Source organism: Nocardioides albertanoniae, from assembly GCF_006716315.1.
In the GTDB taxonomy this organism is placed as follows: domain Bacteria; phylum Actinomycetota; class Actinomycetes; order Propionibacteriales; family Nocardioidaceae; genus Nocardioides; species Nocardioides albertanoniae.
Genome location: NZ_VFOV01000001.1, coordinates 3,954,486 through 4,411,259, shown reverse-complemented (window position 1 = coordinate 4,411,259; position 456,774 = coordinate 3,954,486). Strand labels below are relative to the sequence as shown.

The following is a 456,774-nucleotide window of genomic DNA, read 5'->3' as shown; positions in this document are numbered from 1 at the left end:
CTGACGTCTGCGCCGGGCACGTCGTGGGAACCGCTGCGCGCCCGGCGGAATTAAGCATTGTCGCCCGGGTGGCGCGGCGCCGTATCCTTGTTGGTATATGACGAACAACGCACACGACTTCTCACTCGCTGACGCGCTCGAGGCCACCGAGGACTGGGACGCGCTCGAGGCCGAGTCCGACGCCGACGGCTTCGAGTCCGGCTACGCGGACGAGGACCCCGAGGACGGCCTCGGGCTCCGCTTCGGCGATGAGGACGCCGGCCCGACGCTCGGCGCCATGGAGCTCGCCGAGCGGCACGCGCTCAAGCGCGTCGCCAGCCTGCGCACCGAGCTCGAAGACATCACCGAGGTCGAATACCGCCAGCTGCGGCTGGAGCGAGTCGTGCTCGTGGGCGTATGGGCCGGTGGCACCCAGGCCGACGCCGAGAACTCCCTGTCCGAGCTGGCGCTGCTCGCCGAGACGGCGGGCTCCGAGGTGCTGGAGGCGATCTACCAGCGTCGTCAGGCGCCCGACCCGGCGACGTACATCGGACGCGGCAAGGTCGAGGCGCTCAAGGAGATCGTGGCCGCGACCGGCGCCGACACGGTCATCGCCGACGGCGAGCTGGCCCCGAGCCAGCTGCGCAACCTGGAGGACCGCACCGGCGTCAAGGTCGTCGACCGCACCGCGCTGATCCTCGACATCTTCGCCCAGCACGCCAAGTCCCGCGAGGGCCAGGCGCAGGTGGAGCTCGCCCAGCTCAGCTACATGAAGCAGCGGCTGCGTGGTTGGGGTGGCAACCTGTCGCGTCAGGCCGGTGGCCGGGTCGCCGGTGGTGCCGGTATCGGTGGCCGTGGTCCTGGTGAGACCAAGATCGAGACCGACCGCCGCCGGATCAACACCAAGATCGCCAAGCTCAACCGTGAGCTGAAGGCGATGAAGGGCACCCGCGACACCAAGCGTGCTTCGCGGAAGAGCCACCAGATCCCAGCGGTCGCGATCGCCGGCTACACCAACGCCGGCAAGTCGTCGCTGCTCAACCGGCTCACCGGTGCCGGGGTGCTCGTCGAGGACGCCCTCTTCGCCACCCTCGACCCGACGACCCGCAAGACGACCACCGAGGACGGCCGGGTCTACACGATGTCCGACACCGTCGGCTTCGTACGCCACCTGCCCCACCAGCTCGTCGAGGCCTTCCGCTCGACGCTGGAGGAGGTCGCCGACGCCGACCTGGTCGTGCACGTCGTCGACGGTGCTCACCCCGACCCCGAGGGCCAGCTGGCCTCCGTGCGCGAGGTCTTCGCCGAGATCGGTGCCTCCGAGGTGCCCGAGCTGGTGGTGATCAACAAGGCCGACATCGCCGACCCGATGGTGATCGGCCGGCTGCTGCGCACCGAGCCGCACTCGGTGGCGGTCTCGGCCAAGACCGGCGAGGGCATCGACGAGGCCATCAAGGCCGTCGAGGCCGACCTGCCGCGGCCCGGCGTCGAGTTCTCCGCGCTGGTTCCCTACGAGCGCGGTGACCTGGTCAACCGGCTTCACCAGCACGGAGAGATCGACCACCTCGAGCACACCGCCGACGGCACCCTGCTCAAGGGACGCGCCAACGCCGACCTGGCCGGCGAGCTCGCGGCGTTCTCGGCCTGATCGTCAACCCCGTCTCAATCCGGCGTTTCGAGACCGGCGATAACGGGATCTTCCTTCACACTTGGCACGATTGCCCATGGGAGGAGGACGCATGAAGGCACCCGTACGTCGCATCGCGCGCGCCACGATCGTGAGCGCGCTGGCCGGTGCTGTGCTCGCGACCGTCCTCGCGGCCTGCTCCTCCGAGGACGTCGAGAGCCTGCCCGGTCAAGACGCGAGCAAGGGCGGCGTGGTGACCCAGGACATGTGCTCGAGGTTCGCCGCCGAGTCGGTCTCCCGCGCCGCGGTCGTCACCGGCGCCGGCGAGCAGGTCGTCGTGATCGGCGACTCGTGGGCCGCCGGCTACGGGCTCGACGACCCGGCGAAGTCGTGGCCCGCCTATCTCGACGGGCAGGTGCGGGTCTCGGGGTTCGCCGGCACCGGCTACGCCCGCTCCTCGATGGAGCGGTGCGGCCCGATCTCGTTCGGCGAGCGTGCCGCCGACGCCGTGCGGCAGGGCGCCGACCTGGTCGTGCTCGAAGGCGGCATCAACGATGCCCACCGGGAGCTGCCCGAGGCCGAGAAGGGCTTCCGGCAGACGCTCGACGCCTTGAAGGGCCACGACGTCGTCGTGCTCGGCGCCCCGAGCATCTCCACCCGTGCAGCGGCCATCAAGGTCGTCAACAAGATGCTGAAGCGGGTCTCGAAGGAGTACGGGGTGACCTACATCAACGTCTTCGACCTCAAGCTTCCCTACCAGGACGACCACACCCATCTCACCCCGGCGGGGCACGTGCAGTTCGGCCGGATCGTCGCCCAGCGGATCGCGGAGAGCCGGTCGGAGCCTGTCCCCGCCCACGGCTAAGGTTGCCCGGGTGACCGCAACCGACACCGCCTCCGAGACGCCCGTTCGAGAAGCATTGGCAGACGCGGTCGCGACCCTCGGCGGTTCGACCCGAGAGGGCCAGGTGCTGATGGCCGACGCGGTCGCCCAGGCCTTCGCCGACGAGGAGCATCTGCTGGTCGAGGCCGGCACCGGCACCGGCAAGTCGCTGGCCTATCTGGTGCCGTCGCTGCTCCACGACAACCGGGTGGTCGTCGCCACTGCCACGCTGGCGCTGCAGCACCAGCTCGTCGAGCGCGACCTGCCCCGGCTGGTCAAGGCGATCGGCACCCGGCCCGGCGTCGATGCCTCCTACGCCGTGCTCAAGGGTCGCTCCAACTACGCCTGCCTCCACCGGGTGCGCGAAGGCGCCCCCGATGACCAGGGCACCCTGGTCGACGTGCCGCTGGGCCCGATGGCCGAGAAGATGCTCGAGCTGCGCAGCTGGGCGGAGAAGGAGGCCGACAAGGGCGGCAACGGCGAGCGTGACTCCGCGCCGCGCCACACCGACCGCGAGTGGCGTCAGGTCTCCGTCAACCACCGCGACTGTCTCGGCGCCGCGAAGTGTCCCTTCGGTGAGGAGTGCTTCGCCGAGGTCGCCAAGGAGAAGGCCCAGAAGAGCCATCTGATCGTCACCAACCACTCGCTGCTCGCGATCGATGCGATCGAGGGGGTGCCGATGATCCCCGAGTACGACGCGGTGGTGATCGACGAGGCCCACGAGCTGGTCGCGCGGGTCACCCAGGCGGCGACCGACGAGCTGACCGCTGCCGAGGTCGAGCGGGCCGCTCGCCGGGCCCAGAAGCACATCGAGGGCTCGGAGGCCGACGACCTCGCCGACGCGTCCGACGCGCTGCGGGCGGCCGTCAACGAGACCAAGCCCGGTCGGATGATCACCCTGCCCGAGGTCGTCTCCGACGCGCTCGTGCTCGTGCGCGACGCCGCTCGGTCAGCGCTCTCGGCGTTGCCCAAGCCGAAGGACTCCGAGAGCGCCGACCCCGGCTTCCAGCAGGCCAAGGGTGGTCTGCAGGAGGTCTTCACCACCGCCGAGCGGATGGCTGCCGCCCTGGAGTCCGACGTGATCTGGCTCAACGAGGGCACCGACCGCATCCCGCCACGGCTCTGCGTCGCGCCGCTCCAGGTCTGGGCGCAGATGCGCGAGAAGCTGCTGCGGGAGAAGACCGTCGTCTTCGCCTCGGCGACCCTCAAGCTCGGTGGCGACTTCGGGGCCGTGGCCGGCTCGCTCGGGCTCAAGGCAGACGAGCGCACGACGCTGGGCGCCGATGCGCAGCGTACGGAGGATGTGCTGCCGTGGATCGGCCTCGACGTCGGCAGCCCGTTCGACTACGGCAAGCAGGGCATCCTCTACGTCGCCCGCCACCTGCCGCCTCCGGGCCGCGACGGCATGGGCGCCAAGACGCTCGACGAGATCGTCGACCTGGTCGACGCCGCCGACGGACGTACGCTCGGGCTGTTCTCGTCGCGACGGGCGGCCGAGGCGGCCGCCGAGGTGGTGCGGCAGAAGCTGCCGCACCTGACCACGCTGGCCCAGGGCGATGCGCAGCTGCCCGAGCTCGCCGCGCAGTTCGTCGCCGACCCGCACACGGTGCTCTTCGGCACGCTGTCGCTGTGGCAGGGGCTCGATGTGCCCGGTGACACCTGTCAGCTGGTGATCATCGACCGGATCCCGTTCCCACGGCCCGACGACCCGCTGATGTCCGCGCGGCAGCAGGCCGCCGACAAGGCCGGCGGCAACGGGTTCATGCAGGTGGCCGCCACTCACGCGGCGCTCCTGCTCGCGCAGGGCACCGGGCGGCTGATCCGCACGACCACCGACCGCGGCGTGGTGGCAGTGCTCGACGCCCGCCTCGCGACCGCTCGCTACGGTTCGTTCCTCAAGGCCAGCCTGCCGCCGATGTGGGCGACGACCGACCCCGGGCTGGTGCGGCAAGCCCTGAAGCGGCTCTCTGAGTCAGCTTCCAGCTGAGCCGAGTCGGCGCGTTCTGACCAAGAACGACGCCGAGTCGGCGCGTTATAACGCGCCGACTCGACGTTCGTGCAGCTGGTCCTTCGGGGTGATCAGCGGTAGGTCTTGGCCCACCAGCGGTGGGTGGCGCGGTCCGGCGAGGCGGTGCCGTGGCAGGTGAAGGCGGTGCCCTGGCCGCACTTGAAGTTGCTGCTCGCGTTGGCGAAGGTGACCTCGACCTTGCGGATCCGCTTGGACGAGAAGCTCTTGATCGTCTTGGTGGCGATGCCCTTGCGGTTGGGCTTGAGGTGGTAGACGCCGCGGGTGCCGTCGGTGCGGAAGACGCTGACCACGGCGGCGTTGGCGTTGGTGCGGGCCACGTCGACCTTCACCCGCAGCTTCCAGCCCTTGCCGACCTTCTTCGGCACGAGGCGCTGCGAGGCGTACGTCAGGTGCTTGAGGGTGAACTTGCCACCGACGGTCTGGCGCTTGGCGGGCAGCACCTTGCGGCCGTCGTGCACCGGCGGGTAGTAGGCGCGGCCTTCGCTGTAGGTCTTCGACGGGGCCAGGTTGGCGGCGGCGAAGCGGACGTACTCCCGCTTGAGGGTCGTGCCGCGCTCGGCGAGCGCCTGGCGGATCGCGGTGGTGGAGTAGGTCGAGGGGGTGCGGTTCCAGATCCCGAGGATCACAGCGGGCAGGTCGCCGCGCTTCTTCGTGAACTTCTCGGAGAGGTAGCGGAAGAAGATCCAGTTGCCGTAGATGCCGAGGTTGGAGGGGCTGGAGTTGTCCATCGGCTTGCGCTGGTCCTCGAGCTGCCCGTAGGCCAGGTATTGCCGGTTGTCGTTGATGCTGTCGTAGACCTCGTCCTCGGCCCAGGTGGCGGTCGACTCCATCATCCAGCGGTCCTCGCCGGCGTCGTAGGCGAACTGGACGGCGTGGAAGTACTCGTGGGCCGCCGTGACCCGGAGGTTCTCCGTGGGCGTGTTGGAGGAGCCGTACTCGCTGGCGGCGTAGTCGTTGTCGAGCACGCAGTAGGCCGTCGCGGCCTTCTGGGAGACCTTCGTCTCCGGGGCGCAGTAGCCGTAGTAGCCCTCGTCGTAGAGGTTCTGCAGGTAGATGTCGACCTTGCCCGGGGTGACGGCCTTGTCGGCGGCGGGCTTGCGATAGCCGGCCTTCACATAGAGCTTGTGCACCTTGGTGACCACGTCGCGCACCTGCTTGGCGTAGGCCACGGAGGCCTTGTCGCCGCCCTTGCCCGGCGTGTAGTGGACGCAGATGACGTCGCTGCAGGTCTGGGTCAACGCCTTGGGCCGGCGCAGCAGCTCGCGCGCGGCCGCCTTGCTCGAGCGGCCCAGGGAGTCCTTGGCGTTCCACAGGTCGGTGAGCGCGATCGTCGCGTCCGGCCGGCCGGAGACGTGGCGTCCGGGCACGACCTGGCGCGCACCGCGCACGCCCTGGCTGCGCTTGACCTTCTTGGCCGCGTCGAGGGCCTTGCGGGCGTCTTCCTCGGTCATCGGCTTCTCGGCGCTGGTGTCGCCGCCCGTCCTCACCGAGGTCGCTGCTGCGGCCGAGGTCGCGGCAGTGGCGGGCATGGTGGCGGCGAACATCGCCATCACCATGCCTGCGACCACGACGAAGGACAGTTGTTTGCGGTTGCTCCGGCGACCAAGGTTTCGCATCACGTACCAGACGTTCGGGGAAGGCAGACCTCGGCAGTCTAAGCGCACACGACGCGCCCACATCGGTGAAACGCCTACAGCCACGCCATACGGCGTCGGTTCGCGCCGTGGCCGGTCATGACAGCGGCTCTGTCACGCGATGGATGCGGTTGCTTCCGGTCGCCGTGGCGTACGACGTCGACCAGGTCGCCGTCGTGTTGGAGTCGCGGCGCTCGCCGATGGTCCACCAGTCCATCTGGGCCCGGTTGCGGGTCACGTCGAGGATCGAGAAGCCGTGGTCGTCGAAGTTGAGGTGGCGTACGTGGCGGTTGGCGGTCTTGATGATGTTCTCGACCGTCACGCTGACCGTGCGGCGCGGGGCCCCGAGCACGTCTTTGAGGTTGTTGGAGGTGACCGAGGTGGCGACGAACTCGACGCCGGCGGTCTTGCCGAGCGGATAGACGGCCGAGTCGTACGGCAGGTCGCACGCCCACGCGGAGTGGATGTCTCCGGTGACGAAGACGGTGTCGGTGACCGCGTTGTTGCGGATGTGCTCGAAGAGCTCGGTGCGGTCGGCGGTGTAGCCGTCCCACTGGTCGAGGTTGTAGGCGATGCCGTTGTCGGGCAGCAGGCCGGCGACGTCGTTGACCGGTGCGATCAGGCTCTTCGGCAGCGCGCCGAACGTGACCGGCGCGATCATCACCGGGTTGCCGACGATCTTCCACTGCGCGTCGGTGAGCAGGCCGTCCTTGAGCCAGGCCAGCTGCTCGTCGCCGGTGATGGTGCGGTCGGGGTCGTCGACCTTCGCGAGCTCGAGGCGGCTCGCCTGCTCGGAGCGGTAGGAGCGCAGGTCGAGCATGCTCAGCTCGAGCAGGGTGCCGAACCGCAGTCTCCGGTAGATGCGGTCGTGGAGGTGGTCGTCGGTCTCCACCGTCGCGCCCTCGTCATCGGGGCCGGTGTCGACGCGCAGCGGCATCCACTCGTCGTAGGCCTGGTTGGAGCTGGTCTTGCGGTCGATCCAGTCGAACTCGCCCGGCTCGTTGTTCTCCGCGCCCAGCATCCAGGCGTCGTTGGCCGACTCGTGGTCGTCCCAGGTGACGATCCAGGGCAGGCGGGCGTGCGCGTCGGAGAGGTCGACGTCGCGCTTGTACTGCGCGTGCCGGATCCGGTAGTCGGCCAGGGTGTGCATCTCGTGGGCCGGCTCGTGGGGGCGCACGTCGTCGTTGCCCATGCCGTAGCCGTACTCACCCGGGCCGTACTCGTAGAGGTAGTCGCCGAGGTGGATGATCGCGTGCAGGTCGTCGCGCTCGGCCAGGTGGCGGTAGGAGGCGAACCAGCCGGCCTGCAGGTTGGAGCAGGAGACCACCCCGAAACGTACGTTGTCGGGGGTGGCGTCGGCCGCCGGAGCGGTGCGGGTGCGGCCGACCCGGCTGGTCTGGCCGTTGTAGGTGAAGCGGTAGAAGTACCAGCTCTCGGGAGCCAGGCCGGTGACGTCGAGCTTCACGGTGTGGTCGCGGTCGGGGCCGGTCTGCTGCGAGCCCTTGCCGGTGATGCGCTTGAAGTCGGCCGTCGGCGAGATCTCCCAGCGCACCAGAACCTCCTCGCCCTTTCCCGACCCTGCGGTCGCGTCGGCGGTGGGCGTGACCCGGGTCCAGATGACCACGCGATCCGGGAGCGGGTCGCCGGAGGCGACACCGTGCTGGAAATGGTTGAGCGTCGCGCCGGCCGCCTCCGCCGGTGAGGGGAGCGTCATCGTCGCCGCGGCGGCGCCGGTGATGCCGGCCGCCAGGAGGGTGCGGCGATCGAGATGGTTCTGGGCTGGACGGTTCGTGGTCACGCTGTATGAAACGACGCAGCCGCCGGCCCTGTCATGGGCCGGCGGCTGGATTTCACGCAGTGTTCCCGGGTGGTTCCGGGTGGTTCTCGCAACGTTCGGATCAGAGGCTTCGCAGCACAGCGGTCACCTTGCCGAGGATCGTCGCGTGGGTGCCGTCGATGGGCTCGTACGCCGCGTTGTGCGGCAGCAGCCACACCTTGCCGTCCTTGCGCGAGAGCGTCTTGACGGTCGCCTCGCCGTCGATCAGCGCGGCCACGATCTCGCCGTTCTCCGCGGTCGGCTGCTGGCGCACGACCACGAAGTCGCCGTCGCAGATCGCGGCGTCGACCATCGAGTCACCGGAGACCGAGAGCAGGAAGAGCTCGCCGTTGCCGACCAGCTGCTTGGGCAGCGGGAAGACGTCTTCGACGCTCTGCTGGCTCGAGGTCTCCTCGGCCAGGATCGGGCCACCGGCCGCGATCCGGCCGACGAGCGGCACCATGGTCGCGTCGGGGGTGGGGTTGAGGTCGGCGCTGAGGTCGGCCTCGCCGGCATCGCTCTCGTCGCCGGACATCGCCTTGCGGTGGGCCATCACCTCGGGGAGGAAGACCTCGAGAGCGCGGGGACGCTTGGGGTCCTTCCGGATCAGACCACGCTGCTCGAGCGCACGGAGCTGGTGGGCGACGCTGCTGGTGCTGGTCAGCCCGACCGCGGCACCGATCTCGCGCATGCTCGGCGGGTAGCCGCGCTGCTCGATGCTGTCGCGCAGGTGAGCGAGGATGCGCTGCTGACGTGGCGTGAGCCCGGTCGCGTCCGGCGGCCCGTCGGGCAGCTCGCGGACGCGGCTCTTCTTCGAACCACCTGATCCGGTGCCTGTCTTCTGCGTGGTCATGTCAGCACATTAGTCGCATCAGCCCCACGAGTTCAAACATCTGTTCGATCTCGGGAGTGGCGGGTGGCGCGTTGGGAAATTCTTCGAACGCCTACTTGCTTTGTTCGAACACGTGATCTACCTTCGAACACATGCTCGATCGAACACGTGATCGAAACAGACTGATCTGGAGGCCGTGATGAGTGCAACCGTGTATGTGCTGCCCGTAGCCGAGGCGCCGCGCCCCGTGCGGGAAGTGCGTCGCTCGCAGGTGCGGCTCACCCGCCGCGGCCGGATCGTCGTGTTCGCCTTCGCGCTCGTCGTGCTCTTCTCGATCGCGCTCGTCGGCGCTCGGGTCGCGTTCGGGGCCGGCGGTGCCGAGTTTCCAGGCACCTCCTCCTCCGCTCACACGATGGTCGTCGGCGATGGCGACACGCTCTGGGACATCTCCTCGGAAGCGGTAGCCGGCACCGACGCCTCCATCCGGGAGATGGAGCAGACGATCAAGGAGCTCAACAGCCTCGAGTCCTCGATGCTGGTCACGGGGCAGACCCTGATCATCCCGACCGCCCGCTGAGGGCTCCTAGATGTCCGGCTGCCCCCTCACCCCCTGGCGGCCGGCTACCGGGGAAAGACGAGAGTGCCGCAGACGATGGGAAGCGTCTGCGGCACTCTCGCGGTTGTCTGTCGACGACTCGGCGTCTGTGTCAGTGTCGGGGGCGGTAGCTGCCGTCCGAGGTGGTGGGCGGCCACTGATGACTGCGCGAGGCGCGCCGCGGGGGCGGCCACTCGTCCTCCTGCGGCGCCGGCGACACCTGGGACTGTCGCTGGGTGGGCATCGCCTGCGTGGGGATGTCCGCCGCCGGCATCGTCGGGGGCATCGTCGGCCGCGGGCCGGTCTGGCCATAGCGGGCCGGGGCAGCCTGGTAGGCCCCGGACTGCTGGGTCGGATAGCTCCCTGTGCCGTAGCCCGGAGTGTCGTACCCCTGGGTGTCGTACCCCTGGGTCTCGTAGTCGTAGCTCTGGGGCTGTGGCGTCGATGCCGGGGTGGCCGGGTTGGAGTAGTAGGGCTGAGGGGGCGGCGGCTGATAGGTCGGACCGCCGTAGGCCGAGCGGTTGCCCGTGTCGCCGAACGACGAGCGGTTGCCCGTGTCGCCGAACGACGAGCGGTTGCCGGTGTCGCCGTAGGGCGACTGGCTCCCGGTGTCGTAGCCGTAGCTGTCGGCGTAGGGCGACTGGCTTCCGGTGTCGGTGCTGTGCCGGCCGTACGACCCGGTGTCCTCGTAGCCGTAGGAGCTGGTGCCGTAGTAGTCCTGGCTCGAGTAGTCCTGGCCCGGGTATTCCGGGTCCGGGTAGTCCTGCTCCTCGACGTAGGCGTTGGAGTGGCTGCCGGAGTATTCCTCGGCGGGTGGAGCGGTGGGGGAGCCGGTGAGTGCGCGCCAGGCCTTGCCGGCGAAGGTGAAGGTCAGGAAGAGGCAGGCGACCGCGGCGACCGCAGCGATGGCCAGCTTCGCCCAGGCGCCGGACTCGCCGCCGCGTGCGTCGGCCCCGAAACCGACGGCGACCCACACCAGGACACCCCAGATGATGAGGAATCCCAGCGTCGCGATCGCAGGCACGATGAATGGTGGCCGGGGTCCGTTACTGGGGCGCGTGCCTCTCCGCGGCCCGACGCGGTTTCCTCCGGAGATGTTTGTCACGGGGGACATTCTTACTCATCAAGGCCAGCCGGGGGCCGTTGAACCGGAATCTTTAAGTGTTTGATCGCCCGCCGCGCCGGGCTCTCGCGGCGTCTCCTCGGGGCGACACGCCGGGCTCACGGTGAATCGCGATCGGCGCTTGCATCGTCTTGGAGGCGGGCGTACGGTTACCACTACATCTAGTAGTTACACCGCTGTAGTTATCCACATATAGTTCACATGAACAGGTGGATGGTTCACAGCGGTGAGGGTGTTGTTCCACAAGGACTCACGCTCGTATCCACAGATTCCACAGGCATCGGCCGCATCTGGGTCGGGCTGGATCCACAGGCTCCGGGTCCACGTGCCTGGCCCAAAGACCGCGACTCAAGAAAGGGGCTCGACGTGCTCTGTCCGTTCTGCCGCAACAGCGACACCAAGGTGCTCGACTCCCGTGTCGCGGAAGACGGCGGCCAGATCCGGCGCCGTCGGGTCTGCCAGGGATGCGAGAAGCGGTTCACGACCGTCGAGCAGATGCAGCTGATGGTGACCAAGCGCTCCGGCGCCGCGGAGCCGTTCAGCCGCGACAAGTCGGTGCACGGCGTACGCAAGGCGTGCAAGGGTCGGCCGGTCACCGAGGATCAGCTCGCCTGCCTGGGCCAAGAGGTCGAGCAGACGCTGCGGAGCCAGGGTCTGGCCGAGGTGCCCAGCCACGAGGTGGGGCTGGCGATCCTCGCGCCGTTGCGCGAGCTCGACGAGGTGGCTTATCTGCGCTTCGCGAGCGTCTACCGGGCCTTCGGCTCGGCGGACGACTTCGAGCGGGAGATCCAGATGCTGCGTACCGAGCGTGAAGTCCAGGCCCACGAGGCGAAGCATCCGGTCGAGGTTCCGGTGGGCACCGACTAGATCCCACGGCCATCGCTTCGAGGTGGCTCACAGACCGGTCCGGGCGGGCCGTGGGGAAGCGACCCGTCCGGACCATCCAGCAAGGCAGTAACAACAGGAGACTCGACCATCAGCACCGACCAGCAGCACGGCACAACGATCGATGACCACAGGATCGACAACAGGGGGAACCACGAGATGACGGACACAGCAGCAGAGGCACAGGCACCAGCGAAGGCGGGCGCCCGGTTGAAGGTCGAGCGGATCTTCAGCACCGAGGGTGTGCACCCCTACGACGAGATCAACTGGGAGCGACGCGACGTCGTCCAGAAGAACTGGAAGACCGGCGAGACCGTCTTCGAGCAGACCGGGGTCGAGTTCCCCGACTTCTGGTCGCTCAACGCCTCGACGATCGTGACGACGAAGTACTTCCGCGGTGCGATGGGCTCCGAGAAGCGCGAGCAGAGCCTCAAGCAGCTGATCGACCGGGTCGTGAACACCTACGTCGCCTCCGGCAAGGAGAACGGATACTTCGTCAGTGACGACGACGCCGATCTCTTCGGTCGCGAGCTCACCTGGCTGCTCGTCAACCAGCACTTCGCCTTCAACTCGCCGGTCTGGTTCAACGTCGGCACCGAGTCCCCCCAGCAGGTCTCGGCCTGCTTCATCCTCTCGGTCGACGACTCGATGGACTCGATCCTGAACTGGTACAAGGAGGAGGGCCTGATCTTCAAGGGCGGCTCCGGTGCCGGTCTCAACCTCTCCCGCATCCGCTCCTCCAAGGAGCTGCTGAAGTCCTCCGGCGGCACCGCCTCCGGCCCTGTCTCCTTCATGCGTGGCGCCGACGCGTCCGCCGGCACCATCAAGTCCGGTGGCGCCACCCGTCGTGCCGCGAAGATGGTCGTGCTCGACGTCGACCACCCCGACATCGAGGAGTTCGTCGAGACCAAGGCGCGCGAGGAGGACAAGATCCGCGCGCTGCGCGACGCCGGCTTCGACATGGACCTGGGTGGCCGCGACAGCCACAGCGTCCAGTACCAGAACGCCAACAACTCCGTGCGCGTCTCCGACGAGTTCATGCGTGCCGTCGAGGAGGGCAAGAAGTTCGGCCTTCGCTCGCGCACCACCGGTGAGGTCATCGAAGAGGTCGACGCCCGCGAGCTCTTCAAGAAGATCTCGGTCGCCGCGTGGGAGTGTGCCGACCCGGGTCTGCAGTACGACGACACGATCAACGACTGGCACACCAACCCGGAGACGGGCCGCATCACCGGCTCCAACCCGTGCTCGGAGTACATGTCGCTCGACAACTCCTCCTGCAACCTGGCGTCGCTGAACCTGCTCAAGTTCCTCAAGGACGACGACACCTTCGACGCCGAGCGCTTCCAGCAGGCCTGCGAGGTCGTCTTCACTGCGATGGACATCTCCATCTGCTTCGCCGACTTCCCGACCGAGGCGATCGGCGAGACGACCCGCGACTACCGCCAGCTCGGCATCGGCTACGCCAACCTCGGCGCGCTGCTGATGGCGATGGGGCTCGGCTACGACTCCGAGGGTGGCCGCACCATGGCTGCCGCCATCACCTCGCTGATGACCGGCGCCGGCTACAAGCGCTCGGCCGAGCTGGCCGGAGTCGTCGGCCCGTACGCCGGGTTCGCCCGCAACGCCGAGGCGCACCAGCGGGTCATGCGCAAGCACCAGGCCGCCAACGACGCGGTGCGCTCGATCAACCCGGTCGACCGCAACATCATCGACGCCGCCACGAAGGTGTGGAACGACGTCGTCGAGATCGGCAAGGTCAACGGCTTCCGCAACGCGCAGGCCTCGCTGCTCGCGCCGACCGGCACCATCGGCTTCATGATGGACTGCGACACCACCGGCATCGAGCCCGACTTCTCGCTGGTCAAGTTCAAGAAGCTCGTCGGTGGCGGCTCGATGCAGATCGTCAACCAGGTGATCCCGCGGGCGTTGACCAAGATGGGCTACCAGCCCGAGCAGATCGAGGCGATCGTCGACTACATCGCCGAGAACGGTCACGTCATCGACGCCCCGGGTCTGCGCCAGGAGCACTACGAGGTCTTCGACACCGCGATGGGCAAGCGCGCGCTGCAGCCCATGGGTCACGTGCGGATGATGGCGGCGACCCAGCCGTTCCTCTCCGGTGCGATCTCCAAGACCGTCAACCTGCCCGAGTCGGCCACCGTCGAGGAGATCGAGCAGGTCTACCTCGAGTCGTGGAAGCTCGGCCTGAAGGCCACCGCGATCTACCGCGACAACTGCAAGGTCGGCCAGCCGCTGGCCGACGGCAAGTCGGACTCGGCCAAGAAGGACCAGGGTCTCTCCTCGGCCGAGGCGGCCGCGGCCGACGTCGAGCCCGAGGTGGTCGAGAAGATCATCGAGAAGATCGTCTACGCCCCGACCCGCAAGCGGCTGCCGAAGTCCCGCGTCTCGCGCACCACCTCCTTCACGGTCGGTGGCGCCGAGGGCTACATGACCTCCGGTGCGCACGCCGACGGCGAGCTCGGTGAGGTCTTCCTCAAGCTCGGCAAGCAGGGCTCGACCCTCGCCGGTGTCATGGACGCATTCTCGATAGCGGTCTCCGTCGGCCTTCAGTACGGCGTGCCCCTGGAGACCTACGTCTCCAAGTTCACCAACCTGAAGTTCGAGCCGGCCGGCCTGACCGACGACCCGGACGTACGCATGGCGCAGTCGCTCATGGACTACGTCTTCCGCCGGCTGGCGCTGGACTACATGTCCTTCGAGGACCGCTCCGCGCTCGGTATCTACTCGGCCGAGGAGCGTCAGCGCTACCTGGAGACCGGCTCCTACGAGCCGCTCGGCAACGGCTCCACCGCCGCCGAGCTCGTCGAGAAGAAGGCTCCGCAGCACAAGGCCGAGGCCAAGACCGAGACCGAGGTCGTCGACGCCGACATCAAGGAAGACGCTCCGGCCGAGGCGGCGACCACGGACGAGGCCCCCAAGGCCGCCGCCCAGACCACCGCCGAGCTGCTCGAGTCGATCAGCGGCATGGCCATCGACAGCCCGCTCTGCTTCACCTGCGGCACGAAGATGCGCCCCGCCGGCTCCTGCTACGTCTGCGAGGGCTGCGGCTCGACCTCCGGTTGCAGCTGAGTCCTGAGTGACTGAGTCCGGTCCCGCACCCGATGTTGGGTGCGGGACCGGACTGGTTTTCGGGGGAGGGGGTCGACGACCACGCCGTCCTGCAGTTCCAGCTCAGGAGAAGCCCAGGCCCGCCACGTTTCCAGGTGATGCGCGGCGGGCTCGGGATCGGCCACAGAGCTCACGTCGCGCACGATAGGCGCGACCACCGACAGTCAGCGCCCGAGGATGCGGGCGAGCCAGGTGCCGTTGGGGTCCTTGGGGTCGGCGGTGTGCCCGGAGCACCAGCGCCCGGAAGGCACCGAGGCCCTGACCCGGGAGACGTGGCGGCCGCAGCCGGTCCAGGTGGTCTTGCCGCACTTCTTGCAGCGTACGGAGCGACACATCGTTCAGGTCCTGTTCTGTAGGTCTGGTCGGTGCTCAGGCGGGAGGTTCGCCGGCGTCGAGGGCGTCGACGAACTCGCAGAAGGCGTCGAAGGCGCGTGCGCCGTGAACGGTGGCGGGGCCGCCGTGCATGAGGAAGGTGACACCGATGGCCTCGGCGGCCTCCTGGGGGCTGGCACCCGCTCGGGCGGCGGCCTGCCCGTGGGAGGCGATGCAGCCGTCGCAGCCCTCGACCACGCCGATCGCGAGTGCGATCAGCTCCTTGGTCTTACGGTCGAGCGCGCCGTCGGCGAAGGAGGCCCTGGAGAGCTCGCCCCAGCCTTTGTAGACCTCAGGGATGGCGCGGCGCAGCTCCCGATGGAGCGGCCCGAGCTCCCGCAGGACGCTCTTGCCGTGGGGAGATTCGATGTCGGTCGTGATGGTCATGACAGGTCCTTCCTGCGTTGGGAACATAACCCCCTGGGGGGTTACGATTTCGAAGGTAGCATAACCCCCTGGGGGGTTATAGAATCGACGAAGACAACACCTGAGGAGACCCATGACCAGCTTCACTCTGAGCGCCGTCGTCCCCGCGTCGTACGCGGAGACCTTGGTTCGCGTACGACAACTCCTCGGTGATGCCGGATTCGGTGTCCTCACCGAGATCGACCTGGCGGCCACCCTGCACGCCAAGCTCGGTGTCGACATTCCGCAGCAGGTGATCCTCGGGGCATGTATGCCGCAGCTCGCTCATCGTGCGCTCGAGGCAGATCCGCGGATCGCGACGATGCTGCCGTGCAACGTCGTGGTCGCCGCCGAGGGTAAGGGGACGCGGGTCGAGGCATTCGACCCGAACGCGATGATCTCGTTCAGCACGGACACCGTCGTCTCCGAGGTCGCGGCGGATGCACGGCAGCGTCTCACCGGCATGCTGGAAGCACTCACTGGAAAGAAGGACGACGATGCAGCTCGAGCCTGACGAGATCAAGGCCATCATCATCAGACTCAAGCGGGCCAACGGGCACCTCGCTTCGGTGATCCGGATGCTCGAGGAGGGTTCGGAGTGCGAGGACGCCCTCACCCAGCTCGCGGCGGTCAACAAGGCGGTCAGCAGGGGTGGGTACGCCCTGGTCGCCACCGGACTGGAGAAATGCCTTGCCGACGGTGGGCGCGACAGCGTGGACACCAAGAAGATGGAGAAGCTCTTCCTCGCGCTGGCGTGAGGCGGATGAGCCGGTTGCTGTCCACAGGGGCGGCTCAGGACGGGGTTGTCCACAGGCTCGCCAACGCGGGTGGCAGGACATCTGGATCAGGGGTCTGCTGGACCCATGCCGAAACGAGACAAGCACCAGACCCGACCTGTCCAGCACGCGAGGTTCCGCGATTCACGTAGGCGGACGTTCGCCGAGAAACTCGTCGACAGCCCTTACTGGCCGGCGATGTTCGCGGTGATCGACGCCGAGGCTCGTGGGGATGTGAAGGCGGCCCTGGAGATCATTCGTAGGACGGGAAACCAGCTCGACGGTGACCAGTTCTGGCATCCGCAGCGCATCGAGAGGTTGGAGCAGATGGAGCTCCTCGGCGCCTTGATGCCGCGATGGGCTCACTCACGATGGATCGTCTCGCAAGCGATCCAAGGGACCGATCCGCGCAACAAGTGGCGGATGGCGAAGGCGATCAAGGTCGCGATCGACGTGCGCGGCGGGCCCGACCCTGTCCGTGACCGGGAGGACGACCGGATCCAGATCATGGACCGCAACTGGGTCTATCGCCAGGCGTTCCTCTACGAGCTCGGTGGTCTCGAGGCCTTCCTGCGACACAACGCCGCGGGCGACCTGATCGCCGGTGCCGACCGGATCTGGGAGTGGACGCGCGCGCCGATGCGGGGCCTGCGGCTCCTGCGGCGTGAGTCGCGGCAGCTGGTCTGGGAAGATCCGGTGACCGGTGGGCAGGTGAACACGATCAACATCGGCTCCGCGGTGTTCGTCGATGACGGTGAGTGCGTGATCGGGAGGGTCGTGCCGATCGAGGGCGGCGCGATGTTCGAGACGGCGCCGCTGCGGGTTCCCGACGAGATTGCGTACGCCGTCGCCGATGAGCCGGATCGCTGGATCGACGCGCTCCGCGACATCAGCGAACGGCCAGGGGGCTCGGCGGAGCCCGACAAGATCTGGGTGACTCGAGGTCTTCGCGACTACGGATTGCTCACCGATATTCCGTACGCCCTGGTCACGCTGGCCATGGACGCCGGCCTGCACGCATTCCACCACCCCGACGACGGCGACCTCGACGAGCTGTTCACCCACCCCGACGACTACCCGGCCTGCCTGGCGGCATGGCTGGTGCAGTCCGGCACGATCAAGGCGCTCAGCGCAGGCATCCCGGCGGAAGGTCGCGCCGCCCTGGACTCATTCGTCGAGCTCGTGCCCGAGCCGGCCGCCGGGTTGATCCACGACCTGACAGACCACCGCTCTGCGGCGTGACGGTCATGGCGTGAGCCTGGTGCTACCAGCCGACCGTCGGCTACTTGTCCCGCTTGAGCCGGAGCGTCTCGAAGTCGGCGCCGAGGATGTGGAAGGCATCGACGAGGAGGCCGGCGATGAGCTCGGCCTCGGGTTGGGGCACGGTGCGCCAGTAGTGAGGGGCGGGCGGGGGAGGTGCGATGGGGTCGGAGTCGTCGGGGGCGAGCCAGCCGGCCTCGCGAAGCGCCTCGTGCTGCTCGACGGGCGCCTCCCAGATGCCCCCGATGTGCTGGGTGCCGGCGAACTCGGCGTAGAGCACCTCGTCGATGCAGAGCACCTGGCCCCACCGCGACGGAGCCGCCGGCTTGGACACCTTCGACCTGAGCTTGCCCAGGAGGCCTGTCGGTGACGGCGGGTCGGGTTCGGGCTCCCCGATGATCACGAACTCCTGCTGCCCGAGGTCAGCGAGCTCCGAGGCAATCCGTTCCAGCCACTGTGTCGCGTCCACACCTCCATCAAACCAGGGTGGGTGATAGGCCCGGCGGCGTACGGGCGGGGGAGTCGCATTGCTGCTCGTTCACGTTGAGGGGGTTGCCACGGGTTCCCTGCACTGGTTGCATCTGTGCGCCGCTTCCTACTGACGAGGGACCCCACATGAGACTCGGGAAACGCCTTACCCGCGGGCTTGCGCTCGCGTTTCCGCTGGCCGCGATCATCTCGGTCGTTCCGGCCGCCGCTTGGGCTGACCCGCCGGGCGCGTTGCCGGCGTCGGCCCCGGAGGGCGACCGCACCTGGCAGCCTGCGCTCGACTTCGACACCGACGGTTGCTACAGCACTCCGGCCATCGGCCCTGACGGCACGCTCAACGGGGGCCTCGGCATGGGCGGCGACGTGAACGGCCAGTGCCGCGATCTGTCCGACCTGCAGAACACCAACGTCTACTCCCGCTCGAAGTGCAACAGCGGTTGGTGTGCCTACCTCTACGGCTACTACTTCGAGAAGGATCAGGCCTCGCTGGGCCCCGGCTCGGCCGGCCACCGGCACGACTGGGAGCACATCATCGTGTGGGAGCAGGATGGTCACGCCAAGTTCGTCTCGGTCTCCCAGCACAGCGGCTATGAGATCAAGCCCGAGTCGGAGCTGCAGTTCGACGGCGGTACGCACCCGAAGGTGGTCTATCACAAGGATGGTGGCAGCACTCACTGCTTCCGCTTCGCCCAGGGCTCCGGCGGCGACGAGCCGCCGGAGAATCATGAGGGCACCTGGCAGGTCAAGGGCCTGGTCGGTTGGGACAACTATCCGGCCGACATCCGGGACACGCTCGCCGGAGCTGACTTCGGGTCCGCGACCTTCAAGCTCACCGACGGGCGCTTCGGTGACGCGCTGGCCGGCGGGAAGCCGTCCGAGGTCAGCCTCGACCCCTACGCCTGACCAGCGCGTCTGGTTCAGGCACGCTGGCCCCCGCTCAGCTAGCTGCTCTGGTCGAAGTTGAACAGTGCGATCGGGGCGGAGGTCGGCGCCTTCGAGCCGCCGTCGGGTTCGACGGTGATGCCGGCTGCGGTAGCGGCCGAGGCATCGCCTTCGAGCACGATCGTCTGGTCGCTGCGGTCCGGCATCAGACCGGCCGGGACCATGGCTTCGTCGACCTGGAGCCAGAGCTCGTAGACCTTGCCCTTGGGTGCGTCCGGCATGCCGGAGGTGATCAGCACCGCCTTGGCCTCCGACGAGGAGCGCACCAGCCGAGCACGTGCGCCTCCGGGCAGCTCGGCGGCGACGGTCGTCGCGTCGTCGGCATGCAGTATGCGGTCTGCTGTCGTCATCGTCTGGCTCGAGTCGTCCCGGGTCAGCTCGACGACGGCGACCGTGCCGGTCCCGGCGAGGGCGATCACTGCTGCCGCTGCGGCGACGAGTCGCCACCTCGGTCGGCGGCGGCCGGTCGCTGCGTACGTCTCAGGGGGCTCGGTCGTCTCGGTCGCGCCCTGCGCAGTGCCAGTCTCGGGCGGAAGGGGGCGGATCCCTTTGATCCCGGCGAGCAGGTTCTCCCGCATCGCGACCGGGGGAGCGGTGTCGGTCAGCCCGCCGAGGAGGGAGGCGCTGTCGCGAAGGCTGGCCACCTCGGCGCGGCAGTCGGCGCAGACGGCGAGGTGCCGCTCGAAGCGGGCGCGTTCGACGTCGTCGACGGCGTCCACGGCGTAGGCGCCGGAGAGGGCGTGAATATCGTGATCGGTCATTGGTTCACTCCCATCGCGTCGCGCAACCGGATCAGTCCGTCTCGGATTCGGGTCTTGGCCGTGCCGACAGGAAGCTCGAGCATGGCAGCGACCTCGGTGTGTGTATAGCCGCCGAAGTAGGCCAGCTGCAGCGCTTCGCGCTGCACCTCGGTCAGCGCTGCGAGTGCGGCGTGGACCCGGCGGGCCTCCATCGAGGCCTCTGCTGCTTCGGAGGTCGTGTCATGCGGTGTCGGCTGGGTGTTGCCGTGGTAGGTCGTGTCGTTGCGGCCGGCGGACTCCGCCGACCGGACCCGGTCGACGGCACGGCGATGAGCGAGGGTCAGCATCCATGAGATCGCGCTGCCCAGGCCCTCGTCGTAGCGGCTGGCTTGGCGCCACACCTGGAGGAAGGCCTCTTGGGTGACCTCCTCGGCCTGGGCCGGGTCTCGCACCACCCGCAGCACCAGCCCGTGCACGCGGGCAGAGGTGGCGTCGTAGAGCTCGGCGAACGCCGCCTCGTCACCTCGGGCGATGCGGCGCAGGAGCCCGGGCAGTCCGGGGGACCCGGTCCCCCCCGGCGACGAGTCGCCGGAGGGGACAGAGCTGAGAGGTCTCATGGGGTGATCCTCGCTGATGTCTTGACGGAGTTGCAGATCAGGGCATCAGAACGGTGTCGACAACGTAGACCGTGGCGTTCGCGGTCGGGATGTTGCCGCACAGGACCTTGGCGTTCTCCTTGCCGACGGTGAACTTCTCGTCGGAGCCCTTGACCTCGATCATGTCACCGGCCAGGGTCTTGTGCTCACCGGCGATCTCGTCGGGTCCGAGCTGGCCGGCGACCACGTGGTGGGTGAGCACCTTGGTCAGCATCTTCTTGTCGGCCATCACGGCGTTCAGGTCGGCCTTCGGGATCTTCTTGAAGGCGTCGTCGGTCGGGGCGAAGACGGTCAGCGCGTCCGCACCGTTGAGGGTGTCGACGAGCTTGGCCTCACCGACCGCCGAGACCAGCGTCTTGAGCAGCGGGTTGGCGCTCGCGGCGGAGGCGACCGGTGCGGTCGACATGCCGTTGAACGAACCGGCGCCGTCGGCGGGGATCAGCTTGCAGCCTTCGCCGAAGGTCTCTGCGCCGGCGTCGGTGGTCTCCTCGGAAGAGGACCCGGTGGACTCGGTGGACTCGGAGGTCTTGGAGCCGCTGTCGGATCCGGAGCCCGCCCCCGTGTCCTCAGAGCCGCAGGCCGCGAGGCCGACACCCAGCAGGAGCGCCATCGACGCGACTGCGCTGCCGGTGCGGGTGAACTTGTTGAGCTTCATGAGAGTGCCTTTCGAGGGATGTCTCTTCTTGCTGTCATGAGTGCTTCGGCACCGTGGGCCGATCGGATTTGGTCGATTTGTGATCGGTTCGTCATCGGTCTCGTCGTGAGGTCGGACGTCAGGCGACGGTGACGACGACTTCCTGGATGCCGCTGGAACCATCGGGGAACGGGGTGGCGCGGCTGGTGTCCTGGGCGGTCCCGTCGCGGTCGGTGACACGTACGGCCAGCTGATGGCTGCCGGGCTCGGCGTCCCACGGCAGATACCACTGGCGCCAGTAGTCGATGCCGGCGTCCGGACCGAGCTTCGCGGGCTGCCAGCGACCGCCGTCGATACGCACCTCGACCTTGGCGACGCCGGTCTGCTGGGCCCATGCCACGCCACCGATCACCGTGCGGCCGGGCTCGATGGTGCTCAACGGCCGCGGCGTGTCGATCCGGCTGGAGAGCTTGATCGGGGCGTCGATCGCCCAGTCGCGGTCGGTCCAGTAGGCGGTCGCCGCGTCGTACCTGGTCAGGGTCAGCTTGGTGACCCACTTGGTGGCACCGACATAGCCGTAGAGCCCGGGCACCACCAGTCGTGCCGGGAATCCGTGGGTGCGGGAGAGCACCTCGCCGTTCATGCCGAGGGCGAGCATCGCGTTGCGTCCGTCGAGGGCGGCCTCGAGCGGGGTGCTGATCGTGAAGCCTTCGACATCGGTCGAGAGGATCTGATCCGCCCGGCTGCCGACGCCGGCCTCGTCGAGGAGCTCCTTGAGAGGTACGCCGGTCCAGCGAGCAGCGCCGACGAGCTTGCCGCCGACCTCGTTGGAGACGCAGGTCAGGGTGATGTCGTGCTCGACGTTCTCGCGCTCGCGCAGGTCGTCGTAGCTGAAGGTGAGCTCCCGGTCGACGTCCCCGTCGATCTTCAGCTCCCAGCTGTTCTGGTCGACGATCGGGATGGCGAGCTTGGTGTCGACCCGGTAGAAGTCGCGGCTGCGGGTCTGGAACCGTGAGATTCCTGCGTACGTCTCCTCGAGCCCCTTCGCCAGCGCGGGCAACGGCTTGCGCACCCGGGGCAGCGAGATGTTGGCGAGCGCGGTGCGGCTACGCACGATCAGCTGTCCGCCGGCCGCTGCCGCGGCGGAGACCAGGGTGAGAGCCCCGAACCCGACCAGGACGCCGCGCCTCGACAGGCGGGCGTCCTCCCTCCTGTCGGGCCCGGGGCGGTCCGGGATGGTTTCGTCATCGATCGTTCGGTTCGGGATCGTTCCTACCGGAACGTTCTCTTTCGAGACCGGATGGTCCAGAACGGAACGAGCGCGCAGCGCGCGGGTGAGGAACACCAGCGTCGCGATCCCGAGCAGCAGCGCCACCGCGGTCGGCACGAGCTGTCCGATCTCGAAGGAGGGCTGGCGCACCACGGCGCCACCGGCGATCAGCACCAGCACCGCGATGAGCACGACGCCCAGCCCCAGCCGCCTTCTGGCCACGACGCCGATCACCGCAGCGAACGCGATCGTCGCCAGCAGCACGCTGCCGATCAGGATCGGCTTGTCAGCGTGGCCGAGCTCGCGCACCGCCCACTCCTTGACCGGAGTGGGCGTCGCGTCGATGACCGCGGTGCCGACCGCGAGCGCAGGAGAAGACGCGGGGGTCAGGAGAGCGGCGGTGAAGTGCGCCAGAGACATCCCGACCACTCCGGCGAGCACACCAGCGGTGGCATGGGCAAAGGTCCGGCGGTCCAGTCGCTTCATGGCGGGGATTCGCACCCGCGCCCGGATCGGATTTCAACGAATGGTCTGCGCGACCGGTTCAGTCGGAGTCGCGCATCTTGGCGAGCCTGGCCCGCAGACCGGCCTCCCGGTGCGCATTGGCGCGCAGGTCGGCATAGGTCTCGCCGTAGACCCAGAGCAGCGCGTCATCGAGCCGTCGCACCGCGCCCGGCGGATAGCGGTAGTCCATCCGCGCCATGAGCGTCTCCTCGTCGACCGAGCGCAGCGCCTCGCCGAGCTCTGCCAACGACGTGATGCCCAGCTCGAGGATGACGCCCGAGATCCACGCGTAGTGGTCGGTGCGCGACCAGCCGGCATCGGCGTACTGCCCGGCCAGGAACGCCGCGAGCTCACGGGGGCTGATCCGCGGGTCGTCGTCGACGGCCTCGGAGCTGGCGCGGGTCACGCTTCGCCGGAGCCGATCCCTGATCGTCGAGAACTCGCGGTCGGCGAGCTCGAGCAGACCGGCGGCGAGCGTGAAGCGACGGTCGAAGTCGGGAACGTGCTCGCTGGGGATGGTGCCCTTGTAGCGGATGTCGTGCTCGAACTCGGCCCACGCGTGCTGGAGCACGGTGCGGATCTGGATCTGCGCCTGGCGGCCCCGCAGCAGCCCGTACGCCGCCTGCCCCTCGCGCGCGGCGTCGAGACTGATCAGCAGGTGCCGGCTGGCGTACCCGAACCGTCCTTCGCTCGCGGTCTCCTGGCCCATGTCGCGGTCGTCGTGGACCACGACCTGGTCGTCGAAGAGCTCGGCAACGGCCTGGACGTCGCTGTGGACGTACGTGATCACCCGCAGCCCGATCTGGTCGGTGATCTCGTGGAGCGGGTCGGTGAAGACCGGGCGTCCGTCGACGGTGCGGGCGGCCTTGGCCGCGAACGACGCGACCGACTTCGCGCGAGAGGTCACGGTGAGGTAGTTGATGCCGGCCTCGTCGAGGATCGAGGTCACCAGCTGCACGTACTGATCGGCAGCTTCTTGCAGCGTCGGCTGCATCGCGGCGTACTTCCGGACTGCGGCCCCGGGGTCGTGGATCTTCGCCTCGGCTCGTCCGCGTGGTGTCGGGCGGAGGTCGTCGGGCAGCGTCGGCGTGACGATGTAGCCGGTGGCGAAGTCGCCGTAGGTCGTGGTCCGGTCGGGTGTGCGGGTGACGAACAGGCCGATGTAGGCGCACAGCACGGCGTCGACCTGATCCTCGACCGCGCGCAGCTCACTCTTGCGCAGCGCGCTCTCGGCGGCGGTCCGCAGCGCCAGCCAGGAAGGGTTGTTGTCGAGCTGCAGCGGCGGGTCGGCGCTCGCGAGACCTTCGAGCAGGCCGAGCAGCATGAGCAGCTCGGCGCGGAGCTGATCGACGTCGCGCCCCGACTTGTTCTTGTACTTCAGCGTGCGGCCCAGGTGGAAGAAGGCGATCGTCGCCGGGTGCGGATAGACCTCGATCGCCCGGCGCCGGCGACCTGACCGGGGGTTCATGTCGAGCCCGAGCCGCGCCGCGATCCGGGCGCCCCGAGGCTGCTCGCTGAACTCCGGACGACTGGTGTTGGCGGGGTGCGCGCCCGCGTCGAAACGGGCGAAGTCCTTGTTGAGCGCGGCCTCGGCCGGGCGGCTCCCGGTGGGGTTGGTGACGATCAGGGGAGCGTCGATCGCGACCAGGCAGTCGCCTGCGACGTACGGCTCCAGGGCGGTGACGATCTCGTCGTCGGTCTTCGCGGCCGAGACGTGGACGAGGCGGCCTTCCTCGTCCAGGACGGCCAGGCCGGTGGGCCTGCGCACGCCCCAGGCGAGGTCGACTCCGATGAAGTGCATGGGGCCAGACTGCCCGCCCGTGACCCGCCTGCCCAACCCCGGAGGTCGTCAGCGCGTCGCCTGCACGATCGTGATCGGTCCGAACCTGTGCTCCACGTGGTCGATCTCGCGGGCGTCGGCGAAGCCGGCGTCGGTCAGCAGCTTCACGATCGCGTTGTCACGGTTGCGCGCGGCGTACGCCTCTCGTCCGCGCTGGCGCCGACTGTGACCACGCCCGTGCCGGTGGCCGTCGTGCCCGTGGTGCCCGTCGTGCCCGTCGTGACCCGGCCCGTGGTCGGGGTCGCCGAAGTCGACGATGGTCACCCGCCCGCCGGGCCGGAGGATCCGGTACGCCTCCCGGCCGAAACCTTCGCGCCCCGCGTCGTCGACATGGTGCAGCGCGAGCGAGGAGACGACGTGGTCGACGCTGCCGTCCGCGGGGAGCAGGCGGTCGGCATACCCCTGCACCAGCGAGAGGCGTACGCCTCGCCGACGCGCCTTGCGCGCGGCCAACCGCAACCCGGCGGCATCGGGGTCGTGCCCGGTGACGACGGCGTCCGGGACGGCGCGGAGCACCGAGAAGGCGAGGTTGCCGGTGCCGCTGCCGACGTCGAGCACCGTCTGGCCCGAGGTGATGCCGGCGAGCTCGACGGTGCGTTCGTGGAGCGCGCCGACGCGGGCGTACCGCGTGAAGAGGTCGTAGAGGGGGAGCAGCCAGTTGCGGCCCATGGCGGGGAGGAAGTCGCGGCCCTGTTCGCCCTCGGCGCGGCCGTCGATGATCTGTATCGTGGTCATGGTTCTACGATGGGACATCTTGCGGATCACTGGTGGTAAGGAAGTTGGCAGCGATGGGACGTTCTTCGGATTCGGTCCAGGATCGCGTCCGTAGCGTGCGCACGGTGCGGGCCGACGGCACCCCGGTCTATCGCTGGGAGCAGCGTCCCGGTGTGCCCGCGGTCAGGGTCGTGCCGCTCGATCCCCGCTGCGACGACGACCACCGCCCGCCCGACATCGGGCATGCGCACGACTTCTGGGTGCTGGCCTACGTCGAGCGCGGCGGCGGTGCGGTCGATCTCGACGGCAGGCAGGTCGTGCTGCGCGACGGCGAGGTGCACGCCATCGCGCCCGGCGAGGTCGTGGCCGCCGACTCGCTCGCCGAGCTCACCCACGCCCGGGCCTGGTCGGTCGCGTTCACCCCCGACGCCATCCCGACCCTCGCCTCCATCTCCCCGCTCACCTGGTCCCACCACCCGTTGCTCGCCCTCTTCGCCGCCGACGGCCGCCGCGGCGTGGTGCCCGAGCCCGACCGTCCCCGCTGGCAGGCCTGGCTCACCGACCTCTCCGACGAGCTGCGCCATCCCGACCGCCTCGGCGCCCGCGACGCCATCACCGCAACCCTCACGCAGCTTCTGGTGGCGTCGGCGCGACTCGCCCCGTCCACCCCGATCGCCCCCGACCCGCTGGTCGGCCGCGTCTTCGACGAGATCGAGCGGACGTACGCCACCAAGGTCTCCGCCGGCGACCTCGCCCGCACGCTGGGCTACACGCCCGGCCACCTCACCACCGTCATCCGCCAACGCACGGGCCGCACGCTGCTCGACTGGCTCACCGAGCGCCGCCTCACCGAAGCCCGCCGCCTCCTGCGCGAGACCGACCTGCCGCTCTCGGTCATCTCCGTCCGCGCCGGCCTCAGCGACCCCGGCTATCTCGTACGCCGCTTCAAAGCTCGCTACGGCACCACGCCGGATCGGTGGCGGCGGGACGCGTGAGCCAGCGGTCGCTCGGCGGCCAGGACTCTCGAGGCGCTGTCCGTCGACCTGGGTCGTCGGGCCTCTCCATGTGCAGGGGCTACGACGAGCTCTACAGCTGGCTGCACCCGGTCAGCGATCACCCGGTCGCACGGACTATCCGTGCCGCCCGTCGCGGATCTCGCCCCGTGGATTCTGGCTAGGGTCGGGGCATGGCAGACATCGACCGGTTCAACGAAGAGGCAGCTTCGTGGGACGAGGATCAGACCAACGTCGAGCGGGCCCGGGTGGTGGCTGCGGCGATCCGCGACGTCGCACCTCTTCACGGCGACATGCATGCCCTCGAGATCGGTGGCGGCACGGGTCTGCTGGCTCGCGCTCTGGCCGATGACCTCGGCACGGTCGTCGTCACCGACGTCTCGCCGGGCATGGTCGAGGCGGCCGCGCGGGCGCTCGACGACCCGAGGTATGACGGGTGGGAGGCGAGGCTCTACGACATCGAGCACGACCCTCTGCCGGAGGACCGTTTCGACCTGGTGATGGCGCAGCTCGCGCTCCATCACATGGGCGACGTACCGGCTGTCGTGCGCCGCTGCGCCGAGCTGCTGCGTCCAGGAGGTTCGGTGGCGCTGGTCGACCTCGACCACGACCCCGAAGGTGCCTTTCATGCCGCCGTGCCCGACTTCCAGGGCCATCACGGCTTCCTCCGCGACGACGTACGAGGGTGGCTGGAGGCGGCCGGGTTCACCCATGTGACGGTGACCGGCGCCGGCGTCGAGACCAAGGAGGTCGAGTCGGTCGCCCGGGAGTTCCCGATGTTCCTCGCGTCCGGCCGCCTGCCCTGACCGCTCGCCGAGAACTCAGAAGTCGCGGGCGGTCTCGGACCCGGGGCCCCCGATGCGCTGGATGTGCACCCGCCTCGCCAGGCGGATCATCGGCCGGACCAGCAGCTCGACGCTGCCGATCAGGAACAGCCACGTCCCGGCGGTCGTCGTGGACTCGTGGAAGAACAGGACGCTGCCCACGATGAAGAACACCGCGATGGCGATGTCGTTGGTGATGCTGAGGAGCTCATAGCGCCGCCTCAGCACGATCTCCTCGTGGCCGATGTGTAGCCGGATGTCCTCACTCATCTGGCCACGGTAGCCGGGAGCTTTGGGCCGGTGATGGGCCGCTGGGCAGCAGGCGATGGGCGAAGTAGGCGTCGAGCATCGTGTTGACGCCAGGAGGTGTGAGATTGCAGAAGACGTCTTACGCGGCTCGCTTAGACGGACGCCTCATCGAGGCGCTCACTCAGCCATCCCGGGATGCTTTGGGAATCACGCGGAAAGTCGCGAACGTCGATGGCGTAGTTGAATGCGCGGACGGGCATGCTCCATCGAGGTTCGTCGTCATAGTTGAACGTCGTGCGAGCGTCGGCGTGGTCGTCGCCTAGGTCGGTGATGGTCCACTGGGCTGACATCCAGGTGCCGGCGCCAGGTACGTACATGACCTTGCGGAGTTCGCTGAGGAGGTCATCGACCGCGAAAGGGACGCCTTCGGACTCGTCGATGGTGCCGTCGGTGCGCTCTACGATGAGCTCGTGCTCGGAGAGCATAGAGAGGATGCGGCAGCTGAAGGTCAGCTTGCGCCATGGGCCGGTGACCTCGGTCGGGAGGAGCGCGGAGATCTCGCTGATCAGCACCGCCTGCCGGTTCATGTGTGGCGGATCTTGTCGAGGCCGTTGGCGGAGAAGGTCCGGAGCATGCCGTCGACGACGGCTTCGGCGTCCCAGGCATCCGGAGCTGTGAGGTAAGAGCCGCCCGCGACGAGGCGGGACTTGATGCCGCCCGTCGAAGTGTCGATCTGCCCGACGCTGTCCGCGATCCATGTTCGGTAGCCGACCGGGATGGACCAGCCGCCACGACTGGCCTTGATGAGGGTCTCTTCGTCCCGCGACGCGGCGACGAGTGGGGTCCACGACTCGATCACGGCGCGGATCACTGTTTCTGCTACCACTTCCGTGACGGTCCGCGGGATAGCCTCCTTGATCTCCACGGTCAGCGAGTTGCTCGGTGCGCGACGTCCGGACGTTGGTGCACCGGCGGTGAGTTGGACGCTGAAACGCAGTCGCTCGCCGGCCGCCGTGAGCATGAGGCTGTAGCCGCTCGCAGGCTCGGCGTCGCCGAGGTCGTCTCGGACAACCTCGCGGGCGACTAGCTCTACGCGACGCTCACGTTCGTCGGGCCACGGCTCGTTTCGGGTCGTCCGCCACTGGGTATGTTCGACCCAGGGAGCGTTAGCGGTGATGAGGCGCTGGACACGATCGGCGATGGTCGAGGGGTTCTCGTCCCGCGGCAACCAGGTCGCGTACAAGTAGGCGCCGTCTGCGCCCCAAAGAAGCGTTGGAGATTCGGGCGGCGTCGCGTCTCTGGAGGTGTAGATCACGGCTACTTCGCCTGACGACGCGCTTCGTCCAACCGCTCTCGCATCCACGCTGGGATGTTCTGTGGATCGCGCGGAAAGTCCTCGAGGTCGAGCCCGTACATGGCGGGGTTGAGCGGCTCTTGCCAGGAGGGTTCGTCGTCGTAGTTGAAGCTGGTGCGCCCAGACCAATCGCCGAGGTTGTTCTCGATCGTCCACTCCAGCGACAACCAGGTGCCGCCACCCGGCGTGTACATCACCTTCCGGAGTTCTTTGAGCAGTTTGGAGACACCCCGCGCGGCGAGGGCCGTCTCAGGTGCGCCGTTCGGACGATGAACGATGAGGTCCTGTTCTGCGTACATCGAAACTGCGCGCCGTCGGAGAACAACGGAAGTCCATTCGCCCTCGACTCGCTCCGGAATCATCGGGCCGATCTGAGACATGAGTTCTCCCTGGCGCTCCAGACCTGACCGTTCAGAGCCGGGGTGGTCTGACATTCTCGAACTCCTTCTCGTCTGCGACGCCGTCGATGCTGTACTCAACGGTGATCGTGGTTGGGACGGGCCCATCGTCGTCGTAATCAACGTACAGACTGAACGACACGTCGTGGCCCCGGTCGACGGCATCTCTGAGGTTCGACTCCAGTTTGTAGAAGTTGTTCGGGATGCTGCCGTACTCCGGTGAACCTGGCCGGTTGAGCTCCTGGAGCATCGCAACGATGTTGACGCGCTCGCGGCCACCGCCGGCGTAGTTGGCGATGAGGTGGCCTCCGTCGTAGCCGGGGCCACCTTTCTTTCCTACATCGGCTTGGATATGTCCAGAGCGTGGTGTGTCCCGCCGGACCATATGCGGGTCATGGGCCTCGATGGTCCGCGACCCCGTATCCGTGATGAACACATGTCGGTCGCTGACGGCATAGGTGACGTTCGGAGCCGGGGAGTTCAGATCTGGGTTGGGACGGGAGGCATCGCCGTACGCAGTCTCGGCGTAGAGAAGTCGCCCTTCTCCGTCGGTGTAGTAGGTTCCACGGCCCGGAACCTCATAGGCGGTGTTCGACTCCAGCGCGAAGTCATTGCCAGGGAACGACGTACGCGGCCCAAGCTTCGGTCCCGGGGCGCGCCGGCTGGTGCCTGGGCGCGGCCACCGCTCTTGTATAGGGCTGACCTTGGACACCGCTAGCTCAGCAGCCCCGCTTGACGACGTTGAGGCAGGCGCGGACGGCTGCATGGGGACGGGTGGGGAAGGTGGGGGCAAGAGAGCCGCCGGTCTGCCCTCAGCGGTGACAGCTTGGGGCGCCGCTTCGTTCTGGAGCCCCGGGGCCACAGGAGCTGAAGACGAGTTGGCCGTGGCAGATGCGTGCAACTCCGGATCGCGGTAGGGAACGACCGACCGACGCCACCCCGTCGCCATCCCCCACGCGAACCCAGCAGCACCCCAGATATGCCCGATCCCGTACGCCGCGGGGCGGGTGAAGCGCCAGGCGATGTAGGTGAGGACGGCGCAGATGGCGAGCTTGAGGGTGTAGTGGACCTGCGTGCTGGTCAGGATGGCGCTGAAGAAGCGGAGCAGGACCAGGGCGACGACGAAGTAGATCGGGCCCATGACCAGCGGGCCGATCACGCGGTGCAGCCAGCCGACGGCGAGGTCGCGGGTGCGGTCGAACATGAACAGGATCCCCGCGGCCGGCGCGAACGGCACGATGAGGCGGATGAGCACGAACGCGAGCAGGATCGCCAACCCCGCGATCAGCAGGTAACCGCAGGTCACGAACACTGCGATCAGGTTGACGAGGCCCGCGGTGGCGCGCTGGCCCCAGTGCTCGCCCTTGAAGTATTCGTAGGCGACCGAGTCTTCACGGTCGATCTGGCCGGCGATCGTCTTGAACGCGTCCTGCTTCTCCTCGACGATCGCCTTGCCCTCGCCTTCGGGGTCGGACCGGTAGGTCTCGTACTCGTCGAAGGTGAAGTGGGTGGCGCGGAACAGGTCGGGTCCGTGCTCGCGAGCTGTCTCCGAGTCGGCGTCGCCCAGGGCGCCGGTGAGCCAGGTGCGGTATTGCGTGGAGCGTACGAGCTCGTCCATCTGGCCGTCGATCGCAGCGACTGCCGGGTCCTCGCCGGGCGCCGGGTGGTCGTCGAACCCGGTCGCGATCAGGGTGACCACGTTGCGTACGCCGTCATCGACCAGGCGAACCGACTCGACGGGATAGGAGATCAGCAGGGTCGTCGTGAGCAGTACGACGCCCGCCCATGCGACGGCGGTCGCCGACCCGGCGACGTGCCCGGTGCGGGCACGCCAGATCGCGGTCGCGGCGACCAGGAGCACGGCGACGGTGATCCACGGGCGCCAGACACCGTCGGTGACCGCACGGGTCGCGTCGACGACGGGGTTGTCGAGGGCCTGGACCGGGGAGTCCGGGTCGACGACGGCGTTGAGCAGCGCGTGGGTCCAGTTCGGGAACGTGCCGGAGACCTGGAGCAGGATGTTTCCGATCGCCGTCCCCGCTCCGGCGACGAACTGGCCGGTGCATCCGTTGTCGTAGGTCCACAGCTGCGGGGTCGTGCCGTAGGTCGACTCCAGGCTCACGCCCTCGTCGTCGAACGGATCAGCATCCTTCGGACTCTCTTCGAGCTGCACGATCCACGACCCGGCGCCGTGCGGCGAGGCCGGGATCGGCGCATCGTCGTTATTGCACGCGAGATCCGCTGCGCCCGCCGGCGACCCGGCCACGATCGATCCGATGACGACGAAGGTCAGGCCGAGTAGCGCCACGAAAAGACGCGATCGTCCGCGCGGCCGGCGTATGCGCTGCGGTGCTCGACCGTCCACGCGCTGACCCCCGATGCTCCCGATGTCCCACAGCAGTCTCGCTCAGGGTTTCGGCGGTCGCCACCGCCTACCGAGCGGCGGCTATGCCGTTGTCGATGGAGCGAAGTAGTCGCCGAGCATCTCGGTGACCCATGCCGGCTGGTGAGTCTTCCCGCGCGTGCCGAACTCTGCGAACCAGGGCTTCACGTCGAGGATCGGAGTGCCGTCGACGGCGTCAAGGTCTTCGACGTGGAGGTCGAGGCCATCGACCTTGATGAGCTTGCAGCGGGAGATGCCGAGCCAGTTGCGGCGCCGCATGTTGCGGTGGCCGAGGTTGCCGACCTCGGGCCAGGCCGGGTTCTCGCGGGCGCGACGTAGGCCGAGGTTGAGGTCGGTCTGGTCGGTGAGGTGGAAGAAGAAGACGACCTCGAGGTGGGAGAACTCCTCCAGACCCTGGGTCGCCTCGAGCGGGAACAGGTCGGGGTCGAGGCGGATGATCGCCTGGGTGCCGCCCCAGTAGTCGTCAGTGGGCTCGGTCCGGCCGCCGACGACCTGGGCGATCGGGGTCATGGGGATGGGTTCCATGGATGCTCCTTGGCGCTGGGGTGGGATCAGGCTGTTGCGAGGTAGGCAGCGGCGCGCTGGTCGAGGTCTGCGAACTCGCTGGTCGCACGGACCGGCTGGAGAACCTGGCGCACGGTGGCTGCCATGTCGCGGACACGGCCGGACCGTACGCCGCTGGTTGCGTCCAGTGCGGTCGACCAGGTCGCTCCGGCACGGTCGAGGTGGCCCCGGGCGGCCTGGATCTCGCCGAGGTAACCGAGGGTCACCGCGTGGGTGCGGACGAACTCCTTGCCACGCAGCTCGACGCTCCGGGTCAAGGCGGCCTCGGCACCGTTGAGGTCGCCGCTGGCGTAGAGCGTGCGACCTGTCTCGTGTGCGAGGGACGCCTCGGAGAAGAAGAACACCCGGCTCGGCTCCTCATCGCCGCTGCTCGCGGCCGCCAGGTCGTTCTCCGCACGTAGAAGCGCTGCAGCGGAGGCGCCGCCCAGGCCCGCGGTGGCGAGTGCGCGAGCATGGACGACACCGATCAGCGCACGCTCACGCAGGCACGCTGTGCGGTATCGGTCGCCGTCCACGGATGCCTCCGCGAGCGCCAAGGCGTCATTGGGTTTCTCGAGCTCGATCGCCTGATGTGCGAGTGCTCGAAGTGCGTGGCCCGCGAGTGCCGGGTCGCCGGCCTCTTCGGCGAGCTTGACCGATGTGGTCAGCAGGCGACGCGCTTGGCCGTGGCGGGCGTCGTCGAAGGCCATCCACCCGGCGACGTAGGCGACCTCGGAGGCAGCGGCGAACATCGCCGCTCTGACCGACTCGTTCGGGAAGACGCCGGTGACCATGCGTTGCACATCGTTCAAGAGGTACGTCGTGACCTGAGCGAGCGCGCTCCCGCCGCCGAGCTTCTGGTCGGCCCGAGCGAACCCGCCCGCGGTGGAGTAGACCCGGGCGACATCGGTGGTGCCGTAGCGTCGTCCTGCCGTCGGCGGGGCGCCCCACGACACCACGGTTGCAGCGGCCGCGCCGAGTGCCTCACGTCGAGTCAGGTCCACGGCGCCATTGTCCCGGGCAGGCCGAGCAGCCGGAGCCGTTGGGGCCTGCAGCTGCCGAAGCAGATCCTGTTGAGCCAGTGGCAGGTGCTCGTGATCGACGTCGTCGAGAAGGTCGAGGACCGTGCAACCGTTCCCGAAGGCCCGAGCCAAACGCGCGAGGTCCTCCAGTGCGGGGCGAGAACCTCCGTGGGGCCAGTTCTCCCATCGCGAGAGTCGGGAGTCATCGATCGGGGCATCCGGGTTGACCGTCCGGTACTGCTGGACCGCCTTCCACTGCGTCCACCCGAGCGCTGCACGCCAGGCTCGCCGTGGGCGGTCTCCGAAGGCCTGTTGCATCTGCGCGGCGATCTGGGCCACCGAGCGATCCTCGGCGGCCAAGCGCATGCGCAGCTGCTCACGCGCCGCCCGCTCACTGCGTGCCACTTCGGATACCTCGCCCGATCGTCTTTTGCGGCCCTTGTCTGACGCGATCGTATCCGCGCTTTCGGCAGGCAGCCACCGATGCGTGATCGCGGCGCAGAAACTTGCATCCAGATACAAGATCTCGACTCCTCAGCACCCGAATCCGCAGGTCAAAGAGTGGTTAGCGCACTGTCTCGAAAGTTGCGATCCGGCAGGGGCGCCTGACTGCGGTGCTCCAGCACGCTGATCAGGTCAAAGCCGTGGCCACCACGCCACGCCGAAACGGAGATCGAGATGCCAGCAACCATGACCCGCACCGGCAGACCCGGAGTCCCAGGGCGTCCCCGTCACACCGGGCAGATCGCGACGGGATCGGCGCGTGAGGACATCCTCGACCACGCCGCCTGTCTGTTCACCAGCCGCGGCTACGCAGGCACCTCCACCCGAGACATCGCCGAGGCCGTCGGGATCCGGCAGTCCTCGCTCTACTACCACTTCGCAGACAAAGGCGAGATCCTCAGTGAACTGCTCGATCAGACGATCCGCCCAATGACCGACAAGGTCAAGGAGATCGAAGGTCTCGCAGCCGATCACGGCTGGGCGACCGTCCTGTACGTCCTCGTGCTCCTCGACGCCCACACCCTCGCCGTCGCGCCACACAACGCGGGCATGCTCCCCAGGCTCCCCGACGTGGCCAGGCAGCCATTGTTCGAGCGCTCCAAGGCCGTACGACGCGAACTCATCGACGCCTACGACCGCATCGCCTCACACCTGACTGACCACAAGCGCCACCATGACCTCCGCCTGGGGAACGTGCTGCTCCAGCTCGTCGAAGTCGTCGTCAGCATCCGCCGCACCGGCGACACGCTCACCGACACCAAACGCCACGCCATCGCAGCCTCCGCACTGCGCATCTGCGACGTACACGAAGATCAGATCTGGACCGTCGCCATTACCGCGGAGCGCTTGGTCGGCCAGTTCACCTAGTCTCCCGGCCAGGCCGCTCCGACGGTGGCGGTCAGGCCGGGCCAATCACCTTTCGCGCCGCAGGTCCGACACCACTGTCGGGCTTGACGACGAGCACAACAACATCGCCGGCCTCCGACATGTCAGGCGCGGCTGAAACGATTCAGAAATCTCCGTAGATCGCGGAGCGCGTCATGATCGACACCTGGGAGTCCTTCGGTGTAGCGAGTCGAGATGACCTTCGTGCTCGGTGTGATGCCCTGGAGGACCTCCGTTGCGGCTGCGCGGACCAAGTCAATTCGTTGGAATCGAGTCGTGAGGAAGCGGTCTGTGTGAATGAAGAAGTTCCAATCGACGGAGGTGACGTCACCCATGTACGCGAGATCCGGAGGAGGGAGCAGAGCCCAGGCCTCTTTCGCGACGTCCGCCATCGAAGAATGCACGTCTACATCGTGATACAGCAGCCACGACATTCCCTGAAGCGTGCGTTGGACGACTTGGCGCTCGAGGTCTGTGAGCTTGGCGATCTGGCTCGGAACCCAAACAAGGTTTGGCACGAAGGAATTGAGCAGTGGTCGACGGCTCGCCAGTGGGCCACCATCTGCGGTGACTCTCCAGACGTGCGCCGCGACGAACTCAGTTCCCATCCGGCGCCCGTTGAGGTGGGGTTGCGCAGGCGCGCGGATGTCTAGCGAACGGGGGAGCCCCTTGATCATCGAGTTGTCATCTCGCAGGTATCCCCGCGAATCAGGGCTCGACCACTCGTCGGGCTTGCCTCGTCCTCCGCGGGCCGACGTGTCCCGGACCACGAACGGGGCGAGGACCGGCAAGGTGGAGTACAGATTGACCGGAAACCAGATCGCAGTCGCTGCGATCAGGGAACGTGCAACGGCACCGAATCGACGGTCAGGATCGTTCGCGAACAGGTCGCGCAGGAACCGGTAGATGAGGTCATCGCCATGGATCACCTTATGGTTGGCCGCCACAACCCCACCTTTGCACGCCGACTCGCCTCGTGCCACGGACGTGCAGCAAGTATGTGGGTAGATAGAGAGCGTGCCCTGGCTAGGGTCTTGGAGGCGGAGGCCCGTGCCTGGTCCTATTCCGGAAAGCCGTGGGTTCCAATCGCGAAGGAAAGAACCATCGTTGCGGTCAATTGTGACGGTTGAGCACCGCGTCGATACGGTTGGCAGCACTGTCCGGCGACTCATGCTCCCAGATACGGATGACTGTCCAACCGATCTGACCCAGCAGTAGGTCGGTGTCCTCGTCACGGGCCTTGTTGGCTGCAAGCTTCGTCAGCCACCATTCGCTGTTGGACCGCGGTTTCGTCCCATGCTCCGGGCAGCCATGCCAGAAACAGCCGTCGACGAAAACTGCGAGGCGTGCCTTCGTAAAAGCGACATCGATTGTGCGGCGTCGTTGTCCAGGAATCGGGTATGTGACCCGGTAGCGCCGGCCGCGACGGTACAACTCGCGTCGTAGCGCAAGTTCGGCGTCCGTGTCACGCCGCTTCGCCTTGCTCATCCGACGCGACACAGAGGCCGATGATGACCCCGGATGCGCAGGGACGTGTTGGGCTTCAGGGTCGCGCGGTAAGGACGCCATCTGGTCCACGCCTAAATATTCAGGTGATCGGCCTCTTCGACCGATTTCCAGGCCGGGCTCGCGAGTATGCCATCCCACAGGAAGCCGAGACGCGGGTCGCTCGGTGGCTTACTTCTGAAGTAGTGGTTCATGAACTGCGTCAGGCCGTACGTCACCGCGCCCACGTGAACCGCATTGCCGAACTGCTTGTAGCACTCGGCCGGCTTCTGGCCGGCTTCCAGCATTGCCTTGTAGACGTTGTCGGGGAACCCCTGCAGTCGTCCAGCCTCGTATGGGGTGAGCCGACGGCGCTCTTCTCCGAGGATCGGGGTCTGGTTGATTGCCACCAGCGCTGGTGTGTAGTTCGCCTTCTTGATCCGAACCCCAGATGGTCGCAACTGGATGAGGCACTCATCGAGTGAGATGGCGTCGCCGGCCTGCCACTCAAGCTTTTTCCAGCTGTTGTGCGGCATGCCGAGGATTCGCTGCAGGACCCCAGAAGCGTTGATCTCCTCGGAATAGTCAGCCAGGAACCGCAATGACTTGTCGAGGAACTCGCGCTTCCAGGTGAGGTCGCGGCTGTCAGCGTCCGTGCGTTCTCGTGCCTCCCATGCTTCCTCGGCTGCGCGGAACCAGATCGGGAATCCCGGGAACGGCGCGGTGCCGGAGCCAGTCCGCAGGTGACGTCTCGCCACGACCTCATTGAGGAGAGACTCCCAGGCGACCCACCATTCGGACCCTTCGACCGAATGCTGCTCGCTGGCGCCGCGGAGATCGCGCAACTCACTGGCACGACCTAGGTCGGACAGGCTGGCGAGCCACCGATCGGTGATTGCGGCTGGCGCGTCGTCATCCAGGAGCGACTCGGTGATGCTCCACCCGGTCTTAGGGTTCCACGCCGGCGGATACTCGAAATTCCGGAACGGCGATCGTTCCGAGGTCAGTTCAGCACGGATGGCCAGGATGTAGACGCGATCACGGATCTGAGGCCCGCCACCCATCTCTGGTGGGATGCGGTGCGGCGAGATGATCGTCGGTTCGGGGCTGACGATGTAACCAAGACCTTCAAGCGCGGTGACGATGGTTGTGAAGGTGGTATGGCGGTGTCTTGCGCCAACCAGGTTTCGGACGTTCTCCAGGAAGACGATCTTTGGCTTTCGCTCCGCCACGATGCGAAGGATGTTGTAGAAGAGAGTGCCGCGGGTCTCGTCGAGGATCCCTCGCTGATGCCCTGACTTGCTGAAGGCTTGGCACGGGAAACCCGCGGCGAGGACATCGAAGTCCCGCGGAATCTTGTCCGCGATGGTGCTGGCGCCGTTCGCCGCCATGCGGGCGAGTTCGTCGATGGTGGTGAGGTCATCGATTGGCTCGACGTCCTCGTTGATGTCCTCGGTGAACGCGAACCCGTCGTGGTCATCGAGGTTCCACGCCTTCTGGTAGACCTTCGCGGCAGCCGGGTCTTTTTCGGCGGCGTAGACGCACTGGCCGCCGAACTTGCTGAGCGCGGCGTGGAACCCGCCGATCCCGGCGAACAGATCCACGAATGTAAACCTACCATCATACACCACGCTCATGGCTGGACCTTACCGCATGGTAGAGCTGGCGTTCGAACTCCGGTGACGAGGTGGCGCAGCGTGTCGTCTCGGGACGGACTTGGGGCCTGGCCTCGGATCACTGTATGTCTGCCTCCGGCGTGATGCCGATCAACGAGGAGGCAGTCTTGTTGAGACCGACTATCGGATTCAGGTCGCCAGAGACTTTCGCGGGCAACAACACCCGGAACTCGACCGACGCCAGATCCGTATGGGGCCGTTCGGCGATGTCTTCGGTTCGGATGACCTTGATGTTTCGGTCGGTCATGTCGTAACCACGCACGAACCGCAGTCTGAAAGGGCGATCGAAGGCGGGATTCTCCGCCATCGTGAGGTGGTCATAGCCGGAGTCGCCGCCACCGCCGTAGTCATGCACGTGGACCAGGAACTCAGCCAGCATCTGTTGAGAGGGATCTGCCCCCATGGCAGAGACGACTCGTTGGACGATGCGATTGACGAGATCTGGGAGCGCGTCGGCGCCGTCTGTCGCTTCCCCCAGCCATTCGATGCTGATGCTCACCAGGGTTAGGGCGCTCTCTGCCCCTTGGGGTTCGACCTGGTGAACACCCTGAGCGTGGTGGGAAGAGGCCGTCTTCGTGGTGGTCTTGACCTCGATGCCATGTGTCCCGAGCGTGAAGTCACGGGATGACCTTCCGAATCCGGCCCATGCGTTGAAGACGGCTTCGATGCCTGGGCCATCTTGCGTGGCAACAAGCATGGCTTCCATGAGGAGTAGCTCGCCGATCAGCCCGGTCAATGCCTGATCGCTGAGATGCAGTCGCATCAGAGCGAGGTCGATGACCGGCTCGGTGATGGCGAAGGATCGTTGGGCATCGTCCGTGACGCCGTTGCGGAGCAGTTCGGTGCAGATGAAGGCAGCAACCTGGTTGAAGTGGCCCGCCGCTGGAAGCACCAGTCTGCTTGCCTCGAACTCAGGACTGCCTCCAGACGTGCGATACCAAATCTGATGAGCGAGGTTCTCCCGCACTGACGGCAGCCGTGCCTCGATCTCGGGACCGGGGATGAACAGCTCGACTCGGTTGTTATAGGTCCGAGCGACCCCGAGCGCTTCAGCGCTGTCGACCCATTCGACAGAACGGTCGTCCGGCTGCGCAGGTGCTTGGATCTCGATGATGCGTGCTAGGAGGGACTCGTAGTCCGTCAACGTCGTCTCCGTTCCGACCTCAGAATCATGTGTTCAACAGTGCGGGTATCTGATCTGGGCCGCCTCGGGGGATCGCCAAGCCGACGGCGAGAGTCGGTCCAGCCGTCCCTTCGAGAACATGGAACAGGACCAAGCCATCCGATCCAGGAGGACGCCAACGGTCGGTATCGCCCACCGCCTTGTACGGCGGCGTCCGGCCACTGACGTGATAGTCGAACAGTTCGTCGCCAAGGTAGCCGCCTGGAGACGGCGATTCGTTCCTGCTGCCCCATGACCCTCTCATGAAGCGGTCATCATCGATCGAGCGATTCATGGGCCGGATGCTGAACGGCAGCTCCCCAAGCGGTCCAGTTGTCACGGGATGTGCCCCGCCGTAGCGGATGCCCACGTGGAAGCGTGGCTGGTGGGCATTCTTGACCTGCAGGTCGGCCATGCTCCAGAGGAGGTCTGGATCATCGGTCGCGACGAATCCGGGTGCCCTCCTGCTGAGCAGAGCTGACCACAGACGGAGGTAGGCGGCGATGCCGTATGGGCACGGAGCCAGTGGTGCGTCGTGTGCCGTCCCGTCTGGAGGCTTTGGTGCACGGTAGAGCGGCAACAGTGGGTCGGAGGAGTCGAACTCGAGGCTCGCCTGCAGCTTTTCCCAATGTTCGGCGGTCGCGTGGCTTCTGCCGGGTCGATATGTCTCGTACCTGAGGTCGTCTAGCAGGTCTGCCACTTGTTCTAGGTCGAACTGCTCGGCGAGAACGCGGCCACGCAGGCGGCCTTGGACGATCACATCGTCAGATGCCCCCTCGAAGGTCTTCGTGAGAAGTCCCAGGTTGGGGTCGTCAGTGCAGCCGTCGTTCGTGAGCGCGATCATGGGAAGCGGTCCTGGAGACAGGGGGACCTGGGAGAGTTTGGCGATCTTCCCGGTGGCAAGGAAGTCACGACCATGCAGAACCGTGGGTAGTGGTGCTCGGTCGCTGCTGGCATTGTTCATCGCTGCGATCACCATTCGTCGCATAGCTTCGTCAGTGCTGTGGTACTGGCGGAACAGTGACAGTTGCTCGCTAGGCAGGAACACCTTGCAGAGCTCTAGATCGCGGCCTCTGTAGCCGAACCAACGCTGCATCTGCATCTGTGTGTCCGCGAACGGGCTGTTTGAGCGGCGCAGGAACAGGGTGGTGGTGAGGCCCTCCAACGTCAGCCCCCGCGACATGACGTTGCCGGAGATGAAGATGGTGGCGAGGTCTCGAGGAGCTTGCCACGCACCTTCTGACTGGGTGGGGTCGAACTCAGGCCGATCGTCTGCCCGTTCGTCGCTGTTGATGATCGCGAGACGGACTGCGGGGATCACCTGCTCGATCAAGAGTTCTCGGACGGTGTCCCATGCCGGGACCTGCGGAGTCGCGACAAGGTCGAACTCGCTCTTGATGGCGCCTGCGGCCTCTGTGTAGGCCACGTGCCACTCCTGCCACTCGCTCTCGTTCTGCAGGACGTCTTCCCCAAGACTTGCAGGTAGGAAAGTGTCGTCCTCCTCGAGCATCTTGCGAGCCGTGGCCCCGTCGGTTGCTCCGGCCCAGGCGAGCAGGTCGGTCGCTGTCGCAAAGTGATCGCTGACCAGACCTGATGGGTGGATGAGCATCGTGTGCGGCCCGTGTACCGCGGCCCTTAAGTCATCAAGTGACTCGAAAGTTGCCGCGCGGGCGTCGAGGGTCCCGAGGCCTGCTGCTCGGGCATTGCGGATCGCGCCGGCGACCAGGTACGCGCGAACGGCGCTCCTCAAAGCCTCGTCTGGGTCGTCGGGCGTTGTGCGGCAAAGGTCGGCACTCTCGCCACGCTCGTAGAAGACGGCACCACCTGTGTAATACCGATGAAGGCCGCTCGGCTCCCTGAATGTGGTTTGGCGAGGGGAGATCTCGCCTTCGTCAAAAGGTGTGCGGAGGCAGGCGACGAAATGTCGCGGTGCCAACGGGTTGTGGTTCTCCTGCAAGAGATTCGCCTGCGGGGTGGCTGTGTAGGCGACATATGTTGCGTATAGGTGCTTGCTGGCAGTCTCAGACTCGGTGAGATGTTGCCAGATTCCGGCGATCGATCGCGGTGTCTGCTTCACCTGGCCCATGACGGGGTCGATCCCCTGCTCGGCAACAGCGTCCAGGATCGAGCCATCATCAGCCTCGTCGTCCAACACGACCAGGTGGAAGGGCTTGTCTCGTACTTCCAGGAGCGGAAAGAGGGTCTCGCGGAGCTGCCGGGAGACTGCCCGCAGGTGGTCTGGATGTTTCATCGCGAAGGCGACTATCGGGCGGTTGTTGTCTATGGCCCGCTCGACGTCTGAGGGTACGAGCGAATACAGATCGGACGGCGGCAGGCCCCCGCTGCTTGACAGCATGAACCCCGGATCGGGGAACAACAACCTGCGCTTCTTGAGCCGAAATGCTGACCCTTCGAAGTCAACCTGTCGAACAAATCGCTCGACGGTCTGGCGCCAAAGGGCCAGTCGTGTGCCCGCGAGAATCAGCACCATGTCGACGCCCGCGTCGAGTGCTTGGGCGGTCACGCCGAACATGGATGCAGTCTTTCCTGACTGGACAGCGCCGATCACAAGCCCCGCGCGCACACGACTGGTCGGCCACCCGGGCCCACCCGGTGCTCCCGCACCTAGCACGCCCTTATCAACTACATACCGGCAGTCCTTCTCGACCACCGACAGTGCTGTGTCGGTGACACCTGCGCGAAGTCTGGTGGTGTAGTTCTCCCACCAGCCGACGGGCATCGCGACCTCTGTTGGAGGCGGATTAGGGGAAACAACTTCTGGAGCCACGGCGACTAGGAGACCCGCCCAGCAGGCAATCCCTCAGCGAGCAGGAAGAGAGCACCGGCGCCAGATCCGCCGAATCGGCGCTCCAACTCCTTGTCGGCTGTTGCGGGGTCCACACCTAGGGCGGTCGCAACGTCTGTTGCCAGGCGCGCGATGTATTTCCACTGAGTGGCGGTCTGAGTTTTGCTAGGGCGCCACCAGTCGAGGCTGGCGCTCCTCTCTTCGAGGAACTCACCGGCGTCTTCGATATGGCTCTCCACCGCATCGCCATGAACGGCGACGGCGAGGGCGACGCCGACCACTGTGCCTACGAGCTGCAGATCCTGCCAGGCCTTCTTCTTGGGTGGTGTGCCTGGTTCCTGGCCGACTGGGAATGCCCCGTGCCATGCGAGTTCCCCAAGGTGGATGTCGACAGCCCGGGCCACGAGTCCGGTCACGTCCCGGATGGCGGATTCTCGCTGAAGGAGATCGCTCTTCGAGCGTTTGACTCGATCGAAGAGCGCGTTGATGTGCCCAGCAGTCGAGAGCATTCGGACCTTGCCGGAACTGTCCCTCGTATCAAAAGCGAGCAGCGCGATCATCCAGGACAGCAATTTCGTCCGACGGTATCGACTCGTGCCGATGCCGTACTTCTTCAGGTTCTCTCCCAGTCGATCGACCTCGCTCCGGATATCGCTTAGGAAAGGAGCGATCGTTGCGAACGGGTCCTTGTCGTCGGCGTCTCCAGCCGCTACGAGAATCCCACGGGTCAGACCGAGCTCGTGGTAGATCGCATTGCGGATCTCCTCCGCATTCAGGTGCTTGCCCTGTTTGTTGTACAGGCGGAACACATCATGGATCTGGCGCTGAGTCGCCTGCTGGTACTCGATGACCGGAATCTTGTACTCGACAGCGTCTTCGAATAGTTCGTCGACCCGGAGATCGCCGCCGGCGATCGGGATGACCGATTCGCGAATCTGTGTGTAGTACTTTCCCAAGAGGGGTTGGAGGTTCTCGGGAAGGCCGGTTGTGCTTACCGGAAGTTTGAATGGGAAATAGTAGTCACCCTCGCGGGTCACTGTCAGTTCCTCACCAAACCGGGCTTTCCACGTCTTGCGGAACTTTGGATAGTCCTCATGGAACAATTTGTCGAACTTGTCCTCTGGGAACTGCTCGTCGGCCTCTCGGACCTTGTCGAGAGCGACCGGGTGCTGTCCGATGAACCTCAAGATAGACGTCAAGCGCTGCTTGCCATCGACGACCTCGTGGGGCAACCCTGGAGTCTCCGGCTTGAGAAGGATCACCGAGGGAAGCGGAACGCCGCGGAGGATCGACTGGATGAGCAGTTGCCGGTCGGCTAGTGGCCACACATCCGAGCGCTGGTAGGACGGAGTCAGATTCAGTCCGCCCTTCTCTGCCTTCTTGCTGAACAAGTAGATGGGCCAGACGTTGGTGGTTGCGACCAGCGGCTCAGCCGTCTGCTGCTCGTCGAGCTCGTCTACCTCGTCCCAAGCTTCTCCCCATGCGCGCGACGGACCTGCGGTCTCGCCATCTGCGGCTTGGACTTCGGCGACGAACGCGTCTGCGTGCATCACGGCGTGTTCCGCACGGATCCGAAGATGATCGAGCGCTTCCAAAGTCAGCAGTCCTGCTGAGATCCCATCTGCGCCGACATCTAGTTCAGAGAGGAGCGAGTCCCAGAACGACTCGGGGCTCGTCATGACAAGCGGAGATCGGAAACGCAGCCAGCCTTGCAACGACGCGATGCGCATCATCCATACGTCCGACTGCAGGTCAACGGGCGGGTCTGCCTTAAACGGCTCCCAGTCCATCGGGACGTCAGGGGGTGCAACCTCGTGCTGAGACAGGTTTGCGAGCGACTCTGCGATCGCGACCTGGACCTCCTGGCGTGCTTCGTCCAGGTCGCTTTGCGTAGAATTGTCGCCGGTCAAGACTTCCGCACCTCCGTGGCTGTGTTCGTTGGGACTGCGTGCGCCGGGCACAGGAAAGAACCGTTCAGCGGCTTCAAGTATTCGGTTGAGGCCGGTCAATGTGATCGTGTTCCCGGCTGACCAACAGGCAGAGTCCCAGGTAAAGCCGAGCCTAGCTCCGAGAGCTTCGCCCAACTCGACCTTTGACAAGTTCGGAGCAAGGTCGAGGCCAAGACCGTCGGCAAGATTCGCCAGGGCAGCGCGCCGTTCCTTGCCTCCTGGGCCGAGCGTCTCGGGCGGTGCCCCGGTCACGCCGCTAATCCGGGTTACCGCCTCCAGCTTGTTGTGTGCTGGACGAAAGTCGGGGGGTGTCGTCACAGTTTCGATGCTAGTACGTACCGCCGACACGGTGCGTGGCTTCACCAAGGTTCCAAGAACGACGGATCCAACGGGCGGCAAGAGGTCCTCGACCCGGTCCGCATTCAACGATGGCATCGTTGTCCCCGACGAACTAGCGGTGCCGGCGGCGCGGATCGACCTTTACGGGAGTGCGTGGTCAGGGCAGCGAAGACGATGCCCTGACCAGCTGTCAGAAGTCGCAGGACTTCATCTCGACGCCGAGGTCGCCGCCGTCCTTGAACTCGCCGACCACGGTGACGTCCTGTCCCGGAGAGAGCTTGTCGAGGTACTTGTCGGCGACGCTCGAGCAGGTGATGCTGAGGAACTCGAAGTCCGCTCCGCCGTTGAACGACACGTCGTACTTCTCGTCGTTGAAGATCTGGGCGTCGATGGTCGTCACCACACCACCGGTGATCTTCAGGGTCTTGCCCTTGTACTTCTTGTCGGCGGTGAACTCGCTGTCCTGAAACTCCTTGACCAGGTCGGAGGCATCGACCACGGTCGGCTTGGCCTTGGCCTTGGGCTTCGGCTTGGAGGCCTTCTCCTCGTCCTTCGCCGGCGCTGCCGCTTCTTCGGCCTCGGTGCCGGCGCCTTGCGCGGCCGATTCGCCCGGGTCGGTCGCAGTGGAAGCGTCGTCCTCGTTGGGGATCAATGCTCCGACGATCACGAGGATGACGAAGAGTCCGGCGACGCCGGCGAGATAGGGCGCGCGGGACTTCGGGCCCTGGCGGTTGACGTGGCCCGACGCATCCATGGTCAAGGTCATGGTCTGACGGGCGCCCAGGATCCCGACGATGGCCCAGCCCCACAGCCAGACGCCGCAGGTGAGGAGCGAGATGATGCCGTGCATCACGTGGCGCACCTTGCCGCCCTTGGTGAGGACTGCGTTGTACGAGTCGCGGTTGGCCACGGTCCAGCCCTCGGCGGCGGCCTTGTGGATCTCCTGGTCAAGGGCCGTCACACCGGAGGCGGCCGGTGGGGGCGGGTACGAGTAGTTCATCTGTTGCTTTCTTTCTTCGTTCCTGTCTGTGCCGTTGGCAGACAGGGCTGGCCGACCGAGATGGTGCAGGGCAGGCGGCGGCGATCGCGGTCTGCCTGACCAGTCCGGGGCAGGTCGGAGACGTCGGGGAACCGAGGAGCAGATGCGGCCTTGGTGGCCGTCTCGGCGAGGTCTGGTGTGAGGTTCTCCCGGCGCGGTGTCAGCGGGTTACGGGTCTTCTCGTCAGGTACCCAATATTGGGGCCGGCGGTGACTCGACAGGCTCCGCTCATCTGACCCGAAGCAACCACCCTCGGCGAACAGAACACGGTTGGCGCTAGCTCTGGGGTGGCTTCCCGCTGCGCAGGACGATGATCCAGAAGGTGGAGACGATGACTACGCCGACGATGAACCCCACCATCGAGCCGACGAACCCGAACCGACCACCGAGGAGCGATGGTCCGAAGACCACGAGGGCGCTGAGGGCGATCAGCATGAGCGGGCCCCTGGGCCGGTCGGCGGCGTACCGGACGAAAGCACGCAGGTCGCGCTCGGGTCCCTTGGGCGGAGAAGGGATCGGCATGGAAAGCATGATCGCATGGTCGGCCGCGTAATTCGGGGTGTCGCACTCCATCAGCGATCTCCGGCCAACACCTTTTCGCGTTGGTGACATGACGCAGGTGTGACCGTCCGAACGGCTGACTGGCCTGGCCGGATGGGGCGAGAGTTTCACTCAGTGGCTCGAGTTCCCACGCCCCGACACCCGTGAGAAGGTGCTGGTGGCGGTGGAGGAGCTGGGGTTAGTACCTAACCTGAGTGCCCGGAGCCTCGGAACGGACGGACCGGCGTGATCGCGCTGGCGCTGCCGGATCTGGCGACGGCGTTCTCGGCGGGCGTGGGGCACTGAGCGGTGGAGGTGCGACGGTTCAGAGGTTTGACGTGCCCGGGCCGACGTCCGATTTTGTCGAGATGATCTGGTTTAGATCAGTGGTTTCTGGGTATGACGGTCCTTGAGCACCTGTTCTCGAACTGGAAGTAGACGATGGCACCGGACACGACAGTCAGCGAAGGGCTGATCCGATGAGTTCGCCGCAAGCAATCCCGTTCCGTGGCCGCGAGAAGTGGAGCGAGGTCGTGGGCAACCTCTTCCTCGCGACGCTCGGGGCACTGCTCGCCTGGGTTGCGTTCTCGCAAGTCCCTGCTGACGTCGTTCCGATACGCGTGGCCGCCTGGTTCACGGTGCTCGCTGTCGGCATCACGATCGCCTTGGGGCTCGCGCTGGTGGGGACGCGTCAGCTGCCGACGGTTGAGCCATGTGTTTACGACGGCAAGAACGGGGTCGAGGTTCACGCATGGCGCGGCGACTGGTGGCATGCAGTGGCGCTCGACCTGGGACTGGGCATCGGGGGTGTCGTGATCTGTGTGCTCGGATTCCGGGCGGGGAGCGACTGGGCGCTCGGCGCTGTGATCGTCGGAGCGATTGGCGCATGGTTCCTTGCTCGGGCCCTGCTCGCCATCGGGGGGAGGCGTCGCAACGAGGCCCTCGTGCTCCTGGACGACTACATCGTTCACAACACTCCGGCTGGTTGGGCCGGCTGCCCGCGGAGCGCCGTTCAGATTGTGCGCGGTCGAGGGAACGCGGTGGTCCTGATGCTGGAGTCACCAGCCGTGGTGACCGAATGCCCGGCCCCGTGGCGAGGGAGCCGGAGGATCGCCGCGGACTCGATGGTTGTCCGCTGCTCGATGATGGGACACACCGCGGAGGGTCTTGCAGACTGGCTTCAGCAGGAGCTTGGTTTGTCCGCCGCCGACATGACCCGCAAGCCCCGTCGCGAGCGCTGAGGCGGTCGTTGACATCAGTTTCTCTATCGGGAGGGTATGACCATGAATGACAGCGAGACCGCTGCAGAAGCTTCGGGGGCGCGGCGCGACTTTCCGCCGTTCGTCTACGTGCCGACGACGAGCGAGGACGACCCAGCGACACGCAGAGTCCTCATGCACACGGTGGAAGACGGGCGTACTGCTCTCTACACCTATTCGGCGATCGATCGACTTCATCGCTATTACCTACCGAAGTCCTCGTGGGTGGTCTGCGACGTGCCAGCGCTCCAGCGCGTGCACGACGAGACGCCGTACGACCTGTTGTTCCTCGACATCGACCCAGGTCTCAGCGACGACGAGGGCTCCGCATGAGTGTGGATGTCGAGCTGTCAGTGCTCAGCGATATCACCGTCGAGCTCGACGCGGGCGCCGAGGGGCTGGAGGGCTTGGCCGGTGGAGTGCCCAGCGGTATCGACGCCGGCCCGATGACCGCGGTGATCACCAGCATGTTGAGCCAGATCGTCGACAGCACGGGGAACGTGTCGACCGCTATGTCGGGTGCTGCCGACGCCGTCGGGGTGTGCCGTCGTTACTACCAGCGCGCCGACGCGGATGCTGAGGCGGGGCTCGACGACATCAAGAAGGCGATGGGCAAGTGAGCGTCGACACCGAGATCCAGGGCAAGCCCGCGCACGTCGAGAGCGCCGCGCAGTGGCTGAAGAACAAGCTGGCCGCCAAGCTCGACGACGCGGTGGACAAGCTGAACGACTCGCGTAAGGACGCAGACGGTTCGTGGCACGCCGACGCCGGAGACGAGTTCGTCGACCTGATGTCCAAGGCGCGCGACAAGACCGAGGACCTGCACAAGGCCGCCAAGGACATGGCTGGTGACCTCGAAGACTTCGCTGAGAAGCTGCGGCGGTGCCAGGACCAGATGGAGGACGTGCGGACGGAGGCACGGGCCGCGTCGCTCGTTGTGTCCGGATTTCTTGTCGAGGACCCAGGTCAGCCGCCCGTCCAGCCGCCGGGCACCTTCTCCGGGACACCGGAGCAGGTGGCGCAGTACGAGAAGGACGTGGCGGCGTACAACGCCCACATGGACAAGGTCATCGCCTACAGCGACGCGAAGGCTGAGGCTGCCCGCATCGACCGGCAGTACGCGACCGCCTGCGAGGCGCTGCAGCACAAGTATTCGCCCAACCAACATGCCGCGTGGATTCTCAACGTCACCGAGATTCTCGGCGATGCCGCAGCTGGTGCGATCGGCGTGAACGTCGCCATGAAGCAGTCGAAGCTTCACGCCCGGGCCCAATCGCTCGTCGACGAGACCAAGCAAGCCATCAGAGACCTTCAGGCGCACCCAGAGCGCTACATGAAGCGCAAGTGGCTCTTCTTCAAGACGCTCGATGAGACCAAGCTCAGAGCCGATCAACTCGTACTCGAGGGAAAGCTGAACCAAGCCGAGAAGCTTCTTGACGACGCCTCAAAACTCGATGGGGGGAAGATTCCGAAGGTCCTTGGGCGTGCCGGCAAGGTTCTCGGACCCCTCGGACTCGGGCTCGGCATATACAACGACTACCAAGAAGGTGAGACAGGTACGCAGATCGTTGTTTCGCAGGGAGCCTCAGCAGCGGTTGGAGTCGTGGCGGGCGCAGGGGCGAGCATCGCGGCCGGGGCCGCGACTGGGGCGCTGATCGGGTCGGTGGTCCCAGGTGCAGGAACGGCAGTCGGTGCTGTCATAGGCACGGCAGTCGGAGCTGGGGCCGCGATCTTCTCCGATGGTGCCATCGACTCCTTGTTCGAGAACGGGCCCGACGTGGGCAAAGCCTTGGACGAGGGCGGGAAGGCTCTCGGCGACACCGCTGACGCCATCGGGTCAGGAGTTTCCGGGGCAGTGAAGGCCGTGGGCGGGTGGTTCGATTGAGCACCTTTTCGGTTCCAGGACCGTTCGGCGCCACCCTGGCTGTCCTGTCAGGGCTGCTGTCACTCGGGATCGGCGTAGTGGTTCTACGGCTGTATCACGACGAGCCGTTCGCCATCGTCTGGTCGTCGCTCCCGGTCGTGCTCGGCGTGATCGTGTTGGTCTCGTGCTTCACTCTGCTCCTCATCAAGCGGCCGGCGGTTCCGCCACTCCCAGCCACGGACACGGTCGTCGACGACGAGCGTGCCCGGTTCCTTCCCCGTAGGGACCGTCGTGGCTTTGGCCTCAACCTCCTCGTGTTTCTGATCTTGGGCGGTTGGTTCCTGGTGATGGGTATCGTCGGAGCCATCGAGGAGAACTGGCTCTGGCCGGTGCTGGCGGCGTTCCCTGCGGCGTACTTTCTGGGGTTTCCCGCGCTCCGCGCGGTAGGTCTGTTCCGACCTGGTGGGGTGTGGCTGACGCCGACGCGAATCCTGAACGAGCAGTACGGGTTGCGCACGGAGATCGCGGTGGGGGATGTCGAGACGGCGTACTCGAGCCTCGACGAGGTGCGAGTCGTGCCGGTTGATCCGTCAGCGGTCGACCACAAGAGGCGGATACCGCGGTTGTGGTGTGCGCGCTTGGTTCCCGGGGAGATGCACATCCTCGATGGCATCGACGGAGGCATCGAGGGGTTGGCTGCCGAGATCCGGGAGCGTGCCGTGGCCATCAGTGAAGCCGAGCGGCCCAAGCGCCGGTGGTGGGGTCGGGGTTGATGGCGCGTGTCCTGTCGCGTTGGTGACATGACGCAGGTGTGACAGTCCGAACCGCTGACTGGCCTGGCCGAATGGGGCGAGAGTTTTCACCCAGGGGCTCGAATTCCCAGGCTGGAGGCGGCAGGACATGCGTTGGAGACTGATCGCAGGAATCACGGTGGTGGCGGTGGGGGCTGCCGCGACGACCGGTGCGGCGGCAGCGGAGGAGGGGGCGCGGGGATCGGCGTCGCAAGCGCAGACGCAGCGCTCGACGGCGGTGACGTTGCTGACCGGTGACACCGTACGTCTCACCACGATCGGCGGGCGTCGGTCGGTGACGTTCGAGCCGGCGAAGGGGCGTGAGGAGATCACGGTCCACCAGATGGAGATCGACGGGGAGCTGCACATGCTGCCGCTCGACGTGGTTCCGTACGTCGCCGATGATGCGATCGACCGCGAGCTGTTCAGCGTGGATGCCCTCATCGACCAGGGATACGACGACGCTGGTGTCGACGAGCTGCCGGTGATCGCGACCTATGCCGACGGGCCGAGTGCGCGGGGCGCCGCGAGTCTCGACGGGGCAGACCCGACCGAGCGGCTGGAGAGCATCGACGCCCAGGCGCTGAGCGTCGACAAGGCCGAGGCCGGGGCGTTCTGGACGTCGCTCACCGGAGGGTCCGGCGGCTCCGCGAGGTCGGCGGACGCCCCGGCGTTGCGCGGCGGGGTCGAGAAGCTGTGGCTCGACGGGAAGGTCGAGGCCGACCTCGACCGGAGCACCCGGCAGATCGGCGCTCCGACCGCATGGGAGGCCGGGATCGACGGCACCGGCGCCACCGTCGCCGTGCTCGACACCGGCGTCGACGCCGACCATCCCGACCTGGCCGGACGGGTCGTCGCCGAGGAGAACTTCTCGACCGAAGAGACAGCCCATGACGGGCATGGGCACGGCACGCACGTCGCGTCCACGGTCGCTGGCACGGGCGCGGCCTCCGACGGCTCGCGTTCCGGCGTCGCGCCGGGGGCCGACCTGATCTCCGGCAAGGTGCTCTCCGATGCCGGCACCGGCTACGACTCCGACATCATCGAGGCGATGGAGTGGGCAGCCGAGCGGGGTGCCGATGTCGTCAACATGAGCCTCGGTGGCGACCCGACCGATGGCACCGACCCGATGAGCCGGGCCGTCGACGAGCTCTCCGAGTCCGCCGACATGCTGTTCGTGATCTCGGCAGGCAACGAGGGGCCGGGTAGCTCGACCGTCGGATCCCCGGGCGCCGCCGACTCGGCGCTCACCGTCGGCGCGGTGGACCGCGACGACAGCCTCGCCGACTTCTCCAGCCGCGGCCCGCGGGTCGGCGACCTGGCCGTCAAGCCCGACATCACCGCACCCGGCGTCGGCATCGTCGCTGCCCGGGCGGCAGGAACCAGCCTCGGCGACCCGGTCGACGCCACCTACACCGCAGCCAGCGGCACCTCGATGGCGGCGCCGCACGTCGCCGGCGCCGCGGCTCTGCTGGCGTCGCAGCACCCCGACTGGTCGCGGGCGCAGCTCAAGGACGCGTTGATCAGCACCGCTGCCGCGCAGGACGGGCAGACGGCGTACGAGCAGGGCGGTGGTCGCGTCGACGTGGCCCGCGCGACCACGCAGGCGGTGAGCGGCACCGGGTCGGTCGACCTCGGCAGCCACGTCGACGGCGACGACGGCACCATCACGCGCGACGTCACCTGGACCAACACGGGGGAGAGCGACGTCGAGCTGTCGCTCGACCTGGAGCTCACCGACCAGAGCGGCGACGCCAGCGGGGACGCCGTCACGATCGGCGAGGATGGCGGAGCTGAGAGCGTGACGGTTCCGGCGGGGCGTACGGCCTCGGTGCCGGTCGTCGTCGACCTGGCCGCGCTGCCCACGGGCCAGCACACCGGGTGGCTGACCGCCACCGCCGGTGACGTCGTCGTGCACACCACGGTGGGTGTCGCGAAGGAGCCGCCGACCCACACGGTGACGATCGACAGCGTCTCGAGAGACGGAGAGGACACGTCTTCGTCACCCATCGTGCTGCTCGGCGAGGACTCGCGCTTCGACGTGCTCACCTTCGACAAGGCGGGGGAGACGCGCGAGATCGAGGTCGCCGAGGGGACGTACTTCCTGCACGCCATGATCAGCGCCGGCGAGGAGGCGAACGTCATCGTCGACCCCGAGCTGGAGGTCACCGACGACATGGATCTGGTCATCGACGCCCGGAAGGCCAACCGGATGCGGATCGAGACACCGCGGCCGGCCGAGCCTCGGGGCAACCTCGGTTTCATCACCCATCGCGAGGTGGCCGGACGCAGCCTGACGAACTCGACGATGAAGTTCGACAGTACGTCGCAGGTCTACGTCACGCCGACCGATCCGGTGCAGAAGGGTGACTTCGAGTTCTCCTCCCGGTGGCAGCTGTCGGCGCCGATGCTGCGGGCCGAGGAGCCCGGACGAGGTGGCCTCACTCTGTGGCCGCGCTATGAGCGCTACTCGCCGGAGGGGCGGCTGAGGGGCGCGCTGCCCGTCGTGGACGTCGGGCGAGGTGGGCCCGAGGACTACGCGGGGCGCGACGTGAGCGATCAGATCGTCGTCGTGCACCTGGCCCGGAAGGGAGGTCAGGCGGCGGTCGCTGCGGCCGCGGCCGAGGCCGGCGCGGCGATGGTGCTGATCGCCCCCGACGACGGCGTCTCGTGGTGGGTGAAGTTCACCGGGCGCGGCACCCGCCTGCCGCTGCCGATGGCGGTGCTCTCCCAGGAGGAGAAGAAGCAGGTCGCCGCGCGGTTGGCGCACGGCCCGCTGTCGCTGCGGATGGAGGGTGATCAGACGCCCGACTACCGCTACGACATCGTGCAGGTCTCGCCGCATCGGGTGCCGGAGCGCATCGTGCACCAGGTGTCGTCGAAGAACACGGCGACGATCACGGCGAGGTATCACGAGATGGGCGGCGGCGAGTGGTCCAAGGAGCAGCGGTTCGCCTGGCGGCCGTGGCAGAAGAGCACGATCGTCGAGGCGCAGCACGAGCTGCGTACGCCGCAGGCGCGGGTCGAGTATGTCTCGACCGGCGACACCGTGTGGCGCCAGCACGTGCTGCACTATCTCTCCTGGGACGAGATCAACCCGATCTCCGGCGGTGCGATCCACGAGCTGCGTACGTATCGGCCGGGGGAGAAGGTCGGCTACGACTGGTATGGCGGCGTGCAGCGGCCGGCGGTCACCACCGGCGGAGCGACCCGCACCGGAGACGAGCTGAGGATCGAGCTCGCCGAGTTCGTGCAGGGAGCCGGGGCGACGTACGCACGGGCCTCGGGCAGAGAGGCCACCGGTCGGGTGCTCGAGGACGGTGAGGTCATCGGCGAAGGCGGCGGCGTCTGGGGGACGTACGCCGCGAACCGAGCGAAGGCGACCTACCAGGTCGAGCTGAGCACTCGGCGCAGCACGGCCGACTGGACGCTCGGCACCGCCACGGACACGGTGTGGAGGTTCGGCTCGGAGCGTCCTGCCGCAGGGAAGGCGGCGCCGCTGCCGATGATGCGCGTCGACTACGACGTGCCGGTCGGGCTCGCGAACCAGGTGGTCTCACCGCGTGCCTTCCAGGACGTACGCTTCACCGTCGAGCATCCTGGCCTGGGCCGGCAGGCGCCCCGGGTCACGTCGCTGAAGGCATGGGCATCGTTCGACCAGGGGGCGACCTGGTCGCCGCTCGGGGTGGACCCTCACGGGAAGTCGTTCGACGCCCGGGTGCGGCCGCCGCGCGGAGCCGACGACGTGTCGTTGAAGGTGCGGGTGGGCGACAGCGGCGGCGGGACGATGACGCAGACGGTCGTGGGTGCCTACGGCCTCGGCTGAGGGTGTGGCTGGTCTTCTCGGTCGTGGTCCTGGTCGCTCAGCCAGCCGCGCCGGGAGACCTGCCAGGCGAACTGCATGCGGGTCTGCGCTCGGGTCAGCGCCATCAGATCGCTGACCCGGCGCTGGATCGTACGGCCGCTGACCTTGAGCCGACTGGCGATCGCCTTGTCGGAGACGCCGGCGACCAGCAAGGACAGCAGCTGTCTGTCGGCTGCCGAGATCGGTGAGGTGGGCGAGGTGACCTGCAACGTGGGGTCGGTCGAGGCGTCGCCGACCCGGAGCGGCGAGGCTGCCGCCCAGTAGCTCTCGAAGAGGGCGATGAGGGCGGTGAGCAGGTTGCTGTCGCGCACCAGGGCGGCTGTCGGCTCGGTGATGTCGTCGCGCACCGGCACGAGCGGGATCAGCGCGATCGTGCGGTCGGAGATCGCCATCCTGACCGGCAGCTGTGCGACGGCTCGCGCCTGCTCACCTGCCTGTACGCCTAGGACGAGGCTGTCGATCATGCCCGGTTCCTCCAGCAGCGCGTGCTCGTAGAGGACCTGGTAGCGGACACCGCGGGCGAGCATGTCGAACTCTTCGTCGTTGTCGCTCGACGGCATCGCGACATGCCCCGCCCGGCAGAACCAGAGCATCTCGGTGCGGGTCGAGAGCTGGATGTTGCGCAGCGCCTGGCGCAGGGCCGACTGGCCGGTCACCACCTCGACGAGCAGCTCGGCGTTGTGACGGCGGGCGTTGGAGCGGTGCTCCTCGGCGAGCTCCGAGATCGCCGAGCTCGCCGTGTTGACCGCTGCCTGGGTCTCCAGGAGCAGCGGGCCGAAGGCGACGTCGGGAGCTGTCGCGGTGTAGCGGGGCGGTGCGCCGTGGGTGGTGACCAGGCCGCGCTCGAGGAGGCGCTCGAGCGCGGCCTCGAGCGCTTCGGGGGAGGTCGCCGAGCGATGCATCAGGTCGGACAGGTGCTTCTGATCGGTGGCGCCGAGGGAGACCAGGAGGCGGTAGATGTGCTCTTCGTCCGGGCTCACCCCGGTGACTCCCAAGGTGGGGGTCGTTCCGGGCTCGGACGGACTGTTGAACTCGATCTCCGGCGAGGCTGACATCCTCCGCCTCCTCCTGCATGCTTCGGCTCTCGTCTGCACGCTAGTGCGATAGGCCAGGGGGTGTGGGGGAACGAGCAGAATGGCTCGGTGGTGGCCGGAGTCGGTGGTGGCCGGAGGCTGAGTCGGAGGCTGAGGAGGGATCAGGGTGGACAGCGTCGTCGAGCTGGCGGAGCGGGTGCGGCTGAGGGCTGAGGCCGGCGCGGCGGGTCGGTATGTGCTGGGGATCGTCGGGCCGCCGGGTGCGGGGAAGTCGACGCTGGCAGGGCGGCTGCGTGACGCGCTCGGCGTGGCCGGCCGGGCCGCGGTGGTAGCGCCGATGGACGGCTTCCACCTGAGCAACGCCGAGCTGGACGCGATGGGGGCGAGAGACCGCAAAGGAGAGCCGGACACGTTCGATGCCGAGGGGTATGTGGCCGCGCTGCGGCGAGTCCGGGAAGGGCATCGAGTCGCGTGGCCGACGTTCAGCCGGGTCACCGACGAACCGGTGCCTGGCGGGGTGCGGATCGGTGAGGAGTCGATCGTGATCACGGAGGGCAACTATCTGCTGCTGGACGAGGGGCCCTGGCGGGACGTACGCGGGTTGTTGGACGAGGCGTGGTTCGTCGACGTGCCCGACTCCGTCCTCGTGCCTCGGTTGCTGGAGCGGTTTCTCGTTGGCGGTAGGTCGCGGGAGGAGGCGGAGGCGAAGACCGCCGCGAGCGACCTGCACAACGCCGCGCTGATCCGGGCGACGCGGGACCGGGCGGACCTAGAGGTCGCGCTCGCTTGACCCGCTATCGGAGGCGCCTGGTGTAGCCCCGTCGTGGGGCGAACGAGTTTTCGTTCGCGAGGTTTTCGGTGAGCGAATTTTCATTCGCCGCGTTGTCGGCGAACGAACGTTCATGTGCCGGGTCACCGGTGGACGAACGTTCGCTCGCCGGGTGGGTGGTGAATGGACGTTCGTGTGCCGGGTCGTCGATGAACGAATTTTCGTTCGCCCGATCGCCAAGGAATGAACGTTCGTTCGCCCGGCCACCAGTGATTGAAATTCCGTTCGCGGGGTTGGCGACGTACGAACCGTTGTTCGCCCGGTCCTCGGTGAACGAATTTTCTTTCGCCTCGGCTGTGGCCAGCTCAGTCGGGAGTGTCTCCACGGGGCCCGATCTCACGGGGTCGGGCCTGGATCCAGCGCAGTCGACGAGGAAGGCCATCAGCTCGGTGGCGTCGTCGGTGGCGACGAGGGTGTCGACGGCATGGTCGAGCTCGAGGCCGCGGGCTGAGGGGATGACGATGGTGTCGAAGCCGTTGGACATCAGGATGCCGGTCATCATCAGCAGGGCGGTGCGCTTGTTTCCCGCGACGTAGAACCGGGTGCGGGCAGCGGAGCAGAAGTAGATCAGCGCCTGGAGCAGCGGGTCTCCGGTCTCGGCGAGGTGCTCCTGGAGGGTCGTGAAACGAGCTCGGAGCACGTCGCTGCGATCGCGCCGCAGCGCGCCCTCGCCGCGAAACCTCCCGGCCCCGGGCGCCTCATGGCGAGCAAGGATGCGGTTGAGCCGGTCGGACGTCGATTTGTCGACTCCGAAGGTGCCGTAGCCGACGAGGTCGCGCAGCGCGCCGTACGCATCACCGAGTGCCCGCACCTGCAGCTCCTCTTCGGTCAGATGTCCGCCGACCGTCACGCCGGCGAGGACGGAGCGGACCTCGGGGAGAGTGAAGCCGTTGCCCTCGAGCCGGGCAGCGTGCCAGACCAGCTCCGGCAGGTTCGCCCGGAATCGTCGCCAGGCGCTCTCGGTGTCGCCGGGCCGCAGGCGGGTCGTGTCGACCTCGGTCCACCACACGCCGGTGTCACGCATCTGCGCGTCGTGCGTCCGTGCCTCACGGTCCGCGACCGGACGATAGGCATCCTCCTCGGACGGCTTGCGGGCAGCGTACGTCTCGGGGTCGGGCGCCCAGCGGGGCCGCTTGGTCACCATGTGCGGATCTCCTCACGGGCACGATCCGCAGCGGCTCCGCCGACCGAGATGGCGTCGATGGCGATCTGGACCGGGGCCGCGTAGACGACACGGTCGCGCTCGAACGCTCCGAGGAAGAGATCGGCCTCGGCAGCGGCGACGACAACGGCGACACGATCTGCGGTAGCCGCCGGCCGGAGAGTCCCGCCGGCGAGGAGAGCTCCGACCGCGCTCGGGTCCTCGCACCACAAGACCGTGACCCGACCGACCGCCTCGTCGAAAGCCGGCAGGTCGAGGCCGGCGGCGCCGGAGAGCGCCCAGCGCTGACCTGAGGCGTCGCCGGCGGAGGCGAGCCGTCCGGCCGTCGCGTCCCCGCTCAGTCGGATGGCGCCCGGACGATGGAGCACGCCGGAGGCGCGTGCGGCCTCCTCGACGATCTGCAGCGGGTCGCCGTCGGCCCAGGCATCGAGCCGTCCCGCCCAGCTCTCCACCTCGGGCGCGACATCGCTCGGATACATGTCATCGAGCAGGGCTCGCGCCGCCGCCGCGGCCGCCGGATCTGCCAGCGGCGATGCGCTCATCGTGAGCCCGGCGCCGCACGCCGTGGTGATGTTCTCGAGCGTCGCGACCGACGGGCTGACCACCCCGTGCACGATCCGGTGCACCGTCGAGGCCGACACACCAGCCCGCGCCGCCACCTGGCGCGCGTTGAGCCCCGAGCGTTCGATGCAGTCGGCGACCAACCGACTGACCTGCTGTTCCATATATGCAACCCTAGAGAGTGCTGTTCCATATATGGAAATGCCGGGCCGCGTACGTCGTCTTCTAGGATCCACGCCATGAGTGAGCGCCAGCGAACGACGACGGAGACGGTCAGACCGATCACGCTGCTCGTCGAAGGGGAGTCCGACAAGGCTCTGGTGGAGGCGCTCGCGCCGCGTTACGGAGTGGACCTCGAAGATCTCGGCATCGAGGTCGTCTCGATGGGCGGCGCCGGCAACGCCGGGCGCTACATCCGCGAGACGACGGCGGCGGGGCACCGGGTCGGCGGCCTCTACGACGAGGCCGAGGAGCACTTCGTCACCAACGCGCTCGGCCGCCAGATCGGCGAGGACCTCTCCGGGCAGGGGTTCTTCGCCTGCCGACGCGACCTCGAGGACGAGATGATCCGGGCGATCGGGGCGGCGCGGATCGTCGAGATCCTCGAGTCCAACGGCGAGGGCGGCAAGTTCCGTACGCTGCAGAACCAGCCCGAGCACCGCGGCGAGGAGGTCGCCGACCAGCTGCATCGCTTCTTCGGCACCGCGTCGGGGCGCAAGATCCGCTACGGCACGATCCTCGGTGAGGCCGTCGAGCTCGAGCGCATCCCGGACCCGCTGGTCGGCCTGCTGACCTGGTGCTGGGGCTGAGCCGCCGAACCGTCGTCTAGGGCTCCACGTCGTCGTGAACGACGACGCGGGAGAGCTCGACGGTGCCGTCGGGGCACTTCCAGAAGTGCAGCCGCCGCGCACTGGGCGTGTGGATCTGCATGGAGACGCGGTAGCAGACCGCGCCGTCGGGGCGTGACTGCGGCGCGGCGTTGCCTCCCGACGACGTACGCAGCTGGTGGAGCTCACGGCCGGCCGCATGCTCGGCGAGCCCGGTGAGCACCTCCATGACGACGTCGGCGATCTTGTCGACGGCGATGCCCTCGAGCGCGTCGACGCTGTCGAGGAACCGCTCACCGATCGCGAAGTCGGGCAGCGGGCGGATGGCCTGCTCGCCGACCGGGATCCGTCGTGCCCAGGCGGCTTCGACGAGATGACGGAAGCCGCGCTCGCGGTCGGCGAAGACGGGCAGGGTGACCTCGGCCGGGGCGGTGCGCTGCTTGGCCCGGCGCAGCTGGGAACGCATCCGGGCCAGCTCGGCGTCGCGGGTCTCGACCTGCCGGGCCGCGCGGGCCAGATCCTTGGCGAACTGGACGCGTTCGTTGCGCAGCCCGGAGACCTGGTCACGCAGGTCGGCCAGCTCGGCCTCGAGATGCGCCTTCTCGGCCTTGATCGCGGTCACCTGCAGCGACATCGACTGCACCGCCGCCTTCTTCGCGGGAGCGGGCGATGCCGCAGCCGCCGGCTCCGGAGCCGGCGCGGGTGAGGCCACCGCCGTCGGCGGAATCGCCCGGACAGACCCACCCTTCCTGCGCGGCATCATCGCCGGGCTGGGAGCCGTCGGTCTCCGCGCGGGCGGCGGAGCCAGCTCGGCCGGAGCGACCGGCTCCGGAGCCTCCACAGGCTCCCCAGATCGCCCAGATTCCCCAGAGTCTCCAGTCTCACCATGCTCGACAGTCGGCGCCGGAGCATCTGGATCGAGCCACGGCGGCCCACCGACGTAGAGAGCGAGCGCCTCTCGCGCATGGTCGTGCTCGCCGACGCCGCGCAGCGAGAGCCGCCACCGCGGCCCCGCGGCCACGACACGGGCGAGCACGACCTCGCCGGGCGTGAGGAGGGCCCGAAGGTCGTCGTTGGGGTCATCGGTGACCTCCGATCGGAAGAGCTCGACGGTGACGTCGGGATGAAGGCGCAGGTCGGCGGAGCCGGCGAGCACGGAACGCACCTCGGCAGGGACCACATCGCCGGCGACGTACGCCTTCAGCGCGTCCTCCGCGGTGGGCCGCGTCTCGCGGATGTCGAGCCAGCGCGACTTCTTCTCGAGCACGCCGTCGACGAGCATGCCCGGTGTCAGCACGCGCTCGATCGCCACGCCCGCCTGCGCGAGCTGGGGCGGGATCGAGGCCATGTCGCCCGAGCCGAGATCGACCAGCGCCCGCTCGCTCATGATCGAGACGATCGTGCCGGAGCGGCGCTCGCGGGTGGCGGCGGTGCGGGCGCTGTCGAAGAGCCCGGCCGCAGCGGCCATGTCGAGCGCGTCGTCGACCAGCTGGGCGGTGAGCTTGCGGCCCTCCGCCTTGCTCCAGGCGAAGCGCAGCGGCGCCTGCTTCAGGTCGGTGTTCCACCCCAGGCCGATCGGGTAGACGCGCCCGGCGCCGCCGTAGACCTGCGTGCCGGGCGTCATCTTGTTGGAGAACGCCCAGGTGTGGCCGCCGGTGGTGACCAGGTAGAGGTCGGCCAGGTCGCCGATCTCGGCCGCGATCCTCGCCACGTCGGCATAGGGCTCGGCATGGCCGGACGCGACCGTCACCACCACCGTGGGCTTCGTGCGCCCCTCACCGTTGAGCAGGGCCGCCAGTGCTTCGGCCTCCGAGGTGTTCGTGACGCGCTTGATCGCAGACATACCCCTCCTTTCTCAAGAACTTACAGCGAACGGAAAGCGGACCTACGCCGACGACCTGGGCAGTGACGTCAGACTGAAGTCACGTCAATGTCGTAGTTCCGCCAGGTGGCAGCAGTAGGTCCGTGGTGGCGATATGACATCTCCGAGCCATTGCCTCCAGGGGTATCGGTGTGCCTGTGGTATATGGCCTCCCCGGAAGTGTCGGTGGGCCGGTGTACGATCGCGGCGCCTGCGAGAGCTACGTTCGAACCACCCGATTTCTCCCCTTATGCCTCATTCCTCCATGCCGGCCGTCGCCGAGATCCTGCGCCTGCGGGCTCCGTTGAGCCTGCCGGTCCTGCGCGCCGCGCTGAAGGGCAAGCGAGTACTGCTGACCGAGGACGAGCTGCTCTCGATCCTCGGCTCGGGCGGGTTCGTCGAGGGGCCTCCGGGGCAGTGGAGCCTGGCTCCTTCGGGGTCTGCGGCGCCGGCATCTCCTGTGTCCGCGGGGGCTGCGGGGGCTTCGGGGGCTGCGGTGCGGTTCAACCAGGCGAGCCTGGCGTCTCGTGCGGGAGTCGCGGGTGACGTACTCGTCAGGGTGCTGGAGTCCTTGGTGACCGACCACCCCGAGGTCAACTGGGGTGCCCTGCGCGACCGGCTCGAGTCCGGCGCCGACGTCGCGGTCTCCGACCGCACGCTTGGACTGCTGGAAGAGGGCGTACGCCGCTTCGAGGTCGCCCGCCTGCGCGTCGAGAAGCAGGAGGCCGAGGCGCGTGCCAAGGAGTCCGAGCGTCGCCGCGAGCTGCAGCAGATGGCCGAGAGCGAGGTCGCGATGCTGCGGGCCGAGCTCGACGACGAGCGCCGCCGGGCGCACGACGCGGCGATCGAACGCGACCGGCTGCGCCAGGAGGCCGAGAAGCTGGTCGCGCTCAAGGAGCAGGAGGCCACCGGATGGGTCGCCACCGCGGGCGGCGGCTGGATGCTCGACCTCGGGGCGCCGGAGACGTTCGGCGAGGAGAAGCTCCGCCAGGCGCTCGGCCAGCTCGAGTCGGCCCTGGTCGTGCTCAACGTGAACATCGGGGCAAGCGAGCTCGAGGCGGTCGTGGTGCACCCGGGCGGCGTCGCCGTCATCGAGCAGCACGACATCCCGTCGACCGCCGGCGTCGTCTCGGTGCCCGCCTCGGGCGACGCGTCGGTCGACGAGCGCCCCCTGGAGGTCGCCGACCCGCGCGGTGAGGTGCTCGCCGCCGTACGTCTCCTCCAGAAGACCGCGTCCCTCGACCTCGCCTATCTGCCCGTGCTCGCCTTCCAGGGCCCCGCCGACGCCGAAGGTGAGGACGTGCTCGTCTGTCTCACCGCCGAGGTCGACCTCGCCGTCGACGACATGCTCCACTCCCAGTCCGCCCGAGTCTCCGCCGACGACGCCCTCGCCCTCCTCGGCAAGCTCGGCGTCCCCGACCTCCCCCAACCTCCCACCGGCTTCTGACCCCTCGCCGAGAAGTCACTCCTGCAGGGTGAGAAGTCAGTCGTGCAGGTCGAGTGGGCATCGCGGTGCCCACTCGACCTGCAGAGGTGACGCTTCGACCTGCACGAGTGACCTCTCGACCCGGGAGGGGAGGGGAGTCAGAGAAGGCCGGCGGCGCGGGCGGGTTCGGTGTAGGCGGTGGCCAGGCTGGGCACGGTCTCGTGGGCGTTGAGGCCGGACGGGTTGGGCACGACCCAGAGCTCGGAGCCGGCGAGCGGCTCGCGTTGGAGACCCTGCTTGGCTTTCGGGCGGTTGAACGCAGCTCGGTACGCGGTGATGCCGGCGATCGCCACGACGGCCGGTTTCCTGTGCATGACCAGGGAGAACAGCTCGGCGCCGCCGTCCTTGAGCTCGGTCGAGGTGAGCTCGGAGGCCTTGGCGGTGGCGCGCCGGACGATGTTGGTGAAGCCGATCCCGTGCGAGCGGAAGTAGTCGCGGTCGGCGTCGGTCATCCCGGCGGCCGCGTCGACGGGGCGGCTGATGATGCCGGCCCGGTAGATGGCGGGGTAGAACCGGTTGCCCGGGTGCGCGAAGTGGGTCTGGGTCGCCGCGGTCCACAGGCCCGGGTTGATACCGACGAAGAGGAGCCGCAGGGGCTGGTCGTCGGGAGGGAGAAGGTCGGGCACCGAGACGCCGTAATAGGTCTGGAGCTCGGTCTGGGTGAAGCGGGCCACGGCCCGATCCTTCCATCTCCGCGGGTCCGAACTTCTGCGGGCCCGCCTGTCGGGGTGCAACGACCGGGTGCCGTGGGGAGTATGTGAACTATGCACCCCACGCGTCTTCTCCCACTCCCGATCGCCTTCGTCGCGGCGGCGCTCCTGGTCACGGCGTGCGGCACCTCCGATGAGGCGAGCGACGCCGGCCAGAGCGCATCACCGCATGCGTCGGCCTCGCCCACCCCGTCCGAGACCGCGCCTGAGCCCTCCGCGACGCCGCCGTCCTCGTCCGGCACCGCGAAGCCGAAACCCCAGCCGGAGCCGTCACGTCCTCCGGGCGCGCAGAAGTCGGTGCGTGGCCTGGTCTCCGCCGGAGGCGCGGCCAAGGGGCCGTTGGACAAGGCCGCGACCCCGCTCGCGGACGCTGCTGCGATCAAGAAGTACGCCGCGACCCTCGCCACCTCGCTCCGGGCCCCCTTCACCACCGAGGCGACACGGCTGCTCGAGCACGTCCCGGCCGGCGAGAGGCTCTATGCGCAGACGGTCTTCGACGGCTGCGAGTCTCCAGAGCCCGCGACCATCACCGCTCGCGGGTCGGGCAACGACGTGGTGCTCGACGTCCAGCAGCCGAAGGGCACCACGACCCAGTGCCTGGTCGCCGAGCGATCGGTCGCGTTGCTCAGTGTCGATCAGGGCGTCGGCTAACGTTCCCCGCGTGGCGGAGCCGTGGAACACCTTTGTCGAGGGAGACAACCTCGACGTACTCCAGGTCTTCGCAGCCGCCGAGCAGACGTTCGACCTGATCTATATCGACCCTCCCTACAACACCGGCAGCCTCTTCGCCTACCACGATGACCGGCGTGGGGACGACGGCCGGCGCGACGGTCGCCACGAGGCCTGGGTCGCGATGATGCGGCCGCGGTTGGAGGCGGCGCGGGCGGTCATGTCCGAGCGTGCGGCGATCTATGTCTCCATCGACGACAACGAGGCCGCCTACCTCAAGATCTTGATGGACGAGGTCTTCGGCGAGCGCAACCGGCTCGCGCAGATCGTGGTCAACCTCAACCCGAAGGGGCGCCAGCTCGGCAACGGCTTCGCGACGTCCCACGAGTACCTGCTCGTCTACGCCGCGGATGCGCGCACGTGCGCGCTCGAGTCGAGCATCCCCGAGGCCGTCAACGACCAGGACTTCCCGCTGGTCACCGACGACGGGCGCCACTACCGGCGACTGCCGCTGCGCAACACCAACAAGAAGTTCAACCCGGCGACCGCCAAGTCGCTGCACTTCCCGCTCTGGGGAGACCCGGAGACCGGCGAGGTACGCATCGAGCCCTTCGACCACGGGCAGGAGATCTGGCCGGTCTTCGGTGACGGTCGTCCGGCCGTCTGGCGGTGGAGCGCCCCGCTGATCGAGGCTCGTCCCGAGGATCTGATGTGCCGTCGCGTACGCGGCAAGCTGGGGGAGCGGGTCGACGTCTATCAGCGCGACTGGCTCTCCCGAGACGCATCGGGCGACGCTCGCCGCAAGAAGCTCACCACCATCTGGCTGACCGAGGAGATCGGCTCGACCGACTCTGCCGTCGCAGAGATGAAATCCCTGGTCGGGCCGCTGTTCGAGTCGCCGAAGCCGACCGGTCTCGTCCGGCGGATCCTGGCCACGATGCCGTCCGACGTGCGGGTGCTCGACTTCTTCGCCGGGTCCGGCACCACCGGCCACGCGGTCGCTCTGGCCAACGTGGAGGACGGCGGGCGGCGTACGTGCTGGTCGGTTCAGATCGCTGAGCCGACGCGGCCGGGGTCGAACGCGGCGAGGGCTGAGCTGGCCTACGTCTCCGACATCACCCGTGCGCGGCTGGCTGCGGTCGTCGCCGCTCACGGTAACGGCGACGCCGCCGAGCTCGCCGAGTGCGACCTGGGTGAACTTCTTGCAACATCTGGTAATCCTGTTACACGAGGCGTGTAAAACGCGGCAGGGTGTGGCCCGCCCGTACACACCTCTCACCTCGGGGAGACCCCCATGAAAATGCGTGGCCTGTTCATCCTTGCCTGCGGCGCACTCGTGCCGCTCACGATTCCGGCGGCAGCGCACGCCGAGTCCTACTCCCAGTCGCTCTCGACCGCCATCGGCGACCTCTCGGTGGCGGCCGAGGATCGCACGGGCTACGACCGCGACCTCTTCGAGCACTGGATCGACGCCGACGGCGACGGGTGCAACACCCGCAACGAGGTGCTCATCGAGGAGGCCGACGACGCCCCGACCGTCGGCTCCGGCTGCTCGCTGTCGGGCGGTCGTTGGTACTCCTACTACGACGGAGCCTCCTGGACCGCCACCGGCGACATCGACATCGACCACATGGTGCCGCTCGCCGAGGCGTGGGACTCCGGCGCCAAGTCGTGGTCGTCGACCGAGCGCCGCGACTACGCCAACGACCTCGGCTTCTACGGCTCCCTCGTCGGCGTCACCGACAACGTGAACCAGACGAAGTCCGACGCCGACCCGGCCGAGTGGATGCCCGATCGCGAGAAGTGCCGCTACCTCAAGGAGTACGTCTCGGTGAAGATCCGCTGGGGCCTCTCCGTCGACAACACCGAGAAGTCGGCCCTCACCGACCTCACCTCCACCAACGGCTGCGGCGACCAAGCCGTCTCGGTGACCCTCGCCCGCTGATCGTTTTTCTTCTCAGCCGAGAAGTCACTCCTGCAGGTCGAAGAGTCACCTCTGCAGGTCGAGAAGTCACTTGTGCAGGTCGAGTGGGCTGCACGATGCCCACTCGACCTGCGGGAGTGACTCTTCGACTGAGGGGTCGAGAAGTCACTCCTGCACGCCGAGACGGCAGTCAATGCCATCTCGACCTGCAGAAGTGACCTCTCGACCTGCAGGGGTGACCTTTCGGCCTGCGTACGAGACCTCTCGACCTGCAGGAGTGACGTCTCGACCTGCGAGGTTGACGTCTCGGCGCGAGTTTGGTCGATAGGATCGGGGCATGCGCATTCCTGCTCCGCGGCTGACACGCGAGCAGCTGGATTCCGACGTACGTCGTCGGTTGGCGCGGCTGAAGTCGAAGAGGTGGCATGTGCTGCAGGCCGCGTTGGCGGCGGGAGCGGCATGGTTCATCGCGGCGGGGCTGTTCGGTCACGTGCAACCGGTCTTCGCGCCGATCGCGGCGGTGGTGAGCCTGGGCACGTCCTACGGGCAACGGCTGCGGCGGGTGACCGAGGTGACCATCGGGGTGGCGCTCGGGGTCTTCCTCGGCGACATCGTCGTGCAGATCATCGGCGAGGGCGGCTGGCAGATGGTCCTGGTGGTGGCGGTGGCCATGTCGGTGGGCATCTTCATCTCCTCCGGGCAGGTCTTCCGCAACCAGGCGGCCGTGCAGTCGATCTTCGTGATGGGGCTGCTGCCGACGCCGGGCGCGGCGTTCACGCGCTGGACCGACGCACTGATCGGTGGCGCGGTCGCCCTGCTCGCCGCCTCGATCGTGCCTGCCGCACCACTGCGCCGCCCCGGCGAGCAGTCCGCCGTGGTCGCCCGCAAGATCGCCTCGCTGCTGCGCGCGGCCGGACAGGTGATGCTCGACGCCGACGCTGTCCACGGGCTCAAGGTGCTCGCCGACGCGCGCGCGACCGACCCGCTGATCCGCGAGCTCCAGGACGCCTCCAACGAGGGGATGTCGGTGCTCGCCATCTCCCCGTTCCGGTTCCGACATCGGCCCCACGTGCATCGCATGGCCGAGCTCGTCGAGCCGCTCGACCGCGCGCTTCGCAGCACCCGGGTGCTGGTCCGACAGGCGGCGGTCGCGGCCTACCGCGGCGACGTGGTGCCGGAGTCCTACTACCAGCTCGCCTTCGGCCTCGCCGATGCCGTCGACGTCGTCGAGACCGAGCTCGCCGACGGAGGCTCCTCGGACGGCCTGGCCGAGCAGGCACGGTCGGTGCTGTTGACGGTCGCCGAGCACACGGCCCGGGTGGAGCGTACGGACCTGCTCAACGCCGAGGTCATCCTCGTGCAGCTGCGCTCGATCATCGTCGACCTGCTCGGCGTCACCGGGATGGGCCAGTTCGAGGCCACCGACGCGCTGCCGCCGCTGCCGCGGTGAATGCTGAGCGACCCTAGAGCGACCCGCGCAGATCACGTACGACCGAGTCCACGACCGCGACGAGGTCGCCGCCGGTGGACGAGGCGATGGCGCGTTGTCGCTGGTAGGAGGCACCTTTGTCGATGATGTCGCGCACCCCGGCGAGCTCCTTCTCGCAGCCGAGCCGCGCGGCCACCGGCTCCAGGCGCAGCAGCAGGTCGGCCAGGTCGTCGGTGACCAGCCGCTCCTCGGAGGCGTCGTTGAGGATCACGATCGCGTCCAGGCCGTAGCGCGCGGCACGCCACTTGTTCTCCTGCACGTGCCAGGCCGGCATCGTGGCCACCGGCTCGCCGGCGGCGATCCGAGCGTCGAGGTCGACGCAGAGGCAGTGGGCCAGCGCGGCGATCGCGGCCAGCTCCTGGAGCGTCGAGACGCCGTCGCAGATCCGGTTCTCGATCGTGCCGATCTTGGGCGAGGGGCGGATGTCCCAGCGGATCTCGCTGATGTCGTCGATCACACCAGTGGTCGTCTGGTCGGAGACGTACGCCTCGAACTCCTCCCACGTCGTGAACTGGAACGGCAGCCCGGCGGTCGGCAGCTGCTGGAACATCAGCGCCCGGTTGGACGCATAGCCCGTGTCGAGCCCGGCCCAGATCGGCGAGGAGGCCGAGAGCGCCTGAAAGTGCGGGTAGTAGGTGAGCAGCCCGTTGAGCACCGGCAGGATGCGGTCGCGCTCGGGGAGGCCGACATGCACGTGCACGCCCCAGATCAGCATCTGCCGGCCCCACCACTGGGTGCGGTCGATGAGCTCGGCGTAGCGGTGTCCCGCGGTCAGCTCCTGGGTCGTCCAGGACGCGAACGGATGGGTGCCGGCGCCGAAGAGATCGACGCCGAGGTCGTCGCCTGCGGCAGCGACACCGGTGGTCGTCTCACGCACCTGGTCGATGGCCTCCTCCACCGTCTCGCACACCCCGGTCACCACCTCGACGGTGTTGCGAAGCAGCTCCCGATGGATCCGTTCGGGGTGCGGAACCCGTGCCTTCGCCCGCGCGAAGAGGTGGTCGGCGACGTTGACGAGATCACGTGTGCGTCGATCGACGAGCGCGAGCTCCCACTCGAGGCCGAGGGTCGGCCGAGGGGAGGGATGGAAGTCGATCCGCATAGGAGAAAGCGTTCCTTGGCCGGGCGTGTTTGTCGAGCATCGTGAATGCCTGTCGATGACCGACCTGATGGCATTCTTTGCCCGTGGATGCGCGTGAGGTGAACCTGACTCTCGATTTCTGCCTCCGCATCGGCGATCTCCTGATGTCGACCGGTGCCGGAGCCGCTGACGTGACCGCCACGATGCGGTCCCTCGCCCAGCATCTGGGCTTACGTGGTGCCGACATCGACGTCACCTACACCAGCCTGTCGATGACCTATCAGGCCGACCCGGAAGCGATCCCGGTCCACACCACCCGCCAGGTGAAGAACCGGACGACCGACTACGACCACCTGACCGCCGTCGACCACCTGGTGCGCAAGGTCGTCGCCGACGAGATCGACCTCCAGGGCGCCCGGATCGAGCTGGGCCGCATCATCTCCGGCGGCCACCGTCGCCCCCGGTGGGCGGTCACGCTCGGCATCGCGTTGATGGCGGGCACCATCACGATCTACCTCGGTGGTGACCTCCGTGTCGCCGTCCTCGCGTTCATCTCCGGCGGCTCGATCGACCAGCTGCAGCTGTTCATGTCGCGCCGCTGGGAGCTGCCGGCGTTCTACCTGCAGGTCGCCGGCGCCGGGGTGGCCACCCTGATCGCGGTCGTCGCCGCGATGCTGCCGTTGGACCTCGACGTCTCCAACTCGATCACCGCCAACATCACCGTGATGCTGGCAGGCATCGCGTTCATGGGTGCCCTTCAAGACGCCTTGACGGGGTTCCACGTCACTGCCAGCGCCCGGATCATGGAGGCGCTGGTCTCCACGGCCGGCATCATCGCCGGCGTCACCGGGGGTCTGGTGTTCGCGTCGGCCATCGGCGTACAGCTCGAGGCGTCGGTCTCGACCGGCGGCACCACGCTGCAGTCGATCACGGTCTCGGTCGTGGGCGGTGCGCTCGCCACGGCGGCCTTCGCCTACTCGGCCTACGCCCCCACCCGCACCCTGATCCCGGTCGCCATCATCGCCGGCATCGCGGTGGCCATCTCGGTGCTGGTGCCCGGCGACGTCGGCCGCACCTGGCGGGTCGCGGTGGCCTCGGTGTTCGTCGGTCTGGTGGCCTACGCGGTCGCCTCCCGGCTGAAGGTGCCGCCGCTGGTCATCGTGGTCTCCGGGGCGGTGCCCTTCCTGCCCGGCTACTCCATCTACCGCGGTCTCTCCATGCTCGCGCAGGAGACGCCATCGACCACCTCGGTCGGCCTGGTCGCGCTCTTCACGGCCGCATCGGTCTCGCTGGCCCTGGCCTCCGGCGTGATCCTGGGTGAATACATCGCCCAGCCGCTGCACCGGCAGGCCTGGCGCATCGAGACACGGCTCGCCGGTCCGCGACTGGTGGGTCCGTTGCGACGAGACGGCGGTTCGACCGGGGCATCGGGCAAGAGCACCCAGACCTAGCGGTGACCAACCGCCCGGTCATCGCCCGGGTCGGTGCAGGCTCAGTGCCTCGAACCAGCGCTCAGGGGTCGCGTCGTACGGTGCCTGGCCCTCCTTGACCGCGAGGTAGACGCGTTCGGCGGACTCCTCGGTCATCGAGATGATCTCCGGCGGGTACGAGTATTCGAGCTGGTGCTGCTCGAACTCGTCCTCGTCGTCGACGTAGACGGCGCCGTCGAACTTCTTGACCACGTCGAGGTCGAGGTCGATGCACGTGACGGTCGTGTCCTGCCACTGCGGCGGGGTGCACATGTCGACATATATCTGCGAGCTCACCCGGTCGTTGGGCCGGTTGAACGCGGGGAAGTGGGCGGCGTCGTGGTGGGGCACCAGAGTGACGGACTCCCAGTCGGCGACCCAACCGCGCCCGGGGCGGGCGAACTCGGTGCCGATCGGGTGGCCGAGCCACTCGCCGTGCTCGTCCTCGCCGAGGTAGAGGCCCGTGAAGGACCAATGAGGCCGGCCACCCCACTTCGTGAACTCGACACGAACAGGGTGACCGGCCTCGAAGCGCATGGCGCTCAGCCTAACGAGAAGGGCAGGATCAGCCGTTCTTCTTCGGTAGGACGTACTTCGCACCCATCGCGATGAGGTCCTGGTAACGCGAGCCGGTGAACTTGCCGAAGTTGTGGATCACGTGGGCGTCGAGGCCGACCAGCACCCGGGCCTGCTTGCGCTCGATGCCCTTGATGATGATCTCGGCGGCCCGCTCCGGCTCCATCTTGGCGAGCTTCTCGTCGAAGAACTTCGCGGTCGCGGCCTGGTCGTCCTTGGCCGAGACCCGGGCGCTGCGGGCGACCGCCGTCTTGATGCCGCCGGGGTGGACCGAGGTGATGCCGACCTTGTGGCCGTCGATCAGCATCTCCTCGCGCAGCGCCTCGGTGAAGCCGCGCACGGCGTACTTCGCGGCGTTGTAGAACGCCTGGTCGGGCATCGAGACGAGGCCGAACAGCGAGGAGATGTTGACGATGTGTGCGTCGCCCGACTCGATCAGGGCCGGGAGGAAGAGCTTCGTGCCGTGCACGACGCCCCACCAGTCGATGCCGATGATCCAGTCGATGTCCTTCCAGTCCAGGTCGTTGACGCGACCCGACAGCGCGACGCCGGCGTTGTTGATGACCACGTTGACCTGGCCGAAGTGGGCGATGACGTCGGAGGCGTACGTCGTGAAGGCCTCGCGGTCGGCCACGTCGAGCTTGTCCTGCTTGAGCTCGCGGGCCCCGGCCTGCTTGGCGAGGTCGACGGTCTCGGCCAGCCCGGTCTCGTCGACGTCGGAGAGGGCGAGGCGGGAGCCGCGGCCGGCGAAGTTGAGCGCGAGGGCGCGGCCGATGCCGGAGCCGGCTCCGGTGATCACGACCACCTTGTCGTCGAAGGACTTCATGCGGAAACACTCTCCTGGGTCTTGTCGGCCTGCTGGCCGTTGGCGGCGGTGACGACGTACTTGTCGACGTCGAACGTGCTGGTCAGGTGGCGGAACAGGAACGTGAAGCTCGGCCACAGCGTGGTGTTGCGGCCGTGCTCGTCGAGATACCACGACGCGCAGCCGCCCTGGGACCACACCGACGGCCCCATCTTGCGCTGCAGGTCGTCGTTCCACGCGGAGGTGGCGTCCTCGGTGGGTTCGACGGTGGCGTACGCGTTCGTACGCATCGTCCGGATCGCGTCGCGGATGTAGGCCACCTGGGACTCGATGATGAAGACCATCGAGGAGTGGCCCAGGCCGGTGTTGGGCCCGACCACGAAGAACAGGTTGGGGAACTCGGGGATCGTGGTGCCCTTGTAGGCGCTCATCCCGGTCTCGGCGAACCGCTCGCTCATCGTGCGGCCCTTGCTGCCGACGACGCTGTGGGCGATCGGCAGGTCGGTGGTGTAGAAGCCGGTGGCGACCACGAGCACGTCGATCTCGCGCTCGGTGCCGTCCTTGGCCACGATCGAGCTGCCGGTCACCTTGGCGATGCCGTCGGTGATCAGGTCGACGTTGTCGGCGTCGAGGGCGGGGTAGTAGCGGTTGGAGATCAGGATGCGCTTGCAGCCGATCTCGTAGTCGGGCGTCACCTTGCGGCGCAGCTCGGGGTCCTTGATCCCACGGCGGATGTTGAGCTTGGCCATCGCCTTGGCCGGAGCGGCGAGCTTCGGCTTCCATGCGAACGCGGGGACGTACGCCTCGCGGCCCCAGTAGATCGCGGTGCGGGCCAGCTTCTGGACGCCGGGGATGTGTCGGAAGGCGAGCTTCTCGGCCTTGGTGTAGCGGTGCTCGTTGCGCGGGATCACCCACGGCGCGGTGCGCTGGTAGACGTCGAGGTGGGCGACGCGCTCCTGCAGCTCCGGGACGATCTGGATCGAGCTCGCGCCGGTGCCGATCACCGCGACCCGCTTGCCGGTGAGGTCGGCGTCGTGGTTCCACTTCGCGGAGTGGAAGATCTCGCCCTGGAAGTCCTCGATGCCCTCGATCTCGGGCAGTCGCGGCTCGCTGAGGGCGCCGGGGCCGGCGATGACGGTGGTCGCCGCGTACGTCTTCTTCCCGGCCTTGCCCTCCGTCTCGACGAGCCAGCGCTGCTGGGTCTCGTCCCAGGTCGCGGAGGTCATCGCGGTGTCGAAGACGAAGCGGTCGAGGGTGCCGGAGCCTTCGGCGACACCTCTGATGTACGCCTCGATCTCCGGCTGGGGCGAGAAGCTCATCGACCAGTCGGGGTTGAGGGCGAAGGAGTAGCTGTAGAGCTGGCTGGGGACGTCGCAGGCAGCGCCGGGGTAGGTGTTGTCGCGCCAGGTGCCGCCGACGCCGGAGCCCTTCTCGATGACGACGAAGTCGCGCTCGCCGTCTTCCTCGAGCTTGATCGCCGCGCACAGGCCGCCGAAGCCGGCACCGACGATCAGGTGGTCGACATGGGTGTGGTCAGCAGTGGTCATACTTCGAGTATGGCTTGCCTATTGAACGAGTGTCAATAGAATGGATGGCATGAGCCAACGGACGAGACTCACGCCCGAGCAGCGCCGCGAGCAGCTGCTCGACCTCGGCGTACGCCTCTTCGCCACCCATTCGCTCGACGAGCTCTCGATCGACGTCGTGGCCCGCGAGGCCGGCATCTCGCGCGGGCTGCTCTATCACTACTTCGGCGACAAGGTCGCCTTCCGTGAAGCGGTCGTACGCCGCGCCGCGGCCGACCTTGTCGCCCAGACCGCGCCGCCGGCTACGGGGGATGCGGCCGAGCGCCTGCTGGCGTCGATGACCGCTTATGTGGACTTCGTCGACGCCAACTACGAGGGCTACGTCTCGATGGTCCGCGGCGCCGCGAGCGACCCGGTCCTGCGGAAGATCTACGACGAGGCGTTCGGTGCACTCGGGGGCCGGATCTTCGACGCGGGAGCCGACTTCGTCACCGACTCCCCGGCGGCGCGACTGCTCGTCCGAGGGTGGCAGGCGATGTCGGAGGAGCTCGTGCTGTCGTGGAAGACCGACCCCGCGGGGCTGTCTCGTGAGGAGCTGCTGAGCATCCTGGCGGGCTCTTTGCTGACGCTGCTGGAGATGCTCGAGCAGGGGTAACACGCTGTTCGTAGGACTATCCGGTCGTTCAGAACGACCGGATAGTCCGTGTAACAGCGTGTTACACCCCGCCGGAGGGGTCAGGCCGACACGGCGGCCTCGAGCTGGTCGAGAGCCCAGTGGAGGTCGTCCTCGTCGATGACCAGGGGCGGGGCGAGGCGGATGGTGGAGCCGTGGGTGTCCTTGGCGAGCACGCCGCGGGCGAGCAGGCGCTCGCAGATCTCGCGCCCGGTGCCGACAGCCGGGTCGATGTCGACGCCTGCCCACAGGCCGCGGGTGCGGAAGTCGACGATGCCGTTGCCGACCATCGCCTTCAGCCGGGCGTGCAGCACCTGGCCGAGCGCTTCGGCGCGGGCCTGGAACTCGCCGGTCTCGAGCAGGTCGATGACCGCGGTGCCGACGGCGCAGGCGAGCGGGTTGCCGCCGAAGGTCGAACCGTGCTGGCCAGGCCCGATCACGTCGAGCACGTCGCGGTCGGCGACGACCGCCGAGACCGGGACGATGCCGCCGCCGAGCGCCTTGCCGAGGATGTACATGTCCGGCTTCACGCCGGCGTGGTCGCAGGCGAAGGTGTAGCCGGTGCGGCCGAGGCCGGCCTGGATCTCGTCGGCGGCGAAGAGCACGTTCTCGCGGGTGCACAGCTCGCGCAGACCCGGCAGGAACTCGTCGCCGGGGATGACGACGCCGGACTCACCCTGGATGGGCTCGACCAGCACGGCCACCGTGTTGGGGGTGATGGCGGCCTCGATGGCGGCGAGGTCGGCGTACGGGACCATCACGAAGCCGGGGGCGAACGGGCCGAAGCCGTCGCGGGCGTCGGCGTCGTCGGAGAAGCCGACGACCGTGGTGGTGCGGCCGTGGAAGTTGCCGGCCATCACGATGATCTCGGCCTGCTCGGCGGGCACGCCCTTGACGTCGTAGCCCCACTTGCGGGCCACCTTGATCGCGGTCTCGACCGCCTCGGCGCCGGTGTTCATCGGCAGCACCATGTCCTTGCCGCACATCGCGGCCAGCCGCTCGGTGAACTCGGCGAACTGGTCGTGCACGAACGCGCGCGAGGTCAGGGTGACCTTGTCGAGCTGCTCACGGGCCGCGGCCAGCAGGCCGGGGTGGCCGTGGCCGAAGTTGAGCGCGCTGTATCCGGCCAGCATGTCGAGGCAACGGCGGCCGTCGACGTCGGTGACCCAGGCGCCCTCGGCGTGGGAGATCACGACCTCGAGGGGGTGGTAGTTGTGCGCGGAGTGCGCCTCGGCGGCCGCGAACGCGGTGGGGGTCAGGCTGGTCGCGGCGGTGTCCGGGGCTTCGTTCAGCAGGGTCATCGCACTCCTCCATCTCGTGGTGCTGGTTCGGGGTGGTGGATCAAGATCATCTGATTGTCAGACAATCATGCAAAGCGTACGCCGTGTTGGGCTGCCGACGCCACAGGTCGAGGACCATCGGTGCGGTCTCACGCCGTGATGTCTCTGTGATTTGTCTCTGTCGCGGGCGGACTCGTAACCTTGGGAAGTCGTGGCTCCTGCCGCGTCCTGCTGTGTACGACCCTGGGTGGTCGGCCACACGGTCAGGGGCGCAGATCCGGATGGTCACGGTGGCCTCATCAAGATGGTCCACCGTGGGGCAAGCCGGGCAGTGTTCGTCAGAGGCCACGAGAGCAACATCCCGCTGCATGCATCCGCTGGGCGGGCACAACGAACTACTAAGAAGGCACACGTGCGTACTTACGCTCCCAAGCCGGGCGACATCGAGCGCGCCTGGCTCGTGATCGACGCGACCGACGTCCGTCTCGGCCGCCTCGCGGTCCAGACCGCTGAGCTCCTCCGCGGCAAGCACAAGGCGATCTTCGCGCCCAACGCGGACACCGGCGACTTCGTCATCGTCATCAACGCCGAGAAGGTCTCCCTCTCCGGCAACAAGAAGACCACCAAGCTGGCCTACCGCCACTCCGGTTACCCGGGCGGTCTGACGGCCACCCCGATCGGTGAGATCCTCGAGAAGGACGCTCGCAAGGCGATCGAGACCGCGGTCTGGGGCATGCTGCCGAAGAACAAGCTCGGTCGGCAGATGCTCAAGAAGCTGAAGGTCTACTCCGGCCCTGAGCACCCGCACACCGCGCAGCAGGCCGTCCCGTTCGAGATCAAGCAGATCGCCCAGTGAGCCAGGACCAGAACATGACTGAGAACACCGCAGAGGTCGAAGAGACCTTCCAGACCGACGAGCAGGGCCTCGCCTACACCTCCGAGAGCGCCGCTTCCGCCGACACTCCCGAGCGCCCGGCGACCATCGCCCCGGCTGCCGCCACCGGCCGCCGCAAGGAGTCCGTCGCCCGCGTCCGGATCGTCCCGGGCACCGGCGAGTGGACCATCAACGGTCGCACGATCGAGGACTACTTCCCCAACAAGCTGCACCAGCAGATCGCGAACGAGCCGTTCGCCGCGCTGCAGCTCGAGGGCCGCTTCGACGTGATCGCCCGCATCGACGGCGGCGGCATCGCCGGCCAGGCCGGCGCGCTGCGTCTCGGCGTGGCCCGCTCGCTCAACGCCGTTGACGAGGAGTCCAACCGCCCGACCCTGAAGAAGGCCGGTCTGCTCACCCGCGACGCCCGCGTCGTCGAGCGTAAGAAGGCTGGTCTCAAGAAGGCCCGCAAGGCCTCGCAGTTCAGCAAGCGCTGATTGGCTGACAGAGCCTCTTATTGTGTTGGGGTGCCTCGCAACGAGGCACCCCAACCTCTTTTTCGGGCGGGGGCCGACGTACGAAAGAAGGTCACAGGGACGTGGCACGCCTTTTCGGCACTGACGGTGTTCGCGGTCTCGCGAACGGCGAGGTCCTCACCGCCTCGCTCGCCCAGAACCTGGCGGCATCTGCCGCACTGGTCCTGACAGAGGAGCTACGTGGCTCTGGCACCGGCCGCAAGCCGCTGGCCGTCGTCGGCAACGACTCCCGCATCTCGGGGCAGTTCCTGCAGGCCACGGTCGCTGGTGGCCTGGCCTCGGCCGGCTGCGACGTGATCGACGTCGGTGTGCTGCCGACCCCGGGCGTCGCCCACCTCACCGCGGCCCTCGGAGCCGACCTCGGCGTGGTCATCTCGGCCTCGCACAACCCGATGCCCGACAACGGCATCAAGTTCCTCCAGCGTGGGGGGCACAAGCTCGACGACGTGCTCGAGGACCGGATCGAGGCTCACCTCGAGGAGTCCTGGGACCGTCCGACAGGCGCGTCCGTCGGCCGCATCTCGGCCCATGAGAACCCCGTCGAGACGTACGCAGCCCACCTGATCTCCACGCTCGACCGGCAGCTCGACGGGCTGACCGTCGTGGTCGACTGCGCCAACGGTGCGGCCGCCGCCGCAGGCCCGCTGGCGCTGGAGCGGGCCGGGGCGAGAGTCATCGCGATCAACGACTCCAACGACGGCCTCTCGATCAACGACGGCGTCGGCTCGACCCACCCGGAGATGCTGCAGAAGGCCGTGCTCGAGCACGGCGCCGACGTCGGTTTCGCCTGGGACGGCGACGCCGACCGCTGCCTCGCCGTCGACGGCGACGGCAACCTGGTCGACGGTGACCAGCTCATCGCGATCCTCGCCCTCGGCCTCCACGACGCCGGCCGGCTCCCGTCCAAGACCGTGGTCGTCACCGTGATGAGCAACCTCGGCTTCGTCAAGGCGATGGCCGGCGCCGGCCTCGAGGTCAAGCAGACCGCCGTAGGCGACCGCTACGTGCTCGAGGAGATGCGCCGCGGCGGCTACGCCATCGGCGGCGAGCAGTCGGGCCACATCATCATGAGCGACCACGCCACCACCGGCGACGGCATCCTCACCGCCCTCCACGTCCTGCAGCGGATGACCCTCACCGGACGCACCCTGACCGACCTGGCCTCCGTCGTCACCCGGCTTCCGCAGGTGCTGCTCAACGTCAAGGGCGTCGACAAGACCCGCTGCAAGACCGACGACGGGCTCCTCGAGGCCGTCGCCGCTGAGGAGGCCGCTCTCGCCGGCTCCGGCCGCGTGCTGCTGCGCCCCTCCGGCACCGAGAACCTCGTACGCGTCATGGTCGAGGCCCCCACGCACGAAGGCGCCGAGGCCTGCGCCGAGCGGCTCGCCGACGTGGTCCGGGCGCGGCTCGCGCTCTGATCGTTCGTCACTCTGGCCCCATGAATACCCGTTCGACCGGGTATTCATGGACTTGACGGGCACTGAAACACCCTTCAAGTCCAGGGATACCCGGTCGACCGGGTATCCCTGGGACGCCCGCCCGACCTCAGATCTTCCGCAACCTCACATACCGCACCGAGTGGTCGCGGTCCTTGCGGAGCACGAGGGTGGCGCGGGAGCGGGTCGGGAGGACGTTCTCGCGGAGGTTGGGGCCGTTGATCTCGTTCCAGATCTCGGTGGCTCGGGTGATGGCCTCGTCGTGGCTCAGGGCCGCGTACTTCGTGAAGTAGGACGACGGGTCGCGGAAGGCCGTCTCGCGCAGGCGCAGGAAGCGGTCGACGTACCACTGCTTGATGTCTCGCGAGCCGGCGTCGACGTAGACGGAGAAGTCGAAGAAGTCGGAGAGGGCCAGCGAGATGGTGCCGTCGGCGCGCACCCGGGAGGGCTGGAGGACGTTGAGACCCTCCAGGATGACGATGTCGGGCTTCTTGACGACCACGCTCTGGTCGGTGACGTCGTAGGTCAGGTGGGAGTAGGTCGGGGCGTGCACCTCGTCCTCGCCGGACTTGAGGTCGACCAGGAAGCGGAGCAGCGCCTTGCGGTCGTAGGACTCCGGGAACCCTTTGCGGTCCATCAGCCCGCGTCGCTCGAGTTCGGCGTTGGGGTAGAGGAATCCGTCGGTGGTGACGAGCGCGACGTTGGGGTGCTCGGGCCAGTGGGCGAGCATCTGCTGGAGCACACGGGCGGTGGTCGACTTGCCGACGGCCACGGATCCGGCGACGCCGATGACGAAGGGCGTACGCGCGGGCATGGTCTTGCCGAGGAACAGCTCCTGCTGGTCGTGGAGCCTGTCGGAGGCGCTGACGTAGAGGCTGAGCAGCCTGCTCAGCGGCAGGTAGACCTCCTCGACCTCGTTGAGGTCGATCTGGTCGCCGAGGCCACGCAACGACTCGATCTCGGTCTCGGTCAGCGGGCTCTCGGTCTCCGTGGCGAGCTCCGCCCACGCGCTTCGATCGAGCTCGACGTAGGGCGAGGAGCCGCGGTCGTCGCCGTGTGGCCCGGGGTGTGACATGGCAACGATTGTTACGCACATCCACCGCCGCTTCCTGATGGGGCCCACGAGAGCCGTAGGATCAACCGCCATGTGCGGCATCGTTGGGTACGTAGGAGACCGGTCGGCGCAGGGCGTCGTGATCGATGGCCTGCGGCGGTTGGAATACCGCGGCTACGACTCGGCGGGGATCGCGCTGATCGCCGCCGACGGAGCCCTCGCCGTGGACAAGAAGGCCGGCAAGCTCGCCAACCTCGAGAAGGCGATCGCCGACTCCCCGCTGCCGGCCGCCACGACCGGCATCGGCCACACCCGCTGGGCGACCCACGGCGGTCCGACCGACGGCAACGCCCACCCGCACCTCGGCCGCACCGGGCGCGTCGCGGTCGTGCACAACGGGATCATCGAGAACTTCGCCGAGCTGCGCGCCTCCCTGGAGCAGGCCGGGCACGAGTTCGGGTCGCAGACCGACACCGAGGTCGCCGCCCACCTGCTCGAGCGCGAGGTCGCAGACGGAGCCGACCTGACCGTCGCGATGCAGCGCGTCTGCTCGCAGCTCGAGGGTGCGTTCACCTTCGTGGCCGTCGACGCGCACGACCCCGACCGGGTCGTCGCCGCTCGCCGCAACAGTCCGCTCGTGGTCGGTCTGGGCGAGGGCGAGTCGTTCCTCGGCTCCGACGTCGCCGCGTTCATCGAGCACACCCGCGAGGCGCTGGAGCTCGACCAGGACCAGGTCGTCACGATCACCCGCGCCGGTGCGAAGGTGAGCAACTTCGACGGGTCTGCCGCCGAGGGTCGCCCCTTCCACATCGACTGGGACCTCTCCGCCGCCGAGAAGGACGGTCACGACTGGTTCATGCGCAAGGAGATCCTCGAGCAGCCGCGTGCGGTCGCCGACTCTCTGCTGGGGCGGCGTACGCCTTCGGGGTCGTTGCACCTCGACGAGATGCGGCTCGACGACGACGAGCTGCGCGAGGTCACCAAGATCATCATCATCGCCGCGGGCACGTCGTTCTACGCCGGCATGGTCGCGAAGTACGCCATCGAGCACTGGTGCCGGATCTCGGTCGAGGTCGAGCTCGCCTCCGAGTTCCGCTACCGCGACCCGATCCTCGACAACTCCACGCTCGTGGTCGCGATCTCGCAGTCGGGCGAGACCGCCGACACGCTGCAGGCGATCCGGCACGCGCGCTCGCAGCGCTCCAAGGTGCTCGCGATCTGCAACACCAACGGCTCCACGATCCCGCGCGAGTCCGACGCGGTCATCTACACCCACGCCGGCCCGGAGATCGGGGTCGCCTCCACCAAGGGCTATCTCACCCAGCTGGTCGCCTGTTATCTCCTCGCGCTCTACCTCGCGCAGGTCAAGGGCACGATGTACGGCGACGAGGTCGACGGCGTGATGACCCAGCTCGAGGCGATGCCGGAGGCCGTGGCCCAGACCCTGGAGACGGCGCCGCAGGTCTACGAGCTGGCACGCGAGTACGCCGACCGCCGGGCGTTCCTGTTCCTCGGCCGCCACGCCGGCTACCCGGTGGCCCTGGAGGGCGCGCTCAAGCTCAAGGAGCTCGCCTACCTGCACGCCGAGGGATTCGCCGCCGGCGAGCTCAAGCACGGCCCGATCGCGCTGGTCGAGGAGGGCCTGCCGATCTGGTGCATCGTGCCCCCGCGCGGGCGCGACTTCCTCCACGACAAGATGCGCTCGGGGATCATGGAGGTGCGGGCGCGTGGCGCGCGCACCATCGCGCTGGTCGAGGAGGGCGACGACTCCGTCGACTCGGTCTCCGACTCGATCATCCGGCTGCCGCGGGTGCCGGTGCTGCTGCAGCCCCTCGTCGCCGTCGTGCCGCTGCAGCTCTTCGCGTGCCAGCTCGCCACCGAGCTCGGCCTCGACGTCGACCAGCCGCGCAACCTCGCGAAGTCGGTCACGGTCGAGTGACGGCGATGCGCTGATGGAGGTCCACTGATGGCTGTGCTCGGCGTCGGGATCGACGTCTGCGACATCGCGCGCTTCGAGGAGTCGCTGCAGCGTACGCCGCGACTGCGCGATCGCCTGTTCACGGCCGCCGAGGCGACCAGGCCGGTGGCCTCGCTGGCCGCCCGGTTCGCCGCGAAGGAAGCCCTCGCGAAGGCGTTCGGCGCGCCGCAGGGGATGGAGTGGCACGACGCCGAGGTGATCTCAGAAGCTTCCGGGCAGCCGCGCTTCGAGCTGCGCGGCACGGTGCTGGAGCAGGCCACGAAGCTCGGTGTCGCCACGGTCCACCTCTCGCTCTCCCACGATGCCGGGATCGCCTCGGCGATGGTCGTGCTGGAGGACTGACCTCGACTCGGCGGCCTCCCCATGCCAGCCGGCGTCTGCGCCACTGGCCGCCTCGCGCTGAGACCCGTTTCCCGCGATCTGACTGACCAGTCAGTCAGATCGCGGGAGACGGTCTTGCGTCAGGGCAGCCGTCGTGGCGCGTAGGGTGGGCTCATGCGGCGTGCGCACTCGGTCGAGCAGCTCAGAGCGGCGGAGAAGGCCTCGATGGCGAGCCTGCCGGAGGGCGCGTTGATGCAGCGCGCGGCGACTGGTCTGGCCTATGCAGTCATCGACCTCCTTCGGGAACGTCACGGCAGTGCCTATGGCCGCCGGATCGTCCTGCTCGTCGGGAGTGGCGACAACGGCGCAGACGCGTTGTACGCCGGCGCGGTGCTCGCCCGTCGTGGCGCGCAGGTCGAGGCGTGGTTGCTGTCGGACCGAGTGCATGCCGGTGGGCGGGCCGCGCTCACGGCGGCGGGAGGTCACTGTGTGGGTCAGGAATCGACGCCGGTCGAGCCGGACGAGCGCCGGCGAGCCCGTCTCGAGACCACCACGGTCGACGTCGTGATCGACGGGATCGTCGGGATCGGCGGCACACCCGGACTCAGGCCGGAGGCCGAGTCGGCCTTGGCCGCGCTCGCCGGGATCCCGGTGGTCTCCGTGGACACCCCGAGCGGAGTGGGCGTGGACACCGGGGAGATCGACGGCTCCCACGTGAGCGCCGACCTGACGGTCACCTTCGGCACCCACAAGCCGTGTCATCTGCTCGACCCGGCGGCCTCGGCCTGCGGGAAGGTGCGGCTGGTCGACATCGGCCTCGACCTGCCCACCCCTGCCATCGAGAGCCTCGAGGCTGCCGACGTGGCCGCCCTGGTGCCGCGACCGGCGCCCGACGGGCACAAGTACACCCGCGGAGTCGTCGGCCTCCGCGTCGGCAGCGCCACCTATCCCGGCGCCGCGCTGCTGGCCGTCTCCGGCGCCAACACCGGGCTGGCCGGGATGGTCCGCTACGTCGGCACCGCCGCCGAATGGGTCAAGCGACGCAACCCGGAGGTCGTCGGCGACGGCCAGGCGCAGGCCTGGGTGGTCGGCTCCGGCAGTGCCGACGGCGCCAACAGTGCGCTCGCGTTCGCGCGGGCCAGCGGCGTACCTCTGGTCATCGATGCCGACAGCCTCCGACCGCTGACCGGGCCCTTGGGCGTACCAGCCATCCTGACGCCGCACGCGGGCGAGCTGGCGGCGCTGATCGGGGAGGACCGCCGCGACATCGAGGCGCGGCCGCTGCACTACGCCAGGCTCGCGGCCAAGCGGTTCCAGGCGGTGGTGCTGCTCAAGGGGCGGCGCACCACGATCGCATCGCCGGATCCCGACACGCCCGTGCGGGTGAACACGACCGGCACCTCGTGGCTGGCGACCGCAGGGTCGGGCGATGTGCTGGGCGGGCTGATCGGGTCGCTGCTCGCCGCCGGGCTCGCCCCGATCGACGCCGCCTCGGCCGGTGCCTGGCTGCACGGCGCGGCGGCGAGCCTGGCCGCGAGCGGCGGCCTCGACACGCGCGAGCGCCGGGAGGGCCCGGTCACTGCCAGCGGTGTCGCCGCCGCGATCCCCGCGGTCATCCGATCGCTCCCCGCTGTCTCCCCCGTGCACCGCTGAGCACTGCCCAGCAACTACCCTGGACACCATGTCACCGAGCCGATCGCCTCGGACTCCGCTGCGGCGAGCCGAGATCGTCATCGACCTCGCTGCGATCCGGCACAACGTCAAGCGGCTGAGGGACCACCTACGTACGCCGATCATGACGGTCGTGAAGGCTGACGGCTACGGTCACGGCCTCGTCGAAGCCGGACGTGCCGCGCGCGAAGGCGGAGCCGACTGGCTCGGCGTCGCGTCGGCCGACGAGGCCCTGGCGCTGCGCGAGGCCGGGGATGTCGGCCGGTTGCTGGCGTGGCTGATCATGCCCAGCGAGCCGGTCGAGGACCTGGTCGCCGCCGACATCGACATCACCGCCTACACCGTCGCCGACCTGGTGAAGTTCGCCACCGCCGGTGACGAGCTGGGCATGACACCGCGGGTGCAGCTCAAGATCGACACCGGGCTCTCCCGGGGCGGCGCGGCTCTCGCGGACTGGTCGGCCCTGGTCGCGCGCGCCCGTTCGCTCGAGGCCGAGGGAGCCATCCGGGTCACCGGGATCTGGTCACACTTCAGCGCCAGCGAGAACCCCGCCGACCCGATCAGCGACCTTCAGGAGAAGGTTTTCGGCGACGCCGTCGCGATCGCCGAGGAAGCCGGCCTGAGGCCCGAGGTGCGTCACCTCGCCAACTCGGCCGGTGCGCTCCTGCGCCCCGGTTCCCGTCTCGACCTCGTGCGGGTCGGGGTCGCGACGTACGGCATCGATCCGGCGCCGGGCGTCGAGGGCTCACCATGGCCCGAGCTCGGCCTCGTGCCGGCGATGACCGCCCGCGCCGAACTGGCTCTGGTGAAGCGGATCGGCGCCGGCGAGGGCGTCTCCTACAACCACACCTGGGTCGCCGAGGAGCCGACGTCGGTCGGCCTGGTCCCGGTGGGGTACGCCGAGGGGATCCAGCGCAGCGCCGGCAACCGCGCGACGGTGTGGGTCGGCGGTGCCCGTCGGCCGGTGCGAGGCACCGTGTGCATGGACCAGATCGTGGTCGATCTCGGCGACGCCGACGTCGAACCCGGCGCGGAGGTGGTCCTGTGGGGCACCGGCGCCGACGGTGAGCCCACCGCCCAGGACTGGGCAGAGGCGAGCGAGACCATCGCCTATGAGGTCGTCACCCGAATCGGAGGACGGATGAAGCGGCGTCACGTCGACAGCGACCTCGCTGACGACACGAGTGTGCAAGGAGATGACCGATGAGCATCGCAGGACGAGTCGGCCAGATCACGGCCGGGACCTTGGGAGCCGCGGCGGTCGCCGGTGCGGCCCGTGGCGCAGTGGTGGTCAAGAGGCGCCGCCGCGCGATCGCGGAGCGGCCCGAGGACCGCACTCCGCTCGGCGCCCTCCGATCCGCCCCGGTCACCGTGGTGACCTCCGACGGGGTGCCGCTCCACGTCGAGATCGACGAGGTCGACCCGACCCAGACCCGCACGGGCGGTGGCAACGAGGTCACGCTCGTCTTCGTGCACGGCTTCTGCCTCAACCTCGACTGCTGGCACTTCCAGCGCGCCGCCTACCGCGGCCTCGTACGGTCGGTCTTCTACGACCAGCGCAGTCACGGGCGCAGCGGTCGGGGTCCGATCGGGAGCGCCACCATCGAGCAGCTCGGTGACGACCTGCTCCAGGTGCTCGACGCGGTCGTGCCTGAGGGGCCGGTGATCCTCGTCGGCCATTCGATGGGCGGGATGACGATCGCCGCGTTCGCCGAGAACAACCCCGAGCTCTTCGCGCCGCGCAGCGAGGGCGGGCGCATCATCGGCACCGCGCTGATCTCCACGACGGCCGGTGGGCTCGACCCGAGCAAGCTGCTGATCCCGGTGCTTCCGGCGAAGCTGTCCGGCGGCATCGCGAACCGCACCATCAAGACGCTGGCCAAGGGGCACGGGATGGTCGACCGGGTCCGGGCCATGGGCGCCTCGGTGGCGACCGTGTTCACCGACGTGTTCGCGTTCGGTGACGCGGTGCCTGCGGCCTATGTCGACTTCGTCGACGGGATCCTCTCGCAGACACCGTTCGAGGTGGTCGCGGAGTTCTTCCCGAGCTTCCGCAGGCTCGACAAGTTCGCCACGATCAACGCGCTCGGGAGGATCCCGACCACGATCATCTGCGGCACCGGCGACCGGCTCACCGGGATCGGCCACAGTCGCAAGCTGCACTCCTACATCCCGGGCTCGCGCCTGGTGGAGTGTGAGAAGGCCGGACACATGGTCATCCTCGAGCGCCACGGCCAGGTCAACGCCGAGCTCGACCAGCTGCTCGCCTCGGCGACCCGGGACGCGGCCTCGGCATGACCCTCATGACCGTGGGGTTCGGATGAGTCTCGTCTTCGAGCGGGTCGGCCCGGAGGCCGCCGCCGAGGTGCTCGAGATCGTGCGGGTCGCCTTCTCCGCCCGTCCGCCCCTCGACCCGCCGGCCGATGCGCTCGGCGAGACCGAGGGGTCGATGAAGGAGCGCCTCGCGGTGTTCGGTGGTGTGCTGGCGCGGCTGGACGGTGCCGGTGTCGCGGCCACGGTCCTGCACCCTGTCGAGACGACCATGTGGTTGCGCCGCTTTGCTGTTCTCCCTGATCAGCAGGGTCATGGGGTGGCTCACAAGATGGTGACGTACGCCGCGGCGATCGCCCGCGCGGAAGGGCTCGACGACGTCGCGGTGGTCGCACGCGAGGAGCTTCCGGAGACGCTGCGGTTCTGGGAGCGGCAGGGGTTCAGGAGCCTGCGCGGCCCCGACGCGGCCGGTCCGGGCCCCGAGGTGCGGCTGCATCGTCTCCTCAACGAGCATGTCGTCGAGGTGGTCGATGCCGACGCGATGTTCGAGCTGGGGCGACGGATGGCCGGCATGGTGGCCGCCGGTGACGTGCTCGTCCTCTCGGGCGGGCTCGGGGCGGGCAAGACCACCTTCACCAAGGGTCTTGGTGCCGGGCTCGGCGCCCGCGGCGAGATCACCTCGCCGACCTTCGTGATCGCTCGGGTGCATCCTTCGACGGTCGACGGGCCTCCGCTGGTGCACGTCGACGCCTACCGGCTCGGCGGGATCGACGAGCTCGACGACCTCGACCTCGACACGGATCTCGATGATGCGGTGACCGTCATCGAGTGGGGCGAGGGGCTGGCCGAGGGGCTCTCCGAGTCGCGGCTGGAGATCCGGATCGTACGTTCCGAGGCCGACGACGCGCCCTTGGACGACGTCAGCGCACCCGAGGGGGCGGATCCGCGACGCGTGGAGATTGTGCCGGTCGGGATCCGTTGGCGGGGCACCGACCTCACGTCTCTGTGAGCCGCTGGGGTGGCGCGTCTTAAGGTGTGAGGGTGCTGCTTGCCTTCGACACCGCTACGCCTCAGGTCACTGTGGCGCTCCACGACGGCGACGACGTCGTTGCCGAGACCGCCTCCGATCGCACCATGAAGCACGGCGAACAGCTCGCACCGATGCTCTCGGCGATCATGGCCGAGGCCGGGATCGCCCGGCAGGACCTCACCGCGATCGCCGTCGGTGCCGGGCCCGGGCCGTTCACCGGGCTGCGGGTCGGGCTGGTGACCGCACGCACCCTCGGGTTCGCGCTGGAGATCCCGGTCTATGCGGCCTGCTCGTTGGATGTGCTGGCGGTGGAGGCTGTATCTGGTGGGCCGGTCTCGACCGGCGCGGGCGGGCGTGAGGACGGGAGGTTCTTCGTGGCGATCGATGCTCGGCGCAAGGAGGTCTATCTCGCCTCCTACGATGCCGACGGTGCGCGTCTCGAAGGGCCTGCCGTCGCGCGGCCGGCGGAGGTCGCGACGACTGCGCCGGTGGTCGGGGAGGGGGCGTTGCTCTATCCCGAGGCGTTCCCGTTGCCGACAGGGCCGTTGCGCCCGTCTGCGGGGTGGCTCGCTCGGGCCGTGGCCGAGGAACGTGTCGAGCTGATGGACCCCGAGCCGCTCTACCTGCGCCGGCCCGACGCTGTCGAGCAGGCGGCCCGGAAGCCGGCCGACCAGACGTCGGTGGCGCGGTGAACGTACGTCCGGCTGGTCCTGCAGACGTCGAGGCCATCGCCGGCCTGGAGACCGAGGCGTTCCCGGAGGATGCCTGGACACCGGACTATCTGCAGGTGGCGATCGAGGGAAAGATGCCCACGGTCTCGATCCTGGTCGCTGACGATGGGGACGGGGTCGTCGTCGGTCATGCGCTGGTGAGCGTGGTCTACGAGATCGCGGAGCTGCAGCGGATCGCGACCGCAGCAGCTCATCGGCGTCGCGGGATCGCTCGGGCGTTGCTCGACGCCGGTCTCGAGCTGGCACGGGTCGCAGGCGCCGAGCGTCTCCTGCTCGAGGTGCGCGAGGACAACCTCGGCGCGCTCGCGTTCTATGACGGTGCGGAGTTCGCCGAGATCGACCGCCGGGAGCGCTACTACCGTGACGGAGCGACGGCGGTCGTCATGCAGCGGGAGCTGGCCGGGTCATAGTCGGCTCGACTCGGGCAGCCGGAAATGTCGGTGGTCTGTGGTGCGATGTGGTCCATGGTCTTCAATCGATACAGCTTCTACGCCCAGGAGGCCGGCGTCGCGATGGGCCGGACGCTGGGTCGAAACGGATTGCGCGCGCCGACCCTCAAGATGGTCGCCGATGAGGCGAACATGGGGATCTCGACGCTGCATCAGCGGTTCGGCGGAAAGCGGAACATGGTGCCACTCGCGGCGGCGGGATACTCAGGAATCTTCTGGACTCGCGTTGCGCGGCGAGTCAATGCGCACGGGTGGGGCGGATTCCTGCCAACGGATGCGGACGATGTGTTCTTTCTTCGCGCGTGGCTGAGTGTCGAGGAGCTGGCTCGCTTCGACGACGAGCTCGGCGACGCCGTTCGGCAGGTGTGGCGCGACCTCCGTCTCTGGCTCGGCTCCTCGATCGGTCGAGAGCTCACCGACTACGAGTCGGGCGGGCTGGTGATCGTGCTCCGCGGGCTGTGGGACTCGCTGTGCTCTGCCGACCCGATCGACGCCGACCTCGCGCAACAGCTCTGGTCAGCGGCCTATGACGCGCTGACCGATGATCGGGCTGGCGAGGCGTCGGCCGGAGACGACCTGCTCGGCGATCTGGCTGCGTGATCGTGCTGGTTGCCTGACCCGTGATGGGCGCGAACGAGCGTTCGTTCGGCGCTCAGGTCGCGAACGAAATTTCGTTCGGCCGTTTGGCATGAACGAACTTTAATTCGCCGCCGAGGCGGGGACGAATTTTCGTTCGCCTGCTGGGTGACGATGAACTTTCGTTCGGCTGTTTGGCCCGGACGAATTTTCGTTCGGTGATCGGGCCGCGATGGCGCTTTGTGCAGCTGGGGTGGTGAACGAATTTTCGTGTGGTTGGTTGTCGTGAACGAAAGTTCGTCCGGTAGTCAGGGGCGATGGAGTCTTGTTCGGGCGCCGCGCGGTGAATGAATTTTCGTTCGCTCGGGGCGCGCGCACGAAAATTCGTTCGCGGCTGGAAGCCCCGGTCCGCCGAGACGCCCTTAGCCAGGCAGAATGGATCCATGAGTTCTGGAGCCCGGTCTGATGAGCCCTTGGTCCTCGGGATCGAGACGTCGTGCGACGAGACCGGGATCGGAGTCGTGCGTGGGCACACGCTCCTGGCCGACGCGGTGGCGAGCAGCGTCGAGGAGCACGCCAGGTTCGGTGGGGTCGTGCCCGAGGTCGCGAGCAGGGCACACCTGGAGGCGATGGTGCCGACGATCGAGCGCGCCTGCGAGGAGTCGGGCATCAAGCTCCGCGACGTCGACGCGATCGCCGTCACCTCCGGCCCGGGCCTCGCCGGCGCGCTCCTGGTCGGCGTGGCGGCGGCCAAGGCGCTGGCCCTCGGCCTCGACAAGCCGCTCTACGGCGTCAACCACCTGGCATCGCACGTCGCAGTGGACCAGCTGCAGCACGGCGCACTTCCCGAGCCCTGCCTGGCGATGCTCGTCTCCGGCGGTCACTCGAGCCTGCTCAAGGTCACCGACATCACCGAAGGCATCGACCCGATGGGCGCGACCATCGACGACGCGGCAGGGGAGGCCTTCGACAAGGTGGCCCGCCTCCTCGGTCTCGGCTTCCCGGGTGGTCCGGTGATCGACAGGACCGCCACGTCCGGCAGCTCGATCGCGATCGACTTCCCCCGGGGCCTCACGGCCCGTCGCGACCTGGAGCGGCACCGCTTCGACTTCTCCTTCTCCGGTCTCAAGACCGCCGTCGCCCGCTGGGTCGAGGCGAAGGAGCGTAGCGGTGAGGCCGTGCCGGTCGCCGACGTCGCAGCATCCTTCCAGGAGGCAGTCGTCGACGTGCTGGTCAGGAAGGCACTGGACGCAGCCGCCTCCGAGGGCATCGAAGACATCATCATCGGCGGAGGAGTCGCGGCCAACAGCCGGCTCCGGGTGCTCGCCGAGGAGCGTGCCGCCAAGCTCGGGATCCGGGTGAGGGTCCCGCGTCCCGGCCTGTGCACGGACAACGGTGCGATGGTCGCGGCCCTGGGTTCGGAGATGGTCGCCAGGGGACGTACGCCGTCGGCTCTCGACCTGCCCGCCGACTCGTCCCTCCCGGTGACCACGGTCCTCACCTGACCGGCCCCACCTGACCGGCCTCACCTGATCAGAACGGCCGCACCAACAAGCACGTCCCCTCGCCGGCGACCCGAGTGAGCACGATCGTCGCCTCCCGATCACCGGAGAGCGAGAGACGTTTGCGCAGCTGCTCGGGCACGACCTGCACACCACGTTTCTTGATCGTCAGCTTTCCGACCCGCCGCTCACGCAGCGCCGCCTTGAGCTGCTTCTCCCGATAAGGGAGCTCCTCGAGCACCTGATATCCCCGCGCGAACGGCGTCTCGAAGGAGTCGGAGGAGGCCACGTACGCGATGTGCTCGTCGACGAGATGGCCACCGACGCCGGCGGCGACCGCCGTGACCAGCCCGGCGCGGATCACCGCGCCGTCGGGTTCGTAGAGGAAGTCGGCGACCTCGCCGACCTCGCCGACCTCGGCGCCCGGGTCGTCCTCGGAGGCGAGGGTCGCCAGGCCACGGTCGCCGATGACCGTGGCTCGGCGGGCGGTGCTGGCCAGCGAGCCCGACCACAGCGCCGCCTCCTTGACCTCGCCGTGGTCGCTGACCCACTCGGCCTCGACGCCGTCAGGAACCAGATCGTGCGGGATCCCCGGAGCGACCTTGACGCATGCATCCCGGGCGAAGAGGGTCTCCACCCACGACCACGGTGGGGTCCATCCCTCGGCGGAGAAGACTCGGCCCTTCGCGCCGCGGCGTGCTGGATCGGCGTACGCGACGTCGAACGGCGAGTGGTCGAGGGCGGTCGCATCGGCGACGGTGACCGCGCCGGGCAGTCCGAGCGCATCCAGGTTCGCCTGAGCGACCGCGACCCGCTCCGGGTCGGTGTCGACCCCCGCGGCGGTGAGTCCGGCCCGCGATGAGGCGATCAGGTCGCCGCCGATCCCGCAGCCGAGGTCGATGACGCTCGACGCGTGGAACGTACGCAACCTGGCCGCCCGGTGATGGGCGACGGCGAGACGGGTGGCCTGCTCGAGACCGTCGGGGGTGAAGTACATCCGCGGAGCCAGGTCGCCGAACTTGGCCGCCGCCTTCCGTCGCAGATCGACCTGGGTCATCGCCGCCGCCACCCGCTCGGCCGACTCGTCCTTGCGCAGCGCGGTCTGCACCGCCAGGCCGGATCCCTTGCCGTCGGATCCCTTGCCGTCGGACCCGTCGGCGGTCATCTCGGTGGCTCGCGTGAGCAGCCGCTGGCCGTCATCGGTCAGCAACCATGCAAAGGCGTCGAGATCCATGCGCCCGATCCTCTCAGGACTCGTCCCCAGGGTCGACGCTGGCACTCATTGGAGGCGAGTGCTAACGTCTGCGTTGGCACTCTCCCCTTGAGTGTGCCAACGCTTGCGAGCCGGGTGCGACCCCCGCGACGGCGTACGTGGCACATCGCAAGCACAGACGTAGCAACACCCACCCACAGTCTGACTCCGTAGAAAAGAAATGGGGAGGTCGACACAGTGTCGGTCAACATCAAGCCTCTTGAGGACCGGATCGTCGTCAAGGCCGTCGAGGCCGAGCAGACCACCGCGTCCGGTCTGGTCATCCCGGACACCGCCAAGGAGAAGCCCCAGGAGGGCGAGGTCCTGGCGCTCGGCCCCGGTCGCATCGACGACAAGGGCAACCGCGTCCCGCTCGACGTCGCCGTCGGCGACAAGGTCATCTACAGCAAGTACGGCGGCACCGAGGTGAAGTACGCCGGCGAGGAGTACCTCATCCTCTCGGCTCGCGACATCCTCGCGGTCATCGCCTGACGTCATCCGTCTCGCATCAACGCGGCCGGGCCTGATTCCTGGCCCCGGCCGCGTTCTGCGTACTAGGGAGTAAACACACATGCCTAAGATCCTGGAGTTCGACGAGAACGCCCGCCGCGCCCTCGAGCGTGGCGTCGACGCCCTCGCCAACGCCGTCAAGGTGACGCTGGGGCCCAAGGGCCGCTACGTCGTCCTCGACAAGAAGTGGGGCGCCCCGACCATCACCAACGACGGTGTCACCGTCGCCCGTGAGGTCGAGCTGGACGACCCGTTCGAGAACCTTGGTGCTCAGCTCACCAAGGAGGTAGCGACCAAGACCAACGACATCGCCGGTGACGGTACGACCACCGCGACCGTCCTCGCCCAGGCGATGGTCCACGAGGGTCTCCGCGCGGTCGCCGCCGGTGCCAACCCGATGAGCCTCAAGCGCGGCATGGACGCCGCCTCGACCGCCGTCGGTGACGCGCTGCGCGCCGCCGCTCGCGAGGTCTACAACGAGTCCGACATGGCCTCGGTCGCCACCATCTCCTCCCGCGACGCGAAGATCGGCGACATCCTCGCCGAGGCCTTCGCCAAGGTCGGCAAGGACGGCGTGATCACCGTCGAGGAGTCCAACACCACCGGCACCGACCTCGAGTTCACCGAGGGCATGCAGTTCGACAAGGGCTACATCTCTCAGTACTTCGTGACCGACCAGGAGCGCATGGAGGCCGTCATCGACGAGCCCCTGATCCTGATCGTCCAGGGCAAGATCGGCTCCATCCAGGAGCTGCTGCCGCTGCTGGAGAAGGTCATCGCCGCCGGCAAGCCGCTGTTCATCATCGCCGAGGACGTCGAGGGCGAAGCCCTCTCGACCCTGGTCGTGAACAAGATCAAGGGCACCTTCAACGCGACCGCCGTCAAGGCGCCCGCGTTCGGTGACCGCCGCAAGGCCATGCTGCAGGACATCGCGATCCTCACCGGTGCGCAGGTCGTCACCGAGGAGGTCGGCCTCAAGCTCGACCAGGTCGGCCTCGAGGTGCTCGGTAGCGCCCGTCGGGTCACCGTCTCGAAGGACAACACCACCATCGTCGATGGCGGCGGCGACGCCGCGACGGTCGACGCTCGCGTGGCCGAGATCAAGTCCGAGATCGAGCGCACCGACTCCGACTGGGACCGCGAGAAGCTCCAGGAGCGCCTCGCGAAGCTCGCCGGTGGCGTCTGCGTGATCCGCGTCGGCGCTCACACCGAGGTGGAGCTCAAGGAGAAGAAGCACCGCATCGAGGACGCTGTCTCCGCGACCCGCGCCGCCATCGAGGAGGGCATCGTCCCCGGCGGTGGCTCGGCCCTGATCCACGCCGTCTCGGTGCTGGAGAAGGACCTCGGTCTCGAGGGCGACGAGGCAGTCGGCGTACGCATCGTGCGCAAGGCCGCCGACGAGCCGCTGCGCTGGATCGCCGAGAACGGTGGCGACAACGGATACGTCATCACCACCAAGGTCCGCGACCTCGGTGTCGGCCAGGGCTTCAACGCCGCCACGGGTGAATACGGCGACCTGATCGCCCAGGGCGTCATCGACCCGGTCAAGGTCACCCGCTCCGCGCTGATCAACGCCACCTCGATCGCGAGCATGCTGCTCACGACCGAGACCCTGGTCGTCGATAAGCCGGAAGAGGAAGAGGCACCCGCGGCCGGTCACGGCCACGGTCACGGCCACTGACACATAGCCGAGTCGGCGCATCTGCCCCCGTGTCTCGCGAGCGAAGCGAGGCGAGAGGGGGCCGATGCGCCGACTCGGCGATTTCAGCGAACGATCAGCGACTCGAGAGACGCATCGTCCGAGAGCACGTTCATATCCACGTACGCCTCGTCCGAACTCCCCACGCCATCGAGCCGGTCCCGACTGGAGTACTGCCAGATCGTCCAGTCACGCCCGTCCGGCACCCGCGGCGGCCAGGCGACGGAGCGGAACCAGATCGGGTTGTCGCGATACCCATCGACCAGAAAAGCCCGATACGCCGTCGGGGTGGTGTAGATGACCGGCGCGGTGCCGTAGTGATCCTCGAGAGCTGCCAGCAGCGGATCGAGGATGGCGCGCACCTCGGTGGCGGGCGGCAGATCACCCTTGAACGAACCGTACGGCTCCAGGTCGACCACGGGCGCGAGCGTGCCCGCGACCCGAGGCACCGTCGCGATCATGTTCTGCGCCTGGTCGGTGCCCGGGCTCTCGAAGCTCATGAAGTGATAGGCGCCGGTCGACAACCCGGCCTCGCGGGCACCTGACCAGTTGGCCGTGAAGCGCGGGTCGGTGTGTGCCGAGCCCTCGGTCGCCTTGATCCAGGCGAAGTCGACGTCCTGCTCGGCGACCCGGGCCCAGTCGACGGTGCCGTTGTGGTGGGAGACGTCGATGCCGCGTACGTCGTATCTCGCGGCGAGCAGACGGTTGGGCAGCACGGCGCCGGTGTAGACCAGCACGGTGCCGACCAGAGCGAGGACGACGAGCACGGCCGAGGCGATCAGGATCCGTCTGCGGCGTCGGGAGGCGATGGGCACCGCCGAAACCTATCCCTGATCAGAGCTTCGCGAGCAGCTTCTCCATCATCTCGATCTCCACCTTCTGGGTGGTCTCGATGTCGGTCGCCATCTCGATCGCGACCGCGTCGCTGCCCGACGCTGCCATCGGGTCGGCCATCGTGATGGCCCCCTGATGGTGCTGGATCATCCCGGTCAGGAAGAGCCGGTCGAACTCCTTGCCACGTCCCTTGCCGAGCGCGGTCATCTGGGCCTCGGTGAGCATGCCGGCCATGGTCTGGGCAGGGTCCGAGGCCCGGGGCACCCGCAGATCCCGGGCGTCGAGCCACTTGCTCATCGAGACGATCTCGGGGCCCTGCGCCGCCTTGATGCGCTTGGCCAGCGAGAGCACCCCGGGGTTCGAGGAGTGCTCGCGCGCCAGCCGCGTCATCTCCAGAGCCTGGGCGTGGTGCGGGATCATCATCGTCACGAAGTCGGCGTCGGTGCGGCTCCACCCGTCGGCGCCGGGTGCGTCCGAGGGCGAGATGGTCGTGCCGCTCTCGCCCGGGGCCCCGCCCTGGACCACGGGCGCCGACTGCGTCGCCGCCTCCGGGCTCGGCGAGTGCGACCCGTGAGACTCGTGAGAGCCGTGCGACCCGTCGGCCGAGCTTCCGCAACCACCGAGAAGCACGGCCGCGAGCAGCAGAAGGGCCGGAGCGGTGGTGCCGGTGCGTTTCCTGGGCAGGTCCATGCGTAGAGCCTTCCGAGATGTGCCGGGGGTGAACAACTTATTCACTTTCCATGCCCCCGGGGGTGGAACGTCACTAAAGTTGGCAGGCACGGCCCCTGCCGCCCCACGGCAGCCGACTCGGAAGGTTGCGAACATGAGGCTACGACGTCCTACCCACTACCTGGCGCCGATCGCGGCGGTCCTGGTTGTCGCCGGAGGGCTGGCCGTCGCCGCCCCGTCCTCCGCAGACGAGTCCCACTCCCACGGCTCCGAGACCACACAGAGTCCCGAGGCCCAGACGAGCTGCACCGCCGAGCAGAAGAGCGAGATCGCCAGGCTCGGCGACAACTTCGCCTCCGCCTGCGTCGCCGGCAACGACCTGGCCCAGCTGGGCGCCAACACGCCTGACGTCCCGGCAGGCGAGTCCGCGGGCACGCCCAACATGCATCACGTGGCCAACCTGCCCAAGTCGGGCGCCTTCGAGTCCGTCGACGCTCTCAACAGCGACCTCGCCTTCCAGGGCGACTACGCCTTCGCGGGCAACTACAACGGGTTCAACGTCATCAACATCAAGAACCCGAAGAAGCCGAAGCTGGTCAAGCAGTACGCCTGCCCCGGCTCCCAGAACGACATCTCGGTCTACCGCGACCTGCTGGTGCTCTCCGTCGACTCCAGCCGCAGCAACGACACCTGCGACAACGAGCCGCAGTCGGCCGAGATCAAGGAGTCGTGGGAGGGCCTGCGCGTCTTCGACATCAGCAACCCGACCGACCCGCAGTACGTCGCGGCGGTCGAGACCAAGTGCGGCTCCCACACCCACTCGCTGGCGCCGAGCCAAGACGGCCGATCGGTCTACGCGTACGTCTCCTCCTACGGCCCGCGGGAGACGTTCCCCGACTGCCAGCCGCCGCACGACAAGATCAGCATCGTGAAGATCCCGACCCAACACCCGGAGCAGGCCGCGGTGGCCGCCGAGCCGGTGCTCTTCCCCGACGGTGGCTACACCAACACGGCCGGCTGCCACGACATCACCACCTACCCGGCCAAGGACATCGCCGCCGGCGCGTGCATGGGTGACGGCATCCTGATGGACATCTCCGACCGTGAGCAGCCGGTGGTCACCGAGCGGGTCAGGGACACCGACAACTTCGCGTTCTGGCACTCGGCGACCTTCAACAACACCGGCACCAAGGTCGTCTTCACCGACGAGCTCGGTGGCGGCGGCGCGCCCACCTGCAACCCGGAGACGGGGCCGGAGAAGGGCGCCAACGGCATCTACGACATCGACGACGGCCAGCTCGTCTTCAAGTCCTACTACAAGATGCCGCGCACCCAGTCCAACACCGAGAACTGCGTCGCCCACAACGGCTCGCTGATCCCGGTCAAGGGCAAGGACATCATGGTGCAGGCCTGGTATCAGGGCGGTGTCTCGGTCTACGACTTCACCGACTCGGCCAACCCGAAGGAGATCGCCTGGTTCGACCGGGGTCCGTTCGAGGACACCTCGACGATCGCCGGCCCGTGGTCGACCTACTACTACAACGGCTACATCTACTCCAACGAGATCCAGCGCGGCTTCGACGTCTTCGACCTGCGTGACCCGCGGGTCGCCTCGGCCAAGAAGGTGAAGTTCGACGAGCTGAACGTCCAGGCTCAGCCGTCCTACTGATCGAAAGCCGGGTCGGCGCATCGTGCGGGCACGATGCGCCGACCCGGCGATTTCAGTGAATGACCAGCTCGTCGACACCTTCTGGTCACCGCGCGACGCCATGGTTCTCTCCGATGAGCAAGACGGCTGCCGACGACGACTGTGTCGGTCTCGACACGCTCGCTGGCGCTCACGGCTCGGCCGGTGCGGGGACCGATGCTCGAGCCGCCGTAGCCGACAGGCGGAGGCGTGTCGAGACCAGCACGGTCGAGTGGGTGATCGCTGCCCTCCTGGTGCTGCTCCTGGTCAGGCTCCTGTGGAGCACGGTGACCAACGAGAACCTCCTCCTGGGCGAGGTGGTCGACCGGCTGCTCGACCCCGACGTCCTCGCCGGGGTCTGGCTTACGGTCCGGATGACCGCCCTCGTCGCCGTGGTGGCCGCGATGATCGGTCTCGTCGTGAACAGGATGAAGCGGTCGGGCAATCCCGCACTGCGCGGGTTGGCCGGGGCGTACGTCTGGGTCTTCGGCAGCATCCCGGTGCTCGTGCAGCTTCTGCTGTGGAGCAACATCGCGCTGCTCTTCCCCGACATCTCGCTGGGGATCCCAGGGGTGCACCTCGACGCGATGCGCCTGGTCACACCGGTCTACGCGGCGATCGCAGGGCTGACGACGGCGATGGGCGCCTATGCCGCGCGAGCGCTCTCGGACGGCGACCGGGCCACCGCTCTGGGCGACATCACGGTGGCGACGCTGCAGGCGACGAGCCTGGTCTCCGTGCTCGCGATCACCGACCTGCTCGGGGTCGTCCGGGCGCTCGAGGAGCGCAACCATCTGATCATCCCGCTGCTGGCGGTGGCTGCTGTCTGGTATCTCGTGCTCGTCACCGCGGCCCGTGCCGGGATCCGGGTGATGAGCCTCGCTCTGTCGACGGATCGGAGCGCCGGGAGCGGACGAGCCGGATAGGCCGGCTCACATGCCCTGCGCACATCCAGAGTAAAACTCCTCCCGCCTTGCAAGACTTGGCAACGCATGTCTTTGTAGGGTTCCGGGCGTGACTTTCGAGCAGGCCTGGCAACGATGGCGCGACGAGCGAGAGGCCGTGCTGCGAAGTCCCGAAGGTTTTCTGGCGATCACCGGCCTGCACTGGCTGGGCGTCAACCCGCAGCGGTTCGCCGAGGTGCCCGGTGTCTGGTCGACCGGTCCCGACGGTGTCGTCGTCGAGCTCGGTGAGGGGGAGTCGCTCGAGGTCTGCGGCACCACGCTGGGCGGCCGCTTCGTCTTCGGGGCCGTCGACCCCTACGGGGTGATCGCCTCCTTCGAGGGCGGCACGGTCGAGGTGGCCGACCGTTTCGGCACCCCGGTGCTCCGGCCCCGGCACTCCGACGGCCCGTTCCTGCGCAACTACACCGGCACGCCGACGTACGCACCGGATCCGGCGTGGCAGCTCAGCGCCACCTTCCGGGCCTACGAGTCGAGGCGCCCGATCTCTGTCGGCACCGTGATCGAGGGGCGCTCGAGCGTCATCGACGCGGTCGGCGAGATCGAGTTCGAGGCCGTCGGCCGTCCGCAGCGGCTGATCGCCTTCGACGGCGGCGACGACGAGCTCTGGCTGCTGTTCACCGACGAGACCAGCGGTGTGACCACCTATGCCGCCTGCCGTCAGCTCGCCGTCGAGGCACCGATAGGCGACAACGCGGTGCTCGACTTCAACCGCGCCGCCAACATGCCCTGCGCCTACACGATCCACGCCACCTGCCCGCTCCCGCCGGCGGCCAACCACATCGACGTGCTCGTCGAGGCCGGCGAGCAGGCGCCACCGCGCCCGCCGCCCGACTGAGGCGTACGGGGTCGCCTGTGCTGCCTCCGGGCAGGTCGGACGCAAGGATTAACCGGAAGTAACCGACCGGAAACAGTGCGAAGGGCAGACTGGGGTCATGGCCGACAAGATGCTGTGGAGAGTGCGTGCGACCCTGCCCGACCGACCCGGCACGCTGGCCGCGCTGGCGCAGCGCTGCGGTGAGGCCGGGGTCAACATCTTGGGGATGCAGATCTTCCCGGAGCTCGATCAGGTCACCGACGAGTTCGTGGTGAGCACTCCCAGAGGATGGGGTGAGGCCGAGATCAACGACCTGGTCGTCGCTTCAGGTGGTGGCAGCACGGTCGTGCAGGTCGCCCACGAGGCCTCGCTCGCCGACCAGCCGACCCGCTACGTGCAGGCCGCTTGCCACATCCTGGAGCGGCCGATGTCCTTCCACGAGATCGTCGCCCGACTCTTCGACGCCGAGGCGGAGGCGCCGCCCGGGGTCGTGCACGACACCATGGAGCTGCGGGTCGCCGACGTCGACGTACAGCTGCACCGCACCGCCCCCTTCACCGAGACCGAGCATGCCCGCGGCGCCGCGATGGCGAGCCTGGTCAACGACCGCCTCGACCGCGGCCGCGAGTGGGCGGCGATCGGCACCGCCCCGCCCGTACGCCGCCTGGGCACGGGGAGCTCGCCCGAGCTCGTCGCCACGGGCGAGACCGTCACCGCCCTGGTCGACGGGATCGCCGTCGGCATCGGCCAGGTGCACGCCCCCACCGCCGAGGACGAGAACGTACGGGTGATCGACCTACGCGTCGACCCGGCCTGGCAGCGCCGGGGCATCGGCACCAAGCTGCTCGTCGACACCGCCAAGCTCGCGCACATGCTCGGCGCCGCCGAGATCCTGATCACCACCGAGTCCGACAACCAGGCGGTGCTGCCGATGGTGCTCGCCGCGGGCATGCGCGGGCGGATCCGGATGGCCGGCGACCTGCTCACGGTCAAGGTGCCGGTGCGTGACCTCAAGCCGCTCGACGGCTGATCCCGGAGCCCACCTCGGCTCACGTTTTCGGACACACGGGACGCGGACCGTAGACTCTTTTCATGGAGATCCCGGAGAAGTTCGCGACGCTCGGCCTCACCTACGACGACGTCCTCCTGTTGCCCGGATATTCGGATCTGGCGCCGTCTGACATCGATACGACCTCCAAGCTGACCCGCGAGATCTCGCTGCGGGTCCCGCTCATCTCGGCGGCGATGGACACCGTGACCGAGTCGCGGATGGCGATCGCGATGGCGCGCCAGGGCGGCATCGGTGTGCTCCACCGCAACCTGTCGATCGAGGATCAGGCCTATCAGGTCGACCTCGTCAAGCGCACCCAGACCGGCATCATCTCCAACCCGGTCACCATCGGCCCGGACGCGACGCTGGAGCAGCTCGACAAGCTCGCCGGCGAATATCGGATCTCCGGTTTCCCGGTGGTCGACGTCGACCGCAAGCTGATCGGCATCATCACCAACCGCGACCTGCGGTTCACCCCGGTCGCGGAGTGGGCGACCACCAAGGTCAACGAGGTGATGACCTCCGACGACCTGATCACCGGTCCGGCCGACATCTCCCGCGAGGAGGCCACCAAGCTGCTGCGTCAGCACAAGCGCGAGCGACTCCCGCTGGTCGACGCCGACGGTCGCATCACCGGCCTGATCACGGTCAAGGACTTCGTGAAGTCCGAGCAGTTCCCCGACGCCTCCAAGGACGGTCAGGGCCGGCTCCTCGTCGGTGCCGCGATCGGCTACTTCGGTGACGCCTGGGAGCGGGCCACCACGCTCATCGACGCCGGTGTCGACGTGCTCGTCGCCGACACGGCCCACGGCAACGTACGCATGCTGATCGACATGGTGCGCCGCCTCAAGTCCGACCCGGCGACCAAGAACGTCCAGGTCATCGGCGGCAACGTCGCCACCAAGGAGGGCGCCCAGAGCTTCGTCGACGCGGGCGCCGACGCGGTCAAGGTCGGCGTCGGGCCGGGCTCGATCTGCACCACCCGCGTCGTCACCGGCGTCGGCGTGCCGCAGATCTCCGCGGTCTACGAGGCCTCCCTGGCCTGCCGTCCGGCCGGTGTGCCGGTCATCGCCGACGGCGGCCTGCGCTACTCCGGCGAGATCGGCAAGGCCATCGTCGCCGGCGCCGACTCGGTGATGCTCGGCTCGATGCTCGCCGGCTGCGAGGAGACCCCCGGCGACACGGTGCTGATCAACGGCAAGCAGTTCAAGGCCTACCGCGGCATGGGCTCCATGGGCGCGATGTCGAGCCGCGGCAAGAAGTCGTTCTCCAAGGACCGCTACTTCCAGGCCGAGGTCACCGACGACGACATGATCGTGCCCGAGGGCGTCGAGGGTCAGGTCGCCTACAAGGGCTCGCTGGCCACCGTCGCCCACCAGCTCACCGGCGGCCTGCACCAGACGATGTTCTACGTCGGCGCGCGCACCGTGCCCGAGCTGCAGGACAAGGGCCGCTTCATGCGGATCACCTCCGCCTCGCTCAAGGAGAGCCACCCGCACGACATCCAGGTCACCGCCGAGGCGCCGAACTACCACCTCTGACCGGTCGCGACCAGAGCCCCGCACCCTCTCGAGGGTGCGGGGCTCTGCTCATGCGGCAAGTTGGTCACGATTGGGACATTTCGGATCTCTGGGGCGGCGAACGGAGTTCAATCCATAACCGGCTTACAGAACCTTTCGGGAGGACCCATGACCGTCATCGACACCGCGACCTTCGCCCAGGACTGGGCGACGTGGCACGAGGAGCACGAACGCAGGCGCGCCTCGACTCATGGCTTCCTCGCGATCACCTCGATCCGCTGGCTCGGCGAGGAGCCGGAGACCTACGACGACGTGCCGGGCGCGTGGTCGACCGGCGCCGAGGGCATCGTGGTCTCGTTGGCACCGGGGGAGTCTCTGGTCGTCGACGGACAGGTGGTCACCGGCCGCTACGTGTTCGGTGACATCGGCAGGCGCGGTGACGTCACCGCCGAGTTCGGCGACGCCGTCGTCGAGGTCGCCAGACGCAGCGGCAGCGACGTGATCCGCCCCCGCCACCCCGACAGCCCTGTCCGGGTCGCCTACCGCGGCACGCCGGCCTACCAGCCGGACCCGACGTGGGCCGTCCCTGGTCTTCTCGTCGCCTACGACGTGCCGGTGCCGACCACCGTCGGCTCGATCGTCGACGGCATGGAGCACGTCTACGAGGCGGTCGGTGAGATCGAGTTCGAGATCGACGGCACCTCGCACAGCCTGATTGCCTTCCCCGGCTCCACCCCCGGGTCGCTGTTCGTCGTCTTCCGTGACGAGACCTCCGGCAGGACGACGTACGCCGCCAACCGGTCGCTCTCGATCGCCGCGCCCGACGCCGACGGCAATGTGCTGGTCGACTTCAACCGCGCGACCAACCTGCCGTGCGCCTACACCGACTACGCCACCTGCCCGCTCCCACCCGCAGGCAACCGGCTGCCGGTCGCGGTGGAGGCGGGGGAGAAGATGCCGTGAGGCCGGGCACGACAGCAACGTCCCGTCGTACCGACGCCTCCTGGGGCGTCAGCGGTCAGAGGTTTTTCGCGTAGGTCGCCGGGGGAGCACCGACGACGTCACGGAACGTACGCACCAGATGGGCCTGGTCGCTGAAGTCGAGCTCGGCGGCGACGGCTGCCCAGTCGACGTCGCCGGCGTGGGCGCGGGCGGCGACCTCGAGCACGCGGAAGCGCTGCACGACCCACTTCGGGCCGATCCCGACGTACTCGCCGAAGAGGCGCTGCAGCGAGCGCAGGCTGACCCCGGCGTGGTCCGCGAGCTGCTCGGCCCGCGTGATCGAGCGGTCCTCCTCGGCGCGAGCGACCCAGCGGCGTACGTCGTCGGCGACCGGGTCGGTCGGCAGGCCGGCCTCCAGGAGGTAGGCCTCCATCGCGGCGGCCATCTCCTTCGGATCGGTGCCGGAGAGGATCCGGTCGGCGGTCGGCCGGTCGTCGACGCCGAGCAGCTCCTGCGCCGCGACGACCCGGTCGGCGATCGTGCTCACCGCGCTGCCGAGCGCGGGGCGGAAGAGGCCGGGAAGGAACGAGACGCCGAGGGTGTGGCCCCGGCCGGTGAGGTGGCGCAGGAACGGGCGCCGGCCGATGCCGTGCACCAGCAGCCGGCCGTCCTCGGCGGCGATGTGGATGCGGGGCTGCGGGATGACCTGCTGGTCGTGCGGCTGCTCGAGGTGCCAGCCGACGTACCAGTGATAGTCGAGGTGTCCGGCGAGCGCAGCGGAGGGCGCGAACCGCTCGGTCGTGATCGTGCGCGCCGCCGTCACCGGCCGCACGATCGCGTCGGGATAGCCCCTCGTCTCCAGGTCACCGGCCATGGCGCCAACGATATGGCGCGTTCCTTCAATCCGGCGCCCCGCTCGCGGGAGCAGGCTGGTGCCATGACCACTGAGAGCAGCACTTCCAGCAGCACGTACAGCAGCAAGGCGAGCACCACCATGGCCGTCGCGCGATGGCACGAGGCGGCCTACGTCGACATCGACGGCGAGGGCACGAAGATGGGCGACGACGTCTACATCCCCCACCGCGGCCTGACCACGTCGGAGACCGACTACACCTACACCGGCGAGCTCGAGGGCACGGGCACCGCGAGGATGATCGGCGCCTACGGCAACCCGGCCGGTGGCGCGGTCTTCGAGGCGTACGAGCAGTTCACCGGCTCCATCGCCGGCCAGGAGGGCTCGTGCGTGTGGCGGGTCAGCGGGACGTACGCCGACAAGACCGTCCGCTCCCACCTCACCGTCATCCCGGGCCTGGGCACCGGAGGGCTGGAGGGGCTGGTGGGCGAGGCCGACATGGTGCTCTCCGAGGAGAGCGGCGGCGAGGCGTACGGCTTCGTGCTCTCCTACGACTGGAGGTGATCGGGCGCAGTGGTGAGCAGGCGCAGTCAGGGCGTCCAGTGCGAGGGCCGGTCGAAGCCCTGGGGGAGGGCCGTGCGGGCGTCGCCGCGGGCGCTGTTGACCTGCATCTCGGTCAGGTAGATCGCGCTGCTGAGATCGGCGCCGCTCAGGTCGGCGTCACGCAGGTCGACGCCCAGCACGTCGCAGCGCCGCAGCCGGGCGCCGGAGAGGTCGGCGGCGATCGCGACGCTCCCGCGGAGGGTCGCTCCGGTGAGGTCTGAGCCGGCGAGATTCGCGCCGATCAGGTCGCTTCCCGGCTCGGGCACGCGGCCGGAGCCCGGGCGTGCGTCTGATCGGGCGATCTCGCTGGCCTCCAGCAAGAGGTCGCGGGCGGAGTCGTAGGCGGCGTCGACGTCGAGGTCGACGAGATCCTGCGGCGCCAGGTCGGTGAGCCGGCGCACCTCGTCGAAGGCGTCGACCCACGGGGTGGGGTCGTGGCCGGTTCGGTCGCCGGCCCGGACGAGCTCGATCGCCTCGCCGAGATACCAGAGCAGCTCGTGGAGTCGACGGACGACAGGGAACGCGGCGAACATCTCGGCGCCGACCTGCGGGTCGTCGCGCCACGAGCGTCCGGCGAAGGTGTGCTGGGAGACCTTCTGGCCGGCGCCGAAGCAGTCGAAGACGGTGCAGCCCTTGAAACCGCGATCCCTCAGGTGGGAATGGATGCTGCAGGCATCGTCGCCGTCGAGGTTCTCGCACGGCTCGCCCGCGGGCTTGTCGTGGGGGAAGTCGGTGGACTTCACGAACGCCAGCGCGACGCAGCACAGCCCGAAGCAGCTCGAGCAGTCGGCTCCCAGGTCTGCGCGACGGCCGAGCTCGACATGCGTGCGACTTCCCACCCGATCAGCCTAGTCGTGCGTGTGGCCTTTCCGGTCTTGGTCGGGTCGCGTGGAACAATCCGTCGTGTGACTGAGATCGAGATCGGCCGAGCCAAGCGAGCACGACGGGCGTACGCCTTCGACGACGTGGCGATCGTGCCGTCACGGCGCACCCGGGACACCAGCGAGGTCAGCACCGACTGGCAGATCGACGCCTATCGGTTCGACATCCCCGTGGTCGCCGCGCCGATGGACTCGGTGATGTCGCCGGCGACCGCGATCGCGATGGGCAAGCTCGGCGGTCTCGGCGTGCTCAACCTCGAGGGCGTGTGGACCCGCTACGAGGACCCGCAGCTGCTGCTCGACGAGCTCGCCGGTCTGAGCGGCGTCGACGCGACCCGGCGCCTGCAGGAGATCTACGAGGCCCCGATCCAGGCCGAGCTGATCACCGAGCGGCTCCGTGAGGTGCGCGCCGCCGGGGTCACCGTCGCCGGGGCGCTGTCCCCGCAGCGTACGAAGGAGTTCGCCAAGTCGGTCGTCGACGCCGGTGTCGACCTCTTCGTCATCCGCGGCACCACGGTCTCGGCCGAGCACGTCTCCTCCCAGGCCGAGCCGCTCAACCTCAAGGAGTTCATCTACGAGCTCGATGTGCCGGTGATCGTCGGCGGCTGCGCGACCTACCAGGCCGCGCTCCACCTGATGCGCACCGGTGCGGCCGGCGTGCTCGTCGGCTTCGGCGGCGGCGCGGCGCACACGACCCGTACGGTGCTGGGTGTCGCGGTGCCGATGGCATCGGCCGTCGCCGACGTCGCCGCGGCGCGCCGCGACTACCTCGACGAGTCCGGCGGCCGCTACGTGCACGTCATCGCCGACGGCGCCGTCGGCCGGTCCGGTGACATCGCCAAGGCGATCGCCTGCGGTGCCGACTCCGTCATGGTGGGTAGCCCGTTCGCTCGCGCCACCGACGCCCCCGGCAAGGGCTTCCACTGGGGCAACGAGGCCCACCACGCCGACCTGCCCCGCGGCGAGCGCGTCGCCTTCTCGCCCGTCGGCACCTTCGAGGAGGTCCTCTACGGTCCCTCCCACGTCGCCGACGGCACCATGAACCTCGTCGGCGCCCTCAAGCGCGCCATGGCCACCACCGGCTACACCGACCTCAAGGAGTTCCAGCGGATCGAGGTCGTCGTCGGCTGACTGACAGCCGCTGCCGAGAGGTCAACCCCGCAGGTCGAAGCGTCACTCCCGCCGGCCGAGAAGTCAGTTCTGCAGATCGAGTTGTCACCACGGTGACAACTCGATCTGCATTTGTGACTCCTCGACCTGCAGGGGTGACCTCTCGGCCTGCAGGGGTGACTTCTCGGCGCGGGGTGGACACCGACCTTCCATGTTCTTGGGCTACCCCGTAGAGTGACCGCTGTCACCACCTAAGCAAGCGCTTAGATTAGCCGAGTACACGAGGGATTGAGCATGTCGAGGTTCGAGGGACGTACGGCGATCATCACGGGGGCCAGCCGGGGTATCGGGCTGGGTATCGCCCAGCGGCTGGTGGACGAGGGTGCGCGGGTGGTCATCACGGCGCGCAAGCCCGAGGCGCTCGAGGAGGCGGTGGAGTCGCTGGGCGGCAAGGCCGTCGCGCTCGGCATCGCCGGGAAGGCCGACGACCCCGACCACCAGGAAGAGGTCGTCAAGACGGCGATCGACACCTTCGGCAGTGCCGACTTCATGGTCAACAACGCCGGCATCAACCCGAAGGCAGGCGGCCTGATCGACCTCGACCGTGAGTCGGCCCGCAAGACGGTCGAGGTCAACTGCCTCTCGCCGATCGGCTGGACGCAGCAGGTCTGGCGGCAGTGGATGTCGGAGCACGGCGGCGCGGTCGTCAACATCTCCTCGGTGGCCGGCCTGGCCCCGACGCCGCTGATCGCCACCTATGGCGCCTCCAAGGCGATGCTGAGCTACATCACCCAGGAGCTCTCGGTCGAGCTCGGCCCGAAGGTGCGCGTCAACGCGATCCTCCCGGCGGTCGTGAAGACCAAGTTCGCCGAGCTGCTCTACGAGGGCCGCGAGGCCGAGGTCTCCGCCGCCTACCCGCTCAAGCGCCTCGGCACGCCCGAGGACATCGCCGGCGCCGCCGCCTTCCTCCTCTCCGAGGACGCGAGCTGGATGACAGGCCAGCTCGTCACCATGGACGGCGGCCTCACCCTCGCCGGCGGACGCGTCTGATGCCGGTGCTTCCCGACAGCACGGCCGTCGTCACCGGCGCCGCCGGCGGGATCGGCCGGGCCCTGGCCGTCCGGCTCGTCGCCGAGGGCGTGCGTGTGGTGGTCAACGACATCGACGACGTACGCCTCGCCGAGACCGCCGCGGAGATCGGCGCCCATCCGGTGGCCGGTGACGCGGCCTCCGTCGAGGGCGTGGCCCGCCTCGTCGAGGCGGCGGAGGACCACCTCGGCCAGATCGATGCCTGGTATGGCAATGCCGGCATCGACCGCGGCATCGGCCTCGACTGCGCCGAGGACGACTGGCAGGCATCGCACGAGGTCAACGTGATGGCCCACGTGCGCGCGGCCCGCCTGCTCGTGCCGGGCTGGGTCGAGCGCGGCGCGGGTCGGTATGTGGTGACGGCGAGCGCCGCGGGGTTGCTGACGATGGTCGGCACGCCGACCTACTCGGTCACCAAGCACGCCGCGGTCGCCTTCGCGGAGTGGCTCTCGGTGACCTATCGCCATCACGGGGTCGTCGTGCAGGCGATCTGTCCGCAGGGTGTGCAGACCGGGATGCTCGAGCGCTCCGGCGTGATGAAGGACCTGCTCAGCCGCGACGCCGCGCTCACTCCTGAGCAGGTCGCCGACGCGGCCTGGGAGGCGACGACCGACGACCGCTTCCTGGTGCTGCCGCACCCGGAGGTGGGCGACTACTACGCCGCACGCGCCACCCACACCGACAAGTGGCTCGGCGGGATGAACAAGATCTGGCAGCACGTGGAGGGACAGGTATGAAGGCATGGCAGACCGTCGAGCTCGGCGAGCCCAAGGACGTGATGAGGCTCCTCGACCTCGCCGACCCCGAGCCGGGCAAGGGTCAGGTCGTGGTGAAGGTGCTGGCGAGCCCGGCCAACTTCCCCGACGTGCTGATGTGTCGCGGGCTCTACCAGGTCAAGCCCGAGCTGCCGTTCACCGCCGGCGTCGAGCTGTGCGGTGAGGTCGTCGCGCTCGGCGAGGGCGTCGACGGGTTCGCGGTCGGCGACCGGGTGATCGGCGGCGCCGCCCTGCCCCACGGTGGCTTCGGCGAGCTCGCGCTGATGGACGCCGCGACCACCTTCCCCGCGCCCGAGGCGCTCACCGACGCCGAGGCGTCGAGCCTCTACATCGGCTATCAGACCGGCTGGTTCGCACTCCATCGACGGGCACACATCCAGCCCGGTGATACGCTCCTCGTGCACGCCGCGGCCGGTGGTGTCGGCAGCGCCGCGATCCAGCTCGGCAAGGCAGCCGGGGCCACCGTGATCGGCGTCGTCGGTGGGCCGGAGAAGGCCGAGGTCGCCAAGAAGCTCGGCGCCGACGTCGTCATCGACCGCCATCAGGAAGACTTCGTGAAGGTGGTCAAGGAGGTCACCGGCGGCAAGGGCGCCGACGTGATCTACGACCCGGTCGGCGGCGACACCTACGACCGCTCCACCAAGTGCATCGCCTTCGAGGGGCGGATCCTGATCATCGGTTTCGCCGGCGGCCGCATCCAGGAGGCGGCGCTCAACCACGCGCTGATCAAGAACTACTCGATCCTCGGGCTCCACTGGGGCCTCTACAACATGCTCGGCCCCGAGCTGGTCAAGGAGTGTCACGCCGAGCTGACCCGGATGGCGGCCGAAGGCGCGATCAAGCCGCTGGTCAGCGAGCAGCTGTCGTTGGAGCAGGTGGCCGACGGCGTACAGCGCCTTGCCGACGGCACCACCGTCGGACGGGTCGTGTTCACGGCATGACCAGCCCGACGAGAGCGGTCGTCTTCGACTACGGCGGCGTGATGACCTTGCCCGTGCGCGACTCGATCGCCGCCTGGATCCGGGCCGACGACATCGTGCCGGAGAGCTTCACGACCGTGCTCCGGGAGTGGCTCGGCCGCTACGTCGATGCCGGCACACCCATCCACCGCCTCGAGCTCGGTGAGCTCCCGGTCGAGGAGTTCGACCGGCTGCTGGCCGAGCGCCTGGAGACGTACGCGGGCACCCCCGTCGACCCGAAGGGAGTGCTCGAGCGGCTCTTCGCCGGCATGCGGCCCGACCCCGCGATGTGGGCTCTCGCCCGCGACCTGCGGGCGGCCGGCGTACGCGTCGCCCTGCTGTCCAACAGCTGGGGAGACTTCTACGACCACGGTCCGATCGAGGAGATGTTCGAGGTCGCGGTGATCTCCGAGCAGGTGGGTCTGCGCAAGCCCGACCCCGCGATCTTCCGGCTCGTGCTCGACAAGCTCGGTCTCGACGCGGGCGAGTGTGTCTTCATCGACGACGCCGAGCCCAACATCGTCGGCGCCCGCGATCTCGGACTGGTCGCGGTGCTCCACGAAGACGCCGCGACGACCCGCGCAGCCCTCGCGCAACACGTCCCCGCACTGGGAGGTGCCGCATGACCGAACCACTGCCCGGACTCGACCTGGACCGGCTCGGCCCGTGGCTTGCCGACAACGTGGAAGGTGCCGGAGCCGACCTGACCGCCAGCCACATCTCCGGCGGCAAGTCCAACCTGACCTATGAGGTCTCCGACGGCACCCACGAGTGGATCGTCCGGCGCCCGCCGCTGGGCCACGTGCTCGCCACCGCCCACGACATGCGCCGGGAGCACACCGTGATCACCGCGCTGCGCGACACCGACGTGCCGGTGCCGCACACCTATGCGTTCTGCGCCGACGAGGAGGTGCTCGGGGCGCAGTTCTACGTGATGGAGAAGGTCGACGGCCGGCCCTACCGTTTCGCTCGCGAGCTCGAGCCGCTCGGCGCCGCGCGGACGAGGGCGATCTCCGAGCAGCTCATCGACGTGATGGCGTCCCTGCACGCGGTCGACCCGGCCGAGGTCGGGCTGAGCGAGTTCGGTCGCCCCGAGGGGTTCCTCTCGCGCCAGGTCGGGCGCTGGAAGAAGCAGATCGACGCGTCCTACTCGCGCGACCTCCCCGCCGCCGACGAGCTCCACCGGCTGCTCGAGGCCCGTGTCGGTGCGGCAGAGGCGGCATCGTCCGGTCCGGGCATCGTGCACGGCGACTACCGCCTCGACAACGTCCTGACCGACGACGCCGACCAGATCAAGGCGGTTGTCGACTGGGAGATGGCCACGCTCGGTGACCCGGTCACCGACCTGGCCATCCTGCTCACCTATCAGCAGATGGCCACGGTCTCGGGCGACGGCACCGTGACCGACGTCAGCAACGCTCCCGGCTGGCTCTCGGCCGAGGAGATCATCGCCCGCTACGACGCCGCCAGCCACCGCGATCTCGGCGAGTTCGGCTTCTACCTCGGGCTCGCCGCCTACAAGCTCGCCGCGATCCTCGAGGGGATCCACTACCGCTACCTCAAGGGCCAGACCGTCGGGCCCGGTTTCGACAAGATCGGGGACGGGATCCACCCGCTCCTGGACATGGGCCTGTCTGCAATGAAGGAGAAGTGACGCATGGATTTCGCAGCCGACGCCAGGACCGAGGAGCTCGTCGCCTCGGTATGGGACTTCCAGAAGACGTACGTCGAGCCGAACGAGTCCGTCTTCCACGACCAGCTCGCGGCTCAGGACGACAAGTGGGCCTGGGACTCGGTGCCCGTGCTCGGCGAGATCCGCGCCGAGGCACGCAAGCGTGGCCTGTGGAACCTCTTCCTGCCCGGTGAGGACGGTGCCGGCCTGACCAACCTGCAGTACGCCCCGCTCGCCGAGATCACCGGCCGCAGCCATCTCGCGCCGGCCGCGTTCAACTGCGCCGCGCCCGACACCGGCAACATGGAGGTGCTGCACGACTTCGGCAACGAGGAGCAGAAGAAGCAGTGGCTCTCCCCGCTCCTGGAGGGCGAGATCCGCAGCGCCTTCGCGATGACCGAGCCGGCCGTCGCCTCCTCGGATGCGACCAACATCGAGACCTCGATCGCGCTCGACGGCGATGCGTACGTCATCAACGGCCGCAAGTGGTGGATCACCGGCGCGATGAACCCCAACGCCAAGATCTTCATCGTGATGGGCAAGACCGACCCCACTGCCGAGCGGCACAAGCAGCAGTCGATGATCCTGGTGCCGCGTGACACCCCGGGCCTGACGATCAAGCGCGGGATGGAGGTCTTCGGCTACGACGACCACGACCACGGCGGTCACGCCGAGCTGATCTTCTCCGACGTTCGGGTGCCGGTGGGCAACCTCATCGGTGCCGAGGGCATGGGGTTCGCGATCGCGCAGGCGCGCCTCGGCCCGGGTCGGATCCACCACTGCATGCGCTCCATCGGGCTCGCCGAGCGGGCGATCGAGCTGATGTGCGCTCGCGTCGAGGAGCGGGTCGCCTTCGGGAAGCCGCTCTCCGAGCAGGGCGTGATCCGCGACTGGATCGCCGAGTCACGCGTACGCCTCGAGCAGCTGCGCCTGCTCGTGCTGAAGACCGCCTGGCTGATGGACACCGTCGGCAACAAGGGCGCCCACACCGAGATCCAGGCCATCAAGATCGCCACCCCGGCGACCGTCCAGTGGATCCTCGACAAGGCGATCCAGGCGCACGGTGCCGGCGGTCTCTCCCAGGACTTCCCGCTGGCCAAGGCGTACGCCGGGATCCGTACGCTGCGGTTCGCCGACGGGCCCGACGAGGTGCACAAGAACGCCCTGGCAAAGGCCGAGCTGCGCAAGCAGGCTGCCCGGCGTGAGGGTCGGCAGTGACCGCGGCGATCACTCCGGAGGAGCTGCGCGCGCGGGTCGAGGAGTTCCTGGCGGAGCACCCGGTCGCGACGACCGAGCCGAGCGCCTTCCTGCACGCCCGCTACCAGGCGGGGCTGGCGTGGGTCGCGTTCCCCGAGGGCGAGGGTGGTCTCGGTGCCTCTCGTGCCCTGCAGCCGCTGGTCTCCGACCTCTTCGAGGAGGCCGGGGCGCCCGACAACAACCCGCGGCGCAACGGGATCGGGCTCGGCATGGCCGCGCCGACGATCCTCGCCTACGGGACTCCGGAGCAGAAGGACCGGTTCCTCGAGCCGCTGTGGTGCGGCGAGGAGATCTGGTGCCAGCTCTTCTCCGAGCCCGGCGCCGGCTCCGACCTGGCGGGGCTGGCCACGCGGGCGGTCCTCGACGGCGACGAGTGGGTCGTCAACGGCCAGAAGGTCTGGACCTCGGGCGCCCACAACGCCGACTTCGCGATCCTGGTCGCCCGCACCGACCCCGACGTGCCGAAGCACCGCGGCCTGACGTACTTCCTCTGTGACATGCACGCTCCGGGCGTCGAGGTGCGTCCGCTGCGCCAGATCACCGGCGAGGCGGAGTTCAACGAGGTCTTCCTGACCGATGTGAGGATCCCCGACGCGCACCGGCTCGGCGAGGTCGGGCAGGGCTGGGAGGTCGCCAACGCCACCCTCAACAACGAGCGCGTCGCCATCGGTGGCGCCGCCATGCCGCGCGAGGGCGGCATGCTCGGGGTGGTCGCCGAGTCGTGGCGCACGCATCCGGAGAATCACACCCCCGAGCTGCGCGACCGGCTGCTGAGGCTGTGGGTCGAGGCGGAGGTGGCCCGGCTCACCGGCGCGCGGCTGCGGCAGAAGCTGGCCGTCGGTCAGCCCGGCCCCGAGGGGTCGGCGATGAAGCTGACCTTCGCCCGGATCAACCAACAGCTCTCCGGTCTCGACCTCGAGCTGCGTGGTGAGGAGGGCCTGCGCTACGAGGACGGTGACGGCTGGGCGATGGTCCGGCCCGAGCACGTCGACTTCACCGGCCGCGACGCGGTCTATCGCTACCTGCGCGCCAAGGGCAACTCCATCGAGGGCGGCACCTCGGAGATCCTGCGCAACATCGTGGCCGAGCGCGTCCTCGGCCTCCCCGGGGAGCACCGGGTCGACAAGGACGTTGCCTGGAAGGCCATCCCCCGATGAAGGAGCCCGCGATGACCGACGTGAATCTGCTCGACAACGAGCTCGACGCCGACCTGCGTGCCACCGTCAGGTCGTTCCTGGCTGAGCACTGCGACCCGGCCGAGGTCGTCAAGGCGTACGACGGCGACAGCTCGCTCACTCCCGTCTTGTGGAAGGGCCTGGCCGCCGAGCTCGGGCTCGCGGGGCTGCTGATCCCGGAGACGTACGGCGGCGCCGGCGCATCCGCCCGCGAGGCCGCGGTCGTCCTGGAGGAGCTGGGGCGCGCAGTCGCCCCGGTGCCGTTCCTGACCAGCGCGGTGGTGGCGACGTCGGTGCTGCTCGCCGGGCCCACCGAAGCCGGGGCCGAGCTGCTGGCCGGGTTGGCCTCGGGGGAGCGGACCGCGGCGCTGGTCGCCCCGCTCCAGACCGCGACGGAGCAGCCGCTGGAGCCGGTCGAGACCGAGGTCCGTTCGGTCGCCGGCGCGCTCGAGGCCGACACCCTCCTGGTGCCGGTGACGACACCCGCCGGCGTCGAGGTCCGGGCCGTCGCTGCCGGCCAGGCGGAGATCACCCCGGTCAGCTCGCTCGACATGACCCGCCGGCTCGCCGACGTACGTCTCGACCCGGCCGCCGGCGAGGTGGTCGTGGCCGCGGAGCACGGTGCCGACGGCGTACGTTCCGCGCTGTTGGCCGGGGCTGCCCTGATGGCCTCCGAGCAGGTCGGGGTGGCGCAGTGGTGCCTGACGACCACCGTGGCGTACCTGAAGGAGCGGCGACAGTTCGGCCGGATCGTCGGTGGCTACCAGGCGCTCAAGCACCGGCTCGCCGACCTCTTCACCAGCGTCGAAGGAGCCGGCGCCGCCGCCCGCCAGGCCGCCGGCGCGCTGGCCCTCGGCGACGCCGAGGAAGCCGAGATCGCGACCCACGTCGCCGCCGCCTACTGCGGCGACCTCGCCGTCACCGCGGCCGAGGAGGCGGTGCAGCTCCACGGCGGCATCGGCATGACCTGGGAGCACTCGGCCCACCTCTACCTCAAACGCGCCAAGGCCGACCAGATCGCGTACGGCCTCCCGGGCCTCCACCGCGACCGTCTCGGCTCCCTCGTCAACCTCCCCCTCTGACCCCACTCCGCCGAGACGTCACCTCTGCAGGTCGAGAGGTCACTCCTGCAGGGTGAGAAGTCAGTCCTGCAGGTCGAGTGGGCATCTTGATGCCCACTCGACCTGCAGACGTGACGCTTCGACCTGCAGACGTGACGCTTCGACCTGCAGACGTGACGCTTCGACCTGCAGACGTGACGCTTCGACCTGCAGACGTGACGCTTCGACCTGCAGACGTGACGCTTCGACGAACGAGAGAACTACTTCTCCAGCGCCATGAGGGCGAGGGCGAGGAGGAGGCGGTCGCTGGGGTTGGAGATGCTGCGGCCGGTGAGGGACTGGATCTGCTTGATGCGGTAGATGACCGTGTTGCGGTGGCAGATCAGGTCTTCGGCGGCGTGGGTGGGGGAGCCGCCGTGGGCGATGAGGGCCCGCAGGGTGGCGAGCAGCACGTCGGACTGGTGGGGCGGCTGGGCGAGGATCGGGCCGAGCGTGCGGCGTACGAGCAGGTTGGAGACCGCGGGCGAGGCGGTGAGGAGCACCTGAGGTAGGCGCTCGTCGACGACGGCGATGTCCGTACGTCCGCGGGGCACCGTCTCCACGGTGTGGGTGGCGAGCTGGAAGGCGGTGCCGAAGCCGCTGAGGGCGTCGGCGGTGGCGATCCCGACGCGGCCCGAGTTGCACCCTTCGAGCTGCTCGACCAGGTCGGCGACCGCCTCGTCGACCTGGCGCGACCCCAGGGGCACGAGCCCGAAGTGGTGGTCGCCGCGCACGTGCCAGAAGGAGATCAGGCCGGCCTTGTCCAGCCGGTCGTCGGGGTTGCGCAGGGGTGAGTCGCGGTTGCCGTCGAAGGCGGCGACGACGCACGCCATCTGCGCGTCGGCGGCGATCCCGAGGATGTCTTGCACCTCGGCGGCGAACGCGGGGTCGCCACCGCGTCCCTCCGCGAGCCCATCCAGGAGCCGGCCCTGGAGCTGCAGGTCGCGACGCTGGAGCAGCGCCGACTCCTTGCGGTAGGCCGCCGACATGACCGAGTTCTGCACGTCGAGGTCGGTCCAGACCTGGCGCCCGGCGAGCACCATCACGCGGTCGTCGATGCCGAGCACCGCCTGCTGGTGCACCATCGCCTCCCACAGCATCCGCGTGCCGACGGTGTAGGCGTTGAGGCAGAACTCCAGCGGCACGCCCTGACGCGCGCGCCGCCGACCGGTGTCGCGCCACAGATCGACCGGGTTGGCGCCCGGGGTGAGCCCGGCCATGGCCCGGATGCCGCGGCGTACGTGCTCGCGGGTGCTCGAGCGCAGGTCGGCCCGGATCGACGGATCGGCATGACGATGCCACTCGGGCTGGATCGCGATCAGGGTCAGCGTGATGTCGTCGGCGATGGCGTCGGCCTGGCTCACCAGGGAGGCCCAGGCACGCTCCACCAGCGGCCGCAGGCCCGAGTCGGAAGATGTGTCGCGCATCACATCCATGTGCGGAGCGTCCCATGCCCGTGACATCCCGCGCCAGCAAACCGGTGAACCTCGGGCGCAGCGCCCCAAAGATTTTGTGCGCACTGCCCATATCGCCGGTTGTGCGGAACGTCCAAAGTGATGACCGTCACGTCGGCGAAGGGAGCACGATGCAGAAGCCTGATGAGGGCCACTCCGTCCAGGCCTCGCCGCTGTTCGCCGTCGACGGCGTCTCCGTCCGCTTCGGAGGCGTACGCGCCCTCGAAGACGTCTCCCTGGAGGTCGCGCCCCACGAGGTGCTCGGTGTGATCGGGCCCAACGGCGCCGGCAAGACGACGCTGTTCAACGTCGTGTGCGGCTTCGTCGCGCCGGCCGACGGGAGCCTCAGACTGCGCGGCGACACGATCGACGGCCTCCGCCCCCACCAGCTCGCCGGCCACGGCATCGCCCGCACCCTGCAGGGGCTCGGGCTCTTCGAGCGGATGACCGTGCTCGACAACGTGCTGGTCGGCGCCGATCGTCTCGCCCGCGCCGGCTTCGTGCGTGGCCTGCTCGGCCTCGGCCACCGCGACGACGCCCGCCTGGCCGCCAAGGCGCGCGAGGTGCTCGCCGAGCTCGGGATCGAGGCGTACGCCGCCCGCTACCCGGGCAGCCTGCCCTACCCGATCCGCAAGAAGGTCGCGCTCGCCCGCGCCCTGGTCGCCGAGCCGGAGCTGCTGCTCCTCGACGAGCCGGCCAGCGGGCTGAGCGCCGAGGAGATGACCGAGCTCGGCGAGATCATCACCGGCCTGACCGAACGCACCGCCGTGATGCTCGTCGAGCACCACATGGACCTGGTGATGTCGGTCTGCCACCGGATCACCGTGCTCGACTTCGGCCGCGTCATCGCCGCGGGCACCCCCGACGAGATCCGCAACGACCCGGCCGTGCTGGCCGCCTACCTGGGCGAGCAGGTGGCCTGATGTTCGCCGTCGAGGGTCTCAGCGCCGCGTACGGGCCGGTCAAGGCGCTCAACGGCGTCACGTTCACGGCCGCAAAAGGGCAGGTCACCGCGGTCCTGGGGGCGAACGGCGCCGGCAAGACCACGCTGCTGCGCACGGTCTCGGGGCTGGTGCGCTCGACCACGGGCACCGTGAAGCTCGACGGCAAGGACATCACCCGCACCGCCACCGAGAAGCTGACCTCGTACGGCCTCGCCCACGTGCCCGAGGGGCGCGGCGTGATCGCCGAGCTGACCGTCGTCGACAACCTCCGCCTCGGCGGTCTGCACCGCGCGACCGGGTCCGAGCCGATGCCGATCGAGCGCGTCTTCGAGCTCTTCCCCCGCCTGGGTGAGCGCCGCGCGGCGACCGCCCATCAGCTCTCCGGCGGTGAGCGGCAGATGCTCGTCATCGGCCGCGCGCTGATGGCCCGGCCGAGCGTGCTGCTGCTCGACGAGCCCTCCCTCGGCCTCGCCCCCAAGGTGGTCGCCCAGATCCTCGACCTGCTCCGCGGGCTGGTGCAGAGCGAGGAGCTCACCGTCGTGCTGGTCGAGCAGAACGCTCGCAGTGCCCTGTCCATCGCTGATCACGGCGTCGTGCTCAACCTCGGCGAGGTCGTCGCCTCGGCGCCGGCCGCCGAGCTGGCCGCCGACGAGCAGCTCCGCCACGCCTACCTCGGCTTCTAGTCCCAGGAGCACTGATGCAACAGTTCCTCGACACCACCCTCAGCGGCCTGGTCCTGGGCGCCGTCTACGCCGCCTTCGCGCTTTCGCTGTGCCTGATCTGGCGCTCGACGCGGATCGTCAACTTCGCCCAGGCGGCCATGGCGATGGTGACGACGTACGTCGCCCTGACCCTGATCAACGCCGACGTGCCCTACTGGGTGGCCTTCGTGGCCGCTCTCGCCGCCGGGTTCGCGCTCGGGGCTCTCGTCGAGCGGGTGATCATCCGGCCCGTCGAGGGCAAGGCCGAGCTCAACGCGGTGATCCTGACCCTCGGGCTGTTCATGGTGCTCCACGGCCTGACCGCGATCACGTTCGGCGTGCAGCACCGCGGCTTCCCGGCTCCGGTCAGCACCAACGCCATCGCCGTCGGCGACACCTCGATCGGGATCACCCCGTTCGGCATCCTCACCATCGTGGTGGTCGCGGTCGTGATGGCCGGGCTCGTCGTCCTCTTCCGCTTCACCGACCTGGGGCTGCGGATGCGCGCCTCGGCGTTCAACGCGGAGGTCTCCCGCCTGCTGGGCGTGCGCGTCGGCCGCATGCTCACCCTCGGGTGGGCGCTCGCGGCGGCGGTGGGCGCGGTGGCCGGCATGCTGATCGCCGGCGGCGACCTGGTCAACCCGGCCTTCATGGACCCGTTCGTGATCTACGGCTTCATCGCCGCGGTGCTCGGTGGCCTCGACTCACCGCTCGGCTCGGTCATCGGTGGGCTGATCCTCGGCCTCTCGCTCTCCTACGTCACCGGCTACGTCGGCGAGCACCTGGCGCCGCTGGTCGCGCTCGGGATCTTGATGGTGGTGCTGCTGGTGCGTCCCAGCGGTCTGTTCGCGGCGGCTGCGGCCAGGAGGGTCTGAGACATGGAGCGTCTGCGTTCACTGACCCGTCCGGTCTGGCGAGTGCCGCTGGCTCGCCATGCGATCCTCGCCGTGGTCGCGTTCGTCGTGATCGCGCTGGTCATCGGCAGCTCCAGCCAATACCTGCAGACCCGCTACGCCGAGATGGCCTACTTCGCCATCGCCGCCGGCGGCCTCACCCTGCTCACCGGTCTCTCCGGTCAGCTCTCGCTCGGCCATGGCGCGCTGATGGCGGTGGGCGCCTACACCGCCACCCTCGTGCTCGACCGCACCGGTGGCGAGACCCTGGCAGATGTCTTCCTCGCCCTGCTCACCGCGATCGCCGTCTGCGCCGTCGTCGGGGTCTTGGTCGGTGTGCCGGCGGCGCGGCTGCACGGGCCCTACATCGCCGGCGCGACCCTGACCCTGGCCGTCGCCGTGCCCCGGCTGGCCAACCAGTGGGACTTCCTCGGCGGCGAGCAGGGCCTCCAGGTGCCGGTGCCGCGCGCCGCCGAGCTCCCGGGCTGGATCCAGGACCTGGTCTGGTTCTTCACCGCCGTCGAGATCGACCAGTACTCCTTCCTCGCCTACCTCGGCTGGCTCCTGCTCGCCCTCACCTTCGTCGCGCTCGCCAACCTGAGCCGCTCCCGGGTCGGGCGCCGCTGGCGTGCGGTGCGCGACGACGACGTCTCGGCCGAGCTGGCCGGCATCCACCTCGGCCGCGCCCGCGTGGTCGCCTTCACCGTCAGCGCCATGTGTGCAGGTCTCGCCGGCGGCCTGATGGCCATGAACGTACGCCTCACCGCGCCGGGCGCGTTCACGATCACCCTCTCGCTCACGCTGCTGGCAGCGGTCGTGCTGGGCGGGCTCGGCAGCCTGACCGGAGCGCTCATCGGCGCCGGCGTACTCGCCTTCCTTCCTCACTTCGCCACCGATCTGGGGGAGTCGGCCGGGCTCAGCGCCGCCCGGGCCGCGGAGGTCACGCCGGTGGTCTACGGGCTGGTGCTGATGCTCGTCATCCTTCTCGCCCCGACGGGGATCGTCGGCAGCCTGCGGCCGTGGTGGGCGCGCCTCACCTCGCGATCATCACCTCTCGGGTCAACCAAGGAGAAGACACCATGAGAACAACCGCACGCAGGGCCGCCCAGGTCGTCTGTGTCCTCACCACTGCCTCCCTCCTCGCGGCCTGTGGCGCGGGGAAGGAGCGACCCTCCGAGGGCGGGAGCGCCGTCGGCGTCACCGACACCACCATCAAGGTCGGCGCCCACTTCCCGCTGACCGGGCCGGCCGCGCCCGGCTACTCCGAGATCCCGTCGGGCCATCAGGCCCTCTACGAGTACGTCAACGACCACGGTGGCATCCACGGACGCAAGATCGAGATGGTCGTCAAGGACGACGCCTACAACCCGACGAACACCAGCGCCGTCACCAACGACATGATCCTGCAGGACGAGATCTTCGCGATGGTCGCCGGCCTCGGCACCCCGACCCACCGTGCGGTCGTGCAGCGGCTCAACGACGACGGCATCCCCGACCTGTTCGTCTCCAGCGGCTCGCTGCAGTGGGGCGACGACCCCTCGAGCTCGCCGATGACGTTCGGATGGCAGCCCGACTACGAGATCGAGGGCAAGATCATCGGCCAGTACGTCAAGGAGAACATGCCCGACGCCAAGGTCGGTCTCTTCCTGCAGGACGACGACTTCGGCGAGGACGGCGAGAAGGGCGCGCGGCAGTTCCTCGACGACCAGATCGTCGACGTGCAGAAGTACACCCCGGGTGGGTCGACCGACTTCGCTCCCCAGATGTCGTCGTTCAAGTCCAAGGGCGTCGACATCGTGCTCGGCTTCAACACGCCCTCCTTCACGGCGCTGAGCCAGATCGCCGCGCAGGGTGTCGGGTTCAAGTCGAAGTGGTTCTACTCGAACGTCGGCTCCGACCCGTCGCTCGTCGGCGGGCTGCTGGCCTCGATGACGAAGGGCAAGATCCCGGCAGAGCAGGGCGTGAAGCTGATGGACGGGATGCTGACCACCGAGTATCTCGGCGGCGTCGACGCACCCGACGACGAGTGGGTCAAGCTGTGGCAGAAGGTCTGGGACGAGTATTCGAAGAAGGGCTCCGACAAGCTCACCAACTACCGCATCTACGGGATGTCGCAGGCCTGGACGTTCGTGCAGGCGCTGCAGGCCAACGGCAAGGACCTGACCCGCGAGTCGATCGTCAAGACGATCGAGGAGGAGGGTGCCTCGTTCGAGGGGCCAGGGCTGGCACCGTTCCGCTACTCCGGCGACTCCCACATGGGCATCTCCGGCACCAGCGTCGTCGAGATCAAGAACGGCGCCTCCGAGCCGCTCACGCCGGTGCTCGTCACCGACATCGGCGACGCACCGATCGAGGAGGACGACAGCGCCGCCTCCGACGCACCGCCGTCGTCCGGGCTGCCGGAGTGATCGCTGCGGTGACCACCATGGCGACCACTACTGATCAGTAGGTTGCTGAGCGCTCGCGGACCGGCCTCCGTTACAGTGATGAGCCATCGCAAACGCCACTGGAGGTGGTCGGTCCGTGAACGTGCTCGCACCCGGCAGCGGAGTGGTTGTGACCGGAGCCGCCAGAGGCATCGGGAAGGCGCTGGCCGCTAGGTTCGCCGCGGAAGGGTGCCGCGTCGTCGTGGCCGACATCGACGAGGACGAGCTCTCGAAGGTGGCCCACGAGATCGGTGCCTTCGCGGTCGCGGGTGACGCTGCCTCGGCCCACGGCGCCGCCGCGCTCGTGGAGGCCGCCCGGGAGCACCTGGGCACGATCGACGCCTGGTATGGCAACGCCGGTGTCGACCGTGGCCGCGGCCTCGAGGCCTCCGACCACGCGTGGCTGACCTCCTACGAGGTCAACGTGCTCGCTCACGTACGGGCCGCTCGTCTGCTGCTGCCCGAGTGGATCTCCAGCGGTGCCGGCCGGTTCGTGGTGACCTCCTCGGCCGCCGGCCTGCTGACGATGCTCGGCTCGCCCTCCTACGCGGCCTCCGAGCATGCCGAGATCTCCTTCGCCGAGTGGCTCGCCGCGACCTACCGCCACGAGGGCGTCGTCGCCCAGGCGATCGTGCCGCGCAGCGTGAAGACGCAGATGCTGGAGCGCTCGGCCGGGCTGCCCGGGTTCCTCTCCGCCGACGGTGCCGTGAGCGCCGAGGAGGTCGCCGACGCGGCCTGGGAGGCGGCTCAGACCTCGCAGTTCTGGGTGCTCCTGCAGCCGGATGTGGCCGAGGAGTACGCCGCTCGTGCCGCCGACACCGACGCCTGGCTCGACGATGTGAACCGCACCCGGCAGGAGCTCGACGGGTCCTCGGAGCCGGCCTGAGGGTCTGATCAGGGAGCTGTTGTCGTCGCCTCCGTGCGGCGCGCTGCCGCCGTGAGCGCGAAGAGGATCGGCGGGATCACCAGCTCGAGGACGGTCAGCGGGATCTGGAACCAGTGCGGCCAGCCGTACGCCACCACCGAGACGACGCGGCCGACACCGCCCAGCAGGAACACGGCGGCCGGCCAGTTCACCGCGGTCGCGACGAGATGATGAACATGTGCGTCGGTGCCCTCATGGGAGCCCTCGGCGACCTGGCCGACGTCGCCGCGCCGCCCGCCGACGAGAGCGGAGCCTGAACGGCCTGTGCGGCTGGGTGGTTTCTACTAGTCTCGCCGACGTGGAACCTTTGGTCTCGACCTGGCTCAGTGGCCTCGACGGCATCCCGACGCAGGCACAGAACGTCAACCAGCAGCATTATGCGGCGAGCCTGATGAAGGTGCCGGTGGCGATCGCTGCCTACCGGCTGCGTGATCGCGGTCTGCTCTCGCTCGACGAGCCGACCCCGGTGCACCCCGACTTCGACTCCGCCGTCGAGGGCGAGCGGTTCGAGATGGACCAGGCCGAGGATCAGGACCCGGAGACCTGGGCAGCGGTCGGGTCCTCGCTGCCCCTGGGTGATCTCGTACGCCGCTCCCTGATCGTGTCGGGCAACCTGGCCGCCAACCTGGTGCTCGAGCGGGTCGGGCTCGACCAGGTCGCTGACGTGCTCGAAGAGGCCGAGGTGACACCGATGACGACCGTCTCCCGCGGGATCGAGGACGCGCCGGCGCGCGAGGCCGGCCTGCAGAACCTGGTGACCGCCAACGACATGGGCAAGGTGCTCACCAAGCTCGCCTCCGGCCGGCTCCTCTCGCCCGAGTCGACCGCCGAGCTGACCGGCGCCTTGGTCGACCAGCACTACCGCGACGCGATCCCGCTCGGCGTACCGGAGGATGCGGTGGTCGGCAACAAGACCGGCTGGGTCGACGGGGTGCGCCACGACATGGCGATCATCCACCCGTCCGAGGGCGACCCGCAGGTGATGGTCGTGCTCACCACCGGCCTGGACGACGACGAGTCGGAGTTCCGGATCAGCGAGGTCGCGCGCTACCTGTGGTCGACCCTGTGAGGTCGGCGCCCAAGGGGCCGGAACAGTGACGGTGCCGCTGGTCGCGGCGGTCCGCACCCAGCGGGTGCGCGTGCCGTTGCACACGCCGTTCGTGACGGCCCTGCGCCGCACCGACTTTGCGGAGACGGTGGTGGTCACCGTCGAGGACTCCGAGGGATGCGTCGGCTGGGGCGAGGCCCCGCAGGTCTGGAAGGTCACCGGAGAGTCGCTCGCCGGGGCCGCGGCCGCGTTGGAGGGCCCCATCTCCGACGCGCTGGTCGGCGCGCCGGCCGACCTGTCCTCGACGCGGGTCGTGCAGGGCGCCGTCTTCGGCAACCGCTCGGCGAAGATGGCAGCCGACATCGCCCTCTACGACCTCGTGGCCCGTCGCGCGGGCCTGCCTCTGACCGACTACCTCAGCGGTCTCGTCGGCTCGCGGCCGTCCCTCCAGCCGACCGTGCTCACCGACGTCACCCTCTCGGTCGGCACTCCCGACGAGCTCGCCGAGGCGGCGGCCGCTCGGGCGGCCGACGGGTTCGGCACCCTCAAGGTCAAGGTCGGCACCGACCCCGGCGGTGACGCCGCCAGGGTGCTGGCCGTCCGAGAGGCAGCACCCGGCTGTCGGCTCCGTCTCGATGCCAACACCGGCTGGCGCGCCGACGAGGCGCTCGCGGTGCTCTCGGTGCTGGCCGATGCCGGGGTCGAGCTCGAGTTCGTCGAGCAGCCGGTCGCCCGCCGCGATCTGGAGGCGATGGCCCATGTGCGCCGCAACCAGCCCTACAAGATCCTGGCCGACGAGTCGGTCTTCGACCTCGAGGACCTGGTCGACGTCATCCGCGCCGGCGCAGCCGACGCGGTCAACGTGAAGCTGGCCAAGTGTGGCGGTCTCACCCCCGCGATCGAGCTCCTCGAGATCGCCAAGGGTCACGGCCTCGACCGTCTCGTCGGCTGCATGATGGAGTCCCACCTCGGCATCGGCGCGGCCTCCGCCCTGGTCACCGCCCTCGGCATCCGCGGCGAGCAGGATCTCGATGCCGGCTGGTGGGCGAGGTCGAGCCCGTACGCCGGCGGCATCACCTACGCCGGCCCACGGATCGAGCGCTCGGACGGCCCGGGTCTCGGCATCGAAGGAGTGCTCTGATGACCACCACCGTCCACCGCCCCACCTTCGTGGTGGCCTCGCCGGCCGCCGACGCCGAGCACGAGACCGAGGTCGTGCCCGGCGAGGAGGTCGTCGTGCTCGAGACGCAGGGGGAGTGGGCGCACGTCGTCGTCCCGGCCCATGCCACCGCGAAGGACGAGCGCGGCTACCCGGGCTGGCTGCCGGCCGAAGCCCTCACCGACTCCGTCTCGATGCTGCTGAGCAAGGCGCGCAGCTTCCTGGGCGTCCCCTACGTCTGGGGCGGCACCACCGGGGCCGGCATCGACTGCTCCGGCCTGGTGCTGCGCGCGGCGGAGGCCGTCGGCGTACGTCTCCCGCGTGACGCCCACGACCAGGCAGCTGCGCTCACCGCGATCGACCTCGACGACGTACGCTCCGGGGATCTCTACTTCTTTGCGAAAGCCGCCGGTGGCCGGGTCTTCCACGTCGCGATCGCGACGGCGGCTCCCGCACCCGACGGCTCCCGTCCGATGATCCACGCCGACGGGGAGACGATGGGTGTCATCGAGGAGTCGATGCCCGCCGGCCGCGTCGCCGACCTGATCAGCGCCGCCCGACTGTGACCGCTCGGCCTGCAAGAGTGACCTCTCGGCCTGCGGGAGTGACTTCTCGGCGGTTGGGAACGGGCTCGTCGCGCGCCAGAGGTGACAATTCGGCACGGTGAGTTAACTTCGAACCTATGACTCGCACAGGTGCACTGAGTCCCCAGAGCCGCGACCAGGCGATCAGCACGATGGTCGGCGCGGCCGGGGAGGCCGAGCTCGACGTGCTCGTCGTCGGAGGGGGTGTGACCGGCGCGGGCGTGGCGCTGGACGCCGTCACCAGAGGCCTGAGCACGGGGCTGATCGAGCAGCGCGACCTGGCCTCGGGCACGAGCTCGCGCAGCTCGAAGCTGGTCCACGGCGGTCTGCGCTACCTCGAGATGATGGACTTCGAGCTGGTCCGCGAGGCGCTGCAGGAGCGCGGGCTGCTGCTCAACGTGCTGGCCCCGCACCTGGTGCGACCGGTGCCGTTCCTCTACCCGCTGACCAACCCGGTGTGGGAGCGGTTCTACGTCGGCTCCGGGCTCGCGCTCTACGACACGATGGCCTCCTTCGGGCCGCTGTCGGGCATGGGCAACTCCGGGCTCCCGCGCCACCGCCACCTCACCCGCAAGGGCGTCGCCAGGATCGCCCCCGACTTCCGCACCGACACGATCACCGGCGCGATCAAGTACTACGACGCCCAGGTCGACGACGCCCGCCTGGTGATGACGATCGCCCGCACGGCCGCCTCGCACGGGGCGCAGATCGCGACCCGGGTGCAGGTGACCGGGTTCCTCCGCGAGGGGGAGCGGGTCGTCGGCGTACACGCTCGAGACCTCGAGCACGACCAGGACCTGGTCATCCGCGCGAAGACGGTCGTCAACGCGGCCGGTGTGTGGACCGACGAGATCCAGGACAAGGTCGGCGGCCGCGGCGCCCTGCATGTCAAGGCGTCCAAGGGCATCCACCTCGTCGTGCCGCGCGACCGGATCCGCTCCGAGTCGGGCTTCATCGTGCGCACGGAGAAGTCGGTGCTCTTCGTCATCCCGTGGGGCCGCCACTGGATCATCGGCACCACCGACACCCCGTGGACCTACGATCTGGCCCACCCGGCAGCCACCAAGAACGACATCGAGTACGTCCTCGAGCACGTCAACGCGATCCTGCGTGAGCCGCTCGACCTCGAAGACGTCGAGGGCGTCTACGCCGGTCTGCGCCCGCTGCTGACCGGTGAGTCCGACCAGACCGCTGCGCTGAGCCGCGAGCACACCGTGGTCACCCCGCTGCCGGGTCTGGTGCTGATCGCCGGCGGCAAGCTGACGACCTACCGGGTGATGGCGAAGGATGCCGTCGACGCCGCGGCCCACTCGCTGGGCACGACCACCAACATGACCCTGCGCGAGTCGATCACCGACAAGGTGCGCCTCGTCGGCGCGGAGGGCTTCGAGACCCGCTCCAACCAGCGGGTCCTGCTCGCCCGACGCTCCGGTCTCCACGTGGGCCGCATCGACCACCTCCTCGGCCGTCACGGCGGTCTCATCGACGACGTGCTCGACCTCATCTCGCAGCGCCGTCCGCTCGCGCTGCAGCTCGAGGGCGCCGAGGACTATCTCGCCGCCGAGGTCGTCTACGCCGTCAACAACGAGGGCGCCCGCCACCTCGACGACGTGCTGGAGCGGCGCACCAGGATCGCGATGGAGACCTTCGACCGCGGCGTACGCGCTGCTCCGGGGGTCGCCAAGATCATGGCCGAGGAGCTCGGCTGGGACCAGGAGCGTACGCAGGAGGAGGTCGACCACTACCTGCGCCGCATCGAGGCCGAGCGCCGCTCCCAGCTGCAGGACACCGACGAGGAGGCCGACCGGGTGCGGCTCGAGGTCCAAGACCTCGTCTGACCGCCGGGGCACGCCGGGCCGGTCGACCAGATCAGCCGAATTGCCGTGGCGGAGCAGGGTGCTCACGTAGCACCCTGTCGATATGTTCTTGGTCACAGATCCCCCCGAGCCGCCGGCCACTGACGCGTTCGTGCTCGAGCCGTTGCGGCCCGACCTGATCGACCTGGACACCGAGGCCTATCTGACCAGCCCCGACGTGATCCGCGAGCACAGCTGCGGCAGATGGCCGGTGGTGGGTTTCGGGCGCGAGGACAACCTGCCGCTGGTCATCCGGCACTGGTCCGACCATCAGGCGCGACGTGCGTTCACCTATCTCTTCCTCGACCCGGAGGGCACCTCGTCGCTGGGCTGTCTCTACGTGCAGCCGCTGTTCCCCTACCTGGAGTCGATGGGAGCCGACGCCCAGACGCTGCTGAGGTACGCCGGTGGAGCAACGGCCAGGGTCTCCTACTGGCTCCGCCAGGACAGCGGCCCCGAGCTGGCGGCGTCGGTCGCCGAGCGGGTCGACGAGTGGCTGCGTACGAGCTGGCCGCTCGACTCCTATCTCTATCGGGCCACGCCCGAGGAGGAGTTCACGGTGAGCTCGCTCGACCGGCTGCCGCTGGATCGCGTGGTCATCGACCTTCCTGCCGAGCCCCACAGCTACCTGTGGTGGAGCGCCCAGGTGCGCGGTGGGACCACTCGAATGGTCAGTTAGTGGGACGCGTGTCTGGCTTCGGAGACGCTCGTCACATACCCTCGGTACATGAGCGCATCGAACCCCACCCCTCCCGGCGGCCCGATCGTCGAGGGCCCGCTCGATCCCGAGCACAACGCCTCGGCCTCGCTGGCGCTGGAGCCTGACTACGTCTCCCGCCTGACCGGCCGCATCCTGTCGACCTCGGGAGAGACCCGCGAGGTCACCAGCCCGCTCAACGGCGGCCCGCTGGCGCACATCCCGCAGTCGAGCGACGACGACGTCGCCGAGGCGTTCGCCAAGGCCCGGGTGGCGCAGGAGAAGTGGGCGGCGACCCCCGTCGCCGAGCGCGAGCGCATCCTGCTCGAGCTCCACGACCTGGTGCTCGCCCGGCAGGACGAGATCCTCGACCTGATCGTGCTCGAGTCGGGCAAGGCCCGCAAGCACGCCTTCGACGAGCCGCTCCACATCGCGCTCACCGCTCGCTACTACGGCCGCAGGAGCAGCAAGATCCTCGACTCCGAGCGCAAGCTCGGCGTCATCCCGGTGCTGACCCGCGTCGACCTCAACCACGTGCCGAAGGGCGTCGTCGGCATCATCAGCCCGTGGAACTACCCGTTCACGATGGCGCTGTGCGACGGCCTGGCCGCGATCGCCGCCGGCAACGCGGTGGTCATCAAGCCCGACTCGCAGACGATGCTGAGCGCGCTCCTCGGCGCCGAGCTGCTCGAGGAGGCCGGGCTCCCGGCCGACCTGTGGACGGTCGTGGCCGGCCCGGGCTCGAAGGTCGGCACGAGCATCATCCAGCGTGCCGACTACGTCTGCTTCACCGGCTCGACCAACACCGGCAAGATCGTCGCCAAGCAGGCCGCCGACCGTCTGATCGGCGCCAGCCTCGAGCTCGGTGGGAAGAACCCGATGCTGGTGCTGCGCGACGCCGACATCGAGAAGGCCGCCGAGGGTGCCACCCGTGCCGTCTTCTCCAACGCCGGCCAGCTGTGCGTGAGCGTCGAGCGGCTCTTCGTCGACGACCAGGTCTACGACCGGTTCGTCGAGCGCTTCGTGGCCCGCACCCAGGCGATGACCCTCGGCGCCACCCTCGGGTGGGAGAACGACATGGGCACCCTGATCTCGCAGGCCCAGGTCGACGCCGCCGTCGCCCACGTCGAGGACGCCGTCGCCAAGGGCGCCCGCGTGCTCGCCGGCGGCAAGGCCCGACCCGACCTCGCACCGTTCTTCTTCGAGCCGACCATCCTCGAGGGCGTCACGCCCGAGATGACCTGCTTCGGCAACGAGACCTTCGGCCCGGTCGTCTCGCTCTACCGCTTCCACGGCGAGGAGGAGGCGATCGAGCGCGCCAACGACGGCGAGTACGGCCTCAACGGCTCGATCTACAGCCGCGACACCGCCCGCGCCCGTCGCATCGCCCGCCAGATCAAGTGCGGCACGATCAACATCAACGAGGCGTTCGGTGCCACGTTCGCCAGCATCGACGCCCCGATGGGCGGCATGCGCGAGTCCGGCCAGGGCCGTCGCCAGGGCGCCGAGGGCATCCTGCGCTACACCGAGACCCAGTCGGTCGCCTCCCAGGCGGTCCTCCGCTTCGCGCCCCAGTTCGGGATGAGCGAGCAGACGTACGCCAAGTTCATGACCGCCTCGCTGCGCGTGCTCAAGTCGCTGGGCCGCGCATGAGCACCCCGACGGGCAAGAGCCACTACGACGTCCTCGTCATCGGGTCCGGCTTCGGCGGATCGGTCAGCGCGCTGCGCCTGAGCGAGAAGGGCTACTCGGTAGGAGTGGTCGAGGCCGGGCGTCGGTTCGCCGACGACGAGCTGCCCAACACCTCCTTCGACCTGCGCAAATACCTCTGGGCCCCGGCGATCGGGTGCTACGGCATCCAGCGCATCGACGTGGTCAAGGACTGCGTGATCATGGCCGGTGCAGGAGTCGGCGGCGGCTCGCTGGTCTACGCCAACACGCTCTACGAGCCTCTCGACCCGTTCTACGAGGACCCGTCCTGGAGCCACATCACCGACTGGAAGACCGAGCTCGAGCCCTACTACGAGCAGGCCAAGCGGATGCTCGGAGTCACCCTCTACCCGCACCTGACCCCGGCCGACGACGTCATGCAGAAGGTGGCGGCCGAGGCCGGTCGCGGCGACACGTTCCACAAGGCGCCCGTCGGGGTCTTCTTCGGCGGCCCCGAGCACATGCCCGGGCAGGAGGTGCCCGACCCCTACTTCGGCGGCGCGGGCCCTGACCGGCGTGCCTGCGTCAACTGCGGCGAGTGCATGACCGGCTGCCGCCACAACTCGAAGAACACCCTGGTCAAGAACTACCTCTACCTGGCCGAGCGGCTCGGCGCCGACGTGCACCCGCTGACCACCGTCACGCGGGTCTACCCGGCGAAGACCGGCAAGGGCTACGTCATCGAGACCCGCTCCACGAAGGCACGGCTCGGGATCGGCCGTACGCGCCGGTTCACCGCCGACCAGGTGGTCTTCTCCGCGGCCTCGCTCGGCACCCAGAAGCTGCTCCACAAGCTCAAGCGCACCGGTGACCTTCCGCAGATCTCCTCGCGCCTGGGCGAGCTGACCCGCACCAACTCCGAGTCGATCCTCGGCGCGATCGCCCCCGACCGCTCGATCGACTACTCCGAGGGCGTCGCGATCACCTCGTCGTGGCACCCCGACGAGCACACCCACATCGAGCCGGTCCGCTACGGCCACGGCAGCAACGCGATCGCGGCGATGCAGACGGTGCTCACCGAAGGTGGCCCCCACCGGATCCGCCGGTGGCTCAAGGAGATGTGGCTGCAACGGCGCTCGCTGCGTACGTTCTACGACTTCAAGCACTGGTCGGAGCGCACCGTCATCGCGCTGGTCATGCAGGCGCTGGACAACTCGATCACCACCTACCCGAAGCGCACGCTGCTCGGGTGGCGGATGTCGTCGAAGCAGGGTCACGGCAAGCCCAACCCGACCTGGATCCCCGCCGGTCTGGACGCGGTGCGGAAGATGGCCGGCGTGATGGGTTCGGCCGAGAAGCCGGGCTATGCCGGCGGCACCATCGGCGAGCCGTTCAACAAGCCGATGACGGCCCACTTCATCGGTGGCTGCACGATCGGCGACTCCTCGGCCACCGGCGTGATCGACCCCTACCAGCGGCTCTACGGCTACGAGGGGCTCCACGTCGTCGACGGCTCGGCCATCTCCGCCAACCTCGGGGTGAACCCGTCGCTGACGATCACCGCCCAGGCCGAGCGGGCGATGGCCTTCTGGCCCAACAAGGACCAGGCCGACCCGCGACCGGGGCTGGGTGACGCCTACGCGCGGATCCAGCCCGTCACGCCGGCCTCGCCCGCTGTGCCCGCGAGCGCGCCGGCAGCGCTGCGGCTGCCGATCGTCGACGTTCGCTGACAGGTTGGTTGTCGTGGTGACGATTATTTGAGGAAGTTTCTCTTGGCCCCGTAACCGAGGTTAAGAGGACTCGTTGAGTGATCAGACCCGGGATTGCTCCCTCCCTAATACATGCCGGGTCTTACGTCCGGGCCAGCTTTGTCCCGGGCAATCAGGGCCCGACCACCTCCCTCCCCGGTCGGGCCCTGGTGCATTTCATGGGTGGCCACGCCGACTCGGCGTATCGCCGGGGCTCTCGTTAGGATTCGTGCATGACGCAGGCTCCTGGGGCGGAAGAGCACGATCTGGTTCTCGTGGTGGACTTCGGCGCGCAGTATGCGCAGCTGATCGCCCGCCGGGTGCGTGAGGCTCGGGTCTATTCCGAGATCGTGCCCCACTCGATGCCGGTCGCCGACATGCTCGCCAAGAACCCGAAGGCGATCATCCTCTCCGGCGGCCCCTCGAGCGTCTACGCCGACGGCGCCCCGGCCATCGACAACGGCCTGTTCACCGCGGGCACCCCGGTCTTCGGGATGTGCTACGGGTTCCAGCTGATGGCCCAGGGCCTCGGCGGCACCGTCGACAACAACGGCGCCCGTGAATACGGACGTACGCCGGTGACCGTCGGTGTCTCCGGCACGCTGCTCAAGGACATCCCGCCGGCGCACAACGTGTGGATGTCGCACGGTGACTCGGTCTCCGAGGCGCCCGAGGGCTTCACCGTGCTCGCCAGCACGGCGGGCACGCCGGTGGCGGCCTTCGAGAACGTCGAGACCCAGATGGCCGGCGTGCAGTGGCACCCCGAGGTGCTCCACTCCGAGCACGGCCAGAAGGTGCTCGAGCACTTCCTGTGGGACATCGCCGGCGCGCGACCCACCTGGACGATCGGCAACATCGCCGAGGAGCAGATCGAGCGGGTTCGCGAGCAGATCGGCGACCACCGCGCCATCTGCGCGCTCTCCGGCGGCGTCGACTCCGCGGTCGCGGGCGCGATCGTTGCCCGGGCGATCGGTGACCGGCTGACCTGCGTCTACGTCGACCATGGCCTGATGCGCAAGAACGAGTCGGTCGCGATCGAGAAGGCCTTCCGCGAGTCGACCGGCGCCGAGCTGAAGATCGTCGACGCCGAGAAGGAGTTCCTCGACGCGCTCGCCGGGGTCACCGACCCCGAGGAGAAGCGCAAGATCATCGGGCGCGAGTTCATCCGCTGCTTCGAGCGTGCCGAGGTGGAGATCCTCGGTGACTCCGACGAGAAGGTCGCCTTCCTCGTGCAGGGCACGCTCTACCCCGACGTCGTCGAGTCCGGTGGCGGCTCCGGCACCTCCAACATCAAGTCTCACCACAACGTGGGCGGTCTCCCCGAAGACCTCGAGTTCGACCTGGTCGAGCCGCTGCGCGAGCTGTTCAAGGACGAGGTGCGCGCCGTCGGCTCCCAGCTCGGCCTGCCCGACGAGATCGTCCAGCGCCAGCCGTTCCCCGGCCCCGGCCTGGGTATCCGCATCATCGGCGAGGTCACCAAGGAGCGCCTCGACATCCTGCGCGAGGCCGACGCCATCGCCCGCGAGGAGATGACCCGCGCCGGTCTCGACCGCGACATCTGGCAGATGCCGGTGGTGCTGCTCGCCGACGTCCGATCCGTCGGCGTCCAGGGCGACGGCCGCACCTACGGCCACCCCGTCGTGCTCCGCCCGGTCACCTCCGAGGACGCGATGACCGCCGACTGGGCCCGGCTGCCCTACGAGGTGATGGAGCGCATCTCCACCCGGATCACCAACGAGGTCAGCGAGATCAACCGCGTCACCGTCGACATCACATCCAAGCCTCCGGGCACGATTGAGTGGGAGTGAGCGAGCCGGAATCGCGAAGCGTCGCCTGGGAATGAGCGAGTGACGTGGCTCGGCCGTGGACAATGTCCACATGACCGAGTCTGATCTCGCCCAGCGCCTCCTCGATGCACATGTCGCCCACGAGGTGGCAGCACTGCGCGGCGTACGCTTCCTCGATCTCGTCACCGGCGAGATCGACTTCGCGCTGAGCAACGGCCGCGAGCTGACGCTCGACCAGGTGATGCCTCGTGACCTGATCAAGGACGTGGCGCTGAAGTACGTCAGCACCTTCCGGCTGCCCGGCGCGATCCCGGAGGTGGTGGCGGCGATCGCGACGCGGCTGAAGGCCCATCCCGCGAACCGCACCCCGCTCGGCAAGGTCGTCAGCCGGCCGCGGGCGACCGAGCTGATCGAGGCCCTCGTCGAGATGCGTACGCTGCGCGAGCAGGTCCTGCGGAGCCTGGCCGACAACTCGGGGGTCCAGGCCGGCGTCGGCACCTTGGTGCGCGGCACCGCCAAGGGTGCCGTGGACTCCGGGCGCAGGTTCGCCGACAACCTCCCCGGCGGGGCCTTCGGCTTCTCGGTCGCAGAGCGCGTCGCCGGCCGGATGGCCGGCTCGGTGAAGGGCACCCAGGTCGGTGCGGCGGTCGACCAGAGCGCCCGCGAGCTCGCCGAGCGAGGCGCGGGCGCGCTGCTCGGCTACCTCTCCGACACCGCTGCGACCTCGGTCAGCGACCACGAGGTGCGGGACGCTCTGCTGGAGGCCTGGGACACGCTGGCGACCCGGCCGTTGAGCGAGATCGTCGACCTGATCGACGACGAGCAGCTGGTGGCGGTCTTCGTCGGCCTCTACCAGGTCTGGCTCGACGTCCGTGACTCTGCCTACCTGGCCGCCCTGATCGACACAGGCGTCGACTACTTCTTCGACACCTACGGCTCCTTCACCCTCGTGGCGCTGCTGGAGGAATGGGGTCTCGGTCGCGACGATCTCGTCGAGGAAGCGCTCCGCTTCGGGCCGCCGGTCATCGAGGCGCTCGCCGAGGCGGGTGTGCTCGAGCGGCTGGTGCGGCGCCGGCTGTCGAGCTTCTACGACTCTCCGGAGGCACGGGCTCTCCTGGGGTGACGGCCGCGTGCCCGGCCGCCGGAGCGGGTACCGGACGACGAGCGATCGATCGGGCAGGAGGCACGACATGGGACGACACGGCGCTACGGATGTGGTCGCGTGAGTGCAGCGGAGTGGGTGCCGGCGTCGCCGACGCTGTCGGACCTGCGCAGCGCCGTGCAGGAGTGTCGCGGCTGCGACCTCTATCGCGACGCGACCCAGGGCGTGATGGGCGATGGCCGTACGCCGGCCCCGCTGATGCTGCTCGGTGAGCAGCCGGGGGACCGGGAGGATCGCGAGGGCGAGCCGTTCGTCGGCCCTGCCGGCGGGATCTTGCACGAGGCGCTCGCGGATGCCGGGATCGACCCGGAGGCGGCGTACACGACGAACGTGGTCAAGCACTTCCGTCACCGGATCTCCGGCAAGCGCCGCATCCATCAGGCGCCGACGAGCAAGCAGGTCGGCGCCTGTGCGCCGTGGCTGGCGGCAGAGCTGGCTCTGGTCCGTCCCACGGGTGTCGTCCTGCTCGGCGGCACCGCCGGCAAGGCGTTGTTCGGTTCGTCCTTCCGTGTCGGCGAGTCCCGTGGCCACCTCCTCGAGTGGCCCGAGGCCATCGCCACCCCGACCCTCGATCCATGGGTCCTCGCGACGACGCACCCCTCGGCGGTCCTGCGGGCCGAGGACGAGAGGCAGGCGACGTACGACGGTCTGGTCGCGGATCTGCGGGTCGCTGCCGAGGCTCTGAAGAAATAGCGAACGGCGATGTCGAGATCGCCGCAGCTCGCTCGACGCGTGGGTAAGAGCATCACCACCCACCTCCTGAGGAGATCGAGATGAGCATCACCGCACAACGAGCCGGCTGGGTCATCACCGCCCTGGTCACCCTGTTCCTCGCCTTCGACGTCGTCACCCACGTGCTCCGCGTCGAGGCCGCGATGGACTTCAACGACATGATCGGTGCGCCGGGCTGGTTCCCCGTCGTATGCGGCGCCGTCCTCGGTCTGTGCCTGGTCGCCTACCACGTGCCGTCGACCCGGGCGATGGCCACGATCTTGATCACCGCCTATCTCGGCGGAGCGGTCACGGTGAACCTGGTCTTCGCGCAGCCGGCGTTCAACACCGTCTTCGCGATCGTCACCGCGGCGCTCGTCTGGGCCGGCGCCTGGCCGCGCGACGAGCGTCTGCGCGCCCTGGTCACCGCCTGAGCCCGCCGAGTCGGCTCATCCTGACCACAAACCGTGCCGAGTCGGCTCGTTATAACGAGCCGACTCGGCACGGAATTTCGTCAGGACGAGTCGACTCGGCGAGATATGGGTCAGTGTTCAGGTGCGTCGCAGGCGTGTGAACGCGCCGAGCACGGTCTGCTCGGAGAGCACCAGGTAGTCCTGCAGCTCGGCGGCGGCGGCCGGTCCGCCCTGGCCGAGGAAGGTCTCGAGCAGAGCGCGGTTGCGGGTGACGAACGGGGCGTGCAGGGCCTCGGGGTTGTCGATCTCGAGGAACGCGAGCCGCAGCTCGGCGGCGATGTCGCGGAAGAGGCGCTCCAGGCGGGGGCTGTCCGCCAGGGCGACGATCCCGTCGTGGAAGGCCATGTTGGCGGTGCCGACCGTACGCCAGTCGCGGGCCTCGAGGCTGAGCTCGCTCTGCTCCACCGCCTCCCGCATCCCGGCCACGGCGGGGTGGAGCGGAGATCCCGCGGCCAGGGCGGCAGGCTCGACGTAGCGGCGTGCTCGGTAGATGTCGACGACATCGGCCACGGTCGGTGACGCCACCGAGACGCCGCGGTGAGGCACATGCTCGACGAGGCCCTGCTCGGAGAGCACCCGGAACGCCTCGCGCAGCGTGTTGCGGGAGACCCCGAGCCTCTCGGCGAGGGAGATCTCCGAGAGCCGGGTGCCGGGGGCGAACTCACCGTCGATGATCCGCCGACGCAGGGCGTTCGTCAGGGTGTCCTCGACCTCGGGCATGACCGCATCCTAGGGGAATCGCATCCGTAGACAATCGAAACGCCATTTTAACAAGCCAGGGTGTCATTGTAGAACAATCTGTGTCATCTTGTACTACATAAAAGATGTGGTGCCAGCCACACCGGCCGCTGACAGCAGGAGTCCCCCATGTCCGAGACGACCAGCGCAGAACGCGCGAAGAGCTTTGCCAGCTCACGCCGAGGCCCCATCCTCGGCGCGATCTTCCTGATGGCCACCTCGGCCATCGGCCCCGGGTTCATCACGCAGACCGCGACGTTCACCGCCCAGCTCGGCGCGGCGTTCGCCTTCGCGATCCTGGCCTCGATCGCGATCGACTTCGCGCTGCAGATGAACGTGTGGCGGATCATCACCGTCTCGGGCAAACGAGCAGGTGACCTCGCCAACGAGGCGGTGCCGTTCTCGGGCCACGTGCTCGCGGTGCTGATCGTGATCGGCGGCCTGGCGTTCAACATCGGCAACATCGCCGGTGCCGGTCTCGGCCTCAACGCCCTCCTCGGCATCGATCCGAAGCTCGGTGGCCTGCTGTCGGCACTGCTCGCGATCGGGATCTTCCTCTACAAGCGGGCGGGCCGCGTGGTCGACATGGTCGTGCTCGGGCTCGGCATGCTGATGATCGTGCTGACGCTGATCGTCGCGGTCGCGTCCCAGCCTCCTGTCGGCGACGCACTGCGCCAGACCTTCGCGCCCGACACCCTCAACTTCGCCACGATCACCACGATCGTCGGTGGCACCGTCGGCGGTTACATCACCTACGCGGGCGCCCACCGCTACCTCGACTCCGGCCTCACCGGCCCCGAGCACGTCGGAGCCGTGCACCGCGCCTCGCTGAGCGGCATCCTCGTGACCGGCCTCATGCGCTACGTACTCTTCCTCGCGATCCTCGGCGTGGTGGCCTCGGGCGTGGCCCTCGACTTCTCCTCGGCAGCCGCCAACCCGGCCGGCCAGGCGTTCGGCGTCGTGCTCGGCGACGCCGGCATCCGCATCTTCGGCGCGATCTTCTGGGCCGCCGCGATCACCTCGGTCATCGGCGCCGCCTACACCTCGGCGACGTTCATCTCGACCTTCTCGAAGAAGCTCGGCGTCGGCCGGCCGCTGCAGCTGGCGACCGTCGCGTTCATCATGGTCTCGCTGGTGCTCTACCTGCTGATCGGTGCCGCGCCGGCGGCGATCCTGGTCTTCGTCGGAGGCTTCAACGGCCTGATCCTGCCGATCGGCATGACGATCTTCATGTACATCGGCTGGTTCCGTCAGAGCGACGTGCTCGGCGGGTACCGCTACCCGAAGTGGTTGCTCATCCTGGGCACGCTCGCGACCCTGCTCACCTGGTACATGGGCAGCGTCTCGGTCGGCCCGATCTTCGCGTTCATCGGCATCGGAGGCTGATATGACCACCATCGATCTCAATTCCGACCTCGGCGAGAACGTGCCCGAGCGCGTCGTCGCCGACGACGGCGCCATGCTGGGCATCGTCTCCAGCGCCAACGTCGCCTGCGGGTTCCACGCCGGCAGCCCCGAAGGCATCCGTACGACCCTCGCCGATGCCGTCGCCCACGGGGTCACCATCGGCGCACATCCCAGCTACCGCGACTACGAGGGCTTCGGCCGTCGCGCGATGGATGTCGACTCCGCGACCCTGCAGGCTCATGTGGAGTATCAGCTCGGTGCGCTGCTCGGCCTGACCGCGTCGGTCGACGGCGCGGTCCGCTACGTGAAGCCGCACGGTGCGCTCTACAACACCATCGCCCGCGACGAGCGGCAGGCGCGTGACGTCGTGGCCGCCGTCAGGGCGATCGACCCGTCGCTGGTGCTCCTCGGGCTCGCCGGCGGCGTGGTGCTCGACGTGGCCGAGGCCGCCGGCCTCGCGACGGCCGCGGAGGCCTTCGCCGACCGCGCCTACACCCCTGGTGGCGAGCTCGTCTCGCGCAGCGAGGAGGGTGCGGTGCTCCACGACGCCGACGCCGTCGCGACCCGCATGCTGCGGCTCGCGCGCGAGGGTGTGATCGAGGCGATCGACGGCAGCGACGTGGCCGTACGTGCCGACTCGATCTGCGTGCACGGCGACAGCGCCGGGGCCATCGAGATGGCCGCGGCTACGCGTGCCCTGCTGGAGGCCGAGGGCATCGAGATCGCTCCGTTCGCGGGAAGGGTGGCATGACCGCAACCATCGCCCAGGTCGCTGAGGCCCGCGCCGCCCGCTCGTCCTACCGAGCGGGCGCCGTCGCGCCCACCAGCGGCGTCGCCCACGGGCTGGTGCAGGCGAACCTGATCGCCGTGCCGGCCGACTGGGCCTTCGACGTGCTGCTGTTCGCGCAGCGCAACCCGAAACCCTGCCCGGTGCTCGAGGTGCTCGACCCGGGCGCCTGCGAGTCGACGATGGCCCCCGGGTCGGACCTGCGCACCGACCTCCCCGCCTACCGCGTCTGGCGCGACGGCGAGCTCGCCGAGGAGGTCTCGGATGCGAGCAGCGCCTGGGAGGAGCACCCCGACCTGGTCTCGTTCCTGATCGGCTGCAGCTTCACCTTCGAGGCGGGCCTGGCCGAGGCGGGCATCCCGATCCGCCACCAGGAGCTGGGCCGCAACGTACCCATGTTCCGTACGTCGCGAGCCTGTGCGCCGGCCGGACGCCTGAGCGGTGACCTGGTCGTCTCCATGCGCCCGATCCCCGGCGACCGCGTCGCCGACGCCGTACGCATCTCCGGGCGCTACCCTGCGGTGCACGGCGCGCCGGTGCACGTCGGTGACCCGAGCGGGCTCGGTATCACCGACCTCGACGCCCCCGAGTTCGGCGACGCGTCCGAGGTGCGCGAGGGGGAGGTGCCGGTCTTCTGGGCCTGCGGCGTCACCCCGCAGGCGGCGATCATGGCCTCGCGCCCGCCGTTCGCGCTGACCCACGCGCCCGGCCACATGTTCGTCACCAACGTGCCGGATGCGGACCACCTCGCATGAGGCGCGTGCTGACCGCATCGGAGACCTCGCTCCTGGTGGAGGAGGCCGACCTCGATGCGTCGATGCGCCTGCACGCGGCGCTGGTGGCGGATCCCCTGGCCGGGGTCGTCGAGCTGGTGCCGGCCGCACGCACGGTGCTCGTGCGGTTCGACCGCACCCTTGTCGACGCCGCGACCCTCACCCGGCAGCTGCATGCCGTCGAACCGGTCCACGGCGGCCCCGAGGAGGCCGGCTCGGTGAGGATCGGGGTGCGCTACGACGGGCAGGATCTCGACGACGTCGCGAGCCTCCTCGGGATCACCGCGGAGCAGGTCGCCGCGCGGCACACCGCAGCGACCTGGCAGGTGGCGTTCACCGGCTACGCGCCCGGCTTCGGCTACCTGGTCGGTGACGACCCGATCTTCGACGTGCCGCGGCGATCGTCGCCGCGCACGCGCATCCCCGCCGGATCCGTGGGCCTGGCAGGCACGTTCTCCGGCATCTATCCGCGGGAGAGCCCCGGCGGGTGGCAGCTGATCGGGCGTACGGATGCGGCGATGTGGGATCTCGACCGCGACCCGCCTGCGCTGCTCGTGCCCGGCACGACGGTGCACTTCGAGCAGCTCGAGCGTGAGTCGGTCACGGTCGAGCCGTCGGCCGTGTCCTCCGAACGTTCCGGACCCGCCGCGCCTGCCGAGCACGAGCATCCCTTCGCCGTCGAGGTCGTACGCCCCGGCCTGCAGCTCGTGCTCCAGGACCTCGGCCGCCCCGGCCACGCCGCGCTCGGTGTCTCGGCGTCGGGAGCGGCCGACCGGCGTGCGCTGCGCGCCGCGAACCGCGCGGTCGGCAACGCACCTGATGCCGCGGCCTTCGAGATCGCGGGCGGCGGCGCGGTGCTGCGCTTCACCGGCGCAGCCGTCGTCGCGGTGACGGGGGCGCCGGCCGAGACGACGATCGAGCGCAGCGACGGCCCGGAGCTCCTCGTGGAGCACGGTGCGGCGACCGCGGTCGAGCACGGCGACGAGCTGTGGCTCGGCCCGCTGAGCACCGGGCTGCGTACGGTGCTCGCGGTGCGTGGCGGGCTCGACCTGCCACCGGCCCTCGGCAGCCTCTCGAGCGACACCCTCGCGGGCCTCGGCCCCGGTGACCTCGGCGGGCGGCCCCTGCGCCCGGGTGACCTGGTGCCGCTGCACGGCCCGGCCGCGGCACCGTACGCCGTCGACCCCTGCCCGGCGCCCGCCGAGCCGCTGCCGGCGGCCGGTGAGACCGTCGAGCTGCGCATCGTGCTCGGTCCGCGTGAGGACTGGTTCACCGACGCCGGCGTACGCACCCTGCTGGAGCAGGACTGGACCATCACGCCGCGCTCCGACCGCGTCGGCGTACGCCTCGAAGGGGCCGTGCCACTCGAGCGAGCCGTGACCGGCGAGCTGCCGAGCGAGGGCGCGGTGACCGGCGCCATCCAGGTGCCGCCCGACGGCCAGCCGGTGCTGTTCCTCCCGGACCACCCGCTCACCGGCGGCTATCCGATCATCGGCGCGGTCATCGACCGCGACCTCGACCTCGCCGGGCAGCTGCCGCCCGGAGTCCATATCCGCTTCAGAACCGTCGCGTCGGCGGCCGAGATCCGAGGAGACTGACATGCGCAGGGTGCTCATCGCCAACAGGGGAGAGATCGCCGTCCGCGTGGTGCGGGCGGTTGCGGAGGCCGACCTCGTGTCGATCGCCGTCTATGCCGACCAGGACGCCGACGCGTTGCACGTGCGTCTGGCCGACGAGGCCTTCGCGCTCGGCGGCGCCACCGCCGCCGACTCCTATCTCAGCATCGAGTGGATCATGGCCGCCGCGCACGCCGCCGGTGCCGACGCCGTCCATCCGGGCTACGGGTTCCTCTCCGAGAGCGCCGAGCTCGCGCGCGCGGTCGAGCGCGCGGGGATGATCTGGATCGGCCCGACCCCGGACAACATCGAGGCCCTCGGCGACAAGATCACCGCCCGCCGGATCGCGCAGAGCGTCGGCGCGCCGCTGGTCGCGGGCACCGATCGTCCGCTCGAGTCGGCCGACGAGGCGGTCGCGTTCGCGCGCGAGCACGGCCTGCCGATCGCGATCAAGGCGGCCTTCGGGGGCGGCGGCCGCGGGCTGAAGGTCGCCCGGCGGCTCGACGACGTCGCCGACGCCTTCGAGTCCGCCTCGCGCGAGGCGGAGGCCGCGTTCGGCCGCGGCGAGTGCTTCGTGGAGCGGTTCCTGGAGCGGCCGCGCCACATCGAGGCGCAGGTCGTCGGCGACGGTGCCGGCCGGGTCGTGGTCGTCGGTGACCGCGACTGCTCGCTGCAGCGCCGCAACCAGAAGCTCGTCGAGGAGGCGCCTGCTCCGGGGCTGAGCGACGAGCAGCGTCGCCGCATCCATGAGGCCTCGCGAGACATCTGCGCCGCCGTCTCCTATCGAGGGGCCGGCACCGTGGAGTTCCTGATGGGGGAGGACGGCGTGATCTCGTTCCTCGAGGTCAACACCCGGCTCCAGGTCGAGCACCCGATCACCGAGGCCGTCACGGGCGTCGACCTGGTCGCCGAGCAGCTGCGGATCGCGGCCGGCGCCGGCCTCTCGATCGACGAGACGCCGACGCCCTCGGGCCACGCCGTCGAGCTGCGCATCAACGCGGAGGACTCCGGTCGCGGCTTCCTGCCGAGCCCCGGCGTCGTCACGGGGCTGCGGGTGCCTGCCGGCCCGGGCATCCGCTGGGATGCCGGGATCGAGGCGGGCGACACCGTGCAGGGCGCCTTCGACTCGCTGATCGCCAAGCTGATCGTGCACGCGCCCGACCGAGACACCGCCGTCGTACGTGCGCGCCGTGCGCTGCGTGAGCTCTCGGTCGAGGGGGTCGCGACCGTCGTGCCATTCGCCCGCCTGCTGCTCGAGGATCCGGCGTTCTCGACGACCGGTTTCGCGGTGCACACGCAGTGGATCGAGACCGAGCTGATGCCGCGGCTGGAGGCGCAGCCGAGGTCGGAGCCGGCACCGGACCTGTCGCTGCGGCGGGTGCCGATCGAGGTCGACGGACGCCGGATGGTGCTCGGGCTGCCGGAGGATCTGCTGCGAGCGCTCGCAGCGGGCGGAACCGTGGGGGAGACCGATGCTGACGCCGAAGCCGGCGTGGAGGCTGACCCCGGCGTGATCGAGGCTCCCGTGCCCGGGGTGCTGGTCAGCTGGCTCGTCGGCGACGGGGAGCAGGTCACCGAGGGCCAGGACGTCGCGGCGATCGACGCCATGAAGATGGAGACGCGCGTCGCCGCCCACCGCGCGGGGGTGCTCGCGCACGGCACCGATGTCGGTGGGGCCGTCGCGATGGGGGATCCGCTCGGGAAGATCAGCGCCTAGGGTCTGGTCGCGCGGTGGTGTGGTCGAGGATCGCGGGCACGACCGTCTCCCAGGTGTAGATCGGCGGAGGCTCGTGGCCGACGCCGTCGAGCATGAGCAGGGTGGCGTCGGGGATGCCCTCGGCGAGCACCTCGCCGTGACCTGTCGGGAAGAGCGGGTCGCGGGTGCCGTGGATGACCAGGGTCGGAGCGGTGATGTCGGCCAGGGTGGCGGTGATCGGCTCGCCGTCGCCCATCACGTGGTGGTTGGCCAGGCTCGGACGCATGTCGGGCGTGCGGCGTACGGCCTGGGTGACCACCGCTCGCATCCTGCCTTCGTCGAACCGCTCGGGTACGAACGCGCGCTGGTCCTCGACCAGCATCGTCACCAGGGCTTCGTGGTCGTCGGGGTCGGGCATCGTGCTCTGCGAGGCCTTCTCGAAGAAGTCGGCCAGCTCCTCACCGATGGGCGGCACGCCGGGCACGCCCTCGAAGGCCGGTGAGGTCTCGTCGAGGATCAGCGTCTCGACCCGCTCCGGGTGCAGCACCGCGACGCACTGGGCCAGCGCGCCGCCCATCGAGATGCCGAAGAGGTGGGCCCTGTCGAGGCCGACGGCGTCGAGCAGCGCCGGGATGTCGGCGACCATGTCGCGCCCGGTGTAGCCCGGCTCGCCCGGAGGCCAGCTGGTCGAACGACCGGTGTCGCGGTGGTCGTAGCGGATCACGAACCTCCCGCCCGCGGCGAGGGCCTCGCAGAAGTCGTCCTCCCAGTAGTCCATCGAGGCGCTCATCCCGCCGATCAGCAGGATCGGTGGACCCTCGGGGGCTCCGAAGGTCTCGACGCACAGATCGACCCCGTTGACCGCCAGCATCTGCTCCATGCTGACCAGCAGAGCGCCCTCGACGGTGCGCGTCAAGGGCTAATCGTCGCTGATGAGGTAGCCGTCGATCTCGTCGCGCAGCCGGGTCTTCACGTCGGTGGGCGCGTAGGAGTGGTCCACGGCCGCTCTCGCGAGGTCGGCGAGGCCGGCGCGGTCGAGACCGAGGAGGTCGGCCGCGATCTCGTACTCCCGGTTGAGCGTGGTCGCGAACATCGGCGGGTCGTCGGAGTTGATCGTGACCGGCACGCCCGCGCCGACGAAGGTCTTGAGCGGGTGCTCCTCCAGCCTCGCCACCGCACCGGTGGCGACGTTGGAGGAGGGGCAGACCTCGAGCGGGATCCGGTGCTCGGCGAGATGGGCGAGCAGTGCGGGATCCTGGGCCGCCGAGGTGCCGTGGCCGATCCGCTCGGCCTTCAGCACCGTCAGCGCGTCCCACACGGTCTGCGGGCCGGTGGTCTCCCCGGCGTGCGGCACCGAGTGGAGCCCGGCGGCCCGGGCTGCCTCGAAGTGCCTCTCGAACTGCGGCCGCGGCACCCCCACCTCGGGCCCGCCGAGCCCGAACCCGACCAGTGCCTCGGGGCCATGGTCGACGGCGTACGCCAGGGTGGCGTCGGCCGCCGGCTGCCCATCCTCGCCCGGGATGTCGTAGATCCAGCGCAGCGTGAGGCCGAAGTCGCGCTCCGCCGCCCCCCGGGCGTCCTCGAGCGCCTCGGTGTAGGCCTCGATCGGCATCCCGGCGTGGCCCTCCGCGCGCTGGGTCCCTGGCGCACGAACGGCCAGGTCGGGACGTACGGAGGTGTAGGGGGTGCAGGTCAGCTCGGCGTAACGGACCTGCTGTGTCTGCGCCAGGTCGCGCGCGATCTCGTAGGTGAGGTATCGGATGTCCTCCGGCGTACGCACCAGGTCGACGACCGAGAGGTAGACCTCGATGAAGTGCGCGAAGTCGCTGAACGTGAAGTAGTCCTTCAGCAGCTCGACATCGGCCGGCACCTTCCCCGGATGCCGCGCCGCCAGCTCCGCCACGATCCGCGGCGACGCCGACCCGACGTGGTGGACGTGCAGCTCGGCCTTGGGCAGCCCGGCGATGAAGGTCTTCAGCTCACTCACGTTCCAGATCCTCACACGCCCGCTCCCGCCGCCGCGACTTCGTTTCTCACGACTGCACATGCCGATGACGCCTTGCGAATCCGTTCACCAAGCGTCAGGATCCGGGTCGTTCACAGATGCTCTCGCTTCCACGCTGCGCGGACCCACCATTCGGCTGCTCCGCGGCCGGGCGGTGGAATCTCTTCGTTGTCATCGATGGGCCAGAGGATCATCGGGACGTACTCCTTCGTGCTGTCATCGGGGTCGCTGAGACGGCGAATGCCTTCAGCAGCACGCAACGCATGAAGGCCGGCCCCGGAGATGATGGCGACTGGGATCATCGCGTCTTCACCCTCCAGTTTTCGGCTCCCCAGCACACGCCCATCTCGAACGCTGCCCTCGTTGCGGATGCGGACCCACGCACCCTTGAGAAGGGGAGAGGCCCAGTTGGTCTGTGGCCAGTTCGCGTTGGCCCGCCTCTTGGCCTCGCTGGCCACGAAGGGCTCTTCGTTGTCGGTCATCGCTCCTTCAACTCCAGCACACGCACATTCTTGAGGATCTGGCCGTCGACTTCGTACTCGGGCATGATCTTGTTGCTCGGCATGATCGACGCCTCGGGGAGGGCGGCGGCCGTGTTGGAGACGATGGCGACCGCCGTGCACAACTACGGTGAAGAGGCGCACGATATCGAGGTCAAGAACGTCGCGGTCGTCGGATGATCGCCTGAACCGAGGAGTCGACCATGAGAGCGATCCACCACTGGGACCTCTGGGTCGACGACTTCGAGACCGCCTCGGGCCAGTGGGGCTGGCTCTTCGGTGAGCTGGGCTGGGCGGCCGGGGAGAAGGGTCACTACTGGGAGGCGCCGGACGGGACGTACGTCTTCATGGAGCACTCCGAGGACCAGCACGGTTCGCAGGACCGGCTCCGGCCGGGCGTGAACCACATCGCGTTCGCCCTCGAGGGTGAGCGCGACCTGCTCGACAGGATCCGGGCGGAGTCGACCGAGCACGGCTGGCACGAGATGTACGCCGACCGCTACCCGCACGCCGGAGGCGATGAGCACACGGCGCTCTACCTGGAGAGCTCCGAGGGGTTCGAGGTCGAGATCGTGCTGGAGGTCGAAGACCTCACCGCCTAGCCGTACCTAGCGCTCGGCCGCGCCGTCGTTGTCGTTGTCGTCGATGATGTGGATCGCGGCCTCCTCGGCCGAGGCACCGGCGCCGTCGATGCCGGCATCGGGCCCGTAGACCTCCGAGTCGGGGTCGACCAGCCGTCCGGCGCGCTCGCCGCCGACCTCGCGGCCGTCGGGGTCGTCCGACTCCTCGGCATCGTCGTATTCAGCCTCGTAGGGGTCCGGGTCGGGCACCTCCTGGAGCTGGCGCTGGTCGATGCACTCGCGGTGCTCCTCCTCCCACGGTGTGTTGCCGTAGTCGGTGGTGTAGTGGTCGGCGGTGACGATGCCGTGGTCGAGCTCGTCGCGCACCTCACCTTCGAGCACCTGGCCGGAGAGCGCGTCCTCACCGCTGATCTGGTCCTCGTCGTCGACGCTGTAGTCCCCGTAGCTTCCGCGCGATTCGCTCACCTGAGTCTCCTCATCCGGCCGGCATTGGGGACCTGGCGGGCCCCTTCTGTAACGTTAACCCGGTCCGGTTTCGAGGGGAACCGGATGAGCGTGGATGACGCGGGGACTCGATCGAGGGAGCGTACTCAGATGGCGCCTCGCGCCCGACTGGCGGTGGCTGGTGTTGCCGCGCTCGCCGGCTCGTCGATGCTCATGGGCGCGCTGCCGCACTCTGGTTCGATCGGCACCAAGGCCGAGAGCGCTTTCGCGCACGCCGTCGGGTCTGTCGACGACGGCCTGGTGCCCTCGAAGGCCACGCCGACCCCCGACTGGGAGGCGTCCGCGTCGAAGCCCAACATCCTCATGGTCACCGCCGACGACCTGGCCTACGACGACCTCGACTACATGCCGCACGTGCGCAGCCTGCTCGCCGAGCAGGGCACCTCGATGACCGAGGCGATCGCGCCGACCCCGATCTGCGTGCCGGCTCGGGCCTCGCTGCTGACCGGGCAGTACGCCGAGAACCATCACACCGTGACGATCAACGGCGAGCGCGGTGGCTATCAGGCGATGTCGCACGCCGGCACGCTGCCCCAGTCGATGCAGGCCGCGGGCTACGACACCCTCTTCACCGGCAAGTATCTCAACGGCTACGGCACCCGCGGCACCGCCAAGGATGTTCCGCCGGGGTGGACCGACTGGCGGGCGACCACCGACATGTCGACCTACAACTTCATGCGGCCGCGGATCAACCACAACGGCAAGCTCGAGGCCTACCACCGCTACACGACCTATCTGATGCGCGACCAGGCCAACGCGATGATCTCGGCGCCCGAGCGTGCCGAGAAGCCGTGGTACATGTGGGTCAACTACGTCGCCCCGCACCACGGCGGCCCGGGGGAGAAGGACGACCCGAAGGGCACCAGCACGACGATGCCGGCGCCCGAGGACAAGCACTCCTACGACGGCCTCGAGCTGCCGGACACACCCAACATGTTCCGCACCCCGACCGACGCGCCGCCGATCTCGGCCTCGCGCAAGACGTTCGACGCCGAGGGGCGCGAGGAGCTGCGGATCGCTCACCAGCAGCGGGTCGAGGCGGTGCAGGCGCTCGACCGCGCGGTGGCCAGCAACGTGCTGCGACTGCGGGAGACGGGTCAGCTCGACAACACCATCATCATCTTCTCCTCCGACAACGGCTACACCACCGGCGGCCACAACATCAACGGCAAGCTGATGCACTACCGCGAGACCCTGCGGATCCCACTGATCCTGCGAGGGCCCGGCATCCCCGCCGGACGTACGTCGGCCACGGCGGTCGGCAACCCCGACATCGCCACCACGATCATGGCCGTGGCGGGCGCCCGGCCCGGGAGGGCGCAGGACGGCGTCAACTTCATGCCGTGGATCGGGGCGCCGTCACAGAACCGGGTGATCCCGATCTCCGCCTGGCGGGTCCACGACGGCACCAAGCAGATCTACTCCGGGATCCGTTTCGGTGACTGGACCTACGCGCGCTACTCCGACGGGAGCGAGGAGCTCTACGACCGCAGCGAGGATCCCTATCAGATCCGCTCGCTCGCGCTGACCCCCGACTACGCCGACGAGCTCGCCGAGATGCGCGGCCTGAACGAGAAGTATCGAGACTGCGCGGGCGAGAGCTGCCCGAAGAAGTTCTACCCGGCCGGCTGATCAGCGGCGCACCGGAAGCCCAGATTCCCCGCCGTCGAGTCGGTGGGGCTGCTGGAGCGTGCCGAGAGCCGATAGCGGTGGCAGTAGGACTCGTGGCAGAGGTAGGAGCCGCCGCGCATCACCCGGGTCAGACCTTCGGCCGGGCCGCGTGGGTCGTCGGTCGGGCGGTCGGCAGCCCCGTCGCTGCCTGAGACGAGGTCGGCGTAGTAGGTCGGTGAGAACCAGTCGGCGCACCACTCCCAGACGTTGCCGATCATCTGGTGGAGGCCGAACCCGTTCGGGTCGTACGCCCGCACCGGCGCGGTCGTGACGAACCCGTCGTCGGCGGTGTTGGTGTCGGGGAAGTCGCCCTGCCAGACGTTGGCGTGGTGGGTGCCGTCCTGCTCCAGGTCGTCGCCCCATGGGAACCGGGAGCCGGCACGACCGCCGCGGGCGGCGTACTCCCACTCGGCCTCGGTGGGCAGCCGGGTGCCGGCCCAGGCGCAGTAGGCGAGCGCGTCGTCGTAGGAGACGTGCACGACGGGGTGGTTGCCGCGGCGGCCGACGTTGGAGCCGGCGCCTTCCGGCGTGCGCCACGACGCGCCGCGCACACCGAGCCACCACGGTGCTTCCGGGGAGCGGCCGAGGATGTCGCGCGGCGACCCGTCGAAGGCCAGGTGGAAGACGGCCGAGAAGCCCTCCCGCTCGGCGGTGGTGACGTGGCCGGTGGCCTTCACGAAGCGCGCGAACTCCTCGTTGGTCACCGAGGTCGCGTCGAGCCGGAAGGCGGGCAGCGCGACCTGGTGCACCGGCCCTTCGCCGTCGCCCTGATAGCCCTCACCGAACGAGTCGCCGGCCGCGTACGTCCCGCCGGGGAGGTCGACGAGGGTGCGGCGGCGCTTGCGCGGCAGGGCAGGCGGACGCTGCGACGGGTCGGGGCTGGGCCCGCGGGTCGCGCCGAAGGTCAGGTCGGAGGGCACGGGTCCAGCCTACGAGGACGGGTAGGTCGCCTTCAGGCTGCCCGCCGAGGCCTGGATCCGGCCGTCCTTGCCGGTGGCCAGGATGCCGTCGGTCTGGGCTCGGCCCTGGACGCCGGCCTTGATCTTGACCTTGCAGGTGGGCTTCTTGGCGGGGCACTTGAAGTCGCCCGACGGCTTGTAGGTGACGGTCAGGCTCTGGTTGGCCGACAGCCCGTCGACGTAAGCGGCGATGTAGGTGCACTTCGGGGTGCCCTTCGGGCAACTGTGCTCGACCTTGCGCCACTCCATCCGGGGCGCGGCCGACCGGCCACAGAGCTTGGCCGGCTCGCCGGTGCGGACGGTGCCCCAGGCGTACGTCACCTTGGTGGTCGCCTGCACGCAGGCCTCGGCGTCGCCCTTGGCGACCGGCAGCGTGTAGGTGAGCTCGGGGTCCTCGCCGGAGGTCGGCTCGGCGCCGCCGTCGTCGATCGAGGCGACCCCGGCGGTGACCACGGGCGCGGTGACGGCCACGGTGACCTCGCGATAGCCGGACGAGGCCCTGCCGGTGGGTGCCTCGGGCGTGCGGGCGTAGCAGCCGTCGAGGGCGGTGGTGGCGGTGGTGTTCTCCGCGGCGACGTCCTCGTCGGTCAGACGGAGGCTGGTGACCGCGAGCACCCCGGCGATCGCCGGCCGGCCGACCTCCGCCAGACATGCGGAGTCCTCGAGCGTCCAGGCCCCGGCGACCTGGCCGGCCCAGCTGCTCGCTCCGACGCCGTCGGCGCAGTCGAGCACCTCGGTGTACCACTGCTTCGCCAGTGCCGAGGGCCACTCGCCGGTGTAGCTGAAGCCGCTGCCCGTGCGGGTGACGACCCCGGCGTCGAGGAGCCCGGTGCTCCCCTGGTCGCGCACGAGCGACTCGGACGCGCAGCGCAGCTGCTCGGGGTCGGCCCAGGTCGGGGTGTCACCGGCGAGCGTGAGCGTGCGTGCCATCGCCTTCTCGTCACCACGCAGCGGCCCGACCTGGCCGGTGGCGTACGCCCACGCCCCGACCGCGGCCACGGCCACCAGCGCTACGACGCAGAGGATCAGCAGCCAGCGCAGCACCGTGCGTACGAACCGAGCCCGGCCACGCCGCCGACGCGGCAACGGCGGTAGCCCGAGCCGGCGGCGACGGGCCTCCTCGGCCGCCACGTAGGCGAGCTCGGTGGGCGTGGGCTGCTGCTGAGCGGTGTTTCCGGGATCGGACATCTCACTCTTCCTCGAGACAGGTTCAGCGAGGATCGTAGAGGGTGACCGCTCCGGCGCGCTCGGCCGCTCCTGGAAAGGTGGAGATGAGAGCTATGACGAGAAATATGTTCATATGAGCGATAATCTGGTCATATGAACCTGGGACAGCCATTCGGCGGTGTCATCCCTGGTGCCAGGGGCGCTGCGCTGGCAGCGCTTCTCCGCACCGGCGAGCCGATGACGGGTCGCCAGGTGCACGGCGTCCTTGAGGGTCACAGCTTGGGCTCGGTCCAGGAGGCGCTCAGGGCGTGGGAGCGGCTCGGTGTCATCGAGTCGCGGGCCGTCGGCCGTGCGTACGTGTATCGAGTCGTGGAGTCGCATGCCGCCATCGCGCCGCTGCGCGCGCTGCTCGACCCGCTCTCAGCACTGACGGAGATCGTGAACGCGTCGGTGACCGACGACGTCGAGTCGGTGATCCTCTTCGGTTCGGTCGCGCGAGGCGAGGCAACCGTTGAGAGCGACATCGACCTCGCCGTGATCGCCGGAGGGTGCTGGGACCAGCGCGCGGACCTGCAGGAGGCGGTCACGGCGGCGCTCGGCAACGACTGCGACGTGCTGGTCTTCACGCCCGACGCCTTCGCCGACGCGCTCGCCACTGGTGAATCGGTCGCTGCGGACATCGTCAGGGACGGGGTCGCCCTCGTCGGCAGCAAGCCGCGACGGCGCTACAAGAAGGTTTCCTGATGGTCACCGCCGAGCAGCGCAACCACGCCAAAGCGTTCCTGCAGAAGGCCGAAGAGTACGTCGAGTCAGCCGAGGACAACGTCGACCTCGAGCGCTTCACACCTGCCGCAGGTGACGCGATCCATGCCGGAATCAGCGCCAAGGACGCGATCGCCACCTCGTTGTCAGGCGCTACGGGCAAGACGAAGGATCACGCGAGAGCCGCCAAAGAGCTCGCCGAGGCACTGGGCGCGCGGGCTGAAGCGAAATCCGCCGACCGTGCCTTGCGCGAGCTTGTCGCCGCCAGAGGCGACGTCGAGTACGGCGTCGGACTCGTCAGCGCGCCCAAAGCTGAAACCCTCGTGCGCCGTGCGCGCCTGCTGGTCGACCTCGCAGTCTCGATCGTTCGACTCGGCCGCTGACCGGGCTCTCACCGATCTCCGTACAACGTCGTGCGCTCACGTACGTCCCGGCCGATGCCCGCGCCGATCTCCTCGAGCTCGGCGACGGTCTTGGCGGAGCCGTGCTCGGAGCCGGCCATGCGGGAGATGGTCTCCTCCATCAGGGTGCCGCCGAGGTCGTTGGCGCCGGCTCGGAGCATCGCTCGGGTGCCGTCGATGCCGAGCTTGACCCAGCTCGTCTGGATGTTGTCGATGCGGCCGTGGAGCATGATCCGCGCGAGGGCGTGCACGGCGAGGTTGTCGCGCATGGTCGGACCGGGGCGGGCGGCGCCGGCCAGGTAGATCGGGGCGCTGGTGTGCACGAACGGCAGCGGCACGAACTCGGTGAGGCCGGCGTTGCCGTGCTCGCGCGCCTGGTCCTGGATCCCGGCGAGCACGCGCAGGTGACCGACCCAGTGGCGCGGGTTGTCGACGTGGCCGTACATCATCGTCGACGTCGTCGGGATGCCGACCCGGTGGGCGGTGGAGATGATCTCGATCCAGGTCTTCGCGGGCAGCTTGCCCTTGGTCAGCACCCAGCGCACCTCGTCGTCGAGGATCTCCGCGGCCGTGCCCGGGAGCGAGCCGAGACCGGACTCGCGCACCTTGATCAGGAAGTCCTCGATCGAGAGGCCGGTGCGCGAGGTGCCGTTGACGATCTCCATCGGGCTGAACGCGTGCACGTGCATCTCCGGCACGCGCTGCTTCACGGCCTGCACGAGATCGAAGTAGGCCGTCGACGGCAGCTCGGGGTCGATCCCGCCCTGCATGCACACCTCCGTGGCACCCAGGTCCCATGCCTCCTCGGCGCGGTCGGCGACCTGGTCGAGATCGAGTGAGTACGCATCGGCGTCGGTGCGTCGCTGGGCGAAGGCGCAGAACCGGCAGCCGACGTAGCAGACGTTGGTGAAGTTGATGTTGCGGTTGACGACGTAGGTCACGGTGTCGCCGTTGACCTCTTTGCGCAGTTCATCGGCAAGTTTGGTGACCTGGCGCAGGAGGTCGCCCTCGGCGGTCATCAGCGTCAGCGCGTGCTCGTCGGAGAGGTTGCCGGGGTCCTTCTCGGCGGCGGCGAGAGCGGCGCCACCCTCCGCGTGGAGCACGGCGGGAGCACCGGTCGCACTGGCCGCCTCGCGCACGGCGTCCCAGTCGCCGTAGACCGTCTCGAAGTCGTCACGTCGGTCGTGGGTGCGGCCCTCGGTGTCGACGGAGGCGTGCAGGTCGGTCCGGCCGGCGGCGGTGAAGCCACCGTCGGGCTCCTGCCACGGGCGGCCCTCGGGGCGTACGCCGTCACGGGCCAGCCCGTCCTCGTCGGCGAGCGCCTCGACGTGCGAGAGCACCCGCGGGTCGATCCAGGCCTGGCCGTCGCGCAGGGTGCCGGCGACGTACTCGGGGTGGACGGTCAGCCGCGGCCGCAGCGTGAAGCCGGCCTCCGCGGTCACCTGACGCAGCGCGTCCAGCGAGGGCCAGGGGCGCTCGGGGTTGACGTGGTCGGGAGTGAGCGGCGAGACACCGCCCCAGTCGTCGATGCCGGCGCCGAGCAGGGCACGACACTCGTCGAGGTCGACCAGGTTGGGCGGCGCCTGCACGCGCGCCTTGGGGCCGAGCACGATCCGGGTCACCGCGATCGCGGCCAGGTATTCGTCGAGCCCGAGGTCGTCGGCGTGGCGCATCGCCGTCGACGGCTTCGCCCGGAAGTTCTGCACGATGATCTCCTGCAGCCCGGCGTACGCCTTGTGCACCTTGCGCAGCGCGAAGATCGTCTCCGCGCGCTCGGTGAGCGTCTCGCCGATGCCGACGAGGAGCCCGCTGGTGAACGGGATCGAGAGTCGGCCGGCGTCCTCGAGCACGCGCAGGCGCAGGTCGGGGTCCTTGTCGGGGGAGCCGTAGTGAGCCTCGCCCTTCGTCTCGAAGAGCCGACGCGACGTGGTCTCGAGCATCATCCCCATCGAGGGGGAGACGGGCTTGAGCCGGTTCATCTCCTCCCACGACATCACCCCCGGGTTGAGGTGGGGGAGCAGGCCGGTCTCCTCGAGCACCCGGATCGCCATCGCGCGCACGTAGTCGAGCGTCGACCCGTAGCCGCGGCTCTCCAGCCAGTCGCGGGCCTCGGGCCAGCGGTCCTCCGGCCGGTCGCCGAGGGTGAACAGCGCCTCCAGGCAGCCCAGCTTCGCACCCTCGGCGGCGATCTCGACGATCTCGTCGGGGCTCAGGAAGGGCTCGCGACCATCACGCGCGGCCTGCCCCGGCGTCTCCACGAAGGTGCAGTAGTGGCACCTGTCGCGGCACAGCTTGGTGACCGGGATGAACACCTTCGGTGAGTACGTCACCGCCGCAGGTCTCTGCGCCGCGACCAGCCCGGCGTCGCGTACCTTCGCCGCCGCGGCGGTGAGGCGTGCGAGGTCGTCGCCGCCGGCCGCGAGGAGGGCGGAAGCCTCCGCGACGTCCAGGGCTGCGCCACGCTCGGCCCGGGCCAGCGCCCGGCGGATCTGCTGCGGTGTCGGCTGCTCGCTCATCACCAAGCAGCCTAGTAGGCGCCTGCTAGTTGTCGATCTGGGCGCTCGCTCCAGGCGCGGTCGCGACGAACTTCGCGTTCCAGTCCTGCGGACCCGACCAGTTGATGATCGCGCCCTTGCCCTCACCGTCGGGCGTGCCCGGCCAGGTGCACTTCTTGGAACCGCAGCCCTTGCCGTTCATCGTGAGCTTCACGTTGAACTTCTTGCCCGGCTGGAAACCCTCGAAGTTGAGCTGCCAGGTGTTGCAGTCGATCTTCTGCGAGATGTAGGCCTTGTCGGTGCACTTGTCCTGCTTGACCCACTCGAGCTTCTTCGGCTCGGCCTTGCCGCAGGACTCGCCCTTGGTGGCCTTCTCGGTGCCCCAGGCGAAGGTGACCGTGGTGTTGACCGCGATGCAGCCCTCGACGCCACCCTCGGCGACGGGGAGCTCGTAGGAGGTGCCCTTGAGCTTCTCGAAGCTCGTGCTGCCCTTCTTGGCGATCTGGATGTCGGACTTGCCGCCCGGGGCGGTCGGGTCCTGCACGTCGAAGTCGACCTGCATGTAGGAGGCCTTGGGTGTCACCTCGGCGCCGAGGGCGTCGGCCTTGACGTAGCAGGCGTCGAGCGCCTTCACGGCCTTCTCCTTGGCCGGCCCGGCGGCACCGGGGTCGGACTTCTCGAGGAGGTTGCTGACCGCGATCAGGCCGGCCATGGAGGTCTTGTCGACCTCCTTCTCCATGCAGCGGGTGTCGCCGACCTTCCAGCTGTCGCCGATCTCGGTCGACCAGGACTCGGTGCAGTCGAGGAGGCCCTGGGAGAAGTTCATCGCATCGTCGGCGGGCCAGTCGCCGGTGTAGGACCACTCGTCGCCCGAGTCGACGACCCCGTGGGAGCGCAGCTCGGAGGCCGGAACCTTCTCGACCAGGCTCTCCGCCGCACAGGTCATCTGGTCTTCGCCGGCCCAGTCGGGCTTGGGTACGCCGCTGGCGATCGCCTCGGCCGCCTTGGCGTCGTCCCCGTGGAGACCGAAGATGCCGAAGCCCTGGGTGAAGATGCCGGCGCCGATGAGCACGACGGCGGCCACGCCGCCGCCGATCATGGCGTAGAGCTTCTTCTTGTCGCCGCCCTGGCCGTCGCCGGTGTGATGGGACGGCAGCCACTCGGGCTTGCCGCCGCCCGAACCGCCGGCTGCAGCACCCGCGGCTCCCGCCGCTCCTGCGCCGGCTGCGGCACCTGCCAGGGGCATGCCCTTGCCGCTGTGCACGACGGTGGAGTCGGTCTCGTTGGCGGCCGGGGCAGGGCTGGGAGTGCTCTCGCCGGGGCGCTTGACGATCGTCGGCTGGGCCTCGGCCTCGTGCACACCGCTGCCGCCGGTGTTCCCGCCCGAGGTGCCTCCGCCGGTGTCTCCACCCGAGGTGCCGCCCGAGGTGGTGTCGTAGCCGACACCGGGACGTGAACCGAGGTCGGCGCCGCCTGTGCCGGCTGCGGCGGCGAAGCCGCCGCCCAGGCCGGCCTCCTCGAGCCGGTCTGCGGCCTTGTCGAGCGCCTTGGCGAGCTGGGAGGCGGTCTGGAAGCGGTTCTCCGGCTTCTTCGCGAGCGCCTTCTGGATGATCGGGTTGATCAGGTCGGCGCCCGGTGTCGAGGCCGGCAGCCGGGGCACCGGGTTGTTGATGTGAGCGCTCATCAGCTCGAAGTCGGTGCCGGTGTAGGGGGCCTTGCCGGTCAGCGCGGCCCACAGCAGGCAGCCGGCGGCGTAGATGTCGCCGGAGGGGGTGGCCTGCTCGCCCAGGTGGCGCTCGGGCGACATGTAGGGCAGCGAGCCGACCACGGAGCCGGCCCGGGTGACGTTGGAGTCGCCCTCGGTCGCGATGCCGAAGTCGGTCAGGTAGGGGACGAGCTCGCCCTCCTGGCGCTCCCAGATCAGCACGTTGGACGGCTTCACGTCGCGGTGGACGACGCCCGCGCGGTGGGCGTCGAAGAGAGCGTCGCTGACGTCGCTGACCAGCCGCAGCGCCTGCACCGTCTCCAGCGGTCCGGTGGTCTTCAGCCAGCCGTGCAGGTCGCCGTCGGGGACGTACTCGGTCACCAGGTAGACGGTGCCCTCGACCTCGCCGTACTCGATGATCTGGACGATGTTGCGCGAGCGGAGCTTGGCCAAGATGTTGGCCTCCCGCTCGAAGCGGGTGATGAAGTCTTTGTCGATGGTGAGCGAGGGCAGCACAAGCTTGAGCGCCACCTTGCGTCGCAGCGCTGGGTCCTTGGCCTGGTAGACGACACCCATGCCACCTTGACCCAGGACCCGCTCGATCACGTAGCGACCGAACTGCTCGCCTTCCTGGGGGAACGCAACCATCTTTATTGACCTCGCCCTGATCTACTACCCGTTTCCAGATCTCTGCCGAAACCCTAGCCTCCCGGTCACGATCCGTGTGCGGCAACCCACGGTCGTGACCTTTTAGTTGGCTGGGTTTGATCGGCGCTTCATGCTCCGATCGCCGATCAGTTCGGCAGCACCGCCGTCAGCCCGTCGACCTCGGCGGTGAACCGGTCGTGCCAGCCCTTGGGCGCGGTCCAGCTCGTCCAGGTGCCGCTCGGCCGGGTGACGACCGCGGTGTCCGAGCACGACCCCGACGCCGAGCGGCAGTTGCCGCCCTTGAGCTTGAGGTTGACCTTGACGCTGGAGAAGAGCTGGTAGCCCTCGTAGTGGAGCGTCCAGGAGCTGCACGGGGCGAACTTCGGCTGGGCACAGGACTTGTCCTTCGTCCACCACAGTCGCCGCTCCTTCGCCTTCCCGCAGGACTCGCTCTCGCTGGCCTTCGTCGTGCCCCACGGATAGCTGATCGAGGCCTCGAAGGTCGCGCACCCTTCCTGGCCGCCTTCACGGACGGGGATGTTGATCTTGCCGTCGGTGACCGGCTTCCACTCCGAGCTGTCGGCCGACCTCGCGCGCAGCGCCACCTCGCTGCCGTCGACGGACGGCGCCTTGACGGCGAAGTCCACTCCCAGCACGGCGGGCGTCGCCGTCGCCGACGGCGCGGAGAGCTCGTCGCTGACGTAGCACTCGTCGAGCTCCTTGACGGCCTTCGAGGCCTGCTTGTCGGCCTTGGCGTCGGCGACCTTCATGTCGCGGGTGGTGATCAGCCCGGCCATAGCCGCCTCGTCGACGTCGCCGAGGCAGCCGGTGTCGTCGAGCGCCCACTCCTTGCCGATGGCCTTGCTCCAGTCGCCGGAGCAGGAGAGCAGCCCTGCGGCGTACGTCGTCGCCTGCTGTCCCTTCCAGTCGCCGGTGTAGGCCACCGACTCACCGGAGGTCTTGATCAGGCCGGCCTTGGTCAAGCCGTCGGTGCGCTCGTCCCTGACCAGCTCTTCCGCGGCGCAGGTGGAGTCGCCGGCCGACGCCCAGCCCGGCTTGGGCGCGTCCGCGGCGATCGCGGTCACGGCCTTCTGGTCCTCCGCGCTCAGCGGGCCGAACCCGAGGCGTCCGGTGAAGAACGCCCAGGCTCCGGTGCCGAGCAGCGCGACGAGCACGACCGCGCCGGCGGCACCCAGCCCGATCAGCAGACCCAGGTTCTTCTTCTTCGGCTGGTGGTGCGGCGGAAGCCCGTAGGCGGTTCCGTACGCACCACCGGTTGCCGCAGGCATCGCGGTCGTGGCCGGCGGAGGCGGGGGCGGCGGAGCCCACGACGGTGTCGACGATGGCGGAGTCGACGGCGGCGGTGAGGAGGGAGGGGGCGAGGACGGCGGGGGCGAGGACGGCGGGGGCGATGACGAGGCCGGCGGCTGCTCCGAGGGCGGGGGAGGCGGCGGGGTGGGACCGTTCCCCGGGATCCGTGTCGCGTCGGGATCCACGGGGTTCGCCGGGTCGGCCGGAGGCGGTGTGGGCCGCGGCGTGCCTGGTCTGGTCTTGTCCTGGTCGTCTGGCCCCATGTCGCGTGCCCCGCATGTCAGTGAAGTGGACAGCCCGGGCCGAACGACCCGAGTCGTATGCACATAGTAAAGACACCCGGCGGTTTCGGGAGACCGTAAATCAGTATTCGTCCGGTCGGCGGGGTCTCGGACGGCCCTGCGGTGGGTAGGGCCGGGGGTTCGGCCGAGGGTAGGGCTGCCGGCCGGGCTGCGGTGGGCGCCCCGGCGGCGGCCCGGGGCGCGAGTAACGCGGCGGCATCGGACGACCCTGCATCGGGCGCGGCTGGGGCTGCCCGGGCTGTGTCGGACGGGACTGGAGCTGACGGTTCGGCGCCCGACGCGGCGGCATCGGCGCACCCGGATATCCCGGGGCAGCCGCACGGCCGGCGCCGACCACGTCGCCCGGCCCGCCGCGGCGCGGCGAACGAACGTTCGTCCGCCGCGCCAGACCGCTGGGCCACCAGATGATGTCGCCGAGGTCGAGATTGATGGCGGTGACCAGGATGGAACGTACGACCAGGGTGTCGAGGAGCACGCCGAGGGCGATCGCGAGGCCGATCTCGATGAAGCTCACGTGCGGCATCGTGGTGAGCACGGCGAACGTGGAGGCCAGCACGATGCCGGCGCTGGTGATGACGCCACCGGTGGCCGAGAGCGCCACCAAGGACGCACGCCGGGTGTCGCCGTGCTCGACCGTCTCCTCGCGCACCCGGTGCATCAAGAAGATGTTGTAGTCGATGCCGAGCGCGACCAGGAACACGAAGACGAACAGCGGGAACTCCCGGCCCTCGCCGGCGAACCCCATCGCATCGAAGATGACCGCCGAGATCCCCAGCGCGGCACCGAAGCTGAGCACGACCGTGGCCATCAGCAGCAGCGGGGAGAGGATCGAGCGGAGCAGGATCATCAAGATGATCAGCACCAGACCCAGCACCAACGGCATCACGACCTTGGTGTCACGGTCGGTGGCAGCGGCCATGTCGAGCTGGATCGCCGCGGTGCCGGCGGCGAGAGCGTCGGCGCCGTCGACGGAGTGGATGACGCTGCGTACGTCCTCGACGGTGTCGAAGGACTTGTCGGACATCGGGTCGGTGGTCAGCGGCACCGCGGTCACCGCGACCTCGTGCGACCCGTCGGTGACCGGCTGCACACCCTTGTAGCCGGCCTTGGTCAGAGCCGTCACGACGTCCTTCTCGGTGCCCTTGTTCGAGACGACCTGGATCGGGTTGGACGGGTCGCTGAGGTCGTGCTTCTCGAGCACCCGGTCGCCGACCAGCGAGGGGAAGTCCTTGGTGTAGGTCTCCGAGCTGTCCAACGTGGTGATGTTGAGCATCGAGAGTCCGGCGCAGCAGGCCAGCAGGGCCGCCGCGGTGCCGATCCAGACCTTGCGCGGGCGCCGACGGATCCAGCTGCCGAGCCTGGTCCAGATGCCGCCGTGGCGCTCGCCGGAGGTGCCGTACGCCGGTTTGACCGGCCAGAACACCCAACGACCGGTGATCACCAGCAGCGCCGGGAGCAGGGTCAGCATGACGACGAGACCGGCCACGATGCCGATCGCGCAGACGGGGCCGAGGCTGGCGGTCGAGCCCATGGTCGCGACCATCAGGCCGAGCATGCCGACGGTGACTGTGCCGGCCGAGGCGATGATCGCGGGGGCCGATCCGCGCAGCGCGGCGGCCATCGCCTTGTGCCGGTCCCGGTGGCGACCCAGCTCCTCGCGATATCTGGCGATGAGGAGCAGGGCGTAGTCGGTGCCGGCGCCGAAGACGAGCACATCGAGGATCGCCCGGTTCATCTGGTTGAGGGTGAGCCCGGCGTACATCGCGCACAGATAGACCACGCCCATCGACACGACCAGCGCGACCAGCACCGAGACCAGCGGGAGGAACCACAGCACCGGACTTCGGTAGGTGATCAGCAGGATCACGATGACCACGCCCGCGGCGGCGTAGAGCAGCGCGCCGCCGATGCCGGCGCCGGCCTCCATCTGGTCGGCGGTCGATCCGCCCTGGCCGCCGATGTAGACGTCGACCCCGTCCATCTTGGTGATCTCGACCAGGTCGTCGCGCAGGTCGAGCAGCGCGGTCGGGTCCTCGTCGGCGTAGTTGACGACGAGCGAGACCGTGGCGACCTCGCCGTCGGGGGAGACCAGGCCCTGTTTCTGGCCCTTCTTCTCCCCGACCGGGTAGGCGATCGCCGGCATCACCGGCTGGTCGGGCTTGCTCTCCTGGGTGACGACGCCGTCCAACGAGGCGATCTCGGGGATCTGCAGCACGAGGTCGGTGTAGTCGGACTTCGTCAGCCCACCGTCGCGGTGGTAGACGATCGTCGTGGTCAGGTCGTCGGGGTCCTGCACCTTGGCGAGCTCGTCGATCGCCTGGGTCGACTCGGCGTTGGCCGGGAGCCAGTCGGAGTTGTCGTGGGACTCGACGTCGCTGAGCTTGCCGGTCAGCGGGCCCATCAGGACCAGCATCACCAGCCAGAATCCCAGCACCACCCATTTGGTGACGGGTCCGGTGATGAAAGCCACGATCTTGGCGCCGATCCCCTCAGACATGCGTCAATGCAACTATGCCCATGGGGGCAGTGTCACAGCGGGAGGGCCCGAATCGGCTCTGGTGTTAGTGACCTCACAGCCCGAGCCGGCCGGCGCAGCGGTGATCAGGTCAGTCGGAATCAGGCCAGTCGTGATCAGGCCAGCCACTCCTTGACCTGACCGATCGCCGCGGGCGCGTCGGTGCCGAAGGCGGGGGTGACCTGCAGGCTGGTGACGCCGGCCTCCTTGAAGGCCGCGATCCGCTCCTTGACGAACGACTCCGGCCCGACCAGGTTGCCGGCCTCGAGCCAGGCCTCGGGCACCTCGGCCTCGGCGTCGCGCTTGTGGCCGTCGAGGTAGAGATCCTGGATCTTCTTGGCGGCGTCGCCGAAGCCGTACTTCACGGCCATGTCGTTGTAGAAGTTCTTGCCACGCGCCCCCATGCCACCGACGTACAGCGCCAGCAGGCCGCGCATCGTGTCTCGGTGACGCTTGGCCTCGTCGGGGTCGTCGGTGATCGCGAGCAGGCCGCCGGCGGAGATCTCCAGCGGCTTCAGGTCGGCCGAGCGCTTGGCGAGCCCCTTGTCGATCGCCTCGCCCCACACGTCGCGAGCCTTGTCGGGCAGGAACTGGAACGGCAGCCAGCCGTCGGCGACCTCGGCGGTCATCGCGACGTTCTTGTCGCCCAGCGCGGCCACCCAGATCGGGGTGTCGGCACGCTCCGGCCGGTTGAGCAGCTTGAGCGGCTTGCCGAGCCCGGTGCCCTGGTCGGCCGGCAGCGGGAGCTTGTAGAGCCCGTCGCTCTGCAGGCGCTCGCCGCGCAGCCCGGCGCGCAGCAGCGCGATGATCTCGCGGGTGCGCGTCAACGGCTTGTCGTACGCCACCCCGTGGAAGCCCTCGATGACCTGCGGTCCGCTCGCGCCGAGGCCGAGGATCGCGCGACCTTCGGAGACGTTGTCGAGGCCGGCCGCGGTCTGGAGCAGCGCCCCCGGCGTACGGCTGTAGATGTTGAGGATGCCCGAGCCGAGCTCGACCCGCTCGGTCTTCGCCGCCAGGTAGCCGAGCAGGGAGACCGCGTCGAAGCCGTAGGGCTCGGCGACCCAGAGCTGGTCGAGTCCGGCCTTCTCCAGGTCGACGACCTGGTCGGCGGTCTCGCGTGGGTTGCCGAAGTAGGTCAAGGGCATCGCAAGCTTCATGAGGGGGAGGCTACCGTGGGCGCGTGACGGAGATCAGGTTCGGATACAAGGCGTCCAACGAGCAGTTCGCACCCACGGAGCTGCTGAACTACGGCGTGATGGCGGAGGAGCAGGGTTTCGACTCGGTCTTCATCTCCGACCATCTCCAGCCGTGGCGACACGACGGTGGGCACGCGCCGTTCGCGATGACCTGGCTGGGCGCGCTCGGCGCGCGCACGGAGCGGATCGTGATGGGCACCTCGGTGCTCACCCCGACGTTCCGCTACCACCCGGCGATCGTGGCGCAGTCGTTCGCGACCCTCGGCTCGCTCTTCCCCGACCGCGTCGTGCTCGGCATGGGCACCGGTGAGGCGATGAACGAGGCGCCGCTGGGTGTCGAGTGGCCGGAGGGCAAGGTGCGGTTCGCGCGGTTCCGCGAGGCCGTACGCGTCATCAAGAAGCTCTGGTCCGAGGACCGGGTCACCTTCGAGGGCGACTACTACCAGCTCGACCGGGCGACCATCTACGACAAGCCCGAGAACCCGGTGCCGATCTACCTGGCCGGTTCGGGCCCGGCCGCCACGAAGTACGCCGGCCGCGCCGGTGACGGCTACATCACCACCTCCGGCAAGGGCGCCGAACTCTACACCGACACGCTGCTCCCCGCCGTACGCAACGGCATCGAGCTCTCCGAGCGCAAGCCCGAAGACGTCGACATGATGATCGAGGTCAAGGTCTCCTTCGACCACGACCTGGAGCAGGCCATGGAGGCGACCCGCTTCTGGGGCGCCCTCGGGCTCACCCCGGAGCAGAAGCACTCCGTCGAGGACCCGGTCGAGATGCAGCGTCTCGCCGACGCGCTGCCGACCGAGGCGACCGCGAAGCGGTTCATCGTCTCCACCGATCCCGACGAGCACGTCGCCCGGATCAAGGAGTATCTCGACATGGGCTTCACCCACCTCGTCTTCCACGCCCCGGGGCCGGACCAGGCGAAGTTCCTCAAGCTCTATGGTGAGGAGATCCTCCCCAAGCTCCGCGCGCTGGGCTGACCTTCTGGGTTGATCAGTTGCACGGACCAAGGGCCGCAGAGTAGCCAGGACCCCGGCTCGGGAATCGTCAGCCGGGGCCCTGGGAGGACCGCCCCACACCCGTCCTACGTCGCCTGGATCGATTGCGTTGCACTCGTTTGTGATTGCTTGAGAAATTCGCTCGGACCTGGCCCGCAACGCCTCTACGCTCGCCAGGCATGAGCCAGATGACCGACCCGTTCGTCGACGCGGCCGAGAAGCACCGGCGCGAGCTGAGGGTGCACTGCTACCGGATGGTGGCGAGCTTCGACGAAGCCGAGGACCTGGTGCAGGAGACCCTGGTCAAGGCATGGGAGCGGCGCGACCAGCTCACCGACCCCGAGGCGTTGCGCGCGTGGCTGTATCGGATCGCGACCAACACCTGCCTCGACTTCCTGCGTCGCAACGAGCGCCGGCCCAGGACGTACGCCCCGCTGCTGGGGTTCGACCACGGCACCGGTGAGCCCCCGGAGCTGCTGGAATGGCTGCAGCCTTTCCCGGACGCCCTGCTGGAGCCGGAGCGGCCGGAGGAGGAGGCGGTCGCGCGGGAGACGATCGAGCTGGTCTTCCTGACCGCGATCCAGCACCTGACCCCGCAGCAGCGGGCGGTCTTCGTCTTCCGCGAGGTGCTCGGCTGGTCGGCGGCGGATACGGCGGCTGCTCTCGACGTCAGCGTCGCCACGGTCAACTCGCTGCTGCAGCGGGCCAAGCCGGCGTTGCGCCGGCATCTGCCCGAGGACCGGTCGAGCTGGCGCACCGAGGGGCCGACCGAGGAGGAGCGCAAGGTCATCGACGCCTACATCGCTGCGGGGGCGAGCAGCTGGCGTGAGGGCATCGCCGACCTGCTGACCAGCGACGCGGTGCTGACGATGCCGCCGAACCCGTTCTGGTTCTCCACCCGGGACGCGCTGGTGTCGTTCGTGCTGCCCAACCTGGATCCGTCGTCGCCGACCTACCTGGGCGAATGGAAGTTCATCCCGGCACGGGCCAACCGGATGCCGGCGGTCGCGGGCTACGTACGCCGCCCGGGGACCACGGTCTTCCGTCCGCAGGTGCTCGACGTGCTCCGGGTCGTGGACGGCAGGGTCGCTCAGATCACCACGTTCGAGCCGCATCTCTTCCCGGCCTTCGGGCTTCCGCAGGCGCTGACCTGAAAAAGTTTTCCGGGGACCGATGAGTCGACGGCGCGGCGTACGTCCTAACGAGCAGATCACGCACAACGGGTGCGTGCGGAGAGCTCAGGAGACATCATGTACGCACAGCTTCAGGACCGCACCGCCATCGTCTGGGGCGGCGCGGGCGACATCGGCTCGACCACCGCTGAGACCTTCGCCGAGGCGGGCGCCACGGTCTACCTCGCCGGCCGCACCGAGGCCTCGCTGAAGGCGAAGGCCGCCGAGGTCGGCGCCGCCGGCTACGGCGTGGTCGACGTCCTCGACGAGGACGCCGTGGTCGCCTTCGTGGAGCGGGTCGTCGCCGAGACCGGCTCGCTCGACATCTCGTTCAACGTCGCCGACCGCGGCGACATCCAGGGCCAGGCGCTGCTGGAGATCTCGGCCGCCGACTACACCCAGCCGGTCGTACGCGGCATCGCCGGTTCCTTCCACACCGCCCGCGCTGCCGCCCGGCAGATGGTGGCCCAGGGCCGTGGCGTCATCCTCGCCCTCGACTCCGGCTCCGCGCGGGGCTCGGCGCCGGGCATGGGCGGCACCAGCGCCGCCGACGGCGCGCTCGACGCACTCGTGCGCGACCTGGCCGCGGAGGCCGGGCCCTCCGGCGTACGCGTCGTGGGGATCTGGACCGCCGGGATCACCGAGACCTTCACCGCGGAGAAGTTCGAGCGCACCCTCGGCACGCGGCTCCCGGAGGAGGCTCTGGAGGGGATCAAGGAGAACCTCGACGGGATGCGGATGACCAAGCGGTCGCCGCGGCTGGGGGAGGTCGCCGACACCGCCACCTTCCTCGCCTCCGACAGCGCCGGCGCCATCACCGGCACCTGGCTCAACGTGAGCAGCGGGATGTACCCGAGCTGAGCCAGTACCCGGGCCCGGTCAGGTGCGCCAGGAGTCCCAGAGCCGCGCGTAGGACCCACGAGCGGCGACCAGTTCGTCGTGGGGGCCGAACTCGGTGATCCGGCCGTCCTCGACCCCGGCGACCTGCTGGGCCTGTGGCGCGGTCAGGGCGCGGCCCCCGGAGCCGACCTCGGTGTCGAGGCCGTCCGGGAGCGCCGCGACCCACTCGCGGGCATCCACCGCGGCCAGCGCGTCGAGCCCCTCGGCGTCGGAGGCTCCCGAGCGGGCCAGGACCACGTTGTCGCGCACGGTGCCCACGAAGACATGATGCTCCTGGGTGACCAGCGCGACGTGGCCGCGGCCGCGAACGGTTTTCCTGACGTCGCAGCCGCGCGGGATAAGGTTCGCGGCATGTCATGGACCAGGGGCGAGGGCCTCCGTGCAGAGCACCGGGAGCGGCTGATCGCCGCCGGCCTGGCGCCGGAGGTGCTCGTCGGGCTCGAGCTGAGCGAGATCACCGGGCCGCTGCCGGAGTGGTGGCACGAGGGTGGCAACGCGATCTACGTACGCGACGGGTTCCCGCTCGCCGAGCGGCTGATCGAGCTGCTCGGTTTCTACCCGTTCTCCGACGCCCTGATCGTGGTCGCCACCGACATCACCTCGATGCAGGCGCTGCTGGTCGGTGGCGACTCCCCGACGATCTTCATCGGCCCCGACACGAGCATGGTCTGGGGTGAGGTCTACTGCGGTGGCGGCTCGGCGGTGATCCTCTCCGGCGGCCTCGTCGCCACCTCCCGCGCCCAGATAGACGCCCGCAACGGCGGCTCGATCGTCGCTGTGGGCGATCAGCTCTGGGCCGCCAACGTCTACGTCGCCACCGACGACATGCACCGCCTCGAGGACGGTGAGACCGGTGAGCGCATCAACCCCTACGGCGCCCACATCCGCTTCGGTGAGCACGTCTGGCTCGGCCGCGACGCGATCGTCACCGGCAACGTCGAGGTCGGCGACGGCGCGGTCGTCGGCATGCGCGCGATGGTGCGCAACCAGAAGATCGAGCCGCGCACCGCCGTCGCCGGAGTGCCCGCCCGGCTCATCCGCGAGAACGTCGTCTGGTCCGGCGACGACACCCCCTGATCAGCGGCTCGATCACCCGAAACCGAACCGTCTGACGCTCGTCACGTCCTATTCACGTTGCGCCCGTCGCCGTGTCGCTGCCGGCACGCACGCTGGGTGTCATGGCAACGGCCCACCGCCCACTTGTGATCGGCCATCGCGGAGCGCCCGGCTACCTGCCGGAGCACTCCCTCGAGTCCTACCGCCTGGCGCTGCGGCTGGGGGTGGATGCGCTCGAGACCGACGTGGTGATGACCAAGGACGGCGTCATGGTGCTCCGCCACGAGAACGAGCTCTCCCGGACGACGGACGTGGCCAGCCACGAGGAGTTCGCGCAGCGGCGTACGACGAAGACGATCAGCGGCAAGAAGTGGACCGGATGGTTCACCGAGGACTTCACCTTCCCCGAGCTGCTCAGCCTCGGCGCGCCGACCGCCGACCAGCCGATCATCACCCTCGACACGCTGCTGCTGCTCGTCGCCGACGAGTCGCGGCGCCGTGGCCGGCGCGTCGGCCTCCACGTGGAGGTCAAGCACCCGACCTACTTCGCCTCCATCGGCCTGCCCATCACCGAGGCCCTCCTGCAGACCCTGGCCGACCACGGCGTCGAGGGCTGGAGCAGCCTCCCGGGCCTGCCCAGCCAGCGGCTGTGGCTGCAGAGCTTCGACGAGGCGTGGGTGCGCGAGATGAGCACCCGCACCGACCTGCCGCTGGTGCAGCTGGTGGACAAGAAGTGGGGTGCGGTCGACTGCGCGGAGATCGCGACGTACGCCCAGGCCATCGGCCCCAAGAAGTCGATGGTGCGCAAGAAGGGCCAGCTCCCGACCGGCCTCGCGGACGAGGCGCACCGCAGCGGCCTCCAGGTCTTCGTGTGGACCCTGAAGGCCGGCCGCGACCAGGCCGTACGCCTCTTCGAGGCCGGCGTCGACGGGGTCTTCAGCGACTATCCCGACCGCCCGGTCGCCGCGCTGCGGGACATCGCCGCTGCGCAGACCGCCTGACGTCGCCTCACTGCCTCCTGAGCAGCGCGGCGAGCAGCCCGACCGAGCCGCCGACGATCCACGGCAGCGGGAGCAGCCAGCGGAGGTCCTCGACGTCGTTGACGACGACCGCGCCGCTCATGATCAGTGCCCAGGCGCCGGCGAAGACCAGGAACGCGATGCCCATGACCAGATGGCCGATGTTGACGGGGTGCCGTCCGGAGCGCTTCTCGGGCTCGGGGGAGTCCTCGTAGCGGGTCGGCGGTGCGTAGTCGTAGCTCATGGGGTGACCACCTCGGTCGAGTCGGTGAACCGTGCGGCTCGGGGGTCGCTCTCGGTGTAGACGTTGATCGCGCCGACGTCGGAGGTGGCGGTCAACCGCAGATCGGCGGCGTCGGCGAGACCGGGCCGGCTGCCTTCCTCGCCGGCGACGCGGGAGCGCTCCATGGTGAACCCGCCGAGGTCGGTGCGTTTCTCGTCGAAGATCTGCGCCTCGCCCAGGGCGCCGACCTTGGCCTCCACCGAGACGGTGGCGTCGTCGGGCACGATCACGGTGATCTCCCCGAAGGAGCTGGTGATCGCGAGATCGCGGCCCTCGAACGTCTTCGGATCGATCGCGCTGGTGTCGAGCACGATGGCACCGACGCCGAACTCGTAGGAGCTCTCCAGGGCGGCGACGCTGCGCGGGTGGGCCTCGATGCTGCTGCCCGTCTCCAGGGTCGAGGGGTCGACCGTCGTGAGCGGGAGCGCGACGAGGGCGATCAGCCCGAGGAAGATCAGCCCGCCGGCCCGCCCCCAGAAGGCGCCCAGCACGAGGAAGCCGCCGAAGACCACCAGCAGCGCCGCCGGATAGGCGCTGTTGGGCACCGGCACCCGGTCGAGCACGTCGAGGAGCCCCAGCACGCCCATCACCAGGGCGGCGACGGCGACGGCACGGCCGAACAGCAGCGGGGGCCGGCGCCGACGGTTGGGCGGGGCGAGCGAGACATGGGGGTCGTAGGAGCCGGGCGCCCACGGGGCCGGCAGGTAGGAGGTGCGCTGGGCGGCGGCAGGGTGGTTGCTCGGGTGGCTGCTCGGATGGCCGGTCGGGTCTCCGACGGGTGCCGAAGCAGCGGCCGGAGCCGCTCCGCGCCGGCGGTCCCGCTTGTCACGCCGGGCGTACCAGAGCGCGATCACGGCGACCACCGCCAGCCAGAACCACGGCACGCCGGTGTCGCCGAAGGCGTCGCTGAGCAGGGAGATCGCCGCGACTCCGCCGGCGATCCAGAGGAAGAGGTTGCGCGCGGGAGGCCCGACCGGGATCACGCCGTCCTCGTGACCGTCCTCGGGCACCAGCAGCCAGACCGCGGCGTAGACGATGCCCCCGGCGCCACCGAAGACCACCGACACGGCCAGCAGCACCCGCACCAGGAGCGGGTCGACGTCGAAGTGGCGTGCGATCCCACCCGCGACGCCGGCGATGTGCCGTCCCTCCGCGGAGGCATGAGTCGTACGTCGCAGCCCACTGAGGTTGCGCAGCTGCTCGCCACTGGGGCGAGGGCGCTCCTCGGCGGCTGGCGCAGGTGGCTCCGGGGTCGGAGGCGGCGGTGCCGCGGGCGGGATCGTCACGTCTCTACTCTGACCCCTCCGTGCGCCGCAGACCATCAGGGACGGCCCTGAGTTCCCAGCGAGTCGGAATCAGGGTGAATCCTCATGGCACGCGCCCCCGCGAGGTGTGACGATGGATGCATCATGACGACAACCCACGCGTCGACGGAGCCCCTCGCTCCGCCGCCACCGCCCCCGGAGCGCTCGGTACGCCGCGCCTACCGCAACACCGACGCGTCGGTGATCGGTGGTGTCGCCGCCGGCCTGGCCGATCACCTGGGGCTGCCGGTGCTGGCCGTGCGTGCGTTCTTCGTGGTGACCGCCGTGTTCAGCGGGTTCGGTGTGCTGCTCTACGCCGCGCTGTGGATCTTCGTGCCCGCCGCCCCGCTGCTCGAGCAGTCCACGCCGGGCGGGGAGAGCGCGACCCGCGGTGGCCGCCGCCCGGGAGCGCGTCAGGGCGGGGTCGACAAGGGTCCCTCGATCGCGCTGCTCGCGCTCGGCTTCGGAGCCGTCGTGCTCTTCGACGCGATGCTCGGTGCCGGTGCGCTGGTCTGGCCGGCGATGCTCGGTGTCGTCGGCGTCGCGCTGCTGTGGCGTCAGGCCGACGCCGCCCAGCGCGAGCGCTGGACCGACGGCAGCGGGCGCCTCGACCTGGTGCGGATGGTCTTCGGCAAGGGTGGCTGGCGCGCCTATCTCCGGGTCAGCGTCGGCGTCGGGCTGATGCTCTTCGCGGTGATCCTCGCCGGCGGCCAGCTCAACTTCGGCAACGGCACCGCGCTGATCCTCGCCGGTCTGATCGTGCTGGGTGCGGGCTTCCTCGTCGTCGGGCCCTGGATGCACCAGCTCGCCAGCGATCTGGGCAGCGAGCGTGAAGAGCGGATCCGGAGCCAGGAGCGCGCCGACATGGCGGCTCACCTGCACGACTCGGTCCTGCAGACCCTCGCGCTGATCCAGCGCAACTCGACCGAGCCCGCGATGGTGCAGAAGCTCGCCCGTGCCCAGGAGCGCGACCTGCGCGAGTGGCTCTTCTCCACCCCGGCCGAGGCCGACGAGACGTTCGCCGCCTCGTTGAAGGCGGCCGCCGCCGAGGTCGAGGACTCCCACGGTGTGACCGTCGACGTGGTGGTGGTCGGTGACGGCCCCTTCGACGAGACCGTGCGTCCCATCGTCGCTGCCGCCCGCGAGGCCGTGACCAATGCGGCCAAGCACGCCGGCACCGGGCGCGTCGACGTCTACGCGGAGGCGACCGATGAGGCGTTCGAGGTCTTCGTCCGCGATCGCGGAGCGGGCTTCGACGTCGACCAGGTCTCCTCCGACCGGCACGGTGTGCGCGACAGCATCATCGACCGGATGTCCCGTCACGGTGGCAGCGCTGTGGTGAGATCGTCACCAGGTGAAGGCACCGAGGTGCGGCTGAAGCAGCCGCGCTCCACCGACTCCATGGGAGAGCAACGATGAGTGAGGTCAAGGTCGTCATCGTCGACGATCACGCGATGTTCCGCACCGGCGTGCGCGCGGAGCTGAGCAGGTCGCCGGTGATCCGGATCGTCGGCGAGGCAGAAGACGTCGACACCGCGGTCAAGGCGATCGGCGAGGGCCGGCCCGACGTGGTGCTGCTCGACGTACATCTTCCTGGGGGTGGCGGCGTCGAGGTGATGCGCAAGGCGCCCGCCGTCGACGGCTCGCCGCGCTATCTGGCGCTGTCGGTCTCCGACGCCGCCGAGGACGTCATCGGCACCATCCGTGGCGGTGCGCGGGGCTACGTCACCAAGACCATCACCGGCGCCGAGCTGGTCGCCGCCATCCAGCGGGTCTCCGGGGGAGACGCGGTCTTCTCGCCGCGCCTGGCCGGGTTCGTGCTCGACGCCTTCGCCGGCACCATCGCGATCGCCGACATCGACGAGGACCTCGACCGTCTCACCGAGCGCGAGCGCGAGGTGATGCGCCTCATCGCCCGCGGCTACTCCTACAAGGAGGTCGCCGGTGAGCTGTTCATCTCGATCAAGACGGTCGAGACCCACATGTCCAACGTGCTGCGCAAGCTGCAGCTCTCGAGCCGCCACGAGCTCACCCGCTGGGCCAACGACCGCCGCCTGCTCTAGGCGGCGGCCGTCGGGCCGGCGACGGCCCGTGACGGCTCAGGCCGGCTCCGGGCGGGTCTCCATGAGGTGGGCGAGCTCGTCGGTCTCCGCGTCGGTCAGCGTCGTGAAGGCGTCGCCGCGCAGGATCTGCAGCTTTCCGTCGGAGATGTCGAGGAACAGCCCGACCAGGCGTACGTCGCGGTCGCCGAGGAGATCGCCGAGCCGGTCGATCATCACCGCGACGTTGACCTGGGAGACCTGGTCGACCTCGCTGCGCCCGGCCCCGGCGGCAGCGGCGCCTACCGGGTGCCCGGCCCGCCACTCCTGGATCGCCGGCGTGGCGTGGCGCAGCCAGTCACCGACGGGGCCTTCGGGCACAGCCCCGGCGCGGGTGCTCTCCAGTGCCGAGGTGATCGCACCGCAGTGGGAGTGGCCGCAGACGACGACGGTGCTGACGCCGAGGTCGTCGACGCCGAACAGCACCGGCGCCGCGACCGAGCTGTCCGGGCTGCCGGGCTCGGGCACGAGGTTGCCCATGGTGCGCACCGTCAGCAGGTCGCCGGGGCCGCTGGACGTGATCAGGTTCGGCACGACCTGCGAGTCCACGCAGGTCAGGAAGACCGCGTGCGGCTCGTGGCCGTCGAGGAGTCCCTCGTAGACACCGCGCAACGGAGCCACCTGGCGACGGTGATACTCCCGCACCCCGAGGGCCAGCGGGTGGTGCGGGTCGCTCCGCTCGGGACGTACGTCCTGCCAGGCGCTCCACGGAAGCAGCGCGCGCGGGCTGATCGGGGGTGCCTTGAGCGCACGCTCCTGACGCGGCGCCTCGGCGCCGTGCAGGCCGGAGTGCTCCACGAGCACGCTGCCGCCGCCGGCCACGTAGCGTGCTCGCCACTGGTCGAGCTGGTCGCGTCCGGCGGGATCGAGGTAGTCGACGAGGAGGTCGAGCTCGACCACCTGGCCTTCGGGGATCGAGTCGAGGCGGGTCATCAGCGTCGGCGTCGCCAGGAACGACAGGCTGCCGTGCACCTCGACCAGCCACTTCTCGCGGCCGTCAGCGGCTCGGCCGCCCAGGCGTACGTCGATCCGCACGTGGACCAGCCGCCACAGCACCAGCACGAGGGTGGCGACCAGGCCGATGAGCACGCCTTCGATGAGGTTGAGGGCGAGCACGCCGACCACGGTGAGCGCGTAGATCCACAGCTCGCCGCGAGCACGCGCCTGGGAGATGTCGGCGGGCCTGACCAGCCCGGTGCCCATCATGATCAGCAGACCGGCCAGGGCCGCGAGCGGGATCTGCTCCACGAGCTCGACCAGCACGAGGGCGAAGACGAGCACCCAGACCCCGTGCAGGATCGCTGATGCCCGGGTGCGTGCCCCGGCCGTGACGTTGGTCGAGCTGCGGACGATGACGCCGGTGACGGGGAGGCCACCGAGAGCCCCGGACGCGGAGTTGGCCAGGCCCTGGCCGAGGAGCTCGCGGTCGAGGTTGCTGCGCGGGCCGCCGTGGAGCCTGTCGACCGCGACGGCGGAGAGAAGGCTCTCGACGCTGGCGATCAGCGCGACGGTGAGCACCGCGCCGGCCACGGCGAGCGGGGTGCCCTCCGGCAGCGCGACCGACCCGATCTCGTCGAGCAGGTCGCCGCCGAGGTGGACGCGCTCGGCGCCGGGGAGCCAGGCCGCGGCGAGCAGGGTGAGGGCGACGATGGCCACCAGCTGTCCCGGCACCGCGCGGACGCGCTGTGGCAGACGCGGCCAGGCGAGCAGGATGACGATCACGCCGAGCCCGGCCAGGATGGCGTGGATGTTGGGCTCGCGGGCGTTGACGAGGATGTGCTCGAGGTTGTCCAGCGCGCTCGACTGCGACCGTCCGCCCAGGGCGACGTTGAGCTGGCCCAGGACGATCGAAATCCCGATCGCGGCGAGCATCGCGCTGACGACGGTCGGGGAGATGGCCAGCGCGTAGCGCCCCAGGCGGGTGGCGCCGAGCACGACCTGGAGCAGGCCGGCCATCAGGGTGATCGCACAGGTGGCCTCCCAGCCGAACTCGGCGACGATCTCGGCGACGACGACGGTGAGGCCTGCGGCCGGGCCGCTGACCTGGAGCGGTGAGCCGCCGAACAGGCCGGCGACGATGCCGCCCGCCGCGGCGGCGATCAGGCCCGCGGCGACAGGCGCGCCGGAGGCGACGGCGATGCCGAGCGAGAGCGGCACCGCGACGAGGAAGACGACGAGCGAGGCAGGAACGTCGAAGCGGACGATCTGTCGAAGCTGATCGCGAGGTCGGGGTCTGCCTGGACGTAGGGTCGGGTCAGTTGATGACACGTCAGAATCCTCCGTGAGGAGCCGAGATCGAGAATGGCGGTCGTCAATCAGGCTAGACAGGTGTCCAAAGCGCTGGGGTGGGGTCGCCGCGCGGGAGCCGCCTGATGAGGGTGGGGCCGGGGGTTCTACGCTGAGCGCATGGACATCCTGCGGCAGATCCTGCTCGTCATCCACCTGCTTGGTTTCGCGGCGCTCTTCGGCGGTCTGTTGATGCAGATCAAGACCCCCGACAAGGTCGCCAACGGCCTCATGCGCGACGGCTCGGGCACCGCGTTCGTCGCCGGTCTGCTGCTGGTCGGCGTGCTCGAGATGGGCGACGGCCCGGTCGACCACGCCAAGATCGGCGTGAAGCTCGTCATCGGCCTGGTCGTCCTCGGCCTGGTGATGTCGCAGCTGCGCAAGCCCAAGATCTCCGACGGTCTCTACTGGACCATCTTCGGCCTGACGATCATCAACGTCTGCGTCGCCGTCTTCTGGTCGTCCGCGCACGTCGCGGCGTAGCAGGTTCCGCGCTTGACCTGGACCGAGGTCCAGGTCAGAGGCTTGCTCGTCGACTCTCGTCCTCGAGAGCCAGAGTGAGCCGCTTGAGGAGCCCGGCGAGGGTCTTGCGCTCGGTGGCGCTCAGCTCGGCGAGCAGGTCGTCCTCGTAGCGGCCGCGACGCGCCATCGCCTTCCGCCAGATCTTGGTGCCGGCGGTGGTGGTCTCGACGTGCACACGGCGGCGGTCGTCGGGGTCTGCCCGGCGCTGGATCCACCCCGCCTTCTCGAGCGAGTCGAGGCGGCCGGTCAGCCCGGCGGGGCTGATCCCGAGGTCGTCGGCGAGGGCCGAGGGGCTGGCCTGGCCGGGGGTGTCGCGGATCATCAGCTCGTGGAGCGTCTCGTACTCGAAGTCGTGGAGCCCGACCTCTTTCACCGCCTCCTGCTTGGTCGTACGCAGGTGCTTCATGATGCGGCCGATCCGCACCGTGATCGCCTCGATGTCGTCGTCGAACTCCACGTCGATCCAGTGGTCGCGCCAGCGCGCGACGTGCCGGTCGGCCCAGTCGTCTTTCTCCACGCCTCGATCGTACGGGGTAATTCTCTGGCGAATATTTCGCTAGCGAATTAATCTTCCGCCATGACGACTCTCGATCCCGTGCGCACGCGCGGCGGGGTGCTTCGGCACCGCGACTTCCGCCTGCTCGCCGCGGGTGGCGCGATCAGCATGATCGGCAACGGCATCACCCCGGTGGCGTTGGCGTTCGCGGTGATCGACCTCGGCGGAGGTGCCGCCGAGCTCGGGCTCGTGGTGGCCTCGTTCGCGACCGCGGAGGTGATGGCCACCCTTCTCGGCGGAGTGCTGGGCGACCGGTTCTCGCGCAAGGTGATGATGGAGGGCACCTCCGCGGCCAGCGCGGTGGTGCAGGTGGTGCTCGCGGTCATGTTGATCGGCGGGTTCGCCTCCATCCCCGCGCTGACAGTCGCCGGTGTGGTCACCGGCGTGCTCGGAGCCCTCAACCGACCGTCCTCGCAGGCGATGACCCGGTTCACCGTGCCCGCGGAGGAGGTCGCCCATGCCGTGCCCGCGCGGGCGCTGGCCAACCAGGTCGGTATGACCGTGGGATATGCGCTCGGCGGCGTACTCGTCTCGGTGGTCGGTGCCGGCTGGTCGATCATGATCGACGCCGCGACCTTCGCCGTCGCGGCCGTGTGCTTCGCGCTGATGCGGGTCGCCCACGTGCGCCCCGAGGGCGCGCGGGTGTCGATGCTCGCCGATCTGGGCGAGGGCGCGCGGGAGGTGCTGCGTCACACCTGGTTGTGGCTGCTGATCATCCAGGCGCTGCTCTACCACCTCTTCTACGGCGGCGCCCAGGGCGTGCTCGGCCCGATCGTCGTCGGCGAGGGCATGAGCCGCTCGGCGTGGGGCGTCTCACTGGCCGTCATGATGGCCGGCTTCGTCGTCGGAGGCCTGATCTGCCTGCGCTGGCGCCCCAGGCGGATGTTGTACGTCGGCGCGGCACTGCTCTCGCTGACGGCGCTGTTCCCGATCGCGATGGCCGTGGCCGAGGCGCCTGCGGTGGTGTGGGGCGGCGCGTTCCTGCACGGTGTGGGGCTCTCGATCTTCTCGGTCTTCTGGGATCTCGCCATCCAGCAACAGATCCCCGAGGACAAGCTCTCCCGGGTCTACTCCTTCGACATCGTCGGATCCTTCATCGCCCGCCCGGTCGGGCTCGCGGTGACCGGTCCGGTCGCCGCGGCGGTCGGCTTCGCCCCCTGGCTCCTCGTGGTGGCTGCGGTGATCGGCGGCTCCTCGCTGATCGCGCTGCTCTCTCGCGACGTACGAGTGCTCCAGCGTCTTCCCTGAGGCCACTGAGACCGCCGGGGCGCGACCTGTCGATGCCGGTCTGGTCGGTGCCGGTCTTGTCGGTGCTGGGCCCTAGGCTGGAGCCAGCATGAGTACGCCTGATCAGACCCCACTCGCATCCATCCCGGGCCTCGAGGCCTTCGCCTCGACGCAGCCCGCCGACGAGCCGCGTACGAAACGTGGCGGGCCGACCACGGAGGAGCTGCTCGACGGGCTCAACGAGCCCCAGAAGGCGGCGGTGCAGCACCGAGGGGCGCCGCTCCTGGTGGTCGCCGGTGCGGGGTCGGGCAAGACTCGCGTGCTGACCCGGCGGATCGCCTGGCTGATCTCCCAGCGCGGCGTCCACCCGGGCAGCATCCTGGCGATCACGTTCACCAACAAGGCCGCCGCCGAGATGAAGGCGCGCGTCGAGGATCTGGTCGGCAAGCGGGCGCGGATCATGTGGGTGAGCACGTTCCACAGCGCCTGCGTGCGCATCCTCCGCAAGGAGATCGACAAGGTGGGGCTCAAGTCCAACTTCTCGATCTACGACGCCCAGGACCAGAAGCGGCTGATGCAGCTGGTGCTGAGCGATCTCGACCTCGACCCGCGCCACTACCAGCCCGGTCAGGTGCTCAACTGGGTCAGCGACCAGAAGAACGAGCTACGCGACGTCGAGGCCGCTGAGAAGGATGCCCGCAACCATCTCGAGCAGACCTATGTGGCGGCCTACAAGGAGTATCAGAAGCGTCTGCGGCAGGCGAACGCCTTCGACTTCGACGACCTGATCATGGCCACCGTCGAGCTCTTCCGGGCCTATCCGGAGGTGCGGGAGGTCTACCGTCGCCGGTTCCGGCACGTGCTGGTCGATGAGTATCAAGACACCAACCATGCGCAGTACGCCCTGGTCCACGAGCTCTGTGCCGACCGGATGGACGACACGACGCTGACCGACTCCTACGAGCCGGACACCCCGCGGGCGGAGCCGGCCGAGCTGATGGTGGTCGGTGACGCCGACCAGTCCATCTACGCCTTCCGTGGCGCCAACATCCGCAACATCCTCGACTTCGAGCAGGACTTCCCCGACGCCGCGACGATCCTGCTGGAGCAGAACTATCGCTCCAGCCAGACGATCCTCACCGCGGCCAACGCGGTCATCAAGAACAACAAGGGGCGCAAGGAGAAGGCCCTGTGGAGCGATGCCGGCAACGGCGAGCGGATCGTCGGTTACGTCGCCGACGACGAGCGTGACGAGGCGCGGTTCGTCTCCGACGAGATCGACAAGCTCGTCGACTCCGGGCTCAAGGCCGCCGACGTGGCCGTCTTCTACCGCACCAACGCTCAGTCGCGCGTCTTCGAGGAGGTGTTCATCCGCACCGGTCAGCCCTACAAGGTCGTCGGCGGAGTGCGCTTCTACGAGCGCAAGGAGGTGCGTGACGCTCTCGCCTATCTGCGCATCCTGGCCAACCCCGACGACCAGGTCTCGCTGCGTCGGATCCTCAACACACCCAAGCGAGGCATCGGTGACCGGGCGGTTGCCTGCGTCAACGCGCTGGCCGAGCGCGACGGTCTGACCTTCTGGGACGCGCTGCAGAAGGCCGAGGACGCCCCGGGCCTGGCCACCCGCAGCCTGACCAACATCAAGGCCTTCGTGGCCATGGTCGAGGAGCTGCTGCAGATGGTCGCGGCCGGTGAGCGTGCCGACGTCATCTTGGAGACCGTGCTCGACCGCTCCGGTTATCTCCTCTCGCTGGAGGAGTCCGACGACCCGCAGGACGAGACCCGCGTGGAGAACCTCGCCGAGCTCGTCGCGGTGGCGCGCGAGTTCGCCGACGACCCCGTCGCCGCCCCGAGCGCCGACCCGGCCGACGTCGACGCGGGCACGGTCACGCCCGGCCTCCCCGACTTCCTCGAGCGGGTCGCTCTGGTCGCCGACACCGATCAGATCCCCGACGACGAAGACGGCGTGGTCACCCTGATGACGCTGCACACCGCCAAGGGGCTGGAGTTCCCCGCGGTCTTCCTCACCGGCATGGAGGACGGCGTCTTCCCCCACTCACGAGCCCTCGGCGACAGCACCGAGCTCGAGGAGGAGCGCCGCCTCGCCTACGTCGGGATCACCCGCGCCGAGAAGCGACTCTTCATCTCGCGGGCGGTGGTCCGGTCGGCCTGGGGCGCGCCGTCGCACAACCCCGGCAGCCGTTTCCTCGACGAGCTCCCGATCGACCTGGTCGACTGGAAGCGTACGGAGAAGGAGATGAGCTCGTGGGGTCGCCCGAGCTTCGCCACCGAGCGGTGGAGCGACGGACAGCGCCTGGGCCAGCCCACCGCCGCGGGCCGCCGCAACTTCTCCTCGGCGGCGCTGCGCGCCGACGCCGCCGCGAAGTCGAAGCCCGCCCGCGAGGTCCCGTCGCTGGAGCCGGGTGACCGGGTCACCCACGACTCGTTCGGCCTCGGCACCGTCGTCACCATCGAGGGTGCGGCCGACAAGCAGGTCGCCAGCATCGACTTCGGGGAGACGGGGGTCAAGCGGTTGCTGCTGCGCTACGCGCCGGTCGAGAAGCTGTGATTCGGGGCGGGTGAGGGCTCACGGGGCTTCTGACCGCTCGGAGGCGGCTGTCTCCCCGTGAGACGCCGAGTCGGCGCAACGGCACGCCTCGCTCGCTTCGCTTCGCTCCAAGGCATGCAGTTGCGCCGACTCGGCTCTGTGCCGAGCTGACGCGCTGCGCGCGTCAGCTCGGGTCTACGCCGTGCTCGTTGAGGGCGGCGTCGGGGTCGACGGCGTCACCACCACCGGGGCGGACCTCGACATGGAGGTGGTCGCCGGTGGAGTTTCCGGTCGAACCGACGTAGCCGATGACCTCACCGGGGGAGACCGACTGGCCGACGGAGACGCCGTAGTCGCTCTGGTGGCAGTACCACATCTCGGTGCCGTCTTCGAGCGTGATGATCGTGCGGTTGCCGTAGGCGCCGCCCCAGGCGGTCTCGGTGACCGTGCCGCGGGCGATGGCGTGGATCGGAGTGCCGTAGGGCGCCGCGAAGTCGAGACCCGTGTGGGTGCTGGACCAGTTGGCGCCGGAGGAGCCGAAGGTGCCGGTGATGTGGTAGACGCCCGTGGGGATCGGGAGCTCCCACATGTTGGACTTGAGGAACTTGTCCTGCTTGTCGGCCTGCACGTCGATGCCCTGCAGCGCCTTCTCGCGGTCGCTCGCCGCGGTGTCGGTCTGCGAGCGCTCGTCGTTACGCGTCACGGTCGCCGACCGGTCGCCGACCGCGACCATGTCGCTGTCGCCGCCGAGCGCCGTGGCTCCGACGAGGCGTACGTCGTCGGCCGCGACCATCGTCGGGCCGCCGGTGAGCGCGATGCCGCCGATCGCGGCGGCCAGGGCGGCGGCGCCGGCGGTCATCGGGACGGTCGGCCGGCTGCCGCCGGACGGCGTGGCGTTCACACGACGCGTGCGCGGCTTGGTGGGACCGCCGATGCCGACCATGGTGCCGGTGGTCTCGACCGCCGGGAGGTCGTGCAGGTCGGATCCGTAGGTCGCGATCTCGCTGATGCTCGGCAGGTCGATGCTGCCGGTCTCGGCGCGGAAGTAGGACTCGGGCTGCCGCTGCGCGTAGCCATCCTCATAACCCTGGTAGGGCGCCTCGGCCTGCGGCTCCGTGTAGTAGGGAACCTCGGCTGCGTAGGTCTCGGCCGGGAGGTCGATCGCCATCGAGTCGAAGTCGATCTGCTGCGGCAGGGAGACCGGGGGCGCCGGGAACGAGGTGGTGTCGATCTGGAACGACGACGGCGGCGCGTCGTAGGCCTCCTGGAACCCGCGGGGCTCCTGGGCGGCGGGGGCCGGCGCCGGGTAGGTGGGAGCCGGCGCCTGGCGCGGCTGGCGGACGGCCCGGAGCTTGCCGGTCAGCGGGGCGAAGGTGTTGGCCATCCGCAGCGGCTTCGGCGTGTGGGTCGGCTCGGGCGCCTTGAAGGTGGGCTCCGGCACGACAGGCGCCACGGGCGCGGCCGGCTCGGGGCGCGCAGCCTCGGGAGCAGCAGCCTCGGGGGCCGCCGGGATGCCGCGGGGCGGCGTCTGCGGCGACGTCGAGCGGCTGGTCGCGCGCTTCATCGGCGCGGCCTTGGTCGGCTGGGTGAGGAACTTGGTGAGCTCAGAGGTGGTCATGCCACCGACACCGAGGTCGTCGAGGACGTCGGGGGTCACCTTGTCGGGGTCGATGCCCATCGAGGAGAGCAGGTCGGCCAGCACCGGGTCGACCTGGCTGGCGCGCCGCTGCACGGGCACGATCGGCCGCGCAGCCGGCTTCGGCTGGGGCGGCGACGTCGGGAACGTCGCGGGGAAGGGGGAGGAGCCGGTGTCGCCCTCGACGAGAGCGCGCAGCTCACCGGTCGAGATGCGGCCGTCGGTGGAGCTCAGGGCGCGAGGCGCCTCGACGATCGGCTGGGCGCCGGTCTGCTCCAGCACCACCCGGTCGGGCCGGGTCTTGGCGACCGGCTCTTCGGGCGTCTCGGAGATGGCGGGGGGATTCGGGGTCGCTGCGGCGGGAGCGGGCGCCGCACGGCGCTTCCCGACGTAGGAGGTCGATCCGGTCGCTCGCGGCGCAGGCCTGGAAGCTGGACTGTCGGTCGCCGGCGCTGCGCGCCGCTTCCCGACGTAGCCGTTGCTCGTGCTTGCTCCGGGGGAAGGGGTGACCGAACGCGGACTGTCATTGGTGACGTCGGCTCGGTGGTTGCCCATCAGTTCATATCTCCGCTGTTCGAGGGTCAGACGGCGAGCCACGACTGTAACGGACCGGAGGGTGCGGTCAAGAAATGTGGCACGCCCGTGTCGGTGATTTCACCTTCGGCATCTTCGCAATCCGTCGCTGATCTGCGGATATCCGCCAGACTCGGAACGGGATTGCGCCACTTTTATGGCACACGAAACGCGTGTCTTCGGCCGATTTGAGCCTCTATGAGGTATTGAAACGCGCGAGTCGCTGAACGACCGGAGCGTCCCTACGAACGTGGCCGGGGCCGTCTGCGTAGCGATCTGGGGCTGTTACCCGAGGTTGCCGATTTGTTGGTATATGTCCGGTGTGTCCGGCCCTGCCGTTCTGCTAGTGGCGTAGGTCACGTCGTAGCCCCTCGGCTCGTATCCCGGCCATACCGGGGTCTAAGGTGCTGGACGGACACATCTGAAGACGAGGGCGTCGGCCGCTGATCCATGCGGTACGCCGCTCCGTACCGCAACACACAGACCAGGTGGATCAGTGGATCTCATGGAGTACCAGGCGAAGAAGCTCTTCGCCAAGCACGGCGTCGCCGTGACCGAAGGTGTCGTCGTCGAGACGGCTGAGGAAGCCAAGAAGGCTGCTGAGGAGATCGGCTTCTGCGTCGTCAAGGCGCAGGTCAAGGCCGGTGGCCGAGGCAAGGCCGGTGGCGTGAAGCTGGCCAAGACCGCGGATGAGGCGTTCGAGCACGCCTCGAACATCCTCGGTATGGAGATCAAGGGTCTCAAGGTCAACCGCGTGCTGATCACCCCGGCGACGCCGCCGCAGGAGGAGTACTACTTCTCGTTCCTGCTGGACCGTTCGAACCGGCAGTACCTCTGCATCGCGTCCGTCGAGGGTGGTGTGGAGATCGAGGAGGTCGCCAAGACCAACCCCGACGCCGTGAAGCAGATCGGCATCGACCCCGGCAAGGGCGTCGACGAGGCCAAGGCACGTGAGATCGCCACCGAGTGCGGCTTCCCGGAGCCCGTCTTCGAGCAGGCCGTCTCGATGATCCAGAGCCTCTACACGGTGTTCACCGAGGAGGACGCGACCCTCGTCGAGGTCAACCCGCTGGCTCGCCTCGAGGGCGACAAGCTGGAGGCCCTGGACGGCAAGGTCTCCCTGGACGACAACGCCTCCGAGATCCGCCACGACGACCACGAGGACTTCGTCATCCGTGACGAGGAGGACCCGCTCGAGGCGAAGGCCAAGGACAAGGGCCTCAACTACGTCAAGCTCGACGGTCAGGTCGGCATCATCGGCAACGGCGCGGGTCTGGTCATGTCGACCCTCGACGTGGTCGCCTACGCCGGCGAGAACCACGGCAGCGTGAAGCCCGCCAACTTCCTCGACATCGGTGGCGGCGCCAACGCGCAGGTCATGGCTGACGGGCTCGACGTGATCCTCAACGACGAGCAGGTCAAGTCTGTGTTCGTCAACGTCTTCGGCGGCATCACCGCCTGTGACGAGGTCGCCAACGGCATCAAGGGTGCCCTGGAGATCCTCGGCGACGCCGCGAGCAAGCCGCTGGTCGTGCGCCTCGACGGCAACAACGTGGAGGAGGGCCGCGCGATCCTCGCCGAGCTCAACCACCCGTTGGTCAACCTTGTCGACACCATGGACGGCGGGGCCGACAAGGCCGCCGAGCTGGCCAACGCCTGAGGCCCGGCCCAGAGAAACGGCAGAGAAACTAACAATGAGCATTTACCTCAACAAGGACAGCAAGGTCATCGTCCAGGGCATCACCGGCGGCATGGGTGCGAAGCACACCGCCCTGATGCTCGACTCGGGTGCCCAGATCGTCGGTGGCGTCAACGCCCGCAAGGCCGGCACGACCGTGACCCACAAGGACGCCAACGGCGCCGACGTGGAGCTCCCGGTGTTCGGCACCGTGGCGGAGGCGATGAAGGAGACCGGCGCTGACGTGTCGGTCCTCTTCGTGCCGCCGGCGTTCACCAAGGACGCCGCCATCGAGGCCATCGACGCCGAGATGCCGCTGATCGTCATCATCACCGAGGGTGTGCCGGTTCAGGACACCGCCGAGGTGTGGTCCTACCTGCAGGGCAAGTCCACCCGCATGGTCGGCCCCAACTGCCCCGGCATCATCACGCCGGGTGAGTCGCTCGCCGGCATCACCCCGCACACGATCACGGGCAAGGGTCCGGTCGGTCTCGTCTCCAAGTCGGGCACGCTGACCTACCAGATGATGTACGAGCTGAAGGACTTCGGCTTCTCCACCGCCATCGGCATCGGGGGTGACCCGGTCATCGGCACCACCCACATCGACGCCCTCGAGGCGTTCGAGAAGGATGACGAGACCAAGGTCATCGTCATGATCGGTGAGATCGGTGGCGACGCCGAGGAGCGCGCCGCGGCCTTCATCAAGGAGAACATCACCAAGCCCGTCGTCGGCTACGTCGCCGGCTTCACCGCGCCGGAGGGTAAGACCATGGGTCACGCCGGCGCGATCGTGTCCGGCTCGGCCGGCACCGCCTCGGCGAAGAAGGAGGCCCTCGAGGCCGCCGGCGTCAAGGTGGGCAAGACCCCGTCGGAGACCGCTGCTCTCGCTCGCGAGATCCTGCAGTCCCTCTGACGTACGTCAGCAACGAAGTGCCCCGCGACCGGTTCGGTCGCGGGGCACTTCGTATCTCTGGCGAGAGCCGGGCGCGTACGGGGAATGTCGCGCCCGTTCTCGACTGTGTGATCAGCGCGACCTCAGGCCGCGACGGGCTCCTTCGCCGGCTCCTCGTCCTCGAGGAGCCCGGCTGCGGAGGCGGAGCTGTAGCGGTCGAGGTCGAGGATGCCTTCCCGCTTGGCCACGATCGTCGGCACCAGCGCCTGGCCGGCGACGTTGACCGCGGTGCGGCCCATGTCGAGGATCGGGTCGATCGCGAGCAGCAGACCGACACCGGCCAGCGGCAGGCCGAGCGTCGAGAGCGTGAGCGTGAGCATCACGACGGCGCCGGTGAGGCCGGCGGTGGCGGCAGAGCCGACGACCGAGACGAAGGCGATCAGGAGGTAGTCGGTGATGCCCAGGTCGATGCCGAAGATCTGCGCGACGAAGATCGCCGAGATCGCGGGGTAGATCGACGCGCAGCCGTCCATCTTGGTGGTGGAGCCCAGCGGGACCGCGAACGAGGCGTACTCCTGCGGGACGCCGAGGTTCTTGACCGTCACCTGCTCGGTGACCGGCATGGTGCCGACCGAGGAGCGCGAGACGAAGCCGAGCTGGATGGCCGGCCAGGCGCCGCGGAAGTAGGCGAGCGGGTTGAGCCCGTTGGTGCGCAGCACGACCGGGTAGACGACGAACAGCACGAGCGCGAGACCGACGTAGACGGCGACCACGAACCAGGCCAGCGAGCCCAGCGAGTCCCAGCCGTAGGACGCGACCGCGTTGCCGATCAGGCCGAGCGTGCCGAGCGGTGCCAGCCGGATGATCCACCACAGCACCTTCTGCACGATCGCGAGGAAGGAGCGGTTGAACGCGAGGAAGGGCTCGGCCTTGTCACCGGTCTTGAGCGCGGCGATGCCGATGGCGAGCGCGACGACGAGCACCTGGAGCACGTTGAAGCTCAGCGCGGTCTCGGCCAGCGGGCTGCCGCCGACCTGCTCGACGCTCGTCGATGCCTCGAGGCCGAGGAAGTTGCCCGGGATCAGGCCCTGGAGGAAGTCGAGCCACGACGCGGACGCGCCCGCCTCGGCGGCGTCGGAGGTGCTGACCGCGGTGTTGCTCCCGGGCCTGAAGATCAGCCCGAGACTGATGCCGATCGCGACCGAGATCGCCGCCGTGATCGCGAACCACAGCAACGTCTGGCCGGCGAGCCGGGCAGCGTTGCTGACCGTACGCAGGTTGGCGATCGAGGCGACGATGGCGGTGAAGACGAGGGGGACGACGACGGCCTTCAGCAGCGAGACGAACGAGTCGCCGACCGTGGACAGGGTGGTGGTCAGCCAGTTGGCTTCGTCGCCGCCCGCCGGCCCGATCGCTCGGGCGACCGCACCCAGCGCGATGCCGAGGGCGAGGCCCAGCACGATCTGGACCGAGAAGGACGGTAGGCGCAGTCGCCGTCGGGCTGCTGAGGTGGGGGCGGTGGACACGGGCGGACCTCTCCGGGGTTGACGTGGTTCAGGGCTTGGAACGCCCCGACCGATACATGTCTTCCCTGCGTACGCGCGTTGTGACCGGAGTCTCCACGTGCTAAGTCATGAAAGACAATCGATCATATCGTGTTTGCCGCAGTCCGTGTTCCCGATGTCTGTGCAGATCCTCAGCGCAGGTCCCTGATGCCCGCCTTCACCGCGGCCTTCTCGATGGCCAGGATCCGCCCGGGCCAGGTGTCGGGCTGGTCGGGCTGGTAGCACGGGTCGTCCTTGTCGCCGGTGCTCGGCGGGCAGGGCCCGGCGAGCTCGGAGTAGCCGACCAGGACGAGCCGACCGTCGTACTGCGCGACCAGCTCGGTCTCGAACCACATCCCGTCGCCCTCGCTGCGCGCGCCGTACGTCGTCTGCGAGCGTGCCGCGCGGTCGAGCCCGAGCTTGATGTCGGTGCCGACGTCGATGGGCAGGTCGGTGACGTCCGGCTGGACGTCGAGCTTGTCGGCCGGGCAGACCTCCTGCCACTCCATCACTTCGTTGTACGCAGCACCGGCATCGTTCGCGTCGGCGAAGTCGAGCACGGCCACGTGCACCTGCCCGACGTCGACGCCCTCGGAGGTGGTGTGGAAGTCGGCGAGGACCTGCTCTCTCGGGGCGAGCGAGGAGAGCCAGTCCTTCTGGCAGGCGAGCGTGGGCACGTCCGTCGGCGGGGTGTACGCCTCCCAGTCCGCCTCGAAGCGGTCGAGCGGTGCGAGATCGCCCGCGCCGACGAGGTTGGCGGTGCTGAGGACGCCCGTCGGGGCAGAGGTGTCCGGCGCCGACGGGTCCGTCGACGGGTCGGCCGCCACCTCGGCGCCGATCATCCGGCGGGCGGCGTTGACGGCCGAGCTCTGCAGGTCGGTGGGCGAGACGTAGTCCTGCACGGCGCGCTGCCGGGTCAGCACCAGCACCCGGTCCTCCGCGGAGACGACGGCGGTCGCCACCTCCAACCGAGCGTTCAGGTCCGGGTCGTCGGACAGATAGCTGACCACGTGGATGTCGCCGCCGGAGATGAAGTCTCTCTCGACCGGCAGCGAGCCGGAGGTCGATGCGTCGACGGTGGAACAGTCGGCCGCCGCGGCGGAGAGGTCGTCGCGCACCTGCTTGGCGGAGTCGGGTGAGCCGAACTCGGAGACCAGCGCACTCATCGTCCCGAGGGTCTTGTCGTCAGAGCCCACGGAGTCACCGACCGCGAAGTCGCGGCGGAAGGTCGCCTCGGCGCCGGCTTCGTCGAGCGTCTCGGTGAAGCAGGGGTTGGCGGCATCGTCGCCCTCGCCGTCGTAGGTCCGGGTCTCGGACCACGACGCGTCGTCGGGGCCGACCAGGTCCTCGGCGACCGGCAGGTTGGCGCGAGTCAGCTCGACAGGGCCCGCCGAGGCCGACCCGGACGGGCTGGGCCCGGCGGTGCTCGGTGTCTCGCTCGGCGCCGGCGCGGGGTCGATGGCCCGATCGCCGAAGCCGGAGGAGAGGAAGAGGATGGGCCCGGCGACGGCGGCAGCCACGGCCACGGCGCCCGCGGCGACGACCGCACGACGGCGGCGCCGGATCTGGTCGCCCCGATGGCGTACCTCGGCTGCGGACTTCATCGGTGCTCCAGGGGTATCAGCGCGGAACTGGTCCAGACGCGAGATCGGGTCACTCATCTCAGGCCTCCTTCCAGACGGCGCCGGGAGTTTCTTCGGCAAGGAGCTCGGCCAGGGCGGCTCGTCCTCGAGCCAGTCGAGCTTTGATGGTGCCGGTGGGGGCGCCGACCTCGGCGGCGACCTGGTGCACCGGCAGGTCGGCGATGTGGTGCAGGACGATCGCCTGCCGTTGCGGCTCGGGCAGCTTCTTCAGGGCGGCGACGAGAGCCACGTGGGTCTCGTCGACGGCCGGCATCTCCGTCTGCGCGCCCACGGCGCGGTCGGTGGCCCGGGAGGCGTACTTCTTCCGACGCCAGCGCCCGACCGCGAGCCGGTAGGCGGTGGTGCGCACCCAGGCCTCGGGATAGTCGACCGAGGACAGCTTGCGCCGGTGCGCCCAGGCGCGGGCGAAGGCCTCCTGCACGCACTCGCTGGCCTCGTCGAAGTCGCCGATCATGGCGTACACCTGCGCACACACGCGGCGGTAGGACGCGTTGTACAACGCGTCGAACTCGTCCTCGTCCATCGCTCGCCTCTCCTGGCCGCCATCGGCCTGCCCGTCCGCACCGGCCTCGAGCCAGTGTCAACGATTCAGACGCGTGAGTGGCGGTCCCGGTTGCATCCGGGGCGAGAAAGAATCAGAGGTAGGTGAGCCGGTCGGCGGCGCGACGGGCGAGCGCGACGAAGTCGGAGCTGCTGAGGTCGACGTCGCCGTCGGGCACGAAGCTCATCTGGGCGACGTTGGAGCCCTTCCGGATCGCGGCCATCCGGTAGAAGATCGAGGTGTCCTTGTCGATCTCGACCCGGATGTGCCACACCGTGATCGCCCGGTCCTTGGTGACGTCGTTCTCCAGCAGCGTGACGTGGCTGCCGAGCTCCTTCTTGCCGCAGGCGTCCAGGCGGGAGCGGATGCCGGTGTTGAACGCCTGGGCCTCCTTCGCCGAACGGAACTTCCCGGCCGTCTCGGTGAGCCCGAAGGTCGGCGCGAGCTTCTTCTTGGACGCGGTGACCAGGAACGAGCGGGTCTGGGCGCCCGACATGCCCTTGGCGTTGAACTCGGTGTTGTCGCAGCGGGTCTTCGCCGGGTTGGTCTTGGCCGCCTTCGCGCCCGTCGCCTCCCACGGATCGCTGATCCCGTCAGCAGGCGGCACGTCGGTCTCGTTGATCAGGCCAGGAGCCTTGCCGATGGGCAGCGGCGTGGCGGTCGAGCGCGGTCGCTTGGTCTCCACGCAGGCGCCGGCGTTGGGCATCGAGCAGAGGTTGTGGACGGCGGTGCCGAGCATGGTCGAGGTCTTCGCCGCGGTGGCGCTCGACTTGCCCTCGGTCTTCACCGTGACCGCGGCGGTGTGGTTGCCGGTGCGGGCGACACCGAAGGTGACCGCCCGGTTGGTGGCCCAGTCGCGGTAGGCGAACAGGGTCGCCTCGTCGCCGATGCCCTTGACCGACTCGGTGAACATCAGCTGGTAGCGCGGCTCCGCGCACGCGGCGTACCACCCCTGCATTCGCTTGTACGCAGCAGAGGCGGCCTTCGTGTCGACGGAGGACTCGATGGTGGTGCCGGCCAGGGTCGCCTTGGACTCGGCGGTGAAGGTGCGCGCCAGGCTCGCCACCGGTCGCTTGCCGGCCGAGGGCTCGGCCTGGCAGGGGATGGTGAGGCCGGTGCCCTCGAGGTTGTCGGAGGTGATGTCGACCGCCCACGTGCCGCCGTAGATCTTCGCGACCTCGTCGTCGGTGACGAGGTCTTTGGCCGACAGCTTCTTGCCCGGGATCTCGCTCGGCTCGACCTCGAACTCCTCGGCGGCCGACTGCATCGAGAGGGTGTTGAGCCGTGGCTCGGTCTCGGCGTCCTGGGTCACGAAGAACCCGGCACCGACGAGGGCGGCGACCGCCGCGGCGGCACCGACGGCGGTGTGCACCCGGCGGCGTACGGCACCGGCGGTGGTCAGCGTCGAGGTCTTCGGCCAGGGCTGCTCGGTGAGCACGTCCACGAGCGGGTCGAAGATGGACTGCAGCTGCTCCGGGGCGATGCCGAGCGCTTCGCAGATGGCGGCGTTGGCGCCCTGCAGGTCGGTCTCGGTGCGGCTGATCGGGGTGCCGACCTCACGGGCGAGCTGACCGAGGTCGACGCTGGTGAGATGGCCGAGCAGGAAGACCTTGCGGTCGTGGAGCGGCAGGCTGCGCAGCGCCGACAGGGTGCTGTGGGCGCCCGGCGCGATCGTCTGGTCGCGGTGGAGCAGCGGCACCGAGTGGTTGCGGATCGCCTTGGACCAGGCGACCGGGCGGACCCAGTCCTCCCGCTCGAAGTCGTCCATCCGGCGCACCTTGCGCCAGTGGTGCCAGGTGATCACCATCGCGGCGCGCACGGCGCTCTTGGCAGCCTCCAGGTCGCCGGTCAGCGACCAGGTTTGGAGCAGGAGACGTCCGCGGACGTCCTGGTAGAACGCCTCGAAGGTCTCGTGGTCTGCCGTGCTCATGCCCATGTCAGCGGACAACTGTAGGTGATTCGATCGAATGATCGGCAATAGTCGCTGATGCACAGGTGGGTATGCAGGTGTGCACAAGACAGATCCGGGCGGCGCGTCGCCCGGATCGAGACGGCCGGGGTTGGGAAGATGAGTGGCGATGTCGTCCCTGCTGCCACCTCGCACCCCCGACCGTGGGCTCTCCGCGGATGATCTCCACGATCTCCGTCACCGCCGCCCGCTGGTCGCGGCAGCCCTGCTCGGCGGTGTCGGCACGGCCGTCGCCACGCTGCTGGTGTGCCTGGCCATCGGCATCCTCGGCTGGTTCATCAGCGACATGGGCGCCCATGGCGAGCCCTCCGACGCGATGCGCGTCGCCGCGCTCGGGTGGCTGGTCGGTCACGGCTCGGGCGTCGTCGTCTCCGGCGTCGCGATCACCGCCGTCCCGCTCGGGCTCACGCTCGTCCTCGCCTGGGCGATGTGGCAGGTCGCGGTCCGGGTCGGTGACTCGGTCTCGCTGCACGGCCCCGACGCCAATGCGCTCGCCGACGGCGAGCGCGACCTGACCGTCCCGGTCGTCGCCGGGCTGTTCACCTTCGGCTACACGCTCGTCGCGATCATCACCGCGCTCGTCGCCGGCACCCCGTCCACCGCGCCCAGCCTCGCCGGCGTCTTCGCCTGGTCGGTCGGGCTCTGCGCCGTCGTGGCTCTGCCCGCGATCGCGGTCGGCTCCGGGCGTGCGGCGCTGTGGTTCACGCTGCTGCCGCGCGCGGCAGTCGACGTGCTCGTGATGGTGCGCTCGATCCTGTTCTGGTGGCTCGCGGTCAGCACCCTGGTCTTCTTCGTGGCCCTCTTCGCCGACTTCACCACCTCGATCAACGTGGTCTCCCAGCTCCACCTCGACCTCGGCGGGATCATCCTCTACTCGCTGCTGGCCGTGCTCGTGCTGCCCAACGCCGTGCTCTTCTCCAGCGCCTACGCCCTGGGGCCGGGGTTCAGCGTCGGCCTCGGCACCACGGTCACGCCCACCGCGGTGACCCTCGGGCCGCTGCCGATGTTCCCGATGCTCGCGGCGCTCCCCGACAACGGTGCTCCGTCGGCCTGGGTCGCCGCGGTGATGGCCCTCGGGCCGCTGACCGCGTTCGTCGCGGTCTGCCGCGTGCAGCGCAACCGTCCGACGCTGCGATGGTCCGAGGGCGCGCTGCGCGGCGTGAGCGCCGGCGTCGTGGCCGGCCTGATCCTGGCCCTCGCCTCGAGCATCGCCGGCGGTGCCGTCGGCCCCGGCCGGATGGTCGGGATCGGGCCGTACGCCGGCCAGGTGCTCGTCAACGCCATCGCGTTCTTCGGTCTCGCCGGGCTGCTCGCCGGTCTCGCGATGACCTGGTGGCACCGGCGTTCCCTGCCCGCCTGAGGCTCCGCATAGTCTCTACCCGTGCCTCTTCGTCTCGTCGTCCTCGTGTCCGGCTCGGGCACCAACCTCCAAGCCCTGCTCGACGCCTGCGCGTCGCCTGACTTCGGAGCGGAGGTCGTCGCGGTCGGCGCCGACCGCGACGCGATCCAGGGGCTGACCCGGGCGAGCGACGCCGGGATCGAGACCTTCGTGCGCAAGGTCAAGGACTTCGGCTCGCGCGAGGAGTGGGACGCGGCGCTGGCGGAGTCGGTGGCGGCGTACGAGCCCGACCTGGTCGTCTCCGCAGGCTTCATGAAGCTGGTGGGGGAGACCTTCCTCGACCGGTTCGGCGGGAAGACGCTCAACACCCACCCGGCGCTGCTGCCGAGCTTCCCGGGGATGCACGGCGCGCGCGATGCGCTCGACTACGGCGTGAAGGTGACCGGGGCGACGCTGTTCATCGTCGACGCAGGTGTCGACACCGGGATGATCGTGGATCAGGTGAGCGTGCCCGTGGAGGACGACGACACCGAGGAGACGCTGCACGAGCGGATCAAGGTCGTCGAGCGTTCGATGCTCGTCGAGAGCGTCGGCCGGATCGCCCGCGAGGGTTACACCGTCGACGGCAGGCGGGTTCGGTTCGGGCGCGCCTGAGCCGTTAGGATCTCGGTGACACGACTGGCGCAGGTGGGGGACCACCGGGGAGTGTGAAGAGACGGCATCGACCGCCTGGGTGCCCTCATCGAAATCGTCGACCGATGAGGAGTTTGGCTGTGCAGGACCAGATCGCACTGAAGCGGGCGTTGGTGTCCGTCTACGACAAGACCGGTCTCGAGGACCTGGTCCGCGGGCTTCACGACGTCGGCGTCGAGCTCGTCTCCACCGGCGGTTCGGCGAAGCTCATCGCCGACCTCGGACTGCCCGTGACCAAGGTCGAGGACCTCACCGGCTTCCCCGAGTGCCTCGACGGCCGGGTGAAGACGCTGCACCCGCGCGTGCACGCCGGCATCCTTGCCGACCGCCGCCTCCCGGAGCACGTCGAGCAGCTGCGCGAGCTCGAGGTGGAGCCGTTCGACCTGGTGGTCGTCAACCTCTACCCGTTCGCCGACACCGTCGCCTCCGGCGCCGGTGAGCAGGACTGCATCGAGAAGATCGACATCGGCGGCCCCACGATGGTCCGCGCCGCAGCCAAGAACCACGCATCGGTCGCGATCGTCACCGACGGCGCCGACTACCCGCGGGCCCTCGAGGCCGCCAAGGCGGGTGGCTTCACCCTCGCCGAGCGCCAGCAGCTCGCCGCCAAGGCGTTCGTGCACACCGCGACGTACGACGTGCAGGTCGCCTCCTGGATGGGCTCCGTGCTCACCGACACCTCCGAGGGCACCGGCTTCCCGGCGTGGGTCGGCGGAACGTACGAGAAGTCGACCGTGCTGCGCTACGGGGAGAACCCGCACCAGAAGGCCGCGCTCTACCTCAACGACCACGGTCCGGCCGGGCTGGCTCGCGCCGAGCAGCTGCACGGCAAGGAGATGTCCTACAACAACTACACCGACACCGACGCCGCCCGGCGCGCCGCCAACGACTTCGCCGAGCCGGCCGTCGCGATCGTCAAGCACGCCAACCCGTGCGGCCTGGCCGTCGGCGCCGACATCGCCGAGGCGCACCGTCGTGCCCACGCCTGCGACCCGGTCTCCGCCTTCGGCGGCGTGATCGCCTCCAACCGCCCGGTCTCGGTCGAGATGGCCAAGCAGGTCGCCGAGGTGTTCACCGAGGTCATCGTGGCGCCGAGCTACGAGGACGGTGCCGTGGAGATCTTGCAGGGCAAGAAGAACATCCGCATCCTGGTCGCGGCTGCCGACGAGAGCGCTCCGGTGGAGACCCGCCCGATCTCGGGCGGTCTGCTGATGCAGCAGGTCGACCACGTCGACGCCGAGGGCGACGACCCGGCGTCGTGGACCCTCGCCACGGGCGAGGCCGCCGACGAGGCCACCCTCGCCGACCTGGCCTTCGCCTGGAAGGCGTGCCGCTCGGCCAAGTCCAACGCGATCCTGCTCGCCACCGAGGGCGCCTCGGTCGGCATCGGCATGGGCCAGGTCAACCGCGTCGACTCCTGCCGCCTGGCCGTCGAGCGCGCCAACACCCTCGCCGAGGGCACCGAGCGCGCCCGTGGTGCTGTTGCCGCCTCCGACGCGTTCTTCCCGTTCGAGGACGGCCCGCAGATCCTGATCGACGCCGGGGTCAAGGCGATCGTGCAGCCGGGCGGCTCCATCCGTGACGAGCTCACCATCAAGGCGTGCGAGGCGGCCGGGGTGACGATGTACTTCACCGGCACGCGTCACTTCGCGCACTGAGCGACCCGCACGCGGCGTACGAAATCTCCAGAGACCAAGTGACAGGATTGATCACGTGACTGCACAGAAGCTGGACGGCACCGCCACCCTCAAGACCATCAAGGCCGAGCTGGCCGAACGGGTGGAGAAGCTGAAGGCCCAGGGCATCACGCCGGGCCTCGGCACCGTGCTGGTGGGCGACGACCCGGGCAGCCGGTGGTACGTCAACGCCAAGCACAAGGACTGCGCGGAGATCGGCATCGAGTCGATCCGTGTCGACCTCCCCGCAAGCGCCACCCAGGCGGAGGTCGAGGCCGAGATCGACCGGCTCAACGCCGACCCGAGCTGCACCGGCTTCCTGGTGCAGCAGCCGACCGGCCTCGACGAGTTCGCGCTGCTCTCGCGGGTCGCGCCGGAGAAGGACGTCGACGGTCTGCACCCCTACAACCTCGGCAAGCTGGTGCTCGGCGAGGACGGTCCGCTGCCGTGCACCCCGGTGGGCTGCATCGAGCTGCTGCGCCGTCACGGCGTGGAGATCAAGAGCGCCGAGGTCGTCGTGGTCGGCCGTGGGCTCACCGTCGGTCGTCCGCTGGGTCTGCTGCTGACCCGTCGCTCGGAGAACGCCACCGTGACCCTGTGCCACACCGGCACCCGCGACCTGGCCGCGCACACCCGCAACGCCGACATCGTGGTGGCCGCCGCCGGCGTGCCCGGCATCATCACCAAAGACATGGTCAAGCCCGGCGCGGCCCTGTTGGACGTCGGTGTCTCCCGGGTCGACGGTAAGATCGCGGGAGACCTCGCCGACGACGTCTGGGACGTGGCTGGGTGGGTGTCTCCGAACCCGGGCGGGGTGGGTCCGATGACACGCGCCATGTTGCTCTCCAATATCGTCCTCAGCGCCGAGAAGGCTCTCGAAAGGCTCTGAACCGTGTCCGTCCACCCGACCATCAGCCACTCCGAGGCGTCCGCTCCGCAGACGCCGGCACCGGAGACGCAGGCGCCTGAGCAGGACAAGCAGGACACCCACGACGTACGCAGCTTCCCCTCGACCCTCGGCGGCTACGTCTACCTCGTGGTGCTCGCCGCTGCCGTCTCCGGTCTCGGGCTCGTCGGCTTCGGGCTGTGGCGGGTCGGGATCATCGTGCTCGCCGCAGGTGTGGGCATCGCGTCGTTGGGGCGCGCGGCGCTGCGTACGAAGGACGCCGGGATGCTCGCGGTGCGCAACCGCTGGTTCGACGTGGCGCTGCTGGGCCTGACCGCCGCGGCGCTGTGGATCCTCGCGGTGACCGTCCCCGGCGACTGACCGGCTCGCGACGGACAGCACGGACGACACAGACACGACACAGACAGACGAAGAAGGCCGCCCCGAGGGGCGGCCTTCCTTGTCGTCAGAGCGAGTCAGAGCTCGATCACTGCTCGATCGGGACCCACTCCTGCTTGGCGTAGTCCCAGCGCCAGCCGTCCTGCTCGTAGACCGGCAGCTCGCCCTCGCCACCCGCGTGGGTCGGCTGCTGCCAGGGCTGCTGGCCGCCGCCGGAGACGATGGTGCGGTCGCTGTTGTCGTCGGCGCCGCCCGGGGCGGCGTGCTCGGCGGCCGGAGCAGCCGGAGCCGCGTGGGTGGACTGGGCCGTGTGCGCAGCGGGCGCGGCCGGGGCCGCGGGAGCGGCCGCAGCGGCAGCCGGAGCGGCCGGGGCGGACGCCTGGGAGTCCCACTGGAAGTCCTGCGCGGAGCCCTTGGCGCCGCCGCCGAACGAGAAGCCCGCGCGGGCGAGCTCGCCGCCGTGCTTGCCGAAGATCAGCGGGTAGAGGACGCCGGCGATCGCGCCGCCGAGGGCCGGGACGATCAGGAAGATCGGCACCTGCGCGAGGTAGTCGCCGCCGGAGAAGAGCGCGGGGCCGAACGAGCGGGCCGGGTTGACCGAGGTGCCGGTCAGCGGGATGCCGACGAAGTGGATCGCGGCGAGAGCCAGACCGATGGCCAGGGGCGCCGCCGGAGCGTTCGGGGCGGCGCGGTTGTCGGTGACAGCCAGGATGATGAAGACGAAGATGAAGGTCAGCACCAGCTCGACGAGGATCGCGCCGACGATGTTGGTGCCACCGAGGTCGCCGAAGCCGTTGGCGCCCAGGCCGCCGTCGTTCCAGCTGTTGTAGCCGGAGGCGAGCGCGATGAGGAACAGCACGATCGCACCGAGGATGGCGCCCGCGAACTGCGATCCGACATAGATGCCGGCGTCCTTCCACGACAGCCTGCCGGAGGCCGCGGCGCCCACGGAGACCGCGGGGTTGAAGTGACCGCCGGAGATGCGGCCGAAGGCATAGGCGCCGATCACCACGGAGATACCGAACGCGAGCCCGACCGCAGCGATGTCGATGCCCGCCGGGCCTCCCTCGTTGTGGGCGGCGCTGGCGCTGATCGCGACGGCGGATCCGACGCCGAGGAACACCAGGATGAATGTGCCGATGACCTCGGCTGCGCTTTTCTGGATGAAGGTCGGCTCAGCTGCCGACAGAGATTCCTCGGTCATTTCCCCTTTTGCCCTTCACAGTCGGTTGACGTCGATCAGAGCCTTCGATGCCGAGAAGCGGAACCTCTCAGGCACCAGCAGTCACCTGAACAACATGGAGGTGTTGTCACACAGTAACTCTTTTGCGACGACGCATCGTGGTGCTTAGGTAGGGCGGGGCAGTGTCGCTGGGGAGATCAGGTATCTTGACGTCAAGGCACTTTCCCGTTGCCGGGTCCCCGACCTCAGTCAGCAGCACCGTAGATCGCAACCTGTCAGGAGTAGCCACCGCAATGGCCACACGAATCATCTACACCCACACCGACGAGGCGCCGCTGCTCGCGACGTACTCCTTCCTTCCGATCGTCTCGGCCTACGCGGCCAAGGCGGGCGTCGAGGTCGAGACGCGTGACATCTCCGTGGCCTCTCGCATCCTGGCCCAGTTCGGCCTGGCCGACGACGCGCTCGGCGAGCTGGGCGCGCTGGCGAACACGCCCGACGCCAACATCGTCAAGCTCCCCAACATCTCCGCCTCCATCCCGCAGCTCAAGGCCGCGATCAACGAGCTGCAGGAGCAGGGCTACGACATCCCCGACTACGTCGAGTCGCCGAGCACTCCGGAGGAGAAGGAGGCCCGGGCCAAGTACGACAAGGTCAAGGGTTCCGCCGTCAACCCGGTGCTGCGTGAGGGCAACTCCGACCGCCGCGCGCCGGGGTCGGTCAAGGCGTACGCCAAGGCTCACCCGCACACGAACAAGCCGTTCGGCGACGCGTCCAAGACCGACGTCGCGACGATGGGTGCCCACGACTTCAAGTCCAACGAGAAGTCGGTGACCCTCCCGGCCGACGACACGCTCTCCATCGTGCTCGAGAAGGCCGACGGCGAGACCGTGACGCTGCTCCCCGAGCTGCCGGTGCTCGAGGGCGAGATCATCGACGCCACCTACATGTCGGTCGCCAACCTGCACGCCTTCCTCGCGAACGCGCTGGCCAAGGCCAAGGCCGACGACGTGCTCTTCTCGGTGCACCTGAAGGCCACGATGATGAAGGTCTCCGACCCGATCATCTTCGGCCAGGTCGTGCGGGTCTACTTCAAGGACGTCTTCGCGAAGTACGGCGCCGACCTCGATGCCGCCGGCCTCTCGGCCAACGACGGTCTCGGTGCGATCCTGTCGGGTCTGCCCGCGCTGGAGAACGGCGCCGAGATCGAGGCCGCCTTCAAGGCCGCCATCGAGACCGGTCCGCGACTGGCCTACACCAACTCCGACAAGGGCATCACCAACCTGCACGTGCCCTCCGACGTCATCATCGACGCCTCGATCCCGGCGCTGATCCGCAACGGCGGCAAGCTCTGGGGCGTCGACGGCGGCGAGGCCGACACCCTCGCGGTGATCCCCGACTCCTCCTACGCCGGCGTCTACAAGACCGTCATCGACGACGTGAAGAAGAACGGCCCGCTCGACCCGGCCACGATCGGCACCGTGCCCAACGTCGGCCTGATGGCGCAGAAGGCCGAGGAGTACGGCTCCCACGACAAGACCTTCCAGATCGAGGCCGCCGGCACCGTACGCGTGCTCACCAAGGCCGGCGACGTGCTGCTCGAGCACGACGTCGAGGCCGGTGACATCTGGCGTGCCTGCCAGACCAAGGACATCCCGGTCCGCGACTGGGTCAAGCTCGCGGTCAGCCGTGCCCGTGAGTCCAAGACCCCGGCGATCTTCTGGCTCGACGAGTCGCGGGCGCACGACGCCTCGCTGATCGCCAAGGTGACCAAGTATCTGGCCGACTCCTCCGTCGTGGGTGACACCGAGGGCGCCGACATCAAGATCCTCTCGCCCGAGGCGGCCACGGCCTACTCCCTCGAGCGTCTGCGCGAGGGCGAGGACACGATCTCGGTCACCGGCAACGTGCTGCGTGACTACAACACCGACCTGTTCCCGATCCTCGAGGTCGGCACGTCGGCGAAGATGCTCTCCATCGTCCCGCTGATCGCCGGTGGCGGTCTGTTCGAGACCGGTGCGGGCGGCTCGGCCCCCAAGCACGTGCAGCAGCTGGTCGAGGAGAACTACCTGCGCTGGGACTCGCTCGGTGAGTTCTTCGCGCTGGTTCCGGCCTTCGAGAAGTACGCCGAGCAGGCCGGGGCACCGTCGGCGACCGTGCTCGCGGCGGCGCTCGACCGGGCCACCGCGACGTTCCTCGAGAACGACCGTTCGCCGGGCCGCAAGCTCGGCACGACCGACAACCGCGGCTCCCACTTCTACGTCGCCCTCTACTGGGCCCAGGAGCTGGCCGCGCAGACCGAGGACGCCAAGCTCGCCGAGGCCTTCAAGGGCCTGGCCGAGTCGCTCGCGGCCAACGAGGACAAGATCGTCGAGGAGCTCCTCGCCGTCCAGGGCAAGCCCGCCGACATCGGTGGCTACTACCTGCCCGACGGCGACAAGGTCGCCGCGGTCATGCGCCCCTCCGCGACGCTCAACGAGGCGATCGACTCGCTCTGAGACGAGCGCGGGAGGCGCGAGCGAAGCGAGCGCCACCCGAGATGGTCATCACCCGGCCCGGCACGGATCTCCGTGCCGGGCCGGCGTGCTTCTCGAGCGTCCTGCGGAGGTGATCTTGCTCTCCATATCTTTCTTCTGAACCGCGAAGGTGCAGGTCGGGTCAAGGTTTGTCGGCGGCCGGAGGCGGAAAACCTTTAGGAGAGTGTCGGTGGTCGCGCCTACCGTGACCTATTGATGACTACGACCCTCTCGACTCCGCCCACGCCGGTATCCGGCCAGGTCGACGGAGCTCCCGCCACGCCTGTTGACTCGAGTCGACAGGTCGACTGGCGACGCCTGAGGGGGCCGGTCTCGGCCGCTGCTCTGATCGCCCTCGCGGTGGCGATGGTCGCCCAGTCGATCGGCACGGTGGTCGCCGGTCGGCTCGCCGAGCACCCGGCAGGCACGCTGGTCGGGTGGCTGGCCCTGTGCGTGATCGGCGCCTCGCTCGTCGACTCGACGGCCAAGATCGCCTGGGTCGGGGTCTCCGACCGGGTCGAGGGCAAGCTGCGCGAAGACGTGCTCCAAGCCGCGATGCGCCAGCCGCTCGCCGAGCTCAGCGAGCAGGCGGTCGGCGAGATCCTCGACCGCGTCGACGACGACTCCCACGAGGTCGGCAACCTGCTGCGCTGGCAGCTGTGGATGCTGTTCCGTTCGATCTTCGCGGCGCTGCCGATGTGGATCGTGGCCAGCTTCACCTGGTGGCCGGCGGCGATCCTGTTCCCGTTGCTCGCGGTCGCCACGTGGTTCGCCATCCGCCGGCTCCTGGGCGAGATCTCGCGTCTCAAGGTGATCGAGGAGGCGTCCTGGACCGACCATGCCGCCGCGCTCGAGGAAGGCATCGCGGGGCGTGACGACCTGCGTACCAGCCTGGGGCAGGCCCACGTGGTCGCCCGCGTGGCCCGCCTCTCCGCGACGGTGCATGCGAAGTTCTGCGCCGTGGTCAAGGTCGAGGCGAAGGTCGGTCTGCGGGCCGGGGTGCTCCTGCACTCGCTGCTCGCCGGCATCGGCCTCGCCGGCATCGCGCTCGCTGCCACCGATCGTCTCGGGATCAGTGCGCTGGTCACGTTGTTCCTGGTGACGAGCACCTTCGTGGGTCAGATCGCGATGCTCGCCAGCCACCTGCCCGACATCCAGGCGGGCATGGGCGCCGTGATCCGGCTGCGCCAGATGATGGCGACCGAGCCGGAGCCCGAGGGCGGCGCCCCGGTGCCCGAGGGCGGCGCGCTCGAGGTCGAGCTGCGCGACCTGACGTTCTCCTACGCCGAGGGCTCCTTCGCCCTGCAGGACATCTCGCTCACGGTGCCCGCGGGTGACACGATCGCGCTCGTCGGTCGCACCGGGTCGGGCAAGTCGACGCTCGCCTCGCTGCTCTCCCGTGCCGTCGAGCCGCCTCGCGGGGCGGTGCTCCTGGGCGGTGTCGACGTGCGCGAGCTCGACCTGCAGCAGCTGCGCGCATCCGTGGGCGTGGTGACGCAGCGTACGGAGATCCTGGCCGGCACGCTCGCCGACAACATCTCCCTCTTCGACGACTCGCGTCCGCGTGCGGACATCGAGGGTGCGATCGCCACGCTCGGACTCTCGGAGTGGGTCGACGGCCTGCCCGACGGACTCGACACCCTGCTCGGCCCCGGCGGCACCTCGCTGTCGGCGGGGGAGGAGCAGCTGGTCGCCTTCGCCCGGCTGCTCGTGCGTGACGTGCGTGTGGTCGTGCTCGACGAGGCGACCGCGCGGATGGATCCGCTGACCGAGCGACGGGTGGTGGCTGCCGCCGACAGGCTGCTCACCGGCCGCACCGGCATCTTGATCGCCCACCGCCTCTCGACCATCGAACGGGCGCCGCACGTCGCGGTGCTCGACCACGGCCGGGTGATCCAGCACGGCCTGCGCGCTTCCCTGGCGACGGCGCCCGGACCGTTCCGCGACCTGCTCGAGGCCAGCCGCACCGAGCACCACGACTCTCCGGACCCCGACGCGACGCCGGTCGACCACTCCACCCTCGACCATGTCGCCGAGGGCAACGTCGGCGGCAAGCGTCGCGCGGGCACTCCGCCGGAGATGCCCGAGGTCGGCGCCGGCCCCTCGCTCGCCAAGGGGATCGCTCACGCCCTGTTCATCCGCCCCGAGTGGGGTGTCGCGGGTGCGCTGCTCTTCCTGTTCGCCTCGATGAGCGGTGCCCAGGGCGCCTTCACCGGCCTGCTGTGGGGCCTCATCGTCGAGTCGCTGCAGGGCGGTGGCATGCCGACGGTGCTGTCGGCGCTGCTGGTGGTCAGCCTGCTCGCCGCGCCGGTGATGCTCGCCGACGCCTTCTACCGCTACCCGCGCTGGTGGATCGAGGTCATGCTGCGGGCGCGGATGGCGGTGCTCTACGGTCAGACCCGTCAGCACCGGCTGACCCGCACCCCGCCGGGTGAGGTCGTGGCCCGGTCGATGGACGCGGATCGATACGCCCGTTACTCCGACCGCTGGGTCGACTTCGTCAACGGCCTGGTCATCGCCGCGATCACCGCACTGCTCGCCGGCACCGCGCTGGCCGGAGCCGTGCTGCTGGTCGTCATGGTCGCCTCAGCGCTGGCCTCCGCGGTCGGGCGACCGATCGCCGGGCGCTCCGCGGCGGCGTCCTCGGCCGCCCGGGCTCGGTTCGGGCGCGCGGTGGTCTCCGCGCTGGAGTCGGTGCGCACCGTCAAGCTGGCCGCGGCCACTCCGCAGGTCCACGTCCACCTGCAGCAGGTCGACTCCGGTCGGGTCGAGGCCGCCGTGAAGGAGCACCGGGTGCAGGCATTCCTCGACGGGGTGCCGGCTCTCATGGTCCAGTGCGGCGTGGTGGCCGCCTGGGGCATCTACTTCGGCGGCGGCTGGGGCCTGGCGACCGCACTGCTGGTCTCCAACGCGGTCTCGGGCTTCGACTGGTTCGGCCGGGTGGCCGGCATGGTCGTGACCGAGGCGCCCGGCACCCGCGCCTGGCAGAAGGAGACCAGCAGGTTCGCGAGCGGTCGCGACCTGATGGACCTCCCTCCCGACGTCGACCTGGTCTCCGGTGCCGCCCCGGCGCCCGGTCCGGTCGAGCGGGTGGAGCTGCGGTCCTTGGAGCTCGCGGGAGTCTCCGCGGTCCACGACGACGGCACCATCGGGGTCTCCGACGTCTCGCTCACCATCGAGCGCGGCGAGCTGGTGCTCCTCGTCGGGCAGGTCGGGTCGGGCAAGTCGTCGCTGCTGGCCTCGCTCGCCGGCCTGATCGAGCACACCGGCGTGATCCGATGGAACGACGAGCTGGTCGAAGACCCGCAGGCCTTCTTGCGGCCCGGGCAGGTCGCCTACGTCGCCCAGGTGCCGAGGGTGCTCTCCGGCACGTTCGCCGACAACATCCGCCTGGGTCATGACCGGCCGTTCGACGCCCCGGTCGCCGACGCGCGCCTCGACCTCGACGTCAAGGAGGCGGGCGGGCCGGATGCGCTCGTCGGTCACCGCGGCGTACGCCTCTCCGGTGGGCAGGTCCAGCGGCTCGCGCTGGCGCGGGCGCTCGCGGCCGGCACCGAGCTGCTCCTGGCCGACGACGTCTCCAGCGCGCTCGACGCGTCCACCGAGATCGAGCTCTGGCGGGCGCTTCGCGAGCGGCACACCACGGTGGTCGGGGCGACCTCCAAGCGGGCCGCTCTCGCCCAGGCCGACCGTGTCGTGGTCATGGTCGACGGCGAGATCGCCGCTGTCGGTCCGTGGGCCGGTCTGGCGCCGGCCTGGTCCCACCTCGCCGGCTGACCCACCCGTCGACTCGGCGGGTGGGTCAGGCGGCTTCGCCGCGCTCGAGTACGCGGCGCAGCGCATCAGCGTCCACACCGAGTGTCCGTAGTGCAGCATGCCCGTCCCCTTCCGCGCGCAGGATGCCCAGCAGGATGTGCTCGGTGCCGATGGAGCGGTCTCCGAGCCTGATCGCCTCGCGCAGCCCGAGCTCGAGCACCTTCTTCGCGTCCTTGGTGAAGGGGAGGTGGCCGCCGAGGCGGCGGCGTGGCCGCCCGTTGTCCAGCGCTCCTTCCCCGAACGCCGACTCGACCTTGGAGCGCACGGCGTCCAGGTCGATCCCCAGCGCGGCGAGCGCGTCGGCGTCGTCGCTGCCGAGGTGTCCGTGGGCGCGCTCGATCTCTTCCCGCAGCTCGGTCGCGTCGACCCCTGACCCGGCGAGCGCCCGAGCGCCGAGGGAGTCGCCGGCCTGGATCGCCAGCAGGAGGTGGTCGTCGCCGATGCGCTCGTGGCCGAGCTCGGTCGCGTACGTCTGTGCCGTCGTCACCGCGTCGCGCGCGGGCCGGGTGAACCTCTCGAACATCACATCTCCTTCGCATACTTCTTGTGAACCGCCTGCCGGCTGACCTCCAGCGCGTCGGCGATCTCCTGCCAGGCCCACCCGTTGCGGCGGGCATTGGTCACCTGCAGCCGCTCCAACGAGTCGGCCAGGCGGCGTAGCGCGAGCGCTGCCCGCAACCCGACGCGCGGGTCGGCGCTCGCTGCCGACTCCGCCAGGTCCTTCGCATCCGTCATGCGTGTCAATCTAAGTTGACACGAGCCTTCTGTCAACCAAGATTGACAAACCTGGGGCCGAGAGGTCACTCCTGCAGGTCGAGTGGGCACGTCCGTGCCCACTCGACCTGCAGGAGTGACCTCTCGACGGGCGTGGGCCGGGGGACGCGGGTCACACCGATGCACGGAATAGCCCGCGAACGGGGCATGGTTAGGCAGTAGTGACCGACACCGTTAGCCCCATGACCGCCGCGAAGCCGGTCACTCCCGCACGCTTCGCCGTCGCTGTGCTCGCGCTCGCGATGGGTGGCTTCGCGATCGGAACGACCGAGTTCGTGACCATGGGCGTGCTGCCGGAGATCGCCGAGGGGGTCGGCGTCGGCACCTCGACGGCGGGTCACCTGATCAGTGCCTATGCGGTCGGTGTCGTGGTCGGCGTACCGATCCTGTCGTTCTTCGTCGCGCATCTCCCACGCAAAGGCCTGCTGCTGGCGCTGATGGCGGCCTATGCCCTGTTCAACGTGCTCAGCGCTGTCGCGGTCGACTTCCACATGCTGCTGGTCGCGCGTTTCCTCGACGGGCTTCCGCACGGTGCCTACTTCGGTGTCGCGACCATCGTGGCGACCTCGATGGCCGCCCCGAAACACCGCGGTCGTGCCGTCGCGTTGGTCATGCTCGGGCTCTCGGTCGCCAACGTGATCGGCGTGCCGTTCGCGACCTGGCTCGGCCAGAGCGCCGGCTGGCGGGCACCGTACGCCGCAGCAGCAGGCCTCGCCCTGCTCACCGTGGTGCTGGTGCAGGTCTCGGTGCCCCACTTCCCGGGCGACCCGAACGCGACCGGCCGAGGTGAGGCGAGCACGTTCTTCACCAACCCCCAGGTCTGGTTGACCATGCTCGCGGGCGCGATCGGCTTCGGCGGCATGTTCGCGGCCTACTCCTACATCTCCCCGATCGTCACCGGCACGGCCGGACTGGCCGCGGGCGCGGTGCCGTGGTTCGTGTTCGCCTTCGGCCTCGGCATGGTCGTCGGCACCTGGGTGGCCGGCGAGATGGCGCGCTGGTCGGTGATGGGGTCGCTGCTGGTGAGCAGCCTCGGCATGATCGCCGTGCTGTCGCTCTTCTGGCTGGTCGCCCCCGCCGGCTGGTGGCTCGCGCCGGTGGCGTTCTTGACCACTGCGATCGCCTCGGTGCTGGTGATCAACCTGCAGGTGCGCCTGATGGACGTCGCCGACAACGCGGTGACCCTCGGCGCTGCGATGAACCACGCGAGCCTCAACATCGCCAACGCCCTCGGCGCCTTCGCCGGCGGCCTCGCCCTCGACACCTGGAGCGCACGAGAGGCGCCGCTGGTCGGCGCGGGCCTGGCTGCCGGCGGGATGGTGGTGCTGCTGTGGAGCACCACCATCCACCGACGCCGGGCCCAGCCGAGCTAACGCCGAGTCGGCTCGTTCTGACCACAATTGATGCCGAGTCGGCGCGTTAGAACGAGCCGACTCGGCATCGTTCGGCGTCAGAACGAGCCGACTCGGCGAATCGTCAGGCGCCCGCGGCTTCGTCCGGGGTCGGGGTCGCGGTGGCGGCCTCGACGGCCGCGATGAACCCGTCGGCCCAGGCGTTCGAGTCGTGGTGGCGCACGGTGTCCCACAGCCCGCGCATCCGATCCTTGGTCTCGGCCTCGTCCATGTCGACGGCCTGCAGGAAGACCCGCACCATGTCGGAGACGTCGTGGGGGTTGGTCAGCACCGCGCCGCGCAGCTCGGCCGCCGCCCCGGCGAACTCGGAGAGCACCAGCGTGCCGCTGGTGCCGAGGAGGCCGTGCACCGCGGCGTACTCCTTGGCGACGAGGTTGAGGCCGTCGCGCAGCGGCGTGATCCACATGATGTCGGCGTTGGCGTAGTAGGCCAACAGCTCCTCGAACGGGATCGGCCGGAAGTAGAAGTGCACGGGCATCCAGCCCATCCGCGAGAACCGGCCGTTGATGCGGCCGACGGCCTGCTCGATCTGGTTCTGCAGCGACTTGTAGACGGTCATCTCGCCGGCGGCCGGCACGCACACCAGCACCAGCGAGAGCTCGCCCATCAGCGACGGGTCCTCGAGCAGCGCCCGCTCGAAGGCCTCGAGCTGCTGCAGCACGCCCTTGGTGTAGTCGAGCCGGGAGACGGCGAGCGCGATCCGCTGCCCGGTGAACTCCGTCTTGACCTTGGCGATCGACTTCTGCACGGCCTCCGTGGCCAGGGTGTCGGCGATCCGCTGGGTGTCGACGCTGACCGGGTTGGCGCCCAGGTGCACCCGACGGCCGCCGACGTCGATGACCGACGGCATCGTGTCGAGCCCGAGCGCGAAGCCGTACGTCCGGAATCGAGGGGCGCTGTCGACGGTCTCGATCACCTCGACCGGCGCGACCCCGCGGGCCACGTCGACGAAGTTCTCCACCTGGCGGGGGATGTGGAAGGAGATGTAGTCGCACTGCAGCAGCGAGCCGATGATCTCGCGTCGCCACGGCACCACGTTGAACACGTCGGCCGAGGGGAAGTGGGTGTGGTGCAGGAACGCGATCTTCACATCGGGTCGCAGCTCCCGCAGGAACGCCGGCACCATCCACAGGTTGTAGTCGTGGATCCAGACGATGGCGCCGTACGCAGCCTCGGCTGCCGCCTGCTCGGCGAAGGCCCGGTTGACCCGGCGGTAGACCTGCCAGTCCTCCTCCTTGAACTTCGCGCGCTCCCAGAAGGTGTGCAGCAGCGGCCAGAACGCCTCCTTGGAGAAGCGTTTGTAGAAGATGTCGACGTCCTTCTTCGACAGCGGCAGCCGTGAGGCGACCAGGCCGGGGTAGAGCTTGGGATCGACGACCGTGTGGGTGGCGAAGTTGCCGCGCTTCGGATCGTCGACCGACCAGGCGACCCAGGATCCGGTGCGCTCGCTGAAGAACGACAGCAGCGTCGGGATGATGCCGTTGGGCGACTTCGGGCGCCGGCGCTGCACCTCCCCGTTCTCGATCACCTCGTCGTAGGGGAGCCGGTGGTAGACCATGACGAGGTCCGACTTCCCCGGGTCGTCGGCGTCGTTCTCCGGGTCGTAGATGTGCTCGTCGTCGAGCAGGTTGAAGTGCTTGATCGCCTGCAGGATGCCGCCGGTGCCGGGGGCGGTGGCGTGGAACGTACGCCCTTTGTCGCGGGTGGCGTCGAGCAGCAGGTCCTCGGCCTCGCCGACGCAGACGCCGGGGAACCCGATGTCATACATCGAGAGGTCGTTGAGGGTGTCGCCGGCGACCAGCACGCGGTCCTTGGGGATGCCGAGGTGCTCGACCAGCCTGGTGACGGTGTAGCCCTTGTTGATCCCTCCGGGCAGCACATCGAGGTAGTGGCCGGCCGAGTAGAGCAGGTCGCAGCCGATCTCGGCGACCAGGGGAGCGAGGTCGTCGGTGACTGCCTCCGGGTCGCAGAAGTAGGAGACCCGGCGGTCCTGCGGCACGTTCTGGCGCACCAGCCCGGGGCGGTCGCCGATCTTCTCCAAGACCTTCAGCTCGCCGGGCCACCTGGCGGCGATCTCCTGCTGGATGGGTTCGACGGCGAGCAGGTCGTGGCCGGTGACGATGGTGGCGCCGACGTCGCAGATGATGAAGTCGGGGGTCGGGATCGTCGGGTCGGCCAGCAGGGGCATCACGGACTCGAGCCCACGGCCGGTGACGAACGAGAGAAGCACGTCCTCGCGGCGGCTCAGCGTCTGGTAGAGCTTGACCTTCGCCTCGGGATCGCCGGCTAGGAAGGTTCCGTCCAGGTCAGTCGCAAGCAGCATGCGCGCATCGGCGGCGGACGTGTGGTTCACAGGTCTCCTCGGGGGTCGCCGTACCTCGATGATCGAGGCTGCGGACCCCTTCGAGGATCCGCGGGTCGGCCAGCGATGTTAACAGGGCCGTGTTTCACGCAGCGAACAGTCACTTGACGGGTGAGCATCCGTGCACTGAGTAAAGATGCTCAGAATCTCCACAGAATCGTAAGAAAATTTGGCAGGTTTCGATAACTCAACTGAAGGTCTCTCGTTGAGGTGAGTATGCGGATCCTGCCCGTGGTGCTCACGACCGCTGGCGACCACGGTCCTCGACGTTGAACACGGGGGGCGCCGAGGCCCAGGGCCGGCACGCGGATCGTCGCTGCGGGCAGGATCCACAGAAGGTGAGGGTCGACACCGGCCCACCATTTCGAGCCTTTCATCCAGCGACTGTCAGAATGCGTCCATGACCGGCAGCACCGCTCCTCGGGACCCGTCCTCGTCGGGTCCGGCATCGACCACCCGGCCCAGGGTCCTCTCGGGCATCCAGCCGACCGCCGACTCCTACCACCTCGGCAACTACCTCGGCGCGGTGCGGCAGTGGGTGAGCCTGCAGGAGGAGCACGAGCCGTTCTTCTTCATCGCCGACCTGCACGCGATCACCGTCGAGCAGGACCCGAAGGTGCTGCGGGAGCGTACGCGGCGGGCCGCCGCCCAGCTGCTCGCTGCCGGTGTCGACCCGGGGCGTTCCGCGATCTTCGTGCAGTCCCACCTGCCCGAGCACGCCCAGCTCGGCTGGGTGATGCAGTGCATCACCTCGTTCGGCGAGGCGCGCCGGATGACCCAGTTCAAGGACAAGTCCGCCAAGGGCGGGGAGGGTGCGGCCTCCGTCGGCCTCTTCTCCTACCCGATGCTGATGGCTGCCGACATCCTGCTCTACCGCCCGGCGTACGTGCCGGTGGGTGAGGACCAGCGCCAGCACCTCGAGCTGACCCGCGACCTCGCCCAGCGGTTCAACAGCCGTTACAAGAAGACCTTCAAGCTGCCCGAGCCCTACATCCTCAAGGAGGTCGCGAAGATCTACGACCTCCAGGACCCGACGAGCAAGATGTCGAAGTCTGCCTCGAGCCCGGCCGGCCTGATCGACATGCTCGACGACCCCAAGGTGAGCGCCAAGAAGATCCGCTCCGCGGTCACCGACTCGGAGATGGAGATCCGCTTCGACGAGGAGGGCAAGCCGGGCGTCTCCAACCTGCTGCGGATCTACTCCGCCCTGACCGGCGCCGAGATCGACACCCTGGTCGGCAAGTACGACGGCAAGGGCTACGGCGACCTCAAGAAGGATCTCGCCGAGGTCGTCGTCGACTATGTGACGCCCTTCCGCGAGAAGACCTTCGAGGTGCTCGAGGACAAGGCGTATCTCGACGGCATCCTGGCGCAGGGGGCGGAGAAGGCGGGCGCGGTCGCCCGCAAGACTCTGGCCGACGTCTACGAGCGGGTGGGCTTTGTGCCCCCCGCGGCGCCGGTCGGCTAGTAGGGTCGGCGCATGCGCACCATCGGTGTTGCCATCGCTATCCCGGAGCCTTGGGCAAGTCAGCTCCAGGACTATCGGTCGTCTCTCGGGGACGCGACGGCGACCATGATCCCGACGCACATCACCCTCGTGCCGCCGACCGAGATCCACGACGACATGCTGCCCGACGTCGAGGATCACCTGGCGGCAGCAGCGGCCCGAGTGGCGCCGTTCAACGTGCATCTGCGCGGCACCGGCACCTTCCGGCCGGTCTCGCCGGTGGTGTTCGTGACGGTGGTCGCGGGCATCTCGGGATGCGAGCAGCTGGCCAACACCGTCCGGCAGGGGCCGCTCGACCAGAAGCTCACGTTCCCCTATCACCCGCATGTCACGATCGCTCACGACCTTCCCGACGCTAGCCTCGACAAGGCTTTCGGGGAGCTGGCCGACTTCGAGTGCGAGTGGCTGGTCGAGGAGTTCCACCTCTACGTGCACGACGACACCGACGGGTGGCGCCCGACCCGGGAGTTCGCACTCACGGCAGCACTGACCAGCTGATGCGGGGCCAGATCCCGCTCACGATCGATGGATAGGGATCTCGGGACGATGGAGAAGATCAAGGCGAAGCTCGCCGAGATGCGCGAGCGGTTCCCCGCGCTGGATCGCGTGCTGCGTACGCAGGAGCACTACGGCGAGGTCGGCGCGGCCCAGCAGGCCGGAGCGATCACCTACTTCGGGTTCCTGTCGACGTTCCCGATCCTCGCCCTCGCCTTCTTCGCCGTCGGCCAGATCGCGAAGGTCTACGCCGGAGCCGAGAGCGACCTGGTCGATGCGATCGACCAGGTGCTGCCCGGGCTCGTCGGCAACAGCCCCGGCCAGCTGAAGATCGCCGACATCGAGAGCGCCGCCGGCGCCGTGGGGATCGTCGGTGCCGTCGGTCTGCTCTACGCCGGTCTCGGGTTCATCGACGGGCTGCGCAAGGCGCTCGAAGCCGTCTTCGTGGTGCCTGACAAGCTCCAGCCGGGCTTCCTCGGAGCCAAGATCCGCGACCTGATCGCGCTGATCGGGCTCGGCGCGATCCTGCTCGTGGCGGTCGCGGCCACCGGGCTCGTACGCACCTTCTCGGTCAACGTCTTGGAGCTCATCGGCCTCGACGAGGGCTTCGGCTGGCTGATCGTGCTGCTCACGGTGGTGCTGGGCCTTGCCGCCAACACCGTGCTCTTCTTCGCGATGTTCCACCTGGCCCCCCAGAAGGGCAACTCGAAACGATCGCTGTGGGCCGGAGCCCTTCTCGGCGCGATCGGCTTCGAGATCCTCAAGCAGGCCTCGGCACTCCTGCTCAACGCCACCCAGGGCCAGCCCGCCTTCCAGGCCTTCGGCATCGCCCTCATCCTGGTCGTCTGGATCCACTACACCTCGATGGTGATCCTCTACGCCGCCTCGTACGCTCACGTTCGCGCCAATCCGGCGGAGGAGTCCGAGGCGGCCGACGACGTGGACGCCGACGGGGCCGACGCTGCCGAGGACGAAGCCCGGGGCTGAGGCGACGAGGGTCGGGTGAGAGAGTTTGTCCATGAAGCTCGAGAAGACTGACGGCGCGCTCCTCCTGGTCATCGGGGTGTGGACGATCGCGATCTGGACCAACTTCGGTCGCAACCTCGTCAAGACGGCCAAGGACCCGGAGCAGTCGCGTCCCAAGCCCTACTACATCGCCCACGCGGTGCTCGTGGTCGTCGACGTCCTTCTCGGTGGGTTGCTCGTCAAGCTCGGCGTGCAGCGGTTGCTGACCCGGGGCTGAGCCCCAGGAGTCAGGCCGACTCGGCCGTGTCGAGGTGGTCGACCAGGTCGGTGAGCTGGTCGCGCAGGGCGAGCGCCTCCTCGCGGGTGATCCCCATCGACGCGCCGAGCTGCTCAGGCACGCCCGAGACCTGCTCCTCCAGTGCCCTGCCGTCGTCGGTCAGGCTGACCAGCACCCGGCGCTCGTCGCCCGGGTCGCGGTCGCGCCGCACCAGATCCGCGGTCTCGAGGCGCTTGAGCAGGGGAGTCAGGGTGCCGGAGTCGAGCCGCAGACGTTGGCCGAGCGAGGTCACCGACAACGGCTCGGTGGTCTCCCAGAGCACCAGCATCACCAGATACTGCGGGTAGGTCAGCCCTGTGCCCCTGAGCAGCGTCACGTAGCGCTTCGTGACGGCTCGGGTCGCTGCGTAGAGCGGGAAGCAGAGCTGGAGATCGAGCGCGAGCTGCGGATAAGTACGTCCGGACACGTCCATCAGTCTACTCCCTTGCGCTATTGAGTTGTGCGCAATATAGTTGTGCGCATGACACCGATCTACACAGCCTCCGCAGTCAGCACCGGCGACGCCCGCAACGGCCACGTCCAGTCCACCGACGGTCTCATCGACGCCGACGTCCGCATGCCGAAGGAGATGGGTGGCGCCGGCGGCGCCACCAACCCCGAGCAGCTCTTCGCCGCCGGTTACGCGGCCTGCTTCCACTCCGCCCTCAAGCTCGTCGCCGGCAAGGCCAAGATCGACGTGACCGACTCCGAGGTCGTCGCCGACGTCAGCATCGGCGACAACGGCCAGGGTGGCTTCGGCCTCGCCGTGCAGCTCGAGGTGACGATCCCCGGCGCCGATGAGGCGACCGCGAAGCAGCTCGCCGACCAGGCCCACCAGGTCTGCCCCTACTCCAACGCGACGAGGGGCAACATCGAGGTCGCCCTGACGCTCGCCTGAGGCCACCTCGAGATACGACGGGACGTTTCTGCCCGTTACCAGCAGGTAGAGGGGCAGAAACGTCCCGTCGTACCCAGGTGGAACGAGAAGGGCCGCCCTCCCTGTGGGAGAGCGGCCCTTCTGTCTGAACCGTCGTCAGCCGAGGATCATCGACTTGCGCAGGTCCTTGTTGAGCTGGGAGATGACGTCGAGCGGGATCTCCTTGGGGCAGGCGGAGGCGCACTCACCGATGTTGGTGCAGCCACCGAAGCCCTCGGCGTCGTGCTGGCCGACCATCGACTGCACCCGCGAGTAGCGCTCGGGCTGGCCCTGCGGAAGCTCACCGAGGTGGGTGATCTTCGCGCCGAGGAACAGCGAGGCGGAGCCGTTGGGGCAGGCGGCGACGCAGGCGCCGCAGCCGATGCAGGTGGCCGTGTTGAACGCCCGCATCGCCTTGTCGCGCGGCGCGGGCACCGAGTTGGCCTCGGGGGCCGAGCCGGTGCCGGCCGAGATGTAGCCGCCGTTCTGGATGATCCGGTCGAACGCGGAGCGGTCGACGATCAGGTCCTTCACGATCGGGAACGACGAGGCGCGCCACGGCTCGATGGTGATCGTGTCGCCGTCCTTGAACGAGCGCATGTGCAGCTGGCAGGTCGTGGTGACCTCCGGGCCGTGCGCTTCGCCGTTGATCATCAGCGAACACATGCCGCAGATGCCCTCGCGGCAGTCGGAGTCGAACGCGACCGGCTCCTCGTTGTTGTGCAGGAGCTGCTCGTTGAGCAGGTCGAGCATCTCGAGGAAGGACATGTCCTGCGAGACACCGTCCAGCTCGTAGGTCTTGAGCGCACCCTTGTCGGACGCGCCGGCCTGCCGCCAGATCTTGAGGGTGAGCTTCACTTGTACGACCTCTGCTTCATCTCGATGGCGGTGTAGATCAGGTCTTCCTTGTGGAGGACCGGGGCGCCGTCCTCGCCGCCGAACTCCCAGGCCGCGACGTAGGCGAACTCCTCGTCGTGGCGCAGCGCCTCGCCCTCTTCGGTCTGCGACTCGCCACGGAAGTGGCCGCCGCAGGACTCGCGCCGGTTGAGCGCGTCGATGCACATGAGCTCACCGAGCTCGATGAAGTCGGCGACGCGGTTGGCCTTCTCGAGGTCCTGGTTGAGCGAGTCGGCGGAGCCGAGGACCTTGACGTTGGTCCAGAACTCCTTCTTGAGGTCGCGGATCAGGCCGATGGCCGTCTTGAGGCCTTCCTCGCGACGGTCCATGCCGCAGTATTCCCACATGATCTGACCGAGCTCCTTGTGGATGGACTCCACGGAGCGCTCGCCGTTGATGTTCATCAGCTTCTCGACGCGGGACTTGACCCCGTCGAGCGCCTCGACCACGGCCGGGTGGGACTCGTCGACCTTCTCGAACGGTCCGTCAGCGAGGTAGTCGGTGATGGTGTTCGGCAGCACGAAGTAGCCGTCGGCGAGGCCCTGCATCAGCGCCGAGGCACCGAGGCGGTTCGCGCCGTGGTCGGAGAAGTTGGCCTCACCGGTGCAGAACAGGCCGGTGATGCTGGTCTGCAGCTCGTAGTCGACCCACAGGCCGCCCATGACGTAGTGCACGGCGGGGTAGATCCGCATCGGCACCTCGTAGGGGTTCTCGCCGGTGATCCGCTCGTACATGTCGAGGAGGTTGTCGTACTTCTCCTCGATCTTGTCCTTGCCGAGACGCTCGATGGCGGCGCCGAGGTCGAGGTAGACGCCGCGGCGGAACTTCTTCACCGAGCCGTCAGGCTGGGTCTCGTCGACCTCCGGTCCGACGCCACGACCCTCGTCGCACATGTACTTCGCGGAGCGCGAGGCGATGTCGCGGGGGACCAGGTTGCCGAACGCCGGGTAGATCCGCTCCAGGAAGTAGTCGCGGTCCTCCTCGGGGATGTCGCGCGGGTCCTTGGTGCAGTCCTCGGCGTTCTTCGGGACCCAGATGCGACCGTCGTTACGCAGCGACTCCGACATCAGGGTCAGCTTCGACTGGTGGGCGCCGGTGACCGGGATGCAGGTCGGGTGGATCTGCGTGTAGCAGGGGTTGGCCATGTAGGCGCCCTTGCGGTGCGCACGCCACGCCGCCATGACGTTGGAGCCCATCGCGTTGGTCGAGAGGTAGAAGACGTTGCCGTAGCCGCCGGTGGCGAGCACGACCGCGTCGGCGAGGTGGGTCTCGATCTCGCCGGTGACCATGTTGCGGGCCACGATGCCGCGGGCCTTCTCGTCGACGATGATCACGTCGAGCATCTCGTGGCGGGTGAACTGCTCCACGGTGCCGGCGGCGACCTGGCGCTCCATGGCCTGGTAGGCGCCGAGCAGCAGCTGCTGACCGGTCTGGCCGCGGGCGTAGAACGTACGCGAGACCTGCACGCCACCGAATGAACGGTTGTCGAGCAGGCCGCCGTACTCGCGGGCGAAGGGGACGCCCTGCGCGACGCACTGGTCGATGATGTTGGTCGAGACCTCGGCGAGGCGGTAGACGTTCGACTCGCGCGAGCGGTAGTCGCCGCCCTTGACCGTGTCGTAGAAGAGCCGGTAGTCGGAGTCGCCGTCGCCCTTGTAGTTCTTGGAGGCGTTGATGCCGCCCTGGGCGGCGATCGAGTGGGCACGACGCGGGGAGTCCTGGTAGCAGAAGGACTTCACGTTGTAGCCGGCTTCGCCGAGGGTGGCAGCCGCGGCGCCGCCGGCCAAGCCGGTGCCGACGATGATCACGTCGAGCTTGCGGCGGTTGGCCGGGTTGACCAGACGGTTCTCGAACTTACGGGTGGTCCAACGCTCTGCGATAGGTCCGGTCGGAGCCTTCGCGTCGACGAGCTTGTCGCCGAGCACGTAGTAGCCCGCGGCGTCGTCGGATTTCTGGACCGACGCCTCGTTGGTCGGGGTCAGCCCGGGCAGGTAATGAGTTCCAGCAGCCATGTGTCAGATGTCCTTACGAGATGACGCCGAAGACGGTGAACAGGGGGACCAGCGAGAAGCCGCCGGCGACCACGATCGCGACGACCCAGCCGGCGACGCGGGCCCTGGCACGCGACTCAGCGGTGTTGGTGAACCCGAGCGTCTGGAGCGAGCTGAAGGTGCCGTGGTGCAGGTGGAAGGCGAGCGCGAGCATCGCGAGCAGGTAGATGATGACCATCCACCACTGCTCCGGCTGGAACGCGGCGGTCAGCAGTCGGAACGGGTTCTCGGTGACCTCGGCGGCCTGCCCGCCCGAACCCACGTTGATCTTCACGATGGTGAACTGGAGCAGGTGCCAGATGACGAAGAGCAGCAGCGCCACGCCGCCCCAGCGCATGGTGCGCGAGGAGAGCGAGGAGCCCTTGTTCTTCTTCACCGAGTACTTCACCGGGCGCTGCTTGCGGGCACGTACGGTGAGCGCGAGGGCCGCGCCGACGTGCGCCACCAGCGAGCCCAGGAGCACTACCCGCAGGATCCAGAGCAGCCCGCCGTAAGGAAGCATCGGCTCCCCGAACGTGCGCAGGTGATGCGCGTACTCGTTGTAGGCCATCTCGCCGCTGAACGCTTTGAGATTCCCGTACATGTGCGCCAGCACAAAGAGGATGAAGACGATGCCGCTGGCTGCCATGAGGAGCTTCAGGGCGATCGTCGAGCGCGTCGACCGCGCGCCTTTGATCAGAGTCGTGGTTGCCACGGCACGCACGCTACTACTCCCGGCGTCCGAAGCTGTACGCAGGTCAGGTGTGATCTGCGCGTCCTTCTCGGGCCGAGGAGGTTACTGGCGAGTAAGCCATCGTGGGGTTAGGCAAGCCTAACACTACGGTGGGTGACCTCGGCTCGCGCGCACGACGCGGTCAGGCGCGTCAGCAGCTCGTCGACGGCATCGGTCCACGGACGGGCGGTGGCCAGCTCTCGGGCGCGGTCGCCGAGAAGCCGTCGGCGCGGGTCGGAGACCACCGAGGCGACGGCGTCGGCGAGCTCGCGACCACGAGCGGGGTCGTAGAGCAGGCCGGTCTCGAGGTGGTGGACGATGTCGGCGGAGGCGCCCGAGCGTGGTGCCACCACCGGGATGGCGCTGGCCGCGGCCTCGCGCAGGATGTGGCCGCAGCCCTCCTCCTCGCCCGGGTGGACGAGCACGTCGAGCGAGGCCAGCGCGACGGCCATGTCGCCGGTGCCCAGCGGACCGGTCAGCTTCGCCTGCGGCACCCGCTGCTTGAGCCAGCCGCGCTGCGGCCCGTCGCCCATGATCACCAGCCGGATCCCCGGCACCGAGCTGAGCTCGGCCAGGCGGCGTACGCCGTGGCTCCTGGCCAACGTGCCGGCGTAGCCGACCACCACCAGGGGTGTGGGGCGCGACTTCGCCTTCGACCAGCGGCGGTGCAGCCAGTCGTCGCGCAGGCTGGGGGAGAAGGCGGCCGCGTCGACGCCGGGCTCCCAGACCTCGGAGTCGACCTCGATCGAGGCCAGCACCTTCCGCAGCCAGCGACTGGTGACGACGACCTCGTCGGCGAGCTCGGCGATCCCGGTGCTCCAGGTCAGCGCATCCTTCGGCGGGACGGGCGACTGCTGCACGACCAGCGAGGTCGCGGCCGCCGCGGCCGGCGCGGACAGCGCCTTGCGCCCGAGACGGCCCGGGTCGAAGGTGACCACGGCGTCAGGCGCGAAGGACTCCAGGGCGCTGCGTACCTGCCGTCCGATCTTGGCGATCGGGGAGACGCGGACGACCTGGCTGTTGCGGTAGACCGCGAGGCCCGGGCCAGGTGCGATGAAGCGCACCTCGTGGCCTGACTCGATCATGCGGTCGGCGATGGCCTTCACCGTGGTCGTGACACCATCGATGGTAGGAAAGAAGCTCTCGGTGACCAGCGCGATCTTCATGGGACAAGCGTCCTGCCCGGGGATGGCGAGCGCGCGACACGCGTGTTGATCTGGGATGAACCATCGGCATAGGGGCAGGCTTTCTGTGCCCGAGCGGGCCCGGTGACGACGAAGAGCGCGACGAGCGCGACGAACAGTGTGATGAGGACGATCAGTGGCGGTATCCAGGCGAGTCCGGACCCTTTCGGCGGCCCTCGCGGTGGCCGGAGTGATGGGGATGTCGGCCTGCAGCCAGTCACCCGAGCAGGCGCCGAGCGCCGACCCGGTGCCGCAGCAGCCCTCGAGCGCGACACCGTCGTTCACGAGGCCGGCCGAGAAGCCCAACATGCTGATGATCACCGTCGACGACCTCTCCGCGCTCGACATGGACTACCTGCCCAGCGTGAAGAAGCTGGTCGGCGACAGCGGCGTCACCTTCACCGACGCGGTCGCGCCGACGCCCATCTGCGTGCCGGCGCGGGCGTCGCTCCTCTCGGGGCAGTACGCCCACAACCACGGCGCCCACACCATCCACGGACCTGATGGCGGCTACCCGTCCTTCGACGGTTCGGAGACGATCGCGACCTCGCTGCAGGCGGCGGGCTACACGACGTTGTTCGCCGGGAAGTACCTCAACGAGTACGGCGAGAAGGGCAGCCGCCACGACGTGCCCCCGGGGTGGGACCAGTGGCGCGCCACCATCGACCCGTCGACGTACAACTATCTGGGCGCGAAGTTCAACGTCAACGGCCGGGTGGTCAAGCCCCGGGGCTACTCGACCACCGTCATCACCCAGCAGGCGCAGGCCGAGCTCAGGGACGCGAAGAAGAAGGACGCGGCCGGCGCCAGCCCGTCGAGCCCGTCGAGCCAGCCGAGCCAGTCGGGCCAGCGGGCGAAGCCATGGTTCCAGTGGGTCAATTATGTGGCGCCCCACCTCGGCGGCCCCACCCAGAAGGGCGATCCCGAGCAGCGATTCCGGGGCACCAAGGGTGCGATCGGGGTGCCGGTGCCCGACAAGCAGGATCGCGACGTCTACGCCGACAAGCCGATCCCGCCGCGGCCCAACCTGTTCCCGAAGGCCCGTGAGGGTTTCCCGAAGGGTTCGCCGTCACGGAAGAAGCCGACCCAGGTCGAGAAGGACGCCTACCGGCTCTCCTTCCAGCGGCGGATCGAGTCGGCGCGCAGCCTCGACCGCAACATCGCCGCGATGCTCAAGGGCCTGAAGAAGAGCGGCGAGCTCGAGAACACCATGGTCGTCTTCAGCTCCGACAACGGATTCTCGACCGGCTACCACAACTTCAACGGCAAGCTCTGGCACTACGAGGAGTCCCTGCGCATCCCGGTGCTGATGAGCGGCCCCGGTGTGCCCAAGGGGCGCGAGGTCGCCACCCCGGTCACCAACCCCGACATCGCGACGACGCTGCTCGCTGCCGCCGGCGCCGAGAACCCCCGCGAGCCCGACGGTGTCGACATCCTGCCGTGGCTCAGCGCTCCTCGGCAGAACCGGGTCATCCCGATCGAGGCGTGGCCGACCTCCGACGGCACCGAGCGGCTCTGGTCCGGTGTGCGCGTGGGGCGGTGGACCTACGTCAAGCTCAAGACCGGCGGGGTCGAGCTCTACGACCGCACCACGGACCCCTACGAGATGAAGAACCTCGCCGACGACCCGGCGCACGCCGGCACGCGCGAGCGGCTCGCCGACCTGAGCGAGAAGTATCGCGACTGCGCCGGCGACACCTGCCCCAAGCGAATGTACGCCGCCAACAGGCCGCTCGACCTGGCCGGTCTGTAGATCGGTCTCTAGATCGGTCGGCAGTCCGGTCTACAGGCGGACGGGCTCGACAGGTCCGATCGTCGTCAGGTTAAAGTAGACTAAATAACTCATATTACTAGGAGTGTTTGGTCATGTCGGTCGGCGACCTGTTCACCCGTCGCAAGCGAGCCGCGGTGGCGACGGCCGCGATGAGCGCGCTCGCGGTGACCGGCCTGGTGCACGAGCCGGCCGCCGTGGCGGCCGCCCCGTCGCGTACGCCTGCTCTCGAGCGGCCCGTCGAGAAGCCCAACCTGCTGATGGTCACCGTCGACGATCTCTCCTACCTCGACATGGACTACCTCCCGCAGGTGCGGAAGCTGGTCGAGCGCAGCGGGGTCTCCTTCTCCGACGCGATCGCGCCGACGCCGATCTGCGTGCCGGCCCGGGCCTCGCTGCTGACCGGCCAATACGCCCACAACCACGGCGCGCGCACCATCGAGGGGCCGCACGGCGGCTATGGCGCCTTCGACGACTCCTCGACCCTGGCGACCTCGCTGCAGGACGCGGGCTACTCGACGATCATGTCGGGGAAATACCTCAACGGCTACGGCGAGGGGGAGACCCGTGGCGACGTGCCGCCGGGGTGGGACCAGTGGCGCGCGACCGTCGACCCGTCGACCTACAACTTCCGATCACCGAAGTTCAACGTCAACGGCGAGGTGATCAAGTCGAAGGGCTACTCCTCCGATGTCATCACCCAGCATGCGAAGGCGGGGATCGCGGCCGAGCGCGGCTCCGGCAAGCCGTGGTTCTCCTGGGTCAACTACGTGGCGCCGCACCACGGTGGGCCGAGCGGCCCCGACGACCCGAAGAAGCTCTACCCGGGCACCGACGCCGCGCTCTCGGTGACCGTGCCCGCGAAGCGTGACCGCGGCACCTACGACAACCTCCCGATCCCGTCGCGGCCCAACCTGTTCCCCGACGACGTCTCGGGCTATGCGAAGGGGTCGCCGGCGCGCGGGAAGTTCAGCGACCTGAAGAAGAAGGCGCTGCGGATCGCCTACCAGCGCCGGATCGAGGCCGTCCGTGGCCTGGACCGCACCATCTCCTCGCTGCTCGGCGACCTGAGGAAGAGCGGTGACCTGAAGCGCACGATGGTCGTCTTCACCTCCGACAACGGCTACTCGGCGGGCTATCACAACCTCAACGGCAAGCTGTGGCACTACGACGAGTCGTTGCGGATCCCGGTGCTGATGAGCGGGCCGGGCATCCCGCGCGGGCGCACGGTGCGGACGCCGGTCACCAACCCCGACATCGCCGCCACGCTGCTGGCCGCGGCCGGCGCGAAGGCGCCGCGCCCGCTCGACGGCGTCGACATCATGCCGTGGCTGCGCGCCCCGGAGCAGGTGCGCGTGATCCCGATCGGCGGCTGGCGGGTCACCGACGGCAACCGGAAGCTGTGGACCGGGATCCGTGCCGGATCCTGGACCTACGCCCGGCTCCACAACGGCCAGGTCGAGGTCTACGACCGCTCCTCGGACCCCTATGAGCAGCACAACCTTGCCCGGGTGCCGGCCCTCGCCGGCACCGTCGAGGCGCTCGCCCGGCTGAGCGAGAGGTATGCCGACTGCGCCGGCTCGACCTGCCCCCGCGACATGTACGCAGCGGGCGGCGCCCTCGATCTGGAGCGGCTGTGACCCGCGTCGGCGACGTGGAGCGGGAGGCCGCCCGTGGCCGGATCGTCGAGGCGTACGCCGCGGGGAGGATCGACAGGCCCGAGCTGGAGTCGCGCGCCGAGGCGGTCTGGGCTGCGGTTCACACCGACGATCTCGCAGCGGTGGTCGACGACCTGGGCGAGAGACCGGCACCGCCTCGCGGGGCACGATCCCGCCTCGTACGAGATCTTCTGGTCTTCCTGATCTGCAGCGCGATCGCCGTCGTGGTCTGGCAGCTGACCGGCCGCGGCTTCTTCTGGCCGACCTGGGTGATCGTCTATACAGGGCTACCGCTGCTGCGGCCGCTGGGCACCGGATGGTGTCTCGGTTAATGGTCGCAAACCTCACACTCTGTGGCTGTCGTCACCGAGTGGCCTTATCGTTGCGCGCATGAACGACGCCGTTCGCGCCGCCGTGCCTCTCAGTCAGCCGGCGGACGCCCATTCCCAGGAAGAGTGGGAGGCGGCGACCGCAGCCGTCCTCCGCAAGACAGGTCGCTTGACGTCCGATGACGCCGACTCGGCCGTCTGGGACAAGCTGACCCGCACCTCCCTCGACGGACTCAGGATCGCCCCTCTCGGGCTGCCGGGCGAGTCCTACGCGGACGTGCAACGCCCCACCCGATCGGGGGCCTGGGACATCCGATCGCTCGTCTCGGGGCTCTCCGGGATGGACGCGAAGGCGGCCAACGAGGCGGCCCTGGTCGACCTCGACGGCGGGGTCTCCTCGCTGTGGGTCGCCGCCGACGAGACCACCGACCTGGGGGTGCTCCTCGACAACGTGCTCCTCGACCTCGCGCCGATCGTGCTCGATGCGCCCATCGGTGCGGTCAAGGTCGCGCAGAACCTGCTTGCGCTGATCGCCGAGCGTGACGCCGGCATGCACGCCGCGACCAACCTCGGCGCCGACCCGATGGGCGCGCTGCTGCGCGACCTGCCGCTCGCGCCCGACGAGGCGTTCTCCGAGCTGGTCGACCTGGCGCGCCTGGCCGAGGGGATCGGCGTGCGTGCGATGGTCGTCGACGCCACGGCTGCCCACGACCTGGGTGCCTCCGACGCCCAGGAGCTCGGCTGGTCGATCGCCGTCGGCGTCGCCTACCTGCGTGCGCTGACCGAGGCGGGCTTCTCGCCCGCCGTGGCCGCCGGGCTCATCGAGTTCCGCTACGCCGCGACCGACGAGCAGTTCCCCACCATCGCCAAGCTCCGCGCCGCTCGCCAGCTGTGGGCGCGGGTGCTCGAGGTCTCCGGCGCCGAGGGCGTCGAGATGCGCATCCACGCGGTCAGCTCGCGGCCGATGCTCTCGAAGTACGACCCCTACGTGAACATGCTCCGTGGCACCGTCGCGGCGTTCGCGGCCGGTGTCGGCGGGGCCGACTCGGTGACCGTGCTGCCCTTCGACTCCGCCAACGGAGTGCCCGACCGCTTCGGTCGCCGGATCGCTCGCAACGTCTCCCACCTGCTGATCGACGAGTCGCACGTCGCCGCCGTCGCCGACCCGGCGGGCGGTTCCTACGCTGTCGAGAGCCTGACCTCCGACCTGGCCGAGGCCGGCTGGGACGCCTTCGTCCAGCTCGAGGACGAGTGGGAGGGCGGGCACGACTTCTCACCCTTCCGCGACCGGATCGCCGCGGTCTCCGCAGAGCGTGAGAAGGCGATCGCCCGGCGCAAGCGGCCGATCACCGGCCTCACCGAGTTCCCCAACCTCGCCGAGACGCTGCCCGAGCGGCCGGCCGACCCGCTGAGCGAGCGGGTGGCCCGCTACGGAGCCTCGTTCGAGGCGCTGCGTGATGCCCCGGCCTCCACCAAGGTCTTCCTGGCCACCATCGGCACCATCGCCCAGCACACCGCCCGGGCCACCTTCGCGACCAACCTGCTCGCCGCGGGCGGCATCGGCGTCGAGGTCGGCGGTGCGACCGCCGACGCCGAGGAGGTCGTCGGCAAGTATCGTGCCGCCGGCGCGCCAGCTGTGGTCTGCCTGGCCGGCTCCGACAAGACGTACGCCGCCTGGGGTGCCGAGGCGATCGCGGCCCTGCGCGAGGCCGGAGCCACGCACATCATCATCGCCGGGAAGCCCGACGCCGTCGACGCCGAGGTCGACGACGCCGCCTCGATGGGCGTCGACGCGCTCGCCTTCCTGACCGCTACGAGGGAGAAGCTGTCATGACGATTCCCGGCTCTTTCAAAGGGATCCCCCTGCAGGGCGACGGCGCCCCGGCGGGTCCGACGGCCGACGCGTCCGGCGAGCCGTGGCTGAGCCCCGAGGGCATCGAGGTGCTGCCGACGTACGGGCCCGAGCATCTCGAAGCCCTCGACGCGCTCGACACCTACCCGGGGCTGAGCCCGTTCCTGCGCGGGCCCTACCCGACGATGTACACCACCCAGCCGTGGACGATCCGGCAGTACGCCGGGTTCTCGACCGCAGAGGAGTCCAACGCCTTCTACCGGCGCAACCTGGCGGCCGGCCAGAAGGGCCTCTCGGTCGCCTTCGACCTCGCCACCCACCGCGGCTACGACTCCGACCACCCGCGGGTGCGTGGTGACGTCGGCATGGCGGGCGTCGCGATCGACTCGATCTACGACACCCGCACCCTCTTCGACGGCATCCCGCTCGACGAGATGTCGGTCTCGATGACCATGAACGGTGCCGTGCTGCCGGTGCTCGCGCTCTACATCGCCGCGGCCGAGGAGCAGGGGGTGGCCCCGGAGAAGCTCGCCGGAACCATCCAGAACGACATCCTCAAGGAGTTCATGGTCCGCAACACCTACATCTACCCGCCGGCGGCGTCGATGCGGATCATCGGCGACATCTTCTCCTACACCGCCGCGAAGATGCCCCGGTTCAACTCGATCTCGATCTCCGGCTACCACATGCAGGAGGCCGGGGCGACCGCCGACCTCGAGCTCGCCTACACGCTGGCCGACGGCGTCGAATACCTCCGCACCGGTCTCGACGCCGGGCTCGACGTCGACGCCTTCGCGCCGCGGCTGAGCTTCTTCTGGGCCATCGGGATGAACTTCTTCATGGAGGTCGCCAAGATGCGCGCGGCCCGTGCGCTCTGGTCGCGTCTGGTCTCGCAGTTCGACCCGAAGAACCCCAAGTCGCTCTCGCTGCGCACCCACAGCCAGACCTCCGGCTGGTCGCTGACCGCGCAGGACGTCTTCAACAACGTCGGCCGCACCGCGATCGAGGCGATGGCCGCGACCCAGGGCCACACCCAGTCGTTGCACACCAACGCCCTCGACGAGGCGATCGCGCTGCCGACCGACTTCTCGGCTCGCATCGCCCGCAACACGCAGCTGCTGCTGCAGCAGGAGAGCGGCACCACCGAGATCATCGACCCGTGGGGCGGCTCCTACTACGTCGAGAAGCTCACCCACGACCTCGCCGAGCGTGCCTGGGCCCACATCCAGGAGGCCGAGGCGGCCGGCGGGATGGCCAAGGCGATCGAGCAGGGCATCCCGAAGATGCGCATCGAGGAGGCCGCCGCCCGCACCCAGGCGCGGCTCGACTCCGGTGCGCAGAAGCTGATCGGCGTCAACACCTTCCGCCAGGCCTCCGAAGACCCGCTCGACGTGCTCAAGGTCGACAACGACCAGGTCTACAAGCAGCAGATCGCCAAGCTCGAGCGGCTGCGTGCCGAGCGGAACGACGACGACGTACGCCGCACCCTCGAGGCCATCACCAACGCGGCCGGCGGCGAGTCGGGCCCTAACCTCGAGGGCAACCTGCTGGCGCTGGCCGTGGACGCGGCGCGCGCCAAGGCGACCGTCGGGGAGATCTCCGACGCGATGGAGAAGGCGTGGGGACGCCACCAGGCCGTGATCCGAACGATCTCGGGCGTATACCGGGACGAGGCGACGACGTCGGGAGACTCGAAGGTGACCGATGTATTGGCGGCGACCAAGGAGTTCGAGGAGGCCGAGGGGCGTCGTCCGCGCATCCTGGTCGCCAAGATGGGCCAGGACGGCCACGACCGCGGCCAGAAGGTCGTGGTCTCGGCCTTCGCCGACCTCGGCTTCGACGTCGACGTAGGCCCGCTGTTCTCCACCCCCGAGGAGGTCGCGCAGCAGGCGGTCGACGCCGACGTACACATCGTCGGGGTCTCCTCGCTGGCCGCCGGTCACCTCACGCTGCTCCCCGCGCTCAAGGCGGCGCTGGAGGAGCAGGGGCGCCCGGACATCATGATCGTCATCGGCGGCGTCATCCCGCCCGACGACGTCGCGACGCTGGAGCAGATGGGCGCTGCCGCCGTGTTCCTCCCCGGCACCGTCATCGCCGACTCGGCGATCGACCTGCTCACCCGCCTGCGGGAGCAGCTCGGCCACTGACCTCCTGCTCGCATCGCTGGTCGAGCCGGATTCGTGAGGAACGAACGAATCCGTGTCGAGACCAACACGGTCGTCTCGAGCGTGGATGGGACTGTGTTGGTCTCGACACGCTCGCTGGCGCTCGCGGCTCGACCAGCGGTGGAGCGGATACCCTCGCAGGTGTGACGGACATCCGCCCCTCGAGGGCAGACGACGAGCTGACGAGGGTCGGTCCGTACGAGATCCTCACCAGGCTCGGCGAGGGCGGCATGGGCGTGGTCCATCTGGCCCGTCACGCCGACAGCGGCGAGCGGGTGGCGCTCAAGGTGCTGCGCACCAACGTCGTGGGCGACGAGGAGACTCGGCAGCGGCTCGAGCGCGAGGTGCGGTCGCTGGGGCAGGTGCGAAGTCCGTGGGTGGCGGAGATCGTCGACGCCGACCCGTTCGCCGACACGCCCTACGTCGCGACCCGCTACGTGCCCGGGCCGACGCTGCACGAGCGGGTCAAGGCCGACGGCCCGATGCTCGGCGAGGACCGGTTCTGGCTGGCCAGGTGCCTCGCGGCCGGCGTGGCCGCCTGCCACGACGCCGGCGTGCTGCACCGCGACGTGAAGCCGTCCAACGTCGTGATGGAGGGGAGCACGCCGGTGCTCATCGACTTCGGCATCGCCCGCGTCGCCGACGACCCGAAGATCACGCTCACCGGATGGCTGATCGGCACCCCCGGCTACCTCGCCCCCGAGATCGTCGAGGGCGAGGAGGCGACGGCGGCCAGCGACGTGCACTCCTGGGCGGCGACGACCGCCTATGCCCTGCTGGGCAGGCCACCCTTCGGCACCGGTCCGTCGATGGCCGTCCTGGATCGCGTACGCCGCGGCCAGCACGATCTGGGCGGCATCGAGGGCACGATGCGAGACGTGCTGGCAGACGCGCTCGCCACCGACCCGCAGGCTCGGCCCGGGCTCGAGGAGCTGCGCGAGTGGCTGATGGAGCCCGAGACGGCCTGGTGCGGAGGCAGGGCCGACGCGGTCACCGAGGTGCTCCGGGCGACGTTGCCGCTGACGGCTGTGGAGCCGCCCGCCGCGGACGAGATCGCGGACGAGATCGCGGACGAGGTGGCGGTGGAGGAGATCGCGCCGACGGCGGTGACGGTCGCCGAAGCGCCCGACGCCCCTGTCGTGGTGCGCCGATTCGACCCGTCGGCCACCCCGCCGCCGGCGCCGGCACCCGAACCCGACTGGGGCCGGCCGAGCCGCCACTCGAGCCTGCGCCGCTGGCCGGGGCCGATGCACTTTCTCATCCTGGTCGCGCTCGCCGCGATCCTGGCCGGTGTCGTCGCCGCCTACCCCGTGCTGGGAGCGACGCTGGTCGGCATCGGAGTCTGGTCGCTGCGCGGGCTCTCGCTGGCCGGTGAGCACCTCGCGAAGCGGCGCGAGCTTCGCGGCCGGAAGTGGTACGACGCGCCCCGGGTGCTCGTCCGCTCGCCGTGGGACCTGGTGCGCGCCGTGCCCGGCACCGTCGTGCTGAGTGTGCTGACCGGTGTGATCGCGGCCGCCGTCGGCGTGGGCGCAGCGGTGCTCGACCTGCCGTTGACCGCGGTGCTCTTCGCCGCGGCGATGACCTTCATGGCCGCCTCGTGGCTCGCCTCCGAGCGCGTGCGTGACACGCTCGGGCCGGTGGCCAGGGCGGCGTCGACCTCGTCGCCACGATGGATCGTGGCTCTGGTCGCCCTGGTGATCCTCGCCGTCGCCATCGTCTGGGCTGCCGCACAGGCGGGTGTCTCCTGGGTGCCGCTGGAGGGTGTCGGGGCGAGCGGGCTGCCCGACAGGGTTCGCGAGGTCCTGGGGCGCTGAGGGTCAGGGCAATCAGAGTCGGGCGGTCAGAGCCGGGCGGTCAGAGTCGGGCGGTCAGAGTCGGGACAGGACTGCCCCGCCGTGGATGCCGACGACCTGCCCGGTGGTGAACCCGGCGTCCGGCGAGGTCAGATGAGCGACCAGCGCGGCGACCTCGGCAGGGGTGCCCGGACGGCCCACGGGGATGCGGGACGTGCGGTCCTCGATCAGCTCGGGGCTGCGGCGCGAGTCCCAGAACTCGGTGTCGGGGATAAAGCCGGGAGCGACGGAGTTGGCGGTGATGCCGTCGGCCGCGACCTCGGCGGCGAGTCCGGTGATCCAGGAGTTGATGGCGCCCTTGACGGCGCCGTAGGACCCGTTGCCGCGCAGCGCGGAGATCGAGCTCATCGCCACGATCCGACCGCCAGGGCGGGCCAGCTTCGAGCGCAGCGCCTCGACCGGGAGGACCGCGGTGAGCACGTTGAGCCGGAAGTCGGCGGTCCAGCCGTCGGCCACCGTCTCCAGGTCGTCGCCGCCCGACGGCGTGAACCCGCCGGCATTGAGCACGAGCACGTCGAGCCGGTCCGGGCAGGCATCGGCAAGGGCGCGCACATCAGCCGGGTCGGTGCAGTCGGCGACGACGTACGTCACCCGGTCGGCGCCGAGGGCGCCGTTGATCTCCGCAGCCGCGGTCTTCAGGGCCTCCGTCCGGCGCCCGGCGATGGTTACGTCGAGCCCATCGGCCGCCAGTCGCTCCGCGATCGCGCGCCCCAGTCCGGTTGCGCCGCCGGTCACCACCGCTGTTCTCTTCATCTCGGTCACGTCGGTCGAGCGTACCGGCGCTCACCAGGCTCCGCTGGACGAGCCGGGACGTCGGCGGTCCGCCTTCTTGGCTAAGGTGCTGGCATGCCTGGGCCCGACGTACAAGACCTCCTCGACGGCATCACCGAAGGCAAGCGGGCAGCGGTCTCGCGTGCGATCACGCTGGTGGAGTCGTCCAAGCCGCAACATCGCGACATCGCGCGCGAGCTGCTCACCCGGCTCCCGGCCGGCAGCACGGTGCGGGTCGGCATCTCCGGGGTGCCCGGTGTCGGAAAGTCCACCTTCATCGAGGCGCTCGGCAGCCGGCTGACCGCCAACGGGCTCAAGGTGGGGGTGCTGGCCGTCGATCCGAGCTCCGTACGCACCGGCGGATCCGTGCTCGGCGACAAGACGCGCATGCAGCGGCTTGCGGTGGACCCCAACGCGTTCATCCGGCCCTCGCCGAGCGCCGGCACGCTGGGCGGCGTCGCGAAGGCGACCGTGCAGGCGATGGCGGTGCTGGAGTCGGCCGGATACGACGTGGTGCTGGTCGAGACCGTCGGCGTCGGTCAGTCGGAGGTGACCGTCGCCGGGATGGTCGACACGTTCCTCTTCCTCACGATCGCGCGCACCGGCGACCAGCTGCAGGGCATCAAGAAGGGCATCCTCGAGATCGCCGACGTGATTGCGGTGAACAAGGCCGACCCGGGCGACCCCAACCGCGCCCAGGAGGCGCGTGCGGCCGCCCGTGAGCTCGCCGGAGCGCTGCGCCTGGTGCGCTCGCGCGAGGAGTGGGCGCCGCCGGTGGTCACCGCCTCGGCGCTGCACGACGACGGCGTCGACTCGGTATGGGAGCAGGTGATGGCCCACCGCAAGCACCTCGGCGAGGACGGGGTGAAGACCAAGCGCGCCGAGCAGCAGCTCGACTTCACCTGGGCGCTGGTGCGCGACGAGCTCGACCAGCGGCTCAAGCACTCCGAGGGCGTCAAGGCGATCCGCGACGAGGTGCGCGACGAGGTGCTCTCCGGGCAGCTTCACGCCACCGTGGCGGCGGACAAGATCCTCGCCGCCTACGACAAAGATTAGTCTGACCGGACTATGTTCGTACCTGCTGCCTTCCTCGCCGAGCGAGTCGATGCCTACGCCGCCGAGCTCACCGACCTCCGCCGCGACATCCACGCACACCCGGAGCTCTCCTGGCAGGAGCACCGCACCTCCGAGATGGTCGCCGAGCGGCTGGAGAAGGCCGGCTGGCACGTCGACAGGGCCAGCGCGACCGGGCTGATCGCCGACCTCGGCGACCGCGTCCAGGCGCAGGGCGCGCAGCGTACGACGGCCCCGAGGGTGGTCGCGCTGCGCGGTGACATGGACGCGCTGCCCGTCGACGACGTCACCACCGACACCTGGGCGAGCACCGTGCCCGGGGTCGCCCATGCCTGCGGCCACGACGTGCACACCACGGCGCTCCTCGGCGCCGGTCTGGCGCTCGCCGACCTGCATCGCGAGTCACCGCTGCCGGGTGGCGTACGCCTGCTGTTCCAGCCCGCCGAGGAGGTCATGCCGGGCGGCGCGCTGCACCTGATGAGCCTCGGCGCGCTCGATGACGTGGAGCGGATCTTCGCGCTCCACTGCGACCCCACCGTCGAGGTGGGCCGGGTCGGGCTCCGCAGCGGGGCGCTGACCAGCGCCGCCGACCTGATCGAGGTGCATCTGAGCGGCACCGGCGGCCACACCTCGCGCCCGCACCTGACCGGTGACCTGGTCTTCGCGCTCGCCAAGGTGACCACCGAGCTGCCGGCGATCCTGAGCCGGCGGATGGACCCGCGCGCCGGTGTCAGCGTGGTGTGGGGCAAGGTGCAGGCGGGCCAGATCCACAACGTGATCCCCGGTCACGGGGTCGTCGGCGGCACCATCAGGATCCTCGACAGCGACGCCTGGAGCGAGGTCGAGCACGTCGTGCGCGAGGTGGTCGCCGAGATCATCGCGCCCTACGGCGTGACGGCCGCCGTCGACTACACCCGAGGCGTGCCGCCCGTGAGCAACGACGAGGACTCCCACCAGATCCTGCTCGCCACGGTCCGTGAGGTCTTCGGCGAGCGCGGCGCCGTCGTCTCCGCGCAGAGCCTCGGCGGCGAGGACTTCGGGTGGTATCAGGAGCAGGTCGCGGGCTCGATGTTCCGCCTCGGCGTACGCACGCCCGGTGGCCCCGTCTACGACCTGCACCAGGGCGACCTGCGCATCGACGAACGCGCGGTGGGCGTCGGGGCCAAGGTCTTGGCCGCCGCCGCCCACCGCGCGCTGAGCTGATCCCGGGCTGATCCCGCGGGGGAGTCGCTAGGCCTTCCGGTAGGGCACCCCGGTGGCTGCTGGTGCACGAGAGTGCCCGACGAGGCCGGCCACCGCGAAGATGGTCACGATGTAGGGCAGCATCAGCATGAACTGCGACGGCACGGGGGAGCCGATGACGGAGAGCACCGACTCGACGTTGGAGGCGAAGCCGAAGAGCAGCGCCGCCAGGGTCGCCCTGATCGGGTCCCACTTGCCGAAGATCACCGCGGCCAGAGCGATATATCCCGCACCACCGGTCATCTCGCGCCCGAACGACGGCACCGAGACGAGCGTGTAGGTCGCGCCGCCGATGCCCGCGATCGCGCCGGCCAGCAGCACCGTGCGGTAGCGGGTGGCGATCACGTTGATGCCGACGGTGTCGGCCGCCTTCGGGTGCTCGCCGACCGCGCGCACGCGCAGGCCCCACTTGGAGCGGTAGAGCGCCCAGGCGACCAGGAAGACGGCGGCGTACATCAGGTAGACGAGCACGGTCTGCCGGAAGAAGATCGGGCCGAGCACCGGGAGGCCGGAGAGCAGCGGGATCTCCCAGCGGGGGAAGTGGGGCGGGTTGTTGAGCAGCGCCGCGTTCTCCGAGAGGACCTGGGAGAACATGAAGCTGGTGAAGCCGATCACCAGCACGTTGAGGACGACGCCGACGATGACCTGCTGGACCCAGTAGGTGATCGCGAACAGCCCCAGGAGCAGCGCGACCAGCATCCCGGCGATCATCGCCGCGATGAGACCCACCCACGGCGACCCGGTGAGGGAAGCGGCGATCGCGGCGCCGAAGGCACCGAAGAGCAGCTGCCCGTCGATGGCGATGTTGACGACGCCCGCGCGCTCGCCCAGCACGCCGCCCAGCGCGCCGAACACCAGCGGCACCGCCAGCGCGAGCGCACCGGAGAGCAGGCCGACGACGGGCAGCGTCTTGCCCGCGACCGCCCAGGCCAGGAACCCGGAGACCGCGAACACGGCGAAGGCCGCGACCACCACCAGCGGAGTCTTGCGGCCAGCGAACGAGCACCAGGCCGCGTACGCCGCGCAGAGCAGGCACAACGTGACGGTCGTCCACACGATGAGGTTGGCGGGGAGGGAGACGTCGGGGATGGTGAACCAGTCGCCGTCGCGGGCCCACCGGAAGGTGGAGTCGCCGCTGCGTGGGTTCGTCAGGACGAGGAGCGCGACCAGCACCGTGAACACGCCCATGACGCCCGGGGTCTTCCACAGGCCCGGGATCCGTTCGGCGGTTCCCGGGGCGTCGTTGTTGACCGGAAGCTCGACTGCAGACACGGTGCTCAGGCCTCCTTCGAGGGGAGTCGGAAGATCGCCTTGACCAACGGCGGCGCGGCGAGGAACAGCACGATCAGGGACTGGATGACGAGGACGATGTCGACGGGGATGCCCTCGGAGGCCTGCATGAAGAAGCCGCCGGCCTTGAAGGCACCGAACAGGATCCCGGCCGCCAGGATGCCGAACGGGCGTGAGCGTCCGAGCAGGGCCACGGTGATCGCATCGAAGCCGATCCCGGCGTCGAGGCCGCTGGTGACGCCGTCGGTCACCGAGCCCAGCACCTGGTTGACCGCGGCCAGCCCGACCAGGGCCCCCGAGATCATGAAAGCGCTCAGGTAGGCGACACCGACGTTGATGCCGGCCGCCCGGGCCGCGGCAGGGTTCTCCCCGACCGCGCGGAACCGGTAGCCGAGCGAGGAGCGGTTGAGGATCCACCAGACCAGGAACGTCGCGAGCACCGCGAGCAGGAACCCGGCGTGCAGGTTGAACTGCGGACCGAGCAGGCTCGGCAGGACGGCCGAGTCGGGCATCGGAGCGGACTTCGGGTTACCCGATCCCGGCGCCTGGAGCAGCGACTCACGGGTGAGCGCGTAGAAGACCAGGTAATAGCCGACGTAGTTGAGCATGATCGTCACGATCACCTCATGGGCACCCGTGAGCGCCTTGAGGAGACCGGCGATCCCACCCCACAGAGCGGCGGCGAGCGCACCGGCCAGGATGGCCAGCGGCAGGTGCACGATCATCGGCAGGTCGAGGGTGACCGCGACGTACGCCGCTGCGGCGCCACCGAGCAGCATCTGCCCGCGGCCGCCGATGTTGAACAGCCCGGCCCGGAAGGTCAGACCGATGCCGAGCCCGGCCAGGGTCAGCGGCGCGGCGAACTTCAGCGTCTCGGTGATCGGCTTGATCTGCTGGATGAAGGTGCCGCCGAGGTCGTTGTAGACCGCACCACGCCACAGCGAGACGTACGCCCCCGAGATGGCCTCCCACGCGTAGTAGAACGTGTCGTAGGGGCGGGCGAAGAAGTAGGAGAGCGCGTAGCGGACGTCGGCGTCGGTGAACAGGATCAACAGCGACCCGAAGAACATCGCCAGCACCACCGAGAGCACGGCCACCAGCGCGTTGCCTGTGGTGATCTCGCGCAGTGCCGTGTGCCAGCGGGCCGCGTCGGGCGAGCGGTCGGTGTCGGTGGCCGCGGGGGCGTCGACGCGTACGTCGGTGGACTCCGGCCCCTGCGCCTGCTCCTGGGCCTGCTCGGGGGTCTCGACCGGCTCGTTCTCCGGTCCCTTCTCGCTCATGCCTCGGTTCCTTCCGGGGACTCGCCGGCCATCATCAGGCCGAGGGTTTCGCGGGAGGCGTCGGCGGGCACGACGCCCACGACCCGCCCTCGGTAGAGGACCATGATCCGGTCGGCGAGGGCGGAGATCTCGTCGAGCTCGGAGGAGACGACGAGCACGGGTACGCCCGAGTCGCGCGCCGCCACGATCTGCTTGTGGATGAACTCGATCGACCCGACGTCGACCCCGCGCGTGGGCTGCGAGGCGACGAGGAGGCGCAGGTCGCGGGAGAGCTCGCGGGCCACGACGACCTTCTGCTGGTTGCCGCCCGAGAGCTGTCCGGCCAGCGTCGAGACCCCTGAGGCGCGCACGTCGTACTCCGCCAGCTTCTCCTTGGCGAAGGTGTCGAGCTTCTTGAGGTTCAGCGAGCCGCCGGAGACGAACGGCTTGTCGTAGCTGCGGTTGAGCATGAGGTTCTCGGCGATGGTGAAGTTGCTGACCAGGCCGTCGACCTGCCGGTCCTCGGGGACGAACCCGATGCCCGCCTCGAGCGCTTTGCGCACCGAGCGGCCGACGATCTCGCGGCCGTCGAGCTTGATCGATCCCTCGACGTGCGGCGCCAGGCCGACCATCGCCTCGGTGAGCTCGGTCTGGCCGTTGCCCTGCACCCCGGCGACGGCGAGGATCTCGCCCGCGTCGATGTGGAAGCTGATGCCGTCGACGTGCACGTAGCCGTCCTCGTCGGCGACGGTGAGGTCCTCGACGACCAGTGCGCGCTCGCCCGGCTGAGCGGGCTCCTTGTGGACCTTCAGCTCGACCGGTCGGCCGACCATCAGTGCGGCGAGCTCAGCGTTGGACGCCTCCGGAGAGGTCTCTCCGACGACAGCGCCTCGGCGGATGACCGTGATCCGGTCGGCCACCTCCCGCACCTCACGAAGCTTGTGGGTGATGAACACGATGCCGGTGCCGGACTCCTTGAGCTGGCGCATGATCACCATCAGCTCGTCGGTCTCCTGCGGCGTCAGCACCGCGGTCGGCTCGTCGAAGACGAGCACCTCGGCGTCGCGCGAGAGCGCCTTGATGATCTCGACCCGCTGCTGCACGCCGACGGGGAGATCCTCGACGAGCGCGTCGGGGTCGACATGGAAGCCGAAGCGCTCGGAGATCTCGCGCACCTGCTTGCGGGCCGCGGCGATGTCGAGCTTGCCGGCGAAGCCGGTGGCCTCGTGGCCGAGCATGACGTTCTCGGCCACGGTGAAGACCGGGATGAGCATGAAGTGCTGGTGCACCATGCCGATGCCGGCGGCCATCGCGTCGCCGGGCCCTTTGAACCGCTGCGGCTCGTCGTCGATGAGGATCTCGCCCTCGTCGGCCTGGTAGAGGCCGTAGAGCACGTTCATCAGCGTGGACTTGCCCGCGCCGTTCTCACCCAGGAGGCAGTGGATCTCACCCGGCTCGACGGTCAGGGAGATGTGGTCGTTGGCGACCAGGGAGCCGAAGCGCTTGGTGATGTCGCTCAGCGCGAGTCTCATGGCACGGATCATTCCTTGCGGGGATGGACAAATTCCAGAGGTACGTCGTGTCGGATCTGCTGTGAAGACTTCCCGACAGGGGCGAGGGGGCCGGGTGGTGGCCCGGCCCCCTCGTGCTCAGACGAGCAGGGTCACTTCGCGAGGTAGGAGTTGACCTTGATCGAGCCGTCCTTGATGTCGGCGGTCACCTGGTCGAGCTCGTCGGGAAGGGTCTTGGAGACCTTCGATTCGAAGTTGTGGAACGGCGCCAGGCCGACCCCGTCGTTGTCGAGGGTGCCGACGTACGGCGTCGCGTCGAACTTGCCCTCGCTGGCGGCGACGATGACGTCGGTGGCGGACGTCTTCATGTTCTTCAGGATGGAGGTGAGCACGACGTCCTTGGTCTTGGGGTCGGTCTCGTAGAAGTCGGCGTCGACACCGATCAGGGCGACGTCCTTGCCGGAGTCGGCGATCGCGGTGAGCGCACCCTGGTAGATCGGGCCGCCGACGGGCAGGATCACGTCGGCGTCCTGCTGAATGATCTGGCGGGCGGTGTTGGTGGCCTTCTCGTTGGCGACGAACTCGCCGGTGAAGGTGCCCTTCTCGCCGCCGGTGTAGCCGACGACCTTGACGTCCTTCTTCTTGGTCTTCGCGTAGTACTCCGCGCCCTGCTTGAAGCCGTCCATGAAGATGGTCACGGTCGGGAACGGCTCACCGCCGTAGGTGCCGACGACGCCGGTCTTGGTGTAGTCGGCCGCGGTGTAGCCGGCCAGGAACGCGGCCTGCGCGGTGTCGTAGAGGATCGGCTTGATGTTCTCGGCGTCGGCCTTGCCGTCGAAGTCGGCGTCGGCGGCGTCGTCGATCAGGACGTACTCGGTCTCGGGGTTGGCCTTGGCGGACTTGATCGTCGCGGCAGAGAGCGCGAAGCCGACGGTCACGATGGTGTCGCAGCCCTGGGCGACGAGGCTCTCGAGGTTGGCGGCGTAGTCGTTCTCACTGTTGGACTCGACGGCCTTCGGCTTGGTGCCGATCTTCTCGGCGGCGTCCTGGACGCCCTCATAGCTGAGCTGGTTGAACGACTTGTCGTCGAACCCGCCGGCGTCGGAGACGATGCAGGGAAGGTAGTCGCTCTTCTTCTCGCCTGCGCGCTCGGCCGGCGCCTCTCCGCACGAGGCGAGGGCGGCTGCGGCCAGGACCGCAGCGACGCTGCCGGCGGCGGCCTTCTTGATGTTGTTCTTCACTGGTGCCTCCAGGTCGTTGCTCCGCGGATCCACGGAACAAGGGACATTCATGGTCCGAACGTTCTCCCTATCGACCGAGCAACGCCAGGGATTCCGCAAACGGTTACCAACTTTTGATCTCGCCGAAGCCTAAGCCTCCGAGGCTGTGTCTCGAAGTTCGCTCAGGCTTTAAGGTCGAGCCATGACCGAGAAGCAGACGTACGCCGCAGGCGGCTTTGACTGGGAATCCCTGCGCACGCAGGCCGTCGAGGCCGCAAAACATGCGTACGCCCCCTACTCCATGTATCGCGTCGGAGTGGCCGGGATCGCCGACGACGGACGCCTGCTCCAGGGCTGCAACGTCGAGAACGCGGGCTACGGCGTCACCCTGTGCGCCGAGTGCGGCCTCGTCTCCTCGCTGCACATGACCGGCGGAGGCCGCCTCACCCACGTCGTCTGCGTCAACGGCACCGGCGAGGTGATCATGCCCTGCGGCCGCTGCCGTCAGCTGCTCTGGGAGAACGGCGGACCCGAGCTGCTCCTGTGGACCGTCTCGGGCGTGAAGACCATGGCCGAGGTGCTCCCCGACGCCTTCGGCCCGGAGGCCCTGGCCTGACCGGACGCGGCCGTCGTCGCCCGATAGGGCCGTGGGGCGGTCGCGCCTTACGCTGTCCGCATGGCGGAACATGATGCGGTCGAGGTGATCCTCGCCAAGCGCGACGGCGGCGAGCTGAGCGACTCGCAGATCGACTGGATGATCGCGGCCTACACCCGGGGTGCCGTGGCCGATGAGCAGATGTCGGCGCTCAACATGGCGATCCTGCTCAACGGGATGTCGCGGCGTGAGATCGCGCGGTGGACGGCGGCGATGATCGCCTCGGGCGAGCGGATGTCGTTCGACTCCCTCGACCGGCCGACGGCCGACAAGCACTCCACCGGTGGTGTGGGCGACAAGATCACGCTGCCGCTCGCGCCGCTCGTGGCCGCATGTGGCGTCGCCGTGCCGCAGCTCTCCGGTCGCGGGCTCGGCCACACCGGTGGCACGCTCGACAAGCTCGAGTCGATCCCCGGGTGGCGCGCGGCGCTGTCCAACGAGGAGATGCTCGCGCAGCTCGGCTCCGTCGGTGCGGTGATCTGTGCGGCCGGCGACGGTCTGGCCCCGGCCGACAAGAAGCTCTACGCGCTGCGCGACGTCACCGGCACCGTCGAGGCGATCCCGCTGATCGCCTCCTCGATCATGTCGAAGAAGATCGCCGAGGGCACCGGAGCGCTCGTGCTCGACGTCAAGGTCGGCGCGGGCGCGTTCATGAAGACGCTCGACTCCGCGCAGGAGCTGGCCCGGACCATGGTGGATCTCGGCACAGACGCCGGCGTCAGCACGGTCGCGCTGGTGACCGACATGGCCACCCCGCTGGGGCTGACGGCCGGCAACGCGATCGAGGTCGCCGAGTCGGTCGAGGTGCTGGCCGGAGGTGGCCCTGCCGACGTCGTCGAGCTCACCGTGGCCCTAGCCCGTGAGATGCTGACCGCAGCCGGTGTGGACGCCGACCCGGCCGAGGTGCTGGCCTCCGGCAAGGCCATGGACGCCTGGCGCGCGATGATCTCGGCGCAGGGCGGCGACCCGTCGGCTCCGCTGCCGGTCGCCCGCGAGACCCATGTGGTCACCGCGCCCACCTCGGGCGTGCTGACCCGGCTTGACGCGATGGCCGTCGGGCTGGCCGCGTGGCGGCTCGGGGCCGGCCGCGAGCGCAAGGAGGACCCGGTGCAGGCAGGGGCCGGCGTCACCTGGCACGCCCGCCCGGGCGACACGGTCGCCGCCGGTGCGCCGCTGTTCACGCTGCACACCGACACCCCCGAGCGCTTCGACCGGGCACTGGCCGCGCTCGAGGGTGGCTTCGAGATCGAGGACGGCGCTGCGTACGAGGCGACGCCGTTGATCCTCGACCGGATCGGCTGACTCGACCCGCGGGCCGGCGAGACCGCCTGCGGCCGCGCGTCTGCCTTCGCGAGCTGTAACACGTCGTTCGTAGGACTACTCGCCCGTTCTGAACGACCGGATAGTCCGTGTAACAGCGTGTTACACCTCGCCTGACGGGCCGGCGCGGGAGATAACCGGTCGCCCCTGACGACCACCTGAGGCCACACTTCGAGCATGGAGATCATCAAGCCACCCAAGCCCGTCGCCGGCGACAAGGTCGCCGTGCTGTCACCGTCGTTCGCGGCGCCCGCGGTGGCGCCGGCGATCCACGAGCAGGCGATGGAGCGGCTGGCCGCGGTCACGGGCCTGGTGCCGGTGGAGTATCCGACGACCCGCAAGCTCGGTGCGACGGCGCAGGAGCGGGCGGCCGACGTGAACGCCGCCTTCGCCGACCCGGAGATCCGGGCGGTGCTGGCGACCATCGGCGGCGAGGACCAGATCACCGTGATCCCGCATCTCGACGCCGACCTGATCCGCAAGGACCCGAAGCCGTTCCTCGGCCACAGCGACAACACCAACCTGCTCAACTGGCTGTGGACCAACGGGGTCGCCGGGTTCTACGGCGGCTCCAGCCAGGTCCACCTCGGCCCCGGCCCGGGGCTCGACCCGATCCACGAGGCCTCGCTCAGGGCGGCGCTGCTGACCGGCGAGAGCTTGGAGATCAGCGAGCCGGGGGAGTCCGAGGACATCGGCCACGACTGGAACGACCCGCGCGCGCTGACCGAGTACGGCGAGCGGGACAAGACCGAGCCGTGGACGTGGGCCGGTCCGGCCCGCGCGGTCACCGGCCGCACGTGGGGCGGCTGCATCGAGATCGTGCAGTGGGCGCTCACGGCCGGCCGCTTCCCGGCCGACCCCGGGGTGCTGGACGGTGGAGTAATCCTGCTCGAGACCTCCGAGGAGCGCATCCCGGCGCGCGAGTTTGCCTGGATCACACGCTCGCTGGGCGAGCGCGGGCTGCTCGAGGCGATCGACGCAGTGGTCGTCGGGCGCGCGGCGACGTCCGACTTCGAGCACAAGCCGAGCGCCGAGGAGCGCGCGACCCTGCGCGCCGAGCAGCGCGACGCGGCGATCGAGACCGTCGCCCGCTACAACTCCGACGCGGTGGTCGTCGTGGGTCCGCCTTTCGGTCACACCCGGCCGCAGTGGATCGTGCCGTACGGCGGCGAGATGACCGTCGACGGCACGACCCAGCGGATCTGGGCCGACTACTCCTGACCTGGAGCTGGGCCCGGCGCCCGTCCTGGCCCGGGGCTCAGGTGTCGAGCAGGAGCACGACCGACTCCGCGACGCTGGCCGGCTTGGCGGACCCCTCGATCTCGATGGTCGTCTTGACCACGAGCTGCAGACCCGCGGGGAGCTCGGTCACCTCGCCGAAGGAGACGACGGCGCGGATGCGGGCACCGACCAGCACCGGCGTGGGGAAGCGCACCTTGTTGAGGCCGTAGTTGAGCTTCGCGCCCGGCGTCTCCAGGGAGTAGACGCTCGAGCCGAGGAACGGGAGCAGCGACAGCGTCAGGTAGCCGTGGGCGATGGTGCCGCCGAACGGGCCCTCCTTGGCCCGGTCCACGTCGACGTGGATCCACTGGTTGTCGCCGGTGGCTTCGGCGAACGCGTTGACGCGGTCCTGGTCGATCTCGAGCCAGTCGCCGGTGCCGATCTCGGTGCCGGCAGCGTCGGAGACCTCTTGCAGAGTGGTGAAAGTGCGCACACCCCGGAATCTATCCGGATACGGAATGATGGGGCCATGAAACCGTCCGACATTCAGATCAAGGCCGCCCCGAAGGTGCTCCTCCACGACCACCTCGACGGAGGCGTACGTCCCTCGACCATCGTCGAGCTCGCCGCCGAGGTGGGTCACGAGCTGCCGCAGGGCACCCAGCAGGATCCGGCGGCGCTGGAGGAGTGGTTCGTGACCAGCGCCGACTCCGGGTCGCTGGAGCGCTATCTGGAGACCTTCGCGCACACGCTGGCGGTGATGCAGACGCTGCCTGCGCTGACCCGGGTCGCACGCGAGTGCGTCGAGGACCTGGCCGCGGACGGCGTGGTCTATGCCGAGATCCGTTGGGCGCCGGAGCTCCACACGGCCAACGGCCTCGAGCTGGACGAGTGCGTCGAGGCCGTTCAGGCGGGGTTCGACGCGGGCACGGCGGCGGTCGCCAACGGCGGGAGGAAGATCGTCGTACGCCAGCTGCTGACCGCGATGCGGCAGGCCGCTCGAGCCACCGAGATCGCCGACCTGGCGGTGACCTGGCGCGACCGCGGGGTCGCCGGCTTCGACATCGCCGGCCCGGAGAAGGGGTTTCCGCCGAGCCGGTTCCTGGCGGCGTTCGAGCACCTGGCGGCCGACAACATGCGCTTCACCATTCACGCGGGCGAGGGCTTCGGGCTGCCCTCGATCTGGGAGGCGGTGCACCCGTGCGGCTGCGACCGGCTCGGCCACGGCGTACGCATCGTCGACGACATCACGGTGGATGACGGGGGCGCTCCGCGGCTCGGCCGGCTCGCGTCGTACGTTCGTGACCGGCGGATCCCGCTCGAGCTCTGCCCGCGCTCCAACGTGCAGACCGGGGCGGCGAAGTCGATCGCCGAGCACCCGATCGGGCTGCTCTACGACCTCGGCTTCCGGGTCACCATCAACACCGACAACCGACTGATGTCACGCACCTCGATGACGGCGGAGATGGCCGGCATCGTGGAGGCCTTCGGCTGGGGGCTGCCCGAGCTCCAGCGGCTGACGACCAACGCGATGAAGTCGGCGTTCCTGCCCTATGACGAGCGGGTCGACCTGATCCACGAGATCAAGGACGCCTACGCAGCCCTATGAGCTCGTCGATCGCGACGTAGCCGTGCTTCGGGTAGACCGCGATGCATCCCTTGGTGGCGGCGTCGGCCACCACCTGCGGCTGCGCGCGCTTCAGCGCCAACCCACGCCTGACCAGCACGAACGGTGGCTTGCGGCGCTCGCGCAGGTCGCGCGCGAGGCGACGCCAGAAGGTGGTCCAGGCCGACTGGGTGACGCAGTAGGCCTCGGCGAGGAGGCCCAGCTCGCGGCAGTCGGCCACGATGTCCTGGGCGAAGATGCCTTCGGCGACGAAGAACTTCGAGTCGCCGAGCGAGAGCGTCTGCCAGCCGGTGCGGCCGTCGTGGGCGATGTCGTAGACGGGCACCTCGGCGGTGCCGGTCCTGCACAGCGAGGTGATCGCCTCGACGGCGTCCTCGGGATGCCATGAGCGCGGGTGGTCCCAGTCGACCATGCCTGCGTTGGGCCCGTCGACGATCCGGGGGAGCGAAGGGTCGGAGCCGTCCTTGTAGAAGTCGTCGAGCCGAAGGATCGGCAACCCCAGCCGCTCGGCTAGGCGGGACTTCCCGGCTCCCGATGGTCCGGCGAGAACGATGACCTGAGCATGCACCGGGACATTCTCACCGACCTCCGGCCCATCCGAGAATCGACCGCGCCGAGGATCAGCGATGACCTCTCAGTAGCCGGCGCCCGGGGTCGACCCGGACAGCAGCGCGCGCGAACCCGAGACACCGAGACGGGTCGCGCCCGCGGCGATCATCTGCTCGGCCTGCTCCATCGTGCGTACGCCGCCGGAGGCCTTGACCCCGAGGTCGGGCCCGACGGTGCTGCGCATCAGCTCGACGGCGTGGACGCTCGCGCCGCCGGCCGGGTGGAAGCCGGTGGAGGTCTTCACGAAGTCGGCGCCGGCACGGACGGCCGCCTCGCAGACCCCGACGATCTCGTCGTCGTCGAGCGCGGCCGACTCGATGATCACCTTCAGCACGGTGGGCGCGGGAGCAGCGGTCCGGACGGCGGCGATGTCGGACTCGACGTCAGCGAACCGCTTCTCCTTCGCTGCGCCGACGTCGATCACCATGTCGATCTCGTCGGCTCCGGCCTCCACCGCGGCCGCGGCCTCGCCGGCCTTGACCGAGGAGAGGTGCTTGCCGCTCGGGAAGCCGCACACGACCGCGACCTTCAGGCCGTCCGGCACGGTCAGGGGCAGCATCGAGGGGGAGACGCACACCGAGTAGGTGCCGAGCTCGGCGGCCTCCGCGATCAGCGCCTCGACGTCAGCATGGGTTGCTTCGGGCTTGAGGAGGGTGTGGTCGATCAGCTTCGCGATCTCAGCGGCGGTAGGCACAGGCTCAGCATACGAGGGCTATCGTGTGCGCCGTGAATGACGATCAGCCCGATGAATGGTTCCGCAACTCCAGCAGCAGCGTGTGGGGCGTTCTCGCGATCGGGGCCGCGGTCGCGATCATCGTGGTCGACGCGATCACCGGCTGGCACCCCGTGACGACGGCCGGGGCGGTGCTGTTCGCGCTGGTGGCGTACGCGGCGTTCATCCGTACGAAGGTCGGGGTCAGCAACGGTGACTTCGTGCTGCACCACCTCTACTCGACCGTCCGGTTTCCGATGGCTGCTCTGGAGAGCGTCTCGGTCGGGCGCACCCTCGGTGCCTACGCCGGCGGGCGCACCTACGTCAGCGGCGCCGTCGGGCGCTCGATCCGTGACGCGGTCAAGGGCGCCAAGCGCGACCACAACCCGCTGCGCAACCAGACCGACTTCATCGAGGACCGTCTCAACGCGCTCGCCCAGGACGCACGCGACCGGCGTCGGATCAAGCGCGACTCCGAGGAGCAGTTCGCCCTCGCCGAAGACGTACGCCGCACCTGGGACTGGCCGCTGATCGGCGTCACCGTGATCGTCGCCGTCGTCTTCGTCGTCCTGTTCTTCCTCTGACCCTGCTGGTCGAGCCGCCGGAGCCCCCGAGCGAAGCGACACCGCTCGCTGGCGCTCGCGGACTCGACCAGCGGTGAAGTCAGACGCCGAGGGCGGCTCGGATGTCGACCTTGAGCGCACCGAGAGCGATGTCGGCGTCGCGGCGGGCGGTGGGCAGCGACGAGGTGTCGGCAACGGGCTGCACGACCTCGAGGTAGCACTTGATCTTGGGCTCGGTGCCGCTGGGCCGCACGATCACCCGCGAGCCTCCGGCCAGGTGATAGCGGATCCCGTCGGTCGGCGGCAGACCGCCTTCACCTGCGGCGAGGTCGTCGATCTGCTGCACAGCCGAGCCTGCCAGTGCGGTCACCGGCCGCTCGCGGAGCCGCTGCATTGCGGCCGTGATCTGGGCGGGGTCCTCCAGACGCACGGAGAGCTGGGAGGTGGCGTGCAGACCGTGCTCGACCGCGATCTCGTCGAGCAGGTCGACCAGCCGCCGGCCCTCGGCCTTGAGCGACGCGGCCAGCTCGCACAGGAGCAGCAGTGCGGAGATGCCGTCCTTGTCGCGCACGTGCTGGGGGTCGACGCAGTAGCCCAGCGCCTCCTCGTAGCCGAACGCGATCCCGGGAGCGCGCGAGATCCACTTGAACCCGGTCAAGGTCTCGACGTAGGTCTGCCCGGCGGCCTCGGCGACCTTCCCGACCAGGGAGGAGGAGACGATCGAGGCGGCGTACGTCCCGGTGACGCCCTTGCGGATCAGGTGGGTCGCCAGCAGCGCGCCGACCTCGTCGCCGGTCAGCATCCGCCACTTCTTGCCATCGGCGATGGCGGCGGCGCAGCGGTCGGCGTCGGGGTCGTTGGCGATGACCAGGTCGACGCGCTTCTTGCCGGCCAGGGCCATCGCGCGGTCCATCGCGCCGGGCTCCTCGGGGTTGGGGAACGCGACCGTCGGGAAGTCGGGGTCGGGCCGCTCCTGCTCCTTGACCACGAGCGGTTCGGGGAAGCCGGCGAACTTCATCGCCAGCTGCACCAGGTCGCCGCCGACGCCGTGCAGCGGCGTGTAGACCGTCGTGAGGTCGCGTGCGCCGCCCTCGGCGAGCAGCCCGACGACCGTGTCGAGGTAGCTGTCGACGAGATCCTCGCTGATCGTGCGGCCGGGAGCGCCCCGCCTGACCGAGCCGGCCCTGTCGATGGCCGCGATCCGCTTCGCGATCTCGGCATCGGCGGGAGGCACGATCTGCGACCCGTCACCGAGATAGACCTTGTAGCCGTTGTCCTGCGGTGGGTTGTGGCTGGCGGTGACCATCACACCGGCGCTGGCGCCCAGGGCCTTGACCGCGTAGGCCAGCACCGGCGTCGGCAGCGAGCGCGGCATCACCAGCGCCTCCAGGCCGGCGCCGGTCATCACCTCGGCGGTGTCCTGGGCGAAGACGTCGGAGTTGTATCGAGCGTCATAGCCGATCACCACCGGGCCCTGCGCGCCCGTCGCGAGCAGGTAGTTGGCCAGGCCCGCGGCGGCCTTGATGACGACCACTCGGTTCATCCGGTTGGGCCCGGCCCCGAGCGCTCCGCGCAGTCCGGCGGTGCCGAACTGGAGGGTGCCGGAGAACCTGTCGGCCAGGTCGGCCACGGCATCCGGCGAGGTGGATGTCAGCAGGCCTTCGAGCTCGTTCCTGGTCTGCTCGTCAGGGTCGTCGGCGAGCCATTCTCGTGCCCGGACGACGAGCTCGGATCGATCGGTGGGGACCATGGATCTGACCTTAGGTCATCCCTCGCCCGCAGACCGAAGTTCAGCGCCGGTAGGCCTCGAGCCGGCCGCTCAGCTCCTCGAAGATGGCCTGGTTGAGGCCGAAGGCCACCTTCACCTCGTCGACGACGCGCGCCTTCTGGTCGGCGTCGAGGCCGAGACCGTCGAGACGCGCGCGGTAGCCGTCCTTGTAGGGCTTCGGCTTCGAGACCTCGGCGAACGCGTAGAACGCGATGCCGGCGCCGCCGAGCTCGAAGGTGCGGTCGAGGGTGCGCCCGATCGCCTGGCCACCGGAGAGGTCGCCGAGGTAGCGGGTGTAGTGGTGAGCGGCGTAGAGGCCGCCCCACTCGCGGCTGGCCTCGATCCTCGCGACGTACGTCGTGGCGGCCGGGGAGTCGACCGCGACCGCTCCGGGCGCCCAGTGGTCGAGGTCGGCGTCGATCGCGGCGAGCCGTTCGAGCACCGGGTCGTGGACGGCGGCGGCGATCGGGTCGGTCGCCGCCAGGTCGCGCCCGACGCTCTCCAGCGCGGCATAGACCTGGCGCAGGCGCAGCAGGTAGTCGGCGTACCCCTGCTCGTTGACCTGCCCGTCGAGCAGTGAGGCCATGTAGGAGGAGCCCTCGGCCGCGGTGTGCTCGGCGCGCGAGCCGTCGCGCATCAACGTCGACAGCGGCTCGGTGTGGTCACTCAGCAGGGCGGTCATCGGACTCCAAGTGGCAGCGTGGACGGGTCGACCCGAGGTTAGGTAACCCTAACCCTTTGGGTCAACGGGTGCTCAGATCTTGGGCAGGAGGTCGCCGAGGAGGCCACCCATCCTGGTGGCGGCCGAGCGGCCGGCCTCCAGGACCTCGGCATGGTCGAGCGGCTGGTCGGAGATGCCGGCGGCCAGGTTGGTGACCAGCGAGATGCCGAGGATCTCCATGCCCGCTTCGCGGGCCGCGATCGCCTCGAGCGTCGTCGACATGCCGACCAGGTCACCGCCGATGATCCCGGCCATCTTCACCTCGGCCGGGCTCTCGTAGTGCGGCCCGGGGAACTGGACGTAGACGCCCTCGTCGAGGGAGGAGTCGACCTGCTTGGCCAGCCCGCGCAGGCGCGCCGAGTAGAGGTCGGTGAGGTCGACGAAGTTGGCTCCGACCAGGGGGGAGGTGGCGGTCAGGTTGATGTGGTCGCGGATCAGCACCGGGGTGCCCGGCGACCAGGACGGGTTGAGCCCGCCGCAGCCGTTGGTGAGCACCATCGTCTCGCAGCCGGCCGCGGCCGCGGTGCGGATCGGGTGCACGACCGCGTCGACGCCCTTGCCCTCGTAGTAGTGCGTGCGGCTCAGGAAGACCAGCAGGTTGCGACCGCCGGCCGAGCGGATCGAGCGGATCTTGCCGCTGTGTCCCTTGACCGCGGCCGCGCTGAAGCCCGGCAGGTCGGTGGTCGCGATCTCGGTGTAATCCTCGCCGAGCGCGTCGGCAGCGGGCAGCCAGCCCGAGCCCAGCACCAGCGCGATGTCGTGCTTCTCGATGCCGGTCTTCTCGGCGAGAACGGCGGCTGCTTCTTCGGCAAGGTCATACGGTGAGGTCACAGCCTCACCTTATGACGAGATCGGGTCAGTCGTTGGACCGGCAAGGCCGCGTACGCAGCGCGTGCACGTAGTCGGCCGGAGCCCCGGCCGCCTCGGCGGCATCGGCGAGCGCGCCCAGGTAGCGGGCGTCCGGGATCCCGCCCTCGTACGTGTCGAGCACATAGGTCTCGCACAGCAGGTCCGCGGCGAGCGCGGAGATGCGCACCTTGGTCTTGAAGTAGACGCCGATGTCGGCCAGCTCCCACTTCTCCAGCGCCGCCATGTCCTGCTCGACGACGTCGTAGACGGCGACGAAGACCTGCTCGAACGGATCCTGGACGATCGTGGCTCTCGGCCCCTCGCCGAGCACGTTCTCCTCGCCGCCGAAGGTGAGGCGCCAGCCGCTCAGCCATCCGGTCGTACGCAGCGGGGAATGCGGGCAGCGCTCGCTCATCAGCACGGGGTCCAGATTGACGCCATAGGCCGCGTAGAGAGTCACAGGTCACGAGGTTACCGTTCAGTCTCCAACCCAACTGAGATCTGTCTGTTATCGGCGGTCTACCCTTGGATGCGTGACCCACTTCGATGTCCTCGTCCTCGGCGCTGGCCCCGGTGGCTACGTCGCCGCCATCCGTGCCGCTCAGCTCGGCAAGTCTGTCGCCGTCGTCGAGAAGCAGTACTGGGGCGGTGTGTGCCTCAACGTCGGCTGCATCCCGTCCAAGGCGCTGCTCCGCAACGCTGAGATCGCGCACATCATCACGCACGAGAAGAAGACCTTCGGCATCTCAGGCGATGCCACCATGGACTTCGCGACGACCTGGAAGCGCAGCCGCAGTGTGGCCGATGCGAGCGCCAAGGGCGTCCACTACCTGATGAAGAAGAACAAGATCACCGAGGTCGACGGCTGGGGCACGCTCACCGGCCCGAAGTCGATCGACGTCGAGGGCAAGGACGGCTCGACGTCGCACACCTTCGACAACCTGATCATCGGCACCGGCGCGACCGTGCGCTCGGTGCCCGGCGTCGTGCCCAACGGGCAGAACATCGTGACCTACGAGGAGCAGATCCTCACCGAGGAGCTGCCGAAGTCGATCGTCATCGGCGGCTCGGGTGCGATCGGCGTCGAGTTCGCCTACGTGCTGAAGAACTTCGGCGTCGACGTCACGATCGTGGAGTTCCTGGACCGGATGGTCCCGACCGAGGACGCCGACGTGTCCAAGGAGCTGCTGCGTCACTACAAGAAGCTCGGCGTCAACGTGCTCCTCTCGACCGCTGTCAAGGGCGTCGAAGACACCGGCTCCGGCGTCACCGTGAAGGTCGCCCCCGCCGCCGGCGGTGAGGAGCAGACGCTCGAGGCCGACAAGTTCCTGGCCGCCTTCGGCTTCGCGCCGCGCGTGGAGGGCTTCGGTCTGGAGGCCGCCGGTGTCGAGCTCACCGAGCGCGGTGCCATCGCGGTCGACGCCCGTGGACGTACGAACGTCGAGAACGTCTACGCGATCGGTGACTGCACCGGCAAGCTGATGCTCGCCCACACGGCCGAGGCCATGGGGGTCATCGCCGCGGAGACGATCGCCGGCGCCGAGACCATGGAGATCGACTTCGACATGATCCCGCGGGCGACGTTCTGCCAGCCGCAGATCGCCTCCTTCGGCTACTCCGAGGCGCAGGCCAAGGAGAAGGGCTACGACGTCAAGACCGCGTCGTTCCCGTTCTCGGCCAACGGCAAGGCTCGCGGCATGGCCGAGACCGCCGGCTTCGTCAAGATCGTCGCCGACGCCGAGCACAACGAGCTTCTCGGCGCCCACCTGATCGGCCCGGAGGTCACCGAGCTGCTCCCGGCCCTGACCCTGGCGAAGACCTGGGACCTCACCGCCGACGAGATCGCTCGCAACGTCTTCGCGCACCCGACCCTGTCGGAGGCGATGAAGGAAGCCATCGAGGGCATCGCAGGCCACATGATCAACCTGTAAGGCCCTTCGCGGGAGGCCCGGGAGCGCGTACGTCGCGGCCCGGGCCTTCTGTGCGTCTTCGCCGTCTTCGGTGTCTGCGGGCGGATCGGCGCAAGGTTTCCTTGATTGAGGTCAGAAACTGACCGGATCTGCTCATAGCGTTGGTCTTGTTCGCAGAGATCACGACCAAGGAGCCCATGTCATGAACGCAACCGCCATCTCGACCCGCGAGCGCACCGACCTGCTGGAGACCCTCGCGGTCCACCGCGGGTTCCTGCGCAAGACCGCCGAGGCGTTGACCGACGAGCAGGCTCGGCTGGCGCCGACCGTGAGCGTCCTGCAGGTCGGTGGACTCATCAAGCACGTCGCCGCGACCGAGGCCGAGTGGGCGCGGTTCATCGTCGAGGGGCCCCAGGCGGTCGAGTTCACCCCCGAAGCCTTCGCGGCGCGTGCCGACGAGTTCAGCCTGCTCGAGTCCGAGACGCTGGCGGAGATCGTGGCTGCCTACGAGAAGGTGGCCGCTGCCACCGACGAGCTCGTCCGCACGGTCGATCTCGACGAGGATCACGCCCTGCCCGAGGCGCCGTGGTTCCAGCCCGGTGCGCGCTGGTCCAACCGCCGCGTGATCACCCACATCATCGCCGAGACCGCCCAGCACGCCGGCCACGCCGACATCATCCGAGAGACCATCGACGGCCAGAAGACGATGGGCTGAGCCCGTGTGCTGTCAGGAGTGCGCCCCGGCGTACTCCTGACAGCACACCGTGGGATCATGTTTTTATGGCGCGGGTGACGATTGTTGGTGGCGGTCCAGGCGGGTACGAGGCGGCGCTGGTGGCGCAGCAGCTCGGGGCCGAGGTGACTGTCGTCGATCGCGACGGCGTCGGTGGCAGTGCGGTGCTGACCGACTGTGTGCCCAGCAAGACGTTGATCGCCACCTCCGAGCTGATGTCCGACATGACGCTCGCCCGCGACCTCGGCATCAACTTCCGTGACCACCAGGGTGACCCGGCGACCGAGCTCTACGCCGACCTCGGGCTGGTCAACGAGCGGGTCAAGGCGCTCGCGCTCGCGCAGTCGAGCGACATCGAGGGGCGACTGACCCGACGCGGGATCAGGGTCGTCAAGGGCGCTGGTCGCATCGACGCCGACAAGCGCCGTGTCGTCGCGGCCCTGCCCGACGGCGGCGAGGAGGCGATCGAGAACGATGCCGTGCTGATCGCCACGGGTGCCCGGCCGCGGGTGCTGCCGAGCGCGCAGCCCGACGGCGAGCGAATCCTGACCTGGGAGCAGGTCTACGACCTCGACGAGCTGCCCGAGCACATGATCGTGGTCGGCTCCGGCGTCACCGGCGTCGAGTTCGCCAACGCCTACCTCAACCTCGGCGCGCGGGTCACCCTCGTGTCGTCGCGCGATCGTGTTCTCCCAGGTGAGGACGCGGATGCGGCGACGGTGCTCCAGGACGTGCTCGAGCGGCAGGGGATGAACATCCTCGGCAAGTCGCGCATGGAGACGGTGACCCGTGACGGCGACGTCGTGACCGTGAAGCTCACCGACGGCCGCGAGGTCACCGGCAGCCACTGCGTGCTCGCCCTCGGCTCCATCCCCAACACCGAGGATCTCGGACTGGCGGAGGCCGGCATCGAGCTCGACGAGGGCGGATTCATCCGCACCGACAAGGTCTCGCGCACCTCGGCCTACGGCGTCTACGCCGCCGGCGACTGCACCGGCGGCTTCATGCTCGCCTCGACCGCCGCCATGGCCGGCCGGATCGCGATGCGCCACTTCCTCGGCGACGCGGTCATCCCGATGGACCTCAAGGAGGTCGCTGCCAACGTCTTCACCTCGCCCGAGATCGCCACGGTCGGCTACTCGCAGGCCCAGGTCGACTCCGGCGAGGTCGTCGCCGACACCCTCCGCCTCGACCTCAAGGGCAACCCGCGCGCGAAGATGCAGGGCATCTCCGACGGCTTCGTGAAGCTCATCTCCCGCCCCGGCACCGGCGTCGTCATCGGCGGCGTCGTCGTCGGCCCCCGCGCCTCCGAGCTGATCCACCCCATCACCCTCGCCGTCTCCACCGGCCTCACCGTCGACCAGATCGCCAACACCTTCACCGTCTACCCCTCGATCTCAGGCTCCACCGCCGAGGCCGCCCGCCGCCTCCACCACGTCGAGTAGTCGCCCCTACAGGTCGAGGAGTCACGTACGCCTGCCGAGAAGTCAGTCCTGCAGGTCGAGTGGGCATCTCGATGCCCACTCGACCTGCAGAGGTGACGCTTCGGCCTGCAGAGGTGACGCTTCGGCCTGCAGAGGTGACGCTTCGACCTCGGGGGATCAGTCCAGGACGAGTACGAGGTCGCCGCCGTCTACGGCTTGGGTGCCGTCGAAGGCAAGGCGGGAGACGGTGCCGGCGACGGGGGCGGTGATGGCGGCCTCCATCTTCATGGCCTCGATGGTGGCGACGGTGTCGCCGGCGGATACCGAGTCGCCGGCGGCGACCGCGATGGTGACGACGCCCTGGAAGGGGGCGGCGACCTGGCCAGGAACAGCCGGGTCGGCCTTCTCGGCGGCGGCGACCTCGGCGGCGACGGAGCGGTCGCGTACGCCGATGGGGCGCAGGTGGCCGTTGATGGTCGCCATGACGGTGCGGATGCCGCGCTCGTCGGGCTCGGAGACGGCGGTGAGACCGAAGATGACGGTCTTGCCCTCGGAGAGCTCGACGACGTGCTCCTCGCCTTCGCGCAGGCCGTAGAGGTAGTCGAGGGTGGAGATGACCGACACGTCGCCCCACTTCGACCGTGCCTCGCCGAACTCCTTCGTCGGGCCGGGGAAGAGGAGCCGGTTGAGCGTCGCCCGTCGTTCGCCGGCCTCCTCGCTGGCGAGCCCGGCGGCGTCGTCGGCGGAGAGCGTGGGCGACGGCTCCTTCCAGGTGCGGCCGGCGATCGCCTTGCCGCGGAACGGCTCGGGCCATCCGCCCGGAGGGTCGCCGAGCTCACCGTTGAGGAAGCCGATCACCGACCCCGGGATGTCGTACGCCGCCGGGTCGGCCTCGAAGGCAGCCGGATCGGCTCCCGCCGCCACCAGCGAGAGGGCCAGGTCGCCGATGACCTTGGACGACGGCGTGACCTTCGGCACCCGGCCGAGGATCTGGTTGGCCGCGGCGTACATGTCCTCGATCTCCTCGAAGCGTTCACCGAGCCCCAGCGCGATCGCCTGCTGGCGCAGGTTGGAGAGCTGGCCGCCGGGGATCTCGTGGCGGTAGACCCGGCCGGTCGGCGCGGGCAGGCCGGACTCGAAGGGCGCGTAGACGCGGCGTACCGCCTCCCAGTAGGGTTCCAGCGAGTTCACCGACGACAACGAGATACCGGTGGCGCGTGGGGTCTGGTCGAGCGCGGCGACGAGCGAGGAGAGCGGCGGCTGGGAGGTGGTGCCGGCCATCGATGCGGTCGCGGCGTCGACCGCGTCGACCCCGGCGTCGACAGCGGCCAGGAGCGTGCCCAGCTGGCCACCCGCGGTGTCGTGGGTGTGCAGGTGCACCGGCACGTCGAAGCGCTCCCGCAGCGCGGTCACCAGGGTGCGCGCCGCAGGCGCCCGCAGGAGTCCGGCCATGTCCTTGATCGCGAGCACGTGCGCGCCTGCCGAGACGATCTCGTCGGCCAGCCGCAGGTAGTAGTCGAGCGTGTAGAGCTTCTCATCCGGCGAGGAGAGGTCGCCGGTGTAGCAGAGCGCCACCTCGGCGAGCGACGAACCGGTCGCGCGCACCGCGTCGATCGCCGGCCGCATCTGGGAGACGTCGTTGAGTGCGTCGAAGATGCGGAAGACGTCGATCCCGGTGGCGGCGGCCTCGGAGACGAACGCGTCGGTGACCTCGGTCGGATAGGGCGTGTAGCCCACGGTGTTGCGTCCACGCAGCAGCATCTGCAGGTTGATGTTGGGCACGGCTTCGCGCAGCGCCGCCAGCCGCTCCCACGGGTCTTCGGAGAGGAAGCGGAGCGCCACGTCGTACGTCGCTCCGCCCCACGCCTCCAGCGACCACAGCTGCGGCGTCAGCCGCGCGACGTGGCCGGCCACGCCGAGCAGGTCGGTGGTGCGCACCCGGGTCGCGAGCAGCGACTGGTGGGCGTCGCGGAAGGTGGTGTCGGTGACCGCCACCGCCTCCTGGGCTCGCAGCGCCGCCGCGAAGCCCGACGGTCCGAGCTCACGAAGAAGGTCACGAGACCCCGCCGGCGGAGCCGCCGACAGATCGAGCTCGGGCAGCTTCTCCACCGGATGGAGCGAGACGGGCGCGGCTCCGTGCGGCTGGTTGACGGTGACGTCGGCCAGGTAGGTCAGCAGCTTGGTGCCGCGGTCGCCGGAGGCCCGCGCGGTCAGCAGCTGCGGGTGGGTCTCGATGAACGAGGTGGTGATCGAGCCGGCGATGAAGTCGGGGTCGTCGAGCAGCGCCTGCAGGAACGGGATGTTGGTGGCGACCCCGCGGATCCGGAACTCCGCCACGGCCCGGCGGGCGCGGGTGACAGCGTCCTCGAACGTACGCCCCCGGCAGGTGAGCTTGGCGAGCATCGAGTCGAAGTGGGGCGATACCTCGGCCCCGGAGTAGGTGGTGCCGCCGTCGACCCGGATGCCGGCGCCGCCGGGGGAGCGGTAGGTGGTGATCATGCCCGTGTCGGGGCGGAAGTTGTTGGCGGGATCCTCGGTGGTGATCCGGCACTGCATGGCGGCGCCGCGCAGGTGCACGGAGTCCTGGCTGAGACCGAGGTCGTCGAGGGTGTCGCCGGCGGCGATCCGCATCTGCGAGCGCACCAGGTCGACGTCGGTGACCTCCTCGGTCACGGTGTGCTCGACCTGGATGCGTGGGTTCATCTCGATGAAGACGTAGTTGCCGTCGGGGTCGAGCAGGAACTCCACGGTGCCCGCGCACGAGTAGCCGATCTCCTTGGCGAACCGCACCGCATCGGCACACATGCGTTCGCGCAGGTCAGGATCGAGATTCGGGGCGGGAGCGATCTCCACGACCTTCTGGTGGCGGCGCTGCACCGAGCAGTCGCGCTCGAAGAGATGGATCACGTTGCCCGCGCCGTCGGCGAGGATCTGCACCTCGATGTGACGCGGCTCGACGACGGCCTGCTCGATGAAGACGGTCGCGTCGCCGAACGCGGCCTCGCCCTCACGCATGCAGGTCTCGACGGCCTCGCGCAGCTTGGCGGGGTCGTCGACCCGCCGCATCCCGCGGCCGCCACCGCCGGCGACCGCCTTCACGAACAGCGGGTAGGGCAGCGACTCGGCGGCGGAGACGAGCGCGTCGACGTCGGTGGACGGCTCGACCGAAGCGAGAGTCGGTACGCCGGCAGCCTTCGCCGCCGCGATGGCGGTCGCCTTGTTGCCGGTGAGCGTGAGCACCTCCGCGGAGGGCCCGATGAAGGTGATCCCCGCCCGGGCGCACGCCTCGGCGAGCGCCGGGTTCTCGGAGAGGAATCCGTAGCCCGGGTAGATGGCGTCCGCGCCGCTCTGCTTGGCGACCTCGACGATGGCGTCGGGGTCGAGGTAGGCCCGGATCGGGTGGCCGAGCTCGCCGATCTGGTAGGCCTCGTCGGCCTTCAGGCGATGCTCGGAGCCGCGATCCTCGTAGGGGAAGACGGCGACCGTCTTCGCCTCCAGCTCGAAGCCTGCGCGGAAAGCTCGGATCGCGATCTCGCCGCGGTTGGCGACCAACACCTTCTTGAACATGGCCGTAACGCTACCGATCCTGCGGCCCTGGTCCGGGTTTCGGACACTACCGACCAGTTTGTGGACGCTGTTCACCGCCGAGCAGTGCGGCTCAGGCCTGCGTACGCCACCACTCCACCGTCGCCTTCGCGCCGGTCTCCAGCGAGGTGGGGGTCAGGCCGAGGCGGGACTCGCTGGCCGAGGAGTCCATGACGAACGGTTTGTCGAACTGGTAGACCAGCTCGGCCAGCTCCCGGGTTCCGGGGTGCACCGCGCCGATCGCCTTCAGCACCCACCCGGGGATGCTGCTGACCCGCGGCGCGGCGACGCCTGCCGCGTCGGCGTAGGTGTGGACGAGCTCGCGCTGGGACACCGCCGGCGCGGTGGGCGCGTGCAGGAAGCTGTTCCACAGGCTCTCGTCGTCGCCAGCCTTGATCATCGCGGTGGCCAGGTCGGGCACGTAGGTCCATGAGTGCGGTGCGTCCGGGTCACCCAGCACGCGCATCGTCTTGCCGGCGAGCACCGTCGGCACCATGCGGTCGCCGGCGTGGGCAGTGCGCACGAGCGGGCCGTAGAAGTCCGAGGCTGCGACGCTGACCGTCGGGGTGGGGGAGGCGTCGCGGGCGCCGAGCAGCTCGACCCGCACCGCCGGCTTGCCGAAGTCTGCCTCTCGCGGGGTCTGTTCGGTGATGGTGGCCGAGACGTGACCGTAGGCGTAGAGGCTCTCGGGGAAGACGACGACGGCGCCGGCGCTCCCCGCGGCCTCGAGCACGACCTTCTCGGCCCGCGGCAGCTCCTCGCGCCAGGTGGCTGCCGCGTAGGCGGTGGCGTGCATGCAGTCGAAGACGGCGGACGTGCCGGAGGCCGCCTGGGTGACGGTGTCGAGGTCGGTGGCGTCGCCGCGGAGGCGCTCGATGCTCGCGTGCACGGGCCCGCTGCCGGAGCGGGTCAGGAGGCGTACGCGGTCGCCGCGGGCGGCGAGCTGGAGGGCGACGGTCGTGCCGACAGGTCCGGCGCCGATGACGAGGTAGGTGCTGTTCACGGGATTCTCCTGAGGGTCTGGGGTTGAGAGAGCGGTGCTCTCGCAATGAGTGTGGCGCGGGATCACCGACAAAGCAAGAGCAGTGCTCACATTTGTTGACAGTGCTCTCTTTTCCGGGTCAGGATGGGGCCATGGCTGGCACCACGAACGACGGCACCCCACGCGAACGGGCCCGGGCGCAGACGATGGACGAGATCGTCCGGATCGGGCGTGAGCATCTGGTGACCGACGGCGCGGCGGCGCTGTCGTTGCGCGCGGTCGCCCGCGACCTCGGGGTCGTGTCCTCAGCGGTCTACCGCTACGTGAAGAACCGCGACGAGCTGCTCACCCTGCTCCTCGTCGCCGGCTACGACGAGCTGGGCGACGCCGTCGACGCAGCCGTCGCGGCCGCCCCCGACGATGACCATCGCGCCCAGCTCCTGGCGCTCGGCCGCGCGGTCAGGGCCTGGGCGCTCGCCGAGCCGGCGACGTACGCCTTGCTCTTCGGGTCGCCGGTGCCCGGTTATGCGGCTCCCGACGAGCGCACGAGCGTGCCGGGCACGCGGGTCCCGACCGCGATGCTGCGGCTGGCCGAGAGAGCGCTCGCCTCCGGCCGCCTCACCCTGCCCGAGGAGCCGGACGAGCCCTCGCCCGCGCTCACGGCGGGACTGCAGGGCATCCGCGACCAGGCCGGCATCGACCTGCCCGACGCAGTGCTCGTACGCGGCGTGCTCGTCTGGACCAGCCTCTTCGGCCGGGTCAGCTTCGAGGTCTTCGGCCAGTTCGGCCCGGATGCCTTCGGCGACCCTGCCGCCCTCTTCGAGCTCCACCTCACCGCTCTGGCTGACCAGCTGGGGCTGTGAGGGGCCGGATGCTCACCGAGGTAACTCGACGAGCATCCGCCGCTGTTCTGCCAGCCCCTGTCTGGCCGCCGAGATACCTCGGCTAACCGACACCGACCTCGTGGAGCTCCACGAAGAAGCGGCCGCCCACCGAGTTACCTCGGTGAACGGCCGCTGCCGGTCCTGCGGAGCTACTTGATCTCGGCGATGACCCCGCCGTTGGTGACGGTCTCGCCGACGGAGGCGTTGAGGCCGGTGATGACGCCGGACTTGTGGGCCTTGAGGGGCTGCTCCATCTTCATCGCCTCGATGACCACGACGACGTCGCCCTCGGCGATCTCCTGGCCTTCCTCGACGGCGACCTTGACGATGGTGCCCTGCATCGGCGAGGTGACCGAGTCGCCCGAGGCGGCCGCGCCGGCCTTCTTCGCCGAGCGCTTCGGCTTCTTCGCGGTGGCGCCGCCGGCAGCGATGCCGCCGAGGCCCGCGGGCAGCGAGACGGAGAGGCGCTTGCCACCGACCTCGACCACGACCGTCTGGCGCTCGTCGTCTTCGGCCGGGTCGCTGGCGGCACCGGCGTAGGGGGTGATCTGGTTGTCGAAGTCGGTCTCGATCCAGGTCGTGTAGACGTCGAAGGAGCCGTTCTCGGCGGTGTAGGCCGGGTCGTTGACGACGGCCTGGTGGAACGGGATCGCGGTCGGCATGCCGTCGACCGCGAACTCGTCGAGCGCGCGACGCGAGCGCTCCAGCGCCTGCTCGCGCGAGGTGCCGGTGATGATCAGCTTCGCGATCAGGGAGTCGAACGAGCCGGGGATGGTCTCGCCCTTCTCGTAGCCGCCGTCGAGGCGTACGCCCGGGCCGGCCGGCGGGGCCCACTCGGTGAGCGTGCCGGGGGCCGGCATGAAGTTGTTGCCGCCGTCTTCGGCGTTGATGCGGTATTCGATCGAGTGGCCGCGGACCTCGGGGTCGCCGTAGCCGAGCTCTTCGCCGGCGGCGATGCGGAACATCTCGCGCACCAGGTCGAGGCCGGTGACCTCCTCGGAGACGCAGTGCTCGACCTGGAGGCGGGTGTTGACCTCGAGGAAGGAGATGGTGCCGTCGGCGGCGACGAGGAACTCACAGGTGCCGGCGCCGACGTAGCCGGCCTCGCGCAGGATCGCCTTGGACGACTCGTAGAGGCGCTTGTTCTGCTCCTCGGTGAGGAACGGCGCAGGCGCCTCCTCGACCAGCTTCTGGTGGCGACGCTGCAGCGAGCAGTCGCGGGTGGAGACGACGACCACGTTGCCGTGCTGGTCGGCCAGGCACTGGGTCTCGACGTGGCGCGGGCGGTCGAGGAACTTCTCGACCAGACACTCGCCGCGCCCGAACGCGCCGACGGCCTCGCGGACGGCCGACTCGTAGAGCTCGGGGATCTCCTCGAGCGTGCGGGCGACCTTCAGGCCGCGGCCGCCGCCGCCGAAGACCGCCTTGATGGCGACCGGGAGGCCGTGCTCCTGGGCGAAGGCAGTGATCTCGGAGGCGTCCTCGACCGGGTCCTTGAGGCCGGGCGCGAGCGGGGCGCCGGCCTTGAGCGCGATCTGCTTGGCCTTCGCCTTGTCACCGAGCGCGTCGATGGCCTCGGGCGAGGGGCCGATCCAGGTCAGGCCGGCGTCGATCACGGCCTGGGCGAACTCGGCGTTCTCGGCCAGGAAGCCGTAGCCGGGGTGGACCGAGTCGGCGCCGGCCTGGCGGGCGACGTCGATGATCTTCTCGATCGACAGGTACGACTCCGCCGGCGTCGCTCCGCCGAGCGAGTAGGACTCGTCGGCCAGGCGCACGAAGAGCGCGTCACGGTCGGGGTCCGCGTAGATCGCTACGGAGCCGATTCCGGCGTCCTTGCACGCGCGGATCACTCGAACGGCGATCTCACCGCGGTTGGCGATCAGGACCTTGGTCAGTGGCTTGCTCAACGAGAACTCCTCCATCGTGAATGCAAGGACATGCTAGAGGAGGCCATCCGGCCTGGCTTCAGGCGTCCGTGATGACGATTGTCACACTCGGGTGAGTTCAGCGAGCGAGCGGGTGATCCGGGTGTAGACGGCGTCATCGACGTGCACGCCGCCGTGCCGCAGGGCCAGCACCGCCGCCCCGGCCAACCCGTCGGTCGCGATGAGCGCGTCCGGCGCGACCCGGTTCACGAAGCCGGGCTGGCGGGCCAGGACGCTTCCGGCAGCCACCAGCGGCCCGTCCACCGCAGGCGTACGCACCGCCGCGAGCGTCTCCGCCAGCCCCACCGCTGCCTCCTCGAGGATGCCTGTGGCGACCGGGTCGCCCGAGTCGGCGGCCTCGAAGGCGAGCGAGGCGAAGTCGGCCAGGCGCAACGGCGGCATCGCATAGAGGGCACCCGTCGCGGCGACGAGCGCGGAGGTGCGGCCGGCGGTGCGCCGCTCGTCCGGGACGATCCGGAGCCGGTCGAGCAGCAGCTCGGTGAGCAGCGTCGAGGTGCCGCGACCGTCGAGCGGCGCGAGCGCGCGGCGTACGACCTCGCGGCCGAGCCAGAAGCCCGAGCCGACGTCGCCGAGCAGCCAGCCCAGCCCGTCGGAGATCGCGGCGAGCTGCCCACCCTCGACCCGCACCGCGCTCGCTCCCGTGCCGGAGAGCAGCACATAGCCGTCGGCCGCCGCCGTCCCCGAGAAGTACGCCGCCAGCACATCGAACTCGAAGACCGGCTCGCCCTCGACCAGGTCGGCGAGCGCCGCCCCGATCGCGCTGCGGTGACCGGTGTCGGCCGCTCCGGCGACGGCCAGTGCGGCACCGGCGACCGAGCCGAGAGACGCGGCGGTCACCGCCTGGCCGGCCGAGGTGACGATGGCGTGCGTGGCCGCGTCGATCCCGGCGGAGGTGGGGTTGCCGCTGCCGGCCCGTCCGACGCCGAGGCAGCGGCCGTCCGAGGCGACGACGACGGCGCGCGTGCTGGTGCCGCCCGCGTCGAGTCCCAAATAGTTGTCAGTCATTGACACCGTTTCGTAACAGAAAACCATTGCCAGGCGTACTCTCTCCAAATAGTTTTCGTGCGCAGGGCCCGTCATACGGTCGCGGCCCGAGTTTGCAAAGTGGGTGGACTAATTGACCAGCGACGTGTTCGGAGCCTTCGATGAGCAGGTTCGCACACGCCTGTCCGCGCTGCAGTCTGTTGCGCAATCCGGCGGTCTCGACGAGGCGATCGACCTGATGGTCGACAGCATCGGCGACAACGGTGTGCTGCAGGCCTTCGGCACCGGCCACTCCCAGGCCTTCGCGATGGAGATCGCCGGCCGCGCCGGAGGGCTGATCCCGACCCACGCCATCGCCCTGCGCGACACCGTCCTCAAGGGCGAGCGTCCGGCCGGCGACCTGGTGGGCGGCCTCCTCGAGCGCGACTCCGACATCGCCGACGAGCTCTGGGAGCTGCACGACTTCCAGCCGCAGGACGTCTTCCTGATCGCGTCCAACTCCGGAGTCAACGGCTCGATCGTCGGCATCGCGCTGCGGGCGAAGGAGGAGGGCCACAAGGTGATCGCCGTGACCAGCCTCGAGCACACCCGGGCGGTCACGCCCAAGCACCCCAGCGGCAAGCGCCTCTCGGAGATCGCCGACGTGGTGATCGACAACCTGGCGCCCTTCGGCGACGCCACCGTGTCGGTCGGCGCCGTGAGCGCCGGCGCGGTCTCCTCGATCACCGCGGCGTACATCGCTCAGCTCCTGACCCTCGCGACCGCGACCAGGATCCAAGCCACGGGCGAGACCCCGCCCCTGTATCTCTCCGCCAACATCCCGGGTGGCGATGAGCACAACGATGCGCTGAAGGCTCACTACGGCGAGCGCATCGGAAGCATGGCATGACAACCCGTAAGAAGAAGTAAAGAGGAAACCACCCGAAAGAAGGCAGCACGATGTCTCAGCAGCTTCACGGCCGGCTTGATCGCCGGACTCTTCTGCGCGGCAGCCTCGCCGGCGCGGCTCTCGTGTCACTCTCCGGTGCGCTGGCCGCCTGTGGCGCGCCCGGCAGCGACTCCGAGAAGAGCGGTGGCGGCACCAAGTCCGACACCAACCCGTTCGGCATGGCCAAGGACTCCACCGTCGACGCGGTGATCTTCGACGGCGGCTATGGCTTTGACTACGTCGAGTTCGCCGGAGGCGTGGTCGGCAAGGAGTTCGCCGACTCCAAGGTCAAGGTCAGCGCGACCTCCAAGATCGCCACCGAGCTGCAGCCGCGCTTCGTCGGCGGCACGCCCCCCGACCTGATCGACAACTCGGGTGCCGACCTGATCGGCTACAGCACCATCGCCTCGCAGCTCGAGACCCTCGACGACGTCTTCGAGGCCGACAACTACGAGGGCACCAAGATCGCCGACACGCTCTACCCCAAGGTCGAGCAGCCCGGCACCTTCGGTGGCAAGTTCGTCGCGATCAACTACGTGATGACCCTCTACGCCGTGTGGCACTCCGCCTCGCTCTTCGAGGAGAACGGCTGGACCGCCCCCAAGACCTGGGACGAGGCCCTCGACCTGGGCGCGAAGGCCAAGGCCAAGAAGAAGTACCTCTTCGTCTGGGGCAAGGAGGCGGCGACCTACTACCGCACCCTGGTCATCGACTCGGCCGCCAAGGAGGGCGGCGACGAGGTGCGCCTCGCGCTGGAGAACCTCGACAAGAAGGCCTGGTCGCACCCGACCATCCAGAGCATCCTCGAGAAGCTCGCCGAGATGGTCAAGCAGGGCATGTTCGTCCCCGGCGGCGCCGGCACCCAGTTCACCGCCGCCCAGGCGAAGTGGTCCAACGACCAGCAGGCGCTGCTCTACCCGAGCGGCGGCTGGATCGAGAACGAGATGAAGAAGTCCACCAAGGACGGCTTCGAGATGACCGGCATCCCGGAGTTCACCCTCACCGAGAACTCCAAGATGCCGTACGAGGCGATCCGCGCCGCTGCCGGCGAGGGCTACATCGTGCCGAGCAAGGCCAAGAACCCCGCCGGCGGCAAGGAGCTGCTGCGCGCGATGCTGTCGAAGGAGGCCGCGACCAACTTCGCCAAGACGAAGCTCGCGCCCACCATCGTCAAGGACACCGTGCCCGCCGACGGGTTCGGCTCGGCGGCGCTGAAGTCGCAGACCTCGATGCTCGACGGCGCCGGAGAGAACGTCTTCAACTTCCAGTTCTACGACTACTACGGCACCAACGCCGACGAGCTCGTCGTGTGGAACTCGTTCCTCTCCGGAGACCTCGACGTCAAGGGTCTGACCCAGAAGGTCCAGGCCATCTTCGACAAGGTCGCCGACGACTCCTCCGTCGAGAAGCTCAAGGTCACCTGATCCACCTCACAGATCGCGAACCACCTATGTCTGCATCAGCAACTGATGCGACGGCGGCTGGGCTCCCCGAGGAGAACCCTTGGGGAGCCCCACCGCGCCGTCGCCGCCGCAAGATCACCCTTGACCGCGCGTTCTTCATGGCCGTCTTCCTCGGCCTACCGGTCGCGGTCTTCGTCATCTTCGTCGTCATCCCGATCGGCCAGGCGCTCTTCTACTCGCTGACCGACTGGTCCGGCTTCTCCCCGGTCATGAACGTCGTCGGCATGGACAACTACGTCAAGCTGCTCCACGACGACACCTTCCTCAAGGCGTTGCGCAACAACGTGCTGCTGACGATCGTGGTGCCGTTCGTGTCCCTGGTCGCGGCGCTGACGATCGCGGTGGTCGTCACCACCGCCGGCCCGAGCACCGGTCAGGTGCGCGGTCTGAACGGCTCCGGCTTCTACCGGGTCGTCTCCTTCTTCCCCTACGCCGTGCCGGCCGTCATCATCGGTCTGCTCTGGGCGCAGGTCTACGACCCCGCCGCCGGTCTGCTCAACGGCATGCTCACGGGCATCGGGTTCGAGGGCTTCACCGACTACGCCTGGCTCGGGGAGGTGCGCGCGGCGATGCCGGCCTCGATGTTCGTGATGATCTGGGCCAACATCGGCTTCTACACCGTGCTGTTCGTCGCGGCGATCAAGGGCGTGCCCGCGGAGATCTACGAGGCTGCCCGCATCGACGGCGCCGGCCGTTTCCGCACGGCGCTCTCGATCACGCTCCCCTCGATCCGCGACAACGTCCAGACCGCCTACATCTACCTCGGCATCCTCACCCTCGACGCGTACGTCTTCATGGCGGCGCTCAACCCGGGCGGTGGGCCGGCCAACTCGACCCTGACGATGAGCCAGCACCTGATGAACACCGCCTTCAAGAAGGGCCAGTTCGGCTATGCCACCTCGATGGGTGTGGTGCTCGCCCTGGTCACGCTGATCTTCGCGGCCCTGGTCTTCACGGTCTTCTATCTCGCCGGTGGCCGGGAGAAGAAGCCGAAGCGCAACACCCCGGCCTTCTTCGCCCACGGCAGGCCGCTGCAGATGCTCAAGGCTCGCGAGGGCTCCCAGGAAGAAGAGGTACGCCGATGAGCGCCGTGACTCTCGACAACACCGCTGCTCCCACCCGCCGGAGCGGGCGCCGGGCGCCCGGCGACGCCCTGGTCGCGGGCACGTCCCACACGATGCTGATCCTGTGGTCGGTGATCGTGATCGTGCCGTTCTGCTGGGTGCTGCTGTCCTCCTTCAAGACGTCGAAGGAGATCCTCGCCTCGCCGTTCTCGCTGCCGGCCGAGTGGAGCTTCGACAACTACGTCAGCGCCTGGACGAAGGCCGGCATCGGCACGTACTTCTTCAACACAGTCATCGTCGTCGGCACCGCCCTGGTGCTGGTGATGCTGCTGGGTGCGATGTGCGCCTACGTGCTGGCGCGGTTCGAGTTCTTCGGCCGCAACTTCATCTACTACTCGCTGCTCGGCGGCCTGACCTTCCCGGTCTTCCTGGTCATCGTGCCGCTGTTCTTCGTGCTCCAGGGCATCGGTCTGCTCAACACGCTGCCGGGCCTGATCATGACCTATGTGGCGTACGCACTGCCGTTCACCGTCTTCTTCCTCTACGCCTTCTTCAAGACGCTGCCCGACGACGTCTACGAGGCCGCGATGATGGATGGTGCGGGGGAGTGGCGCACGTTCTTCCGGATCATGCTGCCGATGGCCGCGCCCGGGATGTCCGGTGTGGCGATCTTCAACTTCCTCGGGCTCTGGAACCAGTTCCTGCTCCCGGTGGCGCTCAACACCGATCGCGACAACTACGTGCTGACCCAGGGGATGGCGTCGTTCTCGGCGCAGGCCGGCTACAACGTCGACTTCGGCGCGCTGTTCGCCGGTGTGGTGATGACCGTGCTGCCGGTGCTCGTCGTCTACCTGATCTTCCAGCGGAGGATCGCCGGGACGGTCTCGACGGGCACCTTCCGCTGAGCCTTCCCACCTCGATGTGATGCGGGTCTCGACCCCTAGGTTAATAACCGCTAACCTAGGGGTCGTGACTGCTTTTCTCCAGCCCGAGCACGAAGAGCTGCGTGCCGTCGTCCGTGACTTCGCCCAGAAGGAGGTCGCGCCCCATGCCGCGCAGTGGGACCGCGACCACCACTTCCCGGTCGACGTCGTCCACAAGATGGGTGAGCTGGGCCTCTTCGGCCTGACCGCTCCCGAGGAGTTCGGCGGCGGCGACGGTGACCTCGTCGCGCTCTGCGTCGCGATCGAGGAGCTCGGCCGGGTCGACCAGTCGATCGGCATCACGCTCGAGGCCGCGGTCGGGCTCGGGATCAACCCGATCCTCACCTACGGCACCGACGAGCAGAAGCAGCGCTGGCTGCCCGACCTCGTGGCGGGCAAGAAGCTGGCTGGCTTCGGGCTCACCGAGCCGGGCGCCGGGTCCGACGCCGGAGCGACGGCCACGAAGGCGGTCCTCGACGGCGAGGAGTGGGTCGTCGACGGATCCAAGCAGTTCATCACCAACTCCGGCTCCTCGATCACCTCGGTGGTCACGGTGACGGCGCGCACCGGCACGCGCGAGAACGGCAAGCCCGAGATCAGCACAATCATGCTGCCCTCGGGCACCCCCGGCTTCACCGCCGAGAAGGCCTACGACAAGCTCGGCTGGCACGCCTCCGACACCCACCCGCTCTCCTTCGACGGCGCTCGGGTGCCCGCCGACCACCTCCTGGGCGAGCGTGGCCGTGGGTACGCGCAGTTCCTCGCCACCCTTGACGACGGCCGGGTCGCGATCGCGGCGCTGGCGGTGGGCTGCATCCAGGCCTGCCTCGACATGGCGCTCGACTACGCCGGTGAGCGCCAGACCTTCGGTGGCCCGATCGGCCGCAAGCAGGGCGTCGCGTTCCAGATCGCCGATCTCGAGGTCATGCTGCGCGCATCGCGCCTGCTGACGTACGAGGCTGCCGCGATGAAGTCCGAGCTGGGCTCCGGCGGCGCGACGATGAAGCAGTTCAAGCAGGCCGCGGCCGCCGCCAAGCTCTACGCCACGGAGTCGGCCGTCTCCGCGACCCGGATCGCCACCCAGATCTTCGGTGGATATGGGTTCATGGAGGAATATCCGGTGGCCCGGTTCTACCGTGACGCCAAGATCCTCGAGATCGGCGAAGGCACCTCCGAGGTGCAGCGGATGCTCATTGCCAGAGGCCTCGGTCTTCCGGTGGAATAGGCGTCAATCTTCCTGCTGGCTGAACGAAACTCGCAAAGTATTCAAACCGCATATCACCACAGACCGTTTACTCTGGCTGCATGGCGTTCGGGGGACAACTGCTCGATCGGCTGCGTCGCACCCGCCTCTTCGGCGAGGTGATCCGCTTCATGATGGTCGGGGGCATTGCGACAGCAGTCGCTTTTGTCATGTTCAACGGCCTGGTCCACGGCTTCTTCCTGGGGGCCGGGCCGATGAACGGGCAGCCGATCCCGGCCTACATCATCGCCAACACCGTCGGCATGGTGATCAGCTACGACCTGAGCCGCCGCTGGACCTTCCGGCATCGCGTCTCCGAGCATCCCGACGGTGGCTTCACCGCCTACGTGGTGATCAACGCGGTCACCATGCTGCTGCCGGTCGCGTGCCTCTACCTGACCCGCAACGTGATCGGCTGGGACAGCGCCATCGCCGACAACCTCTCGGCCAACGTCGTCGGCGTGCTGATGGGACAGGTCGCCCGGTTCTTCCTGTTCCGCAAGTTCGTCTTCGCCAAGCCGATCCGCTACACGCAGGTCTACGGCAGCGTCGAGGAGCAGGCAGCCGCCCGCGAGTCAGCTGCCGATGCCGATTCCGAGGGCACTGTGCTGGTCGCCCCCGAGCCTCGCGCGCGGATCATCGGGTCCACAGATCGGGCCACGCATGACCGAGCTCGCTGAGCAGGCCGCGTAGCAGGGGCAGGCTCAGACCGACCACGTTGTGGTGGTCGCCCTCGATCCCGGTCACGAACGCCCCGCCGAGCCCGTCGATCGTGAACGCACCGGCGACGTGCAGCGGCTCGCCGGTCGCGACGTACGCCTTGATCTCCTCGTCGCTGACGTCGGCGAAGTGCACCGTGGTCGACGCGGTCCGCGAGATCGTCCGGCCCGTCGCCGTGTCGACCAGCGCGTGCCCGGAGACGAGCACCCCGCTGCGCCCCCGCATCTCCTGCCAGCGCCGCGTCGCCTCCTCGGCGTCCGCGGGCTTGCCGAGGGGCTTGCCGTGCAGCTCGAGGACGCTGTCGCAGCCGAGCACCAACGCTCCGGCAGGCACCTCGGGGCGCTCGGCCACGGCGTCGCGCTTGAGCTCGGCGAGACCGAGCGCCAGCTCGGTCGGAGGCAGCCCGTCGAGCCTGCTCTCGTCGACGCCTGAGACGATCACGACCGGCTCGACGCCGGCGCTGCGAAGCGTCTGCAGTCGGGCGGGGGACTTGGAGGCAAGGACCAACGTGGTCATAGGTCAACCCTAGGGCTCAAAGGTCCTTTACCTCGGCGCTGGTCCCCGCTAGGTTTCGCACGTTGATCCAACCCAATTGAGGAGAACCCCGTGGCCGACTACCCGCCACCCCCGCCCCCGCAGCAGCCTTACGGCGCCGGCCCCGTAGGTGAGGTCCCGCTGAGCCAGCCGCTCCGAGGCGCCTCGCCCCGCGACGCCATCGTGCGCTTCTTCAAGAAGTACGCCGGCTTCGAAGGCCGCGCCAGCCGCTCCGAGTTCTGGTGGCCCTGGCTCTTCGCCTTTGTCGTCAACACGGCGATCAGCCTGATCCTCGGCAACGACTCGGCGGCCGGTTCCATCGTCGGCGGGCTCTTCGCCCTCGCCATCCTGGTGCCGCAGCTCGCCGTCGGCGCTCGCCGTCTGCACGACACCGGCCGCTCCGGCTGGTGGCAGCTGCTCTACCTGACCTGCATCGGCATCATCGTGCTGATCGTTTTCTGGGCGCTGCCCGAGAAGGCTGAGGGCGACAAGTACAACGTCGCCTGATTGCGAACTTGATACTTCGCTGAATGAGCCTGGCCACCGACATTGTCGGTGGCCAGGCTTAATGTCAGACCATGACCTGGCGGAAGTACACGCAGGAGATGCTGCAGGAGGCGGTCGACAACTCGACGTCCGTCGCCGGCGTACTGCGGCATCTGGGCCTCAACCAGGCGGGTGGCACCCACGCCCACATCAGCCGGATGCTCAAGAAGATGAGCATCGACACGAGCCACTTCGTTCGGTACGTCGGAACGGGCGCGCACGCGCGACACTCGGCGGACGAGATCCTAGTTGTCCGACCGCAAGGCAGCGGCCGTGCGAAGCCACCCATGTTGCGCAGGGCTCTTCTTGAGATCGGGCGGCCGTACGTCTGTGCAGAATGTGGCTGCGGTGATGAATGGCGGGGCAGACCTATTCGGCTGCACATCGACCACGTCGACGGCGACTTCCATAACAACGTCGCTGAGAACCTGCGATTCCTCTGCCCAAACTGCCATAGCCAGACCCCGAACTTCAGCGGCGCAAGTCGTGGAAAATACACCTTGATCGGTGGATAGATCACAGAGAGCACGCGGCTGTCTCGCTGCGGTGGTTTGCCCTACACTGATCGCCGCGTCGCCGAAGTGGTGGAATTGGCAGACACGCAGCACTTAGGATGCTGTGCTTCAGGGCGTGCGGGTTCAAGTCCCGCCTTCGGCACCCAGATTCCGGGTCGTCCCCGGGGCGACCCAGGGTCGATCCCCATGGACAACAGGCCCGTGACCCCCAAGGATGGAAGAACAACACCCATCCAGGAGGGATGAGACATGTCGTTCAAGGACAACGCGTCCAACTGGCGCGATGGCGTCCAGAAGGGCGTCGACGGCGCCAAGCCGGCAGTGGAGGACGCCAAGGTGAAGTCTGCTCCTCACCTTGTCACCGGCGGCGAGAAGACGATCGAGAAGGCGGGCGAGCTCAGGGCGCAGTTCGAGGCCAAGCGCGCCGAGGTCACCTCGGCGACCGACGCCGCCTCGCCGAGGAACCAGGCGCTCTCGGGTCTGCTGCAGGTCGGTGAGGCCGCCACCGGCGTCGCCGCCCAGGCGGGCGAGTGGCTGAAGGAGACGGGCGCCAAGTGGGGCTCCGGCCCGGTGGTGGTGCAGCCGCCGAAGGAGATCCGTGGCGAGGACGTACCTCCGCCGCCGGACTTCAAGAAGCCCGGCGGCGACCTCTAGGAAGCGAGGCCGAGGTCGCGGCGCAGCTTGGCGACGTGGCCCGTCGCCTTCACGTTGTACTGCGCGACCTCGATCTTGCCATCCTCGTCGATGACGAACGTCGAGCGGATCACGCCCTCGACGACCTTGCCGTAGAGCTTCTTCTCACCGAAGGCGGCGTACGCCTTGTGCACGGAGAGGTCTTCGTCGGAGACCAGCGTGATGCTGAGCCCGTCACGCTCGCGGAACTTCGCGAGCTTGGCGGGCTTGTCCTTCGAGACGCCGATGACCTCGTAGCCGGCCGCCTTCAGCGAATCGAGCGAGTCGGTGAAGTCGCAGGCCTGCTTGGTGCAGCCCGGCGTCATCGCGGCGGGGTAGAAGTAGACGATCACCTTGCGGCCGCGGAGGTCCTTCAGGGAGACCTCGGCTCCGGTGTCGTCGGGAAGAGTCAGATCGGGGGCGACGTCGCCCGGCTCGAGACGTGTCATGCGGCAAACGTAGCGAACTTCCCACGCGAACCGCAGCGGTGGTGCGCGCAGCGGCCGTACGCCGGTTGCTAAGGTCGGCGCATGTCCAAGGACCAGACTTCCTCGCTCGAGTCCGAGATCGAAGAGATCCGCGACCGGCTCGCGGGCACCATCGACGAGCTGATCTATCGGGGCAGCCCCAAGACGATCGCCCAACGCCAGGTCGCGGCCGTGAAAGCCGTCTACGTCGACCCGGTCACCGGCGAACCGCGGATGGGCAACATCGCCAAGACCGTCGGTGGCGTTGTCGGCGTCGGGCTGGTCATGGCGACGCTCCGGATGATCACCAGGACCAACTGACACATCCGGTGAGCGACAAGACCCCTATCAAGATGCTCCACGACCGAGTGCTGGTCGAGGTGGAGTCCGACGCCGGTGAGCGCCGTTCGTCCGGAGGCATCGTCATCCCGGCGACCGCCGCCATCGGCGCGGCCCGCCGGCTCTCCTGGTCACGCGTGGTCGCGATCGGGCCGCATGCGCGTGCCGTCGAGATCGGCGACCGGGTGCTCTTCGACGCCGACGACAAGCCGGAGGTCGAGGTCGCCGGCGAGGTCTACGTGCTGATGCGCGAGCGCGACGTGCACGCTGTCGCCGCTGACCGGGTCGCCGACGGGTCGACCGGGCTGTATCTCTAGTCGCACCGCCGACCCGGCGCGTCCTGACCACGATATCCGCCGAGTCGGCGCGTTCTAACGAGCCGACTCGACCGGAGAACGTGTCAGGACGAGCCGACTCGGCTCTTCTTTGGCAGCGCGTTGAACCGGTGGGCGAACACGACGATGTTGCTGTCGTAGCCCGAGCCGTTCCAGTCGGTGCAGGTGATGACCACCAGGCGGCCGTCGCCGTGGTCCTGGCCGAAGATGCGCTGTGACTGCTCGGCCAGCTCGCTACGGCTGAGCACCTGGACGGAGTCGACCTGGTGCTGGAAGGTGCCGTCCTTGGTGGCGATGTCGACCTCTTGGCCGGGCTCGATGTGGTCGAGCTTGTTGAGGCTGCCGCCGCCGGTGTGCACGGTGTGGCCGGTGACGACCGTCTGGCCCTGCGCCGAGCCCGGCTTGGCGCTGCCGACCCACCAGCCGATCTCCCGCGGGTTGCGCGGCGGGTCGAGCACCTCGCCACGAAGACGGATCGGCACGACCTTCGCCTTCGTCTTCAGCCCCGGCAGCTCCAGACGCTGTGGGGCACCGGGCGGCACCTCCGCGTCGGCGTCACCACCGGGCCAGACCAGGCCGGCCAGGACCATCACGATCGCCAGCGTCACCAAGGCGGTCCAGAGACCGCTCGCCGCCGCGGCGAGCCGCGACGGCGAGTCGATCTTGTGGGTGGCCTCAGCCACGTCGGAGCGTACGGACGTACGCCGCTGCGCCTGCGCCACCGGCGGCGAGCAGCAGCATCGCGACGAGGGCGATGCGGCCCGCGCTGCCGTCGTCGTAGCTCTCCATGCCGGCGGTCACGACCGTGGGCACCGTGGCGGGCGCCTCGGCCGGCGGGTTCTTCTGCGGCGCGTGCGGGGCGGCCTTCTCGGCCGGGCTGTTCGGGCCGCAGTTGCTGGTGCCGATGGTCAGGTGGGCGAGGCTGCTGCCGACGAAGGCCCTGGCCGCGGGAAGGACCTCGGCGTCGAGCGCGGTCACGCTGATCGCCCCGGGCGACCGGTCCTGGGCGTTGAGGGTGATGTCGAGGACGTTCTCCTCCAGCGGAGCGAGCTGCTCCTCGATCGAGGTCAGCAGCGGTTCGAGGAGCTGCGCCTGCAGCTGGGTGACGATCGGGTCGATGTCGGCAAGCGCCCCGCCCAGACCCTTGGTGAGCTGAGTCTTCAGCGCCGCCAGCACGGCGTCCACCACACCGGAGAGGTCGGTGACGACCTTCTGGTTGACCGCCGGCTCGACCGGGAGGTCGACCAGGTCGACCCGGCCGGCGCCCGGCACGTTGGCGTACGCCTTCGCGTTGGTGATGGTGCTGTCGCCGTTGGCGGCCTTGGCGTTGGCCGTGCAGCTGCTCTGCACGGCGCCGAGGTCGAGGTAGAGACCGGGGCTGCCGAGCGCTTCGACCAGCGGGGCGAGCAGCTCGCGGAGCCCGTCGGCGATCTGGGCCTGGAACGGCTTGAGCTGACCCTGAACCTGGTCGTCCACGCCCATGAACATCTCGGACTGGATCACCTTGACGTTGCTGAAGTCGAGGCTGCCGACGTCGAGGGAGAGGTTGTTGCCGCCCTTGAGGCAGTCGCCGTCGCCGACCGCGACCAGGGTCGCGCCGTCTCCGGCGACGCCGGAGCAGGCTGCCGAGGTGGCGTTGCCCTTGGCGACGGCGTTCTGCGCCAAGGTGCCTGCCTGGAGAGCCTTCTGGCCACCGAGCGCGGTGAGGACCGGCTCGTTGACGCCCTTGCTGGACTCGGTGGAGCCGTCATGGGTGACGGAGTAGGTGCCGGTGTCGGTGGCTCCGGTGCCGGCGACCTCCAGGCTCAGCGCGGTGGCGGACGCCTGCGAGACCGTGGCGGCGCTCGCAGGTGCGGCTGACAAAGCAACCATGGCGGCCGCGGCCGCGACGGCGGCTCCCCGCGCGATGAGTGTTGTGCGCACGTGTATCCCTCTCTTTGATCTTCGTCACACACAACGTTAATCGAACATCGCAGGTTACGGGCCGGGGTATCACTTCTGGCCTGCGGAATCCTGGAGTCGGCTCAGCGATCGCACACGGTGCCGTCGGCGTCCCCGTCGCGATACCAGTCGTACTCGGGGTCACTACCCTTCTCGTACGGCCCATAACCCTCGTCGGTCGCCTTGCCGCAGGTGTCGAAACGTGGGTCGTCGCCGCTCGATCCGCCCTCGGGAGCGTTGCTCTGCTCGTCGTCCGGAGGCGTCGGAGCGGGCTCCGGGGCAGGGTCCGGGGCCGGCGCTTCCTGCGCCAGGCGGACGGTGATCTCCGGGTCGCCGCAACCGGCGGCGACGTCCTCGAGCGCAGCCTTCTCCCGGGGGTCGGCGAAGAGGCTCCAGCGGATCTTCACCGCGACCCAGTCGGCGACGTACGTGCAGTGGTTGTCGGCGGCGTCGGGCATCCAGTCGGCCGGGTCCTGGTCGCTCTTGCTGCGGTTGCTGGCAGCGGTCACGGCGATCAGTGCTCGCGGGTCACCGAGGTCGTTGGCGTACGCCTCGCGCAGCTCGCTCGTCCACCGGTCGGCGCCCGACTCCCAGCCCTCCTTGAGCGGCACCATGTGGTCGATGTCGAGGCCGCCGGGGCGGTTGACGGTGACGCCGTCGTAGGTGGAGAGCCACCGGCCCTTGGTCACCTCGCACCTGCCGCGCGGCTTGGTCTCGGACTCCTCGAGGAGCACCTCGGCGCGGGTGTCCTGGCAGTCGCCGTCGGCGTCGATCCAGTGGTTGAACTCATCCCGCTCGTAGCCCGACCCGACCTCCTCGGCGACGGGCAGCTTGGCGATCGCTTCGGTCAGGTGAAGGCTGACCTGCTCGCCGCTCTCGGCGCCGTAGCCGGCCTGCACGGCGGTGTCGGACTGGGGCATCTCGGCGCATCCGGCGCAGAGGAGGGCGACGGCGAGCAGGGCCGCCGGTGGGCGCAGCATGTTGGGGGACTCCGAGAGTTGGGGAAGAGCTCTGGGGAGCTGGGGCACCCGAACTCTGCCGGAGCCGTCGAAGGCCGTGGGGGAGGCGCGCCGATCAGGCGAACGTCTGCGCGAATGTTGTCCACACGAGCTCGTACGCCGGGCAAAACGAATCCCAGGCCGAGGCATCAGCCTCGGCCTGGGATTGTTGCTAGCTGGTCCCGATCAGCAGATCAGGCCTGTGCGCGGCGCAGCAGGAACCACCGGGTGGCGGCAGCGGCGGCGACGAGCAGAGCGAGCGCGCCGGCGGCGACCCCACCCTTGGCGGCCGGCGACGACATCAGGTCGACCTCGGCGTTGGCGGGAGCGTCGTCCGGCTTGACCGAGACACCGGCCTTCGGGTCCGACTTGTCACCGGAGACGTTGACGGCGACGTTCTTCTTGTCGCCGGTCTCGGCGGCCTTCTCCTCGGAGAGGCTGAGGCCGTTGGTGCCGCAGGTGCTGGTGCCGATGGCAACGTTGGCGGCGGTCGGGGCGCCGACCTTCTTGACGGCGTCGAGCACCTTGATGTCGAGGGCGGAGACCTCGAGCGACTTGGCGGTCTTGTCCTGCTTGTTCATGGAGATCTTGACCAGGTCGGTCTCGATGCCCTTGAGGAGCACGGCGAGCTGCTCCTTGATGTGCTCGATCAGGTCGACGCGGACCGAGACGTCGATGCCGGCCGGAGCGAGCTTGGTCTTCAGGCCCGACTGGAGAAGGGTGTCGACGCGGCCGAGGACGGCGTCGGTCACCGGCGAGAGGTCGGGGACGACCGTCGTGTTCTTCTTCGGGTTCGTCGGCAGGTCGGCGACCTTGATGTCACCCTTGCCGGGCACGTTGACCTTGACGACAGCGTTCTTGAGCTTCGTCTTGCCCTTGAAGTCGGTGCCCTGCGCCATGCAGGTGCTCTCCGCGGCGTCGAGGTCGACGCCGACCGAGAGGCCGCCGACCTTGGTGAGCACGCCGGCGACGATCGTCTGGACCAGGTCGTTGACCGGGCCGAGCTTGACGTGGACGTCCTTGCTCTCGTCGTTGAGCAGGTAGTCGGTGGTGGCGCCCAGCTTGTTGAGGTTGAGCTCGGCGAGGTTCACCGTGACGGCCTCGCCCGGCTTCACGCAGCTGGAGCCGTCGCCGATGGCGACGAGGGTCGCGCCCTTGCCGGCCACGGCGGAGCAGGCGCCGGAGTAGGCGGTGCCCTTCTGCAGAGCGGCGGCGGCGTCCTGAGCGAAGACGCCGACCGAGAGCAGCTCCTTGTTGCCCTTGAGCAGCGGGAGCGCAGGCTTGTTGGTGCCGGAGTTGACGGTCTTCTTGCCGTTGTAGGTGGCGGTGTAACGACCGGTGTCGACCTTGGCCTTGTCGGCCAGGTCAACGGACAGGGCGACCGAGGAGGCCTTGGCCTTCGGCTGGTCCGACTGGGACGCCGACGCGGGAGCCGCGGCCACGGAAAGACCGATCATCGCGGTCGCCGCCACAAAGGCGGCTCCGCGGACCGAGAGTGGGGAGCGCAAGAGACTTCTCCAATATGGATTGATTACTGTCAATGACAGGGCACGGCGAGTGGAAATCAGCATCTGCAGCCCCCCGGTTGCTGTGCGACTCGTCGTGACGAGTCGGGGAGTCTAGCCACGTCGGATCGGGGCTGCATAGGCGCGAACAGCGCTCGAAAGAGGCCGAGATCGGCCGTAACTTTCGTTGCAACACCTCGTATCGGCGCACCTGATGGCCGGCGTTGTGGATGTCCGTCTCGATCGACACCAGGAAGTCTGGGGATGCTGGGCGAGTTGTGGTGAGTGCGTGGCGTACGTGTGTTCGTAAACAAAGCGTCGTAGGTATCTCCACGACTCGATTCGGCGCGTATTTCCTCACACTGCCGGGGTGGTGAAACGGCACCACGCCGCCGTCGCGTCGTCGTGGCGCTTCCCGCTGAGCCTGCCGGTCGCGGTCTCGTCGAGGTCGCGCGTACGCCGCACCAGCTCTGCCGGCCCGGACGACTCCAGGATCGAGAGCAGCTCGGCCCAGCCCCGCCCGTGGCGCTCGACCAGGGTCGCCGCGCCGTCGGAGAGGACCGCCGCTGCCCGGACCGGCTGCGTGGCGAGGTCGAGGCTGCCGGTGACCGCATGCCGCGCGGCCTCCGGCACCGTGCTCGCGACCCAGAACCCGGCCGCGGTGTTGCGCGCCTCCGCCACGGCTGGCACCGAGTAGTCGCCGAGGTGGTCGAGGCGGTCGTCGGTGATCGCGAGAAGGCTGTCGTCTGCCATCTCGAAGACGACCGACGAGTCGGCGAGAGCGAGATAGTCGGCTCTGCCGTCCCGCACGCGCAGGAGCGCGACCGTCGAGGACGGGCTGCTCGGGTTCGTGAGGTCGCAGGTCTGGGCGTGCGCTTCGCAGACCTCCGCGATGGCGACCTCGAGGATCTCGGCAAGGCTCGCCGAGCTCGCCGAGCTCGCCGAGCTCGCCGAGGTCGGCGAGGTCGGCGAGGTCAGTGCCGCGGCGAGGCGGAGCCCGAGGGTGCGTACGAGCCAGGGGACGTCGTGGAGGCACCCGGTCTCCAGGCCCGGCACCGGTGTGGCGCCGTCGAGGACGATGACGAAGTCGTCGCCGGCGAGCACGAAGTCCTCGTTGTGCTCGTGGGTCGGCGAGGTCTCGGTGTAGATCTGGGTCTCGAGACTGATGGGCAGCGACGTCGTCGGGTCCATACGTCCAGCCTGACGCATCTCCCGCCGCGGCGGGTCAGGCTCGTGCTCGCCCGACCCGCCGCGTTCGTGTTCTTCTCCGGGACGCGTCGCTCAGCCCATGATCTTTCGGATGAGGGGTTTGAAACCGTTGCTGTAGCCCTCGGGGCTGGGGTGGTAGGCGTCGGTCGCGCTGAGCTCGGCCTTGCCGTTGAGGAACGGCGAGCTGGAGCAGATGTCATGGCCGGAGAACTGCTGGATCGGGTTGATGTGCTGGATGCCGGCGACGCGGCTGCGATCGGCGATCTCGGCCTCGAGGTTGTCGGCGAGCCCGTTGAGGGCCGTCGCCTCGTTGGGGGAGATGCCGTCGGCGTCGGGGCAGCTGATGTCGGCGCCGAAGAAGCGCGGGTAGCCGATCGAGATCACGGTGGCGCCTGGCGCACCCTGCTTGACGGAGTCGTAGGCGGCGTCCAGCTTGGCGCCGAGCTCGGTGTCGATGCGCTGGTTGACCTCGTCGACCTTGGCCAGGCACGACGGTTCGTCGAAGGACGAGCCACAGCTGAGGAGGAGCTCGGCGAAGCCGATGTCGTTCCCGCCGATGCTGATGGTCACCCAGTCGGTCTCAGCGCTCAGGGACTTGCTCTGGGTGTTGACGACGTCGCCGGTGACCGCGCCCCCGCAGGCAGGGAAGACCAGCGTGGTGCTCGCACGTTCGGCAGCGATCTGTGGTCCGTACGCATCGCTGCTGCGGCTGCAGGCGAGGCTGAGGTCAGGGTTTCGCGTGCCGTTCCCGGCGGCGAACGAGTCGCCGACCGCGGCGTACTCCTCGCTCGCGGCCGCCTGGGCACTCTGGACAGTCGCGCCGGCGAGGGCGCCGGTGGCGGCGATGGCTGTGGCGGAGCTGATGATGACGCGGGACAGGGTGGAACTCATGAGTTCTCCTCGAACGTCGGGGGAGTCACGCCCGCCGGGTGGCGGATGTGACGGCGATCACATTCCCGGTGGCTACCGAACGGTAACCACGGCCACGCCCCTCGGCAAGAGTCGCCGGGCGGTGGTCCCGACATACGAAAATCACCTGCCGGGTGTTCGTCGCATCGCTCACCCGAGATGAAGAAAGCTCCTGACCGTTGGTGCCGGTCAGGAGCTTGTGTGGTACGCCATGTAGGACTTGAACCTACAACCCGCTGATAAATCTGAGTCGCCGTGTACGAGGAGATGTTGAGCGTGGGAACCGGTCTGAGTTGGTCCAGTTCGTTGTGGTTGATCGTGGGGCATTGCGGAGCACTCCTTACGCAACTCCTTACGCATCCGCAGCCTGGTCGTCGGCGGCTCCTGGCCATCCGTGAGGCGCTTGTTCCCAAACACGCTGGGACCGCAGGCACGCTGGTGCGTAGCGGTAGGCAGATGGCACCTGTTCCCCTGGCGGGGGTCTGGGGGCTTGCCCCCACGCTGCACAACCACACCCATCCCATAGGTAGCGCGGGGAGTGTCCCCGTCGGCAGCGACGCCTCCTCCTCCCTCGTCATCAGCTATCTCCCTCGAGCCGTGATCGTCTCGTCTTCGCCGGCCTTGGTGGTCGGGCTCGGGGCCGTGCGTCGTGAGAACTTTTCGGGATTCGGTTCGGACCTGGCCGGTTCGGGGTATGAGTCGCGGCTACTTGCCCTTGCGGCGCCTGATGAACTCGGCGATTCTGTCGTAGTTGATGGCGATGTAGAGGATCACGATCACGGCAACGGCCATCCGGAAAGGCGTGAAGCCCTGTGCGATGAGGTCGTCTCCTGACATGGTGATGAGGGTAGCGAGGTGTCGGGCTGGCCGTGATGGGTTCGGTGTGAGCGGCGGTGTCTAGCTGTTGACGGGCTAGTGAGCGTCTTGGTCTTCGGGCTGAGGCGCTCTTCTCGTTTTGGCCCAAGGCCGGCGGGACGGGGGTGCGCGTAGGGACCGGCCGCCAGGCCGCATGCCCGGAGCGCGGGGGTCCCTGGCCCGCCGGCGGCGGGCCAGCGCGCGGAGCGCGCCTTGAGTCAGTAGAGAAAGTTCTCACCAGACGCTGGTGTTGAACGGCCCGCCGTCGTCACGGTCCTTCACGGCGGCGGGCCGTGCGTCAGCGGAAGATCGCGATTGGATCCAGCCAGACGGCAGGTCCAGGAATCGTGGCTTCGTTGTCGGAGAGCTCGATACCAAGTTCCTTGCTCGGTACGACGAAGTTACCGAGGGCTTCCTTCATGACTTGAACCTCGATGGGCGTCGGCGCCACATCTTGCATGAGTCGAATGGTCGGGTACTCGTCGCCTTCCGCGATCAGTCGATCAACCTGCGCAACGATCGTGTACTCGCCCCCGAGGCTGCCGAGGCTACCGATGAGCCATTGAGGGTCGATCGGCATCGCGACTTTAGGCCCCGCTTCGCCCAGCGGTGTCGCGATCAAGACAACTTGGTCGCCGTTTCCCTCAAAGAGGGCGTCGAAGCCACGTTCTCCTTCCTTGACAGCTTTAAGTTCCTCCCCCTTGAGGCTCATGGGGTGTCCCTGGGACTTCGCTTTGTCGGCATACCAGCGGTACAGGTGCATCATCGTGTATGCCGGCGCCGGTCGGCACACCGCGCGAAGCTCGATGGTGTGTCCAGACTCCACGCCGTCGAGCGCGTCGGGTCCCCAGCCATTGAAACGGCCAAGTGCCTTCTTCTCGACGAGACCCTGGTACCAGAGTTCGAAGACAGAGAAACGCGTGCGTGTCCTGACCACCTCCTCCTCGAAAGCTGAGGTTGAACGCTTCCCGCCCTCAACCTTGATGCTTGCGTACCCCGCCCCGCCACCGAAGCCGCCCTCACGAGCCGAGTTGATCTTGGCGACCACTTCGTCGATTTGGCCAGCTTCGGCCGCGGACAGGGAGTTGATGACCGTTTCGTCATCTAGGTACACGAACCCCCGGTGGACGGTGTTGTTCTCGGGTTTCTTGTAGATCCCCACAGATATTTCCTTCCTGGTTGACGCCTGCTTGCCCACCGGATGGTGTCGAAGACGGGGAGCGTTGCAGGTGGGTGTCCCGCGTCATGTACCCAAGATTGTGGAACCGCTCCGAGGCGCGATGGCCGGCGTCGGCGTTGTCAAGGGGATTCGATCGGGACGGAGGCGAAGCCGTCTTCCAGAACAGGCGGGCCTTAGGCGTCTGGGCCCGGGCCTGCGCGTCGCGTCGTACAGTCAAAACATGCACTTCGGGCCCAAGCCTCTGCTGCCTGACCCTGGAGCCTTCCCCGACGAGGAGGCTCTGGCTGAGTTCGTACTTACCAAGATGGAAACGTGGTTCCACGTCGACGAGCAGGTGCATGGTCGCTACTGGACCGGCGAGCAGACCCGCATCGACGCGGTCTTGAGGCCCCGGGATCCGGACGGCTGGCATGACGTGAACCCGGCTTTCGCAGTCGAGTTCAAGACTGCGAAGCCTTCCAGCGTTGGTGCTGGCTACGGCTGGGTCGCACAAGCGGTCGCGTATACACACTGTGACTGGGACGGATACGGCGTACTGCCAGTGTTCCTATGTCCATCACCGATTACCAGCATTCTCTCGAGGGCAGACGAGGTCGCTTACTACCGCCAGCGCCAGATCAGTCCGGAACTACTTGAAGCGGAAAGAGAGAAGCTCCGCAGAAAGGGACGCAGGTTCGGTCGCGACTACACCGAGTCACTGGTGGACTCGCAAGCGCTGATCGCACATCGGCAGAGAATCGGCCAGTTGAGCTACGAGGAGTTCACCGCTCGCGCCGATGGCTACGCGAACGCTGCCGCGCGGGAGCGCGAGCATAATCTGCGCGTGGCTGAAGAGCTAACCCACGTCCTCGGGCAACTCAGCGTAGGCGAACTCATGCCGTACAAGCACACCGGTTGGGCACTACGCCGGTCAGGTCGATGGCTCTGGAGCGAGCGCGACGGTCCAGTCAAGGTTCCCTACAGGCTACGTCCACGAATTGGCTCCGAGAGGCGCACGCCCGAAGCTAGTCCGGAGCCTGGCAGTGTTGGGCACTTCGAAGGTTAGGAGGCAACGGGCCGCCGACGTCACCGAGCCTACGGCTGTCCTAGGTCGGACCGCTTCGACGAACGGCTCCTCGCATAATTGCCGGTTTCGGGCAGGACGGAAGCGCTCTGGGCCCCGGCGGCGATGGCAGGGAGCGACCAGAGACCAAGCCCGTCAACGCGTGCATCCTCGAAATGGGGACAGTCGGCGTTTGTTGCCTCCAAGAGCCGCCGCGTCGTAATAAACGACGCACCCAGATCAAGACTGGCTTGTACAACCGCGGACGGTGACGTAGACGATGTGATGGCTACTTTCCCAGCGGCACGGCGGCGCTCGTAGTCGAGCTCGTCAACAGCGATCTTGCGCATGATGTGCTCGGCACTCGGGAGACTCTGCGTCTGTGCCAGTGCCGCCGCGAGCGGAAAGTCCTCGATACGGGAAGCATCGAGCAGCCATACGGTCGAACTGTCGTCTGTCATTGGCACGGGATCCAGTCCCCGCCGCATGTCGACTGATCCTCGATGGCCTATCGCGCTCGCGGCTACGAGCGTTGTCGCTTCCGTCGGATGCCATTCGAGGACATCGCGAAGGGCCTCTACGTCTTCTGGAGTGATGGGGCCAACTCGCTCTGCGTGAAGGCTGGCGAGAATCTGCGTCACTTCGTCAGCGGTGAGTTCCCCATCAACTCCCGGCCCGAGGACTGCGACCTGGACGGGGAGACCGGTCTTGATGCTCGCCGCAAGAGTCAACGAGTCCGCAAGGGGGCTGAGTAACCCGGGCTCGTCGCCACGCGCAACAACATCCCCGCCGACATCCACCACGATCAGGGAATCGGCGTTGAGGGCTTCGGCGAGGTACCGCAACTGATCGGACAGGCCGACTGCACCGCCCGCGAAGTCGTGCACGAATAACCGAGCATCGATATCTCCGGCCAATCTCGGAAGCACGGAGCGGCCGGCGGGAAGCGTGTCGCTGGTTGGCGCGACCTCGGCGCGAGTCCCTGCGATCGAGCGCAGGCCGACGAAGTCGCCTCGTGATCGAGGACCAGGCACTGGATCGATGCGAAGGCGCTCCCAGGCACACGTTGTGACCAGGGCCGGCTGTCCTGGGTCCTGGCCAATCAATCGTCGGATCAGCATCGCTCCGACGGCATCGCCGCCGCCGCCTGCTGCTACCAAGAGAGTCCGCACGGTCTCGATTGTCGCCTGTGAGTGGTCGACGCGCTACCGTTGGCAAGTGGTATTGACCAGTCGGAAGAAGTAGCAATGTCCAGCGAAGCCAGCGGGGCACCGAAGTTCCGCCAGATTGCGGAGCAGATCCGTGCTCGGATCCTAAGTGGTGAGCTGCGCCCGGGGGATGAGATCCCGAGCGAGCGTGCCGTTGCAGCGGAGTACGACGTGTCGCGACCGACGGCGACCAAGTCATTGATGCTGCTTCGTGAGCTCGGTCTGGTGCACTCGGTGCAGGGATCGGGGACCTTCGTGTCCGACCTGGCTGTGAACCGGCGTGCAAGTGAGAGATACACGAAGGCCCGGACTTCTGGACGGATCTATGCCGACGGCACTCGCGCCGAGATCGTGGCCGCCGAGGTGGTCCCCGAGGCCCCGGAGCATGTAGTCAGGGCGCTACAGCTCGACGCGGGAAGCGCCGCCATTCGCCGGCATCGCATCACCTGGGAAGGTGACCGCCGGGCGGAGACCTCGACGTCCTGGTTCAATGCCGAACTGGCGGGCACCGCTCCGCAACTGCTCGTCAGGGAACGGATCTTCTCCGGGACGCTGACGTACGTCGAGACTCAGACCGGCCGACGCGGAACCTATGCCCGCGACCGGACCTGTGCGCGTGCCGCTGGCGTGGATGCCGAGCCCCTCGGTCTGGGGGATGAGTCCGCGCCCGTCCTCGTGGTCGAGCACACGGTCTACGACCAGAGTGACCGCCCGATCGAGTTCGCGGTGGCGGTCTATCCGGCCGACCGCTGGACCTACGAGCAGCGGTACGACCTGAGTTAGTTCGCGCTCGTCTTTGCACGAGTTTCGCCGAAGGCCTTGCATCTCCAAGTGGTATATGCCACTCTGAATCAAAGTGGCATATACCACTTACCAAATTCGATCAGATCCAAGGAGATCAAGTCATGGCGATGCCGAAGAAGATGCAGCTCACGACCGAGCAGGTGTTCCCGAACGGTGCGTTCGTGGTGGGCGAGGTCGAGCCGGTGCGGGACTACGACGCGCCTGCTCCGCCGAAGGGTGTGCTTCGTCCGCAGAAGCGGGACCAGGAGACCGGCCTGATGGTGTGGACGGTTCCGGTGCTGGATGCGGACCCGGAGGCGAAGAAGAACCAGAAGACGGTCAACGTGAAGATCCTCTCCGCGACCCAGCCGGTTCCGCCGGCGAACTCGTCTGGGATGCCGTTCGTTCCGGTCGAGTTCAAGGACCTCGAGGTGGGCTACTACGTGAAGACGGAGGGCGACTTCTCTCGGATCGAGTGGACCTTCATGTCTCGGGGGATGTCCGAGCCTGAGGGTGCCCGTAAGCCTGCTGCCGGTAACGGTGGTGCCTCGTCCTCGAAGCAGGCTGCCTGATGAGGTCGCACGAGCTGGCGTGGGCGGTCGGTCTGCTGGAGTGCGTCCCGCAGGTCGAGGTGACCGAGCTGGAGGCTCTGGACGGTCACGTCGATGTGCAAGGCGTGTCCGTCGCGGTGGTCGATGTCCGGGTCACTGTCGCTGACGCGGCATCGGCCCAAGTCCTGGCGGAGTCGCTGATTCTTCCGGAGTGGCTGTGCCCCGGCGTTGACCTGGTCGTCGAGGACAGGCGTCTGCGGATCTGGCAGGGCTGGGTTCCCGAGGGTTCGCACGAGGTCCCGGTCTCGATCGAGGTCGCGACCTGGGAACCGGCCTCTATGCCCGCGCTCACCTCAGGCTTGCCTGCTTTCGAGGCGGTGTCGGCGTGAGCTTCTTTCTGGTGTGGATCGGTGAGGGAACCGACCCGGCGCATTACTCCCGGGCGATCACTGCCGACACCACGCTGTGCGGCCGGCCGAACTACGGCAGGGCCTGGTCGTGGGACTACCCCGACCTTTCAACCCCGGTGTGCCCGGTCTGTCGCGGCAAGGCGACGGGTCTGTGAGCACACCCCCTATTCGCCCGCTGGCCGTCGTGTTTGGGAAGGCGCGGCGGCTGGCGGGAACCAACCCCAACAACAACGAGCACAACAACGAGAGCAGCACTGAGAGCACTGGAAGGCAATTCTGATGACTGCACGACGCAAAGACCTGGATGCCTGGGCCGAGATCCTCGAGGTCGACAACGACACCGACGCGATGGCGGCGCTGTCCAACTACTACAGCCGGCTGTTGACCGTTGCCGGTGAGCTGAACTGGTTCCAGAAGCGATTCGAGACCACCACGGTCGTAGGTGGCGACGACATCCTTGTCTCCCTCAACGACGCCGCGACCGACACCCTCAACGCGGCCGATGGGCTGCGGATGCTGCGCCGTTCCTTCGAGCGTCACGAGCGGGGCGTCGCGTGATGTGGGGTCGACGCAGGGAGTTCGAGGCCTGGTATGACGCTCTGGGCGTGCGCGGTGACGAAGAGGTGGCCGTGGCCGTGCACGAAATCGCCGTTCGTGTCTCGAGCCTCGATTACGAGCTTGGCTATGCCACGAAGACCCTCCCGGAAGTTGGGATGGTCGCCGGCAAGCTGCGCAGCGATCTCTTCACCGCGGGCTGCGCCCTCGATCGCGTCGTCATCGAGCTGAACCGGGTCCAGCGGGTCTTTCAGCACCAGGAAGGCGGTGCGTTGTGATGCGTACCGGTGACTACGAGCTCGACCTGTGGGCCGATGCTCTCGGGGCCGAGTCCGATGACGAGGCACGCTCCGTGCTTCGCCGGTTGGGAAGCCGATTCGTGATCCTCGAGGAGGACCTGCAAGAGCTTCTCGATCTGATCCCTGCTGGCGGGATCGAAGCCAACCGAGGCGACGACATCGTCACCTGCCTGTCCCGGGCCAGCGCTGATGTCGAAGAGGCAGGCACACACCTCGACGACATCGCTAGAGCATTCGAGCGACACGAGCGAGGCGCATAACCATGGGCGACTGGATCAGCCGACTCCTGCGAGGCGCGACGCTCAAACTCTTCAAGGCCACCGTTCTCGTGGTCTGGTTCCTCTTCACTCATCCGGGCCTGTTCCTCCCGACCGCTGTCCTGGGCTGTGCCACTGCCGGAGTGCTCGAGGCCGCGTCCCGGATGGGCTGGCTCCTGGTCGCCGGCCTCGCCCTCGGGACCCTCCTCGGCCTGGCGGGGTTGCTGGCGGCCTGGTGGAGGTTCGCCCCCTCGACGTTCGCCCGGTTCGCCGGCCCGACCGGTCGCAGCACAGCGCGGATCGTCCGCAACTGGATCGGGCGCTGGTTCCGCTACGGGATCCTGTGGGGGTTCTGGATGCGGCGCTGTGGCCTGACCAAGAACGACCGTGTCTCCGGCCGAGTGCTGGCCCCGCGGCTGGTCAAGGTCCGTTCCACGCCGGCTATGGACCGTCTCCTGGTGCGTCTGCCGGCAGGGATGGCTCCGAGTGCGCTCGAGGGCTGTGGCGACGCCCTGGCCAACGCGATGCGGGCTTCCGAGGCACGGGTTCGTAAGCACAAGCCGGGGATGTGCTGGCTCGAGCTGGAGAAGCGCAACCCTCTCGCGAAGACGATCGGTGCGATCCCGGTCCCGACTGGTGGCGGTGCCCTCGACGTAGCCCGGCTCGATGGGCTCCACATCGGCTACACCGACCACCTCGAGCCCTGGCGGCTCAAGATCCGCGGTAACCATCTCTTCGTCGCCGGGGAGTCCGGTTCCGGAAAGGGATCGGTCATCTGGTCGATGCTGCGCTCCCTCGCGCCGCTGATCACGACGGGTCTGGTGCAGGTGTGGGCTATCGATCCCAAGGGCGGGATGGAACTCGAGTTCGGCAAGGACATGTTCAAGCGCTACGAACGCGACAACTACGAAGCCATGGCCCAACTGTTCGAGGACGCCGTCGGGGTGATGGATGACCGCACCATCGACCTGCGTGGCGTGGCCCGATCGTTCACCGTCTCCCCGGAGACACCGCTGGTGATCCTCCTGGTCGACGAACTCGCCGATGTGACCGAGCTGAACGAAGACCGCCAGATCCAGAACCGGATCGAGAACGCCATGGGCCGCCTCCTGACCAAGGGCCGTGCTCCCGGGTTCGCGGTGGTCGCCTGCACCCAGATCGTCACCAAAGACGTCGTCCGCTGGCGTGACCTGTTCACCATCCGCATCGCGCTGCGCCTGAAGACGTTCGGGCAGGTCGACATGTCCCTGGGCGAGGGAGCTCACGACGCCGGCGCCTACTGCGAAGCGATCCCCGAAGACCTCCAAGGCATCGGCTACGTCCGCCTCGAGGGTCGCTCCGAGCCCGTCCGCGTCCGAGCCGGCTACGTCACCGACGAGGAGATCCAAGACATGAACGACGCCTACCCGGCTGGCGGGCGCACTCTCGTGCCTACCGGCCGACGTGACCACCACGACGACACGACCACCCTCGAACCCGACACGGCCACTACGAGCAACCGTATCGGCCTGGCCGAGACCGACCTGGTCCCTGCCGTGGCGCGGACGAAGAACACCCGCCCTGGCGACAACCGGCCTCCTCGAGGTCCCTCCTCGCCGAACGGGGCACCTCGGACCCGGAAGCCGCGTAAGCCCCGCAACCGCCGTGACTCCCTCGAGGTCGTGGCCGGTGAGGTCGTCGGCTCCTCGGACTCCACTGATGTGGAGGTGCTGTCGTGAATACGCCGGCCTGGATGGCTCACGCCGCATGCACCACTCGTAAGGCTCGAGGGTTGCCGTGGATCACCGACGAAGCGGGAGCCCCCACGGTCCTGGTCGAGATCATGAAAGAGACCTGCGCCGGCTGCCCGGTCCGCCTCGCCTGCGCCGCCTATGCCCGTCAGTCCAAAGCCTCTGGTGGCTGGTGGGCCGGGATCGACCGTGCCGAAGAGCCGATCGATCTCCTCGATCTGATCGACATCATCGGGGGTGCAGCATGACGCTCCCGGTCGACTGCCCCGAATACCTCTCCTGTGGCCATCACTGGACCAAGTGCGCCCCCGGCTGCCCTGGCTGGGCCGGCATCGAAATCGACCTGCCGTGGTGGGACGACCTCGAGGATGAGCTGATCAGCCGTGGGTTGATCGCTCGCGGCCTGATGACGACCCCGACCTCGCGTACTGCCGCTCGTGCAGGGAACTCGCTGGGCGGTGCCGTGTGACCCTTCTGGCTGATGCTCCGGGCATCCACAGTGACGCATCCTCCTCGACCTGGGACGGCGCTGGTTCGTCGTTTCCTGGGCACGGGGAGGATGCGCCGCTGGATCTGTCCGGCCTGACCACCGCCGGCTTGAAGGCGGCTACTGCTCGAATCCTGGATAAGTCCTTCGGTGACTTCGCTGAGACTGCGGCCGCGGTCAAGAACTGCGCCCACCCGGTCCGGCTCATCGGACGCTCCGAGACCTACGAACTCAACCCCGCAACCGGCGAGGTCGGTGGGCTGCTGTCCTCGTTCAGCTCCGACGACGCACCCCTGGGGATGCTGTACCGGGCCTGCGGGAACCGGCGTGCGGATGTGTGCCCGGCCTGCTCGAGGACCTATGCGCGCGACACGTTCGCGATGATCAACGCCGGCCTGGTCGGTGGGAAGACGGTCCCTGAGAACGTCTCGGAGAATCCGCTGCTGTTCGCAACGTTTACCGCACCGTCCTTCGGGCATGTCCACGGATTCCGTAGCGGGAAGGCATGCCGGCCACGTGCTCGTCGCAAGGGCGAACGCTGCTCACATGGCCGCCCCACCTCGTGCCACCAGCGCCACGACCAGGACGACCCGGCCAACGGTGCACCCCTGTGCGAGGACTGCTACGACTGGCAATCGGCCGTCATCTGGCAATACTGCCTGCCCGAGCTGTGGCGCTACACCACCCAAACGCTGCGCCGTGCCCTCGCCCGACGCCTCCACGTCCCGGACTCGCGCCTGGGCAAGAAAGCCTCGCTGCAGTTCGTCAAGGTCGCCGAATACCAAGCCCGCGGCCTGGTCCACTTCCACGCCCTCATCCGCCTCGACGGCCCCGACGGCCCCGGATCTCCTGCGCCCCTGGACGGTGGCGACCTGGCCCAGATCCTCCAAGCCGCTGCCGCTGAGACCTACCTCGACGCTCAGCCGGCCTTCGACGGTGATCCCTCGAGGCGGCTGCGGTGGGGCAAACAGCTCGACATCCGAGTCGTGCGCGATGGTGACCGCCTCGAGGACCCCGACAGCGATCTCACCCCTGGGCAGGTAGCCGGCTATCTCGCGAAGTACGCCACCAAGGACGCCAGCTCCGTACGAGCTGACACGCCACGGCCGCATCTTGATCGGCTGATCGAGGAGTGCCACGAGCTGGCCGGCTCCGCTGCTGTCCTCTATGGCTACGGATCTGATGAGAAGGGCAAGCCGCTCAACCCGTACCACTTCCTGGGCAAGTGGGCCCACATGCTCGGGTTCCGCGGCCACTTCTCCACCAAGTCGCGCCGCTACTCGATCACCCTGGGTCGGCTACGTCGCGCCAGGTCTCGCTATCAAGCGCTGGTCGCTGCCTCGCACGCCGATGAGGAAGCCCGGCGGCAGTTGCTTGACCTTGGCCAGCTCGAGGCACAGCTCCTGGCCGATGAGGAGGAAACCACCCTCGTGATCGGTGATTGGGCCTACCAAGGAACTGGCTGGGACAACCCCGGAGACGAAGCCCTCGCTCTCGCGGCTGCTGCTCGAGCTCGTGAGTACGACCAGTGGAAAGCGCAGACCAGGAACACCAACCGATGAGAGGGACAGACGATGGCTGAGATCAAGGCAGTTGATCCTTTGTGGTCAGTGCATGACTTGAGCGACTACCTGGGGATTCCGGTGCACACGTTGTATGCCTGGCGTAGTGCTGGGACGGGTCCTCCGGGGCGTCGTCTGGGTAAGCGTCTGCGCTATCGGCCTGAGGACGTGCGGGCCTGGGTGGAGTCGCTTCCGACTGAGGTTGTGGCATGAAGCCGCTCGGGTTGGGGGAGCACGGTCAGGTCACGCATGGCAAAGAGCGGGGCAAGAACTATGCCTACGTTCTCGTGCGTCTCTGGTCGGGGAAGACTCGACAGGTCAAGCGCTCTGGGGCGACGAAGGCCGAAGCTTCACGACGGGTCATGGCTGCCGTGGAGGAGTTGCTGGCACAGGGTTCGTCTGCTGGGCTCACGAAGGCTGCGAGGTTCAGTGCTGCTTATGAGGGCTGGTTGGCTTCGTTCACGGCCCTGGTTGAGTCGGGTAAACGTGCTGAGTCGTCCCTGGCCCTTTACACGGGGGAGGGGGAACGTCTGGTGCTTCCTCGGCTCGGTGATCTTCGCCTGGGTGAGATCAATACGCCCGTGGTTGAGCGGTTCATCCAAGGGGTGCATGCCGACAAGGGGGCGGCCACGGCGAAGGTGTGTAAGACGCTGGTCTCCAACGTCTGTTCCTGGGCGGTCCGACAGGGTGGGATGACGGCCAATCCGGTTCGTGAGTTGACCCCGATCGAGGCGCAGCCCAAACGGCAACCCCGCGCTCTCGAGGGTGACGAGATCCACGCTTGGCTTGTTGCGCTCGACGAGAGTGACTACGCCCGACGTCATGATCTGCCGGATCTGGCGCGCTTCATGCTTGCTACTGGTGTCCGGATTGGTGAAGCGCTCGGGGTGACTTGGGCAGATGTGGATCTGTCGGCGGGCGTGGTGAAGTTCGAGCGGACTGTCTACCGGGTCAAGGGCAAGGGGATGGTGGCTCGCAAGGTGAAGTCGGCGGCCTCAGAGCGTCCGTTGAAGTTGCCGACGTGGGCGGTCTCGCTGCTCAAGGAGCGTCGTTCGAAGTTGCGGGCCTTCGATGGTCCTGTGTTCCCGAACGCGCGTGGCGGGTGGCGTGATCGCAACCTGGTGCAGCGTTCGATCCGTGAGGTTCGCGGGAGTGACTTCGAGTGGCTCTCGACGCACACCTACCGTAAGACGGTGGCCACGTTGCTCGATGAGAGCGGGATGACTGCGCGCCAGATCGCGGACCAGCTTGGGCACTCGCGGGTGTCGATGACGCAGGACAAGTACCTGGGGCGTGGGGCCGCTAACGTCGGGAACCTGCGAGCGCTGGAGGCATCCAATCCTGACCGAGACGCGAGTGCTGGTGACCCCGAAGAGGGCCAGGGCGACCAGGGCGAGGAGACGGGCTCGTGAACCGCATTCCTTACGCAATTCCTTACGCATCGGCTTTCAAGGGCCTGAAATGCACTCAGCTCCTGCCCGCTAGTGCAGGTCAGGAGCCTTGTTTGGTACGCCATGTAGGACTTGAACCTACAACCCGCTGATTAAGAGTCAGCTGCTCTGCCAATTGAGCTAATGGCGCATGTCGTTTTCGCGCGTCTGGCGCGCTCGGCGACGAGAAGAACAGTAGCAGCGGGCGAGGATGCGTCCCAAATCGGAGGGCCTCGCCCGTAGCGGGTCAGCGGAGCTCGAGGATCGCCTGGGCGGCGTTGTGGCCGCCGAGGCCGGAGACGGCGCCGCCGCGGCGGGCGCCGGAGCCGCACAGGAGCACGCTGCCGATGTCGGTGGCGACGCCCCAGCGGGCGGCCGGAGTGCTCAGGTCGGCGTCGTCGGGGGCCCAGGGCCAGGCGAGGTCGCCGTGGAAGATGTGGCCGCCGGGCATGGCCAGATCGGCCTCGATCTCCTGCGGGATCTTGGCCTCGATGCACGCGTTGCCCGCGGGGTCATGGGCGACTACGGAGGCGATCGGGTCGACCAGGTGCTGGTCGAGCGAGGCGATCGCGCGCTCGAGGGCCAGTGCCTTGCGTTCCTCGCGGGTCGCCGGGTCGTCGAAGAGGGAGGCCGGGGCGTGGAGGCCGAAGTAGGTGAGCGTCTGGGTGCCGGCCGGCACGTCGCCCAGGATCGACGGATCGGTCAGGGAGTGGCAGTAGACCTCGCCCGGCATCTCGGTCGGCACCGAGCCCGCGGCCGCCTCGGCGTACGCCTTCTCGATCTGCGAGTAGGACTCGCCGAGGTGGAGGGTGCCGGCGAAGGCGACCTTCGGGTCTTCGCCCGAGCGCAGGCGGGGGAGCCGGTCGAGGAGCATGTTGATCTTGAGCTGGGCGCCCTGGGGCTTGGTTGCGGGGTCGGGGGTGCGGCCGAGGAGGCCGTCGAGCACGAAGGGGGCCAGGCCGGAGAGCACGTGGCCGGCGGCGACGGTGTGCTCGCCGTCGGCATCGGTCCAGGTGACCTCGGCGCCCTCCCCGCTCGCGCCGCCGCGGATCGAGGTGACGCGGGCGCTGGTGAGGATCTCCGCCCCGCCGGCCCGGGCGGCCTTGGTGATCGCGCCGGTGACCGCACCCATCCCGCCGACCGGCACCCGCCACTCGCCGGTGCCGTTGCCGATCAGGTGGTAGAGGAAGCAGCGGTTCTGGATCAGGCTCGGGTCGCCGAGGCCGGCGAAGGTGCCGATCAGGGCGTCGGTGGCCACCACGCCCCGGACGAGGTCGTCGCTGAACCGGCGCTCGATCGCCTCGCCCAGCGGGCGCTCGACGAGATCGCGCCAGATCCGGCTCTCGGCACCGAGTCGGGCCTTGAGCGCGCTGCCGGTGGGCAGCGGGTCGGTGAGGGTGGGGGCGACGACCGCGGCCAAGGTGGCGACCTCGGCGTAGAACGACTGCCACGCGGCGTACTCGTCATCCGATCCGGTCGCCGCGCGGAAGCTCGCCGCGGTGGCCTCGCCCTCCGGGGTCTCCACGAGGAGGCCGGTGGGGTCGGTGCCGTCGAGGAAGGGCGAGTACGACGCGGTCTGCCGCGAGCCGAGCTCGATGTCGAGGCCGAGGTCGGTGCGGATCTGCTCGGGGAGCAGGGAGACCAGGTAGGAGTAGCGCGAGAGCCGGGTCGGGAAGCCCTCGAACGCCTGGGCGGAGATCGCCGCGCCGCCGACGTGGTCGAGCCGCTCGAGCACCAGGACGGAGAGGCCGGCCCTGCTCAGATAGGCCGCAGCGGTGAGGCCGTTGTGCCCGCCGCCGGCCACCACTACGTCGTACGTCTTCGTCGCCATGGCCGCATCGTGCCAGACCAGCGCGACTCCGACGCCGGTTGTCGGTGGTCCCTGGCAGGATCTGGGGGCATGGCTGAGCGTCCCGATGTTCCCGCGGCGATGGTGGCGCGTCTGCGGGAGGTCCTGGGCGCGTTCCCGAAGTGCCTCGAGGACGATGCCTGGGTGGGAGTGCGCTGGCGGGTGGGGCAGGCGACGGTCGCGCACGTCTTCGGCGGCGAGGACCAGCTCTTCCGCATCATGTTCCGGGCCGAGCCCGACGAAGTGGTCGCCTTCGAGCACCTCGGCCATCCCTACTTCAAGGCGGGTTGGGGCGGCAACGTCGTCGGGATGATCCTCGACGACGCCACCGACTGGGCCGAGGTCGGCGAGCTGTTGACCGATTCCTACTGCATCCAGGCGCCGCAGAAGCTGGCCGCCCTCGTCGATCGCCCCGCCACCGAGACGACGTAGGGACGACGTAGGATCCGGCGCGTGCACATCGAGCAGGTCAAGAAGTACGTCATCTCGTCGCTGCTCTGCTCCGTCGTGCTCCTGCACTCCTTGGCCATGGCGGCGCTCGGTGCGACCGGTGCCGACAAGGGTGGCGCCCGCGAGGGACTTTTTGTGATCTCGGTGCTGCTCGGCGTGGTCGCGGTGGCCGGCGTACGCCTCATCAACAAGCTTTCGCTGGTCACACCCTGGTTTCTCGCGGCGCCCGTGATCCCCGTGCTCGTCTACTACTTCGTGCTCTGGAGGTAGCCCGTCAGGGTATTGCCCCGATTGGGACTTTAGACCCTAGGCTCCCCGCTGGGACTACGGCATGTTGCCATGGTAAATCTATTGCAACAGGTTCCAACTTATCGGGAACAAATTTCATATTAGGAGTGCGTGTGCGTCGTATGGCCATGCTGATCCTCGGGGGAGCCGTCGCGGCGGCCGGGGTCGGTTGCGGTTCAGGCAATTCCATCGACTCGGGTTTCTACACCAACAAGCATGGTGAGAACTCCGCGATGGAGGAGAAGGTGATCACCGTCGACAGCACCGAGCGGCTCAAGGAGAACCAGCAGCTCGGGCTGACCGGTGAGGCGACCATCATGGGCAAGAAGCCCGGGACCTTGCTGAGGGTGATCGTGCACGACGTCTTCGAGACGGCGTTCACGGACGGCCGGACGACCCCGCCGGGGTCGCGGGTGATGGCCGTCGAGATCCAGGTCGTCAACGCGGGGACGCGAGTCTTCAACGACACCCCGGCATCGGGCGCGACCGTGATCGATGCGAAGGGCAAGGCCTACAAGAGCGAGCCCAGCACCGTGACGGTCGACGGTGGCGAGGTGTTCCCGAACCCGTTCGGTCTGCAGCCCAGGGACCAGCGCACGGCACTGGTGCCGTTCGTCGTCCCCGCAGGGGCCAACATCAAGCAGGTCGGGTTCAGGATCGACAAGGGCGGCGAGTCCGGCCTGTGGCGGGTGCCTTAGACCGCCGCCGTCGGGTGGCCGTGACGATGCGGCCACCCGAACGGGTTTAACCAACCTTCAGGCAACCTTCTGGCAGCATCAGGCGTCATACCGTCAAAGTAATGAGACGATATGCCATCTCGGGCGTGATGCTGCGAGGTCAACTGGAGGTGTGGTGCGGGTCCGGGTGCTTGGCGCCGTCGAGCTGATCTCTGACGACGGCGTCGCCCAGAGATTGTCGCGTACGCGACGGACCCTGCTTGCCCTCTTGACCTCTGCGCGTGGGGCGCCGGTCTCCTCCGACCTGCTGGTCGAGGAGCTCTGGCGAGGCTCGACGCCGGCCACGGGGGTGAACCTGCTTCACCAGCGGGTCCGCGATCTGCGCCGAGCTCTCGGCGCCGACCGCGATCGCCTGCAGCGGCGGGCGAACGGCTACGCGCTGGTGGGTGCCGACGTCGACCAGACCCGTTTCGAGGAGCTGGTCGACCAGGGCCGCGCCGCCGCCGAGGCGATGGATCACGAGCGGGCGAGCACGCTCTTCGACGCGGCGCTGAGCCTGTGGGGTGGCGAGGCCTATGCGGGCGTCGGTGAGTCGCACGTGATCGCGACCGAGGCGGCACGGCTCGAGGAGCTGCGGCTGGTCGCAGTCGAGGCGCGGGCCGACGCCGACCTGGCGCTCGGCCGTCAGACCGCTGTGGTCGGCGATCTGACACCTGTCGTGGAGGCCAACCCGCTCCGGGAGGGCCTGTGGCTCCAGCTGATGACGGCGCTGTGGCACTCCGGCCGCACGGCGGAGTCCCTCGACGCCTACCAGCGACTCTTCCGGCTGCTGCGTGACGATCTCGGGGTCTCGCCGTCGAAGGACGTGCGCGAGCTGCATCTGAGCATCCTGGAGGATGGCGACCCCGAGCCGGCCTCGTCGCGCTCGCTCGAGCACGCGGTGCCGCGTCAGCTTCCGCCGGTGGCCGGCGCCTTCGCCGGTCGCGAGGAGCATCTGGCGAGGCTCGACGAGGTGCTCGCCGAGAACGAGGGCCGGGCGGTGGTGATCTCCGCGATCGCCGGCACCGCCGGCATCGGCAAGACGACGCTCGCGCTCTACTGGGCGCACCGGATGGCCCACCGGTTCCCCGACGGGCAGGTGTTCGTGAACCTGCGCGGCTTCGACCCCGGCGACGCGCTCGACCCCCTGGACGCACTCGGGGTGGTGCTCGAGTCGTTCGGCGTGGAGCGCTCGCGCCAGCCCCAGGACATCGACGGTCGGGCCGGCCTGCTGCGCAGCACACTGGCCGGCAGACGCGTGCTGCTGGTGCTCGACAACGCGCGCGACAGCGAGCAGGTGCGCAGCCTGCTCCCTGGCAGCCCGGGGTGCGCAACCGTGGTGACCAGCAGAAACAGGCTCCCGGGCCTCGTCGTGGAGGCCGGGGCGAAGCCGATGGAGCTCGGCCTGCTCGACCGGGGCGAGGCGTACGCGCTGCTGGCGGGACGCCTCGGCGAGGACCGGCTCCGGGCCGAGCCGGAGGCGGCGGGGCGGATCATCGATCTGTGCGCTTCGCTGCCGCTGACGCTGTCGGTCGTGGCGGCTCGGGCGGCGACGCGGCCGGCCTACGCCCTCGCCGACCTGGCCGAGGAGCTCAGTGGGTCGCGCCTGGATGGCTTCGGTGGTGGACGTGGTGATCTACGGGCGACGTTCTCCTGGTCGGTGCGCCAGCTCGAGGAGCCGGCGGCCCGGCTCTTCCGGCTGATCGGTCTCCATCCCGGGCCGACGCTCACCGTGCTGGCCGCGGCCAGCCTGGCCGCGACGTCTCGAGCGCGAGCCCGCCGCATGCTCGACGAGCTGACCGAGGCCAACCTGCTCTCCGAGTGCGCGCCGGGCAGGTTCACGCTGCACGACCTGCTGCGGGAGTACGCCGCCGACCTCGCCGTGGGCGAGGCCGACGAGGTGCGCCGGGCTGCCGAGCTGCGCATGATCGACCACTACGTCTTCAGCGCCCGTGCCGTGCACAGCGCCTACGACCCGCACCAGAACCACCTCGACGCCCCGGAGCCGGTGCTGGCCGGCGTCACCGTCGAGGCCGTCGACGACAGCAGCCAGGCGCTGGCCTGGATCGGCTCCCAGCTGCCGGTGATGTCGCGGGTGATCGAGACCGCCTCGGCCCGAGACATCGCTCCCGACCGGATCGTGCTGCTCGTCGGCGCCCTCGAGCGCCTCCTCGACCTGCAGGGGCGCTGGATCGAGCTGGCCGAGCTGGCCGAAGCGGCACTGCCCGGCGTACGCCGCCGGGCCGACGAGAGCGGCGACCCGACCGGTCTCGGGGTCGTGCACCGCGCGGCCGGTGCGGCCTGTGGGCGGCTGGGCCGGTTCGACGATGCTCGCGTGCACCTCGATCGGGCGCTCGAGCTCGCGACCCTGTCGGAGGACCTGATGGCCGAGGGAAAGAGCCTGCACCGGCTCGCCTCGGTGGCGACGGCCTCGGGCGACCACGCCGGGGCGGCTGCGTACGCTGCCCGGGCGGCGGCGGTCTTCGCCCGCGCCGGCGACCCCATCCGCGCGGCCTGGACCACCGGCCGCCTGGGTCTGTACGAGGCTCTCGACGGCGATCACGAGGCCGGGCTCCGTCACTGCGAGAAAGCGCTGGCGGAGCTGCGCGAGGTGGCGCCCGGTTATCGCAGCGAGGGCAACGTGATCGCCACCATCGGCTGGATCCATCAGCAGCTCGGTGACATCGACGAGGCTGCCGGTCAGTTCGAGGAGGCGGTGACCAAGCTGCGTGCTGCCGGTGACCTGCCCGGTCTGGCCGATGCGCTCGGACATCTCGCCGAGGCACGCGATCACCTGGGCAAGGACGAGGACGCCCGCTGCGCGAGGGCCGAGAGCGTCTCGATCCTCGCGCAGCTCGGCTGAGAGCTCTACGCCGTGGGCAGCTGGTAGCCGGAGTATTCGTCGCGCAGGGTCTTCTTGGAGAACTTGCCGACCGAGGTCTTGGGCACCTCGTCGATGAAGACGACGTCGTCGGGCACCTGCCACTTGCCGAGGTTGTCGGCGAGATAGGTGAGCAGCTCCTCGTTGGTGATCGACTCACCGTCCTTGACCACCGCGAACGCCAGCGGCCGCTCGCCCCACTTCGGGTGGGCCACCGCGATGACCGCCGCCTCGGCGACCGAGGGGTGGCCCATGATGAGGTTCTCGATCGCGACCGTGGAGATCCACTCGCCACCGGACTTCACCAGGTCCTTGGTGCGGTCGACGATGCGTACGTAGCCCAGCGGGTCGATCGCGGCGATGTCACCGGTGCGCAGCCAGCCGTCGGGGGAGAAGCTGTCGGACTCGACCTTGTAGTAGGCCGACGCGATCCACGGGCCGCGGCACTCGAGCTCGCCGGTGGTCTCGCCGTCCCACGGCATCTCGTCGGTGGTGCCGGGCTCGACGATGCGGAGCTCGACGCCGACCGCGGGGATGCCGGGCGACGTACGGTATTCGGCGAGCTCCTCCTCGGGCAGGTCGGCGATCTCGGCGCGCGGCGCGAAGACGGAGCCGAGGGGAGACATCTCGGTCATTCCCCAGGCCTGGGTGATCGGCACGCCGATGGCTTCGCGCCAGGCCTCGGAGAGCGACTTCGGCACCGCCGATCCGCCGCAGACCACGACGCGCAGCGAGCTGAGGTCGGCGTCGGCGAGGAGAGGCACCATCGCCATCCAGATCGTGGGTACGCCGGCGGCGACAGTCACCTCCTCCGCCTGCATCACGTCGATGAGGCCGGTGGGTGAGAGATCCGGGCCGGGCAGGATCAGGTTGGCGCCGGCCAGCAGCGAGGAGTGGGCGAAACCCCACCCGTTGGCGTGGAAGAACGGCACGACCGGAAGCACCCGGTCGCGGTCGTTGGTGCCGAACAGGCTCCCGGACAACGAGGCGAGCGCGTGCAGGTACTGGGAGCGGTGGCTGTAGACGACGCCCTTCGGGTTGCCGGTGGTGCCGGAGGTGTAGCAGATCCCGGCGGCGGAGCGTTCGTCGGTGACCCGGCCGTCGATGACCCCGTCGTCGGCGTCGGCCATCAGCTCCTCGTAGGAGACGACCCGGGGGTCGTCAGGCAGCGGGGTCGGTGCCCCGTCGTCCATCACGATCACGTGCTTGAGCGTCGTCAGCTGGGGGAGGAGCGGGGCGAGCAGGCCGAGCAGAGACCGGTCGACGAAGACCGCCTCGTCCTCGGCGTGGTTGAAGGTGTAGACCAGCTGGTCGGGGAAGTAGCGGATGTTGCCGGTGTGCAGCACCCTGCCGGTGCAGGGGACCGAGTAGTAGAGCGCGAGGTGGCGCAGGGTGTTCCACGCGAAGCTCGCGATCCGGCCGTCGGCGGAGATGCCGAGCTTGTCGATCACTCCCGCCTGCCGGCGCACCTCGTCGGCGAGGCCCTTGAAGGTGCTGCGCTCGAGACCGGTGGCGGTCTTGGTCACGATCTCCCTGGTGGGAAAGACGCGCTCCGCGCGCCGGATGATCGTGTCGATGGTCAACGGTGCGTCCTGGATGAGTCCCTGCATGCTGCACATCCTGACCGAATGTGTCGTGAGTCACAACAGATTCGCCGAGTCGGCTCGTCCTGACGTGATTTCCCGTCGAGTCGGCTCGTTATAACGAGCCGACTCGACGAGGGGTGGGTTCAGACGACGGCGTCGGAGGTGGGGAGGGCGAGCGCGGGGGTGGAGGCTGCGCGCGGCCAGACGTCGGCGAGGATCTCGACACCGCGGCGCACGAGCTCGGGCCGGGGAGTGATCGCCAGGCGCAGATGCCGCTCGTAGGCACCGTCGACGCCGAACCGTGGCCCGGCGGTGACCAGCAGCCCGTGCGGTCGGGCCGCGAGGGTGAGCTGGGAGCTGACCGGGGCCGGCAGGCCGACCCAGGCGGAGAGCCCGCCGTCGATACGAGGCGGCAGCTCCCAGTCGGGGAGGTGCTCGTGCATCGCGTGGTAGAGCGCGGCGCGGCCCGCCGCGAGCTGTCCGGCGCGCTCCTCGAGGATCTCGGGAAGGTGGCGGAACAGGGTGGCGGTCACCAGCTGCTCCCAGATCGGGGTGCCGAGATCGGTCGCCGAGCGGCCGCTGGCGATCTGGGTCAGCAGCACCGGGTCGGCGCGGATCCAGCCCACCCGCAGCCCGCCCCACAGCATCTTGCTCGCCGAACCGATGTGGACGACCCGCGCGCCGTGCTCACCGGCCATCGTCGCGAGCGGCGGGAAGGTGTGGGGGCGGTCGATGTTGAGCTCGGCCGTGGTGTCGTCGACCACCACGAGCGTGTCGACCTTCGCGGCCGCACGCAGCAGACGGAGCCGGTCCTCGGCCGGCATCGACCGAGACGTGGGGTTGTGGAAGTCGGGCATGACGTACGACATCACCGGGGTGGTGCGGGCGATGGCCGCCTCCATTGCCGACATGTCCCAGCCGCCGTCGGTGGTGACCGGGCTCGTGACGATCCGCGCGCCCGCCAGGCTCAGCGCGTCGTACGCATTGGGGTAGGAGGGGCTCTCGGCGTAGGCGCGGTCGCCACGGCTGATCACGGTGCGGGCGAGCAGCGCGATCGCGCTCTGGCCGCCGGTGGTCACCATGATCTGGTCGGGGTCGGTCTCGAGCCCGCGGGCGGTGTAGCGCTCGGCGATCGCGCCCCGCAGCTCCTCGATCCCCCAGAGCGTGTAGCCGGGGCCGCTCATGTGCTCGCCCAGCCGGCGGGTCGCCTCGTGGGCGGCCTCGGGGAGGCGCCGGGTGGCCGGCAGGGTGGCTCTGACCAGGTCGATCTCGCCGCCTTCGGTGAACGAGTCGGGCGCGGTGGGCGGCAGCTTCGTCGTCGTGCCCGACCCCTGCACGCTGAGCGCGTAACCGTGCTCGCGCAACCGCCGGTAGGCCGCGGTGATCGTGGTGCGGCTCAGCGTCAGCCGTTCGGAGAGCTCGCGCTCGGAGGGGAGACGTACGTCGGCGGAGAGCCGGCCGTCGATCAGCAGCAGCTGGATCCGTTCGGCGAGGTTCTCGTAGGCAGGGCCGTCGCCCTGCCACTGGCCGAGCAGTCCGGCGAGCGCGGTGGCTCCAATTCTTCCGCGAGGCATGGGTCCACCTTAGGCTGATTGGCTCCTTTACCGTTGATTGGACCCGTGATTGGCTCTGTAACGTGAAGGATCTCTCTGTAAAGTCCCTGGCCTGGTTGATAACTGGACTGTTCCTCTACGGCATGGCCGTCGCCATGCTCGTGCGAGCCTCGCTCGGTCTGGCTCCCTGGAACACCCTGGCGTCGGGGCTCGTGGAGATCACCGGGATCTCGTTCGGCATGGTGACCAACCTGGTCGGGCTGGTCGTGCTGCTCGCCTGGATCCCGCTGCGCCAGCGGCCGGGCGTCGGCACGGTGCTCAACGTGCTGCTCGTCGGCACCTCGGCGGAGATCGGGCTGCGGGTGCTCCCGCACCCGAGCGACCTCGCGGCGCAGGTGGCGCTCTTCGTCGCGGGCCTGCTCCTGCTGGCTGCCGCGACCGGCATCTACATCGCGCCGGGGCTCGGCCCCGGGCCGCGCGACGGACTGATGACCGGCCTGCACGAGCGCACCGGCGCCCCGGTCTGGGTCTGCCGAGCCGGTGTCGAGATCACCGTGCTCGCCGTCGGGTGGCTGCTCGGCGGGCTCGTCGGTGTCGGCACGGTCGCCGAGGCGCTGCTGATTGGCCCGATGGTCCACCGCACGCTGCCGTTCTTCAGGCGTCTGTACGCCGGGCCGATGCCTGCGACGGCGGCGGCGCCGTCGACGCCCTCCGCCCCGTGAGCGTGCTCGCGCGTGCGAAACGCGCGCTGCGCAGATGATTTAACCCACACAAAAATTGTTGCGCCCCCGACAGGATTCGAACCTGTGACCGTCGGATTAGAAGGCCGATGCTCTATCCAGCTGAGCTACGGAGGCATGGCCCGTGTGAGCCCCCTCGGAGAGGAGGTTTACGCAGGCCGCGCCCGATCTTACCGGTGGGCGTATCCCTCGTGTGCATCGGAATCCGAATCGCTTGCCGGAGTGTTACCGAGGTGTGGGGGATGGTTGGGCACACTGTCCCCTCTCTGTCGCTCTGAGTGTCCGACTGGCGGACTCCGAGGGTTCGAGACTCGGCCAGATCATCGGTAGGGTCCCCGGATATGACTATGGAGTCCATGTGCACCTCGTGCGGTGCAGCGGTCACCGGTATGCGCTTCTGCACAGGGTGTGGCACCCCCGTCAGAAGCGCCCATCAGCCGCCGTCGCAGGGTGCACCGGAGCCGGTTGCGCCTCCGCGTCTGCCGCAGCGAGGCGCCCAGCCTGACCAGGGTGGCCTGTCGTCGTTGCCGAGGCGTCCGCGCGCAGGCGCTACGCCGGAGCCGGGTGAGCACCCGCCCACCGAGGCGGCCGATCCCGGCCGCGGCCAGCACGCGGCGCCGTCAGGGCCGTCCGCGCAGTCAGGGCCGGACATGGACTCGGAGCCGGAGCACCTTCCGCTCGAGCAGGTCAGGCGTACGCCTGGGGCGTCGATGGCTCCGCAGCTGAACATGAACGCGCCGAGCGGCGAGCAGCCGGCCTTCGGCGGCGGGATGGCTCCGCCACCGGCGGGCTCCTCCGACGGTGGTGGCCTGTTCGGGCTGGCGGCGCGTACGCCGAAGTTCGAGCCTGAGCTCGCCTCGCAGTCGCAGTCGCTCTTCATGCCCAAGCGGAAGGACACCGAGCCGCCCGCCGAGGCGCCGGCCGAGCCGGAGCAGGCTCCGGAGGCCCCCGCCCCGGAGGCTCCGGCCGCCCAGGAGCCGCGGGAGCCTCAGCCGGGTCTGCCCACGCTGCCGCCTGCGCACGAGCGCCCGAGCGAGCCGTCCGCGCCCCAGCAGCAGATGCCTGGGGCCGCCCCGATGCCGCCGCTGCCGTCTCGCCCGCAGCCCGAGCAGCAGATGCCGCCGATGCCGCAGCGTCCGCAGCCCGACCAGCCGATGCCCGAGCGACCGATGCCCGAGCGACCGATGCCCGAGCAGCCGCAGCACGAGCAGCCGTTCGAGCAGCCGATGCCGCAGCGTCCCGCAGCGGCGCACGAGCGGCCCGCCGAGCACCGGGGCTTCGTCGAGCCGGCCCCGGCTCCGCAGGTCGACGGCTCGCCCACGGCGCAGTCGACGCACGAGGCGATGCCTCCGGTCGAACGCCGCCAGCCGGCACCGCCCGCGCCGGGTCACCCCGAGGAGACCCAGGTCGCGAGGAACCCGGGATTCGACGCGGGCGACGGCCCCTCCGGGGGCACCCAGCCGCGCGACGAGATCAACCAGTTCGCCCCGCCGCAGCAGCAGTTCGGCGCCCCGGCGCCGGAGGCGGGCGCCAACCCCTACGACCGCGGTCAGCAGAACCAGGGATACGGCGACCAGGGATACGGCGACCCCGCCTACGCCCCGCTCGCGCCGCAGCTGGATCCCGACCAGGCCCAGCAGTCGCAGTGGTCCCAGCCGTACGACCAGCCCTATGACCAGCCGTACGACCAGCCCTACGGTCAGGCGCCGGACAGGTCGCAGGACCAGCTCGGTCAGGGCTTCGCCGATCCTTACGGCCAGGACCCCTACGGCCAGGACGCCTACACCGATCCCACCCTCGTGGGGCAGCCGCCGGTGCCGGGCAACGGTCCGAGCAGCCCGGCGCCGCCGCCGATGGCGCCGCAGGGCTACGACCCGTACGGCAACGGCTATGACGCCCGCTACGAGCCGCCGCGTCGTGACGGCGGTCAGAGCAAGGGACTGGGCGGCATCGACCTCAAGCGCTGGGGTCTGATCGTCCTGGCGATCGCCGTGGTGGTCGCGATCATCGCGTTCGTCATCGGCCTGCTCAACAGCAACGACGACGCCAACGCCAACACCGGCTCCGGCCAGGGCGTCAGCACCACCGCCGGCGGCGGTGCCGAGGTTCAGGCCAAGAAGATCGACGCCCTGATGCGCACCTCGGCCAAGGACAAGGAGTCGATCGGCGCTGCCCAGGCCGACCTCAAGTCGTGCGAGAACATCGACGAGGCGATCGACACCTTCGAGAAGGCCGCCGCCTCGCGCAAGGAGCTCGCGGCCAAGGTCGCGAAGGTCGACACCGCCGCCCTGCCGGGCTCGCAGAAGGTCGTCAAGAACCTCGAGTCGGCATGGATGACCGCGCAGAACGCCGACCTGGCCTTCGCCGCCTGGGGCGAGAAGCGCAAGGTCAACGACGCCGGCGAGTGCATCGGCGGCAAGCGCAAGCTGGAGAAGGCGACGACGCTCAGCCTGGCCAGCCATGACCCGAAGAAGGCCGCCGCCAAGGCGTGGGGCCCGATCGCCGAGGAGTACGGCCTCGACTCCGTGGAGTGGAAGAAGCTCTGAACTGCTGACGCTGACACGTTGGTCGCGGCTCCCGATGAGGAGCCGCGATCAGCGTGAGCGCAGGTACGCCGCCATCGCTCGCATGATGGCCGCCGCCGTCTCGGCGTGGAACTTGTCGGACTTCAGCAGGCGTGCGTCCTCGGCGTTGCGCATGTTGCCGGTCTCGAGCAGCACCTGGGGCACGGTGGTGAGGTTGAGCCCGGCGAGATCGTCGCGCTTCACGAAGCCGCCCTCACCGAGGTAGGTGGCCAGCGGCATGCCGGTCTTCTTCATCTCGGTGCGGAGCATCTCGGCATAGTCGCGAGAGGGTTGCACGACCTTGTCGTTGGTGCCCGACCGCACCGGGATCAGCAGTGAGAAACCGCGCTCGGACTCGGCCGCGCCGTCGGCGTGGATGTCGATCGCGACGTCTGCCTTGGCGTCGTTGATGATCTTCGCGCGCTTGTCGATGCACGGCCCGACCCCGTCGTTGCCGTCGCGCGTCATCACCACCTCGGCGCCAGCTTCTCGCAGGTCAGCGGCGAGCTTGTTGGCCACGGCCCAGGTGAAGTCGGTCTCGGGATAGCCGTCGTCGGTCGCCGTGCCGGTCGTGTTGCACGGACTCTTCGAGCGGCCGTTCCAGACCTGTTTGTTGATCACCTCGGGTGCGCCCGCGTTGCCGGCGTTGTGGCCCGGGTCGATCCCGATCACGGCACCGTCGAAGACGTCGCCGGCAGCTTCCGGCGCGCCCGACGAGGACGGGGCCGCCGAGCCCGACGAGGTGGACGGCGACCCCGATGCCGCAGGCTGCTGCGGCGTACGACCTGGGGTGCACGCCGTCAGGGCCGATGCCAGCGCGAGGCAACCGACGGCGGTGGCTGCCGACCGAGGTATCTCGGTGAGCGGCCGCTTCCCTCGCGGAGCTCCACGAGAGAAGCGGGACTCGACCGAGCTACCTCGGTGAGCATCCGACATCACAGATGCTGGCCCATCCAGGCCTCGACGTCGTCGGCCGTACGCGGCAGGCCGGCGGAGAGGTTGATGGAGCCGTCCTTGGTGACGACGATGTCGTCCTCGATGCGGATGCCGATGCCACGCAGCTCCTCGGGGACGAGCTTGTCCTCCTTCTGGAAGTAGAGGCCGGGCTCGACGGTGAGCACCATGCCCTCCTGGATCGGCCCCTCGACGTAGGCCTCCGGCGAGGCGGAGGCGCAGTCGTGGACGTCGAGGCCCAGCATGTGGGAGACGCCGTGGAGGGTCCAGCGGGAGTAGGTCTTGTTGTCCTCCGAGAGCGCCTCGTCGACCGAGACGGGAAGGAGCCCGAGGTCGTTGAGGCCGTGGGCGATGACCTCCATCGCGGCGAAGTGGCCGGCGCGGAAGGTCACGCCCGGGCGGATCGCCTCGATGGCGGTCTGCTGGGCGTTGTAGACGAGCTCGTAGAGGTTGCGCTGCAGCGAGGTGAACTTGCCGGAGATCGGGAGGGTGCGGGTGATGTCGGCGGTGTAGAGGTTGTTGCCCTCCACGCCCATGTCGAGCAGCACCATCTCGCCCGGCACGATCGGGCCGTTGTTGTCGATCCAGTGCAGCGTGGTGGCGTGCGAGCCGCCGCCGACGATCGAGTCGTAGCCGAGGTCGTTGCCCTCCGCACGCGCGCGCCGGTAGAAGGTGCCCTCGATCCAGCGCTCGCCGTGCTTGAGCACCTGGTCCCACTCGCGCACCGCGTCGGTGAAGCCGCGCACGGTGATGTCGCAGGCCTCCTGGAGCTCCTTGAGCTCCCACTCGTCCTTGATCAGGCGCAGCTCGGAGAGGGTCTTGGCGAACTCGCCGTCCCACGCCGCGTCGTCGGAGGGCGCGACCAGCTTGTCGACCTCCGAGGAGACGCCGCGGAGCACCCGGGTCGGGGTGTTGCCGGCCAGCGCGGAGTCGAGCTGGTCGACGTGGCGCACCTCCATCCCGAGCGAGTCGGAGAGCTCGCGGGCCGAGGGCCGCGCGCCGGCCCAGAGGGCGCCGTACTGACGGTCGCGGAAGAACTCGTCGGTGTCGCGGCCGCTGCGCGGGCGGGCGTAGAGCACCGAGGAGCCGTCGGGCTCGATCACCACGACGGCGTCGGAGGTCTGGTTGCCGGTGAGGTGCACGTGAGCGGTGTCGGCGCGGAAGCGGTAGTCGGTGTCGTTGGCGCGGGTCTTGTAGGTGCCGGCCGGCACGACCAGGCGCTCACCGGGGAAGATCTCCGCCAGTCTCGAACGACGCGCCGCTGCCCACGGGGTGATCGGGTGCTCGGGCACCTCCGCCTCGCGGTCGTCCCAACCCTCCCTCATGAAGTTGGACCAGGCCTCCGGAACCTTCTGGTCGTGGCTCTCGGTGTGATCGTCAGCAGGGATGGGGGCGCCTTCGTCGTTCATACCGGAATCGTACGCCGCGCCGGAGCGCCGGAGCACATGACTTCCCTGGCCACGGCCGCTCCGAAGCGTCTCGATCGGTGTCTCCTCCCACGTGTGGTCGGCTTGCCCGATAGTCTGGCGCGCATGGGGGCGATCCCGAAGGATCCGACGAGAAGCAACCGCACGTTCACCATCGTGGTGGGCGTGCTGGTCGTGCTGGCCTCGCTGCCTGTGCTCGGCATCGTTCTGCTGAGCACCAGCGTCGTCGACCATCATCTCGCGCCGACCGGCGCGATCCTCGGGGTGCTGTTCGCAGCCGTCCCGGTGGTGCCGCTGGTCTATGCCTATCTATGGCTCGACCGCTACGAGCCCGAGCCGAAGTCGCTCCTCGCGCTCGGCCTCGGCTGGGGCGCCTTCGTGGCGGTCGCTGCCGCGCTGATCGTGCAGAGCGTCGGTGCGCTGGTCGCCGGCTGGAGCCAGCCGACCCAGCTCGCGGTCGTGGCTCCGGTGACCGAGGAGGCTGCCAAGGGCCTGTTCCTGGTCGTGCTGCTGGTCTGGCGCCGCCACCTCATCGACGGCGTGCTCGACGGGATCGTCTACGCCGGCATGGTCGGCATCGGCTTCGCCTTCACCGAGAACATCCTCTATCTCGGCGGCACCTACAACGGCACCCCCGGCATGGGCGACAGCTCCTCGGGCCACATCGGTGAGTTCACCGTCGTCTTCGTGATGCGATGCCTGTTCAGCCCCTTCGCCCACCCGCTCTTCACCGCCTTCACCGGCATCGGCATCGGCATCGCCGTGGTGACGCGCAAGCGCTGGCTGAAGGTGGTGGCGCCACTGCTGGGTTACGCCGTCGCGGTGCTCGCCCATGGCACCTGGAACGGCTCGACACTGCTCTACGACGGTGCCGGGTTCCTGCTGGCGTACGTCGTGGTGATGGTGCCCGCGTTCATCTCGATGGTGGCCTTCGCGATCTGGCGGCGGAAGTCGGAGCGCACCATGCTGAGACAGTCGCTGACCGACGCCGCCCAGCGTGGGCTGATCCCCTATACCGACATCGGCTGGGTGGTCGATCTGCGTGGCCGCGACCAGGCGAGGAAGTTCGCCGCGGCCCACGGGGGAGCGCAAGGGGTCGCGGCGATGCGCGAATACCAGCAGGCCGCGATCGAGCTCGGATATCTGCACTGGCGATTCCTGCGTGGCAACCCACCGCCGGACTTTGCTGCACGAGGGAGGGCATATGTTGACCGGATCGGTGAAGTACGACCACATATTGCGTTCCCGAACGGGCAGGTGATGACGGGATGAGCGAAGAACGAGCAGACGACGGCGCCGAGCCGGAGACGCCGACCGAGACCCAGACCGAGGCACCGGCACAGATCGGGGCCCAGGAGGCTCAGGCCGAGCCGACCGCCTACGAGGCCCAGACGGCGGGGATGCTCGCCGAGAAGCCGACCTCCGACTTCGAGGTCGCCAAGGCCCAGGTCGAGGCCGAGGCGTCCGGTGGCGAGAGCAACCGGATGGTGACCTCGCTCGTGCAGCTCCACCAGGCGCTGACCGAGGTCACGCTGCCGCTGGATCTGCCCGGTGCGGAGGAGCAGCGCACCGCGCGGCAGAACATGGTCGAGCAGCTCGAGGACTATGTGATCCCGCGGATGATGACCATCGACGCGCCGTTGCTCGCGGTGGTCGGTGGCTCGACCGGTGCCGGGAAGTCGACGCTGGTCAACTCGCTGGTCGGCACCAGGGTGACCACGCCCGGCCTGCTGCGTCCGACGACCCGGTCGCCCGTGCTCGTGCACCACCCCGACGACGCCCGCTGGTTCGGGCAGGACCGGCTGCTGCCCGAGCTGGAGCGGGTCGATCACCCGACGAACGACCCCGACGCGCTGCAGCTCGTGGCCAACGAGTCGCTCCACGCCGGGCTCGCCGTGCTGGACGCTCCCGACGTCGACTCGGTCGAGGAAGCCAACCGGGTGCTGGCCGCCGAGCTGCTCGCCGCGGCCGACCTGTGGATCTTCGTCACCTCGGCCGCGCGCTACGCCGACCAGGTGCCCTGGGAGTTCCTCCAGCTCGCCGCCAACCGCTCCACCGCTGTCGCGGTGGTGCTCGACCGCACCCCGCCCGACGCCGTGCAGACGGTCGCCGGCCATCTGGCCCGGATGCTGGCCTCCCGCGGCCTGAAGGACTCTCCGCTCTTCATCGTCCACGAGGGCGAGGTCTCCGAGCAGGGGCTGCTGCCCTCCGAGCACGTCGCCGAGGTGCGCTCCTGGCTCGACATGCTCGCCGACGACGCCACCGCGCGCCATCAGGTCGTCACCCAGACGCTCGACGGGGCGGTGCGCGCGCTGACCCTCGAGGTGCACCCGATCGCCGACACGGCGGCCGGGCAGGGCGAGGCGGCGCAGCGGCTGCGTACGGATGCCGACATGGCCTACGACGACGCGCTCAAGGCGATCATGGCGGCCACCGCCGACGGCACGCTGCTGCGCGGCGAGGTGCTCGCGCGCTGGCAGGAGTTCGTCGGCACGGGCGAGATCCTCAAGGCGCTGGAGTCGCGGGTCGGCATGATCCGCGACAAGATCCTCGGCTCGATCAAGGGCAAGCCGCAGCAGGCCGAGCGGGTGACCGCCGCGGTCCAGGGTGGCCTGGAGATGCTGATCCTCGAGCAGTGCGAGTCGGCCGCCGAGAAGGCAGAGGCTGCGTGGCAGATGAGCCCGGCCGGACGAGGGGTGCTCGACGCCGGCCCGTCCGACCTCGGCCGCGCCTCGCGCGCGCTGCGGCCCAAGGCCGAGCGTGCGGTGCGCGACTGGCAGCAGGACGTGCTCGAGATGGTGCGCGGGGAGGGTCAGGACAAACGTACGACCGCGAAGTTCCTCTCCTACGGGGTCAACGGCCTCGGTGTCGCGCTGATGGTGGTCGTCTTCGCCTCGACCGGCGGTGCGCTGGTCGGGGCCGAGGTCGGCATCGCGGGCGGCACCCTCCTGATCGGCCAGAAGCTGCTGGAGGCGGTCTTCGGCGACCAGGCCGTGCGCGGGCTCGCGGCCAAGGCACGCGAGGCGCTCGAGACGCGCATCGTGACACTGGTGGACGAGGAGCGTGCGCGCTATACCGGACAGGTCGACGCGTTGCAGATCGACCAGGGTGCGCCGGAGCGTCTGCGGCACGCGGCGCGGAAGGTGGGCGATGCTCGGTTCGCCAGCCAGCGCGGTCATGACTGAGACTTGTGTCAGGGAATGAAGGGGGAGCATTGAGCGGCCTGCTCGAAGGTGCAAAGAACCTGGTCAGCCGAGGCGGAGACCTCGGCGAGCGACTGGACGGACTGACCGCTGCGACCGACGCGGCGACCGGGCGTCTCGACGACGAGATCGTCGACGAGGCCCGCGGCGTCGTCAACAAGGCGCAGGGGCGCCTGAAGCTCTCCGCCGACCACACGGTCGTCGGGGTCGCGGGTGCGACCGGGTCCGGCAAGTCGTCGACGTTCAACGCGCTGACCGGGCTGGAGCTCTCCGCTGTCGGGGTGCGCCGGCCGACCACCTCCTGGGCGACCGCCTGCGTGTGGGGCTCCGAGGGCGCGCAGGAGCTGCTCGAGTGGCTGGGCATCCCCGAGCGGCACCAGACCACCCGCGACTCGATGCTCGACACCCGCCGCGAGACCCACGAGCTCGACGGCGTGGTGCTGCTCGACCTGCCCGACCACGACTCCACCGAGGTCTCTCACCACCTCGAGGTCGACCGTCTCGTCGAGCTGGCCGACATGCTGGTCTGGGTGCTCGACCCGCAGAAGTACGCCGATGCGGCCATCCACGACCGTTACCTGCAGCCGCTGCGTACGCACTCGGAGATCATGGTCGTGGTGCTCAACCACATCGACCGTGTGCCCGAGGAGCGTCGTGAGTCGATGCTGGGCGACGTACGCCGCCTGCTCGATCAGGACGGGCTGCGCAACGTGCCGGTGATCCCGGTCTCCGCCAAGCTCGGCTGGGGTGTTCCGCAGCTCAAGACCGAGATCGCCCAGCGGGCGGCGGCGAAGCGGGCCAACAAGTCGCGCCTCTCCGCCGACATCAAGACCGCTGCCGTCAAGCTCGCCAAGGCCTCCGGCGACGCCAAGCCGCGTTCCCTGGCCAAGCCGCGGGTCGAGGCGCTCGAAGACGCCATCTCCGAGGCTGCCGGGGTGCCGACGGTGGTCGACGCGGTCGAGAGATCCGTACGCACCCGAGCCCGCGGCGCGACCGGCTGGCCTCTGGTCTCCTGGGTCTCCCGACTGAAGCCCGACCCGCTGAAGCGGCTGCACCTGGCGCTGGGCGAGGAAGCGACCCAGCTGGCCGGGCGTGCCCGCACCTCGCTGCCACAGACCACCGCCGTCGAGCGGGCGCGGGTCGACACCGAGGTCCGTACGCTTGCCGACGAGGCCGGAGCCGGCCTCGCCACCCCGTGGCGGGAGGCGATCCGGCGGGCATCGGTCGCTCGGATGGGCGATCTCGCCGACAGGCTCGACGCCTCCGTCGGCGGCGTCGACCTCAACGCCGAGCGGCTGCCGCTGTGGACGGGGCTGGTGCGCGTGCTCCAGTGGATACTGATCGCGATCGCCGCCGTCGGGCTGGTGTGGTCGCTCGCGCTGGTGCTCTCCGGGCCGGCGGTCGGCGAGGCGACGCCGTCGGTCGCGGGGGTCGAGCTCCCGTACGTGCTGCTCATCGGAGGTGTCGGACTCGGCCTGGTGCTGTGGTGCGTGTGCCATCTGATGGTGATCAGCACCGCTCGGCGCCGTGCGCGGGCGGCAGACTCGCGGCTGCGCGCGGCGGTCTCCGAGGTCTCCCGCGAGCTCGTCGTCGACCCGATCGAGACGGAGCTGGCGGCCTACACCTCGCTGCGTCACGGCGTGGCCAAGGCGCTGCGCTGACGGTTTGCGCGTGACCTGACCCCGAGAATGGGGCCGTTCACCGTCCACAGGCACGGTTCGATCCGGGGTTGTCCACAGGCCCACGTACGCCGCCGGAAACTGTCGGTGGCCGAGCGCAGAGTTGCCTTCGAAGGCCCGCATCAGGCGGGTGGAGCACTGAGGAGACAACGATGAACGACTCGACCATCACCTTGCGCGGCTACGTCGGCGCCGACCCGATCGTGCGCACCGTCGGCGACGTCTCGGTGGTGAACTTCCGGATGGCCTGCACGCCGCGGAAGCTCAACCGGAAGACGGGGGAGTGGAGCGACGGTGTGACGCAGTGGTTCTCGGTGAGCGCCTGGCGGCAGCTGGGGGAGAACGTCGGCCGCTCGCTGCGCAAGGGCGACCCGGTCGTGGTGCAGGGCCGGCTGACCGCCCGCACCTATATCAACAAGGACGGTCTGGAGGTGAACACCTTCGAGGTCGAGGCGACCGTCGTCGGCCATGATCTCAACCGGGGCATGACCAGCCTCTCCCGCAACCCGCGCACGCTCGCTGCCGCCACCGCGCCCGAGCCCCACGAGGAGCAGGAGACCGATCCGATCTCCGACTGGCGCGCGCCAGGAGCCGACCCGTGGGAGCAGAAGCCGGAGACCTCGGGCGAGGCTGAGGGGTCCCCCGAGACGGAGACCTCGGAGGCGGCCTGAGTCCAGATGATTGATGCACGGGGTGCCCGTCGCGAGCGGCGCCGGGCGCCGCGCTGGCAAGGCGCCGCCCTGGCTGAGGGCATACCGGGCGTCTGTTGAAGGGCGGCAACGCCGCCAGCGTGGATGCCGGGCGTCGCGTAGCAGGGCACCCCGTGCATCAATCATCTAGAGGTGCGCCGGTTGTACCGGCGTGCCTCTCTCTCATTAGGGTGGGCCTTATGGCCGACTACATCCTCTCCCTGCGCAATGTGCGCAAGGCCCACGGCGACAAGGTCGTCCTCGACAACGTCACCCTCTCGTTCCTGCACGGTGCCAAGATCGGCGTCGTCGGTCCGAACGGTATGGGCAAGTCTTCCCTGCTCAAGCTCATGGCGGGGATCGACCACCCCAACAACGGTGACATCGTCCGCGACCAGGACGCGACCGTCGGGATGCTCCAGCAGGAGCCGCCGCTGACGGAGGGCAAGACCGTCCTCGAGAACGTCGAGGAGGCGGTCGGCGAGATCAAGGCGAAGATGAAGCGCCTCGAGGACGCCTACATGGAGATGGGCGACCCCGACGCCGACCAGGACGCCCTGATGGCCGAGACCGGCGACCTGCAGACCTACCTCGACAACATCAACGCGTGGGACATCGACTCCAAGCTGGAGCAGGCGATGGACGCGCTGCGGTGCCCGCCGGGAGACACGCTCGTCGACAACCTCTCCGGTGGTGAGCGCCGCCGCGTCGCGCTGTGCAAGCTCCTGCTGCAGGAGCCCGACCTGCTGCTCCTCGACGAGCCCACCAACCACCTCGACGCCGAGTCGGTGCAGTGGCTGGAGGGTCACCTCAAGTCCTACAAGGGCGCCGTCCTGGCCGTCACCCACGACCGCTACTTCCTCGACAACGTCGCCGAGTGGATCGCCGAGGTCGACCGCGGCTCGATCCACGGCTACGAGGGCAACTACTCCACCTACCTGGAGAGCAAGAAGGAGCGGCTCAAGGTCGAGGGCCTCAAGGACGCCAAGCGGGCCCGGATGCTCGAGAAGGAGCTGGAGTGGGTCCGCTCCAACGCCAAGGCCCGCCAGACCAAGTCGAAGTCGCGTCTGGCCCGCTACGAGGAGCTGGCCGCCGAAGCCGACAAGGCCCGCAAAATCGACACCGCCGACATCAACATCCCGCCGGGTCCGCGCCTGGGCGACGTGGTGATGGAGGCCAAGAGCCTGACCAAGGGCTTCGAGGGCCGCACCCTGTGGAACGACATCTCCTTCTCCCTCCCGCGCGCCGGCATCGTCGGCATCGTCGGCCCCAACGGTGTCGGCAAGACCACGCTGTTCCGGATGATCACCGGCTCCGAGGAGCCGGACGCGGGTGAGCTCAACGTCGGCCAGACGGTGAAGATCTCCTACGTCGACCAGAGCCGCGGCGGCATCGACCCCAACAAGAACGTCTGGGAGGTCGTCTCCGACGGCCTCGACTTCATCAAGGTCGCCAACTTCGAGATGAACTCGCGGGCCTACGTCGCCTCGTTCGGCTTCAAGGGTCCCGACCAGCAGAAGAAGGCCGGCGTGCTCTCCGGTGGTGAGCGCAACCGCCTCAACCTCGCGCTCACCCTGAAGCAGGGCGGCAACATGCTGCTGCTCGACGAGCCGACCAACGACCTCGACGTCGAGACGCTCTCGTCGCTCGAAGACGCCCTGCTCGACTTTCCGGGCTGCGCCGTGGTCACCTCCCACGACCGGTGGTTCCTCGACCGCATCGCCACCCACATCCTCGCCTGGGAGGGCACCGAGGACAACGAGGGCGAGTGGTTCTGGTTCGAGGGCAACTTCGAGTCCTACGAGGCCAACAAGATCGAGCGCCTCGGCCAGGAAGCCGCCCGCCCGCACCGCGTCACCCACCGTCGCCTCACCCGCGACTGAGACGCCGAGTCGGCTCGAACTGACCGAAAACCCCGTCGAGTCGGCGCGTTACAACGCGCCGACTCGACGGGGTTTGGTGTTAGAACGAGCCGACTCGGCAGGGGGTCAGCGCATCTCGATGCCGGGGCGGTCGCCGACGAGGTGGTCGGAGACGGTGTTCATCGCGCGGCCGAGGGCGGCGAAGTCGGTGGGGTCGACGAGGTCGATGAGGTAGTCGCGTACGCCGTTGACGTGCACGGGAGCGGCCTCACGGAGTCGCTCGAAGCCACGGTCGGTGAGGGCGGCGACGACACCGCGCCCGTCCTCGTCAGCGTTGCGGCGCTCGACGAGCTCGGCACGCTGCATGCGGGTGATGGTGTGGGTGATCCGGGAGCGGGAGTGGGCCAGCGAGTCGGCGAGCTGAGCCATCCGCATGGCGCCGGAGTTCTCGGAGAGGCGTACGAGGATCTCGTACTCCGGCAGCGAGATGTCGAAGCGTGCGCGCAGGTCGGCGTCGAGGCGGTCGTTGAGCAGGGTCATCCCCATCATCAACGCACGCCAGGAGCGCTGCTGGTCCGCGTCCAACCATCGAGTCTGTTCCCCCACGAAAGTCAAGGTTAGTCGCGCGGGCCGATCGCCGCTAAACCATTCGCCAGTCCCTGGGGTTCGAGGTCAAGATTGGCTGGTGTCGACTCCCCCCGCGCTCGGTATGCGCGACTTCATAGCCGCGCTCCCGCGTGAAGGCCGCTGGCTCCTGGCGACGGTCGCGATCCAGCTCCTGGGTCGCGGCATGACGCTGCCGTTCACGATCATCTATCTGCACGAGGTGCGCGGCTTCGACCTCGGGGTCGCCGGCTCCCTGATGGGCCTGATAGCGATCGTGGGTCTGATCGTGACCGGCCCCGGCGGCTCGTTGATCGATCGCTACGGCGCGCGCCCGGTGATCCTCGGCGGTCTGGTCTGCGCGATCGCGGGCGACGTGATGCTCGCATTCGCCACCACGCCTGTGCTCGCCGGCGCGGCGCTGTGTCTCCTGGGCATCCAGGCCGGGGTCTCCTGGCCGGCTGCCAACGCCCTGGTCGCCACGGTGGTGGAGGGCGACCTGCGGCAGCGCTACTACGGCGTCAACTTCGCCCTGATCAACCTCGGTATCGGGGTCGGCGGCGTCATCGGCGGCCTCTTCGTCGACGTGGCCCGGCCGGAGACCTTCACGTTCGCCTTCCTGGCCAACGCGGTCACCTTCACGGCCCCTGCCCTCGTGCTGCTCGGCCCGTTGCGGCACGTGCACGGCCGAGCCGCGCGTCCGGCCGCCGACGAGCCGCATGCGGGCGCGTCGTACGCCTCGATCCTGCGTCGTCCCGAGGTCGTCTGGCTGGTCGTGATCGGGGTGCTGCTCTCGACCCTCGGCTACGGCCAGATCGAGAGCGGGTTCCCCGCCTACGCGCGCCAGATCTCCGAGGTGTCCACGCGGGTCGTCGGCTTCGCGTTCGTGGCCAACACCGCGGTGATCGTGCTCGCGCAGTTCTGGGTGATGAACCGGGTCAGCGGACGACGGCGTACGCGGGTGCTGATCGCCACCGCGGTGATCTGGGCCGTCGCCTGGGTGGTGTTCGGGGCGACCGGCCTGATGCCGGGCTCGATCGCGGCCGTCGTCGGTGTGGTCGCGTTCCAGGGGCTGTTCTTCGCCCTCGGCGAGACGCTGATGCAGACGGCGTTCCCGTCGCTGACCAACGACATGGCTCCCGACCACCTGCGTGGGCGCTACAACGCGATCAACTCGGCCTCGTTCCAGACCGGGGCGATCATCGGGCCGGTCATGGCGGGGTTCCTGCTCGAGCACGGCCGGTCGACGCTGTTCATCGCGGCGATGGTGGTGGGCTGCGTCGGGATCGCCGCCGGCGCGCTGCGGCTCGAGCGGCGGATCACTCCTGCCGTCAACGGGTTGAGAACCCCGCTGACGCAGGAGCCCGCGCGTCAGTGACGCGCGGGCTCCTGGTCGGGTGCTGCTGGGTCAGATGCGCTCGAGGATCATCGCCATGCCCTGGCCGCCGCCGACGCACATGGTGATCAGACCGGTGGTCTTGTCGTGCCAGTCGAGGCTGTTGAGCATGGTGTTCTGCAGGCGCGCGCCGGTCATGCCGAAGGGGTGACCGACGGCGATCGCGCCGCCGTTGATGTTGAGGCGGTCGATGTCGATGCCGAGGTCCTGGTAGGACGGGATCACCTGGGCGGCGAAGGCCTCGTTGATCTCGACCAGGTCGATGTCGCCGATCGACATGCCGGCGTACTTCAGCGCGTTCTTCGTCGCCTCGACCGGGCCGAGGCCCATGATCTCGGGGGAGAGACCGGAGACGCCGGTGGACACGATCCGGGCCAGCGGCTTCGCGCCGAGCTCGGCGGCCTTGGCGTCGGACATCACGACCACGGCGGCGGCGCCGTCGTTGAGGGCGCAGCAGTTGGCGGCGGTGACCGTGCCGTCCTCGCGGAAGACCGGCTTCATCCCGGAGATGCCCTCGAGGGTGACGCCGGCGCGGGGGCCGTCGTCGGCGGAGACGACGGTGCCGTCGGGCGTGGTGACCGGGGTGATCTCGCGGGCCCAGAAGCCGTCGGCGATGGCCTTCTCGGCGAGGTTCTGCGAGCGTACGCCGAACTCGTCCATCTCCTGCCGGGAGATCCCGCGCGAGGTGGCGAGGTTCTCCGCGGTCTGGCCCATCGCGATGTAGACGTCGGGCAGCAGCCCGTCCTCGCGCGGGTCGTGCCACTTCTCGTTCGACGCGGCGGTCGCGGTCGTGCGCGACTGGGCGTCGTCGAAGAGATGGTTGACGGTGTCCGGCAGGTGGTCGGAGGTGCCCTTGGCGAAGCGGGAGACGGTCTCGACGCCGGCCGAGACGATGATGTCGGCCTCGCCGGCCTTGATCGCGTGCAGCGCCATCCGCGAGGTCTGCACCGAGGAGGAGCAGTAGCGGGTGATGGTGGCGCCGGGCACCTTGTCCCAGCCGTTGAGCACGGAGACGACGCGGCCCATGTTGTTGCCGGACTCGCCGCCCGGCAGGCCGCAGCCCAGCAGCAGGTCGTCGATGTCGTTGGGGTCGAGACCCTCGACCTTTCCGACGGCTTCCTTGGTGATGAGGGCGGCGAGGTCGTCGGGACGGAAGTCCTTCAGAGATCCCTTGTTGGCGCGCCCGATCGGGGTTCGGGCGGCGGCGACGATGACTGCCTCAGGCATGAAGACTCCCGGTTACTGGCGAGTAGGAACGACTGTGCTCGACACCATACTCGCCTGGACTGGGCTGTGAGACCAGGCCCGGCGCCCAAGGTCGTCTGGAAGGATCGGCCCCGTGCGTCACCTCTACGAATGCCCCATGCGCTGGGCCGACCTCGACATGCTCGGTCACGTCAACAACGTCGTCTACGTCGACTACCTCCAGGAGGCGCGCGTCGACATGCTGCGCACCCATGCCCGGAGCCCGCAGACCCAGGGGCTCGCGGAGGGTGTGGTGGTGGTCAGCCACCAGGTCACGTACGTCGCCCCCTTGCTCTTCGACTTCAAGCCGGTCTACGTCGAGTCGTGGGTGACCGAGATCCGGGCGGCGAGCTTCACGATGGCCTACGAGATCTTCCGGGAGGCGCCCGACGGCAGCCGCACGGTGTTCGTGCGGGCCAGCACGGTCCTGGCGCCGTACGTCTTCGCCACCGAGTCGCCGCGGCGGCTCAGGCCCGAGGAGAAGACCAACCTGGAGCCCTACCTCGAGCCGTACGCCCCGGGGGCCTCGCCGAAGCCGCTCGCCTTCGGTGAGCCCAAGCGGATCGAGGACGGTCACTTCCCGCTCCACGTGCGCTTCTCCGACGTCGACGCCTACGGTCACGTGAACAACGTGAAGTACTTCGAATACTTCCAGGAGTCCCGCGTCGCGCTGATGCAGCGGCTCCGCTCGCGCCACGACCTCGAGAGCTGGTCGGCCGTCGTCGTCGCCCAGACCGACGTCGTCTATCAGGCACCCGTGCTCGCCCGCTCGGAGCCCTACGACGTGTGGAGCCAGGTCTCCCGGCTCGGCACCAAGTCGATGACGATCGAGTCCGAGATCGCCGACGGCGACCAGCGGCTCGCGCGCGGGCGGGTCACGCTGGTCTTCTACGACCTCGAGGCAGGCAAGGCGATCGAGCCCAGCCCGCAGGTGCGGGCGGCCGTGGAGAGCATCGTCTAGCCGCTGGCGCTACCTGCGCCAGCCGTCGCCGTCGCGGTCGCTGTGGCGGTCGCCGTTGTCGTGGCGGCCGTCCCAGTCGGCCCAGTCTTCCCAGGCGCCCCAGCTGGGCACGTGGTCGTCCCAGGTCCAGTCGGGGCGGTCCTCGCGACGGTCCTGCTCGCGCGCGGCGGCGAGATGACCGGACGCGGGCGGCTTGGTGCGAGCCTTCTTCGCGCCCGGCGGGTTGTGGGCGGGGGTGCTGGCGTGCTGCTCGGAGGCGGGTGGCGCGACCAGGTCGCGGGAGACCATCTTGGTCGTGGGCGAGGCGTCGGGCGCGGGGAGCGTGCCCACCGAGGTGTCCTCGGCGGCGTCGATCGGTGTGGGAGGTCCGGCCGGGGCGAGCCTGCCGTGGGCGTCATCGCCCTGCTTCGGCGACTCGGTCGCGTGCGGGGCGCTCGAGCGTGGGCCTGCGATGAGAAGAGCGACTGCGACGGCGGCGACGAGCACCATCCCGATCCCGACGATGGCCCACTGAACTGCCCGCATGCGTTCTCCGTGATCACTCTGGTGCCCGAATGGTCTGCTTGAGGCCAGTAGCCTCTCAGCGCCTGTGTCAGATGTCGAGCAATTGGGACCTTTGTCAGCGTTTCCGGAGCCGACGAGCCATGCGAGCCCGACGCTCGGAGATCCGCTGCCACACGACCTGCTGCACGACCAGGGTGATCCACCCTGCCAGCGCCATCCCGGCGACGTTGAGCACCAGCTGCAGCGTGCTGCCCCAGATCTCTTCGCCGAGCCCGAACGCGAGGCCGAGCGCCACGTTGGCTGCCGCGGGGATGGTCGTGACGGAGATGAACACCCCCGACAGGTTGCCGACGCGGGCCGAGGTCAGCGCGAGCACACCCGCCGCGGCTGCGATCAGCGCGACGATGAAGGACCACTTGTCGGGGGTGTAGATGAAGGCGGTGTCCGGCCGCTCCGCGGTGACGTCTGCGACCGAGATCCATCCGAGCCCGCGCGCGACGAGGGCGGCAACGGTGGTCATCGCGATGCCGACGGCGAAGCCGGCCAGCAACGTACGCAGCGACTGACCGAGCAGCCCGAAGCGGCCGCGCACCAGGGCGACCCCGAGCGCGGCGATGGCGCCGAACTCCGGCCCGATCACCATCGCCCCGATCACCAGGATCTGGGAGTCGAGGATGATCGCGATGCCTGCCAGCATCGTGGCCAGGCTGATCAGGCTCAGAAACGTCCAGTTGGTCTCGGCGTCCTCGTAGGCCCGCTGGGTCACGTCCGCCCAGACGACCGTGTCGGCGCCGCTGCCCGGTGCGATCCGTTCGGCGGCCAGACCACGGCTGGAGATCCAGGCCGGCACCGGCTGGATGTGCACGCTGCCCTCTTCGGGTAGTCCGAGCCGGCGGAGCCCCTCGACGACGTCGTTGGTGGCCTCACGGGCGACGGCGGCGACGACCACGTCTCCTTCGGGGCGGATCGAGGCGTTGCGACGCACGGAGAGCTCGCTGACGGCGTCATCGGCGGTGAGCAGGTCGATGACCTGACCGGTCAGTGCGGCGGGCGAGGAGATCCGGATTTCGAGCACGGCCGACATTCTGCCCGCGGCTCAGGTCAAGGAGGCGTCAATGCTGTCCGGGCCGGCGTAAGAGAACCGTCAAGGTCGGCGCTCGGGGCCTGGATCCGGGGTTGGAATCCAGGTGTGCCTGATCTTCTCTTCATCCTCCTCACGCTGGCGTGCTTCGCCGGGCTGGCTCTGCTGGTCGGTCTCATCGACCGCCGGCTCGGGCGCATCGCCCCGGTCACCGACCCGGTCACCGACCCGGACGTCGATCCTGACGGCCCCGCCGCCGAGGCCACCAGCGCGAGCGTCCCCCACGACAGCAGCACCACCGGCGCCGCCCGATGAACGCCGTGCTCGCAGCGGTCCTGCAGATCCTGACCCTGGTCGCGGCGCTGGCGCTCGGCGTGCCGCTCCTGGGCCGCTACCTCGCCCACATCTACACCAGCCCCCAGCACCTGCGTGCCGAGACCGCGGCCTACAAGGCCCTCAAGGTCGACGCCGAGGCCGACCAGCACTGGCGCTCCTATGCGATGTCGGCCCTGGGCTTCTCGCTGGCCGGGATCCTGTTCCTCTTCGCCTTCGGCCGCCTGCAGAGCCTGCTGCCGCTCGACGGCGGCAATGACCCGTTGCCCAGCGACGGAGCCTGGAACACGGCGGTCTCGTTCGTGACCAACACCAACTGGCAGTGGTACTCCGGCGAGGCGGCCACCGGGCACCTGATCCAGATGGCCGGGCTGGCGGTGCAGAACTTCGTCTCCGCCGCGGTCGGTCTTTCCGTCGCCGCGGCCTTCGCCCGCGGGCTGGCCCGCACTCGCAGCCAGGGAAGGATCGGCAACTTCTGGGTCGACCTGGTGCGTACGACCCTGCGGGTGCTGCTGCCGGTGGCGTTCGTGGTCGCGATCGTGCTGGTCGCGGCCGGGGCGGTGCAGAACCTCCACCCCGTGCACGAGATGACCACGCTGACCGGCGGCACCCAGCCCCTGACCGGCGGGCCGGTCGCCAGCCAGGAGGCGATCAAGGAGCTCGGCACCAACGGTGGCGGCTTCTACAACGTCAACTCCGCCCACCCCTTCGAGAACCCCAACCCGGCAACCAACCTGCTCGAGATCTGGGCGATCCTGGTGCTGCCGTTCTCGATGGCCTGGGCATTCGGCCAGATCGTCGGGGACAGGCGCCAGGGCGGCGCGGTCGTGGCCACGATGGCCACCCTCCTCACCGTCGGCATCACCCTGCTCACCTGGGCGGAGATGGCCGGACCCGGCACCGCCCCGCAGCTCGCCGGCGCCGCGATGGAGGGCAAGGAGGCCCGCTTCGGCGAGGCCGCCACGGCGCTCTTCGCCGCCGCCACCACCGGCACCTCGACCGGCGCCGTCAACGGCATGCACGAGAGCCTGACCGCCCCCGGTGGTGGCGTCGCACTGTTCGGCATGATGCTCGGCGAGATCGCGCCGGGCGGTGTCGGCTCCGGCCTCTACGGCATGCTCATGCTCGCCGTGGTCACGGTCTTCCTGTGCGGCCTGATGGTGGGACGTACGCCTGAATACCTCGGCAAGAAGGTCAGCCGCGACGAGATGGGCCTGGTGGCGGTCTACATCCTGACCACGCCGACCCTGGTGCTCATCGGAGCAGCCGTCGCGCTGACCGCTCCCGCGGGGCTGGCCGGGCTCTCGGCCGACGGTCCGCACGGCCTCTCCGAGGCGTTGTACGCCGTCACCAGCGCCGCCAACAACAACGGCTCCGCGTTCGCCGGGATCACCTCGGGCACCCCGTTCTGGAACACGCTGCTCGGGCTGCTGATGCTGCTCGGCAGGTTCGTGCCGATGGTCTTCGTGCTCGCCCTGGCGGGCCGGTTCGCGGCCGCCAACCGGCTGCCGGCCGGCGCCGGCACCCTGCCCACCCACCGTCCTCTGTTCGTAGGCCTGCTGACCGGCGTCGCGCTGGTCGTGGTCGGCCTGACCTTCGTCCCGGCTCTCATGCTGGGCCCGATCGTGGAGTCCCTGTCATGACCCAGACGCCCGTACGCACCCATGAAGATCCCGCGACCCACGTGGAGGCTGCCCCGTCGGTGCTCACGACCCAGCAGATCGCCGAGGCACTGCCGGGCGCGCTGCGCAAGCTCGATCCCCGCACGCTGGTGGCCACCCCGGTCATGCTCGTGGTCGAGATCGGCGCGGCCGCCACGACCGTCATGTCGGTCCTCGACCCGTCGGTGATGGGCTGGCTGGTCAGCGTCTGGCTGTGGCTCACCGTGGTCTTCGGCGCCCTTGCTGAGTCGGTCGCCGAGGGCCGCGGCAAGGCCCAGGCGGCCTCGCTCCGCGCGCTCCAGACCGAGACCACCGCCCGTCGGCTGCGGGCAGGTGCCGGAGGCACCGAGGAGCTCGTCGCCTCCACCGACCTGCGCGCCGGCGACGTCGTCGTGGTCGAGGCCGGCGGGCGGATCCCCGGTGACGGCGACGTCATCGAGGGTGTGGCCAGCGTCGACGAGAGCGCCGTGACCGGCGAGTCGGCGCCGGTGATCCGCGAGTCCGGCGGCGACCGGTCGGCGGTCACGGGCGGCACCCTGGTCCTCTCCGACCGGATCGTCGTGCGGATCACCTCCGACCCGGGCCACTCCTTCGTGGATCGGATGATCTCCCTGGTCGAGGGCTCGCAGCGGCAGCGTACGCCGAACGAGATCGCGCTCAACGTGCTCCTGACCAGCCTGACCGTCATCTTCGTGGTGGTCTGCGGGAGCCTCTACTACCTCGCCGACTACTCCGGCGCGCACCAGTCCTGGCTGGTGCTCACCGCGCTGCTGGTCTGCCTGATCCCGACCACCATCGGCGCCCTGCTGAGCGCGATCGGCATCGCCGGCATGGACCGGCTGGTCCGCCGCAACGTCCTGGCGATGTCGGGACGCGCCGTCGAGGCGGCCGGCGACGTGGACGTGCTCCTGCTCGACAAGACCGGCACGATCACGTACGGCAACCGGCAGGCGTACGAGATCGTGCCGGTCACCGGCGTCACGCTGACCGGTGCGGAGAACGCCGCGGTCCTGGCCAGCCTCTCCGACCAGACCCCCGAGGGCCGCAGCATCCTCACGCTGGTGGGCCGCTCGATGGGCGGGCCCGCGGACGCCACCATGGTCGAGTTCTCTGCCATGACCAGGATGTCCGGGTTGGACAGCCCCGGCCTGAGCGTACGCAAGGGCGCAGCCTCCGCGGTGACCGCCTGGGTCGAGGAGCACGGTGGCCAGGTGCCGCCCGAGACCGCGGAGATCGTCGACGAGATCGCCCGGGGCGGCGGCACGCCGCTCGTCGTCGCCGAGCACCGCGACAGCGACCGTGCGCGCGTGCTGGGCGTCGTACATCTCAAGGACGTCGTCAAGGACGGCATCCGGGAGCGGTTCGACGAGCTGCGCGCGATGGGCATCAAGACGGTGATGATCACCGGCGACAACGCGGCCACGGCCGCGGCCATCGCCCAGGAGGCGGGTGTCGACGACGTGCTCGCCGAGGCCACCCCGGAGGACAAGCTCGCCCTGATCCGGCGCGAGCAGCGCGGCGGACGGATGGTCGCGATGTGTGGCGACGGCACCAACGACGCGCCCGCGCTCGCCCAGGCCGACGTCGGTGTCGCGATGAACACCGGGACGCCCGCGGCGAAGGAGGCCGGCAACATGGTCGACCTCGACTCCGACCCGACCAAGCTCATCGACGTGGTCGAGATCGGCAAGCAGCTGCTGATCACCCGGGGCGCGCTGACCACGTTCTCGGTGGCCAACGACGTCGCGAAGTATTTCGCGATCCTGCCGGCGATGTTCGTCGGGGTCTTCCCCGCGCTGGGCGTCCTCAACATCATGCGGCTCTCGTCGCCGGAGTCGGCGATCGTGTCCGCGGTGGTCTTCAACGCGCTGATCATCATCGCGCTGATCCCGCTCTCGCTGCGCGGCGTGCGCTACCGGCCGTCCTCGGCCTCGGCCCTGCTGCGCCGCAACCTGCTGCTCTACGGGGTCGGCGGCCTGATCGTGCCGTTCGTCGGCATCAAGCTGCTCGATCTCGTCGTCTCTCTCATCCCAGGACTGTGAGGAACCGGACATGTCAGATCTCTTCGCACTGCTACGCCACTCGCTCGCCGGGCTCCGGGTGCTCCTCGCCGCGACCCTGCTGTGCGGTCTCCTCTATCCACTGGTGGTCACCGGCGTCGCCCAGGCCGCCTTCGGCTGGCGTGCCGACGGCTCCCTGGTCACCGAGGCCGGCGCGCACACGAACGACCCGGCCGAAGCGGTCGGCTCGGCCCTGATCGGGCAGGGCACAGAGTCCGAGGGACTCTTCCACCCTCGCCCCAGCGCTGCCGGCGACGGCTGGGACACGCTGTCGACCTACGGCTCCAACCTCGGCCCGGAGGACCCGGACCTGGTCAAGGCGATCCAGGAGCGCCAGCGCGAGATCGCCGCGCGCGAAGGCGTACCGGTCGACCAGGTTCCCGCCGACGCCGTCACCACCTCCGCATCCGGCATCGACCCGGACATCTCACCGGCTTACGCAGCCCTCCAGGTGTCGCGGGTGGCCCACGCCAACGGGCTCTCGGAGCAGGCGGTGACGGCGCTGGTGGCCGAGCACACCGACGGCCGCACCCTCGGGTTCCTCGGCGCTCCACGGGTCAACGTGCTCGAGCTCAACATCGCGGTGCGTACGCAGAGGGTTGAATAGGGCACGGGGTTGAATAGGCACGTGCAGACCTTGTCGACGGAAGGCCCGTCCCCGCGTAGGCGGGGACGGCTGACCGTCTATCTCGGAGCCGCGCCGGGGGTCGGCAAGACCTACGCCATGCTCGGTGAGGCGCAGCGCCGCCAGGCGCGGGGCACCGACGTGGTGGTCGGGTTCGTGGAGACCCACGACCGCAGCAACACCGCGCGTCAGATCGAGGGGCTCGAGGTGATCCCGCGCCGGGAGACGACCTACCGCGGGGCGCGGTTCACCGAGCTCGACGTCGATGCCGTGATCGCCCGCGCCCCGAAGGTGGTCTGCGTCGACGAGCTCGCGCACACCAACGTGCCCGGCAGCCGCCACACCAAGCGCGCCCACGACGTCGAGCAGATCCGGGCGGCGGGCATCGACGTGATCACCACCGTCAACATCCAGCACCTGGAGTCGCTCAACGACGAGGTGGAGCGGATCACCGGCGTACGCCAGCGGGAGACCGTGCCCGACGAGGTGGTGCGCACCGCCGACCAGATCCAGCTCGTCGACATGGCACCCGACGCGCTGCGGCGGCGGATGGCCCACGGCAACATCTACAAGCCGGAGAACATCGACGCGAGCCTGACCTCCTACTTCCGGGTCGGCAACCTGACCGCGCTGCGCGAGCTGGCGCTGCTGTGGCTGGCTGACCGGGTCGACGACGCGCTCGGTGACTACCGGCGTGAGCACCGGATCGAGCACCCGTGGCCCACCAAGGAGCGCATCGTGGTCGCGGTCACCGGCGGGCCGGAGTCGGAGACGCTGCTGCGCCGCGCGGCTCGGCTCTGCCAGCGGGCGAAGGGGTCCGAGCTGCTGGCGGTGCACGTGGTCACCGCCGACGGGCTGGCCAGGCCCGAGGCCGGGTCGATCGAGCGCGTCCAGGCGCTGACCGCGTCGCTGGACGGCACCTTCCACAGCGTCGTCGGTGAGGACGCGGCCGCTGCGGTCGTCGACTTCGCGACCGGCTCCAACGCCACGATGATCATCGTCGGCGTCTCCCGGCACGGGCGGCTGCGTCGGCTCTTCACCGGCACCACCGGAGACCGGATCGCGGCAGTGGCAGGGTCGATCGACGTACATCTGGTCACCCACGACGAGATCGCCCGCGGCGCCCGGGTCCGCGGTGGCCTCGGCTCGCCGCTCAGCCGCACCCGACAGCTCCTGGGCTGGCTGTGCGCCGTCCTGGTGCCGCTCGCCCTGGTGTGGCTGCTGCACAACGACGGCATCGCGGGCCCGATCTCCGGGCAGCTGCCGCTGGCCAGCATGCTGCTGCTGGCCGCGACGGTCCTGGTCGCGATGATCGGCGGGCGTTGGCCCGCGGTGGTCGCCGCTCTGGCCGGGTTCGGTCACCTGAACTGGTGGTTCACTCCGCCGGTGCACAAGGTCACCGTCGCCGAGCCGCGCAACCTGGTGATGCTGGTGATCTTCGTCGCGGTGGCGGTCGGCGTCGCCACCGTCGTCGACCATGCCTCGCGGCGGGCCGCGGAGGCGCGCCAGGCCAGGGGAGAGGCTGCCACGATGGGGGCGCTCTCCCGCTCGGTCCTCACCGGCCAGGACACCGCAGAGGCGATCGTCAACCGGGTGCGTGAGACCTTCGCCCAGCAGGCCGTGGTGCTGCTGGAGGAGTCACCGCAGGGGTGGGTGTGGCTGGCCGGTGCCGGGACCGGCTACCCGGCGGACCCCGACCAGGGCGACGCCCAGGTCGCCGTCGACGACGCCCACGTGATCGTGCTGCGCGGCACCCCGCTGCGCGCTCGCGACCGGCGCGTGCTGGAGGCCTTCGCGATCCAGACGTCGCTGGTGCTGGAGCATCGACGGCTGCGTGACCAGGCCGACCGCGCTCTCGTGCTGGAGCGGGCCGAGCAGACCTCGACCGCTCTGCTGCGCGCGGTCTCCCACGACCTGCGTACGCCGCTGGCCACCATGCGCGCCGCGCTCGACGGCCTGCTCGTGGGCCGGGTCTCCGAGGAGGACCGCAAGGAGCTCGTCGAGTCGGCCGCCACCTCGGCCGACCAGCTCGAGGCGCTGATCGACAACCTGCTCGACCTCTCGAGGGTCGAGGCCGGTCTGGTGCACCCGGCGATGCGCGACGTCAGCCTGGAGGAGTCGCTGCCGATGGCCGTCGCCGGCCTGCCGCCGGGATCGATCGCCTTCGAGGTCGGTGAGGACACCCCGCTCGTACGCACCGACTCGGGGCTCCTCGAGCGCATCGTCGCCAACCTGGTGAACAACGCGGTGCGGGCCGGCGCCCAGGGGGCCGGCCCCGGCGTGCCGGTGCGGGTTCTCGCCCATGAGACGCCGGAGACTGTGGAGGTGATGATCGTCGACCGCGGGCCGGGCGTTCCCGAGGAGCAGCGCGAGCGGATGTTCGAGCCGTTCCAGCGCCTCGACGACACCTCGGCAGCGGGGCTCGGCCTCGGGCTGGCGGTGGCGAAGGGGCTGAGCGAGGCGCTCGGCATCAAGCTCTCCGCAGAAGACACTCCGGGTGGCGGTCTGACCATGGTCGTGGCGGTGCCGCGTGCCGAGCTGGTCGGGCGATGAGCCGCGTCCTCGTCGTCGACGACGAACCCGCGCTGCTGCGAGCGCTCGCGATCAACCTGCGCGCCGCGGGCTGGGAGGTGGAGACCGCCCACGACGGCCGCTCGGCGCTCGCCGCCGCGGCGGCGACCCACCCCGATGTGGTCCTGCTCGACCTCGGGCTCCCCGACCTGGACGGCACCGAGGTGATCGAGGGGCTGCGCGGCTGGACGCAGGTGCCGGTGGTGGTGCTCTCCGCACGCCAGCACGGCGACGACAAGATCGAGGCGCTCGATCTGGGCGCCGACGACTACGTCACCAAGCCGTTCGCGATGAACGAGCTGATGGCGCGCCTCCGCGCCGCGGTCAGACGTTCCCAGGAGTCCGCACCGCCGGCCGCGACCACGCTCACCGTGGGCGACCTGGAGATCGACTTCGCCCGCAAGCGCGTCCACCGCTCCGGGCAGGACGTACGGCTGACCCCGACCGAGTGGTCGTTCCTGGAGCTCTTGGCCCGCAATGTCGGCCGCCTGGTCCCGCGTGACCAGATCCTCAAGGAGGTCTGGGGCCCCGGGTACGCCAAGGAGACCCACTACCTGCGCGTCTACGCGGCTCAGCTGCGCCGCAAGCTCGAGGACGACCCCTCCCACCCGCGCTACCTGGTCACCACCTCCGGGGTCGGCTACACCCTCGACCCGGACGGCTGATACTCCCTAGAGCCGCGCGAAGGCCTCGACCTTGTGCTGTGGCCCGGAGACGACGATGTGGTCGTCGGGGCGGATGACGGTCTCGGGAGTGGCGTAGGTGAAGGCGCCGCCGGCGGACTTCACCCCGACGACGGTCACTCCGTACATCTCGCGCACGCCGAGGCCGGAGAGGCTGCGGTTGTGCAGCAGGGCCGGCGGCCGGGTCTTGACGAAGACGTATCCGTCGTCGAACTCGATGTAGTCCAGCATCTGCCCGCTCACCAGGTGAGCCACGCGCTGCCCCATCTCGAGCTCGGGACGGACGACGCGGTCCACCCCGATCTGGGTGAGGATCCGGGCGTGGGAGGCGCTGATCGCCTTGGCCCAGACGTTGCGTACGCCGAGGTGGACCGCGACCGAGGCGCTGAGGATGCTCGCCTCGATGTCGGTGCCGATGGCCACGACCACCGTGCCGAACTCGCCCAGGCCGAGCCCTCGCATCGCGTCCTCGCTGGTCGTGTCCGCCTCGACCACGTGGGTGAGCAGACCGGCATGCTCCTGCACCGTGCGGGGGTTCATGTCGGCGGCGAGCACCTCCTCGCCCTCCTCGACGAGCTCGAGGGCGAGGGCGCTGCCGAACCGGCCGAGGCCGAGCACGGCGACGCCGCCACGGGTGGTGTCCTTCTTAGCCAATGAGGGGCCGTCCTTCCGGGAAGCGGTGCAGACGCTCGCGGTCGCGGAGCGCCAGGGCGGAGACGAGGGTGATCGGGCCGATCCTGCCGACGAACATCATCGCGATGAGGACGAGCTGGCCGCCCGACGGCACGTCGTAGGTGAGGTTGGCCGAGAGCCCGACGGTCGCGAAGGCCGACACGGCCTCGAAGAGCACCCGGTGGGTGGGCGCGTCGACCAGGTGCAGCAGCGCGATGGTGCCGGAGACCACGAAGCCCACCGAGAGCAGGGCGACCGTGAGCGCCTGGCGGATGGCTCGCGGGTCGATGCGCCGGTCGAACGCCTCGACCTCGCGCTGGCCGCGTACCTCGGCGAGGATGACGAAGAAGAGCAGCATGAACGTGGTGACCTTGAGGCCACCGGCCGTGCCGGCCGATCCGCCGCCGATGAGCATCAGCACGTCCACGCCGAGCAGCGTGCCTTCGTGCATCTGCTCGAAGTCGAGGCTGTTGAACCCGGCCGTACGCGTCATCGTGCTCTGGAAGAAGCCGGCCAGCAGCTTCCCCGGAGAGCTCAGCGCACCGAGGGTGTCGGGGTTGTTCCACTCGACCGCGGTGAAGAACAACGAGCCGATGACCAGCAGGCCGACGGTGCCGGAGACGGTCATCTTCGTGTGCAGGCTCCACATCCGCACCTTCGTACGCTGCAACAGCTCCAGCCACACCGGGAACCCGAGACCGCCGGCGATCACCGCGACGGCGATGGGCAGGCAGATCCAGGGGTCGTCGACGAACCCCATCAGGTTGTCCGAGCGCAGCGCGAACCCGGCATTGTTGAAGGCGGAGATCGAGTGGAAGACGCCGTCGTAGACGGCTCGTCGGAGCGTGGAGTCGTAGCCGAGCCAGAACCGCAGCGTGAGCGGGATCGCGACGATCAGCTCGATGATCAGGCTGATGCCGACCACGCCCTTGATGACGCTGCGAACGTCGCCGAGCCCGGAGCTGGTGTGCTCCACGGCGGCGGTGAGGCGGAACCGCAGGCCGAGCCGGCGGAAGACCACCAGCGCGAGCATCGAGGCGAGGGTCATGATCCCGATGCCGCCGACCTGGATCAGCCCGAGGATGGTGACCTCGCCGAACGTCGACCAGTAGGTCGGGGTATCGACCACGACCAGACCGGTCACGCACACCGCGCTGGTCGCGGTGAACAGGGCGGTCAGGAAGGGCGCATGTCCCGGCTCGGCGCGTGCCACCGGAAGCATCAGCAGCAGGGTGCCGAGCAGGATGGTGGCCGCGAACCCGACCGCCACGACCTGGCTGGGATGACGCAGCAGCCTCTTGCCACGACGCGCCAGGCGCGTAGGAGATGAGCTCGACACGCGCGCCACTCTAGAGGCATCAGGACTCCAGAGGTGTCAGGCCTCGGACGGGCGGTGGCTGCCCGGACGATCAGCTGGGGGTGTTGATCATGAAGTTGGCCGCATGCTCCACGTACGCCCAGAACTGGGCGTCCTGCTCGGGGGTGAGGCCGGCGGCATCGAGGCCCTCGCGGAAGTGGCGGAGCCAGTGGTCGCGGGCTTCGGAGGTGACCTCGAACGGAGCGTGGCGCATCCGCAGCCGCGGGTGGCCGCGGTTCTCCGAGTAGGTCGTCGGGCCGCCCCAGTACTGCGCCAGGAAGAGCGTGAAGCGCTCCTGCGCCGGCCCGAGGTCCTCTTCGGGATACATCGGCCGCAGCAGCTCGTCGGTCGCCACGCCCTCGTAGAACTTGGCCACGATCGTGCGGATCGTGTCCATGCCGCCGATCTCTTCGTAGAACGTCACCGCGCCATTGTTCCACGCAGGTGTCCATGCACCGCGTGGCAGGATCGGAGGCGTACGCACTCACACGATCGTTGGGAGATAACGATGGCCACCACCCGCACTGCGACCACCGTCTGGGAGGGCACGCTCTTCGAGGGTGCCGGGAAGGTGACGCTCGACTCCTCGGGTCTCGGCACCTACGACGTCTCCTGGCCGTCTCGCGCGGAGGAGCCGGGAGGCAAGACCAGCCCCGAGGAGCTCATCGCTGCCGCGCACTCGTCGTGCTTCTCGATGGCCTTCTCCAAGGGCCTGGCCGACAACGGCACCCCGGCGTCCACCCTGACGGCCAGCGCCGACGTCGAGTTCACCCCCGGCACCGGCATCACCGGCATCAAGCTGACCACCCGTGGTGAGGTCGACGGCCTCGACAACGAGACCTTCGTCAGCCTGGCCGAGGCGGCCAAGGCGGGCTGCCCGGTCAGCCAGGCGCTGGCCGGCACCACGATCACGCTTGACGCCGCGCTCGCCTGAGGCGGACTGCTGGTTGAGCCCGGCGAGCGCCAGCGAGCCGGTGTCGAAACCAACACGGTCCCATCGGCGCTCGCCGGGACTGTGTTGGTCTCGACGCGCTCGCTGGCGCTCGCGGCTCGACCAGCGTGGGTCAGGCGTTGGCCTGCTGCTCCGCGGCGGCGGCGACCTTGTCGTCGCGGTGCCAGATGATCCGCTGCGGGAAGGGCATCTCGATGCCTTCGTGGTCGAGGCGTGCCTTGATCCGCTGACGCATCTCGCGGGCGATCGCCCACTGCTTGAGCGGCAGCGTCTTGATGAGCACACGCAGGGTGATCGACTCGGCCGCCAGCGCCTCGACACCGGTGACCTCGGGCTCTTCGATGATCTGGCCCTTGAACTCGTCGTCGACCCACAGGTCGTGCGAGACCTCGCGGAGCACACGCTGCACCTTGGAGAGGTCCTCGTTGTAGCTGACTCCGACGTCGATGACGGCGCGGGCCCAGTTCTGGCTGTGGTTTCCGACGGTGAGGATCTCGCCGTTGGGGATGTACCAGACCGTGCCGTCGAGGGCGCGCAGCCGGGTGATCCGCAGGGTCACGGCCTCGACGGTGCCGCTGATGTTGTTGACCTCGATGCTGTCGCCGACGCCGTACTGGTCCTCGATGATCATGAACATGCCGGAGAGGTAGTCCCTGACGAGCGACTGAGCACCGAAACCGAGCGCCAGACCGACGATCCCGGCCGAGGCGATGATCGGGGCGATGTTGATGCCGAGCTGGTCGAGGATCATGGTGGCGAAGATCGCGACCAGGACCCCGGTGACGACGCTCTTCAGCAGCGACCCGATCGCCTTCGCGCGCTGGCTTCGGCGTGAGGACGCCGCGATGGCATCGCCGGCGTCGGCCGCCTTGTGGGCCCTGCCGGCGAGACCTGGGCTGTCGACGGCGCGCACCACGACCTTGTCGATCACCCGGTGAAGGATCCAGCGCAGCACGAACGCCAGCACGATCAGGCCGACGATTCGCAGCGGGATGCCGATCACCCATTCGCCGAGCTTCGCCCAGGAGACCGAGAGCAGAGGAGGGTTGGAGGGGATGGACATGGTCCCCAGTATCCAGGCCGATCAAGCGCCCCGGCCAATCCCCGGGTAGGCATAGGTCAGGGCCGGCGAGACGAGGGGCAGAGATGAGAAACCAGAGGTACGCCGGTTAGTATCTGCCCCGTGAGCAACCAGATCCTGCGCCGCGCCGGCATCCTCGGCGCCTCCGCCACCGCCGCCGTCGTCGCCTCTGTTGCTACCGCCGGCCCCGCCAGCGCCGACGTGCCCGCGGGCTGGCCCGTCGCCGACGACATGAGCGCCTCCGGCCTGCTCCTGCTCATCCTGCTCCTCCCGGTGGTCATCGGCGTGGTCATCTCGCTCCTGGTGCTGCTTCCGGGCGTGCTCCGCGGGGAGGGTCTGATCCCCAAGGCCCACAAGGGCGAGGCCGACAACCTCCCCGCGACCCAGACCCACTGACCTACCGGCTCATCGGCCTACTGAGCCACGTCGGGTCGGCTCACGTCAGGATGGCCAGCTGCTGGGTCGCTCGCGTCATCGCGACGTAGCGGTCGACAGCCCCCTCGATCCCGGTGCCGTACGCATCGGGGTCGATGAGCACCACCAGGTCGAACTCCAGCCCCTTGGCATGCTCGGGGCTGAGGTGGCGCACCCGGTCGTCGTCGCGCCGGTCCTGGTCGCGCCGGTCCTGGTCGCGCCCCGTCGCGCCTGCGGCGATCACGCAGGCGATGCCCTCCTCGTGCTCGGCGAGCCAGGTGGCCAGCATCTCGTCGAGATCGGCGAGGTCGCCACGGACGACCGGGATCCCGGAGGCACGGATCGAGGTGGGCACGTTGGCGTCGGGGAGCGCGGCCCTGATCACGGGCTCGGCCTCGACCATGACCTCCTCGGGGGTGCGGTAGTTGATGCTCAGCCCTGCCATCTCGATGCGGTCCAGACCGACCCGTTGCAGACGCTCCTCCCACGACTCGGTGAACCCGTGACGCGCCTGCGCCCGGTCGCCGACGATGGTCATGCTCCGTGAAGGGCACCGGCTGATCAGCATCTGCCACTCGGCATCGGTCAGCTCCTGGGCCTCGTCGACCACGATGTGCGCGAACGGCCCGGCGTAGGGGTCGAGCTCGTCGGGCTCCCGGACGGCGTCGTCGAGGAGCGCGGTGCGCAGATCCTGGCCGCGCAGCATCGACATCACCTTCATGTCGGAGTCGTCGTGGCTGATCAGGTCGGAGATCACCTCGGCCTTCGCCTTCCGGTCGGCCGCCGCGGCAGCCTTCTTCCGGCTTCGCCGGCGCGAGGCGTCGGGGTCGCCGAGACGCCGGTGGGCGGCATCGAGCAGGGGCAGGTCGGCGTCGGTCCAGGCCCGGGCGTCGTCGCGCTGGAGCGCCTTGATCTCCTCCGGGGTGAGCCACGGGGCACACATCCGCAGGAACGCCGGCACCTCCCACAGGTCTCCGACGATGTCGGCCGGGCTCAGCCGGGGCCACACCTGCCCGAAGGCGTCGAGCAGGCCGGGGTTGGTCTCCAGTGCCGCGTGCAGCGCATCCACGGAGTCCTCGTCGTGGAGCCCGTAGGCGTCGAACTCCTCCTCCTGCTCGGGCTCGTCGCCCCATTCATCGAGGTCGGCGTCGGGGTCGGCGGTGCGGTCGGGGTCGTCGCCGGTGTTCTGCCGGATCCGGTCGGTCGCGATGCGCACCAGCGCCTCCCAGACCTGGTCGCGGGCATCGTTGTGCGGCGCACCCTCCTCGGCCGCCGACAGCGCCTCGGCCCAGTCGCTGATGCTGATCACCGCATCGCCGTACGGAGTCTCGACGAGCGTGGGCCTCGAGGGTGGCTCCTCGTAGAGGGCGACCGCGGGCTCGATCGCCGTCACCATCCGGGCGTCCGCCTTGAGCCGGGCCACCTCGGCGTCCTTCTCCGGCACCAGCGCCGACCCCTCGGGAACCATCCGGCGCAGCGTGGTGGTGCGCACGCCCTCCTCGCCGAGGCTCGGCAGCACGTCGCCGACGTAGGACAGGTAGGGCTCGTGCGGCCCGACGAACAGCACCCCGCCCCGGCTCTCGCTCAGCCGAGGGTCGGAGTAGAGGAGGTAGGCCGTGCGGTGGAGCGCCACCACGGTCTTGCCGGTGCCCGGGCCGCCGTCGACGACGAGAGCTCCCCGTGACGACGCGCGCACGATGGCGTCCTGGTCGGCCTGGATCGTGCCGAGCACGTCGCGCATCTGCGGCGAGCGGCTGCTGCCGAGCGTGGCGATGAAGGCCGACTGGTCATCGAGCGCGGCATGCCCCTCGAGGCCCTCGGCGGTGAAGACCTCGTCCCAGTAGTCGGTGATGCGCCCGTTGGTCCAGCGGTAGCGTCGGCGGCTCAGCAGCCCGCGCGGGTCGCCGTGGGTGGCCGCGAAGAACGGCTCCGCGGCCGGCGAGCGCCAGTCCACCAGCAGCCGCGTGCCGTCGCTGGCGGTGAGCCCGAGCCGCCCGATGTAGATCGTGTCGCCGGAGTCGGCCACGGTCCGCCCCAGGCACAGGTCGAGGCTGAACCGTCGCAGCATCCGCAGCTGCGCCCCGATCCGGTGCACCTCCAGGTCGCGGTCCATCGCCTCCTGCCCGTGGCCGCCCGGTCGGCGGCGTACGTCGTCGAGCTGTTCGTTCAGCTCGGCGACCTGCTCCTCGAGACTCTGCGCGATGGCGACGAAGTGCCGTTCGTCGTCGGCGATCAGTGCCGGGTCCGCCTTCGCATCGTGGCGACCCGCGAGATCGAATGCCTGCATGTGTTGAAATCCCCTGTCTGAGCAGGTGTTTTACCTGTTCGAGGAGGTGATTCTGCCCCGATCCGGGGGGCTTGTTTCAAGCCCCTATGTGCGCTATAAAGTTGTTAGTGGAAGGGAGAGGCTCCCTTCCACTTCGTCGTTTCCGGAGGCCTCAGTCGTACGCGGGAGGCAGACCTGCCCCAGCGGGATGAGCGAGCGTCGTCAGGATCGGATCCTCGAGCAGCCGGTCGATCGCCTCGGTGGAGCCACCGACCCCCGCGAAGTGCGGGTCGGTGTCGAAAGCGACGCACCAGCTCCGGTCCGAGGGCCACACGAATCCCGGGGCGTACTCGCGTGAGATGCCGGAGCTCGCCCACGTCTCCCAGTCACGGAGCCTGCCCCGGGCGACTGCATACTCGCGGATGCCGGCGAGATCGACCCGGACCCCGGCCGGAAGGCTCGGGCGATAGGGCCACCCGTCCCACAGCAGGAAGCGGAGATCGACGGCGTCGTCGGAACCGGTCATCAGGTCGACGATGCGGCAGATCATCTCCTCGTCGGACAGATCTGTGCCGAGCTCGTCGGCGTCGTTCTCCGACTGCCCGGGGTAGCGGGGGTCCGGCAGTGCGAGCACCCTCGCGTACGCCTCGAATCCGTCAGGGCCGAAGAGCAACCTGCGGATGACCGCATCGTCCGGAAAGGCGGGCAGGCCACCGGTGACCCAGCCCGCCTCCGCGCGGTCGGCGTCGAAGCGAAAGCTCATGGCGACACCTTGCCAGGGCGACCCTCGCTGCGCGCGAACGAATTTTCGTTCCCGTCGGCCCCCAAAATCCCGTCGAGTCGGCGCGTTCTAACGCGCCGACTCGACCAGGGGTGGGGTGCTGTTTACTGCGCGTCGCGCTCCTGAGCGGCGAGGGCGCGGGCGACCTCGTCACGTCCCTCGCGCACGTAGCGCTTGGCGGCGGGGGCGGCGGGGGAGGTCTCGAGCCACTTGTCGGCCTTGGCGAGCAGCTCGGGGGAGGCGGCCGGCTTCGGGAAGATGTGCTCGAGGACCACCGAGGCGCGGTGGGTGCCGAGGTGCTCCCAGAGGGTGTCGGCGGCCTCGAAGTAGCGGTCGACGTACGGCGCGAGCGCCTCGTCCTGCCCGCCGCGCTGGAACGAGAACACGATCGAGCGCGCGGTCTCGTTGGCGACGTCGGTGCGCACGACGACCGAGTCCCAGGCAGCCTCCTTGGCCTCGGCGGTGGGCTGGGCGGTGCGGGCAGCGGCGGCCTTCTCCTTGCCGGAGATGGTGTTGTCGCGGCCGAGCTCGGCATCGATCTCGGCCTCGCCGAAGGTGCCCGAAGCGGCCAGGCCGGTGACCAGCGCCCAGCGCAGGTCCTGGTCGACGTCGAGGCCGTCGAGGGTCAGGTCACCCGAGAGCAGCGCCTCCAGGTCGGCGATCGCGGTCTCGGAGCGGGCGGCCGAGGCGTACGTGCGAGCGAAGGTCAGCTGGTGGTCGCTGCCCGGAGCGGCAGCCTCGAGGAGCTCCTTGAGCCCCGTTTCCCAGCGCGCCTTGAGGGCGTCGCGGTTGGCCGGGGCCGAGAAGGTGCCGACCGCCTGGGCGGCGAAGACCGGGATGCGGGTGACGCCCCAGGCGTCGGTCTCCTGGCCGATGTTGGCGAGCACGAGCTCGACGAAGTCGCCGGCCTTCAGCTCGGCGTCGCGGGTCATGTCCCACGCGGCGCCCCAGACCAGCGCGCGCGAGAGCGAGTCGTCGAGCGCGGACAGGCTCTCCAGCGCGGTGGCCAGCGAGCGCTCGTCGAGCCGGATCTTGGCGTACGTCAGGTCGCCCTCGTTGAGCAGCAGCAGGTCGGGCTGCTTGACCCCGGCCAGCTGCGGCACCTCGGTCAGCTCACCGGTGACGTCGATCTCGAACGCGTCGCGGCGCACGAGGGAGCCGTCGACGAGGTCGTAGAGGCCGAGGCCGATGCGGTGGCGACGGAGCGTCGGGTAGTCGGCAGCGGCCGACTGGCGCACCGCGAACGCGGCGTAGGTGCCGTCGTCGGCGAGCGTGAACTCGGGCGCGAGGGTGTTGACGCCGGAGGTCTGCAGCCACTCTTGGGCCCAGCCCTGGAGCTCGCGACCGGAGGCGGCCTCGAGGTGGCGCAGCAGGTCCTTGAACTCGGAGTTGCCGAAGGCGAACTCCTTGAAGTAGGCCTTCAGGCCCTCCAGGAAGGGCTCCAGCCCGACCCAGGCGACGAGCTGCTTCAGGACCGAGGCGCCCTTCGCGTAGGTGATCATGTCGAAGTTGACCTCGACGGCCTGCAGGTCGTAGTTGTCCGCGGCGATCGGGTGCGTGGTGGGCAGCTGGTCCTGGCGGTAGCCGGTCTGCTTGCGCGCGTTGGTGAAGCCGGTCCAGGCGTCGGTGAACTCGGTGGCGTTGGTCTGCGCGTGGTAGCAGGCCCACTCGGCGAACGACTCGTTGAGCCACAGGTCGTCCCACCACTTCATGGTGACCAGGTCGCCGAACCACATGTGGGCCATCTCGTGCAGGATCACCGAGGCGCGGAAGTCGTAGAAGGAGCGCGGCTGCTTGGAGCGCGGCAGGTATTCGTCGCGCAGCGTCACGGCGCCGGCGTTCTCCATCGCGCCCATGTTGTATTCGGGCACGTAGAGCTGGTCGTACTTCCCGAAGGGGTAGGGGAAGTCGAAGGCGTCCTCGAAGAACTCGAAACCCTGCTTGGTGATCTTGACGATCTCCTCGCGGTCCAGGTGCGGTATCAGCGACTGGCGGCAGTAGTGGCCCAGCGGGATGGTGCCGAACTTGCCCTCGTAGACGTCCTGGACCTCGTGGTACTCACCGGCGATCAGCGCGGTGATGTAGGTCGACATCTTCTTGGTGGGCTCGAAGTCCCAGCGCGCCAGCCCGTCGGAGAGCACCTTGGGGGCGGGGGAGGGCGAGTTGGAGACGACCTTCCAGTCCTCGGAAGCGGTCACATGGAAGGTGAAGACGGACTTGAGGTCGGGCTGCTCGAAGGTGGTGTAGACGCGGCGCGCGTCGGGCACCTCGAACTGGGAGTAGAGGTAGACGCGGTCGTCGGCGGGGTCGACGAAGCGGTGCAGCCCCTCGCCGGTGTGGGAGTAGGTGCAGTCGGCCTTGACCACCAGCACGTTCTCGGCGGCGAGGTCGTCGAGCTGGATCCGGGAGTCCGCGTAGGCCACCGCCGGGTCGAGCGAGACCCCGTTGAGGGTGATCTCGTCGACCTTCGCGTCGACCAGGTCGGCGAAGGTCGAGGCGCCGGGCTCGGCGGAGGTGAACGTGATCGTCGTCGTCGAACCGAACGTCTCGGAGCCCGTGGTGAGGTCGAGGTCGATGTCGTAGGAGAGGACGTCGAGGATGGCGGCTCTAGCGGTGGCCTCGGCGCGCGTGAGATTGGTTCCAGGCATGCCTGGATCCTCTCATTCTGCCCGGATTTCGAGACATTTATAGCCCGGTTGTTGCCCGTTCTTGGGAGTCGCTGAGCGTGAAAAGTAAAAATACACTGTTGTAATTCCGACACACCGGTATCAATGATTGACAAGTTTCCCTAAAGTGCACACGTGCCCCTTAAGTCACAGAAACATCAGTATTCACAGGAGTCGCGCCGGGTGGGGAAGCCCGGCGGGGCGCTGCGTCGGACCTTGGTCGCCGGCGCGGTTCTGCTGCTCGTCGGCCTCGGTGTCCAGGTCATCCCCAAGCTGGCCTCACCGGCGCAGGCGGGCACGACGATGCTCTGCTCCGGCTTCTCGGACTGCCGTGGCAAGGGCTACTCCACAGCCGGCTATGAGAACGCGTGGGGCAGCATGTACTGGCGCATGTACGCCGGCCGCAACTGCACCAACTACGCCGCGTACCGCATGATCCAGACCGGCCTGCCGAACGCTCGCCCCTGGTCGGGCGAGGGCAACGCCACCAACTGGGGTGTCGCGCTGAGCAACCTGACGAACCGCACGCCGAGCGTCGGCGCCATCGCCTGGTGGCACTCCTCGCACCCGAGCTCGAGCCGGTTCGGCCACGTCGCCTACGTCGAGCGGGTCTCGTCGAGCTCGATCACGATCTCGGAGTCCAACTACGGCAGCGACCTCAGCTGGCGCAAGATCACCAAGGGCTCGCGGAACTACCCGACCGGGTTCATCCACTTCAACGACCAGCGACTCTCGGTCACCAAGCGACCGACGGTCAGCGGCACCGCGCAGGTGGGCAGGTCGGTCACGGTCAACACCGGCTCGTGGAAGCCCAACCCCAACAAGATCCGCTACCAGTGGATCGTGGACCGCAAGCCCATCCCGGGTGCGACCAACAAGACCTACCACATCCCCGCGCGCATGGCCGGCAAGCAGATCGCGGCGGTGCTCACCGGCACCCGTCGTGACTACACGAAGGCCAAGACGATGAGCGAGATCCTGCCGCCGATCAAGCAGGGCACGCTCTCGGTGCGCAAGCAGCCGCGGATCACCGGCGCCCAGAAGGTGGGCTCGACGATCGCCCTCGGCGGCGCGTACTACTCGCCCGGGGCACGGATCGGAGAGATCCGGTGGTACGCGGGCAAGAAGCTGATCGCGCGAGGCAAGTCCCGCTTCCTGAAGGTGCCCGCAGCGGCCGACGGGAAGAGGATCGGGGCCGTGCTCGTCGGGGTGAAGACCGGCTACCGGCCGAAGCAGTCCTACGCCTTCGCGAGCTCGCTCGTCGGCGGTGGCCAGGCGCCGAAGCCGCCGAAGCCGACCGAGCCGCCGCAGATGCCCGACGGTCTCGAGCAGACCACGGACGGCTTCGTGAAGGGCGGCACCCGCCTCGGTGGCCTGATGCAGGTCGACCCGGGCAAGTTCAGCCGGTCGGTGAAGCTCTCCTACCAGTGGACCCGCGAGGGCACGCCGATCTCGGGGGCGACGACCGAGAAGTACCGGCCGACCTCGGCCGACGTCGGCCACCGGCTCAGCGTCACCGTGGTCGCGAAGTCCAGCAACGGCAGCCTGACCAAGACGTACGGCCCCAGCGGGCGGGTGCGCGTCAAGCCGTCGGTGAAGGTCATCGCCGACGGCGGCTCGAAGCAGGCCGACGTCGTCGTCAAGGTCACCGCGCCGGGCTATGCCCCGACCGGATCGGTCAAGATCACGACCAACGGTGGACGCACGGTCACCAAGTCGCTCACCAACGGGTCGGCCCGCGTCACCTTCGTCAAGCTGCCTGCCGGTGAGTACGCCGTCAAGGCCGCCTACTCCGGAGACGCGGTCGCCTACTGGGCCAGCGGGGGTGACTTCACCACCGTGCAGTGAGGCCCTGGCGGTCAGGAACAGATCCGTGGCGGGAGTGGTTCAGTGTCGATATGACACAGACCACTCCCGCCGCGCCGTCCGAGACCCCCGAGAAGGCAACCGAGAAGACCGCCGCCGACTTCTGGTTCGACCCTGCCTGTCCCTTCGCCTGGATCACCTCGCGCTGGATCCTCGAGGTCGAGAAGGTGCGCGACGTCGAGGTGACGTGGCACATCATGAGCCTGGCCTACCTCAACCAGGACAAGGACATCCCGCAGGAGTACCGCGACTTCCTCTCCACCGCCTGGGGTCCGGTGCGGGTCTGCATGGCGGTGCAGAACGAGTACGGCCAGGAGAAGCTCGCCGAGATCTACACCGCGCTCGGCACCCGTCGCCACGTCGAGGGCCGCGACTTCGACCGCGCTCTGATCGAGGAGGCACTCGCCTCCGTCGACCTCCCGGTCGAGCTCGCCGACGCGATGGACGACGAGTCCTTCGACGAGGCGATCGCGAAGTCCCACCACGAGGGCATGGACCAGGTCGGCAACGACGTCGGCACGCCGACGATCGCGATGAACGGGTCGGCGTTCTTCGGACCGGTCATCTCCAAGGCGCCGAAGGGCGAGGAGGCCGGCAAGCTCTGGGACGGGTTCCAGCTGATCACCGCCTACCCCTACGTCTACGAGCTCAAGCGGGCCCGGGTCCACGACCTCGACTTCAGCTGAGCTATTTCGTGGTGACTCCGCCGGCGGCCGGTCGTAGGTTGGCAGGGTGACCATGACAGACGAGGCAGGAATTCTCTCGAGGGCGCTGGACCAGACCGGTGACCTCCTCGACCGCGTGCACGCGGAGACCGCCAGCCGGCCCACCCCGTGCGAGGGGTGGGACATCGGCCGGCTCGCCGACCATGTGATCGCCGACGGTGCGAACTTCGTGACCATGCTCCGCGGTGAGCAGCCCGACTGGGCGGCGCCGACGCCCCATGTCAGCGAGAGCTGGGGACCGACGTTCCGGGTCGGCGCCGACGACGTGCTCCACGCGTGGGACCAGCACGGTGCGGGCGCCTCGGTGCCGGTCGGCATGCTCGTCGCCGAGTACGCCGTGCACTCCTGGGATCTCGCGCAGGCGCTCGGCATCCCGTCCGCCGAGCTCGATCCCGAGCTGGCCGAGGCCGGGTTGGGGTTCATGCGGGCCAACCTGAAGCCGGAGATGCGCACGGGGGCGTTCGCCGCGGAGATCGAAGCGCCCGAGGGGGCGGGGGCGTACGAGCGGCTGGCTGCTTTCGCCGGACGAGAGGTCTCCTGAGATCATGGTCATGTGGTTGACCAGATGGGTGTGTTCGCGCTGCAGCGAGCACTGACACAGGCAGCAGAGCTTCTCGACACCGTCACGGCGGACGACCTGGCACGGCCGACACCGTGCCCCGAGTGGGACCTGCGCAAGCTGGCCAACCACATGATCGCGCAGCCGCGTGTCTTCGTGACCATGCTCCAGGGCTCGCCGCCGGGATGGGACGGCCACGAGGACTACGCGGTCAATCTCGGCGAGGAGCTGCGCACCCGGGGCAACGCGCTGATCAACCTGTGGCGCGAGGTCGGCCCCGACGACATGGTGATGGTCGACCCCGACTGGCAGTCGGCCGAGATCGCCGTCCACACCTGGGACCTGTGCGCTGCGCTGGGTCGCGGGAGCGACGGTCTCGACGACGCCGTCGCCCAGCGGGCGGTCGTCTCCATGGACACCATCCTCGGCCCTGAGCGCAAGGGTCACGCCTTCGCCAACGCGCTCGCCGCGCCGGAGGGTTCGAGCGCCTACGAGCACCTGGCGGCGTACGCCGGGCGGCCGGTGCCGTTCGTCGCACCGGCCTGATCGCGGCCATCTCAGGCGCCACAGACGCCTCAGACGACACACCGAACACATGCGTTTGCGGCATGTCGGACCGTTGATTGTTCAAAATCAACGGTATGGCCCGCTTCCCCCGCGTCCTCACGGTGACCCTGACCGCCGTCGCTCTCGGTGCGTCCACGCTCGTTCCTGCGCTCAGCTCGACGGCTGACCCGGCCGCAGCTGCCGGCGCGCTCTTCTCCCGCTCGGCCGCCACCGCCGACGAGGAGGGCCAGCTGATCAAGCTGCCGCGCCTCGAGGACGGCATCGCCACCCGCGACGTGAAGCTGCCGCCGCGGCTGACCGAGCGCTCCGCCGGCGCGGCCGCCACCGACAAGCTGCGCACGACGACCATCTCGATGGTCGGTGTCTCCTGGACCGGTGAGGAGACCCCCGACGTCGAGGTGCGGGTGCGCAAGTCGGACCAGTGGCGCAAGTGGCAGGAGCTGCCGCTGCAGGAGGACCTCCCCGACGGCGCCGAGTCGGTCATCGCCGCGCGCGGCAAGCCCGAGCGCCACGGCACCCAGCCGGTGTGGACCGGCCGGGCCAGCGGCGTACAGGTCCGGGTGAAGGGCGCGCAGCCGAAGGACCTGCTGCTCACCCTGATCAACACCGGGCCGCAGGAAGACGTCGACAAGCCCTCCGAGGAGGACGCCGGCGACATCGGCTACGGCGCCTCGGGGAACGAGAACGGCCGTGCGGCGCGGAAGAAGCCGCGGTGGGCGCCGGCGCCGCCGATCTTCGGCCGCAAGCAGTGGGGTGCCAACAACTCCTGGCGCAACGGCCGCCCGGAGTACAACTCCTCGCTCAAGCAGGTGCACATCCACCACACCGCCACGAGCAACAACTACTCCAGGGGCGACGTGCCGGGGATCATCCGCGGCATCTACAGCTATCACACCAGGTCGCTGGGGTGGTTCGACATCGCCTACAACTTCCTCATCGACAAGTACGGCCGCGTCTGGGAGGGCCGCTCCGGCGGCGTCAACCGGCTCGTCAAGGGTGCCCACACGCTCGGCTTCAACCACCAGTCGATGGGCCTCGCGCTGATCGGCAACTTCGAGCACGTACGTCCCTCCGATGATGCGCTCATCCAGACCGAGCGGATGGCTGCCTGGAAGCTCGACATGGCCGGCCGCGACGAGCGTGGCAAGGTGATGACGGTCTCCAAGGGCAGCGACCGGTTCGCTCCGGGCCGTCGCGTGCGGGTCTGGGTCATCGACGGTCACTTCCACACCAACGAGACCTCCTGCCCCGGCGCCCAGCTCGCCAAGTGGCTGCCGTGGATCAGGAAGTACGCCTACAAGCGCGACCAGATGTTCAACGGCTGAGCCTGCCACCGCCGAAGAGGCGGTGTCGATGGTGAGGCTGATGGTGCCCCATCCCTAGGATGGAGCCATGAGCAACGTTCTGTCCGCAGTCGCCTGGCCGTACGCAAACGGCCCGCGCCACATCGGCCATGTCGCCGGTTTCGGCGTGCCCTCCGACGTCTTCAGTCGGTACATGCGGATGGCGGGCCACAACGTGCTCATGGTCTCGGGCTCCGACGAGCACGGCACCCCGATCCTGATCGCCGCCGACGAGGCCGGCAAGACGCCGCAGGAGCTCGTCGACCAGAACCACCGGATCATCGTCGAGGACCTCGTCTCCCTCGGCCTGACCTACGACCTCTACACCCGCACCAGCTCGGTCAACCACCACTCGGTGGTGCAGGAGCTGTTCCTCGGGGTCTACAACAACGGCTACTTCGTCGAGCAGACGTCCAAGGGCGCGATCTCGCCGTCGACCGGGCGCACCCTGCCCGACCGCTACATCGAGGGCACCTGCCCGATCTGTGGGGCCGACGGTGCGCGCGGTGACCAGTGCGACAACTGCGGCAACCAGCTCGACCCCGACCAGCTGATCAACCCGGTCTCCAAGATCAACGGCGAGACCCCGGAGTTCGTCGAGACCCAGCACTTCTTCCTCGACCTGCCCGCCCTGGCCGAGGCGCTGCACGCGTTCCTCGACGAGCGTGAGCAGACCGGTCTGTGGCGTCCCAACGTCATCCGCTTCTCGCAGAACATCCTCAAGGAGATCCGCCCGCGTGCGATGACGCGCGACATCGACTGGGGCATCAAGGTGCCGCTCGACGGCTGGCGCGAGAACCCGACCAAGCGCATGTACGTCTGGTTCGACGCGGTCATCGGCTACCTGTCCGCCTCGATCGAGTGGGCGCGGCGCTCTGGTGACCCGGAGGCCTGGCGGAAGTGGTGGAACGCCCCTGAGGCGCTCTCGTACTACTTCATGGGCAAGGACAACATCGTCTTCCACGCCCAGATCTGGCCGGCCGAGCTGATCGCCTACAACGGTCAGGGGTCCAAGGGCGGCGAGCCCGGGCCGTACGGTGTGCTGAACCTGCCCACCGAGGTCGTCTCCAGCGAATATCTGACGATGGAGGGCAAGAAGTTCTCCTCCTCGAAGAAGATCGTGATCTACGTGCGCGACCTGCTCTCGCGCTACCAGCCCGACGCCTTCCGCTACTTCGTGGCCTCGGCCGGGCCGGAGTCGAACGACTCCGACTTCACCTGGTCCGAGTTCGTGCGGCGTACGAACGACGAGCTCGTCGCCGGCTGGGGCAACCTGGTCAACCGCACCGCCACCCTGATCGCGAAGAACTTCGGCGAGCTGCCCGCCGCCGGTGAGCTGACCGAGGCCGACCAGGCGATCCTCGACACCGTCGGTGCCACGTTCGCCACGGTGGGCGACCTGATCGGCCGCCACCGGCAGAAGCAGGCGATCGGCGAGGCGATGCGCGCCGTCGGCGAGGTCAACAAGTACGTCACCGACCTCGAGCCGTGGAAGCTCGCCAAGGACCCCTCGGACCGCGAGCGCCTCGGCACCGTGCTGCACGTGATGGCCCAGTGCGTCGCCGACCTCAACCTGATCCTGTCGCCGTTCCTGCCGTTCTCCGCCAACGAGATCGACAAGGCTCTGGGCGGCAAGGGCGAGATCGCCCCGATGCCCCGCATCGAGGAGACCCGCGACCTCGACGACGACCGGCCCTTCCCGATCATCACCGGCGACTACTCCGGCGCCCCCGCCTGGGAGCGCCACCCGATCGTCGTCGGCACCCCGGTCTCCAAGCCCACCCCGGTCTTCCGCAAGCTCGACACCGCCGTGATCGACGAAGAGCTCGACCGGCTCGGGATCAAGCCGGAGTAGCGGCCGCGGCACCTGCCGTTCTGGGCGCGACACGCCGTACGTGCGGCGTGTCGCGCCCGGTTCTCGGGGTCCTCCTGGCCGCGGCCGGATGAGCCTAGGGTCCGGCCATGGGTTCGCTGACTCTCCCGTTCCATCCCGACTGGCCGTACGCCGGTGGGCTGGTCATCGAGTCGATGGCGCGGCGCGGGACCAATCGGTCGCAGTTCGAGACCGGGACATCCAACGGTGGGCTCACAGTGCATCCGGGTGGGGACCGCTGGCGGTGGGAGAGTCGGCTGTTCGACGGCCGCTATGACGGGGCGCCGGATGGCGACCGGCCGGTCTACGGTGCGTGGAACAGTCGCGACGACCCCTACGGCGGCGCGATCCGGTTCGGGTCGGCGTATGCGCGGCTTCGGGCTGACCTGCTGGACCGGTGCACGTTCTGTTTCCCCGACTCGGTCCTCGAGCCGACCGACTTCGGCGGCCCCGATGCGTTGCCACATCTGTCTGCACTGGCCGATGCCGCCAGGTTCGACGACCTGGACGAGTGCGTCGAGGCGCACGTGCACGGCGGCGTCGTGTTCGAACGTGACGTGGAGGCGGTCGTGCTCGACCCGTGCTTCCGGGACACGAAGGTCGAGGCCGCGGCGGCCGAGCTCGGCTGTGCCGTCGAGTGGCATCCGGGTCTCAGAGTATCCAGCAGCGGTCTGGATCCCGACTACCGTGGGCAGGAGTTCGTCGACCTGGCTCGGTCGTTGGGGGACGTACTGACCCCCGATCGTCTCGGCGATGCGGCGCGGTCGGGCGCGCACGACGCGCAGTCGGTCAAGCGGGTATGGCACTACCTGGCGCGGTTCGGGCGATCGCCGGTCTGACTCCCGTCCTCTGTGGCCAGAGCCGGGATGACGCTCGAGGATCGCGGTCCCTCCGCGGCTGCGATCCTCGAGCTCGTTCAGGTGGTCGCGACCGAGGTGGCGGCGGTCGTGGAGACCATCACGGCGGTCATGACCGCCGTGACCTCGTCCATGGCGTCCTTGACGCCCTTCGCGGCCCAGTCGCCCTTGGCGATCTCCTTCGCGCGGGCCTTCACGGCGCCGGCACCCACGGGTCGGGTGTCGACCACCTTGTGGGCGAAGTTGATGGAGGAGAGCAGGGCGACGAGCGGGCCGGTGCGCGCATCCGGGGTGGCGCCGTGGATGAGCACGGAGACCAGCTGGGCGCGTACGCCGTTCTCGTGGGTCGAGTCGGCGGCGGGCCAGGTGGTGCGAGGGAAGATGCCGAGGATGCGGTCGTCGCGGCGCCGCAGGATGTTGCGGTCGCACAGGCGCGCGGCGAGGGACTCGTGCAGCCCCTTGCCGAGGTTGTTGACCGCGTTCTTGGCGGTCAGCGGCTTCGCGGCCAGGGAGTCGTACGCAGCGGCGAGGATCGGCTCGTCCGGCCGCCGACCCGGCACCGCCGCGGCCTTGGCCGCGGTCAGCCCCGACTTGGGCACCACCTGAGCCGAGCCCGCCATGACGAGCTCGGTCAGGATGGCTCCGCCGAGCGCCTGCTGGACCCACGACGAGGAGAGCGTGCCCTTCTCGTCGTCGAGCACCAGGAGAAGTAGGTCTTCGGCGATCAGCATGGTCTAGACCGTACGTGGTCGAACGCGCCGGGGCCTCCTACGAAAGGAGGAGATTCGACCGAACCTTGGTCTATCCGGCCGGACCGGCCCTCTAGGTCATCTAGGCGCCGGTCGACTCACCGTCGCCGACGTCGAACATCCAGCTGACACCGAACTTGTCGTCGAACTGGCCGAAGTGGTCGCCCCAGGGCGCCTGCTCGAACGGCATCCCGACCGTGCCGCCCTCGGAGAGCCTCGCGAAGTAGTCGGCGAACCGCGGCTGGTCGGCCATGTCGGCGCTGGTCATGGCGACGGTGACGCCGGCGGACGGGGCGATGTGGTCCATCCCGGGAGGAGTGTCGGAGGCCATCAGGACCAGGCCGTCGTCGAGGGTGAGCGAGCCGTGCATGACCAGCTTCTTCGTCGCGTCGTCCAGCGGACCCATCGCGTCGCCCATCGACTCGAAGGTCGTCGTCTCGACGGTGCCGCCGAGCACCGACCGGTAGAACTCGAGCGCCTCGGCGGCCTCGGTCTTGAAGCTGATGTAGGGATTGAGCGTTGCCATTCGGATCGTCTCCTTTGATCGATATCCGACCCCGTCGACTCACACTAGGCCTGCTCGATGAGGCTGAGAAGGTCAATTCGGGTGGTTGCTCCCGGACGTGCGACCCCCGTCGGCGGCCGGTCAGGGGTGGGTGACCTCGACGCCCAGCCACGCGGCGAGCGCCTCGATCTCGGCCTCGACCGCGTCGCCGGTCTCGGCGGTCCAGGCGACGTCCTCGTGGACGGCGAAGACGTTCAGCACGCCTTTCTTGTGATCGGCCTTCGCGTCGAGCTTCCCCACCAACCGGTCACCATGCAGGATCGGCAGGGCGAAGTAGCCCCAGCGCCGCTTGGCGGCGGGCTTGTACATCTCGAGCACATACTCGAACCCGAACAGGTCGAGCGCACGGTCGCGGTCGTAGACGAGGCGATCGAAGGGCGAGAGGAGGGCCGCACGCGGCGCGAAACCGTCCTCGAGCGCGGCCAGCGCCTCGGGGTCGACCCGCCACTCACCGTCCACGCCGGTCACGGTGCACGCGACGCCCGTGTCTCCGGCGCCGACCACCTCGCCACCGGTGGAGTCCTTCCGCCCGGGGCGAGCGATCCCGAGGGACGCCAACCTGCGCCCGATCTCGACGTCCGCGGCATCCGCAACCGAGGGAAGCTGCAGGTCAGCAGGGTAGACGCGCTCGGCGAGGTCCCACGTGCGCAGCTTGCCCCGCCGGCCGGCGACCGCGACGTCGCCCATCCGGTTGAGCAGCTCGAGCATCCGCAGCACGGACTTGTCGTTGGTCCAGCCGCTCGAGGCCCAGGGCACCTCCGAGGTGTCCTCGATCTCGCCGGCCACCAGCGCACCGTCGGCTCGCAGCCGATCCAGGATCCGCCTACGGAACTTCGCGTTGGCGCCGACCCACTCGACGGCGGTGGGATGGATCCGGCCCGGGGCGAGGGCGAGCACCGTCTCGATCTCGTCCATCGGGAAGACGAAGCTGGAGAACTCCACCAGCGAGCGCTCCTGCTCGAGCGCGAAGGTGAGGTCCGAGTGGTCGTACGCATCGCCCAGCCGTGACCACGCCACCAGGTCCGCGCTCGGCGCGATCGCCTTGGTCGGGTCGATCTGCAGGAGCGTCAGCTGGTCGACGGTCTGCACCAACGATGATGGCCGGTGAGCGTCGAGGAGCTGGGCTCGCACAGCGATCCGTCGCGCCTGCTCGCGGGTGAGGGTGGTCGTCACCTGCCGCAGCGTACGTCCGGATCCGGACGATCAGCGGCCGGATCGTGAGACGCGGGGGAGTGCTTGACGGGCACTTCGTGGGCTTGGTGGGTGTTTCAGTGCCCGTCATGTCCAGGGATACCCGGCCGACCGGGTATCCCTGGAGCCGGTCACAACCGCCCCAACGCCGCCCGCAGCGGATCCAGCCCCAGGGAGCCGAGGTCGAGCGCAGCGCGATGGAAGGCCTTGAGGTCGAAGGCGTCGCCGGCGCGGGCGTGGGCGTCGTCGCGCGCCTGGAGCCAGATCCGCTCGCCGACCTTGTAGGACGGAGCCTGGCCGGGCCAGCCGAGGTAGCGGGCGACCTCGAAGTCGAGGAAGGCGCCGTCCATGAGGCAGTGCTGCCCGATGAACTCGCGGCCGAGCTCGGGAGTCCAACGGTCGCCGGGGTGGAACCCGAAGGGGTTCTCGGGGATGGTGAGCTCGAGATGCATCCCGATGTCGATGATCACGCGGGCGGCCCGGAACGACTGCCCGTCGAGCATGCCGAGACGGTCGCCGGGGTCGTTGAGGTAGCCGAGGGAGTCCATCAGCCGCTCGGCGTAGAGCGCCCAGCCCTCGCCGTGGCCCGAGACCCAGCACATCAGCCGCTGCCAGCGGTTGAGCAGCTCGGAGCGGTAGGCGGTCTGGCCGATCTGGAGGTGATGACCGGGCACACCTTCGTGGAAGACGGTGGTCAGCTCGCGCCAGGTGCTGAACCCGGTGACCGACTCGGGCACGGACCACCACATCCGCCCGGGGCGGGAGAAGTCCTCGGAGGGGCCGGTGTAGTAGATGCCGCCGTCGGAGGTGGGCGCGATCATGCACTCGATGCGCCGCACGGGCTCGGGGATGTCGAAGTGCACGTCGGCCAGGTCGGTGATGGCTCGGTCGGCGGTGGTCTGCATCCACTCCCGCAGCGCGTCGGGCGAGGTCAGCTGCCGCGCGGGGTCGGTGTCGAGGTGGGCGGCTGCCTCCGCGACGCTCGCACCCGGCACGATCCGGTGGGCGGTGGCGGCCATGTCGTCGGAGATCCGCTCGAGCTCCTCCCAGCCCCAGGCGTACGTCTCCTCGAGGTCGACCTCGGCCCCGAGGAAGAGCCGCGAGGCGAGCCGGTAGTGGTCACGGCCGACCGCCTCCTTGGGCAGCCCTGCCGGAGCCAGGTCGCTCGCCACGAACCGTCCGAACTCCGCGAACGCCTCGTTGGCGCGGGCGGCGTGCGACTCGAGCTCGGTACGCAGCGACGCGGGCGTGCCCTCAGGGGCCCGCCCGACCAGACCGGCGAAGAAGTCGACGGCACCCTTCTGACCGGTCCAGGCCTGGATCTGGTCGGCGACCTTCGCATACTGCGCGCCGGCGGAGACGCGTCCGGCAGCGGCCTCCTCGCGCAGCGTCGTGGTGTAGCCCTCGACCGCGTCGGGCAGCCCGGCGAGCCGGGTCGAGATCGTCGCCCAGTCGTCCTCGGAGTCGGTCGGCATCAGGTCGAAGACGTCTCGGAGGCTGTGGATGCCGCTCTCGATGACCGAGACGAACCGCCGGGTGATCTGCGCGTCGGCGAGCTCGATGTCGAGCCCGACCCGCTCCAGGAACGCCTCCTTGGCCACCTGCTCGCGCTCGTCGGCGGGCTCGATCGCCGACACGTCGGCGTGGGCCACCCGGTTGAGCTCCTCCACCGCGGCCATCCCGTCGGGGGAGAGGTCGGGGAGGTCTGCGTCGTGGCCGGCGACGCCGACGTAGGTTGCGGTCAACGGGTCGAGGGCGCACAGATCCTCGACGTAGCGGTCGGTGCGGGCATCTACCTCACGGGTCACCCGGTCACCCTATGGCCGGGGCTCGTCGGGGCAACCGATTTCCGCAGCACGCGCAACGAAGACGCCAGACTTGGCGTAGGAGGGGTGTGAACATGCCAGAGGAGGTGTCCGTGGATGCCGAGGACCAGCCGACCGAGCCGGTCGGCGATGCAGCCGAGGACGCGGCCACGAGCATCGACTTCAGCGCCTGGGTGGCCTCGCGCGGTCCGGCGCTGCAGCGATTCGCCTACCTCGTCACCGGCAACAACTCCGACGCCCCCGACCTCGTGCAGGACGCCCTCATCCGGGCGATGCCGCGCTGGGACTCGTTGGCGGTGTCCGGCACCGCGGAGGCGTACGTGAAGAGGAGCATCGTCAACGGGTCGATCAGCGGATGGCGCAAACGGCGCCGGCTGGTGCTCGTCGACGACGTCGAGCCGATGGCGACCCAGCACGAGCCCGGTCCCGAGACGCACGACGCCGACGAGGCCTGGGCGCTGGTGCAGACGCTGCCGGCCAACCAACGGGCCGCGGTCGTGCTCCGCTTCTACGAGGACCTGTCCTTCGCCCAGATCGCGACGGTGCTCGACTGCGCCGAGGCGACGGCCCGATCACATGTGCATCGGGCGCTGGCCAAGCTGAGGGACCGACTGAACGAACAAGGCTCTGTTGACGGAGAGGGAACGAGGGGGTTGAAAAATGAGTGACTTCGATCGCGAGGAGCGGGCCTTCCGGGCCGCGCTGACGCGTGAGGCCGACGGGTTCGAGCCGCGGGAGCTCGCTGTCCCCGACTCGTCCGACCGGGAAGATCAGGCCGAGCCGACGCCGGCCGACACGATCGAGACCGACGAGAAGCCCGCACGCCGGCGGGCGACGCTGATCCTCGCCGCGGCCGCCGCGGTGGTGACCGTGGTCGGGCTGGGCGGTGCGCTGGCCAGCCTTCGCAGCGGGAGCGACGAGGGCAGCACGGTCGCCGACGGCGCCGCCAGTGCCGAGGCCCGCGACGGGTCCGCGCCCAAGGCGCTCAGCGAGTCGGCCGAGCCGCCGCAGGGCACCTACGCCGACAAGGAACACCCCGGCCTGCCCGCACCGGACGCGGGGAAGCGCTGGGCGGTGCGCTTCGACGTCGCCGCCCAGGTGCCGCAGGAGTGGGCCGACGCCGCCTCGCCCGCGCTGCCGGAGTGCATCGAGAAGCCCGGCGACCAGTGGGACACCGTGCCGCGCACGCCCTACGTCGCCAACGTGACCAACCGCCCGGTGCCCCGGATCGCCTGCGACAACACCGAGGATCGCGACTTCCCGGCGGATTTCGGCAAGGTGCCGTTCTCGCTGTGGCAGCCCTACCTCGTTGTCGAGAAGGCGACCAAGGCGACCGACAAGAAGGCCGGCTCCTGGGAGCACGAGGGCTGGCTGCTGACTCGGGTCATCGAGGGTGACTACATCGTCTCGATCCTCACCGGCCCCGGCGACGACAAGGTCAACCAGGAGATCCAGGGATCGCTGACGACCGTCGCCAAGGACCCCTACGGCTGCGATACGGCCTCGCCGCTGGCCGGTGGTGACCCGGTGCGGCCCAAGACGGAGCCGAAGAGCTCACCGCTGACGGGCGGGGCTCCCGAGTCGATCGCGATCTGCCAGTACGAGCCGTCGTCGGCCTCGCTGACCGGTTCGCGTCAGACCAAGGGAGCCGACGCCGCGGGCCTCGTGGACGCGATCAGCGCCGCGCCCGGCCGCTCGGGCCCCAACACCCCGAAGAACTGCCTCGCGGGGCAGCCGATCGCCTCGTACGTCATCCTGCGGGTCTTCCGCGACGGCGAGCCCGGCGACGTGTACGTCAGCTATGAGAACTGTGACGACCACGGGTTCTACGACGGCACCACCGTGCACGAGCTGACGCCGGCGGCGTGCCGCCCGGTGTTCGCCGCGGAGCCGGTCACGATCTACTCGGCTCAGGGCGACGTCGCCCGCGTCTGCCTGAGATAGCCACCTTCTCCGCCGCTGTTGTGGGGACGGCGGCGGAGAAGGTCAACAACCTGGTCGTGCGCCAGGCGGCGTAGAGGAAGAGCAGCAGGAGGAGGCCGTTGCGCCAGGCCAGCACCTCGGTGATCCAGGGTGATCCGGTCTCGTCGTAGGTGAGCATGTAGCCATACATGCGGGGGAAGATCTCGTGGGTGAGCAACGTCGCCACGACCAGCACGACCGACCAGATCCCGAGCCGGCGACGGGCGCGGCCACGGAGCAGGGCCATCCCGGCGGCGGCCGCGGGGAGCAGCCAGAGCAGGTATTGCGGGCTGAGCACCTTGTTGGTCACCAGGAACGCGGCGACGGTCGCGAGCACCAGCCACACGATCGTCTCCTCGTCGTGCTCGGCCCGCTCGCCGCGGGGGAGACGGCGCCAGGCGAGCACCCACCAGACGATGACTAGCGCGGCCGCGACCACGGAGGCGATGGTCGCTGCCAGGAGGAGCCCACCGACGCTCGGCCCGGAGATGTCGTAGGCCTTCCACTCGGTGTAGTCGACGGTGTAGCCGGCAGCACCGTGGCCCCAGGCGACCATCGCCGGGGTCGCGAAGATCGACTCGATCTGCAGCCCGCGCTCACCCTGGTAGCCCAGCGGTGTCATCAGCCGGTCCCAGCCGCCCAGGACGAGGCTGATGCCGGCCAGCGCCGTGCCCGTGACGGCGACGGTGAGGATGACCGGCTTGCGGGCGCGGCGGGAGGCGGCCAAGGCGGGGATCACCAGGATCGGCCAGTACTTCGCGCCCGTCGCCAGGGCCGCGAACGCCGCCGCCACCTTCGGCCTCCGGGCCGCGTAGAGCACCGCCAGGCCGACCATGATCCCCGGGAACAGGTCGAAACGGGCGTACGCCGTCGCCCCGAGCGCCGGCACCGCGACCAGCCACAGCGCCTCGGCGCCGGAGACCCCGAACCGAGGGTGGTCACCGCGCCGGCCGTGCACGATCAGCGCCATGAAGAGCAGGTCGGTCAGCGCCGCCATCACCAGCACGGCCACGATGTAGGCGTCGCCGGCCAGGCCGAGCAGGCTGATCGCCGCGTGCGGGACCCAGAGCAGCAGCAGCGCCGGCACCGGGTATTCGACCAGCGAACTCCCGACCCCTTCCGAGGCCAGGTTGTCGAGGCTGTCGCGGTAGTAGTTCACATCGCCCACGACGCCCCACTCGGCACCCGCCCAGCCGAACCAGCCGGCCGCCGCGGCGGGGAAGCCGTAGAGGATCACCACCCACCCGCGGGTCAGCAACCACGCGAGTGTGATCAGAAGATATCGCCGAGAGAAGGTGACCACGACGCCATCTTCTCAGGTGCTCCGTATGAGCTTGCCGTGGCCTTTACCCGACGATGACCCCTGGTGGATCTCGTTACCAGGGGTCATCGTCCGGTCGAGCCGTGTCAGTGAGGCAGGCCGCTGGCGCGCCAGGCGCCGGGGCCGGCGTGGTGCGGGGTGCGGAGCTGCGGGGCTGCCCACAGGGAACGCGGCTTCTTCTTCGGGGCCTCGGCCGATCCCATCGCGGAGAAGACGGCGACGATCGCGGCGACGTCCTCGGGGGTGGCGTTCTGGTCGATGACTTTGAGCAGGGGCTTCTGCTCGTGGTTCTCGGTCATTGCGCGACCACCTTTCGTGTCTCGGTTCGGCTTACGTCGGGGTTGGGTTGGGATAACGCCGAGTCGGCGCAATCCGGTCCTCGCTTCGCTCCGGTCCGTTTGCGCCGACTCGGCGTTATCCGCTCTTCGCGAGGCCCTCGCTCGCTGGCGCTCGCTTCGGGCCTCACTCAGAGCGGGATGTTCCCGTGCTTCTTCGCGGGCAGGGTCTCTCGCTTGGTGCGCAGGAGGCGGAGCGCGCGGGTGACCTCGGCGCGGGTCTCGTGCGGCGGGATGACCGCGTCGACGTAGCCACGCTCGGCGGCGATGAAGGGGTTGGCGAGCGTGGTCTCGTACTCGTCGATCAGCTCGGCGCGCTTGGCCTCGACGTCGCCGCCGGCGGCCTCGACCTCGGCCAGGGTGCGTCGGTGGACGATGTTGGCCGCGCCCTGGGCGCCCATGACCGCGATCTGGGCGGTGGGCCAGGCGAGGTTGATGTCGGCGCCGAGGTGCTTGGAGCCCATGACGTCGTACGCCCCGCCGTAGGCCTTGCGGGTGATGATGGTGACCAGCGGCACGGTGGCCTCGGCGTAGGCGTAGATCAGCTTGGCGCCGCGGCGGATGATGCCGTTGTGCTCCTGGTCGGTGCCGGGCAGGAAGCCGGGCACGTCGACGAAGGTGATGACCGGGACGTTGAAGGCGTCGCAGGTGCGTACGAAGCGGGCGGCCTTCTCGGAGGCGTCGATGTCGAGGGTGCCGGCGAACTGCATCGGCTGGTTGGCGACGATGCCGACCGGGCGGCCCTCGATGCGGGCGTAGCCGGTGAGGATGTTGGGCGCCCACAGCGGCTGGACCTCGAGGAACTCCTCGTCGTCGACGATGTGCGCGATGACCTCGTGCATGTCGTAGGGCTGGTTGGCGCCGTCGGGGATGAAGGTGTCGAGCTCGCGGTCGAGGTCGGAGATCTCCAGGTCAGCCGTCTCGTCGTAGGCCGGCGGCTCCTCGAGGTTGTTGCTCGGGAGGTAGGAGAGCAGCGCCTTGACGTAGTCGATCGCGTCTTCCTCGTCGGAGCCCATGTAGTGGGCCACGCCCGACTTGGAGTTGTGGGCGAGCGCGCCGCCGAGCTCCTCCATGGTGATGTCCTCACCGGTGACGGTCTTGATGACGTCGGGGCCGGTGATGAACATGCCGGACGTCTTGTCGACCATGATCGTGAAGTCGGTGACGGCCGGGGAGTAGACGTGGCCGCCGGCGCAGTTGCCCATGATGAGGCTGATCTGCGGGATCACGCCGGAGGCGTGCACGTTGCGCCTGAAGATCTCGCCGTAGAGACCCAGGGAGACGACGCCCTCCTGGATGCGCGCGCCGGCGCCCTCGTTGATGCCGATCAGCGGCGAGCCGGTCTTCATCGCGAGGTCCATGATCTTGGTGATCTTCTCGCCGTAGACCTCACCCAGCGAGCCGCCGAAGACGGTGAAGTCCTGGGAGAAGACGCAGACCTGGCGGCCGTCGATGGTGCCGTAGCCGGTCACCACGCCATCGCCGAAGGGGCGGTTCTTCTCCAGCCCGAACGCGGTGCTGCGGTGGCGGGCCAGCTCGTCGACCTCCTGGAAGGAGCCCTCGTCGAGCAGCATGTCGATACGCTCGCGAGCGGTCTGACGCCCCTTGGCGTGCTGCTTCTCGACCGCCTTGGCGGAACCGGCGTGGACGGCCTCGTCGAGACGACGGTCCAGCTCGGCCAGCTTGCCGGCGGTGGTGTGCAGGTCGATCTCGGGCTCGTTGGTGGCTTCGGCGCTCACGGGACTCCTTTGGACTTCGTGCGGTGCGGGGGCCAATCTAATGCCCGTGGCCCCTTCTGCGATGCGACGCCCATCACTTGACCCCTCCCGACTCGTCGGTCTACGGGGCGGGTGGCGCGTCACGGTCCTCGAGTCGACGCCGTCCACGAACGCCGAGCTCGCCTCGTTCGCGCGCTCGGGTGAGGCCCCTGGCCTGGTGGTCACCACCGAGCACCAGACCGCCGGTCGCGGCCGTCTGGACCGCGGTTGGACCACCCCCGCGCGCTCGGCGCTGACCGTCTCCGCGCTGCTTCGCCCGGAGGCGTCGATCCCGGTCGAGCGGTGGCCGTGGCTGCCGTTGATGACCGGGGTCGCCGTCGCCACGGCACTGCGGAAGATGGGGTACGCCGCCGGGCTGAAGTGGCCCAACGACGTGCTCATCGAGGGGCGCAAGGTCTGCGGGATCCTGATCGAGCGCATCGACGCGAGCTCGGGCGGCGCAGCGCCCGCCGCGGTGATCGGGTTCGGGCTCAACACCTCGCTCACCCGCGAGGAGCTGCCGATCGAGTCGGCCACCTCGCTCGAGCTGGAGAGCGGTGCGCCGGTCGACCGCACCGAGGTGCTCGCCGCTGTGCTGGAGGAGCTCTGGGCGGCGTACGAGATCTGGGGTGATGACCCCGCAGAGCTCGCTCGTCGCTATCGCGAGCTGTCGGTGACGATCGGCGAGCAGGTGAGGGCCGAGCTGCCGGGCGGGGACGTCTGGGAGGGTGTCGCGACCGCGATCGACGAGCACGGCCGGTTGGTGATCGCCACGGGCGAGGGGGAGCGCGTCGTGGGTGCCGGTGACGTGATCCATGCCCGGCTCCGTCCACAGGGTTGATCACCGAGATGACATGATCTGTTCGTGGCGAAATCGAAGCAGCCCGTCAACCTGACCTCGGCCGAGGTGGCAGAGAGGGCCGGGGTGAGCCTCGAGCAGGCCAAGCGCCTGTGGCGTGCGCTCGGGTTCCCGGAGATCGGCGACGACCAGGCGTTCTTCGACGAAGCCGACGTCAACGCCCTCACCAAGGCCAACGACATCGCCGGCAACGGGCTGGTCAGCTTCGACCTGGTCGTCAACCTGACCCGAGGGATCGGGCAGTCGATGGCGCGGCTCTCCGACTACGAGGTCTCCGCGCTCCTGCACCACGTCGAGACGCAGGACGAGGACGCTCGTACGCCCAGCGAGCTGTTGAAGGCGACCGTCGCCGTCTCCGAGCACTTCGAGAGCGCGTTCGAGGAGATGATGCTCTTCGCATGGCGCCGGCACATGCGTGCGGCGCTCGCCAGGGCCGAGGCCTCGGTCGCGGGCCCGGAGGAGCAGCTGGGCACGGTGTGGCAGACGGTCGGGTTCGCCGACATCGTCTCGTTCACCGCACTGTCCAACACGCTGACCGAGGAGAAGATCGGCGACCTCGTCGAGCTCTTCGAGTCGCGGTGTGCCGATGTGGTGGCGACCTGGCACGGTCGGATCATCAAGTCGCTGGGCGACTCGGTGCTCTTCGTCAACGACGATCCGTTGCAGGCCTACGGCGCCGCTGAGGGGATCATCAACGTGGTCGGGCGCGACCCGAGGATGCCGGACGTACGTGTCGGGCTGGCCTCCGGCAACCTCGTGCTGCGGCTGGGAGACGTCTTCGGGCCGCCCGTGAACATGGCTGCGCGGCTGACCGCTGTGGCGCGGCGCAACCGCATCATCATCGACGAAGCGACCGCCGCGGCGATGCCTGCGGACGAGTACGAGACCCGGCGACTGGCCGCTCGGCCGGTGCGAGGATTCGGGATCGTCGAGCCCGTCGCTGTGCGTCGTGTCTGAACTGTGACCTCAAGGTCCTTGCTGACCTGCTGTTTCGCGTCGATGTTGCAGATTTGTTGTAGTTAACAGTCGGTCAACGCCCCCGATGATTGCTTTACCAACTGATGCCACGAGAGGCATGGTGGAGGGCGTCCGCGGGGGCGCTTTCTCGGCCTGCCCAATTCGTTGCGGCCTGGCATGAAGATGTCAGTGGCAATATCGTGCAATCCTTTGCCATGGGGTCTTTACCTCCCTAGTGTCGGACTCATGATCGAGGTACAGGAGATCAAGCTCGACCCGGACACGCGGCGAGCATGGCGGAACGATGAGGAGCTAACGCTCTCTCGCAAGGAGTTCGACCTGGTCCACGCCCTGATCAAGAGGGCTGGCAACGTCGTCTCCCGTGATGAGTTGATGAGGGATGTGTGGAATGCGACTTTCTACACCTCGTCGAAGACCATCGACGTTCACCTGGGGTGGGTGCGCCGCAAGCTGGGTGACGACCCGCGCAAACCCCATCTGATCACGACACTGCGTGGCAAGGGACTGCGCTTCGAGAAGGTCTAGCCCGACCCGAGCCCGTCGGGGCCGGGTCCGCGGATGTCTGTGAGGGGGATCCGCGGAATCGGTCCCGACGGGAGAGGCTCCTTATCCTGTCCGTCGTGACCCTCGCACCGACCCTTGCGATCATCGGCGGCGGCCAGCTGGCCCGCATGATGGCTCAGCCCGCAATCGCGCTCGGCCTCCCGCTCCGGCTTCTCGCCGAGGGCGAGGGTGTCTCCGCAGCCCAGGTCATCCCCGACCAGATGGTCGGCGACTACCGCGACCTCGACCAGCTCACCAAGGTCACCGAGGGCTGCGAGGTCGTCACCTTCGACCACGAGCACGTGCCCACCGAGCACCTGCACGCGCTGGCGGCTGCCGGCGTCGCGGTGCGGCCGGGCCCCGATGCCCTCGTGCACGCTCAGGACAAGGGCGTCATGCGCGAGCGGCTCGGCGAGCTCGGCATCCCGTGCCCGCGCAACGCCATCGTCTCCTCGGTCGCCGAGGTCGAGGCGTTCGGCTTCCCGTGCGTGCTCAAGACCACTCGCGGCGGGTACGACGGCAAGGGCGTCTGGGTCGTACGCGACGTGGCAGATGTCGTCGAGCCGCTCCGTGTCGCCGAGGAGGCGGGCGTGCAGGTCCTGGCCGAGGAGCTCGTCGACTTCCGCCGGGAGCTGTCCGCGATCGTCGCTCGGTCGCCGAGCGGCCAGGCCGCTGCGTACCCGGTCGTGCACACCTATCAGGAGAACGGGGTGTGCAAGGAGGTCATCGCCCCCGCGCCCGACCTCTCCCCGGAGCTCGCCGTCGAGGGTGAGCAGATCGCGCTGCGCGTCGCCAAGGAGCTCGACGTCACCGGCATCCTGGCCGTGGAGATGTTCGAGACCGTCGACGGCCGGCTGCTGGTCAACGAGCTCGCGATGCGGCCCCACAACACCGGCCACTGGACCCAGGACGGTGCGGTCACCTCGCAGTTCGAGAACCATCTGCGTGCGGTCATGGACCTGCCGCTGGGCTCGCCGGCATCGCGCGCGACGTGGTCGGTGATGGTCAACATCCTCGGCTCGTCCCGCCCCGACGTCGGTCGGCTCTACGACGGCTTCCCCCACGCCATGGCCCGCGACCCCCACCTGCGCGTGCATCTCTACGGCAAGGAGATGCGCCCCGGCCGCAAGGTCGGCCACGTCAACGTCTACGGCGACGACCTCGACGACTGCCTCGAGCGCGCCCGCCACGCCGCCGACTGGTTCCAGGGCGACCTCGGCAACGACTCCGACTGACCCTCCTCCACCGAGAAGTCACCCCCGCAGGCCGAGAGGTCACTCCCGCAGGTCGAGACGTCACGTCTGCAGGTCGAGGGGTCACCTGAGTGCCCACTCGGCCTGCAGAAGTGACGCTTCGGCCTGCAGACGTGACCTCTGGGCGGAGGTGGGTCAGGTGGCGGTGAGAGGCCGGACCCAGGTGGCGACGCCCTCGTCGAGTGCGAGCTCGGCGTCGGCGACCGCGGCGGCTTCGGGGTCGTGGGTGGCGAGGACGACGACGGCGCCTCGCTTGGCCTCGCCCTGAAGCGCGGCGACCATCCGCTCCCGGTTGCCCGCGTCCAGGTCGCTGGTCGACTCGTCGGCCAGGAGCACTCCGGCGCGCGTTGCGAATGCCCGCGCCAGCGCGACTCGCTGTTGCTGACCGCCGGAGAGCTCGTCGACGAGATGGCGTCCGGACTGCTCGAGCCCGACCAGGGCCAACGCCGCCCCGGTGCGTTGAAGCGCCTCCCGGGGCGACACCTTGCGGGCAAGCAACGGCACCAGGACGTTCTCCTCCGCAGTGAGTGCGCCGGCAAGCCCGTTGCCCTGGGGGATGAGGCTGATGCCTCGCGTGGTGGCGTCGTCCCTGCTCGTCAGCGAAGCTCCGTCGACGTGTACCGATCCGGCCGCCGGGGTCAGGGCGCCGGCCAGCGCCCACAGCAACGACGACTTTCCGGCTCCCGAGGGCCCGGTGACAGCCAGCATCGTCCCTGCCCCGAGCTCGAGATCGATCGGCTGGACAGCAACGACGTCGTCGTACGCCACCGACAATCCTTGCGCGCGAACCTCACTCATCGGCGACCCCTTCGTGCTCGGGAACCAGCTCGTAGTGACCGTCGACCGGATGGAACCGGACCAGAGTGCCGGGCGGAAGCGCGTCGCGTAGGTGTCCGGGCAGGGGGAGGGAGCCATCTGCCGTCACCACGGCGTACTCCTCCCCGCTGCGTCCTTCCCCGCCGATGCGGCCGTCGCGGATGGTGACCGTGCGGGGCAGGAACGCGGCGACGTGCGGATCGTGGGTGACGAGCACGACGGTCGTGCCGTGGGTGCGGTTGATCCAGGCGAGCCGCTCGAGGACGAGGTCGCGGGCGTCGTGACCCAGCTGGCTGGTGGGCTCGTCGGCGAGCACGAGCCCGGGCCGGGTGGCGAGGGCGACCGCCAGAGCGGTGAGCTGCAGCTCGCCAGGTGTCAGACCGGCGAGCGGACGGTCGGCCACCTGGGCGATACCGAGCTCGTCGAGCAGCTCCTCGGCGGCCGGGAGGCCCGTGCTCGTGCGGCGGGCCGCGCGCTGGGCGAAACGTACGTTGGCGGCCGGCGTGGCGTAGGGGAGCAGGTTGCGTCCGGCTCCCTGCAGCATGAGCGAGACCTGGCTCGCCCGAAGACGGTCGAGCTCCTTCGAGCTGGCCGCGGAGACCTCGTGGGAGCCCACGAAGATCTTGCCGGCGCTCGGGCGGAAGATCCCGGCCAGCAGGCCCATCAGGGTCGACTTCCCTGATCCCGAAGGTCCGAGGAGCCCCATCAGCTCGCCGGGTCTGACGTCGAGATCGACGCCGGAGAGAGCAGCGACGTCGTGACCCTCGGTGTGGTAGATGTGCACCAGTCCGTGGGTGCGGATCAGCAGGCCGGTGCTCATGCGGTCTCCCGTAGGCGGTCGAGGCGGGCCGCGGTCGCGACCGCCCGCCCGAGGAGGACGGCAGCCGTGCTCAGGACCAGCAGGCAGCCGAGCGTGGTCAGACCGACCGCCGCCCACGGCACGGACAGGTTGACAGCATCGACCGCGGGCTCGACGGCGAAGATCGGTAGGTCGGGAAGCGTGAGCAGTGTGGCGAGCACGCCGGCTCCGGCGCCGGCGAGGACGCCGAGCACCACCGGCAGCAGCTGTGTGCCACCAGGGAGTCGTCTGACCGTGCGCCGGTTCACGCCCGCCAGCCAGAGCGATGCCAGATCGCGGGCGCGGGTGCGCCAGCCGGTGGCGGTGAGCACGCTCAGCGCGAGCACGGCGATCACCACCGCCGCGAGACCGACCACGACACCGAGCCGCAGGCTCCAGGTGGCGACCGACTCGTCCAAGTCGCTGCGTACGTCGGTGAGCGTGCGAGTCGTCGTCACGTCGATGCCCTCGTCCGCCAGGCCGGCACTGACGCGTTCGAGCAGCGCGTGGTCCTCGGAGGCGAACCACAGGGAGATGGTGGAGTCGCCGTCGGGGGTGGCGAGCTTCTCTGCCGCGGTGAGGTCGACGAGGGCGACGTCGGGACCGCCGCCGGGCACGCGGTCGACGTCGGCGATCTCCTCGCCCTTCTGCTGGACGCCGTCGAGGCCGACTATCGTGGGCTCCTCGTCCAGCACCGGACCGGTGGTGATGATCGCGACCGGCTCGCGGGCCTCTGCGTTCTCGAGCGCTTGCCATTGGGCGGCGCTCGGACCACCGTCGCCGAAGAGTGCGATCCGTCGGAACTCCTGCGGTTCGATGGCGAAGGTCGTCGCGCCGCCGCCCGGCGATGTGGCCCGTACGACCGGGGTCACCCGATCGCCTTCGGGGTCGAGGCTCCCGAGCACACGACGTACGGACTCGAGGTTGATCGCCGTCGTGTTCTGTCCGTAGATCTCGGCGGTCAGCGGAGCGCCTGCCTCCTGCTCCGCAGCGACCGCGCGATTGCGCTCGCCGACGAGCAGGCCACATACCGAGAAGACCGCGAGGGCGCTGGCCACGGTGACCAGCGCGACCGTTCGTCGCGCGGCGATGCTGCGCGATGCGTCCAGCAGCGAGACGCCGGCACGGAGCTGACCCCGGCGCAGCAGTGTGCCGCCGATCCGCGTCGCGAGCGGGGTGAACAGATGGGCGAGCACGAGACCGATGAGAGCCGAGAGCAGCGCCGGGGCGGCAAGCGCGATCGGCCCGGTGAGGCTGCCCGTCACGAAGGCGATCACGCATGCCCCGCACGCAGCCACCGCCACAGCGTCGCCCCCGCCGGGCATCCATCCGAGGCGATGACGGTGCGTCCCGTGGAGCAGGGTGCTGAGCGGTTCGCGAGCGACTCGGTAGACCGCTGCGTACGACACCAGGACAAGGGCTGCTACGGCGACGCTGCCGGAGACGACCGTCCCCTGTGGCAGCTCGAAGGGCGGCTCACCCGGGAGCGAGTGCGCACGCGCCAGGGTCGAGGCGAGGAGCGCGACGGCCACTCCTGGGACGACCCCGACGAGCACGGCCGGGAGCAGCTCGCCCAGCAGCAAGGATCGGGCCCCGGCGGTGCCTCGGCCTCGAAGCCGAGCGACCACTACGTCCGGGCGCCGCTGGTCGGTAGCTGCGAGCATCATCATCCACAGGACGATCAATCCGAGCAGGCCCAGCTGGAGAAGGAGCAGAGGCACCATCGTCCGGCTCTGCTCGATCTGGGTCTCGACGCCGTCGGCGAGCTCGGGCAGCGATGTCACCGTCCAGGCGATCGAGTCCTCGGAGAGGTCGCGCTCGCCCTCGGCCCGCTCGACGCGTGTCCGGAGGGTGCCCAGGTCGTCTCCGAGAGCGGTGAGCTCGTCGACCCCCACCATCTCGGTGCGCAGCCGAGAGCCCGCCCAGGCCGCTTCGCTGTCGAGCAACGGCGTGGCTCCGCCGAACGTCGACTCGTCGGTCAGCCAGACGTCGTGCTGAGCGGTGCTGCCGGCGGCGATGCCAGCCACGCCCTCGAGGCGCAGCCCCAGCCACCAGGCTTCGTCATCGGCCAGGTAGGTGCCGACGACCTCGAAGGCCACGACCGGTGTCGGCGCGCGTTGGAGGTTCTCGTCCAGGAGCGATTCGGTTCCCGGCGCGTGAACGGTGCGCCCGACCTCGAGCCCGTAGACCTCTGCCTCGTTCTCGGTGACCAGGATCTCACGGGCCCCATCGGGGCAGGTGCCTGTGGTGATCCTGATGTGGTCGCATTGGCCCTCCCGCCACCAGAGGCCGCCTCGAGGCGTGCTCGCCGACTCGGGGCCCAGGTCGAGCTCGGTGACGGCGTTGCGTCCCATGACGGGATCGTGGAAGAGCGAGCGCGCCGGAAACTGCTGCTCGAGGGATGCAGGGGACGTACGTTGCAGCAGGAACTCGACCGTCGGCCCGAAGAGCTGGAGGTTGCGCTCCACGCTGGGCGCCTTCTCCAGCGTGACTGCGGTGGCCGCCTGTTGCATCGCCCGGTCGTAGAGCGGGGCGAAGACCGAGCACGCGGTGATGAGCGCGGAGAGCAGGGCGATCACGACGCCTTGGCCGAGCCGGTACCTCAGGGCGGACATCACCGGCATACGATCTCGTGACCTTGTGGAGCGCGACAGCGAATTATCGCCACCATGTGATTCCGTTACCTCACCGTTAGACGGCCCGGTCCACGCCCGCGAGGACTCCTCGGCCTAGCCTTGGCCCATGAGCGCTCGCGTAGGGATCGTGATGGGGTCCGACTCCGACTGGCCGACGATGAAGGCCGCGGCGGAACTTCTCGACGAGTTCGGGATCGAGTGGGAGGCCGATGTGAAGTCGGCCCACCGGATGCCGCAGGAGATGCTCGACTACGGGCGTGAGGCGGCCGGTCGTGGCCTCTCGGTGATCATCGCCGGCGCCGGTGGCGCCGCCGCCCTCCCGGGGATGATCGCGAGCGTCACGCCGCTGCCGGTGATCGGCGTGCCGGTGCCGCTGAAGTATCTCGACGGCCTCGACTCGCTGATGTCGATCGTGCAGATGCCCGGCGGCATCCCGGTCGCGACCGTGGCCATCGGCAACGCCAAGAACGCCGGCATCCTGGCCGCCCGCATCCTCGGTGTCGCAGACCCCGAGCTGCAGCAGAAGCTGGTGGCCTACGAGACCTCGCTCGCCGACCTCGCTCGCGAGAAGGGCGAGGTCGTACGCCGCGCCACCTCCTGAGCGTCAGGGAGTCCTGTCGAGCCGGAGCATCAGCAGGTGGTAGCCGAGGCTCTTGCCATGGCCGTCCAGGCCTGAGTATCCGGTCACGCCGCCGGCGAGGACGGCCGGCACCCGGAAGACGAGCGCCGGCAGGTGTGGGAGCTCGGTGCGCACCACCGGCTCGGTGACGGCGAAGTGGCGGGCGACCGCTTCGGGCGTGAGGTCGCGTTCGAGGACGGCGTACGCCTCCCCGTCACGCGGCAGCACGGCGAGGATCAGCGTGTCGCCCTTGTCGCCGGCGCGCACGTCGGCGAGGTCGTCGACGGTGAGGTCGCTCATCGCTCCTCCATCAGGGTCACGGTCGGGGAGACGAGGTCGCGGGGCACCAGGCAGGAGCGGACGACCAGCGACTGCTGTATGCCTGTGCGAGCTCCGCCGCCGCCCGCCGGTCCGTTGGTGTAGAGCGACTCGACCTCCCAGCCGACGGTGTGTGCCTGGGTGGCGTCGGCGGTGCGGGCGGTGACGCGGAGCCGCACCTCGAGCGGCTCGGTCGCCGGCGCCAGGCCACGGAACGCCGCGCCGGCTCCGATGAGCTCGACCCCGATCGCGTCCGGTGCGATGCCGTGCACGTCGGCGAGGCGCTCGCGGACGATCTCCGCGGCCAGCTCGGCCCGCGCCAGGGCACGAGGCCCGGCGTAGGAGATCTGCCCCTCGCCGAGCCAGCCGCCGCGGAAGCCGAGGGTCACCTTGAGGTCGTCAGGCCTCGCCGCACCGCTCGCGCCGGCCACCTCGACCCGGTCCGGGCCGGCCTCGCGGAACGAGACGCCGGAGAAGTTCGCCACCACGTCGGGGGTGAGGTAGGCCTCCGGGCGGTCGACCTCGTAGAGCAGCTGCTCGGTGGCGGTGCGTACGTCGAGCCGGCCGCCGCTGCCGTCGAGCTTGCCGAGCGTTGCCGTCCCGTCAGGACGTACGTCGGCGAAGGGGAAGCCGAGGCGGGCCAGGCCGGGGACGGGTTTGGTGCCCGGATCCGCGAAGTAGCCACCGGTCAGCTGGCCGGCACACTCCAGGAGGTGACCGACCACGGTGCCGGCGGCGAGCAGCGGCCAGTTGTCGGCGGCCCAGCCGAACTCGTGCTGCAGCGGTCCGAGGTAGAGCGCCGGGTCGGCGACCCGGCCGGTGACCACGACGTCGGGGCCGTCGGCGAGCGCCAGCCGGATCCCCTCGGCGCCGAGGTAGGCGTTGGCCGAGACCAGCTCCTCGGTGGACGTGGAGAGCGGCTCGCCGGTCTCCCACACGACCGGGTCGAGGCGGCGTACGGTCTCCAGGGCGTCATCGCCCGTGACGACAGCGACCCGGGTGGGGCGGTCGAGCGCCCGAGCCACGTCGGCGACGCGACGGCCGGCCGCGATCGGGTTGGCGGCGCCGGAGTTGGTGATGATCCGGGTCTGTCCGGGCTCGATCACGGGAAGTACGGCGCGCATCCGTGCCTCGAGCAGCGGATCGTAGCCGCCGTCCGGGTCGGCGAGACGGCGCAGCTGACCGGCGGCCACGGTCCGCTCACCCAGACACTCGAAGACCAGGTAGTCGAGCGCGCCGTCTCGGGCCAGCTCGACCGCAGGATCGATGCGGTCGCCGGCGAACCCGGCGCCCGCTCCCAGCCGGATCACGAGGCCCACACCGGGATGACGCCGGTGACCAGGGCGACGGCGAGCATGACCATGGAGACCAGCCATGCCCAGCCGATGAGGTGCCGGATGTGCTTGCCGATGTCGACTCCTGCGAGGCCGACCAGCAGGTAGAACGAACCGGTGAGCGGGCTGATCGGGAAGCCGACCGTCTCCTCGCCCAGGATCGAGGCCTGAGCGAGGTCGGCCGCGGCGATGCCGTGGAGCTCGCCGACGCTGATCAGGACCGGGAGGACGCCGAAGTAGTAGGGGTCCGGGCCGAACACCAGGCTGAGCGGGACCGCCAGCACCGCGATCAGGACCGGGAGCGCCGGTGCCGCCCCGTCGGGCAGGGCGCCGGCGGCCGTCTTGGCCATCGCCTCGATCATGCCGCTGCCTTCGAGGATGCCCAGGAAGACTCCCGCCGCGATCAGCGTGGTGGCCATGAGCATCGCGCCCTTGGCGTGCGCCTCGATGCGGTCGGTCTGGGTCTTGAGCCCGGGGTAGTTGATCAGGAGCGCCACGACGACGGCGACCAGGAAGATCAGCTCGGGAGTCGCAGCCGCGCTGACCAGTGCGGCGATGACTGCCACGGTGAGGGCGACGTTGACCCAGAACAGGCGGGGCCGGCGTAGGCGCTGCTCGTCGGCGGTGAGAGCGCCGACTCCGTCATGGAGATCGTCCGTCGCCGAGCTGGCCTCGGTGCTTCGGGCGCCGTCGGCGGGCGCAGCGGAGAGCCGCCGGGTCTCGCGTCGGCCGAGGAACCAGGCGATGACCAGGACCGCGACCATGCCGGCGAGCTGGGCGGGGATGAGCGGCACCCACAGCTCGTTCGCCGGTACGTCGGAGGTGGCCGCCGCTCGGGCGGTGGGGCCGCCCCACGGGACGAGGTTCATGACGCCGGCGCCGAGGCCGACGCAGGTCGTGAGGACGAGTCGGCTCATGCCCAGGCGGTCGAAGAGCGGCAGCATCGCGGGGATGGTGATCAAGAAGGTGGTCGCACCGGCGCCATCGAGGTGAGCGGCCATGGCGAGCGTCGCCGTGGCCAGGCAGACGGTGACGGGCGCGTTCCCGGCGAAGCCGACGATGCGGCGGATGATCGGGTCGAACATGCCGGCGTCGCGCATGATCCCGAAGTAGACGATCGCGAAGACGAACATCGCGACGACGCCGACGACCCCACCGAGACCGCCGGCGACGAACTCGCCGACCTCGGTGGGGGAGAAGCCGGCGACCAGGGCCGTGAGCACAGGGACGCCGGCGAGAGCGACGACTGCCGCGACCCGGTTGGTGAGGAGGAGGACGAGGATCACCGCGACGGTGATGAAGCCCATGAGGGAGAGCATGGACACGAGTGTGATGACGATCACTTGTTCCTGTCCAACACCAATTAACGATAGATTGATGTGCTGTGAGCATTGATCTGTCGCTGCGCCACCTGAGGGTGGTTCTAGCCGTGGCCGAAGCGGGTGGCTACACGCCCGCGGCCCGTGACCTGCACGTCGCGCAGTCGTCCCTGAGCCGCACGGTGCAGGAGGTCGAGCAACGGATCGGCGTACCGATCTTCGAGCGGACGACGCGGCGGGTGCGTCCTACGCTGGAGGGTGAGGAGTTCGTCGCGACCGCCCGACGGCTCGTCGCGGAGTTCGATACCGCGCTCAACCACTTCGAGGGCTATCTGGCCGGCACCCGGGGAGCTGTCTCCGTGGCCGCGCTGCCGTCCCTGGCGGGCTCGATGCTGCCGCCCGTTCTCGCCGAGTTCCGGCGGGGTCAGCCGGAGGTGGCGGTGTCGGTGAAGGACGGATTCTCTGAGGAGGTCCTCGACCTCGTGGTCCGCGGCGAGGTCGACCTCGCCGTCTCAGTGGCTGCCCAAGTGCCCGACGCCCTGGGCGTACGCCACATCGCGGTCGACGCCTTCGCGGCCGTGCTGCCCGTCGGCCATCCGCTCGCCACCGAGGAGGAGCTCCGGTGGTCGGATCTGGCGGGTCAGCCGTTCGTGGCCTTCGAGCGCATCTCGAGCATCCGGGGCTATGTCGACCGGGTGCTGGCCGAGACCGGCACCCGCACCGGAGCGCTCACCGAGGCGCGCAACATCGGTGCCGTCGCAGGCCTCGTCGCCGCGGGGCTCGGGGTGTCCGTCGCGCCCAGCCTGGTGCTGCCGATGATGATGTTCGCCGACGTGGTGACCCGGCCGCTCGTGGATCCGGTGGTGGAGCGCGACATCTGCCTCATCCACGATCCGCGACGGCCGATGTCACGGGCCTCGCGGGCGCTCATGCAGCTCCTGGTGAGCGCGGGAGAGCGGGAGATCGCTTCCCCGCCGGGCGTGCGATGGGTGCCGGGGGAGCCGGATCAGGCCTGAGCGCGCTGCCGCTCCCACCAGATCTTGCTGGGGCAGGTGTCCATGACCATCGGCACCCCGGCGGCGGTGGTGCGCGCGAAGGCGGCCTCGTCGACGACGCCCATCTGGAACCAGACACCGCCCGCGCCGATGGCGACGGCCTCGTCGGCGAACTGGCCGGCGGCCTCGGAGCGACGAAAGACGTCGACGACGTCGATCTTGCCGACCGCGGCAGCGGCGTCGGCCAGGGTCGCGTAGACCTTCTCGCCCAGCACCTCCTTGCCCTGCGCGGCGGCGTCGGGGTGGATCGGGACGATCCGCTTGCCGTGTTGCTGGAGCTCTTGCGCGATCGAGTAGGCCGTGCGGTACGGATCGCCCGAGAGGCCCACGATCGCCCACGTCTCGGTGCGGTCGAGAAGGATGTCGATGGTCACGGGATCGAGCCATGCGGTGCTCATGTGGGGCGTAACAACAAGTTCGGCCGACGGATTCCGTGACCCGCCGACGTACTGGTGAGTAGCTATCGGGCATAGACTCCGGATCATGAGTGCCGACTACCCGTTGTTCGCCCTCTCAGAGGAGCACCAGGAGATCCGCAAGGCCATCCGCGAGATCTGCGACGCCAAGATCGCGCCGTCCGCGGCCGAGGTCGACGAGGAGGCTCGCTATCCGCAGGAGGCCCACGACGCGTTGGTCGAGACCGACTTCTTCGCGCCGCACGTGCCCGAGGCGTACGGCGGGGTCGGGGCCGACGCGCTCGCGACCGTGCTGGTCATCGAGGAGGTCGCCCGTGCCGACGTCTCGGCGTCGCTGATCCCCGCGGTCAACAAGCTCGGCTCGCTGCCGGTGCAGATCGGTGGCTCCGAGGAGCTCAAGAAGAAGTACCTCGGCAAGCTCGCCGCCGGCGAGGGCAACTTCTCCTACTGCCTCTCCGAGCCCGACGCAGGCTCGGATGCCGCCAACCAGAAGACCCGGGCCGTACGCGACGGCGACTTCTGGGTGCTCAACGGTGTCAAGCGCTGGATCACCAACGCCGGCGTCTCCGACTACTACACCGTGCTCGCGATGACCGACCCTGAGAAGCGCTCGAAGGGCATCTCCGCCTTCGTCGTCGAGAAGTCGGACGAGGGCGTCAGCTTCGGTGCGCCGGAGAAGAAGCTCGGCATCAAGGGCTCGCCCACGCGCGAGGTCTACTTCGACAACGTACGCATCCCCGCCGACCGGATCATCGGCGAGGAGGGCAAGGGCTTCGCCTACGCCATGGCGACCCTCGACCACACCCGCATCACCATCGCCGCCCAGGCCGTCGGTGTCGCTCAGGGTGCCCTCGACTACGCGCTCGGCTACGTCAAGGAGCGCAAGCAGTTCGGCAAGCCGATCGCCGAGTTCCAGGGTCTGGAGTTCATGATCGCCGACATGGGCATGAAGATCGAGGCCGCCCGCCAGCTCACCTACGCGGCCGCCGGTCGCTCCGAGCGCGGCGACAAGGACCTCACCTTCTTCGGCGCCGCCGCCAAGGCGTTCGCCTCCGACGTCGCCATGCAGGTCACCACCGACGCCGTCCAGCTGCTCGGCGGCTACGGCTTCACCCGCGACTACCCGGTCGAGCGGATGATGCGCGACGCCAAGATCACCCAGATCTACGAGGGCACCAACCAGGTGCAGCGGATCGTCATGGCCCGCCAGCTGCTGGCGGGGATCCAGAGCGAGATCTGAGCCGATGGAGCTGAGGGCATGGACCGCCGCGGATGCGGCGGTCCTGCTCGCGGCGTACGACGGGGCGGGGATGTCCACCGAACGTCTCCCCGGCCTCGACACCATCGAGGCCGCCGAACGGGCGATCGCGGCATGGGCGGAGGAAGCCGCGGCCGACAGGGCCCACACCTTCGCCGTCACCAGCGGCGCCGAGATCCTCGGCCAGATGCGGGTCACGACCCAGCTGCGTGCCCACGGCATCGGCTGGATCTCCTACTGGACCCTGGAGGAGCACCGCGGCAAAGGGGTCGGCAGTGCCGGCCTGAAGCTGCTGGCCAGACACTGCTTCGACGAGCTCGACCTCTTCCGCCTCGGGACCGGCCACCGCGTCGACAACCCCGGCTCCTGCCGCGTCGCCACCGCCGCCGGCTTCGTCGTCGAGGGGCAGGAACGCCAGAAGCTCCTCTACGACGGTGTTCGCTACGACACCGAGACCCACGCCAGGTTGGCCACGGACCCCGACCCCACCTGAGCGGCGAGAAGTCACTCCCGCAGGTCGAAGCGTCACTCGTGCAGGTCGAGTCGGCACCTCGGTGCCGACTCGACCTGCACGAGTGACTTCTCGGCTAGTCCTGGACGCGTCCGCGGAGCTGTTTGGTCCGGCTGCGCTGCCGCTTCGCGTCGAGGCGGCGCTCCTTGGACCCGCGGGTGGGTCTGGTGGGGCGTCGCGGGGGAGGCGGGGGCGCGAGCAGGGAACGTACGCGTTCGGCCATGCGCTCGCGGGCGGCGACCCGGTTGCGGTGCTGGGAGCGCTGCTCGTGGGAGACGACCGTGATCGGTCCGCGGGCGCGGGCGAGCAGCCGCGAGCGCTGGGTGTCGTCGAGCACCTTCGACGCGGCCGGGTCCCACTCGAGCTCGACGCGCGAGTCGGTGGTGTTGACCGACTGCCCTCCCGGCCCGGGCGACCTGGAGAAGCGCTCGACCAGCTCGGCGTCGGGGATGTTCAGCCCTTCGGGCAGCCCCGGCCCCGGTGGTACGCGCAGATCCATGCCTCCACGATCTCAGATCGCGGGCGGTCGGATCGACGGGGTCACGCGCTCACCGAGCCGTGCCGTGCACCTCGGTGCGCAGTCGGGCCATGGTGGTGTCGAGATCGGCCGCGGTGCGGGCGGCGTCGCCGAGCTCGTCGCGCAGCGTCGTGGGGACGGTGCCGTCGTACTTGTAGTAGATCGAGTGCTCGACGCTGGCCCAGAAGTCCATCGCGATGGTGCGGATCTGCAGCTCGACAGGCACCTCGACCACCCGGTCGGAGAGATAGACCGGCACCGTGATGATCAGGTGGAGGCTGCGGTAGCCGTTGGCCTTGGGCTCGGCGATGTAGTCCTCGACCTCGACGACCTCAACATCGGACTGACCGCCCAGCATCTCCATGATCCAGTAGACGTCGGAGACGAAAGGGCACACCACCCGGATGCCGGCGATGTCGCGGATCTGCTCCTCGAGCGCGTCGATGGTGAGCGGGCAACCGATCTTGCGCGCCTTGGCGAGCAGGCTCTCGGGCGACTTGAGCCGGGTGCGTACGTGCTCGATCGGGCTGTGGTCGTGGTTGTGCTCGAACTCCTCGCGCAGGATCGCGATCTTGGTCGAGATCTCGTCGATGGCGAACTTGTAGCGCATCCGGAATCTGGTCAGGTCGCGGGTCAGATCTTCACCGCTCGCTTCGACGAGATCCACCAACGTGGTGATCGGATCGGTCGTGGTCATGTCCCCTCCTGAATGATCTCCATCCTTGCAGGCGGCGACAAGGCGGGTGCGAGGGTGCGTCTCTGGGGGCGGCCCGCTAGATTGACACCCCTCGGGGGATAGAGGTCTGATCGGTCTACCCCACGACAAGGACAATCCCCCCACATGCGCATTCTGCTACTCGTCTCAGCGTTCAACGGCCTGACCCAGCGGGTCTGGTGTGATCTGAAGGAGGGCGGCCACGACGTCGGCGTCGTGCTGGCGCCGGTCCACGACGACCCCTCCCTGGTCGCGGCCGTCGACGCCATGGAGCCCGACCTGATCCTGTGCCCCTTCCTCAAGCACCGGGTGCCGGAGGACGTCTGGGGCAGCTATCCGACGGTCGTCATCCACCCGGGCCCGGTCGGCGACCGCGGTCCGTCGTCGCTCGACCACGCGACGCTCGACGCTCGCGACCGCTGGGGCGTCACCGCGCTATCGGCGGTCGAGGCGATGGATGCGGGCCCGGTCTGGGCGACCGTGACGTTCCCGATGCCCGAGGTGCCGATCGCGAAGAGCTCGCTCTACAACGGCCCGGTCGCCGACGCCGCGATGACCTGTGTCGCCGAGGTGCTCCGGATGGTCGAGGCCGGCGAGCAGCCGAAGCCGGCCGAGGAGTGGCCGGTCTCGGTCGAAGGCACCGGCGAGCTGCCTCTGCTGCGCCGCAGAGCCTTCGAGATCGACTGGTCGGCGCCGGCGACCGAGATCGCCCGTCGGATCGCGGCCGCCGACGGTGCGCCGGGCGCTCCGGCGAGCATCGACGGCAGGAGCTACTGCCTCTTCGACGCCGCCACCACGCCGGAGAACCACGGCGTGCCCGGCACCGTCGTCGGGCGCGATGTCGACGCGGTCGCGATCGCCACCGGCGAGGGCACCCTGTGGGTCGGGTATGCCGCCACCCTGGGCGAGAAGAAGCGTGGCCCCAAGCTGCCGGCCGGGTGGGTGCTCGACACCGAGCGCGTGCCCTACAATCCGATGCCGGCGGCGCTCGCCGAGACCACCTACGAGCGTGACGGCGACGTCGGCTACCTCACCATCCGCTCCTACAGCGGCGCGATGCACACCCAGCAGTGCCGTCGGCTCACCGACGCGGTGCGCAAGGCACTCGTCGAGGACACGGCCGTGCTCGTCGTACGCGGCACCGAGCATGCCTTCTCCAACGGCATCCACCTCGGCGTGATCGACGCGGCCCAGGACCCGGCGGCCGAGGCCTGGGACAACATCCGCGCCATCGACGAGCTCTGCCTGGCGATCGCCGAGGCCGAGCAGCTGACTATCGCCGCGTTCACCGCCAACGCCGGCGCCGGCGGTGTCATGGCGGGACTGTGCGCCGACGTCACCGTCGCTCGTGAGGGCGTCGTGCTCAACCCCTATTACGACATGGGCATCTTCGGCTCCGAGCTCCACACCTGGGGCCTGCCGAGCCGGGTCGGCGAGGAGAAGGCCGACGAGCTGCTCGGCGCGAAGCTGCCGATCTCGGCGGCCGAGGCCGTGCGCATCGGCATGATCAGCGACCTCGGCCCGCGCGACCCCGCCGACTTCGACGGGTGGCTGCGCAGCCTGGCCGTCGGTTACACCGAGCCTGATGCGTACGCCCCGGCGCTGGCCGCCCGCGACTCCCGCCGTGCCGGCGCGATGCCGCTGTCCTACTACCAGAGCATCGAGCTCGCCGAGATGGCCCGCGACCTCTTCGAAGACCGCTACGGCTTCAGCGCGAAGCGCACAGCGTTCGTCACCAAGGCCGCCGCCACCGAGACCCCGGCCAAGATCCGCTTCTGACCCGTTCAAGTCTCAGTCGAGAAGTCACTCTCCTGCAGGTCGAGAGGTCGCTTCTGCAGGTCGAGATGGCACGCCCGTGCCATCTCGACCTGCAGAGCTGACGCTTCGACCTGCACGAGTGACTCTTCGGCGATCTCAAGATCCGGGAATCCATAAATAGTTAATCTCGACTGACTTACTCTGGTTTTGACACACCACACCAGAGGAGAGTCATGACGATCCGCCCCACATCTGCGCGTCTCACCGTCGTCGCCGCCGTGCTGGCGACCCTGCTCCTGGGGGTCACCGCTTGTGGTGGTGCCGACGCCGGCAAGGGACCCAAGCTCGCCGCGAACGCGGCGCTTCCCGACAAGATCCCCGACGGCACCGTGCTGCGCCTCGGCATCCCCAACGCCGAGGTCGCCCTGAAGACGTCCGGCCTGATCGACGAGGTCGAGGGCTACGACATCGAGTGGGCCAACATCTCCGGTGGGCCGCAGAGCATCGAGGCGTTCCGTGCCGATGCGCTGGACGCGAGCATCGTCGCCGACATCCCGCCGCTGTTCGCGACCTGGACCGACACCCCGGTCAAGATCGTCGCGGTCACCGAGAACCCGGATCCGCTCGAGAACCCGATCTACGAGCTCGGCGTCTCACCGAAGTCGAAGGTCACGTCGCTGAAGGACCTGAAGGGCAAGAAGATCGCCTACTCGCCCGGTCAGGCCCAGGGTGCGTTGGTGCTCAAGACCCTCGAGGCCGCAGGGCTGACGCAGAAGGACGTCGAGCTGGTCGAGATCCAGAGCGTCGACGACACCTTCGCCAACGCGCTGGCGGCGAACCAGGTCGACGTGGCTCCGCTCGGTGGCACGCAGCTGACCTCCTACCTCGCCAAGTACGAGAGGGACGGCGCCACCTCGATCCGCACCGGCATCCGTGACGACGCCACTCTCATCTACGGACCCGAGGAGACGTTCGAGGACGCCAACAAGGCGGCCGCGTTCAAGCATTTCCTCGGGCTCTGGGTGAAGGCCGAGAAGTGGATCGATGAGCACCCCGACGAGTGGGTCAAGGCCTACTACGTCGATCACGAGGGGCTCAGCTTCAAGGACGGCAAGAAGGTCTTCGAGTCCTCGGGCCAGACCCTCATCCCGCCGAGCTGGGACGGCTTCATCAAGCGCCACCAGGAGACCGCCGACATCCTCGTGAAGGAGCAGGACCAGCCCCAGATCGACGTCGAGGACCTCTACGACCGCCGTTACGAGCCGGTCGTCGCCGAGGCGCTGAAGGGCGGTCAGTGATGGCCACCACCGCAGTCGAAGCGCCGGTCGTCGGCGCCACGCCGGCTCAGAAGAAGACCGACAAGCGAGTCGTACGCCGCCGCCTCGGTCCCGGTCCGCGCATCCCGGGCACGCTGTGGATCGGGCCGCTCCTGCTCCTCGGCCTGTGGGCGCTCGCCTCGGCGACGGGGGTGCTGGATCCGCGTACGCTCTCGGAGCCGTGGGTCGTGGTCGAGACGGCGCAGCAGCTGATCGCCGACGGGCGCCTGCAGGACGCCCTGGCCACCTCGGCCTACCGGGCCTCCCTCGGGCTGGTGATCGGGGTCGGTGTCGGGCTCGTGCTGGCGCTGCTCTCCGGGCTCAGCCGGGTCGGGGAGGCGGTGATCGACGGCCCGGTGCAGGTCAAGCGGGCCATCCCGAGCCTGGCGCTGATGCCGCTGCTGATCCTGTGGCTGGGGATCGGGGAGCCGATGAAGGTGATCACGATCGCCCTCGGCGTACTCATCCCGATCTACATCCACACCCACAACGGTCTGCGCGGCATCGACAGCCGCTACGCGGAGCTGGCCGAGACGGTCAGCCTGGGGCGCGGCGCGTTCGTGCGGCACGTGGTGCTGCCGGGCGCGACGCCGGGGTTCCTGCTCGGGCTGCGGTTCGCGGTGCTCAACGCGCTGCTGTCGCTGGTGGTCGTCGAGCAGGTCAACGCGACCAGCGGCATCGGCCACATGATCACGCTCGCGTCCAGCTACGGCCAGACCGAGATCATCGTCGTCGGCCTGGTCGTCTACGCCCTGCTGGGCCTGGTCGCCGACGGCATCGTCCGCTTCATCGAGAGGAAGGCACTGGCATGGCGACGCACGCTGGAGAGTCACTGAAGGATCGAGCCGTACGCGTCGAGGGGCTGAGCCGCAGCTTCTCGAAGGCAGGAGGTGTGATCAACGGACTCGACCTCACCATCGCCCCGGGCGAGTTCGTGGCGCTGATCGGGCGCTCGGGTTCCGGGAAGTCCACGCTGCTGCGAGCCCTCGCCGGCCTCGACCGCTCCGTCTCGGGCTCGGGGATCGTCGAGGTGCCCGACCGGGTCTCGGTCGTCTTCCAGGACTCCCGGCTGCTGCCGTGGCGGCGGGTGCTGGACAACGTCACGCTGGGGTTGACCGGCTCGGACGCACGTACGCGCGGTCTCGAGGCGCTCTCGGAGGTCGGTCTCGAAGGTCGTGAGCAGGCCTGGCCGCACGAGCTCTCCGGTGGTGAGCAGCAGCGCTCCGCGCTGGCCCGGTCGCTCGTACGCGACCCGCAGCTGCTCCTCGCCGACGAGCCCTTCGGCGCTCTGGACGCGCTGACGCGGATCAAGATGCACAAGCTCCTCAAGAAGCTGTACGCAGCCCACAACCCCGCGATCCTGCTGGTCACCCACGACGTCGACGAGGCGATCGCGCTCGCCGACCGGGTGATCGTGCTGGTCGACGGCGTCGTCGGGTCCGACATCCATGTCGACCTGGGTGAGAAGCGGAGCCCCGGCGACCCACGATTCGCGGCGCTGCGGGCCCGGCTCCTCGCCGAGCTCGGTGTGGTCGAGGACGAGGTGGCCTGATGGGCGCACGACAGCTCCACCTCAACCTGTTCATCCACGACACCGGTCATCACGAGGCATCGTGGCGGCTGCCCTCCTCGGATCCGCACGCCAACCTCTCCCTCGAGGCACACCAGCACCTGGCCCGGGTCGCGGAGGCAGCGAAGTTCGACTCGCTGTTCCTGGCCGACTCCCCGGCGATGTTCGGCGACCCCGGACGAAGGCCCGCCGGGCGGATCGAGCCGACCGTGCTGCTGTCCGCGCTGGCGGTCTCCACCCGCCGGATCGGGCTGATCGCGACGGCCTCGACGTCCTACAACGAGCCCTTCAATCTCGCTCGACGGCTCGCCTCGGTCGACCATCTCTCCGGTGGGCGCGCGGGATGGAACATCGTCACCACCGCCGGGGACGGGGCCGCTCGCAACTTCGGGCTGGAGGGGCAGCCGCTGCACAAGACCCGCTACGAGCGAGCCGACGAGTTCGTCGACGTCGCCACCAAGCTGTGGGACAGCTGGGCCGACGACGCGATCGTGGCCGACAAGGACGCCGGGGTGCACGCGGTCCGTGACCGCGTCCGGGCGATCTCTCACTCTGGGACGCACTTCTCGGTGGACGGGCCGCTCAACCTGCCGCGGTCACCGCAGGGACACCCCCTGCTCGTCCAAGCTGGCTCCTCCGAGGACGGCAAGGAGTTCGCGGCCCGTTGGGCCGAGGCGATCTTCACCGCCCAGCCGACCCTGGCGGAGACCCAGACGTTCTACGCCGACATCAAACGACGGGTGGTCGCTGCCGGACGCAACCCGGACCACGTACTGGTTCTGCCCGGGATCGTCCCGGTCCTGGGCGAGACCGAAGCAGAGGCGCGCGAGCTGGAGGCGGAGCTCGACCGGCTGATCGCGCCGGAGTACGCCCTCGCCCAGCTCACTCAGCTGCTCCGGGTCTCGTCCGATCGACTCTCGCTGGACGAGGAGCTGCCCGCCGAACTGCCGTCGGAGGACTCGATCGAGGGGGCGAAGAGCCGTTACACCCTCATCGTCGACTGGGCCCGGCGTGATCGGCTCACCGTGCGCGAGCTGATCGGGAAGCTCGGAGGCGGGCGCGGGCACCGCACCGTCGCGGGAACCCCTGTTCAGATCGCCGACACCATCCAGCACTACTTCGAGAACGGTGCCGCGGACGGGTTCAACATCATGCCCGCCGTCCTGCCGTCCGGGCTCGACGCCTTCGCCCGGTCTGTCGTTCCGATCCTGCAGGAGCGTGGGCTCTTCCGGACGGAGTACTCCGGGGTCACTCTTCGGGATCACTACGGGCTGCCGCGGCCGGGGGATCGGCCTGATCTGGGGGTTGAGGGGGTCGCTTCTTAGGGGGGCGAGGGTTTCTCGGGTCCTCGGGTTCTCGCGCCCTCGGTGGTCGAGCTTGTCGAGACCACCCAAGCCCTCCGGTGGTCGAGCTTGTCGAGACGACCCCAGGCCTCCGGTGGTCGAGCTTGTCGAGACCACTCCCTGCCGGGAACCTCCCTCGACAAGCCAGCCTGGGCCGCCGACCCGTCTCGGAGGGTCTTCTCGATGAACCCCGGAGTCAAGGACGGGCCTACGGCCCGCCGGCTACGCCGGCCGCTACGCGGTCCTGGACACCGGGATCCATCGAGAAAAGACTTGGCTGGTTATCGGGGCGACGGCCCGGGTGTGGCGCGTGGTTCTGGTGCTTGTTTCTGCTGGGGTTGTTGGGGGCGGAGGGTGGCCCTTCGGGCCACTTACCATCCACAGAGCCGACGGCGTTCGCTGGTCGCGCAAACAGTGTCTGACCTGCAGAAATAGATGGTCAAATGGGTTGGGTCGGGAGTAGAATCAGGAGCATTACGGGACCTCTTTGAGAGGAGGGCAGCGATGAGCTTGGAACACGGGACCAACCACTGGGGTACCAACCCCAACGACCCTATCCAGACCGCTGTTGCTGCCATCGAGACCGCGATCGGTGACCTGCTCGCGATGGACCCGATCTATTGGCGCACCAGCCAGAAGAAACACCTCCTGACACAGCTCGAGAAACTCCGGGCCCAACAAGACGCGTTGATGCTGCGGGTCCTCGCTGTCTCCGGTGACATCGCCGAGGAGACCGGCGACAAAGACGCCTCCGCCTGGATACGCGCCGAGCTCCTCCTCGACAAAGGCACCGCCCGAGCACAGATCAAACTCGCCACTGCGGTCTCCAAGCAGGACCTCGTCGCCGCCGGCCTGGCTGCGGGGGAGATCTCCCAGGACAAGGCGAGGGTGATCACCAAGACCCTCGACAACATCGCAGCCAACCCGACCGCCACCAGTGAGGACCTGATCCTCGCGGAGAAGTTGCTGGTCGACTACGCCACCCGCCTGACCGCCAAAGAGCTGCAGATCGTGGGTCGGCGGATCCTGCGTGAGATCGACCCTGCCCGGTTTGAGGACGCAGAAGCCAAAGCCCTCCTCGCCGAGGAAGAACGGGCCCGGCAGAAGACCGCGCTGCGGGTGTGGGACAACCACGACGGCACCATCGGATTCAACGGGATCCTCCCGATCTCGATCGGGATGCGGTTCAAGACCCAGGTCGAGGCCTGGGCCCAACCCCGCAAACAGCGACTCGTCGACAAGGGTGTCTCGCTGCCACCATGGGAACGACTCATGGGCCAAGGGTTCACCCGGCTGATCGAGACCATCGACCCCGACGCCCTGCCCCGCCACGGCGGGGATGCGACCGTGGTCAACGTGGTGATCTTCCTCGAGGAGCTCCGCAAAGAACTCGGCACCGCCACCCTGGGGTTCGACGAGACCAACGGGCACACGATCACCGCTGCCGAGGCACGGACGATGGCCTGCAACGCCACCATCATCCCCTGGGTCCTCGGTAGCGACGGCCAGGTCCTCGATGCGGGCCGCTCGAGCAGGTTCTTCCAACCGATCCAGCGCAAGGCACTCCGGTTGCAGCAGAAGTGCTGCCAAGCCGAAGGCTGCGACATGCCGCCCGAGTGGTGCGACGCCCACCACCTGACCGCTTGGGCACTCGGCGGGAGAACGGACCTGAAGGACGGGGTCCTGCTCTGTCCTCATCACCACCGCCTGGCCCACGCTCCCGGGTATGTCCATGAACGGCTACCGGACGGCACGATCCGGTTCACCCGCCGCCCCTAAACCGGCCCCGGGCACGCGGCGGGTCGGGAAGCGGCCAGGCACCAGGCCGACCTGCAGTGTCCAACTCGCCCCGCTAGCCGACAGCTAACCCTCGAGACGTGGACCAGGCCGTCCATCGGTGCTCAAACCTGTCGACCCGGTGTTGCAGTGGCCCAGAGGACCGCGCCCACATTCGGCACGCCGGCATTCAACCTCCCGCAGCCGTGCCCGCAGGCCGTTCCTGCACGATGCAGACCAGCTGCTCCGCAACCGCGTTGTACCAACCGCGCTGGACCGGCCGGGACGCTCGTCGCGTTCCGCTCAGCGAACGACGTCGGGTGTCATCAGGTCCTGGTTGTCCTCGGTCCATTGGGCCATGCGGTCCTGGCGTACGGCGGGCCAGAGGTCGCTGGAGGGGTCGAGGTGTACGACGGACTGGTCGCCGACCATGCCGGTGCCGTTGGTGGGGACGGTGAGGTAGTTGATGTCGGCGGTGCGCAGGTTGCGGAGCGAGACGGCGAGCCTTGCCATCTGCGTCGTGGACCAGTCGTCGTCGACGGAGGCGTGTTTCGCGAAGAGGTCGAGGAGGTCGAGGACCTGGTCGGGGTTGGTGCGCAGCTCCTGGGCGAGGGCCTGTTCGAGCAGCGTACGGAAGAAGGCCTGTTGGCGGGCCACGCGGTCGAGGTCGCCGTCCTGGAGGCCGTAGCGCTGGCGTACGTAGAGCAGGGCGTGCTCGCCGTCGAGGTGGTGGCGCCCGGCCTCCCAGCGGACCCCGCGGGCGGAGTCGTAGACAGTTTCCGGGATGTCGATGTCGACGCCGCCGACGGCGTCGGTCAGGGCTTTGAAGCCTTCCCAGTCGACGACGGCGAGATGGTCGATGCGTACGTCGGTCATCGTCTCGACGGTCTCGACCGTGAGGCTGGGGCCACCGAAGGAGTAGGCCCAGCTGACCTTGCCCTTCCCATGGCCGGGGATGTCGACCCAGGAGTCGCGCGGGATCGAGATCACCGATGCGGCGCGGCGGTCGCCGTCGAGGTGGACGAGCAGCATGGTGTCCGAGCGTGCCTGCCCGGGTTTCCAGCCGGGCGCCTCGGCACCGGTGGTGGCCGTCTCGGACCGGGTGTCGGTGCCGAGGACCAGGATGTTCATCGCGTCCGCGGCGGCGCCGGTGGTGGGCTTGGACGGCCGGTCGGTGAGCCCGGTGAAGGTGTCGGGGAGACGCTGGATGTTTCCCTCCACCTTCGCCTGGAGCCACAGGATGCCGGCCAGAGAGGCGACGCCGAGCAGGAGGACGCACACCAGCAGACCGATCAACGGCTTGCGGGCCCGACCGCGCCAGCCCGTGGTGGTCCCGTCCGAGGCCTCCGACCGTGGTGGCACAGGCGGGTGATCGAGGAAGGCCATCCCAGTATGGGACTGGTGAGCCCCCGTGCATTTGCCCGGGATGCTCGCCATTACTCAATTTCAGGCACCACTCGGTAACGGCTGGTAATCAAAAATAGGTAGCCGATACCCCCGGCCGCTTGGTTGAGTATGGTCGCTTTGCTGTACGGCGCTGGATCTGCCGGCCTGTGAAGACCGGTATCAAGCGTGTTGGCGTTACGCCGCGTTCGGGGGCACGCGACAAGGGACCGCTCGAGATGTCATCGGGGAGTGGTCCGGCGACTGAAGAGAAAGTGACCCCGGGGAGAGCTGTGTCAATGTCAAGAGTCGGTGCGGACGAACGCGCCCGACTGCACGAGGTCGCCTCCGCGCTGGCTGGTATCCGCGCTGCGACCACCCTGCTGAACACGCCCGGAGACATGGGCGACGAGCGTCGGGCCGCGATGGCGGCGATGGTGCAGGGCGAGCTGGAGCGGCTCGAGCGGATGGTTCAGGAACGGCAGGACTCCACCGCGCCGTCGTCCCCGGAGCGCCCGGCCGACGAGACCGAGGTGATCGACCTCGACGCCGTCGTCGGCACGCTGGTCCTCGCCCACGCGGCCAAGGGCACCGAGGTCGATTGGCGGCCCAGCCGGATGCTCGCGCTGGGCGACGCGGACCAGATGACCGAAGCCCTCAACGTGCTTCTCGACAATGCCGCATCTCACGGTGGCGGGTCCGCCCGGATCGAGATCGGCGCCCCCGACCCCCGTCAGACCTCGGTCGAGATCTCGGTCACCGACAACGGGCCGGGCATCGCCCCGGAGCTTCGCAGGCGGGTCTTCGCATGGGGTGTCAAGGGCCCGCGGTCCGCCGGCCAGGGCATCGGCCTCCACCTCGCGCGCGACCTGATGGAGCGCCAGGGTGGCTATCTCGAGCTCGTCGAGGCCGAGGATCGCACCACGTTCGTCCTCGGGATTCCGATGCTCGGCCGTGCCGATGAGCGCGACACCTCGGGAAGACGCAGTGGCGTCGCCGCGTAGACGGGTGAAAGTGGTCATCGTCGAGGACCACACCCTCTTCGCCGAGTCCCTGGAGCTCGCCCTCACCCTCGAGGGATATGACGCCCACCGCGTCGACCTGCCGGACGTGCCTCCGTCCGAGGCCAAGCTCCACTCACTGATCATGCGCACCCAGCCCCGCATCGTGCTGCTCGACCTCGATCTGGGGCAGCACGGATCGGGCGTACGCCTCATCGCGCCGCTCGCTCGGGCCGGGGCGGACGTCGTGGTCGTGACGGGTGCGACCGACCGGACCAGATGGGGTCACGCCCTCCACGCCGGGGCCAGGACCGTGCTGCCCAAGACCGTGCCACTGGGCGAGATCCTGGGGACGGTGCGCCGGCTCAACTACGGCCTGAGCGTGCTCGACGTCGAGGAGCGTGAGCGTCTGATCGGCGCCTGGGTCGGGCAGGAACAGAACCTCATCGAGATCCGCGACCGGCTTACTCAGCTCTCCCGGAAGGAGTCCCAGGTGCTCGAGCACCTGATGGGCGGCTTCACGGTCGGTGACATCGCCAAGCTCCGAGTCGTCTCCGAAGCCACGGTGCGTACGCAGGTGAAATCGATCCTCGCCAAGCTCGGTGTCTCCTCGCAGATCGCAGCCGTCAGCATGGCCCACAAGGCCGAGTGGCGGGCCGCCTGAGCCTCGGCTCGAAGGCGACCGGTCGGCCGCGTACTCAATTTCAGGCAGCCTCTTCTGACGGCCGGCCAAGCGTCGGTGGACCCGTGGGACGTTGCGGGAGCCGGGAAACTGTCCCGGACCTAGCATCCCGGGGGACGGGCCATCTTGAACACCGCCGACTTTCTTCTCGAGCAAGCGCCCGAGGACTCGATCGCGCTCTGCGAGTCGGGTCGCGACTACACCTATGCCGAGCTGCGGGCAGGAGTGTCCGCGCTCACCGAACGGCTCACCCCGCTCGGCCTCACCCCCGGCGCATCGGTCGGGATCATCGCTCCCAACGGACTGTTCTGGGTCTCGGCCTATCTCGCCGCGCTCCGGCTGGGTCTGGTCGTCGTGCCCCTGGCATCCACGTTGCCGCCCGACGAGGTGGTGGCCAGGACGCAGTGGGTCGGCGCGGACGCGCTCCTCGTCGGCCGGTCTCAGCTGAACACCCTGCGACATCTGCTTCCGGCCGGCTTCCCCATCCTCGTGGAGGACCGGCTGGTCCCGAGCCCGCGGAAGACGCCCCCGGTCCAGCTGTCCCCATCGGTCGATGTCGCCCCGGACCAGGACGCCCTCTACATGTTCACCTCCGGCACCACGGGCGAGCCACGAGCGGTCAGGATCACGCATCGCAACATCCAGGCGAACACCGACTCGATCCTTGCCTACCTCGGCGTGAGGCAGCACGACCGGATGCTCGTGGTGCTGCCCTTCACATACGTCTTCGGGCTCTCGTTGCTGCACACCCATCTGCGCACCGGTGCGGCGATGGTCATGCAGTCGAGCTTCGTCTTTCCGCAGGCCGTGGTCGAGCGGATGATCACCGAGCGCTGCACCGGATTCGCCGGAGTGCCCTCGACGTTCGGGATGCTGCTGCGCAACAGCACGTTCGGCGACCGCGCGCTGCCGGCGCTGCGGACGATCCAGCAGGCAGGCGGACGGTTGGCCCCGGCGCTGCTCGAGCAGATGGCGAAGGCGCAGCCGCAGGCGAAGGTGTTCGTGATGTACGGAGCGACCGAGGCCACCGCGCGGCTCGCCTATCTTCCGCCCGAGGAGCTGAGCAGGCGGCCGGGGTCGATCGGCCGCGGCATTCCGGGCGTCGACCTGAGGGTGCTCGACGAGGACGGAATCCCGGTCGGGCCCCACCAGGTGGGCGAGATCTGGGCCAGCGGCGCGAACATCTCGCCCGGCTATCTCGATGATCCCGAGGCCACGGCCCGCAAGATGCCCGGCGGGATGCTGCGCACGGGTGATCTGGCGGAGGTCGACGAGGACGGCTTCGTCTACGTCGTCGACCGGGTCGAGGACTTCATCAAGTCGTGGGGCCACCGGATCGCGAGCCAGGACGTCGAGTCGGCGGCGCTCTACCTGCCCGACGTCGTCGCGGCCGCTGCTGTCGGCATCCCGGACGAGGCGGCCGGAGAGCGGGTCGAGCTGGTCGTGGTGCGACGGCGCGGATCGGATCTGCGCGTGGGCGACGTGCTGGCGCACTGTCGCGGGCGGCTGGCCAAGCACATGGTCCCCGAGGTGGTCCGCTTCGTCGACGAGCTGCCGCTCAACGCGAACGGAAAGGTCGTCAAGCGCGACGTACGCGCGATGTGTCTGAAGGAAAGCGGAATGAGAGCAGCGAAGGTGAGTTGAGTGGTGTCGATCAGAAAGGTCCCCCGATCGGTCAAGCTGCTGGTCGGCGTGTGGTCCGGAGTGCTGGTGGTCGCGGTCGCGTTGGCCACGGCGTGGTTGGTGAGGAGCCCAGGAATGAACGAGCCGGTCGCGGTCGAGAACCCGTCGGAGTCGGAGCTGCAGGTCGCCGGGAAGACGACGGTGCTCTTCGGGCACCAGTCGGTCGGGGTGAACATCCTCGACGGAGTCGCCGGCGTCTACGCCGCCAACGATGTGGACGCCCCCACGGTCGAGGAGGTCGCGGGTTCGAGCGACGCCACCTTCAGGCACGTGTTCGTCGGGAGGAACGGAGATCCGTTCGGCAAGTTCGACTCCTTCGCCGCCGTGATGGGCGGGCCGGCCGGCGAGGAGGTGGATGTGGCGCTGATGAAGCTCTGCTACGTCGACATCAACGCCACCACCGATGTCGAGGCCGTCTTCGACGCCTATGTGGCGATGATGGCCGAGGTCGAGGCCGCGCACCCGGACACCCGGTTCCTCTACACGACGGCGGCGCTGACCTCCGACCGGAACCTGAAGGGTCGGGTGAAGGCGGCGCTCGGCCGCGGTGACCGGATGGGGCCCGCCGACAACGTCGCCCGCGAGCGCTACAACGCGATGATCAGGGAGAAGTACGCAGCCACCGGCCGCCTCGTCGACATCGCCGCCGCGGAGTCGGCGGGCACCGACAAGCGCAGCCACGACGGCAGCTCCTACTACGTCCTGAACAAGAACCTGACCTTCGACCGGGGACATCTCAACGAGACCGGCTCCCGTGCTGTCGCGTCCGAGCTCCTCAAGGCGGTCGCGGCGCACAGTCCCGTCGCCTGAAGCCGGACCTAGGGCGATGATCATGCGATGAGCCTGCGCGGGGTCGGGATCGACGTCGCCGACATCAGACGGTTCGCGCGGCTCCTGGCGATGCGCGGCTCCGGGTTCGCGGTCCGGTGGTTCACCGAGGCCGAGATCGCCCAGTGCATGGCGACCGCGACCCCGGCCACGGCCTTCGCGATGAGGTACGCAGCCAAGGAGGCCGTCTGGAAGGCACTCGGTCCCGGCGAATGGTCGGGCTCGTTGCCGTGGCGCGGGATCAGCGTGCTGGAAGGTCCTTCCGGCCAGCTGGAGGTCACCCTCGACGGACCCGCCGCCGAGCTGGCGGCTCTGGGAGGAGTCACCGTGGTGCGCGTCGCGACCGTCCCCGGGCCCAAGATGGCCATCGCCACCGCGATGGCCGAGGGCGCCCCGATCCGATGACCCTCCGCGGATGGGGCGTCAGGCGGTTGGAGGGTCCGGTCGCTGCCGTCGTCCGCGCCGGATCTCGGTGTCGAGGGCGTCGAGGTGCTGGGTCCAGAAGCGGCGGAACTGGTTGAGCCAGGCGTCGACCTCGGCCATCGGCCCGGTGTCGATGGAGTAGATCCGGCGGGTGCCGTCGGGGCGTACGCTGGCGAAACCGTGCTCGCGCAGGACCTTGAGCTGCATCGAGACCGCAGGCTGGCGGATGCCGAACTCGGCCGAGATCGTGTCGACGACCTCGCCCGAGGTGAGGTCGCCGGAGGCCAGGAGCTCGAGGATGCGGCGGCGGACGGGGTCGCCGAGGACGTCGAAGGCGTGCAAGCGGGCTACTCCGGCATCGCGGTGTAGGCGGCGACGCACCGCTCACCCGCGGCGCGGGCCTGGTCCGCGTCGGTGCCGAAGGCGATGTCGGCCTCGACCCAGGCCGCCGCGGAGCCCTTGGTGTGCTCGATCATCGCCGGCAGCGCCTCGGGCGACATCGGGTCCATCTTCTCGGCGTCGGGGGCAGTCAGGTGGAGGGCGAGGCCGAGCAGCATCTGCTCCCACCCGATGCCGACTGCGCTGGGGCCGAACTCCTTCCACTGCTCCGGGGGAACCGGGGCGGAGTGCTCGAGCCTGAGCAGCGTACGGCCACCGGAGGCGGACAGGGTCGCGTCGACCCAGGACATCATGTCGCCGTAGGCCCAGGTGATCGAGAGCAGCTTCGGCCGGTCGCAGACGAGGATCTCGCCGCCGGCGTTGCCCTCGAGCTGGTAGCGGCCGCCGACCTCGAAGTCGCCGGTCACAGGCATCAGCCAGCGCGGGATGCGCTCCTTGGTGGTCAGCGCGTCCCAGACCTCGTCCGGGTCGGCGTCGTAGGACCGCTCGACGACGAGGACGCGCAGCTCCTCGCCGTCGCGGGTCGCGGTGGTCAGTGCGCGGTTCACCGCGCCGAGGTGGTCTGCGGGGATGAAGGGTGGAGTCGTCATGCCCGCGACCTTATATCAAGAGATCTTGATATTCAACGCAACCTCGTCGACCAGCATCGGCGCGGCGTGGAGGTAGGCGGTCGTACGTCGCTTCTGCTCGATGTCGCGGTAGACGCGTTCGACCTGCTCGAGCGTGAGGCCGGTGGCCTCGGTGACCTGCTCGACCGGGATGCCGTTGTTGATGGCGTACAGGCACAGGTCCATGCGCTGGTAGGGGAGCGAGAAGTAGAACTCCTCCTGGGACTGCGGCATGGAGTAGGTGTCGGTGGTCGACGGGCGTTCCTGGATCTCGGTCGGCACCCCGAGGTAGGAAGCCAGCGCATAGACCTGGGACTTGTACAGATGCGCGATCGGCTTGACGTCCGCGGCGCCGTCGCCGAGCTTCACGAAGAAGCCCTGGTCGTACTCCAACCGGTTGGGGGTGCCCGCGACGAGGTAGTTGAGGCGGTCGGCGTGGAAGTACTCCAGCATCTTGCGGGTGCGCTGCTTGAAGTTGGTCGCGGCGACGATCTCCAGGTAGGCCGAGGTGGTCAGCCGATGGCTCGTGGTCGTGCCGTCGGGTGCCTGGACAACGACCGAGTAGATGCGGAACGCGTCGGAGTCGACCACGCTCGGCAGCACGATCTTCGACTTCCAGCCGGGGCCGTAGTCCGGCACGACCGAGGCGATCGCGGCGTCGCGGCGGCGGTAGCAGCCGGTCGCCTCCAGCACCGGGGAGATGTCCTCGAGCACCGAGTCGATGCCGAGGGAGTCGGTCAGCTTCGTGCTGAAGCCGAGGGTGTCGTCGGAGGACTCCGACTCGGGCATGTGCAGGCCGAAGACCCGCTCCGGACCGAGCGCGCGTACGGCCAGTGCCGCCACGACGCTGGAGTCGATGCCGCCCGAGACCGCCACCACCACGCCCTTGCGCCTGTTCCGCAGCGCGTAGGACTGGATCATCTCGCCGATCCTGGCGACCTCGGCCGCCTCGTCGAAGGCCAGGGTCTCCAGGCCGAATGTCGCTGTCATCTGTTTTCCTGTCATCTTGGTCGTCTGTGTCATCTGGGGGTCAACTGGGGGTCAACTGGGTCATCTCGGGGGTTCGGAGACGGTCGAAGACCGCCATCGGCGCCTGGCTCGGGCGCGCCTCCACCTGGCCCGCGCCGGCGAGGAAGTCGTGATGCAGCAGCTGGACCGAGATGACCGCGACCAACCGCATCGAGTCGGTGTTGCCGATCCGCCTACCGCCGTCTCGGCGGCACTTGGCCAGCAGGCGCTCGACGAGCTCTGGGCGGAAGACACCGGCCTCCCGGACGGCCGAGGGGGAGGTGACCGCATCGAGCCAGTCGGGGGACCCGCTGGAGAAGAAGGCGGCCGCGTCGGGTGCCCGGTAGGGCTGTTTGGGGCGGGCCAGGATCTCGGCGGGGACGAGGTCGGCGAAGGCCCGCTTGAGCAGGTGCTTCTCGTCCAGGCCACGCATCAGCAGGTCGGCCGGCACCTGGCCGGCGAGCTCGGCGAGGCGAGGGTCGAGGAACGGGAAGCGGCCCTCGACGGAGTTGCCCATCAGCATCCGGTCGCCCTGGGAGGCGAGGATGTAACCGGGCAGCAGGGTTGTCATCTCGAGCCACTGGGCACGCGAGAGCACGTCCCACGACGAGCTCTCCGCGGGCATGGTCGCGGCCAGGTCGCCGGCGGCGTCGGCAGCGACTCTCATGTCCTGGGTGAGCATCGACTTCAGCACCGAGGTCGAGTCCCAGCGTGGCCGGTGCGACATCGCCGGGTCGCCCGCGACCAGGTTGCGCCCGAAGAAGCTGCGTGCGAAGGCCGGCGCCTGGTTCGGCGAGCGCCGCATCCACGGGTAGAGCCGCTCGACGGCCGCCTCGGCCGCCGCCGGATCGCGGGTCCACAGCTCACGCACCCGCGCCTCACGGAAGATGTCGTAGCCGCCGAGCACCTCGTCGGCGCCCTCGCCGGTGACGACGACCTTGAAGCCGGCCTCCCGCACCAGCCTGGAGAGCAGGAACATCGGTGCCGGGGCGGTCCGCAGCAGCGGGGTCTCGGCGTGACGTACGACCTCGGGGAAGATCTCGGCGATGTCGCGCTCCCTGACCACGACATCCTCGTGCCTGGTGCCGAGCCGTCGCGCCATCAGGGTCTGGTAGCTGCCCTCGTCGAACTCGGCATCGGCGAACCGCAGCGAGAACGTGTGCAACGGCGCCTCGGTGAACCCCGCCACCACGCTCGCGGTCACCGCGGAGTCGAGACCCCCTGAGAGGTACGCCCCCACCGGCACGTCGCTGCGGGTGAAGCGCAGCCGCGCCGCGTCCACGATGGCCTCGCGCAGCGCCTCGGCCGCTTCCTCCGCCCCCATCGACGCCCGATCCGCCCGATCCGCCCGATCCGTCAGGTCCGGGAAGGACGGTGACCAGAAGCGGTGCTCGTTCGTCTCGCCATCGGGACCGATCACGAGGTAGGACCCCGGCGGCACCTGTGAGATTCCGTCGAAGACGGTCCGTGGCGCCAGGGTCGACCAGAACGTCAGCACCTCGTCGAGGCCGGCCGGATCGAACCTCCGGGGCACCTCCGGATCGGCGAGGAGCGCCTTGACCTCCGAGGCGAACAGCAGCCTGTCGCTGCCCTGCGTGTAGAAGAGCGGCCGCACGCCGAACCGGTCCCGCGACAGGACCAACGAGCTCGTACGCCGGTCCCAGATCGCCAACGCCCACTGACCGTTGAAGCGGTCGAAGCAGCCCGTGCCCCACTCCTCCCAGGCGTGCACGATCACCTCGGTGTCGCTGTGGGTGCGGAAGGTGTGGCCGCGGTCGCGCAGCTGCGCGGCGAGCTCGACGTAGTTGAAGATCTCGCCGTTGAAGCTCACCCAGACGGTGCCGTCCTCGTTGGTCATCGGCTGCACACCGCCGGCGGTGTCCACGATCGCCAGGCGCGTGTGGCCGAGCGCGACGTGCTCGTCGCGGTAGTAGCCGCTGCCGTCCGGACCGCGGTGGAAGAGGGCCGCCATCATCCGTCGGACGAGCTCGGCGTCGGGGGGCCCCGCGTAGGAGCGGATCCCGCTGATCCCGCACATCGATCCTCCAGGTGACGTCGTGTCCTGCTCACAGCGTGGTGTCTGCGTGGCGCCGGGTGGCGGATCGTCCCGGGGAGGTCCCCTATTCTCGGGATACCGCCCGGGCGGGGCGCGAACCGCAGGCGGATCGGCGTGGAACATGGCGAACGTGCCCGCCTCGAGCGGTTCGTCACCCGGCCACGTCGGCCGGGACCACGGGTGGGCGGGAGGAGAAGCGGATCAGATGGCTGACGTTCAGAGCAGCATCGAGCAGTTCATCCTGGAGAGCCTGCTGCTGGGCGACGACTCACGGATGCCGGCCGCGGCCGACTCCCTGGTCGAGTCCGGCGTGATCGACTCGACCGGAATCCTGGAGCTCATCGAGTTTCTCGAGGAGGAGTTCGGGATCGCGGTCGAGGAGTCGGAGACGGTCCCGGACAACCTCGACGGCGTGGATCGCCTGGTCGCCTATGTGGCACGCAAGAGCGAGCTGGCGGCCTGAGCCGACTGAGCGTCCTGGGCCGATCGAGCTGCCTGGGTCGACCGAACCGGGTCATACGGTCCGGTGAACTCGTCGAGGTGGGAGCGCAGGTCCTCGAGGTCCCGCTCCCACCATCGCTCCTCCAGAAGCGCCTCGATCGTCTCGGGCTCGAAGCGATAACGAACCACCCGTCCCGGGTTGCCGGCCACGACGGCGTACGGCGGGACGTCCTTGTTGACGACCGCGCCGGCCGCGACGACCGCTCCGTCGCCGACCACGTCGACGCTCGGCATGATGATCGAGTTGTGGCCCAGCCAGACGTCGTTGCCGATGGCCAGCGGGCTGAACTCCCAGGCCTTGTCGGTCACCCCGAGCGCCGGGTTGAAGAAGTAGCCGTGCATCGACTTGTAGTGCATCGGGTGGTTGTCCGTGGCGGCGAAGGCGCCGTGCGCGATGGAGCTGTAGCGCCCGATCGTCGTGCCACGGCCGAAGGCCCAGGGGATGAAGCAGCCGCCGTGGGTGTACATCCCGATGTCGACGCCATGGTGGCGGCGGAAGATCTCGCGCAGCGTGGGCGAGAGATAGTCGTCGCCCTCACGCTTCCGGACCACCTTGACGATCAGGGGGCGGAGGCTGCCGGGGGCGCGGCCGTAGGCGCCGACGGCACGCTCGTTGGGTTCTGTACGCATGGACGAAGTCGACCGTGCGGCGAGGCGACGAGCCCGGCATCGGTGTTCGCATCCCCGATTCTCGGGACTCACCCGGCGTCCCGCGCCGGATCGGGGCGATGAGCGCGAGGCTGGCTGTGCCATCAACCCGGGTGCCCCGGGAAGCGAAGGAGACTGCGATGGGTGATCGTGCGTTTGCCGTGGATCTGGCGAAGGCGTACGCGATTCTGCTGGGGTCGCCCGACCCGGGGACAGGGCCCAGGCTCCGGTTGTGGATCGGGTCGGTCGAGCTGCACTGTGTCGCCGCCTACCGGTTCGGGCGATGGGCAGGTGGTCTGCGGCGACGCGGCCCGCTGCCGCGCGTGGCCGGTCTCCTGCTCACGGCGGCGCACCGGATCTGGAACCGGCGGATGACGAGTCGCCATCACGTCGAGATCAGCCCCCGGGCCGTCATCGGGCCGGGGCTGCTGGTGATGCATCACCACGGTGTCATCGTCGGTCCCTCCCAGATCGGCGGCAACTGCGTCCTGCATCAGAACGTCACCATCGGGCAGCGGGTCGCCGGTGGCGACCAGGGGGTGCCGCGTATCGGCGACAACGTCTGGATCGGGCCCGGCGCGACGATCGTGGGGGCGATCGTGATCGGCTCCGGCTCGACCATCTCGGCGGGTGCGGTCGTCACCCGGGACATTCCGGAGCGCTCGCTGGTCGCGGGCAATCCCGGTCGGGTCATCACCAAGGGGTACGACAACGGCCCGATGCTCAACTTCGACCTGCCGGCACCGCGGCAGAGAGCGGGCATCGTCTCGTGAGCACCACCGACGACGAGCCCGACGTCGTCGTCGAACGCTCCGGGATGGCCGCCGGGACCCGGTGGAGCCTGGTCAGCCTGGTCGCCAAGAACCTCGGCCGGATCACCTTCAGCGTGCTCCTGGCCAGGATGCTCGGGCCCGAGAACTTCGGCATCGCGGCCCAGGCGACGGTCTACCTGGCCTTCGCGATGGTCTTCCTCGACTTCGGTGTCGCCTCGACCCTCATCCAGCGTGACCGGCTCGACCGCCGGGTCATCGGCACCGCCACGGTGATCAACCTGGGGGTCGTGGGACTGCTGGTCGCGCTGACCTGGGCGCTGGCCGGTCCGGTGGCCGCCTTCTTCGGCACCCCGGAGCTGGTCGCGGTGCTGCAGGTGCTGTCCGCGACCCTGCTGTTCAACGGTCTCGCGGTGGTGCCCGGGGCGCTGCTGATGCGGAGGATGAGCTTCAAGCTGCTGGGCATCGCCGAGGTCGTCGGCACCTTCGGCGGCGGCCTCCTCGGCCTTGCCGCCGCCCTGGGCGGCGCCGGCTACTGGGCGCTGGTCGCCCAGACGCTCTCCCGCGACCTCCTCTTCCTCACCCTCGTGCTGGTCGTGGCCGGGCCGCCGACGTTCGCGTGGTCGCGCGAGGCCGCCGCCTCGATCGCTGTCTTCGGGCGCAACGTCTTCGGTACGCAGCTGCTGCGGTTCGTCGCCGAGAACGCCGACTATGTGCTGATCAGCTGGAGGTTCGGGGCGACCGCGCTGGCCAACTACTCGCTGAGCTACCGGGTGCTCCTGCTGCCGGTGCAGACGCTCGGCCACACCGCCAATCGGCTGATGTTCCCCAGCCTGAGCCGCCTCAACGAGGAACCCGACCGACAGGCCCGCTACTTCGAGCAGGCGACGGCCCTGCTGTGCATGGTCGTGGCTCCGGCGATGACGCTGGTGGCACTGGCCGCGCCCGGTGCTGTGCCGATCATCTTCGGCTCCGCCTGGACCGGTGCGGTCGCGACCATGCAGATCCTCGCCGTCGGCGCGATCGTCCGGGTGGTGCTCTCCATCAACCCCAACGCGCTGCTGGCCAAGGGGCTGCCGCACTGGGTCTTTCGGTGGACCCTGGTCTCGGTGCCGTTGCAGGTGCTCGGGTTCGCGGTCGGCCTGCGCTGGGGGATCGAAGGGGTGGCCTGGTCCTACCTGGTGGTGAACATCCCGCTCGGCGTCGTCTCGCACCTGATGGTGAGCCGGGTCATCCCGGTCAGCCACCGCCGCTACGCCCTCGGGCTGGCGCCGGCGCTGCTCGGGGCCGGGCTGATGGTCGCCACCTGGCGCCTGGCCGAGCAGGCGGTCTCCTCGGCGAGCGCGGGCGGCCTGGCCGTGCTCGTGCTGGTCGCGGTCGCGAGCTACGCGGCAGCCCTCTACGCGGTGTGGCTCGCCTCGCGGCGTACTCCGGCCTGGCACTCCCGCCTCGAGGCCCAGGTCGACTTCGTACGCCGCGTCGCCGGCCGCCGCTGAGCTCGGCCGGCGACGGGCGGAGCGTCAGGAGCGACCGGCGAAGGCGTACGCACGCCACTCGCGGTAGCGGGTCTGCCAGTCGTGCGCTGCCCGGAACCGGTCGATCTCCGCGGCCGTGGCCCGGGGGCCGGCCGCCGCCTGTCGCACGGCCGCGGCCCAGGGCGCGCCGGGTGGGATCAGCCGGCACCGTCCGGACACCTTCCGGATCGTGGGGAGGTCGGTGGCGATCACCGGCGCCCCGGAGGCGAGGTACTCATACATCTTCAGCGGGCTCATCGTCCGGGTCAGCGCCGTGTCGAGGTGGGGCAGCAGGCACGCGTCGGCACGGGACATCATCGCGAGCACCTGCGGCCGAGGATGCCAGCTGTCGGCGATGACGACGTTCGGCAGCGTACGCAGCCTCTCGAACGGCTCGGGCTCGGTGACGAGCCCCACCATGACGATCGTCCAGCTCGGTCCGAGCGCTCCGGCCAGGTCGGTCAGCGCGGCCGTGTCCACACGGCTCTCCATCGTGCCCGCGTAGAGGGCCACCTTGGTCCGGAGCCGGCTGAACCACTCCGGCGGCTGCCCCGGCCGCTCGAACTCCGCGGCGGTCACGCCGTTGGGGATGACGTGGCGACGTGGCGCCCCGATCCGCTCGGCCGTCCGCTCGGCGACGGAGATCACCTTCACGTCGCGCTCGGCCATCCGGTCGTAGGCCCACAGGTAGAGGTCGCGTGCGGCACGGTGGTGCGGGTGAGGTGCCTCGGCGAAGTCGTCCCAGGCGTGGAACACGACATCCGCCCAGGCGTCGGGGTCGGCGGTCGCGGCCTGCACCGGATCGGAGGTCACCAGGACGGTCGGGCGCGGCCCCAGCCTTCGCAGCAGGCGTCTCTCGACACGGCCGAAGACGGCCTCCGCCTCGGCGGGGATCCGGGGGAGCCCCCGTCTCAGGCGGTAGTGCTGGAGCAGATCGCGGGTGGGGTCCTCACCCATCGAGGGAGCCCTTCCCGCCCTGGGGCTCACCCGTGACGCCCAGCTCCGCAGCGGGTCGCTGACCAGCACCGAGTCCAGGCCGGGATCGGTCAGAGCCTCTCTGACGATCGCCTGACCGCTGCGGTAGTGACCGTCCTGAGCGCCGTCGGCCCAGGTACGCATCGCCAGGCCGAACGCGACATGCCGGAGCGGCTGGCGTGCCGACGGGTCGGGGCGGAGGGCGGGGGACCGCTCGTAGGTGGGCCGCATGTCAGCGCGGCTTCGTGAGGAAGAAGATCGGCTCCGGTGAGAGCCCGAAGCGTTCGACAACCGCCTCCTCGAACCTCTCGGCGACCGACGTCCCGCGGACGTCGAAGCCCGCGTCGCTCAGGTTGACGGTGAAGTCCTTGCCGTACTGCCGGACGTGGCCGACATCGCGGGGGTCGGGCGCTGCGTACTCCCGGGTGACCCGCAGGTCCCAGTCGACCGGCACCTGCACGATCGCCTGACCACCTGGTCTCAGGACCCGCAGGATCTCCTTCAACGCGGTGTCCGCGTCGGGGATGTGCTCGAGGACGTGGAAGCAGATGAAGTAGTCGACCGAGTCCGTCTCGTAGTGCATGGCGGTGATGTCGCCGCGCTCCATGGCGTGCCGCTCCAGGTCGAAGGAGACGTAGTCGAGGCCGTCCTGCATCCGCATCAGCCGCTCGAACCCGCGCATCGGCGCCACCTCGACGACCCGGCGGCCACCGGCGAAGAGATCGGTCTCGGCGAGCATCAGCGCGAGCAGGCTGCGGTGCCGGTCCTGGCTGGAGCAGCCGGGGCACGCGACCTCCATCTCGTGGTAGCCGGGACCGGTGTTGGGGTAGAAGGTGCGGCCCGACCAGCCACAGATGTTGCACTCGTGCCGGTCCCGGCGGCTCAGGTCGGCCACGGACAGGACCGGGATCCGGAGCGCGGACTCCAGGCCCTGGCGTACGAAATCTCCGTAGCCCTGCCTCGCCGAGCGCACGATGTGGCGCAGGGTGCGGTATTCCATCCGTGCCCTGTTCTCCCAGGGGCGGGCGGCGGGTCGGGCGGGTGGGGACAGGTTCATGCGGTTGAGACCCTCCGTTGGTGCCAGGCGGCCCGTTGCCGCCAGACTTGCTGCCAGTGGTTGCGATGGGGACCGCCGCGAAGCTGGGACGCCAGCAGCCGGGTCAGCACGCGGGCGTCGAGGAGAGCGGTGCCGGCGGCGATGGCCGGCCTGGTCCAGTGCTTGCGGTAGTAGACGGCGCGCGCCGCCAGGACCTTGACGAGCTTCGCCGAGCGCACGGTGTCCGACCCGCCGCCGGCATGGACCAGCCCGACCCGGTGATGATGTACGCAGCGGCGACCGCTGCGGCGGACACGGAGCGAGAGGTCGGTGTCCTCGCTGTAGAGGAAGAAGCGCTCGTCGAAGCCGCCCACCTCCTCGAAGACGTCGCGGCGGATGAGCAGGAAGCAGCCGGTGACGACATCGACGTCGCGGGTGTCGTCCCGGTCCCAGCCGCCGAGGTGCTCGGGGTTGAACAGCGTGGTGCCGGCCGCGAGGGCGTTGAGCCCGAGCGCCTCGCACAGCGCCGACCACAGGGTCGGGCTGCCGAAGCAGCAGGTGCTGTTGAGGCCGCCGTCGGGGTAGCGGGTGCGGCCGCCGAGGATCCCGATCGACGGGTCCGCCCGCATCGCCTCGGTGCCGATCCACAGCGCGTCCTCGTCCACCACGGTGTCGGGATTGAGGAACAGGACCAGCTCGGTGTCCAGGGTGCGCGCGGCGAGGTTGCAGGCCTTGGCGAAGCCGAGGTTCTCGGACTGCGCGAGGACACGTACGCCGGGGTGGTCACGGCGGACGACGGCCACGGTCGAGTCGGCCGACGCGTTGTCGACCACGACCACGTCCATCGGACCGGTCGCCGCCGCGCGGAGCGCGTCGAGGGCCGGACCGATGTGGGTCTCGTTGTTGTAGGTCACCAGGACGACGCCCATCACGCCGGCTACGTTGGCAGCGCCCGTCCAGGTCCGTCGTGGGTCGCCGGGCAAGATCCCCGATCTGAGGCACCGGGCTCGGTTCTCGTGCCCGATATCGGGTATGTGCTCCCGGCGTACCCCGGGTGCAGGCCGCGCACCCGGAGGCTGATGACGTGCTGCGAACACGATCGCTGCTGCTTCTGGCCGTCCTCATCCTGCTGCTCGGGCTCGTCCTCGGGTGGTCGCTGTCCCGTGCCGGCTCCGACAACGACCCGAAGGCGTCGACCGAGCCCTCGGCCGAGCCGTCGACCGAGCCTTCGACCGAGCCGACCCGTGAGCCGACGACGAGTCCCGGTGCGCCGCCACAGGCCGAGGCCCTGGCGGCACCGCCTGGACCCTCGGGGCTCAACTGGCCCGATCACACACCTGCGTACGACACCCCGGCGACGAAGAAGATCGACAAGCTGAGCGAGCTGAACCAGGCGCTCGGGGACGCGAAGGCCGGGGACGTCATCGAGGTCGCGCCGCAGACGTGGTCCGGGGGCGACCTGGTGGTCAGCAAGGGCGACGACGACTGGGCGACGAACGTCCTAGTCCGGCCGCCGCTGGGCCAACGGCAGTCCGTGGTCGTCGACGTCGACGACCGGGCGCTCGTCCTCGACGCGCCGCACGTCACCGTCGCCGGCTTCCAGGCGCGGGAGATCAACATCGCCGAGCGAGGTGACCGCTCCGCGTTCGCCCGGATCGTGATGACCGACAACTCCTTCATCAAGGCCTCGGCCCGTGGCGACGTCGGTGACGACCACGTCCTCGAGGACGCGGGGTTCTACGAGATCGTCGCGCCGGAGGTCCGCACGGACACCGGCGAGGACCGGATGAACATCAGCACGTACGGCACCGGCGAGGGTGGTGAGGTGGGAGAGGTCGTCGGCCTCACCGTCGCCGGCCTCTGGCTCGAGGGATCCTACCGCGCGCACGGGTCCGACGCCCACACCGACACCCTGCAGACCTTCGGGGCCGCAGGCTCACCACCGCCCCGGGACCTGACCGTGCTCAACTCGGTGCTCTTCGCCTCGACGAACGCCGCCTGGCAGGCCGGTGACGGCGGTGTCGTCGGCACCTGGACGATTCGCAACAGCCTGATGGTCAACTGCCGAAACGACGACGCCGGCAAGGTGCCCGACGGCTACGACTGCGGGGGCACCAACACGTTCAACACCGCCCTCGACATCGACCCGGACGCGAAGGTCGTCATCCGCGACACCCGGATGTACGGCAACGTACGCCACCCGGAGCTGCCGCTCGTCCTCGAGGACGTGTGCGCCGACAACCTCGCCGGCGGTGCGGAGTCGGGTCCGGTCGAGTACAAGGGCGGCAACACGCTCGGTGAGCAGGCGGTCGCGGCCAAGTGCGCTCATGTCGACCCGAAGCTGCCGGACCTGGACACGATCTGGGAGTAGCCGCCCCTCCCGTGCGATTCCCCTCTATTGAGGATGCTTCCGCGCACGTTGTGGGGGAGGAATGCGCGGGACGCCACCATCTGGGTGAGGCCCTACGAACGAAAGAGGCACGATGGACTTCTGGGAGCTGGCGATGATCCTGCTTCGGCGGTGGTACGCCTTCGTTCCGGTCCTGCTCGCGACGGTCGGACTGACCTACTTCGGCACCGAGGCGCCCGAGACGATCCACCACGCGCAGTCGACCGTGCTGGTGACCAGGATCCCGGACGACCTCGCGGGACTGAACCCGTACGCCCGCGACGAGACGACCGCGCAGACCATGGCCACGATCATGGGCTCGCCCGAGGCCCGCGAGGAGGTCATCGCGGCCGGCGGGAGCGAGGTGTTCACGGTGACCCCGGCGGCGGAGCGCTCCGCGCTGCTCCTGGTTCAGGGCTCGGCGGGCGCGGACGAGGAAGCACTCGCCACGACCAGTGTGGTCATCGAGGCGATGCAGGAGCGGCTGCAGGCGCTGCAGACCGAGGCAGGCGTCAAGCCGCGGGCACCGCGTTCGCGGGTCGTCGTGGTCTCGCCGCCGTCGCTGGCAGCGCCGGAGACCGGCAGCCGGCTCCGGGAGCTCGGGGTCGGCATCGCGGTCGGTGGCCTGCTCGCGGTCGCGGTCGCGTTGGCGGTCGAGGGGCTCGCCCGGCGCCGTGCCAAGAAGCGGTCGGCCGAGGATCCCGCAGCCCCCGTGGTCGAGGACGCGGCTGAGTCCGGCGATGCGGAGGAGTCCGCTGCGCAGGAGCAAACCGACCGGGAGCCTGCCGATGAGGCGTCCGCGAGCTCCGACGAGGATCCGTCCGCGGAACCCGAGCGCGAGCTGCTGTCGCGGTGAGCGAGGCCGCCGCCCGCGTCGGCCCGGTCCCAGGGACCCGGACCGGGCCGACCCTGCGACCGGTGAGCCTGCCGTCCCGTGCTCGGTGGCTGCCGACGCTGGACGCCGCGACGCTGGTCGGGGTGACGCTGGTGGTGATGGCGGTCGTGCCCGCGCGTGCCGTGGTCCCACCGCTGGGCGCGGCCGGGATCCCGGCGCTGCTGCTCGGCCTGGGGATGCTGCTGCTCTGCGTGCTCGCACGACTCTCGACCGGGCTGTTCGTCCCCGGTCCGAACGCGCTGCGGTGGGCGCTGATCGGGTTCATCGCCGCGTACGCCCTCGGTTATGTCATCGGCTACCACCGGGCGCTGTCGGAGGCGGGACAGTCGGAGGCGGACCGTACGCTGCTGCGCATGCTCGGGCTCGCCGGGATCAGCCTGTTCATCATCGACGGGATCCGGGACCGTGCCCGGCTGGTCGCCGCGCTGCGGTGGCTGCTGGGCGGCGGCGCGGCCATGGCCGTCGTCGGACTGCTCCAGTTCGTGGCGCAGATCGACCTGGTCCCGATGCTGGTGCCCCCGGGGCTGGTCCTCAACCACGAGCTCATCGGCGCGGACACCGAGCGGTCGGCGATGTTCGCCAGGGTCGCCTCGACGGCGAACCACTACATCGAGTTCGGCGTGGTGATGGCGATGCTGGTGCCGCTCGGGCTCCACTTCATCCTCCACGGCAGCACTCGACTGCGGCGGCAGCTGGCGGTCGTGGCGACCGGGGTCATCGCGTTCGCCAGCCTCGCCTCGCTCTCGCGCAGCGCGATGCTGGCGCTGATCGTGGTGGGTCTGGTGATGGTGCCGGCCTGGACCGGCCGGGCACGGTTCAACCTGCTGTGCGTCGGCGGGGTGTTCGTGGTGGGCGTCGCCGCCGTCTCGCCGGGGCTGCTGGGGACCTACCGGTCGCTGTTCATCCGCGTCGACTCCGACCCGAGCATCACCGGCCGGACGATGGACTACGCGCTGGTGTGGCCGATGGTCAACGAGCATCCGTGGCTCGGACACGGGCTGGCGCAGGTCACGATCGAGGACATCATCCTCGACAACCAGTATCTGCTCAGCCTCCTCCTCGTCGGCATCACCGGCACGGTGGCTCTGCTCGCTGTGCTCCTGATCGCGGCTTTCATGGCCAAGTGGGTGGCCCGCACGGCCGTGGACGCGGAGGCACGACACCTCGGGCACGTCCTGGCCGCCCCGATCGTGGCGGCGTTCGTCGTCTTCGGCACCTTCGACGCGCTGGCCTTCTCGAGCTACGCGGTGCTGCTCTTCGCCTTCGTCGGGTTCGCCGGCGCGCTGTGGCGTATCGACAGGGGCGTCTACCGGCGCCGCTCACGGCGCGACCCGGCTGCTGTCGTCGCGGCCCCAGTCGCCGAATGACCCGGACCGCAGCCGTCGCGCGGCCGCGGTCCTCATGAGCACCTTCATCGCGACGTACGCGGCGACGGCCGGGGCCAGCCACGGCTCGGCGAGCAGGACACCCCTCCAGGTCGGCCCGGGGGCGGTGACCGGCCGCCCGAGCGTGCGCAGCTGCAGGTTGCCGAGCGCGATCCGGGTGCCACGACGGTAGACGGCGCGCAGCGTGCGTGGGGCGCGGACGGTGAACGTCGAGCCCGGCGGGTTGACCCGTTCGTCGTGTCGGAAGTGGTCATAGACGAACTGGTCGTCGTTGAGCACGTCCGGGAATCGCCCGAAGCGAGCCCGGCCGGCCTCGGACAGACCGTAGACGCCTGCTCCGAGCAGGTGATGTCGGGCGTAGCCGAGTCGCGACCAGATCGCGTAGTAGGCACGTACGCCGGGGCCGCAGCCGCGGGTGTCCACGACGATCGCCGGGGCCGCCGCCGGGGTTCCCCCGGAGAGCTCGTCGACGACCAGGCGGAGGCTGTCCAGGGTGAGATCGATGTCGGCATCGAGGTAGATGCGGGGGAACACGGTGGCGACCTCGTCCGCGGCGTTGAGCGCGGCGACCTTGGAGGCGACCGGCAGGTCGAGGACCGTGACTCCGGCGAAGCCCGAGGTGACCGACACGGTCGCGTCGGTCGAGGCGTTCGCGGCCACGACGACCTCGAGCTCTCCGGGCTCGGCGGTGTCGAGCAGGCGATGCAGCAGCCGTCCGATCCCGGCCGCCTCGTCATGGGCCGGGATCACCACGCTCGCCCTCGCTCGGGTCATCGGGGTGCCTGGCCGGTGACGTACGCCTCGGACTGCAGGTGGAAGAGCTCCGCGTAGCGCCCGCCGCGCGCGATCAACGCGTCGTGGTCACCTTCCTCGACGACCCGGCCGGCGTCGAGGACGTAGATGCGGTCGGCGCCCCGCACGGTCGAGAAGCGGTGCGAGATGAACAGCGCCGTACGTCCCTGAAGCGAGGACCGCAGCGCCGCGAAGAGCTCGTGCTCGGCTCGCGGGTCGAGGGCGGCGCTGGGTTCGTCGAGGATGACCAGAGGAGCGTCACGGTAGAGGGCGCGGGCGAGCGCCACCCGCTGCCACTGGCCGCCGGAGAGGTCGACACCGCCCTCGAAGATGGGGGAGAGCGGTGTCTCCATCCGGTCCGGCAGCCGCTCCAGGAAGCCGAGCGCGCCGGAGGCCTCCGCCGCGGCGGCTGTGCGGGCGGGATCGAGGGGTTCGGTGATGCGCCCGACGCGGATGTTGTCGCTCGCGCTCAGGGCGTACCTGACGAAGTCCTGGAAGAGCACGGTGACCCGATCCCGCAGGCTGCTCGCGCTGAGGTCGGCAATGTCCTGGCCGTCCCAGCTGATCCGGCCCTCGTCGGGGCGGTAGAGGCCCGCGAGCAGCTTGGCGAGGGTGGTCTTGCCCGAGCCGTTCTCGCCGACCAGGGCGACGACCTCACCGGCCCGGAGAGTGATGTCCACACCCGCCAGGGCCGGGGTGGTGGTTCCGGGGTAGCTGAAGGTCAGACCCGAGGTCTCGATCCGGGAGAAGGTGACGGGCGCGGTGCTGCCGTCCTCCTCGCCCGCCGGGGTCTGGGCGTGGCGCAGAAAGATGTCGAGGTCGTCGAGGAAGAGGCCCGACTCGAAGATCGAGCGCAGCCCGCCGAACAGGCCCTGCACCTGGGTGGAGAGGAACCTCACCGCGACGATCCCGGCCCCCGCCGCCGCGACCGTGAGCATCCCACCGTCGACCATCCAGACGATCGCGATCAGGGCGGAGCCGAGCGCGAGCGCCGAGGTGGTCTGCCCGAGCAGTCCGAGCAGCCCGAGCCGGAGCGCGTGGCGGCGGAGGTGGACCAGGTAGTCCTCGTACAGCCCGTCGAAGCGTCCGCGCAGCCACGGGCCCAGGTTGAACGCACGCACCTCCTTGGCCTCGTCACGACCGGAGAGGAGCAGCGCGAAGTAGCCGCGCAGGCGTACCAGCGGGGTGCTGCGTACGGCGAAGGCGAACTCCCGCCGCGACTCGCTCCGGCTGACCAGCGTCATCGGGATCCCCGCGGCCGCGACCAGAGGCAGCAGCCAGGGCGAGATCGTGATCAGGGTGATGCCGAGGACGACGCAGGCGGCCAGTGCACCCATGGCGGCGAGCAGCCCCTGGGTGACCTGGTAGGGGCGAGAGAGCGCGCTGGCCTGCACGCGCATCAGGCGGTCCTGGAAGGCCGGCGACTCGAAGGTGCGCAGGTCGACGCGAGACGCGACCCCGAGCACCCGCTGCCACATCGAGCGGCTCACCGCCTCGCCCACCAGGCGCCGGAGCTGGCCCTGGACGGACCCGGAGACGGCGACCACGGCGGTGGCGGTGACCAGCGCGGCCACAGGTGCGGCGACCCTGCTCATGGAGGTGTCCTCGGCGAGCATGCCGGTCAGGAGCGATCTGACCGCGAACACCTGTCCGGCCAGCGCGCCGGCGGCGGCGACCTGGAGGACCAGCTGGGTGACGTACAGCCTCGGCGCGGCCGAGCGCACCAGGGCAGTGCTCGAGCGCACCAGCCTGCCGAGCTGCCGCAGCGACCTCTGCTCGGATCTCGCCTCTGCCCACAAGGTGAGCGGATCGGTGGTTGCGGTCACGTGGGTTCTCGGCCTTCTTCCAGCGTCGCGGTCCGCCGGATCGGTCCGCCATATAGGGGACAAGTCTCCGGATCCGGCGGCCTCGCATGCTCTGCCGCGGTGCCATATACCCCGAGGACGGTATGCCGCGAGGGCGGCACGCCCGTGGACGATGCGGGAGGGTGAGCGTGGGAGGACGACGTACGCGGCACGAGCGGATGCTCGAGGCAGCGCTGGTGGCTCTGTGCACCGGCGCGCCGGTCGACCTGTCCGAGGACGTCGTGTCACCCGAGGACCTGGCCGCCGCTGCCCGGTTCCACCGGATCGCGCCGCTGGCCCACGCCCGCCTCGCCGCCGGTCATCCGGGGTACGCCGCCGGGCTGCTGCTCGACCGGCATCTGGCGATGATGCGCCACCTGCGTGCGTCGACCGCGATCGGTGTGGTGGCCCGGGCTCTGGATGATGTGCCGTGGCTGGTCTACAAGGGGCCAGCGCTCTCCGAGGTCGCCCACCCGGTGCCCGGACTGAGGTCGTACGGCGACATCGACCTGCTCGTGCCCCCGGACCAGCTGAGGAACGCGGTCGAGCGGCTCGCCGGTGCCGGGTGGTCGGCGGTCCGGAAGGTCGACTGGTTCCGTCTCGACGTGGTGCCGGGTGAGGTGGACCTGATGCGCCCCGGATGGGAGTCGCTCGACCTGCACTGGTCGCCGATGCTCACCCGCGCGCTGCGGACGCGGTTCCCGGTGTCCACCGAGGAGGTCGTCGCCCGACGTACGGCCCTCGATCTCGGCGGTGTGCCCGCCTGGACGATGGATGCCGCCGACACGCTGGTGCACGTCTGCTATCACGGTGCCGGGACGGGTGCGGTGAAGCTCGGGTATCTCGTCGACGCCGACCGAGCCGCGAACCGGGTCGAGGACTGGGACGTGGTGGTCGCCCGGGCCCGTGCCTCCGGGACCGCCGGGCACCTTCTCGTGGTCCTCGCCCGCGCTCATGCGGTGCTGGGGACCCCGCTGCCGGATCGCCTGGCCCATGACCTCGGTCTGGGGACCGGGTTCAAGGCGCTGCAACGGATGGTCGACGCCTGGTGGCCCGTGCCGGGGCCTGTCGAGGTCTCGACGCCGGCCGGCTACCTGGCTCAAGGGGTCGGCCGCGGCGCCACGTCCAGCCTCGGCGGTGCGACCGGCCGTGCGGCGCGCAACCTGCGCCTGCGGATGGTCCGGTCGGCCGTCACCCGGCACGGCACCAGGGCACCCTTCGGTGACGAGCTGCTGGCGACCTATCTCGCGGCGGTCGAGGCCGAGGCCGCGAGGCCCACCCCGTCACGTACGGCGCCCGCCAGGCCGGAGGGGAAGGGAGGCCCGGCCGGGACGACGGCGACATGGACCGGGACCCGTTCGACCAGATCGCCGATCTGATCCAGCTGGTCGCGGAGGATCGCTGGGGACCGCCAGCCCAGGAGCCGGGGAAACCGGGTGAGCAGCAGCAGCGCGTCCAGCGGTGCGAGCGACTCGATCCGTACGGCCGTCCGGGCCGGGTCGCGGTCGATCACCGGCACCACGATCGTGGCCAGCGGCAGCGACTCCGTGGTCGCCGTCCGCGGGGCGAACGCGTTGCGGTCGTCGGCGGTTGCCCGCTGCCTTCCCGCACCGACCTGAACGTCGGCGAGCTGGGCGGCGGGCCTGCGCAGCCGCAGCTCGGTCGCCCCCAGCGAGCACAGCGGCCGCCGCGTCGTCAGGTCGAGCCGGAGGAGGTCGTCGGTCACCAGCGCGGCGCCGTCGGCACACTGCAAGGTGGCCATGGTCGACTTCCCCATGCCGGAGGCTCCGGCGAAGGCGAGGACCTCATCGCCCACGTGCACGGCGCTGGCGTGCAGGACCGGCGCGCGACGGAGCCCGAGCACGAAGGCCAGCAACGTGCCGCCGGCCAGCACCGACAGCATCCCGCTCTCGCCGCCGGTCACGGGATGCACGACCGCACGGCCGAGGCCACTGTCGATCTCGATGTCACAGGTGCCGTGGAACCGCAGCGAGAAGCCGTCCTCGTGCTGGGTGCCGGTGTAGTACTGCTGGTTGCCTCGGAGGTCGAGCAGGACCTTGCCCGGTGGTGCGGCGTCGGTCGCGGGCACCGGTGGTCCGAGGTTGATCTCCAGGTCCGGTCGCGCCCCTGGCGGGACGGGCCGGTGCTGATGGGTCGGGATCTCGGTGCGGATGTTCATCCCGTAGAGGCGCACGAGCTCGCTCATCGTCTTGTCTCCTGTCCTGGTGCCGCGAGCGGCAGGTAGGAGGCGACCGCGAACCACGGGTCGATGATCGCCCCGTTCACGAGCAGCCAGGCATGGGCCCGCACCTCGTCCGCGCTGCGGGCGACGCCGACCTGTAGCACCGGATCGAGGCGTCGCATCAGCGAACCAGCCACCAGAGCATGCCGCAGGCAGGTGTCGCCGAACGGCCAGTGGCGCAGGACCCGCCGCACGGCGTGCAGGCGCACCTGGAGGCGGGCCGGAAGGAGGTTCCTCGCCGGCGCCGCCGGGGCGGACTCCAGGTCAAGAGGTACGCCGAGCAGCGCCGCCAGGCGAGGCAGGCTCAGCAGCCGGAGGCCGGCCTCGACGACCAGCGCGAGCAGGAGCGCGGCGACCAGCCACGGCAGCTCGGCCGGTCGCCACCCGGCCGGGCGGATCATCGGACCGCTCCCGGAACAGGAGGTCCAGGGTGCGAGGCGAGCCACGCCTGGTGCAGCAGCGTTCCGGTCGCCATCGTGGGCTCCTCGGAGAGCCAGACCTGGCGCAGCCGCTCGGGGTCGACCAACGTCTCGTCGATGCCGTGACCGTCCCAGGCGCGCGCGAAGTCGCGGGTCCGCTCGCCGGTGTGGGCATGGTTGAAGGCGGCCTTCGTCGACCGGGACAACACCGCGGGCGGCAGCAGGTCGGAGAAGAGCGACCACATCGTCAGCGTGCGGTCACCGAAGCCGAGGATGTTGCCGGCACGGGCGAGGGAGGCGACGAAAAGGTCCTCGAGGAGCGGGTCGACGGCCCGCAACCCGTGCTCGGCGGCGGCGGTGGCGTGGTTGTGCCGGATGGTGGCGAACGAGCGCCAACCCGGGATCGCCCATACCGAGGACGAGTAGCGCAACGGCTCGGCGGCGGCATCCTCGGCCACGCGGCGTACGTGCTCGGCCATCGCCTCGGGACGCAGCCACCGTGCCTGGTCGGAGGAGCGGGCCATCCGGGTCATCGCATGTCTCAGCAGCGGCCGGGGGAGCACCGAGCGCAGCGCCGGGAGCAGCAGCTGTCGGGGCGCTCGGCGGGTGCGCCGGATCAGGGTGATCGCGGCGATGCGACGCGCGCCGAGCACCGCGTCGCCGCCCTCGCCGGTCAGCAGGGCACCCTGCCCGAGGCGGCCGAACACCGCGTCGTGGGCGTGCAGAGCCGGTGGCCAGATCGGGCCTCGCCGGCGCAGGCCGGCGAGGGCCGCGTCGCCGAGCAGGTCCGACTCGCCGTCACGGAACTCGAAGCGGACCCACTCCGGCAACCCGAGATGGTCGATCACCATGCGCTGCCACTGCGACTCGTCGGTGTCGGGGAGGTTCGGGTAGACCCGGGTGACCGGGACCGGCAGGGCCAGCCCCTCGCGCCGGGCGAGGTCGGTGGCCGCGGCCAGGATCGCGGAGGAGTCGCGCCCGCCCGAGAAGGTCACGTAGCAGGGGCCCTCGAGCAGACTCGGGCGGATGACGTCGTCGAGGGCGGCTCGCGGTGCCGGCACGTCGTGCGGCAGCGGCGGCCGTGGCTCGCGGCCGTGGGCCCAGCCGGCCGCGGCCTCCAGCGGAGTGCAGCGCAGGTAGGTCGACTGCGTAGGGACCCGGGTGCGGCCGGTGATGGCCGCACCCGGGTCCCTACGGACGGTCATGATCCGTTCCCGTACGGAATCACGATGTGGAACGGGCCCCAGTTGAACACGAACGTGTCGTCGGATCCCTGCAGTCCCTCACCGAGAGTCAGGTCCTTCACGGTGCCCACCTTGGTGAGAGTGGGCGAGACGTAGGCCTTCTGCATCTTGTCACCTCCTCTCGAGCTGAGAGGCCTGCGCCAGCAGGCCGTTCCGGTCGAGATCCTCGACGAACGCTCGTACGTCGGCAACGGCTGTCTCCGAGGTGACGTCGAAGGCGCTCATCAGCACCTCGACCAGCTCCTCGGTGCTCCGCTCCTCGACCAGCTCCTTGAGCAGCGCCGTGCCGGTCTCGTTCGTCGTCAGGTAGGTGGAGGCAGCCAGGTCCAGGATCACCAGCTCGCCATCGATCTCTCGCCACGTGATTCTCTGGCTGTCCAGCTTCATCTGCGCTACCCCTCCATGCGCGGTTCCCGTCGGCGACGGGAGGCATGATGAGAACGTATGAGCGGCGGACGGCGTCGGAGCCGCTACCGATGCCCACGATCCCCGGATTCGGGGATATGGCCCATTCGCCCCGCTGACCGGCCCTGAGACTCCTCAACGCTGCTCTCATGATCAAGGCTGCTCATGGGGTCAACGAAGGCGTCGCGAGGACGCATGTGCTGATCATCGTGCAGAACCTCCCGGTGCCGCTGGACCGACGTGTCTGGCTGGAGTGCCAGGCGCTGGTCGCTCGCGGCTACGAGGTCAGCGTGATCTGCCCGAAGGGTCCCGGCGACCCGGGGCGGCAGCAGATCAGCGGCGTACGCATCTACAAGTATCTGCCCGCTCCCCAGGCCCGCGGGGTGCTCGGCTACCTGCTCGAGTTCGTCTACTGCTGGATCCGGACGGCGTTGTTGGCGAACAAGGTCTGGCGGGACCGTCCGTTCAGCATCATGCAGGCCTGCAACCCGCCCGACACCTACTGGCTCCTGGCCCGCATCTGGAAGCGCCGTGGGGTCCGGTTCGTCTTCGACCAGCACGACCTCAACCCCGAGCTCTTCCTCTCCCGGTTCGGCACGCCGACGTCCCTCTCCGGCCGCGCGCAGCTGGCCGTGCTGCGCTGGCTCGAGAAGCAGACGTACGCCACCGCCGACCGGGTCATCTCGACCAACGAGTCCTATCGGAGGATCGCGATCACCCGAGGCGGCATCGACCCTGCGCACGTGACCGTGGTCCGCAGCGGACCGGACACCTCCGTGATGCGCCCGATGCGACCGCAGGTCCCGGAGCCCGGCGTCAGCGCGAGCCGGCACACCTTGGTCTACCTCGGCATCATGGGGCCGCAGGACGGCGTCGACACGGTGCTCGAGGTCATGGAGGAGCTCGTCCACGGCCGCGGGCGGCGTGACGTCGACGCCGTGCTGATGGGCTTCGGCGACTGCCTCGAGGACCTCGAGCGCCGCTGCACCGAGCTGGGGCTCGACGACCTGGTGACCTTCACCGGGCGGGCCGGCTCGGAGCTGATCGGACGCCACCTCAGCGCCGCCACGATCGGCCTGTGTCCCGACCTGAAGACACCGCTCAACGACTTCTCGACGATGAACAAGACGATGGAGTACATGGCGTACGCCCTGCCGTCGGTCTCCTTCGACCTGGTCGAGACGCGGGTCTCGGCCGAGGACGCCGCACTCTTCGTCCCTTCGGGGGACGTGGCCGCGTTCACCGACGCCGTCGAGTCTCTGCTGGACGACCCCGAGCTGCGGGTCGAGCTCGCGCTGCGGGCGCGGGAGCGCGCGGCGAAGGTGCTGGACTGGAGCCCGCAGTCGGCGGCGTACGTGCAGGTCTACGACGCCATGTGCGCGGTCGGTGAGGCCCCGGCCATGGTCGACGGGTTCGAGTATGTCGACCTGGACGATCCCGACGCCCTGCGTCAGTTCGTGCTGACCCGAGGACCCGCCTGAGGCACCCGGCGTTCGCCCATTTGGGGGAACGGACCCCCAAATTGGGGTACGCAGCCCGTTTCGTCCCGTTGGATAGCCCCTTGCACTGCACGCAGGGGTCATCGGCTCCTAGATCAGCTTGGGAGCGTACGTGGCACCAACGGTGCGAATGCTCGGGACCCGCGGTGTGCCCGCGGCGCACGGCGGTTTCGAGACCGCTGTGGAGAACATCGGGCTCGACCTGGTCGACCGCGGCTGGCGGGTCGTCGTCTACTGCCAGGACGACGAGCCCGGCGCGGAGCTGCGCACCGACTCGTGGAAGGGCATCGACCGGGTCCACGTGCCCGCCCGGCACGACGGCCCGCGCGGGACGATCGAGTTCGACCTCGGGGCCGTACGCCATGCCGCCCGCGAGGCGGTTCTCGACGGCAGCGTGTGCGTGACCTTCGGCTACAACACCGGTGTGCTCAACTCGGTGCTGCGCTCACGGGGCGTCCCCAACATCGTCAACATGGACGGCATCGAGTGGAAACGGGCCCGCTGGTCCGGCCCCGAGAAGGCGTTCCTGTGGACCCAGGAGCGGGCCGCCTGCTGGCTGGGCGACCACCTCATCGCCGATCACCCCGAGATCGCACGCCACCTGGAGACGCGGGTGCGGGCCGAGAAGATCACCACGATCGCCTACGGCGCTCCCACCATCATCGACGCCCCCGAACGAGCTGTGCTCGAGCACGGCCTGGAGCCGGGGTCCTACCTCACCCTGGTCGCGCGGCCGGTCCCGGAGAACAGCATCCTCGAGGTCGTCCGCGCGTTCTCCAGCCGCCGCTGGGGCCGTCAGCTGGTCGTCCTGGGTTCCTATGACCGCGAGGATCCCTACCAGCGCGCCGTCCTCGACGCGGCGAGCGACGAGGTCGTCTTCCTCGGCGCGATCTATGAGACCGACATCGTCTCGGCCCTGCGCTTCCACTCGGTGGCGTACGTCCACGGTCATCAGGTCGGTGGCACCAACCCGTCGCTGGTCGAGGCGCTGGGCTGCGGCAACCCCGTGATCGCCCACGACAACCGCTACAACCGCTGGGTCGCCGCCGCCGCCGCCCTCTACTTCTCCGACGAGGCCGGTGTGGTCACCGCGCTCGAGCAGCTCTTCTCCTCCCCGGACCTGGCCGACGCCCTGTCTCGTGCCGCCCGCGCCCGGCACTCCGCCGAGTTCACCTGGGGCCAGATCACCGACCAGTACGAGGAGCTCGTCCGCGCCCATCTGCCATCGGTGGTCGAGCCTGTCGAGCGGTGACGCCGCTCTAGACGTCGGTGGCGATGCCGGCGGCCGCAGGCTCGGGCTCGCGGGCGGCGTAGGCGCGGTAGGCGATCACGCAGGCCACCGTCAGGACGGCGGCGGTGATGGCGCAGACCGTGAAGAGGATGTGCCACTGGTCGTGGTCGGCAGCGGGACCGGCGACGACGGCCGCGACGGAGCTGCCGATGAACAGGGAGGCGGCGAAGCAGGCGACGACGGTGCCGCGCGCCTCGGGGACGATCGAGGTGGCCCAGGTCTGGAGCGAGGTGTGCAGGAACGCCCAGGTGATCCCGAGCGTCACCACGATCCCGATGATGGTCGGCACCGAGACGCTCATCGTCGCGATGGCGTACCCGAGGGTCAGGGCCACGCCTCCGATCGCCATCAGTGCCCAGCGCGGGACCCGTCGGGTCAGGGCCTTGAGGACCTGTGAGGAGAGCAGCACCGCGATGCCGTACGCAGCCGCCGCGAGCCCCGCTCGCGCCGCGTCGACACCCTGGGCCTGCAAGGCTGGGGCGAGGAGCGTGAGGACGCCGAGCACCAGGCCGCCCTCGACGAAGACGAGCACGCCGACCACGATGACCCAGCGGTTGCTGAGCGCGGCCCGGAACGAGGCCGCGACACCACCGGTCGCGCTCCGCGGCGGCTCGGCGAGAGCGCGCAGACCCCAGGCGCTGACCAGCGCCACGACCGCCGGCACCGCGAACACCACTCGCCACCCGGCCAGCTGACCGGTGATCCCCGCCGCCGCTGCGGCCAGCGCCGTCCCGACCGCCATCGCCGCCATCAGATCCGAGAGCGCGCGCTGCCGGTGGGTCGCGGAGACGGTGTCCCCGACGTACGTCAACGACGTCGGCACGATCGCCCCGAAGAACGCTCCCGCGACGACTCGCACCACCACCAGCGTGATCAGGTTCGGCGCCGCCGCCGAGACCAGCCCGGCGATGCCCGCCCCGACGAGCGCCCCTTGCATCAGCCGCACCCGACCGAACCTGTCCGAGAGGGCGCCCCACAACGGCTGACAGAGTCCGTAGGCCAGGTAGTAGCCGCTCGCGATCGCCACCGCCTGCCCGACCGAGACCTCGAACGTCGCTGCGACGAGGACCAGGATCGGGCTCACGACGAACCGGTCGAAGCTGCTCACGAACGAGGCTATGGAGATCCAGACCGGTGGGCGTTCGGGGTCTGGGGCTGGGGGCACCTGATCAGGTTAGTAAAGAGATTCGGCATCTGTCGTGGAATGGTTCTTCGAGGTTGGGTGGGCCGTCGACCCGGCTGACTGCCTGACGACCCCACCACTGACCGGTCTCAGCTCTCGCTGAACCCGTCCGTCCCATTGCCAACGAGCGTTCCGGCCGGCTCAGTCGACTCCCCACTCGTCGCTTCCCTGCTGGCAGGGACACTTCCCCACTGCGGTGAAGGTTCCCCACGCTCCGGAGCGTGGGGAACATCCGCGTCGATGGGGATCTCTTCGGAGCAGTGGGGAACTCGTGACGCTGGGCGCACGGCCGCGATGGACCCGAGCCCTGTGCCCGACTGAGTCAGCTGCGGCAAACGAGCGGCGAGATGACCTACGGATACAACGACGCCCGGAACGCCGCGGCGTGGAGCGCCGCCGACTCAGGCCACTCCCGCGCCGAGAGGTCGGGCCGCGCGGCAGGCGGGTTCGTGGCGACCGCCTTCAACGCTCGCTCCAGGTCCTCGATGGTGAGCGTGCCGTCGAAGAGGTGCAGCCACCCCGCGCCGACCTCGTCGGCGAGACGACGGTTGACCTCGTTGTCGGGGGCCAGGACCGGGGTGTCGAGGGAGAGCGCCAGCAGCAGCGCGCCGGAGTTGTGCATCGCCTTGTAGGGCAGCACCACGAGCTCGGCGGCACCGACCTCGGCGGCCAGAGTGGCGTCATCGGCATAGCTCAGCTCGGCGCTCACCCGGGCGTCGGCCGCCACCGCGGCGCGGACCCGATCGGCGAGGGCGGCGTCGGAGGGTGAGCCGACGAGGCGTACGTCCAGGTCTGCCCCCGGGCTGTCGGCGACCGCCTCCAGGAGCTGCTCGACGCCCTTGTAGGGCTTGATCAGACCGAAGTAGAGCACCCGCCTCGGCTGCCGGGTGGTCGATCCGGTGGTCGATCCAGTGGTCGAACCTGTGGTCGAGCTTGTCGAGACCTCCGAGGCGAACCAGTCCCGATAGTGCCCGTGGACGATCGTCGAGGTTGGCACGTCGAGCGGGGGAGCGGTCTGGTCGGTGAGCCGGATGACGTGCCTGGTCCGACGCTCGAGCGCGTCGAGGAGCCGATGGTCCCAGCGGGTCAGGCCGTCGGGTCGGACGAGGTTGTGCCAGGTGCGTACGACCGGGGTCCGGGTCAGCCGGAGCCGCGCGACGAACGCGGTGGTGAGCAGGCGGCGGGCGAGCCGGCGCAGGGGCGTACGTGCCGACGTCAGCAGCAGCTCGGGCCAGTGCACGTGGAAGACGTCGTAGCGACCCACGACGGCCCGCGCGAAGCCGAACAGCGCGACCTCGGTGTCGTCCCTCCGCCTCAGCGTCTCGACGAGCTGGACGATGTAGGGGTTGGTCGTCGCGCGCAGCTCCCGGACCGACTCCAGGACCCGGACCGGCCGGTCCCGGCGGCCGTCGCGCAGGCCACGGACGACGGCGGAGATTGGCCGCACCGGGTGCAGGAGCTGACGGCGGCCACCCCTCATCAAGATCTCGTACGCAGCCCCGACCGCCCCGCGACGCCAGGCCAGCTCGCGCTCCTCGCTGAGCCAGGTCCGGGCGAAGAGGGCACGGTTGCGGATGTTGAAGTAGTAGTAGGCCGGCGACTTGGCGCGGGAACCCTCCGGCCGCTGGGTGCCGCCGCCGGAGTGGACCGCCGTGGCGCCGTCGACGACCGCGACCCGTCCGCCGAACGCTCGGGTCCGCGCGCACAGGTCGACGTCCTCCCAGTAGAGGAAGTAGCGCTCGTCGAAGCCGGCCAGCCGTGCCCACAGCTCACGGGTGACCGCGAAGCAGGCCCCGGTCACCCATGGCAGCGTGTCCTCCTCCGGATGCTGAGCCGTGGTGCGTTGGGCACGGCGCCGCCACGGACGCATCGTGCCGGTGCTCAGATCGAGGTCGATCCCCGCGGACGCGACCTCGCCGCCGGGGCCGAGCACCGTCGGGCCCGCGAGCAGGAGCGGCTCGGCGTCGACGGCTGCCATGAGACGTAGCGCCGAATCGGCGTCGACCGTGGCATCAGGGTTGAGGAAGAGCAGCACCTCGGCGCCGGCGTCGAGGGCGGCCGCGGCGCCCAGGTTGCAGCCCGCGCCGAAACCGGTGTTGGTGCCCGGGAACACCCCGGTCCAGCCCTCGCGCTCGCACAGAGCACGGACCGCGTCGCGGTTGGCATCGCTGGAGTGGTTGTCGACCACGACGACCCGGGCCGGCTGAAGCGCCTCGGCGACCTGGGTCGTGTGCCGCTCCAGCAATGCCGGGTCGCCGTAGCTGACCACGACCACGGCAAGCCTGGCGAGGTCGCTCATCGCGAGATCGCTGGTCAGGGGGTCGTTGGTCGCGGGGCCGCTCATGACGAGACCGGCGGCGAGGCGTCGAGCGCGCGCAGCTCACGCCACCACTTGCGCAGTGCGATGGCCAGCGCGGCGGCGTTGCAGGCGAAGACCAGGACGTACACCGCCTGGAAGACCACCCCGAATCCGAGCAGCACGAACATCCAGCACTGGGCGCCGTAGTCCATCGGCAGCAGCGCCCACTTGCGCAGCGGGTGTTCCTGGGCCCCGGTGGTTGAGCCTGTCGAGATGACCTCCGGGGGTGCCGGCCGCAGCGTCGGCATCAGGATCAGTCCGAAGTACGTCACCACGGCGACGACCTCGAAGCCGAGCGGCACCAGCAGCCAGCCGTCGGTGGCCGGACCGAAGCGATACCAGGACACGAGCACCGCCAGATGTAGGATCGCGGTCTTGAAGCAGTCGATGGTGTGGTCCAGCCACTCACCCGAGCGTGACCCCTCGCCGCGCAGTCGGGCGAGCTGCCCGTCGGCGGCGTCGAGGGCGTAGCCCGCGGCCAGCAGCACCGCGACCACGACTCCCGTCCACCAGCGCGGATCGACCAGCGCGAGCACGGCGAGCCCGGCGGCCGAGAGGGTCGCGCTCAGCGCCGTGACCTGGTTCGGGGTGGCCCCGATCGTGTGCGCGGCCGCCGCGGCGACCCGGCCGGCGGGTCGGTTGACGAGCCGCGCGTAGGCCGCGGTGTTCAGCGAGGGCTTCTGGGCCCTGGCGAGCGCCGCCAGATGCGTACGGAACCCGCCTGGGGCGCGTTCGGCGCCGGTCGCGGCCATGCTGGATCCTGCTTCGCTCATACGTGGGGGAGGGACTTCGAGACCTTAGGTCAGCGTTGATTGTCGCAGGTCGGCGAGATTGCCCGATCCCCAGATCTAGGTAGGACATCGCCAGGACTTTCGGCCCGGCCGGCCCGAGTGACATACCTTTGCCCATCATGCGTTTGTTGGTCGCTCACCCGTCTCCGGACGTCTACGGATCTGACCTCCAGCTGGTCGAGACGGTGCGTGGGCTCTGCCAGGCGGAGCAGCAGGTGACCGTCGTCGTGCCCGCGACCGGGCCGTTGGTGCCGCTGCTGGAGTCCGCGGGCGCCGAGGTCGAGGTGATGCCGTTCCCGGTGCTGCGCAAGGCCTTCCTCAGCCCGACCGGACTGGTCCGGCTCGCCGCGGCCCTGATGGTCTTCTGGCCGCGCGCGGCACGGTTGTGGCGGCGGGTGCGCCCGGCGCGGCTGCTGGTCAACACCGTGACGATCCCGTGGTGGATCCTCGTCGGCCGGGCTGCCCGGACGCCGGTGGTGTGCCATGTGCACGAGGCGGAGGACGACCAGCCGAGGCCCGTACGCCTGGCCCTGGCCGCTCCGCTCCTGCTGGCCACCCGCGTGGTGGCCAACTCGCTGGCGTCGCGAGAGGTGCTCGCGCGCACGATGAAGGTGCTGGCGCGGCGTACGACGGTGGTCTACAACGGGATCCCGGCGCCGTCCGCCCTGGTTCCGGCACGCGACCGAGCCCCGCAGGGGGCGCTGCGGCTGGTGCTGGTCGGGCGCCTCTCCCCGCGGAAGGGGACCGACGTGGCGCTCGAGGCCCTCGCCGAGCTGCGCCGGCGCGGGATCGACGCGCGGTTGCGGGTCTGCGGGTCGATCTTCGCAGGCTATGAGTGGTTCGAGCAGGAGCTCCGCGACCGGGCCGGCCAGGAGGATCTGGAGGGGAGCGTCGACTTCCTGGGGTATGTCGCCGAGCCCGCGCGCGAGCTCGAAGAGGCCGACGTGGTGCTGGTGCCATCCCGCGTGGAGCCGTTCGGCAACGTCGCCGTCGAGGCCCTGCTGGCCGAGCGGCCGCTGGTCGCCAGCCGCGTGCAGGGGCTCGCCGAGATCGTGCGCGACGGGGAGACCGGTCTGCTCGCCGAGCCCGGGGACGCGGAAGCGCTGGCCGAGGCGGTCGCCCGCCTCGCCGCCGACCCTGCCCTGGCCGCATCGCTGGCCACCGCCGGCCGCAAGGACGCCGAGGAGCGCTTCGGGGCCGAGCGCTACCGCCGGGAGATCGCCGCCGAGGTCCTCGGGTGAGTGTGGAGAAGGACACGACACACAGCGGTCTCGGCAGGAGCGCGGCCCGTGGCGGGATGATCGTGCTCGGCGGCCAGGGCGTACGCATCCTGGTCCAGGTCGCCTCGGTCGTGGTGCTGTCCCGGCTGCTCACGCCGCGCGACTATGGCCTGGTCGCGATGGTGCTCGCGGTCGTCGCGGTCGCCGAGATCTTCCGTGACCTCGGGCTCTCGACCGCCGCGGTCCAGGCGAAGGTGCTCACCCGGGCCCAGCAGTCGAACCTATGGTGGCTGAACACCGCGCTCGGCCTCGGCCTCGCGCTCGTCGCCATCGCGGCCGCTCCGCTCGTCGCAGCCCTCTACGACGAGCCCGCCCTGACGGCCCTGACCGCCGCGATGGCAGGGATGTTCGTACTCAACGGCATGGCCGCGCAATATCGCGCCGACCTCACCCGCCGGCTGCTCTTCACCCGGCTCGCGGCAGCCGAGGTGGCGGCGCCGCTGGTGGCGCTCGGGATCGCGGCGTACGCGGCGGCCAACGGCGCCGGCTACTGGGCCCTGGTCGTCCAGCAGCTCGTCCAGGGCGCGGTCGCCCTCGCCCTCGCCGGGGCATTCGCCGGCTGGCTCCCGGGCCGACCACGCCGCGGCGTGGAGATGTCCGGGTTCTTGCGTTTCGGCTGGTCGTTGGCGGGTACGCAGCTGATCAACTATGCCGCCAACAACATCGACTCCGTGCTCATCGGCACCCGCCTGGGCGCCCACTCGCTCGGCACCTACAACCGCGCGTGGCAGCTGTTGATGACCCCGCTGGGCCAGCTGCGCAATCCGACCACGACGGTGGCGCTGCCGGTGCTGAGCCGGATCCGCGACAACCCGGCACTGACCCAGCGGTTCGTGGAGCGCGGCCAGGTCGCGCTCGGCTACAGCCTGGGGGCCGGGCTCGGGCTGGTCGCGGGCGCCGCGGCACCGGTCTGCGCGCTCTTCCTCGGCCCGGGCTGGGACGTCGCCGGCGTCTTCGCGCTGCTCGCCTGTGCCGGCCTCTTCCAGACGTTGGCCTACGTCGGCTACTGGGTCTACCTCGCCCACGGCCTGATCACCGAGCTGCGCCACTACACCCTGGTCGCCTCAGCCCTGAAGGTCGTCTGTGTGCTCGTCGGAGTGCGCTACGGGATCACGGGTGTCGCTGCCGGCTTCGCGGCCGCCCACCTCCTGGAGTGGCCGTTGTCCCTGTGGTGGATCTCCCGTCGCACCCAGCTCCGGGTCGGTCCCCTCTACCTCGGTGCGGCCCGCATCCTGCTGGTCGCGGCGGCGGTCGCGGTCAGTGCGTACGCCACCGCCCAGGTCCTCCACGGCCAGCACCCGGCGGTGACGGTGCCGGCCTGTGCGGCTGCCGGGGCCGCTGCGTACGCGCTTCTTCTGGTCGTTCCTCCGGTCCGCCGCGACGTGAGGTCGCTGGTGGTGACCGTGCGGGGCGCGCTGCGTCAGAAGATCAACCGCGGCTGAGCGCGACCGCTCGACCGGAGTCGTGCCAGACGTTGCCGGAGTGGGCGACCTTGGTGGAGGACGGGTGGATGATCGCGCAGCCGTCGATGCGCTGGTCGCTGAGGAACCGGTTGCTGCGGATGTCGATGCCGCCGACCGGGCCGCGGCCCTTCTCGGCGATGTTGACGGTGCAGCCGCCGCCGCCGAGGAGATTGTCGCGGATCGTGACCCCGTTGACGTCGCTGATGCTCTGGGTGATCTGCACGCCGGCGTTGTAGGCGCCGGTGAAGCGATTGCCCGCGATCGTGATGTTGCCCCCGCCGATGATCTGGATCGAGTCGTCGTGGGAGGCACCGCCGCCCTGGTGGGGGTCGTTCTCGAAGTGGTAGTTGTCGTGAAACCAGTTGTCGCGCACGGTCACGTTGGCGCCGGTGATGTGGACCTGGTCGGTGACGTGATGGATCTCGGAGGCTTCCAGCGTGAAGTCGCGGCCGACCACGCCGTTGACACCCGGCGCGGCGCTCGCGGCCAGCACCTCGACGTTGCGGACCACCATCCCCGCGCCACTGTCGTTGTTGTTCGAGATCCCGGCGACCTCGGAGCCGGTCGGCACGATCACCCGGGTGCTGCGGATGGTCACGTTCGGCGCCTCGACGTTGATCCTGCCATGCACCTCCAGGCCGTCGACCACCTTGCCCGCGGACCTGATGATCAGGTCGCCGCGGTGGACGCGCAGCTTCTTGCCGGCGGGTACGCCGGTGCTGTCCGGCCCAGGGAACCCGTCCGCGGGCGGTGGACCGGCCTGGGTGGGGGCCTTCTCCGGCTCGGCCGGACCACCGCTGGGGTTCTGGTCCGCAGGCCTCGTGGGTCGCTTCTTCGGCTCGGGGCTGGCGGAGGGCCTGGTCGAGGCGTACGGGGAGGCGAGCGCGGTCGCCGGGCCGCCGAAGTCGTCGGGCGGCAGCTCGCCGTAGGTCCGCTCGGCTCGAGGCGCGCTGTTCTCGGCGGGGCGCTGGGTCGCGGCGTACGTCGCGCCGAGCGCGGCCACGGTGACAGCCGCGGAGATGCCGAGGAGGAGAGACCTCGAGACAGCCAAGGACGAAGCCTTCCTAGGACCATGCAGCCGATGACGTGGGCGGAAGTGTGCACCCGCAGCGTGCGCAGGTGGGACCGCAACGTCCAACACATACCCGATTCGGGGGATCCGGGGTGCGTTTGACAGGCGGAACCGCCGACATGTCCGCGACACTGGCGCGTCGCGGCCGCGGTGGCCGCCTTTGCGCAGGGATGGATGATGACGCGGATTCAGGGCAAGGCCGTCCGGGCGAGGTGGCGTCTGCTGACTGCCGGGGCGGCTGCGGCCGTGCTCGGCGTGAGCGGCCTGGCCATGTCGGGAGGGGCGACGGCGGACACCGCTCCGAGCGACCCCGAGCTGCCGGAGACGGTCTCGGCGGACGTACTTCCGACGGTGCAGATCGACGGGGTCGCCTGGAAGCAGGTGATCGTCGGCGACACCGTCTACGTGGGCGGCAACTTCAGCTCTGCCCGTCCGGCGGGCGCCGCGGCCGGCACCGATGAGACGCCCCGGTCCAACCTGCTGGCCTACCGGCTCTCCACCGGCGAGCTGATCACCGGCTTCGCGCCGAGCTTCAACGGCCAGGTCAAGGACATGGCGCTCTCGCCCGACAAGACGCTGCTCTACCTCGCCGGCAGCTTCACCCAGGTCAACGGCGTCAACCGCTACCGGGGCGCCGCGATCAACCTCGCCACCGGGGCGCTGACCAGCTTCCGGCCGATCTTCAACTCCGCGACCAACGCCGTCGCCGCGACCGCCGACGCGGTCTTCTACGGCGGCGCGTTCACCTCCGCCGACAACACCGCGCGTACGAAGGTGGCCGCGGTCCGGCCCAGCGACACCGGCACGCAGCTGCTGCCGATGAACCCGACCGTCTCCAACGGTTCGCTGCAGGACCTGGTGGTCTCGCCCGACGGCACCGAGCTGGTGATCGCGGGCAACTTCACCCGGGTCAACGGCTCCTCCAACCCGGGCTACGGGCTGGCCCGGATCAAGGTGTCGACCGGCGCCTCGGTGGCGCTGCCGGTCAACTCCGAGGTGCGCAACGGCGGGTCGGAGGCGGCCATCCTCTCGCTGGAGAGCGACGGCACCAGCTTCTACGGCAGCGGCTACCACTACGGCAGCGGCGGCAACGTCGAGGGCTCCTTCAAGGCCTCCTGGGCGACCGGTCAGCTGACCTGGCTCGAGGACTGCCACGGCGACACCTACTCCGTCTGGCCCACCGCCGACGTCGTCTACCAGGCCAGCCACAAGCACTACTGCGGCAACTCCGGCGGCTTCCCGGAGACCAAGCCGCGCAGCTTCCAGCACTCCACCGCGGTCACCCAGGACGTACGCGGCACCAACACGCGCGACATCTACGGCTACCCCGATCACCCCGGCACCCCGCGTCCGGAGTTCCTGGAGTGGTATCCGAAGTGGACCCCCGGCACCTTCACGGGCTCCAACCAGGCGCCCTGGACGGTGAGCGCCAACGCCGACTACGTCGTCTACGGAGGTGAGTTCGTCAAGGTCAACGGGGTCGCTCAGCAGGGGCTGGTGCGCTTCGCGGTCCACACGATCGCGCCCAACGACGTCGGCCCGGCGCTGCGCGGCGCGGAGTTCGCGCTGACCGCGACCTCGCCGGCCGACGGCCAGGCCCGCCTGACCTGGCCGGGCAACGCCGACATGGACAACGCGACCGTGACCTACAAGGTCTACCGTGGCTCGTCCGACGTCGCCCCGATCCACACGCAGGCGGTCACCGCCGCGTTCTGGAAGCAGACCACGCAGAGCTTCCTCGACACCGAGGCACCGCCGGGATCCACGCAGCGCTACCGGGTCGTCGCCGAGGACGCGTTCGGCAACACGTCGCCCTCCGAGTGGGTCACCGTCGAGATCGACGGCGAGCCTGCCCCGCCCGAAGAGGGCACGATCGCCGAAGACGCCTTCGAGCGTGCCGAGGCGAGCGGCTGGGGCAGCGCCGACGCCGGCGGCGCCTGGACCCGCAGCAGCGGCACCGCGAGCAGCTTCTCGGTCGCCGACGGCCGTGGCCGGCACGCGGTCACCCCCGGCGGGACCGCCGAGTCACGGCTGGCAGACGCCTCGGGGCGCGACGTCGACGCGACGGTGAGCGTCGGTGTCTCCCGGCTCCCCGACGCGGGCTACGTCTGGTCGATCCTCGGTGCCCGGGTCTCCGGCTCCACCCATTACGCCTCACGGCTCCGGTTCAACCCCGACGGCACCGTCGGTCTCCACCTGGTGCGCAGTGGCACCCCGGTCGTCGGCGCCAACGCCGTCCCGGGCCTGAGCGTCGCCGCAGGCGACCGGTTGATGGTGCGGCTCCAGGTCACCGGCACCGCGCCGGCGACCGTGCGCACCAAGGTGTGGCCGGCCGGGTCGTCGGAGCCGTCGGCCTGGACGTACGAGCTCAGCGACTCGACCCTCGCCAACCAGATCGCAGGTGGGGTGATGCTTCGCAGCTACGGGTCCTCGACGATCGGGGCGACGCCGGTCGAGGTCGGCTACGACGATCTGTCGGTGGTCGAGCCGTAGCCCGATTCACCGATTGTGGGGAGTCGGCGGGGTGCGGCGCTCCGGAGAGCCGGATGGTGCGCTTGAATACAACCTCTCTGTCCGACTCGGCCGCGGAAGTCCCCCATGCTCAGTCAAGTCCGGCGACCGACGGCGTACGTCGCGGCCGCTGTCGTCGCTGTCGTTCTCGTGAGCCTCGCCGTCGTGCTGGTCTTGCGGCCGTCCGGTTCGGACACGCCCGCGGCGGACTCGACGGTCGCGGCCGCGCCCTCCTCCTCGCCGACATCAGACCAGCCCTCGGCATCGTCCTCCCCGTCGAAGGACCCTGAGCCGGGCAAGCCGGCCGCCGGCACCCGTGCGGTGGGCCTGAAGGGTGAGGCCACCTCGGCGCCGGGCGTGACCGCCCGGCTGAAGGAGATCGACTCGGTCCAGGCCAAGGCGAGCCTGCCCGGCGAGGTCGGTGGCCCCGCGCTCGCGATCACGGTCAGCGTCAAGAACCAGACCGACAAGAAGCTCAACCTGGCGCTCGGCGTGGTCAACGCCTACTTCGGCCCCGAGCGCACCCCGGCGGTCAGCGTGGCCTCCGACGGCGAGGTGCCCTTCCCACCGTCCGTCGCGCCGGGCGACGCGGCCGAGGGGGTCTACGTGTTCCAGATCCCCGAGCAGGCCCGTCCGGTGCGCGTCGAGCTCGATCTCGGCGACGGTGCCGACGTGGTCGTCTTCAAGGGCCGGCCCCAGCGATGAACCCAGCGATGAACCCAGCTATCGAAACAGCGATGAGAGATGTGATGAAGCCGATCCTGGCTGCTCTGGTGCTCGTGGCAACGAGCCTCACCCTGGCGACGTCCGCCTCCGCGGACACCGCCCCCACCGACACCGACCTGCCGCAGACGGTCTCGGCCGACGCGCTCCCGACGACGCAGATCGACGGGGTCGCCTGGAAGCAGGTCATCGTCGGTGACACGGTCTACGTGGGCGGCAACTTCACCTCGGCGCGCCCGGCGGGGGCCGCAGCCGGCACCGATGAGTCGCCGCGGGCCAACATGTTGGCCTACCGCCTCTCCACCGGTGAGCTGATCTCCGGGTTCGCGCCGAAGTTCAACGGCCAGGTGAAGGACATGGCGCTCTCGCCCGACAAGAAGCTGCTCTACGTCGCGGGTTCGTTCACCCAGGTCGACGGTGCCAACCGCTACCGCGGCGCCGCGATCGACCTCGCCACCGGCAAGGCGACGGGTTTCCGGCCGATCTTCAACTCCACCACCAACGCGGTCACGGCCACCGCCGACGCGGTCTACTACGGCGGCGTGTTCACCTCGGCCGACAAGACGGCGCGCACGAAGGTGGCCGCGGTCAAGCCCAGCGACACCGGCACCGGCCTGCTGCCGCTGAACCCGACGGTCGCGGGCGGCAACGTCAACGACATCGTGGCCTCCTCCGACGGCTCCCAGATCGTGATCGGCGGCGCGTTCACCAGCGTCAACGGCTCGAACAAGCCCGGTTACGGCATGGCTCGGATCGACACCGCCTCCGGCGACTCGCTCGCGCTGCCGGTCAACGACGAGATCCGCAACGGTGGCGCCGAGGCCGCGATCCTCTCCCTGGAGTCCGACGGCACCAGCTTATACGGCACCGGCTACAACTACGGCGGCGCCGCCGGCAACTCCGAAGGCTCCTTCAAGGCCGACTGGAAGAGCGGCAGCCTGACCTGGCTCGAGGACTGCCACGGCGACACCTACGCCATCTGGCCGACCGCGAAGACCGTCTACCAGGCCAGCCACAAGCACTACTGCGGCACCTCGGGCGGCTTCCCGGAGTCCAAGCCGCGCAGCTGGTATCACGCCACCGCCACCACCCAGGACGTACGCGGCACCAACATCGCCGACGACAAGTACGGCTACGCCGACCACCCCGGCACCCCGCGCCCGGAGTTCCTGGAGTGGTATCCCAAGTGGACCAACGGCACCTACACCAGCTCGGAGCAGGCGACCTGGACGGTGAGCGCCAACGACGACTACGTGGTCTACGGCGGTGAGTTCCTGAAGGTCAACAACACCCCGCAGCAGGGCCTGGTGCGGTTCGCCGTCAAGGACATCGCGCCCAACAAGATCGGCCCCAAGCTGAGGGGTGCCGCGTGGGAGCTGAAGGCCACCTCCACGACCGCCGGCAAGGCCGTGCTGAGCTGGCCCGGCAACCCCGACAAGGACAACGCCGCGGTGACCTACAAGCTCTACCGCGGCTCGACGACCGCGACCCCGATCAAGACGGTCAAGGTCGACGCTCCGTTCTGGAAGCACTCGGCGATGAGCTTCACCGACACCGCCCTGGTCTCCGGCTCGACGCAGAAGTACCGCATCGCCGCCGTCGACCCGCTCGGCAACAAGTCGCTCTCGGACTGGGTCTCGATCAAGGTCAAGTGATGCGGCCCGTCTGGGTCGCCATGCTGACCTATCGGCGGCCCGAGGGGCTGGCCGAAGCCGTGAGCATGCTTCGTGCCCAGCTCGACCAGGTGCCGGGCGCACGGCTGCTCGTGGTGGACAACGACGAGCAGCCGAGCGCGGCCTCCGCGGTGGCAGCGGCGGCCGCCGGCGACGTACGCGTGGTCTATGTGCACGAGCCCGCGCCCGGCATCGCGGCGGCCCGCAACCGGGCGCTCGCCGAGGCCGGGCCCGAGGCGCTGGTCGTCTTCATCGACGACGACGAGCAGCCCTCGGCCGAGTGGCTCTCGACGCTGGTCGCCTGCTGGCGCTCGACCGGGGCTGCTGCCGTCGTCGGCCCGGTCGTCTCCCGCTTCGTCGGTGAGCCCGACCCGTGGATCACCGCCGGCGGCTTCTTCCAGCGGCTGCGCCATCCCACCGGCACCGTGGTCACCACCGCCGCGACCAACAACCTCCTCCTCGACATGGCGCAGGTCGGCCCGCTCCGCTTCGACCTCCGGTTCGGGCTCGCCGGCGGGTCCGACACCGTCTTCACCCGTACCCTCTCGGCTGCCGGAGGCCGGATCGTGTGGTGCGACGAAGCCCCGGTGCACGACCTCGTGCCCGTCGACCGCTCCACCGTCGCCTGGGTCCGCGCGCGTGCCGCCCGCATCGGCAACTCCGACTCCCGCGCCCACGTCCATCTGGCTCCGAGCGGGAGGCGCCTGGCGGCCCGCCTGCGTGCCAGCGTCCGCGGCCTCGTCCGCGTCCTGGGCGGTTCGGCCCGCCTCGTCGTCGGCCGCCTCGCCGGCTCACCGACCCATCACGCCCGCGGCACCCGCACCTTGCTCCGCGGCGCCGGCATGCTCCGCGGCGCCTGGGGCTCCTACGTCGACGAGTACGCCCGCTAGCCCCGACCCGGCGCGACTGTCCCACCAACGAGTGCCGAGTCGGCGCAACTGTCTCGAGATAGGGCGTCGAGTCGGCGCGTCTGTCTCACGCTCGCATCCGTCGCAGCCAGAGCTGGGACAGATGCGCCGACTCGACGTGTCTGGGTGGGGCAGTTGCGCCGACTCGGCTGTCGTCAGCGGGGCAGACGAGCCGGGTCGGCAGCGGGCTGGGCCGGAGGCAGGGTGCGCTTGGCGGTCCAGCTCGCGACGGGGAAGTCGAAGATGCCCCGGATCCGGCCGGTGACCAGGCGGTCGAGACCCAGGGGGAGGAGGATCGCCGCTGCAGTCAGGAGCGGCACCGCGACGAGGGTGGCCCCGGGTGGCCAGTCGAGGTGGCGGCCGGCCAGCAGAGCCTGAGCGGCGGTGACGGGGAAGGCGTGCACGACATAGACCGGCAGCGTGCGGGTGCCGAGGTGGCGTACGAAGCCGAGCGCGGGCACCCCCGCGATCACGACGCCCAGCCCGCACCCCGCGGCGACCGCGAGCAGGCCCAGCATCGGGCGCACGAAGATGATGCGGTCGTCGGCGACGTAGACGAAGAACCCCAGCACCACCACGTACGACGCACCCAACCCGGCCACGTGCGCCATCCGTAGCCGAGGAACGGCTGTGCGCACCACCGGCGCCGCCCGCGAGGCGAGCACGAAGAAGAGCCAGTAGCGCAGCGTCTTGTCCCAGGCGATGTCGCCGGTGGAGACGAGCCCGGCGGCGAAGACCGCGGAGCAGACCAGCGCGAGGCCGACGACGAGCCACGCCGGCAGCCGTCGGGTCAGCCAGCCGACCAGCGTGAACAGGCACAGGGTGTAGAGGAACCAGAGGTAGACGTCGGGTGCGACCAGCACCCGCGCGATCCCGGAGAGGGCTCCGGCGGGGGCGTGGGGCAGCAGCGCGCGGAAGGTGCCGAGCAGCAGGCACCACAGCACGTAGAGGTAGATCAGGGTGAGGCATCGGGTGCGCAGCACCTCCCGCAGCGGGCGGGTGAGCAGGCGATGGGCGAGGAGTCCGGAGAGGAAGAAGAACAGCGGCATCCGGAAGGTGTCGAGCGTGTAGGCCAGCCGCGACCAGGGGCCGGCGAGGCCGACCAGGTCGAGGTTGATCACGGCGTGGAAGAGCGCCACGAGGATGATGGCCAGGCCGCGCGCCGAGTCGATCCAGCTCTCACGCACGCTGCGGGCCTCCGGCCAGGTAGCGGCGCCGGGCGCGTTGGTCACGGCGCCGCGCGCCGGCCATCGGCCGCCTGCGACGGCGCGGTGTGGGGGCCGGCGGCGCGTGGTCACCGTCGTCGTCAGCGCCGTCGTCGTGCTGCGGGTCGCGCTGGAGGAGGAACACCCCGAGCGCGAGCGCGAGCGGGGGCAGCGAGCTGATGATGGGGCCGAAGAAGAGGTTCCAGCCCAGCTGCAGGGCGAGAAAGATGCCGAGCGCGGTGCCGGTGCGATGGGCGAGGCTGCGGCCGAGATAGCCGGCCGCGAGCCAGAGCAGCCACCCGGAGAGCACCAGCCCGGCGGGTCCGAACCAGATCCACAGGTCGCCGATCAGCGAGTGCACCTCGATGCGGGTGCCGAACATGTAGTGCTCGACGTAGCCGTTGTCGGGGTCGTACCCGAGTCTCGACATGCCCTGCTTGGCCGCCTGCATGTCGGTCGGGGTCGCCATGGTGCCCGCGCCGTAGCCGAGCGGTTCGTGGAGCATCAGCGCGACGGTGGCGCCGAGCTCGGGCCGGCCGCCGAGGATGAGCGAGCCGGCGGCCTGAGTCTGCTCCTCGGTGCGCTGCTGGGCCGAGGCACCGAGATAGCCGTCGAGGGCCGCGCCCTCGAGGGCACGGTAGAGCCCGAGGCCCAGCGCGCCCACCAGCACCAGCGAGACCAGCGCCGAGGTGGCCTTCTTCGCCGTCGCCGGACGGTGCTGCCACAGCACCAGCATCGCGGTCATGATCAGGAACGCGCTCATCGACCGTGCCCCGGAGAGCGCGGTGACGGCGGTGAGTGCCCCGAGCGCGACCAGGTCGGCGCCCACCAGTCGACGGCCACCGCGCCGCAGCAGCATGCACGCACCCAGCAGCAGCATCGTCGCGGGCATCGAGAACCCGAACCGCCACGGATCCTCGGCGAACCGTGACCCGGTGGTCGCGGTGGCGAGCGCGCCCACGGCGTAGAGACACACCACGAGCCCCGGCGAGAGCACCCGCTGGCTCCACAGCAGCGCCCCGGTGCTCGTGGCTGCCGAGATCACCGGCAGCAGCTCGATCAGCACCCCGGCCTCGGTCGGCGGGTGCGTCGCCGATCGCCACGTCGTGAGCGCCAGCGCGGAGAGGAGACAGGCAAGAAGGAGTACGCCGCCCAGCCCTGCTCCGCGGAAGCGGCTCGCCTCGCGCACCCAGATCGGCGCCAGCGCCGCGCCGATCAGCCCGCCCACCGTCAGACCTCGCACCAGATCGAAGTCGGTGCCCACCAGGAACGCGGCCGACCCCGCCAGCAGCGCGGTCAGCACCTCCCACCCGGTCGGTTCGGCGCGCTTGCTCGTGGTCGGCCTGTCGTGCGGGGTGTGGATCGCCGTGGGCACGGCCATGCTCAGCTGCCGGCGGCGGGGTAGCCGTGCTGCTGAGGCGCCTGCGGGCGCAGGATCCCGCCGAAGAGGCCGCCGAACCAGCCCCGCTCGGGCTGGCCGTAGTAGGTGTGCGCAGCGGTGTCGCGCACCTGGTTCGCGACGATGCCGAGGCAGCGGGCGTCGACGGCCTCGAGGCTGTCGATGGCCTCGAGCACCTGCGGTCGGTGGATCGTACGGCAGTTGGCGACCACCAGGGCGCCGTCGGTGAGCCGCGAGAGAATCGCGCCGTCGGCCACCGGCAGCAGCGGCGGCGAGTCGAGGATGACCACGTCGTAGGAGGCGCGCGTCTCCTCGAGCAGGTCGGCCATGCGCAGCGACCCGATCAGCTGGGCGGGGTTGGGCGGGATCTCACCCATGGTGAGCACGTGCAGGTTGCGTTCGCCCCAGACCTGCACGACGTCGTCGAGGCCGGCCTTCCCGATCAGCACCGTCGTCAGCCCGGCCGCACCCTCGAGGCCGCAGTAGTCGGCGATCGCCGGGCGGCGCATGTCGGCGTCGATGAGCAGCACCCGCTGGCCGTGCTCCGCGATCGCCAGCGCCAGGTTGATCGAGGTCGTCGACTTGCCCTCGCCGCCGATGGAGGAGGTCACCACCATCGAGCGCACCTGCGAGGAGGCGTCGAGGAACTGCAGGTTGGTCTGCAGCCGTCGATAGGCCTCCGAGGCGACGCTGTGCGGGTCGATCGCCGTCACCGCCCCGCGGACACGGCCTTGGCCGCGGCGCCGTGGGATGGCGCCGAGCAGGCCGACGTCGGTGAGCTGCTCGAGCTCGCCGGCCGTCCGGACCCGGGTGTCGAGGAGGGCGCGCACCACCGCGATGGCCACGCCGAGCCCGAAGCCGCCGGTGAAGCCGACCAGGGCGGCCAGCCGGGTGCGCGGCGCGAAAGCCTCCTGCGGGGGATCGGCGCGGGCGACCACGGTCACCTCGACGGCCGACTTCTTGTTGCTGCTGGGGGAGAGGTTGGTGATGGTGGTGGTCAGCTCGTCGGCGACGGCGTTGGAGAGGTCGGAGGCGCCGGTGCTGGTGGTGGCGACCGCGTCGATCTCGATGATCACCGTGTCGAGCGGGTTCTCGGCGGTGATCTCCTCGGCGAGCGCCTTGGAGGTCGTGTCGAGATCGAGGTCGTAGATGACCTGGTCGAGCACGACCGGCATCGTCGCGAGCTTCGCGTAGGACTGCACGATCTCCTGCGTGAAGGTGGAGCCCTGCACCAGCTCCTGGGTGGTGCCGCCCTTGGCGATGGAGACGAAGACGGTGCTCTGCGCGCGATACTGCGGCGGGCTCGAGTGCGCCTGGGCGAAGGCCGCGCCGGCGCCGACGATCGCCAGCACCGCGACGATGTACCAACGCTTTCGCAGGGCGGCGACGTAATCGCGCAGGTCCACCAGGTCACTCCATCCGATGAGTCCGACCGGCGTTGTTCACCGGGCCGTCGTTCCGTGGCTCACTCGCCATCCGGGCGCTGTCCACGGGCCCCAATCCCACATACTCACCTGGATCGGGGCGCGTCATCGCCGAGGAGTCGATCCGTTCCCCCAAATGGGTGAACGGCCTGCCGCCGAATCTTCCAGACGTACGCCGGTTGCGTAATGTCGCCGCGTCACGATCGGGGGTTGGCTGCGTCGGCCAGGAAGCCACGCTCGAGATTCGCAAGGCAACTGGTCGAAGGTAGGCAGTGATGGAGACCGCGACGATCCTGGTCGTCTGCACCGGCAACATACGCCGCTCGCCGGCCGTCGAGGCGATGCTGCGCGAGGGCGTCGGGCCCAACAACGGCGTCGCCAGGCACGGCATCTCGGTCATGTCCGCCGGCACCGAGGCGCTGGCCGGCTACGAGATGGACCCGGTGATCGCTACCGAGGTGGCCGCCGTCGGCGTGCGCCTCAGCAGGCACGAGGCCTACGGGCTCACCGCCGAGGACATCGATGCCTCCGACCTGATCATCACCGCCGAACGCTCCCACCGTCGCGAGGTCGCCAAGCTGGTGCCGTCGGCGGTGACGCGCACGTTCACGCTCATCGAGATCGCCGCGCTCGGCGCCCAGATCGGCCGCCAGGCGCTGGGCGGCAACGCCGACGCGGCCGAGCGGCTGCGCACGCTGGTCGACCTCGCTCCGCTCCAGAAGGCGCGGCGTACGGTGCGGCGGCCGGCCGACGACGACCTGATCGACCTGCGCAAGCGCTCCCCGCGCGAGGCCAGGCGGCTGGTCGGCGAAGCACGGGTGCACGTCGAGCGGCTGCTGCGGGTGCTCGAGCCCGAGCCGGGTCTCTCGCTGGTCAACAAGGCCCACCGCTCCGGCCCGCACCCTGCCCTTCCGGCACCTACCGACCCGCCCGCGTCCAACGTCGCCCCGGCAGGTTGAGCCGCCCGGGTTTGGCGCGGGGTTAGGGTTACCTTTCATGAGTCGTCCTGCGAAGCCTGAGACCACCCTCGTCGTCACCGCCACCGAGCGGCTCAGCCCCGCGATGATCCGGGTGAGCTTCGGTTCCGACGACCTCGGTGCGTTCTCCTCGAGCGTGTTCACCGACCGCTACGTGAAGCTCGCCTTCCCCCGGGAGCAGAGCGACTCCGGCGACGGCCCGGTGCTGCGCACCTACACCGCCCTCAACCCTTCGATCGAGCACGGCACCCTCGACATCGACTTCGTCGTGCACGGCACCGAGGGCTATGCCGGACCCTGGGCTGCCGGCGCCCGACCCGGTGACACCCTCGTCGCCCGCGGCCCCGGCGGTGCCTATGCGCCCGACCCGGAGGCCGACTGGCACCTGATCGCCGGCGACGAGACCGCCCTGCCCGCCATCCGCGCCGCCCTGGCCGCGCTGCCCGCCGACGCCCGCGGCTACGCGGTGATCGACATCCCCGCCCCCGGTCACGAGCAGCCGCTCGAGCATCCGCAGGGCGTCGAGGTCACCTGGCTCATCACCGGCGACCGCACCCACCACGCCGCCGAGGACGCCGAGGGCCACGAGCAGCCCCTCGTCACCGCCGTCCGCGGCCTGAAGTGGCTCGACGGCCGCGTCCACGCCTTCGTGCACGGCGAGGCCGCCGTCACCATGCACGGCATGCGCCCCTACCTCCTCAAGGAGCGCGGCGTACCCAAGGCCGACCTCTCCATCTCCGGCTACTGGCGTCGCGGCCGCACCGAGGAGACCTTCCGCGAGTGGAAGCGCGACCTCGCCACCGCCGAATCCGCCTGACCCACCTCGGGCCGAGTCGGCTCGTCCTGACCAAAACCAGCGCCGAGTCGGCTCGTCATAACGAGCCGACTCGGCGCGAAATCTGGTCAGAACGAGCCGACTCGACAGGGTTTCAGGTGCCGTTCTCGGAGAAGTGCTGGTAGTCCTTGAGCGAGTTCCAGTCGCCGCCCCACTCCCAGCCGATGTCGGCGAACGCCTGCACGACCTCGTCGCCGGAGTGGATGATGCCTGGGGCCTTCCGGTCGCGGTCGAGATACCAGCGGGCGAGCTCGGGGATGACGCGGTCGCCCTTGACGTACGGGTTCTGGAAGGTGTTGATGTCGATCGCCAGGCCGTAGGCGTGCTGGGAGAACGAGGTCTGGCCCACCGACGGGCGGCAGACGAAGCCGCCGGTGCCGTTGCCATCGCCGGTCGGCGGCGCGTCGAGGGCGGCCTTCGTGGTGATGCCCATCTGCTCGATCGGGAACCTCGCCTCGTAGAGGTGCCGGAAGACCCCGACCACGTCCTCCGCGACCCGGGCGTTGATCAACATCTCGCCGGTATGACGCGCGCCGTCGAAGCCCCAGAACGTCATCCGCACCCAGGCGAGCTCCTGGCGTGAGACTGGGCAGCCCGGCTCCCAGGTCGAGCGTTCGATCACCTCGTCGGGCGCGATGTCGACCTCGGACGCGAACCCCTCGCCGGGCAGCATCGGCACCATGTCGGGCAGTGTCCAGGCGCGGTTGCGCAGCTCCTTCGGCGTAGCACCGGCGATGCCGTAGCCCTCGCCGTCCTCCTTCAGCACCCGCGTGCCCAGCCATGGCGGCGGCACCGTCCCTGCCCTCGGCGCTGAGGTTGAGGAAGGCGATGCGGACGGAGAAGACGAAGGTACGCCGCTGCCCGAGGTCGACGTCGACGGCGCCGCGCTGCTGCTCGTCGAGCCCGCCTCGCTCCCGGGGCCCGTGCCGCACCCGCTCAGAACCGCCACGAGCACGGCCGTCACAGCAACGGCCGACCCGGAGGCGTACGTCGTCTTCACAATCTTCAACGTAGCCGAACCGCCTTGACTTCGAGTGCACTCGAAGCCGGACAATGGCGCCATGACCGCGCAGGGATCCGAAGACGGCCTCAGCATCGCCGAGGTGGCCGAGCGCACCGGACTCACCACCCACACGCTCCGCTACTACGAGCGCGACGGGCTCATGCTCGGGGTCGGTCGCAACCGCTCCGGCCACCGCGCCTACTCCGAGGGCGACCTCGGCTGGATCACCCTGATCACCAGGCTGCGCGCGACCGGGATGCCGATCCGGGAGATCCGGCGCTACGCCGAGATGGTCCGGTCCGGCGAGGGCAACGAGGAGGCGCGCCTCGGGCTGCTGCGTGCACACCGCGACCGGGTGCGCGCGCAGCTGGAGGAGACGGCCGGCCACCTGGACGCCATCGAGTTCAAGGTCGCCTACTACGCGGCGGCCGTGGGCGAGACGGATCCCGATGCCGAGCTCATCGCCCAGCAGCGTCGAGCCGAGCCCTCTGCTCCTCGCTGAGCTCGAGGTCGACAGCGGCCAGGCTCTCGTCGAGCTGGGCCACCGATGACGCACCGACCAGCGGGATCACCGGCATTGCGTCGCCGAGCATCCAGGCCAGCACGACCTGGTTGCGGGTCGCCCCGGTCTCGGCGGCGACCTCGTCGAGCGCCGCGAGCCGAGCAACGGTCCCGGGGTGGTCGTACGCGGCATCGAGCGGCTTCGCGGGGTTGGTGTACGCCCCGCTGAGCAGCGGCGTGTAGGCCACCAGCGTCAGCCCCGGTGTCGCCCGCAGGTAGGCGAGCAGCGAGGCGTCGGCGACGCCGATCTGACCGTCGACGGAGAGCCGCGGGTCGGGGATGTCCGTCCGCGGACGCAGGTAGGTGTGGTGATACTGCAGCACGCTCGGCCGCGCCGCCTCCGGGTTCACCGCCCGCGCTCGCTCGACCTGCCAGGACCAGTGGTTGCTCAGCCCGAACTGGCCGATGACCCCGTCCTTCACCAGGGCGGCGAAGCCGGCGGCGTACTCCTCCAGGGGCACGCCGTTCGTGTCCGGCACATGGGCGTAGTAGAGGTCGAGCCGCTCGACGCCGAGGCGTTCGCGGGAGCGCTCGGCCTGCTCGCGTACGTTCTCCGGCGCGAGCCCCTCCCACGCCCGGTTGCGCTGGTTGGCCCAGCCGTTCTCGACGCGCTCGACGACGTCGGTCGGGCGCGCACCGACCTTGGTGGCGATGACGAGCTCGTCGCCGATCCCGCGGTCGCGGCGCCACTGCCCGAGCGTGGTCTCACTCTCGCCGCCCTGGGTGCCGCCCGCCCAGTAGGCGTAGTTGTTGGAGGTGTCGACGAAGGTGCCGCCGGCCTCGACGAAGCGGTCGAGGATGTCGTAGGAGGTCGAGACGTCCGTGTCCGTCCCGAACCGCATCACGCCGAGCGCGAGCTTGCTGACGCGCCGGGAGCCGGCGCCTGATCCGATGATCGTGTATCTCATGGCTTCCACGCTCCGGCTTCGCGCGCGCTCGAAGTCAAACGTCTTTACGTGCGTCTTCTAGACTGGTCTCCGCACCCCCTGCTGTCACTGGCCGGGGGCTCTCGTGCATGCCCCATCCTCTTTGGAGTCACCCGTGATCCTCGCCCCGCTCGCCGATCTCGTCCTGCGCGACGCTGCCCTGAGCGAGGTGATGGCGGAGGCCGAGGGCGGTCGGATGCTGGCGCTCGACGTCACCGGGCCGGAGGCGCTGCGCCCGTTCGTCGTCGCCGGCCTCGTACGCCAGGAGCGCACCGTGCTCGCGGTGACCGCGACCTCGCGCGAGGCCGAGGATCTGGTCAGCGACCTGACCGACCTGATGCCGCCCGACTCGGTCGCCTACTTCCCGAGCTGGGAGACGCTGCCCCACGAGCGCCTCTCGCCGCGCAGCGACACCGTCGGGCGTCGGCTCGCCGTGCTCCGCAGGCTTCGCCACCCCGACACGGCCGGTGCCCACGGTCCGCTGAAGGTGGTCGTCGCGCCGGTGCGCAGCGCGCTCCAGCCGCAGGTCAAGGGGCTCGGTGACCTGGAGCCCGTCGAGCTGTTCAAGGATCAGGAGGCCACCCTCGACGACGTCGTCGAGAAGCTCGCCGATGCTGCCTACGCGCGCGTCGACCTGGTCGAGAAGCGCGGCGAGTTCGCGGTGCGAGGTGGCATCGTCGACGTCTTCCCGCCCACCGAGGAGCACCCGGTGCGCGTGGAGTTCTGGGGCGACGAGGTCGACTCGATCCGCCACTTCGCGGTCGCCGACCAGCGGGCCATCGCCGAGGAGCACGGCGGCGCGATCGAGCGCCTCTGGGCCCCGCCGTGCCGTGAGCTCCTGCTGACCCCGGAGGTCCGCGCCCGGGCGCGCAAGCTGGGCGAGGACCACCCCACCTTGATCGAGCTGACCGACAAGATCGCCGCCGGCATCGCGGTCGAGGGCATGGAGTCGCTGGCCCCCGCGCTCGTCGACGACATGGAGCTGCTGCTCGACCTGATGCCCGACGACAGCCACGTGCTGCTGCTCGACCCCGAGCGCATCCGCAGCCGTGCCCACGACCTGGTCGCCACCGCCGAGGAGTTCCTTGGCGCCTCCTGGGCCGCGGCGGCCAGCGGGGGCGTGGCCCCGATCGACCTCTCCGCGGCCTCCTACAAGGACCTCGCCGACGTACGCGCCCACGCGATCGCGCAGGGCAAGCCGTGGTGGTCGGTCAGCCCGTTCGGCCTCGACGCACCTGACGCCGACCTGACCGACGCCGACGTCGTCGGCGTGCCGAGCCGCAAGATCGACTGGCAGCCCGCGAAGGCCTATCGCGGTGACACCGCCGCGGCGCTGTCCGACATCGAGACGTGGCGCGACGACGCCTGGCGCGTGGTCGTGGTCCAGCCAGCCCACGGCACGGCGCAGCGTACGGTCGAGGCGCTCGGGGAGCGTGACGTGCCGGCCCGGTTGGCCGAGGAGCCGGACGACGACGCCAAGCCGGTCCACAAGACCGTCACGGTCATCCACGCCCGCCTCAACCACGGCTTCATCGACGAGACCAACCGGGTGGCCGTGCTCACCGGTGAGGACATCTCCGGCCAGAAGTCGTCGACGCGCGACATGGTCAAGATGCCGGCCCGGCGCAAGAAGCAGATCGACCCGCTCGAGCTCAAGCCCGGCGACCACGTCGTCCACGAGCAGCACGGCGTCGGCAAGTTCATCGAGATGAAGCAGCGCGACGTGCAGGGCGCCAGGCGCGAATATCTCGTCCTCGAATACGGCGCCAGCAAGCGCGGCGCGCCGCCCGACCGTCTCTACGTGCCGGCCGACGCGCTCGACCAGGTGACCAGGTATGTCGGTGGCGAGCAGCCGAGCCTCGACCGGCTCGGCGGTGCCGACTGGCAGAAGCGGAAGGCCCGCGCCCGCAAGGCAGTAAGAGAGATCGCCGCCGAGCTGATCAAGCTCTACGCCGCCCGGCAGGCCACCAAGGGCTACCAGTACGGCCCCGACAACCCCTGGCAGCGCGAGCTGGAGGACGCCTTCCCGTTCCAGGAGACCGCCGACCAGCTCGCCGTCATCGACGAGGTCAAGCAGGACATGATGCGGCCGGTGCCGATGGACCGGCTGGTCTGCGGTGACGTCGGCTACGGCAAGACCGAGATCGCGGTGCGGGCAGCGTTCAAGGCGGTGCAGGACGGCAAGCAGGTCGCCGTGCTGGTGCCGACGACGCTGCTGGTCTCCCAGCACATGAGCACCTTCATGGAGCGGATGTCGGGCTTCCCGGTCAACCTGCGCGGCCTGTCCCGGTTCCAGACCGACAAGGAGGCCGCCGACGTCATGGCGGGCCTCACCGACGGCACCGTCGACATCGTCGTCGGCACCCACCGACTGTTCAACAAGGACATCCGCTTCAAGGATCTCGGCCTCATCATCATCGACGAGGAGCAGCGCTTCGGCGTCGAGCACAAGGAGGCGATGAAGCGGCTGCGCACCTCCGTCGACTTCCTGTCGATGTCGGCCACCCCGATCCCGCGCACGCTGGAGATGTCGATCACCGGCATCCGGGAGATGTCCACGATCACCACGCCGCCCGAGGAGCGACACCCGGTCCTGACGTACGTCGGTGCCTACGAGGACCGTCAGATCGTCGCCGCGGTGCGCCGTGAGCTGCTCCGCGAGGGGCAGGTCTTCTACATCCACAACCGGGTCAACTCGATCGAGAAGGCGGCCGCCCGCATCCGCGAGCTGGTGCCCGAGGCGCGGGTCGCGGTCGCCCACGGCCAGATGAACGAGAAGCAGCTCGAGCAGGTGATGGTCGACTTCTGGGAGAAGGAGTTCGACGTGCTGGTGTGCACCACGCTGGTCGAGTCGGGCCTCGACGTCTCCAACGCCAACACGATGATCATCGAGCGCGCCGACACGCTGGGACTGTCACAGCTCCACCAGCTGCGTGGCCGCGTCGGCCGCTCCCGCGAGCGTGCGTACGCCTACTTTCTCTACCCCGGAGAGAAGCCGCTGACCGAGACCGCCCACGAGCGCCTCGCCACCCTGGCGCAGCACTCCGACCTCGGTGGCGGCATGGCGATCGCGATGAAGGACCTCGAGATCCGCGGCGCCGGCAACCTGCTCGGTGGCGAGCAGTCGGGCCACATCGCCGACGTCGGCTTCGACCTCTACGTGAGGCTGGTCGGCGAGGCGGTCGCCGAGTTCAAGGCGGGTCCCGACGGTGCCGCCGACGAGCTCAACGAGGTGCGCATCGAGCTCCCCGTCGACGCTCACCTGCCGCACGACTACATCCCGAGCGAGCGGCTGCGGCTGGAGATCTACAAGCGTCTGGCCGAGGTGCGCACCGACGAGGATGTCGAGTCGATCGCCGCCGAGCTCCTCGACCGTTACGGCAAGCCGCCGGCCGAGACCTCGTCGCTCCTGCAGGTCGCCCGCTTCCGCGCCCGCGCCCGTCAGGCCGGCGTCTCCGAGGTCACCCTGGCCGGCAAGAACGTACGCTTCCACCCGGTCTCGTTGCCCGACTCCCGGGTCGTACGCCTCAACCGGATGTATCCGAAGTCGCTGGTCAAGCCACAGCTCGACACCATCATGGTCCCGCGCCCGGTCTCCTCCGGCTTCCCCGTCAAGCCCCTCGACGGCCCCGACCTGCTCGACTGGGCCCGGGTCGTCATCGACGCGATCATCGACCCGCTCACCTGACCCTGCTGCGTCGAGTCGGCTCGTCCTGACCAGATTCCGCGCCGAGTCGGCTCGTTAGAACGAGCCGACTCGACGTGACTTTCGGTCAGAACGAGCCGACTCGGCAGGGTCTGGGGTTACGTATCCACAAAATGGAGGTTATTATCCATTTTGTGAGAAACCAGGCTCCTGTGCTCGCGCCTCTGTTCCGCTCGGAGGCGCAGGCGCTGCTGCTCTCGGAGCTGCTGCTGCCGGGGGAGGAGATGAGCATGGCCGACCTCGCCGAGCGGGCAGGGCTGCCCTATCCGACGGTGCATCGCGAGGTCGCGCGGCTCCTCGATGCGGGGCTGCTCGTCGACCGTCGGGTAGGTCGCACCCGGCTCATCAGGGGCAACGAGCAGAGCCCGCTGCTGGCGCCGACGCGGGAGATCCTGCTGACGGTGACCGGGCCGGTGGTGCTGCTCCAGGAGGCCCTCGACGACATCGACGGCATCGAGCGGGCCTTCCTCTTCGGCTCCTTCGCTGCCCGCGCGAAGGGGGAGCCGGGACCGGCGCCGAACGACATCGACCTGATGGTGATCGGCACGCCCGACGTGCGGGCCGTCTACCGGGTCTGCCGGGAGGTCTCCGACAGCGTCGGGCGCATCGTCAACCCGACGATCATGAGCCCGGAGGAGGCCGAGGAGCAGACCGGGTTCCTCGAGGAGGTCCGGGCCAGCCCGGTGATCGAGATCTACGGAGGAGGACCGGATGGCCCTGCCGCTGACCCCGGCACAGCAGAAGGCGGTTGACGCGCTCGTCCGCTCCGGCGTCCTGCGCGCGGTGAGGCCTGACGAGAAGAAGGCACGTGCCTTCCTCGCCGGTGCGGAGTCGGCCCTCGCCGACGTACCCAACGTCACCCGCACCGAGAACCGCTACAACCTCGCCTACAAGGCGGCCCACGACGTCGGCGAGGCCGTGCTCGCCGGCTACGGCTACAAGACGACGTACGGCGCGGGCGGCCATGTGAAGGTGGGTCGGTTCCTCGCCGCCGTCTTCGACACCCCGCCTCCGCGCGACGCGGCCGCCCACTACGACGTGATGCGCCTGGACCGCAACGCCAACAACTACCTCGGCAAGCCGGTGACGCGCGCTGCCGCCGACGCGGCGGCCGAGGCCGCGCGGACGCTCTACGACGCCGCCGTGAAGCGCCTCGCCGGCTGACTCCTGGACACGCCCGCAACAATGAAGGCTGTGACCGGCGAGCCAGAGGTGCACTACGCGCAGACCAGCGACGACATCGCGATCGCGTATCAGGTCGTCGGGAGCGGGCCGGTGACGATCTGGATGCCGTCGCTCAGCAACATCCGGGCGCAGTGGCGGGTGCCCGCGCTGCGCACGGCCTACGAGCGGCTGAGCGACGACATGACGCTGGTGCTCTACGACGGCCGCGGCACCGGCTCCTCAGGCCGCCGGGTCGGCGACCTCGGCCTCGCCGCGCACCTGCGCGACCTGGCGGCGGTGATCGAGGCGATCGGTGCCGATCGGGTCAACCTGCTCGGCTACTACCACGCGGTCGCGACCGCGGTGGCGTACGCAGCAGCCAACCCGCAGCGCGTCGACCGGATGCTCCTCTTCGGTGGCGCGGCACGGATGCGCGAGGCGATGAGCCCGGCCCAGACCCAGGCGCTGCTCTCGCTGGTCGAGCAGGACTGGGACCTCTTCGCCGACGCCGCCGCGACCGCGTGGCTGGGCTGGGGATCGGGGGAGAACGCCGGCCGCGTCGCGGAGGCGTTCCGCACCGCGGCGACGCCCGCGCTCGCCCGCGACTGGTTCGCCGAGGCCGCCCGGATGGACGTCAGCGCGCTCCTCGACCAGGTGGTGGCGCCGACGCTGGTGCTCCACCGGCAGGCGGCGAGCCAGATCCCGGTCGAGGTCTCGAGGCAGCTGGCCGACGGCGTGCGGAACGGCACGCTGGTCGAGCTCGAGGGCAGCACCCCGACGCTGTTCGTCGAGGGCGGTGCCCAGGATCTCGCCATGGCGAGCCGCTGGTTCCTGACCGGCGAGGTGCGCCGCGAGCCTGCGCCCACCCCGGGCGGGCCGACGGTGCTGACCGCGCGTGAGCACGAGGTGCTGCGGTTGATCGCCACGGGGCGTACCAACGCCTTGGTCGCCCGCGACCTCGGCATCACCGAGCACACCGTCGAGCGGCACGCGGCCAACCTCTACCGCAAGCTCGGCGTACGCAGCCGGGCCGAGGCCACCGCCTGGGCGATCCGCAACGGCGCTGACTGAGTGACGGGAACCCGTCACGTCGCCTGACCGCTGTCCGGGAAGCGGCGACCCGCGACCCCCGGCACAGTGAGGAGCATGACGACGACGAGCACGCCCAGCCCTCCCGACGCCGGCTCCTTGCGGCTGGTGAAGGCGACCACCCCGATGATGCGGACCCTCGCCGGGCACCGGCTGTTCCCCCTGTGGGCGGTGGTGCACCATCGCGGCCGCAAGTCCGGCCGCGAGCTGAGCCTCCCGGTCGCCCTGCTGCACACCGACGACGAGTTCGTGATCACGCTCCCGTGGGGGCCGGGCACCAACTGGGTGCGCAACGTGCTGGCGGCCGGCGAGTGCACGATCACCTGGAAGGGACGCGACCACGCCGCGACCCGACCGCGGCTCCTCGACCGCGACGAGGCACGCCCCTACTACGACGGCTTCTCGTGGTGGATGGTCGAGAAGGCGTTCAAGGCCGACAGCTTCCTGGCGCTGCGCAGATGAGAGTCCATACTGCGGCGTCGTTGTTCCGTGACGTACGTGCCTGTCTGGCAGGATCGACGCATGACGATGGAGGCTTTCGGCGAGCAGTCCTTTCCTGAGGAGCCATTCGGCAACGACTGGGACACCGAGCCCGGGTGGCTCTCCGAGGAGGAGCTGAGCGAGACCCGCGGCCGCGTGCCGATCCTCTACGTCGAGGCGGTGCCGGTGCGCGTCGACCCCGACGGCGGGGTCACCGAGGTCGGCCTGCTGCTGCGCGGGTCACCCACGACCGGCACGATCACGCGATCGCTGGTCTCGGGGCGCGTGCTCCACGGCGAGCGGATCCGCGACGCGCTGATGCGCAACCTGGAGAAGGATCTCGGCCCGGTCGCGTTCCCGACCCTGCCGCTGACCACGGTGCCGGTGACGGTCGCCGAATACTTCCCCTGGCCCGGCGAGCGCTACCAGGACCCGCGCCAGCACGCGGTCTCCCTGGTCTACGTGATCCCGGTGACCGGCGAGTGCGAGCCGCGCCAGGATGCCCTCGAGCTGTCGTGGCTGACCCCCGCCGAAGCCGCCTCCGACGAGGTCGTCGCCGACATGGAAGGCGGCCGCGGCACCCTGCTGCGGCAGTGCCTGAGCGCATTCGGGGCGCTGGGTTGAGCGAGAAGGCGTACGCCTCGGGGGAAGGTCTCGTCGAGTTCCTCGACCTGATGCGGGTGATGCGGGAGCGCTGTGTCTGGAAGTCGTCGCAGACCCATCAGTCGCTGGCCCGGTATCTCCGCGAGGAGTCCGAGGAGGTGCTCGAGGCGATCGACGAGGGCGACCCCGAGCATCTCCAGGAGGAGCTCGGCGATCTGCTGCTCCAGGTCTACTTCCACGCCGCGATCGCCGAGGAGGCCGGCCACTTCACCATGGACGACGTGATCGCCGGCATCACCGAGAAGATGAAGCGCCGCAACCCGCACGTCTTCGGCCCCGAGGCCGACTCCGGGCGCCGTTACACCCTCGAAGAGGTCGAGGAGCTCTACCAGGCCGCCAAGGCCGCCGAGAAGAGCCGACCCGGCTCGTCCTGACACGAAATCACGTCGAGTCGGCTCGTCCTGACTTGAAATCGTGTCGAGTCGGCTCGTTAGAACGAGCCGACTCGACACGAATCTGGGTCAGAACGAGCCGACTCGGCGGGGGTTGCTCAGGCCCACTTCACCGCGGTGTCGGCCTCGACGCGGGGGAGTCGGTCAAACCACGGGTTCTCGCCCGGGTGGCCGATGTTGACGATCATCTTGGTGGTCCAGTCGCCCTCGGGGAAGAACTCCTTGTCGACGCCCGCGGTGTCGTAGCCCGCGATCGGGCCGGCGGCGAGGCCGGCCGCGCGGACGGCGAGGATGAAAGCGCCCGCCTGCAGGCCCGCGGACCAGCCGCCGGCGCCGTGGCGCGCGGTCTCGTCGGAGGCGAAGTAGTCCTTCATCTCCGGGCGGATCGGGAAGACGTTGGGGATCTCCTCGTGCCAGTTGTTGTCGTAGGCGACGATCGCGGTCGCCGGGGCGGCCTCGGTCTTCGCGAGGTTGCCCTCGGCGATGTGGGGGAGGAGCCGCTCCTTGCCCTCGGCCGTGCGCACGAACACGACGCGCAGCGGCTGGGTGTTGGCCATCGTCGGGGTCCAGCGGGTGAGCTCCCAGATGTCGGCGAGCTCCTCGTCGGTGACGGGCGTCTCGGCGAAGGTGTTGGAGGTGCGGGCTGCGGTGAAGACGAGCTCGCGGCCGCGGGGGTCCAGCTTCGCCAGGGTGTTGGTCTCGGTCATGTCGCTCTGAACTCCAGGGTCACTAGGATTATTCCTGTCGCTTCGAAAATAGTAGTCCCTCAGAATTCGGGCTGTCCCTGTAGGCTGGGACGCATGCCAGCGACGACGCCCGCACACGACCCGCAGGTGTGCAACGCAGCGCTCGTCCGGGCCTTCGACTTCCTCGGCAAGCGCTGGAACGGCGTGATCCTGGGCAGCCTGACCCAGGGGCCGCTCGGTTTCGCCGAGCTCAGGCGCGCCGTGACCGGCATCAGCGACTCGATGCTCTCCGAGCGGCTCAGCGAGCTGGCCGGCCTCGGCCTGATCGCCCGCGAGGTCGACCCCGGTCCGCCGGTGGCGGTCCGCTACGCGCTCACCGGCTCCGGTGCCGCGCTCGCGCCCACCCTCGGCGCGCTCACCGAGTGGGCGGGCGAGCACCTGCCCGCCGCAGGTCGCTGCGACGGGCAGGCGTGACCCTCAGCGCTTGAACGCCTTGCCGAGGTCGAGGAAGGCCGTCTCCCCGGTGGCGTTGTCGAGACCGTCGTTGTCGGTCACGGCGTAGGCGCGACCGTCGGCGCCGACCGTGAAGCCCTCGAGCTTCTCCTGCGTCCACCCATGGGTGCCCTGCAGAGCCGGCAGCAGGTCGTACGCCAGGCGCTTGCGCAGCGGGGTCACCGGGCTGAGCCCGGTGGTGCCGTGACGGGGCACGTCGACGGTGTAGACCCGCTTGATCGCGGCGGTGGTGCCGGCCTGCTTGTCGCGCTCGACGACGGCGAGGGTGTCGTCGTCGACGGCCGTGATCTCCGAGAGGCCGATCCAGTCGCCACCCACAGCAGTCGACTCCAGGCCGTAGCCGAACCATTCCCACTCGCCGGTGGCCGGGGTGTAGCGACCGATCCGCGCGGTGCTCGCGCCGTCGACGCCGGGCTCCTTCGCGGTCGAGTCCGCCCACAGCGGGCGCTGGAGAGCGACGTACACCTGCTCGTCGCGGCCCGTGCCGGTCACCGTGACGCCCTCGAGCCCCCACTTGCCGACCTTGTCGGCGATCTCCGCGGGCAGCGCGACGGTCTCGGTGATCTGGCCCTTCCGGGAGAGGCGGAGCAGGGAGTTCTCGGCCCCGGTGGCACCCTCGTTCGCCACCCAGAAGCCGCCGTCACGCCGGGCGGCCAGCCCCTCGATGTCGAGACCCTCGGCGACCGAACCAGAGGCGTCGGTGACCTCGAGCACGTCGCGGATCACGGCGGGGGAGCGCTTCACCGAGAGGGTGTAGATCCGGCCGGTGGCGTACGCGGCATCGCTGGCGGCGTAGAGCTCGTCGCGCTCGCCCGGCACCTGCGACAGCGCGCTGAGCGCACCCCAGCCGATCGGCTTCCCGTTCCGCGAGGCCGACTCGATGGTCGGGAACGACGCTCCCTTCGGTGCCTTCCCGAACCCGTAGACCGAGACCGACGCCCGCACGAGATCCTCGGCGGAATCCTCCTCTGAGGAGATCGCGAGCAGGTTGCGCGATGGGATCGGCAGCAGCCCCTCGGGGCCGTTGGTCGCCGGCAGCACCTGCTTGAACTTCGGTGAGGACGGCGTACGCATGTCGTAGACGGCCACGAAGTTGCTGCGCTCGGAGCCGACGAAGGCGTAGGGCACGCCGCCGAAGGTGTCGAAGGCGATCCCCTCGGGCTCGACGCCCTTCTTCGCTGCCCGGTCGTTGTTGTGGAGACCGTGCTTCGTCGCCAGATCCTCGAACGAGGACCCGGCGTCCCAGACGACCGTGCCGCTCGTGGCGCGGAAGACGGTCCAGCCGCGGGTGCCGCCCTTCCAGTCGCCCTCGTTGGCGGTGGCCACGAGCCCGTCGCCGACCCACTGGATCGCGTCGGGCTCGCGGGGCGCGTCGACGGTGTCGACCGGGTCGAAGCGACCGTCCTTGGTGGCGTCCACGCCCGGGACGACGGCGTTGCCGGCGCTCCACACCTGATCGATCGAGGCCGAGGCGAGGTCGATGATCGCGACGCCGTTGTTCTCCTGCAGGGTGAGCGCGAGCTTGTTCTCGGAGTTGATGTCGACATACTCCGGCTCCGCGTCCTCGGGAGCCGCGAGCCCCTTCAGCGCCGAGGCCGGCAGCGCCACATCGGTGATCGACCACTCGGTCGGACCACCGTCGAGGCCGACGACCTTGACCGAACCGGCCGGAGCCTGGGGCAGGTCGCCCTCCTCGCCACCGGCAGGGGTGACGGCCTCGTTGCGCTGGTTCTCCATCGCGATCGCGGCGTAGGTGCCATCCGGGCTGACCGCGATCGAGTCCGGCTGACCGCCGAGATCGTACGACGCGACCTCCTCGTGCGGTGCGGCCAGCGAGACCACGTCGATCCGGCCGGCACGGGTGCCGACGGCGGGCTCCTCGTCCTCCCACTCCGTGTCCTCGAGGCCGGGGTAGGTCGACTCGTCGACCACGACCAGCGCGTGGTCTCCCACGATCGAGACCGACGTGGGTGAACCGCCCTTGCCGCCGGAGACGTCGTGGCTGCCGAGCCCCTTCGGCGCCGACGGGTTCGTGATGTCCACGAAGCCGATCCGGCCGCCGGCCGCGTCGGTGTACGCCAGGGTGTTGCCGTCCTCGGAGACGGCCGAGATCTCGGCGACGGTGCCGTCGGCCGGGTCGGTCCCGGCCGGCACGTTCTCGAAGACCGGATAGGTCGCGATCCTGCTGAACACACCGTGCCGGGCCGGTTCGGCGGCTGCGGTGCCACCGAGCACCGTCACCAGCGATGCGCCCAGGCCCCCGATGGCCACGACGCCGACCCCGGCCAGTGCGAGGCGATGCTGCAAGGGATTCATGTCGGGTTCCTCTCGATTCAGTTTCCGGAGGCACGATCCGGGCAACGCCGCACTCGGAGGCGTCGTCGTGGTGGCCGGGCGCCGACCTCGGCATGAACACCAGGTGGGAAGACACCGGGGCCGGTCTACCGACGGGTTAACGTTCCAATCGCCAGCCCCGGTCGGCCGGGTAATAGGCTGGCGGTCATCACCCCCTCCGTCCCTGACCCAGGAGTACTTCAGTGGCAGCGATCGATGCCGTAGGCGCCCGCGAGATCCTCGATTCCCGAGGCAACCCGACCGTCGAAGTCGAGGTCGTCCTCGATGACGGCACCTACGCCCGGGCCCAGGTGCCCAGCGGCGCCTCGACCGGAGCCTTCGAGGCCGTCGAGCTCCGCGACGGCGGCGAGCGTTACGGCGGCAAGGGCGTGAAGAACGCCGTCGAGGCCGTCGTCGAGTCGATCGCGCCGGCGATCGAGGGCTTCGACGCCGACGACCAGCGGCTCGTCGACCAGGCCATGATCGAGGCCGACGCGACCCCCAACAAGGCCCAGTTCGGCGCCAACGCGATCCTCGGCGTCTCGCTCGCGGTGGCCAAGGCGGCCGCGTCCTCGGCCGAGCTCCCGCTCTACCGCTACCTCGGGGGCCCCAACGCCCACCTGCTCCCGGTGCCGATGCTCAACATCCTCAACGGTGGCTCCCACGCCGACTCCAACGTCGACATCCAGGAGTTCATGATCGCGCCGATCGGCGCGCCCACCTTCGCCGAGGCACTGCGCAGCGGCGTCGAGGTCTACCACGCCCTCAAGGCCGTGCTGAAGACGAAGGGCCTCTCCACCGGTCTCGGTGACGAGGGTGGCTTCGCGCCCAACCTCGACTCCAACCGGGCCGCGCTCGACCTGATCGTCGAGGCGATCGGCAAGGCGGGCTACGAGGCCGGCAAGGACATCGCGCTGGCCCTCGACGTCGCGGCCAGCGAGTTCCACGAGGACGGGGCCTACCTCTTCGAGGGTGCCAAGAAGTCCTCCGCCGAGCTCACCGCCTACTACGAGGAGCTCGTCGGCGCCTACCCGATCGTCTCGATCGAAGACCCCCTCAACGAAGAGGACTGGGACGGCTGGAAGACGATCACCGACGCCATCGGCTCCAAGACCCAGCTCGTCGGCGACGACCTGTTCGTCACCAACGTCGAGCGTCTCTCCCGCGGCATCCAGGGCGGCCAGGGCAACTCGCTGCTGGTCAAGGTCAACCAGATCGGCACCCTGACCGAGACCCTCGACGCCGTCGACCTCGCCCACCGCAGCGGCTTCTCCACGATGATGTCGCACCGCTCCGGCGAGACCGAGGACACCACGATCGCCGACCTTGCCGTCGCCGTCGGCTCCGGCCAGATCAAGACCGGCGCTCCGGCGCGCTCCGAGCGCGTCGCGAAGTACAACCAGCTCCTCCGCATCGAGGACGAGCTCGGCGAGGCCGCCCGCTACGCCGGCGCCTCCGCCTTCCCGCGCTACCAGGGCTGATCCCAGGGCTGATCAGCCCCACAACGCGAGCGGCCCGGTCCGAGAAGGACCGGGCCGCTGCGCGTATCGAGCTGGTCAGCTCATCGCGTCGGTGACGCACTTCTGGATGTCGTCGCTGAGACCCGAGACGATCTCGCGGTCCTTCTTGCTGCCGGTCTTGTCCTTGCCCTCCATCGCGTTGGCAAGGGCCTCGTCGGAGAGGTCGGAGTCGACGAGCTCCTTGGCGATGCAGTCGTAGGCCTTGTCGGGGAGGCTGCTCGGCATCGACATCGTCTCGCCGGCCTTGCCGTCCTTGAGGGACTTGGACAGCTCGTCGGCGGTCGGCCGGTCGCCGCCGCCGCATGCGGTCAGCGCCAATGCGCAGACGGCAGGAACGACGATGACGCGAGCAATTCGTCGGGCGTTTGTCTTCATGATGTTTCCCTCGTTAGGTGCTGATCTTCGGAACGGTGCTTTCCCAGATCCCCGAGAAGCAGAAGCACCGTAGTCGTAGACGGCCGTGGCCGCACCACCGGTGCCTCGGAGAGCCTGCACCCCCAAGGTTTTACCTCACTTCGGCGCGTACGGGTCGCTCTCCCGGCGCGAGTCCGACCTCAGGACGCATACCTCGGATGGGATGATGATGCCGTGGCGACGCAGGGACCCGGTCAGAGCAAGCGCACTCACGGACCCCGAGGACCTCAGGGTCCGGGGCGGCGGCCGCGCGCGCCCATGACGGCCGGGCCGGCCGCTCTCAGTGGCATCGAGGCGCTGCGCAAGAGGCTACGCAAGCCCAAGCTCACCGGTCGCGCGATGATGGTGATGGTGGTGGCGGCCGTGCTGGTGATGTCCTACGCCTCCTCGTTGCGGGCCTACCTGGAGCAGCGCCACGACATCAACTCGCTCCAGACCGAGATCGCCCAGCGCAAGGCCCACATCAAGCAGCTCGAGGAGCAGACCCGACGCTGGGAGGACCCGGCCTTCGTGCAGCAGCAGGCGCGGGAACGGTTCGGCTTCGTGATGCCCGGAGACACGGCGTACGTCGCCCTCGACGAGAACGGCGAACGGATCCAGACCGAGCCCGAGCTCACCGACCCCGGCAAGGTGGGCAGTGCCGAGGCGCCGAAGCCGTGGTGGGACGATGCGTGGGGGTCGGTGCTTCTGGCCGGTGACCCGCCCAAGCAGACCGGGCACGGGCCCGAGTCGGAGATCGCCCCGCCAGGCAGAGCGAAGCAGAAGGAAGACTGAGACAGACATGGCCATCGATCCAGCAGACGTGTCCGCGATCGGGGCACAGCTGGGGCGCGAGCCACGCGGCATCCACGAGGTCGGGCACCGCTGCCCGTGCTCGCTGCCCGACGTGGTGACCACCGAGCCGCGGCTGCCCAACGGCACGCCGTTCCCCACCACCTTCTACCTCACCTGCCCGCGGGCCGCCTCGAAGATCGGCACCCTCGAGGGCACCCACGTGATGAAGGAGATGGAGGCGCGGCTGGCGCAGGACCCGGAGCTGGCCGCGGCCTATGAGAAGGCCCACGAGGCCTATCTCGAGGCGCGCTACGAGCTCGGCGACCCGCCCGAGATCCATGGCATCTCGGCCGGCGGGATGCCGACCCGTGTCAAGTGTCTCCACGTGCTCGCCGGCCAGGCGCTCGCGCAGGGGCCCGGGGTCAACCCGCTCGGCGACGAGGTGCTCGAGCGGCTGGGCGAGTGGTGGAAGCAGGGTCCGTGCGTCGACCTCGAGCTGGAGGACGAGGAGCAGTGACGCCGTGACGCGGGTCGCTGCCATCGACTGCGGCACCAACACGATCAAGCTCCTGATCGCCACCGTCACCGCCGATGGCCTGACCGAAGACCTGCGCGAGGCGCGCATGGTGCGCCTGGGCCAAGGCGTCGACCGCACCGGGGTGCTCGCCGAGGAGGCCCTCCAGCGCGCGTTCGGGGCCATCGACGACTACGCCGCGCTGATCCGTGACCACGAGGTCGAGAAGGTGCGCTTCGTGGCCACCTCGGCCACCCGCGACGCCGCCAACGCGGCGACCTTCATCGACGGCGTACGTGCTCGTCTCGGGGTCACGCCCGAGGTCGTCACCGGGGCCGAGGAGGCGGCGCTCTCCTTCGGCGGCGCGGCGCGCAACCTGCCCGGCACGCCTACCCCGCCGGTCCTGGTCATCGACATCGGCGGCGGATCGACCGAGCTGATCCTCGGTGAGGGGCCGACTCCGACGGCGAGCGACTCGATGGACATCGGGGCCGTCCGCCTCCACGAGCGCCACCTGCGGTCCGACCCGCCCACGCGGGAGGAGATCGAGGCCTGCGTACGCGACATCGACGCGCACCTCGACGCCTGCCCCGTCGACCCCGGCGCGGCCAGCACCGCGGTCGCGGTCGGCGGCACCGCGATCCAGCTGACCATGGGGCTGCTCCAGCTGGCGGCGTACGACCCGACCGTCACCGACCACGCCGAGATGACCGTCGACGACATCGCCGAGATCGTCGACCGGCTGCTCGCGATGAGCCTCGAGGAGCGGATCGCGCAGCCGTGGATGCATCCGGGGCGGGCCGACGTGATCGCGGCCGGCGGGGTCATCCTGGCCCGGATCCTGAGACGCTCGCGTGTCGCGTCCGTTGTCGTCTCTGAATCAGACATCCTCGACGGAATCGCCTGGTCCGTTAGAGACTAGGCACGTCGGGGGGCTTGACCTGTGCACATGGCGCTTTTGTGCCATACGCCTAGGTTTGGGTTACCGGCATACCCAACAATCAACCGAAAGCTGTCTCTCGGAAGGTCATGACGTGAAGAAGCTCATCCTGTTTGCCCTCGCTGCCGCTGGAATCGGCGTGTTGGTCAAGAACAAGTCTGAGCAGCTGAAGGCCGGCGCCAACAAGGTCAGCAACGACCCGCGGTTCCAGTCGGCCCTCGCGACCGCCTCGGAGAAGGCGGCCCCGCTGAAGGAGAAAGCTGCTCCCTACGCCTCCACGGTGAAGGAGAAGGCGGGGCCCTACGCGGCCACCGTCAAGGAGAAGGCCGGTCCTTACGCCGACCAGGCGCGGGAGAAGGCCGCTGCCGCTGCCGGGGCTGCCTCCGACAAGCTGCACCGCGACGACTCCACCACTGGGTCCACCACTGGGTCCGACACCGGGTTCGGCGCGGGCGCGACGACCCCGGCGTCGAGCAACTCGACCACCGAGGAGGTCTTCGACGCCGAGTCGCCGGCCACCCCGGAGCCGGGTGCGGCCACTGGGTCGTCCTCGACCAGCGAGTACGGCGGCTACCCGCCGGCTTCCTCGTCGGCCCCGTCGTCGGCTCAGCCCACGTCGGCTCCCGCGTCGCCGGCCCCGGTGACCGGAGACCCGCTGACCGACCCGATCGACCCGTACGCCGAGGAGGTTCCGTCCTCCTCGACCGGCGACGCTCCGGCTGCTGACGAGGCGCCCTTCGTCGAGGAGGCGCCGACCTCGGAGAATGACCAGACCACCTACGACGACCTCGGCGAGGGTGACACCGTGGTCAAGCCGACCTCGGAGTCCGCTCCCGAGTTCGCCCCGGAGCCGGTCGACTCCACGAAGTCCGACCCCGCCAAGGACGGCACCGACACGCAGTGGTTCCGCGGCTGATCGAGTCCACCTGAGTCACCCGCGGTCCGCCACCGGCGGGCCGCGGGTGACAATGGTCGGGTGACCATCCACGCCATCACCGTCCTGGGCCACGACCGCCCCGGCATCATCGCCGAGACCACCGCCCGCCTCGCCGGACTCGGACTGAACCTCGAAGACTCGACGATGACCCGGCTGCGGGGCCACTTCGCGATGACGCTGCTGTGCGCCGGCGCGACGGACGCCGAGGCGATCCGCGCCGATCTCGCCCCGATCGCCGCCGACGGCACCCTGACGGTCACCGTCTACGACCTTCCCGACGAGCATGCCGCCTCGGGCCCCGGACAGCTCTTCGTGCTCTCGGTCCACGGTGGCGACCGGCCAGGCATCGTCTCCACGGTCACCGCCGAGATCGCCGCCGCGGGCGGCAACATCACCGACCTGACCACGCGCCTCTCCGGCGATCTCTACGTCGTCGTCGCCGAGCTCGAGCTGCCGGCGTCGGCCGACCTCGCCGAGCTCGAGGCCTCGATCGAGCGCGTCACCCAGGAGCTCGGCGTCGGCGCCACCCTGCGCCCGCTCGAGGCAGACGACCTGTGAGCACGAACGAGCGCGTCGCCGCTTGGACCGAGGCCGAGCTGGGCGTCGAGGGGAAGGTGCTCGACGTCGTACGTGCGCCGGCGCAGGTCCTGTCCGTGCCCGGCAAGGACGTCGATCCGGCTGCCCTCGAGACGGTCCAGCTCGCTGCCGACCTGGTCGCCACCATGCGTGTCTCGCCCGGCTGTGTCGGGCTGGCCGCCGACCAGGTGGGCGTCTCGGCGCGCATCTTCTGCGTCGACGTCTCGACCCACGTCAAGACCAAGACCCACCACGGCACGTACGTCCTGTGCAACGCCGAGGTGCTCGAGGCCAGCCGCAACGAGAAGGCACGCGAGGGATGCATGTCGGTGCCCGACCTGACCGGTGACGTGAAGCGGGCGAGCCGGCTGAAGGTACGCGGCCAGCTCCCGGTCACCGGCGAGACCGTCGAGATCGTCACTGACGCCTTCGAGGCGCGCTGCCTGCAGCACGAGATCGACCACACCAACGGGCTGCTCTTCATCGACCGCGTCGCCGGAGCTCACGCGCTGCACCAGCGCCAGACGTACTTATGACGCTAATCTCGTCCGCGCGGCCCCGGTGTCCCAACTGGCAGAGGAAGACGACTTAAAATCGTTGTGTTGCGGGTTCGAATCCCGCCCGGGGCACACTTGAACCTGCGGAACCTCAGGGTCAACCCGGACGTTGAGTGACGTACAGGGCCAGTACGCTGGCTATATGGAGCCGTCATCGCGGCGGTTCCCCCACAAGTCGCTTATGAGGAGTGACCCAGATGCAGAGCAACAACCCGGTGTTCCGTAGGGCAGAGGGCTTCGGGCAGCCGTCGAACAACGCTTACGGCAACATGACCTACGCGGGCAACGGTGCGCCGCACGCCGGCTACGGGCAGGACCCGAGCCAGTGGTCGACCGGCGCCCCGCAGGCGCCCGGTGCCGGCGCCCCGATGACGATCGACTCGGTGGTGCAGAAGGGCGCGATCACGCTCGGCGTGGTCGTCCTCACCGCTATCGCGACCTGGGTGCTGACCCCCGACATCGGCTCGGCGACCGCCAACATCGCGCCGCTCTACATGGCCGCGACCCTCGGTGCCGGTGCCGCGTTCATCCTCTCGCTGGTCAACTCGTTCAAGCGCGTGATCAGCCCGGCGCTGGTCCTCGCCTTCGCGGTCGCCGAGGGTGTCGCCCTGGGTGCGTTGAGCAAGGTCTTCGACGCCATGATCGGCGGCGGCATCGTCGTCCAGGCCGTGATCGGCACCTTCGCCGCGTTCGCGGGCACGCTGGCCGCCTACAAGTTCTTCAACATCAAGGTCGGTGCGAAGTTCCGCACCTTCGTGATCGCGGCCATGTTCGGCATGGTGGGTCTGAGCCTGCTCGAGGTCGTGCTCGGCATGTTCGGCGCCAGCTTCGGCCTCTTCGGCCTCGGCACCCTCGGCCTGATCACCGCCGTGATCGGCCTGGCACTCGGTGTGTTCATGCTGATCCTCGACTTCGACCAGATCGAGCAGGGCATCCGCGCCCAGCTCCCTGAGCGCGAGTCCTGGCGCGCCGTCTTCGGCCTCACCGTCAGCCTGGTCTGGATCTACACCAACCTGCTCCGCCTCCTGGCGATCTTCCAGCAGGACTGATCCTCCCGACCACAACCGCCCCGCTCCGTACCCCGGAGCGGGGCGGTCTCGATTTCGCCGAGAAGTCACTCCTGCAGGGTGAGAAGTCACTCGTGCAGGTCGAGGGGTCGCTTGTGCAGGTCGAGAGGTCACTTCTGCAGGTCGAAGGGTCACCCAATGACTAATCGACCTGTAGAGATGACGTCTCGACGTACGCGGGTGACTTCTCACCCTGCAGAGATGACTCTTCGGCCTGCAGGAACGACCCCTCGACCTGCCGGAGTGACTCCTCGGCCTGCAGGAGTGACTTCTCGCCGGAGGTTGGTCAGCGGTCGGCGGGGTGGGGTTCGGCGAGGGGTGGGATCTCGGCGGGGCGTTCGCCGCGGCGGGGGGAGCGCTGGTCGTTCTCGAAGGACCGGGCGCGGGCCCAGTTGCGGCCGACGCGGCCGCGGGGGCGCGGGGCGGGGTCGATCTCGGTGCCTGGCCGGATGACGGCGCGCAGGGAAGCAGCAGCGAGGGGCATCACCTGCTTGCCGTTGTAGGTCTCCAGGATGGCGTTCTCGTCGCCGACGAGTCCGAGCACGGAGAGGGTCGGCGGCACGAGCACCTCGCCGAGAGCGTGGTAGCCCGCAGCGGAGGGGTGGAAGAGGTCGGCGCCGAACCAGAAGGCGGGGGTGGCCTTGAAGGCAGGCCCGAGGACGTCACCCAGCGACACGGTGTGGCCACCGGCGCGGACGACGTGGAAGATCTGACCGGCGGCGATGCGGATCGACCACGCCCGCATGACCTGGCGCAGCGGCGGCAGGATCGGGGTGGCGGTGGCGAGGTCGGGGACGGTGCCGACCAGCACCTTCACTCCCGCCTCCTGCAGCCGGGTGACGGCCTGGGCGAGGTGGCTGACCGCGACGGTCGGCCGCACGCGGCGGATCACGTCGTTGGAGCCGACCAGGATGACGGCGACGTCGGCCTCGGCGGCGATCGCCTTCTCGACCTGCGGGTGCAGGTCGGAGGACTTCGCGCCGATCTCGGAGAGGTCGTGCAGCCGCACCGGGCGGTGTGCCTTCTCCGAGACGCCGGAGGCGAGCACGGCACCAGGAGTGTCTTCGACCTCGGTCATCCCGTAGCCGGCCGCGCTCGAGTCACCGAGCAGGGCGATGTTGATCGGGCGCCCGGCGTGCAGCGCGCCGTACCACCCCGTCGGGGACGGTGCCACCGGCATCTTCACCTGGTGGGTCGCCCGCACCGCGAGCGCGGCCTCACCGACGAGCACACCGACGAAAGCGGCCGTCGCGACCAGAACACCTCCGCCGGCGTACGCGCTCTTGCGAGCCAGACTCTTCTTCGCCACGGTGACCACTCTAAAGTCTTTGCCCTATATCCCGGCACTCAGTATCGGGATATAGGGCCAGTGATAATGGGACGGGCACCTAGTGGACATACGCTGTGGCCATGGAGTACGTGGACTCGCTTCTCGACCTTATTGGCAACACTCCGCTCGTGCGGCTGGGGCGTGCGCTGGACGGCGCCGGGGCCTCCGAGCCCGGTCAGGGACCGCTGGTTCTGGCCAAGGTGGAATACCTCAACCCGGGCGGTTCGGTGAAGGACCGCATCGCCACCCGGATGATCGAGGCGGCCGAGGCCTCCGGCGAGCTCCAGCCCGGCGGGACGATCGTCGAGCCCACCTCCGGCAACACCGGTGTCGGCCTGGCGATGGTCGCCCAGCAGAAGGGCTACAAGTGCGTCTTCGTCTGCCCTGACAAGGTCAGCGAGGACAAGCGCAACGTGCTGAAGGCCTACGGCGCCGAGGTTGTCGTGGCGCCCACCGCGGTGCCGCCCGAGCACCCCGACTCCTACTACAACGTCTCCGACCGGCTCGCGAGCCAGCCCGGCGCCTGGAAGCCCAACCAGTACGCCAACGCCAACAACCCGCGCTCCCACTACGAGGAGACCGGCCCCGAGATCTGGCGCCAGACCGAGGGCAGGATCACCCACTTCGTCGCCGGCGTCGGCACCGGCGGCACGATCTCCGGGATCGGCCGCTACCTCAAGGAGCAGAACCCAGACGTCCAGGTGATCGGTGCCGACCCCGCCGGCAGCGTCTACTCCGGCGGCAGCGGCCGTCCCTACCTGGTCGAGGGCGTCGGCGAGGACTTCTGGCCCGAGACCTACGACCGTGGCGTCGCCGACCGGATCATCGAGGTCTCCGACGCCGACTCGTTCGCCTACACCCGCAGGCTCGCCCGCGAGGAGCAGCTCCTCGTCGGCGGGAGCGCCGGCATGGCTGCGTACGCCGCCAAGCAGCTCGCCGCCGAGCTGGCCGGCACGCCGGAGGGCGAGAACGCGGTGATCGTCGTGCTGCTGCCCGACTCCGGGCGCGGTTACCTGACCAAGGTGTTCAACGACGAGTGGCTGGCGCAGTACGGCTTCGCGACCGGCGAGGCGGCCAAGCAGACCGTCGGCGACGTGCTGCGCGGCAAGTCGGGCCGGCTGCCCGACCTGGTCCACACCCACCCCGGCGAGACGATCGCGGAGGCCGTGCACATCCTGCAGGAGTACGGCGTCTCGCAGATGCCCGTCGTGCGCGCCGAGCCGCCGATCGTGGCTGCCGAGGTCGCCGGCTCGGTCTCGGAGCGCACCCTGCTGGAGGCGCTGTTCACCGGCAAGGCCAAGCTCACCGACTCGGTCGAGGAGCACATGTCGCCGCCGCTGCCCTCGATCGGCTCCGGCGCCGGGGCACAGGACGCGGCCCACACGCTGGGCTCCTCCGACGCTCTGCTGGTGCACGAGGACGGCAAGCCGGTCGGTGTGCTGACCCGCCAGGACCTCCTCTTCTTCCTGACCAACGCCTGAGGTGACCGATACCCTCCCCCGGACCGGGGGAGGGCGAGGTACGTCATGATGCGTCGTCATGATGGCGTACCCCCACACGCGTCGGTCAGTGCTCGCCGCGGTCTCGATGATCACCCTGCTCTCCCTGACCGCATGCGGCAGCGAGCGGCCGAGCGTCGCCGACATCAAGGGCCAGATCGCCGAGATGAGCGGTGACACCGAGGTCAGCGACGACCAGATGAACTGCCTGGCGAAGGCCTACTACGACTCCGACCTCTCCGACGAGGCCGTACGTTTCCTGGTCGAGGCCGAGGACGTCACCGCGATCAGCCCCGAGGATCTCTCGAAGGAGGACCAGGCGGCCAGCAAGAAGCTCTACGAGCCGCTGGTGAAGTGCTTGGCGCCGGCCGAGTAGTCGCCGTTGGGCACTGGCCTGAGCCACGTGGTCGCGACCCTGGCCAGGTCTTCGCGGCCCGAGACCCCGGTCTTGCGGCTGATGTTGTGCAGATGGGTCTCGACGGTGCGGGTGCTCATCTCCAGGTCGGTGGCCAACGAGGCCGAGGTGCGTCCCTCGGGAAGCAGCCTGAGCACCTCGTCCTCGCGGGCCGAGAGGCCGATGTGGGTCGCCGCGCGACGGAACAGGCCGATGCGGTTGCCGCTGGTCTCCGACCGCTCCCACGCCGTGTCGAGGGTCTCGGCGGCGCCGTGCAGGTCGCCGGCCTCGCGCTGGAGGATCGCCAGCGTGATCGCCGCCCTGGTCACGAAGACCAGGGCACCCGCGTCGGCGAGGGTCACGATCGCCTCGCGCAGCCCGGCGATGTCGCCGGTGGCGGCCGCGGCCGCGTAGGCACCCATGCCCTGCAGCAGCGGGCTCTCGCTCTCGACCGCGAGCGCGGCCGCCCTGGTGATGTGCTTGTTCTCGTTGACCCCGCGCTCGACGGCTTCGACGGCGAGGAAGACCGCGCCGACGGTGTAGCCGGCATCGAGCCGTTGCCCGACGAGCTCGCACAGCTCCTTGAGGCTGGGCATGCGGCCCGTGGTGGGCGCCATGATGCTCGCGACCATTCCGGGCCACGGGCCGAGCGGCACCTTCGCGCCGCCGATCTGGGAGGCGAGGCTGCGCGCGTACTCCGGTCGCCCCTGGGCCATCGCGATCTCCGCGCCGAGGGTGAGGATGCCGGTGTGGGCGAGGTCGCGATGGGCGGCGACGCTCGAGGAGGAGAGGGTGCGGAACGCGACCTGGCTCGCCTCGGCCAGCCGGCCGGCGATGCTCAGAGCGAGCACGCTCAGGTAGGAGTGGGCCAGGATGAGCTCGGCGTTGGCGCTGCGGTGGGCAGCCTCGAGGTGCTCGTGGGCGAAGTCGATCCCGCGGTCGAGGTCACCGCTGAAGACGTCGGCCAGCCCGGTGAGGAACGCCTGCATGCCGACCATCAGCTGGCTCTGCGGATTGATGCCCTCGAGCACGGCGCGGGCTCGGTCGACGGACCCGGCCGCGAGGTGGCGTTCGGCCTCGACGACACCCAGGATCTCCGGGCCGATCTCGTCGCGCGGCGCCGGCGTCACGGTCGGCTGCTCGGGGACGTACTCGGTCTGGAACTGCAGGTGCGCCTTGGCGCCCTCGAGGGTCGCGGTGAAGGTGGGCAGCCGGCTCAGGCCCCGGTCGAGCACATCCTTGGCAGCGCTCAGGTCGCCGAGCTCGACGGCCTTCCAGCTGGCGAACCAGGCCAGCATCCAGGCTGCCTCCTGGCTGTCGGTGAGCGGCGTGCGTCGCTCGACCTCTTCGATCTGGTCGCGTGGCGCGGCCGTGTTGCGCAGCGCGACCAGCAGCGGGAGCGCCGTGTCGGCCGACGGCGCCTCCGTCCAGGCCCGGCGTGCCCGGGAGACCTCGTCGGCCATCTGGTGCAGCGAGCGCTGATGGAGCAGGGCCGCGTCGGCGCCGCGGGGTCGCTGGGTGGCATGGTCGATCAGCTGCTGCTCGGAGTCGAGGTGGTTGCGCGCGATCACCAGGCCGAACGCCGAGCCCTCGGTGATCAGGTAGTCGCCGATCATCGGCGGGTAGAGACCCACGACGCCGCTGCCCGGGCCGTCCTCGCTGTGTCGGGCGAGCCCGTTGGCGAAGAGCGCCTCGAGCACGCTGCGCTCGACCATCTTCTCGGCCTCGTCGAGCGGCACCGGGCCGGTCACCGCGAGCGCGGTAGCGCCGTCCCACGCGCTCTGGTCGAGCCCGGCCACGAGCGGTTCGACGGCCGCGGCCAGCTCAGGCGCCCATCCCGTACGCCGCGGCAGCCGCCACAGTCCGTCGAGCTCTTCGAGGATGCCGGTGCGGGGGCCGACGGTGGCGACAGCGCGGACCAGCCCGAGCAGACCGCCGGTCACCATCGTGACGCGCGCCAGCGAACCGGCCTCCACCGGACCACCGAGGATCGCCCGGCACACCTCGTGCACCTCGCCGACGTCGAGCGTCGGGGTGCGCACCTGCACGGCCGGCGAGATGCCGAGCATCAAGGTGTTCTCGGCGACCGGGTGCTGGTGGCGGCTGCTGGTCACCGCGAGAAGGCGTCGCTGGCGGTGGATGTTGCGCAGCGCGCCGACCGAGTAGGTGTCGAGGCTGTCGGCATCGTCGATCACCACGATCGTGTCGCCGTCGAGCTGCTTGCTCAGCGCCGCGGTCATCTCGCCGATGGTGCGGCGTGGGCCGGGGGTGGCGCTGGTGCCGATGCCTGCGGCGATCAGTGCCGCGAACGGCTCGTTCTGCCAGGCCCGGTGTCCGCTGATCTGGAGCACCGGCGAGCCGGCGTCCTCGAGTCGCGCGGCGATCAGCGAGCAGATCTCGCTGCGTCCGGAGGCGCGGGGACCGACCAGATGCACGTTGAGACCGGTCTCGACGTAGCCCGCGATCTCGTCGACGACCTTCGAGAGGACCCCTCCTCGATCCGACATGATCGCTCCTCCTCGCCCACGGTCTGGCTCTGCGGTCTGGCACAGTCACTGGTGCGGCTCCGGTGCTAGCGGCACCCTGTCGACCACAGCATCGTGTACTGCCTCAACGTACCGTCCATGCTTACCCGGGGTCCTGTGGAGACGCTGTATCGGTGATGTATGAGGCCGACAGGTACGCAGGTTACCTGTCTACAGTACGTAAACAGTCCGTCTCAGACCGCAATCACATGCGTCGAATGATGAGATAGTGATCTCACCGGCCGGGGCTCGCCTCGGTTGGAAATGTCTTGGGTGACACCCGAGTCGCATCAGTTCCCCCACCTGGTGCGGCCTGGTGACACAAGGACTTGAACAGAGCCCGGCCGTCCCGGACTCGAGGTCGCGGTCATCCCCCCGCGGTCGTGACCTCGAGCCCAGGGCGGCCGGGTTCTGGCATTTCTGCCCGTCCGACCCGTCCGACTCGTGCGGTGGCTCACACGTGGCGTACCCCGTCAGAGGGGGTGCTGAGACTCGTGGGACGACAGTGACATAGTGGCGAGCGTGGACAGCGTCCTGGAATTAGCCAGGTGGCAGTTCGGCATCGTGACCGTCTACCACTTCTTGTTCGTCCCGCTCACGGTGGGACTCACCATGCTCGTCGCCGTGCTGGAGACGATCTGGCTGCGTACGAAGAACCCCGAGTGGCTGCGGCTGACGAAGTTCTTCGCGAAGCTCTTCCTGATCAACTTCGCGCTCGGTGTGGTCACAGGGATCGTGCAGGAGTTCCAGTTCGGGATGACCTGGTCGGACTACTCGCGCTTCGTCGGCGACGTCTTCGGGGCGCCGCTGGCGATCGAGGCGCTGCTGGCCTTCTTCCTGGAGTCGACCTTCCTCGGGCTGTGGATCTTCGGCTGGGACAAGCTTCCGCGGGCGCTGCACAACGCGTGCATGTGGATCGTCCACCTGGGCACCTTGGCGTCGTCGTGGTTCATCCTCGCGGCCAACTCCTGGATGCAGCACCCGGTCGGCTACAAGTTCAACGAGGTCACCGGCCGCGCCGAGCTCACCGACTTCGCCGCGGTGATGTTCAACAAGGTGCAGCTGGGCACGTTCCCGCACGTCATCCTCGCCGCCTACCTGACCTCGGCGGCGTTCATGCTCGGCATCCTGGGCTGGCTCTACCTGCGCCGGCCGGGTCGTGACGGCTCGGAGCGGCCGATGTACCGGCGCGGCATGGTGCTGGCCGCCTGGATCATGGTCTTCTCCGGCGTCGGTGTGGCCGTCTCCGGCGACATCCAGGGCAAGATCATGACCGAGGTGCAGCCGATGAAGATGGCGGCCGCGGAGGCGCTGTGGGAGACGTCCGACTCGTGCGCGCCGTTCTCCGTGCTCACCATCGGCACCCGCGACGGGAAGCACGAGAAGTGGGCGCTGGAGGTGCCCTGCGTGCTCTCCTTCCTCGGCACCGGCACCTTCGACGGCAAGGTCGAGGGCATCTACGACCTGCAGGAGAAGTACCGATCGACGTACGGCGAGACGCCGGGGGAGACCTACTACTCGCCCGGTGACTACACCCCGAACATCCCGGTCACCTACTGGACCTTCCGCTGGATGATGGGCCTCGGCGTCGTCGGTGGTCTCGTCGGGCTGGCGGTGCTGTGGCTGACTCGCAAGGGGCGTACGCCCTCGGGGTTGATCGGACGGTTCCTGCCCGCGCTGGCGATCTCGGCGCCGATCATGGTGCTGCTGGGCAACTCGATGGGCTGGATCTTCACCGAGATGGGGCGCCAGCCGTGGGTGGTCTTCGGGGTGCTGACGACCGCTCAGGGGGTCTCTCCGGGCGTCGAGCCCTGGGAGGTCTGGATGTCGCTGCTCGGGTTCTCCGCGCTCTATGCGGTGCTCGCCGTCATCGAGGTGGGCCTGCTCATCAAGTACGTGAAGCTCGGGCCCGACCCGTTCGTCGAGCCACCTGATCCGTCCCTGCGCGGCTCCGACCCTGATGGTTCGGATGCCGACGAGCCGATGAACTTCGCGTACTGAGGAGCGACCGATGGAACTCACGACTGTCTGGTTCTGCCTCATCGGCGCGATGTGGATCGGCTACTTCGTGCTCGAGGGCTTCGACTTCGGCGTAGGGATGCTGCTCCCGGTGCTGGCCCGAGACGACCGCGAGCGACGCGTCATGATCAACACGATCGGCCCGGTCTGGGACGGCAACGAGGTCTGGCTGATCACCGCGGGCGCAGCGACCTTCGCGGCGTTCCCGGAGTGGTACGCCACGTTGTTCTCCGGCTTCTACCTGCCGCTGTTCATCATCCTGATCGCGCTGATCCTGCGTGGGGTCGCCTTCGAGTACCGCCACCAGCGGCCCTCGGCCACCTGGGCCGGGTGGTGGGACCGTGCGGTGATCTTCGGGTCCTACGTGCCCGCGTTCCTGTGGGGCGTGGCGTTCGCCAACATCGTGCGCGGGGTGCCGATCGACGGCGACTTCGAGTTCACCGGATCGGTGCTCACGCTGCTCAACCCCTATGGGCTGTTGGGCGGGCTCGTGACCTTGTCGCTGTTCGTGACCCATGGGGCGCTGTTCATCGCGCTCAAGACCGACGGCGACATCCGGGCCCGGGCCCGCGCGCTGTCGCTCAAGCTCGGTGTCGTCGCGGCCGTGCTCGCCGTCGTGTTCCTGGTCTGGACCCAGGTGCTGACCGGCAACCTGGCGACCGCGGTGCTCTTCGTGGTGGCGGCGCTGGCGCTCGTGGGCGGGCTCGCGGCTGCGTACGCCGGTCGTGAGGGGGTCGCCTTCACCGGCACCTTCTTGGCGATTGGGCTGGCGGTGGCCGGGCTCTTCGTGGGGCTCTTCCCCGACGTGATGCCGTCGACGACGTCCGTCGCCAACTCGCTGACGACGACCAACGCCGCCGCGACGCCCTACACGCTGAAGCTGATGACCATCGCCGCAGCGCTGTTCGCGCCGCTCGTGCTGGGCTACCAGGCCTGGACCTACTGGGTCTTCCGCAAGCGGATCTCGATCCACCACATCCCCGCCGGCCACTGATGCGCTGTTGATGATGCTCTGATGCGCCCGAACGACCCCCGCCTTCGCGCCCAGCTGATGGTCGCGCGCCGCCCGCTCGCCGTGGTGGTCGCGGCGGGGGTGCTCGGGGCCGTGCTGCTGATCGCCCAGACGTACGCCGTCGCGGGGCTGCTCATCGCCGCGGTGCGTGGCTCGGGGACGGTGAGCGGCTGGGGTGTGAACGGCTGGGGCGTGGGGGACTGGGGTCTTGCGGTCATCGCCGTGTTCGTCGGCCGCGGGGTGCTCGGGGTGGCCTCCGACCTCGCCGGGGCACGGGCGGCCGGTGTCGTGGGGGCGGATCTGCGGCGTCGGGTCGTCGGCGCCATCCTGCGCGGGCAGACCGGCAGCTCGGGGTCGCTCTCGGCCCTGGCCACCCGCGGTGTCTCGGCCGCGGAGCCCTACCTGACGCGGTATGTGCCCGCGCTCGTGCTGGCCTGCGTGCTTCCCGTCATGGTGCTTGCGGTGATCGCCTGGACCGACCCGCTCAGCGGCCTCATCGTGCTGCTCACGTTGCCGCTCATCCCGATCTTCGGGGTGCTGGTCGGCCTGGCCACCCGCGACCAGGCGACCAGCCAGTGGCGGGTGATGGCGGCGCTCGCCGGCCACTTCCTCGACGTGATGCGGGGTCTGCCGACCCTCGTCGCCTTCGGCCGGGCATCGGCCCAGTCGAGGGTCATCGCGGCGATCACCGACCGCTACCGCCGACGCACCCTCGAGACGCTCAAGATCGCCTTCGCCTCCGCCGCGGTGCTCGAGCTCGTCGCCACCATCTCGGTCGCCCTCGTCGCCGTGACCATCGGGATCCGCCTCGCCTCCGGCTCGGTCGACCTGCAGACCGCTCTCGTCGTACTGCTCCTCGCGCCCGAGGCCTACTGGCCCCTGCGCCGCGTCGGCACCGAGTTCCACGCCGCCGCCGAGGGTTCCGCGACCCTCGAAGCCACCGCCACCCTCACCCCCGCCAGCCGAGAAGTCACCCCCGCAGGTCGAGACGTCACGTCTGCAGGTCGAGAGGTCACCGATTGCCGACTCGACCTGCAGGAGCGACCTCTCGGCGTGGGGTTGGAGCTCGACGAGGTGGCACTGACCTATCCCGACCGGCGACAGCCGGCGCTGTCGCCGGCGAGCGCGAGCATCCCCGACCGTGGGATCACCGCCATCGTCGGCCCGAGCGGATGCGGCAAGTCGACGTTGTTGGCGACGATGGCAGGCCTGCACGAGACGTACGCCGGCACGGTCGAGCTCGACGGGCAGACCCCGGCCGCGGGCGACGGCTGGCGTGAACGCTTCGCCTACCTGCCCCAGCGACCGGTCTTCGTCGGCGGGACGATCGCCGACAACCTCCGCCTCGGTGCGAGTGACGCGGCCGAGAGCGACCTGTGGCGGGTGCTCAAGCGCGTCGCTCTCGCCGAGCGGATCGCCGAGCTTCCGGGCGGCCTCGGCGCCGACCTCGCCGAGGACGGTCGGTCGCTGTCGGCCGGCGAGCGCGCACGTCTGGCCCTGGCCCGCGTCGTACTCTCCGATCGTCCCTGGGTCCTCCTCGACGAGCCCACCGCCCACCTCGATGCCGACACCGAGCGGATCATCGCCGAGACCGTCACCGCGCTGTCCCGCGACCGCGCCGTCGTCCTCGTCGCCCACCGCCAACCCCTCATCGACCTCGCCGACCAGCTCATCACCCTCCCCGCCGAGGAGTCACCCCTGCAGGTCGAGAGGTCGCTTCTGCAGGCCGAAGCGGCATCCGGTGACGTCTCGGCCTGCAGAACTGACGCTTCGACCTGCAGGAGTGACGCTTCGACCGGCGTGAGTGACTTCTCGGCGGGGCGGGGGGCGTTGTGGGGAGCGGCGGTGGTCGGTGGGTTGAGCTGGGCCTCGGGGGTGGCGCTGACGGCGCTGGCGGGGTGGCTGATCATCAAGGCCTCCTACCACCCGGTGGTGCTCACGCTGGTGGTGGCGATGGTGGGGGTGCGGACGTTCGGGATCGCGCGGCCGGTGCTGCGCTATCTGGAGCGGCTGTGGTCCCACGACAGCGCGTTGAGGCTGCTGGCGAAGCGGCGGGTCGAGATCTACGACGCGCTGGTGCCGTTGGTGCCGGGCGCGCTCCCGGGCCGCAGGGGCGATGTGCTGGCGAGCGTCGTCGACGATGTCGACGCCGTGCTCGACGAGGAGCTGCGGGTGCGCCTGCCCGTCAGGGAGTACGCCGTCGCAGCATCTCTCGCGGTAGCCGTGACCGCCCTCATCGACCCGGTGGCCTCCGCCCTGGCCGCGGCCACGGTGCTCGCGGCTGCCGCCGCCTACTGGATCGCGTACGCCGGCGCAGCACGGGCCGAGGAGACCTCGATCCAGGTGCGGGCACGGGTCTCCGAGCAGGTGGTCGAGGCTGTGCAGACGGCCACCGAGCGCAGGATGTGGCAGGCGAGCGAGCCGGTGCTGCAGGCCCTCGGCGACCTCGCTCGCAGAGCCACCAGATCGACCGTGACGGCTGCTGGGTCCTCGGCCGTCGCGAAGGCCGTGGTGCTGGTCACCTGCGGTGCGGCGGTCGCGGCTACGGCCGCCTACGCGGGCACCTCCGACGGGCCGATGCTGGCTCTGCTCGTGCTGGTGCCGCTGGCGCTGGCCGAGCCGGCGGCCACCTTGGCCGACGCCGGGGCTGCCAGGGCCCGCACCCGCGCCGCGCGTCGCCGCCTCGACGAGCTCACCGACCGCTCACCGGCGGTCGTCGCGCCCACCCACCCGAAGCAGCCGACCGAGGACGTCACGATCACGTTCGACGCCGTCACCGCCCGGCCCGGCAGCACCAGCCCGGACGGCACCAGCGACGGACAGCCCGTCGAGCTCCCCGACCTGCACATCACCCCGGGAGCGAGGATCGGCATCGTCGGCCCGTCCGGCTCCGGCAAGAGCACCATGGCCGCACTGATGCTGCGCTTCCTCGACCCCGAGACCGGCACGATCTCCCTCGGCGCTCACTCGATCCGCGACCTCGACCCCGGCGACGTACGCACCCAGGTCGGCCTCGTCGACGACGACCCGCACGTCTTCGCCTCCAGCCTCGTGGAGAACGTGCGACTCGCCAGGCCGGCGGCGACCGATGCCGACGTGGAGGCAGCGATCCGGCGAGCGCACCTCGGTGCGTGGCTCGACGCCCTTCCTGCGGGGCTGCACACCAGGCTCGGTGACGGCGCCGCCCAGGTCTCGGGTGGTGAGCGGGCGAGGCTGGCGGTGGCGAGGTCGATGCTGGCCGGGCACAAGGTCCTGGTTCTGGACGAACCTTTGGCTCATCTGGACACCTCGACCGCCACGTCGCTGGCGCACGAAGTGCTCTCGCGGGAGGATGGCACCACAGATGGCCGGCCAGATGGCTCATATCGATCAGATGGATCACCCGACGGTCCGCTCGGCGGAACGAAAACCGTGTTGTGGATGACTCATACATCGACCGGCCTCGGGTTGACCGATAGCGTGGTCGACCTGCAACGGATGGGGAAGCGAGACGGTGTTGACCGAGCCAAGGACGATCCGGGTCTACTTGCTCGACGACCACGAGGTAGTACGTCAGGGGCTGACGACCCTGCTCGACAGCCATGACGACATCACCGTCGTCGGTCAGGGCGGCACGACCGCCCAGGCGCGCGAAGACATCGACCGGCTGCGGCCAGATGTCTGCGTGCTCGATGCCAGGCTCCCCGACGGCTCGGGCATCGAGGTCTGTCGCGAGGTCCGGGCGGCCTACCCCGAGATGCTCGCGCTCATCCTGACCTCCTATGACGACGACGAGGCCCTCTTCTCGGCGATCATGGCCGGAGCGAAGGGCTACGTGCTCAAGGACATCCGAGGCAACGACCTGGTCGAGGCGATCCGCACCGTGTCCGGCGGCGGCTCGCTGCTCGACCCGGTGATGACGGCGAAGGTGCTCGAGCGGATGCGCAACCCCGAGGGCGAGTCGCAGCAGGTCCAGGCGCTCACGCCGCAGGAGAAGCGACTGCTCGCCCTCATCGGCGAGGGCCTGACCAACCGCGAGATCGCCGGCCGCATGTTCCTGGCCGAGAAGACCGTCAAGAACTACGTCTCCAGCATCCTCGCCAAGCTCGGCGTGCAGCGGCGTACGCAGGCGGCGCTGATGGCCAAGGAGCTGCTCCAGCCGCGCCGCGGCAGCTAGACCCCGGCGGTGATCGGCACCTGCCAGACCAGCTCGGTGCCGCCGGGCTTGCCGGGGCCGATCTCGAGCTGACCGCCGAGCTGCACAGCGCGGCAGCGGGCGTTCTTCAGCCCGCTCTCCTCTGCCTCCTCGGGCACCCCGCTGCCGTCGTCGCGCACGACCAGCTTGATCTCGTCGTCCTCGAGGGTCAGCTCGATCTGGGCGCTGTGGGCCTGAGCGTGCCGGGCCAGGTTGGAGACGGCCTCGCGCAGCACCGGCAGCAGGTGGTTGCGTACGGCCTCGGGCACGGCGGTGTCGACGGGCCCGGTGATCTTGATCTCGGGGGTGAAGTCCATGACCCCGGCGTACTCCCGGACGACCTCGCGCACCTGCGCCCGCAGCGAGGAGGCGTCGTGGTTGCTGAGGTCGAAGATCGAGCCGCGTACGTCCTTGATCGTCTGGTCGAGCGCGTCGACCTGGTCGGAGAGCCGCTGGGAGAGGCTCTCGACCTCGAGCGGGTCACGTCCGAGAGCCTCCAGCTGGAGACCGATGGCGAAGAGGCGCTGGATCACGACGTCGTGCAGGTCGCGGGCGATCCGGTCGCGGTCGGTGATGACGGCCAGGTCGGCGCGGTCCTCGACGGCGCGGAGCCGGTCGAGCGCGAGGGCGGCTTGGCCGGCGAACCCGAAGAAGAGCTCGCGCTCGTGCTCGTCCTGAGCCTCGGAGGCCTTCTCGTAGATGGCCAGCAGGGCACCGCGGCCGGCGAGCGTGGAGCGCACCGGGGCGACGACGACGTGCAGACCGTCGACCTCCAGGTCGAGGGGCTCGATGATGCGTCGGTCGATGAGCACCGGGATCTTCTCGGTCACCGCGCGCACCCGATCCTCCTGACCGGAGACGGCGGCGACGCCGGAGACGAGGCCGTGCTCGATGCGGGTGCCGGCGCCGACGCCGATCGCCCGCATCAGCGGTAGGGCGGTCTCGCACATCCGCTCGAGCGCGACGGTGTGGTCCAGCGGCGGGGTCAGGGCCCGGTTGAGCTCGGCGCTGGCCTCGAGCCACTTGCGCCGCTGCTCGCTGAGGTCGAGCTCGCGCACCCTGTCGATCTGGGCGCCGGCGGCCCGGGCGAGCGCGACGACGAGCTGCTCGTCGTGGTTGGTGAAGTCGGCGCCGCCGGCCTTCTCCGAGAGCAGCAGGTGTCCGAAGTCGTGATCCTTGATCCGCAGCGGCACCTCGAGGAACCGGCGCTTGCCGGGGTCGCCCGTACGCAGCGCATGGCTGCCGCCATCACCGCTGGTCTCGCTGGCGGAGCCGCTGGGAGTGAGCATCCGCAGCGCCTCGGGCGCCTTGACGTCAGCGACGCGGGTGCCGGAGGGAGGAGTGGTCGGTGGGTTCTCGGCCTCGACATCGGCTCGCGCGCGGCGCCCGTGGCTCTTGCCCACGACCCGAAGCGTCGGCTCCTGCTGGCGGCCGAAGGTGATCAGGTCCTGGAGGTCGCCGTCGGAGCCGAGGACGCCCAGGGCGCCGTAGCCGGCTCCGGTCAGCTCGCAGGCCGACCGGGTGATCCGCTCGAGCATGGCGCTCAGATCGAGCTCGCTCGACATCGCGATGACCGCGTCCAGGAGCGAGCGCGCCGATGGCTCGAGACCGGTGAGGTCTTCGGTCGCGTCGGTGGTCACGCCCTAGAGTCTGTCGCCTCCGGGGGTCTTAGTCCACCTGATGTGCGGGACGTCGCGTGCTCATTTCCCGATCGTGGGGAGCCTTTACCTTCAGATGAATGTTTTCAGAGGAGTTTCGCCGCGGGTTCGTGGCGGCTACACCTGGTCAACAATTTCGCCGTCGATGGTGCCGTCGACGTAGAGCCAGCGTCCGGCGCGCACCTCGAACCGGCTGTGCTCGGAGAGCTCCCCCGCGCCGTCCGGAGCCTGGTAGGCGGCTCGGAACCTCACCCACCCGTGCGTCTCGTCGTCGAGCCCGGACCCTTCGACGGTGAGGCCGGTCCACCTCAGACCGGTGTCGTGGCCGGCCTCGCCCAGGTCGTGGGGGCGGGTGGCGGGATGCCAGGTGCGGAAGACGTAGTCCCAGTCGCCGACGGCGTACGCCGCATAGCGGCTGCGCATCAGCTCCTCAGGGCTCTCGGCGCTCGCCCCGCCGCGGTGCAGCCGATGGCAGCACGCGCCGTAGGTCGAGGCGGCACCGCAGGGGCAGGCTCGCTGGAGCGAGTGCGTCGAGGCGGCTGATCCGGAAGGGTTACCGAAGACGGACATGGGGACATTGTGTGGCACGAGGGTCGGATGCTGAACAGATGCCTTGACAACGACCGATTCCGGGTCGCATGGGCCATCGCCGCCCCACTATGGTTGCAGCGTGGCTCTCAGGCGCGATCGGCTCGGGACGGTTCGGACGGTGGGGGTGGAACGGTGACGGATGTGAGCATCTGTCTGCTCGGCCCCCTCAAGGTCACGCGCGCCGGTGCGCTCGTGGAGGTGCCCGGGCGCCGCCCCCGCACCCTGCTGGCGCTGCTGGCCATGGAGGCCGGCAACCCGGTCTCCGCAGACCTTCTCGCCGACCGCATCTGGGGTGAGGAGCTGCCGGACAACCCGCGCGGCAGCCTGCACACCTACATCGGGCGGCTGCGTCGCGTGCTCGGCAAGGAGGTCGTACGCCGCGCGGCCGGTGGCTACATCCTCGACCTGCCCCGCTCGTCGGTCGACGCGCTGGCCTTCGTCGACCTGCTCGACGCGACCGGCCGGCACGGCGGTGCCGAGGGCGCCGGGGTCTATGAGCGTCTCGAAGAGGCGATCGACCTGTGGCGAGGCGCCCCCTTCGACGAGCCCGCCGGCGAGCCGTTGGCGGAGATCATGCGGCCGTGGCTGGTCGACCGTTACCTGGCCGCGTTGGAGGATCGCGCCTCGCTCGACGTCGCCGCCGGACGGGCCACGAAGGCGGTCGCCGACGTGCGTCGCGTGGTGGCCGATCACCCGCTGCGTGAGTCGTTGTGGGCGGTGCTGCTGGAGGCGCTGGCCTCGGCGGGGCGTACGGCCGAGGCGCTGGAGGCCTATGAGGAGGTGCGGTCGCGGCTGGCCGACGAGCTCGGCGCCGACCCCGGCACGGAGCTGCGCTCGATCTTCACCCGGTTGCTGGTCGGCGACGTGGCGACCCCGGAGATCGCGCCGTCCGGAGGCGAGCCGGTGGTGCCCGAGCAGCGCACCTCGGAGGAGGACTCCACGGCCGCGGCCGACACCGTCCCGCACCAGCTTCCCGCCGACGTGCCCAGCTTCTCCGGCCGCGATGTCGAGCTGCGACTGCTCGACGCGGTGACCATCGCCCACGAGTCGGGCTGGCCGAGCGTGGTCGTCGTGCACGGCGTCGGTGCGGCCGGCAAGACCGCGCTGGCGGTGCACTGGGCGCATCGCACGCTCGAGCACTTCCCCGACGGCCAGCTCTTCATCGACCTGCGCGGCTACGGCCCGGGTGAGCCGATGGACCCCGAGCAGGCGCTCTCGGGCCTGCTGATCGGTCTGGGCGTCGACGGTGAGGCCGTGCCCGACGATGTCGACGCGGCCTCCGCCCTGCTGCGTACGACCCTCGCGCAACGGCGCGTGCTCCTCGTGCTCGACAACGCCCGCGACGCCCAGCAGGTGCGGCCGCTGCTCCCCGGCGGCGAGTCGCTGGCGCTGGTGACCAGTCGCAGCCAGATGCGCGGGCTCGCCGCTCGCGAGGGTGCCAAGCGGATCGGTCTCGACATGCTCACCCCGGGCGAGTCGGTGGCCTTCCTGCATCAGCGGCTGGGCGATCGGGCCACCGACCAGGCGACGGTGCGCACGCTCGCGGAGATGTGCGGCCACCTCCCGCTGGCGCTCGCGGTCGCCGCCGAGCGATGCGGCCGGCACCCCGACGTCTCTCTCGCCGCCCTCGTCGCCGAGCTCGACGGCGAGTCGAGCAGGCTCTCGGCGCTCGAGACCGCCGACGACCCGCTCACCGATCTGCGGGCCGTCTTCTCGTGGTCCTACGACGCGCTCGATGCCGAGTCGCGGGCGATGTTCCGCAGGATCGCGGTGCACCCCGGATCCGACCTCAGCGTGCCGTGCGCGGCGGCGCTGGCCGGTGTCGGCACCGGCCCGGCCCGACGGCTCCTCGACCGGCTCACCGAGGCCAACCTGCTCCGCGAGCATCGCCCCGGGCGCTTCGTGCTCCACGACCTGGTGCGCGACTACGCGCTCGAGATGGGCTCGGCGGAGGAGTCGGAGGCGGCCGTGCGACGCCTGGTGAGCTGGTATACCCACTCGCTCGTCGCGGCCGCCGAGATCGACGGGCCGTCCCACCGGCTGATGACGCTGGACCCGCTCGTGCCCGACGTGGTGGCGCTCGGTTTCGCCACCTCGCAGCAGGCCCGCTCCTGGGGCGAACGGGAGTGGCCCGACCTGGGGCTCGCCGTGCGGCTCGCTGTGCGCCGGGGGTTGCTGGGGGCGGCGTACCAGCTGGTGAACAAGATGTTCAACCTCTCCATGCGGCACTCGCCCGCCGAGGTCGTCGCGCTGCAGGAGATCGGCCTGGAGGCGGCCATCGAGGCAGGTCAGGAGGTGGATGCCGCCTACATCCGCAACCAGCTCGGGATCAGTCGGGCACGGGCGGGCGACCTGCCTCGCGCGATCTCGGAGTTCCGTGCTGCCGCCGAGGTGTTCCGCGAGACCGGGGCGGCGGCGGGGCTGGAGATGTCGCTGTCCAACTGCGGCCAGGCGCTGAGCATGACCGGGTCGCTCGACGAGGCGGTCGCGGTGCTCGAGGAGGCCTACGCCGTCGCCGATGTCGCCGGCATGGCCGACCGCGCTCGAGGCAGTCTGATCGGGCTGGCCGAGGTCTACGTGCGGATGGAGCGCTACCAGGACGCGGTGCGGTTGATCGAGGACGAGATCGGCCAGGACCCCGTCGACGTCGAGTCGTCCTCTCCGCGGCTGACCCTCGCCGACGCCCTGATCGGTCTCGAGCGCTACACCGACGCCGAACATCTCCTGCGCCATGAGCTGGCCCGCCATCTCGAAGAGCGCAGCCGGTGGAGCGAGGCGAAGGTGCTCGTACGCCGCGCCGTCATCGAGCGCGAGACCGACCGTGTCGACCAGGCCCGCGCCACCCTGCACGAGGTCGTCGCGATCCTCGACGAGGTCGGTGAGCTCGACCGCACCGAGCTGACCCGCGAGCGGGTCGACGACCTGCTCGCCAGCGTCGGGGACGGTCGACCGGCGGGGCGGGGCGAGCGTGCTTCCGCTACCCGGGGGTTGGACGGCGGCGTAGCGTTGCGGCCGTGACTGCCGCACCCACGATCAGCACCCTCGGCGAGCTTCGCGCGAGTGGCCATGTGTTCAAGTCGCTCCGCGAGGAGATCCGCGACAACCTGCTGGCGAAGCTGGCTGCCGGCGAAGACCCGTGGCCCGGGCTGCACGGGCTGGAGGACACCGTCATCCCGCAGCTCGAGCGCGCCCTCATCGCCGGGCACGACGTCGTGCTGCTGGGCGAGCGCGGTCAGGGCAAGACCAGGCTGCTGCGTACGTTGGCGGAGATGCTCGACGAGTGGACCCCGGTCATCGAGGGCTCCGAGCTGGGCGAGCACCCCTACGAGCCGGTATCGGTGGCGTCGCAACGCGCCGCCGCGGAGCAGGGCGACACGCTGCCGGTCGCCTGGAAGCACCGCTCCGAGCGCTACGCGGAGAAGCTGGCCACACCCGACACGAGCGTCGCCGACCTGATCGGTGACGTCGACCCGATGAAGGTCGCCGAGGGGCGCTCGCTGGGTGACCCGGAGACGATCCACTTCGGCCTGATCCCGCGCTCCCACCGCGGGATCGTGGCGATCAACGAGCTGCCCGACCTCGCCGAGCGCATCCAGGTCGCGATGCTCAACGTCATGGAGGAGCGCGACATCCAGATCCGCGGCTACGTCCTGCGGCTGCCGCTCGACCTGCTCGTGGTGGCCTCGGCCAACCCGGAGGACTACACCAACCGCGGCCGCATCATCACCCCGCTCAAGGACCGCTTCGGCGCCGAGATCCGCACCCACTATCCGCGTGAGCTCGCCGCCGAGCTGGCGGTGATCCGGCAGGAGGCCTCCTTGGTCGCCGACGTGCCGGACCACCTCCTCGAGGTGCTCGCCGTCTTCACCCGCCACCTGCGCGGCTCCTCCTCGGTCGACCAGCGCTCCGGCGTCTCGGCGCGATTCTCGATCGCCGGGGCCGAGACCGTCGCCGCTGCCGCGCTCCACCGGGCCACCGTGCAGGGCGAGGCCGACGCGGTCGCGCGGCTGGTCGACCTGGAGACAGCGGTCGAGGTGCTCGGCGGCAAGATCGAGTTCGAGTCGGGGGAGGAGGGCCGCGAGGCCGACATCCTCACCCACCTGCTGCGTACGGCCGTGGCCGAGACGGTGCGCACGCGGTTCCGCGGGCTCAACTTCGCGCTCCTCGTCGAGGCCATCGAAGACGGCCGCATGGTCACCACCGGCACCAAGATCTCCGCCCGGTCGTTCCTCGAGGGCCTCCCGGTGCTGGGCGAGTCCGACCTCTACGACCAGATCGGCGACCGCGTCTACGAGGCCACCGGCGGCCCCGCGAACGACGGCCAGCGGGCCAGCGCCATCGAGCTCGCCCTCGAAGGCCTCTTCCTCGCGCGAAAGATCGGCAAGGACACCGACGGTGACGAGACGATCTATGGCTGATCAGTCAGGCGGCACGGCATGAGCCGCTACAAGAAGTACGACGGGGGCGACCCGCTCGCCCCGCCGGTCGACATCGCCGAGGCGCTCGACGCGATCGGCGAGGACGTCATGGCCGGCTACTCGCCCGAGCGGGCGATGCGGGAGTTCCTGCGGCGCGGCGGGCAGGACCAGCGCGGTCTCGACGACATCGCCCGACAGGTCGCCGAGAGGCGTCGTGACCTGCTCCAACGGCACAACCTCGACGGCACGCTCGAGCAGGTGCGCGAGCTGCTCGACAAGGCGGTGCTCGAGGAGCGCAAGCAGCTGGCCCGCGACGTCACGATGGACGACGGCGACCGCGCGTTCCGCGAGATGCAGATCGACAACCTCTCGCCCACCACGGCGGCCGCGGTCAGCGAGCTCTCCTCCTACGACTGGGCCTCGCGCGACGCGCGGGAGGCCTAC

413 protein-coding genes, 4 tRNA genes, 1 pseudogene and 1 riboswitch (2 of these 419 running past the window's edge) are annotated in these 456,774 nt (G+C 69.4%); of the genes and pseudogenes, 249 read left to right on the top strand and 169 right to left on the bottom strand.

Annotated features, from left to right (window positions below; translation table 11 throughout):
* From FB381_RS21105 to FB381_RS21090, 4 genes are all read left to right on the top strand, one after another.
* Window positions 1–4: the end of a substrate-binding domain-containing protein gene (locus FB381_RS21105; protein WP_141782098.1), read on the top strand. 1,613 nt of this gene lie to the left of the window's left edge; 4 of the gene's 1,617 nt are visible here — the last part of the coding sequence; its start codon lies beyond the left edge, outside the window; it ends in the stop codon at window positions 2–4.
* Between the two features lie 93 nt (window positions 5–97).
* Window positions 98–1,627, top strand: a complete 1,530-nt coding sequence (hflX, locus tag FB381_RS21100) for a GTPase HflX (protein WP_141782097.1) — start codon at window positions 98–100, stop codon at window positions 1,625–1,627.
* 91 nt (window positions 1,628–1,718) lie between these two features.
* Entirely contained in the window at window positions 1,719–2,471 is a 753-nt protein-coding gene (locus FB381_RS21095; protein ID WP_170225258.1) for an SGNH/GDSL hydrolase family protein, read from the top strand.
* A gap of 10 nt (window positions 2,472–2,481) precedes the next feature.
* Window positions 2,482–4,476 carry an ATP-dependent DNA helicase gene (locus tag FB381_RS21090; protein ID WP_141782095.1) on the top strand — a complete coding sequence of 665 codons (1,995 nt, stop codon included), beginning with the start codon at window positions 2,482–2,484 and terminating at the stop codon, window positions 4,474–4,476.
* A 92-nt stretch (window positions 4,477–4,568) separates the two neighbouring features.
* Here FB381_RS21090 and FB381_RS21085 read toward each other — a convergent pair whose 3' ends face one another.
* From FB381_RS21085 to lexA, 3 genes are all read right to left on the bottom strand, one after another.
* Window positions 4,569–6,134, bottom strand: coding sequence for an MXAN_6640 family putative metalloprotease (locus tag FB381_RS21085; protein ID WP_342778443.1), 1,566 nt, complete (start codon window positions 6,132–6,134; stop codon window positions 4,569–4,571).
* A gap of 115 nt (window positions 6,135–6,249) precedes the next feature.
* On the bottom strand, window positions 6,250–7,950 hold the full coding sequence (locus FB381_RS21080; protein WP_246088243.1) for an alkaline phosphatase D family protein: 1,701 nt from the start codon (window positions 7,948–7,950) through the stop codon (window positions 6,250–6,252).
* Window positions 7,951–8,050: 100 nt separating this feature from the next.
* The gene (gene lexA / locus FB381_RS21075) at window positions 8,051–8,821 is read right to left on the bottom strand and encodes a transcriptional repressor LexA (protein WP_141782093.1); all 771 of its coding nucleotides are present in this window, start codon (window positions 8,819–8,821) and stop codon (window positions 8,051–8,053) included.
* Window positions 8,822–8,999: 178 nt separating this feature from the next.
* Here lexA and FB381_RS21070 point away from each other — a divergent pair, with 178 nt between their 5' ends.
* A complete protein-coding gene (locus tag FB381_RS21070; protein ID WP_141782092.1) occupies window positions 9,000–9,377 on the top strand; it encodes a LysM peptidoglycan-binding domain-containing protein in 378 nt (125 codons plus the stop codon).
* 130 nt (window positions 9,378–9,507) lie between these two features.
* On the opposite strand, the gene FB381_RS21065 is transcribed toward FB381_RS21070, so the two are convergent.
* Window positions 9,508–10,419: a hypothetical protein gene (locus FB381_RS21065; protein ID WP_141782091.1), complete on the bottom strand. Its 912-nt coding sequence runs from the start codon at window positions 10,417–10,419 to the stop codon at window positions 9,508–9,510.
* 465 nt (window positions 10,420–10,884) lie between these two features.
* On the opposite strand from FB381_RS21065, the gene nrdR reads away from it, so the two are divergent.
* Together nrdR and FB381_RS21055 are read left to right on the top strand one after the other, a co-directional pair.
* The gene (gene nrdR, locus FB381_RS21060) at window positions 10,885–11,385 is read left to right on the top strand and encodes a transcriptional regulator NrdR (protein ID WP_141782090.1); all 501 of its coding nucleotides are present in this window, start codon (window positions 10,885–10,887) and stop codon (window positions 11,383–11,385) included.
* Between the two features lie 177 nt (window positions 11,386–11,562).
* On the top strand, window positions 11,563–14,493 hold the full coding sequence (locus FB381_RS21055) for a vitamin B12-dependent ribonucleotide reductase (protein WP_141782089.1): 2,931 nt from the start codon (window positions 11,563–11,565) through the stop codon (window positions 14,491–14,493).
* 203 nt (window positions 14,494–14,696) lie between these two features.
* Here the strand turns inward: FB381_RS21055 and FB381_RS23985 are convergent, their stop codons facing one another.
* Together FB381_RS23985 and FB381_RS21050 are read right to left on the bottom strand one after the other, a co-directional pair.
* Window positions 14,697–14,867: a hypothetical protein gene (locus tag FB381_RS23985; protein WP_170225257.1), complete on the bottom strand. Its 171-nt coding sequence runs from the start codon at window positions 14,865–14,867 to the stop codon at window positions 14,697–14,699.
* A gap of 34 nt (window positions 14,868–14,901) precedes the next feature.
* Window positions 14,902–15,291: a carboxymuconolactone decarboxylase family protein gene (locus tag FB381_RS21050; RefSeq protein ID WP_141782088.1), complete on the bottom strand. Its 390-nt coding sequence runs from the start codon at window positions 15,289–15,291 to the stop codon at window positions 14,902–14,904.
* A gap of 112 nt (window positions 15,292–15,403) precedes the next feature.
* Between FB381_RS21050 and FB381_RS21045 the strand changes: the two genes are divergently transcribed.
* The 3 genes from FB381_RS21045 (at window position 15,404) to FB381_RS21035 (ending at window position 17,327) form a co-directional block, all read left to right on the top strand.
* The gene (locus FB381_RS21045; protein ID WP_141782087.1) at window positions 15,404–15,823 is read left to right on the top strand and encodes a DUF302 domain-containing protein; all 420 of its coding nucleotides are present in this window, start codon (window positions 15,404–15,406) and stop codon (window positions 15,821–15,823) included.
* A complete protein-coding gene (locus tag FB381_RS21040; protein ID WP_141782086.1) occupies window positions 15,807–16,067 on the top strand; it encodes a metal-sensitive transcriptional regulator in 261 nt (86 codons plus the stop codon). The genes FB381_RS21045 and FB381_RS21040 overlap by 17 nt, the downstream gene beginning before the upstream one ends.
* A gap of 216 nt (window positions 16,068–16,283) precedes the next feature.
* Window positions 16,284–17,327, top strand: coding sequence for a hypothetical protein (locus FB381_RS21035; RefSeq protein WP_141782085.1), 1,044 nt, complete (start codon window positions 16,284–16,286; stop codon window positions 17,325–17,327).
* Between the two features lie 40 nt (window positions 17,328–17,367).
* Here FB381_RS21035 and FB381_RS21030 read toward each other — a convergent pair whose 3' ends face one another.
* The gene (locus FB381_RS21030; RefSeq protein ID WP_141782084.1) at window positions 17,368–17,814 is read right to left on the bottom strand and encodes a TY-Chap domain-containing protein; all 447 of its coding nucleotides are present in this window, start codon (window positions 17,812–17,814) and stop codon (window positions 17,368–17,370) included.
* Between the two features lie 146 nt (window positions 17,815–17,960).
* Between FB381_RS21030 and FB381_RS21025 the strand changes: the two genes are divergently transcribed.
* Complete coding sequence (locus FB381_RS21025) at window positions 17,961–18,737, top strand: NPP1 family protein (RefSeq protein WP_141782083.1); 777 nt, start codon at window positions 17,961–17,963, stop codon at window positions 18,735–18,737.
* Window positions 18,738–18,775: 38 nt separating this feature from the next.
* Here the strand turns inward: FB381_RS21025 and FB381_RS21020 are convergent, their stop codons facing one another.
* From FB381_RS21020 to FB381_RS20995, 6 genes are all read right to left on the bottom strand, one after another.
* A complete protein-coding gene (locus tag FB381_RS21020; RefSeq protein WP_141782082.1) occupies window positions 18,776–19,537 on the bottom strand; it encodes an anti-sigma factor in 762 nt (253 codons plus the stop codon).
* The gene (sigK, locus tag FB381_RS21015) at window positions 19,534–20,133 is read right to left on the bottom strand and encodes an ECF RNA polymerase sigma factor SigK (RefSeq protein ID WP_141782081.1); all 600 of its coding nucleotides are present in this window, start codon (window positions 20,131–20,133) and stop codon (window positions 19,534–19,536) included. Before sigK ends, FB381_RS21020 begins: the two co-directional genes overlap by 4 nt.
* 37 nt (window positions 20,134–20,170) lie before the next feature.
* Window positions 20,171–20,827, bottom strand: a complete 657-nt coding sequence (locus FB381_RS21010) for a fasciclin domain-containing protein (protein ID WP_141782080.1) — start codon at window positions 20,825–20,827, stop codon at window positions 20,171–20,173.
* Window positions 20,828–20,945: 118 nt separating this feature from the next.
* On the bottom strand, window positions 20,946–22,562 hold the full coding sequence (locus tag FB381_RS21005) for a molybdopterin-dependent oxidoreductase (protein ID WP_141782079.1): 1,617 nt from the start codon (window positions 22,560–22,562) through the stop codon (window positions 20,946–20,948).
* Between the two features lie 58 nt (window positions 22,563–22,620).
* Window positions 22,621–24,381, bottom strand: a complete 1,761-nt coding sequence (locus FB381_RS21000; RefSeq protein ID WP_141782078.1) for a DUF429 domain-containing protein — start codon at window positions 24,379–24,381, stop codon at window positions 22,621–22,623.
* A 48-nt stretch (window positions 24,382–24,429) separates the two neighbouring features.
* Complete coding sequence (locus FB381_RS20995) at window positions 24,430–25,155, bottom strand: class I SAM-dependent methyltransferase (protein WP_141782077.1); 726 nt, start codon at window positions 25,153–25,155, stop codon at window positions 24,430–24,432.
* Window positions 25,156–25,250: 95 nt separating this feature from the next.
* Between FB381_RS20995 and FB381_RS20990 the strand changes: the two genes are divergently transcribed.
* Complete coding sequence (locus tag FB381_RS20990) at window positions 25,251–26,129, top strand: helix-turn-helix transcriptional regulator (RefSeq protein ID WP_246088242.1); 879 nt, start codon at window positions 25,251–25,253, stop codon at window positions 26,127–26,129.
* A gap of 191 nt (window positions 26,130–26,320) precedes the next feature.
* Window positions 26,321–26,953, top strand: a complete 633-nt coding sequence (locus FB381_RS20985) for a class I SAM-dependent methyltransferase (RefSeq protein ID WP_141782075.1) — start codon at window positions 26,321–26,323, stop codon at window positions 26,951–26,953.
* A gap of 15 nt (window positions 26,954–26,968) precedes the next feature.
* On the opposite strand, the gene FB381_RS20980 is transcribed toward FB381_RS20985, so the two are convergent.
* From FB381_RS20980 to FB381_RS20950, 7 genes are all read right to left on the bottom strand, one after another.
* Window positions 26,969–27,241 (bottom strand): YrhK family protein, encoded by a 273-nt coding sequence (locus tag FB381_RS20980; RefSeq protein ID WP_141782074.1) that lies wholly within the window; start codon window positions 27,239–27,241, stop codon window positions 26,969–26,971.
* Between the two features lie 131 nt (window positions 27,242–27,372).
* The gene (locus tag FB381_RS20975) at window positions 27,373–27,807 is read right to left on the bottom strand and encodes an agglutinin cell wall attachment protein (protein ID WP_141782073.1); all 435 of its coding nucleotides are present in this window, start codon (window positions 27,805–27,807) and stop codon (window positions 27,373–27,375) included.
* Window positions 27,804–28,535 (bottom strand): hypothetical protein, encoded by a 732-nt coding sequence (locus tag FB381_RS24140; protein WP_211352507.1) that lies wholly within the window; start codon window positions 28,533–28,535, stop codon window positions 27,804–27,806. The genes FB381_RS20975 and FB381_RS24140 overlap by 4 nt, the downstream gene beginning before the upstream one ends.
* A 2-nt stretch (window positions 28,536–28,537) precedes the next feature.
* The gene (locus tag FB381_RS20965) at window positions 28,538–29,008 is read right to left on the bottom strand and encodes an agglutinin cell wall attachment protein (RefSeq protein WP_141782072.1); all 471 of its coding nucleotides are present in this window, start codon (window positions 29,006–29,008) and stop codon (window positions 28,538–28,540) included.
* Window positions 28,986–31,280 carry a DNA/RNA non-specific endonuclease gene (locus FB381_RS20960; protein WP_141782071.1) on the bottom strand — a complete coding sequence of 765 codons (2,295 nt, stop codon included), beginning with the start codon at window positions 31,278–31,280 and terminating at the stop codon, window positions 28,986–28,988. Before FB381_RS20960 ends, FB381_RS20965 begins: the two co-directional genes overlap by 23 nt.
* A gap of 138 nt (window positions 31,281–31,418) precedes the next feature.
* Window positions 31,419–31,901, bottom strand: coding sequence for a TrmO family methyltransferase domain-containing protein (locus FB381_RS20955; protein ID WP_141782070.1), 483 nt, complete (start codon window positions 31,899–31,901; stop codon window positions 31,419–31,421).
* A 26-nt stretch (window positions 31,902–31,927) separates the two neighbouring features.
* Window positions 31,928–33,259: a helix-turn-helix domain-containing protein gene (locus FB381_RS20950; RefSeq protein ID WP_484213956.1), complete on the bottom strand. Its 1,332-nt coding sequence runs from the start codon at window positions 33,257–33,259 to the stop codon at window positions 31,928–31,930.
* 360 nt (window positions 33,260–33,619) lie between these two features.
* Between FB381_RS20950 and FB381_RS24490 the strand changes: the two genes are divergently transcribed.
* A complete protein-coding gene (locus FB381_RS24490; protein ID WP_141782068.1) occupies window positions 33,620–34,312 on the top strand; it encodes a TetR/AcrR family transcriptional regulator in 693 nt (230 codons plus the stop codon).
* Between the two features lie 122 nt (window positions 34,313–34,434).
* On the opposite strand, the gene FB381_RS20940 is transcribed toward FB381_RS24490, so the two are convergent.
* The 8 genes from FB381_RS20940 to FB381_RS20905 form a co-directional block, all read right to left on the bottom strand.
* Window positions 34,435–35,277: a hypothetical protein gene (locus FB381_RS20940; RefSeq protein WP_141782067.1), complete on the bottom strand. Its 843-nt coding sequence runs from the start codon at window positions 35,275–35,277 to the stop codon at window positions 34,435–34,437.
* Window positions 35,278–35,443: 166 nt separating this feature from the next.
* Window positions 35,444–35,899, bottom strand: coding sequence for a DNA mismatch endonuclease Vsr (vsr, locus tag FB381_RS20935; protein ID WP_141782916.1), 456 nt, complete (start codon window positions 35,897–35,899; stop codon window positions 35,444–35,446).
* Between the two features lie 11 nt (window positions 35,900–35,910).
* The gene (gene dcm, locus FB381_RS20930) at window positions 35,911–37,419 is read right to left on the bottom strand and encodes a DNA (cytosine-5-)-methyltransferase (RefSeq protein WP_170225256.1); all 1,509 of its coding nucleotides are present in this window, start codon (window positions 37,417–37,419) and stop codon (window positions 35,911–35,913) included.
* A 130-nt stretch (window positions 37,420–37,549) separates the two neighbouring features.
* A complete protein-coding gene (locus FB381_RS20925) occupies window positions 37,550–38,635 on the bottom strand; it encodes a PD-(D/E)XK motif protein (protein ID WP_141782065.1) in 1,086 nt (361 codons plus the stop codon).
* Window positions 38,636–38,660: 25 nt separating this feature from the next.
* On the bottom strand, window positions 38,661–41,186 hold the full coding sequence (locus FB381_RS20920) for a Z1 domain-containing protein (RefSeq protein ID WP_170225255.1): 2,526 nt from the start codon (window positions 41,184–41,186) through the stop codon (window positions 38,661–38,663).
* A gap of 260 nt (window positions 41,187–41,446) precedes the next feature.
* On the bottom strand, window positions 41,447–43,726 hold the full coding sequence (locus FB381_RS20915) for a DUF262 domain-containing protein (protein WP_170225254.1): 2,280 nt from the start codon (window positions 43,724–43,726) through the stop codon (window positions 41,447–41,449).
* A gap of 211 nt (window positions 43,727–43,937) precedes the next feature.
* The gene (locus FB381_RS20910; RefSeq protein WP_141782062.1) at window positions 43,938–44,747 is read right to left on the bottom strand and encodes an OB-fold protein; all 810 of its coding nucleotides are present in this window, start codon (window positions 44,745–44,747) and stop codon (window positions 43,938–43,940) included.
* 315 nt (window positions 44,748–45,062) lie between these two features.
* The gene (locus FB381_RS20905) at window positions 45,063–45,308 is read right to left on the bottom strand and encodes a hypothetical protein (RefSeq protein WP_141782061.1); all 246 of its coding nucleotides are present in this window, start codon (window positions 45,306–45,308) and stop codon (window positions 45,063–45,065) included.
* Between the two features lie 497 nt (window positions 45,309–45,805).
* Between FB381_RS20905 and FB381_RS20900 the strand changes: the two genes are divergently transcribed.
* From FB381_RS20900 to FB381_RS20875, 6 genes are all read left to right on the top strand, one after another.
* Window positions 45,806–46,567, top strand: coding sequence for a hypothetical protein (locus FB381_RS20900; RefSeq protein WP_141782060.1), 762 nt, complete (start codon window positions 45,806–45,808; stop codon window positions 46,565–46,567).
* Window positions 46,568–46,609: 42 nt separating this feature from the next.
* Window positions 46,610–46,918, top strand: coding sequence for an SAV_915 family protein (locus FB381_RS20895; RefSeq protein WP_141782059.1), 309 nt, complete (start codon window positions 46,610–46,612; stop codon window positions 46,916–46,918).
* The gene (locus FB381_RS20890) at window positions 46,915–47,205 is read left to right on the top strand and encodes a hypothetical protein (protein ID WP_141782058.1); all 291 of its coding nucleotides are present in this window, start codon (window positions 46,915–46,917) and stop codon (window positions 47,203–47,205) included. The genes FB381_RS20895 and FB381_RS20890 overlap by 4 nt, the downstream gene beginning before the upstream one ends.
* Window positions 47,202–48,470, top strand: a complete 1,269-nt coding sequence (locus FB381_RS20885) for a WXG100 family type VII secretion target (protein WP_141782057.1) — start codon at window positions 47,202–47,204, stop codon at window positions 48,468–48,470. Before FB381_RS20890 ends, FB381_RS20885 begins: the two co-directional genes overlap by 4 nt.
* Window positions 48,467–49,222 (top strand): hypothetical protein, encoded by a 756-nt coding sequence (locus tag FB381_RS20880; protein ID WP_141782056.1) that lies wholly within the window; start codon window positions 48,467–48,469, stop codon window positions 49,220–49,222. Before FB381_RS20885 ends, FB381_RS20880 begins: the two co-directional genes overlap by 4 nt.
* A gap of 127 nt (window positions 49,223–49,349) precedes the next feature.
* Window positions 49,350–53,066 carry a S8 family serine peptidase gene (locus FB381_RS20875; protein ID WP_141782055.1) on the top strand — a complete coding sequence of 1,239 codons (3,717 nt, stop codon included), beginning with the start codon at window positions 49,350–49,352 and terminating at the stop codon, window positions 53,064–53,066.
* Here FB381_RS20875 and FB381_RS20870 read toward each other — a convergent pair.
* Window positions 53,051–54,160: a TrmB family transcriptional regulator gene (locus FB381_RS20870; protein WP_246088240.1), complete on the bottom strand. Its 1,110-nt coding sequence runs from the start codon at window positions 54,158–54,160 to the stop codon at window positions 53,051–53,053. The two genes, FB381_RS20875 and FB381_RS20870, sit on opposite strands and share 16 nt — an antisense overlap.
* Window positions 54,161–54,305: 145 nt before the next feature.
* On the opposite strand from FB381_RS20870, the gene FB381_RS20865 reads away from it, so the two are divergent.
* Window positions 54,306–54,929, top strand: a complete 624-nt coding sequence (locus FB381_RS20865; protein ID WP_246088239.1) for a nucleoside/nucleotide kinase family protein — start codon at window positions 54,306–54,308, stop codon at window positions 54,927–54,929.
* A gap of 4 nt (window positions 54,930–54,933) precedes the next feature.
* Here FB381_RS20865 and FB381_RS24135 read toward each other — a convergent pair whose 3' ends face one another.
* On the bottom strand, window positions 54,934–56,112 hold the full coding sequence (locus FB381_RS24135; protein ID WP_211352506.1) for a Fic family protein: 1,179 nt from the start codon (window positions 56,110–56,112) through the stop codon (window positions 54,934–54,936).
* Window positions 56,106–56,855: a helix-turn-helix domain-containing protein gene (locus tag FB381_RS20855; protein WP_141782054.1), complete on the bottom strand. Its 750-nt coding sequence runs from the start codon at window positions 56,853–56,855 to the stop codon at window positions 56,106–56,108. The genes FB381_RS24135 and FB381_RS20855 overlap by 7 nt, the downstream gene beginning before the upstream one ends.
* 75 nt (window positions 56,856–56,930) lie before the next feature.
* Between FB381_RS20855 and FB381_RS20850 the strand changes: the two genes are divergently transcribed.
* Window positions 56,931–57,500: a TOPRIM nucleotidyl transferase/hydrolase domain-containing protein gene (locus FB381_RS20850; protein ID WP_141782053.1), complete on the top strand. Its 570-nt coding sequence runs from the start codon at window positions 56,931–56,933 to the stop codon at window positions 57,498–57,500.
* A 16-nt stretch (window positions 57,501–57,516) separates the two neighbouring features.
* Here FB381_RS20850 and FB381_RS20845 read toward each other — a convergent pair whose 3' ends face one another.
* On the bottom strand, window positions 57,517–59,361 hold the full coding sequence (locus tag FB381_RS20845; RefSeq protein WP_141782052.1) for a hypothetical protein: 1,845 nt from the start codon (window positions 59,359–59,361) through the stop codon (window positions 57,517–57,519).
* Between the two features lie 283 nt (window positions 59,362–59,644).
* Between FB381_RS20845 and FB381_RS20840 the strand changes: the two genes are divergently transcribed.
* Window positions 59,645–60,826, top strand: a complete 1,182-nt coding sequence (locus FB381_RS20840; RefSeq protein WP_170225253.1) for a hypothetical protein — start codon at window positions 59,645–59,647, stop codon at window positions 60,824–60,826.
* A 137-nt stretch (window positions 60,827–60,963) separates the two neighbouring features.
* Here FB381_RS20840 and FB381_RS20835 read toward each other — a convergent pair whose 3' ends face one another.
* Window positions 60,964–61,539 carry a mismatch-specific DNA-glycosylase gene (locus FB381_RS20835; RefSeq protein WP_141782050.1) on the bottom strand — a complete coding sequence of 192 codons (576 nt, stop codon included), beginning with the start codon at window positions 61,537–61,539 and terminating at the stop codon, window positions 60,964–60,966.
* Window positions 61,540–61,629: 90 nt separating this feature from the next.
* Between FB381_RS20835 and FB381_RS20830 the strand changes: the two genes are divergently transcribed.
* From FB381_RS20830 to FB381_RS20815, 4 genes are all read left to right on the top strand, one after another.
* Complete coding sequence (locus FB381_RS20830; protein WP_141782049.1) at window positions 61,630–62,226, top strand: hypothetical protein; 597 nt, start codon at window positions 61,630–61,632, stop codon at window positions 62,224–62,226.
* 10 nt (window positions 62,227–62,236) lie between these two features.
* Entirely contained in the window at window positions 62,237–63,484 is a 1,248-nt protein-coding gene (locus FB381_RS20825) for a site-specific DNA-methyltransferase (protein ID WP_141782048.1), read from the top strand.
* Between the two features lie 54 nt (window positions 63,485–63,538).
* Window positions 63,539–64,189, top strand: coding sequence for an HNH endonuclease family protein (locus tag FB381_RS20820; RefSeq protein ID WP_141782047.1), 651 nt, complete (start codon window positions 63,539–63,541; stop codon window positions 64,187–64,189).
* Window positions 64,190–64,505: 316 nt separating this feature from the next.
* Entirely contained in the window at window positions 64,506–65,618 is a 1,113-nt protein-coding gene (locus FB381_RS20815) for an FUSC family protein (RefSeq protein WP_141782046.1), read from the top strand.
* 13 nt (window positions 65,619–65,631) lie between these two features.
* On the opposite strand, the gene FB381_RS20810 is transcribed toward FB381_RS20815, so the two are convergent.
* Window positions 65,632–66,759 carry a glutamate--cysteine ligase gene (locus tag FB381_RS20810; protein WP_141782045.1) on the bottom strand — a complete coding sequence of 376 codons (1,128 nt, stop codon included), beginning with the start codon at window positions 66,757–66,759 and terminating at the stop codon, window positions 65,632–65,634.
* An 83-nt stretch (window positions 66,760–66,842) separates the two neighbouring features.
* Between FB381_RS20810 and FB381_RS20805 the strand changes: the two genes are divergently transcribed.
* Window positions 66,843–68,189: a threonine/serine exporter family protein gene (locus tag FB381_RS20805; protein WP_246088238.1), complete on the top strand. Its 1,347-nt coding sequence runs from the start codon at window positions 66,843–66,845 to the stop codon at window positions 68,187–68,189.
* An 18-nt stretch (window positions 68,190–68,207) separates the two neighbouring features.
* Here FB381_RS20805 and FB381_RS20800 read toward each other — a convergent pair whose 3' ends face one another.
* Genes FB381_RS20800 through FB381_RS20790 form a run of 3 tightly spaced genes read right to left on the bottom strand, consistent with a single transcriptional unit; the run spans window position 68,208 to window position 71,135 of the window.
* Window positions 68,208–68,744 carry a ribonuclease FAU-1 family protein gene (locus FB381_RS20800; RefSeq protein ID WP_141782044.1) on the bottom strand — a complete coding sequence of 179 codons (537 nt, stop codon included), beginning with the start codon at window positions 68,742–68,744 and terminating at the stop codon, window positions 68,208–68,210.
* Between the two features lie 28 nt (window positions 68,745–68,772).
* Entirely contained in the window at window positions 68,773–69,609 is an 837-nt protein-coding gene (locus FB381_RS20795; RefSeq protein ID WP_141782043.1) for an SDR family NAD(P)-dependent oxidoreductase, read from the bottom strand.
* Window positions 69,606–71,135 carry a flavin-containing monooxygenase gene (locus tag FB381_RS20790; protein ID WP_141782042.1) on the bottom strand — a complete coding sequence of 510 codons (1,530 nt, stop codon included), beginning with the start codon at window positions 71,133–71,135 and terminating at the stop codon, window positions 69,606–69,608. Before FB381_RS20790 ends, FB381_RS20795 begins: the two co-directional genes overlap by 4 nt.
* 49 nt (window positions 71,136–71,184) lie before the next feature.
* Between FB381_RS20790 and FB381_RS20785 the strand changes: the two genes are divergently transcribed.
* Window positions 71,185–71,769: a TetR/AcrR family transcriptional regulator gene (locus FB381_RS20785; protein WP_246088237.1), complete on the top strand. Its 585-nt coding sequence runs from the start codon at window positions 71,185–71,187 to the stop codon at window positions 71,767–71,769.
* A gap of 80 nt (window positions 71,770–71,849) precedes the next feature.
* Here FB381_RS20785 and rocD read toward each other — a convergent pair whose 3' ends face one another.
* A complete protein-coding gene (gene rocD, locus FB381_RS20780; RefSeq protein WP_246088236.1) occupies window positions 71,850–73,088 on the bottom strand; it encodes an ornithine--oxo-acid transaminase in 1,239 nt (412 codons plus the stop codon).
* Window positions 73,089–73,479: 391 nt separating this feature from the next.
* Between rocD and rplM the strand changes: the two genes are divergently transcribed.
* The 3 genes from rplM to glmM all read left to right on the top strand — a co-directional run bounded on the left by rplM (window position 73,480) and on the right by glmM (window position 75,895).
* On the top strand, window positions 73,480–73,923 hold the full coding sequence (rplM, locus tag FB381_RS20775) for a 50S ribosomal protein L13 (RefSeq protein WP_141782040.1): 444 nt from the start codon (window positions 73,480–73,482) through the stop codon (window positions 73,921–73,923).
* A 14-nt stretch (window positions 73,924–73,937) separates the two neighbouring features.
* Window positions 73,938–74,438: a 30S ribosomal protein S9 gene (gene rpsI / locus FB381_RS20770; RefSeq protein ID WP_141782039.1), complete on the top strand. Its 501-nt coding sequence runs from the start codon at window positions 73,938–73,940 to the stop codon at window positions 74,436–74,438.
* 101 nt (window positions 74,439–74,539) lie between these two features.
* Window positions 74,540–75,895, top strand: coding sequence for a phosphoglucosamine mutase (gene glmM / locus FB381_RS20765; RefSeq protein ID WP_141782038.1), 1,356 nt, complete (start codon window positions 74,540–74,542; stop codon window positions 75,893–75,895).
* Window positions 75,896–76,022: 127 nt separating this feature from the next.
* Here the strand turns inward: glmM and coaA are convergent, their stop codons facing one another.
* Window positions 76,023–76,988: a type I pantothenate kinase gene (coaA, locus tag FB381_RS20760; RefSeq protein ID WP_141782037.1), complete on the bottom strand. Its 966-nt coding sequence runs from the start codon at window positions 76,986–76,988 to the stop codon at window positions 76,023–76,025.
* Window positions 76,989–77,058: 70 nt separating this feature from the next.
* Between coaA and glmS the strand changes: the two genes are divergently transcribed.
* The 10 genes from glmS (at window position 77,059) to tsaD (ending at window position 87,499) form a co-directional block, all read left to right on the top strand.
* Window positions 77,059–78,906, top strand: coding sequence for a glutamine--fructose-6-phosphate transaminase (isomerizing) (gene glmS, locus FB381_RS20755; RefSeq protein ID WP_141782036.1), 1,848 nt, complete (start codon window positions 77,059–77,061; stop codon window positions 78,904–78,906).
* 27 nt (window positions 78,907–78,933) lie between these two features.
* Window positions 78,934–79,287: a holo-ACP synthase gene (locus tag FB381_RS20750; protein ID WP_141782035.1), complete on the top strand. Its 354-nt coding sequence runs from the start codon at window positions 78,934–78,936 to the stop codon at window positions 79,285–79,287.
* Between the two features lie 153 nt (window positions 79,288–79,440).
* Window positions 79,441–80,919 (top strand): NAD(P)H-hydrate epimerase, encoded by a 1,479-nt coding sequence (locus tag FB381_RS20745; RefSeq protein WP_141782034.1) that lies wholly within the window; start codon window positions 79,441–79,443, stop codon window positions 80,917–80,919.
* Window positions 80,920–80,947: 28 nt separating this feature from the next.
* Entirely contained in the window at window positions 80,948–82,144 is a 1,197-nt protein-coding gene (gene alr, locus FB381_RS20740) for an alanine racemase (protein ID WP_141782033.1), read from the top strand.
* Window positions 82,141–83,235 carry an alpha/beta fold hydrolase gene (locus tag FB381_RS20735; protein ID WP_141782032.1) on the top strand — a complete coding sequence of 365 codons (1,095 nt, stop codon included), beginning with the start codon at window positions 82,141–82,143 and terminating at the stop codon, window positions 83,233–83,235. Before alr ends, FB381_RS20735 begins: the two co-directional genes overlap by 4 nt.
* A gap of 22 nt (window positions 83,236–83,257) precedes the next feature.
* Window positions 83,258–84,217: a tRNA (adenosine(37)-N6)-threonylcarbamoyltransferase complex ATPase subunit type 1 TsaE gene (gene tsaE, locus FB381_RS20730; protein ID WP_141782031.1), complete on the top strand. Its 960-nt coding sequence runs from the start codon at window positions 83,258–83,260 to the stop codon at window positions 84,215–84,217.
* Between the two features lie 32 nt (window positions 84,218–84,249).
* On the top strand, window positions 84,250–84,930 hold the full coding sequence (gene tsaB, locus FB381_RS20725) for a tRNA (adenosine(37)-N6)-threonylcarbamoyltransferase complex dimerization subunit type 1 TsaB (protein ID WP_141782030.1): 681 nt from the start codon (window positions 84,250–84,252) through the stop codon (window positions 84,928–84,930).
* Entirely contained in the window at window positions 84,927–85,379 is a 453-nt protein-coding gene (locus FB381_RS20720; protein ID WP_141782029.1) for a GNAT family N-acetyltransferase, read from the top strand. Before tsaB ends, FB381_RS20720 begins: the two co-directional genes overlap by 4 nt.
* 54 nt (window positions 85,380–85,433) lie before the next feature.
* Window positions 85,434–86,018, top strand: a complete 585-nt coding sequence (locus FB381_RS20715; protein WP_141782028.1) for a TetR/AcrR family transcriptional regulator — start codon at window positions 85,434–85,436, stop codon at window positions 86,016–86,018.
* A 419-nt stretch (window positions 86,019–86,437) separates the two neighbouring features.
* Window positions 86,438–87,499 carry a tRNA (adenosine(37)-N6)-threonylcarbamoyltransferase complex transferase subunit TsaD gene (tsaD, locus tag FB381_RS20710; protein ID WP_141782027.1) on the top strand — a complete coding sequence of 354 codons (1,062 nt, stop codon included), beginning with the start codon at window positions 86,438–86,440 and terminating at the stop codon, window positions 87,497–87,499.
* 28 nt (window positions 87,500–87,527) lie between these two features.
* Here the strand turns inward: tsaD and FB381_RS20705 are convergent, their stop codons facing one another.
* The gene (locus FB381_RS20705; RefSeq protein ID WP_141782026.1) at window positions 87,528–88,730 is read right to left on the bottom strand and encodes a class I SAM-dependent methyltransferase; all 1,203 of its coding nucleotides are present in this window, start codon (window positions 88,728–88,730) and stop codon (window positions 87,528–87,530) included.
* A 216-nt stretch (window positions 88,731–88,946) separates the two neighbouring features.
* On the opposite strand from FB381_RS20705, the gene groES reads away from it, so the two are divergent.
* Together groES and groL are read left to right on the top strand one after the other, a co-directional pair.
* Window positions 88,947–89,240 carry a co-chaperone GroES gene (groES, locus tag FB381_RS20700; RefSeq protein ID WP_008362423.1) on the top strand — a complete coding sequence of 98 codons (294 nt, stop codon included), beginning with the start codon at window positions 88,947–88,949 and terminating at the stop codon, window positions 89,238–89,240.
* A 79-nt stretch (window positions 89,241–89,319) separates the two neighbouring features.
* Window positions 89,320–90,939: a chaperonin GroEL gene (groL, locus tag FB381_RS20695; RefSeq protein WP_141782025.1), complete on the top strand. Its 1,620-nt coding sequence runs from the start codon at window positions 89,320–89,322 to the stop codon at window positions 90,937–90,939.
* 83 nt (window positions 90,940–91,022) lie between these two features.
* On the opposite strand, the gene FB381_RS20690 is transcribed toward groL, so the two are convergent.
* Both FB381_RS20690 and FB381_RS20685 read right to left on the bottom strand, forming a co-directional pair.
* On the bottom strand, window positions 91,023–91,772 hold the full coding sequence (locus tag FB381_RS20690) for a GH25 family lysozyme (RefSeq protein ID WP_141782024.1): 750 nt from the start codon (window positions 91,770–91,772) through the stop codon (window positions 91,023–91,025).
* Between the two features lie 19 nt (window positions 91,773–91,791).
* Entirely contained in the window at window positions 91,792–92,481 is a 690-nt protein-coding gene (locus FB381_RS20685; protein ID WP_170225252.1) for a DUF305 domain-containing protein, read from the bottom strand.
* A 133-nt stretch (window positions 92,482–92,614) separates the two neighbouring features.
* Between FB381_RS20685 and FB381_RS20680 the strand changes: the two genes are divergently transcribed.
* The 6 genes from FB381_RS20680 to FB381_RS20655 all read left to right on the top strand — a co-directional run bounded on the left by FB381_RS20680 (window position 92,615) and on the right by FB381_RS20655 (window position 99,460).
* Window positions 92,615–94,129: an LVIVD repeat-containing protein gene (locus FB381_RS20680; RefSeq protein WP_141782022.1), complete on the top strand. Its 1,515-nt coding sequence runs from the start codon at window positions 92,615–92,617 to the stop codon at window positions 94,127–94,129.
* Window positions 94,130–94,242: 113 nt separating this feature from the next.
* Window positions 94,243–95,073 (top strand): hypothetical protein, encoded by an 831-nt coding sequence (locus FB381_RS20675; protein ID WP_141782021.1) that lies wholly within the window; start codon window positions 94,243–94,245, stop codon window positions 95,071–95,073.
* 88 nt (window positions 95,074–95,161) lie between these two features.
* Window positions 95,162–95,947 (top strand): DUF1684 domain-containing protein, encoded by a 786-nt coding sequence (locus FB381_RS20670; RefSeq protein ID WP_141782020.1) that lies wholly within the window; start codon window positions 95,162–95,164, stop codon window positions 95,945–95,947.
* Window positions 95,948–96,044: 97 nt separating this feature from the next.
* Window positions 96,045–96,956 (top strand): GNAT family N-acetyltransferase, encoded by a 912-nt coding sequence (locus FB381_RS20665; protein ID WP_141782019.1) that lies wholly within the window; start codon window positions 96,045–96,047, stop codon window positions 96,954–96,956.
* Window positions 96,957–97,018: 62 nt separating this feature from the next.
* On the top strand, window positions 97,019–98,518 hold the full coding sequence (guaB, locus tag FB381_RS20660; protein WP_141782018.1) for an IMP dehydrogenase: 1,500 nt from the start codon (window positions 97,019–97,021) through the stop codon (window positions 98,516–98,518).
* A 147-nt stretch (window positions 98,519–98,665) separates the two neighbouring features.
* Window positions 98,666–99,460: a DUF1684 domain-containing protein gene (locus FB381_RS20655; protein ID WP_141782017.1), complete on the top strand. Its 795-nt coding sequence runs from the start codon at window positions 98,666–98,668 to the stop codon at window positions 99,458–99,460.
* Between the two features lie 55 nt (window positions 99,461–99,515).
* On the opposite strand, the gene FB381_RS20650 is transcribed toward FB381_RS20655, so the two are convergent.
* Window positions 99,516–100,313, bottom strand: a complete 798-nt coding sequence (locus FB381_RS20650; RefSeq protein ID WP_141782016.1) for a helix-turn-helix domain-containing protein — start codon at window positions 100,311–100,313, stop codon at window positions 99,516–99,518.
* Between the two features lie 63 nt (window positions 100,314–100,376).
* On the opposite strand from FB381_RS20650, the gene FB381_RS20645 reads away from it, so the two are divergent.
* Window positions 100,377–100,856 (top strand): DUF3224 domain-containing protein, encoded by a 480-nt coding sequence (locus FB381_RS20645; RefSeq protein WP_170225251.1) that lies wholly within the window; start codon window positions 100,377–100,379, stop codon window positions 100,854–100,856.
* 26 nt (window positions 100,857–100,882) lie between these two features.
* Here FB381_RS20645 and FB381_RS20640 read toward each other — a convergent pair whose 3' ends face one another.
* A complete protein-coding gene (locus FB381_RS20640; RefSeq protein WP_141782014.1) occupies window positions 100,883–101,734 on the bottom strand; it encodes a pentapeptide repeat-containing protein in 852 nt (283 codons plus the stop codon).
* A gap of 66 nt (window positions 101,735–101,800) precedes the next feature.
* Here FB381_RS20640 and FB381_RS20635 point away from each other — a divergent pair, with 66 nt between their 5' ends.
* The 9 genes from FB381_RS20635 (at window position 101,801) to FB381_RS20595 (ending at window position 110,896) form a co-directional block, all read left to right on the top strand.
* Window positions 101,801–102,907: a GuaB3 family IMP dehydrogenase-related protein gene (locus FB381_RS20635; protein WP_141782013.1), complete on the top strand. Its 1,107-nt coding sequence runs from the start codon at window positions 101,801–101,803 to the stop codon at window positions 102,905–102,907.
* A gap of 273 nt (window positions 102,908–103,180) precedes the next feature.
* Window positions 103,181–103,936 (top strand): SDR family oxidoreductase, encoded by a 756-nt coding sequence (locus tag FB381_RS20630; protein ID WP_141782012.1) that lies wholly within the window; start codon window positions 103,181–103,183, stop codon window positions 103,934–103,936.
* On the top strand, window positions 103,936–104,712 hold the full coding sequence (locus tag FB381_RS20625; RefSeq protein WP_141782011.1) for an SDR family oxidoreductase: 777 nt from the start codon (window positions 103,936–103,938) through the stop codon (window positions 104,710–104,712). Before FB381_RS20630 ends, FB381_RS20625 begins: the two co-directional genes overlap by 1 nt.
* The gene (locus FB381_RS20620; protein ID WP_141782010.1) at window positions 104,709–105,692 is read left to right on the top strand and encodes an NADPH:quinone oxidoreductase family protein; all 984 of its coding nucleotides are present in this window, start codon (window positions 104,709–104,711) and stop codon (window positions 105,690–105,692) included. Before FB381_RS20625 ends, FB381_RS20620 begins: the two co-directional genes overlap by 4 nt.
* The gene (locus FB381_RS20615; RefSeq protein ID WP_141782009.1) at window positions 105,689–106,336 is read left to right on the top strand and encodes an HAD family hydrolase; all 648 of its coding nucleotides are present in this window, start codon (window positions 105,689–105,691) and stop codon (window positions 106,334–106,336) included. The genes FB381_RS20620 and FB381_RS20615 overlap by 4 nt, the downstream gene beginning before the upstream one ends.
* Complete coding sequence (locus FB381_RS20610) at window positions 106,333–107,364, top strand: phosphotransferase family protein (protein ID WP_141782008.1); 1,032 nt, start codon at window positions 106,333–106,335, stop codon at window positions 107,362–107,364. Before FB381_RS20615 ends, FB381_RS20610 begins: the two co-directional genes overlap by 4 nt.
* A 3-nt stretch (window positions 107,365–107,367) precedes the next feature.
* A complete protein-coding gene (locus FB381_RS20605) occupies window positions 107,368–108,600 on the top strand; it encodes an acyl-CoA dehydrogenase family protein (RefSeq protein WP_141782007.1) in 1,233 nt (410 codons plus the stop codon).
* The gene (locus FB381_RS20600; protein ID WP_246088235.1) at window positions 108,597–109,796 is read left to right on the top strand and encodes an acyl-CoA dehydrogenase family protein; all 1,200 of its coding nucleotides are present in this window, start codon (window positions 108,597–108,599) and stop codon (window positions 109,794–109,796) included. Before FB381_RS20605 ends, FB381_RS20600 begins: the two co-directional genes overlap by 4 nt.
* Window positions 109,797–109,807: 11 nt before the next feature.
* Entirely contained in the window at window positions 109,808–110,896 is a 1,089-nt protein-coding gene (locus FB381_RS20595) for an acyl-CoA dehydrogenase family protein (protein ID WP_141782006.1), read from the top strand.
* 239 nt (window positions 110,897–111,135) lie between these two features.
* On the opposite strand, the gene FB381_RS20590 is transcribed toward FB381_RS20595, so the two are convergent.
* Window positions 111,136–112,341: a PucR family transcriptional regulator gene (locus FB381_RS20590; RefSeq protein ID WP_170225250.1), complete on the bottom strand. Its 1,206-nt coding sequence runs from the start codon at window positions 112,339–112,341 to the stop codon at window positions 111,136–111,138.
* Between the two features lie 158 nt (window positions 112,342–112,499).
* On the opposite strand from FB381_RS20590, the gene FB381_RS20585 reads away from it, so the two are divergent.
* The 6 genes from FB381_RS20585 (at window position 112,500) to FB381_RS20560 (ending at window position 118,218) form a co-directional block, all read left to right on the top strand.
* A complete protein-coding gene (locus FB381_RS20585; RefSeq protein WP_141782004.1) occupies window positions 112,500–113,291 on the top strand; it encodes an ABC transporter ATP-binding protein in 792 nt (263 codons plus the stop codon).
* Window positions 113,291–113,995, top strand: coding sequence for an ABC transporter ATP-binding protein (locus FB381_RS20580; protein WP_141782003.1), 705 nt, complete (start codon window positions 113,291–113,293; stop codon window positions 113,993–113,995). The genes FB381_RS20585 and FB381_RS20580 overlap by 1 nt, the downstream gene beginning before the upstream one ends.
* Window positions 113,996–114,009: 14 nt before the next feature.
* Window positions 114,010–114,888, top strand: a complete 879-nt coding sequence (locus tag FB381_RS20575; RefSeq protein ID WP_141782002.1) for a branched-chain amino acid ABC transporter permease — start codon at window positions 114,010–114,012, stop codon at window positions 114,886–114,888.
* Window positions 114,889–114,891: 3 nt separating this feature from the next.
* Window positions 114,892–115,989 carry a branched-chain amino acid ABC transporter permease gene (locus tag FB381_RS20570; protein ID WP_141782001.1) on the top strand — a complete coding sequence of 366 codons (1,098 nt, stop codon included), beginning with the start codon at window positions 114,892–114,894 and terminating at the stop codon, window positions 115,987–115,989.
* On the top strand, window positions 115,986–117,314 hold the full coding sequence (locus tag FB381_RS20565) for an ABC transporter substrate-binding protein (RefSeq protein ID WP_141782000.1): 1,329 nt from the start codon (window positions 115,986–115,988) through the stop codon (window positions 117,312–117,314). Before FB381_RS20570 ends, FB381_RS20565 begins: the two co-directional genes overlap by 4 nt.
* Before the next feature lie 115 nt (window positions 117,315–117,429).
* Complete coding sequence (locus FB381_RS20560; RefSeq protein WP_141781999.1) at window positions 117,430–118,218, top strand: SDR family NAD(P)-dependent oxidoreductase; 789 nt, start codon at window positions 117,430–117,432, stop codon at window positions 118,216–118,218.
* Window positions 118,219–118,226: 8 nt separating this feature from the next.
* Here the strand turns inward: FB381_RS20560 and FB381_RS20555 are convergent.
* Window positions 118,227–118,412, bottom strand: a pseudogene (locus FB381_RS20555) (DUF4345 family protein); the annotation flags it as partial.
* Between the two features lie 143 nt (window positions 118,413–118,555).
* On the opposite strand from FB381_RS20555, the gene FB381_RS20550 reads away from it, so the two are divergent.
* From FB381_RS20550 to FB381_RS20500, 11 genes are all read left to right on the top strand, one after another.
* The gene (locus FB381_RS20550; RefSeq protein WP_141781997.1) at window positions 118,556–119,326 is read left to right on the top strand and encodes a serine hydrolase; all 771 of its coding nucleotides are present in this window, start codon (window positions 118,556–118,558) and stop codon (window positions 119,324–119,326) included.
* 25 nt (window positions 119,327–119,351) lie between these two features.
* Window positions 119,352–120,446 carry a dipeptide epimerase gene (locus tag FB381_RS20545; protein ID WP_246088234.1) on the top strand — a complete coding sequence of 365 codons (1,095 nt, stop codon included), beginning with the start codon at window positions 119,352–119,354 and terminating at the stop codon, window positions 120,444–120,446.
* Entirely contained in the window at window positions 120,446–121,030 is a 585-nt protein-coding gene (locus FB381_RS20540) for a C40 family peptidase (protein WP_141781996.1), read from the top strand. Before FB381_RS20545 ends, FB381_RS20540 begins: the two co-directional genes overlap by 1 nt.
* A 116-nt stretch (window positions 121,031–121,146) precedes the next feature.
* Window positions 121,147–122,886: a glycerol-3-phosphate dehydrogenase/oxidase gene (locus FB381_RS20535; RefSeq protein ID WP_141781995.1), complete on the top strand. Its 1,740-nt coding sequence runs from the start codon at window positions 121,147–121,149 to the stop codon at window positions 122,884–122,886.
* Between the two features lie 82 nt (window positions 122,887–122,968).
* Window positions 122,969–123,583, top strand: a complete 615-nt coding sequence (locus FB381_RS20530; RefSeq protein ID WP_141781994.1) for a hypothetical protein — start codon at window positions 122,969–122,971, stop codon at window positions 123,581–123,583.
* A 48-nt stretch (window positions 123,584–123,631) separates the two neighbouring features.
* Window positions 123,632–125,254, top strand: a complete 1,623-nt coding sequence (locus FB381_RS20525; RefSeq protein WP_141781993.1) for a succinic semialdehyde dehydrogenase — start codon at window positions 123,632–123,634, stop codon at window positions 125,252–125,254.
* Complete coding sequence (locus tag FB381_RS20520; protein WP_141781992.1) at window positions 125,251–126,981, top strand: GMC oxidoreductase; 1,731 nt, start codon at window positions 125,251–125,253, stop codon at window positions 126,979–126,981. Before FB381_RS20525 ends, FB381_RS20520 begins: the two co-directional genes overlap by 4 nt.
* Before the next feature lie 251 nt (window positions 126,982–127,232).
* Window positions 127,233–128,807, top strand: coding sequence for a glutamine-hydrolyzing GMP synthase (gene guaA / locus FB381_RS20515; protein ID WP_141781991.1), 1,575 nt, complete (start codon window positions 127,233–127,235; stop codon window positions 128,805–128,807).
* Window positions 128,808–128,877: 70 nt separating this feature from the next.
* Window positions 128,878–129,909, top strand: a complete 1,032-nt coding sequence (locus FB381_RS20510) for a hypothetical protein (RefSeq protein ID WP_141781990.1) — start codon at window positions 128,878–128,880, stop codon at window positions 129,907–129,909.
* A gap of 99 nt (window positions 129,910–130,008) precedes the next feature.
* Entirely contained in the window at window positions 130,009–130,641 is a 633-nt protein-coding gene (locus FB381_RS20505; RefSeq protein ID WP_141781989.1) for a UdgX family uracil-DNA binding protein, read from the top strand.
* Window positions 130,642–130,721: 80 nt separating this feature from the next.
* Window positions 130,722–131,093 (top strand): DoxX family protein, encoded by a 372-nt coding sequence (locus tag FB381_RS20500; RefSeq protein ID WP_141781988.1) that lies wholly within the window; start codon window positions 130,722–130,724, stop codon window positions 131,091–131,093.
* A 117-nt stretch (window positions 131,094–131,210) separates the two neighbouring features.
* Here FB381_RS20500 and FB381_RS20495 read toward each other — a convergent pair whose 3' ends face one another.
* A complete protein-coding gene (locus FB381_RS20495) occupies window positions 131,211–131,852 on the bottom strand; it encodes a GntR family transcriptional regulator (RefSeq protein WP_141781987.1) in 642 nt (213 codons plus the stop codon).
* A 147-nt stretch (window positions 131,853–131,999) separates the two neighbouring features.
* Here FB381_RS20495 and FB381_RS20490 point away from each other — a divergent pair, with 147 nt between their 5' ends.
* The 5 genes from FB381_RS20490 to FB381_RS20470 are packed head-to-tail and all read left to right on the top strand — an operon-like array spanning window position 132,000 to window position 138,170.
* Window positions 132,000–133,256 carry an NRAMP family divalent metal transporter gene (locus FB381_RS20490; protein WP_141781986.1) on the top strand — a complete coding sequence of 419 codons (1,257 nt, stop codon included), beginning with the start codon at window positions 132,000–132,002 and terminating at the stop codon, window positions 133,254–133,256.
* 1 nt (window position 133,257) lies between these two features.
* The gene (locus FB381_RS20485; protein ID WP_141781985.1) at window positions 133,258–134,028 is read left to right on the top strand and encodes a LamB/YcsF family protein; all 771 of its coding nucleotides are present in this window, start codon (window positions 133,258–133,260) and stop codon (window positions 134,026–134,028) included.
* Window positions 134,025–134,819, top strand: coding sequence for a putative hydro-lyase (locus FB381_RS20480; protein ID WP_141781984.1), 795 nt, complete (start codon window positions 134,025–134,027; stop codon window positions 134,817–134,819). Before FB381_RS20485 ends, FB381_RS20480 begins: the two co-directional genes overlap by 4 nt.
* A gap of 5 nt (window positions 134,820–134,824) precedes the next feature.
* On the top strand, window positions 134,825–136,435 hold the full coding sequence (locus FB381_RS20475; protein WP_246088233.1) for a 5-oxoprolinase subunit B/C family protein: 1,611 nt from the start codon (window positions 134,825–134,827) through the stop codon (window positions 136,433–136,435).
* A 1-nt stretch (window position 136,436) separates the two neighbouring features.
* Window positions 136,437–138,170, top strand: coding sequence for an acetyl/propionyl/methylcrotonyl-CoA carboxylase subunit alpha (locus tag FB381_RS20470; protein WP_141781982.1), 1,734 nt, complete (start codon window positions 136,437–136,439; stop codon window positions 138,168–138,170).
* Here FB381_RS20470 and FB381_RS20465 read toward each other — a convergent pair.
* The 3 genes from FB381_RS20465 to FB381_RS20455 all read right to left on the bottom strand — a co-directional run bounded on the left by FB381_RS20465 (window position 138,160) and on the right by FB381_RS20455 (window position 140,636).
* Window positions 138,160–139,065, bottom strand: coding sequence for an alpha/beta fold hydrolase (locus FB381_RS20465; protein WP_246088232.1), 906 nt, complete (start codon window positions 139,063–139,065; stop codon window positions 138,160–138,162). The genes FB381_RS20470 and FB381_RS20465 overlap by 11 nt on opposite strands.
* Before the next feature lie 3 nt (window positions 139,066–139,068).
* Entirely contained in the window at window positions 139,069–140,136 is a 1,068-nt protein-coding gene (locus FB381_RS20460; RefSeq protein WP_246088231.1) for an adenosine deaminase, read from the bottom strand.
* Window positions 140,137–140,246: 110 nt separating this feature from the next.
* On the bottom strand, window positions 140,247–140,636 hold the full coding sequence (locus FB381_RS20455; protein ID WP_141781980.1) for a hypothetical protein: 390 nt from the start codon (window positions 140,634–140,636) through the stop codon (window positions 140,247–140,249).
* A gap of 63 nt (window positions 140,637–140,699) precedes the next feature.
* On the opposite strand from FB381_RS20455, the gene FB381_RS24485 reads away from it, so the two are divergent.
* Entirely contained in the window at window positions 140,700–140,834 is a 135-nt protein-coding gene (locus tag FB381_RS24485) for a hypothetical protein (RefSeq protein WP_281285063.1), read from the top strand.
* A gap of 23 nt (window positions 140,835–140,857) precedes the next feature.
* Window positions 140,858–141,256, top strand: a complete 399-nt coding sequence (locus FB381_RS20450; RefSeq protein ID WP_141781979.1) for a VOC family protein — start codon at window positions 140,858–140,860, stop codon at window positions 141,254–141,256.
* A gap of 6 nt (window positions 141,257–141,262) precedes the next feature.
* On the opposite strand, the gene FB381_RS20445 is transcribed toward FB381_RS20450, so the two are convergent.
* Entirely contained in the window at window positions 141,263–141,700 is a 438-nt protein-coding gene (locus tag FB381_RS20445) for a DUF5709 domain-containing protein (protein WP_141781978.1), read from the bottom strand.
* A gap of 129 nt (window positions 141,701–141,829) precedes the next feature.
* On the opposite strand from FB381_RS20445, the gene FB381_RS20440 reads away from it, so the two are divergent.
* A complete protein-coding gene (locus FB381_RS20440) occupies window positions 141,830–143,371 on the top strand; it encodes a sulfatase-like hydrolase/transferase (protein ID WP_246088230.1) in 1,542 nt (513 codons plus the stop codon).
* Here FB381_RS20440 and FB381_RS20435 read toward each other — a convergent pair.
* On the bottom strand, window positions 143,356–144,261 hold the full coding sequence (locus tag FB381_RS20435; protein WP_484213955.1) for a formylglycine-generating enzyme family protein: 906 nt from the start codon (window positions 144,259–144,261) through the stop codon (window positions 143,356–143,358). The genes FB381_RS20440 and FB381_RS20435 overlap by 16 nt on opposite strands.
* Before the next feature lie 78 nt (window positions 144,262–144,339).
* On the bottom strand, window positions 144,340–145,557 hold the full coding sequence (locus tag FB381_RS20430; protein WP_141781976.1) for a hypothetical protein: 1,218 nt from the start codon (window positions 145,555–145,557) through the stop codon (window positions 144,340–144,342).
* Between the two features lie 132 nt (window positions 145,558–145,689).
* Between FB381_RS20430 and FB381_RS20425 the strand changes: the two genes are divergently transcribed.
* Window positions 145,690–146,280 carry a nucleotidyltransferase domain-containing protein gene (locus FB381_RS20425; protein ID WP_141781975.1) on the top strand — a complete coding sequence of 197 codons (591 nt, stop codon included), beginning with the start codon at window positions 145,690–145,692 and terminating at the stop codon, window positions 146,278–146,280.
* A complete protein-coding gene (locus tag FB381_RS20420) occupies window positions 146,280–146,681 on the top strand; it encodes a hypothetical protein (RefSeq protein ID WP_141781974.1) in 402 nt (133 codons plus the stop codon). Before FB381_RS20425 ends, FB381_RS20420 begins: the two co-directional genes overlap by 1 nt.
* 8 nt (window positions 146,682–146,689) lie before the next feature.
* On the opposite strand, the gene FB381_RS20415 is transcribed toward FB381_RS20420, so the two are convergent.
* From FB381_RS20415 to FB381_RS20395, 5 genes are all read right to left on the bottom strand, one after another.
* Window positions 146,690–149,215: a bifunctional FO biosynthesis protein CofGH gene (locus FB381_RS20415; protein WP_141781973.1), complete on the bottom strand. Its 2,526-nt coding sequence runs from the start codon at window positions 149,213–149,215 to the stop codon at window positions 146,690–146,692.
* A gap of 25 nt (window positions 149,216–149,240) precedes the next feature.
* Complete coding sequence (locus FB381_RS20410; protein WP_141781972.1) at window positions 149,241–151,547, bottom strand: serine/threonine protein kinase; 2,307 nt, start codon at window positions 151,545–151,547, stop codon at window positions 149,241–149,243.
* 146 nt (window positions 151,548–151,693) lie between these two features.
* Window positions 151,694–152,836: a hypothetical protein gene (locus tag FB381_RS23980; RefSeq protein ID WP_170225005.1), complete on the bottom strand. Its 1,143-nt coding sequence runs from the start codon at window positions 152,834–152,836 to the stop codon at window positions 151,694–151,696.
* 385 nt (window positions 152,837–153,221) lie between these two features.
* Window positions 153,222–155,657 (bottom strand): MMPL family transporter, encoded by a 2,436-nt coding sequence (locus FB381_RS20400; RefSeq protein WP_246088229.1) that lies wholly within the window; start codon window positions 155,655–155,657, stop codon window positions 153,222–153,224.
* 134 nt (window positions 155,658–155,791) lie between these two features.
* Window positions 155,792–156,832: an LLM class F420-dependent oxidoreductase gene (locus tag FB381_RS20395; protein WP_141781971.1), complete on the bottom strand. Its 1,041-nt coding sequence runs from the start codon at window positions 156,830–156,832 to the stop codon at window positions 155,792–155,794.
* Window positions 156,833–156,855: 23 nt separating this feature from the next.
* Between FB381_RS20395 and fgd the strand changes: the two genes are divergently transcribed.
* The 3 genes from fgd (at window position 156,856) to FB381_RS20380 (ending at window position 159,911) form a co-directional block, all read left to right on the top strand.
* Window positions 156,856–157,860 (top strand): glucose-6-phosphate dehydrogenase (coenzyme-F420), encoded by a 1,005-nt coding sequence (gene fgd, locus FB381_RS20390; protein WP_141781970.1) that lies wholly within the window; start codon window positions 156,856–156,858, stop codon window positions 157,858–157,860.
* Window positions 157,861–158,057: 197 nt separating this feature from the next.
* On the top strand, window positions 158,058–159,032 hold the full coding sequence (locus FB381_RS20385; RefSeq protein ID WP_141781969.1) for an RNA polymerase subunit sigma-70: 975 nt from the start codon (window positions 158,058–158,060) through the stop codon (window positions 159,030–159,032).
* A gap of 96 nt (window positions 159,033–159,128) precedes the next feature.
* Window positions 159,129–159,911: an SDR family NAD(P)-dependent oxidoreductase gene (locus tag FB381_RS20380; protein WP_141781968.1), complete on the top strand. Its 783-nt coding sequence runs from the start codon at window positions 159,129–159,131 to the stop codon at window positions 159,909–159,911.
* Between the two features lie 18 nt (window positions 159,912–159,929).
* Here the strand turns inward: FB381_RS20380 and FB381_RS20375 are convergent, their stop codons facing one another.
* A complete protein-coding gene (locus FB381_RS20375) occupies window positions 159,930–160,208 on the bottom strand; it encodes a hypothetical protein (RefSeq protein WP_246088228.1) in 279 nt (92 codons plus the stop codon).
* A 93-nt stretch (window positions 160,209–160,301) separates the two neighbouring features.
* On the opposite strand from FB381_RS20375, the gene FB381_RS20370 reads away from it, so the two are divergent.
* Together FB381_RS20370 and FB381_RS20365 are read left to right on the top strand one after the other, a co-directional pair.
* Window positions 160,302–161,027, top strand: a complete 726-nt coding sequence (locus FB381_RS20370; protein ID WP_170225249.1) for an acyltransferase — start codon at window positions 160,302–160,304, stop codon at window positions 161,025–161,027.
* Between the two features lie 101 nt (window positions 161,028–161,128).
* Window positions 161,129–162,007: a glycerophosphodiester phosphodiesterase family protein gene (locus tag FB381_RS20365; RefSeq protein WP_141781966.1), complete on the top strand. Its 879-nt coding sequence runs from the start codon at window positions 161,129–161,131 to the stop codon at window positions 162,005–162,007.
* A gap of 7 nt (window positions 162,008–162,014) precedes the next feature.
* Here the strand turns inward: FB381_RS20365 and FB381_RS20360 are convergent, their stop codons facing one another.
* Both FB381_RS20360 and FB381_RS20355 read right to left on the bottom strand, forming a co-directional pair.
* Window positions 162,015–162,269 carry a hypothetical protein gene (locus FB381_RS20360; protein ID WP_141781965.1) on the bottom strand — a complete coding sequence of 85 codons (255 nt, stop codon included), beginning with the start codon at window positions 162,267–162,269 and terminating at the stop codon, window positions 162,015–162,017.
* Window positions 162,266–163,594, bottom strand: coding sequence for a PspC domain-containing protein (locus FB381_RS20355; RefSeq protein ID WP_170225248.1), 1,329 nt, complete (start codon window positions 163,592–163,594; stop codon window positions 162,266–162,268). Before FB381_RS20355 ends, FB381_RS20360 begins: the two co-directional genes overlap by 4 nt.
* A 123-nt stretch (window positions 163,595–163,717) precedes the next feature.
* Here FB381_RS20355 and FB381_RS20350 point away from each other — a divergent pair, with 123 nt between their 5' ends.
* Both FB381_RS20350 and FB381_RS20345 read left to right on the top strand, forming a co-directional pair.
* On the top strand, window positions 163,718–165,031 hold the full coding sequence (locus tag FB381_RS20350) for an ATP-binding protein (RefSeq protein WP_141781963.1): 1,314 nt from the start codon (window positions 163,718–163,720) through the stop codon (window positions 165,029–165,031).
* Window positions 165,028–165,675 (top strand): LuxR C-terminal-related transcriptional regulator, encoded by a 648-nt coding sequence (locus FB381_RS20345; protein WP_141781962.1) that lies wholly within the window; start codon window positions 165,028–165,030, stop codon window positions 165,673–165,675. The genes FB381_RS20350 and FB381_RS20345 overlap by 4 nt, the downstream gene beginning before the upstream one ends.
* A 36-nt stretch (window positions 165,676–165,711) precedes the next feature.
* Here FB381_RS20345 and FB381_RS20340 read toward each other — a convergent pair whose 3' ends face one another.
* Entirely contained in the window at window positions 165,712–167,979 is a 2,268-nt protein-coding gene (locus FB381_RS20340) for a SulP family inorganic anion transporter (RefSeq protein ID WP_141781961.1), read from the bottom strand.
* A 138-nt stretch (window positions 167,980–168,117) separates the two neighbouring features.
* Here FB381_RS20340 and FB381_RS20335 point away from each other — a divergent pair, with 138 nt between their 5' ends.
* Complete coding sequence (locus FB381_RS20335; RefSeq protein WP_141781960.1) at window positions 168,118–168,480, top strand: hypothetical protein; 363 nt, start codon at window positions 168,118–168,120, stop codon at window positions 168,478–168,480.
* A gap of 34 nt (window positions 168,481–168,514) precedes the next feature.
* On the opposite strand, the gene FB381_RS20330 is transcribed toward FB381_RS20335, so the two are convergent.
* A complete protein-coding gene (locus tag FB381_RS20330) occupies window positions 168,515–169,036 on the bottom strand; it encodes a MarR family winged helix-turn-helix transcriptional regulator (protein ID WP_141781959.1) in 522 nt (173 codons plus the stop codon).
* Window positions 169,037–169,096: 60 nt separating this feature from the next.
* On the opposite strand from FB381_RS20330, the gene FB381_RS20325 reads away from it, so the two are divergent.
* Window positions 169,097–170,323 carry an MFS transporter gene (locus FB381_RS20325; RefSeq protein WP_141781958.1) on the top strand — a complete coding sequence of 409 codons (1,227 nt, stop codon included), beginning with the start codon at window positions 169,097–169,099 and terminating at the stop codon, window positions 170,321–170,323.
* 88 nt (window positions 170,324–170,411) lie between these two features.
* Window positions 170,412–172,871, top strand: a complete 2,460-nt coding sequence (gene pcrA, locus FB381_RS20320; RefSeq protein ID WP_141781957.1) for a DNA helicase PcrA — start codon at window positions 170,412–170,414, stop codon at window positions 172,869–172,871.
* A 163-nt stretch (window positions 172,872–173,034) separates the two neighbouring features.
* Here pcrA and FB381_RS24130 read toward each other — a convergent pair whose 3' ends face one another.
* Window positions 173,035–175,041, bottom strand: a complete 2,007-nt coding sequence (locus tag FB381_RS24130) for a M23 family metallopeptidase (RefSeq protein WP_211352505.1) — start codon at window positions 175,039–175,041, stop codon at window positions 173,035–173,037.
* Window positions 175,042–175,555: 514 nt separating this feature from the next.
* On the opposite strand from FB381_RS24130, the gene sucC reads away from it, so the two are divergent.
* Entirely contained in the window at window positions 175,556–176,719 is a 1,164-nt protein-coding gene (gene sucC, locus FB381_RS20310) for an ADP-forming succinate--CoA ligase subunit beta (RefSeq protein WP_141781956.1), read from the top strand.
* 34 nt (window positions 176,720–176,753) lie between these two features.
* Window positions 176,754–177,650 carry a succinate--CoA ligase subunit alpha gene (sucD, locus tag FB381_RS20305; RefSeq protein WP_141781955.1) on the top strand — a complete coding sequence of 299 codons (897 nt, stop codon included), beginning with the start codon at window positions 176,754–176,756 and terminating at the stop codon, window positions 177,648–177,650.
* 122 nt (window positions 177,651–177,772) lie between these two features.
* Here sucD and FB381_RS20300 read toward each other — a convergent pair whose 3' ends face one another.
* From FB381_RS20300 to FB381_RS20285, 4 genes are all read right to left on the bottom strand, one after another.
* On the bottom strand, window positions 177,773–179,155 hold the full coding sequence (locus FB381_RS20300; RefSeq protein WP_141781954.1) for a dicarboxylate/amino acid:cation symporter: 1,383 nt from the start codon (window positions 179,153–179,155) through the stop codon (window positions 177,773–177,775).
* A 170-nt stretch (window positions 179,156–179,325) separates the two neighbouring features.
* Entirely contained in the window at window positions 179,326–180,834 is a 1,509-nt protein-coding gene (locus FB381_RS20295) for a hypothetical protein (protein ID WP_141781953.1), read from the bottom strand.
* A 1-nt stretch (window position 180,835) separates the two neighbouring features.
* Window positions 180,836–181,339, bottom strand: coding sequence for an RNA polymerase sigma factor (locus FB381_RS20290; RefSeq protein WP_141781952.1), 504 nt, complete (start codon window positions 181,337–181,339; stop codon window positions 180,836–180,838).
* A 112-nt stretch (window positions 181,340–181,451) separates the two neighbouring features.
* Entirely contained in the window at window positions 181,452–183,287 is a 1,836-nt protein-coding gene (locus FB381_RS20285) for a SigE family RNA polymerase sigma factor (protein WP_141781951.1), read from the bottom strand.
* Window positions 183,288–183,435: 148 nt separating this feature from the next.
* On the opposite strand from FB381_RS20285, the gene FB381_RS20280 reads away from it, so the two are divergent.
* The 5 genes from FB381_RS20280 (at window position 183,436) to FB381_RS20260 (ending at window position 188,301) form a co-directional block, all read left to right on the top strand.
* Window positions 183,436–184,686 (top strand): cell division protein PerM, encoded by a 1,251-nt coding sequence (locus tag FB381_RS20280; RefSeq protein WP_246088227.1) that lies wholly within the window; start codon window positions 183,436–183,438, stop codon window positions 184,684–184,686.
* Window positions 184,687–184,707: 21 nt separating this feature from the next.
* Window positions 184,708–185,319 carry a phosphoribosylglycinamide formyltransferase gene (purN, locus tag FB381_RS20275; protein ID WP_141781949.1) on the top strand — a complete coding sequence of 204 codons (612 nt, stop codon included), beginning with the start codon at window positions 184,708–184,710 and terminating at the stop codon, window positions 185,317–185,319.
* A 10-nt stretch (window positions 185,320–185,329) separates the two neighbouring features.
* A riboswitch (ZMP/ZTP riboswitch) is annotated at window positions 185,330–185,407 on the top strand.
* Window positions 185,408–185,423: 16 nt separating this feature from the next.
* Window positions 185,424–187,016: a bifunctional phosphoribosylaminoimidazolecarboxamide formyltransferase/IMP cyclohydrolase gene (purH, locus tag FB381_RS20270; RefSeq protein ID WP_141781948.1), complete on the top strand. Its 1,593-nt coding sequence runs from the start codon at window positions 185,424–185,426 to the stop codon at window positions 187,014–187,016.
* A gap of 55 nt (window positions 187,017–187,071) precedes the next feature.
* Window positions 187,072–187,923 carry a bifunctional methylenetetrahydrofolate dehydrogenase/methenyltetrahydrofolate cyclohydrolase gene (locus tag FB381_RS20265; protein WP_141781947.1) on the top strand — a complete coding sequence of 284 codons (852 nt, stop codon included), beginning with the start codon at window positions 187,072–187,074 and terminating at the stop codon, window positions 187,921–187,923.
* A 3-nt stretch (window positions 187,924–187,926) separates the two neighbouring features.
* Window positions 187,927–188,301 (top strand): DUF3017 domain-containing protein, encoded by a 375-nt coding sequence (locus FB381_RS20260; RefSeq protein WP_246088226.1) that lies wholly within the window; start codon window positions 187,927–187,929, stop codon window positions 188,299–188,301.
* A 106-nt stretch (window positions 188,302–188,407) separates the two neighbouring features.
* On the opposite strand, the gene FB381_RS20255 is transcribed toward FB381_RS20260, so the two are convergent.
* Window positions 188,408–189,523 (bottom strand): MIP/aquaporin family protein, encoded by a 1,116-nt coding sequence (locus FB381_RS20255; RefSeq protein WP_170225247.1) that lies wholly within the window; start codon window positions 189,521–189,523, stop codon window positions 188,408–188,410.
* A gap of 272 nt (window positions 189,524–189,795) precedes the next feature.
* On the opposite strand from FB381_RS20255, the gene FB381_RS20250 reads away from it, so the two are divergent.
* Both FB381_RS20250 and FB381_RS20245 read left to right on the top strand, forming a co-directional pair.
* The gene (locus FB381_RS20250; protein WP_141781946.1) at window positions 189,796–192,000 is read left to right on the top strand and encodes an NADP-dependent isocitrate dehydrogenase; all 2,205 of its coding nucleotides are present in this window, start codon (window positions 189,796–189,798) and stop codon (window positions 191,998–192,000) included.
* A 234-nt stretch (window positions 192,001–192,234) separates the two neighbouring features.
* Window positions 192,235–195,795 (top strand): ATP-binding cassette domain-containing protein, encoded by a 3,561-nt coding sequence (locus tag FB381_RS20245; RefSeq protein WP_141781945.1) that lies wholly within the window; start codon window positions 192,235–192,237, stop codon window positions 195,793–195,795.
* 25 nt (window positions 195,796–195,820) lie between these two features.
* Here the strand turns inward: FB381_RS20245 and FB381_RS20240 are convergent, their stop codons facing one another.
* Window positions 195,821–196,357 carry a Clp protease N-terminal domain-containing protein gene (locus FB381_RS20240; protein WP_141781944.1) on the bottom strand — a complete coding sequence of 179 codons (537 nt, stop codon included), beginning with the start codon at window positions 196,355–196,357 and terminating at the stop codon, window positions 195,821–195,823.
* Window positions 196,357–196,569 carry an RNA polymerase subunit sigma-70 gene (locus FB381_RS20235; protein ID WP_141781943.1) on the bottom strand — a complete coding sequence of 71 codons (213 nt, stop codon included), beginning with the start codon at window positions 196,567–196,569 and terminating at the stop codon, window positions 196,357–196,359. Before FB381_RS20235 ends, FB381_RS20240 begins: the two co-directional genes overlap by 1 nt.
* Before the next feature lie 221 nt (window positions 196,570–196,790).
* On the opposite strand from FB381_RS20235, the gene FB381_RS20230 reads away from it, so the two are divergent.
* Complete coding sequence (locus FB381_RS20230; RefSeq protein WP_170225246.1) at window positions 196,791–197,981, top strand: MFS transporter; 1,191 nt, start codon at window positions 196,791–196,793, stop codon at window positions 197,979–197,981.
* A 103-nt stretch (window positions 197,982–198,084) separates the two neighbouring features.
* Here the strand turns inward: FB381_RS20230 and ggpS are convergent, their stop codons facing one another.
* On the bottom strand, window positions 198,085–200,373 hold the full coding sequence (gene ggpS / locus FB381_RS20225; protein WP_246088225.1) for a glucosylglycerol-phosphate synthase: 2,289 nt from the start codon (window positions 200,371–200,373) through the stop codon (window positions 198,085–198,087).
* A 409-nt stretch (window positions 200,374–200,782) separates the two neighbouring features.
* Between ggpS and trpS the strand changes: the two genes are divergently transcribed.
* The 4 genes from trpS to FB381_RS20205 are packed head-to-tail and all read left to right on the top strand — an operon-like array spanning window position 200,783 to window position 203,627.
* Entirely contained in the window at window positions 200,783–201,850 is a 1,068-nt protein-coding gene (trpS, locus tag FB381_RS20220; protein ID WP_141781940.1) for a tryptophan--tRNA ligase, read from the top strand.
* A gap of 12 nt (window positions 201,851–201,862) precedes the next feature.
* Complete coding sequence (locus FB381_RS20215; RefSeq protein WP_141781939.1) at window positions 201,863–202,387, top strand: 2'-5' RNA ligase family protein; 525 nt, start codon at window positions 201,863–201,865, stop codon at window positions 202,385–202,387.
* Window positions 202,388–202,435: 48 nt separating this feature from the next.
* Window positions 202,436–203,371 carry a YihY/virulence factor BrkB family protein gene (locus tag FB381_RS20210; RefSeq protein WP_246088224.1) on the top strand — a complete coding sequence of 312 codons (936 nt, stop codon included), beginning with the start codon at window positions 202,436–202,438 and terminating at the stop codon, window positions 203,369–203,371.
* Window positions 203,372–203,402: 31 nt separating this feature from the next.
* Window positions 203,403–203,627 (top strand): SCO4848 family membrane protein, encoded by a 225-nt coding sequence (locus FB381_RS20205; RefSeq protein WP_141781937.1) that lies wholly within the window; start codon window positions 203,403–203,405, stop codon window positions 203,625–203,627.
* 10 nt (window positions 203,628–203,637) lie between these two features.
* Here FB381_RS20205 and FB381_RS20200 read toward each other — a convergent pair whose 3' ends face one another.
* Window positions 203,638–204,099, bottom strand: coding sequence for a MarR family winged helix-turn-helix transcriptional regulator (locus FB381_RS20200; RefSeq protein ID WP_141781936.1), 462 nt, complete (start codon window positions 204,097–204,099; stop codon window positions 203,638–203,640).
* Between the two features lie 48 nt (window positions 204,100–204,147).
* Between FB381_RS20200 and FB381_RS20195 the strand changes: the two genes are divergently transcribed.
* Window positions 204,148–204,564 carry an organic hydroperoxide resistance protein gene (locus FB381_RS20195; RefSeq protein ID WP_141781935.1) on the top strand — a complete coding sequence of 139 codons (417 nt, stop codon included), beginning with the start codon at window positions 204,148–204,150 and terminating at the stop codon, window positions 204,562–204,564.
* A 135-nt stretch (window positions 204,565–204,699) separates the two neighbouring features.
* Here the strand turns inward: FB381_RS20195 and FB381_RS20190 are convergent, their stop codons facing one another.
* The 4 genes from FB381_RS20190 to FB381_RS20175 all read right to left on the bottom strand — a co-directional run bounded on the left by FB381_RS20190 (window position 204,700) and on the right by FB381_RS20175 (window position 209,408).
* Window positions 204,700–205,440, bottom strand: coding sequence for a succinate dehydrogenase/fumarate reductase iron-sulfur subunit (locus tag FB381_RS20190; protein ID WP_141781934.1), 741 nt, complete (start codon window positions 205,438–205,440; stop codon window positions 204,700–204,702).
* The gene (locus FB381_RS20185) at window positions 205,437–207,491 is read right to left on the bottom strand and encodes a fumarate reductase/succinate dehydrogenase flavoprotein subunit (RefSeq protein ID WP_141781933.1); all 2,055 of its coding nucleotides are present in this window, start codon (window positions 207,489–207,491) and stop codon (window positions 205,437–205,439) included. Before FB381_RS20185 ends, FB381_RS20190 begins: the two co-directional genes overlap by 4 nt.
* A gap of 13 nt (window positions 207,492–207,504) precedes the next feature.
* Window positions 207,505–208,224 carry a succinate dehydrogenase cytochrome b subunit gene (locus tag FB381_RS20180; protein WP_170225245.1) on the bottom strand — a complete coding sequence of 240 codons (720 nt, stop codon included), beginning with the start codon at window positions 208,222–208,224 and terminating at the stop codon, window positions 207,505–207,507.
* A gap of 107 nt (window positions 208,225–208,331) precedes the next feature.
* Window positions 208,332–209,408: a glycosyltransferase gene (locus tag FB381_RS20175; protein WP_141781931.1), complete on the bottom strand. Its 1,077-nt coding sequence runs from the start codon at window positions 209,406–209,408 to the stop codon at window positions 208,332–208,334.
* Between the two features lie 154 nt (window positions 209,409–209,562).
* Between FB381_RS20175 and FB381_RS20170 the strand changes: the two genes are divergently transcribed.
* The 6 genes from FB381_RS20170 (at window position 209,563) to FB381_RS20145 (ending at window position 219,015) form a co-directional block, all read left to right on the top strand.
* Complete coding sequence (locus tag FB381_RS20170) at window positions 209,563–211,179, top strand: sulfatase family protein (protein WP_246088223.1); 1,617 nt, start codon at window positions 209,563–209,565, stop codon at window positions 211,177–211,179.
* Between the two features lie 113 nt (window positions 211,180–211,292).
* Window positions 211,293–212,837 (top strand): sulfatase-like hydrolase/transferase, encoded by a 1,545-nt coding sequence (locus tag FB381_RS20165; RefSeq protein ID WP_141781930.1) that lies wholly within the window; start codon window positions 211,293–211,295, stop codon window positions 212,835–212,837.
* Window positions 212,834–213,187 carry a DUF1707 SHOCT-like domain-containing protein gene (locus tag FB381_RS20160; protein WP_170225244.1) on the top strand — a complete coding sequence of 118 codons (354 nt, stop codon included), beginning with the start codon at window positions 212,834–212,836 and terminating at the stop codon, window positions 213,185–213,187. The genes FB381_RS20165 and FB381_RS20160 overlap by 4 nt, the downstream gene beginning before the upstream one ends.
* A 58-nt stretch (window positions 213,188–213,245) precedes the next feature.
* Window positions 213,246–215,018 (top strand): methylmalonyl-CoA mutase family protein, encoded by a 1,773-nt coding sequence (locus tag FB381_RS20155; protein WP_141781928.1) that lies wholly within the window; start codon window positions 213,246–213,248, stop codon window positions 215,016–215,018.
* Window positions 215,015–217,183, top strand: a complete 2,169-nt coding sequence (scpA, locus tag FB381_RS20150) for a methylmalonyl-CoA mutase (protein ID WP_141781927.1) — start codon at window positions 215,015–215,017, stop codon at window positions 217,181–217,183. Before FB381_RS20155 ends, scpA begins: the two co-directional genes overlap by 4 nt.
* A gap of 161 nt (window positions 217,184–217,344) precedes the next feature.
* Window positions 217,345–219,015, top strand: a complete 1,671-nt coding sequence (locus tag FB381_RS20145) for a protein kinase domain-containing protein (protein WP_141781926.1) — start codon at window positions 217,345–217,347, stop codon at window positions 219,013–219,015.
* A 54-nt stretch (window positions 219,016–219,069) separates the two neighbouring features.
* Here the strand turns inward: FB381_RS20145 and FB381_RS20140 are convergent, their stop codons facing one another.
* Window positions 219,070–219,807, bottom strand: a complete 738-nt coding sequence (locus FB381_RS20140; RefSeq protein ID WP_170225355.1) for an SDR family NAD(P)-dependent oxidoreductase — start codon at window positions 219,805–219,807, stop codon at window positions 219,070–219,072.
* A gap of 93 nt (window positions 219,808–219,900) precedes the next feature.
* Between FB381_RS20140 and meaB the strand changes: the two genes are divergently transcribed.
* Window positions 219,901–220,881, top strand: a complete 981-nt coding sequence (gene meaB / locus FB381_RS20135; protein ID WP_141781925.1) for a methylmalonyl Co-A mutase-associated GTPase MeaB — start codon at window positions 219,901–219,903, stop codon at window positions 220,879–220,881.
* 12 nt (window positions 220,882–220,893) lie between these two features.
* Window positions 220,894–222,102, top strand: coding sequence for an amidohydrolase (locus FB381_RS20130; protein ID WP_141781924.1), 1,209 nt, complete (start codon window positions 220,894–220,896; stop codon window positions 222,100–222,102).
* Between the two features lie 27 nt (window positions 222,103–222,129).
* Here FB381_RS20130 and FB381_RS20125 read toward each other — a convergent pair whose 3' ends face one another.
* From FB381_RS20125 to FB381_RS20110, 4 genes are all read right to left on the bottom strand, one after another.
* The gene (locus FB381_RS20125; RefSeq protein WP_211352504.1) at window positions 222,130–223,413 is read right to left on the bottom strand and encodes an ABC transporter permease; all 1,284 of its coding nucleotides are present in this window, start codon (window positions 223,411–223,413) and stop codon (window positions 222,130–222,132) included.
* Between the two features lie 5 nt (window positions 223,414–223,418).
* On the bottom strand, window positions 223,419–224,711 hold the full coding sequence (locus FB381_RS20120) for an ABC transporter permease (protein WP_141781923.1): 1,293 nt from the start codon (window positions 224,709–224,711) through the stop codon (window positions 223,419–223,421).
* Window positions 224,708–226,222 carry an ABC transporter ATP-binding protein gene (locus tag FB381_RS20115; RefSeq protein WP_141781922.1) on the bottom strand — a complete coding sequence of 505 codons (1,515 nt, stop codon included), beginning with the start codon at window positions 226,220–226,222 and terminating at the stop codon, window positions 224,708–224,710. Before FB381_RS20115 ends, FB381_RS20120 begins: the two co-directional genes overlap by 4 nt.
* A gap of 131 nt (window positions 226,223–226,353) precedes the next feature.
* Window positions 226,354–227,442 (bottom strand): BMP family lipoprotein, encoded by a 1,089-nt coding sequence (locus FB381_RS20110; RefSeq protein WP_211352502.1) that lies wholly within the window; start codon window positions 227,440–227,442, stop codon window positions 226,354–226,356.
* A 181-nt stretch (window positions 227,443–227,623) separates the two neighbouring features.
* Here FB381_RS20110 and FB381_RS20105 point away from each other — a divergent pair, with 181 nt between their 5' ends.
* From FB381_RS20105 to FB381_RS20095, 3 genes are all read left to right on the top strand, one after another.
* The gene (locus tag FB381_RS20105; RefSeq protein ID WP_141781920.1) at window positions 227,624–228,037 is read left to right on the top strand and encodes a cytidine deaminase; all 414 of its coding nucleotides are present in this window, start codon (window positions 227,624–227,626) and stop codon (window positions 228,035–228,037) included.
* Between the two features lie 60 nt (window positions 228,038–228,097).
* Window positions 228,098–229,378 (top strand): thymidine phosphorylase, encoded by a 1,281-nt coding sequence (locus FB381_RS20100; RefSeq protein ID WP_141781919.1) that lies wholly within the window; start codon window positions 228,098–228,100, stop codon window positions 229,376–229,378.
* 195 nt (window positions 229,379–229,573) lie between these two features.
* Window positions 229,574–230,617 carry a S66 family peptidase gene (locus FB381_RS20095; RefSeq protein WP_141781918.1) on the top strand — a complete coding sequence of 348 codons (1,044 nt, stop codon included), beginning with the start codon at window positions 229,574–229,576 and terminating at the stop codon, window positions 230,615–230,617.
* A gap of 37 nt (window positions 230,618–230,654) precedes the next feature.
* Here the strand turns inward: FB381_RS20095 and FB381_RS20090 are convergent, their stop codons facing one another.
* Window positions 230,655–231,110: a MaoC family dehydratase gene (locus FB381_RS20090; protein ID WP_141781917.1), complete on the bottom strand. Its 456-nt coding sequence runs from the start codon at window positions 231,108–231,110 to the stop codon at window positions 230,655–230,657.
* Window positions 231,111–231,146: 36 nt separating this feature from the next.
* On the opposite strand from FB381_RS20090, the gene FB381_RS20085 reads away from it, so the two are divergent.
* Window positions 231,147–232,226, top strand: a complete 1,080-nt coding sequence (locus FB381_RS20085) for an adenosine deaminase (protein WP_141781916.1) — start codon at window positions 231,147–231,149, stop codon at window positions 232,224–232,226.
* Here the strand turns inward: FB381_RS20085 and FB381_RS20080 are convergent.
* Both FB381_RS20080 and deoC read right to left on the bottom strand, forming a co-directional pair.
* A complete protein-coding gene (locus FB381_RS20080) occupies window positions 232,201–232,812 on the bottom strand; it encodes a uridine kinase family protein (protein WP_141781915.1) in 612 nt (203 codons plus the stop codon). The genes FB381_RS20085 and FB381_RS20080 overlap by 26 nt on opposite strands.
* A gap of 66 nt (window positions 232,813–232,878) precedes the next feature.
* Window positions 232,879–233,547, bottom strand: coding sequence for a deoxyribose-phosphate aldolase (deoC, locus tag FB381_RS20075; protein ID WP_141781914.1), 669 nt, complete (start codon window positions 233,545–233,547; stop codon window positions 232,879–232,881).
* 32 nt (window positions 233,548–233,579) lie between these two features.
* Here deoC and FB381_RS20070 point away from each other — a divergent pair, with 32 nt between their 5' ends.
* The gene (locus tag FB381_RS20070; RefSeq protein ID WP_141781913.1) at window positions 233,580–234,149 is read left to right on the top strand and encodes a hypothetical protein; all 570 of its coding nucleotides are present in this window, start codon (window positions 233,580–233,582) and stop codon (window positions 234,147–234,149) included.
* 79 nt (window positions 234,150–234,228) lie between these two features.
* Here the strand turns inward: FB381_RS20070 and FB381_RS20065 are convergent, their stop codons facing one another.
* The 4 genes from FB381_RS20065 to FB381_RS20050 form a co-directional block, all read right to left on the bottom strand.
* A complete protein-coding gene (locus FB381_RS20065; protein ID WP_141781912.1) occupies window positions 234,229–235,878 on the bottom strand; it encodes a phospho-sugar mutase in 1,650 nt (549 codons plus the stop codon).
* A gap of 40 nt (window positions 235,879–235,918) precedes the next feature.
* Window positions 235,919–236,578, bottom strand: a complete 660-nt coding sequence (locus FB381_RS20060; protein WP_141781911.1) for a biliverdin-producing heme oxygenase — start codon at window positions 236,576–236,578, stop codon at window positions 235,919–235,921.
* 72 nt (window positions 236,579–236,650) lie between these two features.
* Entirely contained in the window at window positions 236,651–237,448 is a 798-nt protein-coding gene (locus FB381_RS20055) for a purine-nucleoside phosphorylase (RefSeq protein ID WP_141781910.1), read from the bottom strand.
* A 25-nt stretch (window positions 237,449–237,473) separates the two neighbouring features.
* Window positions 237,474–237,926, bottom strand: a complete 453-nt coding sequence (locus FB381_RS20050; RefSeq protein WP_141781909.1) for a gamma-glutamylcyclotransferase family protein — start codon at window positions 237,924–237,926, stop codon at window positions 237,474–237,476.
* Window positions 237,927–237,999: 73 nt separating this feature from the next.
* On the opposite strand from FB381_RS20050, the gene lpdA reads away from it, so the two are divergent.
* The 3 genes from lpdA to FB381_RS20035 all read left to right on the top strand — a co-directional run bounded on the left by lpdA (window position 238,000) and on the right by FB381_RS20035 (window position 241,554).
* Window positions 238,000–239,397: a dihydrolipoyl dehydrogenase gene (gene lpdA / locus FB381_RS20045; RefSeq protein WP_141781908.1), complete on the top strand. Its 1,398-nt coding sequence runs from the start codon at window positions 238,000–238,002 to the stop codon at window positions 239,395–239,397.
* 181 nt (window positions 239,398–239,578) lie between these two features.
* Window positions 239,579–240,091, top strand: a complete 513-nt coding sequence (locus FB381_RS20040) for a DinB family protein (RefSeq protein WP_141781907.1) — start codon at window positions 239,579–239,581, stop codon at window positions 240,089–240,091.
* A 65-nt stretch (window positions 240,092–240,156) separates the two neighbouring features.
* Window positions 240,157–241,554, top strand: a complete 1,398-nt coding sequence (locus FB381_RS20035; protein WP_141781906.1) for an NAD(P)H-quinone dehydrogenase — start codon at window positions 240,157–240,159, stop codon at window positions 241,552–241,554.
* A gap of 156 nt (window positions 241,555–241,710) precedes the next feature.
* Here the strand turns inward: FB381_RS20035 and FB381_RS20030 are convergent, their stop codons facing one another.
* Together FB381_RS20030 and FB381_RS20025 are read right to left on the bottom strand one after the other, a co-directional pair.
* Window positions 241,711–245,100 (bottom strand): pyruvate carboxylase, encoded by a 3,390-nt coding sequence (locus tag FB381_RS20030; RefSeq protein ID WP_141781905.1) that lies wholly within the window; start codon window positions 245,098–245,100, stop codon window positions 241,711–241,713.
* Between the two features lie 91 nt (window positions 245,101–245,191).
* Window positions 245,192–246,121, bottom strand: coding sequence for an NAD-dependent epimerase/dehydratase family protein (locus FB381_RS20025; RefSeq protein WP_141781904.1), 930 nt, complete (start codon window positions 246,119–246,121; stop codon window positions 245,192–245,194).
* 131 nt (window positions 246,122–246,252) lie between these two features.
* Here FB381_RS20025 and FB381_RS20020 point away from each other — a divergent pair, with 131 nt between their 5' ends.
* Complete coding sequence (locus FB381_RS20020; RefSeq protein WP_141781903.1) at window positions 246,253–246,963, top strand: TetR/AcrR family transcriptional regulator; 711 nt, start codon at window positions 246,253–246,255, stop codon at window positions 246,961–246,963.
* A gap of 170 nt (window positions 246,964–247,133) precedes the next feature.
* On the opposite strand, the gene FB381_RS20015 is transcribed toward FB381_RS20020, so the two are convergent.
* Both FB381_RS20015 and FB381_RS20010 read right to left on the bottom strand, forming a co-directional pair.
* Entirely contained in the window at window positions 247,134–248,906 is a 1,773-nt protein-coding gene (locus FB381_RS20015; protein ID WP_141781902.1) for an acetyl/propionyl/methylcrotonyl-CoA carboxylase subunit alpha, read from the bottom strand.
* Window positions 248,907–248,972: 66 nt separating this feature from the next.
* On the bottom strand, window positions 248,973–249,935 hold the full coding sequence (locus FB381_RS20010) for an N-acetylglucosamine kinase (RefSeq protein WP_170225243.1): 963 nt from the start codon (window positions 249,933–249,935) through the stop codon (window positions 248,973–248,975).
* Window positions 249,936–250,047: 112 nt separating this feature from the next.
* On the opposite strand from FB381_RS20010, the gene FB381_RS20005 reads away from it, so the two are divergent.
* From FB381_RS20005 to FB381_RS19980, 6 genes are all read left to right on the top strand, one after another.
* Complete coding sequence (locus tag FB381_RS20005) at window positions 250,048–250,803, top strand: sugar isomerase domain-containing protein (protein ID WP_246088222.1); 756 nt, start codon at window positions 250,048–250,050, stop codon at window positions 250,801–250,803.
* 50 nt (window positions 250,804–250,853) lie between these two features.
* Window positions 250,854–252,266 carry an N-acetylglucosamine/diacetylchitobiose ABC transporter substrate-binding protein gene (ngcE, locus tag FB381_RS20000; RefSeq protein WP_141781900.1) on the top strand — a complete coding sequence of 471 codons (1,413 nt, stop codon included), beginning with the start codon at window positions 250,854–250,856 and terminating at the stop codon, window positions 252,264–252,266.
* Between the two features lie 26 nt (window positions 252,267–252,292).
* Complete coding sequence (locus FB381_RS19995) at window positions 252,293–253,390, top strand: carbohydrate ABC transporter permease (RefSeq protein ID WP_246088221.1); 1,098 nt, start codon at window positions 252,293–252,295, stop codon at window positions 253,388–253,390.
* Window positions 253,387–254,274, top strand: a complete 888-nt coding sequence (locus tag FB381_RS19990; RefSeq protein WP_141781899.1) for a carbohydrate ABC transporter permease — start codon at window positions 253,387–253,389, stop codon at window positions 254,272–254,274. The genes FB381_RS19995 and FB381_RS19990 overlap by 4 nt, the downstream gene beginning before the upstream one ends.
* A 64-nt stretch (window positions 254,275–254,338) precedes the next feature.
* Entirely contained in the window at window positions 254,339–255,517 is a 1,179-nt protein-coding gene (locus FB381_RS19985) for an acyl-CoA dehydrogenase family protein (RefSeq protein WP_141781898.1), read from the top strand.
* An 80-nt stretch (window positions 255,518–255,597) separates the two neighbouring features.
* Complete coding sequence (locus tag FB381_RS19980; RefSeq protein WP_141781897.1) at window positions 255,598–256,215, top strand: GtrA family protein; 618 nt, start codon at window positions 255,598–255,600, stop codon at window positions 256,213–256,215.
* On the opposite strand, the gene FB381_RS19975 is transcribed toward FB381_RS19980, so the two are convergent.
* Window positions 256,172–256,771 carry a Maf family protein gene (locus FB381_RS19975; RefSeq protein ID WP_141781896.1) on the bottom strand — a complete coding sequence of 200 codons (600 nt, stop codon included), beginning with the start codon at window positions 256,769–256,771 and terminating at the stop codon, window positions 256,172–256,174. The two genes, FB381_RS19980 and FB381_RS19975, sit on opposite strands and share 44 nt — an antisense overlap.
* A gap of 90 nt (window positions 256,772–256,861) precedes the next feature.
* Between FB381_RS19975 and FB381_RS19970 the strand changes: the two genes are divergently transcribed.
* From FB381_RS19970 to FB381_RS19955, 4 genes are all read left to right on the top strand, one after another.
* Complete coding sequence (locus FB381_RS19970) at window positions 256,862–257,296, top strand: DUF805 domain-containing protein (protein WP_246088220.1); 435 nt, start codon at window positions 256,862–256,864, stop codon at window positions 257,294–257,296.
* A 71-nt stretch (window positions 257,297–257,367) separates the two neighbouring features.
* A complete protein-coding gene (locus FB381_RS19965; RefSeq protein WP_141781895.1) occupies window positions 257,368–257,850 on the top strand; it encodes an HNH endonuclease signature motif containing protein in 483 nt (160 codons plus the stop codon).
* Between the two features lie 60 nt (window positions 257,851–257,910).
* Window positions 257,911–257,992: transfer RNA gene (locus FB381_RS19960), tRNA-Leu, on the top strand.
* 107 nt (window positions 257,993–258,099) lie between these two features.
* On the top strand, window positions 258,100–258,504 hold the full coding sequence (locus FB381_RS19955) for a hypothetical protein (RefSeq protein WP_141781894.1): 405 nt from the start codon (window positions 258,100–258,102) through the stop codon (window positions 258,502–258,504).
* Here the strand turns inward: FB381_RS19955 and bcp are convergent.
* Window positions 258,501–258,971, bottom strand: coding sequence for a thioredoxin-dependent thiol peroxidase (gene bcp, locus FB381_RS19950; protein WP_141781893.1), 471 nt, complete (start codon window positions 258,969–258,971; stop codon window positions 258,501–258,503). The genes FB381_RS19955 and bcp overlap by 4 nt on opposite strands.
* A gap of 81 nt (window positions 258,972–259,052) precedes the next feature.
* Here bcp and FB381_RS19945 point away from each other — a divergent pair, with 81 nt between their 5' ends.
* Window positions 259,053–259,310, top strand: a complete 258-nt coding sequence (locus FB381_RS19945) for a DUF3618 domain-containing protein (RefSeq protein ID WP_141781892.1) — start codon at window positions 259,053–259,055, stop codon at window positions 259,308–259,310.
* An 8-nt stretch (window positions 259,311–259,318) separates the two neighbouring features.
* The gene (locus FB381_RS19940; RefSeq protein WP_141781891.1) at window positions 259,319–259,645 is read left to right on the top strand and encodes a GroES family chaperonin; all 327 of its coding nucleotides are present in this window, start codon (window positions 259,319–259,321) and stop codon (window positions 259,643–259,645) included.
* An 83-nt stretch (window positions 259,646–259,728) separates the two neighbouring features.
* Here the strand turns inward: FB381_RS19940 and FB381_RS19935 are convergent, their stop codons facing one another.
* The 8 genes from FB381_RS19935 to FB381_RS19905 all read right to left on the bottom strand — a co-directional run bounded on the left by FB381_RS19935 (window position 259,729) and on the right by FB381_RS19905 (window position 268,242).
* A complete protein-coding gene (locus FB381_RS19935; RefSeq protein WP_141781890.1) occupies window positions 259,729–260,346 on the bottom strand; it encodes a class F sortase in 618 nt (205 codons plus the stop codon).
* On the bottom strand, window positions 260,339–261,586 hold the full coding sequence (locus FB381_RS19930; RefSeq protein ID WP_141781889.1) for a hypothetical protein: 1,248 nt from the start codon (window positions 261,584–261,586) through the stop codon (window positions 260,339–260,341). The genes FB381_RS19935 and FB381_RS19930 overlap by 8 nt, the downstream gene beginning before the upstream one ends.
* A gap of 101 nt (window positions 261,587–261,687) precedes the next feature.
* Window positions 261,688–262,584 (bottom strand): GmrSD restriction endonuclease domain-containing protein, encoded by an 897-nt coding sequence (locus FB381_RS19925; RefSeq protein ID WP_141781888.1) that lies wholly within the window; start codon window positions 262,582–262,584, stop codon window positions 261,688–261,690.
* Window positions 262,585–262,796: 212 nt separating this feature from the next.
* Window positions 262,797–264,059 (bottom strand): hypothetical protein, encoded by a 1,263-nt coding sequence (locus FB381_RS19920; RefSeq protein WP_141781887.1) that lies wholly within the window; start codon window positions 264,057–264,059, stop codon window positions 262,797–262,799.
* Between the two features lie 405 nt (window positions 264,060–264,464).
* Window positions 264,465–265,298 carry a protein phosphatase 2C domain-containing protein gene (locus tag FB381_RS19915; RefSeq protein ID WP_141781886.1) on the bottom strand — a complete coding sequence of 278 codons (834 nt, stop codon included), beginning with the start codon at window positions 265,296–265,298 and terminating at the stop codon, window positions 264,465–264,467.
* Window positions 265,299–265,388: 90 nt separating this feature from the next.
* A complete protein-coding gene (locus FB381_RS19910) occupies window positions 265,389–266,207 on the bottom strand; it encodes an SGNH/GDSL hydrolase family protein (protein ID WP_141781885.1) in 819 nt (272 codons plus the stop codon).
* Window positions 266,208–266,930: 723 nt separating this feature from the next.
* On the bottom strand, window positions 266,931–267,062 hold the full coding sequence (locus FB381_RS24480) for a hypothetical protein (RefSeq protein WP_281285060.1): 132 nt from the start codon (window positions 267,060–267,062) through the stop codon (window positions 266,931–266,933).
* Between the two features lie 316 nt (window positions 267,063–267,378).
* Entirely contained in the window at window positions 267,379–268,242 is an 864-nt protein-coding gene (locus FB381_RS19905) for a DUF6414 family protein (protein ID WP_141781884.1), read from the bottom strand.
* A 238-nt stretch (window positions 268,243–268,480) separates the two neighbouring features.
* Here FB381_RS19905 and FB381_RS19900 point away from each other — a divergent pair, with 238 nt between their 5' ends.
* A complete protein-coding gene (locus FB381_RS19900) occupies window positions 268,481–269,305 on the top strand; it encodes a hypothetical protein (protein WP_141781883.1) in 825 nt (274 codons plus the stop codon).
* A 29-nt stretch (window positions 269,306–269,334) separates the two neighbouring features.
* Here FB381_RS19900 and FB381_RS19895 read toward each other — a convergent pair whose 3' ends face one another.
* Window positions 269,335–270,474 (bottom strand): DUF1152 domain-containing protein, encoded by a 1,140-nt coding sequence (locus FB381_RS19895; RefSeq protein WP_141781882.1) that lies wholly within the window; start codon window positions 270,472–270,474, stop codon window positions 269,335–269,337.
* Between the two features lie 75 nt (window positions 270,475–270,549).
* Between FB381_RS19895 and FB381_RS19890 the strand changes: the two genes are divergently transcribed.
* From FB381_RS19890 to FB381_RS19830, 13 genes are all read left to right on the top strand, one after another.
* Window positions 270,550–271,293: a GntR family transcriptional regulator gene (locus FB381_RS19890; protein WP_141781881.1), complete on the top strand. Its 744-nt coding sequence runs from the start codon at window positions 270,550–270,552 to the stop codon at window positions 271,291–271,293.
* A 122-nt stretch (window positions 271,294–271,415) separates the two neighbouring features.
* Entirely contained in the window at window positions 271,416–271,865 is a 450-nt protein-coding gene (locus FB381_RS19885) for a plasmid replication, integration and excision activator (protein ID WP_141781880.1), read from the top strand.
* On the top strand, window positions 271,865–272,233 hold the full coding sequence (locus FB381_RS19880) for a hypothetical protein (RefSeq protein WP_141781879.1): 369 nt from the start codon (window positions 271,865–271,867) through the stop codon (window positions 272,231–272,233). Before FB381_RS19885 ends, FB381_RS19880 begins: the two co-directional genes overlap by 1 nt.
* A complete protein-coding gene (locus FB381_RS19875; protein WP_141781878.1) occupies window positions 272,230–272,409 on the top strand; it encodes a hypothetical protein in 180 nt (59 codons plus the stop codon). The genes FB381_RS19880 and FB381_RS19875 overlap by 4 nt, the downstream gene beginning before the upstream one ends.
* A 124-nt stretch (window positions 272,410–272,533) precedes the next feature.
* Window positions 272,534–272,812, top strand: a complete 279-nt coding sequence (locus FB381_RS19870; RefSeq protein ID WP_141781877.1) for a hypothetical protein — start codon at window positions 272,534–272,536, stop codon at window positions 272,810–272,812.
* Window positions 272,813–272,859: 47 nt separating this feature from the next.
* Window positions 272,860–273,087 (top strand): hypothetical protein, encoded by a 228-nt coding sequence (locus FB381_RS19865; RefSeq protein ID WP_141781876.1) that lies wholly within the window; start codon window positions 272,860–272,862, stop codon window positions 273,085–273,087.
* Window positions 273,087–273,368: a hypothetical protein gene (locus FB381_RS19860; protein WP_141781875.1), complete on the top strand. Its 282-nt coding sequence runs from the start codon at window positions 273,087–273,089 to the stop codon at window positions 273,366–273,368. Before FB381_RS19865 ends, FB381_RS19860 begins: the two co-directional genes overlap by 1 nt.
* Before the next feature lie 2 nt (window positions 273,369–273,370).
* Window positions 273,371–275,083 (top strand): FtsK/SpoIIIE domain-containing protein, encoded by a 1,713-nt coding sequence (locus tag FB381_RS19855; protein WP_141781874.1) that lies wholly within the window; start codon window positions 273,371–273,373, stop codon window positions 275,081–275,083.
* Between the two features lie 14 nt (window positions 275,084–275,097).
* Window positions 275,098–275,343: a WhiB family transcriptional regulator gene (locus FB381_RS19850; RefSeq protein ID WP_281285080.1), complete on the top strand. Its 246-nt coding sequence runs from the start codon at window positions 275,098–275,100 to the stop codon at window positions 275,341–275,343.
* The gene (locus FB381_RS19845; RefSeq protein ID WP_141781872.1) at window positions 275,340–275,564 is read left to right on the top strand and encodes a hypothetical protein; all 225 of its coding nucleotides are present in this window, start codon (window positions 275,340–275,342) and stop codon (window positions 275,562–275,564) included. The genes FB381_RS19850 and FB381_RS19845 overlap by 4 nt, the downstream gene beginning before the upstream one ends.
* Entirely contained in the window at window positions 275,561–277,144 is a 1,584-nt protein-coding gene (locus tag FB381_RS19840) for a replication initiator (protein ID WP_141781871.1), read from the top strand. Before FB381_RS19845 ends, FB381_RS19840 begins: the two co-directional genes overlap by 4 nt.
* Before the next feature lie 12 nt (window positions 277,145–277,156).
* Window positions 277,157–277,357 carry a helix-turn-helix transcriptional regulator gene (locus FB381_RS19835; RefSeq protein WP_141781870.1) on the top strand — a complete coding sequence of 67 codons (201 nt, stop codon included), beginning with the start codon at window positions 277,157–277,159 and terminating at the stop codon, window positions 277,355–277,357.
* On the top strand, window positions 277,354–278,556 hold the full coding sequence (locus FB381_RS19830) for a tyrosine-type recombinase/integrase (RefSeq protein ID WP_246088218.1): 1,203 nt from the start codon (window positions 277,354–277,356) through the stop codon (window positions 278,554–278,556). The genes FB381_RS19835 and FB381_RS19830 overlap by 4 nt, the downstream gene beginning before the upstream one ends.
* Before the next feature lie 93 nt (window positions 278,557–278,649).
* On the opposite strand, the gene FB381_RS19825 is transcribed toward FB381_RS19830, so the two are convergent.
* Window positions 278,650–278,725 (bottom strand) — tRNA-Lys (locus FB381_RS19825).
* A gap of 96 nt (window positions 278,726–278,821) precedes the next feature.
* Window positions 278,822–280,405, bottom strand: a complete 1,584-nt coding sequence (locus FB381_RS19820; protein ID WP_141781869.1) for a phytoene desaturase family protein — start codon at window positions 280,403–280,405, stop codon at window positions 278,822–278,824.
* Between the two features lie 69 nt (window positions 280,406–280,474).
* Here FB381_RS19820 and FB381_RS19815 point away from each other — a divergent pair, with 69 nt between their 5' ends.
* The 4 genes from FB381_RS19815 (at window position 280,475) to FB381_RS19805 (ending at window position 284,740) form a co-directional block, all read left to right on the top strand.
* A complete protein-coding gene (locus FB381_RS19815; RefSeq protein ID WP_141781868.1) occupies window positions 280,475–280,855 on the top strand; it encodes an MmcQ/YjbR family DNA-binding protein in 381 nt (126 codons plus the stop codon).
* A 21-nt stretch (window positions 280,856–280,876) separates the two neighbouring features.
* Window positions 280,877–281,143, top strand: coding sequence for a transcriptional regulator (locus tag FB381_RS19810; protein WP_141781867.1), 267 nt, complete (start codon window positions 280,877–280,879; stop codon window positions 281,141–281,143).
* A gap of 131 nt (window positions 281,144–281,274) precedes the next feature.
* Window positions 281,275–281,859, top strand: a complete 585-nt coding sequence (locus tag FB381_RS23975; protein WP_170225242.1) for a hypothetical protein — start codon at window positions 281,275–281,277, stop codon at window positions 281,857–281,859.
* Window positions 281,860–282,010: 151 nt separating this feature from the next.
* Window positions 282,011–284,740 carry an AfsR/SARP family transcriptional regulator gene (locus FB381_RS19805; protein ID WP_342778433.1) on the top strand — a complete coding sequence of 910 codons (2,730 nt, stop codon included), beginning with the start codon at window positions 282,011–282,013 and terminating at the stop codon, window positions 284,738–284,740.
* A 5-nt stretch (window positions 284,741–284,745) separates the two neighbouring features.
* Here FB381_RS19805 and FB381_RS19800 read toward each other — a convergent pair whose 3' ends face one another.
* The gene (locus FB381_RS19800) at window positions 284,746–286,368 is read right to left on the bottom strand and encodes a long-chain fatty acid--CoA ligase (protein WP_141781865.1); all 1,623 of its coding nucleotides are present in this window, start codon (window positions 286,366–286,368) and stop codon (window positions 284,746–284,748) included.
* A gap of 119 nt (window positions 286,369–286,487) precedes the next feature.
* Window positions 286,488–287,918 (bottom strand): MocR-like transcription factor YczR, encoded by a 1,431-nt coding sequence (yczR, locus tag FB381_RS19795; RefSeq protein WP_141781864.1) that lies wholly within the window; start codon window positions 287,916–287,918, stop codon window positions 286,488–286,490.
* A gap of 62 nt (window positions 287,919–287,980) precedes the next feature.
* Between yczR and yczE the strand changes: the two genes are divergently transcribed.
* Window positions 287,981–288,619, top strand: a complete 639-nt coding sequence (yczE, locus tag FB381_RS19790; RefSeq protein WP_246088217.1) for a membrane protein YczE — start codon at window positions 287,981–287,983, stop codon at window positions 288,617–288,619.
* 61 nt (window positions 288,620–288,680) lie between these two features.
* Here yczE and FB381_RS19785 read toward each other — a convergent pair.
* A tRNA-Arg gene (locus FB381_RS19785) sits at window positions 288,681–288,754 on the bottom strand.
* A 533-nt stretch (window positions 288,755–289,287) separates the two neighbouring features.
* On the opposite strand from FB381_RS19785, the gene FB381_RS19780 reads away from it, so the two are divergent.
* Complete coding sequence (locus FB381_RS19780; protein WP_141781863.1) at window positions 289,288–291,183, top strand: hypothetical protein; 1,896 nt, start codon at window positions 289,288–289,290, stop codon at window positions 291,181–291,183.
* Window positions 291,184–291,231: 48 nt separating this feature from the next.
* Here FB381_RS19780 and FB381_RS19775 read toward each other — a convergent pair whose 3' ends face one another.
* Both FB381_RS19775 and FB381_RS19770 read right to left on the bottom strand, forming a co-directional pair.
* Window positions 291,232–292,137: an N-acetylmuramoyl-L-alanine amidase gene (locus tag FB381_RS19775; protein WP_141781862.1), complete on the bottom strand. Its 906-nt coding sequence runs from the start codon at window positions 292,135–292,137 to the stop codon at window positions 291,232–291,234.
* Window positions 292,137–293,564 carry an aminopeptidase P family protein gene (locus FB381_RS19770; protein WP_141781861.1) on the bottom strand — a complete coding sequence of 476 codons (1,428 nt, stop codon included), beginning with the start codon at window positions 293,562–293,564 and terminating at the stop codon, window positions 292,137–292,139. The genes FB381_RS19775 and FB381_RS19770 overlap by 1 nt, the downstream gene beginning before the upstream one ends.
* 123 nt (window positions 293,565–293,687) lie before the next feature.
* On the opposite strand from FB381_RS19770, the gene FB381_RS19765 reads away from it, so the two are divergent.
* The 5 genes from FB381_RS19765 (at window position 293,688) to ettA (ending at window position 301,036) form a co-directional block, all read left to right on the top strand.
* Window positions 293,688–294,854: a PrsW family intramembrane metalloprotease gene (locus tag FB381_RS19765; protein WP_141781860.1), complete on the top strand. Its 1,167-nt coding sequence runs from the start codon at window positions 293,688–293,690 to the stop codon at window positions 294,852–294,854.
* Window positions 294,851–296,767, top strand: a complete 1,917-nt coding sequence (locus tag FB381_RS19760) for a dynamin family protein (RefSeq protein WP_246088216.1) — start codon at window positions 294,851–294,853, stop codon at window positions 296,765–296,767. Before FB381_RS19765 ends, FB381_RS19760 begins: the two co-directional genes overlap by 4 nt.
* A 29-nt stretch (window positions 296,768–296,796) precedes the next feature.
* Window positions 296,797–298,446, top strand: coding sequence for a YfjP family GTPase (locus FB381_RS19755; protein ID WP_141781859.1), 1,650 nt, complete (start codon window positions 296,797–296,799; stop codon window positions 298,444–298,446).
* Between the two features lie 170 nt (window positions 298,447–298,616).
* Window positions 298,617–299,135: a single-stranded DNA-binding protein gene (locus FB381_RS19750; RefSeq protein ID WP_141781858.1), complete on the top strand. Its 519-nt coding sequence runs from the start codon at window positions 298,617–298,619 to the stop codon at window positions 299,133–299,135.
* Window positions 299,136–299,353: 218 nt separating this feature from the next.
* The gene (gene ettA / locus FB381_RS19745; RefSeq protein WP_141781857.1) at window positions 299,354–301,036 is read left to right on the top strand and encodes an energy-dependent translational throttle protein EttA; all 1,683 of its coding nucleotides are present in this window, start codon (window positions 299,354–299,356) and stop codon (window positions 301,034–301,036) included.
* 105 nt (window positions 301,037–301,141) lie between these two features.
* Here the strand turns inward: ettA and FB381_RS19740 are convergent, their stop codons facing one another.
* On the bottom strand, window positions 301,142–301,600 hold the full coding sequence (locus FB381_RS19740; protein ID WP_342778432.1) for a MarR family winged helix-turn-helix transcriptional regulator: 459 nt from the start codon (window positions 301,598–301,600) through the stop codon (window positions 301,142–301,144).
* 100 nt (window positions 301,601–301,700) lie between these two features.
* Between FB381_RS19740 and FB381_RS19735 the strand changes: the two genes are divergently transcribed.
* Window positions 301,701–302,996 (top strand): MFS transporter, encoded by a 1,296-nt coding sequence (locus FB381_RS19735; protein ID WP_246088215.1) that lies wholly within the window; start codon window positions 301,701–301,703, stop codon window positions 302,994–302,996.
* A gap of 30 nt (window positions 302,997–303,026) precedes the next feature.
* On the opposite strand, the gene FB381_RS19730 is transcribed toward FB381_RS19735, so the two are convergent.
* Complete coding sequence (locus FB381_RS19730; RefSeq protein WP_141781855.1) at window positions 303,027–304,241, bottom strand: acetyl-CoA C-acetyltransferase; 1,215 nt, start codon at window positions 304,239–304,241, stop codon at window positions 303,027–303,029.
* 112 nt (window positions 304,242–304,353) lie between these two features.
* Here FB381_RS19730 and FB381_RS19725 point away from each other — a divergent pair, with 112 nt between their 5' ends.
* On the top strand, window positions 304,354–305,220 hold the full coding sequence (locus FB381_RS19725; protein ID WP_211352501.1) for an acyl-CoA thioesterase: 867 nt from the start codon (window positions 304,354–304,356) through the stop codon (window positions 305,218–305,220).
* Window positions 305,221–305,229: 9 nt separating this feature from the next.
* Here the strand turns inward: FB381_RS19725 and FB381_RS19720 are convergent, their stop codons facing one another.
* Window positions 305,230–305,745: a hypothetical protein gene (locus tag FB381_RS19720; RefSeq protein WP_141781854.1), complete on the bottom strand. Its 516-nt coding sequence runs from the start codon at window positions 305,743–305,745 to the stop codon at window positions 305,230–305,232.
* 94 nt (window positions 305,746–305,839) lie between these two features.
* Window positions 305,840–306,808 carry a DUF389 domain-containing protein gene (locus FB381_RS19715; RefSeq protein WP_246088214.1) on the bottom strand — a complete coding sequence of 323 codons (969 nt, stop codon included), beginning with the start codon at window positions 306,806–306,808 and terminating at the stop codon, window positions 305,840–305,842.
* A gap of 105 nt (window positions 306,809–306,913) precedes the next feature.
* On the opposite strand from FB381_RS19715, the gene FB381_RS19710 reads away from it, so the two are divergent.
* The 6 genes from FB381_RS19710 to FB381_RS19685 are packed head-to-tail and all read left to right on the top strand — an operon-like array spanning window position 306,914 to window position 314,720.
* Window positions 306,914–307,120 carry a hypothetical protein gene (locus FB381_RS19710; protein ID WP_141781852.1) on the top strand — a complete coding sequence of 69 codons (207 nt, stop codon included), beginning with the start codon at window positions 306,914–306,916 and terminating at the stop codon, window positions 307,118–307,120.
* On the top strand, window positions 307,117–308,781 hold the full coding sequence (gene kdpA, locus FB381_RS19705; protein WP_141781851.1) for a potassium-transporting ATPase subunit KdpA: 1,665 nt from the start codon (window positions 307,117–307,119) through the stop codon (window positions 308,779–308,781). The genes FB381_RS19710 and kdpA overlap by 4 nt, the downstream gene beginning before the upstream one ends.
* A complete protein-coding gene (gene kdpB, locus FB381_RS19700; RefSeq protein WP_141781850.1) occupies window positions 308,778–310,841 on the top strand; it encodes a potassium-transporting ATPase subunit KdpB in 2,064 nt (687 codons plus the stop codon). Before kdpA ends, kdpB begins: the two co-directional genes overlap by 4 nt.
* A 10-nt stretch (window positions 310,842–310,851) precedes the next feature.
* A complete protein-coding gene (gene kdpC / locus FB381_RS19695; RefSeq protein WP_141781849.1) occupies window positions 310,852–311,466 on the top strand; it encodes a potassium-transporting ATPase subunit KdpC in 615 nt (204 codons plus the stop codon).
* 21 nt (window positions 311,467–311,487) lie between these two features.
* Entirely contained in the window at window positions 311,488–314,037 is a 2,550-nt protein-coding gene (locus tag FB381_RS19690; protein WP_141781848.1) for a DUF4118 domain-containing protein, read from the top strand.
* The gene (locus FB381_RS19685) at window positions 314,034–314,720 is read left to right on the top strand and encodes a response regulator (protein WP_141781847.1); all 687 of its coding nucleotides are present in this window, start codon (window positions 314,034–314,036) and stop codon (window positions 314,718–314,720) included. The genes FB381_RS19690 and FB381_RS19685 overlap by 4 nt, the downstream gene beginning before the upstream one ends.
* 6 nt (window positions 314,721–314,726) lie before the next feature.
* On the opposite strand, the gene FB381_RS19680 is transcribed toward FB381_RS19685, so the two are convergent.
* The 3 genes from FB381_RS19680 to FB381_RS19670 form a co-directional block, all read right to left on the bottom strand.
* On the bottom strand, window positions 314,727–315,392 hold the full coding sequence (locus tag FB381_RS19680; protein WP_141781846.1) for a potassium channel family protein: 666 nt from the start codon (window positions 315,390–315,392) through the stop codon (window positions 314,727–314,729).
* Window positions 315,385–316,749: a TrkH family potassium uptake protein gene (locus FB381_RS19675; RefSeq protein WP_246088213.1), complete on the bottom strand. Its 1,365-nt coding sequence runs from the start codon at window positions 316,747–316,749 to the stop codon at window positions 315,385–315,387. Before FB381_RS19675 ends, FB381_RS19680 begins: the two co-directional genes overlap by 8 nt.
* A 70-nt stretch (window positions 316,750–316,819) precedes the next feature.
* A complete protein-coding gene (locus FB381_RS19670; RefSeq protein WP_141781845.1) occupies window positions 316,820–317,191 on the bottom strand; it encodes a globin in 372 nt (123 codons plus the stop codon).
* Window positions 317,192–317,275: 84 nt separating this feature from the next.
* Here FB381_RS19670 and FB381_RS19665 point away from each other — a divergent pair, with 84 nt between their 5' ends.
* Window positions 317,276–317,701, top strand: coding sequence for an OsmC family peroxiredoxin (locus FB381_RS19665; RefSeq protein ID WP_141781844.1), 426 nt, complete (start codon window positions 317,276–317,278; stop codon window positions 317,699–317,701).
* Between the two features lie 130 nt (window positions 317,702–317,831).
* Here FB381_RS19665 and FB381_RS19660 read toward each other — a convergent pair whose 3' ends face one another.
* Window positions 317,832–318,782: a mechanosensitive ion channel family protein gene (locus FB381_RS19660; RefSeq protein WP_141781843.1), complete on the bottom strand. Its 951-nt coding sequence runs from the start codon at window positions 318,780–318,782 to the stop codon at window positions 317,832–317,834.
* 120 nt (window positions 318,783–318,902) lie between these two features.
* On the opposite strand from FB381_RS19660, the gene FB381_RS19655 reads away from it, so the two are divergent.
* A complete protein-coding gene (locus FB381_RS19655) occupies window positions 318,903–319,196 on the top strand; it encodes a hypothetical protein (protein ID WP_141781842.1) in 294 nt (97 codons plus the stop codon).
* A 40-nt stretch (window positions 319,197–319,236) separates the two neighbouring features.
* Here the strand turns inward: FB381_RS19655 and helR are convergent, their stop codons facing one another.
* From helR to pepN, 3 genes are all read right to left on the bottom strand, one after another.
* The gene (gene helR / locus FB381_RS19650) at window positions 319,237–321,501 is read right to left on the bottom strand and encodes an RNA polymerase recycling motor ATPase HelR (RefSeq protein WP_141781841.1); all 2,265 of its coding nucleotides are present in this window, start codon (window positions 321,499–321,501) and stop codon (window positions 319,237–319,239) included.
* 151 nt (window positions 321,502–321,652) lie between these two features.
* Window positions 321,653–322,243 (bottom strand): hypothetical protein, encoded by a 591-nt coding sequence (locus FB381_RS19645; protein ID WP_141781840.1) that lies wholly within the window; start codon window positions 322,241–322,243, stop codon window positions 321,653–321,655.
* Window positions 322,244–322,365: 122 nt separating this feature from the next.
* Complete coding sequence (gene pepN / locus FB381_RS19640) at window positions 322,366–324,909, bottom strand: aminopeptidase N (protein ID WP_141781839.1); 2,544 nt, start codon at window positions 324,907–324,909, stop codon at window positions 322,366–322,368.
* 201 nt (window positions 324,910–325,110) lie between these two features.
* On the opposite strand from pepN, the gene FB381_RS19635 reads away from it, so the two are divergent.
* The 7 genes from FB381_RS19635 (at window position 325,111) to FB381_RS19605 (ending at window position 332,699) form a co-directional block, all read left to right on the top strand.
* Window positions 325,111–326,775 (top strand): CHAP domain-containing protein, encoded by a 1,665-nt coding sequence (locus FB381_RS19635; RefSeq protein ID WP_141781838.1) that lies wholly within the window; start codon window positions 325,111–325,113, stop codon window positions 326,773–326,775.
* 50 nt (window positions 326,776–326,825) lie between these two features.
* The gene (locus FB381_RS19630; RefSeq protein WP_141781837.1) at window positions 326,826–327,479 is read left to right on the top strand and encodes a mycothiol-dependent nitroreductase Rv2466c family protein; all 654 of its coding nucleotides are present in this window, start codon (window positions 326,826–326,828) and stop codon (window positions 327,477–327,479) included.
* Window positions 327,480–327,531: 52 nt separating this feature from the next.
* The gene (locus FB381_RS19625; protein ID WP_141782894.1) at window positions 327,532–328,059 is read left to right on the top strand and encodes a TIGR03086 family metal-binding protein; all 528 of its coding nucleotides are present in this window, start codon (window positions 327,532–327,534) and stop codon (window positions 328,057–328,059) included.
* 12 nt (window positions 328,060–328,071) lie between these two features.
* On the top strand, window positions 328,072–328,623 hold the full coding sequence (locus FB381_RS19620; protein ID WP_246088212.1) for a maleylpyruvate isomerase family mycothiol-dependent enzyme: 552 nt from the start codon (window positions 328,072–328,074) through the stop codon (window positions 328,621–328,623).
* A gap of 95 nt (window positions 328,624–328,718) precedes the next feature.
* The gene (locus FB381_RS19615) at window positions 328,719–329,969 is read left to right on the top strand and encodes a peptidoglycan recognition protein family protein (protein WP_141781836.1); all 1,251 of its coding nucleotides are present in this window, start codon (window positions 328,719–328,721) and stop codon (window positions 329,967–329,969) included.
* 67 nt (window positions 329,970–330,036) lie between these two features.
* On the top strand, window positions 330,037–331,842 hold the full coding sequence (gene metG / locus FB381_RS19610; RefSeq protein ID WP_141781835.1) for a methionine--tRNA ligase: 1,806 nt from the start codon (window positions 330,037–330,039) through the stop codon (window positions 331,840–331,842).
* A gap of 107 nt (window positions 331,843–331,949) precedes the next feature.
* On the top strand, window positions 331,950–332,699 hold the full coding sequence (locus FB381_RS19605; protein ID WP_211352500.1) for a DUF3626 domain-containing protein: 750 nt from the start codon (window positions 331,950–331,952) through the stop codon (window positions 332,697–332,699).
* Window positions 332,700–332,776: 77 nt separating this feature from the next.
* Here the strand turns inward: FB381_RS19605 and FB381_RS19600 are convergent, their stop codons facing one another.
* From FB381_RS19600 to FB381_RS19585, 4 genes are all read right to left on the bottom strand, one after another.
* A complete protein-coding gene (locus FB381_RS19600; RefSeq protein WP_141781834.1) occupies window positions 332,777–333,448 on the bottom strand; it encodes a GOLPH3/VPS74 family protein in 672 nt (223 codons plus the stop codon).
* A 100-nt stretch (window positions 333,449–333,548) separates the two neighbouring features.
* Complete coding sequence (locus tag FB381_RS19595; protein ID WP_141781833.1) at window positions 333,549–333,992, bottom strand: VOC family protein; 444 nt, start codon at window positions 333,990–333,992, stop codon at window positions 333,549–333,551.
* Between the two features lie 120 nt (window positions 333,993–334,112).
* Window positions 334,113–335,204, bottom strand: a complete 1,092-nt coding sequence (locus FB381_RS19590) for a DNA glycosylase AlkZ-like family protein (protein WP_141781832.1) — start codon at window positions 335,202–335,204, stop codon at window positions 334,113–334,115.
* Between the two features lie 149 nt (window positions 335,205–335,353).
* The gene (locus tag FB381_RS19585) at window positions 335,354–337,030 is read right to left on the bottom strand and encodes a DUF885 domain-containing protein (RefSeq protein ID WP_141781831.1); all 1,677 of its coding nucleotides are present in this window, start codon (window positions 337,028–337,030) and stop codon (window positions 335,354–335,356) included.
* A 92-nt stretch (window positions 337,031–337,122) separates the two neighbouring features.
* Between FB381_RS19585 and FB381_RS19580 the strand changes: the two genes are divergently transcribed.
* Window positions 337,123–337,716, top strand: a complete 594-nt coding sequence (locus tag FB381_RS19580) for a SigE family RNA polymerase sigma factor (RefSeq protein ID WP_141781830.1) — start codon at window positions 337,123–337,125, stop codon at window positions 337,714–337,716.
* Entirely contained in the window at window positions 337,709–338,992 is a 1,284-nt protein-coding gene (locus FB381_RS19575) for a hypothetical protein (protein ID WP_141781829.1), read from the top strand. Before FB381_RS19580 ends, FB381_RS19575 begins: the two co-directional genes overlap by 8 nt.
* Here FB381_RS19575 and FB381_RS19570 read toward each other — a convergent pair.
* The 3 genes from FB381_RS19570 to FB381_RS19560 all read right to left on the bottom strand — a co-directional run bounded on the left by FB381_RS19570 (window position 338,943) and on the right by FB381_RS19560 (window position 342,405).
* Window positions 338,943–340,268, bottom strand: a complete 1,326-nt coding sequence (locus FB381_RS19570; RefSeq protein WP_170225240.1) for a glycosyltransferase family 87 protein — start codon at window positions 340,266–340,268, stop codon at window positions 338,943–338,945. The two genes, FB381_RS19575 and FB381_RS19570, sit on opposite strands and share 50 nt — an antisense overlap.
* A gap of 149 nt (window positions 340,269–340,417) precedes the next feature.
* On the bottom strand, window positions 340,418–340,630 hold the full coding sequence (locus FB381_RS19565; RefSeq protein ID WP_141781827.1) for an acyl-CoA carboxylase subunit epsilon: 213 nt from the start codon (window positions 340,628–340,630) through the stop codon (window positions 340,418–340,420).
* A 167-nt stretch (window positions 340,631–340,797) separates the two neighbouring features.
* A complete protein-coding gene (locus FB381_RS19560; protein ID WP_141781826.1) occupies window positions 340,798–342,405 on the bottom strand; it encodes an acyl-CoA carboxylase subunit beta in 1,608 nt (535 codons plus the stop codon).
* 61 nt (window positions 342,406–342,466) lie between these two features.
* On the opposite strand from FB381_RS19560, the gene FB381_RS19555 reads away from it, so the two are divergent.
* The 4 genes from FB381_RS19555 (at window position 342,467) to FB381_RS19540 (ending at window position 346,038) form a co-directional block, all read left to right on the top strand.
* Window positions 342,467–343,264 carry a biotin--[acetyl-CoA-carboxylase] ligase gene (locus FB381_RS19555; RefSeq protein ID WP_141781825.1) on the top strand — a complete coding sequence of 266 codons (798 nt, stop codon included), beginning with the start codon at window positions 342,467–342,469 and terminating at the stop codon, window positions 343,262–343,264.
* Between the two features lie 24 nt (window positions 343,265–343,288).
* Window positions 343,289–344,239 carry an adenylate/guanylate cyclase domain-containing protein gene (locus tag FB381_RS19550; RefSeq protein WP_141781824.1) on the top strand — a complete coding sequence of 317 codons (951 nt, stop codon included), beginning with the start codon at window positions 343,289–343,291 and terminating at the stop codon, window positions 344,237–344,239.
* A gap of 246 nt (window positions 344,240–344,485) precedes the next feature.
* Window positions 344,486–344,785, top strand: coding sequence for a winged helix-turn-helix domain-containing protein (locus FB381_RS19545; protein ID WP_246088211.1), 300 nt, complete (start codon window positions 344,486–344,488; stop codon window positions 344,783–344,785).
* Window positions 344,786–344,880: 95 nt separating this feature from the next.
* Window positions 344,881–346,038: a 5-(carboxyamino)imidazole ribonucleotide synthase gene (locus FB381_RS19540; protein WP_141781822.1), complete on the top strand. Its 1,158-nt coding sequence runs from the start codon at window positions 344,881–344,883 to the stop codon at window positions 346,036–346,038.
* A 153-nt stretch (window positions 346,039–346,191) separates the two neighbouring features.
* On the opposite strand, the gene FB381_RS19535 is transcribed toward FB381_RS19540, so the two are convergent.
* From FB381_RS19535 to FB381_RS19525, 3 genes are read right to left on the bottom strand one after another with little or no spacing between them, the layout of a single operon-like run.
* Window positions 346,192–346,854: an ABC transporter ATP-binding protein gene (locus tag FB381_RS19535; protein ID WP_141781821.1), complete on the bottom strand. Its 663-nt coding sequence runs from the start codon at window positions 346,852–346,854 to the stop codon at window positions 346,192–346,194.
* Window positions 346,847–347,692, bottom strand: a complete 846-nt coding sequence (locus FB381_RS19530) for an ABC transporter ATP-binding protein (RefSeq protein ID WP_141781820.1) — start codon at window positions 347,690–347,692, stop codon at window positions 346,847–346,849. Before FB381_RS19530 ends, FB381_RS19535 begins: the two co-directional genes overlap by 8 nt.
* Window positions 347,689–350,325 (bottom strand): FtsX-like permease family protein, encoded by a 2,637-nt coding sequence (locus FB381_RS19525; protein ID WP_141781819.1) that lies wholly within the window; start codon window positions 350,323–350,325, stop codon window positions 347,689–347,691. Before FB381_RS19525 ends, FB381_RS19530 begins: the two co-directional genes overlap by 4 nt.
* A 127-nt stretch (window positions 350,326–350,452) precedes the next feature.
* On the opposite strand from FB381_RS19525, the gene purE reads away from it, so the two are divergent.
* Complete coding sequence (purE, locus tag FB381_RS19520; RefSeq protein ID WP_141781818.1) at window positions 350,453–350,947, top strand: 5-(carboxyamino)imidazole ribonucleotide mutase; 495 nt, start codon at window positions 350,453–350,455, stop codon at window positions 350,945–350,947.
* A gap of 3 nt (window positions 350,948–350,950) precedes the next feature.
* Here the strand turns inward: purE and FB381_RS19515 are convergent, their stop codons facing one another.
* From FB381_RS19515 to FB381_RS19505, 3 genes are read right to left on the bottom strand one after another with little or no spacing between them, the layout of a single operon-like run.
* Window positions 350,951–351,265, bottom strand: coding sequence for an AtuA-related protein (locus tag FB381_RS19515; RefSeq protein WP_141781817.1), 315 nt, complete (start codon window positions 351,263–351,265; stop codon window positions 350,951–350,953).
* Window positions 351,262–352,602: an acyclic terpene utilization AtuA family protein gene (locus tag FB381_RS19510; RefSeq protein WP_211352499.1), complete on the bottom strand. Its 1,341-nt coding sequence runs from the start codon at window positions 352,600–352,602 to the stop codon at window positions 351,262–351,264. Before FB381_RS19510 ends, FB381_RS19515 begins: the two co-directional genes overlap by 4 nt.
* The gene (locus tag FB381_RS19505) at window positions 352,590–353,936 is read right to left on the bottom strand and encodes a CitMHS family transporter (RefSeq protein WP_141781815.1); all 1,347 of its coding nucleotides are present in this window, start codon (window positions 353,934–353,936) and stop codon (window positions 352,590–352,592) included. The genes FB381_RS19510 and FB381_RS19505 overlap by 13 nt, the downstream gene beginning before the upstream one ends.
* 65 nt (window positions 353,937–354,001) lie before the next feature.
* Here FB381_RS19505 and FB381_RS19500 point away from each other — a divergent pair, with 65 nt between their 5' ends.
* Window positions 354,002–354,952: a LysR family transcriptional regulator gene (locus FB381_RS19500; RefSeq protein ID WP_141781814.1), complete on the top strand. Its 951-nt coding sequence runs from the start codon at window positions 354,002–354,004 to the stop codon at window positions 354,950–354,952.
* Here FB381_RS19500 and FB381_RS19495 read toward each other — a convergent pair.
* Entirely contained in the window at window positions 354,943–355,365 is a 423-nt protein-coding gene (locus tag FB381_RS19495; RefSeq protein WP_246088210.1) for a CoA-binding protein, read from the bottom strand. The two genes, FB381_RS19500 and FB381_RS19495, sit on opposite strands and share 10 nt — an antisense overlap.
* 109 nt (window positions 355,366–355,474) lie before the next feature.
* Between FB381_RS19495 and FB381_RS19490 the strand changes: the two genes are divergently transcribed.
* Both FB381_RS19490 and FB381_RS19485 read left to right on the top strand, forming a co-directional pair.
* Window positions 355,475–356,647, top strand: a complete 1,173-nt coding sequence (locus tag FB381_RS19490) for an acyl-CoA dehydrogenase family protein (protein ID WP_141781812.1) — start codon at window positions 355,475–355,477, stop codon at window positions 356,645–356,647.
* A gap of 4 nt (window positions 356,648–356,651) precedes the next feature.
* Window positions 356,652–357,158: a GNAT family N-acetyltransferase gene (locus FB381_RS19485; RefSeq protein WP_141781811.1), complete on the top strand. Its 507-nt coding sequence runs from the start codon at window positions 356,652–356,654 to the stop codon at window positions 357,156–357,158.
* A gap of 94 nt (window positions 357,159–357,252) precedes the next feature.
* On the opposite strand, the gene arfB is transcribed toward FB381_RS19485, so the two are convergent.
* Complete coding sequence (gene arfB, locus FB381_RS19480; protein ID WP_141781810.1) at window positions 357,253–357,675, bottom strand: alternative ribosome rescue aminoacyl-tRNA hydrolase ArfB; 423 nt, start codon at window positions 357,673–357,675, stop codon at window positions 357,253–357,255.
* A 49-nt stretch (window positions 357,676–357,724) separates the two neighbouring features.
* On the bottom strand, window positions 357,725–358,390 hold the full coding sequence (locus FB381_RS19475) for a GTP pyrophosphokinase (RefSeq protein WP_141781809.1): 666 nt from the start codon (window positions 358,388–358,390) through the stop codon (window positions 357,725–357,727).
* A gap of 144 nt (window positions 358,391–358,534) precedes the next feature.
* Here FB381_RS19475 and FB381_RS19470 point away from each other — a divergent pair, with 144 nt between their 5' ends.
* The 6 genes from FB381_RS19470 (at window position 358,535) to FB381_RS19445 (ending at window position 366,174) form a co-directional block, all read left to right on the top strand.
* Window positions 358,535–360,187 (top strand): enoyl-CoA hydratase-related protein, encoded by a 1,653-nt coding sequence (locus FB381_RS19470; protein ID WP_141781808.1) that lies wholly within the window; start codon window positions 358,535–358,537, stop codon window positions 360,185–360,187.
* Window positions 360,188–360,399: 212 nt separating this feature from the next.
* On the top strand, window positions 360,400–361,464 hold the full coding sequence (locus FB381_RS19465; protein WP_141781807.1) for an ABC transporter substrate-binding protein: 1,065 nt from the start codon (window positions 360,400–360,402) through the stop codon (window positions 361,462–361,464).
* Window positions 361,464–362,318, top strand: a complete 855-nt coding sequence (locus FB381_RS19460; protein ID WP_246088209.1) for an ABC transporter permease — start codon at window positions 361,464–361,466, stop codon at window positions 362,316–362,318. Before FB381_RS19465 ends, FB381_RS19460 begins: the two co-directional genes overlap by 1 nt.
* Window positions 362,291–363,034 carry an ABC transporter ATP-binding protein gene (locus FB381_RS19455; RefSeq protein ID WP_141781805.1) on the top strand — a complete coding sequence of 248 codons (744 nt, stop codon included), beginning with the start codon at window positions 362,291–362,293 and terminating at the stop codon, window positions 363,032–363,034. The genes FB381_RS19460 and FB381_RS19455 overlap by 28 nt, the downstream gene beginning before the upstream one ends.
* Window positions 363,034–364,377, top strand: coding sequence for an LLM class flavin-dependent oxidoreductase (locus tag FB381_RS19450; RefSeq protein ID WP_141781804.1), 1,344 nt, complete (start codon window positions 363,034–363,036; stop codon window positions 364,375–364,377). The genes FB381_RS19455 and FB381_RS19450 overlap by 1 nt, the downstream gene beginning before the upstream one ends.
* 522 nt (window positions 364,378–364,899) lie before the next feature.
* Complete coding sequence (locus FB381_RS19445; protein ID WP_141781803.1) at window positions 364,900–366,174, top strand: HNH endonuclease signature motif containing protein; 1,275 nt, start codon at window positions 364,900–364,902, stop codon at window positions 366,172–366,174.
* A 300-nt stretch (window positions 366,175–366,474) separates the two neighbouring features.
* Here the strand turns inward: FB381_RS19445 and FB381_RS19440 are convergent, their stop codons facing one another.
* A complete protein-coding gene (locus FB381_RS19440; RefSeq protein WP_141781802.1) occupies window positions 366,475–367,557 on the bottom strand; it encodes an LCP family protein in 1,083 nt (360 codons plus the stop codon).
* A 296-nt stretch (window positions 367,558–367,853) separates the two neighbouring features.
* Here FB381_RS19440 and FB381_RS19435 point away from each other — a divergent pair, with 296 nt between their 5' ends.
* The 5 genes from FB381_RS19435 to FB381_RS19415 all read left to right on the top strand — a co-directional run bounded on the left by FB381_RS19435 (window position 367,854) and on the right by FB381_RS19415 (window position 372,153).
* A complete protein-coding gene (locus tag FB381_RS19435) occupies window positions 367,854–368,558 on the top strand; it encodes a sensor histidine kinase (protein ID WP_141781801.1) in 705 nt (234 codons plus the stop codon).
* 10 nt (window positions 368,559–368,568) lie between these two features.
* Window positions 368,569–369,219: a LuxR C-terminal-related transcriptional regulator gene (locus FB381_RS19430; protein ID WP_246088208.1), complete on the top strand. Its 651-nt coding sequence runs from the start codon at window positions 368,569–368,571 to the stop codon at window positions 369,217–369,219.
* Between the two features lie 144 nt (window positions 369,220–369,363).
* Window positions 369,364–370,881 (top strand): class I adenylate-forming enzyme family protein, encoded by a 1,518-nt coding sequence (locus FB381_RS19425; RefSeq protein WP_141781799.1) that lies wholly within the window; start codon window positions 369,364–369,366, stop codon window positions 370,879–370,881.
* A gap of 3 nt (window positions 370,882–370,884) precedes the next feature.
* A complete protein-coding gene (locus FB381_RS19420; RefSeq protein WP_141781798.1) occupies window positions 370,885–371,730 on the top strand; it encodes an SGNH/GDSL hydrolase family protein in 846 nt (281 codons plus the stop codon).
* Window positions 371,731–371,757: 27 nt separating this feature from the next.
* The gene (locus FB381_RS19415) at window positions 371,758–372,153 is read left to right on the top strand and encodes a holo-ACP synthase (RefSeq protein WP_141781797.1); all 396 of its coding nucleotides are present in this window, start codon (window positions 371,758–371,760) and stop codon (window positions 372,151–372,153) included.
* Window positions 372,154–372,171: 18 nt separating this feature from the next.
* On the opposite strand, the gene FB381_RS19410 is transcribed toward FB381_RS19415, so the two are convergent.
* The 4 genes from FB381_RS19410 to asnB are packed head-to-tail and all read right to left on the bottom strand — an operon-like array spanning window position 372,172 to window position 376,224.
* Window positions 372,172–372,513 (bottom strand): ArsR/SmtB family transcription factor, encoded by a 342-nt coding sequence (locus FB381_RS19410; RefSeq protein ID WP_141781796.1) that lies wholly within the window; start codon window positions 372,511–372,513, stop codon window positions 372,172–372,174.
* 5 nt (window positions 372,514–372,518) lie between these two features.
* Window positions 372,519–373,160, bottom strand: a complete 642-nt coding sequence (locus tag FB381_RS19405) for an SRPBCC family protein (RefSeq protein ID WP_141781795.1) — start codon at window positions 373,158–373,160, stop codon at window positions 372,519–372,521.
* Window positions 373,161–373,175: 15 nt separating this feature from the next.
* Entirely contained in the window at window positions 373,176–374,168 is a 993-nt protein-coding gene (nadE, locus tag FB381_RS19400) for an NAD(+) synthase (RefSeq protein WP_246088207.1), read from the bottom strand.
* A gap of 40 nt (window positions 374,169–374,208) precedes the next feature.
* A complete protein-coding gene (gene asnB, locus FB381_RS19395) occupies window positions 374,209–376,224 on the bottom strand; it encodes an asparagine synthase (glutamine-hydrolyzing) (RefSeq protein ID WP_141781793.1) in 2,016 nt (671 codons plus the stop codon).
* 223 nt (window positions 376,225–376,447) lie between these two features.
* Here asnB and FB381_RS19390 point away from each other — a divergent pair, with 223 nt between their 5' ends.
* Entirely contained in the window at window positions 376,448–376,705 is a 258-nt protein-coding gene (locus FB381_RS19390; protein WP_141781792.1) for an acyl carrier protein, read from the top strand.
* Here the strand turns inward: FB381_RS19390 and FB381_RS24475 are convergent.
* A complete protein-coding gene (locus FB381_RS24475) occupies window positions 376,672–377,373 on the bottom strand; it encodes a CatB-related O-acetyltransferase (RefSeq protein WP_281285058.1) in 702 nt (233 codons plus the stop codon). The genes FB381_RS19390 and FB381_RS24475 overlap by 34 nt on opposite strands.
* A gap of 158 nt (window positions 377,374–377,531) precedes the next feature.
* Here FB381_RS24475 and FB381_RS19380 point away from each other — a divergent pair, with 158 nt between their 5' ends.
* Entirely contained in the window at window positions 377,532–378,164 is a 633-nt protein-coding gene (locus FB381_RS19380; RefSeq protein ID WP_141781790.1) for a serine O-acetyltransferase, read from the top strand.
* Window positions 378,161–379,657, top strand: coding sequence for a lipopolysaccharide biosynthesis protein (locus FB381_RS19375; protein ID WP_141781789.1), 1,497 nt, complete (start codon window positions 378,161–378,163; stop codon window positions 379,655–379,657). Before FB381_RS19380 ends, FB381_RS19375 begins: the two co-directional genes overlap by 4 nt.
* A 24-nt stretch (window positions 379,658–379,681) precedes the next feature.
* Here FB381_RS19375 and FB381_RS19370 read toward each other — a convergent pair whose 3' ends face one another.
* The 3 genes from FB381_RS19370 to FB381_RS19360 are packed head-to-tail and all read right to left on the bottom strand — an operon-like array spanning window position 379,682 to window position 382,615.
* Window positions 379,682–380,881 carry a glycosyltransferase gene (locus FB381_RS19370; protein ID WP_141781788.1) on the bottom strand — a complete coding sequence of 400 codons (1,200 nt, stop codon included), beginning with the start codon at window positions 380,879–380,881 and terminating at the stop codon, window positions 379,682–379,684.
* 1 nt (window position 380,882) lies between these two features.
* Entirely contained in the window at window positions 380,883–381,707 is an 825-nt protein-coding gene (locus tag FB381_RS19365) for a class I SAM-dependent methyltransferase (protein WP_141781787.1), read from the bottom strand.
* The gene (locus FB381_RS19360; protein ID WP_141781786.1) at window positions 381,704–382,615 is read right to left on the bottom strand and encodes a glycosyltransferase family 2 protein; all 912 of its coding nucleotides are present in this window, start codon (window positions 382,613–382,615) and stop codon (window positions 381,704–381,706) included. Before FB381_RS19360 ends, FB381_RS19365 begins: the two co-directional genes overlap by 4 nt.
* Window positions 382,616–382,770: 155 nt before the next feature.
* Here FB381_RS19360 and FB381_RS19355 point away from each other — a divergent pair, with 155 nt between their 5' ends.
* The 3 genes from FB381_RS19355 to FB381_RS19345 all read left to right on the top strand — a co-directional run bounded on the left by FB381_RS19355 (window position 382,771) and on the right by FB381_RS19345 (window position 386,337).
* On the top strand, window positions 382,771–384,057 hold the full coding sequence (locus FB381_RS19355; protein WP_141781785.1) for a hypothetical protein: 1,287 nt from the start codon (window positions 382,771–382,773) through the stop codon (window positions 384,055–384,057).
* Between the two features lie 112 nt (window positions 384,058–384,169).
* Window positions 384,170–384,931, top strand: coding sequence for a hypothetical protein (locus tag FB381_RS19350; protein WP_141781784.1), 762 nt, complete (start codon window positions 384,170–384,172; stop codon window positions 384,929–384,931).
* A gap of 62 nt (window positions 384,932–384,993) precedes the next feature.
* Complete coding sequence (locus FB381_RS19345; RefSeq protein WP_141781783.1) at window positions 384,994–386,337, top strand: O-antigen ligase family protein; 1,344 nt, start codon at window positions 384,994–384,996, stop codon at window positions 386,335–386,337.
* Here FB381_RS19345 and FB381_RS19340 read toward each other — a convergent pair.
* Together FB381_RS19340 and FB381_RS19335 are read right to left on the bottom strand one after the other, a co-directional pair.
* Window positions 386,290–387,129 (bottom strand): glycosyltransferase family 2 protein, encoded by an 840-nt coding sequence (locus FB381_RS19340; protein WP_141781782.1) that lies wholly within the window; start codon window positions 387,127–387,129, stop codon window positions 386,290–386,292. The genes FB381_RS19345 and FB381_RS19340 overlap by 48 nt on opposite strands.
* A complete protein-coding gene (locus FB381_RS19335; protein ID WP_211352498.1) occupies window positions 387,126–388,973 on the bottom strand; it encodes an ABC transporter ATP-binding protein in 1,848 nt (615 codons plus the stop codon). The genes FB381_RS19340 and FB381_RS19335 overlap by 4 nt, the downstream gene beginning before the upstream one ends.
* 161 nt (window positions 388,974–389,134) lie before the next feature.
* On the opposite strand from FB381_RS19335, the gene FB381_RS19330 reads away from it, so the two are divergent.
* Window positions 389,135–390,370: a nucleotidyltransferase family protein gene (locus FB381_RS19330; protein ID WP_170225238.1), complete on the top strand. Its 1,236-nt coding sequence runs from the start codon at window positions 389,135–389,137 to the stop codon at window positions 390,368–390,370.
* An 823-nt stretch (window positions 390,371–391,193) separates the two neighbouring features.
* On the opposite strand, the gene FB381_RS19325 is transcribed toward FB381_RS19330, so the two are convergent.
* From FB381_RS19325 to FB381_RS19310, 4 genes are read right to left on the bottom strand one after another with little or no spacing between them, the layout of a single operon-like run.
* Window positions 391,194–391,634 carry a lasso peptide biosynthesis B2 protein gene (locus FB381_RS19325; protein ID WP_141781780.1) on the bottom strand — a complete coding sequence of 147 codons (441 nt, stop codon included), beginning with the start codon at window positions 391,632–391,634 and terminating at the stop codon, window positions 391,194–391,196.
* On the bottom strand, window positions 391,631–392,857 hold the full coding sequence (locus FB381_RS19320) for an asparagine synthase-related protein (RefSeq protein WP_141781779.1): 1,227 nt from the start codon (window positions 392,855–392,857) through the stop codon (window positions 391,631–391,633). The genes FB381_RS19325 and FB381_RS19320 overlap by 4 nt, the downstream gene beginning before the upstream one ends.
* Window positions 392,854–393,003 carry a lasso RiPP family leader peptide-containing protein gene (locus FB381_RS19315; protein WP_141781778.1) on the bottom strand — a complete coding sequence of 50 codons (150 nt, stop codon included), beginning with the start codon at window positions 393,001–393,003 and terminating at the stop codon, window positions 392,854–392,856. Before FB381_RS19315 ends, FB381_RS19320 begins: the two co-directional genes overlap by 4 nt.
* Before the next feature lie 4 nt (window positions 393,004–393,007).
* Window positions 393,008–393,283 (bottom strand): PqqD family protein, encoded by a 276-nt coding sequence (locus FB381_RS19310; RefSeq protein ID WP_141781777.1) that lies wholly within the window; start codon window positions 393,281–393,283, stop codon window positions 393,008–393,010.
* Window positions 393,284–393,450: 167 nt separating this feature from the next.
* Here FB381_RS19310 and FB381_RS19305 point away from each other — a divergent pair, with 167 nt between their 5' ends.
* On the top strand, window positions 393,451–394,782 hold the full coding sequence (locus tag FB381_RS19305) for a glycosyltransferase family 4 protein (RefSeq protein ID WP_141781776.1): 1,332 nt from the start codon (window positions 393,451–393,453) through the stop codon (window positions 394,780–394,782).
* 148 nt (window positions 394,783–394,930) lie between these two features.
* Window positions 394,931–396,052, top strand: a complete 1,122-nt coding sequence (locus tag FB381_RS19300; RefSeq protein ID WP_246088206.1) for a DUF1972 domain-containing protein — start codon at window positions 394,931–394,933, stop codon at window positions 396,050–396,052.
* 7 nt (window positions 396,053–396,059) lie between these two features.
* Here the strand turns inward: FB381_RS19300 and FB381_RS19295 are convergent, their stop codons facing one another.
* From FB381_RS19295 to FB381_RS19285, 3 genes are all read right to left on the bottom strand, one after another.
* On the bottom strand, window positions 396,060–397,256 hold the full coding sequence (locus FB381_RS19295; protein ID WP_281285057.1) for an MFS transporter: 1,197 nt from the start codon (window positions 397,254–397,256) through the stop codon (window positions 396,060–396,062).
* A gap of 370 nt (window positions 397,257–397,626) precedes the next feature.
* Entirely contained in the window at window positions 397,627–399,618 is a 1,992-nt protein-coding gene (locus tag FB381_RS19290; protein ID WP_141781774.1) for a glycosyltransferase, read from the bottom strand.
* Window positions 399,615–400,385 carry a CDP-alcohol phosphatidyltransferase family protein gene (locus tag FB381_RS19285; RefSeq protein ID WP_141781773.1) on the bottom strand — a complete coding sequence of 257 codons (771 nt, stop codon included), beginning with the start codon at window positions 400,383–400,385 and terminating at the stop codon, window positions 399,615–399,617. Before FB381_RS19285 ends, FB381_RS19290 begins: the two co-directional genes overlap by 4 nt.
* A gap of 158 nt (window positions 400,386–400,543) precedes the next feature.
* Between FB381_RS19285 and FB381_RS19280 the strand changes: the two genes are divergently transcribed.
* Both FB381_RS19280 and FB381_RS19275 read left to right on the top strand, forming a co-directional pair.
* Window positions 400,544–401,665: a glycosyltransferase family 4 protein gene (locus FB381_RS19280; protein ID WP_211352497.1), complete on the top strand. Its 1,122-nt coding sequence runs from the start codon at window positions 400,544–400,546 to the stop codon at window positions 401,663–401,665.
* The gene (locus FB381_RS19275) at window positions 401,662–403,146 is read left to right on the top strand and encodes a lipopolysaccharide biosynthesis protein (protein ID WP_246088204.1); all 1,485 of its coding nucleotides are present in this window, start codon (window positions 401,662–401,664) and stop codon (window positions 403,144–403,146) included. The genes FB381_RS19280 and FB381_RS19275 overlap by 4 nt, the downstream gene beginning before the upstream one ends.
* Here FB381_RS19275 and FB381_RS19270 read toward each other — a convergent pair.
* Complete coding sequence (locus tag FB381_RS19270) at window positions 403,133–404,218, bottom strand: right-handed parallel beta-helix repeat-containing protein (protein WP_141781772.1); 1,086 nt, start codon at window positions 404,216–404,218, stop codon at window positions 403,133–403,135. The two genes, FB381_RS19275 and FB381_RS19270, sit on opposite strands and share 14 nt — an antisense overlap.
* 198 nt (window positions 404,219–404,416) lie before the next feature.
* Between FB381_RS19270 and FB381_RS19265 the strand changes: the two genes are divergently transcribed.
* The 4 genes from FB381_RS19265 to FB381_RS19250 all read left to right on the top strand — a co-directional run bounded on the left by FB381_RS19265 (window position 404,417) and on the right by FB381_RS19250 (window position 410,036).
* On the top strand, window positions 404,417–406,732 hold the full coding sequence (locus FB381_RS19265) for a phage tail protein (RefSeq protein ID WP_141781771.1): 2,316 nt from the start codon (window positions 404,417–404,419) through the stop codon (window positions 406,730–406,732).
* Window positions 406,733–406,837: 105 nt separating this feature from the next.
* The gene (locus tag FB381_RS19260) at window positions 406,838–407,455 is read left to right on the top strand and encodes a hypothetical protein (protein ID WP_141781770.1); all 618 of its coding nucleotides are present in this window, start codon (window positions 406,838–406,840) and stop codon (window positions 407,453–407,455) included.
* Between the two features lie 32 nt (window positions 407,456–407,487).
* Window positions 407,488–409,128 (top strand): fibronectin type III domain-containing protein, encoded by a 1,641-nt coding sequence (locus FB381_RS19255; protein ID WP_141781769.1) that lies wholly within the window; start codon window positions 407,488–407,490, stop codon window positions 409,126–409,128.
* On the top strand, window positions 409,128–410,036 hold the full coding sequence (locus FB381_RS19250; protein WP_141781768.1) for a glycosyltransferase family 2 protein: 909 nt from the start codon (window positions 409,128–409,130) through the stop codon (window positions 410,034–410,036). Before FB381_RS19255 ends, FB381_RS19250 begins: the two co-directional genes overlap by 1 nt.
* A 173-nt stretch (window positions 410,037–410,209) precedes the next feature.
* Here the strand turns inward: FB381_RS19250 and FB381_RS19245 are convergent, their stop codons facing one another.
* Genes FB381_RS19245 through FB381_RS19240 form a run of 3 tightly spaced genes read right to left on the bottom strand, consistent with a single transcriptional unit; the run spans window position 410,210 to window position 414,064 of the window.
* Window positions 410,210–411,241 (bottom strand): acyltransferase family protein, encoded by a 1,032-nt coding sequence (locus FB381_RS19245; protein WP_170225237.1) that lies wholly within the window; start codon window positions 411,239–411,241, stop codon window positions 410,210–410,212.
* The gene (locus tag FB381_RS23965; RefSeq protein ID WP_170225236.1) at window positions 411,234–412,640 is read right to left on the bottom strand and encodes a hypothetical protein; all 1,407 of its coding nucleotides are present in this window, start codon (window positions 412,638–412,640) and stop codon (window positions 411,234–411,236) included. Before FB381_RS23965 ends, FB381_RS19245 begins: the two co-directional genes overlap by 8 nt.
* Before the next feature lie 2 nt (window positions 412,641–412,642).
* Window positions 412,643–414,064, bottom strand: coding sequence for a tyrosine-protein kinase domain-containing protein (locus FB381_RS19240; protein WP_141781766.1), 1,422 nt, complete (start codon window positions 414,062–414,064; stop codon window positions 412,643–412,645).
* A 293-nt stretch (window positions 414,065–414,357) separates the two neighbouring features.
* Here FB381_RS19240 and FB381_RS19235 point away from each other — a divergent pair, with 293 nt between their 5' ends.
* Together FB381_RS19235 and FB381_RS19230 are read left to right on the top strand one after the other, a co-directional pair.
* Window positions 414,358–415,041: an arsenate reductase/protein-tyrosine-phosphatase family protein gene (locus FB381_RS19235; RefSeq protein ID WP_141781765.1), complete on the top strand. Its 684-nt coding sequence runs from the start codon at window positions 414,358–414,360 to the stop codon at window positions 415,039–415,041.
* Window positions 415,042–415,078: 37 nt separating this feature from the next.
* Entirely contained in the window at window positions 415,079–415,876 is a 798-nt protein-coding gene (locus FB381_RS19230; RefSeq protein WP_141781764.1) for a siderophore-interacting protein, read from the top strand.
* 112 nt (window positions 415,877–415,988) lie between these two features.
* On the opposite strand, the gene FB381_RS19225 is transcribed toward FB381_RS19230, so the two are convergent.
* On the bottom strand, window positions 415,989–416,660 hold the full coding sequence (locus FB381_RS19225; RefSeq protein WP_246088203.1) for a M15 family metallopeptidase: 672 nt from the start codon (window positions 416,658–416,660) through the stop codon (window positions 415,989–415,991).
* A gap of 4 nt (window positions 416,661–416,664) precedes the next feature.
* Between FB381_RS19225 and FB381_RS24330 the strand changes: the two genes are divergently transcribed.
* Both FB381_RS24330 and FB381_RS19220 read left to right on the top strand, forming a co-directional pair.
* Window positions 416,665–416,922, top strand: coding sequence for a hypothetical protein (locus FB381_RS24330; RefSeq protein WP_246088202.1), 258 nt, complete (start codon window positions 416,665–416,667; stop codon window positions 416,920–416,922).
* Window positions 416,923–416,955: 33 nt separating this feature from the next.
* Entirely contained in the window at window positions 416,956–417,399 is a 444-nt protein-coding gene (locus tag FB381_RS19220) for a MerR family transcriptional regulator (protein WP_141781762.1), read from the top strand.
* On the opposite strand, the gene FB381_RS19215 is transcribed toward FB381_RS19220, so the two are convergent.
* Window positions 417,356–418,366, bottom strand: coding sequence for an aldo/keto reductase (locus tag FB381_RS19215; RefSeq protein WP_141781761.1), 1,011 nt, complete (start codon window positions 418,364–418,366; stop codon window positions 417,356–417,358). The genes FB381_RS19220 and FB381_RS19215 overlap by 44 nt on opposite strands.
* 133 nt (window positions 418,367–418,499) lie before the next feature.
* Here FB381_RS19215 and mfd point away from each other — a divergent pair, with 133 nt between their 5' ends.
* The 7 genes from mfd to FB381_RS19180 all read left to right on the top strand — a co-directional run bounded on the left by mfd (window position 418,500) and on the right by FB381_RS19180 (window position 425,860).
* The gene (gene mfd / locus FB381_RS19210; protein WP_141781760.1) at window positions 418,500–422,072 is read left to right on the top strand and encodes a transcription-repair coupling factor; all 3,573 of its coding nucleotides are present in this window, start codon (window positions 418,500–418,502) and stop codon (window positions 422,070–422,072) included.
* Window positions 422,073–422,224: 152 nt separating this feature from the next.
* Window positions 422,225–422,842 carry a MarR family transcriptional regulator gene (locus FB381_RS19205; protein ID WP_211352496.1) on the top strand — a complete coding sequence of 206 codons (618 nt, stop codon included), beginning with the start codon at window positions 422,225–422,227 and terminating at the stop codon, window positions 422,840–422,842.
* Window positions 422,802–423,254 (top strand): hypothetical protein, encoded by a 453-nt coding sequence (locus FB381_RS19200; protein WP_141781758.1) that lies wholly within the window; start codon window positions 422,802–422,804, stop codon window positions 423,252–423,254. The genes FB381_RS19205 and FB381_RS19200 overlap by 41 nt, the downstream gene beginning before the upstream one ends.
* A gap of 30 nt (window positions 423,255–423,284) precedes the next feature.
* Entirely contained in the window at window positions 423,285–424,325 is a 1,041-nt protein-coding gene (locus tag FB381_RS24325; RefSeq protein WP_246088201.1) for an alpha/beta fold hydrolase, read from the top strand.
* Window positions 424,326–424,400: 75 nt separating this feature from the next.
* On the top strand, window positions 424,401–424,805 hold the full coding sequence (locus FB381_RS19190) for a PNPOx family protein (RefSeq protein ID WP_141781756.1): 405 nt from the start codon (window positions 424,401–424,403) through the stop codon (window positions 424,803–424,805).
* A gap of 60 nt (window positions 424,806–424,865) precedes the next feature.
* Complete coding sequence (locus FB381_RS19185; protein WP_141781755.1) at window positions 424,866–425,447, top strand: NUDIX hydrolase family protein; 582 nt, start codon at window positions 424,866–424,868, stop codon at window positions 425,445–425,447.
* On the top strand, window positions 425,417–425,860 hold the full coding sequence (locus FB381_RS19180) for a MazG nucleotide pyrophosphohydrolase domain-containing protein (RefSeq protein ID WP_211352495.1): 444 nt from the start codon (window positions 425,417–425,419) through the stop codon (window positions 425,858–425,860). The genes FB381_RS19185 and FB381_RS19180 overlap by 31 nt, the downstream gene beginning before the upstream one ends.
* A 116-nt stretch (window positions 425,861–425,976) precedes the next feature.
* Here the strand turns inward: FB381_RS19180 and FB381_RS19175 are convergent, their stop codons facing one another.
* Window positions 425,977–426,585 carry a malonic semialdehyde reductase gene (locus FB381_RS19175; RefSeq protein WP_141781754.1) on the bottom strand — a complete coding sequence of 203 codons (609 nt, stop codon included), beginning with the start codon at window positions 426,583–426,585 and terminating at the stop codon, window positions 425,977–425,979.
* Between the two features lie 93 nt (window positions 426,586–426,678).
* Here FB381_RS19175 and FB381_RS19170 point away from each other — a divergent pair, with 93 nt between their 5' ends.
* Entirely contained in the window at window positions 426,679–427,038 is a 360-nt protein-coding gene (locus FB381_RS19170) for a winged helix-turn-helix transcriptional regulator (RefSeq protein ID WP_141781753.1), read from the top strand.
* Window positions 427,039–427,041: 3 nt separating this feature from the next.
* Here FB381_RS19170 and FB381_RS19165 read toward each other — a convergent pair whose 3' ends face one another.
* Window positions 427,042–429,393, bottom strand: a complete 2,352-nt coding sequence (locus FB381_RS19165) for an esterase-like activity of phytase family protein (protein WP_141781752.1) — start codon at window positions 429,391–429,393, stop codon at window positions 427,042–427,044.
* A 221-nt stretch (window positions 429,394–429,614) separates the two neighbouring features.
* On the opposite strand from FB381_RS19165, the gene eno reads away from it, so the two are divergent.
* Window positions 429,615–430,892: a phosphopyruvate hydratase gene (gene eno / locus FB381_RS19160; protein ID WP_141781751.1), complete on the top strand. Its 1,278-nt coding sequence runs from the start codon at window positions 429,615–429,617 to the stop codon at window positions 430,890–430,892.
* A 75-nt stretch (window positions 430,893–430,967) separates the two neighbouring features.
* Here eno and FB381_RS19155 read toward each other — a convergent pair whose 3' ends face one another.
* Entirely contained in the window at window positions 430,968–431,306 is a 339-nt protein-coding gene (locus FB381_RS19155; protein ID WP_141781750.1) for a hypothetical protein, read from the bottom strand.
* Window positions 431,307–431,603: 297 nt separating this feature from the next.
* Between FB381_RS19155 and FB381_RS19150 the strand changes: the two genes are divergently transcribed.
* From FB381_RS19150 to FB381_RS19115, 8 genes are all read left to right on the top strand, one after another.
* The gene (locus tag FB381_RS19150) at window positions 431,604–432,119 is read left to right on the top strand and encodes an FtsB family cell division protein (RefSeq protein ID WP_246088200.1); all 516 of its coding nucleotides are present in this window, start codon (window positions 431,604–431,606) and stop codon (window positions 432,117–432,119) included.
* A 7-nt stretch (window positions 432,120–432,126) separates the two neighbouring features.
* Entirely contained in the window at window positions 432,127–432,636 is a 510-nt protein-coding gene (locus FB381_RS19145) for a DUF501 domain-containing protein (RefSeq protein ID WP_141781749.1), read from the top strand.
* A gap of 4 nt (window positions 432,637–432,640) precedes the next feature.
* The gene (locus tag FB381_RS19140) at window positions 432,641–433,555 is read left to right on the top strand and encodes a Ppx/GppA phosphatase family protein (protein WP_141781748.1); all 915 of its coding nucleotides are present in this window, start codon (window positions 432,641–432,643) and stop codon (window positions 433,553–433,555) included.
* A gap of 112 nt (window positions 433,556–433,667) precedes the next feature.
* On the top strand, window positions 433,668–434,489 hold the full coding sequence (locus FB381_RS19135) for a hypothetical protein (RefSeq protein WP_141781747.1): 822 nt from the start codon (window positions 433,668–433,670) through the stop codon (window positions 434,487–434,489).
* 60 nt (window positions 434,490–434,549) lie between these two features.
* Window positions 434,550–435,068, top strand: a complete 519-nt coding sequence (locus FB381_RS19130; RefSeq protein ID WP_141781746.1) for a glycine cleavage system transcriptional repressor — start codon at window positions 434,550–434,552, stop codon at window positions 435,066–435,068.
* Window positions 435,065–435,622 carry a peptide deformylase gene (def, locus tag FB381_RS19125; RefSeq protein ID WP_141781745.1) on the top strand — a complete coding sequence of 186 codons (558 nt, stop codon included), beginning with the start codon at window positions 435,065–435,067 and terminating at the stop codon, window positions 435,620–435,622. Before FB381_RS19130 ends, def begins: the two co-directional genes overlap by 4 nt.
* A gap of 19 nt (window positions 435,623–435,641) precedes the next feature.
* Window positions 435,642–435,715, top strand: a tRNA-Leu gene (locus tag FB381_RS19120).
* A gap of 125 nt (window positions 435,716–435,840) precedes the next feature.
* Window positions 435,841–436,692 (top strand): Bax inhibitor-1/YccA family protein, encoded by an 852-nt coding sequence (locus FB381_RS19115; protein ID WP_141781744.1) that lies wholly within the window; start codon window positions 435,841–435,843, stop codon window positions 436,690–436,692.
* Between the two features lie 304 nt (window positions 436,693–436,996).
* On the opposite strand, the gene FB381_RS19110 is transcribed toward FB381_RS19115, so the two are convergent.
* On the bottom strand, window positions 436,997–438,019 hold the full coding sequence (locus tag FB381_RS19110; protein ID WP_246088199.1) for an SGNH/GDSL hydrolase family protein: 1,023 nt from the start codon (window positions 438,017–438,019) through the stop codon (window positions 436,997–436,999).
* A gap of 101 nt (window positions 438,020–438,120) precedes the next feature.
* On the opposite strand from FB381_RS19110, the gene FB381_RS19105 reads away from it, so the two are divergent.
* Window positions 438,121–439,521 carry a cystathionine beta-synthase gene (locus tag FB381_RS19105; protein WP_141781742.1) on the top strand — a complete coding sequence of 467 codons (1,401 nt, stop codon included), beginning with the start codon at window positions 438,121–438,123 and terminating at the stop codon, window positions 439,519–439,521.
* A 61-nt stretch (window positions 439,522–439,582) separates the two neighbouring features.
* Window positions 439,583–439,915 (top strand): hypothetical protein, encoded by a 333-nt coding sequence (locus FB381_RS19100; RefSeq protein ID WP_141781741.1) that lies wholly within the window; start codon window positions 439,583–439,585, stop codon window positions 439,913–439,915.
* On the opposite strand, the gene FB381_RS19095 is transcribed toward FB381_RS19100, so the two are convergent.
* Complete coding sequence (locus FB381_RS19095; protein WP_141781740.1) at window positions 439,876–442,440, bottom strand: LuxR C-terminal-related transcriptional regulator; 2,565 nt, start codon at window positions 442,438–442,440, stop codon at window positions 439,876–439,878. The two genes, FB381_RS19100 and FB381_RS19095, sit on opposite strands and share 40 nt — an antisense overlap.
* 540 nt (window positions 442,441–442,980) lie before the next feature.
* Here FB381_RS19095 and FB381_RS19090 point away from each other — a divergent pair.
* From FB381_RS19090 to FB381_RS19075, 4 genes are read left to right on the top strand one after another with little or no spacing between them, the layout of a single operon-like run.
* A complete protein-coding gene (locus tag FB381_RS19090) occupies window positions 442,981–444,459 on the top strand; it encodes a cytochrome ubiquinol oxidase subunit I (RefSeq protein ID WP_141781739.1) in 1,479 nt (492 codons plus the stop codon).
* Between the two features lie 10 nt (window positions 444,460–444,469).
* Window positions 444,470–445,471 (top strand): cytochrome d ubiquinol oxidase subunit II, encoded by a 1,002-nt coding sequence (gene cydB / locus FB381_RS19085; protein ID WP_141781738.1) that lies wholly within the window; start codon window positions 444,470–444,472, stop codon window positions 445,469–445,471.
* 21 nt (window positions 445,472–445,492) lie between these two features.
* Window positions 445,493–449,074: a thiol reductant ABC exporter subunit CydD gene (cydD, locus tag FB381_RS19080; protein WP_141781737.1), complete on the top strand. Its 3,582-nt coding sequence runs from the start codon at window positions 445,493–445,495 to the stop codon at window positions 449,072–449,074.
* Complete coding sequence (locus FB381_RS19075) at window positions 449,016–449,645, top strand: response regulator (RefSeq protein WP_342778429.1); 630 nt, start codon at window positions 449,016–449,018, stop codon at window positions 449,643–449,645. The genes cydD and FB381_RS19075 overlap by 59 nt, the downstream gene beginning before the upstream one ends.
* Here FB381_RS19075 and FB381_RS19070 read toward each other — a convergent pair.
* Both FB381_RS19070 and FB381_RS19065 read right to left on the bottom strand, forming a co-directional pair.
* Window positions 449,642–451,303 (bottom strand): sensor histidine kinase, encoded by a 1,662-nt coding sequence (locus FB381_RS19070; RefSeq protein WP_141781735.1) that lies wholly within the window; start codon window positions 451,301–451,303, stop codon window positions 449,642–449,644. The two genes, FB381_RS19075 and FB381_RS19070, sit on opposite strands and share 4 nt — an antisense overlap.
* A gap of 135 nt (window positions 451,304–451,438) precedes the next feature.
* Window positions 451,439–451,891 carry a YchJ family protein gene (locus tag FB381_RS19065; protein ID WP_141781734.1) on the bottom strand — a complete coding sequence of 151 codons (453 nt, stop codon included), beginning with the start codon at window positions 451,889–451,891 and terminating at the stop codon, window positions 451,439–451,441.
* A gap of 153 nt (window positions 451,892–452,044) precedes the next feature.
* Between FB381_RS19065 and FB381_RS19060 the strand changes: the two genes are divergently transcribed.
* The 3 genes in view from FB381_RS19060 to FB381_RS19050 are tightly spaced (at most 18 nt apart) and all read left to right on the top strand, a layout consistent with a single transcriptional unit that may run on beyond the window.
* A complete protein-coding gene (locus FB381_RS19060) occupies window positions 452,045–454,930 on the top strand; it encodes an AfsR/SARP family transcriptional regulator (protein ID WP_170225235.1) in 2,886 nt (961 codons plus the stop codon).
* Window positions 454,927–456,330 (top strand): ATP-binding protein, encoded by a 1,404-nt coding sequence (locus FB381_RS19055; protein WP_141781732.1) that lies wholly within the window; start codon window positions 454,927–454,929, stop codon window positions 456,328–456,330. The genes FB381_RS19060 and FB381_RS19055 overlap by 4 nt, the downstream gene beginning before the upstream one ends.
* Window positions 456,331–456,348: 18 nt before the next feature.
* Window positions 456,349–456,774, top strand: partial view of a vWA domain-containing protein gene (locus FB381_RS19050; RefSeq protein WP_141781731.1) — the 5' end (the start) only. The gene runs 1,590 nt beyond the window's last position; 426 of the gene's 2,016 nt are visible here — the first part of the coding sequence; the start codon lies at window positions 456,349–456,351; its stop codon lies off the right edge, out of view.

Excerpts from the sequence above, each read along its gene's own strand:
- FB381_RS20950 (WP_484213956.1), bottom strand. The coding sequence starts at position 33,259 with ATGCAACAGGCCTTCGGAGACCGCCCACGGCGAGCCTGGCGTGCAGCG.
- asnB (WP_141781793.1), bottom strand. The coding sequence starts at position 376,224 with ATGTGCGGGATCAGCGGGATCCGCTCCTACGCGGGGCCCCCCGACGCC.
- FB381_RS20655 (WP_141782017.1), top strand. The coding sequence starts at position 98,666 with ATGACCGTCATCGACACCGCGACCTTCGCCCAGGACTGGGCGACGTGG.
- FB381_RS19380 (WP_141781790.1), top strand. The coding sequence starts at position 377,532 with ATGGGTGATCGTGCGTTTGCCGTGGATCTGGCGAAGGCGTACGCGATT.
- FB381_RS19095 (WP_141781740.1), bottom strand. The coding sequence starts at position 442,440 with ATGTCGGATCGAGGAGGGGTCCTCTCGAAGGTCGTCGACGAGATCGCG.
- FB381_RS20020 (WP_141781903.1), top strand. The coding sequence starts at position 246,253 with ATGGCTGGCACCACGAACGACGGCACCCCACGCGAACGGGCCCGGGCG.
- vsr (WP_141782916.1), bottom strand. The coding sequence starts at position 35,899 with ATGGCGTCCTTACCGCGCGACCCTGAAGCCCAACACGTCCCTGCGCAT.
- FB381_RS19975 (WP_141781896.1), bottom strand. The coding sequence starts at position 256,771 with ATGACCACGTTGGTCCTTGCCTCCAAGTCCCCCGCCCGACTGCAGACG.
- FB381_RS19200 (WP_141781758.1), top strand. The coding sequence starts at position 422,802 with ATGGCCCTGCCGCTGACCCCGGCACAGCAGAAGGCGGTTGACGCGCTC.
- FB381_RS19515 (WP_141781817.1), bottom strand. The coding sequence starts at position 351,265 with ATGAGCGACCTCACCGTCGACGACCTCGCCGACGTGCGCGCCGGCGAC.
- FB381_RS20735 (WP_141782032.1), top strand. The coding sequence starts at position 82,141 with ATGAGCATCGCAGGACGAGTCGGCCAGATCACGGCCGGGACCTTGGGA.
- FB381_RS20400 (WP_246088229.1), bottom strand. The coding sequence starts at position 155,657 with ATGTCTGAGGGGATCGGCGCCAAGATCGTGGCTTTCATCACCGGACCC.
- FB381_RS20450 (WP_141781979.1), top strand. The coding sequence starts at position 140,858 with ATGAGAGCGATCCACCACTGGGACCTCTGGGTCGACGACTTCGAGACC.
- FB381_RS19415 (WP_141781797.1), top strand. The coding sequence starts at position 371,758 with ATGAGCCTGCGCGGGGTCGGGATCGACGTCGCCGACATCAGACGGTTC.
- FB381_RS19855 (WP_141781874.1), top strand. The coding sequence starts at position 273,371 with ATGGGCGACTGGATCAGCCGACTCCTGCGAGGCGCGACGCTCAAACTC.
- FB381_RS19990 (WP_141781899.1), top strand. The coding sequence starts at position 253,387 with ATGAGCGCCGTGACTCTCGACAACACCGCTGCTCCCACCCGCCGGAGC.
- FB381_RS20585 (WP_141782004.1), top strand. The coding sequence starts at position 112,500 with ATGCAGAAGCCTGATGAGGGCCACTCCGTCCAGGCCTCGCCGCTGTTC.
- FB381_RS19310 (WP_141781777.1), bottom strand. The coding sequence starts at position 393,283 with ATGAAGCTGGACAGCCAGAGAATCACGTGGCGAGAGATCGATGGCGAG.
- FB381_RS20540 (WP_141781996.1), top strand. The coding sequence starts at position 120,446 with ATGACCACCACCGTCCACCGCCCCACCTTCGTGGTGGCCTCGCCGGCC.
- FB381_RS20060 (WP_141781911.1), bottom strand. The coding sequence starts at position 236,578 with ATGACCGCCCTGCTGAGTGACCACACCGAGCCGCTGTCGACGTTGATG.
- FB381_RS20675 (WP_141782021.1), top strand. The coding sequence starts at position 94,243 with ATGAGCAAGACGGCTGCCGACGACGACTGTGTCGGTCTCGACACGCTC.
- FB381_RS24485 (WP_281285063.1), top strand. The coding sequence starts at position 140,700 with ATGATCTTGTTGCTCGGCATGATCGACGCCTCGGGGAGGGCGGCGGCC.
- FB381_RS20520 (WP_141781992.1), top strand. The coding sequence starts at position 125,251 with ATGAGCACCCCGACGGGCAAGAGCCACTACGACGTCCTCGTCATCGGG.
- FB381_RS20495 (WP_141781987.1), bottom strand. The coding sequence starts at position 131,852 with ATGCCCGAGGTCGAGGACACCCTGACGAACGCCCTGCGTCGGCGGATC.
- FB381_RS20845 (WP_141782052.1), bottom strand. The coding sequence starts at position 59,361 with ATGTCTGCGATCAAGCGCGTCACGAACACCTCGGAGGCCGAAGCACTG.
- FB381_RS20115 (WP_141781922.1), bottom strand. The coding sequence starts at position 226,222 with ATGAGACTCGCGCTGAGCGACATCACCAAGCGCTTCGGCTCCCTGGTC.
- FB381_RS19320 (WP_141781779.1), bottom strand. The coding sequence starts at position 392,857 with ATGACCGTCCGTAGGGACCCGGGTGCGGCCATCACCGGCCGCACCCGG.
- FB381_RS24480 (WP_281285060.1), bottom strand. The coding sequence starts at position 267,062 with ATGTCAGGAGACGACCTCATCGCACAGGGCTTCACGCCTTTCCGGATG.
- FB381_RS19485 (WP_141781811.1), top strand. The coding sequence starts at position 356,652 with ATGGAGCTGAGGGCATGGACCGCCGCGGATGCGGCGGTCCTGCTCGCG.
- FB381_RS19630 (WP_141781837.1), top strand. The coding sequence starts at position 326,826 with ATGACACAGACCACTCCCGCCGCGCCGTCCGAGACCCCCGAGAAGGCA.
- FB381_RS20625 (WP_141782011.1), top strand. The coding sequence starts at position 103,936 with ATGCCGGTGCTTCCCGACAGCACGGCCGTCGTCACCGGCGCCGCCGGC.
- FB381_RS24490 (WP_141782068.1), top strand. The coding sequence starts at position 33,620 with ATGCCAGCAACCATGACCCGCACCGGCAGACCCGGAGTCCCAGGGCGT.
- FB381_RS20530 (WP_141781994.1), top strand. The coding sequence starts at position 122,969 with ATGTTCTTGGTCACAGATCCCCCCGAGCCGCCGGCCACTGACGCGTTC.
- FB381_RS19150 (WP_246088200.1), top strand. The coding sequence starts at position 431,604 with ATGACGGCCGGGCCGGCCGCTCTCAGTGGCATCGAGGCGCTGCGCAAG.
- FB381_RS20800 (WP_141782044.1), bottom strand. The coding sequence starts at position 68,744 with ATGCGCTTCGAGGCCGGTCACCCTGTTCGTGTCGAGTTCACGAAGTGG.
- FB381_RS20065 (WP_141781912.1), bottom strand. The coding sequence starts at position 235,878 with ATGGTCCCCACCGATCGATCCGAGCTCGTCGTCCGGGCACGAGAATGG.
- groL (WP_141782025.1), top strand. The coding sequence starts at position 89,320 with ATGCCTAAGATCCTGGAGTTCGACGAGAACGCCCGCCGCGCCCTCGAG.
- FB381_RS20095 (WP_141781918.1), top strand. The coding sequence starts at position 229,574 with ATGGAGATCATCAAGCCACCCAAGCCCGTCGCCGGCGACAAGGTCGCC.
- FB381_RS19770 (WP_141781861.1), bottom strand. The coding sequence starts at position 293,564 with ATGAACGACGAAGGCGCCCCCATCCCTGCTGACGATCACACCGAGAGC.
- yczR (WP_141781864.1), bottom strand. The coding sequence starts at position 287,918 with ATGCCTCGCGGAAGAATTGGAGCCACCGCGCTCGCCGGACTGCTCGGC.
- FB381_RS19760 (WP_246088216.1), top strand. The coding sequence starts at position 294,851 with ATGAGCGAAGAACGAGCAGACGACGGCGCCGAGCCGGAGACGCCGACC.
- FB381_RS19775 (WP_141781862.1), bottom strand. The coding sequence starts at position 292,137 with ATGTCGGATGCTCACCGAGGTAGCTCGGTCGAGTCCCGCTTCTCTCGT.
- alr (WP_141782033.1), top strand. The coding sequence starts at position 80,948 with ATGTCACCGAGCCGATCGCCTCGGACTCCGCTGCGGCGAGCCGAGATC.
- FB381_RS20615 (WP_141782009.1), top strand. The coding sequence starts at position 105,689 with ATGACCAGCCCGACGAGAGCGGTCGTCTTCGACTACGGCGGCGTGATG.
- FB381_RS20630 (WP_141782012.1), top strand. The coding sequence starts at position 103,181 with ATGTCGAGGTTCGAGGGACGTACGGCGATCATCACGGGGGCCAGCCGG.
- FB381_RS19155 (WP_141781750.1), bottom strand. The coding sequence starts at position 431,306 with ATGAAGACAAACGCCCGACGAATTGCTCGCGTCATCGTCGTTCCTGCC.
- FB381_RS19165 (WP_141781752.1), bottom strand. The coding sequence starts at position 429,393 with ATGAATCCCTTGCAGCATCGCCTCGCACTGGCCGGGGTCGGCGTCGTG.
- FB381_RS20395 (WP_141781971.1), bottom strand. The coding sequence starts at position 156,832 with ATGAAGCTTGCGATGCCCTTGACCTACTTCGGCAACCCACGCGAGACC.
- FB381_RS20985 (WP_141782075.1), top strand. The coding sequence starts at position 26,321 with ATGGCAGACATCGACCGGTTCAACGAAGAGGCAGCTTCGTGGGACGAG.
- FB381_RS20525 (WP_141781993.1), top strand. The coding sequence starts at position 123,632 with ATGAGCGCATCGAACCCCACCCCTCCCGGCGGCCCGATCGTCGAGGGC.
- FB381_RS19290 (WP_141781774.1), bottom strand. The coding sequence starts at position 399,618 with ATGAGCGGCCCCGCGACCAACGACCCCCTGACCAGCGATCTCGCGATG.
- FB381_RS20425 (WP_141781975.1), top strand. The coding sequence starts at position 145,690 with ATGAACCTGGGACAGCCATTCGGCGGTGTCATCCCTGGTGCCAGGGGC.
- FB381_RS19280 (WP_211352497.1), top strand. The coding sequence starts at position 400,544 with ATGCGTTTGTTGGTCGCTCACCCGTCTCCGGACGTCTACGGATCTGAC.
- coaA (WP_141782037.1), bottom strand. The coding sequence starts at position 76,988 with ATGTCACACCCCGGGCCACACGGCGACGACCGCGGCTCCTCGCCCTAC.
- FB381_RS19250 (WP_141781768.1), top strand. The coding sequence starts at position 409,128 with ATGCGGCCCGTCTGGGTCGCCATGCTGACCTATCGGCGGCCCGAGGGG.
- trpS (WP_141781940.1), top strand. The coding sequence starts at position 200,783 with ATGACCGGCAGCACCGCTCCTCGGGACCCGTCCTCGTCGGGTCCGGCA.
- FB381_RS19235 (WP_141781765.1), top strand. The coding sequence starts at position 414,358 with ATGGAGACCGCGACGATCCTGGTCGTCTGCACCGGCAACATACGCCGC.
- FB381_RS19850 (WP_281285080.1), top strand. The coding sequence starts at position 275,098 with ATGGCTCACGCCGCATGCACCACTCGTAAGGCTCGAGGGTTGCCGTGG.
- FB381_RS19980 (WP_141781897.1), top strand. The coding sequence starts at position 255,598 with ATGGCGTTCGGGGGACAACTGCTCGATCGGCTGCGTCGCACCCGCCTC.
- kdpA (WP_141781851.1), top strand. The coding sequence starts at position 307,117 with ATGAACGCCGTGCTCGCAGCGGTCCTGCAGATCCTGACCCTGGTCGCG.
- glmS (WP_141782036.1), top strand. The coding sequence starts at position 77,059 with ATGTGCGGCATCGTTGGGTACGTAGGAGACCGGTCGGCGCAGGGCGTC.
- FB381_RS23980 (WP_170225005.1), bottom strand. The coding sequence starts at position 152,836 with ATGCCTGCGGCAACCGGTGGTGCGTACGGAACCGCCTACGGGCTTCCG.
- FB381_RS19475 (WP_141781809.1), bottom strand. The coding sequence starts at position 358,390 with ATGACCACGACCGATCCGATCACCACGTTGGTGGATCTCGTCGAAGCG.
- FB381_RS19995 (WP_246088221.1), top strand. The coding sequence starts at position 252,293 with ATGTCTGCATCAGCAACTGATGCGACGGCGGCTGGGCTCCCCGAGGAG.
- FB381_RS19800 (WP_141781865.1), bottom strand. The coding sequence starts at position 286,368 with ATGCAGGGACTCATCCAGGACGCACCGTTGACCATCGACACGATCATC.
- FB381_RS20120 (WP_141781923.1), bottom strand. The coding sequence starts at position 224,711 with ATGAGCGAGAAGGGACCGGAGAACGAGCCGGTCGAGACCCCCGAGCAG.
- FB381_RS21040 (WP_141782086.1), top strand. The coding sequence starts at position 15,807 with ATGCAGCTCGAGCCTGACGAGATCAAGGCCATCATCATCAGACTCAAG.
- FB381_RS19215 (WP_141781761.1), bottom strand. The coding sequence starts at position 418,366 with ATGAGATACACGATCATCGGATCAGGCGCCGGCTCCCGGCGCGTCAGC.
- FB381_RS19575 (WP_141781829.1), top strand. The coding sequence starts at position 337,709 with ATGAGTGACTTCGATCGCGAGGAGCGGGCCTTCCGGGCCGCGCTGACG.
- FB381_RS19910 (WP_141781885.1), bottom strand. The coding sequence starts at position 266,207 with ATGAGTTCCACCCTGTCCCGCGTCATCATCAGCTCCGCCACAGCCATC.
- FB381_RS19185 (WP_141781755.1), top strand. The coding sequence starts at position 424,866 with ATGACGATGGAGGCTTTCGGCGAGCAGTCCTTTCCTGAGGAGCCATTC.
- FB381_RS20130 (WP_141781924.1), top strand. The coding sequence starts at position 220,894 with ATGTTCGTACCTGCTGCCTTCCTCGCCGAGCGAGTCGATGCCTACGCC.
- FB381_RS20485 (WP_141781985.1), top strand. The coding sequence starts at position 133,258 with ATGACCACCATCGATCTCAATTCCGACCTCGGCGAGAACGTGCCCGAG.
- FB381_RS19305 (WP_141781776.1), top strand. The coding sequence starts at position 393,451 with ATGATCAAGGCTGCTCATGGGGTCAACGAAGGCGTCGCGAGGACGCAT.
- FB381_RS20665 (WP_141782019.1), top strand. The coding sequence starts at position 96,045 with ATGGCCGACAAGATGCTGTGGAGAGTGCGTGCGACCCTGCCCGACCGA.
- FB381_RS19465 (WP_141781807.1), top strand. The coding sequence starts at position 360,400 with ATGACGATCCGCCCCACATCTGCGCGTCTCACCGTCGTCGCCGCCGTG.
- FB381_RS19300 (WP_246088206.1), top strand. The coding sequence starts at position 394,931 with ATGCTCGGGACCCGCGGTGTGCCCGCGGCGCACGGCGGTTTCGAGACC.
- FB381_RS21055 (WP_141782089.1), top strand. The coding sequence starts at position 11,563 with ATGACGGACACAGCAGCAGAGGCACAGGCACCAGCGAAGGCGGGCGCC.
- FB381_RS20820 (WP_141782047.1), top strand. The coding sequence starts at position 63,539 with ATGAAAATGCGTGGCCTGTTCATCCTTGCCTGCGGCGCACTCGTGCCG.
- FB381_RS19530 (WP_141781820.1), bottom strand. The coding sequence starts at position 347,692 with ATGAGCACCGGCCTGCTGATCCGCACCCACGGACTGGTGCACATCTAC.
- FB381_RS19170 (WP_141781753.1), top strand. The coding sequence starts at position 426,679 with ATGCCAGCGACGACGCCCGCACACGACCCGCAGGTGTGCAACGCAGCG.
- FB381_RS20850 (WP_141782053.1), top strand. The coding sequence starts at position 56,931 with ATGAGTGAGCGCCAGCGAACGACGACGGAGACGGTCAGACCGATCACG.
- sucD (WP_141781955.1), top strand. The coding sequence starts at position 176,754 with ATGAGCATTTACCTCAACAAGGACAGCAAGGTCATCGTCCAGGGCATC.
- FB381_RS20565 (WP_141782000.1), top strand. The coding sequence starts at position 115,986 with ATGAGAACAACCGCACGCAGGGCCGCCCAGGTCGTCTGTGTCCTCACC.
- metG (WP_141781835.1), top strand. The coding sequence starts at position 330,037 with ATGAGCAACGTTCTGTCCGCAGTCGCCTGGCCGTACGCAAACGGCCCG.
- FB381_RS20195 (WP_141781935.1), top strand. The coding sequence starts at position 204,148 with ATGACACCGATCTACACAGCCTCCGCAGTCAGCACCGGCGACGCCCGC.
- FB381_RS20200 (WP_141781936.1), bottom strand. The coding sequence starts at position 204,099 with ATGGACGTGTCCGGACGTACTTATCCGCAGCTCGCGCTCGATCTCCAG.
- FB381_RS20480 (WP_141781984.1), top strand. The coding sequence starts at position 134,025 with ATGACCGCAACCATCGCCCAGGTCGCTGAGGCCCGCGCCGCCCGCTCG.
- FB381_RS19405 (WP_141781795.1), bottom strand. The coding sequence starts at position 373,160 with ATGACGACTCCACCCTTCATCCCCGCAGACCACCTCGGCGCGGTGAAC.
- FB381_RS20870 (WP_246088240.1), bottom strand. The coding sequence starts at position 54,160 with ATGTCAGCCTCGCCGGAGATCGAGTTCAACAGTCCGTCCGAGCCCGGA.
- FB381_RS19100 (WP_141781741.1), top strand. The coding sequence starts at position 439,583 with ATGGCGTACCCCCACACGCGTCGGTCAGTGCTCGCCGCGGTCTCGATG.
- FB381_RS19600 (WP_141781834.1), bottom strand. The coding sequence starts at position 333,448 with ATGCTGATCGCCGAAGACCTACTTCTCCTGGTGCTCGACGACGAGAAG.
- FB381_RS20155 (WP_141781928.1), top strand. The coding sequence starts at position 213,246 with ATGAACGACGCCGTTCGCGCCGCCGTGCCTCTCAGTCAGCCGGCGGAC.
- FB381_RS23985 (WP_170225257.1), bottom strand. The coding sequence starts at position 14,867 with ATGTGTCGCTCCGTACGCTGCAAGAAGTGCGGCAAGACCACCTGGACC.
- FB381_RS19765 (WP_141781860.1), top strand. The coding sequence starts at position 293,688 with ATGGGGGCGATCCCGAAGGATCCGACGAGAAGCAACCGCACGTTCACC.
- FB381_RS19145 (WP_141781749.1), top strand. The coding sequence starts at position 432,127 with ATGGCCATCGATCCAGCAGACGTGTCCGCGATCGGGGCACAGCTGGGG.
- FB381_RS21070 (WP_141782092.1), top strand. The coding sequence starts at position 9,000 with ATGAGTGCAACCGTGTATGTGCTGCCCGTAGCCGAGGCGCCGCGCCCC.
- FB381_RS20890 (WP_141782058.1), top strand. The coding sequence starts at position 46,915 with ATGAGTGTGGATGTCGAGCTGTCAGTGCTCAGCGATATCACCGTCGAG.
- tsaD (WP_141782027.1), top strand. The coding sequence starts at position 86,438 with ATGAGTTCTGGAGCCCGGTCTGATGAGCCCTTGGTCCTCGGGATCGAG.
- FB381_RS19315 (WP_141781778.1), bottom strand. The coding sequence starts at position 393,003 with ATGCAGAAGGCCTACGTCTCGCCCACTCTCACCAAGGTGGGCACCGTG.
- FB381_RS20905 (WP_141782061.1), bottom strand. The coding sequence starts at position 45,308 with ATGCCGATCCCTTCTCCGCCCAAGGGACCCGAGCGCGACCTGCGTGCT.
- FB381_RS19350 (WP_141781784.1), top strand. The coding sequence starts at position 384,170 with ATGGACTTCTGGGAGCTGGCGATGATCCTGCTTCGGCGGTGGTACGCC.
- FB381_RS20980 (WP_141782074.1), bottom strand. The coding sequence starts at position 27,241 with ATGAGTGAGGACATCCGGCTACACATCGGCCACGAGGAGATCGTGCTG.
- FB381_RS20745 (WP_141782034.1), top strand. The coding sequence starts at position 79,441 with ATGCGGCGTGCGCACTCGGTCGAGCAGCTCAGAGCGGCGGAGAAGGCC.
- FB381_RS20965 (WP_141782072.1), bottom strand. The coding sequence starts at position 29,008 with ATGTCAGACCACCCCGGCTCTGAACGGTCAGGTCTGGAGCGCCAGGGA.
- arfB (WP_141781810.1), bottom strand. The coding sequence starts at position 357,675 with ATGGATCTGCGCGTACCACCGGGGCCGGGGCTGCCCGAAGGGCTGAAC.
- FB381_RS20415 (WP_141781973.1), bottom strand. The coding sequence starts at position 149,215 with ATGAGCGAGCAGCCGACACCGCAGCAGATCCGCCGGGCGCTGGCCCGG.
- FB381_RS20040 (WP_141781907.1), top strand. The coding sequence starts at position 239,579 with ATGAACGCAACCGCCATCTCGACCCGCGAGCGCACCGACCTGCTGGAG.
- FB381_RS20510 (WP_141781990.1), top strand. The coding sequence starts at position 128,878 with ATGACCGAGTCTGATCTCGCCCAGCGCCTCCTCGATGCACATGTCGCC.
- FB381_RS20230 (WP_170225246.1), top strand. The coding sequence starts at position 196,791 with ATGACCGCCGCGAAGCCGGTCACTCCCGCACGCTTCGCCGTCGCTGTG.
- FB381_RS19605 (WP_211352500.1), top strand. The coding sequence starts at position 331,950 with ATGGGTTCGCTGACTCTCCCGTTCCATCCCGACTGGCCGTACGCCGGT.
- FB381_RS20205 (WP_141781937.1), top strand. The coding sequence starts at position 203,403 with ATGAAGCTCGAGAAGACTGACGGCGCGCTCCTCCTGGTCATCGGGGTG.
- FB381_RS19535 (WP_141781821.1), bottom strand. The coding sequence starts at position 346,854 with ATGAGTGAGGTTCGCGCGCAAGGATTGTCGGTGGCGTACGACGACGTC.
- pcrA (WP_141781957.1), top strand. The coding sequence starts at position 170,412 with ATGAGTACGCCTGATCAGACCCCACTCGCATCCATCCCGGGCCTCGAG.
- FB381_RS20490 (WP_141781986.1), top strand. The coding sequence starts at position 132,000 with ATGTCCGAGACGACCAGCGCAGAACGCGCGAAGAGCTTTGCCAGCTCA.
- FB381_RS20185 (WP_141781933.1), bottom strand. The coding sequence starts at position 207,491 with ATGGCTGCTGGAACTCATTACCTGCCCGGGCTGACCCCGACCAACGAG.
- rocD (WP_246088236.1), bottom strand. The coding sequence starts at position 73,088 with ATGACCCTGCTGAACGAAGCCCCGGACACCGCCGCGACCAGCCTGACC.
- FB381_RS20100 (WP_141781919.1), top strand. The coding sequence starts at position 228,098 with ATGGCGGAACATGATGCGGTCGAGGTGATCCTCGCCAAGCGCGACGGC.
- FB381_RS20280 (WP_246088227.1), top strand. The coding sequence starts at position 183,436 with ATGTCGTCCCTGCTGCCACCTCGCACCCCCGACCGTGGGCTCTCCGCG.
- FB381_RS19175 (WP_141781754.1), bottom strand. The coding sequence starts at position 426,585 with ATGACCGAGACCAACACCCTGGCGAAGCTGGACCCCCGCGGCCGCGAG.
- FB381_RS21010 (WP_141782080.1), bottom strand. The coding sequence starts at position 20,827 with ATGAAGCTCAACAAGTTCACCCGCACCGGCAGCGCAGTCGCGTCGATG.
- lexA (WP_141782093.1), bottom strand. The coding sequence starts at position 8,821 with ATGACCACGCAGAAGACAGGCACCGGATCAGGTGGTTCGAAGAAGAGC.
- FB381_RS19870 (WP_141781877.1), top strand. The coding sequence starts at position 272,534 with ATGACTGCACGACGCAAAGACCTGGATGCCTGGGCCGAGATCCTCGAG.
- FB381_RS19115 (WP_141781744.1), top strand. The coding sequence starts at position 435,841 with ATGCAGAGCAACAACCCGGTGTTCCGTAGGGCAGAGGGCTTCGGGCAG.
- FB381_RS19750 (WP_141781858.1), top strand. The coding sequence starts at position 298,617 with ATGAACGACTCGACCATCACCTTGCGCGGCTACGTCGGCGCCGACCCG.
- FB381_RS20810 (WP_141782045.1), bottom strand. The coding sequence starts at position 66,759 with ATGCGGATCGACTTCCATCCCTCCCCTCGGCCGACCCTCGGCCTCGAG.
- FB381_RS20420 (WP_141781974.1), top strand. The coding sequence starts at position 146,280 with ATGGTCACCGCCGAGCAGCGCAACCACGCCAAAGCGTTCCTGCAGAAG.
- FB381_RS19190 (WP_141781756.1), top strand. The coding sequence starts at position 424,401 with ATGACGACGACGAGCACGCCCAGCCCTCCCGACGCCGGCTCCTTGCGG.
- FB381_RS24475 (WP_281285058.1), bottom strand. The coding sequence starts at position 377,373 with ATGCGTACAGAACCCAACGAGCGTGCCGTCGGCGCCTACGGCCGCGCC.
- tsaE (WP_141782031.1), top strand. The coding sequence starts at position 83,258 with ATGAGTCTCGTCTTCGAGCGGGTCGGCCCGGAGGCCGCCGCCGAGGTG.
- FB381_RS19325 (WP_141781780.1), bottom strand. The coding sequence starts at position 391,634 with ATGATCCGCCCGGCCGGGTGGCGACCGGCCGAGCTGCCGTGGCTGGTC.
- FB381_RS19615 (WP_141781836.1), top strand. The coding sequence starts at position 328,719 with ATGGCCCGCTTCCCCCGCGTCCTCACGGTGACCCTGACCGCCGTCGCT.
- FB381_RS20010 (WP_170225243.1), bottom strand. The coding sequence starts at position 249,935 with ATGACTGACAACTATTTGGGACTCGACGCGGGCGGCACCAGCACGCGC.
- FB381_RS24135 (WP_211352506.1), bottom strand. The coding sequence starts at position 56,112 with ATGGTGACCAAGCGGCCCCGCTGGGCGCCCGACCCCGAGACGTACGCT.
- hflX (WP_141782097.1), top strand. The coding sequence starts at position 98 with ATGACGAACAACGCACACGACTTCTCACTCGCTGACGCGCTCGAGGCC.
- FB381_RS20335 (WP_141781960.1), top strand. The coding sequence starts at position 168,118 with ATGGACATCCTGCGGCAGATCCTGCTCGTCATCCACCTGCTTGGTTTC.
- FB381_RS19525 (WP_141781819.1), bottom strand. The coding sequence starts at position 350,325 with ATGTCCGCCCTGAGGTACCGGCTCGGCCAAGGCGTCGTGATCGCCCTG.
- FB381_RS20500 (WP_141781988.1), top strand. The coding sequence starts at position 130,722 with ATGAGCATCACCGCACAACGAGCCGGCTGGGTCATCACCGCCCTGGTC.
- FB381_RS21005 (WP_141782079.1), bottom strand. The coding sequence starts at position 22,562 with ATGAAGCGACTGGACCGCCGGACCTTTGCCCATGCCACCGCTGGTGTG.
- FB381_RS20580 (WP_141782003.1), top strand. The coding sequence starts at position 113,291 with ATGTTCGCCGTCGAGGGTCTCAGCGCCGCGTACGGGCCGGTCAAGGCG.
- FB381_RS19660 (WP_141781843.1), bottom strand. The coding sequence starts at position 318,782 with ATGTCCATCCCCTCCAACCCTCCTCTGCTCTCGGTCTCCTGGGCGAAG.
- FB381_RS20235 (WP_141781943.1), bottom strand. The coding sequence starts at position 196,569 with ATGACGGATGCGAAGGACCTGGCGGAGTCGGCAGCGAGCGCCGACCCG.
- FB381_RS20455 (WP_141781980.1), bottom strand. The coding sequence starts at position 140,636 with ATGACCGACAACGAAGAGCCCTTCGTGGCCAGCGAGGCCAAGAGGCGG.
- FB381_RS20470 (WP_141781982.1), top strand. The coding sequence starts at position 136,437 with ATGCGCAGGGTGCTCATCGCCAACAGGGGAGAGATCGCCGTCCGCGTG.
- FB381_RS20715 (WP_141782028.1), top strand. The coding sequence starts at position 85,434 with ATGGTCTTCAATCGATACAGCTTCTACGCCCAGGAGGCCGGCGTCGCG.
- FB381_RS20370 (WP_170225249.1), top strand. The coding sequence starts at position 160,302 with ATGTCATGGACCAGGGGCGAGGGCCTCCGTGCAGAGCACCGGGAGCGG.
- FB381_RS19835 (WP_141781870.1), top strand. The coding sequence starts at position 277,157 with ATGGCTGAGATCAAGGCAGTTGATCCTTTGTGGTCAGTGCATGACTTG.
- FB381_RS20645 (WP_170225251.1), top strand. The coding sequence starts at position 100,377 with ATGACCACTGAGAGCAGCACTTCCAGCAGCACGTACAGCAGCAAGGCG.
- FB381_RS20165 (WP_141781930.1), top strand. The coding sequence starts at position 211,293 with ATGTCGGTCGGCGACCTGTTCACCCGTCGCAAGCGAGCCGCGGTGGCG.
- FB381_RS19490 (WP_141781812.1), top strand. The coding sequence starts at position 355,475 with ATGAGTGCCGACTACCCGTTGTTCGCCCTCTCAGAGGAGCACCAGGAG.
- purH (WP_141781948.1), top strand. The coding sequence starts at position 185,424 with ATGAGGAGTTTGGCTGTGCAGGACCAGATCGCACTGAAGCGGGCGTTG.
- pepN (WP_141781839.1), bottom strand. The coding sequence starts at position 324,909 with ATGCCTGGAACCAATCTCACGCGCGCCGAGGCCACCGCTAGAGCCGCC.
- FB381_RS19595 (WP_141781833.1), bottom strand. The coding sequence starts at position 333,992 with ATGGCAACGCTCAATCCCTACATCAGCTTCAAGACCGAGGCCGCCGAG.
- FB381_RS20830 (WP_141782049.1), top strand. The coding sequence starts at position 61,630 with ATGCACCCCACGCGTCTTCTCCCACTCCCGATCGCCTTCGTCGCGGCG.
- FB381_RS19830 (WP_246088218.1), top strand. The coding sequence starts at position 277,354 with ATGAAGCCGCTCGGGTTGGGGGAGCACGGTCAGGTCACGCATGGCAAA.
- FB381_RS19580 (WP_141781830.1), top strand. The coding sequence starts at position 337,123 with ATGCCAGAGGAGGTGTCCGTGGATGCCGAGGACCAGCCGACCGAGCCG.
- FB381_RS20085 (WP_141781916.1), top strand. The coding sequence starts at position 231,147 with ATGAAACCGTCCGACATTCAGATCAAGGCCGCCCCGAAGGTGCTCCTC.
- FB381_RS20705 (WP_141782026.1), bottom strand. The coding sequence starts at position 88,730 with ATGGATCTCGACGCCTTTGCATGGTTGCTGACCGATGACGGCCAGCGG.
- FB381_RS20995 (WP_141782077.1), bottom strand. The coding sequence starts at position 25,155 with ATGACCACGATACAGATCATCGACGGCCGCGCCGAGGGCGAACAGGGC.
- ettA (WP_141781857.1), top strand. The coding sequence starts at position 299,354 with ATGGCCGACTACATCCTCTCCCTGCGCAATGTGCGCAAGGCCCACGGC.
- FB381_RS21020 (WP_141782082.1), bottom strand. The coding sequence starts at position 19,537 with ATGACCGATCACGATATTCACGCCCTCTCCGGCGCCTACGCCGTGGAC.
- FB381_RS20345 (WP_141781962.1), top strand. The coding sequence starts at position 165,028 with ATGAGTGAGGTCAAGGTCGTCATCGTCGACGATCACGCGATGTTCCGC.
- FB381_RS19285 (WP_141781773.1), bottom strand. The coding sequence starts at position 400,385 with ATGGCCGCGACCGGCGCCGAACGCGCCCCAGGCGGGTTCCGTACGCAT.
- FB381_RS20360 (WP_141781965.1), bottom strand. The coding sequence starts at position 162,269 with ATGAGCTACGACTACGCACCGCCGACCCGCTACGAGGACTCCCCCGAG.
- nadE (WP_246088207.1), bottom strand. The coding sequence starts at position 374,168 with ATGACAGCGACATTCGGCCTGGAGACCCTGGCCTTCGACGAGGCGGCC.
- FB381_RS20385 (WP_141781969.1), top strand. The coding sequence starts at position 158,058 with ATGAGCCAGATGACCGACCCGTTCGTCGACGCGGCCGAGAAGCACCGG.
- FB381_RS19860 (WP_141781875.1), top strand. The coding sequence starts at position 273,087 with ATGCGTACCGGTGACTACGAGCTCGACCTGTGGGCCGATGCTCTCGGG.
- guaB (WP_141782018.1), top strand. The coding sequence starts at position 97,019 with ATGGAGATCCCGGAGAAGTTCGCGACGCTCGGCCTCACCTACGACGAC.
- FB381_RS21050 (WP_141782088.1), bottom strand. The coding sequence starts at position 15,291 with ATGACCATCACGACCGACATCGAATCTCCCCACGGCAAGAGCGTCCTG.
- FB381_RS20250 (WP_141781946.1), top strand. The coding sequence starts at position 189,796 with ATGGCCACACGAATCATCTACACCCACACCGACGAGGCGCCGCTGCTC.
- bcp (WP_141781893.1), bottom strand. The coding sequence starts at position 258,971 with ATGACACGTCTCGAGCCGGGCGACGTCGCCCCCGATCTGACTCTTCCC.
- FB381_RS20590 (WP_170225250.1), bottom strand. The coding sequence starts at position 112,341 with ATGCGCGACACATCTTCCGACTCGGGCCTGCGGCCGCTGGTGGAGCGT.
- FB381_RS20595 (WP_141782006.1), top strand. The coding sequence starts at position 109,808 with ATGACCGACGTGAATCTGCTCGACAACGAGCTCGACGCCGACCTGCGT.
- FB381_RS20955 (WP_141782070.1), bottom strand. The coding sequence starts at position 31,901 with ATGGAACCCATCCCCATGACCCCGATCGCCCAGGTCGTCGGCGGCCGG.
- FB381_RS19340 (WP_141781782.1), bottom strand. The coding sequence starts at position 387,129 with ATGACCCGAGCGAGGGCGAGCGTGGTGATCCCGGCCCATGACGAGGCG.
- FB381_RS20535 (WP_141781995.1), top strand. The coding sequence starts at position 121,147 with ATGACTCGCACAGGTGCACTGAGTCCCCAGAGCCGCGACCAGGCGATC.
- FB381_RS19105 (WP_141781742.1), top strand. The coding sequence starts at position 438,121 with ATGGAGTACGTGGACTCGCTTCTCGACCTTATTGGCAACACTCCGCTC.
- scpA (WP_141781927.1), top strand. The coding sequence starts at position 215,015 with ATGACGATTCCCGGCTCTTTCAAAGGGATCCCCCTGCAGGGCGACGGC.
- FB381_RS20285 (WP_141781951.1), bottom strand. The coding sequence starts at position 183,287 with ATGAGCACGGCAGACCACGAGACCTTCGAGGCGTTCTACCAGGACGTC.
- FB381_RS20795 (WP_141782043.1), bottom strand. The coding sequence starts at position 69,609 with ATGAAGTCCTTCGACGACAAGGTGGTCGTGATCACCGGAGCCGGCTCC.
- FB381_RS19885 (WP_141781880.1), top strand. The coding sequence starts at position 271,416 with ATGGCGATGCCGAAGAAGATGCAGCTCACGACCGAGCAGGTGTTCCCG.
- FB381_RS20215 (WP_141781939.1), top strand. The coding sequence starts at position 201,863 with ATGCGCACCATCGGTGTTGCCATCGCTATCCCGGAGCCTTGGGCAAGT.
- FB381_RS20325 (WP_141781958.1), top strand. The coding sequence starts at position 169,097 with ATGACGACTCTCGATCCCGTGCGCACGCGCGGCGGGGTGCTTCGGCAC.
- FB381_RS19450 (WP_141781804.1), top strand. The coding sequence starts at position 363,034 with ATGGGCGCACGACAGCTCCACCTCAACCTGTTCATCCACGACACCGGT.
- FB381_RS19565 (WP_141781827.1), bottom strand. The coding sequence starts at position 340,630 with ATGACCGAGAACCACGAGCAGAAGCCCCTGCTCAAAGTCATCGACCAG.
- FB381_RS19720 (WP_141781854.1), bottom strand. The coding sequence starts at position 305,745 with ATGCGGGCAGTTCAGTGGGCCATCGTCGGGATCGGGATGGTGCTCGTC.
- FB381_RS20290 (WP_141781952.1), bottom strand. The coding sequence starts at position 181,339 with ATGGACGAGGACGAGTTCGACGCGTTGTACAACGCGTCCTACCGCCGC.
- FB381_RS20030 (WP_141781905.1), bottom strand. The coding sequence starts at position 245,100 with ATGTTCAAGAAGGTGTTGGTCGCCAACCGCGGCGAGATCGCGATCCGA.
- FB381_RS19900 (WP_141781883.1), top strand. The coding sequence starts at position 268,481 with ATGCACTTCGGGCCCAAGCCTCTGCTGCCTGACCCTGGAGCCTTCCCC.
- FB381_RS19915 (WP_141781886.1), bottom strand. The coding sequence starts at position 265,298 with ATGGACCCGACGACGTCGCTGCCCATCAGTCTCGAGACCCAGATCTAC.
- FB381_RS24130 (WP_211352505.1), bottom strand. The coding sequence starts at position 175,041 with ATGGGCAACCACCGAGCCGACGTCACCAATGACAGTCCGCGTTCGGTC.
- FB381_RS20840 (WP_170225253.1), top strand. The coding sequence starts at position 59,645 with ATGCCGGCCGTCGCCGAGATCCTGCGCCTGCGGGCTCCGTTGAGCCTG.
- FB381_RS19440 (WP_141781802.1), bottom strand. The coding sequence starts at position 367,557 with ATGGCCTTCCTCGATCACCCGCCTGTGCCACCACGGTCGGAGGCCTCG.
- sigK (WP_141782081.1), bottom strand. The coding sequence starts at position 20,133 with ATGAGACCTCTCAGCTCTGTCCCCTCCGGCGACTCGTCGCCGGGGGGG.
- FB381_RS20920 (WP_170225255.1), bottom strand. The coding sequence starts at position 41,186 with ATGTTCGGCGTGACCGCCCAAGCACTCGACGCGGGCGTCGACATGGTG.
- ngcE (WP_141781900.1), top strand. The coding sequence starts at position 250,854 with ATGTCTCAGCAGCTTCACGGCCGGCTTGATCGCCGGACTCTTCTGCGC.
- FB381_RS20785 (WP_246088237.1), top strand. The coding sequence starts at position 71,185 with ATGAGCCAACGGACGAGACTCACGCCCGAGCAGCGCCGCGAGCAGCTG.
- FB381_RS19365 (WP_141781787.1), bottom strand. The coding sequence starts at position 381,707 with ATGAACCTGTCCCCACCCGCCCGACCCGCCGCCCGCCCCTGGGAGAAC.
- FB381_RS19955 (WP_141781894.1), top strand. The coding sequence starts at position 258,100 with ATGTCGTTCAAGGACAACGCGTCCAACTGGCGCGATGGCGTCCAGAAG.
- helR (WP_141781841.1), bottom strand. The coding sequence starts at position 321,501 with ATGCAGGCATTCGATCTCGCGGGTCGCCACGATGCGAAGGCGGACCCG.
- FB381_RS19455 (WP_141781805.1), top strand. The coding sequence starts at position 362,291 with ATGGCGACGCACGCTGGAGAGTCACTGAAGGATCGAGCCGTACGCGTC.
- FB381_RS19545 (WP_246088211.1), top strand. The coding sequence starts at position 344,486 with ATGATCGAGGTACAGGAGATCAAGCTCGACCCGGACACGCGGCGAGCA.
- FB381_RS20245 (WP_141781945.1), top strand. The coding sequence starts at position 192,235 with ATGACTACGACCCTCTCGACTCCGCCCACGCCGGTATCCGGCCAGGTC.
- FB381_RS20620 (WP_141782010.1), top strand. The coding sequence starts at position 104,709 with ATGAAGGCATGGCAGACCGTCGAGCTCGGCGAGCCCAAGGACGTGATG.
- FB381_RS19645 (WP_141781840.1), bottom strand. The coding sequence starts at position 322,243 with ATGAGCTTTCGCTTCGACGCCGACCGCGCGGAGGCGGGCTGGGTCACC.
- FB381_RS21000 (WP_141782078.1), bottom strand. The coding sequence starts at position 24,381 with ATGCACTTCATCGGAGTCGACCTCGCCTGGGGCGTGCGCAGGCCCACC.
- FB381_RS19260 (WP_141781770.1), top strand. The coding sequence starts at position 406,838 with ATGCTCAGTCAAGTCCGGCGACCGACGGCGTACGTCGCGGCCGCTGTC.
- rpsI (WP_141782039.1), top strand. The coding sequence starts at position 73,938 with ATGACTGAGAACACCGCAGAGGTCGAAGAGACCTTCCAGACCGACGAG.
- FB381_RS20255 (WP_170225247.1), bottom strand. The coding sequence starts at position 189,523 with ATGACCGAGGAATCTCTGTCGGCAGCTGAGCCGACCTTCATCCAGAAA.
- FB381_RS19265 (WP_141781771.1), top strand. The coding sequence starts at position 404,417 with ATGACGCGGATTCAGGGCAAGGCCGTCCGGGCGAGGTGGCGTCTGCTG.
- FB381_RS20855 (WP_141782054.1), bottom strand. The coding sequence starts at position 56,855 with ATGGAACAGCAGGTCAGTCGGTTGGTCGCCGACTGCATCGAACGCTCG.
- FB381_RS21045 (WP_141782087.1), top strand. The coding sequence starts at position 15,404 with ATGACCAGCTTCACTCTGAGCGCCGTCGTCCCCGCGTCGTACGCGGAG.
- guaA (WP_141781991.1), top strand. The coding sequence starts at position 127,233 with ATGACGCAGGCTCCTGGGGCGGAAGAGCACGATCTGGTTCTCGTGGTG.
- FB381_RS20790 (WP_141782042.1), bottom strand. The coding sequence starts at position 71,135 with ATGACCACTGCTGACCACACCCATGTCGACCACCTGATCGTCGGTGCC.
- FB381_RS20975 (WP_141782073.1), bottom strand. The coding sequence starts at position 27,807 with ATGAACCGGCAGGCGGTGCTGATCAGCGAGATCTCCGCGCTCCTCCCG.
- FB381_RS19715 (WP_246088214.1), bottom strand. The coding sequence starts at position 306,808 with ATGTCGGCCGTGCTCGAAATCCGGATCTCCTCGCCCGCCGCACTGACC.
- FB381_RS21085 (WP_342778443.1), bottom strand. The coding sequence starts at position 6,134 with ATGCGAAACCTTGGTCGCCGGAGCAACCGCAAACAACTGTCCTTCGTC.
- FB381_RS20875 (WP_141782055.1), top strand. The coding sequence starts at position 49,350 with ATGCGTTGGAGACTGATCGCAGGAATCACGGTGGTGGCGGTGGGGGCT.
- FB381_RS19625 (WP_141782894.1), top strand. The coding sequence starts at position 327,532 with ATGACAGACGAGGCAGGAATTCTCTCGAGGGCGCTGGACCAGACCGGT.
- FB381_RS19880 (WP_141781879.1), top strand. The coding sequence starts at position 271,865 with ATGAGGTCGCACGAGCTGGCGTGGGCGGTCGGTCTGCTGGAGTGCGTC.
- FB381_RS20440 (WP_246088230.1), top strand. The coding sequence starts at position 141,830 with ATGGCGCCTCGCGCCCGACTGGCGGTGGCTGGTGTTGCCGCGCTCGCC.
- meaB (WP_141781925.1), top strand. The coding sequence starts at position 219,901 with ATGCCTGGGCCCGACGTACAAGACCTCCTCGACGGCATCACCGAAGGC.
- FB381_RS20365 (WP_141781966.1), top strand. The coding sequence starts at position 161,129 with ATGGCAACGGCCCACCGCCCACTTGTGATCGGCCATCGCGGAGCGCCC.
- kdpB (WP_141781850.1), top strand. The coding sequence starts at position 308,778 with ATGACCCAGACGCCCGTACGCACCCATGAAGATCCCGCGACCCACGTG.
- FB381_RS20895 (WP_141782059.1), top strand. The coding sequence starts at position 46,610 with ATGAATGACAGCGAGACCGCTGCAGAAGCTTCGGGGGCGCGGCGCGAC.
- FB381_RS19815 (WP_141781868.1), top strand. The coding sequence starts at position 280,475 with ATGGCTGAGCGTCCCGATGTTCCCGCGGCGATGGTGGCGCGTCTGCGG.
- FB381_RS20105 (WP_141781920.1), top strand. The coding sequence starts at position 227,624 with ATGACCGAGAAGCAGACGTACGCCGCAGGCGGCTTTGACTGGGAATCC.
- FB381_RS20750 (WP_141782035.1), top strand. The coding sequence starts at position 78,934 with ATGGCTGTGCTCGGCGTCGGGATCGACGTCTGCGACATCGCGCGCTTC.
- FB381_RS20575 (WP_141782002.1), top strand. The coding sequence starts at position 114,010 with ATGCAACAGTTCCTCGACACCACCCTCAGCGGCCTGGTCCTGGGCGCC.
- FB381_RS20685 (WP_170225252.1), bottom strand. The coding sequence starts at position 92,481 with ATGGACCTGCCCAGGAAACGCACCGGCACCACCGCTCCGGCCCTTCTG.
- FB381_RS19255 (WP_141781769.1), top strand. The coding sequence starts at position 407,488 with ATGAGAGATGTGATGAAGCCGATCCTGGCTGCTCTGGTGCTCGTGGCA.
- FB381_RS19460 (WP_246088209.1), top strand. The coding sequence starts at position 361,464 with ATGGCCACCACCGCAGTCGAAGCGCCGGTCGTCGGCGCCACGCCGGCT.
- FB381_RS20610 (WP_141782008.1), top strand. The coding sequence starts at position 106,333 with ATGACCGAACCACTGCCCGGACTCGACCTGGACCGGCTCGGCCCGTGG.
- FB381_RS19685 (WP_141781847.1), top strand. The coding sequence starts at position 314,034 with ATGAGCCGCGTCCTCGTCGTCGACGACGAACCCGCGCTGCTGCGAGCG.
- FB381_RS20140 (WP_170225355.1), bottom strand. The coding sequence starts at position 219,807 with ATGAAGAGAACAGCGGTGGTGACCGGCGGCGCAACCGGACTGGGGCGC.
- FB381_RS19820 (WP_141781869.1), bottom strand. The coding sequence starts at position 280,405 with ATGGCGACGAAGACGTACGACGTAGTGGTGGCCGGCGGCGGGCACAAC.
- FB381_RS19370 (WP_141781788.1), bottom strand. The coding sequence starts at position 380,881 with ATGCGGCCCACCTACGAGCGGTCCCCCGCCCTCCGCCCCGACCCGTCG.
- FB381_RS20650 (WP_141782016.1), bottom strand. The coding sequence starts at position 100,313 with ATGGCCGGTGACCTGGAGACGAGGGGCTATCCCGACGCGATCGTGCGG.
- purE (WP_141781818.1), top strand. The coding sequence starts at position 350,453 with ATGAGCGCTCGCGTAGGGATCGTGATGGGGTCCGACTCCGACTGGCCG.
- kdpC (WP_141781849.1), top strand. The coding sequence starts at position 310,852 with ATGTCAGATCTCTTCGCACTGCTACGCCACTCGCTCGCCGGGCTCCGG.
- FB381_RS20410 (WP_141781972.1), bottom strand. The coding sequence starts at position 151,547 with ATGGTTGCGTTCCCCCAGGAAGGCGAGCAGTTCGGTCGCTACGTGATC.
- cydD (WP_141781737.1), top strand. The coding sequence starts at position 445,493 with ATGCGCCCGAACGACCCCCGCCTTCGCGCCCAGCTGATGGTCGCGCGC.
- FB381_RS19945 (WP_141781892.1), top strand. The coding sequence starts at position 259,053 with ATGTCCAAGGACCAGACTTCCTCGCTCGAGTCCGAGATCGAAGAGATC.
- FB381_RS19360 (WP_141781786.1), bottom strand. The coding sequence starts at position 382,615 with ATGGGCGTCGTCCTGGTGACCTACAACAACGAGACCCACATCGGTCCG.
- FB381_RS20015 (WP_141781902.1), bottom strand. The coding sequence starts at position 248,906 with ATGGAGGAGTTCTCGTTGAGCAAGCCACTGACCAAGGTCCTGATCGCC.
- FB381_RS20035 (WP_141781906.1), top strand. The coding sequence starts at position 240,157 with ATGGCGCGGGTGACGATTGTTGGTGGCGGTCCAGGCGGGTACGAGGCG.
- FB381_RS19965 (WP_141781895.1), top strand. The coding sequence starts at position 257,368 with ATGACCTGGCGGAAGTACACGCAGGAGATGCTGCAGGAGGCGGTCGAC.
- FB381_RS19780 (WP_141781863.1), top strand. The coding sequence starts at position 289,288 with ATGGACTCGGAGCCGGAGCACCTTCCGCTCGAGCAGGTCAGGCGTACG.
- FB381_RS19445 (WP_141781803.1), top strand. The coding sequence starts at position 364,900 with ATGAGCTTGGAACACGGGACCAACCACTGGGGTACCAACCCCAACGAC.
- cydB (WP_141781738.1), top strand. The coding sequence starts at position 444,470 with ATGGAACTCACGACTGTCTGGTTCTGCCTCATCGGCGCGATGTGGATC.
- FB381_RS20815 (WP_141782046.1), top strand. The coding sequence starts at position 64,506 with ATGCGCATTCCTGCTCCGCGGCTGACACGCGAGCAGCTGGATTCCGAC.
- FB381_RS19890 (WP_141781881.1), top strand. The coding sequence starts at position 270,550 with ATGTCCAGCGAAGCCAGCGGGGCACCGAAGTTCCGCCAGATTGCGGAG.
- FB381_RS19435 (WP_141781801.1), top strand. The coding sequence starts at position 367,854 with ATGTCAAGAGTCGGTGCGGACGAACGCGCCCGACTGCACGAGGTCGCC.
- FB381_RS20380 (WP_141781968.1), top strand. The coding sequence starts at position 159,129 with ATGTACGCACAGCTTCAGGACCGCACCGCCATCGTCTGGGGCGGCGCG.
- FB381_RS19665 (WP_141781844.1), top strand. The coding sequence starts at position 317,276 with ATGGCCACCACCCGCACTGCGACCACCGTCTGGGAGGGCACGCTCTTC.
- FB381_RS19845 (WP_141781872.1), top strand. The coding sequence starts at position 275,340 with ATGACGCTCCCGGTCGACTGCCCCGAATACCTCTCCTGTGGCCATCAC.
- FB381_RS20210 (WP_246088224.1), top strand. The coding sequence starts at position 202,436 with ATGGAGAAGATCAAGGCGAAGCTCGCCGAGATGCGCGAGCGGTTCCCC.
- FB381_RS20175 (WP_141781931.1), bottom strand. The coding sequence starts at position 209,408 with ATGAAGATCGCGCTGGTCACCGAGAGCTTCTTTCCTACCATCGATGGT.
- FB381_RS20910 (WP_141782062.1), bottom strand. The coding sequence starts at position 44,747 with ATGAACTACTCGTACCCGCCCCCACCGGCCGCCTCCGGTGTGACGGCC.
- FB381_RS19230 (WP_141781764.1), top strand. The coding sequence starts at position 415,079 with ATGAGTCGTCCTGCGAAGCCTGAGACCACCCTCGTCGTCACCGCCACC.
- FB381_RS21035 (WP_141782085.1), top strand. The coding sequence starts at position 16,284 with ATGTTCGCGGTGATCGACGCCGAGGCTCGTGGGGATGTGAAGGCGGCC.
- FB381_RS19730 (WP_141781855.1), bottom strand. The coding sequence starts at position 304,241 with ATGCCTGAGGCAGTCATCGTCGCCGCCGCCCGAACCCCGATCGGGCGC.
- FB381_RS19920 (WP_141781887.1), bottom strand. The coding sequence starts at position 264,059 with ATGATCGGTCTTTCCGTGGCCGCGGCTCCCGCGTCGGCGTCCCAGTCG.
- FB381_RS19555 (WP_141781825.1), top strand. The coding sequence starts at position 342,467 with ATGCGACGCCCATCACTTGACCCCTCCCGACTCGTCGGTCTACGGGGC.
- FB381_RS19390 (WP_141781792.1), top strand. The coding sequence starts at position 376,448 with ATGGCTGACGTTCAGAGCAGCATCGAGCAGTTCATCCTGGAGAGCCTG.
- FB381_RS20295 (WP_141781953.1), bottom strand. The coding sequence starts at position 180,834 with ATGAGTGACCCGATCTCGCGTCTGGACCAGTTCCGCGCTGATACCCCT.
- FB381_RS21025 (WP_141782083.1), top strand. The coding sequence starts at position 17,961 with ATGAGACTCGGGAAACGCCTTACCCGCGGGCTTGCGCTCGCGTTTCCG.
- FB381_RS20680 (WP_141782022.1), top strand. The coding sequence starts at position 92,615 with ATGAGGCTACGACGTCCTACCCACTACCTGGCGCCGATCGCGGCGGTC.
- FB381_RS19220 (WP_141781762.1), top strand. The coding sequence starts at position 416,956 with ATGACCGCGCAGGGATCCGAAGACGGCCTCAGCATCGCCGAGGTGGCC.
- FB381_RS20240 (WP_141781944.1), bottom strand. The coding sequence starts at position 196,357 with ATGTTCGAGAGGTTCACCCGGCCCGCGCGCGACGCGGTGACGACGGCA.
- FB381_RS19065 (WP_141781734.1), bottom strand. The coding sequence starts at position 451,891 with ATGTCCGTCTTCGGTAACCCTTCCGGATCAGCCGCCTCGACGCACTCG.
- FB381_RS21095 (WP_170225258.1), top strand. The coding sequence starts at position 1,719 with ATGAAGGCACCCGTACGTCGCATCGCGCGCGCCACGATCGTGAGCGCG.
- FB381_RS20605 (WP_141782007.1), top strand. The coding sequence starts at position 107,368 with ATGGATTTCGCAGCCGACGCCAGGACCGAGGAGCTCGTCGCCTCGGTA.
- FB381_RS20350 (WP_141781963.1), top strand. The coding sequence starts at position 163,718 with ATGACGACAACCCACGCGTCGACGGAGCCCCTCGCTCCGCCGCCACCG.
- FB381_RS20430 (WP_141781976.1), bottom strand. The coding sequence starts at position 145,557 with ATGTCCGATCCCGGAAACACCGCTCAGCAGCAGCCCACGCCCACCGAG.
- FB381_RS20570 (WP_141782001.1), top strand. The coding sequence starts at position 114,892 with ATGGAGCGTCTGCGTTCACTGACCCGTCCGGTCTGGCGAGTGCCGCTG.
- FB381_RS19505 (WP_141781815.1), bottom strand. The coding sequence starts at position 353,936 with ATGCTCTCCCTCATGGGCTTCATCACCGTCGCGGTGATCCTCGTCCTC.
- FB381_RS20900 (WP_141782060.1), top strand. The coding sequence starts at position 45,806 with ATGAGTTCGCCGCAAGCAATCCCGTTCCGTGGCCGCGAGAAGTGGAGC.
- FB381_RS19470 (WP_141781808.1), top strand. The coding sequence starts at position 358,535 with ATGCGCATTCTGCTACTCGTCTCAGCGTTCAACGGCCTGACCCAGCGG.
- FB381_RS19925 (WP_141781888.1), bottom strand. The coding sequence starts at position 262,584 with ATGCTGCGCCCACCGGCGGCCCTGCTCGCCGTCGCCCTCCTCTGCGCC.
- FB381_RS23965 (WP_170225236.1), bottom strand. The coding sequence starts at position 412,640 with ATGGCCGTGCCCACGGCGATCCACACCCCGCACGACAGGCCGACCACG.